The sequence below is a fragment of the Bacillus sp. T-10(2022) genome (assembly GCF_056502895.1).
Window position 1 is genome coordinate 3,065,033 of the sequence record NZ_CP113518.1, and the last position, 461,373, is coordinate 3,526,405.

The following is a 461,373-nucleotide window of genomic DNA, read 5'->3' on the forward strand; positions in this document are numbered from 1 at the left end:
GAATCCATGATTCATGAGTACCTTGAGCATTTGCAGGGTGAAGCGAACCAGGTTCACTCGAATTGTTTACGTTTAATACTTTTGATCCGGATGAGTCACCCGAGCCTCCTTCTTTTTCATTCGAAGTTTCCTTCGAACCGCCGTTGCACGCCGCAAGCATAAGCATGATGGCCATAAGAAGAGCAAGCACTGAAAATTTAGACTTTTTCAAAAAATATTCCCCCTCATCTTTAATCTTTCTTAGAATATTCCCATTTAAGAGATTATCCTTCTAACACCTATTAATCTTCCGTATAGTACATATAATGATTGCGAGGAAAAGTAGAAGCATTCATTGCAGAAATTCACCCAAAACAATTAGCGAACCGTTTGCATAAATCTTAATTTCTACCTAAAAAAAGCAATTAATGCAGTTTACTAGGTAAAAAATCACCTTTTTTTCACCTCGCCAAGGATACTATACCTCGAATTAAAGATGTTGAATTTTAAGTATATTACGAATAAATCAAAAAATCAATAAACCGGTGAGTACTTTTTCACAATATAGTAATTAATTGCTAATCAATTCGATCTAGATACTAGGTAAATAGAAATGATCACCTAAAAGGACTTCCGACTTCCAGGTGTTTTTCCAAACACCTCTAAATCAGTATTCATATAGGTTCTCTCGTCTATTTATTTCTAAATATTCTAATAATTCATATCAGGTTGATTACTAAGACAACTTTCCTAGCAAACCATCCCCGCTCAAATAATATATTTTAGCAGGATAATGCATTACTTCATTAAAATATTTAGTTCTCTTTAATCATTCTCCAAATAATAGGCATTAACTATAGGGGAATAGAAATATTCCCCTATATGTACCCGTCGTTTCAATGAAAAATGACCCTTCTTCATTTATGATTAAATAAATATAATGACACGAAAAGTAAACATATGCCTGCCACCTTTTTTGCGTCCAATGGGATGCGTACCCCTCCAAATAAACCGAAATGGTCAATGACAGCCCCGATCAGTATCTGGCCTGCGATAACCCCGACCAATGCAGGTGCCACTCCGATCTGAGGGACAACCAATATTATAACAATGACATAAATAGCCCCTAACAGTCCGCCTATCAATTGCCATTTTGGTACAGACGCGACCGCCGAAATATTTCCATTTCCTGCAAACAAAACAATAAATAATAAAGCGAGTGTCCCGATTCCAAATGAAATGAAAGAAGCTTCAATGACCCCCACTTTTTTCCCTAATCCACCATTGATTTGTCCTTGTATGGCAATGGTGATGCCGCCTAGGACCGCAAGCAACGGAAATAGTATCTTCACAATGATTTTTGCTCCTTTTTATGTCCAGCCGGACTGATTAATGAATCCGCATTCCATTTTAACATGAAAAATATGTATATTGTCCTTTACTGATATAAAATCATCTGCAAATAAAAAAACTGGCACTTGGGCCAGCTGCAATCTTCTATATTAAACTAAAATCTATTTGATCCCTGAACACTTTGTTGCCGTAACTGGCAATACTCCGTACTCAACAAGGAAAATACCAGGGCATCATGCGACTGATCACGAAGGAATAGGTAACTTCTGAGGCTGCCTTCCTCTTTGAATCCAAATTTCTTCAGAAGGTTTCTGGATGCAATATTATCCTTGAAAGTTAAAGCGGCGATTCTGTTTAGTCTCAATTCTTCAAAGCAATAGCGCAATACTTCGTTGACAGCTTCTGACGTAAAGTGTTTCCTCCAATATTCAGGATGGATTTCATATCCTATTTCGGCGCGTTTGTTGGCTAGGCTCAATTGATGCAGGCCAACAGTACCGATGAATTTGCCTGAATCCTTTAGAATGACTCCCCACCGCATCCCTCGTTTGTTTATATAAGCACTTTTAAACGAGTCGATTAAGCGGCGGGCATCTTCTACTAGAGTTAAACTTTCTATCCCATCATATTTGGTCACTTCATCTTTAGAGAGGATTTCAAACAGACTCTCGGCATGATGGTGACCTATTTCGATTAAATGCAGCCTTTCTGTTTCCAATTCCTTAAACCACATCGAAGAATCCCTCCGTATATTCAGCTGTCTACTTAATTCTATTCATGATGAAGAGATACCTGTCTTAATGGACAATACTTTTTGAAAAATTCCTTTCCTTAACGTACAATGCCGAGTCCTCATGTCCTCCCTTTGTAATCAAATCCTGACGATTTATGGCACATTAAGCCGTCCGTTTCCACCATAACAATAATAAAAGTCCTAATAGGATGATATTTTTCACTTAGTTCCATATAACCACTTATCATTTTTGATGTCCTTATTATTTACCCCTGACAAAATAGTCAGCAATCGTAAAATGATTCTTTTTCTGCATGATATATTTTTTCCGCTCTATCAATAAGCCCTATGATTTTGGTTTACCATTAACACTTACAGGGTTATAAGGACCCTTATAATTCTGTTCCCATTTGATACCTTTTCCCCATAGCAACCAAGAATTTCAATGAGCTAATTTTACACAAAACTATTTTTATAGCATACTATACTTCCAATCCAGATATTCTACTAGGAGGAATCAAAATGAAGAAAATCATCCTTATATCGGCACTGTCCCTATCCCTACTATCTCCAAAAGTTGCAATGGGAGCCAATACTTACGAGGTGGCAAAAGGAGACACCTTAACGAAAATTGCTTCTGAATATGATGTCAGCCTTGACGAATTACTCAAAACGAACTCTGCTATAAAGGATGCAAATCAAATTCGAATCGGACAAATCATAAATCTTCCGGCATCCAACACCACAGTAAATCAAAAAGAAAGTCAATCAGTTGAACAACGGGTTCTTAATTTAGTTAACGAAGAACGTTCAAAATCGGGCCTCCCTCCCCTTGAAATGGATACAGCCGTTTCTAACGTAGCAATTCTGAAATCTGAGGATATGCGTGATAATAATTATTTCAATCATACAAGCCCGAGTTATGGATCGCCTTTCGATATGATGGAATCCTTTGGGATCAGCTACGAGTACGCAGGGGAAAATATCGCAGCAGGTCAACCTAGTGCGGATGCTGTCATGAAATCATGGATGAATAGCCCCGGACATAAGGCCAATATCCTGAACAAGAACTATACACATATTGGAATTGGGCATGTGACAGGAGGGAAATACGCCCACTATTGGACCCAGCAATTCATTGGAAATTAAAATCGTTAGAGGCGGCAGATTGCCGCCTCTTTTTTTATCCTTATATTCCTAATCTAATGCTTGCTATTATCCGTGATTATATACCTTTCTCACTTTTTATTGATAAGACGGCATATTAGTTCGCTTCAATAAAAAAACGTAATTCATAATTTTTTGTGGTGGGGATACGCAAAGTAGTTATATCATACTATCTTTCAATTATCTTACTGATAAAAATTAAATTATGTTAAAATAGAATTCTAGACATAGGTACAAAGGAGCAATTGTAATGAAAATAGAGGTTGGCTCTGTTATCAACGAATTACGAATAAAACAAAATCTTACAAGGGAAGAACTTGCTAGCGATATATGTGAACCTAATGCCCTGTCAGATTATGAAAGAAGCATCACTTCTCCAAACATTGATGAATTGGCACTTTTTGCGGATAAACTTAAAGTTGACCTGCCGTATTTCTTCACTTCCAAAAATGAACCGATTTATAATTACATAGAAACCATTAAACTTTTGGTAAACAAATACAAACGGACACGTAATTATGAAGCAATTTATGAAATCGTCCAAAAAGAAATGGCAACTGCACCGGAAAAATCGATATCATTTTATCAATTCTTAAAATGGCATGAAGGTATCTCTTTTTTTTATTTATACAATGACAAACAAAAGGCTATAGAATTATTGAATGAGGCCATTCAGATTACGATGGGTAAACGGGTCATTCTTCATCAACAGGAGATAGAAGTTTTAAATAGTATCGGGATCATCCATTTTAAAACGAAGAATTATGAAGAGGCCATCACCATCTTCAAAGAAGCACTGGAATTTATCGAGAATATTCCCCATGTGAATCAAGAAGGTACCATAATCGTGAAGATCATTCATGGATTAGCACAAACATTGACTGAACTTCATTATTATCAGGAATCATTAAATCATACTCTTAAAGGGATTAACATTTGTAATTCGATAGAATCGTTATATTTATATGCGGAACTCCATCTTTTAACTGGTAAGAATCTGGTTCATCTGAAACAACCTGAAGAAGGACTGCACTATATAAGGCAATCCAAGAACATTTTCAGCCTTCAAAAAAATGAAGAATTCGTACAAATTGCCGAACATGAATTGGAAAGCATTTTGCAATGCTTATGAACTTCATTGGATAAAAAAAGATAGAGATTGCTTAAAATTTCTATCTCAGTTTGTAGGCAAAAGGAGTTCTATCTAAATTTTTAAACATAGTTGATTGGAACGTAAGGTACGAGACTCCTGCGGGAATAGTGTGTCCAAGGGAGACCCCACAGGCGTATATGCGCCGAGGAGGCTCCCGGACCGCCCGCGGAAAGCGAGTGCCTGAAATGGAAATCAACGTCCAAATTTGTACAAGCAAAAAAAACTGTAGCCTCTAAGATAGTGATTGCTTAAAATCTCTATCTTTTTTTAGTATCGTTAGTTCACCCTTACCTTTTATCAATTTCAAATCCTTTAAAACGATCATTACACTTTCAATAGCTCTTCTATGTCAGCTATAATAGAAGAATGTAACCCAACTGGAGGAAAAAAAATTGTCTAATAGATTAGGTTTAGTACTTGACGTAGAAACAACTGGTTTACGTCCCTCTTCAGATGAAATTATCGAGCTTGCCCTTATACTCTTTACATACAGCAGTGAAACAGGGGAAATCATTAATCTTATTGATCAAGAATCATTTTTAAGGGAACCTCTCTCCTATGGAGCAAGAAGGAATTATGATCAAGCATACAGAATTCATGGAATTCCATACAGCTCTGTAGAAGGAAAAAGTTTTCACGATGAAAAAATTAAATCTTTCATTGCCCGTACCGATTCGATTTTCGCACATAATGCTTCTTTCGACAGAAGTTTTCTCTACCAAATGTATCCGGAAATCAATGATCAAAAGTGGTTCTGTACGATGCGGAATGTACCTTGGAAGCAATACGGATTTGAGAATAGTAAACTCTTAACATTACTGCAGGCACATAGTATCACCAATTTTCAAACACACAGGGCCATGGACGATATTTCTTACCTAATGGAACTTATGAGAAAACCAGGTCCTTCTGGACATCCTTATTTAAAGGATGTCATTGCAAAAAATCCGATGAAGAAATATGCACCTGCATCTCAAAAGACAAGGGTATAGCCGTTTAAATAATTACTTCATTGTTCAGGCTGCACCAATGTTTTGTCACAAACAAACCGTTGCCCATTCCATGAGAACACGAATGCATTTCTTTAAGATGGGTGTTATTTTAGGGGCACTCTTATTTTCCTGCACTTCACTTATTACCTGATATTTATCAAAAACAGCGACCCATGCCGGGTCGCTGCAGACTGTAGACAAACTCGATGAAATTCGAGTTTGTCTACAGTTTTTTTTGCTTGTACAAATTTGAACGTTGATTTCCTCTACAGGCACTCGCTTTCCGCGGGCGGTCCGGGAGCCTCCTCGGCGCTCTTTGCGCCTGTGGGGTCTCCCTTGGACACTCTTTTCCCGCAGGAGTCTCGTACCTTCCGTTCCAATCAACTTTGTTTTAACTTTTAGATAGAACTCTTTTGCCTAAAGTCTTCATTGTTTTAAAATAGTATTAATAAAACTTGAGGTAATAAGGATGACTTCTAAACATGATTCATTTTAGCGATATCAACTGGTGCCAGCGAACCATTTGATTCGTAAAATGGAGGCTGCCATTGACTTCTTTTTCATTTATGATTTGATGAAAAATATGTATTCAGTGGTAGGACGCTCAAGTATTGATCCAGTTATATTAGTTAAACTGACTTAAATTCAATATACCTGGAATTCGTCCCATGCGTAAAACAATAGAAGATGTTGAAACAAATATGGCTTACCGTTGGTTCTTAGGCTATGGTTTCCATGATAAAGTGCCTCACTTTTCAACGTTTGGGAAAAATTATGAACGACGCTTTAAAGATACTGACCTGTTTTAACAGATTTTTTATCGTATCTTAATGACAGTTGCTGAAGGAAGGTTATTAAGTGCAGAGCACTATTCGTCGATTCCACACAAGTGAAAGCCAGTTCGGATAAGCGGAAATTTAAAGGAAATTTCAAAAGGGGTTCGGAATTTTTTAATTCCGAACCCCTTTTGTCTACAAACTGCAGCGACCCATGCCGGGTCGCTGTTTTTTTTGATCATTGTACAGTTACTTCTTCCTGTTGTTCTTTTAACGCGCCGTTCAATTTCTTATACCGATAAATAAAGTAAAGAAGTGATAATATTAATGCAGCAACGAGGAATATGGCCAATATGCCAAGGTTATGCCACATGAAGCTATAATCTCCTGTTGAGATGACTGCCCGAAAAGCATTAATAGAATAAGTCATCGGTAAGAACGGTGTGAATCCTTGCAGGAAGCCAGGAACCAATTCATTTGGGAATGTTCCGCCACTGCTTGTCAGTTGAAGAATCAAAATCAATAATGCTATGAAACGGCCAGGATTGTCAAAGGCTGAACCAAGGAACTGAATGATTGCCATGAATGTGCAGCTAGCAAGAATGCTTACTGCAAAAAATAGTGGCAGGCTCGTAACATTGATTCCAAGGCCTAAAATTAAAATCGAGTCCACCAATATGGCTTGACAGATTCCTATGAGAGCCATGACGCTGTATTTACTAATAAACCAGCTAAATCCACTCGCCGGTTTAACAGCAGGATCTCTTAACGGGAAAATGATCGTCAGAACGATAGCCCCGATAAATAAACTTAATGAAATTAAATATGGTGCAAAACTTGTGCCATAGTTCGGGACATTATTAATTGGTAATTTATCCACTTTAACAGGGCTTGCAAACATGTCATATACTTCTTCATTGGATTTTATCTTGCCTGCTTCGTTTGCCCCATCATTCAATTCATCATGTAATTCTGCAGATCCATCTGAAAGTTTGGCGATTCCATCTTGCAACTTAATGGCTCCATTCGCCAGTTCTCCCATACCGCTAGTAAGGCTGGATGAACCTTCTTTCAACTTATCCGTTCCCGTAACCAGACCTTTCGAACCTTCGGAAAGCTGTGAGGTTCCACTTGATAATTGCTTGGAGCCATCTTCAAGCTGGTCAAGCCCACTTACCAAGTTATTGCTGCCTTCGGTTAACTGTCCAAGTCCACTTTGCGCTGAATCTATACTATCGCCAAATGTTGTCAAACCAGACACCAATTGGCCTTGACCATTTTTCAGTTCATTCGCCCCATTGGCGAGTTTATCCTGAGCTTGCTTTAATTGAGTGAAACCGCCGCTTAATGCACTTGTGCCTTCACCTAACTGATTTGCTCCATCACTAAGGCTATTTGAGCCTTTAGCAATTTCAGTTGCACTGGCTGATAGTTTCCCTACTCCTTCAGAAACTCCTTTACTACCTTCACTGATGCGGGTTAGAGAAGAAATCACTTCCTCCAAACGCGCTTTCTCCGCAGGATCATCTGTAGCTTCAGATTGTTGTTTCAATCCGGAAATAACCTCATCCAAACCTGCCGACACTTCAGATGCCCCCGCTTTTGCTTCGTTCGATGCTGCGCTCCAATCAGACAATGAACCTGAAAGCTGGGCAGCACCAGCCGCTACACCATTTGCTCCCTCAGTCAAAGCGGGCAGCTTTTCTTCTATTTGATTGAAGCCCTTTAATGACTGCTGCAGTCCAGAGGCCAATTCACCAGTTCCTGCTTCAGATTTCTTGGCTCCTTGCAAAAGCTCGGATTGCCCATCTTTCATTTGTCCAACACCAGAGCTAAACTGTTGTAACCCTTGATTGAGTTCTTTTGATCCCGCAGCCGCCGAACCGACCCCATTCGAAAAGGTCAATGATTTTTCAGCTAATTTTTCCAAGTTTTCGTGGATTTCTACAGAACCTGAATGAAGGGAATCAATTCCTTCATCCACTTTTTTGGAACCTTCTTTAGCTGAGTTAATCCCTTCACCAAGTTCACTGGATCCGTTCTTCACTGTATCTGTCCCATCTTTCAATTCCCCAGCTCCATCACTGGCACTTTTGAGTCCGTCAGCCACTTCGTTCAAATTATCGAACATTGACTCCGCATAGGTTTTCGTAACGGCTGACGATACCTCACCTTTAATTCTCTCCGAAGCTGCGTCACCTATTTTAGTCGATATATAGTTGAACCCTTCATTGGACGTATAAATTAAATCAAGTTTTTCCGGATTGTCCTCCTGTAAGGTCGTTGCATTCTTCGAAAAGTTTTTCGGGATTTCTATTTTCATGTAATAATCTTGATTTTCGAGGCCTTCATTGGCTTCTTTTTGACTGACGAAATGCCAATCGAAATCCTTCTTTTCCTTTAATTCCTTGACTAAATCTTTTCCTATTGTAAGTTCCGAGTCATTGAACTCCGCACCCTCATCCATATTGACAATGGCAACAGGCAATTGGTCGACCTTACCATATGGATCCCAAAATGCCCACAGGAACGTGCCGCTATATAATAAAGGAATCAGTATGATCCCTATTATGGAAATGAGTATCATAGGATGTTTTATTATGGCTAAAAATTCACCCTTTAAAGATTTTAACACGCTTACCAAGCCCTCCTATACGGCGAATATGCCGTTTATTAATCTATCTAGGTGAAAACTGATTGAAGAATACATAATTAAGTCATTTGCTTCTGCAATATATAATTTAAATTCTTGTTCACCTTAATATATATAATTTTTAAACAAACAATAATTACTGACCGTATTGTTCATTTGGTCAGTATCACGAAAATAATATAACATTTATCCTTCTTTTTATCAATATTTTTTCACAGTCTTATATCGTATATTTACTGCTTTTCTCTTTATATCCTATTTAGATTGCCCTTTTAGCTGATTACGAACTTATCATGAAATATCTCTGATATTACATGGCAAAAAAGGGTATCCATAATGGATACCCTTTTTGTTAGCTATATTAGCATAATTAATAAAGCGCTTTCATATCATTTCGATATAATTCCTTTTAATTTTTCCGCCTGCCCGGTCAATTTCTCCAAGGACTCCTGATACTCTTTTTCCAATTGTTTAATGATGCCGGCAGCGGTATCTATTTTTTTAATTGCCCCTACACCATGACCCGCTGACCAAATATCACGCCACGCTTTAGATTCCGATGGTTTGGACATGCTGTCAAAATCGACTTTTTCTTTTTTGGCTAATTGTTCCGGGTCCATGCCTTCCTTTCTGATGCTCGGTTTCAGCATATTACAATTAACGCCTGAAAATGCATCAGTCAAGATGATGTCATCATGATCACAATCGACAAGCATTTCACGATATTCATCATTTGCCCTGCTCTCTTTCGCCACGATAAAACGAGTACCCATATATGCAAGATCCGCTCCAGCTGCCTGAGCTGCCAAAATACTGTGACCAGTACTGATGGATCCGGCAAGCAAAATGATTCCGTCCCAGAATGTCCTTACGCTGTCCACGAAAGCAAAGCTATTTATCTCACCCGCATGACCACCGGCTCCCGCGGCAACCAAGATCAATCCGTCCACACCTGACTCCGCAGCTTTTTTTGCAAAATCCACAGAGCTGACATCCGAAAAGACCAAGCCGCCATAGCTATGTACGACATCCACCACATGTTTGGGTGAACCTAATGATGTAATGACGATGGGAGGCTGATGCTTTTTGACCAATTCCAACTCTTCTTCAAGCCGGCTATATGTACGGTGGACAACCATATTCATTGCCCATGGAGCAATCTTAGAGCCTGGTTCTTTAGCCTTTGCTGCAATCAATGTGTCGTTTATGTCACCCATCCATTGATCCAGTACCTCTATCGGACGCGCATTCGGTGCTGGAAAAGAGCCGATCACCCCATTCAAACAGCATTCTTTCACTAACTCAGGACCGGATATTAAAAACATAGGTGCTGAGATAACTGGTAAAGATAATTGATTCCACCACTGATCAGGCAAACTTCTAGTCATCCATTAAACCTCCCATTATTAATATATTACCAAAATATAACACTACAAGATTATCATACTTCTAAAATACACAATTTTCAAGAAATTAATTCGGCAGCGCCATTTTAATAAAAAAACTGTATATGGAGTAGTTCCCATATACAGTGTCGATTCAATTTGAAAGCACCCATTCGCGAATGGCCTTAGCCACACCATCTTCTTCGTTTGTCGCTGTAACCCAGTCTGCTTTTTCTTTCACAATTTCTTGGGCGTTTCCCATTGCCACACCCACTTTTGCTTCAGAAATCATTGCAAGGTCATTAAGGCTGTCACCCACTGCCATAACATTATCCATAGTAATATCGAGCAATGAACATACGAGCTTTATCGCTTTCGCTTTATTTACGCCCATGGCATTCACTTCAATATTCGTCGGGCTTGAATTACTTATTTCAAAGTTTCCTTTTGATACCAGTTCATCCATGATGATTTTGCGAATGCTTTCATCATCTGTATCAAATCCGAATTTAAGCCATTGCGAATCATGGATTTTCTCAGGCATTTCAGCCCTGTAAATATTATCGCAGCTTATTGCCCAGAAATGAGTACCATGTTTTTGGCTTAATTCCCACATCCATTTTATGGAATCGCTATCGACGATATTCCTTTCCACCAGTTTTCCTTGATTATCGTAAATTTCGCTTCCGTTTACCGTAATGAGGTATGATTGAAGTTCCATTGACTTTGCAAAATCACTGCATGTCGCATAGGATCTTCCTGTGCTCAATACCACAAAAACCCCTTGATTTTCGGCTTCTTTTATCGCTCTGCGATTTTCTTCAGATATCTCTCCAGCCTTATTGAGAAGCGTGCCATCCATATCAAGTGCAACTAGCTTAATATCTTGTTTCTCCAATCTTTTTCACCCTTTCATAATCCTTCTTTATGTAACTAAGTCCATGATAGCTTATAATGCATACGTAAGGAAAGTACGTGAAGAATTGAACAGGCATTATCATTAGTGTCATGATATTTATAACCCAACAAATTTCTATCATGACACTTTATATTCTGCCATTCTTTCTACTCCCTGTCTTTTTTCATTTCATTCAATTCTTTTTTTATTTGACCTTCCCATTTTGGGACACCATCATTTTCATCAAATTCTATAATAACATCCGTTACCCCTCTTTCCTTGAATATCTCATTAAACAGCCGATCTTTAATGTCATCCGCTTGGGCGATTGAAATATGGGGATCAAGTTCGACTTCAAGTTCAACATGGAAGTCTTCCCCTTCTTTTAATACGGCCAGTTTCTGTATATCCCTTACGTCGGGATCATCCATGACCATCGTACCGATTTTTTGTCGCATTTCAATATCGGCTTCCCCAAGAGCACCTGCAGCATTATCAAGAAAAACCCTTCCAACCACATAAAACATACCGAGACCGATCATGACGGAAGCAACTCCTTCCGCTTGGATGAAGGGAGTGAAGTTTGCTAATAAAATGGCAATTATCGCAAGCACCCCGCCACCGGTCGCTACCATATCTTCCATGAATACCAATTTCGTCGCTGGTTTTGCTCTTTTTAAACCAGAGAAGCTCTTAAATATGACGGCTGCTCCTTTAGCTTCGATTCCAGTCTCATGCACCACTTCTTTCATCGCTTTAAATAATACATATGATTCCAACACAACCGCTAACGAAAGGACGGACAAGTTAATAAGGATACCAGTTGATTCTGCAGGGTGCAAAATGTGATGAAACCCTTCTTTAATCGTTTCATAAGACATGATCCCGACAACCAATACTGCCCCTAATAATACGAGGTTAACTAAACGTCCAAAACCATCAGGGAATCGATCAGTTGGTGCCTTTTTACTTAGTGCGGAACCAATGAAGACGAAAAACTGATTCGCAGCATCGCCCAAAGTATGTAAAGTTTCAGCAAACATAGCTACATTCCCTGTCATGAAGTAAGCAATCCCCTTTAGCACAGCGATGATACTATTCACACAGGCAGCAATGAACGCCGATTTATTACCTTGTTTCAATAACCGAAATAATTCTTTCATTTAAAAACCCCCCCTAATCTTTTTATAAATCCATTTTCATAATGTATTATCCCCAACACTGGAATATATGAAACCACAAAAGCGAAACCCTTAACTATACGATTGGCGAATAATTTGCATTACTTTGGTTTTTAAGTTATATCTCCCACAAACGAATATATTCCAGAATCGGACTCATCTATTCTAATTAGTTCACAATGAACGCATCCATTTCTTTAGAAGACTGATTAATGAAACAAAAAAGGAGTAAGCGGCGGCTTACTCCATATCATCCAAGAACTTCAAGCGTTTATCCTTCCTTTTTCACTAACTTAGATGGATTATTTACTTTATAGCGTATTTCTTTATTATATTTTTTGTCGACCACTTTTCCATCAAATTCGATTTCGTCCCCTTCTTCGAGCTCAGCTTTTTTCAATGTCTTGCTATATCCACACCAAGCATCGCCGATGGTCAATTCAGGTTCCGTTGTCACTTTGACATTCTCCAATAGTATGACTTCATCTTCTTCACCAGTGAAATGGTTCATTTTCGCCGTGAACTCCTTGACGGTCGCGGTGAAATGCACTTTTTCCCCAGGTAAGTCCAACTTAGGTTTTACTGTCGTTTTTTTAGTTTTGGCCTTTGCCTTTTTTGGTTCTTCACTTAGTTGATCGGCGTTTTCCGTAATTGGCGCTTCCATCACCTGCTCAGTTTCACTTGGAACTGCGGCGGTTTCCGAAACAGGTCCACTCAACAATTCTTTTCCGAAACTGGAGCTTTGCATTTCCTTTAAATAGGAAGGGTTAATGCAACTAAGCTTACCATTTTCAAATTGAACGACTACAGTGTCAAGTCCGTTGCCATATTGTTCATAACCTGCCAATTTGACTTTTGCTTGAAAACTTCCGCTTTTATATACTAGTTCTCTTTTTACCGAACGGGCAGTGAATAATTTCCATTCCAGTCCTTTAGCGATATAGTCCGTATCATCTAAAAAAGGGATATATTCTCCTTTTGGTGCGATATAATGAATCAAATCTTCAGCTGGAGTTTCAGCCACAGTAACCACTCCTAATCTTTTCTATAGATTATATTCTAGCAAAGGATTTCAAAGTTGCAAATGAATGAGTATCGTCATGGGTTGATTGCAGCCAGAAATCCGAATACGCTTAAATCCTTTCCATGAAATGAATGCGATCATTTTTGGAACCAGAAAAAAGCTGCCCACTAAGAGCAGCCTTTTTATTTGAATAGTCAATCTTTTATTTCTGTAATTGGAAAAACTACTTTACCCTTCCTTAACGTGAATTTTTTTTAGTTTTGCATCTTGTTCAGGAGCAATTACCTTTTTCTTATGATAAAACAGAAAGTATGACCCAATTACTAGAATCGTGAGAAGGGTTGTAAGAAAAAATTGCAATCTCATGGAATCAATAAACGCTTGAGCAACGAATATTATAAATAATACGGCAATGGTCACGTAGGTTAAATAAGGGAATAGCCACATTTTCACTTTGAGTGTCCCTGGGTTTTCTTTTTCCGTCTTTTTCCGTAAATATAGATGAGAAAATGCGATAAAGATATACATGATCATAGTGACTCCTCCAGAGCTGTTTGCGAGAAAAGCAAACAATTTATCAGGAGAAACAAATTTAAATGTCGTGAACACATAAGCAAAGAAAACACTTGCCATTAACGCCCAAATCGGGATTCCCCGCTTATTCACTCGGGAAAGGATTTTCGGTGCATCACCTTTTTTTGATAAAGAATATAACATACGAGAGCTTGTATATAGGCCTGAATTCAAAACAGAAAGCAATGAAGTGAAGATTACGATATTCATGATTTGCCCCGCTGCCGGCAGGCCTGCCATGTCAAATACGCTGGCATAGGGGGTTTTCAGTAAATCTTCAGCACCTTGGGGGATTACGAGAACCAACACGGTCACTGAACCAACAAAGAAAAGAAGGAGACGCCATACAACACTGTTTATGGCTCTAATAATATTTTTTTCAGGGTTTTCAGACTCTCCTGCAGCAATGGCAGCTACCTCACTTCCCGATAAAGAGAAAGTAATGAATATCACACTAAGAAGGACAGGCAGAAAACCTTTTGGTAAAAATCCTCCATCTCCAGTAATGTTTGAAAGGCCTGGTGAATCAAAACCCGGAACTAATCCGAAAATCATGGCGGCACCCAGGAAGAGGAATATTACAATGGCAGCCACTTTCATGAAAGCTAACCAGTATTCAAATTCCCCATAAGCTTTAACTGAATAGATATTCGTAATCGTCATTAATATAGGGAAGGATAGACTAGCAGCCCACATGGGTATACCAGGAAACCAATCATGAATCATAGTACCCAATAACGTAGTTTCTATAGCAATGATGATAACCCAGTTGAACCAGTATAACCAGCCGATCGTGTATCCGGCCCAGGGACCAAATGCTTGATGCGCATATGTTGAAAAGGATCCGCTATCAGGATTTACCACTGCCATTTCACCCAGCATACGCATTATAAGCACGATCATCAATCCTGCAATTATATACGATAAAATAGCACCAGGCCCAGCTGAATCTATTATTGTTCCGCTTCCGATAAATAGTCCTGCCCCAATTACCCCGCCAATGGAAATCATTGTGACATGCCTGGTCTTGAGACCATGTTTCAATTCATTTGTTTGAAGTGCCACTATTGTCACCATCCTTTAAAACTGTCTAATTACCGTTTTGTAAGCAGTAAACCTTTGCTCATGGGTACCTTAGTAGAAATCTTTCATTCAATAACAATGTAATGAGGCCAAATTCACTATCGAAATATGTATATTGCACAGCATATACTCTATTAACCGTAACCGCTTTTCTATTTATACTCCTTCTTTACTAACATCAGCACCTCAACGGAAAGTAAAAAGAACCTTGCTGATTTTGCACTTTTTGCTTTTTGTTGAGTGAAGTCCTTTTATGTAAAAATATAGTTACCCAGCTCTATCCTCTCTTTCCTTACACTTCTTTTTTAATAAAAGCACCCTCTCTCACTAAAATTTTGTACATATATAAATAAAAGCAATATCCATGCCAAAAAAAGGATAGTTATTTTATTAGGGTTTAACGCTTTTATGTATTTAAAACGATTCAATATTGAATTATAAATTCAATTTTCGATTCATACATTAATTATCGACCCTTTTTGATTCATAATCGAATCAAAAAATGACAATTTACTTGTTTTCATTTCGACACATATATACTGAAAAATAACCGGGATAAAAAAGAAGATGCTAAAATCCTAATTGTGATTTCTTGGCATCTTCCAAATAGATTTATTTTCACTGAGAATGATTTTATGTAAAATACCGGCAGAACCGGAATGCCCTCCTGCTAATAATTAAAATACTATGTTTACAAGCTTCGAAAAAATTCGATATGTATATAATGCTGTGAAAATTATCCTATGATATGGTTGAAACACTTATGATTCAATTCTGAACTTCAGGGAAATGGATGCTGAATGTGGTTAAATTTTCATTGGAGACACAATTCATATATCCATCATTACTTTCAATGATCTTTTTACACACGTATAATCCAATTCCCGTTCCTAACTCTTTCGTTGTAACAAAGGGCTCAAAAATAGATTCGATCAATTCACTGGCAATGGCCGGTCCATTATTTGAAATTCGAATTATTCTTTCATTCGCCTCAATTAAAGAGTTTATCCTCAAAATTCTAGGATGTTCCTTATCCTTTAAGGCATCAATGGAATTTATAAAAAGATTCAAAAACACTTGTTTTAACCCATCCTTGCTCGCTGTCATGACGAAGTTTGGATAAATATCTATTTCCACATTAACGCTGGCATCCACAATATTTGCATAAGTCAATTCTTGAATTTCTTCAATTAACTTTAGTACGGAAATTTCCTCTCTTTGTTCCTCATTAAAATCAGATTTAGAGGTATGGAGGAATTGGGTTATCCTGAAATTCAGCTGATTTAACTCATAATCAATGATATCCAAATATTTCAAGTCGGGATTCTCCCTCTTCAGTAATTTATTGAACCCCATGATTGCTGTAAGAGGGTTACGGAACTCATGTACAAAGCTTGATGATATTTGACCCAGTACCGCTAATTTATCTTTGTGGTTTTCACTAATATAAGACTTTTTTTCCTCAATCACTTCATTTGTAAGATTCGTATATCTAGTTACTGCATGGTAGCTGAACGTATCAAAGTGCAGGTTAATGTCATTAATGAATCTCTGCATATATTTAATTGGGATATTGGCGCCAAAAACATTTCTGATTATGATATTTCTCCCTAAATTGATATTATATAGAAAATCCCCAATGTTGATATTTGCTTCAAGACGTTCTTTTGCAACCCGGTAAGCCAATTTTATCAGCACATCATCAGACAATACCTCCTTGAACGTTTGGATGACCAGTGAGTACATCCCATAACCATTTTCCTTAATTCTTTCTTTGTAGGGGTCTATTTCATTGATCTTAATAGTCTCGTTCCATTCATTTAAAAACACAGATTCATTTTCTTCCAAATATTGAATCAATACATGTTTATACTTCTTATGTTCAGATGACAACTCCATACTATTGATCACACATCCCCTTGCGGAATTTAGTTACTACATCAATAACATCATTCTATATGAGATTTTGATATCCTGCACTTCATTATTTATTGTTTTTCAAGGTGAAATGTAGCTTATAAGGGAACAGGTATGCTGGTCCGCATATAGTTACTTGCGATAACAAAGAACCGACCATATCAGGTCGGGAATCTGAAATTGTCATAAAAAGATTCTTCATATTTTTTTATATACTGAGAGTCTCTTACTTTTGAGGGTTGATTCCATATTTTTTCATTTTTCTATATAGCGTATTACGGCCGATGTCGAGCTGTTTCGCTGCGTTACTGATATTCCCATTTGTTCGTTCCAATGCATTCCTGATAAGTAGGGTTTCTTGTTCTTGAAAGTTTCTTGGTTCTCGATCGGCATTTGCCCCTTCCTCATGTGTCATGGAAGAAACAGGACAAAGTGCCGCAAGCAATTCCCTTGTAATCGGGCCATTATCAGCTAGGAATGCAGCCTGTCCCAGCACATTTTGCAATTCACGGAAATTACCTGGCCACGAATATTCCAAAATGAATGTTTTAGCTTCGTCAGTTAGTTCTGCATGTTCGCTCTTATAAGGTAAATCCGCTAAAATATATTTTGCTAACAGCAATAAATCTTTACGACTCCTTAGATTTGGAAGTTTTAAAGATAATCCACAAAGTCGGAAAAATAGATCTGCTCGGAATTCTCCAGCTTCAATTTCTTTTTGTAAGTCTTTGTTGGTGGCGGCAATGACCCTTACATCGATTGGAATGGAAGCATGTCCTCCGACACGCGTCACACATCGTTCCTGAAGCACGCGGAGCAAAGTCGCTTGAGCTTTAAGCGGCATGTCCCCGATTTCATCCAAAAACAGGGTTCCGCCATCTGCAGCTTCGAATTTCCCCTTATGCCCGCCGCTTTTTGCGCCAGTAAAGGCACCCTTTTCATATCCAAATAACTCACTTTCCAATAAGTTTTCGGGAATTGCGCTGCAATTGATGGCGATGAATGGCTTATCACTTCTTAAGCTAACCCCATGAATGGATTGAGCGAACAGCTCTTTTCCCGTTCCGCTCTCCCCAGTGATTAGCAGGCTGATATCAAGCGCTGCAGCTCTTTTAGCAATGGATATGGTTTGATTCATTTGCGGATCATTACTTATTATATCGGTAAATTGATAACGATTAGTTTTTAAACCATCAAACAATTTTTGTTTTTTTAACCTTACGATCACGTTGGATTGATGTTCTATATTTTTGCCAAGGATTTGAACCAGGAATTCCTGGTCTTTAATTGAAACCTTCTGTTCTAAAACAAGTGGGTTTGTTCCTGATATTATATTCGATACTGGTTTTTCCATTGTGCCGATAACATGTGACGCCGCTATATTGATATCTGTAACTTTTCCCTCTTTATCAAGGGTAATTAACGGATCAGGGTATGAATCATATATAAAATAAAGGTTTTTCTCCCTTTTTTGTGTATGTGACAATAAGAGTGCTTGTTTGATGCTATCAGCCACCCTCTGAACTAAACTAATGGAAAAAGGATGATAATTCTGTTGATGACTGCTTAAATTCAGAACACCAAGCAGATGCCCCTCAGGGTGATAAATGGGCGATGCGGCACAAGTAAGGAAATGGTTATCCTGATGAAAGTGTTGACTGCCATGAATTAGTACAGGGTTTTTCTCTACTATGGCTGTTCCTATTGCATTTGTTCCTTTTGATTCCTCTAGCCAATTGGCCCCTTTTCTCAGGGAAACATTATCTGCATGTCGAATGAAAGCTGGATCCCCAACTGTTTCGATGATATATCCTTCAGGAGCAGCAAGTAATAAAATGGACTCCAAACCATTAATCGAGCGATAAACTTCTTCTAAAATGGGAGAAGAATGGTACAGGAGTTCCGCATATCGATCGTGGTATTCGGCCAACTCTAATGCACCAAGAATATCTTCCTTATCCATCATGCTTGGCTGAAGTCCCTTCGAAATGCACCGCTGCCATGATTCTTGAATAAATGCCGGTACGGTTCCTTTATCCGCGCTTATATTAACAGACATTGAATAATCCTCCCCGTATGTATAATCCAGTAAATCGGCCACTGTTTTTTATTCAATTTCAAAACTCTATGTAATCAAAAGTTTCAGAGCATTCAGGGTTCGTTCATTCAGTTTAATTATAGCAGAAAATTCAGATATCCACCAAAATGAAAACGCATTATGCCAACTACTAAACTTTTTTTGTTCCATATTGGTACAACTTCCTGTTCCAATATGGAACAGTTTGCTACCTTCCCATGTCCCTCCAGCATCTTCTTTAGCTGGTATCATTGGTTTTTTGTGATGGCATAAGTCTTGCATAATTACATGTCGAGAAATTGATTCCTTATGATAAGGGGGGAAAGAATTCAAGTAATCCAGTTTGATAATCTGACTTGCTGCAAGTCAGCCAAAGAGAAAGGTATCAAAAACATAAGATTATGCCTGGTCCTTTTACTTAGAGGAACGCCATTGTCCGAACAAATATCGAACTTAAAATCCAAATGAAAAGGGGTATTATACATGGAACAAACTATTAAGCTTAATCCAAGAGTGCAAGAATTCTTGAAGGGAACTAAAAAGCTTTTGATTAATGGGGAATTGGTGGAAGCTGCTTCAGGAAAAACCTTTGAGACCCTCGATCCTTCAAACGGCAAGGTTTTAGCGGTTGTGAGTGAAGCAGGTCCGGAAGATGTAGATAAAGCAGTCAAAGCAGCTCGTAAGGCTTTCGACAACGGTCCATGGAAAAAAATGAGTGCATCGGAACGCAGTCGCCTCATTTATAAATTAGCGGACCTCATGGAGGAACATAAAGAAGCGTTAGCACAATTGGATACCCTGGATAATGGCAAGCCGATTGGCGAAACCACCAATGCCGATGTCCCACTTGCAATCGATCACTTCCGTTATTATGCTGGATGGACCACTAAGATAGTGGGACAAACAATACCTGTTGCTGGGAATTACTTCAATTATACCCGTCATGAAGCAGTCGGGGTGGTAGGGCAGATCATCCCTTGGAATTTCCCTTTACTTATGGCCGCATGGAAATTAGGCGCAGCCCTGGCAACCGGATGTACGATCGTATTAAAACCAGCGGAGCAAACGCCGCTTTCAGCATTATATTTAGGTCAATTGGCGCTTGAAGCAGGTTTTCCTCCTGGCGTTCTCAATGTCATACCTGGATTTGGTGAAACAGCTGGGTCACCGCTTGTAGACCATCCTGATGTCGATAAAATTGCCTTTACCGGTTCAACCTCAGTAGGGAAAATGATCATGCGCCAAGCTTCGGGAACCGTGAAAAAAATCTCGTTGGAATTAGGCGGAAAATCACCTAATATCATTTTACCGGATGCAGATATGAGTAAAGCCATTCCTGGAGCTTTAATGGGCATCATGTTTAATCAAGGACAAGTCTGCTGTGCCGGTTCCCGCCTGTACATTCAAAAGAAATCCTATGATAACGTGGTAGCTGACTTAGTGTCCCATGCAAAGAACATTAAACAAGGGGCCGGTCTTGATCCATCTACCCAGATTGGGCCTTTGGTATCCAGTGAACAAATGGAAAGAGTCGGCGGTTATATTGAAAAAGGAAAATCTGAAGGAGCTGAAGTGGTTACCGGGGGCAATTACGGACAAGGAGAGGGTTATTTTGTAACGCCTACAATATTTGCAGGCGTTGAAGATGAAATGACAATCGCTAAAGAAGAAATCTTCGGTCCTGTTGTAGCTGCGATGCCTTTTGACGATTTGGATGATGTGATAAACCGTGCAAATAACTCAGAATATGGATTGGCTGCAGGTTTATGGACACAGGATGTAAAAAAAGCCCATTATGTGGCTAATGAATTAAAAGCGGGTACAGTTTGGGTAAACTGCTATAACGCATTTGACGCGGCTTCCCCATTTGGCGGTTATAAACAAAGTGGAATCGGTCGGGAAATGGGCAGTTATGCTTTGGATAATTATACGGAAGTCAAAAGTGTATGGATTAACTTAAACTAAATAAAAGAATGAATGCACCATATGATCATTTGGCTCAGATATCGTGATTGAAATGCATGTTATCGTTTCCTAATTCGCAAAAGGATGTACCAAAGTGCTGACTTTGGTACATCCTTTTTCTTGTTTTATACTTATATGGCGCAGACAAAAAGAAGAGACCTTTCATTTCGAAAGGTCTCTTTGTATCGATTATCCATTACGTTCGATTTGCAATTTTTCTCTGTTTGCTTTTTCTTTTTCGATATTTTTCTGTCTTGAAATCCCGGCAACCAGGATTCCAATCACCACTATTGCTTCAAATCCATATTTAATGAAGGGATTTGCAAAGTAGTCGTGCATGAAAGGTTCAGCTACGATCATTTTAGCAGCTGTCCAGCCTAGTATTCCCGCACCAATTATTATGATGAATGGGAAGCGTTCGATCAGTTTAAGGATCAAAGTGCTTCCATACATCACTACTGGAATTGATACAAGTAAACCGATTACCACTAAAGTGAAGTTACCATGAGAAGCACCTGCCACAGCTAGGACATTGTCCAATCCCATCAATGCATCTGCAATAATGATAGTTTTTATGGCAGCCCACATCGAGTCTGCAGGCTTCACATCATGTTCTTCTTCATCGATAAGGAGCTTATAAGCAATCCATACAAGAAGTAATCCCCCTATTAAATGCAGTCCTGGCACCTCTAAGAGCCAAACAACCAGCAGCGTTGCGATGATCCTTATCACTATTGCCCCGACCGCTCCCCATATTATCACCTTTTTTTGCTGTTCTTTTGGAAGCTTTCTTGCAGCCAATCCAATAAGGATCGCATTATCACCGGCTAGAACCAAATCTATCATAATGATCGCTAAAAGTCCTGAAATGAATTCACCTGTTAAAAAATCCAACATAATTTCCTCCTTTTCACAAAAATAAAGAGACCTCTGCCATAAATGGCAAAGGTCTCGCTAAGCACTAAATGAATTAGGCCAATAAAGCCGGTGGGATTCCCACGTAATGACGACTTTATTTCAGGTTATCCCTGACGCTACTCCCCTTCACGGGAATAAAGAATATGTAATTCTTTTAATATCTTTCCATTAGGAAACTACCAAGAAAAAATATCACTAATTCAGTATACCAAAAATACAAATAAAATAAAGAAAAAAATAATAGATAGGAATGATATTCATGAACTTAACCTTGTCCAAATCCTTTCAACGGATAATTTCAGTCAATCATCCCTTCTAGATATTGGCATAATTCGTTTCCAAGGTTCGGGATATCGCTCAAATCCTTCCCCCATAGATATTGATTACTTAAGGTTGCCTCTACCAATTGTCTAAGCGGGAGTTCTTCCCTCTCATAACGAAGCCATTGTTCCCTGAAAAATTCAATTGCCTTTATATCATCTTTAACGACATAGACTTTACCCGCAAAGCTTTTACCAATATAACTCCCCTTGGTTTCGTTAACTCTATAAAATCGGATCAGGCCCGAAAAACCTCTTACGATACAGTCGGGCAGCCTTCCTTTCGCCTTATGATATTCCTCCAAGGTAGGCAGGAGACGAGCCTTGAACTTCGAAATACTGTTCAGCGAAATATCGGCCAGGAGGTGATGTACAAAAGGATTCTTAAATCGCTCAAGAACACTTTCCCCATATTGCTTCATCTCATTTTGATCAAAAGGTAATGAAGGAATTATTTCCTTTTCGATGGCATTGCTCAGAAATTGGTTGAATTCCGGATGATCGATTGCCTGTTTTACTTCTTCCAATCCAGATAAAATGCCTAAAGGAGCCAACAAGGTATGTGAACCATTAAGTATCCTTACCTTCCTCATTTGATAAGGTGTCAAATCTTTTACCCAATGCACATTTAAGCCGGATTGTTGTAAAGGAAGACGTTGATCAATACAAGGGTCACCTTCAATAACCCATAAATGGTAGGGTTCTGCCGTATTTAGCAGGGTATCCTTATATCCCCATGCCGCAAATAGGTTGTCCGACTCATTGGCTGGGAATCCTGTAACGATACGGTCTACAAGCGAGTTTAGGAATAGGTTGTCCCGGTCCACCCACTCCATGAATGGCTTTGGTAAATCCCAATCCCTGCTATGCTTAAGAACATATTGCTTCAATGAATCACCATTTCTCTCTAAAAGCTCACATGGAAGCATGATCAGTCCTTTTTTTGCATCTCCGTTGAAATACAGATAACGATGATACAAAAAAGCAGTCAGCTTTCCTGGATAAGATTCAATCGGCTTTCCTTCTTCCAAAGGAAACGGCTGGTATTTGAGCCCTGCTTCAGTCGTGTTGGAAACTACAAATTCCAATTCAGGATTTTCTGATAGTGCTAAAAATTCCATCCATTCTTCATATGGATCAATCACCTTTGAAAAAACGGAAATGATCTCTGTATGTTCCACTTTTTCGCATTGGTGAAAACCACGTAACATTAACGTATACAGTCCATCTTGCCGCTTTACTTCCTCTATTTTCCCTTTTCCGGCGGGGCGGGGCTGGGTAACTGCAATACTTCCCATGAAATGACCTTGTTTATTACATTCATGAATCATCCAATCAAAGAAGCCTCGAAGAAAATTCCCCTCCCCAATCTGCAATACTTTTATGGGAAAATCCATCATATGTGAATATTGGACAGCTTTTGTATCTTTACTCAGACGTTGCAGTTGACTTTTATTAATGTTCATGATCAAGGAACTCCTTTCTAATAGAAATATCCAATTCGGATTGCGTTTTATGTGGTTGCCTTTACGACAGCATACCTAATGATCATATTTCGACAATTGCCTTGATCACTTTAGCTTCAGGAGTTAACCAACCTTCAAACTGATTGATCATTTCATCCAAATGTGTGCGGTGTGTAATATACTGGCTCATATCCAACAAATCATTTTTCAGCGTATTCACGACATAATCAAAGTCATCCCTTGTTGCATTGCGGCTTCCCATTAATGTAAGCTCTTTACTGTGGAATTCTGGATCATTAAAGGAAATATCTGCTTTAACTAAACCTACATAAATCAATCTTCCGCCGTGAGCAGGATATTTAAATGAATCCATCATTGATTTTGCATTACCTGTCGCATCAAATACCACGCTTGGCATATCTCCATTCGTCAATTGGGCTAATTTCTCCATTGGATTCTCCAAAACGTTCAAAGTATAATCGGCATTTGCCCATTTGCCGGCAAATGCAAGGCGTTCATCATTTACATCCATTGCGATCACCTTCGCACCTTGTTCTTTAGCGAATGCCATGACTCCCAAGCCAATGGGTCCAGCACCAATTACAAGTACAAATTCCCCTTTATGAATAGCAGCGCGCCTAACTGCGTGAGCCCCTATACTTAAAGGCTCTATCATTGCGGATTGGTCAAGTGTGAGACCCTCGGTTTTCACCAAATGATTATATGGAACCGTAATCCACTCACTCATGCCGCCTTCAGCATGTACACCCAACACTTTCATATCCGTACAGCAGTTCGTTTTTCCACTTCTGCAAGCCAGGCATTCTCCACATTCCATATAGGGGATGATCGATACTTGATCCCCGACATTAAGCCCTGATTCATTTTCCGGTATGGACTCAATATAACCGGATAATTCATGGCCAAGTATTCGAGGATAGCTAAAAAAGGGCTGATTGCCTCCATAGGCATGAATATCTGTACCGCATATACCTATGCGCCGCACACGAATCAAAGCTTCCCCTAAGTTTGGTACGGGTTTTTCCGACTGTATCATCTTAAATTCAAAAGGTTGTTCACAAACGATACTTTTCACTGATTAACACTCCTTTTTAATAACTTGATAGATATTGTGTATGTATTAGAGAATGACTCCTTCTTTAAAGATGCTTATCTCCCTATATCCGAATTTTTCATTATTCGTTTTCTTTTTACCGGATGAAAGCTCAAGAATGTAGTGGAATAAATCGTCCTTTAATTCATCGATCTTTTGACCTTCTATCAACCGCCCGGCATTATAATCAATCCAGTGCTTCTTACGATCGGCTAAATCCGAATTCGTAGCTATTTTTACAGTTGGCACCGGTCCCCCAAATGGCGTTCCTCTTCCCGTAGTGAATAGAACGATATGTGCGCCGGCTGCTGCCAAAGCCGTTACCGAAATCAGGTCATTTCCAGGAGAATTGATTAAATTCAAACCATGCTTCACTACTCGTTGTCCATACGGGCTTACATCCACTACAGTGGCATGGCCACCTTTTTGCGTGCATCCAAGTGATTTTTCCTCCAGTGTACTTATGCCGCCCTCCTTGTTTCCAGGTGAAGGGTTTTCATAAATTTCCTGATCATGGCGAATGAAATACTGTTTGAAATCATTAATAAGGCCAACGATTTTCTTAAAGGTTTCTTCATCCCCTGCCCTGTTCATCAATATCGTTTCCGCTCCAAACATCTCAGGAACCTCTGTCAATATCGTGGTCCCGCCATTTTCTACTATTAAGTCGGAAACCGCACCAACCAATGGATTAGCGGTAATGCCTGAAAAACCATCGGAACCCCCGCACTTTAAGCCTATTTTCAACTTTGAAACCGGTACGTCCTGGCGTACGAACCCTTCCGCATATTCCACTAATTCCCCCATTAAACGTAAGCCGCTCTCCAATTCATCTTGAACCTCCTGGGCTTTTAAAAATTTAATCCGATTAGGAGGAAAGTCACCTATGACTTCTTTAAATGATTCGATTTGATTGTTCTCACACCCTAATCCCACAACTAAAACCCCTGCTGCATTTGGGTGTTGAGCCAAGGCTGCCAATAGTTTCTGCGTATGGGTCAAATCATCTCCCAATTGAGAACAACCGTAGGGATGGGAAAAGTGATGAACCCCATCGATTTGACGATTTTCAAACTGCTCATTGCCCATTTTAGCTAGAAGTTCACATGTTTTATTGATGCAACCTACCGTATTGATGATCCAGATTTCATTCCGGATGCCCACTTCCCCATTTTCACGGATATATCCTTGGAAGGTATGATTTTTACTTAGCTCTTTTGTATCTTGAATGCTAGGTTGATAGGAATAATCCAATATACCATGCAAACCGGATGCTAGATTATGGGTGTGAACCCAATCGCCAATGGCGATATCTTCTTTAGCTTTTCCGATCGAGTAGCCAAATTTGATTACGTCCTCAGCTCGTTTAACCGGTTTCACTAACATCTTATGCCCTTTAGGAATGTCGTCATTTGCCTTGATATGGATCATTCCCCTGTCTTCTGTTTGAATCTGGAGACTCTGTCCTTTATGAATCCACTCCAAGGAAATAACAACATCATCATTTGAATGCAATTGAACAAATTTATTCATTTTGTCCCTCCTTATCATGAATAAGACGTTCAGAACCAAACGTCACTCCATTCCGAAAGCCCTTTCATTTTTCCTTGAATTTTTTAATTTTTAAATCTATTTTAATTTTAACATCAATTTATGAAATATAAATTGCGTATTTTGCTATAAATATACTCATTCTTGTTGTATTATACTTTCAGGAGATGAACAAATGAAAAAAATTCATAATGCATTTAACCATGATTTACTCTTCCCATTCTCTTTTGTCTATCAAGATACGAAAAGTCCCCAGAATGAATTGTCCGATCATATGCATGACCATTATGAAATTGTTTATGTTTATAACGGTAAAGGGACCTTTTTTATCGGTGATGTGTTTTATGATATGCAGCAAGGGGATGTATTCCTGATCCCGAATAATACCATTCATAGGGCATTACCGAATAAGGAAGACCCTGTCACCTCCACCATTATTTTTTTCAGTCCCACATTAATATATAAAGATGTGGTTGATGATTCTTTTTCATATTTGCACTTGTTTGATCTGACAAAAAAGAGTAAGAATTATAAAATATCATTGCCGCAGAAGAAACAAGTAAAGATGGAGGAACAGCTACAGCTCATCCTGCAAGAAACAACTAGCCAATCAATAGGCTCGAGACATGCTTGTTTGCTGATCGTTCACCAGATCATACTTGATTTATACCGCACCCGGATAAATGGCAAAGAAGATTTATCCCAGGGCAGCTATAGTTCAGAATGGATCAAAGATATTTTAATCTATATTAATGAACATATTGATGAACCATTAACACTGACGGCACTTGCACAAAAAGCTTTGGTCAGTCCCGCTCATTTCAGCAGAGTTTTTAAGGAAACGACTGGAATTGGCTTAATCGTGTATCTAAACACGAAAAGAATCATCAAGGCAAAGGAACTTTTGCTGGAAACGAATCACACCATTACCAATATTGCTGAAATGTGTGGTTTTGAAAGCATGCCCCAATTTTATCGTACCTTTAAGAAATACAATGAAAAGACACCAGCTACATTTCGAAAAGAAAATCGGATTCGCTAGGCGTGCCTAATACACATGAAAAATGGAAGTGTCTTCCCTTTGGGAGACACTTCCATTCTAACAATCTATTACGCAGGCTTTACTATCGGTCGTACAAAACGGATGACTGCAAGCGATGCAACGATGGCCAATCCACCAGCAAGCAAGAATGCAACTGTGTATGTGCCTGAGGTATCGACAATGTATCCTGTTAACGTCGGTCCGATGATTCCTGCTGTATTTGCCAAGAAATGCATAAAACCTCCAACAGATCCAACATTACCAGGGTCTACGACATCGTTGACGATTGCCCAGTAAATGGCACCAGTCAAATATAGGAAGAAGACGGAAAGTGCGACAAGCGTTACCGCACTGAGCGTCGTCGATACAAGCCCGGCAAAACCGATACATACTGCCGATAAGAACAAACATGTTACAAGCACGAGTTTACGTGAGAATAAAACACCTTTTTGAGCGAATTTTTTAAAGAAGAAATCCGATACAAATCCACCCAAAGCAAGTCCGATGAATCCAAATATCCAAGGAATCACTGTAATGATACTCATATTTTCCACACTTAGGCCGCGTGCATCCACCAAATAGCTTGGGAACCAAGTTAAGAAAAAGAAGAGAATATAGTTGTAGGAAAAAAAGGCTAGAGCTGTAAATAAAACCGTTTTTTGTTTTAAATAAAAGGTGAATTTCACCTTTTCTTCCGATGTTGCCGCTACATAAGATTTTCCTGTATGTTTCTGCTCTTTTGACTCTTGTGGTTTTTCTTTAACGAACTTCCACCAGCAAACCGCCCATATAAGACCAATCACCATTATGGCAATGAAAGAAACTCTCCATCCATATGAGATGGCAATGAATCCAACTATCGGACCTGCGATGGCGCCACCAAGCGGCGTCCCGCTATTCGTCAAACCAACGACAGATGCCCGTTGATTTGCCGGGAACCAGTTATTGACCATTTTATTGATGGTTGCCGAAAGAGGGCCTTCGCCCATCCCGAACAAGATGCGGATGACTATCATACTGGCAAAACCGACAGCCAGCACAAGTGCACCACTGAATAAAGACCAAACGATCATCGCCACGAAAAGCGTAAGCTTTGCACCCCATTTATCGGACGCCATGCCTCCAAGGAAGTTAAATACGGCATAACCAACTGAAAAGCTACTAAAGATAATTCCCATCTGTGTTGCTGTTAAGGATAAATCATCTTGGATGAACGGAGCTGCAATGGACAGTGCAGATCGGTCCAGATAATTTATTACCCCTGCCAAGAACAAGAAAACGATAACCATTCCTCTACCATTTGAAAACATAAAGTACCCCCCTATACGTTTCTACAAATGCAGCAGCATTTTTGGAAACGTTTCCATTTAATAACCAAGAGTAAAGCCTATATGACCCATAACTAAATCGGTTTAGAAGCCCCGTAAAAAAAGCGCTTTCTTTTTCACAGGAATTCTTACATCCGGTTCTAGCAAGAATTCCTTGAAAGCAAAGTCGGTTTCAAGCGATGGATGCTTGTATCCTCTTTTCCTGTTTTATTGATTTGACTAAGCAGTAACTCTGCTGCCAAGTTGGCCATTTCAATGGCTGGCTGATTAACCGTTGTGATGGTCGGTGTATAGAAACTGGCATACGGAACATCATCGATTCCTATGACTGCTATGTCATCAGGTATATTGATTTCGTGCTGTTTCATATAACGCAATACTTCATTAAGTACGATATCATTACCTGCCAATATGGCTTGAGGCGGCTTTTCCAATTCGAAAAATTCTGAAAGTGCAACCGGAATTTCATCTGCATTCACAGTTTTAATGTATTCTGAATTGAATGGTATCCCATGTGACTCGAGTGAATCCTTGTAACCTTGGATCCGTTCGATTCGAGGACTGATATCGCGTATTATTGAAGTGGTTATGATTGCAATGTTTTCAAAACCCTTTTCAATAAACCGATCGACCGCTAACTTGGAAGCAAGGTGATTATCGAGCATGACTGTAGCAATATTCAATTCTTCGATCGTCCTATCCATGAAAACAATCGGGAATTGATCACTCTTCATACGTTGATATAAATCAAGATTGTCCCCTGTGGGGAAAATGATGATCCCATCCACTTGTTTAGCCCTTAGCATTTCAATATAATTCTTTTCCTTTTCAGGATTGTCATCTGCATTGCATACGATAATGTGGAACCCTTGTTCATAAAAGTAGTTTTCTATAGCTCTAATAACTTGCGTTGAAAACGTGTGAAGGATATTGGCAACCACTACCCCAACGGTAAAAGTGGATTTTTGCTTTAAACTGCGCGCTATTATATTAGGCTGATAGTTTAACTCTTCTATTGTTTCTTCAATTTTTTTCCTTGTTTTTTCACTCATATATTCATAGCGTTTGTTCAGGTATTGGGAAACTGTACTTTTTGATACTTTCGCGTGATTGGCGACATCAGTAATTGTAATGGTTTTCATTTCATTCATTCCTGTCGTGTGATTTCAATTCTCTGCCTAATACCAAAATGGCTTATATATAAGGAATATTCTATTATAATAAGTAAAGCTTTACAATCACCTTCTGATGCAGAAAAAAGACAATTTCCCAACCCGTGGAACTAATTTAATCACGTTAACTTGTTCGCCTTTTTATTGGACCTGGCTTCAGACGCCCGAGTATGCCATGAAGCCCCCATCGACCGGTACCGTAATTCCTGTGACAAAGCCCGAATAGGATTCATCAACGAGCCAAAGCAAGGTACCAAGTAAATCTTCCGGCTGCCCGAAACGCTTCATGGGTGTTGAAGTAATGATTTTATCAGACCTTGCCGTCAGGCTGCCATCTTCATTAAGTAAAAGATCCCGATTTTGCTTCGTCAAAAAGAATCCTGGAGCAATGGCATTCACCCGTAAACCTTCTTCGGCAAAATGAACAGCCATCCACATGGTAAAATTATTTATCGAAGCTTTGGCAGCACTATATGCTGGTACTTTAGTCATTGGAGCGTAGGCGCTCATGGAAGATACATTTACGATAACTGGTGCTTCCACTTGCAATAATTCTTTTCCAAAAACCTGACTTGCCAAAAATGTACCGGTGAAATTACTGGCAAAAACTTGGGAGAAACCATCTTCATCCAGATCAAAAAATGATTTTCCTTCTGCTTCTTCCCCATATTTCTCTGGAGCTGTAATGGCATCAGGATGATTGCCTCCCGCTCCATTTATCAATAGATCCACTCTTCCGAACGTTTCTATTATTCTCCCTCTTGCATCCTCCAATGAGGTTCTATTCAAAACATCTGCCGCGATTGATATCGCAGTCCCCCCTGCTTGTTCAATCAGGCCGACCACTTCTTGCCCTTTTTCTGCCGTTCTGTTCAATATAGCTATCTTGACACCATGACGTGCCAATTCCACAGCCATTTTGGAACATAAAACACCGCTGCCTCCAGTGATCACTGCCACCCTGTTCGTTAAGTTTTCATGGATGGGAATCATGATTCCCCACCTGATTTACCAGCTTCATATGCATCCCATAATCCGAGCAAATACATGATTCCCAATGCTCGGTCATATAAACCGTAACCTGGGCGGCACTCTTCACCCCATATATGGCGGCCATGATCCGGTCTGACATAACCAGTATAATTTTGCTTATTCAATTCTTCCACGACGCCCTGTATATTGATGGATCCATCCTGGGTATGATGGGATGTTTCCACAAAGTCACCATTTTCATAAATCTTCACATTTCTTATATGGGAGAAAGGCGAACGGTTTGCATACTTTTTAGCCACTTGGACCATATCATTTTCAGGGTTTGCCCCCATCGAGCCTGTACACATGGTGAACGCATTCGACGGTGAATCCGAAATCGAGATCAGTTTTTCATAGCTTGACTCTCCGGTGATGATTCTTGGCAAGCCAAAAATGGACCATGGCGGATCATCCGGGTGTATTGCCATTTTTATACCGCAAGCCTCGGCAACAGGTAATATTTCCTTTAGGAATATTTCAAGATTCGCCCACAGCTGCTCTTCGTCCACAGTTTTGTATGCTTCGAATAATTCAGAGATTTGATCCATCTTTTCTGGTTCCCAACCTGGCAAAGTTAAATCTGAGGCTTCCGTTACCGTACGAATTAAATCTTGTGGATCTAACGTATCAACTTTCGCCTTTTCATAAAACAGGGCAGTTGAACCATCTTCCAAAGGATGGAACATTTCAGTCCGAGTCCAATCAAAGATCGGCATGAAGTTATAACAAATGACCTTCACTCCTGCTTCCGAAAGATTCCGGATCGTCTCTTTGTATTTCTCTATATATATCATGCGATCTTCGTTACCCAATTTAATCGATTCATGGACATTTACACTTTCTACGACATCCGTGTGAAAACCAAATGATTGGATATACTCGATTTCTTTTTTAATTTCTTCCTTTTCCCATACCTCACCAACAGGTTTTTGGTGTAGTGCCCAGACAATCCCTTTCACTCCGGGAATCTGTTTAATGTGCTCCAATGTAACAGTATCATTGTCTTTCCCGTACCATCTAAATGTAATGTTCATCATGCACCTCCATCATTCCGCAATTTTCTGCATGTATTTTTTGCTTAACTCCACTGCGGCCTCATAGCCGCCATTCTGATAGGCTTTGTTCAAGTCACTGCCGATACCGATTGCTACCGCGCCTGCATTAAGCCAGTCCTTCATGTTATCTAAATTAATTCCGCCGGTTGGCATGATCCTTACATTGGGCAGTGGACCATTAACCGACTTGATGAAAGAAGGTTCGAAATGGTTTGCCGGAAATAACTTTAAAACATCACAACCTGCTTCCAATGATGTAGCCATTTCTCTAATTGTCATGCAACCAGGCATATAGGGAACGCCGTATCGATTACAAAGTTCGGCTACGGCATTGACAAAATAGGGACTGACGATAAAATTGGCGCCAGCTAAAATCGCATGTCGTGCCGTTTCAGAATCAAGTACGGAGCCTGCCCCTAAGAGTGCTTCCGTATTTTGCAGTTCTTTGAAAGCTTCTTCAATTCCCGGTGTTGTATAAGTCAATTCGATTGCCCGAACACCGCCTTCCACAGCAGCTTTAGAAAGCTGTGCCGCCTCCTTTGCATCCTGTCCCCGGATAACAGCTACAACTTTCGTTTCCGTTATTCGATGTATGATTGAGTGTTTATCCATGATCCCTACCCCCTTAATTAAAAACGATGATCGCTTTTCGAACTTGTTCGGGATGATTTTCAACAAAATTAAATGCTTCCTGGATATCATCGAGCGAAAATGTATGGGTGACTAAACCTTCATGTCTGAGTTTGCCTTCATTCAAAAGTTTAACCACTTTTGGAAACTGGTTCGTTTGCAATCTAGATCCTTTCACTGATACTTCCTTTTTAGTGATCGGCAGCTGGGAAACCGCTGAAGGACGTTCATCAAAACCGAGTACGACAATCCGCCCCGCCGTTGACACGACATCGAAGGACAATTCAAATGTCATCGGCAAGCATACTGCATCAATGACGACGTTGGCACCTTCTCCATTCGTCCATTCTTCCACTCGTTTTTGAACATCTTCCTCTCCCGCATGGACAGTGATATCAGCGCCGCTTTCTTTAGCGAATTCCAAACGTTCATCACTTAAATCCGTTATCATCACTGAGGCCCCTTGAAGCTTTGCCATCTTTAATATGCAAATTCCAATAGGCCCAGCTCCCTGGATAAGCACGGTTTCCCCTTCCTCCACTTCGCCTCTCCAAACGGCCTGTGCGCCAATTGTGTATGGCTCAGCCAAAACTATTTCTTCCCAGGCTAAAGCGGAATCCACAACATGTAATTGTTTCTCGGGAAGGACGAACCATTCCCTCAACCCACCATCTTCATGCACACCAAAAACGGAAAGTTTTTCACAAACATTTTGGCGACCTTTGCGGCAGGCGTAACACTCCCCGCAATAACTGATGGGCTCAATAACAACGTGATCACCAACTTTTATGCCCGAAACGCCTAGACCTATCTCCACAACTTCTCCCGCTACTTCATGCCCAACGACCCGAGGCAAAGTTGCAAGGGGATTGGTACCATGGTAAATATGCATATCCGATCCGCAAATCCCGACGCTTTTTACTTTTACAAGGACATCCGTCGAGTTCGAAATCTGGGGTTTTTCCACTTCTTGAATGATAAGTTCATGAGCTTTACGTACTTGAACCGCTTTCATTTCCCCACCTGCTTTGTAAGAAATTCGTAAACACTTGATGCTATCGTAATACCTTGTTTCAGGTTTTTTTCTTCATTGATTTGTTCAATCTCCCCCGGTACATAAACGCGATCGAACCCTGAAGCAGGTTCAACCTGTTGCAGCTCTTCGATCATTCGATCCATTTGCTCTAGAAATATATCAGTATCAGTAAAGAACGAAGGATTAATTACGCAAAAATAATGTCCCAGCTTCCGTTTCTTATCAAGATCGTCATACATTTTCCCAATGTGCGGGCCAAATGCAGCACCGGCCAATAATCCAGAAAACACATCTACAATTACGGATAGACCATAGCCTTTCGGGCCTCCGAAAGTGGAAAGGGAAACGACTTTATTCGGGTCTGTGACATTAGCTCCATTTTCATCCACTCCCCATCCTTCAGGGATTTCCTTTCCCTCTTCGCGTGCCTGGAGGATTTTCCCCAGTGCAACATTGGATGTTGCCATATCAAGAATAAAGGGTTTCTTCGTTTTGGCAGGAACTCCGTAAGCGATTGGGTTGGTACCAAGAAATGATGTTTTTCCTCCGAACGGGACCACGATTTTATCAGTATGTGACATCGCGATGCCAATCAACTTTGCATCGGCAGCTTTTTGAACGAAATAGCTTAGTGCTCCGCAATGGCTGCTATTAAAAACAGTCACCATGCCCACGCCATTATCTCTGGCCATTTCGATTGCATGGTCCATGGCCACGTCGCTGATCACATGCCCAAAACCATCATCTCCATCAACCACACCGGTAACGGGCCCTGTCTTTTGAAAGGAAATCTGTGCATCGGGATTTATGCCTCCTGCCTGTAAACGGTTCACATAATGCTCTGTTCGCAAAACACCATGAGAATTGACATTTCTGAGATCGGCATGAACCAATACTTCCGCGATTTTCCCGGCATTTTCTTCATTTAAACCCACGTTTGTCAGCTGTTGTATGACTAATCTTTTTGCTTCCTCGGCTTGAATCGTAACTGTTGCCATTTCCTTCCCTCATTTCTTTCAGTCATCTTTCTATAACGGCCTCTTTCTGTATGAATGGCATTACTTCATCCAAATATGGTAATCCTTCATTGTCCCCTGCAACAGTTGTGACAAGAGCTCCTACACCATTTGCGAATGTCATTCTTTCTTCAATTGATAAGCCATGTAGATATCCGTAAATATAACCGGCATCATAACCATCTCCCGCACCAACAGTATCTACAGGTATAACTGGGAAGGCGTCTTTTTCATGCCATTCATTTTTGGTATAAAGTTTTGAACCATGTTTACCGTCCTTGATGACAAGCTGATCAATATCATTCACCTTTGCGAATTCCGCCAATGATTCTTTAGAGTCAGTTCCGATGATCAATCTTATTTCATCTAAACCTGTAAGCAAAATATCAACATATGGAAAAATATTATAATAAACTGATCTTGCTTCCTCGATGGACCATAGCTTTAAGCGGATATTCGGATCAAAAGAAACAGGTATATTTTTTTGTTTCGCAATGTCCATTACCCTCATGGCAATATCCACATTTTTGGGATCTATAGCCAAAAATACTCCAGTAAGGTGGACTATATCAATCTCTTCAAACATCTTTTCAGTTATATCTTCCGGTTTTAAAGTTAAAATGGGTGATTGATAGCGGTAATAAAATGTCTTTCCGGAACCATCCTCCCTGATTTCTTTAAAGTTAAGGGATGTTGGATATCCATCTACATAGGCAACATCACTCATGTCCACGCCTTCCCCACGAGCGAAATTATAGATAACTCTGCCGAACTCGTCCTTGCCTAAACGGCTTATCCATTTTGCCCGCATGCCTAGCCTTGCACAGCCAATTGCAAAATTCAGTTCAGCGCCTCCTACTTTTCGCTCAAAACGGGTTACGAATCTTAAAGGTCCTGTTTCTTCCGGATTTAGCGTAATCATGGCGTCGCCCAGCGTTAAAACACCATATTTTGATGACAATACAGTACCTCCTTCTTTCGAACAATCACAAATAAAAAGAAAAACATTTGATCATATCACTTTTTGCTAAATCGATTTAGTTAATTACTAAACCGGTTTGGTAAATCATAAGGAAATTGTAAATGAAAACCCTACCAAAAACAATAGAAAAGTTTGATAATTTGTAATTTTATTTTTATTTGCTATTTTTATATTATATTCCAGCTAAATTTACAATATTAAGGGAAATCAGAAGGAATTACTTCTTCCCTCTTTTTTTATGATTAATAGTTTCTCATTTTTCATCCAAGGGCTTTTCAATCAAATTTTACTCTTTGCTATTAATTTGGAGAAAGTTGTATAATATATCAATTGTTAAATAAGTTTGAAAGGTTGTTTGGAATGAGTTTTTTGAAAATATACATCTTACTTACCGGAATAATGATAACTTGGGGGTTAAATGTCTCAGTTATTAAAATTTTAGTTGCGCATACGCAGCCCGTAACAATCACTTCATTGAGAATTTTCACTGCTTCTCTTGTCGTCATCCTTATCCTTTTCTTCTTTGGATTAATACGTCTTCCTAAAAAAAGTGAACTTTTTTACGTTTTTGGAGGAGCACTTTTGAGTGTCGTTTTTCATCATTATTTTTTAGCTGAGGGATTGACGAAGACTTCCGCTTCGAATGCTGGACTGATTTTGGGCATGGGGCCAATATTGACTGTCATCTTGACCATGATATTCTTTCGTAAAAAGCCCACTTTAATCCGGCTTCTTGGCTTTATATGCGGTGCTCTGGGCGTGAGTTTTACCGTTATGGCAGGAAGTGGAGGACTTCATTCTATTAATCTGGGAGATGTGGATATTTTACTTTCCATTCTTTCACAGGCATTGAGTTTCATACTCATTAATAAAGCCTCAAAAACCATGGATCCACGATTACTAACCGGCTACATGATGCTGATTGGGTCATTTATTCTTTTTGCCATCAGCTTATGGAAGGAACCAGAGGGCTTATCTTCATTGGCAACGGCACCGCCATCCATCTGGGGGGCTTTCTTGTTCTCAGCGATTTTTGCCACTGCCCTCGGGCACATGAGCTATAATTATGCCATTGGTAAGGTAGGCGCAGCCGAATCATCGATATTTCTTAACTTAAACACCTTATTCTCTTTGTTAGGTGCAGCATTTTTCCTTAATGAAGCCATTGTTCCTGCACATTTCATTGGACTTATCTTCATTGTTTCAGGAGTATTGCTTGGCTCCGGTGCAATAGAAATATGGATTCTTCAACGGAAAAATAAACGCATATCTTCATAACGGCTACAGCAAAACCTGACTTTCTTTAAAAAATAAAGGCCCTATGACACTACCATCTTTAAAAAATGGCTTAGCACTGTCACAGGGTCTTATTATTCCCCCCCTCTCCAATTCCTTCATACTCCTTTAGATTCTGCTTTAACATAAAAGTTTAAAAAACTCCACCCGAAGCTTTTAAAGTCTCATTAAATATATTCAATTATTACCGATATATAAAACATGGTTAATATATAACACGGGGAAGGAATAAACAAAGATGAATAAACTCAGTACGAAAATAGGTTTTGTTCTTTTAACAGGCATGGTAATTACATTAATTGGAAGTTTACTATTGATGTATAAGAGTACAAATGATACGGTTGAGAAAACAATCGCTATGAGCAGCTTAGACATCGCAAGCAACATCGCCCAAGGAATAAATCCAACATCTTATGCCGATTTTTTAAGTAATCAATCCGAAACCTCTACATATTGGGAGATACGCGAACAGTTAGACGATTATAAACAAAAAACTGGAGCATTATATGTATATACATTGGGGATTGATGAAAGCAGCGAAAAAGTACATATTCTTATAGATGGAATGGGGAAGGAAGATAAAAAAGCATCTCCCATTTTAACCCCCACAACCGCAACTTCATATCAGGATGTAGAAAGCGTCATGAGGGGAAAGGTTTCTACCACTTCCATCGTTCAGGATCCTGAATATGGTGACTATTTATCCGTTTTTGTCCCCATAAAGAAAGGGGACGAAGTCATTGGAATACTAGGGGTGGATATTGATGCCAGTAAAGTCGATGCTACGGCCAGCAAAGTACTGGGTGGCATCCTTCCCCTGATGATAATAATCAATGTAATTTTAATGGCAATCGTAGTGGGTGCATTAATATGGTTCTTGACTAGAAAGTTAAGCCCCCTTCTCAAGGTCAGCATGGCTGCAAAGGAAATTTCAAATGGAAATTTATTAACAGCCAATAAACTGATTAGCAACACAAGGGTTAAGGGGAACGACGAAATCAAGGTTTTAGTGAAATCCTTTGAAGAAATGATCACCAATACAACTATGATCGTCAACTCCATGAAAAGCTCGTCATTCCAGCTATTGGAGTCATCAAGTGATATCGAACACAAAATCAAAGAAATGGATACTTCCACACAATATATCGTTAAAGGCATTCAGCAAGTTGCAGGAGCTGCGGAAGTACAATTGCACAGAAGTGAAGAATCATCGAGGGTCATCGAGGAAATGACCATAGGAATACAAAAAATTGCCGAAGCTTCTTCAGAAGTCAGCGAACAGACAAATCATGTTTCAGCTAGAATGTCCATTGGAAATAAAGATATAAATGAACTCTCAAATCAAATTCTGCAAGTAAAAGATGTTATGCTGCAAACAAGCTCAGAAATAAAGAAATTGGACGAACAAGCAAATGAGATTGTGAATATTGTACATTTAATTACGGGAATTGCCGAGCAAACAAACCTGCTGTCATTAAATGCGGCCATTGAAGCTGCTAGAGCCGGTGAACAGGGTAAAGGTTTTGCAGTGGTATCGAACGAGGTACGGAAATTGGCAGTGGGTACGAAGGAATCTGCGATCAATATACAAGAGTCCCTACTTCATTTTAAATCCATCATAAATGAATCAGTGAAAATGATGGAAACTGGAACTAAAGAGGTGGAGGAAGGGACAAAATTTGTCCTGAATACAAGAGAAACATTTAAACAGACCATAAAATCTTTTGAGCATGTTAGTGATCAGATTCAAGAAATATCCGCCATTACAGAGCAAATGGCAGCAAGTTCTCAAGAAATCAATGCTTCGATAGAAGATTTTGCAGGGTTAACAAGGGAAACGGCAGTGGCTTCAAAGCAAGTGGCCCAATCAACCGATCAACAAGCGAAATCCATGGAGGACATCTCCTTCTCAACCTCTTCGATGGTAAAGCTCGCTAATGACCTGGAAACATCTGTTGAACAGTTTAACGCGTAATAAGCTTGAACTACATTCTATTACTATATCAAGAAAGGGATTTTGCTATTAATGCAAAATCCCTTTTTTATTTACTTAGTTGATTTTAGCTTCAAATCACCTTCATAAGGTATATGTTCAACTGTTATCGTTATATCTTTGCCTTCTTTATCTTTACCGATTCGTTTATAAGTGAATTTATTTTCATTAAGCTCCGTAAGTTCAAGAACTGCACCATACTTATTTTCCCCTTGTGAAACATGGGCTCTAATCTTATTTCCATGAACAACATCGTAATAACCGTAATCACCACGGCTTTCACCGGTTTTAGCATCAAAAAATTCATACTTATTTGTTTTATCATCATATTTTGCCAGACCTAAATAATTCGAGTTATAGCTTGATACATCATTTCCCTTTTCATCCAATGCCACTGTACCTTTCCATGTGGTGCTTGATAAAATTTTTTCTCCATCAACGTCTGTAACTACATCTCCTGTGTAAGTTTCCAAATTTTTGTCTGGATCAGTAAAGGAAAGTTCTGTTTCAGTATAAGGAATATGATCTACAAACACTTCTACGTCGTTCCCATCTGCATCTTTGCCCATTCTTTTATAAGTAAACATATCCTTATTCAGTTCAGTTATTTCAACAACGGCTTGGTAACCCATCGATTCTGAAATTAACACTCGCATCTTCCCATTGGTAATAAAGAAAGTTCCCTTATCACCACGACTTTCTTTTGTATTTTTATCAAAAAATTCATATCTCGATGTTTCATCGTCATATTTCGCGAGACCAATAAAGTTAGCATTCTCCTTTGTTAAGTCATTATTATTCTTATCATAAACTTTTGTTCCTTGCCAATTCGTGCTAGTAAGAATTTTAGTCATTTCCTCTCCTGCGGTTAACTTATTTTCTTGTTTACTCTGTTTTGCAGTTTGTTCCTGCTTTTGAGCACTATTATTGTCTTGTGCGTTTGTGTTACATCCTGTTATGGCCAATGTTAACCCAAGTAGTAAAGCTGATGAAATTTTTGCTTTTTTATTCATTTTTTTACGTCTCCTCATCATATTGTGTTTTTTTTGTAGTGCAATTGACATTACAAATTGAAAGTATAGCGATCTGGTTATTTTGCTCCTGCCGTAAGTAAAATTTGTTCGATTTCCTTAAACCCTTTCTCGCGGGCATGTTGTAAAGGGGTCATACTACTATTATCGGGGATGTTGACATCTGCCCCATAATCTATTAGCAATTGCACTGTTTGCTGCTGTTTTCCATCACCATCATTCAAAATGATAGCTTCTAGCAAAGCGGTCCAACCGAGATCATTCACATGATTCACTTCAATATCAGTTTTAGTAAGAAGTTCTTTAATAACCTCTACATAACCATGTTCAGAAGCAGGGATTAAAGCCGTTCCTCCATAACGGTTGGTTATAGTGGGGTCTGCACCCGCTTCAATCGCAACTTTAAGTATTTCTATATAACCTTCAGCACCGGCATACAAGAAGGGGCTATTTTTCATGTCATCCTGTATGTTGACGTCTGCACCCGCTTCAATAAGGATTTTTGCCGTCTCTACATCATTGTTATAAGTCGCAATCATAGTGGCGGTTCGCCCTTCTGAGTCCTGTGCATTTATATCTGCACCTTGCTCAATCAAGCTTCTTATTCTTTCCGTTTCTTTACGTTCTACAGCTTGAATCAATTGTTCATTCATTCCCTTTCCTGTCTCCTTTTCTTGTTTATTTAGCACTACTTCATAAGTCAAGACACAGCCTTGAAGGATGAAAAGGCTTCCGATGACAATCTTTAGCCGTCTCCACATGAAACACACCATCCTTTCCCTGTATGTACTTCACAGCTGCAAAAGGATTTCCCGTCTTTCTTATGTAGCAAATCGACATGTTCTTTAGGTTCCATGATGTTTTTTTCTCCCTTTTATTTTTAGTTGCTTACTTATTCCGTCTTCATAATGTTAATGCTTAACCTTAAACTCCCTCTAAACAATTTCTTAAAAAATGATTAACTTATTAATAAAATTTCTTAATGTTTATAAAAAAAACCGCCACCTTCGTGACGGTTCATTAACATGCTATTTAAACATTAAAGCGATACCCTGCTCCCCAAACGGTTTCCAAAAATTTGGGATGTGCAGGATTTCTTTCGATTTTTTCACGTAGCTTCCTGATATGGACGGTGACAGTCGAAACATCTGCAGCCGATTCCAATCCCCAAATATTTTCATAAAGCTGCTCTTTGCTTAATACTTGATTCGGATGCATGACAAAAAACACTAAAGTATCGAATTCCTTTGTTGTAAACGGGACCACTTCTCCGTTTATGTGAACTCTGCGTGCTGACTTATCTATTGAAATTCCATGAACATAGATTGAGTTAGATTTGGGGTGACTTCCTGATAAACGTTCATACCGCGCTATATGCGCTTTCACTCTTGCAACTAGTTCACTTGGACTAAATGGCTTTGTAATATAATCATCTGCCCCTAGACCAAGCCCCCGGATTTTATCGATATCTTCCTTTTTGGCGGATACAAGCAAAATCGGGATATTCTTGACAGCACGTATTTGTTTGCATATCTCAAATCCATTCAACCCTGGAAGCATGATATCCAAAATGATTAAATGATAATTTCCTTGAAGGGCCTGTTGGAGACCTGCATCACCAGTATGTTGAATATCGACACTAAAATCATTAATTTCCAAATAGTCCCTTTGCAATTCAGCAATACTGACTTCGTCTTCAATAAGTAATATCTTTTTCACATTTCCTCACCTTTCTTTATGGAAAAAAAGACACTTGTACCTTTTCCTATCTCGCTAGTAGCCCAAATATCTCCACCATGCTCGCCGATAATTTTTTTTGCAATCGCAAGTCCTAAACCACTTCCACCTGTCCGGGAATTTCTAGATTCCTCAGCACGATAAAAGCGGTTAAATATATAAGGCAAAGCAGAAGATTCTATTCCATAGCCATTATCCGCTACTTGTACAACAACATCATATAGTCCTTCATGCAGAGAAATGGAAATGTGTTTTTCATCTTTATTCATATACTTTACACAATTGCTGATCAGGTTGGCCAATACGCGTTTCAGTTTCTCTCTATCCGCTGTCACGTATATCGGTTTATTCACCTGATGAAGTTCAATCTGGATTCCTAGTTGAAGTAAATCCAGTTGAAGTTCTTCTACGTAGTCTTTTAAATACTTATCTAATCTGACCGTTTCAAAAGTAAATGGTTCTTTTTTCAAATCCAACTTGGAAAATAAAAATAATTCATCTATCAATGAATCCATATCTCTTGCTTTTAGGTATACAGTCGATAAATACTTGTCCATTTTCTGTGGGGTGTTTGCTACTCCGTCTTTAATCCCCTCAACATATCCCATAATCGAAGTGATCGGTGTCTTCAAATCATGGGAAATATTGGAGAGAAGCTCTTTGCGATTTTCCTCATACTGAAGCTGAATGTTTACGGACTCTTTTAACTTTTTTCTCATTTCCTCAAACGCTCTATTCAATTGTCCGATTTCATCATTCGAAGTCGCTTTGATTTCAAAGTTTAAATCTCCTGATTTTATCCGCTCTGCGCCTACTTTAAGAATTGAGATCGGTTTGATGATGCTACGTGAAACTAAATAATTTAATAGTCCAATAATCATTACAAACAGTAATAACAATAGAGCGAATAAAATGGGAAAGAGCTCTCGAGTCAGCTCGGCATATGAACTTGCCTTTCTCAATACAAAAATGCTTCCTTCACTTTTATCCGAAAAATAATAATCAAACTTCACATAAGTGAAAAAAGCGTCTTTCATTTTGATTGTGTCCCGCGTATTGATGTTCGTTTCTTCGAACTTGGGAAGTGATTGTATCAAGCCTAGCTTATCTAGTGTTTGAGACGCATACTCAATGTTTTTACCTTTTCTAACGACAATCTTTATATCTCCATGTTCAATCTTCTTCAGCTGTTCTTCGTTTAGAAGCTGCTCAGGGTTATTTTTTGCCAAAAGCTTTAAATCGAGGAACACACTTTCCTCTAATGCAGTCAAAGGTTTTTGGAGATAAGATTTTTTGTATAAATGCTCTATCGCTTTTACATCACCTGTTATCGCAAAAATAAGTAAAAATCCAGCTGCTAAAAACAAAGTGATGGAAATAAGAATTACGCCAACGTAGGACAACAGAAACCTCATTTTAATTGACAAATATTTTCACCCCGTATCGATCTTTCGTTTACTCTTTTATAGAAAAGTTGTTTATCTGCTGTTCTTGCATAAATAAATGTTTCCCACGATAACTTTTCTTAGTATTTAAAAAAACATATCACACAAATCTTAAAATTTTCTAAAATACACAGAAAAAACCCTGATTTTTCATCAAATTCAAAAAGACCAGTCAATATCTACTGACTGGTCTAATCTGGTTAATGAAGTTTTTACGGAATAACACTTCTGTAAATATCATAATCATCCGAGTTTATCGCTAACTTTTTTCTTTACTGGCATCCAAATTTCGCTATATACATTTTCCGATGTACCACTGTGCTTTGTAAAAGAAATTCCAGGTATATCTGCTACTTCATAATCTGAAGAAGGCAACCATTCAGAATAAATTTTTGCGGTAGTTTCTTGAAGCGTAGCAGGAAATGGTCCTTGATTAGGGAAAATTGCCCATAAACTTTCTTCAATAGAAATTTGCTCTAAATCATCGTATGGATTTTCTTTTGTAGTTGCAAAACCAATCATATGAGTTAAGTAGCCTTTTTCTTCCAAGAAACCATCATCAAAATCATAAGATACATTCAAGACTTGATGAGGATATAAATCAGCTAATTGATGCATTTCTTTTCTTTGTTGTTCGGTAATTGACTGGGCTAGTTTTAAGATAGCATTATTTTCACCTTCGAATTGTATTGGCACTCTTTTCGATACACCTACTATATTAAACTTCTCTTTTTTTTCAATTTTGAATTCCATGGATATTCCTCCTCTTATATCTATAAAGAATGAAAATTTGGGAAATGATTTTTGAATTTTGTTTTTAGCTACTTCTGAAGGTAAAAAACCACTCCATCCACGAAAGGCTCTTGAAAATCCTTCTATAGATTGATAGCCATATTTATAAGCAATATCTGTCACTTTTGCTCCGTTTATTAATTCAACATTCGCAACTGATAATCTCCTATTTTTGATATACTCATTCAATGACATTCCAGCCATATACGAAAACATTCTTTTAAAATGATAATCAGATAGTCCTACAATATTTGATATATCTTTTCCAGAGATATCTTCCGTTAAATGTGTTTCGATGTAATCCATTAAATTATTGAATTCTTGTAACATTCATTTCCCTCCTTTACAAATACATATTATCGTTAAAATTTATTACTCACTCGATATTTTTTATACGGAATTTATCGGAACTTGTCTTCCATTATTATTATAGTCACTTAAACAATCATTTCATAACATTCTTTATTAGTCATCTATGTCGTCAAATAGCTATTAAACGTACTCAACTTGTCTTAAACGAATATCATTATTGGTATCAGAGACATTATTCATTAGCACATCCACTGCAAGCTCAAATCTTAGCTGATCAAGATAGTTGAACAATGTATGACCTTCTAGGTATTTCGTAGAAATACCATAGAAGCGATTGAGCCATCGTTAGAGTGATAGCTATTGAATTTTGGATATGGTAGATTCCTTTGACACGTTTCTCCAGTTTTGAACACATACTGTTGAATATGATGCTTCTTTGCAAGTAATTTATAACCTCTAAGAGCATCGGAACAAAGAACAAAATCTGTTCCTAGTCGATTACCTAAATGGAGTTCTAAGCTATCTTTTGTAGGCTTTCCACGTCCAATGACTTTATAGAATGTATTTTTCTCTCGATCACGAGCAATCAGCACACAGATTTGTTCAGTGGAAAGACCTCTTTTTTTAGCACTTCCACCACGTTTTCGAGAAGATCGGTGTGTTGGGATTGCCCCTTTTTGTGATTCTAAAAAATAGGTTTCGTCAACTTCTACGATTTCATTTAGTTCTTCTGCATTGATTTGTGCAAGGGCTGTTAGGATTTTATGTCTCCAGTAGAATAGAGTGACGTAATGAACGCTAATTTCTTTGGCACTATCACGCAAGCTCATACCATCAATCAAGCATGATAAAAAGTCAATCCATTTTTCAGATTTTCGACAATGATAGAGAGGCGTATCAGCAGTTTCCGTAAATGTTTTATCACAGCATTTGCATTTATAACGTTGACGATCCTGTGCAGTTTTACCAAAGCGAACAATTTCATCCATTCCACAGTAAATGCAGCGAAATCCTTTATTAGCTTTCCGTTCATTCACTTCAAGAAATATGGATTTTGATTTAAATAATGGTGTAAGGGTAGTTTTTAACCACGCAAATACACGCTCCTTACCAAATTGGTCTAAGCGTTCAATATCAGTACGAATCTATCAAGCCATTGAAACCACCCCATAAAATTGAAGCATCTATACAATTATCACAGAACGTAAGTTCTCATTTTTCAAATATCAACACATTAGTTTCTATTTGCCCAGAGTTTGTGAGCCATAGAGAAAAAGCGAACGTCCCCATAAGGAAAGTCCGCTTTTTACAAATTTCAAAAAAAGTTCACCTGTTCTTCTCATTAATTTGGTGAAACGATCATTTGGTCATCCAATCTAATATCGTCAATCGACCAAAACCAATTATTTTTCGCATTATGCATTCTCCATTGTAATTTCATAGAAGAAGCATCTTCAGGAACCTTAATCGATTTAACTTCATACTTATTCAAAACATGTCCATTTTTATTATCCGAAGCAGCTTTATTGTCATAAACGAGAACTTGTTGTTTTTCCCCATTATCAAAGACAGCAGTTACTTCAGCTGTTTGCGTTCCTTCTTGTTTATAGTGGGATGCAAACCCTAGGTATAAATCTTTTGCATCATCAACTTTTACAGAAGGTGAAGTTAAAGTACTATCAAAAAAGCCTTTTGCTGCTGGTGAACCGTTATCATCCCATTCATCAGGATCCGCTACTGCTATAACACCTTTACCAAGTTCAAATTTGTTACGCTCCTGGTCTTCTGCTTTTGTCCAAAAGTCCTTTGTTGTGAAGCTCCAACCTTGCCACTCTTCTGTACCAGCTGGCATATTCGAGCTGTTTGTAACCGACCAGCCATTAGGAGCTGTATGGCTCCACCCGAGAATGGAACTTGGAATGTTTTCATTCACTGCTGGCTTTAATGCAGACTCTAATTGGTCAAAACTTTCTCCAAGCATCATGTTGACGAATACATTTATATTCTTGGAGCCAATTATTTGGCCTCCCTCGTAAGCAGTAATCTTGAATTGTGATGAACCCGAAATCTCCTTGCTAGGTGTAGCTTTTATTGGCAACATTTTTTCTTCAGTTCCTGATAGCTCATACTCAAGTTCATTGTGCTCCACACTCCAACCTTCTGGTGCATCAACTTTAATTTTCCCTTTCACACTTTTACTTCCATAATTTTTCATCTTCACTTGGAGTGCAGTCGATTCACCTTCCGTTACTAAAGCAGGAGAAGCTTGTGCCGAGACCATTTCCAGGGCTTTTGTCTGACCATCAGCCAGTAACACCCTTTTACTGCTATTGTTAAATGAATCTAGTGCTTGTACCTTAATTTCATAATCAGTACCTGGCTTAAGTCCAGCAACTGGGAACTCTAAATTCTTTGGCACAGGGTCATAATAGAATTCAGAAAATGCGGTGAAATCTGCGTCCAGCTCCCCTGTTTCCTTGTTTTTGGCGGTAATGTGATAAGAATGTACGAGTGCGTTATCTTTTGCCTGTGGAAATGTTACATTTAAACTTCTTAGTGTCGATTTTTCTTCTACAATCGAAGCCTTGTCTTTACCTGCAAAAACCGGTGGTAACTGATCTCGATCGTCTGTATATTTAAATTTATTTTTTTTAGAAGGATTTTTTATTACCCATGGTTTTCCAGTCCAATCGTCTTTATGAAAGTCACGTTTTTTAATGACAACTTCATTATTATAAACTTCTACAATCATTCCTTGACTAATATCCCGATATCCTTCTGGATGGAACCCTTGAAGTTTGCCTGGCTCCAATTCCAAATAACTAACAGAAGACGTGCCAACTGACGTAAAGTCTTTTTGATGAATCGTTCTAGGGTCTTCAAGTGGATAATGAGAATGGCCTGAAAATGTAATCACCTGTGGATGTTTCTTTAAAGTATCATATAAAAGTTCTTTATTTTCCTGAGTTCCCCACAAGTCACTTCCATACACAGTGTCTTTAATGTGTTGATGAAGAAAAACAAAGATTGGTTGGTCCGGATTTTCTTTTTCTGCTGCAGCTAATTTTTCACCTAGCCAGTTTATTTGATTAACAGAATATAAACCATGCGTATTACCATTTTCCGGACTTAACGTAATAAAATCATATCCATTTACTTTTTTATGATAGTAAAGAGATTCCATTCCTGTTTTCTCGAGAAAACGATCTTGTGCCTTTTCAACGGAAAGTCCATTCCAATAATCATGGTTCCCCATTGTAAACATGGATTGGACATCACCTTGTTTCTTCTCATTATAAATGGAGAAGAACTTATCGTATTCAGAAGCGTATCCATAGTCCGTTAAATCCCCAACGACAACAAAAGCATCCTGTCTAGGCGCAGCTTTATTTAATTGATCCATGGCTGTTCTGAACTTGTTCATATCAGCTGTGGATCCATCATCAATATGTACATCACTGATTACTGGAAAAACGAGCTCTGGTTTACGTTTATTATCTGAATTTGAAGATTCCGAGAATGCTTGTACACTTGATAAAGAAGTTGTTAATCCTACCGTTACAACTGTCAGCATCGCTGCAAATTTATATTTCCCTTTCAAAATCAATACCTCCTATTTATCGTTTAGCTAATTATGTATTTTTTTAACAGATCGACAAATATCCTCCTTGTTTATAAATTTTTATGGTGTTTACCAATTAAAATAGTAACTTTACATTATTAATAAAATATAAGACCAATGTAATTTATATATTAATAAATCAAAAAAAAACTATGGCCAGTATTCGTTCCATTCACTTTTGTCTCGTTTTTGGTATTGATTTTCCTTTTCTTAATGGGAATGGGGTACTATCCCTTAACTCCGTAGATACCCGTAAAATGGTAATATTTATACAGATGGTAAATGATTCCATAGTACATAGAAATACCAATTTTCATATGGTAAAGTCTAGAAGAAGGAAAGGAGAGAGGTTATTATAAAAAAATTATTAAATATTGTGATGGTAATGACTCTTGTCTTTGGAGTGTTTTTTGCGATTGCACCGATGAATAAAGCATTTGCCTTGTCCTACGATAATACAAACCCTTATTCTACAGGTTGTGCTTCTAAAAGCCCAATCACCTATGAAACAGAATATATCTATAAAAACGGTGTGAAAATTGGATATGTGCAGCTAAAAGGAAGTGCGTATTGTCATACGGCGTGGGGTTACTTAAAGTTTTATTCATCTGCTCCTTACGATTATTATGCAAATGTTTGGGTTGACAGTTTTAATGGCACGACTAAGAGAGCATTTACAAGTTGTGCTAGTTCCGGTGGAAACGGATGGATAATGAAAGGGCAGACATCATGTTATACTGCACAATTATGGAATTTAGATCCGTATAATGCTTTGGCCAAAGCAGGTATTTATTCTTCAAGCGGGGCTCTCATTATTTCTGCGAACACCGGTCGTTATTAATGAGATACTAATGAAAACTTCCTGTTAACGACAGTAGAATTGCATTTTTGCCATCTTTCCCATTTTGCCTACTATGCACAATCCATTTCGCAGTTCAATGCGTGATCAATTTTCTTTGTTAACACCCCCACGAATCTTAATGGCTTTTTTCATTTCATCTCATGGATTTGGAACGAGATACGTATGCTGTTTATATGTATCTCGTTCCAATCCTGAATCAATGGTATCCTACAGACAATTGAAGCGATCGTTTTCTTGCTTCCTACGTCACGGATTTTCATATCTTGCTGTCCTCCCCCACCTTGATACCTTCTATAAGATATATCTATTGTCAAAACTGACTATAAAAGGTTGAAATCTTTCATACAGTTTGTTTTATAAATCTATAAATGTTGAGATTACATAATACTAAAAAAGATGAATCCAGCCCTATACCGTATCCATTTCCATTGATAATCCATGTATTCTAAAAATTATTTCTAAATTGGCCTTGCAATAGAAAGGATTCCTTGTTATATTACAGTCAATTAAATATTTTCTTACTTCATACTTTTTGAAGTGAGGATAGAGGAGCAAAGACCATTAGTACACATTTTGAGGAGAATGAGATCCTATGACTATTGTGGAAAGGGGAATTTGCCGAAGCGGAAAGAATCTCATGTTCTTGAAGCTGGTTCTGCTATTGAATAAATACAGGACTGTCATATAGGAAACTATATGGAGGGCTATCTTATGCGCGGAAACATTTTTTGGTAAATATTGTTTCTACTGCAGCAGCGAATCCTCGTTGTTGCTTTTTTGCGTTTACTCCTGAATGGCCCTAACCACCTCTGAATATTTTTTAAAAAATTATACAAAAGGGTGTGAAGTTATGAATTTTGGCCAAGTTTTAACCGCAATGGTTACCCCGTTTAATCATAATGATGAGGTTGATTTTAATGCTACGAGAACTTTAGTGAATTATTTAATTGCTAATGGTTCTGATGGATTAGTAATAGCTGGTACAACTGGAGAGTCCCCTACATTAACTCAAGAAGAGAAAGTAGAATTATTCAAATTTGTTGTTGAAGTTGTTGATGGAAGAGTTCCAGTCATAGCTGGAACCGGCTCAAATAACACGAGAGCTTCTATCAGCTTGACAAGGCAAGCAGAGGCAGCAGGAGTCGACGGAATCATGCTCGTTACCCCATACTATAACAAGCCGTCTCAAGAAGGATTATTTCAGCACTTTAGCGCTATTGCCCATTCAACATCATTACCGGTAATGCTTTATAATATTCCAGGACGAAGTGTTGTAAACATGTCAGTGGAGACGATTGTTAACCTCTCGAAAATCAACAATATCGTGGCAGTAAAAGAGGCAAGTGGTGACTTAGATGCCATGGCACAAATCATTAGCAAAACAACTAGTGATTTTACATTGTACAGCGGCGATGATGGGTTAACATTACCGGTTTTAGCCATCGGTGGAACAGGTATTATTTCGGTTTCTTCACACATAATTGGTAATGAAATGCAAGAAATGATCAATAGCTTTAAAAATGGTGATGTCCAAGGTGCTGCTTCTACGCATCGTAAACTTCTTCCAATCATGAAAGCATTATTTACTGCACCAAGCCCGGCACCAGTAAAATCAGCATTAAATATGCGGGGGTTAAATGTTGGAGGTGTCCGCTTACCGATGGTCCCTTTAAACGATGAAGAAAAAAGAGCACTGCAAATAGCTTTACAACCTAGTAATGAAGAAGCTGTTTTGTTAAATAAATAAAGATAATGATTCTTTCAGCTATACTTTAATACCGATTTTCTAATTAAAGACCATAATAAACGGGATAAAATTTTAAAAAGCAGTGCAACTCATAAAGAGTGCACTGCTTTTTAATCGATGCAAGGCTCATTGCTTAAACTAGTTGAGCAGAATGGATTTATATTTACTAATATAAATTGATAATGAATAAATAGCCTATGTTTCTCTTTAGAAAGGCTATTTTTTTCTCCAAACCCTTTTATTTCATGGCCTGATGTTGCTGTTCTTCATTTTGATCCTTGCAGCAGACTTTATGTTTCCAAATTTAAGGACTTCATTTTTTTATTCTTTCTTCTACTTCTCTCTTTCTCTTGTTCTATCAAAAACGTTCGATAATGTGTACTTTTACGAACGGGACTTTTCTTCCTATATGGGTAAAACTGTTGAATATTTAATTTCTCTGAGAGCTAGGCTAGTTTGAATTTTTGTTATACCTAGTTTATTTAACTTTCTAATAAATATTTCTAATTCCTTCCGATCTTTGTTAGCCACTTTTAGAAGATAATCATACTCACCTGTTAAACAATGACACTCTAATACTTCCGACATAGAAGCTAACGCCTTTTCCAAAACTTCCAGTTCTTCTGCTTGATGTATATTCGTACTAATAAAAATGAAACATAATAAATCAAAACCTAGCTTCTCCTGGTTTAAAATTGCTACTTGTGCATTAATAAACCCTTCATTTTCCAAACGTTTTATCCTTGAATGTATAGCTGGTGGAGATAATTTGACACGCTTTGCAAGCTCAGTATTGCTTAACTGTGCATCCTTTTGCAGTAAATCTAAAATTTGAATATCAACATTATCTAGAACCTTGCTTACGATAGATTCCACTTATAGTCACTCCTTTTACAAATGTTCCAAAAACGGTATCATCTAAAAGCCAAAACTTAATTTAATTCTGTATATCAGCAATATTTTTTAATATTATTTTAAGTTTCTTCTATTATACAAAATAACATATTAACTAACGATCTAAAATGTTAAAATTATTAGTAATTAATTATGAAAATTGAAATGTCATTGTGCACAATGGCTTCGATCTTTTTTCACTTAAACTGTGAAAGATGAAAAGGAGCAAAAAGATATGAAATATTATTATTTTTCGTTATTACTTTTAACAAGTTTATTATGGGGTGGAAACTTTGTCGTAGGTAAATCGCTTGTCGGTCATGCTTCTCCGATGACGTTGACAAGTTTAAGGTGGATCATTGCTATTAGTTGTCTTTGGCCAATTGTATGGTGGAAAGAAAAAAAGATATTTCCTCCTCGAAGTGCAATCCTTCCTTTATTTTTGATGGGAATTACAGGTGTGGTTCTATTTAACCTATTACAATTTGTAGCATTGGAGAAAACATCCGCGACTAATGTTGGATTAATATCAACATTAAACATGATTTCAATTGCTGTTTTTTCATTTTTCTTTTTAAAAGAAAGAATTAATATTCTACAAATGTTTTCTATGTTATTTTCGCTTATTGGCGTAATACTTGTACTTTCAAAAGGAAATATTGATCTTTTCCTTTCATTACGATTTAATACAGGTGATTTATATATGATGGCTGCTGTATGCGTTTGGGGAATATATTCCGTTTGTAGCAAATGGGCGATGATAACAACAACACCCATGATGTCTACATTATATTCTGGTATATTTGGACTTATAGTTCTTCTTCCGTTTAATTTTTCTGATTTTACAGTTTCTAATATAAATACTTCTTTCATACAATCTATTTTATATACAGGCGTTATCTCAACTGTAGCATGTATGGTACTTTGGAACATTGGTGTACAAAAATTAGGTACAACAACATCAGGTATTTTCTTGAATTTCAATCCTATTTTCACTGCAATTTTAGCCTTTCTATTATTAGGTGAAAAAATGACGTGGGTACAAGGAATTGGTAGTGGTATCGTGATTATAGGTTGTTATTTGTTCTCTTATTTTAAAGCGAAGGTGATTTTCAAAAAGAATTCTAGACAATCGCAGATTCAAGCATGATTTTTTTTAAAGTCTAAAAACGTAATATCCCTCGTGATTAATTTTCTATATATACAAACAAGCCTGATCCAAGGTGGATACAGGCTCATTTGTTCAAAAACTTTCCCGATAAGGAATTAATAAAAAAGTGCTAATTTTAACATCTTACATGCTTGCGTTTAAATCCAATCCTTCCTGTATCGACTTCTTTTTGAATACTTTCGTAAGCATTTAGAAAACTGCTTTTTTTCTTGTCCAATTTGACTATTCCTATTGCCTTTGCGGTCTCGACTGCCTTTTCATGGAGCGGCAAATATAAAATCCCCATTCATAGCGGATTTCGTTCGTTCTGGCGAATCGTGAATTTTATTTTTCACAAGATCAAGCATATTGAAATTTTGCTTTCTGAAAATTCATCGTCTAGTCGATTCCCTAAAAGCACCGTCTAGCTGAAGAGCTTTATTCCTCGGGGACCTACGATGCTATGTCCTATGAAGGCATTATTCGGATTATGATCGTTGGATGGATGCTGCGTATTTTTATCTGACCGATTTAGTAGACGCTGTAACTTTATCAGAGTCAGATATTGCACAAGAAGTTGCTGATAAATGGAATTATTATTTTGCACTTCCTTCTTTTTAAAATTTTCCGCTGTGAGTGATGGCGAATATTTTACAAACTGATTTGATAAGAATCTCCTTTTTCTGGATCAGACATAACATTCACCTTTTTTACTGGGATTTCATCACTGCCCATCAAGCTTTATCAAATCATTATCATATGCTATTTTTTATGTAAATGTGATGGTGAGTAAGTTTTTAATTCTATTAGTAAGGAAAAGCCGCTCCTCCCCGCTTTTTGTAGTAAATCAGTTATCAAATTAGTGAGGAGCTATAATACAGTCACAAATTAAGCGTTTGTTAATATATTAATTTTTCAAAACCAGTGCTTTGGATATTGTCTAGTTTGAAATAAGTTATTATAAATCATCGATATAAAAACTAATAATAAGGTACCTAATACAATTGAAATCAGGAATCCCCAACCAGCTTGGGAATTAATAGAAACAAGGGCACTTGCCGCTGCGGGGGGGTGAACAGTTTTGGTGAAAGTCATTATAATCAATACTATAGCCAATGTTAGACCGATAATGAGCAGGCTTTTACCAAAGATGCTCCAAATGATAAGAGCTGATGTAGTAGAGATAATATGTCCTCCAATAACATTACGTGGTTGAGACAAGAGACTTTTATGCGCACCAAAAACAATAACACAGCTCGCCCCAAGAGGAGCCAATGCCATAGGATATCCTAAATGGACAGATATGAAACTAATAATGATAATAGCAATGAGCCCACCTACAGCTGAAACAAGGGAATCCATATAATCAATTCTGTCTTTTTCCCTAGCTTCACCCTTCATTTTCTTAAAATATGCTGTTAATCCTATGTTTTTTTGATTGCTCCAACTTTTTTCAAGACTTTTTTCGAATGCCATAATTTATGTTTTCCTCGCGTTTTCAAAGTAAGTCGACAACTCGACAGGGTTTTTATATATTGTTATCTTACAGGAAAACAATGAATTTTAAAATATATATCTGAATTTTCATTTTTTGTTTTCCATAAAACAGTTAACAATTTCCCTTATGTTTGTGTGCATGGCGCGAGTGTTCCTAGTACTTTGTTAATTCATTTAGGCTTTACCGTTATTAAAGAGTATAGATTAGTATCAAACGAAACATCATTTTGGTACATGTAATCTCTCAATATCCCTTCTTTTTTGAAGCCTAAATTTGTCAGCAACTTATTGGATGCTTTATTTTCAATAAAAACAATTGCTCCAATACGCGTTAAGTCAAGCTCTTTAAAACCATAAGAAATCACCTTACGGACAGCTTCTGTTGCATAACCGTTGCCCCAATATTTTGGTAAAAGTGCATAGCTCAGTTCTGCTCTCTTATGTTCATGGAACCATTCTTGAAATCCGATCGTTCCAATAATGCCATCCTTTCCTTTCAATTCAATTCCCCATTTAATACCACGTTTTTCATCGAAATTCTTTGAAAAATTCCTAATGATTTGCTTCACCTGATCTGTATTTGTTAATGGAGGTTGCCCATAATGTCGTAATACATCTGGATTGGAAAAACATTTTAATAAATCCAATGCATCCCCTTCAGCCAATTCTCTCAAGACCAACCGTTTTGTCTCTAATATCGGAAACATTTTTCCACTCCCTTTGCTAAAACTAGATTTATATTGTTCCAGAGGCACACCTCGATAATACCGTACGTACTACCGTGACATATATCAGATTTCCTTTTTTCAAAAAAAGGTCAACCAGTATACACCGGCTAACCTTATAATTAACGCATCCCCTAGCTTTATAAAAGCTTGATTACTTACCCTATTTCATTTATTAGGATTTTCCGTTATGTACCATAGTTATGACGACATTTCCCTTCTTGTGTCCTTTCTCTACATATTTATGGGCTTGAACTATTTCTTCAAACGCAAAATATCTGTCAATGACCACTTCTAACTTCCCCGCTTCAACAAGTTTTTTGAGGAAGTTTAGAGCTTCGGGAGTTTCAGGGGAATTTTGACTCAATATCAGTTTCTTGCCGGTTGTCAATTTAGTCCATAGCATTCGAAAACCGGGTAACGGCTTGGCGACATTTAGATAAGTTCCGTCCTTCTTCAGCGATTTCATACAAGCTGAAAACGGACTCTTGTTTACCGCTTCAAAAATAACATCGTAGGTCTCACCATTTTTGGAAAAATCTTCTGAAGTGTAATCGATAACCTGATCGGCTCCAAGAGATTTTACCAATTCTATATTCTTTTTACTGCAAACCCCTGTAACTTTTGCTCCGAAATACTTTGCTATTTGCACTGCATAACTTCCTACACTTCCTGAAGCACCATAGACAAGAACCTTTTGCCCCCTCTGAATGTCAGCTTTTCTAAGATAAAACAATGCTGTACGTGCCCCAATTGGAATGGCTGCGGCTTCCTCATAGGATAAATTATTGGGTTTAATGGAAACTGGCCCGTCTTCAGGCAGACACTTATACTCGGCATAAGCACCATAACCCACTTGGGAAGCTGCAAAAACCTGGTCACCTGCTTTAAACAGCTTAACACCTTTACCTACTGACTCAACTTCCCCGGATAACTCCAAGCCCAATATGGATTTCTTGGGACGTCTTAAACCCATTATTATCCGGGCAGGAAGCCAAACAGAGAGTGGAACTGTAAAGCTCCGTGACCGAATATCCCCCATTGTTACCGTTGTCGCTTTTACTTTTACCAGTATTTCATTTTCCTTAGGAGAAGGTTTTTCTACCTCTTTCAGTTGAAGAACGTCGGGGGAACCGTACTTGGTGTAAACGATCGCTTTCATTAATCCTCCTCCAATTCGTTATCTTCACTTAATATCTACGAATCTACAAAAACTGTACTCGGACTATACTGCTCCGCCAGTTTAAAATACTAAATCTAAACGCGTTTACAATAGCTTACTCACCTTCATTTATTTTCATGCCTCTAATAAGAACTTCGGCCACTTCAGGACGTGTAAACTCAAGTGGCGGGACAAGGCCGTTCCGGAGCATTTCCCTGACTTTTGTCCCGCTTAATATAAACCTATCTTCATCTTTATGGGGACATGTTTTCAAGGAAGCCATATTCAAACATTTTTTACAGTAAAAGCTATGTTCAAAGAATAGAGGTTTTATGCCAATTTTCAGCGGATCAAACTGGCTAAAGATTTCTTGGGCATCATATGTGCCATAATAATTGCCTACACCCGCATGATCTCGGCCGACAATAAAATGCGTGCACCCATAATTCTTTCTGACAATTGCATGAAATACTGCTTCCCTGGGCCCAGCATAGCGCATTGCTGCTGGGTATATGGCAAGTAAAACCCTATCCATTGGATAGTAGCCTTTTAGTAATGCTTGATAGCTTTCCATCCGAACATCAGCAGGTATATCATCTTTTTTCGTTTCACCGACAAGAGGATGCAATAATAGTCCATCAACGGTTTCCAATGCAGTTTTTTGCAAGTATTCATGTGCACGGTGTACTGGGTTCCTCGTTTGAAAACCGACAACAGTATTCCAACCTAAATCCGTGAACATCTTTCTCGTTTCGGAAGGGCTCATATGAAATTCCCCGAATGGCTCATGCGATGATCCATTTATTAAATAAATTGGTCCGGCAACATAGATATCCCCTTGTCCAAACAGCTTTTTAACCCCAGGGTGATTGGGATCGTCTGTTTTATATACGAGTTTTGCTTCCTCCAGTTTATCGTATGCAAACGTTTCTTCCACCTGTATGATACCAGCAAGTTCCCCGTCATCACTGTATAAAGCGACCTCATCGCCAATGCTCAGCCGACTTGCCTCTTCCTTCGTGACAGGAAGAGTGATCGGTATTGTCCATGGCAAGCCATTTGCCAGATGCATATCTTTAATGACACTTCGGTAATCCTCTTTTCCCATGAATCCTACAAGCGGGCTGAACGCTCCGTTTGAAATCATTTCCAGATCGGAAATATTCCATTTCGAGATGGTCAGGGACGATAAGGATTTACACTTTTCCAAGTATTCCACACGGTCTTTTCCTGATAATTCACGTTGAATCAGTTTCCCGCCATGTGGATCGATACTGGTTCTTTGAACCTTCATTTATAACCCCTCAATCATTTGATTTGGTTTGTTTCATATTCTCTTTTTCAAATTCGGCCATGTCGATGTTAAAGACCATTATCCTTTAAATAGTTCATGACCTGCTGCACACATTCTTCAATGGTGTATTGACTGGTTTCAATTAGTATCTCCGGATTTTCCGGTTCTTCATATGGAGCCGAAACGCCTGTGAAGGAGGTGATTTCCCCACTTCTAGCTTTCTTGTACAATCCTTTGGGGTCCCGTTTTTCGCAGGCTTCGATGGGACACTTTACATAAATCTCAATAAACTCATCCTGTTGTACTTTTTTTCTTACATCCTCCCTGTCACTTGCATAAGGCGAAATGAAAGTGGCCAACACTACTATTCCGCTATCCACAAATAGTTTGGTGACCTCTCCGATTCGCCTTATATTCTCTTTACGGTCACCAGAGCTGAAACCAAGGTCTTCATTTAATCCATTCCGTAGATTGTCTCCATCTAAAATATATGTCGATATTCCCATCGCATGCAGTCTTGCCTCGACCATGTTGGCGATGGTGGACTTACCTGACCCTGATAAACCAGTAAACCAAAGAATATAGCTTTTATGTCCGTGCTGAGCTTGCCTTAGCTCTTTCGTAATGGAAAAAGGATGTTGATGGATATTCTCTTGTCTACTCACGCTATCTCCCCTTTAATCTTTATGGAACCCCTTTTTGTTGTTCCGGATGACAAATACCAAAGAACCTGCCCACCCGATCAATATCAGCATATATATGACGGTGACCCAATGATCCTGAAGAGACCATGTGGCAAGCAGCGTTCGAGCATTCGTCAAAATGATAAAACCCCCGACAAGGACTCCCAATAAATAAGATGGCAATTTCGTAACGATCCATGCAGCAATCGGGGCAGCAATAATTCCTCCTACCATCAGGGAGGTTACCCAAAACCAGTTCACTTCCTGCCAACCTAATGCAATGAGAAACCCTAGGGTTGCGGAAACAGCAATTGCAAACTCACTAGTGTCAACTGTACCAACCACTTTTCTGGCAGGAACACCTTCTTGGGATAATAGGACTGGAGTTGTGATAGGACCCCAACCGCCCCCACCCGTTGCATCTGCGAAACCCGCTATCAATCCCAAGGTGATCGATTTTTTTCTTGTAAGATTAATTGATTTCTTTTCACTTTTTGTCGTAGACGTTCTTAAAAAGCGGAAAAGTACATACACACCAAGAATCAGCAGAAATATCGAAATGTATGGCTTTATCAGATCACCAGGTAAGTTACTTAAAAAGCACGCTCCTGCAAATGCCCCAATAGATCCAGGTATGATTAATTTGAAAAGAGCCTGGCGGTCGACATTCCCGAACTTCATATGTGAAATGCCTGATGCGGCCGTTGTCACGACTTCTGATAGATGAACGGATGCAGAGGCCACTGCCGGTGCGATTCCGAATGTCAGCAACATCGATGTGGATGTAACCCCATATGCCATGCCTAATGAACCATCGATCAGCTGAGCCAGAAATCCGATAAACGCAAATATAATGAGTTTTCTCATTTTCTCCTCCTACAAAGCATTCCTTTTTTTATAACGTACCTGTTGTCCCGCGTTATCAACCAATGCACTGACGCTCGTCCACTGTCGATTAACGCAATGAAGCCCTTCCTGACAAAAGCTTTAATTGGTGACAGTCCCTTTTTATTAAGAAAAAAAAATGATTTCTATAAGATATGCAAAGAGCTTTATGTATGTTATAGACTCATATATGAAATTGGAAATTTCATTTGGCCACCCTCGTGGTCCCGTGATGAAAGTCAGGCCCTTCCAACACTAAAGGAGGTCCCTGTTTTGAAAAAACAGGGACCTCCTTTACATCATGCTCACCTATTGTTGTTTCCTAAGTTCATTTACCAATAATTGTTTCATTTTGGCATGATGTCGATTAATCACCAGCCTATTTTCCATTTTAATGAGGCCTTCATGCTTTTTAGAGCCCATTTCTGTATGAATCCTATATAGTAATAGCGGTTGAGGCACAAAGTGAAATTTGAAATTTTGCAAGATCCGCAACCATAAATCATAATCATGTGTGTATAGAAGTGACTCATCAAATATTCCGATGAGCTCAAATACCTTCCTGTGAATCATGACCGAGCAGCCATTAATAATATTTCCTCTGATCATTGCTTTAATAAGTTCAAGCTGATTAGGTGGGTATATCCCTATAATCGGAGTAATGATTTCGCCATTATCATCAATGCAGTAATAACTGGTATAACTGAATCGTGCATCTTCCCTTACCATTGCTTCCAACTGGATCTCTGTCTTCTCAGGGTAAAAGATGTCATCTGAACTAAGCCAGCATACATAATCACCTGTTGCATTTTTGATGCCGGTATTCAATGCACTGGCAGTTCCCCCATTTTCCTTTTTGATATATATTATTTTATCCAGAAACGGATCGATTTTTTCTGAATATAATGTAGAACCATCATTGACTACGATAATCTCAATATTCTTGTAGGTTTGGTTGAACAAGCTCTCCAAAGCTTTATCGATATATGGACAATTATAGAATGGAACAACAATCGATACTTTAGACATTTATCACCCTCCTCACAGAAGTGAATACCTCAATTTGCAAAGTAGAAATTCATTCGTCTGGAATTAAAGTACGGAAAAAATATGGCTATCAAACCCTGTTTGAAATTATTAGAATTTACTCAGAGACAGTCAGCCATAATTATATTTTTTCATTTTTAATATATGTGACTTGTTTATAGAAGTTTATTCAAAATACTTCTATAAGCACTTTTTTTGAATATTTTCTTCTGTAGTATCCAATCGATTTGAGGGAAATGATCTTATAACAACAAATGTAAACCCACTTACTTGTTTCGACAAATAAAATAAGTATAAACTCTCCTTTAATTGAAAACTAATGAGGTTAAAACTTAAAATATGTAAAAATCATTATCCATATTCTACTCACTAATACAATAAGTAACCTGTTGTTTTATATGTAATAGGTTGAAGAATATTTGTATTCTTAATAAAAATTTATTTTATCTCTAAGGAGGGAATATGAACAAACTATTTTTTTATTCCGAGCGGTGGCGTGGAGACCTTAAATCGACATAGAATCGTTGCCCTTAAATAGGGTACAATCTTATTAATGGATATAATGCAAATATAAAGTTATATATGTTTGAGGACAATACGCTATCCAATCCTATTGAAAGACAATGATTTCAACAGTTAATAGTTCACTTAAATCTAGAAAAAAGCTTGACCATCTTTTCAAATATCCCTAATGATAAAATGGCAGAATACTATTCAGTTATTGGGGATTCTGGTGGCTTCCTATGTTCAACGTCAAAGGTGGAGGGATTTGGTTATGCAATAGTAAAAGCAATTAGTTGCCGTTATCCTGTACTTACTAAAGATTTTGATGGTGTGAAAAATTCATTCATCCATTATCAAAACTGGTAAGTTTTACCGAATTGGAAATACTATTGAAGCTTTAAAGGAAGCTACAGAGTTAATGGAGAATGATCAATAGAGAGAAAATATACGTTCAACCGCACATGACCAATAAAACTCCAATTTAGTCTTTAACAATATAGTCAGCAGTTTATCAATAGTGTTAGAGCGTAAAATTAAACCGGAACAATAATCATCATTGTTCCTGCTTAAAAACTATAGATTTATCATAAATTTAGAGTAAGAAGCAAAAGTATGAAGTTGAGGGATTTTTACTAATTCATCGATTTGTAATTTTACTTTCTCCATACCTACAGCAAATCCATCTAAAAGATTTGTTAATTTTTATCCATTCCAAAGCCTTGATGCTAATGATTCAAACATAAAACAAAAAGCATCCTTAACGACTTTGTATTCAAGTGGTTAAAAATTCAAAAAATTCCGATAGATTTCATATTAAACCACGATATACCTAAAAAGTGGAGTGAAAATATTCTCATCTGCATTTCAGGGTATTTTATGAACATCCGCACAAAATTCCGTAAGGCATCTTTAGGATTTAATTGAGAAATCTGGTGTTCTTGATGATATGATATAAGACCTGTATGGTTAAGAAAACTGTATCCTTTTTTATATAATCGATAACCCATTTCATGATCATCCCAACCGTATCCGGGATACTCTTCAAAGAGCACTACCTCAATAATTGCTTTTGATTTAACAGAGACGTTGTTAGTACAGAATAGTATCCATGGAAAGTAAAACCATTCAAGTTCATTACCATAGTGGCGAAAAAGTGTTTCATTATAAATTTTACATGGGGTTTCTCAAAAGATATGTTCATAAAAGTTTGGTCATAAATATCTTTTTCACTTAATAAGTTAACAGGCTTTCTTTTTTCGATATTATTTCCAATGTTTTGTTAAAAGTCTGATATTCTAATGAATGAAGCGTCATTAGAATATCTGGATATTTGTTATAAGTTGGCATTATGACACTTACTTAAACGTCAATTTTCTTTCCGCTTTTATATATGGTCCCATCTAAATCGTCATGGGCCCAGGTAAGATTTCATTATTCTCATAAGCCTTTTCTTAAAAGCGCCATATGTTCCATACCTAAATTTTCATTCCAAAGTTTAATAGACCTTATCTCTCCTGTAAAACATTCTCCTTCTTCATTTCCCCCTAGAACTCCTGATGGATATATGTTATAAAATGGGTTTTTATTTCCAAGAGCAATTAGTTTTCCATTGATATATAAGGAAGGTTTTTTATTAGAGTAAATAAGAACCAGCTCAATCCAATTTGAATTATCGTAATGTACGAGGATTACAGTATTAAGTTTATTCCTACTGTGTTCAAATACACGTATCTCATTTACGTTGATTGAAATACCGATGCCACCAGTATTTGCCTCTTTTCCGCAAGATGGAGAAACTAGATATGCAGGCGGATTAACCTGTTTGTGTTTCCTAGGTAGTACTATACATTCATAGGTAAAATTGTCTGCAGTATTAAACAAGTCTTGTATCCCAATAAACTCATTTCCAGTTAAAGTAAATGGCATATAAAGCATGACTTTCATTACCTTTGGTGGAAATCAGTTCACTAATTTTCCCCCTATATTTTTCTCTAATACTGTAAAATTCAGTCATTTGATCATGATTATTTAGGATAGATCCCATTAATTGATGGACTCTGTGGTTGGTCAATATTATATGAAAATAATGAATAGGAATAGGAAAATGAAGTGATACCCTTAGCCAATATTCATAATCTTGTGCGTATTTTAATTGTTCATTAAAGTAACCTATTGTTTCGATTACTTTTCTTGATATCATAATCGTACATCCATTAATCGGACAAAATTCATATAATGCTTGGAGAATCTCTAATTATTTTTGAAAATTCATACTACATTATAACTGGTGATTTGATTATTTTCGTTTATTATATTAAAATTTGTAAAGCTTAAAAACGAGTTGACGTTGATCATCTGAGCTAAGCCAAACCAAGTTCTCCCTTTGCCTTTTTGATGCCTTGGTTTAATGCGACAGCCACTCCTTTATTTGTTTGCTCTATAGGTAATCTTTGAAAGATACGGGGAAATTAAATCCTGATACTTATTTGATCCGTCATTTACAACTTAGTTCAACATGTGGATATGTTTGCCTTAATACGGCTTCAATTGCCTGTGCAATATACTGGCAGTTGTAAAAAGGTGTCACTACGCTTACCGAAGGAGGATGATTAGACAAAATGATTCACTACTTATATTAATAACAGTGTTATCTTTAAAACCCTTATATCAACAAATAAAATGAATTCGAAGATAACCTTTTTTTATATCTCTGGTTTTTACCAATCATTATTTTCCTCATAACCAAGTTCAATTAGGATATCTCCAGTTGTTTCTTTAAACTTACGTTTGTTTGTTTCTGTGAACTCTTTCCTCCAACCTCCAATTCTTCCTTGGCGAAACGCCCATGAATTCCCAGGGTCGATATTATTTTTAGCTCAAACTTATTAATTTCTAATTCTTTTAAATCCTCCCATAAATAATCAATGATACTGAGAATGACTTTGTCTTTTGATCTATCATTAGTTAAGTCATCATAGCGTATATTGCAAACGTTTGGATCATTAGCCATTCGTATATCATACGAAACTCCTCATAGATACCCGGATAACGTTTATCTACTCCCCATTTATTATTATTTTCTTCACTTATCAAATCTATTCCTAGAATCACTGCATTCAATTGTTCTTCAAAGTTTAATAATCTTTTTTGAAATACTGGTTAAAATGTATTATTATGGAATTTTTCATTAATAAAAATACCAGAGAAAAAGCTACATCACGTAATTCGCGATATATAAATACTTGTTTGATGGATCGTAATTGTAGTTCTTTAGAAAACGAATAATCATAGGGTATATGACTGTACACCATCTCTCCATGTTCAAGTTTTAAAACTTCGTTAACGTTTTCTCCCCAAAAGGAACGTCCTTGATAAACTTTCAAAATTCCATTTAAAATCTTTATTTTAGGTTCGTACTACTTTTGGGAACAGAGTTGATAAATATCTTAGGGAAAAGTGATTTTTTTTGAATCAACTTCCCCACCTATTTTTCTGTCTTATAAAAATTATCTTTTCAGATTAGAATTTTAATATTATTTGGGCAATAATTAAAGCCCTTAAATTTGCTAATATTTTTGTTTATTTATTCTTACGATAGAAATTGAGAATATCTAATATAGACACATCAAAAGGAATAATGGACTGCCATCCTAATTTCTTTATTTTTGATAAATTAATTTCAGTATGTTCATCCGTTGCTGTAATTTTTGTGTTTATTTCTACTTTAAATTCTATATTTGCAATAGAATTAAATTGATTTATTATATCTCCTAAAGAACGGCTATGCCCTGAAGCAATATCATAGATTTCCCCTGATTTCCCCTGGGTTAAAAGTATTTCATAAGCATTTACCGCATCTCTTACATCCACAAAATCCCGTTTTGCTTGCAGATTACTTACTTCAAGTACTTTTTCAGCTTTATTTTCTTCCATCTCGACTATCTTTTTTGCAAATATGGAACAAACACCATTTGATATTCCGGGGCCAATCAAGTTTGAGGGCTTAGCTATAACGACATTCATGTTGTAAAGTACTCCCCATGATTGTGCAATAAGTACCTGAAGCGTTTTACTTAAACTATAAGGGTGTGTTAGAGTTGAAATATTTTGAGGGTCAAATTGCAGGGCTGAACCGACTATAACCACTTTACAGGCTGAATTTTCTTGCCTTAGTGCTTCAATTAAATAAAGCGTTGACATGGAATTTGCTTCCAGAGAAGAAACAGGATCAATCCATGATTTTCCTACATGGTTTTGCCCTGCTAAATGAAGAAGATAATCGGGTTTCACTTTCTTTATTAACTTACCTACATTTTCCTTGTTTGTTAGATCACAAAGCTCTGTCTCAACTTGACCATTTCCGAAACTCTTTCTAGACACAGCAGTAACAGCAAAACCTGCGTTTACAAAGTGATTACATGCATGCTGACCAGTGAATCCGCTTGCCCCCGTAATTAATAATTTAGGCATCTGGCTCATTACTTTTCCATCCAATTTTTTAATTCTTTTAGCATATGTTCATAAGTGGGAATCAGATAATAAAAATCGTTCCTTGTATTTTTTATTGTTCTATCCAGTACGATATGTGAGTCAGGTAAAATCTCAACATCTGTTTTATTAAAGGTCCTCTTGATTAATTTCAATAGATTATATTTTGACACTTTATTTTCAGAACCTAAATGATATAAGCCTGTTACGTTATTCTCAATCAATGCTTCAATGGCTTTAGCCAACTCAAGTGTTGTCACTCCATTCCACAGCACTTTCTCATAACCAATGATTTGATCTCTTTGCTTCATAAACCATTGAAACAACCCTATGCCATCTTCTTTTAGCTCTGGACCGATAATTGAGGTGCGAATAGTTAAATGTTTATCACTAATGATTTCTCCCAGTTGTTTTGATTGAGCATAAAAAGAAGTACCGTCAGGAATATCAACCTCCGTATAATTTCCTTTCGTTCCTGAAAACACGCAATCTGTACTAATATGGATTAATTTACCATTGTTCCGTTCAGTTAATTTGACCAGTTCATGTGGCAGTAAGCTATTTACCTGGAAGGCCAGCTTTGGATTATTGCTCGCATGATCATTTAATATACCAATACAGTTAACAATTATATCCGGCTTTATAGATTCAATGATTTCCTCCAACTTTGTTGGGATAGTAATATCTAGGTAGATACTATCCTTATCTTCGGGGTCCCTTGAAGTATAGAACACTTTATACTGTGGATTTTGTTGAAAATAAGCTGTTATTACGTGTCCTGCCATCCCTTTTCCGCCAAGGATTAGTACTTTCATTTAAATGAACCTGCCTTTTTGTAATATCTCTTTGATTTCGTCTTTACTCATCAATTCTTTGCTGGAATTGTAGTTCAATAAGTTTACAGGTTTATATTTTGAATAATGTTCCTTTAATTCTTCTGATTGGCTTGTAGGGAGAATAACAAAGTACTCATCATCAAAAGTAATCGTCGTTTTACTTTCGTATTCGGAGAGGAGGAGTTCATGCAATTTTTCTCCAGGCCTAATACCTAGGATATCCACGTCCACATTTTCCACATCAGAAGAATCAATCAATACTTGAGCAAGGTCAATAATTTTACAGGATGGCATTTTCATCACGAATATTTCTCCGCCAATGCTTTCAAAGGTTGCCTTAAATACCAATTTAATAGCTTCTTCAATGGTTAGAAAGAATCTTGTCATATTTAAGTCCGTTATACCGATTTTTCCCTTTTCTTTTATTTGCTTTTTGAATACATGAATGACACTTCCATTTGTGCCCAGCACGTTTCCGCCCCTGATACAAACAAATCTTGTTTTTGTGTTTAATGTATTAGCGTGTATGATCAATCTTTCAGCCATTGCCTTTGATAGACCATAAAAATTGGATGGATTCGAAGCCTTGTCCGTAGAAATGTTTACAACCGAGTGTACATTACAGCTTATAGCTGCCTCTATTACATTCTGTGTTCCAATTACGTTCGTCTTTAAAGCTTCAATGGGTTGATCTTCACATACAGGAACATGCTTTAATGCTGCCAAGTGGAAGATATAATCAACGCCTTGGCATGCTTCCAATAAAGCTTCCTTCTCTTTTACATCCCCGATTATGAAATTCAATTTCGGGTTATTATCAAACTCTTGTTTCATGGTAAATTGATTGGACTCATTTCTTGAAAAAATCCGTATTTCACGCGGTTCAAAATCCAATAGCTGCCTTACCAATTCATATCCCCATGAGCCTGTACCGCCTGTTACCAAGATTGTTCGATTCTTAATCAATTTTATGGCCTCCCAGTATTATTTTAAGCACTTTATCTGAAACGTTTTTATGGTCGTAGCCTTCTGGAAAAGTCCAGTCTTTTTGCTGGTTAACCATAACCTTTACACAATTGACGATTTGTTTAGCATTAATTCCCGATAACATATTGCTGCCCGACTCAATTGTTTCTGGCCTTTCCGTTGTTTTTCGTATCGTAACGGTCGGTACATGGAACAAACAACATTCCTCTTGAACGGTTCCACTATCGGTCAGCACACAAAAAGCGTTTTTTTCAAGCTTTACGAAATCAAAGAAACCAAATGGCTCATGAAATTCAATTAATGGGTGCACTTCTAATTTGGGACTGAGTTCTATACGGGATTTTGTCCGGGGATGTAAACTGCATATGATTCTTTTTTGATAGGTTTCGGCAACCAAATTAATGCCGTTCATAATTTCCATCAAACGGTCTTCATAGTCAACATTTTCGGCTCGATGGGCAGTTACGAGGAAATAATCCTCCTTTTTCAAATTCATTTTGTCCAAAATTCCACTTTGCTCGATCTCATTGTTATAATGGTTCAAAACCTCGAAAATAGGGTTTCCCGATAAATATATCCTTTTGCTGGGGATACCTTCTTTCAGAAGATTCTCTTTACTTTGAGGAGTGTAAGGTAAGTTCAAGCTTGATACAGCATCAATGATCTTTCGATTTTTCTCCTCTGGCACTTCCAGGTCAAAACAACGGTTCCCTGCTTCCATATGAATGACGGGGATGCCCATCCGCTCTGCTAAGATAGAGCTGAGCCCAGAGTTCGTATCCCCCAACACTAATACTTTGTCAGGCTTTTCCTTTAATATGATAGATTCTAAATTCTTATAAATGGCTGCTAACTGTTCTCCTAGAGTTTGCTGTTGATTCAACAAGACATAATCAGGGGTTCTAACCTGTAGCTGTTGGAAGAATATTTCACTTAAGGATGTAGTGAAATTTTGTCCAGTGTGCACTAGAATATGTGAATCAGCATATTGATCCAATTTCTTTATTATTAGACTTAATCTGATGATTTCAGGTCGAGTCCCTAAGATGGTCATTACTTTCACGATTTACACTCCTTACTCTTTTCTGGTTTATGGCCTCTCCGTCTACCCTTTATTGTATGCACAGCTAATCCTATTGACATAGGCTAACCTATTAGATTTCGGTCTATTTAACACAAGTAACCGCCTTTATAGTCTGCACTTCCGACCATGGCCTAGACCCGTTTATAGACTTTTTTTCATAAAAAAAGACATGGAAGGACTCCAAGTCTTTTTTGGTAGAACATCTGCCTCGATAGCCATAAAGTTCGCTGAAGTATTATCATCCTTTGGAAAAGGTAAATGTTTCATCCATTTTTCAATTACCTTGTTTGTTACCCTTCGAACTATGTGAAATCATTCTGAATTGAATTCTACTCCAATCTATTAAAAAAGCTATATGTCCTTATGGGGACATATAGCTTTTTATCATTTTTGAAATTGTAATTGATGCAGATTGGCAAAAATGCCCCCCTGCTTAAGTAAGTCATCGTGACCGCCCTCTTCAGCAATTCCTTCTTCCGTAACAACCACGATCTTGTCAGCGTTTCGAATGGTTGCCAATCGATGTGCGATAATTAACGTAGTTCTGTTTTCAGCTAGTTCGGTAAGAGCCTGCTGAATTATTCTTTCCGTCTCAGTATCGAGTGCAGAGGTTGCCTCATCGAGAATTAATATTGGCGGATTCTTCAAAAACATCCTGGCTATTGCAATTCGTTGTTTTTGTCCTCCAGATAATTTCAAGCCACGTTCACCTATTTGAGTTTCATAGCCTTCTGGAAGTCCTTCAATGAAGGTCTCCAAATGGGCTTTCCTTGCAGCATCTTGAATTTGTTCATCCGATGCTCCAAGCATTCCGTACGCAATGTTCTCTTTTACTGTTCCTGTGAAAAGAAACACGTCTTGCTGGACTATGCCAATTTGTGAGCGCAATGACTTTTTCGTCATCTCACGAATATCAATTCCATCAATGGATATTGAACCGGCCTTAACATCATAAAATCTTGGGATCAATGAACATATTGTCGTTTTCCCAGCTCCTGAAGGCCCGACAAAAGCAATGGTCTCACCAGCTTTAATTGTAAGATCAATACCTTTTAAAACTGGCTTTTTGTCTTCATAGTTAAAAGAAACATCTTTAAAGGAAATATCCCCCAACAGGGTGGTTACCTCTATTGCATCCTTTTTATCGACGACATCAGGCGCGACATCCAGAAGTTCCGTAAAACGCTTAAAACCGGCCATCCCTTTTGGATAGAGTTCCATCAACGCACTGATTTTGTCGATTGGCTTAAACAATACGTTAACATATAAGACGAATGCAACCAGTTCACCATAAGAGAGCTGCCCATGAAAAGTTAGCCAAGCTCCAATCACCAACACGGCAAGGGTCATAAACCTCGTCATCATATAAATGCCTGATAAGCTAAAGGACATAACCTTATATCCAAGAAGTTTCGCTTTACGGAATCTGCGATTATTAGTAGCAAATCTTTTCATTTCATATGTTTCATTAGTAAAGGATTGTACAACCCTCACTCCTGAGACGCTATCTTCCACACGGGCATTTACATCTGCAACTTCTGTATACATTTTCTTCCAGGCTTTATTCATCTTTAAATTACTTATGACAATTAATAAAACGAGGAACGGTAAAATACAAACCGATACAAGTGCCAATTTCACATTGATTGTCAACATAATCCAAAATGCGCCTATAAAAGTCATGAAGGCAATGAATAAATCTTCGGGACCATGGTGAGCAAGTTCACCAATATCGAAAAGATCATTGGTTATGCGGCTCATGATATGGCCGGTTTTCGTGTTATCAAAAAAACGAAAAGATTGTTTCTGCACATGCTCAAATAATTCTTCACGCATATCAGTCTCGATATTGATACCCAATTTGTGACCCCAATACCCTACGATGAACTGTAAGAAGGTACTAATGATATAAAGGAGGAACAAACCGGCACTTACCGAAACTATTGCAGACCAATCGTCGCCAGGCAGCAGTGTATCTATGAACCACTGAACAGCTAGCGGAAATGCAAGTTCAAGTACAGCAACGACCACTGCACTGAAGAAGTCAATAATGAATAACCGCTTATGCGGCAGGTAATATGAAGCAAAACGTCGAATCATCAAATTTTTCTCCTTTTTTACATATATTAAGGAGTATAATTCCATATTCAATATTCAGCAAGCATTTCAGAACCCCCATGTTCATATTATGGTAAAATCATCTATAAAACAGCCCAACCCGGCTCAAGCAATCTAGTAAATTAAGGAGTGAATCCAGTGTAAAAATTATAACCATTCTAAATATCCAGTAACTTTATTTTCGCAAAAGGATGGTATATATGAAAAACTCATCGTTTCGATGCCTTTGGATCGGTCAGGCGTTTGCAAATCTAGGGGATATATTTTATGTAGTCGGGTTGATTTCATTATTATATACTTTGACGGGATCTGCCTTTTATTTGAGCTTGCTTCCGTTCACTACAACGATTTTTCGGTTTATCAGCAGTTTACTCTCCCCCCTTGTCATCGACAGGTTTCCTTTAAAAAGAATCCTTGTACAATCTCAATGGTGGAAGTCCATCTTACTCGTTGGTCTAGGAATCTATATAACAAATTTCAATCATGGTTTTGCTGTTGCCGTCATTTGCTTCATTGCCTCCATTTCATTATTGGATGGAGTCGCTGCCCCGGTCAGCGCAGCTTTGGTTCCTCAATTAGTTCCAAAAGAAGAACGGATGAAAGCGAATGGTTTCTTGAATATGATCACCCAGACCATCTTTGTAACAGGATGGCCACTAGGTTCCGTCTTATTGATAAGTACCAACAGCAGTTTCATTATTTGGCTTACGGTCATACTTTTTGCCGTTTCAACGATCTATACAATGAGAATAGAAGTCTCAGAACGAACGACAGATTCTGTTGTTCCGTCAATCTGGGGTTCGGTTAAATCCGGATGGGTTTCGATTCGACAAATCCCAACTATCCGTACACTCATTTCCATTGATTTTATAACTACTTTGGCTTCAAGCGTGTGGGTGGCTGCCGTTATATATGTATATGTTGAACAGAACCTGCAACTGGGTGAGGAGTGGTGGGGCTATATTAACACAAGCTACTTTGTCGGCATGATATTCAGTGGATTGATTGTCATCCGTTTTGCCAAGTTACTAGAAAAATATATAGGATTCTTCATCACTTTCGGGCTATTTCTCAGTTCAATGCTAACCCTGCTTTTTGGAACTACCAGTATTCCTGCTTTGGCTTTGCTGCTGGCATGCCTGTACGGTCTCCCGGAACAAATCCGGGAAGTGATCTATGCCAAGCTACTCCAAGACCATGCTTCGGAAAAAACTCTTGCAAAAATTCATGCCGTTTGGGGAGCAGTCATCAATCTTACATTTGCAGTCTCTGTCTTACTATTAGGCTATATAACGGAAACATACAATGTGAAAACAACGTTCCAATTTTCTTCCACCCTGATATTCCTTGCCTTTCTTTATGCAATTTTTAAAAAGAAAGACTTACAGGAAAAAAAAAATGAGCATTCGATGCCAAATCAGTCATCAAATATTCGTAGATGATGCATTCCATTCGGTTAACCGTTAAAGTAAAGGAGCCTTGGTTTTCCATGGCTCCTTTTTATTGATTAATTGCCATTCGAACGATATTGGCTCCCTTTAAATTCTTCTAGGTGTGATTGGCTTGGCCTGATATAAGTTGCACATCCAAACAAGGGAAAAATATAACACTTCTATTAACCGCCTGCACCCATTCATCTATTTAATAATCAAAATATTCTTTTCTATAAACGCCCAATTCTGAGGGAATTCCAAACCAATCTGCCAATAAGTTGCACCTATCAGTTCATATGCATCAATCATTTCATATTTTGCGCTTATCGATCGAATATCTTCAAACCAAACCACATGATTCGAATTTTCTCTTTGATAAGTATAGGTAGGTGATGCTGCAGAAGTGTCAAAAGTTATTTCAGCGCCAGTTGCTATGGCAAGATTTTGGGCATTTTGAGCTGACAAAGCTTTCGTTTCGTGGCTTGGTACTATCCAATCGTATCCATACATAGGAAATGCCGACTGCAATTTATATTCAGGTATATTCGTCAAAGCATAACGAAGTACCTCGCCCATCCACCAAAGTGGGGAAATTGGTTCAGGCGGTCCAGTAGGATACCCATAATCAATGGTCATCACGGCAACAAGGTCGGCTGCCTCTCCGATCCCCCGATAATCATGGCCGCCTACAATTCGATTATCAGGATTATCCGCTGTTTTTGCGTGTACGTTCACATGAAGGATCAGTTCGTTCAACCCCTCCTTTAATTCTTTTAAAAAAAGCACATAATCGGAACGCCGAGCAGGTGGGATGAATTCGATGTCCATACTGACACCCCCATACCCTTTCTCCCTAACGAAATTCAGCATACTATTGATTAAATTCGCTCTGTATACTGTACTAGCAAGGACATCACCCGCCAAATCAGCATCAAAATCACCATCTTGAAAGTTCCGGATCATCAGTAGGGGCGTCACCCCGGTTTGCTCGCATTTCGCGATAAGCGGGAGATCATCACCATCAACGTATGCATTTCCTTCCCTTGTAAACGAATAAGCTACGATGGCTAAATAGGATAATTTATCACCATTCTCCTCAAGTGTTTCAAATACTGCTCCACCTGAAGTCGGAAAGGCAAAACCCAGTGTAATCAATTGATTTTTGTAAGGAGACGGAATCAAAATTTCCGCGCCGACTTTAAGCGAGTTTGCAACGATTCCAGGATTGGCTTCCATGATTGCCGCTGCACTCGTTCCAAAACGACTGCCGATTCTAGTAAGGGTATCCTGATTTTTAATTAGATACCTTCGATTCACCGCTTTTTCATCAGGTATATACAATGCCAGGCCAGGAACCAAAGCTGTTGATTCCAAACCGTTGACTTCAATTACCCTTGATGGTTCAACTTTATTTTTTCTGGCAATTTCCCAAAGGCTGTCACCTTTTTTCACAATAATGATCGTCATTCATAACCCTCCAAACTCCCTCCAAAAAAGTTTATGTTATTCAGGTAATTGGATAGAACGAATTATCATATTTCCTTGTTGATATCTTGTTTTTTTATATAATAAAGGATCACTTAAAAAAGAGGCTGTCCACAGGGACAACCCCACGCTATTTCGTTTCACATGCTTCCATTCATTAAAGTAAATTCTTAATATCGTAGAACTTACCATTCTCCAAATCTCCCGAATCAAGAAGCTGCAAAAGTTTATCTGCCACAAATTCAGGGCTTCTTAACATGCCCTTCTCTTTATATTCATGAAATTTGTCTCGATCGGAAAAGTCCCGTTCGTCTGCTGACCGGATTGTCCCTTGCATCTCCGTATTCATTACTCCAGGTGAAAAAGATATGAGAGACGTAGGGAAAGACGCTTTATCCTGCTCCACCCCTGCAACCCGTGTAAACATTTCTAGCCCCGCCTTAGTACTGCAATAAGCTGCCCAACCATGATAAGGATTTTTTGCTGCACCTGATGATATGTTCACCATTACCTTCTTTCTGTTCCAGTCCTTTGTCTGTTTAATGAATTCATCAGCCAATACGATGGGTGCCATGAAATTCACCCGCATGCTTGTTTCCAAATTTCCCATACCAAGCTTTCCTACCGGCTTTATCGGTTCAATAACGCCTGCATTATTAATGAAGTAAATGTCACTTGTATCATCGACAGCAGCAAAAATCTCATTGACTAAGGAAGGTAACTTTTCAGTTTCATTCAAGTCCATCGAAATAAATGTAAGTTTCTTCCCTGATCGGTCAGCCAGCCGCTGCATTTCAGGATTGGCTGTACGGGAAACTAAAATGCAATGATCACTCGTCTGCAAACATCCTTTGGCGATGGCAGCACCTAAACCTTTTGAAGCTCCTGTGATTATAAACGTTTTCACGGCTTTTCCCCCTTTTATGGATATAAACTATTGTACCAAAATCGAGTTCGGAATGGTCTCACCACAAACCGTGATTTTAATATAAGACTTGGTTATACTTTATGGTTTTTACTGTTTTATGAAATCAAGCTCCGTACTTGTTTTAAATTGCAGGAAACTCAATTATTGAGTTTGTGAACAAAAGAAGTTCCATCTAAATTAAAGCAATGTTGATTGGAGCGGATGTGCAAGACACCTGTGGGAAAAGCGCATCCAAAGGAGACCCCGCAGAGGCGGACCCGCGGAAAGGAGTGCCTGGAGAGGAAATCAACGATTTTTGCAAACTCAATTAATAACAATTTTGTCTACAACTGAAAGGAGCGGATTTCTGAAATCAAGCTCAGTAGTTTTTTAAATAAAAAGACTGCAGGCAAACTCCATTTCTCGAATTTGTCTACAGCCTGAGCAGACCATGTAGTAATGGTCCGTTTAGTTTAAAAATTATAATATCGGTGATACCAGCCTTGCAATGGACTCTTTAAAACGAATCCACTTTGAACGCTTTTCAAACTCTTCAATTGTAAGCTGCCTGCATACTTCGACATCCTTATAAAAAATCCTTGTCAGTGTTTCGGCCATTCCTTCATCATAAATGAAGGCATTGACTTCAAAGTTCAATTTAAAACTACGGACATCAATGTTAGCTGTCCCCACCGAGGAGACCTCTTCGTCCACCACGATCATCTTCGCATGAATAAAGCCGTTATCATAGATGTATATCTTAGCTCCCGCTCTTAATAACTGCCCTGCATTGAAAGTTGTTGCCCAATAAACGAAAAGGTGATCAGGTTTATTCGGAATCATGATTTTCACATCTAACCCTGATAAGCTGGCGATCCTGAGTGCATCCAATAAACTTGCATCCGGTATGAAGTAAGGTGTTTGAATGAGAATCGATTTTTTTGCTGAAGAAATTAATTTAATATAGCCATTTTTAATTTGTTCCCATTCAGAATCCGGCCCACTTGTCACTATTTGCAAATCTATATTTCCTTGAGGCTTTACAATAGGGAAATAATGAGGCTGATAAGTTATATCATGGTGCTTTGATGCCTGATTCCAATCCAGGATGAAACGGGTTTGAATGGCTTTGACAGCCGCCCCCTTTATTCGAAGGTGTGTATCACGCCAATAACCGAATTTTGGATTAAGCCCTAAATATTCATCACCAACATTAAAGCCTCCAACGTACCCTACTTTTCCATCTATGATGACGAGCTTTCGATGGTTACGGAAATTCAGTCGTAAATTTATGAATTTTAATTTGGATGGAAAGAATGCCTCCACTCGTCCTCCAGCCTGCCTAAATTCCCTGAAGAAACGTTTAGTCATCCCTCTAGACCCCAGCTCGTCATAAAGCAACCGAACTTTGACGCCTTCATTCGCCTTTTTGGTCAAAGCTTCAATGAATCGTTTACCCAGGCCGTCCCTTTGAATGATGTAATATTGTATATGTATATGGTTTTCGGCCGCTTCAATATCTTTAAAAAGCTGGTCAAACTTATTTTTCCCTTCCGTAAAAATATCGACTTGATTATCTTCAGTAAGTACGGCATCATTGTTCCGGAGATGCATATAAATCAAATCACGATAATTACTCGAAGAAGCATTTCGAAAAGGAAAATGATTCGTTGAAAGCTCTTCCATCTGTTTATCAATGATTTCTTCGATCCCGATCTTCTTCTTATCCTCCCATTGGAATAAGTGTGCGTGCCTTAAACTTGTTCCAAAAAGCAGATATAAAATAAAACCGACTACAGGCAAAAAATATAAAACCAATAACCAAGCCCAGGTCGTGCTCGCTTCCCTTCTTTCAAAAAATATGACAATAGTGGCAAATAAAATATTTAGAATGATGACGAGGCCGAGCAAAACCGATGTAACATGCGTAAATTCCATAGCATACCCTCACTAAATTTTTATCCCTTTAAGGATACCATGCAAATTCTTTATATCAAAGGATTTGCCTATCAGAAATGAAAACAGAGAATTCACAAAAATGGACCTCTTCTTGTAGAGGTCCATTTTAAAAAATCCATCCACCCCGGACACTGAAATTTCTCAGATTGGTCAAGTTGTCTAATAATCTTTGTCTTAAAAATTCCTATTTAACAATAATATAATTGCTTACCGGCTTTTCACTAATAAATTCACAGCTTCTTTCACTAGCTCTTCGGGATTCTTTTCTCCGGATTCATTAGCCTCCCGGACGCATTCAACAAGATTGGAACTTACTATTACCCCAATTGTCCGATCGATTGCAGATCTGGTTGCAGACAACTGCGTTACTACATCCCTGCAATCTTTATTATCCTCCATCATTTTCAAAATCCCACGCAGCTGTCCTTCAATTCGCTTCACTCTATTTTTAACCTGCTTATCATATTCCATGTGAGGCCTCCTACCCTGCCTATTACTTATGAATCCGATCCAAACATCCATCATAAAACCCATTCAGTCGAAATGAAGGTTTGATAAAAATCTTACAATTTATAATACATACCACATAGGTATAATTGTCAAGTGCCAATATCCAATAAAACTCCAATATGTAATCCCTATTTTTGTACAAGGAGACTTTGTGCAACAGCCTCAGAAAACTCGATCGTCATTTGGGGAACGTAGGTTTTTAACAAAGCATTGACGATTGGGGCTTTGGCCCCTTTTGCCGTAATCACCAGGCAGCCAGTCATTTTAGTCTGTCCTATTTCGCACTGTTCCGCTAAAAAATAGCCATGCCCATCAAATTTTTCATTTAATCCCTTAAGACTAAATGTTACCTTTTCAGGTTCAATCCATTCCAATATATTCACTTCAAGTTTAATTTTCTTCTTCATTAATCCCAAATCGCTTTTAAACTCCCAAATAAGTGTCTCCTCATTAATCATCTCATGATTGATATATCCTGGGACAAGAGGTGCCCACCGGTCTATGCTACTTACAAATCCCCATACTGTTTTTATTGAAACAGGTAAAATGATACTATGCACACCTTCTGACAAAGCAAATCCCCCTTAATCATTCTACTTACATCTTTTTAATATATGGCTGAACAATATTGAATAGAACGGTAAGATTAGATTCTTAAACAAAATACTCCCGGTGGTAGTAAAAAATCGCCCCTCTGCAATAAAGGGACGATCCTTTTTTGACTTATTAATCTGACGCAAATTCAACCGTATACATATTCAATCTTGGATCTGGGTTAATCCAGGCGCTTTCAAACACGAAAACCACTTTGTAATTTGCGTAATCGGTATAAGTGACATAGTACATCCCTTCTTGCTCCACTTCACTTACAGGTTCACCGATCAATTCCTTCAGCATGGATAAATGGATGGTTTGCAATTGCGGATCAAAATCATCAATGGCGGTAATCGTCTTTCTTCCTGTTGAACCGTCATAGAGGAACCGGACATTACGGCTCCAATAATTGGCTGCAACGGTACTTAAATCTTCCGGTGCACCCCAGGCTTTTTCCACTTTCTTCAACGAATCACCTACAGAAAATGGTCCACTGCTAACGGATTGTTGGGATTCATAGGCTAAACCCATGATCTGCCTAATCAAAAGGTCTGGCGTGGATTGCGATGATATTGAATTTGATGAAGCAATTGCAGCCTGCCCACTAAACATGAGAAATGCCAGCATTAGAAATGTAACGCTTCGGATAAAACGATTCACTTGTTTCAAAGTTATCCTCCTTCTCCACCTGGAAATGACTGATTAAATTATATTAGAAGATAGCTTAATAAAGATAAAAAATTGCGAATGTCATTCCATTTGGCTTTACCTTTACCATTAATATTCATCGGAACTTTGGACACATACCATTCGTTCAAAAAAATCTTTAAAAGAAATATTAATACGGATTCAATTATTTCTATATTTATCTTGATTTTAAAACTGGTCCTAAAAATGACTTAGGCAGTTAATTTGATGGTGACTTCTTCCGTCCGAACGGGCAAAAAAAAATGTTGACAGCGTTTTCTTATGAAGATAGTATAATTATTACAAGTTAACGATGGTGGAGATTTGGAGACTCATGCTTTAATAGGACCTTTTAAACATAAAGGGTTACTATTTTGGTATGAGTTTTTTTATGTATCATCATCAATACTTTACTTAAATAGTTCAAAAATATCATATTAAGGAGGAATTGGATGCTCAAATTTTTTAAGCCAGCTCTACCGGTTGAAAGATTACCTGAAGGAAAAATAGATTCTGAATATAAGAAACTCAGATTACAAGTTTTCATCGGTATCTTCATTGGTTATGCAGCGTATTATTTAATTCGTAAAAACTTTTCCATGGCGATGCCATATTTAAAGGAGGAAGGCTTTACAACTGGAGAGCTGGGTCTTGCATTATCAGCCATTTCGATTTCATATGGGATAAGTAAGTTTGTAATGGGAACTGTGTCAGACCGAAGCAATGCAAGGTATTTCTTGCCAGTTGGTTTGATACTTGCTGGAATCGTCAGCTTACTTATGGGCCTTGTTCCATTTTTCACATCATCTGTTACGATTATGTTTATCATGTTATTCATTAATGGATGGTTTCAAGGGATGGGCTGGCCACCATCAGGCAGAGTGCTTGTTCACTGGTTCAGTGTGAGTGAAAGAGGAGGGAAAACGGCAATATGGAATGTTGCCCACAACGTGGGTGGTGGCTTAATGGCACCATTGGCGATTGCAGGTGTCTCCATCTTTGCAACAATAATGGGTCCTTCATATGCAGGTTATGAAGGGATTTTTATACTACCTGCTCTAGTTGCCATATTAATAGCAATCATTTCATTTATCTTAATACGTGATACACCACAATCAGTTGGATTACCACCGATTGAAGAGTATCGTAATGATTTTCCAAATAAAATGAAAAAAACGTTTGAAACAGAATTGACAACAAAAGAGATATTATTTAAATATGTATTGAATAACAAATGGGTCTGGGCGATTGCGATTGCAAACATCTTTGTTTATTTCGTCCGTTATGGGGTACTTGATTGGGCACCAACCTATTTAAGCGAAGAAAAAGGCTTTAACATGGACGAGTCCAGTACGGCTTATTTCTTATACGAATGGGCAGGCATTCCGGGAACTTTATTATGCGGTTATATCTCGGATAAGGTTTTTAAAGGACGTCGTGGACCGGCGGGGGTTGTCTTTATGCTAGGAGTATTAATCGCAGTCCTTGTATACTGGTTTAACCCTGCGGGCAACCCAATGATCGATATTATTTCCCTAATTGCGATTGGATTCTTAATTTATGGACCTGTAATGTTAATAGGTCTGCAAGCACTGGATTTAGTTCCTAAAAAAGCTGCAGGCACTGCAGCAGGACTGACTGGCTTATTTGGATATTTAGGTGGATCTGTAGCCGCTAATGCTATTATGGGATATGTAGTTGACTTTGCAGGCTGGAATGCAGGCTTTACATTAATAACGATTTCTTGTGTTCTGGCAGTAGTGGTATTTGCATTTACATGGAATGTTCGTGGACAGGAAGTAGTAAAGGGCTAATACAGGCATATTATTGAGCTAAAACTTCCCCATCCCCCTTTAGATATTCTAAGGGGGGATGGTTTTTTTATGAATAGTTAAACACCTACAAGATTAGATCGAGAATCAAAAATAACCGAATATTCAGTTTTTAGTACCCGCAAGTAGTTGACAAACTGTTGGGGGTAACATTTCATATGTATATAATTAATGACTATGCCTAAAAAACCAACGGTCCTAAAGGCATAGTCATTACATCAAAAATCTTAGATAGATTAATGCTTTCTACTAATATACTGCTTATTGCCGATCAAAAAGAGAAGCTCCCGCTATGCCGGGCTTTGTCATCTCATAAGGATTTAGAATCAGATCCAATTCTTCCTCTGTCAGTACATCATATTGTAAACAAAGTTCGCGAACTGATTTGCCTTTTAATATCGCTTCCCGCGCAATACGTGAAACCACTTCGTATCCAAGGTGCGGATTGACTGCTGTAATCACTCCAACACTTTGTTCAACATAATCTTTTAAATGTTGCTCATTTGCTTCAATACCTTCTAAACAATAATCTGTAAAGACATTGAAAGCATTGTTCATAATGCTGATTGATTGCAATAAGTTGAATACAAGCACTGGCTCCATTACATTCAACTCTAGTTGTCCTGCTTCTGATGCTAAACAAATCGTATTATCGTTCCCGATCACTTGGAAAGCGACTTGGTTAATCAATTCTGGCATTACTGGATTTACTTTTCCTGGCATGATGGATGAACCTGGTTGACGAGCTGGAAGTGTGATTTCCCCTAATCCCGCTCTTGGTCCTGAAGCCATCAAACGTAAATCATTAGCAATTTTAGACATATTCATCATACATACTTTCAATGAAGCTGACACTTCAGTATAAGCATCCGTATTTTGAGTTGCATCTACTAAATGTTCTGCTCCTACAAGCGGCAAGTTACTGATCTCAGCTAAATATGTAACAACATTTTCAATGTAACGCGGATCTGCGTTCAATCCCGTTCCCACTGCTGTTGCTCCCATATTCACTTCATATAAATGTTGACGTGATTGACTGATTCGTTTTATATCGCGATCCAACACACGACTGTAAGCCTCAAATTCTTGACCGAGGCGAATCGGCACTGCGTCCTGAAGATGTGTGCGTCCCATTTTGATAACATGATCAAATTGTTTTGCTTTATTCTTTAAGACCGTACTCATCTTGGTCATTGTTTGCAACAATTGCTCTAAAAGTCGTAGTGTTGATAAATGAATGGCAGTAGGGAATACGTCATTGGTTGATTGCGACATGTTAACATGGCTATTTGGACTAACATGTACATAATCACCTTTATTGTGTCCCATAAGTTCTAACGCACGGTTGGCAACGATTTCATTAATGTTCATATTCATCGATGTCCCTGCGCCGCCTTGAATTGGATCAACGATGAAATATTCATGCCACTTTCCATCGATCACTTCATCTGAAGCTTTAACGATAGCGTTTCCAATACCTTCATACAAGCGTTTGGTATCCATATTTGCTAAAGCGGCTGCTTTTTTTATCATAGCAAGTGCACGAATCATTTCTTCATTGACTTTATAACCGGTAATCGGAAAATTTTCTACAGCGCGTAAAGTTTGTATTCCATAATAAACATCTGCTGGAATTTCCTTTTCCCCAAGAAAGTCTTTTTCAATTCGGTATGTTCTCTCATCTATCAACATTTCCTCTTGCCCCTTTGTTTGTTCTAGAATGTAATGTCCTCTGCAATCGGTGTTTCCATCAATTCCTTCACCTTTTTGGGATCCTGTGTCTTTGCTAATATCCACATCAACTTAGGAACGATGGCTTCTGTATTCATATTTCTGGAACGAATGATGACATTCTTATTTACTTTACGTCCCACTTCGTATATATCCATATCCTCCCCTTCCTCTAAACATTGGGTAGTAATGACAATGGATATTCCACACTCGACCAACTCATTCAACTTCTCTAAAATATTTCTTCCTTGAAACGGAATACCCCCGCTCCCATAACTTTCAATTACAATTCCCCGGTATTGATTTTTCAGAAAATCAAAGAATTCGGGCTTAATCCCCGGATATAGCTTAACCAAAGCAACATCAGTACAAATGGAAGCATCTAACTTGGCTTCCTTATTCTTTGTTGATTGAACTGGCTTAAGATACTCAATTTTATCTTTTGATATGGAAGCAATATAAGGATAATTAATACTTTCAAACGAATCATAGCTTTTCGTTCTCAATTTAATGGCCCTTGTACCCTGGATGACTCTACCATCAAAAACTACATATACGCCTCCAATATCTTCACAAGCAAACCGAATCGCATCGGAGATATTTCTTTTGGCATCCGTCTTTTTAAAGGCAATTGGGATTTGAGAACCTGTAATAATAATTGGTTTCCCTAAGTCTTGTAACATATATGAGAGCGCAGCTGAAGTGTAAGCCATCGTATCTGTCCCATGGGTGATCACAAAGCCATCGTAATCATGGTAGTGCTCATGGATGGATTGTGCCATTTCTGTCCAATCTTCCGGCTGCATATTTGTACTATCGATATTCATCAAAGGCTTACTATCAATCTGACATAAATCTAATCCCGGAAGGTGACCTAAAATTTCGTCAGCTTTCATCCCTGGAACCAGTCCATTTTCCCCTTCTAACGATGCAATTGTACCACCGGTAGTAATTAACATCAACTTCTTAATTTTTGACTTCAATTTCTCCAATATACTACCCCCTATAAAACCTCCCTGTATCCCAATCATTCTAAGCATCTCAGAAAGGATGTATCCATTGTAAATGTTCATGTTACGCGTACATCACATGTAATTATAGTTCTGTTCAAGGTCGAAATCAAGCTAAAGTTATTCATTACGCGTACACTTTATTGTCATATGATGGTATAATGGATTTATATAAAAGGAGAGTAATAAAAATGATATTAAATAGATTAACTACATTAAGGAAGTGCAAAAGGTGGTCTTTGCAATATACGGCTGACAGGCTCGGAATCGCCAAGAGTACCTATGCAGGTTATGAATCGGGCCACCGCCGCCCTTCATTAGAAACGATTAGTTTATTGGCAGGCCTATATGATACATCCACTGATTACATTCTAGGTCGGGTAGATCATCCAGCTAAAGATATTACCACAGAGTCACCTCAAGTCATGGAATTAACGGATTTACCAAATATGGAGCTAGCCGTTGATGGAATCTCTCTTTCTGAAGAGGAGACGATTCAATTTATCGCTTTTATTAGAGCAAAACGAGAAGTGGAAATAAATCGCGATAAACAAAATGAAACATAGAAGAAATTGCGCTTAAGACTTAAATTTGGGGAACGAACCGTACTTCATCAGGTTCTTATAATATTCACGATGTACCTGGCATGTTTATTTAAAACTGTAAAATACCACGGCTTTCATCATTTAGGATAAGCCGGTTCTGATTAATTAAGATCGCCCTTTTTAGACATTACCCTTAATTTTTTCTGGTTGACAATGCAGATTATACTTACTAATCCGTCTTAGTGACTTAAGACTAATGAAGCCCTGAGCTGAGAAATTTAAGTTTTATTATTTATATAGAAGAAAGTCGGCTTATTATTTAGCATACTTCCTTTTCCAACAAGGTATGTATTAGTAATGAAAGAAAAAACCATAGCAAAAGCTCATGGTTTTCCCCCGTATATACATGAAATATCAATATATTAAGGCATCTCGTCTTCTTTTTCCCGATTTTTAAAAGCTTCATGTGTGACAATATCCTCGATTTGTTCATACTGCCGGCTGTGTTCCTTCTCTTCGCTAATTCTATTATTAGGTAAATTTCCTGGATGGCCTTTTTCTTTGTGATTAAAATTTTTCCCACGGCTCATACTCATTTCTCTCCTTTCTATTCATTGTTTGTTTAGTTTTCCCAAGCACACAAATATTATGATTTAATTTCTCCTATTACTGTTTTTGCAGCGGTTTCTTTTTCAGCTCAAGAGATAAGATAACTCGAATTTGAATAATGAACTCAAAAAGGAACAGGAACCGTCTGATTATGACGCTTCCTGTTCCTTTTAGTTAGGCTCTATATACTACCTACATACCTTATAACGTTTGATAACAGAACAAGGGCTAGGAGGATACCACCACGGAAGGTCGCCACTTTCTTGAAATGTCTCCGATATGATGTGGAGCCGTTCTGCAGCACCCTCCAATTAAACGCGCCCCTGCATGGTGCCATTCTTCAGATTTCAGGTCGAGCCTGTTACATGATTCTTGACCATGCCATGTTTTAGTTTCTGGATTATATGTTTCACCTGAATTCGGATAAACAATGATTGGTTTATCCGTGTTTGCGCGCAACACCTGGATGGCTTCCGTGATACATGATACTGGCGCACAGTTGATGCCGATTGCTGCAATTTGCTCACTGTCCCCAAACAATCTTGTACACACCTCGAGTGATGTACCGTCACTTATCGCTTTTTCATTTTTCAATGAAAAGGATAGCCAAGCATAAACTTCTGGATAATCCTTCAATAATGAATATAATACTTTTGCTTCTTGCAGGGAAGGAATCGTTTCAAATGCTAAAAGGTCAGCTCCTGCTTCAATCAACGCTGATATCCGTGAGCGATGAAATGCCGTTAAAGTTTCATCCGATACACCATAGTTTCCTATATACTCCGAACCATCTGCAAGATAAGCCCCATAAGGGCCAACAGATGCAGCAACCATTGGCTTAGGCCTAAGCGTTTGATTTTCTTCCTTCCAAAAATCATCTCTTGCTTTTCTTGCGAGTAAAACCGTTTTCCGGATTAGCTCCAAAGCCTCTTTTTCTTGTATTCCGCGGAGGGCGAAACCTTCAACAGTGGCTTGGTAGCTAGCCGTAATCGCACAATCCGTTCCAGCACGAAAATAGTCAGAATGCACTTGATAAATCACTTCTGGATTTTCAAGTAATACACGTGCAGACCAGAGCGGGTCGTCCAAATCACATCCATGCCTCTCTAGCTCTGTAGCTAAAGCTCCGTCCAAAATCATGACTGAATGATCTCGTAAAATAGCGTCAATTGGGTTAGTTTTATTGTTCATGATCTACTCCTCTTTTCTTTATGGTTTTGTGTCAGATAATAACTTCCATAGCAAAACAAAATAAATGGAATGCCACAATAAAGTGCAATTCGTTGTGTAGGATCAAATGCAATTCCTATGCAAGAAGCCAGGCATAGCATAAAAGAAACGATTGGTACGAGTGGATATAATGGCGTTCGATAAGCTAAGTCATTTACTGAATTTCCTTCGTTTATATATCGCCTGCGAAATAGAAATTGTGACATGCTAATACTCATCCAAACTACAACCACGGCTAGTCCAGAAATGGATACAAGCACTATGTAAACAGTATCCGGTGCAATAATACTCGAAAACAGGGCTAAGCAGCTGCCCAACATACTGAAAAGGACTGCATTTAACGGAACTCCCCGTTTTGTCAATTTTGCAAATATTGGGGATATAGTTTCCTTATCTGCAAGTGACCAAAGCATTCTGGATGACGCATACAGTCCTGAGTTTGCAGCAGACAAAATCGCAGTTAATATAACAAAGTTCATAATATCCGCTGCATATGGCACACCAATTCGTTCAAGAACTGCCACAAAGGGGCTTTCTAATACGCTTGCATCCGAAATAGGCAATAATGCGGATAATACAACGATGGTTCCTATAAAAAAGATAATCAATCTCCATAATGTCATACGGATTGCCTTTGGTATCGTTTTTTCTGGATTCACAGTTTCTCCAGCTGCAATTCCGATTAATTCAGTTCCAGAGAATGCGAAATTCACCGCAAGCATCGTCATTAGAATGGCAAAAGCACCATTCGGAAATAAACCTTCACTTGTAAAATTGGAGAATAACGGAGCGGATTGTGAATGAATTATTGGAATAAAACCTAGCATTGCCGCTGCTCCCAAAATAATAAAAATTACAATGGCAAATACCTTAATAGACGCAAACCAGAATTCGGATTCAGCGAAAAATTTAACGGTCCACGCGTTTAATGCCAAGACCAATATGGCAAATAGTGCACTCCATATCCAGACATTGATTGATGGAAACCATCTCTGCATCAACAATCCTGCAGCCGTGAATTCCGAACCTAGTGCAACAGTCCAAGTTAGCCAATACAACCAGGCTACTGTATACCCTGTCCCAGGACCTATGTATTTAGCTGAGTAGCTATGAAACGCACCTGTCTCGGGCATATGTACTGCCAGTTCACCCAGACATAGCATGACTAGATAAACCACTAATGCCCCAATCAGATACGAAAGGATGGTGCCGAATGGGCCAGCCTGTTGAATCGTATAACCCGAACTTAAGAATAAACCTGTTCCAATCACCCCGCCAAGCGATAGCATTATTATATGCCGTGCCTGCATTTTCCTTTGAAAATCATGATTCCTTTTGTTCTCCATTCTTACTCTCCTTTATCTTGCATCCAGAAAAAACGAAAACGCACTCTAAAAAAGAGTGCGTTACTGACAAATAAACACGTACGGTCTTATCTATCAAGGTTTCACCCCCTGGAATTAGCACAGTGTCATTGCAGACCTGTTGCTGAGGTTTCATAGGGCCAGTCCCTCCACCTCTCTGGATAAGAAATTATTTTTTTATAACTTTATCAATCTATGCAAAAATTGTCAAGTTTTGTTTCGGTTTGTAAAGACTTCCTTTAAAATCCAAACGATCATCGCAACTTTGGCATAGATATGAACTTGTTTTTGGAACAGTCGCTTACAGTATTAGAATTGCAGATAATGCTAACCGGGAATAATTTTAAAAAAATGACGACACCTTAAAAGATGACGCCATTTTTTCTTTCTTATTCCTTAAGGTCGTTGTATTTCAATTAATTCCCCTAGTTTTGTATAAGTATGACCCGCTAATCTTGCTACAGGTTTTAGCCCATTCTGGTCAATCCGGCCATTATGGTAAATCTCCTGCTCTATATGATAGCAGACTATTTTCCCTATCAATAAATCACAACCAGGTTTATTCTTGGAACCTGCCAATGGTATCGCATGCTCCAATGTGCATTCAAAGCGTACCTTCGCTTCTTGCAATCCTGGTACCGACACCTTCTCACTAACAGCCTGAGTGAAATTGGTAAGACCCAATTCACTTTCGTCAGACGGGAGTTCCTTGGCCGTTCGATTTGCATCAGCAACATTATCTTCATCAGTGATATGAACAACGAATTCACCTGTTTGAATTGCATTTCGGGCAGTGTCCTTCGAAACTCCTTCTTTCCGTTGAACAGAAATGGAAATCATAGGAGGATTGGAACTGACTATGTTAAAAAAACTGAACGGAGCTATATTGATTGTACCGGTTTCGGATTGTGTCGTAACCAGGGCTATTGGTCTCGGTATGATGCTTCCAGTCAAAAACTTATAATTTTCCCGTTCAGTAAGACTTTCAGGATTAACTGAAATCATCTTCATCCCTCCCATTCTTATAAAAAGTTCTTTTGAAACCATGAACTTGCTGCATCAACCTCTGAACGTGTTAACTGATGACCGTAATTTTCCCAGTGAACATCCACCGCAGCACCAGCTTGCAGTAAAATTTGATTAAGTTCATCAGTTTCTGCTGCCGGGCAAATCGGATCGTTTTTACCTGCAGCAATGAATACAGGTATATCCGAAAGGGACGGCAAAGCAATCCCGCGTCTAGGCACCATTGGATGATGAAGAATCGCTCCTTTTAATGCCCCTTCAAAATGGAACATCAAACTTGCTGCTATGTTTGCACCATTAGAATAACCTAATGCCACCACTCTGTCACGATCGAAGTCATATTGTCCGGACGCTGATTCCAAGAAGTCATAAAGCTCCTTCGTACGGAAAATCAAATCTTCTTCATCAAAAACTCCTTCAGCCAGCCGGCGGAAATAACGGGGCATTCCGTTTTCAAGTACATTTCCCCGTACGCTGAGTACGGATGATCCCGGTGAAACCATTTCCGATAATGGCAAGAGATCCGTTTCCGTTCCTCCAGTGCCATGTAAAAGCAAAAGCAACGGTGCATCTGGATTACTTCCTTTTTGAAAAATATGCTTCATCATTTATCCTCCTCTAGTACTCTCGGCACTGCCGGCAGTAACGTTTTCTCCATGATCTCCCTTTTTTCTTCAAGCCATGGCGGCAGCATTAATTTACTACCCATCGTTTCCTTCGTTTCATCATGAGCAAAGCCAGGTGGATCTGTGGCAATTTCAAAGAGTATGCCTCCATCTTCCCTGAAATAAATGGCATCGAAGTATTGGCGGTCTGTAAAGGGTGTCACGCCATAGCCATGGTTTGCGATATGCTCCCTCCATTCTTTATGATCTTCATTATCGCTTGCACGCCATGCAAGATGATGAACAGTTCCCACTCCGATTTTCCCATTTGGCAAAACCGTTTTTTTAACATCTACCAAATTTCCGATGTCCGATGTGGATTTGAAGCGGATGAAATCACCCTCTTCCCCCATCTTTTGCAAACCCATCACTTCCTCTAATAGTTCCATCGTTTTGATCGGTTTCGACGTCAATAATACCGCACCGCCGAATCCCTTGATCGCCTTGTCAGCTGGTACACCGCCGAATGACCACTCGCTATTTTTTCCTTCTTTACGCTCAACCAGTTCAAGTTGCAATCCATGTGGATCCTGAAATCCCAGATAATCCTCGCCGAAGCGTGAGATCTTTTCAAAGTCAATATTAAATTTACCCAAGCGCGTTTCCCAGAAGCCCATTGAACCTTCCGGAACGGCATATGTTGTAATCCCCACTTGTCCGGAGCCAATTGTCCCTCGGTATGCCCCAGGCCAAGGAAAGAAAGTGATGATAGTGCCCGGTGAACCTGATTCATCTCCGAAATATAAATGATAGGTGCCTGGATCATCAAAATTAACGGTTTTCTTCACCATACGCATTCCCAGCACTCCAGCATAAAAATCCACATTCTCTTGAGGATTGCCTACAATTGCGGTTATATGATGTATTCCTGCATTTTGCTTTTGCATGCCGATTACTTCCTTTCCCGTTGATTAATTTGTTGATTTTGTATTCAGTGGTTTTAAATTCGATTCAATATCCTTTCTTTTTGATTCTAAAAATGGCGGCAGGGCAAGGTTCTCACCTAGGTGCTGCTCTGCTTCATCCACTGCAAAACCAGGTCCATCAGTAGCTAGTTCAAATAATATGCCATTCGGCTCCCTAAAATACAGTGAACGAAAATAAAAGCGGTCCACATATCCAGAGTTCACGAATTTTGATTCACTAATTTTTTCTATCCATTTTCTAAGTTCTTCTTCATTATCCACCCGAAAGGCAACATGGTGTACTCCACCCCTCCCCAACCTTTCCCGAGGAATGTCATTCCTTTCTTCAATATGAAGTTCCGCTCCTGTTCCTCCCTCACCTGTCTCGTAAACGACAATTGGATTTTGCCCCCTAATTGAAGAAGGATATGTGCCTGATTTCCTGAACCCCAATACCTCGGAAAGAACAATTTCTGTTTGTTCAATATTAGGTACAGTAAGTCTTACCGGTCCTAACCCAAGGATGGAAAACTCTTTCGGTACCGGGCTTCCACCCCATGGTGATCCTCCCTGAACGCCGTTATTATCCTGATCGGAAACCAGAAGTAGCCTCTGCCCTTCAGGATCTTTAAAAGAAAGCACCTTCCTTTCAAAACGGCTCGATATTTCATCATGCTCAACATTGAATTCCACAAACCGTTTTTTCCAATATCCTAGAGCTTCATCATCTCTAACCCTTAAAGAAATTTCTGAAATGCTATTGTTTCCCTCATGAGTGCGGGCAGCATTGGGAATTTCAAAAAACGTCAATTCCGTACCCGGAGAACCAATTTGATCTCCATAAAATAAGTGATACACACGAACATCATCTTGATTCACCGTTTTTTTGATTAATCGCATCCCTAAGACTTTTGTGTAGAAATCAAAGTTATTTCCCGCTTTAGCTGTAATCGCCGAAACATGATGTAATCCTTTTAATTCCATCCTTACCACTCCTATCTTTATAAATCTCCCCTTACAGAGATGAAATAATCCGTAAATAATATCTCGAATTCGAGGTATTTAACCAAACATATAATACTTTTAATGAAAATATCTTGATTTAAAGATAAATGACAGCGATTAATTTGTCAACCATTTTCATTCAAATAATTTCACCCGTATACACTTTTCATAAAATAATAAAATCAGGTCAAAATAAGTCGGTATAATGAATGGAGGTATGATATATGGCTAAAGATTTTTTTAGCGCAATTGAAGATAGACGCTCTTATTATTCCCTTAGCAAGGAACGTGTTGTCCCTAATAAAAGGATTAAAGAAGTTATCGATCATGCCGTTCAATATTCCCCTTCCGCTTTCAACTCCCAAAGTGCAAGAGTGATTGTTTTAACAGGTCAAAGCCACGACCAATTATGGGATATCACGAAAAACACATTAAGAAAAGCTGTCGGTGACAAAGATTTTGAAAAAACGGAAGAAAAAATGAAGTCATTTATAAATGGTTATGGTACGGTTTTATTCTTTGAAGACCAGGCCATTATAACAAGGCTTCAAGAACAATTCAAAACGTATGCCGAAAACTTTCCGATTTGGTCGAACCAATCGTCTGCCATTTTACAATTTGTCGTATGGACTTCCTTGGAAATTGAGGGGTTTGGTGCAAGCCTTCAGCATTATAATCCTTTAATCGATGACGAAGTGAGAAAGACATGGGATATATCACGCGATTGGAAACTCATCGCTCAGATGCCCTTTGGAAAACCCACTGCAGAGCCTGGTGATAAAGACTTCACACCACTTGAAGAACGAGTGAAATATTATCAATGATACAATAGGGGCTGGCTCTACACACCGAGCCAGCCCCTTCATTTATTTCACTTTAGTAATCCGGAAATGTTGCAAAAAATTTTGAAAATATCAATGCCGCAAAGCCCATATATTCAACAACCGGCATAATTTTAAAATTCTCACTGGCGTTAAACACGTATATTTCACATCCCCCAGTAACCTATTGAATTGGTGATGAACGTCCTGGTAGCCATTCCTTCAAATAATATGGGAGTCCATCGGAATATTGTTTAGCCGCATGTCCGCTTTTCAGTAGGCTATATGTCTTATCCTTACAAGTTAAATGCTCCATTACCGGATAAATCATTTCCTGAGGGACCAATCGATCATACTTACTTGCAATGACCAAAACACTAGCATCAATTTTCGATAGCTTCGCTTTTTTCCCCCTTACCTTAAAGCCCCCATTAACCAAGCGATTTTTTATCAAAAGGTCTTTGGTTATTTGTTTGGCAGCTGCTCCGGATAACGGCACATGCCCATTGATCCACGCATTGAAGCGGCGCCAATTCTTAACGTATTCCTCATCATCCGCTTGATTCAATAATGATAAATACGGTGATATATAGATAGGAGATGTAATTAAACGGATTCCATATTTAACAGCACTGGCTGGAATCGTTTGATAAATATCAATCGTATCGTCGAAATTCACGGTACCTTCTTTTAATGCTTCCTGCCACTGATCAAAAGATTCCGAGGCACTGAAATCTACCGGTGTAACGGAAAGAATCAAGTTCTTGATTGGCTCGTCAGCAATGGCAGCATATATTGCGGCTATTGTACCGCCGATGCAAAATCCCATTACTGTAATTTCCGATGCCCCAGAGTGGCGCAATGCACGCTGCACTCCTTTTTGAATATAATCGACGATATAATCTTCGATCGATATTTCGCCATCTTCAAAACCCGGACTTCCAAAATCAAGCAAATATACATCAAAGCCTTCATTTACAAAAGATTCTATTAGACTATTCCCTGGGGACAGATCAAGAATCAAAGGAGTATTGATTAGTGAATATATAAGAAAAACCGGCACATCATATTTTTTTTTTGCCGACGGATAATACCAAAGCGATGATTTGTTTTTTTTCCACACCGATATTTTAGGCGTCAGTCCCATTTCAGGCATTGGCTGATTGGGAATATCCAAAAAATGTTTCCACTTTGGTATGGTTTCGGATTGATTTTTCGGCACTTTCCGTTTAGACATTAGAATTCCCCTGTCTAAAAGAATTGAACTCCAACTGTGAACTTATCAACAGGGAATCATTTAAGAAATTCGATATCCTTTTTTTACTCCCTTCCATTTCAATGGAATCCCAATTTGACTTCTTTTTCTTACTGCGAGATGAAAAAGCATTGCGTTTATTGCGATTTGAAGAATTACCTCTGACGTTCCCGCCCCTATCATCATCAAGTGTAGAGAGCAAATCTTCTATCCTATCAATTTTTTCTTCGAGCTGGATCACTAATTTCGCGATTCCCGCCACATCCTTTTTTGTTGGATAATTCATGATGATGGACATTCTTTCTGAAGCTTCCTGCATTCTATTTATTCTTGGAACCTGCATTTGGGCATTGTCGCTTACTGCTTCTATTAACTCACGATTATTTAGCAAATCCTTAATTTTATCATTAAGCTGTTGTTCTTTTTGTGCGCCTAGCAATTTAAGCCCTTTATAAAAATTTGATTTTTCCGCCATATATATCTTCCTTTCTCCTCCGTTTATACTAATGCCGATATACCTCCGTCTATGATCAAAACATGACCAACCATATAGTCAGAAGCCTGTGAGGCTAAAAATACGGCAGCCCCCTTTAAATCTTCTTCATCGCCAAACCTGCCAGCAGGAATTTTGCCTAATATGTCATAGTCGGACTTTTCAAGAACTTTCTTTGTGATTTTAGTCGGGAAAAATCCAGGTGCTATCGCATTGACTTGGATGCCGTATCTAGCAAGCTTAACTCCTAAATCCTTCGTCATTGTAATGATGGCACCCTTACTGGTGTTATAAGCTATCGTATCCAATAGCTCAGGAAACGTCCCGCCAAGACCTGTCACCGATGCAATATTTATGATTTTCCCTGAATTTTGCCGCTTCATGACCCTCGCTACAGCTTGTGAAAACAGGAATGTACCTGTAACATTAACATTCAATACTTTTTCCCACTTATCCTTAGGAAGATCCAAAAGCGGACCTGACCAGGACGTACCGCTATTATTGACAAGAATATCAATCGTGCCAAATTGGGCAACCGTTTCCTGGACGACACGGTCAATGGCACTCTCATCCGTGATATCACATTCAAAGGCAACGGCATTAACACCCATCGATTGCAAGTCTTCACATACCTCCTTACATACAGGAAGATTTCGTGAAGCAATGACTATATTAGCACCAGCCTCCCCCAACGCCATGGCGATCTGTTTGCCCAGCCCTCTGCCGCCGCCGGTAATGATAGCCGTTTTATTAGTCAAATCGAACATATTACTCAATGTAGTCAACTTTTCAGCCCTTCCTTAATGAAGTATTATTTATATTAAACCGTCTATATCATTATAGATAAGCCTATCCAATATTGTGCTTAAAATAGCCTGATGCCTCTGCCTTTTGTTTCATCAACAGTATCCTTTATATCAATAATGCCTATCCGCTCGACCGCTACGGTCGGCTTGCTGAATTGGCATACTGAAAACTTAATTCGACCCACTGCTGTATGATTACTCACCCGAGTGAGCAAAATCGAATACTTAGCCTGTTTTATCGTTTACACTATAGAAATGGTAAGGAGGTAAAAAAAATGACGATTCATCACTTTCATTTAACCGCAGAGTGGCCAGGCGGCAGAAATGATATCGGCACAATTCATTCAGGGAATCTTCTAACACAGATAAGTATTCCAACTGAAATGGATGGACCAGGGATCGGCACTAATCCCGATGAAATGCTGCTTGGGGCGGCATCGACCTGCTATATCATTACCTTTGCTGCCATGTTAGAGCGAGCCCATATAGAAAAGGTGAGCTTGACCATGCAATCGGAAGCGTTAGTGGATGTTACGAATGGTGTATTCACCTACAAGAAAATCATTCATCGCCCTGAACTTATATTAGTACCGGGGACTTCAGAAAAAGTGGTTGAAAAAGCGAGGAAACTTGCTGAAAAAGCTGAAGCTTCATGTATGATTTCCAAGGCGATCAAAGGGAATGTAGCGGTGGAATTGAATGCAGCAATTTCCATAGCACAGTAACCTTGAACAAAAAAAGTGCCTAACCCTATATCGGTTTAGGCACTTTTTGAACTATTGAATGGCGTTCATTTTATTTTCAACCTCGCGGCACACTTCATCAGCCGTTAAACCACTTGCCTCAATGATAGACGCTTTTAATGAAGTATCGCTTATACCCATTACATTACTTTCCAAACCTGTTACCACACAACAATCCACGTTTTTTGCGTCAGCTTCTTGTTTAATCTCCACAACATCAAAACCTTTTTCACGAAGTGCTTCCTGAATATTCGTTAATGATTCTTCAACACCGATTTTTGACATCAACACACACCTCCTCTACCTTCTAACCTGTCCTTTTCACCTTCAATATATGTATAGGATGCAAAGGAAAAAGGGAAAGTAATATCGAGGTGATAAACATGAATGGAAAAAACAAGAAAGATGCTTCACAAACCCGTTTAGGGTCTTCCCAGGTAGAAGGGCAAGGTACCACTACGAAAGAAACCGGGTCCTTCACTCAACCCTCTTCACTTAAAAAGCAAAAGCGTTCTTGATAAGAATCCTAAAACAACCATGGAATTCCGTCTTCATGATACGCAAAAAAAAACGCTTGGTTTATCCGCCAAGCGTTTTCCTCTGCATGATCCTTTTTGCTTAACTTTGAAGTCAGGGACTTCTCTTACATATTTTGCTTTCTGATTTCCTCTTGGATCTTTAGATCATTCAATTGATCTCCATCAATTATTTTTGAATCCATTTTTCCTTTATCGGCTCCATCTGGGTTTAAATCACTTGCCCTTAAATTATTATTGCGAGCTGCTTGCTCGTTCCATTTGGTCATCATGATCTCCTCCTAAGTCCTTATCCTTCCCAATCCTAATAATATTCATGAATACACCCCATCCTTTATTGCCAAGATACAAATGGAGGTGGTTTAATTGGAACCAAACAGACCCGGCAATAAGAATATTCCGGATTTTAAAGAGTTGAACGACCGTATCATCAGAGAAGCATCACAGAGTCCCCGTTTAGTGATTAAAACAAATTTGGATGCAAAGAATGTAAAAGATGAGAACCCTTATACCGATCGAATTAACAGTGAAGGATTTGCTGATTTTTTTGAGGAATAAAACAAAACCGGCTTGGCAGCCTCAACCAAACGGTTCGGCACCAGTTGATCTATAGTAATCATTTCAAGTTGAACACGCTGAATAGAATCATGTTTAGAAAGCATCCTTATCACCTCAAGTTTTATTAATTCTATTTTAAAGCAATAAAGACTTTAGGCGTAAGGGTTCTATCTAAAAGTTAAAACAAAGTTGGTTGGAACGTAAGGTGCGAGACTCCTGCGGGAAATGCGAGTCCAGGGGAGACCCCGCAGGCGCAAAGCCGCCGAGGAGGCTCCCGGACCGCCCGCGGTAAGCGAGTGCCCTACGTTCCAATCAATGTCCAAATTGCACAAACCCCTAATAAAAACTGTAGACAAACTGAAACCGGCTTAATAAGCCGGTTAATTTTAAAAATATTTTTTCTTCCAAAAAATGAATGCCGTCGTCCCCGCCAATGTGATGGCTATTAATAATGTAAAAATGAAAGCAAACCGATTATGTTCAAATGGCAGTTCCACATTCATTCCGTAGAAGCTTGCCACCATCGTCGGCAGCGTCAAAATAATGGTCACGGAGGTTAGAAACTTCATGGCATTATTGACATTATTGGAAATGATCGAAGCGAATGCATCCATCATACCGCTAAGAATGGATAGATACACTTCTGCCATTTCAATTGCCTGAGCATTTTCGATGATTACATCCTCAAGCAATTCTTTATCTTCTTCATACATTTTCAAATAATTAAACCGGAGGATCTTATCAAGTACTACGCGATTGGATTTTAATGATGTCGTAAAATAAACCAAGCTTTTTTCCAAAGCCAGGAAAGTGTATAATTCTTTATTTTTCATGGACTGATGCAATTCACGTTCCGCTTCATTAGTCATCTTGTTGATTTGTTTCAGGTAACGTAAATAATAGGATGAAATCTCAAATAGTAATTGTAAGGCAAACCTTGTTTTCTTATTGGTGAAAAATCCTTTTATCTTATTGTTTTTGAAATTCGCCAATATCGGTGTTTCTTTCAAAGATACCGTAATGAAACAGTCTTTGGTAAAAATCATCCCTATAGGTATTGTTTCAAAAATCGGTAAGTCGGCCTCATCCCTGGTCAAATATGGGAAGTCGACAATAATTAACACATTATCATCCTCTTTTTCGATTCGAGGCCTTTCCTCATCATCCAACGGATCTTTCATGAAATTTATCGGTAACTTCAAAGTCGTGCATATATAATCTATTTCAGCTTCTGTGGGCGCGACAATGTTCACCCAGGAACCTTTTGTCATTTCCTCGATCTTGTTTAGGTGTCGGTTTTCATCCGTCTTGTAGATTTCAATCATTTCTTGACCTCCTCTTCTATAGAGAAAGCCTTATTTACCTTCTTCGAGCAGATACTCAAGGAGAATAACAGTCTCGACTTCTAGCATCATATTGGCTTCCTCTTGCTTTCTGGGTTCAGGATCATAAGAACTGCTGCTCACTCGTATCCACTTCCTTTCGATTCTTTAATCTTAATCCTTATTCTTTTAAAGCACAATAACGAATTTAATACCTTGGTTCTCTGTCTTGAATTCGAAATTATCAGTTTTTATCGCTTGGAAAATTTAATAAAAACTACCACAAAAAAAACACTTGGGTTTCCCCAAGCGTCTGATAACGTTATCCATGCTTAGCATTATTATAATAGTGAACACCATACATGGCGCCTTCATCTACCATTTTATTGTCGTCATGATCATATGGATCAGGGTGACCTGCCTTTTCAATTACAGGATCCAGCTCTGAAGCCGTCCTATTCCAAAAGCCTACTGTTTTTGCTTTTGCATTGGACCATATGTCCTTCATTTTTCCTCTGTTCGTTTTATTCGATAAAAATGAGACTCCGGCAACTCCGACTCCTAGTAATACCACGTTTCTTCCTAATGCCATCATTACCTTCCCCCTTATTTATTGGCTTGATATATATATACCCAACGCCAATTAATGTAAACCTTTATTTATATGGAGGAATTTGATAAAAGAAATTAGGTTTCATTATTTCATTATTATACGGCTGATGAAAAACGTGGGTTGTGGCTGGAGATACCGGCGGAATTAACCAGGTCCAGTCCCCAGTAACTTTCCGGTTACAAGTGGCTTCTTTTTCTTCGAATTTCTTGAATTGTTTAGCTGCTGTATGGTGATCAACAATGCTGACTCCGTGTTTTTTATACGAATGAAGGACTGCTTCATTCAGTTCGATAAGAGCTCGATCTTTCCATAAACTTGAATCACGTTTAATATCCAAGCCCATCCTCTCCCCAATTGCCGGCAGCATATTGTAGCGTTCTTCATCAGCAAGGTTCCTGGCACCGATTTCCGTTCCCATGTACCACCCATTAAATGGTGCAGCTGAATACGTGATTCCGCCAATTTCCAGCCTCATGCCAGATATGATCGGAACTGCATACCATTTGATTTGAAGATCTTTGAACCATGTCAGCTCAGGGTGGGTGATTTGAACTTCTTTAACGAGGCTCTCAGGTATTTCATGTAAACTAGGGGTTTTTCCGTCCAATTGGACTACTAGGGGTAAAATATCGAAACGCCCGAATTTCCCTTCCCATCCCAATGCCATACATTGCTTGGTGAATGCTATTGAACTTGAATCGCCGATTACGCCATGCTCCGTCTCATATCCTGCATATCGAATAAGCTGATGATTCCAAATATCCACTTTTTGATCATGATCTTTTTGTTTGAAAATTGTAATCACAGGCCTGATGCTCCCATTATTCGTTGCATATTCGATATGCTCATAGAGAGCCGATACAATTTCTTCTTCGCTTTGAATCATCCTTTTATCAATCACCCTCAGCGACTCCCAAAAAAAGCGCCCTATGCAACGATTGCTATTACGCCAAGCTAATTTAGCACCATAAACCAATTCTTCATATGTATGTTCATATCTGCCTGTTTCATCTATTTCCTTTTTGATTTGTTCAATCCTGCCATCTATGTCCTCTTCCGTTTTCGATAATTCCGGATAACTTGTCCTGATAAAGGATACGGCCTCTTGCAGTAAATCACTCATCTTTCCCACGAACCCTTCCATTTGTAAAACTTTGACTTCAATATTAAAATAACATATTTTTCACGGTATCCCTAAAGAACACATTTTTTAAAAGCGCATTTTTTTTAAAAATGTGGCAATTACGAGGCGAATTTCTTTTCATGATACTTAAAGTAAGCACATAAATTTCTTATACTTTAATATCCTCTAGTAACTAAATAATTATCGGTAAAGTTGTTACATATGAGGTAAATGCATTATAATATATTAATAATGAGGTGATAAGATGAATAATACGACACTTTGTCCACGATTTGAAAAAGGAATGCAAATCTTGAGTAAACGCTGGACTGGATTGATTGTCAATCAATTACTTAATGGCCCTCAACGGTTTTGTAATATTGAATCTGCATTCCCGATAAGCGGCAGGATTCTTTCCGAACGTTTAAAGGACTTGGAAATTGAAGGTATTGTTAAAAGGGACGTATATCCAGAGACACCGGTCAGGATTGAATATTCTTTAACTGAAAAAGGCAAGGCTCTTGCACCGGTAATGAACGAAATTCAAAATTGGGCACAAGAATGGCTCGAACCGATACAAGAACAATGATACCGGCATTAACTGAAAAAGAGGAAGGTCCGCCAGCTAGCGGACCTTCCTCTTTTTTGTTTAAGCGCCAGCGACTAGTGGTATATTTTTTACAGATAGAATAACACTAGGTTTATTCCAAATTTATGGGCGGTGAATTCATGAAACAAGCAGATTGCATTATTATTGGTGGAGGTATAGCCGGTATTCAGGCAGCTATACAGCTCGGAAGGTATAAACATGATATTATCGTCATTGATTCTGCTCAAGGCCGCTCTTCCATTGCCAAGGCTTACCATAACATTCTTGGATGGCCGGATGGGGTAAGCGGTAAACAATTAAGGACGCTTGGCAGACAGCACGCTGAAAAATTCGGTGTCGAATTCTTGGATGATACTGTGACATCTCTTGAAAAAAAACAGGACAAGTTTTTTATCCAAACAAAGAATGACAGGGAATATCAAGCAAAAATGATTTTTCTCGGTACCGGCATTACCGATAACATTCCTCCAATCAAAAACATCTATCCAACTCTTGGGACATCCACATATATATGCCCTGACTGTGATGGGTATGAGATCATGGATAAGCAAACCGTTGTTCTTGGAGGCGGAAATACGGGTGCGGGCATGGCCCTTACACTTTTATATTGGTCAAAAGATATCATTTACGTAAATCATTTGAAATCAAAAATTGATGATGATTATAAGGAAAAATTGAAGGAAAATCAGATACCCGTAATCGAAGAAGAAGTTTGTGAGGTTCATGTCGACGACAAACAGCAGCTAACGGGCATACAATTAGTCTCCGGTAAAATAATCGAGGCTGAAAAAGCATTCACGGCGTTTAAAGGGAACAAACTAAATAATGACCTAGCCCTACAATTAGGTGTGCAAGTCAATGAAAACAATCATGTCGTGATTCATCCCCGGACTAAAGAAACGAATATTAAAGGAGTCTGGGCAGGCGGTGACCTCGTTGCCCATTCCGAACAAGTCACCATTTCGATGGGGGATGGCACCCAAGCAGCGATATGGATTCATAAGAGGTTGTTAGGCCAGCCACTTCCTTACGATTGACAACTTGATGGAAATGTAAAAGGCGGCCTGTTCACCAGACCGCCTTTTACATTGGTATTTATAAGCTTTTCCACGTCAGCCATTCAATACACATCTACATTCGTTTCCTTCCCTTAAAAACTTTAACCAAAATGAGAATGACCGCGATGATAAGCAAGATATGTATAAAGCCTGCAGCCACTTTAAAGACTAAACCAAGAACCCATAATAATATTATTACACCAATAATCGTCCAAATCATGATACTCCCCCATTCTTTAAGGATTTTTATTAATAAGAAGTTACATCAAAATATTTGCTTACATTTAAATTACCCATATCTTTCTTTAACAAACCCTTACCTATTTTTTTACATAAAACTGTAAATGCTGTAAATGATAATAAAGAAATAAGGAATCTTCCATAAAGAAAAACATTTTACAAGGAAGAGACTTTAAGGTTTTAAATGTTCTACAATTCTTCATAAGGCAAAAAAACAAAAGAAGGAGTCGTTCATTCATGAAAAAGTTTTTAGTCATCTGTTTAACAGCATGTTCCCTATTCTTATTCAACCTCAACCACCCAGCTGCAGAGGAAAATAAAGCAAAAACGGAACGTGTACAATTCACTGATGCTCAAAAATCTGAAATCGCCAAGATCCAAAAGCAGATACTCGCTGACAAAAAGATATTGATCCAAAAATATGTCGAGTATGGAGCGCTTTCAAAAGAAGAAGCCGATAAAATGGTTTCACATTTTGAAAAACATTATAAAATGATGGAAGAACATAATTTCCAAATACCGCCGCACCGCCCACATACACGACACATGCATAAGTAGTTGTAAGTTTTTGCCTATATAACCTGATGATCCGACCTGATGAAAAGGCCGGATTTTTTTCATTTCTTTCGTCCTTGATAAATAAACCTTACGCGTTTACCATTTACTAAAGGAATTATATTTCTCTTTAGCGAAATACATAACTATGAGAAATGAAAGGGTGAAAAGGATGAACAAAATAGGTATAACAGCAAGAGACTTATTTCACTTGAAATCAGTGACCGATCCAAAGCTATCACCGGATGGCAGTATGGCGGTTTATGTCCAAACCAGAATCGATGAAAAAACGGAAAAATACATTTCCAATCTGTTTATGTTCAGCCTGATTACGAATGAAACAAAGCAATGGACGTTTGGGAATAATCGTGATACATCACCAGCATGGTCCCCCGACGGCAAGCATATTGCCTTTATATCAGACAGATCAGGGAAAAAACAAGTCCACATCATTGGGAGCATTGGTGGGGAAGCTCGCCAGTTGACCCATTTCGTTAACGGCGCTTCAAAACCTATTTGGTCTCCTTGTTCCACCAAGTTGCTGCTTTCTACCGGGTTAAAGGAGGACGAAAACCTTAATACGGTTAAGGAAAATGATTTGACCAAAGAAGTTAATAGGTATGACCGGATTAAGTATAAATGGGATGGAAGAGGCTATTTTGATCAGTTATATCAGCAGCTGGTTATAGTGGACATTTTTAAGGGAGAATCCACATTGATAACGGAAAACAATGTTGATCATCAACCGAATGCATGGTCACCAGACGGACAGCATATTGCATTCATAAGCGGGGATGCAGAAAGAAGTGATGATGAACTTTTTTCCGATATTTTCATCATGGACCTTGAAACGAAATCTTTAGAGAAGATAACGGATAGTACAGGTTTCTTTAGAGATCCGAAATGGTCTCCAAATGGCGAATATCTATCTTTCATTGGCCATAATAAAGAATTTGCCGGTGCCACCTTTTCAAATATCTGGTTATATTCCATTTTCGATCAAACGACTCAGTGTTTGACCGATGGATGGGACGTCCAAATAGGCGATTCCGCAATTGGGGATTTCCAAATCGGAGCCGTAGACCCAGGTATTTTGTGGACAAACGATAGCCAAGGTTTTTACTTTTTAATAAGTGATTATGGAAATACTGGAGTATATTATGGTTCGATTGAAGGAGCCATGTATCCATCAATCCTTGACCCGCAGCATATATACGGCCTGACTATAGATCCCGAAAGCCACCGTGCTGTCGTGGCCATCAGTACACCTGTTCATCCCGGCGATCTCTTTGCTTATAACCTTACCAATGGCGATAAGGAACAAATCAGTTTTGTTAATGAGGATTTTTTGAAGGATAAACATTTGTCCACGGCTGAACCAATTACATTCCAGTCCGTTGATGGACTTACCATCCACGGCTGGATCATGAGACCGACCGATTTTGATGGTAATCAAAAATATCCGCTCATTTTAGAAATCCACGGCGGTCCGCATATGATGTATGCCAATACCTATGTTCATGAATTCCAGACCTTGGCTAATGAAGGCTATACTGTATTGTTCACTAACCCGCGCGGGAGTGTAGGATATGGACAAGACTTCGTAAATGCCTGCCGGGGCGATTATGGAGGCATGGATTATAAAGACTTAATGGCTGGAGTTGATCACGTTTTAGCTACGTATGATTTTATAGACCATGAAGATTTAGGGGTATCCGGAGGAAGTTATGGAGGGTTCATGACAAATTGGATCATCGGACATACCAACCGCTTCAAGGCCGCTGTCACTCAGCGTTGCATTAGTAACTGGCTAAGTTTTTATGGGGTCAGCGACATCGGCTATTATTTTACAGAGTGGGAAGTTGGCGGCGATATCGTTAACTCTGCTGAAAAATTATGGCAGCACTCTCCATTAAAATATGTTTCCGATGTGAATACCCCTTTACTTTTACTTCACGGTGATAAGGACTTCCGCTGTCCCATTGAACAGAGCGAACAATTTTTTGTCGCCTTAAAACGTCAAAATAAAGAAGCGGTACTTGTTTCCTTCCCAGAAGAAACTCATGAAGTATCCCGAAGCGGATCTCCAAAAATGCGCTTGCAACATGTTGAGGAAATCAAAGAATGGTTTAATAAATATCTTTAAAAATAAAAACTCTGTTAGCAAAAGCTAACAGAGTTTTTATTTTTAGTGTTGAATTTGGTCTCTGTCTTCGGAAATTGAACTTAATGCATTTCCCGCCATTGAATTTGTCTGTTGGTGTACAGCAAGATCACCTAATGCCACGACTCCGACCAGCTTGTCATTCTCAATGATAGGGAGCCTTCTGATTTGTTCGGTAGCCATTAACTCCTCAGCTTCCTCCACTGACATATCAGGCGTGCCTGTTACAAGATTGGTGGAAATGACATCGGTAATTCTAGTCGAATTCGGCTTTTTCTCGGCAACACAGCGAATGACGATATCCCTGTCTGTAATAACACCAATTAAATGGTTATTCTCCAATACAGGAATGACACCAACATCATCATTCTTCATTTTGACTGCTGCTTCATATATATTATCTTCCGCAGTGCAACAGTCCACGTCTGTTGTCATGATATCTCTTAATTTAGTCACGGAAATCCCTCCATTTTTCATAAGTTGCTTGTTTATTTTTGACTTCTGAAGAGAAATTATTCATGAAACTCGTTCACGCTTCATTCCACATATTTCCCGTGATCCGGTTTAGCTAATGAATCGAATTCCTTTGCAAGCTTCGCTAAACCCATTTCCAGTTCTTTCCCTTCAACAGGATAACCATGTCCCGTTATGGCAACAGTCGGCTTTAGACTTTCCAATAACCTTACCGATTCTTTGGCAGCCTCCCAATCGGTTGTCAAATACCGCGGTGGGCCTGCTATTTCTTTCTCCTGAGTGATAACCTTGTATAGGGAATCTTGCCTGACATTCACAAAAGCATCTCCAGCAATCAAACTTCGGTCACTTTCACGGAAAAGTGAAATATGTCCTTTCGAATGGCCAGGGGTGTGAACCCATTTCCAATCGTGAAGCCCGGGAACACTATGATCATCAGGCAATGGCTGAACTTTTTCATCAAGGTTGATTCCCTCATTCGGAAATACCCATGAAATTTTAGCGACCATTCCCCCTTCAACGGTAGGATCAGGTTCGGGGTAATTTTCCTGTCCCGTTAAATAAGGCATTTCTTTAATGTGGGCATAGACAGGAGCATCCCAATACTCCATTAACTCAATCAGTGCACCAACATGATCGAAATGTCCATGTGTCAAAATAATCGCGGCAGGTGGATTTTGCGGTCCGTATATTTCTTCAGCAGTTTTCTTTATTACCTCTGCTGAACGCGGCATCCCAGCATCTATCAATACCCATTTATCATCTTTGGGTGACCCTATAAAAATTACATTAACGATTTGGACAGACAGACAATATATATCCTCATTTATAATCTGTACATCTCCACTGGAAACTGAAGTCATTGGCATGAATTTTTCATTCAAATGATTATCATCCATTTATAATCCTCCTAATTTGAACATACTGTTTTTTAAAGGATACCCTGTACGAGAAAATAAAAAACAACCTATAATTTATATAGGCTGTTTCAGATAGTAAGAAAGATTCGAAAGCGAGTTTGCCTACAGTTCTTTAAAAAAGTTGCAGTTGATTCCAGCCGGACTTTTTTCGTCAGTCACGGCACCTTTTTTCGGCCAATCATGCAGTTTTTTGGCCTTCACCGCACTTTTTTCAACCGTCCACGCAGTTATTCGACCTTCATCGCACTTTATTCGACCGTCCACGCAGGTATTCGACCTTCCCTGCACTTTATTCGACCGTCCACGCAAGTTATTCGACCTTCCCTGCACTTTATTCGACCGTCCACGAATTTTTTCGACCTTCACTTCATTATTCGGACTCCGAACCCCATTTTGTCGCCAAACTGAGGCATCTTTTATAATCATGTTGGGGTGCGACACTCCCGAACCATTTATGTCAACAAACTGAAACAACCTATAATTCATTAGGCTGTTTCTCAGTATACATCCCGCCGGGTAAATACTGTAAAAGATACGATTAAAGCAAGCGCCCACCAAACGAGCAGAGTAATGACGGAGGATAATAAAGTCATCCCTTCAATCGGTGGAGCCGTCCCGCTAATGTAAGCGGTCAATTTCAAATTCACCATAAAGAAATATTTCGCTGATTCCCATGATGAAACCATATTGTTCAATATAGCCCCGGAAATCAATGCAGCCAGCATGATGCCCATGCCTGCAGGGGTGCTTCTCACTAAAACCGAAAGCATGAAAGAAAGGGTACCTACAACAACCGCCACCAGCCAGACAAGTCCCAAATCCATCAATAGGAATTTCCATTGTTCCACTAACCTTACTTGACTGACATCCACGTCTGACCCATTCAATTCGAATCCGGTTATTACAGGGGCCCCCCATCCTTGATATCCGAAAATGACACCTGATAATAGGTAAGATAATAAGGCTGTCATCGCCACGATAATCGAAACCGATAATAATAATGTTACATATTTGCTCAATAAGATTTTCCAGCGCTCCACTGGCCTGGTCAACAAAAGCTTGATCGTCCCTTGACTGCTTTCGGAGGAAACCATATCACTAGCCACAATCATGATCAACAGCGGAATGAACAAATCGATTGCATTTTCCAAAAACATGCGTGTAAAGGTGGCTGCGCCTGGTTCTGAGGGATTGATATCATGATCTAGATAATATTGCTGCTGCTTCAGACTTACTTGCAGCTGTTCACGCCACTCATCGAGCATCCTATTCGAGCCCAATCGATTTTGAGTATCAATGATTTGCTGCTGAAGAGCTGCACGCCAATCATCAGTTCCCAACTTCTCCCGCTGCTCTTCCACTTGTTTGTATTGGGCATATGTAAACATCAGCACTAAAATTCCCACGATGATACCGATTATGATTAACCGTTTCTTTGCCAACAACTTCATCATTTCATTTTGAATCAAGTTATTCAATGCCTGCACCTCCGACACTGGTAACTTGCAAAAACAATTCTTCCAATCCCGGGAGCTTACGATTCATTTCATGGACCCTCACCCCTGCTTGGTTAAGTGCAGCATTCCATTCGGGTGTTTTTAGTTCATCATAGGCTGTAATGATATATTTTTGATCTATGGTAATTTCGGTGAAGCCGCTAAGAATTTCCGCTCCCTTTTGTATAGGTTCCACCCGCCAAAATATCCGCTCCTGAGTGGATAATAAGCTTTCCACCGTATCCGTTTTGATAATTTCCCCCCCTTTAATAATTGCGACCCGGTCACAAAGTTGCTGTATTTCACCTAGTAAGTGTGAAGAAACCAGAACGCTCATACCTTCTTCTTCAGCCAACTTTCTGATGAATTGCCGCATTTCACGGATTCCGGCAGGATCTAGACCATTGGTCGGTTCATCCAAAATCAAGAGCTTGGGACTGTTCAGCATTGCCTGCGCGATTCCTAAGCGCTGCCTCATACCTAAAGAATAGGTCTTCACTTTATCGTGAATTCTAGCTTGCAGACCGACGAGTTCAACAACCTCGTTCATTCTTGTTTCATCAACTTCAGGTAACATTCTTGCAAAGTGGAGCAAATTATCCCATCCGCTCAAAAAAGGATACAACTCTGGATTTTCAACGATGCAGCCCATTTGCTTCATAGCCTTCGTAAATTCCTGACGAACATCATACCCGCATATATGGATTGAACCCGAAGTTGGCTTAATCAAACCGACCAACATGCGGATCGTCGTCGTCTTTCCTGCTCCATTCGGTCCTAAAAAGCCGAAAACCTCCCCTTCATTCAGTTCAAAATCAATTCCTTTAATAATTTCCCTTTTGCCAATCCTTTTTCTCAAGTCCCTGACAGACAATGTCACCTGTTTCATCGTTCCACATCCTCCCATTTTATTAAAGGAGCAACTCTATCAGCAATTAAACGATATCCCTTCTTATTAGGGTGAAATTTATCCGAATACAAATACTCATTTACCGACAATTGAAATAAATCAAAAGTTGGAACGAAAATTGCATTTTGATAAAGAGCCACGACTTCCGCCGTTTCATTATTCCAGTCCCGTACGATGCGGTTCGTATCAAAGTCTTCATCCAAATCTATAAACGGATTATACAGCCCAAGCAATAAAATGGTAGCTGTATCATTGACTTTATTGATATCTTTAAAAATTTCATGTAAATTTCCCAAGAAATTCTTTTGTGATACAGATATAGCTTCACGATCATATTCAAGCAGGGTCTGGCCTTTTTGAAATAAATCGTTACCCCCGATTGTAACTAAAATAATATCAGCTGCCTGGATTTGGCGCTTCACTTCCGGTTGTTTCACTTGCTGCACCAATTCTTTAGACACTTGTCCATTAATTCCGAGGTTATGAATGATTGGTTTTCTATTGTACTCACTCTTCAAATCTTCAACAACAAGTCCAACGTAGCCTTTCCCTGTTTCATCACCTGTGCCACGTGTCAATGAATCGCCTAATGCCACTACCGTAAAATCATCAGGAAGATCATTTTTAATGGGGGTTTCTTCAATTACTTCTCTATCGGAAGTTCCTTTTCCGTAATGGTCAGTAATCGCCCATCCAAGGCAAAATAAAAAAAACAGGCCGGTAAGAGCCGATACGATGGTAGCAGCCAACACTTTTGGTTTGCTCAAAACAATCACCCTTCCATTCATTCTCTACCTTCCATTAAATCATATTATTTCCAAAAACAAAAAACTGATTGTTCTGGTTATAAATCCCAATTTATAAAAGCATCTCTTTTTTAAAATTACCAATAAAAAAAAGGCGGAAAGGGATTACAAAAGGGGTTCTATCATACCCTAAAAAACTTTTAATCGAGTTTGTATACAGTCTGAGGGATTAAATGAATCCCATTCGGCTTTTAAAGAATGTTCAAGCTGCTTGATCATTTAGCAGGCCTCTCAAACTTGTAGAGAGACAAGTAAAAAAGACCTCTTCACCATGAAAGGGTAAGAGGTCTCTCGTTATTTTTTCCATCATTTTTCTATTGTACTTATGGGTTTTCCCATTACTTTTAATTTTATATCTAACCTCATGAGCCATATTGTAAGCAGCATCCCGATCAGCGTGAGTAAGCCATAAAATAAATAGACAGCATATATTCCTGATTTATCCAAGATTATCCCGCCGCTGAAGGTACTGAACCAGTTACCCAATCCATTGCCAATGGCGGAATAAAGCGTTATTGCTGTTACTGTTATTCGTGCAGGGACAACTTCCCTGATATATTGTAAAGCTGCAGGAATGAATAAGCCAAGTGAAAACCCTTGAATGACCGAAGTCACATATACGGTAGCCAAACTTGGTTCGGTGAAGTACAAAACCCAGCGGACCAATGAGGCCGTTCCAGCCAATAAGGTAATTGGCAGCAGGCCTATTTTATGGATCCAGGTACCTGCGATTCTCATAAAGGGGATTTCCGATAATACAGCTAAAAGGAACGCAATGCCAATTCCTGTATATGTCCCACCCCTTGCCTCTACAAATAAACCATAGTATACATTATTTGCAAGATTAGGACCAAATAGCAGGAACGTTATGGCAAGAAAGATAAGAAATCGTTTCATGGTGATCAATTCTTTCATTCCACCGAAAAGCTTCACCTTTTCCCCAGGTGGCTCTTCAGGCAAACGAAGAGCAAGACTAGCCGCAATCAAAAGACCGAAGAAAAAGGCATAAAATATCACTGAAGGACCCATGAAGGATTCAGATAACCTTCCCATTACAAAAACGGCCACACCGTAACCAAGTGATCCGAATAAACGGATTTTCCCATAATTCGATTTGATTTTTGTTGTATATTGAAGGGTGATGCTATCTGAAACCGGTATTATCGCACTTTGAAAGATAGCCAAAGCGATTGCGACGGATACTATAAGTAAATAGTGTTCGAACAGTAAGTAGCCTAAACCGAATACACCAGCAAGCAACGATGTCATTGCCAGTATTTTTGCTGGTCTCCCGCTCAAATCACAGACAATTCCCCAAAAAGGTTGAAAAACGATCATCACTATCGGTCCAACAGACATGATCGTACCTATTTCAATACCGGACAAACCAGCCTCATTGGCCAAATAAACGCTTAATAGCGGTGTTAAACTTCCTACTGCAAAAAAAGAAAATAAGTAAAATACCTTCAAGCTAATAATATTGACATGCTTTTGTTTATCCAAATCCAGTTCCCCCACGCAGACAGCTTCTAAAAAGTTGTTGATTTAATTCATTGCTTCCTAGTATGGATATTAAATAGGGAGCACGATATTAAAGACTGTACCTTTATTGACCTCGCTCTCGACAAAGACATTTCCCAAATGGCTTTCTATGATTTTAAAGCTGATCATGAGACCTAACCCATTACCAGTTTTTTTCGTTGTGAAAAATGGTTCTCCCAGTCTCTTAAGCTGCTCTGGCGGCATCCCAATTCCTGTGTCGGTAATGGATATATGCACTTTATCATCTTTAAGTTCAGTCATGACTTTTATGAACCCACCGTCAGGCATAGCTTCCATAGCATTTTTAATGAAGTTCAATATGACTTGTTTTAATCGATTCTCATCACAACGAACGAGGATCTCTTCTTCATTGCAATCCGAAATTATCGTGATGTTCTTCTTCCTGGCTTCAAAATCCGTCAAAGATACGACGTTTTGAATGATCGGCACAAGATTCTTCGATTCCAATATCAAGGCCTGTGGTTTGGCCAATTGCAAGAACTCTTCAACTATCTCATTCACACGATTGATTTCGTCCATGATTATTTCCAGATATTCTTGTTTATTTTCGTCCGTTTCATCTAATTGCAAAAATTCCGTATACCCTTTCATGGAGGTCAGTGGATTCCGTATTTCATGTGCCACTCCAGCAGCAAGCTGACCGACAGCGGCTAATTTATCCTGCCGATTGAGCATCTCTTCCGATTGTTTACGCTCAGTTATGTCATATCTAATTGTTAAATACTGAAATGGCTTTCCTTCTTCGCTGAAAAATGGAACAATTGTTGTATCGACCCAATAAAAACTGCCGTCTTTCGCCTTGTTTCTAATTTCACCTTTCCAAACTTTGCGTTCACCGACGGTCTTCCACATATTTTCAAAGAATTCATTTGAGTGGTATCCAGAATTAACTATCTTATGGGTCTGGCCTATTAATTCACCTCTCCCATAACCAGAAACCTCCGAGAACTTTTCATTCACTTCGATAATGACTCCTTTATCATCAGTAATCGCCACAATCAAGGATTGGTTGATTGCATAATGCATATCTTCAAGTTCCTTAATTGACTCCTTTAAAGCATTTTCTGCTTTTTTACGACTGGAAATATCCGAACGGATGGAAATATATTGATATGGTTTACCCTTTTTCATAAATGGAACGATAGTTGTATCCACCCAATAAACATTACCATCTTTAGCCCGATTGCATATTTCACCATGCCATGTTTTCCCTTGGCTGATCGTTAGCCATAAGTCAGTGAAAAATTCTTTTGGATGATAACCAGAATTGATGATGGAATGATTTTTCCCTATTAGTTCATGTTTTTCATATTGTGATATTTCCAGGAATTTTTCGTTAACATATGTAATGATTCCTTTTGCATCCGTGATGGCAACGATCGCCGATTGATCTAAAGCATAACGGATATCGCTCACAGTATTGTCGCTTTTTGCCAACCGCCGGCCTACGATCGTACTTGAAGCGATCAAGCTGGCAAGGATGAATAATGAAACGAAGCATGTAAGATAAAGCATAAATGGGGTGAGTGGAACAAATTCACCCGTTTCATTTTTCGCGTTCATCGGTAACACTCTTACAAAAAGATAATAGCCTTCAATGATTGCCCCGCTCATCATGAGAGTACTGACTGGTTTTAGCGAGGATTGACTTAATTTATTAAAATAAAATAATATTGCAAGTGCTGCTACAAATAAAATAAAGATACTGAAAAGCGTACTGAAGACCGACAATGGACTAAAGTGCAAAGATTGGTTTAATGAGGATGTTCCCATTATATAATTAGATAATATGGCCATCGTAAACATGAAGCCGCAAAAAACGATTTGCAGGACTTGTGTTTTATACGAAATGGCTAATAACCCAACCCCTGCGAGAGCAATCGCTAATGCTAAAGAAAAAATTATTGTAAAAAAGTTGTATGCTGCCATTCCTGAATTATCGAGGGTGAATATGACCACAAAATTAAGCGTCCAAATAGCCACACCCATAGAGCAGCTGCTCCCTATATACACAAGGCGTTTATATCGCTTTATCGTCAGTAATGTTGTCAATAAATCCAACGCCGTATAACAAGCCATTATTATCAAAAGTACTGCAATCATAAAGAGAAAAGGATTTGATGCTACAATTGATTGTTCCATTTTTTTACTTGATCACCTCAAACGTTCTATTCTCCTATATTGTAATGGAAATTCATAGTACCACAAAGGTTTTTTATTCCCTTACCCCTATATATTTACACATTGATTCTTTCGGTGCACCCCACATCTCAATAAAATGCAGGTTTCTTTCATAAAATCAATAAAATTAGAAATACTATTGTTTTGTAAGGAGTAGAATAGGAATACATGGTATTGACAAGCATTTTCAACCCTGCTTCATCATTGCAGGACATTATCAATAACAAAAATAATTATTCGGGAATATATTAATCAAGAATGTTAATTTCTTTATTTAATTATACCTATAGGTTTATAATTAAATAGAACCTATATAGAGAGAAGGAGTGGGGGGCATGATTATGTCAGACCTGGCAGGTGCAAGTACAACAGAAATTATGCAAAAGAAGACCCAGCATAAAAAATTAACACTGAGACAAATTTTACAGAGAGGTCTACTAATTACAATCGGTGCGGTTTTGATGGCTGTCGGCCTCGAGATTTTTTTAGTTCCGAATAACGTAATCGACGGGGGCATAACGGGTATATCGATTATGTTATCTTACATTACTGGATGGAAGCTTGGAATCTTTCTTTTCATTTTGAATCTTCCTTTCTTTTTTATCGGTTATAAACAAATCGGGAAAACCTTCGCATTATCTACCCTTTATGGAATTTTAGTCCTTTCCATTACCACTACATTGCTTCATCATGTACCAGCTTTCACTCAAGATATCCTCCTAGCGTCCGCTTTCGGCGGAATGATTCTTGGCATTGGTGTTGGAATGGTCATTCGATATGGCGGCTCATTGGATGGTACAGAAATACTTGCCATACTCGCGAGCAAGAAGCTCCCTTTTTCCGTTGGGGAGATCGTCATGTTTTTTAATTTATTCATCCTTGGCAGTGCGGGCTTCGTATTCTCGTGGGATCGTGCCATGTATTCGATCATAGCTTACTTCGTAGCATATAAAACGATGGATATCGTCATCGCAGGTTTGGACGAATCCAAATTTGTTTGGATTATCAGTGATGAATTTAATGATATCGGTGATGCCATAATGAATCGCCTTGGACGGGGCGTAACCTTTTTAGCTGGTGAAGGTGCTTATTCTGGTGATGATAAAAAAGTCATCTTTTGTGTAATAAACAGACTTGAGGAAGCTAAACTTAAAGAGATAGTCAAAAGTTTCGATCCATCTGCATTTCTTGCCGTTGGGGATATCGCGGAAGTTCGAGGCGGTCGATTCAAGAAAAAAGATATCCACTAATCATTCACCTGCTTTTTGCTTGATCCAATTGGCAAAAAGATAAAAAAAGCTGAAGGGAGAATCCCCTTCAGCTTTTTTTATGACCTTAATAGTTTCTTGGATTGTTGATTGCTTGAAGCATTCTGGTGCCGGGTTTCATCTCGCTGCTACATAACGGACAAACGTGTTCATCATTACTTGTAAAGTTATCGCGAATCCAACCTTTGCAATCTTCTGATGTACATTCCCACACCTTTGTTTCTTCAGGAATGATTTCTTCCGTATTATTTCTTCTATACATGTATCTCACTCCTTAGAATTGAATTGACTCCGTCCTGCATAACAGATCACAAGCCATAAAGATAAAAGAAGAATAGATGGCGTTTAATCTAAATTGTGAGTAAATACCCATTCGCAAATCTAAGTATGATCATTGTTCTTTCAACCAAACTTTTTGAATGGTAAGAACTTGAGATTACGACATGAATTTTTCATATCTCAGTAACCATTATATCATATATATGCTTTATATATTTGAGGAAAGATTCTAAAAAAGAAAGTAGTCCCCAAAATGAAACACAGTCCCTGACTTACCCTTCAAGATAATCGAGACTGCGCTGTTTAAGAATCCATTCCATATGGTTCTTCCTGCTCGTTTGATGGAACATCGAGCATGAGAGTAATTTTTAATGCCAAAACCTAAAACAATGAAAGCCCTGCCTCTCTCCCATCCATACGGTTCCTAGACCGTGCCTGCGAGAATCAGATAAAAGCTTGTAAGTACATGTTTATTAATTAAAACCGTCCGTAATTCCAATTGGGTAGATTAAATTCCAAAAGACAAATGGTACATAGAAGTAAGTTAATGAAGAACAGAAATGGATCGAGGAAAATACTTGGTGATTACATGTATTTCTTTTTTCTAGATATGTTTAACTTGATTCTACTTCATCATGAAAATGATGAAAAATTATTTTATTAATAAAAATGTTACTTTAAATTACCCTCCAGTGCTTTCTTTTCATAACACTGAAATTTAATGATACCACACATATTTTTATATGTAAAGCATTAATCCAGAATAAAACCACTCCGCCCTACTTCATTTTAAAATAAAAAATAAAGAGGCTAAGATTCACCTCTTTTATTTAAACGCATTATACTCATTTTCAATTTTAGGAAGTTCCCTGACTTCCTCAACTAATTGACTTCCACACATTGGACAATCATAGTTTTCCGAGGCAAAGTCTTTTCTCATCCAACCATTACAATCTGCTGATCCGCACGCATATACTATCGTATCTTCCATAACGATTTCTGGTTCCTCTGAATTCTTTTTACCAAAATACATGAGCAACCTCCTCTTTTTTATATAAAGACTCTGATTAAAGGCGCGAAATTTCACCTTTTTATCATTCCTAGTATACGCATTAAACCATATTCTTATTTATTCAATGAAGAAATTATCCAAAAATCCTTAGCACCTTTCGTTTTCCAGTCCAGCTTTAACCAAGATCGCTTTAATCATAAAGTAGGAAATATGCTCAGGCAGTGCTTCTTTTAATGGTTTCAATTTTTCAGAATCCAATTGTTTCGCAGTTTCCAAAACAAGATCAAAATCTTTCTCCAAGAAAATCTCATCCCAATTGATATCCAAGTGTTCTTCTGCACACTTTAATAAATGATTTTCAATTGAAATGGAAGACAGTCCTCTCAATGTCCCTATTTCCTTGATGGATTTGCCTTCCTGATATAAGCGATAGCTTTCTAAGTGAGATGGTTTAGTAGCTCGCTTTACCGTTTCCTTTGTAACCATAGTATTCGTTTCTAATTCTGGATGTGCCTGTACATACTGGGAAATCCCTTGTAAAAACATGGTTCCGAAGCGTTCGAATTTCTGCATCCCCACCCCTTTAACTTCCAGGAATTCCTCTTCCGTCCTCGGCAGTTTGACGGCCATATCTTTCAAAGATGCATCGGAAAAAATAATGAATGGAGGTACATTTTCCTTAATAGCCAATTCTTTTCTTAACTGTCTCAACTCTTCAAACAACCCATGATCCGCACTGATGCTGCTTACTTTTTTTATTTCCTTACGCAGTACTTTTTTCTGTCCCAATAGAACTTCCCTGCCAGCATTGGTAACTTTAAGTACCGGAAACTGGCCGCCCGTCATTTCGATATACTGTTTTGCTGTCAGGAAATCAATGAAATCACCTACATCCTTCGCTGATTGATCATTGATGATTCCATAGGTTGAGAGCTTCTGGAATCCGAACTCTTCAATTTTCTTATTGCGTGATCCCGTAAGCACTTGGGAAATCATCGTTTTACCGAATCGCTCACCCATTCTCAACATGCATGAAAGAACCATCTGTGCCTGTGTAGTTACTTCAACAGAGTCACGTTTATCTGTACAATTTTCGCAATGACCGCAATCCTCGGGGTTTTCTTCTCCAAAGTATTGCAGAATAAAGGCTTGCAAGCACCCTTCGGTAAAACAATAATCCTTCATTCTGTTCAGTTTCTTCAATTCCTGGGCTTGCCACTCCTGCGAGGGATTTGATTGATCAATCAAGAAACGCTGTATCTGCATATCCTGAGGGGAATATAAAAGGATACATTCACTATCCAAACCATCCCTCCCTGCACGGCCCGCTTCCTGGTAATAACTCTCCATGTTCTTTGGAGTTTGGTAATGGATGACGTATCTAACATTCGATTTATCGATTCCCATACCAAAGGCTGATGTCGCTACCATCAAGGGTATGTCATCACGAATGAATTGATCTTGCTGTTCCGAACGGTCTTGTTCATTCATGCCAGCATGGTATCGACCTGTTTTGAATCCCGCTTTTATAAGCTTCGCATACAAGGAATCGACTTCTTTCCTAGTGGCTGCATAGATGATACCCGATTCATTTTTGTTTTTCTCTAGATAGCGCATTAAAAACCGGCCGCGATTTTCTTCTTTCACTACGGAAAAGAACAGGTTATCTCTGGAAAATCCCGTTGATATTGTATGCTGCTCTGATATTCCGAGCGACTGACATATATCGTCCGTCACATGCGGTGTGGCTGTTGCGGTTAACGCCAGTACTGTCGGAGCTGATGGCATGTTTTTCAATAAGGTTTTGATTTTTAAATAGCTTGGTCTGAAGTCATGACCCCATTGAGATATACAGTGGGCCTCATCGATGGCTACCAATGAAATATCCACATTAAATAAATCCTGTTGAAATGCAGGATTTTCCAATCGTTCCGGCGCCAAATAAACCAACTTATATCTTCCGTGTTTAATATCGTTCATTCTATTGGATGATTCCAACCCAGAAATGGAGCTATTAAGAAACGTGGCATCAATCCCAGTTTGTTCGAGGGCATCTACTTGGTCCTTCATCAAGGAAATTAGTGGGGATATAACGAGTGTTACACCTGGTAACAGAAGTGCTGGAATTTGGTAACATATTGATTTACCTCCGCCGGTAGGCATGATTCCCGCCGTGTTTATTCCTCCCAACACCTGTTCGATAATCTGTTCCTGACCTTTTCGGAATGACTCATAACCAAAGTATTCTTGTAAATATTCACGTGCTTTTTCCATCAATTTACTATTCCTCCTATTTATCTTCTAAGGATTTATAAGGATCTATTTCTTCCATTGTACCTGCTTTTCCCGACAACCTAAAGGACAAAAAAAGCAGACACATTATGTCTGTGTCTGCTTTATAAATATATAAACATGTTTTGCATGGTTAAATTAATTCAGGATTTGCACTTTAACGTTTTTAACGCCCCAATTCACGGCATCCTGTTCGTTTGGAACAAAAATGTCCACTCTGTTCCCTTTGATGGCACTGCCTGTATCGGCTGCCGTTGCGTATCCATAACCTTCAACATAAACCTTTGATCCTAGTGGAATGACTGAAGGGTCCACGGCAATCACCTTTGCATCAGGATTAGCTTTCAAGTCCACTCCTGTGGCTGTTGTTCCGCTGCAGCCTTGACAATCAGCCGTATATGCGGTTGCACTTACAGTAATCTCTTTTCCAGATTCTGCTTGATCTTGGGATTCATTATTTGTGTCTGATGGTACCGATTGTTCAACTGGTTCTGATTGTTCAACTGGTTGCGATTGTTCAACCGGCTTTGTTTGTTCTGCTGGCTTGGATTGTTCTGCTGGTTCGGATTGCTCTGCTTTCTGTGCAGGCTCTACACTAGCAGCTTCGACTTTGTTAGCTGCCGGTTTAATGACCAGTTCTTGACCAGGATGGATTGTATCTGAATTTAAACCGTTCCAAGATTTAATATCATTTACCGCTACATCATATTTGTGTGCAATTCCCGATAATGTGTCCCCTGACTTTACTTTATAATGCTCTTCTTGAGAAATATGTATGGTTTCTCCGGCATAAATCGCGTCTGAAGACAAATCGTTCCAAGACTTAATATCTTCTACTGATACTTTATATGTTTGAGATATCCCCCATAATGTGTCTCCATCTTTCACTTTGACATCTTCTGCTTGTACCGGAATTGTGAATGCACCGGATATAGCAGCCGCTGCCGCTAACGATAAGATTGATTTTTTCATATGTTGTTACCTCCTTGTGAGCTGCTTTATAAGCTACGAGTTAAATCTTAACATAGTTTTTTTCTATACAAAGAACAAACAGATAAAGAATAGATGACAAACATCACAGTAAGATAACGGGACTATAACAAGGTTTTATAATATTCTGAAAAAACATCATTTTCCAGATAATTCCCTTTCCAGACCAGAGGAGTCATATTATGCATTAACCAGGCATAAAAATTAGAGGCTATATCTTTACAAAGGAGGTATTTTTTGTGACTCGCGAAAAGACTTTTACCTTAGTTAAGTCATATAAACCTTTCCATAGTAAATTCGATCCGTGTCCGCCTATTGGGAGAAAGTATTACAGGACACCTCCTAATTTGTATATTTATTTTCAACCGCCTAATATGGAGCAGTTCACACCTGAGGAAGCTTTGAAATACGGTACACTTTGGAAATTCTTTTATGATTTTTATGATAATCCATATCGGGAAAGGGAGACGTAAATGAATAAGAAACTGGATGATGAATATTATCAGTTGCTTGAACAAATACAGGCTGCCGATTTCGTACTTGTTGAGTTGACTCTTTATTTGGATACACATCCTAACGACCAGCAGGCTTTACAGCAATTCAATCAATTTCATGAATACTCAAAACAACTGAAATCGGTTTTTGAGCCTAAATATGGTCCATTATTGGGATTTGGAAACAGTCCAGGCGGTGAAAATAAATGGGAATGGGGCCAAGGCCCTTGGCCATGGCAGGTATAAGGAGAGATGAGCTATGTGGGTTTATGAAAAGAAGCTGCAATATCCAGTTAAAGTAAGAGACTGTAATCCTCGATTGGCTAAATATTTAATAGAACAATACGGGGGTGCTGATGGTGAGTTGGCTGCAGCACTCCGTTACTTAAATCAACGATATACAATACCGGATAAAGTGATTGGTCTGCTGACGGATATCGGAACGGAAGAATTTGCCCATCTCGAAATGATCGCCACGATGATTTATAAGCTTACAAAAGATGCCACACCTCAGCAGATGGCTGCAGCCGGACTAGGGGACCATTATGTCAATCATGATAGTGCCCTTTATTATCATGACGCAGCGGGGAATCCATGGACCGCCACTTATATCCAAGCCAAAGGAGATCCGATTGCAGATTTATATGAAGATATCGCCGCTGAGGAGAAAGCCAGAGCAACCTACCAATGGTTGATTGACATCTCGGATGATCCTGATATCAATGATTCCCTCAGGTTTTTGCGTGAGAGGGAAATTATCCATTCGATGAGGTTTAGGGAAGCTGTGGAGATTTTAAAAGAAGAAAAAGGTAAAAAGAAGTTTTTTTAATGAAATTCACAAGAAAAAAGACAGCGGAGAAAATCCGCTGCCTTTTTCATTTACGGTCTGAAGAATATGTCCATCCATCTTCCTGGTAAATCTTTTCTTCTTTCATCAGTTTGCCGAGAGCACGCTTGAACGCTCCCTTGCTCAAACCGAAGTGAAATTTGATATCATCAGCTGGCGTTTTGTCACCATAAGGCATTGCACCGCCGCGATTCATTAAATAAGTGAAAATGACATCGGCATCTTCCCCCATTAAATCTTGTTTAAAGGGGATTAAAGAAACGTTAAGCGTTCCATCTTCTTTACTATCAATGACGCGCCCTTCAACTAATTCACCAAGACGGGGCTCCTCCTTGCGTTCACTTTCGTGAATGAAACAGCGGTACCCTTCTTGTGAAATAAAGAAAGATCCAACCATAAGCAAACGATAGACATTTCCCTTAATACTGGTGTTACGAATTCCTTTTAAAGGGGCTTTTACTGCAATCTCCTGAATGACATCTTCGGTTGCAAGTTTACCAAACAGGCGATCATGACGATCTGTCTTCAGGGATACATATAGACGATCACCAACCTCGGGCCATAATCGATCTATATTCGGAAGGTCGTCCAGAGATACAAGAATATCTTTGGAAAGACCGATGTCAACAAAAACACCCAGTTTCCTTTTCACATTGACAACTTCCGCCCAGCCATACTGATCAATCTGGATTTCGGGTATCTTCATTGTCGCTGTTAGCCTTGCTTGTTTGTCATGGTAGATGAACACAGTTACTTCATCGCCAATCTCAAGTTCCGTTCCTTCATTCATTTCATTATGATGAAGTAAGACATCTTCTGAACCATCCGTTAAAAACCATCCGAAATCAGCCTTACGTTCCACTTCTAACTCTACAGCCATGCCGGCCTGAATTTTTTGCATGTATAAAAATCCTCCTGTAACTTACCTTTACCTACAATTGTACCCAATTATTTATTTTTCCAACATATTTGAATTTATCATTTTTTTGTTGTTCTGTATACCTATTACGGTTTTTTATTTTTTAACCCTTGTTTTCTTCATGGAATGCCTGCGGAACCAGAATATGCCCTTGTTTACCGTTACTTAATAAAGTATGCATGATCACTTTGGATAATTGGCTCGGTTTATACGGTTTAACTAAATAATCCTTTGCTCCCAAGGAAATTCCCTTCTCCCTTTCGTCAAGAGCGGTCGATACAAAAACGGGAATCTCATTCAAGTCAGCGGAACCTTTTAATTCCCTCAAGATCGTCCAGCCGTCCATCTCACCCTCTTCAAGAAGGATATCCAGTACAATGGCATCAGGAGGTGAGCTTTTTAGCTTTTGAAATGCCTTTCTACCACTTTTGAAATAGCTGACGTGGAAGCCACTGTCCATCAATTCATATTTTAACAGTTCCGCTAAGTTAATATCATCTTCAATGACCATAATTTCATGGCTCAGTTTTCTTGACTGTCCATCATTGTTCAGTCCAACTTCTTTCAGAGTTACTCTGGGTAAGGATATGGTGAATGTACTTCCATGTCCATAATTCGAAACCACCGTAACATTTCCGCCGTGTGACTTTATGATTTCATCAACGATGGCTAATCCAAGGCCGGTTCCTCCAATCCGCCTGCGATCTGAATTATCTACCCTATAAAATTTCTGGAATAAATGCGGCAGTGATTCTTTTGGGATGCCTAACCCCTCATCCTGGATATCGATGGAAAGCATATCGTCCCTGCTATATACAAGGACAGAGATCCTTCCCCCATCCGGAGAATATTTGATTGCATTGCTTAATAGGTTGGAAAAGGCTTGTTCAATTTTTAAGCGATCTCCTAGAATCATTAAATCCGTGGTTTCAATATTGAGCCGAATATCATGCTGTGCTGTATTAATTTCTAAATGTTCAATTACCTTTTGAATTAATGGAATGATTTCCACATATTTTTTATCATATATCTGTTTACCGGACTCCATTTTTTGAACATCCAAGAAATCATTGATAAGTGCGGTAAGCCTTTTTGCTTCATTATAGATTGTCTGTAAATATTTTGTCTGCCTTTCGGGTTTCAATGTTTTGTTCAGCATCAGTTCGGTAAAACCAAGGACGCTTGCAAGCGGTGTCCTTAATTCATGACTTACTGTACTGACAAATTCGGACTTCATTTGATCCACTTCATATTCTTTTGTAATATCACGATAAACCAAAATTGTACCATAACCTTCTTCGCGATAATGCAGTGTCTCAAGATATACTTTTATTACCTGATTACTCTCTTCCTTTTTGAATGTAAAACTTCGTTCTTCATAATTTACCCCCTCCAGATTATCAATAGCTTCATCCATTGCATGTAAAAACCTCTCCCCCTCCATTTGACCAGCCATTTCAGCACTCCACGTTTCCCATGGCAGGTCAATTATTTGCTCAGGAAAAGAACCTGTTTTAAAAATATCGCAAAATGGCTGATTGACCTGAATGACCTTTCTTTCCTGATCAATCAATTGGATACCTTCCTGAATCGTGTTCAGGATGTCCTGATTCAGCCTCCTATTCTCTTCCGTCTGTTCGTAAAGCTTGATCTTGTCAAGCGACGTTGAAATTTGCTTAGCCAACGTTTCGCATTCTTCCACTTCCTGATCGGTAAACGGGGTCCCATACCTGCTGAAAACCATGATGGCATCCACTTCTTTAAACGTGGATAAAACCGGAAGATATAAATCATAACTGTAATTCTTATTTTCGTGATACCCTTTCTCAGCCACATCTTGTTCTCTCTTTATTGTGAAGGGTTTCTTCTCTTCAAGAAGACGATGATTAAAACCGCTGTGGATATTATTCCGGAATTGCCGTACGCCATTTTCAGATATTCCGAATGACGAGAAGGCATCTTCATGAACTAAAGCAATCATTCCCCGATCGGCAGAAATCAATCTGCTCATATTAAGGACAATGCTTTTTAACACTTCCTTTTTATCTAAAGTAGATGATATACCATTGATCAGTTCATTCCTCCTCGTGAGCTTCTGCTCATTATCAGTGATGATTCCAAGTGTTGCTTGAAGTTCATTTTGCTGGGCTTGAAGTTCATCCTGCTGTGCAAGGAGTTCTTCATTATGCGCCATCAGTTCCTGCTCTTTTTCCTGAACGCTTGTAAACATTTTTTTGAATGCAATTGACAAAACCCCAAGCTCATCCCTACGGTTTTCCTTGACGGAAATAACAGCCTCCCGTCCAGCTGCAATTTCATTCGCCGCTATTGAAAAATCCGAAAGAGGTCTTCCTATGTTCCTGATGATCGATCTGACAATGAATAAGAAGATGAATAAAAAAATAAGGACGAATCCGACAAAGGCTCCTTGAATAATGGACTGCTCTTTCGTGAGATCATTCACATTTTTATCGAGCCTTTCCGTTAAAGTGCCAGAGTAAGATTTAATAGTACTGCGAAGATTCGTAATTTGTGCCGTAATTTCAGTACTATCCATTTTTTCAACCTCTAACTCCCCCCTTTTTTCGGAATCAAAGAAGGATGGTAGAACTCCACTAAAATAATATTCAGTAAATGCCTCAAGCTCATTGGAGATATTCTTATCCTCCTTTGTATTAGCAATCTCCTTAAACGCTTCAATATTCTCCGAAATTGAGGTTTCCTCATTTAATGCCTTTTCCTTCAATGCATCATTATCGAATGCTATATATCCCTTAATATCTAAAAAGACCGTATTATATTGATCGAATATTTCATCCATTAACAATTGTTTATCCACAATGCTTTGCCTCTGTTGGATATATTCTGCATTCAAAGACTGCAAAATATAAAACAAAATCCCTGTTCCGACTATAAATAAAATGATGCAACCCGTCATTAAAGAGACTACCTGCCTAGATAGGCTTTTAGTAAAGTAAGGATTCAGTTTCATGCAAAATGACCTCTATTTTTTCTATTAATTTTAACGGACTAAATGGTTTGGCCATGAAATAATCCGCACCAGCTTCCAATATCCTTTCTTGTTCAAATTGTTGGCTTTTTGCAGATAACATCAAGATTTTTCCTTGGTTTTTGATTTCAGAGGACTTGATTTTTTCAATGATTTCCAATCCGGTATATCCAGGCATCATATAATCAAGAATGATAAGATCATACGCATTGCTTTCGAGAAGCTGTACGGCCTCCATTCCATCCGCTGCTTCGTCAACCTCATAATCTTCATCCTCTAATGTGTCAACCACGAGCATTCGTAACACTTCCTCATCCTCCGCTAATAAAATACGCTTCATCATTCATCCTCCTAATTTACCTTCACTCGAATGGTGCCTTACCTCCTGAAGTATTTAGACGCCATTTTGCAAATAGAAATCCATCAATGCATAACTGAAAATCCGTTTGCAATTTAAATTAACTTCGTCAATAGACGCTCTATTCTAGCCTCAAGTTCCCTAATGCTAAATGGTTTCGTTACATAATCATCCGCACCAAGTTTCAATGCATTTGCAATATCATCCATACTTTTCCTTCCAGTTAGCATTAAAACGGTGAAAAACTCCGCATTACTGCTTTGTTTCACTTTCTGAAGCACTTCTATTCCATCCATGATAGGCATCACTCCATCCAGGATTAAAAAATGCACTACATCTTCTTTGGCTCGATTGGATTTCAAAAAAGATGGACCATCTTCATACACCGCGATATTCAATTCAAAATGTGGAATCTGAAGCGAATGCAAGGCTTTAGTTAAGATGGTGCGGATAATGATATCATCATCGATAACGGACACATTGAGCGATTTCTTGTTATTTCCCACTTCTTGCATGCTTTCAACTCTTCCACGGCCTGAGCGTTTCGCTTCATATAAAGAAGTGTCAGCTTCCTCCAAAGCCTCCTTGGGCGTAACATTTTCATGTTCAACCGTAAAAACACCCGCAGAAAATGTAACCGAAAATGTGTAACCATTCTGGATGAATTTCTTTGCAGAAAAGTCCTTGATTAATTCTGTTAACTTGTGTTTAGCTTCATCATTCGAAGTATCCGGGAAAATAATGACGAATTCTTCCCCACCATACCGGCAGATTAAATCCGAACTCCTGATATTGCTTTTGATGAATTGTGCAAACTCAACCAGTACAAGGTCGCCCACCGAGTGTCCGTATTGATCATTCACCCTTTTAAAGTGATCTAGATCAATGATGCTTATCGTAAAATGACGCCCTGACCGCTTATAATCATTAAAATATCGTGGCAGTGTATCCTCAAGGAATCTTCTATTATATACCTGTGTCAACTCATCAATAAGGACCGATTGATCAAAGATTTTCTTCCGCTGTATATGCCTTTCCATCTTTACAATAAACTCATCGATATCAATCGGCTTACCAATAAAATCATCAGCACCCATCTTGAATGCTTTTATCCGGGTATGTTTATCGTTCTGAATGCTGATCATGATTTTCGGTATGAAATATTTTTCGTTATGCAGATGAATCTCCTGAAGAATTTGAAAACCATCCTTTGCAGGTAACTGAATATCAAGAATCAGGCAATCCGGCTGCATTTCAAAATATTGATTTGTCGCTTTGACGGGGTCGGCATTCGTTATAACCATCCACCCCTTATCCTCCAATAGATCTTTCAATAAAATCAGCATGGAAATATCATCGTCAATGATCTGGATAAGCGGGGCTTGTGAATCGCGGACAGGCTTAGCTTTTATTTCAACTTCATCGAAATGCTCATATTCATATGTATGTTCAATGAGCTCAAAAAGGAAATTCCTAAGTTCCGTCCGATTCCAGACCCGCTCACTGTCTTCATCAATTCCAGCCAATAAATGTTCTGTGATGGCCGTAAGTCCACATAATTGCAGCGTTCCAGCCGTCCCTTTGACTGAATGCAGAAAACGGAATATCTCTTTAGCCGGAATGGTTTGCCCTACATCCAGCTCCAGCCAATCAGAAAGTTTGTTTTTTATATTCCCAAATAAGCTATTTTTGTATTTTTCCATATTTACAAGATTCACTTCATATCACTTAACCCTTCCCACTCAAATGATCCCATGGTCATCCTATTCCTAACAATCTTAACAGTGACCTTTTAACTACACAAATCTATTTAATTAGATTTTAATTAGGTCTAAAGTATATACTTTCAGGAATATTTTACATCATAAGGGGTAGTCTATAAATAGATTATTGCCATCTTGCACAATTTATTTAGGATTTGTCATAAAGTTTACTTATTTACCTGACTAATCTTCTAAACCCACGATTTCAAACTCTGGTATTTCGGTGATATAATTTAATGATCAATTGAAAGGAAAAAGAAATCATTCATGACAAAAAAATTGTATTACACGTCCACCAAGACTTCCCAATGGGATACCAAAATTCGGGAGACCATTGAAGAAAACGGCTTTTACTATATCACTCTTGAAGAAACCGCTTATTATCCCGAAGGGGGCGGTCAGCCTGCAGATACTGGTAAAATAGAAGGAATCACCGTTCTTGACGTTATAAAAGACAATGATGGAAAGATCCATCATAAGATGGAGAGACGGCCAGATTCAGAGATCGTTCACTGTGAACTTGATTGGTCCCGCCGCTTCGATCATATGCAACAGCATAGCGGCCAGCATCTACTCTCTGCTGTCTGCAGGGAACTGTTTGACTCTAATACGGTCAGCTTTCACCTTGGAAAGGAATATTTAACGATCGATATAATGGCAGGATTTCAATGGACTGAAGTACATACTGCTGCTGCTGAAAAGCTAGTTAATCAATATATCATCGAGAATCGCGAAATACTTATATATTACGTGACAAACGAGCAATTACAGACACTTCCTGTCGTCAAAATGCCTAAAGTGTCTGAAAATATCCGTATTGTTGAGATAGAAGGAATTGAATATAACCCTTGCGGTGGAACTCATGTAGGGCGTACCGGTGAGATTGGCTTAATAAAAATTTTCAAAACGGAGAAGCAGAAAGAACTTACCCGTCTCTACTTTAAGTGCGGCTTCAGGGCATTGAATGATTATTCCGAAAGTCTAGGAATTCTTGCTGCATTATCGAATAAATTCAATACCGGACGTACAGAGATCCTGAATAGGGTGGAGAAACTTGAAAATGACTATAAGCAGCTGCTATCGGCAAATGAAAACTTAAAACTTGAAAATGCAAATTTTCTTGCCGACTCCCTGCTTGCAGAAAATGGAGGGGGATTCATCTCTCGTATTTTCGAAGATAGCTCAATGAAAGAACTGCTTTACCTTGCAGGTACGATTGTAAAAAAAGAAAAGGTTACCGTATTATTAGCATCACGTAAGGAGCAAAAGGTCATCCTTTCACACAGTGGGGATACCCCCTTTCATTGCGGACAATATTTTAAAGCGGAACTGGGCTCGTATAACGGAAAAGGCGGAGGGAACGAACAGACTGCACAAGCAGGATTTGCATCACAAAATGACTTAATCGCTTTTTACCAATACACAGTTGAAAAATTATGCCATAATCCTGGTGGATAAAACCGATCCGTAATGGTTGGCATACGTGATGAACATTCATGACTTCTGGGAATTAGAAAAGAGAGGACAAATAAAGTCCTCTCTCTTTTTATTCTTCCATTTTCAATTTCCCTAACCCGTGTTCTTCAATATGTAGATGATATTTTTCCTCGAGCTCCATGATGCGTATAAACGCTTCCTCCTGATTATATTCATGGTTTTCAGACTCCTCGGCAAACTCTTTTCTAGCCAAATGATAGGCAAGCTTATCCCTGAATACTCCATCTTCATACTCATTTATGACTGTTTGAAGTTGATCCTCCAATTCCCGGCTCAAATCATAAATTTCATATTCCTTCACAAACTGTACTCCTTCCATGCCGAAATCTTTGGCAAAGGAATTGAGATACTGTTCCATCTCACTAAATTCTTCTTTATTATCTTCAGTATCGGAAGCAACCCAATATCCGTACTGAACCATTTTGAATAATGTTTCATACTGTTTCTTGGTAAAATTGATTTTCATTGTCGATACTCCTTTTCCTGTTTCCTTACAACAAAAAGAATAAACCGCATTGAAACAAAAGTCCAATGCGGTTTATCTCAATCCGATATTTCCGTTACAGAAAAATAAGCTGCTTTTTCCGTATCTACTACATAATGGCAATCGCCTTTAACTAGATTATAATAACGGTGCTTTTGAATATTTGAAATCATTTGAGTTGAGTCATCGCCTTCTACCTCATGCTCTAGTTCTTTGCCGCCCGGAAAATAAAAACCAACTTTCAATTTCATCTTTCTCATCCTTCCCTTCGTCTGGTTGAATCACTCTTTTATTTCATATCCTTTCTCTTGCAGTTATAAACATAAATAAAATGCTTATTCACTTTTTCCATGATATTCTAGGGGAAAATACGAAATTCAGAAGGTGTTTTTATGAAGATAAGGAAAGCCATGGAACAAGATGTAAATGGAATAGCAAATGTACATATAAACAGTTGGAAAACAACTTATAAAGGAATCCTCCCGGATCAATATTTGTCTTCCATGAATCTGGAAGCCAAAAAGAAAAACTGGCTAAGAAATTTAAAGATGCTGCATAATGCCACCTTTGTAGCGGAAAACGCCAATGGGGAAATCATCGGTTTCGCTGCCGGCGGCCCTGAACAAACGAATGATCCGCTTATTCAAGGTGAAGTATATTCCATTTATTTTTTACAAGAATATCAACGACAGGGACTCGGCCGAGAAATGATAAAAGCGGTCATACATGAGCTTATGAAAATGGAACATCAGAATTTAATAATATGGGCATTAAAGGATAATCCTTCATGCGGTTTTTACAGAGCCCTTGGCGGGCAAGTGATAGCTGAAAAAACCGTTAAAATGGCAGGCATCGAGCTTATCGAAGTCGGTTTCGGGTGGGAAGACATTCAGGATATCCTTTTGCATTTGTAAGCATTCCCGAGGAGGGTGGTTACTCTCCACCCTCCACATCTCATGTCTCGATAAGGAAGGCCTTTTTCTCATTACCTAAAAAATAAAGCCGGTGCAATGGCCTTGTCATTGTTACGTACAGCAATTTGATATCAAGTTCATTTCCATGGCAATACGCTTCTTCAAGGGATATTGCAAATACGACATCGAATTCGAGACCTTTGGCTTGATAGGAAGGAACAATCAATGTTTTATCTTTAGGGATGTTTCCCGCTTCATCTATTAAATGAAAGCCTTGATGGAATCCACTTAGTTTCTCGTTTGCCAGTTTGCAATCTTTCATCGTTTTGGCAATAACGGCAAACGTTTTAAAACCTTCTCCTTTAAGGCTTTCGATAAGATCGATCAGTTCTTCTTCCCAACCTTCCTTTTCAATTGAAATGAATTCTGGATCCTTGCCATGTCGAACTACAGGTTCAACTTCCGGGAAATCGTACGTTAACATCTGAAGTATTTCATTAGCTTGTTTCATTATTTCAACAGTTGTTCTGTAGCTTTTTTGTAATTCAGTATAAGTCGCCCGAGGGAAAATACGACTGTGAACCTCATCCCACGTTTGAAGTCCGCGATATGAATGGATGCCTTGTGCAAGATCGCCTACAAGTGTGAACATATCGGTATCCACTGCCGTCTTTAGTGCCTGTAACTGCATGAAGCTATAATCCTGTGCCTCATCAATGACGACATTTTTTGCTTTGTTTTCTTTATCGACACCAAAAAGCCGCTCATGAAGATATAATAATGCTCCTAAGTCCTCCATCTCATAACTTTTAGCAGAGAATAATTTATGATTATACTCACATAAAACACTGGCATCTTCAACAGTAAGTTTACCGTTGCTGTACGAGGCGAGACGCCCCGGATCTTGGTATAATTCCTGATAGTAATCCAGGAGATCTTTACTTTTGAATTGCTTAAAATACCCTTTTACCGAAGTACGGATCGCCTTTTGGACCTGCCCCATCCTTTCCTCTTTCTTATCGAGGCATTTTGTAACAAAGTCCTTGCGAATGACTGGATCGATATTCTTATAAAGAGCTTTCTCGATTTTGGCATCATAAAAATCAACAACACGTTCAAGCATTGTTTTCTTTTTCAATTTGACTTCATTTTGTAGTATGGCCTTCAGTTTGTCCAGCCTGCTGTATAACGGTAAATACCAATAATCCTCTTCCAATAATCTAATGAACTTCTTAGCGGAATAGAGGCGATATTTATCACAATAAAAATCAGCATCCGGATGAAAACCACTGAAAATATCCTTTACATATTCGTCCAATATATATTTAAAGGTAGGGGAACCCTTCAGACCTGATATCCAGACGGCTGAATTAATTTCTTCATCATCCTTTTCCAGCAATCGAGTTAATTTATCATCCGCGATAAGCTTCACTTGCTTTCCTATCGCTACCTGAACATATTCGGAAAATGTGAATTGTTTTACCTTTTCGACACCCAATTCAGGTAAAGCTTCAGATATGTAATCAATGAAAACCCGGCTCGGAGCAAGAATCATTAATTGACGCGGATCGAACAAGTCTTTATAGTGATAAATGAAATAAGAGATCCTATGTAAAGCAATTGTGGTTTTACCACTGCCCGCTGCGCCCTGAACAATGATAGGTTTATTCAAATCTGCCCGAATGATTTTATTTTGTTCTTCCTGGATCGTGGTAATGATATCTGTCAATCGATTGCTGGAACTTTTGGAAAGGGATTCCTGCAACAATTCATCCGTTGTTGTCAAATCAATGTCCCTTATCTCCTCCAGGACACCTTCTTCTATCATTAGCTGTCTTTTTAAAGTGATATTCCCGCTGAATGTCTCCCCTTCCGCTTCATATTCTATTTCACCAATCCGTCCCTCATAATACAGGTTTGCAATCGGTGAACGCCAATCGACGATGATCTGTTCCTGGCTTTCCCTCTGATAAAGCGATGTTTTTCCGAAATAAAGGACTTCGCCTCTATCACCGTCATTCCTTTCAAAATCCACTCTTGCAAAGTAAGGTTTTTTACTTGCTTTGCGTAAACTTTCTAGTTCGGTTTTGGACATCTCAAAAAAGTTGGCCGTCGTCAGCAGCTGTGAATATAAGGCTGATTCAGACCAATCGGCATCGCCAAAAGCTTCTTGCATATTCCTCTGAAATTGATCTTTGCTTGTTTCTGATGTTTTGATGACTACATCGATATAACGTTTCGTAAAATCCAGCCGCTGTCGTTCCTGTTCAAAATCAGGGTGATTACCCAATAAAATCACTTCCCCTTCCTTGTGTATTTATCAAACTTATTAAAATGCCGATGCTAAGACGAAATGGACATTTATACTACCAGAAAAGCCAATGGTTGACAAATCTGGAGACATAGAATTATATAGTTGAAATTTACAATCCCTGATATTTCATATAATTCGAAGAATACACTATATATTCCAGATTGATTTTAGCTATAATATGTTGACTTTTGAACTGCTATTGTCATCAATTCTTAACATAAATAACGCTAATTTAATGTTTTATTGGAAACTCTCATTATATACTTAAATTACAATTACATAACTTTTTTAAGAAAGTGGGTTCTGTCATGGAAATAAATGAAAGACAACCAATGCTATCCCCTAAATTAATCCATGAACTTGAAAATTTATCATCCAAAACAAATATGCCTATTTCTGAATTACTGGAAATATCTGTTGTGTCACTACTGGAAAAAGTGAATAATACAAAAGAACTCAATGTTGGACTTAATAATAAAGAAATGATTTTAAGAAATAAAATCATCATTAATCAAAATAAAGAGGTTTTGAATAACAAAAGCACTTGACCCTTAAGGTTAAGTGCTTTTTGCTTCCTAATTGCCAGTGTATTAATGGAATAGATAATTCTATCGTGGTTTCCAATGTAATATTTATACCTTAAATTGTAATTTACCCGCAAAAAAAATCGTATCGGATTTTAAATTGTAGATTTGCATAAAAAAAAGCAGCTATTAAACTGCTGATCCATTATTCATGGTTTATTTGATGTCACGTATGTACCTGCTATGAAATCATGTATCGCTCTATGGTCTTTCCTTATACCAACCATGAATGCACTAACAATAAACCCTATCCCTAATGTAATGGCATAAACCAAAGCAGCAATAGCATTGTGCCTATCACTGTATAGCCATACCATAGTATCGGGACAATCACCATGTAGAGAAAGTTAAAAAACGTTGAAAAATTTTCATTTTCCCAATCACCGGTAATCACCCCAAATATTATCGCTAATGGTGCTGATACAATTATGCCACCCAATACTTCTGCGAAAAGACGTTTCCAAAAACCTAATGAATCACTCATATATGATCCTACCGTTGTGTTAGTTACAGTTACCTATATTACCAATAATAAGGATGGTGCGTAATGAGTCTTTGTACCAGTAATTTTATTCAGCAAAAAAATAGTACTTACATTATAGGTGACAATTTATAAACAAAATTAAATCTCTGTGGAATTTTTGCTTATAAACGTTTGTTTTTGCTAATCTGCCTTTAATTTTCATTAGAAAGTAAGATACAATTTAAATGATGCCGCACAGTTTAAAACATACAAGATCGTAAACTGCTGTTTGTATGAATCAGCGTAAAACTAATGAAACAAAGTGTTGAACACGTTGAAACAAAGTATTTTGCTGATTAAAATACTCTTTTAATAGTCAAATTTTTGTTTAACTTGCTTAATCTTTTCTTGGTCACCATTTTCCATGTCAGGGATACAAATAAGGCTGCGAATCCACCTTCTTTTAATAACATGCTTAATATATCTGGTTCCAAACTTTCCTCCACCTTTCATTGCATAATAAAAAGCCGCCCTTATGGGACGACTTGATTTTTATTGGTGCTTATTAGCATTGTCTAAGTAATCGGTAAAGACTCCGTCAACACCGTAAGAAACCACTTCTTCAATTTGTTTTTTCTCATTTTTTTTATCGAAAAAAGTATGCACCACTAAATTAGCTTCATGCATCCTTCCTACAAACGCCTCATCAACCAGTTTGCCATTTAAACCAATTCCTATAGCGTATTGGTTAATTTCATTTAACTTTAGATAAGGCACTTCTGCATCTTTACAAAGCAGAATAAGAGGAATATCCTTATCCAATTTATGAACTAATTTCAAACTCTCTGATGAAAAGGACTGTATTACTACCTTATCCAAGAGTTGTCGTTCTGAAAGTATTTTAAGTAATTTCTTCTCCATAACGGTTTGATTATCGACTGTTCTGGTTTCAATATAATAGTTTGCATCAGTTTTAAATCTATCAAAAATTTCTTCTAAGGTAACAACTTTTTCTCCTTTATAATCCTCATTAAACCAACTACCAGCATCCAATTTCTTTAGTTCATCTAAAGTGTATCCTGATACTTTGCCTATACCGTTAGTTGTGCGATCTACAGCTTCGTCATGCATGGCAATTAACTGATCATCCTTTGTTATCCTTAAATCAATTTCAATAAAGTCGGCTCCAGAGTTAATTGCTTTCTCATATGACGGCATAGTATGTTCTGGTGCTTCAGAAGAATCTCCTCGGTGGGCAATGATTAACAACTCATTAGTTTCTGATGCTTGAGTGGTACATCCAGTTAATAAAAGTGTGATTAAAATTAATGATTTTTTCATAGGTTCAGATAATTATAGTATAAATTCAGTTTTTTCATCTTGAACTTTAAGGTCGATACCTTTAGCGCCAGAGTCGTTAAGTAATTTTTTTGTTGGAAATCTTTTAATTTTTGGTATTCTTCTTTATCTTCAGTAATGTTTTTGTAAATAAGACCATAGTTAGTAGCGAAGTCTTTTTGTGAAACATTAGCTTTCGCCCCATCAGACAGATTATTGTAGTATTTATTCATTAATTCTTCATTGAACGAATAATCCTTAAAGAAAAGCGCTTTTTCTAGTTCTATAAATAATGTCGCACCTTTACTCATATCTATTAAATCTTCGTTTCCTTCATTTCGTTCAACGAATGATTTATGAGATTCATCAATTGTCTCTTGAGATACCCCTGAGTATTTCATAAGTTCATTCCTAAGAATACAGACTCTTTATCGAATTTTTTGGATTCGCCAAGACTAGACATATATTCATCAGCAAATTCGTTCAATTGTTTTCCGTTAACATCTTTACCTTCATAATTGAATACCACTACACTATCTTTTAATTGACTCACTTGGTCCTTCTTATCCACTTTAGCAGGCGCACTTTGAGCAGTTGGTTGTTTAGTAGAACCAGCTTCCTCCCCTAATCCACAAGCAGCCAAAACTAATATAGACAACGATAATGCAAAGCCTAATACGATTTTTTTCATGATGAAATTCCTCCTGATTTTAAAAAGACTTTAATATTTTAACATAAAAAAAGGTAAAAATACCTACTTTTCCATAATAAACAAGAAGGTACAATTAACTTTAGAAAATTCATACTCGTATGCGTTTTAATGTTCTTTACCAATTAGTGGATTAAATAATAAAAAGCCGCCCTGACAATTATATAAGGTTATTCTACTCACTCCGACTGTCTCAGCTATCTCTTTTTTCTCAATGTTACCAGTAGCTAACAACTCAGCAGCAGTCTGTTGTGCTTTACCTAAATTACTTACACTATCCTTATCCACCTCACTTCATCCCCCCTTTACACGTTAATCTACAATGGATAATTCATGTCCCACTTTTCCCTTCACAACAATAAAAAAAAAGACATCATAATAATTAATGTCTCTCGGAATCCATTAGATATTGTCTTGCTTCCTTAACAGATGGAAAATCCATTCTATAAACATTCCTAATTCATTAATAATGTAATTACATTAGCAATAATACTGGCTAATAACATAGACAATTCCCGTTTTTTAACTTGATGGGCTTTACATCATTTAGCTAACAAATCAAAAGAAAAATTTACCAGCTTTTTCTTTTACTTACTTATGATACTATAAATTCCTAGGCGGATTTTAATGAGGTAAAGCAAATCCTTAAACACGTTTTATGATTTGATCAGGTAGCCGAGTTGTTTATTTTAATTAGCCTAAATTTAAAATAAGAGGCGCAAAAATGCATTTTCCAACTATAATTTATGATGAATCTATCCATGCAATTAAAGACCAAAATAATAGTGAGTGTGGGTTGAAATACAAGGGCTTTTTTGTATTAACTAAGTACGATTTAAAAAAGATAAAATTTAGGCCACTTCAAGATATAACCTGTTCAAAATGTAAAACCATCATACTTACGTGATGGTTTTTTATTAACTTCCTTCTCCAAAATTAAAAAGCATCCAAAGGATTGGATGCCTCATAAATTCATTACATGTCTATACGTGGAATAATATACTTCTGCAAAGTAGCTTTTCCTTTATAATCAACCAATGTATACACGTTAACATTTTCATCATTCAATGATATAAAGGTTTTTTCAATATTTAGTTCAGAAGGTAATGCAATACTACTCACTATTGCTTGTTTTTTATTTAATATAGTATAACCTACTAAGTATTCACCATTTTCGAGAGAAATTGTATAAATTCCATTTTCAACATTAGTAAAGGCTTCAACTGAACCCTCAGCCAAATTATAACTCTTCTCAGTACCATCTTCATTCCAAATCAGATCCTTAGCTTTGAAATCGTAAGCCTCTGCTTCACTTGATCTTCCAAAGAATAAAACATCATTATGTAAAGTTGTTATAATAGGTATCCCAGAGTACTCTCCAAGATCTACAGCGTAATTGTCAATTGAATATAAAAGTTTTCCGTCTTTATCCATTACTCTTGATTTTTTTTCTTCATCTATAGAGATTGACTCAATAATATAAGTTTGTTCAAGCCCATCTATAAAATCATAACCTATACTTTTAGAAGTTTCATAGCTTTCATTGTTCGTCTCATCAAAAATTTTCTTATAGTGAGCTACACCGTCTTGAGAAAATGAGATCCGGTGAATTTGATTTATCGGGTCAACGTTTGAATTACTTTCAAATGTTGTATTAGTTTGGACAAAAAAGTTTGACCCACCCAGATGGGTATTTGAAAACCAATATTTAGCATTCAAATCCTTTGTGTTATATATCTCATTAGTTAAATCTGTTGTTTTCCCCTTAACTACCCATTTGCCATCTTTAATAACTGATACTTTGAACATGAACGATAAAGCACTTGAGTCCCTTACGTTATTGTCAAAAACCGGTTCAATAACATAGGTATACCCATCTTGTTCAGTAACGATTGTATTTAAATGATCTGTTGGAAGACCACTAAGATTCGTTCCCAAGTTGATCAATCTTTTCTTTAACCTCAAATTGTTTAACCTCTTCTTCCAAAGGTTCCCCTGATTCACTTACTTGTTCAACAGAACCTTCCTCTTTACTTTCCTCTTTCTTTTCTTGACCACATCCACCTACAAGTAGAATGATAAAAATAACAAATGATGCCACTATTGAGTTTTTCATTGCTGCACTTCTTCTAAGTTATAAATTATTTAATACTACAATAGTTTTCTAATGCAGGAGCTTTTTACCACTTATTCATTAATTTCATCGAAAAATATTTATTTTTAGACAAAATATAAAAAGCCCTCAAAAAATGAGGGCTTCCTTTAAACTGGATATAGTTGAACCTCATTTTTAATAATGGTATCAACAATATATCCTCCTTCATAAGTCACAAGAGGTTTGCCATTGTTAATAAACTTAACTTCACTAATTGCTACTCCGCCATTTTTAATTCCTCTAGATACAGAAATGAGTTAATTTGTAATTTCAATAATAATTACCTTATTGAAAAGTGTAAAATGACCTATATCCTCATACACTCTTCCATCGATAATAATCTCATGAAATTTTTCCATCATTGCAGAATGCTCCCCTTTCGATTATCAATTCGATAATGTCAGAAGGATATCCTGCCAATAAAAATCACCCAATGAATGGATGCTTTCGTTTTATACATACTCTTTTACTGATTTAAGAAACCACTCTTGCCGGTATTCCTACAACTGTTACATCACTTGGGACATCTTTGTTTACTACAGCATTGGCACCAATCTTAACATTATCGCCAATTGTTATTCCACCAAATAATTTAGCTCCAGGTCCTATATAAACATTATTTCCAATTACAGGACATTTCCCTTTTTTAATTCCTATATTTACAGCAGAATGAATTTTACAATTCTTCCCTACCTTTGTTGATTTATGAACTACTATACTTCCCCAATGAGCCATACATAATCCTGGGCCAAAAACATTTCTTCCGATTGAAAACCCAAGCCTTATTCCTTGATTTATTAGAGTACCTTCAAGGAACTTTAAATAGATTCTACTAAAGGGACTCTTTTTACAATTCTTATAATATTCAACTTTCCTTAGAGTTCTTTGGTAATGAACAATAGGAAAACGATATCGTAAATACCAATTCCACTTTGCTATCTTATGTGCCTTTAAATCTTCATTTAAATAAAATCTATAATCCTTTTTCGACTTAATCATTTACCTTCTCCTTGTTGTGAAAACTCTAGATGAAATTTAAGATAATCTTAATAATTATTATGATTATATATCCTTAAACACATCATATAAAATTATCACAAATAGGAATAACTTACTATATAAATTTTGGTTATTTCATGCACAACTAAAATCCCTATAGACTTTATCTCTTCTGTTCAATTCAGGAACTTCATAATGTCCACCTTAATATTGTTCTCTTTAGCATGTTAATATTTAGTATCGAAAGGAAAACGTTAGAAATGTCACTGTGTTCACCTGTTTTTACTAATCCTCCTTTAACTTTTTGCAAAAATGAGATACAATTTAAATGATGCACAGTTTAAAACATACAAGATCGTAAACTGCTGTTTGTATGAATCAGCGTAAAACTAATGAAACAAAGTGTTGGACACGTTGAAACAAAAGTATTTTGGAGGAATGTAAATAAATGATTACAGTAAATAATGTTGGTTTACGTTATGGCGATCGTAAACTGTTTGAAGATGTTAATATAAAATTCACTCCTGGTAACTGCTATGGGCTGATTGGTGCGAATGGTGCGGGTAAATCCACTTTCTTAAAAATCCTTTCCGGTGAAATTGAAGCGCAATCCGGTGATGTCCATATGGGTCCTGGCGAACGCCTTGCCGTTCTAAAGCAAGATCACTTCGCTTATGAAGAGGAAGAAGTCCTTAAAGTAGTCATTATGGGACATGAAAGATTATATGAAGTCATGCAAGAAAAAGATGCCATCTATATGAAGGAAAACTTCACCGACGAAGACGGAATGAAAGCGGCCGAACTTGAAGGAGAATTTGCCGAATTAAACGGCTGGGAAGCTGAACCTGAAGCTTCAATCCTCTTAAAAGGCCTTGGCATCGCGGAAGACCTGCATACAAAGAAAATGGCTGAATTGAACGGTGGCGACAAAGTTAAAGTATTGCTTGCCCAGGCATTATTCGGTAAACCGGATGTTCTTTTACTGGATGAGCCTACCAACCACTTGGACTTAAAAGCGATCAAATGGCTGGAAGAATTCCTAATCAACTTTGAAAACACCGTTATCGTAGTTTCCCATGACCGTTACTTCCTTAACAAAGTTTGTACACATATTGCGGATCTTGATTTCGGTAAAATCAAAGTTTATATCGGTAACTATGACTTCTGGTATGAATCAAGCCAGCTTGCCCTTAAACTGACTCAAGATGCCAATAAGAAAAAAGAAGAAAAAATCAAAGAGCTTCAAAATTTCATCGCGCGTTTCAGTGCCAATGCATCCAAATCGAGCCAGGCTACATCCCGTAAGAAATTATTGGACAAAATCAGCTTGGATGACATCGAGCCTTCTTCACGCCGCTATCCATACGTCGGCTTTACTCCTGAACGTGAAATCGGGAACGACCTGCTTCGTGTAGACGGAATCTCGAAAACGATCGATGGCGTAAAAATATTGGATAACGTCAGCTTCACGATGAATAAAGGCGACAAAATTGCATTTGTCGGCAAAGATGAGATTGCTAAAACAACAATGTTCAAAATCTTGGCAGGTGAAATTGAACCTGATAGCGGCTCATTCAAATGGGGAGTTACCACCTCTCAGGCATACTTCCCTAAGGATAATGCTGAATTCTTTGAAGGTGTCGATTTAAATCTTGTCGATTGGCTCCGTCAATATTCACCAAATGACCAGAGCGAAAGCTTCCTGCGCGGTTTCTTGGGCAGAATGTTATTCTCTGGCGATGAAGTCACGAAAAAGGCAAGTGTACTTTCAGGGGGCGAAAAAGTCCGCTGTATGCTTTCCAAAATGATGTTAAGCGGTTCGAACGTCCTGATGCTTGATGAACCTACTAACCATCTGGACTTAGAGTCGATTACGGCATTGAACAACGGTTTGATCAGCTTTAAAGGATCTATGATCTTCTCTTCACATGATCATCAGTTCATCCAAACTATAGCGAACCGTATCATTGAACTTACTCCAAAAGGTACAGTCGATAAGCAAATGAGTTATGATGAGTACCTTGAAAATGGCGAATTGCAAAAACAAGTGGCTGAAATGTACAAATAATAATTTTATGAAAGCACATCCTTATTGGATGTGCTTTTTTCGTTCAATATTCTTGCTGCCTGCATTTATTTCATACCTTGAATGCATTGAAGGTATAAAAAACACGCTGCAATAAATATAATAATATTCCCTGAAAGATGAGCACTGAATAATTTCATCGATAAAAAGGTATATTGGTAAGGAAGGAGTGAGTTAGAATTGGATAGTCATACTGTGAAAAATATTTTTGATGATACAGGGAACCTTTTTTTATATGATAAATTCAGTTATCATTTTTATATATCCGGATTGTTCGATGTAGTGGAACAAGAAAAAGTAATCTCGGATTTTTTAAATTCTTATAGCTTCGATGATAAAAACCCTCTCTTTTTTGACGACTTTTCCTTTTACTTTAATTGCTTTCATTATTCCCACCAAAAACAAAGGATGATGAATTACTTGAAAACCGAGTATGACGAACATATTTGTTAAGTATAAAAGGCCAGATAAACTGATCATGCCTTTTATAAGCGAAAACTATTTAAAAAAAGGTAAGAGCATATTAGTGCTCTTACCTTTCTTCATTTTATTTTACTCTTCCTTGCCTGCTGCCATATTCATGATCGCCTCGGCATGCTTCCGTTTTATGGTGGAAAATGGTAAATTCTGCTTTCCTGAGAAATTCTCAAGCAAGTCTTTGATCAATTCCCGAAGATGCCTATAATGACTTCGGCAATGTTGCCATTAAACCCGTTGCATATCCAGTCACTTTATTAGCACCCCTATTCACACCGGTTCCACCTGTATCCACTACAGTAATCTTGTCGATATTACTGAGTGGGCTTGACACTTGTTTTGCATACTCCGGCAGCATTTTCAAAATCATGTCCATTACATCCGCTTGTCCAAACTGTTCAAAAGCTTCAGCGATCTTCTGCTAGGCTTCTGCCTCTGCTACCGCTTTTAACCGGATAATTTCCGCTTCTTCGTACCTTGTGACCTTTGTGCGTCCGCTTTAGCAAGATTCTAAGGCCGGCTCTCTATGTCCCTCATCAAACATAATGAAATTAATCTGATTCATTAATATTTCAAAGTGCTCAGGATTTTTCTTTTTTATAACAAGTTTTTGAATTGTAATTATCAAGACTTTGTTATTTTGATTATTTAATACATTATCTAAATAATCCGAATGTATCTCCATATTTTCCTTAGGTAGTTCTCCATTATATATCAAATTCCCTGCAGAAATCCCTCACAACAGGCAAAAACAAATCTGTCAAATTTAAATATACGGTAGAACAGAGACCTGTCCCAGTATCCCTCTCAGTCGCTCGATAACCAGTCTCCCTTTGCGACCAGTTGCACCTTCCCGCCAATCTGGATATCATATGTTCCATTTTTTAATTTGGCGGCCATATTCACATTTGAGGGACGTCCCATCTCGTAGCCCTGCTTGACACGAACATCGATCTTCTCCTTATCGAAGAACCGATATTTCAGAAGGTAGCCCGCCAAATTGCCATTTGCGCTACCTGTCGCAGGATCCTCATAAAAGCCTGTGTCGCTCATGAATACCCGCACACGAAGGCAGTTTGGGTCCCTGCTTTCCTCCTCAGAAAAAACAAGCAGGTTACATTTATAATAAGTTTCCAGAAAGCGTTTGAACTGTACAGGGTCGATGCTGCATCGTTGTACCCCGTCAACCGATTTCAGTGGGACAATGATGCAGGGCAGTCCTGTGGAGACCAGCTGGATTGGAAAATCTGTCCGTATGTCCTCCACTTGGATATTAAGCACCCTTGCGACAAATTCGAGATGGTCTATCTTCATGTCGAAGGAAGGTTCGTTTTGGCTCATGGTGAGAGTGTCGCCGTTGAAAACAACTGGAATCTGTCCGACAGGCAGGTTCAAGACGACTTTGGAAGCCTTTCCGTTTTCCATAATCCGATTGATGATATACGCAGTGCCCAAGGTAGGGTGTCCCGCGAAGGGCACCTCCTCATCTGGGGTGAAGATTCGAACATCATACCCGCCATTTTCCTGTTTATTGGACATGATGAAGCTCGTTTCCGAAAAATGAATTTCTTTGGCAATCTGCTGCATCTCCTTCCTTGTGAGATTACTCTCTGGCACTAGAACAGCAAGCTGATTTCCCTGATATTTTTCTTCAGCAAAGACATCTACGATATAAAAATCCATATCAATTCCTCCTTTTTGCTCCATTATAGGTGAAGGGGAATAGAACAGATGAAAATCATTAGACCAGATCAAGGAGAAATATGCTAAAATCAAAGGGGTTGGGAGGGAAAGAAATGAATGGAGATTACTTATTTAAACAAGTATACGATTATGTATTACACCGAATCGAACTTAATGAATGGAATGAGAATGAAAAGCTCCCTTCAATTAGAAATTTAGCTGCTAAGATGAAGGTTCATCGCTTAACCGTATTAAAGGCCTATCAGCTTCTTAAACAGGAAAATAGAGTCTATGTCAAAGATAAATCCGGCTATTATGTCCAATCCCGTGAAATTAATAAATTAGAAAACATGGAAAATCCGATCGTTTCTGCATATGTACAAAAAAATCATTTATCGGAAATCCATGAGACACCTGTTTCCTACCAATTTTCACAGGCATTAATTGACCCTAATCTTTTGCCAAATCGCTTCATATCGGACTATGTAAAAAAAGTTTTTGATCTCTATCCAAAGGTTCTCTCCACCTACTCCACCTTACAAGGCGATCATGAACTGCGTCAATCACTTTCTGACTATTTTAATCAGCAATATAAAACGATTACACATCCAGATCAGCTATTAATTACGACCGGTTCGCAGCAAGCCATTCATCTGATTGCCCAGGCCTATGTAAAATCAAGAGACACTATCCTTTTGGAGAGACCAACCTATAGTTCTGCCATTGATATTTTTCGAGCACAAGGAGCCAATATTGTAACCGTCGATATTCATCCGTACGGATATGATTTAGAGCAGATTGAATTCATCATGAAAAAACACAAACCTCGTCTGTTTTATTTAAATTCAACCTTCCATAATCCAACAGGATACACGGTCCCATCGGCTCAAAGAAAACAATTAGTCCAGTTAGCCGAGGACCACCGTTGTCTGTTAGTAGAAGACGATGTTTACAACGACATCTTTTTTGATCAGAAGCCTCCGCCGCCCATGTATACCTATGATACCTCCGGCATGGTGATATATATCAAAAGCTTTTGCAAATATGTATCACCGGGGTTGCGAATAGCCGTCATGATGAACTGTCAGTCTTCCGTGGTGAAATCATTGCTAGCAGTAAAATCATTGGCCGATAATGGATCACCGCTTTTAAATCAAAAGATTTTCCTGCATTACTTATCATCTCCAAGGCTGCAGCAACATGTTGAGAAACTGCGAATTGCGCTCCAAATACGAAAGGAAATCATGGAGGAAGAACTGTCCGTAACCGATTGGCGATGGACCAGCCCAAATGGTGGCTTGAATTTATGGGTACAGCTCCCAGGCTGCCTGTCAACAGAAGACTTATTGGTCAATAGTCTGGAGCAATCAATTTCATTTGTTCCCGGCCAAATATGTGACCCTTTAAAGGAGCCTTCCTCATGGCTCCGGTTAAGCTATTCCTATGCCAGTGAAGAACAAATCTCTGAAGGACTTAGGAAGTTTATTAATTTAGTACGCTCAACTCAATAAGGGGTAGCGTCAGGAAAATATTGTTTTACATTGTTAAGGAAACTTCAATACTAAAAAGCCCAATTTCTCTGTATTAAATTAGATAAATTGGGTTCTTATTTATTACTACATTAAAGCGCCCAATTGTGGAAGATAATGATTATGATTGATGTCTTTAACTTGTTGAACTTACGCTACTCGTTAATAGTATCAATATTCCATGATTTAGAGATTAATTGTAATTATCTTGGAGTTTTTGCACCAGAACCCTTTTTTATATGCCGCCAATCAATTTCAATATTTCCTCTTATTCTTTGAATAAGATTTAAAACTAATTTCTGTTCCTCAATATTAATACTCTGAAGAGCTGTTGCATTAAAGTGTTTCTCTTTTTTTCTATCAGTTTATATATTTCTTTTCCTTTTACTGTAGGGAATAGTTTTTTTATTTTTCTGTTCTCCTTATCACCCACTCTTTTTATAAATCCATTTATTTCTAACTTTTTTAGCGCGAACTGCTGTAGTTCTGTCTACTTTAATCACTTCAGCTATCTTTTCTTGAATCATTCCCGGGTGTTCACAGATTTGAATGAGATACAAGTACTGTCCCCTAGAAAGGTTAAGATCTTTATATACTATATTGTTGAGTGTATCTAAGCATCTTGCAATAACTTTAATCTCTTCAATAATTCTATCCATAATTCTTCTCCACTTATTTTTTCAAGATATGTTTATAAGGAGCGTTATCTAGAATTGCTTCTCTCTTTATCCAAGTAATGCTGAAAATCTATGAGCGTTAAGATTGTCGTAAAATATTGAATTGTTATTATTCAAATTAACTTTGTGCACAAGGAGGCGATTGCTTCACTGGGGATTCTTTACACATAAAGGCGATCAGGCGAAGTTTCAAGCGGTCATTTTTCAATTTGTTGCATCTGCGAAGACTATAGAATTTTCATGAGAACTAAACCCTAGTATCTTGCTTTAGTTAACAATTGACCAAACTGCTGATGAAAAAAAGCGTGCTTTAATGTAAATGTTGCTTTTAAATATCATGCAGAAGAAATCACTGTAAAAGGTATACGCTAATCCTGTTCTTTATCAAATACTCTTTATTTATCCGCTAACATCCTTCCCAATTGAAGAGTGTGATACCACCAGAAAACGCTGATTAACAATGTTCAGGATACTTCTGGGTTAAAATCCCAATCTCTCAGTATATAAATCAGAAATTGGGATTTAATTATTTATAAGCTACTCCCTCTTGTTGAATAAGGGTTATAACCTAGAAAGTAGTTATCTACTCTTGATATTATGTAGAAACGCGATTCATAAATTTACTGGTTTCATAGTTGGATTCACACTTATCTTAAGTATGGTCCGCGTTGAAAACATTTGATACATCGTACTATGAATTCCATAACATTTGCAGACAGAGTATGCTATTTGACTAATCAAAGATTGTAATTTCCCTATTATTAATATCTAATACTTCAATCTTCACAATACCACCAAGTTTATGTGACACTAAATCAGACAATTCTTTTAGCGCCATATGAAATTCATTACTTCTTGTTTCATCTAATAATTCAATGCAGAGGAATGCATTTTTTGTATTTTCTGTTAGCATCGTCCTCAGAGTTTCACGCCAATTCCAGCATCTGCATATTGCTCCGTCATCATCTTTATAAACAATTTCACCTTCATATGGTGAAGCATTTTCATCTTCTCCCAATGGGATAAACGGTTCGTTTCCATTTGCCTGCGTTAGCCGAATATCGCCTACGAAAGTGTCGATATCTTCTCCGCCGCATGGAAGCCCATAACGCAATGAAATTGAATTATAGATGTCAACAAGCGGGTTTATTGTTCCGATATGATTGCCATTTTTCACTCTTTTTAATAAAGCTTCAATGGAACACCTTGCCCCTTTCTTTGTCTTGAATTTCTGAAAAGCTTCTCGCCAAACGAATATGACTGGATTACTACTCAATTCCTCCAGACTGAGAAATTTATGTGCTTCTTTCTCTGCCTCCTGCAGCAGCTTCTCGCAGAATTCAACGTCCTTTATTGAATTGTCAATCCCCTGGCAAATAAGGGTGCCTATTTTTGCATGAGGGAATAACGACCAAAAATCATCTTCAATGATAAATCTAGGCATAAATTCTCTCTCCATTTCATTTTACTTATTGTCTTAGTGGAATCGCTATTTGTTGTGTAACAACTCGATAAATTTCATCAAACACTCTTATGTTTTGGAGGGACTCGCAAAGGCGGAGAATACCCCTAGAACAATATATAAATAACCAGTTATCCGATTCTGCAACTTAGAATTTACTTCACTACCCAGAATCCGCTTTCTAATACTTGCTGCAAGAACTGCATACAGACCATCACTAATAAAAGCTAGGATAATAAAAATAATTCCTAAAAGTAAAAATTGTATTGTGACTGATCCGGCCGAAGGTGATATGAATTGCGGAAAGAAGGCTAAAAAAAGAGTGCTGTCTTAGGATTCATTACTTCTACGAGCGCAGATTCGTAAAATATCTTTAATAACTTTTTGCGAGGGGCTTTTGGAATTTCTGAAGCCGTTCGATCAGATGTAGAAAATAAAGTCCTACAACCCAGATAGATAAGATAAGCAGCACCTAAGTATTTAACGATATTAAAGGCCGTTGCTGATGTCATAAGGATTGCTGAAACTCCAATTGCTCCAGCTAAAACGTGAACAGAACCACCAAGAGATACACCAAGAACTGATACTATGCCCGCTTTCTTCCCTTGATCAATACTTCTTGCCATAATATACAACACAGCCGGTCCAGGTATTATTAACAATGTAGCAGCAGTAATTACAAATAGCCAAATATTTGAAAACTCCATAAAAAGCAACTCCTTGTTGTATTTTTGCATATGTTTTATTGGGCTCCTCCTCGATGGTGAAAGCAAGGTTACACTTTTTTAAGGTTCGCTTTCATCAAGGAGGCGATTTGTTGCTCATTTAGAAAAGGAATCTGTTCCAACAGTTTTATTATGAGCTCTTGTCTGTGTAAGGAATGGTTTTGACTTACCTTTGCTTTCCCTTAAAAGTGATAAACACCATTTTTGCTTTTAGGGGTGCCACTCAAAAATCATTTAATTAACCCATTCCTTTGCTCACGCATCCATTGAGCAACCTGAATTTCCCCTTGTTCATTTGATTTCTCAAGCTCTGTAACAATCGCTTTGTAATCAGTGTCATTACGATTTTGACTCATTTTGGCTGCAGCTTGAATAGATGTGATTTCAATTTCAAAGCCCACTATTCCTTTCATTTCTCTCTTAAGCAACTCTGGATCAAACGTTTCCCAGGTCCGACCATTTTCTCGGTGAGACTCATAGTGATTAAGCATGGTATCCAAGGAGGAAATCAGCTCGTCTTCAGTGATTAAACGTGCTGATCCATACGCATGTACAGCTAGATAGTCCCAAGTAGGAACCTCTTCGCACTGATACCAACTTGATGAAATGTAAGCGTGCTGCCCTTGGAAAATCAGTAACACATCACTATTATTGTCTAAGTTTTTTTTCTGCTTGTTTCCGTATGCAATGTGCCCAGTCGCATAGATTTTCCCTTCATCTTCCCGTATTTCCAATGGAATATGCGTAGCCAAGGGACGATGTTCATTAACAGTAATCAATAAGGCAAACGGGTTTGACTTCATAATTTGAACTGCCTCTTCATTTTTCATACGATATTGCTTAGGAATGTACACAATAATCATCCTTTCAAATTTGTATTAGAGTTTTTAAAAATATAAGCATTAAAAATAAATATCCGATAAAAAAATATTATTATACAAGTTGACATGAAAAAAGGTACAATAATAAATAAATATACATGTCAGAGGGAATGCAAATGAATAATACCATTTTTACTTTCAATGATAACTCCCCAAAATACAAACAAATCTACGAGAAATTTAAATCATATATTGAACAAGGAGACATATTGGCGAATGAGCAATTACCTTCCATTCGTCAACTTGCAGATTCCTTACATGTAAGCCGTAATACAACTTTACTGGCATATGAACAACTTGTTGCTGAAGGGTATATTCGTGGAGAAGGCAGAAAAGGTTATTTTGCAAATGAGTTAGAACCGCTAATATTTCAGGAGCCATTAATCTCTTATAATAAAAAGCAGACTGAGTCCAAGAAACTTCCGGTAGTTAATTTCAGGGCAGATGCCGTTGATCAAAAACATTTCCCGCTGAAAATTTGGAGGAGAATTGCTAATCAAGTATTAACTTTACAGGATAGCTTTCGATACGGGGAACCATTTGGGGAAGAATGCCTGCGCGAACAAATCTCCACATATTTATTCCAATCACGCGGAGTGAAAACAAATGCAAATGCAATTATTATCGGAAGCAGTACCCAACAAATGCTTGTATACCTTGGACATATAATGAAGGATGAATTCCAAAGCATTATAGTTGAAGACCCTGGTTACGACGGTGCTAGGGAAGCTTTTCAATTCCATCGTTTTATGTTTGAAACTTTGCCGGTTTATGAAACAGGTGCTGAACTTTCACAATTAGAACAAATGAAATCACGATTAATCTATGTAACCCCTTCCCATCAAAGTCCAATTGGAGTAAGCATGTCTATTCAACAACGGCAAATGCTTATTCATTGGGTTAACAAGATTCGTGGATATATTATTGAAGACGATTATGATAGTGAATTTCGCTATACACAAAAACCATTTCCTGCTCTTGCCTCCATCGATTCAGCAAGAGTCATTTATTTAGGGAATTTCTCGAAGTCCTTTCTTCCAGGAATTCGTTTAAGTTATATGGTCTTGCCACAGCCATTATTAAATCGTTTTAAAAATCAGTTTCTTCATTTTGAAGCTACTACCTCCCTGCTTAGCCAGCTGACAATGGCTAAACTTATGGAAGAGGGAGAATGGAGTCGACATATTAAACGCATGCGCCTTGTTTATAAAAGAAAAATGCAGCACTTAGTATCCGCATTAAAAGAGCAATTCGCTCAAAATATATCCATTATTGGTGAACAATCCGGTTTGTATGTATTAGTCAAAGTACATCTGAAGCATTCAGAAGAATGGTTAATTCAACAAGCTTCCTTTCATGGCGTTACGGTGTATCCTACGTCCCTCTACTTCATTAAAAATAACTCCGACGGACCAATGGTTAAACTAGGTTTCAGTAATCTTTCTTCAAATGAAATTGATGTGGGTGTGAAACTCTTAAAGAAGGCATGGTTAAAAGAATGACTCCACAATTCTTTTAACTAACGAATTGTAGCTGTTTTATTTGAATGTTTTGAGTGTTGCAATGATAAATAATCTTCATAGGGCCCTTAAATGGAAATATCCCCCTTATTAGTTATTGGATTTGGAGCGGGATTGGCGTTTCTTTCCACCCTTCCTATGGGGACAGCTTATGGAATATGGGATATGGGATAATCCGGAGATTGGAAGAACTAGTTTTTATTGTGATGACATTAAGTGCAGCTATAGATCTAAAACTTGCTTTTTTATAAATAAATTAGAGGATAATTTTAAGCCTAATTTCGATCTGAAATTAGGCTTAATTTTTTTAACAAATCTACCACATTAATTGAACAAGACAAAGTCGAATAACTTTTATTTTTGTAGATTTTTCTTCATAAGAGATGCTACTTGTATATTATCTTGTTGAGAAGTATTTTCTAGATGCTTAATAATTAATTCTTGACGTTCCACAGGGTGATTTTGACTTAATTTAGCTTTCGCTTCAATTTTTGTGATTTTTATTTTAAATGCTACAATCCCTTTACTCATTCCTTCGATAAAACTGGAATCCACATCACTTAAATTGTATGGGCTATCTGGATTTTCATATTTGTTCACCATATCATTCAGAGAATCGAATATGACTTTTTGATCTTTGACAATCTCCATCTTTCCATATAAATGGATAGAGACATAATTCCATGTAGGAACTGCCATCGTTGTTTCATACCAAGACGGAGATATATAAGAGTGAGGACCTTGGAAAACCGCAAGAACTTGTTGGTATTCTATATCCTTCCATTGTTCGTTTGGGCGGGCAAAATGACCATATAAAGCACTTTCACCTTTATTTAATGTGAGTGGAAGATGGGTAGCGTATGGTTCTCCATTGTGTTGAGAAAATAAAGTGGCAAAGCTGTACTTTTCGATAAAATCATAAATTATTTCTTCATCCTTGAGTTGAAAATGTTTAGGTATATACATGATTTAGCTCCTCCTGAAAAAGCCTTTGTCTTTTCGGCTATCCCCAATTTTAAAAACTAAGTATTATATGAGATATTTTATTATGTAAACTGACTTCTAAAAAGGTACAATTATTAATAATTGAACATGTCAACGGTGATTATAATTTTTCAAAGTTTAATTTTGCATTTAAGGATCCTTTTAAACCCTCTCCCCCGATATAGAAATGAAAGTTCATTGATTTCACCTTTTATTTTTGACGTATATAAACTTACATTTAGTGAATTAATTACATTTAAAATTAAATAACTTCCACCCGTATAAAATAAGGTATTTATGAGGAGCAATACTTCAATTTTAAGCAGTAATTAGATATGATTTCTGTTTAACCCGGCCCGTTATCCAACATCATAGTGAGTTATTTATGAACCAAAATAACAGATAGCTAATGGTGTTTTTTACCCAGCAATCACGCCAAATTATGGAATAATTCCTTCAAATAAAGTAACTTAATAACTAGATTATTTTATTGGAGCATACATACAGATAGCCAATAATTATTTTCATTAGAAAGGATTGAAATAGTATCGAATTAAGACATTTAGAATATTTTTTAATGGTCAGTAAAGAACTACATTTTACAAAAGCAGCTGAAAAATTAGGAATTTCGCAACCAACTTTAAGCCATCAAATTAAAATGCTTGAACAAGATGTAGGCTATGCACTATTTAACCGTATTGGCAAGAAGATTGAACTTACTAAGGTGGGTGAAATCGTACAAAAAGAAGCATTGAATATTCAAAATTCCTTACAAAGTATATCTTCTCAAATTAAAGCCCTTACAAAAGTAGAAATCGGGGAATTGAAAATTGCCGTGTTACCAGGAGAAATAACTGATTTGGTATCCACTTTGTGTATTAAATTCAACCAATTATATCCAAACATAAAAGTGCTTGTTCAAAGTACGGATCAAGTGGAAAAGGCTGTTTTAGAGAATCAAGCTGATTTTGGTATTGGTTTTGAATTCAATCGTGATGATATGTTGACGGTGACGAAGTTGTATGATGAAGAATTTTACCTGATTAGTAATCAAAGTAATGGAGATCAGAAGGTTTCATTTTCCGATGTTTTAGATAGTTCTCTTATTTTATTTCCAAATATCCATCAATGCAGAAAAATACTTGATAAAACGAGTCTTGAGGTTGGCAGGCAGTTAGAACCTATTGTCGAAACGTCTAGCATTGAATCTATCTTGAAGCTCGTTCGAAATGGGGTTGGCCGCAGTTTTGTTTCGCGGACATTATATGAATTTTATGATACAGAGGATTTATTTTTCCAACGTATTGAAAAACCCACTTTGACTAGATCTGTTTATCTCGTGATGAAAAAGAATCGTTTTATCAATTATGCAGCACGTAAGTATAATGAGTTATTATTATGTGAAATCGAAAGGCTACGTTTTCATACAGAAAAAGATGAGATAGCTTCTTTAAAAAGTTCTATATTATAGTTTTTATCTATTATTATCATAGAAATGAATGGATAGATAAATGATAAATTCCTCTTTACAATGAATACAAGTTCATGGGGATAAGAACTATCAAATTGTAAAGGGGATTTTCAATTATGTTTCAAGAAGTAGCAGGTATTAAAATTCCAGATTCTCGATTGGCTAAAGAAGCAGCAGATCTTTTACGCGTGCATGGGGACGACTTGTTGTGGAATCATTCCAATCGTGTATTTTTATTTGGCGCAGTTAACGGAAAAAAAACGAAGCAGAATCATGATTTAGAGTTGCTTTATGTTAGTGCATTATTCCATGATTTAGGTTTAACAAAAAAGTTCAGCAGCCCAGATTTACGATTTGAAGTAGACGGTGCAAATGCAGCGAGGAGCTTTTTACAACAGTATCAAATTCCAGATGAGTCGATTCGTCTTGTATGGGATGCTATTGCATTACATACGACACCTGGCGTTGCAGAACATAAAGAAGCTGAAGTGGCACTACTCTTTTCAGGTGTTGGTTTAGATGTGATGGGAGATGGCTTTGAACAATTCCCTGACGACTTGCGAGAAGAAATTATAAAAGCATTCCCACGTAACAATTTCAAAAAGGACATTATTCCAGCGTTTTATGAGGGCTTTAAGCATAAGCCAGAAACTACTTTTGGCAATATGAAGGAAGATATTATTGAATATTTTAGACCAGAATATAAAAATAAAAATTTCTGTGATTGTATTTTGCATTCTCCTTGGACAGAATAGGGTACAAAAATGACAACGTAACAGCGAATCGTGGTAGAAAGTTAAGACCAAAAGGAAATATCGACTAAGGAAGCTACCACTTTATTAAAGTTGGTCATTGCATGAGTATGAGTGGTGTTGTTGCCTTAAAAAGATTGATTAATTTGGATGAAACCATGCATACATTGATTAAAAAATGAAGCACACGGAAGTCACATAGGCGTAGTTATTATGCCAACAAATCCTGGTTGCCTATTACAGATGAAACTTGGTATTGAACGTGAAGGACTCACACAATCAATGCGTGCCCTTCATCTAATTGAACTTTTAGCTGAAGCTGCCATGATCGGGTTATTAAATTCCTTCATAATGTTTTGAATAGCACGTCATCTACACCGCCATAGAAGGATATTTCAGCGTTTGCCGTTTGGATTTTGCAAATGGGATCTTCTGAAGAGTAGATCGTATAGATTTTTTATTTTCGGCATGTAATGTAACGGGGACAATCGTTAATTTTTGTTGCGGCATAGGAAAAGCACCTCCTTTGATTGATACAAGTATCGTACCAGGAGGTGCTGCGTATTTAATATGCGCTGTTTAAATGGGGGCTTTCCTTTAACCGTAGTTTGCGACCCACTATCTAACTGTTTACGCTTAAAGATATAAGTTATCCTTTATCCTCTATCCTTCAAAACTCTGTTCGAGTGAGTGGCTAACTCTTATTCGGCGGGAATCCCACCCGATATATGTAACGGCCTATGCTCGATCGCTCTGACAGGCACCGGATGCTGATCCTAACTAGCAGCCGAATCGATGTGAAATTATCGAAACCAAATCCACCTGTTCGACGCTTTAACACACTGACTGGAAACTTCAGCTGAGTGGCGTCCTTACCTCAATTTTGTATTTTGTTTGGGAAGTATAATTTTCGCCTGCTAATAAAAGAATATCTCCAAAATCTTCAAACTCAATCGCTCCTGGAGCAGCTTGGGTTTCAAACGTTATTCCGCCGTGTTGAATTAATTTTTCTCCGTGCATAAGTGGCACACCTTTCACAAAGTTTGCAGTGTAAATGACAACCGCAGGCTCTTCTGTGTATACCTCGACTGTTATTTTCTGGTCAGGACTAATTAATTTGGCTGCAGTTTGATGAAGTCCTGAGCACGTAAGGAAGAATGGATGGTCGATTCCTTGAACCTTTTTAACTTCTGCGTCAATGGCTTCAAAGGTTGATTTTAATTTTTTCGGGGTTCGAAAATCATAAGGCGTGCCAATTGTGCTTCGCTTTTCCCCAGTTACCGTGGTATCGTCATTTACTGGTGCAAATTCTCCAGAAAAGATTTGTAAGAAATGATCATCGATTGGATTGCTTGGATGCCCTGTTAAGTTAAAATAGACGTGATTGGTTGGATTAAAAACTGTGTCTTTATCACTTATTGCTTGATAGCTCACTGACCAAATATTTAAGTTGTCTAATGTATAAATCACACTTACTTTCAAATTCCCCGGAAAACCATTCTCGCCATCAGGTGAGTGGGTTGAAAAGATGATCGATGCACTTTCATCCGTCTCCTTCACTTCATAATCCCAGATTTTTTCATCGAATCCAGGGCTGCCACCGTGTAATGTATTCCCCAATTGATTTACAGATGTTTGGTAACGTGATTCGCCAATTGAAAATTCGCCATTTTTTATTCTGCCAGCGACTCTTCCTATTGTTGCTCCATAATAAGTTTCTTTTTTGTAATCCTCAATTGAGTCAAATCCTAATACGATATTTTTACGACCCGATTCCGTTAAGACGAAAAGATTGACGATTCTTGCACCAAAGTTTGTTACTTCTATTCTTACTCCATGATCATTTTCTATAGTAAACAGCAAAACTTCATTTCCAAACGAGCTTTGTGATACTTTCACTTCTTTCGGCTCCTTTCCCTATTAAGTTGCCTTCATATAAATACAAGCTAAAACACCATGAATTGCACTAAAAGTTCAGCAAACATTTTAATAGTTGAAAAGCCGAAGTAGCAACTTCGGCCTTAAGAACGGGATTCATATGAGTAAATCAACATATTCTTGATGAAGTATTTTCCTTATGCCCCCTGATTTAAAATCTCTTCTATTCTCGTATAGCTTCTTTTAATTCCGCTCCAAACCTTAATAGGTCTAATTTAAGCACTTTTCCCCTTAGCTTGTCTACTTTCCCCAATTTTTTCAATTTCCTCCAAAGTATGACCTCTAGTTTCAGGAACGCATGTCCGGATAAATAAAACACCAAGTAAACAAATAGCACCGAAGATTGCAAAAACAGCTTCTTGAGACATCGAAGCAGTCATGATTGGAAATAGCAATCCAACCAAGAAAGAACCAATCCAGTTAAATGATGAAGCTAATCCTGACGCACGCCCGCGAATTACCAACGGGAAAATTTCTCCAACTATGACCCAAGTTAAAGGAGCCCACGTGAATGAATAAAGTGCTACATAGATACTTAAAAAAACGACCATCATCATCGGATTTGCATTAGGGATTAATAAATTCAATATTGCCGGCAAAATAAAGGATAGCCCCATGATAGTTCCGCCGATTGTTAATAAAGTACGGCGATTAAATTTATCAGCAATCATTAGGAATATTAATGAACCTAGTACGAGAATAACCCCTTGAATAATCGGCCACATCAATACTGAGCTGGCTTCATGCCCTGTTGCTTTTTCCACAATCATAGGAATGTAATAAAAAATTGCGTTCGCTCCCTGGAATTGTTGAAACGCAGCAACACCCACACCAGCCATTACTAAATAACGGTATTTGTTACTTAAAAGTGTACCCCATGATGCTTTTTGATTTACCTTTGCTTCCTCTTTAACAGTTTCTTGAATTTGCGTTATTTCAGAATCAATTTGTTCTTTGTTAGAGCGAATATAGCCCAACACCTTACGAGCTTCATCAATTTTATTGTTCTTAATTAAAAAACGTGGTGATTCGGGTAATCTTGACACTCCAATAAATAAGATCAAAGCAGGTACGGCAGCCAAACTAAGCATCAACCGCCAAGCCATTGTTCCTGGTAAGTCTTTCAATAAATAAGCGACAATGTACGAAAGCAACATTCCAGAGACAATCATTGTTTGATTAATTCCTGACAGACGTCCACGTAAACGTGCAGGCGCCATTTCCGACATATAGGCTGGGACCAACGCAGAAGCAGCACCAACAGCCAACCCTAATAAAATCCGGGCAACAATCATAAAAAGGAGCCCATTATGTGGGGATATTCCTGCCAAAATGGATCCAACAGCAAAAATGATAGAAGATATTAAAATCATTTTGCGCCGTCCTAAACGATCAGAAAGTTGTCCTGCCATGGCACCTCCAAAAATAGCTCCAAACATCAACGACGAGGTAATCCAGCCAATAGCACCAGGGTTGTTTTGAAGGTTCCAATCATGTTGCAGAAAAGGCAAAGCACCCGTCATAACGCCGATATCATATCCGAAGAGAATGCCTCCAAAAGCCCCAAAAAAATAAATGAATCCACTTGAGATTTTCTTTTCATTAACCATTTAAGTTCCCCCCTAAAGGTTTTAAAATTATATTTAATCCCACCACGAAAAATATTGATTGCTTTTTGAGAAATAATAATAGTGTTTTCAAACTACAAATACATGCCAGTTTCCATCGTAAAAATTATTTATTAGGATGAATTCCGTGTCGTCATTGTCTATTAAAACGCTTTCATCTTTTCCCTAAAAAACACGAAAACGCTTACGAAAATAAAGGGATCATACTAATGGTCACTATTTCCATTCTTCAACTTCTGGATTACCTATTTTTTCCCTCCAAGGAAGCATAGCCTCCTTGGAGGGAGAGACATTACTTAATAACTACGTATTCCAAGCCAACAAGTTTGGCATAGGTTATGATTTGGTCTGTTGTTAAATTCAATGATACAACTGTATGGTGACCGCCACCATTCTCAAGCCAAGCTTTCACTCCATCTTGGAAGTTTGGCTTCACTTCCCAAAGTACACGGGCCACTGGCAGGTTTGGTGCTGGAACTGTTGGCTCGAATGCAGAAACCTCATTAATCAAAAGTGTATAGTTTGTACCAAAGTCAGCCATGGAAACAACGACACCGTCTCCTGCTTTGCCGTCGAATACTAAACGTGCTGGATCTTCACGATCACCTATACCTAATGGAGATACGACAATTTTTGGTTTGTTACTTGCTAAAGATGGGTCGACTTCAAGCATATGTGATTGAAGGATTGATTCTTGTCCAGCAGCTAATTCATATGTGTAATCTTCCATAAAGCCAGTTGATTGGTTATGGCTCATCACTTTCAGTAAGCGATCAAGTGCTGCCGTCTTCCAATCTCCTTCACCCGCAAAGCCATATCCTTGTGCCATCAAACGTTGAACGGCAAGACCAGGAAGTTGTTTCATTCCATATAAATCTTCGAAGTTCGTTGTAAAGGCCGTGTAACCGCCATCATCAAGGAAACGTTTAATCGCAATTTCATAGCTTACCTGTACCTTTACGCTTTTCTCCCAATCTTCCCTACTGTAGGTACCATAATCAAATTCATAAAGGCCTTCGTATTCTGCAAATAAAGCATCAATTTCTTCATCAGTAACAGCATTTACATATTGAACAAGGTCTCCGATTCCAAAATAATCAACTGTCCACCCAAATTGGATTTGCGCTTCTACCTTATCCCCTTCGGTTACTCCAACGTTACGCATGTTGTCTCCAAAGCGAGCGACCTTAATGTTGAAGCTTTCGTTATAAGCAACCGCTACGTCCATCCATTGTGCAATTTGCTGTCGCACTTCATGGCGCTCCCAATAACCTACAACAACTTTATTTTGTTTTTTCAAACGGGCATTGATAAAACCATATTCACGGTCACCATGCGCGGATTGGTTCAGGTTCATAAAGTCCATATCAATCGTTGCCCAAGGAATACTTTCATTGAACTGTGTAGCTAAATGAAGCAATGGTTTTTGTAATAATTTTGTTCCACGAATCCACATTTTTGCAGGTGAGAAAGTATGCATCCAAGTGATGACACCGGCAACTTCGTCACGATAGTTGACTTCTTTCATGATGCTTGTGATTTTATCTGCACTAACAGCTAAATCTTGCAATACAAGTGGATAAGGTAAAAAACCGCTTTCATTTAATGCATCGGTTATCTTTTGTGCATGCGCCTTGACCTCTGCTAACGCTTCTTCCCCATATAGATGTTGTGATCCTACGACGAACCAAAATTCCTTTTTTTCTGTTGTTAACATAATAATCCTCTTTTCTTAATTCTAATGGTTTGATAATTTAATAGAGTTGATCTTACTTTTGACCGTAATAAGCATATTTTCCATGTTTTCGTAAATAGTGTTTATCCAAAATATTTTGTGGTAATTCTTTTGCAAAATGATTTAAATCCCGTGTAAATAAATTCATTTTCGAAACTTCATCCAACACCACACTATTCATTACGGCGGATTTTGCATCTTTGCCCCAAGTAAACGGACCATGACCATGAAGTAAGACACCAGGAACGGCTAAAATGTCTAACCCACGCTCTTCAAATGTTTCGATGATTAACTTCCCAGTCTCCACTTCGTACCCACGATCAATCTCCTCTTGTGTTAGATAGCGGGCACATGGGACGGATCCGTAAAATGTGTCTGCATGAGTGGTCCCCATCGCTGGAACATCAAGGCCTGCTTGAGCCCAGATTGTCGCCCAAGTTGAATGAGTATGTACAATGCCGCCGATTTCTTGGTAATACTTATAAAGTACTGCGTGAGTCGCTGTATCTGATGAAGGCCTCAACTCTCCTTCAACAACATTGCCATCTAAATCAACAACGACCATATCACTGGCTTTCATCGTTTCGTAATCAACACCACTAGGTTTGATAACAAATAAACCGCTTTCACGATCAATGGCACTTGCATTTCCCCATGTATATTTCACGAGACCATATTTAGGCAAGTCCAAATTTGCTTGAAATACCTCTTCTTTCAGTTGTTCTAACACGTCAATCCCTCCAGTTTTCCACTCATAACATCAAATTGTCTACAGCAGCCTGCTCAATCACTAAACCCTTCCTGTATCTTTCAATAAATGCTTCAAATCCTTTAACATCTACTTGATCAGGATAAATTTCTTGTCCATAAACCTCTTCGAATACTTTTTTGTCGAGGAAGTCTTCTAAACTTTCTTTTTGATCTTTATTCATCATGTAAGATGCAAGAATCGCCATTCCCCACGCGCCGCCTTCTCCTGCTGTTGACATAACTGATACTGGAGTATTCATTGCAGCCGCAATAATTTTTTGTCCAACAAGAGGGGTTTTAAATAAACCACCGTGAGCCAAAATACGATCAATTGCAACATTTTCTTCTTTTGTCAAAATACCCATTCCGATTTTCAATGCACCGAAAGCAGTAAAAAGGTGAGTCCGCATAAAGTTTGCTAAATTGAATTGACTCTCAGGCGAGCGGACAAATAATGGTCGCCCTTTTTCTAATCCTGTGATATTTTCACCTGAGAAATAACCGTAGCTAAGCAAACCGCCACCATCTGGATCCGCTTCCAAAGCCTTATTCAACATTACTTCAAATAATTTATTTGTATCAATTTTTTGTCCCATTGCCTCAGAAAATTCACGGAACAATCCCAGCCAAGCATTGAGATCACTTGAACAGTTATTCGCGTGAACCATTCCAACTGGACTTCCGTTTGGTGTAGTTACCAAATCAATTTCTGGATATACTTTTGAAAGTTCTTTCTCTAGTACAATCATGGCAAAAACGGAAGTTCCCACTGAGACGTTGCCAGTACGTTTCCTCACACTATTCGTAGCAACCATTCCAGTTCCAGCATCGCCTTCTGGTGGGCAAATTGGAGTGCCTGGTTGTAAATTACTTGATCTATCCAGGATTTTCGCTCCAATTTCGGTTAATTCACCCGCTTGCTCGCCTGAAATGTAGACTTTAGGAAGAATCTCTTTTAGCTTCCAAGGATAACCTTTTTTCGCAATTAATGCGTCAAACTGCTTGACCATTGGTTCATTGTAATCTTGCGTTGATTCATCAATTGGGAACATGCCTGAAGCATCTCCAATGCCAATTGCTTTATTACCAGTCAATAACCAGTGAATGTATCCAGCCAAAGTCGTAATATAATCAATGCGAGGCAAATGTTTCTCTTCATTCAATATTGCTTGATAAAGATGAGCAATACTCCATCGTTCAGGGATATTAAATTGAAATTGATTAGTTAATTCATTTGCTGCAACTCCAGTTGTTGAGTTACGCCAAGTTCGAAACGGAACAAGTAGCTCCCCTGTACTGTCAAAAGCCATATAGCCATGCATCATTGCAGAAAATCCAATAGAACCTATTTTTCGAATTGTAATTCCGTAATTCCGTTCAACTTCTTCCTTCATTTCACTATAAGCTGTTTGCAAACCAGTGATAATATCCACTAAGTTGTACGTCCAAATTCCATCTTCCAAGAGGTTCTCCCACTCATAACTTCCAGATGCGATTGTTTCATAACGATTATTAATCAACACCGCTTTAATACGTGTGGATCCAAATTCGATTCCAAGTGAAGTTTCTCCCCCGGTAATCGCTTGTTTAATTTTTAATATATTCGTTTGCACGTTAATCCCCCTTCTGGCAGCGCTTTCAATAAAAGGAGGCGCTTAAATTTAGTAACAACCATATTATATTTTTTGTACGTACATTTGTCAACATTAAATATTATTTATACTTACAACTTTTAAGAAAAATCCTCAACCCTCACTTTAAAATTAGTAATAAAGGAATTTATATGACTAAGTGGTAAATAGGAGGAATTTATAACTTTTCGATAATTTATACAAAAAACTAAGGTGAGTTGTTTTAATTTATTCAAAACTATGTTAGAATATGTCCGCACAAATATTTCAAGCAAATAATTAGAATGCAAACAACTATGAAAGAAGTGAGATTTAATGAAACCAAAGTATCAGGTAATCATTGATGATTTAAAAAATAAAATCCTTACAGGTGAATATAGTGTAGGGGAACAAATTCCTACTGAAACTGTCATGCAAGAAATGTACAACGTTAGCCGACACACTGTACGAAAGTCCATTTTAGAATTATCAAACGAGGGATTCTTAAGAAGTGAAAAAGGATCTGGTACATATGTTAGTAACCAATATCAATCAAAATCTGGTGGCAATTCCAAAAATAAAACCATCGGTGTAATCACGACCTACATTTCTGATTACATTTTCCCTTCTATTATCCGCGGAATTGAAAGAAGATTGAATGAAGATAATTATTCGTTATTATTAGCCAGTACAAATAATGATGTCGAACAAGAAAAAAAAGCCTTGGAAATGATGTTGTCATTTGGCGTGGATGGTTTGATCATTGAACCTACAAAAAGCAATCTATACAATCCCAACATCGCTTACTACCTATTGTTTAAGGAACAAGAGGTTCCATTCATCATGATCAACGCTTATTATGAAGAGTTAGAGGTTCCTTTCTTTTGCCTAGATGATGTGCAGTCAAGCTATCTCGCAACAAAAGAATTGATTTCGAAAGGACACACCCAAATTGGAATCATTTCGAAGATGGATGATTTACAAGGAAAGTATCGAATGAAGGGATATATAAAAGCACTTGGAGAAGCCAAATTACGCTTTCAACCAGAGCAATTGCTTTCGTATACTACAGAAACGAAGCTAGACCTATACACGAACTTGAAAGGGTTCTTAAATGAAAATAGAGACGTGTTGACTGCCATTGTTTGCTATAACGACGAAGTAGGGTTGGAGGTAGCAAATGTATGCAGACAACTTGATATTTCTATTCCCGAACAATTATCGATTATTGGCCAGGACAATTCTTATATTGCGAAAAATGCTAATATCAAACTAACGACATTGACACACCCACAAGAACAAATGGGACATGATGCAGCTGATTGGGTCATTAAGAAATTACAAGGAAAGAAGGATTTACCAAACGAAACCTATTATCAACCAGTGTTAATTGAAGGTGAAACTGTCAAAGAGTTAGAAATACAATAATCTTAGTGTGTGATCAATCACTATATAAATGGAATTAGAGGTTTTTGGGAATGTTTGTCTAATTCTTATTAGGTAACCAATCATACCTATGTGGAGGTAGTCAAATGATGAAAACCATTCAAAAGGAAACCCTTAACCCAGAAATCCTAGAAATAAAAAAATGCTTGCACGGTTTAAAAGATTTAAGGATGTTTTAGCGCTACCAATGTATCTTGATGTAATTTAAAGGGTCGAAACTATACGGAAATCGCCGATATGATAGGATGTACCAAGCAAACGGTGTACAATTATATACTGGCTATCGAGCTAACCTGCCCCTTTAGTTGCATAAGAAAAAGGAGCTGTTGATCAGCTCCTGGTAATGAAGTAGCACCTGTTTGTAGAATAATCAATTTAAAATCCATTACCCTGGAATATTATTCTCATTAATTCTACGGCCATAAATTAAACTAAACCAACAAATATACTAAGACCTAAAGCTAATTTTCTCAGAAGTCCTTTCTCACTGAGAAAAGAGAAAGATATAATGATTCCACATATCATCACTACACGAAACGTTGTTACTCCAGGATCACTTTCGAAGATCGATTACGTGACTTTCATACACGTTTATTTGAAGTGGATTTCGAGATGCGGAGTCCATTGTTATTTGCTTTCCCATGCCCCTTCACCCGATCGGCTAGAACAGAACTCTATAACACTCTCTGCTAGTCTACTTTCCCCGGCTGTTAATACCGCCTCTGAAGTAGGATATTCCTTTAACATCAATAAAGAAACCTTCGAATGTAGATCCCAAAAAAATCGCGATGCACCAAGACCTCCTAAGCCAGGTGTACCGCGATTTTTTCACAATCCGAAACGATATGATGAAGACTAAATCTTATATATATCCTCTTCGTTTGGTAGAGAAGAAATCGCTCCTACCTTCGTACACACTACGGCACCTACTTTATTTGCAAAAAGAATGATCTCTTTAAGTTTACTAAAATCACTAAAAATTGTGTCATAGGACTCAAGATTTGCAAATTGAAATAAAGCAGCACCGACAAATGCATCACCAGCACCAGTTGAGTCAATTGACTTTACTTCGACACTGTTTATTACACTCATTCCACTTCCATTTGAAAGAAGAGTGCCTTCCCATCCAAGGGTAACAGCCACAATTTTTACCCCTAATTGATGGAGCATTGCTATTCCATCATATTTATCCATTTTTCCCGTGATTAGTTCAAGCTCTACTTCACTTACTTTTACAAAGTCAGCCATTGATATTCCCTTTCTAGCTAAACTAATAAATTCAGCCACTCTATTTTTCCATAAATCATGTCGGAAGTTAGGGTCAAACGATAGAAATATCCCCCTATTTTTTGCAAATTCCATTGCCTTTAAATAAGTTGTTTTAAAAGGGTTTTCCAGAAATGCAGTTGCAGATCCAAAGTGAATGATCTTTGCACCACTTAATCTATCTAGGTATAAGTTATCCTCTGTTAAATTTCGATCCGCTCCTCTATTGAATACAAAATCCCTTTCACCATTTGCTTGTAAAGAAACAAACGCTAAAGTAGTTGGTGCTAAATCGTCAGTAACAATCATCGATGTATCAACCCCTACCTCTTTTATCGTTTCTATTAAAAATAATCCAAATGGGTCATTTCCTACTTTTCCAATAAGACTCGCTTCCCCACCTAGCTTTGAAATAGTAGCTGCGACATTTGCTGGTGCACCCCCGGCTTTCTTTAGAAAATGATTACCTTCTATTAAATTAACATCAATATCTGTACAATAAAAATCGATCAAAAGCTCCCCAACGCATATGACTGCGCGGTTTGTTTTATTCATTTACATTACACTCTCCATTCTTGTGATTTAGGTAAAATGAAAGGCTATCGATCATTTTCGACAGCCTTCATAAACTCTTACTATCAACCCCTCTTTAATAGGATTGAAATTTAGTCTTTATCTTTTCCATATACTCTTTAAAGGGTATATTTTCAAAGACTTTAATGTAACTTCTCCACCCTTACTATAAATTTGTAATCCTTTACTTGATGGATCCGGGAAAATTTGATCAGAAATAACCGTTTCACCTTTGTTTCCAAACACTTCTACAGCAGATCGGTCAATGAAAATATGCATTTTCACAGTCCCATTTAATGCATTTAACGGTCCGTCATGCTTACCGACTACATTGTTCCCATAATCAAAGCTTCCTGAACTTGAACGGTCTACGAATAACTGTTTGGTGGCAACATCATAGCCAATAGTCGTATATTCAGTTGCTCCTTTACGAACTTGAAAGCCGAATTCAGTTGCTTTTATATCATCTACATCAAACTCAGCTATCATTTCAAATGTATCTTCTGATAGTTTAGATAGGAGATTACTTTCACCAGATATGACTTTATTTTTATATGAATTTTTTTCACTCTTATCTCGAATGGTTTTTAAAGAAACTGGTGTTTGTTTTAAACGTAAACCTTCATCTGTCTGAGTTAGCTCCATCTTTCTTGGCAATGTCGTTGAACTTCTCCAAGTCGAGGTTGGTGTATTATTTGCATATTGCCAATTACTCATCCAGCCAATCCAATATTTTTCGCCATTCTTACCTTCAATTCCGCTCCAATCTACTGCGGCATAATAATCTGCCCCGTAGTCAGTCCATAACACTTGATCGGAAGGATTTTCATTTTTAAACGTTTTCCCGTCAAAGGTACCTACAAAATATTGCATACCTGACCCGCCTGCAGGAGCGCCATCATTAATGCTTACCTGTAGTACCCATTTTGTTTTTGAAGGATCACCATCAATTGGTAATTCGATTAGAGTAGGACATTCCCAAATCCCTCCGTTACTACCATGAGTAGAAGGTATCCACTCTCCAGAAACAGCAGACCAGTCTGTAAGGATGCCGCTTTCTTTCGAATCGTCTTTCTCAGGCTCTTTGGCAACTTGGTCAACTTCATTTGGCATGGCCCCTTCATTATAAACATTAACATCATCCATGTTTAAATGACCCCAACCACCTGTAGCTTGGTCTACAGCTTTAATATATAACACTTCTCCAATGTATTTAGAAGCATCCCAGACGTATTTTTGATATTTTTCTTCTTTAAATTTGGTATTGGCTTGTCGAATTAATTCTTGATTATCAGAGGCTCTCACTAACGAAACATAGCGGTTGTTGATATCATTACCACCGCCCAACAGAAAGTTGATTTCTCCAGAGCCATCTAGTTTAAAATATGAGGAGTGTAGTTCACCTGTTGCGTCATCTCCCTTTTGAAGATCAGTAAACCCCCATAAGTGGTAGTTTCCTTGGTGGCCGAAATCCCCTCCCCAGTATGATGCTACATTTGTCACATGATCGTTTGTGAAAGCATTACCTTCGATTGTACTCCACCCAGTTAGATCACCTGTCTCAAAATCATGATTAGTAATTTCCTTCTCATTTGTCATGATGTTCTTACCAACTTGAACATTCTGGAATAACGTGGATGAATTCCAAACATTTAAGCCAAAATGCCCTGATGAAAAAGTTGAATCATTTACATCATGAATGAGATTACCATCTAAAGAAATTTTAATATTTTTCCCATGAGTGCTTGCTTTTAAATGGTACCTTTTATCTGTATCTAGATTTATTGTTTTTTCAGCTAGAATGGATATGTCTCCATTTTCGATTTTCATGAATTTTATTGTATCGTTTAAAGCATCGATATTCGCCATATAACCGTTTGTTGCATTAGGATCTGCACGAAAAACGAGCGAGCCCGCTCCATTGCCACCTTTTTCCCCAGATATCTCTATGTTTGCTTCATAAAAAAAGTTATCCCCTGTTTGACCACTCATTACAAAAGCATCCTCCGTAGATGTTCCACTTTTTCCATCCATCGTGTTCTCCCAGCTTCCGTTTACATCTGTCCATTTTGATAAATTGGTTTCAAAGTTAGATGTATTCTTGAACTCCACATTTCGAAAGGCAGCCGTTGAATTCCACGCTGACAATCCATAGTATCCATAATCGAATTCTATATCTGTTTTTTTTATAACAGATTGATCGTTTACAGAGACTTGAATTTGATCCCCATCTGTTTCCACCTTCACATGGTAGGTAGTTGAAGTTTTGAGGGTAAAAGGTTTTCTCGCAATTTCCTCGTTTGTTCCATCTACATTCTTACTTAATGTTATGACATCGTTTTTGGCATCTAAGCTCGCAACATAGCCGTTCTTTGCACTCCTATCTGACCGAAAAACTAAACCGCCTGCCCCTTCTCTCCCATTCTTCTCATTAAGGGTAATATCTCCCTCATAGCTAAATGATTCACCTGTCTGGGATGACATGGTATAAGAAGTTCTGTCTAAGCTATTTGCTTGTATTCCACCATCTTCGCCGAATTCACTTGCATACTCCCACTCTTTTAAATTAGGTGAGGTATAAAACATGATCTTATCCTTAGCCGCTAACGACATAACCCATTGGTTTGATTCTTCATGCCAAAATACTTTAGGATCGCGCCAATCTCGTAAAGGAGGGTCTGGCATTACGGGATTCCCTTTATACTTTTCCCAGGTTCTTCCTTTGTCTAGGCTATACGCTATACTTTGGACTTGCTTATCCCCTGCATGCGTAAAGATGGCAACCATTGCTTCTTTTCCAAAGCCAGCTGTATTGTTCCAATCAATAACAGCACTCCCCGAGAAAATCTGACCGTTTTCATCCGGCGATAAAGCAATCGGCAAATGCTCCCAATTAACAAGATCTTTACTGACAGCATGCCCCCAATGCATCGGTCCCCATGTCGTTCCATACGGATGATATTGATAAAACAAATGATATTCACCTTTATAAAAAACCATACCATTCGGATCATTCATCCAGTTAGCTTCAGGAGAAAAATGAAATTGATTACGGTATGGTTCATTATAATACCCAGGGTCTTCTGCATATGCACTATTAAATGGTAAACAAGTGACAGTTGAACATATTAGGAGAATACTAATAATCCTCTTCACTTTTATTTCACATCCCTTTTTTAAAATCTAAAATGACATGTGATCGTTATGCTGGACTATTTCCGCGCAATCGATCTAATAAAACGGCTGCTACAATAACTCCACCTTTTACAACTAACTGCCAATAATAGTTGACATCCATTAGAGTTAACCCATTACTGATTACCCCCATAATCAAAACCCCAATAATTGTTCCTATTATTTTCCCTTTTCCACCTGTTAAACTTGTTCCTCCTAGAATAACAGCAGCAATTGCGTCTAATTCATACATTTGACCAGCAGTTGGCTGTCCAGAAAACAACCTTCCCGCTAAAACGACTCCTCCTAAACCAGCTAGTAAACCACTAATCGAATACACATTGATTAAAGACTTTTCAACCTTAATTCCAGTTAACCGAGCTGCCTCTTCATTGCCACCAATCGCATAAATATGACGACCAAACATCGTATATTTAAGAACAAAAAACATCACAACATATACTAAAGACATGATATAAATAGGAGTGGGGATTCCAAAAATACTTCCACCACCGATGAATTTAAATGTTTCGTTTTGTAAAACAATTGGATAACCGCCACTAATGACATAAGCGAGTCCACGAACATATGTGAAGCTGCCTAATGTCACAATAAATGCTGGTAACTTTGCTTTGGCTGTGAGAAATCCATTAATCAGTCCTACTGCATACCCTACTAGTACGCCTGATAACATCGCAATAATAGGATTAACTCCTGCAGAAGAGACCATGACTGAGATAACGCCAGATAGAGCAACTGTTGCACCAACTGATAAATCAATACCACCAGTTAAAATAACAATTGTCATCCCAGCAGCTAAAATAGCAATAATAGAAACTTGTTTTAATACATTCAATAAATTGGCTGTATCTAAAAAATTTGGTGCTGTAAATGAAAGTACTACACACAATAATAATAAAATCATGATCATGCCAAGCCTATTCCATAAAGAATAAAGGACATTTCCTATATTTAGGCGTTGTGAATGTGTAATAGTTTGCGTATTCCCTCTCATTTCTCTCTCCCCCCTTTGGTAGCTAAACGCATAATTGTTTCCTGTGTAGCTTCTTCCTTCGAAAGCTCGCCTGTTAACCTTCCTTCACTCATGACAAGTATTCGATCACTTACCCCCAATACTTCAGGAAGTTCAGATGATATCATTAAAACGGCCAATCCTTCATCTGCAAGCTTTGAAACAATCTTGTGGATTTCAGTCTTGGCACCTATATCAACCCCTCGTGTTGGCTCATCGAGTAGTAATACCTTTGGTGCAATTGATAGCCACCTAGCAATCACTACCTTTTGTTGATTCCCACCGCTTAAGTTTGATACTTGCTGTTCTGGGGAAGCTATTTTTATATTTAAGTCTTCAATATATTGGTTAGCGCTTTCATTTGCTTGCTTCCAATTAACAATTCCTGCTTTAGCGTGTTTTTTCAATTCAGCCATTATGATGTTCTCTTTTACGGACATTGATAAAAATAACCCTTGTTCTTTCCTGCTTTCAGGTACATGTGCAATCCTATTCGCAATAGCATCTATTGAGGATTTGATTCTAACAGATTGACCATCAACCAATATTTCGCCACTTTTCAACTCGGACAAACCGAAAATGGCCCTAACCAATTCTGTTCTACCAGCACCAACAAGCCCCGCCAAACCAACAATTTCACCTGGGTAAATTTTTAAAGATACATTCTTTACAATTGTGTTATCAGAAACATTTTTCAATTCAAGTACAGGTGAAACTTCCTTTGGATTTTTTGCACCAAAAGCTTTTGACCGATTAAACAAGTCTTTTAAATCCCGTCCTACCATCAGCTTTACGAGATGATCAGGATTTGTCTCTTCAATCGGCCCACTTGCAATCCATTCACCGTCACGTAATACAGTGAACCTATTAGAAATTTTAAAGATTTCTTCCATTCTGTGAGAGATATATACAATAGCAACTCCCTGCTTTTTCAAATCATCAATAATTTCAAACAGCTTTTTTATTTCTTTATCTGTTAAAGAGGCGGTTGGTTCATCCATTATGAGTACCTCTGCATTAAAGGATAATGCTCGAGCGATCTCGACCATTTGTTGTTGAGCAACACTTAAGGTCGAAACCAATTGGCGTGGATTTAGATTCGACCCCATTGAATCTAACACCTCTTGGGCACGTTCATGGACCTCATCCCATTTCACCATTCCAAAACCATTTCTAGGAAAGGTCGAACCCATTAAGATATTTTCACTTATTGTTAAATTAGGAGAAAGGTTTAACTCCTGATGAATAACACTAATTCCTTTGTTCCTTGCATCAGTAGGGTCCTTCCATAAAATTGGTTGACCTTTTAAGTAGATTTTCCCACCATTGTCATCAGGTGTATGAATGCCTGCGAGGATTTTCATGAAAGTTGACTTTCCAGCGCCATTCTCTCCCATTAATGCATGTACTTCACCTGGATAAAGTTCAATTCTCACATTGTTCAATACGGTTACACTTGAGAACGTTTTACTAATCCCTTCCATATTCAACACTGGCTTTTTTAGACTTTGTTGGCCTTTAAGGGACATTTCATTCACAGCCATACCTTCATCTCACCCCTTATATTGATTTGAATAGGCTGATTAAAGGAGGAATCCTTATCAGCCCATTTATTGAAAGATTCTTACCAACCTTCGTAAGAATCTAATGTATCTTGAGTCACAATCTCAACTGGAACTTTAATAAGCTCCTCAACTTCTTCACCATTTTTCACTTTCATTCCGATTTCAACAGCTTTTTTGATCATGTTACTAGGTGACTGAGCTGAAGTTGCAGCAATTGTACTTCCTTCCTTTGCCATTGCTTCTGTGGCTTCAGGAGCACCGTCTACTCCGACAATGAAAAATTCATCTTTACGATTCGCTTGCTCTTGAGCAATTTCAACACCAATTGCTTCTGGATCATTAATCGCAAATACAGCGTCAATAGAGCCTGATGAATTAGCTTGTAAAATACTTTCCATCACCGTTAATGCCTTTTCGCGATTCCCTTCTCCATTTTGCTTCGCAATAACTTTAATTTCGGAATCCTTTATTGCATCTTCAAATCCTTGAATACGATCAGATACAGCCGAAACAGGAGGTCCATCAATAATAACTATTTTTCCTTTTCCACCTAATTGTTCAATCACATATTCTCCGGCCAGTTTACCAGCTTGATAGTTGTCTGAAGTAACAGTGGCATCGACACCACCTTCAGCATTAGTATCTACAGCAACTACTGGAATATCAGCAGCTTTGGCCTGTTGAACAGCTGCCGCAATTCCTTTTGTATCAACAGCATTTAAAAGAATAATATCTACCTTTTTTGTAATAAAGTTTTCAATTTGAGCTGCTTGTTTTGCTAAATCATATTCAGCGCTTTCAACTAGAACTTCAGCACCTAATTCTTTTCCTGCTTCTTCAGCACCTTTACCCATGGAGACGAAGAAAGGGTTTGCTAAACTACCCACCGCTACACCGATCGTTAATTGTTTGTTACCTTCTTGCCCTTCGTTACCGTCTGCTAATCCATTTGATGATTCACTAGCCCCACTACATGCCGTCATCGCGGCAATTACAAACGCCAAAACTAGTACTCCTAGTATTGTTACATTTTTCACCATATTAATCCCCCTAGTTTTTGAAGATGAAAATAATCAGCTACAGAACGAGAAATTGTTACCGCTCTCAATCTCTTAAACTAGATCACCTCCTTAAATGAATATTTTTGGTTGAAATAATGGAGATATGGTTGATTTTGATAGTTTTTCACATTGACATCTAATTTATTGATAACGCTTTCATCCTTTGTAAAACAATATAATTACCCCTTTCACATTAGAATTATAATTGAATGAATTTGGTTGGTTTTGATTGATTTTGATTATATTAAAGCTGCTTGTAATTGTCAATGGTTCCAATTATTACAAAAAGTATATTGATAACATAAAATATTAAACGTATCAAATGGAATGTTTAATACATGGAGCAGATTTTCCCTCATTGTTAATTGGCCACATTACAATAAATCAAGCATTCTTTATTATATTGATACAACAAAGGGGAAAATTTTTAATAAAATAATTTCAGAATATTCAAAAAAGCTCGTATTCTAAATGTCTGAATCAGACAGTTTGAATACCAGCTTTCCTCCAACGATAGCAAATTTAGTTTTTAGTCCCTCACAATAATTATCTCCGTTTTCTCCTTATATTTTCCTAACGTTATTGTACCTTCTTCATTCGTAATAACTTTTGTCTGGTTTAAATCTGCAAACTTAGAAAATGATACTTCTCCAAATTTTGTATGATCTGCTAATACAAAGGCCTCACGTGACAAAAAAATGGCTCTTTCTTTTATTTGCGCCTCTTCTGGATCTGGGGTAGTCAATCCAAAATTATAATGAATAGCGTTCGCACCCATGAAACACTTATCAAATCTGTATTTTTTTATACTTTCGTATGCATAACGTCCAACTGTTGCTTTGGTAATCTTTTTAACAAATCCACCAATAAAATATGTACATATATCATTTTCAAGTAATGCATCTAAATGATCAATTCCGTTTGTAATGACAACGATATCTTTTTGTCTTAAATGTTTGATCATCTGATACGTTGTTGTTCCAGCATCAAGATAAACACATTCGCCGTCCAAAATTAGTTCTGCCGCATATTTTGCTATCTTAGCTTTTTCCTCAAGGTTCTGCGTTATTTTCTCAAACACACTTGGTTCGTCTCGTTTACTATGTAAAAGTGAAGCTCCACCATGTACACGTTTTAAGTAGTTCTGCTTTTCTAATTGACCTAGATCACGACGCAAAGTAGATTCTGAAGTATTTGTTAATACTACTAGCTCATGAATCTTAACATTCTCCTTTTCTTTTAATAGCTTTAAAATTAATTGATGCCGTTCCGTAATAAGCATGATATCTCCTCCTCGTGTTTCACTTCTATTTAAAGGTTCTTCGTGTATTCTAGTTTAATTAATTTTAGTATATAGAATTTTGCAGTGACATGTGAGAACTATTAGGGGTACCCCCATAAGAAAAAGGAGCTGTTGATCAGCACCTGGTAATGAAGTAACGCACCTGTTTGTTGAATAAACAATTTAAAATCCATTACCCTGGAATATTATTCTCATTAATTCTACGGCCATAAAGTAAACTAAACCAACAAATATACTAAGACCTAAAGCTAATTTTCTCCAAAGTCCTTTCTCACTGAGAAAAGAGAAAGTGAAAGAGATAATGATTCCACATATCATCACTACACGAAAAATTGTTACTCCAGGATCAATTACTTGTATTATAGTTCCAGCAAAGAAACAAATAATCAAGATAATTAAAGCAAACGAAATAACCCCTAAATATTTTTTCATAATTAACCACCCTTCTCCTCTAAATCATTTTACCAAATTGTAGTAAATATGAATTTTTTATTATTGGATTATCTTCCCCCTTTAGTTGTATAAAAAAAGAGCTGTTCATGAAGTGAACCCAAAAAGTTAGACACTTTATTTACTTAGGCAGCCTTGTGTATTGCCTTTTCCCCTAAATTCCAGAAGGCTATTTTCATGGTAGTTTAAGTGCATTTTTTCACAATCTTATGGTTTGAACATTAAACATTTAAGAAACACTTTAAAAATATAATTTCTTTTTAACACATAATTGAGGATTAGTGATTAATTTAGCTTTCGCTATTCCTCGCTTAAATCTTACATTGTTTAACCATTCAACAATTGCTTTTGCATCATAATTAGGGTGAATTCTTTCCCCATTTTCTAAAGCCCAATATTCTGTATTCTTTTCCTCGTCAAAAATCCAATTTAAATTAATACTGTTCATCTTCCTGCCTACTTTTGTTGAACAAGAAATGTATTGAATAAAATCGTCACTAAAGTCAATTTTTATAATCATAAGAGTTAACTCCTTAAAATCGTTTTAAAATTAAGGCTATTATAGCATTCCTTATTAAACTAACCTGACCCTTTAGCTCCATTAAAAAAAGCTGTAAACTGCCCCAATCAATCTACGTTCTTTAACCTAATGCGACGCGTTGAAGAACAAATCTAGTTTTTACTATTTCGACTATAATAAAAACTAAGATAATTCTAACCATTTTTAAGAATATATTCCCCCCTAAAAAATTAAGTTCTGAACTATTCTTTTACAATCATACCATTTAGCACCTTTTCATTTGTATGGAAAATGGAAATTCCTTCTTTCACTAACCTGCCCCGATAGTTGCATAAGAAAAAGCTGCCTTAAAGACAGCTCCGATCTTAAGCTAACGCACCCGTTAGCTTAAGTACAATAATTCACAATCTTACTTTTTTAGATAAAAACTATTACTAAAAGTTTTATATTGTATAAATATTTTAAATATGTAAAAAAGCTTACTCAAAGAGTAAGCTTAACCTCTATAAACACTATCACATGTTCCAGGTTTTGGTTCATAAAAACAATGGTCTTTAAATTGACCAGTATGAGGTTGATCATACCATGTTGGAGGGCATGGAGCATATGGATTAAAATACCAAAGAGCATATCTAGCCGGATGCTGTCTCCAGTGCTTCAAATTCTGTTCTGCTAATCTTCTTTCAATACCTCTCGCTCTTTGATAAAATACATTCCCTTTTTGAACAGCTTCAAAAGAATAATTTCCTCCTTGTACTTGATAAATGACTTGTGGAATTGTTCTTAAACCTTTAAAGTCTAAACAATTAGCTACAAGACGATTCACAATTACATTTCCAACATATAACATTCCTTGTTTTCCTTCACCTTCGGCTTCTGCTCTCATCATCCTTGCCATTAAGTCAACGTCTGAACTTGTGTATTTTGCTCTTGTCATTTTTCCACCCCAAAAATATTGTATGAAAAATAGCCTACAGTCATGTCATTATTTATGTAATATAAATGCTTAGTTATAATTACTTACAGCTTTTAAGTAAAATGAAAACTATTGCATTCTTTTTTCCCTTTATTCAACTAACCTCCCTCAATAAACTAAACACAATCTCACGATTGCTCTAGAATTCTTCGAATTTCATAGTCATATCATTAACAGTTATTTATGTAAGCTCGGCATCACTCCTCAAGGGTAGGGATTTATCGAAAAAAGTGTATGCTAAACTAGCCAATTATAGGAAAAAATTGGTTTAATCAATGTTATAATCGCACTTTAGGATATCCACTTGTCTCATGGAGGTCAACCCTCCCATGTCTCACAGAGTCGATGCTCCTACATTCCTTCGTTCAACCTTTCCATGAGGTGGATGTCGGTCATGCTGCCCCACAGGATCTAAGCCCTCACGTTAGTTGCTTTGCCGACTAATCCGTGCTTCACTTTTAAATGAGTGTTAATTAAATGACCGTGTAACCTTAAATTCGATGAACTATGCGACTGTTTGATGCACCATAAATGTTGCCATATGAGGGATATCCATTAACATCTTGTCTTCTTGAAACGTAAATTGTTTTTTACCGATTGAAAACAGAATTCGAATAAGCTTGTTACACAAGGCTATCAGAGATTGCATTTTTTTTAATGGATTCTGAGCACGTGTTGTGTAATATATATGGAGAGCTTTAAAAGCCTTGTTCTTTGCCACCAGTATCATGGCTGCCCGGAATAAGAGAGCCCTCAATTTCTTTCGTCCCCGTTTGGTAATCTTGGTCTGACCTTTGTGCTTTCCGGATGTGTTTTCTTTTAAACTTAAACCTGCTAATTTTACGATTTGGCGAGGATGTTGATAGTCTCTGAGGTCGCCGACCTCTGCGAAAAACCCTGCTACTGTATCTCGACCGATTCCTGACACCTCTAACATCTGAGTAACACCTGGGATATGGTCTAATAACTGATCTAATTGATAATCTAATTCTTCGAATTTCATTTGAATAAAATCATACTTCTCTAGTAAAGCTCTCAACTCTAATTTCGCCATAGCTGCCCCTTGACGAATACCAATCGAACGATTGGCTGCTTCTTTGAGTGCTCGTATCTTCTTTAAGCCTATACTGCGTTTTACCACTTGTCTTAAGGAAAGTAAGAGCTCTTCTTCCGTATAATTTACAAGTTCATGTGGCAAGGCTTCTAGCTTTAGAAAATGAATAGCTGCCTTGCCTTCCCAACTTTTGAACACTGTCAAAAATTCGGGAAAGTAACGATCAAGCCAGTTATGAACTTGTCCCTGAACGACTTGTAAGTCAACGTTGAGAAGATCGCGAAGTTTTTTGGCCACTCGGAGTTCTGCATAAATTCCTTGTGGAATTGTTGGTTCGGCGTATCTTCCGTCTTTGACTAATTGTGCGATGACTTTTGCATCTTTCACGTCATTCTTTGTAGGTGAATTATCGTCTAATTCTTTACTTCGTTTAACATGTAGTGGATTGACAGATACGAACTTAATATTATTCTCTTTTAGAAGATGAGCTAGATTTAACCAGTAGTGACCGGTTGGCTCCATGCCTACAATCACTTGATTTAACTTACACTCTTTAACAAGTTGGTTAATCCAATCTAGAAACGAATGAAATCCTGCATTCGTATTTTCAAAGAAACACGTTTTACCCAGTTCCAATCCTCTAAAATCCTGTGCTCTTGCGACATGATTGTGCTTGGCTATATCTACTCCGACAATTAAGGTTTCAGAAGTAATTTGAGTGATTTTATGATTTTGGTTATAATTCATTGTGAGACCTCCAAATAGATGTTTTGTCCTTTTTTAGCTGGCCAGCTTAGGACACATTCATCTTATCAAGAGGTCTTTTTTCGTTCAAACTTCATTTTCAGTTATTACAGGAATGCTGCCCCGTTAGTTGAAGAAGAAAAATCAAAGCATTGTTTACAGTTTCTATTTTAAAGAAGTACAATCAAAAAAAAAGTTCGTAAAAGTGTACTTTTTCGAACAATGCAAGGCCCAATAAGTTTACCCTATTGGGATAAATGTAAAAAACTTTTAGTGTACATTTTCCTATTTGTGAACGGGACTCCTTAATAGACGGTCAAGAGAAAGTAAACGATCCATTTCTTTTGTCTTTCATTTTTTGCACAAGAACCCATAGATGAGGGTCACTAATATTCTTCATCCTTGTTTTTGAAAATTTTAAAATATTAGGTCCCCTTCCAAAACGATAATTTTTCAACCTTTGGCCCTTGCAATATTTTGGAATTTTCTGCAGACCATTCATTAAGCCATTTTATCGTTACCTCTTCACGATTGGCTATTTTAATATGTTTAGGAATCTCTATTTCGACGGCAACTTCTCCATCTTTTCTTGCATAAATAGAGCAAACACTCTGAAATCTTTGTTCCTTCATTAACACATCTACTTCATAAAAACCATGAATTGGTAGCGTATTAAAGGAGGATACTTTCATTCTTACTTTAGACACAGGGTTTAAGCGAAGAAGCGGATATAATTGAGTTATACATCCTTTCGTTTGATAATGATCTCCCAGATAATCAGCAATTTGATTGACCTGTCCGGAATTCAAAAAGTTCCTAATCAGAGTAGAGCTGATTTTTTTTCCGTATAACTCTACCTTTGACACCATATTTACACGAAATGCTCCTTTTCCATGTGTTTCAAGAGTTAGCATGTTACCTAATCCTTTACTGCCATATGTAAAGTCAAACCCGGCGACGACATCTTTTACTTGTAAGGAAATAAGATATTTTTGGACAAATAATTCTGGTTCTAGTCTTGCAAAATCTTTATCAAAACGGACCACATAAAGTTGCTCGACACCCAGATGCTCAAATATTTCTATTTTTCTTTCCAATGATATTAAATAATTAAACTTCACTTGATTTAGTACTTCTTGTGGATGTGGAAAAAATGTCAAAACAGCCAATTTTAATCTCTTTTGTCTTGAGATCCGGTTAGCCTTTTCTATCAGTTGTCTATGCCCTAAATGAATTCCATCGAAAAAGCCAAGAGCCATGACACATGGTTTTGATTCGGTTAGCACACATTCCGAAATTTGATTAAGAAAAGTGGTTTTCAAAATAACCAGCTCCTTCCGGCTTTCCATCTTATTTTTGGCTTTGTAACATTCCTCTGTTGAGAATAGCTCATATCCTTTCACATCACCGAAAGGATATGAGCCATTATGATTAATTAAACAATTTCACCTTTCTTACTCGGTATTAATATTATTCCAATTACCGCAACTAATCCTGCAATAACGAATGTATAGAAACTCCAAATTAAGTCCACATTCATACTTAACAAGAATCCAACAAGTACTGGTCCTGAAATGGCTCCGATCCTTCCGATCCCAAGGCCCCAGCCTAATGCAGTAGCCCTAGATTGAGCAGGATAATACTTTGTTACGAAAGCATTCATGATTTGTGTACCACCTACCGCACCAAAACCAGCTATCCCTACTAATAAATAAGTAATTGCAATCGGTGGTGCACCAATCGTTAAAAAGAAAGCACTTACCGCGGCAAAGAAATAGGAAACTCCGATTACCCTTTTTGAACCCCAGCGGTCGGCGATTGTACTAGCAAAAATAGCTCCTATTCCAGCTGTAAGATTCATGACTAGTAAAAATGACAAGCTGGAATTAAGTGAATAGCCTAATTCTCTCATGATTTGCGGCAACCACGTGTTTAGTCCATAGACTAAAAAGAAGCCCATGATATACGTTAACCAGATAAACAATGTGGCTCTAAGATACTGCTTCGAGAAAAGACCTTTAATTGATTTTTTTTCTTTCTCTGCCCCTTTTTCCATTTTTACTTCTTGGTCCACAAAAATGGAAATATCCATTTGATAACGCTTACAAATCATTTCTGCTTCTTCTTTTCGATTCCGAGAAAGCAGGAAGCTTACTGATTCCGGTAAAAACTTAATCATGATCGGTACTACTAATAAAGGAATCGATCCGATCCAAAACATCAATCTCCAACCAAATGAATCTAAAAGGAAAATGGCTAAAACAGCTCCTAAAACTGTACCAAAGGAATACCCCGAAAACATAAGTAAATAATTTAGTGATCGACGATGAGAAGGTGAATATTCAATGACAAGAGCAGATGCAGTTGGAATAACCCCACCTAGCCCAATCCCACCAATAAAACGAAACAAACCAAACATTTCTGGTGAAGTAGCCAATGCACAAGCTAGCATTGTCAGTGAAAATAAAGTAACAGCAATCACTAATGTCCATTTTCTTCCGAAAAAATCAGTAATTGTACCAATCAAAATAGCTCCAATTAGCATTCCAAATAGGGCATAGCTTCCTATCGTACCTGCTTGAGCAGGGGATAATCCCCAAGGTTTGTAGTCTAATAAACTAGGCAGAACTGCTCCATAAATGCCCAAATCATAGCCATCTGCAAATATACAAAAAAAACAGATGCTCAATATGAGATACATTAAAGAACGTGGAACCCCACCTTTTGCTTTTGAAGAAGTTTCTATATTTATATTTTGAGGTGTTTCTTTAACAACTTGACTCATTCTCATTTCACTCCTTAAATTAGGCACATAAAATTTTTTAATGGGTCAATCACTATTAAGCTCTCCTTCTAATTTCCTTAGAAGGAACCTCTAATACTTATTAATTAAGAAAAAAAGTGATAAGTTAGTGTGAAATTTTTATTTAGTAAGGATTTTCTCGACTCATGTTTAGGCTGTTCTCCACACAATCTTAAAAGTATTGAGCTTGCGGGCTAACAGCCTAACTCTTTTCACTATGTTCTTATTTTAATAATTCTAGAAAAACTATCGCACTTATTTTTTCTCAACCCAGCTATATTGATAGTTGACATCTTCCATCTGCTGCGCCTTCTTAACGACTTTTAAAGGACGAAATGTATCAATCATAACCGCCAATTCCAGTGTCTCTTTTTTACCGATACTTGCTTCAACTTTTCCAGGATGTGGACCATGCGGAATGCCCGATGGATGGAGTGTAATAGATTCTTGCTTTACTCCTTTACGGCTCATAAAATTCCCTTCCACATAATACAAGACTTCGTCACTGTCCACGTTACTATGGAAGTAAGGAGCAGGAATGGCTTCTGGATGGTAATCATATAAGCGAGGCACAAAAGAGCAAATAACAAAGTTATGTCCTTCAAACGTTTGATGGACTGGCGGTGGCTGGTGAATGCGCCCAGTTATCGGCTCAAAATCACTTATATTAAATATCCAAGGATATAAATAACCATCCCAGCCAACAACATCAAGCGGGTGATTCGCAAAATAATGGGAATGCAAGTAGCCTCTGGACTTTGTTCGCACTTCGAATTCCCCTTTTTCAGTGTAGGTCTCCAGTTTTTCAGGTCCTTTTATATCTCTTTCACAAAAAGGACTATGTTCAAGAAGTTGACCAAATTCATTTCGATAACGCTTAGGAGTCGTGATCCAGCTATTTGTTTCGACAACAAGCAGCTTGGATTCTCCTTTATCTGGCGCAACTCGATAAATCGTCCCTACCGGAATAACAATATAATCACCTGGCTTATACTGGAGAGTTCCAAAAGTGGTTTTAATTTCCCCCGTACCATGATGGACAAATAACAGCTCATCTCCATCTCCATTACGATAGAAGTAATCCATATTTTCGATGGGATTCACTACACCTATTAACAAGTCTTCATTTCCAAGAACATATTCCCTTCCCATTACAGCATCACTTGGTTCATTATTTACATTGTCGGTGTAAAAATGACGGGGACGAAGCGCACCTTGCTCCTCGTATACCACATGATGATTTCCGATTAAATCTGTTTTATAAAACTGGGTAGGAGGGTTATGATGGTATAAAATTGACTGAATCCCTGAAAATCCTTTTGTTCCCATAACTTGCTCTCTAAATAAAGAGTCATCCTCCTTACGAAACATGATGTGCCTCTTAGGAGGTATTTTCCCCATTTGTTGATACCACGTCATGCTAATAAGCCTCCTTTATATTTAAATTACCATATTGGAATCAGTTACCAATATACGTTGGATCTTTCTTTCGCAATACCTGTTCGCGGTCAAGCGCCGGCTCGATTACTCCGACAACTTCTCCAAAGCCGATTCGAAATCCTTCACCTTGGCACCAGCCTGTCATCGTCAGCTCATCCCCGTCTTCCAGCCACTCTCTCTGATCCTCTTCGTTTAAACGAATTGGTTCTGTACCTCTCCATGTCAGCTCTAGCAAACTACCGCGGGAGTCTTTTTCAGAGCCGCTAATCGTACCAGAAGCAAGTAAATCACCTGAGTTCAGGTCGCATCCTCCAATGGTATGATGGGCGACTTGCTGAGCTATACTCCAATATAAAGATTGATAATTACCTGAGCAGATTCGTTTTGGTGTACTCATCCCTTTGCTTCGTAAATGCACTTCAAGTTGAATATTAAATAAACCTGGCTCTGGCTGTTCGAGATATTCTAGCGGTTTCGGATCCTGGATCGGTCCTTTTACACGAAAAGGCTCTAGCGCTTCTAATGGAACTACCCACGGTGAAATGGAAGTTGCGAAATTCTTAGCTAGGAATGGACCTAAAGGTTGATATTCCCATGACTGGATATCACGAGCACTCCAATCATTTACTAAAACCATTCCAAAAACATGCTTTTCTGCCTCTTCAATCGGAATCGGTTCTCCACGATCATTCCCAATACCGATAAAGCATCCCATTTCCAGTTCAAAATCTAGTTGTCTACATGGCTCAAAAATCGGGGCACGATCAGGTAACTTTATTTGACCTAAAGGACGTCGAACATTCGTCCCACTCAAGACAACAGAACTAGCTCTTCCATGGTAACCTACAGGCAAATGAGTCCAGTTAGGCATTAAAGCATTCTCTTTACCGCGAAACATTATTCCAACATTCGTCGCATGCTCTTTGGAAGCATAAAAATCTGTGTAATCGCCAATTTTGACAGGTAGATGAAGTTTCACATCTTCTCTAGGAAGAAGTACTTGTTTACGAAAATCATGATTATCTCTTAGTTGCGGTTCATCCTTTGACAATAGGAGTTGGAGCTTTTTTCGTACTCCACTCCAAATCCCCCTTCCTAATTCCATAAAATGGTTGAGTGAGGACTTGTTAAAAACCGTATTTCCTTTGTCGATAATGTTCACAAAAAAACCTTTCTCTTCCAAAAGCGATAAATCTAATACATAGTCTCCAATAGCAACCCCAACTCGAGGGTTTGGTTGATTGTTTGTACTAAATACTCCATATGGCAGATTTTGAATAGGGAAATGAGAATCTGCATTTACTTCGATAAATGATTTCACTTGCTGGCCTCCTGTCGATTACTTAATTCCAATAATTCATCTCTTGGTTCATCAAAACTGCAACTCCCAAATGAACATAATGAATTTTTTCGAAGCTCTTTCATCTCTTGAGATGTAATACTTAAACTTTTCCAAACCAAACGATCATCAGCGATCGTAAAATGACTTGTATTTTCATCGGAAATGATTTTCTCAATCCTTTCTTCATCTAGATTTAGATGATAAGCAAGCATACCTGCCAGGAAGATGTTAAGAAAACCATGCATCTTTGTGTTAACTTCTTCCCGATACATTCGAATCGGGTGATGTAGTCCAGCTGTGAACTTTATAGGTAAATCTCGGTCACGACATGAAGCGATTACAAAAGCAACTTTTTCAGGGCTTGGAAACATCTCAGCTTTTATTCCACCGGTTCGCAGCTTCACTCCTAATCTATCTTTATGTAGTGAATTGAATGCTACTATTGCATCCAACGTGCTGCATAAATTCTTTTTCCAATGGTCGTCGTTAACTAGGGACATTTCACAGAATGCTTTCATTCCTAATTTTTTTGCCCCCGATGAAACTTCTTCTAACAGATCCTGAGTTGGCACAATAGATGGCAAAGGCATTTCAAACGCTTCTACGTTGGACCAAACATTATATTTATTAGAATAAGCGTGAATTTGCTCTAAGTCTTCTTTAAGCTGAACGACACATTCGTTCTCAGACTCGCTTTTTCTACCGACAACTGAGAGATTTAAAGGTTTTTTCTTTAAAAATAAATCAGCATAAGCTTGAAGTTCATTAATCTTCTTGACTGGTATAATGAACGGTCCTAACATCCAAGCATCTTCACTATTGATATAATTCGCATAATTTTCAATTGCAGCATCCAAAGGTAGATTAGCTGGCGGAAATAATCCTGCATAATCAATTAAATTTTCTAACAAAACGTTGAGATTTGGATTATTTTTCATTTCTTACCCTTTCTTATAACACACTCTTTATATTCGAATTTGCTTCTCTCTTGGCAAAGTTGATGTAATCCGTTCCCAGTAAGTGATATTCGAAAACACTTACTGGGAACGGATTTAAATATATATCTTATTCTCTAATTAACATTTGACCTAAGCCATATTGCATATGAACCAGTTCATCAGCCAAATTACGGATACGCATCACAATTTCCTCATCATGAATCTCATTTTTATCATTATAATGACTTGTATGAGCGTACACGTAACTTGGTGCAATATAAGCACGCAAATAGCCCGCTATCGGTTTTAATTGATTTTCAACCATTAAGTAATGCTGGTATGTTCCACCATTAGCCGCAAAGCCCATTACTTTGTGACGGAATACGTCCGGGGGAATTAAGTCAATTAGATTTTTCAAAGGCGCAGGGATTGAACTATTGAAAATAGGTGACCCAATCAAATAAAAATCTGCTTGAGTCACTTTCTCTATTACTTTTCGTGTATCTTCGTTATAATCATCTAGTTTTCTGCCATCGCAAAATTGTAGTTCATAATCCCTTAAATCTAACATTCCCACTTCTATTTCAGGATGTTTTTGTTTTATTTCATCCAGTATCCTTTGCACTAAGACTGAGGTTTTTATACCTAAAATTGTCCCTGATATCCCAAGGAGTTTCATAAGTTCCTGCCTTCCTTTCTTGAGGTTAATAACTCAAAACGTTTTACAAAGTCTTTGATCGGCTTAAACTAACAATTCTTTTTCCGCGGATTTCTTAAATGCCGGCATCACTTCTTTTGCGATCAATTCCATTGATTTTAAGACTTTTTCATGTGGTAATCCGCCAAAATTCATAAGCATCATGATATGATCACAACCAGCATCCTGATATCTTTTCAGCATGGCAATAACATCCTCAGGCGAACCAATTAGTACTTGCTCTCTATCTCTTAAATCCTGATATTTCGCGCTTTTGCCATACATACGTGTGTCAAGATATAAATCTAGATGAGGTTTAGCAGTTGCGATAGCTTCTTCTGTTGTTTCTGCTACGTAAGTATGAAGAGCGAGCGGAACTTTCACTTTCTTCTCATTATGACCTGCTTTGCGATACGTATCTTTGTAACTACCGATGATATCTTTCAATTCAGCGATTGAATTGCAGGCCACGTAAGGAACTCCACTAATGTTATAGCCCATTTTTCCAACAAAATTAGCACCATTATGACTTAATGTACCAATCCAAATTGGCACTTCCTTCTGTTTAGGGATAACTTCAAGTTTAATATCTGTAAATTGATAATAATCTCCATGATGTGAGAATTTCTCACCTTTCCATGCTTTTTCAATTACAGCAAGAGAATCATTGAATCTTAATGCTTTATCTTTCCCCTCAACATTAAATCCGGTAAATTCATGTGGAAGATAACCGCTACCTAAACCTAAATTTAGTCGACCGTTGCTTAATACATCTAGTAAAGCGTAATCTTCTGCTACTTGAATCGGATTCTTAAAAGGTAATGTCACAATGGCGGTACCTAGTCGGATGTTCTTTGTCCGTTCTGCTGCTATAGCAAGAAACGTTTGAGGTGTAGTTAAAATTCCATACTCACTAAAATGATGTTCAGCAAACCAAGCAGCGTTATATCCAAAACCATCCGCTACAACCGTTTGTTCTAATACTTCATGCAATAGTTGCTCTGGTGTACGTTCAAATGTTGCTTTATAATTTTTATAATTGTCAAATACCGTAAATAAACCAAATTCCATCTAAAAAACCTCCAATAATTTTTTAAACAAACAAAAAACCAGCAGCAATAGAAATTAAACGAAGTGATACTTCATTTAAAATTCTTATTACTACTGGCTCTTTATCTACTTATTGAGGTTCGGCCCTTGTCCTTGCTCAATAGATAACCCAGTTAAACACTAGCTTTATGTTGTTAGTGTTATTATATTATAAATTTTCAGTTATTTGCAAGCGTTTTCTTTAATCTCGAAATTATTTTTTCTTTCTTGATAACTTTTCTTAGCTGTAAGCAATGCTTGAATAACAGCCTTCTGTGGCGGAACAATAAACCTTTTTTCTATATCTACAATAATTTCATCCGTATTAAATAAGGATTTTCCTCGAAGTAATTCACTTACAAACTCATTTGTTAATTCTTGTAAAAAGGTAAATGTTGCTTTTATGATCGTATCAGTCTCCGTATCAACCATAAGGATACATCCTATTGTTTTTTGCAACTCAAAAACTGGCGTACCCTTCGGCAATTGAGCAAATCCTGCTACTAGAACATAACTTTCCTTGACTTCTATAGACATACATTTTCATCCTTTCTTCCGCAATTACTGAAATAATAAATTTGCATCTATATTATTATAATCGATAAATAATGTATTATCATTATATGGTTCTAGTGCAAAGATAAAATAAAAGAGAATAAAGCAAATTTTTTCTGATTTTGGCCTGAATAATTAAGTTGATGGCACAATTATCTCCAGCAATCATTAGCAGCTTGTATTTTACGATGATGAATCTTATTTTGTTGATAAAATGAATGATTTTGAACTCAACAAAGCATCCTATCTAGCAAAAATAAAACGAGATTTCTCCGAATATCTGGATCTTAACACGTTAGCTAAGAAGGTTCGACCTAAAAAACCACGGCTTTAAACACGCGGCTAAATTTAGGATTAGAGGCTATCGATGTTCTATCTGCGCTTAAATTACCTAACAACAGTAAAAACTTATTCTTCTAAGTTAAAAAGCATTGCTAATAGCAACGCTTTTTTTAATACTTGATATTAAAGCCAACACCAACAACAAAGAGTGATAATCTAAAAACCCACTACTTCAAAACAAGATTATTGAAATTCCAAATCTTCTTCTTAGCTATGCCCGCAAGATACACACTCCTTATATTTATGTCTTCGAATATCCATTTATCTTCTTGGCAAATTTCTTTGGTTAACATTATGATGGATTGCTCATATTTTTTTCTTTTCAAGAAAAGAATAATTAGATGCAGTAATGTTTAATTCGCTTCCAAGCAGCTCGCGGGAAACGGTGTTTTACTCGGATCATTAAGTTAGGGGTTAAAGCCTTTGAGTAGTAAATTAATTATTGTCATAAGAGGGGTACCCCGAAGTCTTCAACAGGTTTCAACAACATCATCATTTAACTTACGGTATCTTTATTCAAAGCATTCGAAGCTTTGTTAAAGTAGGTATTATCTAATTCGAAACCAATAAAGTTCCGATTTAGATTTATAGCAGCCTGTCCTGTTGACCCTGAACCCATAAAACAATCTAATACTGTTTCACCTTTATTAGAATGGGTTGCAATTTTTTTTCGAGAACATCAACTGGCTTTTGACAAGGGTGAAATCTCACTTTCCCACTAACTATAGGTGCTTCATAAGAAGCCCTATCATAATAAGAATTAAACGTTCTTTTTGTCCCTTTAGTATAGGAAATAAAATATTCTCTTGAGTTTGACAAATAATTTACTTTCGCATTTATGGGCACCGGATTCGTTTTTTCCCAAATACCAATTCTTTGTTGTTTCAACTTCAGCTTTTCTGCAACTATTGATATATCCCTCATTTTAAAAATATAGTAAAAAACGACCATTGTTCCACCTGGAACAAGTACTCTTTTAAATTCTTATGGATTCGATGATAAAAATCCACTCTTTTTTGACGACTTCCTTTTACTTTAATTGCTTTCATTATTCCCACCAATAACAAAGGATGATGAATTACTTGAAAACCCAGTATGACGTACATATTTGTTAATTAATAAAGGTCAGATAAACTGATCATGCCTTTTATAAGCGAAAACTATTCAAAAAAGGTAAGAGCATACAAGTAGCTCTTACCTCCCTTAAATTTTTCCCCTGTTACTCTTCCTTGCCTGCTGCCATATTCATGTTCGCTTCGATATTCTCCTGGCTGATGGTGGTAAATGGTAAATTTCGTTTTCCTGAGAAATTCTCAAGCAAGTCTTTGACATCAATTCCCGAAGATGCCTTTAATGACTCCTGCAAGGATGCCATTAAATCCGTTGCATACCCAGTCACTTTATTAGCCCCACCATTCGCACCGCTTCCACCTGTATCCACTACAGTGATCTTGTCGATATTACTAAGCGGGCTAGCCACTTGTTTTGCATACTCCGGCAGCATTTTCAAAATCATGTCCATTACGGCCGCTTGCCCAAACTGTTCAAAAGCTTCAGCTATCTTCTGCTTGGCTTCTGCCTCTGCTACCCCTTTTAACCGGATGATTTCCGCTTCAGTCGTACCTTGTGCCCTTTGTGCGTCCGCTTTAGCAAGACCGTCCATACGAACACGTTCCGCTTCCGCTTTCGCCATGGCTTCAATTTTATACTTATCGGCATCCGCTTCTGTAATCTGTTTCATCTTGTTGGCGGAGGCTGCCTGCTCTACCGCATAACGGTCGGCATCGGCCTTTTTCTTCACTTCTGAATCATATTGCTTTTCACGGCGAAGGATTTCTTTTTCCTCCAGCTCAATTTGCTTTTGACGTTCTATGATCCTGATTTGCATTTCCTGTTCTGTTACATCCTGTTTGGATCTGGCCGTTTCAAGATCGTAAGCTTGGTCAGCCCGTGCTTTGGCAATATCCTGCTCACGTCGGAATTCCGCAACCTTTAGCTTGTTGATTTTTTCGGCTTCTGCTATTTCGGTTGCCCTTTCAAGTTCGGCACGCTGGGCTTCCTTCGAAGCTTCGGCTCGCTTGATTCGCGTTTCTTTCTCTGCATCGGCGGTAGCTATATCGGCATCCCTCTTCACCTGGGCAATCCTTGGCTTTCCGAGCGATTCAAGATATCCATTTTTATCACGAACATCTTTAATCGTGAACGATACGATAATGAGTCCCATTTTAGCTAAATCCTGCGAGGCTACCCTCTGTACTTCCTGGGAAAACTTTTCACGGTTTTTATAAATTTCCTCGACTGTCATCGAACCAAGGATGGAACGAAGATGTCCTTCCAAGACTTCCCGAGCTTCCTGTTCACGGTCATCTTTTGATTTACCAAGGAATTGCTCTGCCGCTGTGGCGATATCGGTGATTGAACTGCCAATCTTGATTATCGATACACCATCTGCCATGACAGGAACTCCCTGTTCCGTATATACTTCAGGAGTTGAGACCTCAAGCTTGCTTGATAACAAGCTTAGCGGTTCCGCTTGCTGGAACACCGGGAGAACGAATGCACCACCGCCACGGACGATTTTAATTTTATTTCCTGATTCGTCGATGTGAACATTTTTGCTTCCTAAGTAGCTTCCGGTCACGATCAATGCCTCATCAGGACCAGCCGTGCGGTATTTCGTAATAAAGACAGCAATAAGTGCGATAAGTAAAAATGCAACAATGGCGACAACAATCCAAATCAAATCAAACATAACTTACCTCCTACCCTTTTTTAAATCCTGGTGGGGTATAACATAGACAACCCCATTTTTAACTTCGATGATCAAGACCTTTGTATCCGAAACAATACCTTCATTCTTATAACCTGTCGCAGTTTTCGCGATGCTTCCGCTGATGCTTTCAATCAGGACTTCCCCAAACCCGTCAACCGGGATTGATGTCAGAACCCTGCCGACCCTCCCTCTCAGGTCATTATCATGAAATGTCAAACTTTCTTCCGCTGATGAGATGGGAATCAAAACAAATACATTCAGTAAAGTGACGATAATAAATGAAATGATCAGGGAAATGCCGGCACTCAATCCAGAATTAAGTCCTGATAGCGATTCAAGCAAAAACCCACTCGCAAAAAACACGGTGAAAAAGCTAAAAATGAGAGTTGGATTAAATATATCCGGTAATTCAAGGCCGGAAAATATATCATTAAACAAGATAAATAAGAATGTTAGCCCCCCGAATATAATTAATCCATATAAATAGACTGTTTCTAACGGAACCCCAAATAACTCCATCTCTTTCATCCTTTAAATTCGATTTTTCCAAGCCGCTTACTACTTTAAGGACCTGGGATAAGCGTTTCTCCAACATTGATAATCTATGGTTATAATCCCCTCCATTTACTTTGCTTACCATTCATACGAATGACGCATTCAAAAAGTTTCATTTATTTTCCAAGTTTTAAATTTTCTCCTCGGACAAACCCTATCTTCTAAAAGTACATTATTGAAATAAAATTCATAATATCATTGACAGTGTTTACTTAACATATTAAAATTCTTTATATGTTAACTCGTTACATAACTAGGTTTACATTAGGAGGAAGCACGATGAAGGAACGTCATGAGAAGTTAAGAATGATGATGGTTACAGCTTTATTTGCAGCACTTATAGGAATACTTGCCCAAATTACAATTCCACTGCCCATAGTACCGATTACAGGACAGACTCTAGCTGTTGGATTGGCTGCTACGATACTGGGTTCACGTTATGGAACCTCTTCCGTTTTATTATACTTGTTCATAGGAGCAGCGGGAGTACCAGTATTCGCTGAAATGTCAGGAGGGCTAGCTAAGATATTCGGTCCGACTGGCGGTTATTTATTATCCTATATCCCGACAGTGTATATAACGGGTTTGATATTGGAAAAAACGCGTTTCTCAGTTGCGATGGCTTTCCTTGCAAATACAATCGGGATGATAGTCACTTTGGTCATCGGTACGGTTTGGTTAAAATATATGAGTTCATTATCTTGGCCAGTGGCATTTGCCAGCGGTTTTGCTCCATTTATAATCGTAGGCGTTTTAAAAGCATTCCTTGCATCTTGGCTTGGCATTACAATCCGTTCAAGGTTAGCGTCGGCTAATATGCTGCCAAAAAAAAATGCACCACTTTCCCAATGATGGATATATGAAAGAGAGGGTACCGCTTGTGGTACCCTCTCTTTCATATATATTCAAATTCCGGAACACTGCATAAAAAAAAAGACTCTTAAAAAGAATCTTTTTTACAAGTATTTATTGCGGTCCTATCCCCATAAGTCCGAATATGAATAGCAATTGTATATTATCCCCTTTGCTAACCGTAATCATTTTACTATAGTAACAGTAATTTGACAACTATTGAGGACACAATGAACATGCTACCATTTTATTACATAAGGAAGAATATAGTAACGGATTTGGTTACTTATTATTCACTTGATATTCTTTTTTCGTACCATCATCGAAAACGACCTCTAGATCGAATTCTTGATAGTCATCTTTCAAATTAAAAGCTTTTGTCACTTCTTGAATGACTTCCTCATCTGATGAATCTTTGGTGAATGTCAATTTTTCTAAAATCGGGGTCAATTCTTTCATTGCCTCATCACCGTGAACTTCATGTTTGTTAAGTTTGTCCTCGATCGAAGCTTCTGTTTGAGCTCCCATGGTATCATATTCAGCTTCGTATTCGTTATCATTGCCTGTATAATCCACTTCTAATTGAAAATCCTTATAAGTGAAAGGCAGTTTTTCATTATTATCCGTTCCTGTTTCAGGATTATTTTCCGCTTGATTTTCATTTTCCTGAACCGGCGGGTTTTTCACTTCATCGTTTTCTTCGCCGCATCCAGCCAAAACAAGCATAGCTGCAAACGGGACCGATAATATTTTGATTGATCTTCTCATTAGTTTTTTCCTCCTTTAGTTTGTATACGTTATTTATTTCCTAATAGGGAACATTTAAAACCTCAAGAATCTCTCAGATATATCAAATCAACCAAGTGATCATAGTGGAAGGATATAAAACAATACCGCAAAAAAGTGTGTGACAGACCCCCCAAGCACGAATACATGCCAAACCGCGTGATGAAACGGAAAACCGCGCCATACATAAAAGATGGCTCCAAACGTATAAAGCAATCCCCCTGCAATCAATAACTGGATACCGGCTGAAGGCATCGTTGCTGTTAGCGGTCCCCAAACGATAACGATCATCCACCCCATTGCAATATAGAGAATCGTCGAAAGGAAGAGGAATCTTTTCACATAGAAAGCTTTGAAGACGACGCCAATGATTGCAACTCCCCAAATTATCCCTAGCAGTGTCCAGCCGAGTGACCCTTGGATCACAAGAAGCATGATGGGCGTGTATGTCCCTGCAATGAATATATATATGGCTGAATGATCAAAGATTTCAAATATATCCTTCGTTTTGCCCTCTGGAAAACTATGCACTAAAGTGGAAGAAACATATAAAAGTAGCATGGAAACACCATAAATGACTGAAATGACTACATGCCAAGGCGATCCTGTTTGGGCTGAGAATATGATTAAAAACACAAGGGCGGCAATACTTAACAAAACGCCGATACCATGGGTTATCGCATTGACCACTTCTTCTTTTTTTGTATAAACATGTGTATTAGCCATGTTACAGCTCCTTAATTCCGGCTTAATTTTTTTGTATTCACCTAAAGTATACACCAGATCTTCCAAGCAATATAGAAAAGTGAATATTAACTTGATTAATACCCACTAATTAGATTATCATCTAATTAGATGATAATCTAATTAGATGATAATCTAATTAAAAAATGGGGGATAAAAGTGCAATTAGAAAAATTGGTCGCTTTCCATAAAACGATTGGTGATGTAACCAGGATTAGGATTATATCCATCCTGGCAAATGGCCCAAAACACGGACAGGCACTTGCGGGAATATTAAAATTGACGGCCCCGACCATTTCACACCATTTAACGAAATTGAAGGACATTAATTTAGTGAAGGATCGCAGGGAAAAAAATACGGTATATTATTTTTTGAATGAAGATGTACTGAAGCATTATTCGTCAGCATTACCTAAAATGGTTTCAACTAAGGGGGACTCTAATAAAATGGATAATCAAAAGCTGAATTTAGAACACAAAAAGATCCTTGAAAACTTCTATACGCCAGATGGCCGACTAAAAACAATACCAGCACAAAGGAAAAAGAAAATGATCATCCTTCATCATATTGGCAGCCTTCTGGAAAAGGGACGTAAATATCCAGAAAAAGAACTGAATGAATTCATCCAGTCATTCCATGATGATTATGCAACGATAAGGCGTGAACTCATTATCGGAAGCATCATGTACCGTGAAAACAGCATTTATGAACTGAATCCCCGCGAGATGTGGGCTGACATCGTTTAACGGAAGGATTCTAAAAATAAAAAACCGGCCTCCCATTTGGAAAGCCGGTTCTTGAGATGCAGTTTATATGGCAAAATGGTGACCGCCGATGATTTTGATTACCTCTAATTGTTTCATCCATTCGCTGTCCGAAATGCTAGGATTCCAAAAATACAATGCATCATTTGTGTAGCCATGAATCGCCAATGCTTCATTGACAGCTTTCTTGGCATCATCTCCTGCTGGTTTATTTATACTGCCATCACCAACAGGCGAGAATTGGTTTTTTTGATAGATGACTTCCCGTACTGTATCAGGAAATTCATCGCTATCAAGGCGATTCAAAACAACTCCTGCCACCTCGACCTTTCCTCTGTATGGCTCCCCTTTAGCTTCTGCATGCACAAGCCTTGCTAATAATTCTTTATCTTTTTCATTCATTGCATGTGGAATAATCAATGTTTTACCAGGCTCGGCAACATTATTTACATTATGATTGACTTCTTTCAACTTACCGATTGGAACACCGTGCTGCTTCGCAATATCCCATATCGATTCACCTTGTTTAATGACATGTTTGGTTGCTCCATCCGAAGCTTTACTGGTCGTTCCCTTAGGAAAAGCTATCCCAAGTATGATGACACTTAGAGTCATTATCACGGTTATTATAACTGATAATTTCATCTTGTAACCTCCTCGTTAAGCATCTTCCTAGGATAACAGACCATATGGGAGAAAACAGTGCTAAATTTTTTCCAAGGAAATGAAGGAAAATTTTTCACGGGTCTATTAACTTCGAAATTTTAATGATTCCCATTCTTCCCGTAGCATTCCCATTCTGATTGAATCATAATAATAACCTTCATGATAACGGCATTTTCTCATCCTTCCCTCCACTTGCATGCCTACCTTTTCTCCAACTGCGATCATACGTTCATTACCTGACCATGTCGTCAGCCCAACGCGCTCAATCTCCATTTTTTCGAATAAATAGCCTATGAACAACATTAACGCTTCTGTTCCGTAACCGCCGTTCCAATACTTGGGCTCAAAAATCGTAATTCCGATTTCAAGCCAGCGTGAAGGTTCATGTTCCCAGTAATATACAACAGATCCTATTATTTGATCGTTTTTTTCCATTAATAACTCGGAGTAAGCCCCCATTTTCTCATCATAGGTTTTATGCTTCAGTTCTTTATCGATATACGTATGGAAATCAATGAGTTCTAGAGGATAATAAGGTGCATCCCATTTTTTCCATTCTGGATCGGCTTCTCCATATTTCAGGCTCCATAAACGTTTTAAATCGGCTTGTTTAACATTCCTCAATATTACTTTGCTTCCTTCAATCCAAACATCGTCCAATCCGCTTCCTCCCACTTCATCCTTGCTTTACCTTCCATTTTACCGGTCGACACATAATTTTATAAAATATTGCCTTTGTCTGGGACCATCGAATTCACAAAAATATATACCCTGCCATGTACCAAGGATTAAGCTCCCTTTATGGATGATCACCTGTTGTGAAGAACCAACCGTACTAGATTTCAAATGGGCTGCCGTGTTTCCTTCCATATGTAAATCCAATGTATGGTTCCATGGGTATTGCTCATCCAGTCTTCTTAGCATATCCTTTTTGACATCGGGATCAGCATTTTCATTAATCGTGATTCCTGCAGTCGTATGTGGACAATATATAAGAGCTATCCCCTCTTGAATCCCATTTTCATTAATGAAGGTCTGCACTTCTGTCGTAACATCAATCATATCATCCCTTTTCGTCGTTTTTAAGGTGTTTTTCTTCAGCATGTAAGTTCACTCCTTTGTCATTTTAATACTCCTTTACCCATAAACATTACATTCATGCTTTGCTTTTTTAACAATTCAAAATTAAAACATAAGAAAATCTTATCAATAGCAATTAAAAAAATAACCTATTCTTATTGCTCTTTTTATTTTAAAATTGGATATATAAGGAATTAGGAGGAGTGGTAAGATGAGTTTCATTTTTAAGTCAATCGACCATTACCAATTAGCATCTCCCAAAAATACCGAGGACCAATCAAGGAAGTTTTTCACTGAGATATTAATGTTTAAGGAAGTGAATAAGCCTCGATCATTAAGGTCCAATGGCGGGTTATGGTTTGAATCGGGATCGATCAAAATTCATATCGGAACGGAGGATAATTTCATCCCCGCGAGAAAAGCCCATCCAGCACTTGAAGTTGAAAATCTTAATGACTTTAAACAACATCTAATTACTAAGCGTATTTCTTTTACAGTAGACGAGAGGTTGCTCGGGGCGAACCGCATATATTTAGCCGATCCCTTCGGCAACCGGATCGAAATTTTGGAATGGATATAATAAAAAGCGGGTCCATTTATCTCGGACCCGCTTTTGTAGTAAATTTATTTTTGTTTCTTTTTCCAGAATCCCAATATTAAAGCGGTAATGAGGGCTCCTATTAAAATCGCCAGCAAATAGAGGAAAGGATGGTTGACTAGAGGGATGACAAATATTCCCCCATGTGGCGCTGGCAAAGTTACACTAAAAGCCATTGACAGGGCTCCTGCCGTCGCTGCACCAACAACACTGCTGACGATAACGCGCAATGGATCGGCCGCCGCAAAAGGAATGGCACCCTCTGTGATGAATGAAGCACCCATGAAGTAATTAGTGAATCCGGACTTCCTTTCCATTTCACTGAATTTACTTTTAAAGAATGTAGTTGCAAATGCGATTCCCAGGGGAGGAACCATTCCGCCAGCCATTACTGCAGCATGCGGTCCGAAACTTGATGCCTCAATGGCTGCAATCCCAAAAGTGAATGCTGCTTTATTTAAAGGTCCGCCCATATCCACAGCCATCATACCCCCAAGAATCAAGCCTAGGAATATTGCGTTCGTTCCGGATAAGCCCTGCAGCCAATTGGTCAATCCCGTGTTAATTGCTGTTACTGGTTCATTTATAAGAAATATCATGATAAACCCTGTAATTAACATTCCGAATACAGGATAGAGTAAAACCGGTTTAATGCCATCGAGTGTTTGCGGTAACTTGGAAAACAATTTTCTTAACAGTAAGACTACATAACCTGCAAGGAAACCGGCGATCAGTCCGCCAAGAAAACCGGCATTAGCCTGTGCTGCCAATAATCCCCCTACCATACCAGGAGCAAAACCTGGACGGTCGGCAATACTTGAAGCAATGAATCCAGCCAGGACAGGGATAAGTAAGAAGAAGGCACCATTTCCCCCTCCAATATCACTTAATGCTTTGGCAATGGGATTATACTCCGGATTTGCCGGATCTGCTGCCTCGATCCCGAAAAAGAAAGAAAGCGCAATCAGGATTCCGCCCCCGACGACAAATGGAAGCATATTACTTACGCCATTCATTAAGTGCTTGTAAATCCCCAATCCTCCTTTAGCTGAATCACCTTCATCACTTTTATCATTTCCAGTTCCTTTGTAAACAGGTGCATCCTGATTCACGGCTCTGGTTAACAGCTCCTCGGTCTTCCGGATTCCATGGGCAACAGGGACAATAATGACATGTTTTCCATTAAAACGATCCATTTCCACCTGCTTATCCGCTGCGACGATAATTGCATCCGCTTCATCAATCTCTGCGGCGGTTAAACCATTTTTGATTCCTGTGGAGCCATTTGTTTCCACTTTGAAATCGATTCCCATTTCCTTCGCTTTGGCCTTTAACGCATCGGCAGCCATATAAGTATGGGCAATTCCTGTTGGACAAGCTGTAACGGCAAGGATTTTACCTCCTCTATTGTTACCACTGGCACCATTACTTGATTGCTCCTCTTCACTTTCTTCTTCATAAGCCTCCATTTCTTTTTGATTGATTATCTCCAACACTTCCTCACCAGAAGAAGCAGAAATCAAGCGGGCTCTGAATTTATCATCCATCAGTAACGAAGAAAGCCGGGAAAGGGTTTCCAAGTGATCTGCATTCGCTCCCTCACTTGCTGCAATCATAAAGAACAAATGAGCTGGCTGCCCATCAAGCGATTCATAATCCACACCACTGACCGATTTGCCGAAACAGATGGCTGGTATCCTTACAGCATCTGTTTTTGCATGCGGTATGGCTATCCCTTCACCAATCCCTGTTGTGCTTTGCTCTTCACGTTTTAAGATGGCAGCTTTGAAACCCTCCACATCGTTTAACCTGTCTGCCTCTGCCAACTTTCCTGATAGTTCATCAATGACTGCTTGCTTTGTAACGCTTTGCAAATCTATTATGATTGTATCCAATTTTAACAAGTCTGTAATTTTCATAGAGTCAGCCTCCTGTTAGTTGATTGATGGCAATTTGCGGTAATAACTCTTCAATTTTATCCAGTGTACCGAGATCAGCTGAAAAGGCTGTAGCACTTCCAGCGGCAAGACTGAAGCGGAAAGCGGATAAAATATCCCCTGTCCTTTCATATGTCCCGATGAAACCTGCGACCATGGAATCACCGGCACCCACTGAGTTGATGACGTTTCCTTTTGGAACATTTGCGGAATATGACTCTCCACCGGAGCAAAGCACGGCCCCCTGTCCCGCCATTGAAACAATAACGTTTTGTGCTCCTGCTTCTACCAATTTAGTGCCATATACTCTAGCATCATCAACCGTTCTTATTTCGGTGGAAAAAAGCTCACCCAGTTCATGGTGATTGGGCTTAATTAAAAATGGCCGGTGTGGAAGAACATTCATTAATCCCTTGCCACTCGTATCCACCACCACTTTAATGCCGTTATCGGAACATGACCTTGCCATGGCTTCGTATACATCCGATGGAACGCTTGGAGGGATGCTTCCTGACAAAATGAGGATATCATTATTATTCAACTGTTCAATCTGACTAAATAATTGTTGATAATTCCCTTTTGAAATGACTGGCCCTTGGCTATTAATTTCGGTCTCCAGCCCTGTCTTCAATTTGATGTTTATTCTTGTATCTCCAGCTATCTCTGTAAAGTCCGTGAAAATCTCTTCCTGTCTTAAAAACCTTTTTACAAAATCACCTGTTTGTCCACCGATGAATCCTAAAGCTGTCGTATTATTTCCTAGCCTTTTAAGCACTCGGGAAACATTGATCCCTTTCCCTCCAGGGAATTTTGCATCATAACTGGTTCGATTCACCTTGCCCATTTGAAAACTTTCCACCTCGACAAGGTAATCGATGGATGGGTTGAGTGTCACTGTATAAATCATTAAATGGTCACGACCTTTACCTTTGGATTTTTATCGAGTTGCGCAACAGCCTCTTCATCATTGCTGTCAGTAATAATTATGGCATCGCTTACATCTGCCACCTTAGCGAAAGTAGCTTCATTCAGTTTTGAACTGTCAGCAAGCACATAAGTTTCGTTAGAGAGGCGTAATGCCATCTTCTTCAGTAGAGCTTCTTCCGGGTCGGGTGTTGTGAAACCCAGATCTTGATGGATGCCGTTCATTCCCAAAAAACATTTATCAAAACGGTATTCATTCAAAAACTGTACAGCATTACTTCCTATAACAGCATTTGTCGAAAATTTAATCGTTCCGCCAACTAACACTGTTTTAATTTCCAATTCGATGAGTTTTGGAATATGCATAAGACCATTTGTCAGCACCGTTATATTTTTATCCTTTAAATAAGGAATCATTTCCGCAGTTGTCGTGCCTGCATCAAGATATATACAATCATTTTTCTCTATGAATGAAGCCGCCAGCTTTGCTATAAGTTGCTTTTCAGCTCTTGCTTTGTTTTGCTTTTCCATAGTTGTTGGTTCAAGGCCTTTTCTTTGAAGTAAAGAGGCCCCTCCATGCACGCGTTTCAAGAGCTTCATTTCTTCGAGTTGCACTAAATCTCTCCGAATGGTCGACTCCGAGGCTTGTAGCTGATCTACAAGCTCCTGCAGCTTTACCGTACCTTGTTCTTTAAGGATCGATAAAATGAACTGGTGCCTTTCAGTTGTCAACAATTCGCCCACCTCACTTTAATATCATCATCATATATGAAAATGAAGGAATAATCAATCACAAACGTTTAAAAATACTCAAATTCATTCAAAAATACCTTCAAAAACATTCAATTTTAATTGAGATAACCTTTCTTGAACTCCATTATCTCTTTTTCTATGAAAATATCCTTTCAGTTCTTCACACAAAAAACCCCCATGTCATGATGACAGGGGGGTTGTTATTATTTTATTAGCCTTGAAGTAAAAGTTGTTCTGGGTCTTCCAGCATATCTTTGATAGCCACTAAGAAACCAACAGCTTCTTTTCCGTCTACGATACGGTGATCATAAGATAATGCCAGGTACATCATTGGTCTGTTTTCGATTTGATCTCCAACAGCGATTGGACGAGTCTTGATTGTATGCATGCCCAAGATCCCAACTTGAGGGGCATTCAAGATTGGTGTTGATAATAGGGAACCGAAAGTCCCTCCATTTGTGATGGTAAAAGTACCACCTGATAAATCTGAAAGTCCCAATTTGTTGTTACGCGCTTTAACAGCTAAATCCGAAATGTTCTTCTCGATTTCAGCAAAGCTTTTGCGGTCAGCATCCCTTACTACCGGAACAACAAGACCTTCATCAGTGGATACAGCTACACCGATATCATAAAAGTTCTTTTTCAGGATATGGTCGCCTTGGATTTCAGCATTCAATAACGGATATTTTTTCAATGCGCCAATGACCGCTTTAGTGAAGAATGACATGAAACCAAGTTTAACGTCATTTGTTTTCACGAAAGAATCCTTATGGCGGTTACGCAATTCCATGACTGCAGAAAGATCGACTTCGTTGAAAGTAGTAAGCATGGCTGCTTCTGATTGTACTTGAACTAGACGTTTGGCAATGGTTTGACGACGGCGTGTCATCTTAACCACTTCAATGCGGTCATCATTCACTTCAACAGGAGCGGCTGCTTGTTTAGCTGCAGGAGCTTGCTTTGGAGCTGCCGCAGCTGCCGCAGGTGCCGCAGGTGCTGCAGGAGCATTACTTGCTGCTTCTACGTCTTGTACACGTACACGACCTAGTGGATCTGCTACAGACACTTGAGTCAAGTCAATTCCTTTTTCACGAGCCAATTTCCTTGCAGCTGGTGAAGCAATAACTTGTTGAGTGGATGATGCTTCTTTCGCTTCTGCTTTAGGAGCCTCTTTAGCAGGAGCCGCTTGTTCAGCCTTAACTGGTTCTGCTTTAGCTTCTTCAACCTTAGGAGCTTCCGCTTTTGGAGCTGCTGCAGCTGATCCATTTTCATCAACGATGGCGATAGCCTGTCCAACTTGGACAGTATCGCCTTCTTCTGCTAAATGTTCCGAAAGTGTACCAGTATAATCTGAAATGATTTCCACGTTCACTTTATCCGTTTCAAGTTCAAGGACATATTCTCCTTTTTCAACGTGATCACCGGGTTGTTTTAACCATTGCGCAATAGATCCTTCAGAAATTGATTCTGCTAATTCAGGTACTTTTACTTCAGCCATTTTATTTCTCCCCCTCATTATTGCGTGTAATTGCTTGAGTCATAATCCGTTGTTGTTCATTTTTATGGACAAGTGGATCTCCCTCAGCCGGGCTTGATCTGCGCTTCCTTCCTATATATGTTACTGAAAGATTGCCAGGAGCCGCTGCATTTAAGCGAGGTTCAACAAATGTCCAAGCACCCATGTTTTTAGGTTCTTCTTGAGCCCAGAAGATTTCTTTAAGATTTGTATATTTTTTCAGGGCTTCCTGAACTCCAGTGAATGGGAATGGATAAATTTCTTCGATACTGATGATTTGCAACCAATCCGTATTTTTTTCAGTTGCCGCTTTTTCACGAAGTTCAACCGCCAATTTACCTGTTGCAAAAACAATGCGTTCAACCGATTTAGGTTTTTTGCCCAAAGCTTTGGTTTCTACGAATGATTCAAATGCGCCTTCACTGAATTCTTCTGTTGTAGAAGCCATCACTTGATTACGAAGCATACTCTTCGGTGTCATGATGACAAGCGGACGTACTTGTTCTTGATCCAAAATCTTAGCTTGTCTTCTAAGGATATGGAAGTATTGAGCTGCCGAACTTAAGTTAGCAACTGTCCAGTTGTTTTCAGCTGCTAATTGAAGGAAGCGTTCCAGTCGTGCACTTGAGTGCTCTGGCCCTTGCCCTTCATAACCGTGTGGAAGCAGCATGACAAGACCTGATTTTTGACCCCATTTTGCACGGCCAGCCGCGATGAATTGGTCAAAGATCACTTGTGCTGTATTAGCGAAGTCACCGAATTGCCCTTCCCATAATACAAGTGTCTCAGGTGCAAAAACATTATAACCATATTCATAAGCCAGAACTGCCGTTTCCGTAAGCGGGCTGTTATGAACAGCGAATGAAGCTTTGGCAGTTTCAAGTGTGTGAAGCGGTGAATATGTTTTTCCATTAACACTATCATGTAACATGATATTACGTTGTGCGAATGTTCCACGCTCTGAATCTTGTCCTGTTAAACGGATTGGCGTGCCGTCACTTAAAATCGATGCAAAAGCCAATGTCTCGGCATGTGCCCAATCGATTTTTCCGTCAGGACCAAAGGAATCCAAGCGACGTGATAAAATCTTTCCTAATTTTTTATTAGGGGTGAATCCTTCCGGCCACTTAACAAGCTCTTCGTTAATTGTAACAAGTTCTTGTTTCGGAACTGCCGTTTCAATGTCTGGAAGTCCTTTTTCAATAATCCCAGGAGGATTACACTCTTTGGAAGCTTCCGGTTTATTTCCGGAAATTTTCGCATATGCATCTGCAAGCCTTGTATCCACTTGCTCAGCAATCGCTTTAACTTCAGCTTCAGTGAACTCGCCGGATTCAATAAGTTGTTTCCCATAAAGCTCTTTTACGGTTGGATGCTTATGGATTAATGCATACATTTCAGGTTGAGTCACCAATGGCTCATCCATTTCGTTATGGCCGAAACGTCTGTAACCGATCAGGTCGATCAAGAAATCCTTGTTGTATTTTTCACGATATAGGTTTGCAAGGTTCACAGCAGCCATACATGCTTCTGGATCATCTGCATTTACATGCACGATCGGCACTTCAAAGCCTTTTGCCAAATCACTAGCATATAAGGTTGAACGTGAATCTTCACTTTCCGTTGTAAAACCGATCATGTTATTGGCGATGATATGGATTGCGCCGCCAACTTGATAACCGCGTAAACGGCTTAAGTTAAACGTTTCAGGTACAATTCCTTCACCTGGGAATGCAGCATCACCATGAATGAGGATTGCAAGAGATTTGGAAATGTCCTGAACAGGGAATCCTTTTTCTGTACGGTCTTCTTGAGCCGCACGAGAATACCCTTCCACGATTGGACCGACTACTTCCAAGTGACTTGGGTTATTGGCAAGTGTAATCCTTGCTTTTTGTATATTAGCTTTAGTAATCTGTTTGTCCAGACCTAAATGATATTTAACATCACCCGTCCATCCATTGTTAATGCCTGTCGACCCTTCGGAAGGAACCAAATCTTTATTCGGTGAATGTTGGAATTCAGAGAAAATGACCTCATAAGGCTTTCCTAATACATGTGCAAGCACATTCAAACGTCCACGGTGAGCCATGGCAATATTCACATTACCCGTTCCGTTTTGGACAGTTTGTGAAATCATTTCATCTAAAATCGGAACCATAGCATCCAGTCCTTCAATTGAGAAACGTTTTTGCCCTACATATGTGCGGTGAAGGAATTTCTCGAAACCTTCTACTTCATTCAATCGTTTAAGTAATAGTTCTCTTTTCTCTTTTCCCACTTCCGGGAACATGTTTCCAGATTCGACCATATCAGTAAGCCATTGCTTTTCATCCAAGTCATTAACATGATGAAATTCAAAGGCTATCGTTTTTGTATAGAGTTGTTTTAGGTATTGTACGGCTTCGTATCCGTCTTTTACGTCTTCAGGTGATTCCGGACAAATAAAGTCAGCCGGTATTTTCCTTAAATCATCTGCAGTCAAGCCATATTTTTCAAAGTGAATTTGTTCAGTGTCCAGAGCTTCTTCTTTTAAAGGATAAATATTTGCAGCAAGATGCCCGTATGCACGGATATTTTCAGCTAACTTCACTGCAGACATAATTTTCTTCATTGGAAGAACTTCTCCAGTTTGTACAGTTGATGCACTTACAGTCGTTGTTTCTGCCGATACATCGAATGAAGGAGGACCTGCTACTTCAAAAAAGTTTTTCAGTTCCGGATCCACTTCTTCCGGGTTGGCTAGAAATAAATCGTATTGCTCCATGACATACCCAAGGTTTGGACCCGAAAAAGCTTTCCAGTGGTCTAATACCTTAGAATCATTGATGGTCATTTTGTAAACCCCCAAATTTTTCTCATAATTTTTTTCATTACGTTTTATCCATCCCCAAATTTCTTTCTTCTAAATTTTCCCCAAATATATGATATATATAAGATATATAATAAATAACTTTGGTTATTGAATAATAAAATTTTAAAGGATAAAACGTTTTCAGATGTTATATTAACATGTTTTTGTCGAAATATCCAAAGGTTAAACCACTTTATACAACCTTTTTTCAACTATATTTCTGCTTAATTCGTCAAAAATCGCTTTTAACTGTCTTTTTTGCTCATTTAAGTCTTTTTTTCGCTAAAAAAAGATTTTTGTATTTTTGTATAATGATTATTTTTCAGGTAAATTTAACTAGTTTGAAAACCCTTTCACCTCAATCAAACTTCCAAGCTGTTAAACTCAGATTGCCATATTGAAAGCTTCTGTGCAGGAGAGCCGCTTTTTTATTGTCATCCCCTGTGCCCATTGCGATGACCAATGGAATGAAATGCTCTTTGGATGGCACAGCCTCTGTACTATAAGGGGCGATTTTTTCATAATTGAACAAAGATTGCAAATCCCATTTCATGATTTTCTCTTCGACCCAATTCTCAAACTCGATTGCCCATCCTTCTGCAACATGCATATCTTTCTGAATTTGGGTGAAATTATGGACAATTCCACCGCTTCCTATGATCAGGACATTACTTTCCTTTAATTTCCTCAATGCCTTCCCAATTTCATACTGCTTGTCCAATGGCAGCGCAGGACTGATGGACATGGATACGGTCGGGATGTCAGCTTCGGGATACATGATATGCAAAAGCCCCCATGCTCCATGATCCAGGGGGCGCCTTTCATCAAGTTCCCCCAATACACCTATCCTGGACAATAAGGTTAAAATTCGATCTGACAGCTCAAGGCAACCCCTTGCAGGATAAGTTATCTCAAATATTTCTTCAGGATATCCTACAAAATCATAAATGACTTCATGCTTCCCTACTGCAGAAATCATTTGATCTTCATTTTCCCAATGTGCTGACAAAATAACGATGGCAGCAGGTTTCTTCATAGCTTGCATATAATCCTTCAAAAAAGAAGTGTAACTATTCTTTTCCAAAGCTAATAGCGGTGTTCCATGTGATAAAAACAATGATGGCATCATAGAAACGATAAATCCTTTCACAATGTAATCTCTATACCTATACCTTAATTTACTTTAGATAAACAATGTGTTCATCAATTAAATTGCATTTTGGGGGTTGTCTCATCAATAGTATCAAAGGTATACCCCTCTTTTTTTAGGAATTCAATTATATCAGGCAATGCTTTCACTGTATTTTTCATACTATTGATATCATGCAATAAGATATTAACATGCTTTTGATTTTTCGTCCCTTTTTGTACAGCAGAAATGATTTGTCGTTCACTTATTGACGGACTGAAGCCATCTGTCGAGTCAATGGACCAATCAAAATAAATATACCCTTTTTCCTTTAGTTGTTGAAGGATTCCATTGATGATTGGTTTCGTTGACGCCTGATGCCGCAGACGATTATTCGAGCCGCCAGGAAGGCGCACAATACGGCTTTTTATCCCATACTCCTCTTGCAGCATGGTTTCAAGCCTATTCAAATCTTGAAAGAAACTCTCAGTCGATCGATAAACGATGGAATAATCATGTGTATATGAATGAAGGGCAATCGAATGACCGCGGGAAATCATTTGCTGATAGCATTCCTTTGCGTATGGCTCTTCGTTGCCTTTAACGAAAAATGTGGCTTTAACATGATAGCGGTCCAATATATCCAATATATCCATGGTATTCAAAGATGGACCGTCATCGAATGTCAAATAGGCAATTTTCTGATTTTCCTTACTTTTTAGGAGCGGTGTCATCTCTTCAGGAACCATTGCATGAGCTTGAATGTTTTGCACAGCCACAAGAAACAAAATAATAATGAAAGAACCCGCCATGGAAAGAAATAATTTAAGCTTATTCTTCATAGATGTTGCATCCCCTTCCTTTTGACCATTAAGATGTACCAATATAGGGGTTTAATGCGCAATAAGGCAGCGGTAAAAAATACCGCTGCCTTATAATATGAATTATCGATCGACATTAAAGTAACGAGCTTCAGGATGTGCAAAAACAATGGCCGAAACGGAAGCCTCTGGTTCCATCATGCATCCTTCAGTCAATTCCACGCCAATATCTTGAGGTTGTAACAGGCGGAATAGCTTCTCCTGGTCTTCCAAATTAGGACAGGCAGGATAACCAAAAGAAAACCTTTGTCCGGTGTACTTAGCGGCAAATCGCTCTTTCATGGACATTTCAATCGGATCGCTTATACCTAAATCATCACGCATTAATTGATGAATTCTTTCCGCGAACCCTTCAGCTGTTTCGAGAGCAAGTGATTGAAGGGCGTGATTTTTCAAGAAATCACCTTCAAGCTTAAGTTTTTCTGCCCATTTTCTGATTCCTTTTCCGGCAGTGACCAGGAAGAATCCTACATAATCCATTTGCCCGGAGGAGACCGGTTTCGCGAAGTCCGCTAAACAAAGATGCGGATTCGTATCTTGCCTTGGGAATTCGAAAGTTTCCAAAACCTCTTGATGATTGTCCGGGTTGTACACCAATAGCTTATCTCCTTCGCTCTGAGCAGGGAAAAATTGATAAACTGCATGCAAGCCATAATCCGGTTCCGTCTTTAGGAATTCGATCAATTCATCAACGAGATCATTGAGCTGCACTGCTTTTTCATTCCCTTGCTTAAGCAATTCGGAAACTTTCCCTTTTAACCCCAAATGATGACCAATCAGCATTTGCCTATTTATATATGGCTGGACGACATCCAATGGATAGTTCTTCAGGACGTGACGCTTGATGTCACGTGGCATTTGAACGGGAACATCGCTTAAAGGGGCAGCTGTGGACTGCTTACGTACAGGTTTTTCCAGCGTGGCGGCAATGGCGGCATTCGCTTTCGACCTTTCTCGTTTCTCGACTAACTCTTCCAAGTACACCACTTTTTTGTCAGAGTCATGTAAAATATTCGTTACAGCCAAACCATCCATCGCATCTTTGGAATATAAAACCGGTCCTTCATATTCAGGTGATATTTTAAAATCGGTGAATTTACGCGATAATGCTGCCCCTCCCACTAATATTGGGGTATTTATTCCCGCTTGCCTTAAATCCTGTGCGGTTAAAACCATTTGCTGTGCAGATTTGACAAGTAACCCAGATAGGCCAATGATGGTTGGCTCATGTTTTCGAACCTCTTCAATGATTTGTTGCGGTGCAACCTTGATCCCTAAATCAATGACTTCATAGCCATTATTGGATAGGATGATATCCACTAGGTTTTTCCCGATATCATGCACATCTCCCTTGACAGTCGCCAACAGGATTTTCCCTTTTTTAGCGCTATCTTCAGAGTTTTCCATAAGTGGTTCAAGGTGAGATACAGCCGCCTTCATCGCTTCAGCACTCTGAAGCACCTCTGCGACAATAAGTTGGTTGTCATTAAACAACCGACCCACCTCACTCATGCCATCCATCAACGGTCCATTGATGATTTCCAATGGGGTATCACCGCGCTCAATCGCTTCATTTAAATCATCAACCAATCCTTCTTTCGTTCCTTCGATAATATAGTTACCTAGACGTTCGTCCAATGGCAGGATCACACCATTATCCTTCTTCTCCGCTTTTTTTCCACGATAAAATTCGGTAAAAATCGCTAAAGTTTCCGTTGAAGTCTCAAACAGGAGTGCCTCAGCCAGTTTCACTTCCTCTTCCGGAATCAGAGCGAAACGTTCAAGTTTTTCTGTATTCACGATGGCATAATCGAGTCCCGCTTTTGTACAATGGTAAAGGAAAACTGCATTTAATATTTCCCTTCCCCTCGCTGGCAGACCGAAAGAAACGTTAGAAATGCCAAGTATCGTCAGGCATTCTGGAAACTTTTCTTTAATAGCCTTTATTCCATTCACCGTCTCTAAAGCAGATCCGATATATTGTTCATCACCTGTGCCTACAGGAAATACAAGCGGATCAAAGATGATGTCACTTTTGTTTAGACCGTATTTATTGACAAGCAGATCCACAGACCGTGTTGCCACTTCCAATTTCCGTTCAGCATCGACGGCCATCCCGATTTCATCAATGGTTCCTACGACAACGGCAGCACCATATTGATGGACTAAGGGTACTATTTTTTCAAAGCGCTCTTCACCATCTTCAAGGTTTATGGAATTAATGATCGATTTTCCTTGTGAATGTTTTAATGCTTGTTCAAGTACAACTTCATCTGTAGTATCGATGACCAATGGGACCTTCACTTTTTTGACGACCTCTTCTACGAATTCCTTCATATCGCCAAGCTCATCCCCATCAGGATCAGCAAGACAAATATCAATGACATGGGCGCCTTTTTTCACCTGGTTACGTGCAATTTCGGCTGCTGGCTCGTAATGCTTGCTGCGTATCAGCTCCTTGAATTTTCGGGAACCGATAACATTCGTCCTTTCACCTACGAATAAAGGACGCATTGAATCATCATAAATGAGCGGTTCTATGCCTGATACGGCATGACCATGGGCAGTTTCCGTAATTGTACGGGGCTTCATGCCTTCGAGGACCCTGGAAAGTTCTTTAATATGCTCAGGTGTCGTACCACAACATCCGCCAATGATATTGATCCATCCCTTTTCGGCAAATTGCTTCATTTTCTCTGCCAGGGAAGTAGGTGACTCATGATAGTGGCCTTCTTCATCAGGGAGCCCGGCATTCGGATAACAACTGATGGCACTATTCGATATATCTGCAAGTGTCCTGATATGGTCTATCATGAATTCCGGTCCTGTTGCACAATTAAGGCCGACAGCTACGGGCTTCATATGTTCAACAGATAAATAAAAAGCTTCTATGGACTGGCCCGCAAGTGTCGTGCCCATCGGTTCGATTGTTCCTGATATGATGACAGGCACATCTTTTCCCGTTTTTGCGAATGCTGCTTTGATTCCAGAAAAGGCAGCCTTGACATTAAGCATATCCTGACAGGTTTCCACCAACAGCAAATCTACACCGCCATCCAAGAGACCCAGTGCCTGTTCTTCATAAGAATCGGTTAAAATGTCAAAAGTCGTTCCGCCCGTTACGGATAGCGTTTTTGTAGTGGGGCCCATCGAGCCAGCTACATACCTTGGCCACTCCTCATTGGAATACTTTTCACAAGCTTTAACGGCAAGCTCAGCTGAAATTTTATTTAGCTTGTAGGCAATCGTGCTTATTTGGTATTCCTCAAGAACGATGCTGGTCGCTCCAAAGGTATTTGTTTCAATGATATCTGCGCCCGCTGCTAAATATTTTTCATGAATGGTTTGGATGATTTCCGGTTGCGTCAGTGATAAATATTCATTGCAGCCCTCGAATTGTTCCCCGCCAAAATCGTCTGCTGTCAAATTCTCCGCTTGAAGCATGGTTCCCATCGCCCCATCAAGTAGGAGAATCTTAGAATTTAACTGATCTTGAATCGCTTTTTTATTCATGTACTGCCACCTCTGATGTCTGTTTACTATCGACTTTTCTAATATATTTCGTAAGTTCCGCCGTCATTTCATAGCGAAGGAACGGAGTGATTAAATATATGCCCTTGAATTTTTCCCTTGCCGCGTCCACCAGTTCCCGCGCGATATTAACCCCTTCCATCCTAGACTTTACAGGGTCATCCCCCGCTAAAGCCATGGCCCTTCTTACGTTATCGGGCAATTTAATGCCTGGGATCTCATTATGGATGAATTCTGCGTTCCGGGTGCTTGTCAAAGGCATGATACCGATGAAAATCGGGGTTTCTAAATGTTTTGTAGCTTCATGTACTTCTTCGATTTGCTCCACCGAATAAATTGGCTGTGTCAAGAAGGATTGAGCACCGCAGGAAATCTTCTTTTCCATTCTAAGTACGGCTTTATCCAGATATTTCACATTGGGATTAAACGCTGCCGCAATTTTAAAATTCGCCCGTTGACCCAAACTTTGACCGGAATAGGAAAGACCTTCATTAAATTGTTTGACCATGCTTATAAGGTCAAAGGAAGATAAATCATAAACCGAAGTGGCACCAGGGAAGTCCCCTATTTTTGAAGGATCTCCGGTGATGATCAATAATTCATTCAGCCCCACCGTCTGCAGACCCATTAAATGTGACTGCAGGCCAATCAAATTTCGATCACGGCATGTTATATGCACCATCGGATTAATATTCAATTGGTTCTTTAGTAAGTTAGCCAGTGCATCATTCGATATCCTTGGTGAGGCAAGTGAATTATCCGCTAATGTAATGGAATCGACCCCTGCTTTTTTCAAAACCTCAGCACCGGTCATGAAGCTCTCTATTCCCAGCTTTTTCGGTGGATCAAGTTCAACTAGGATCGTCCTTTCCGTCTTGGCCTTTTCGTACAGTGGAAGTTCCAATTCTCTTTCGTTCACTACAATTATTTCTATTTCACGGGGTTTCGTAATTTTCTCTTTTACAGGAGCAAAACTTCCAATTGCATTCTTTACAGCTTGAATATGCAGTGGAGTCGTTCCACAGCACCCGCCTATGATAGCGGCACCTTGCTCACGAAGTTCCAGGGCACTTGAACCGAAATATTCCGGCACAGCTTTATAGACGAGCCTTCCATCCACATAATCCGGGAGGCTGGCATTAGGGTATATGGCAATCGATGCATCCTTCGGCAAGCTCACTTCTTCCAAGGCCCGGATCATATGATGTGGACCGAGACGGCAATTCACCCCAACAACATCGGCACCCAATTGCTCGAGTTTTTGAAAGGCTTCATTTAAATGGATTCCATTTTGAAGATTACCCAGTTCATGCATCGAAACATTTGCGATGATCGGCAATCCGGTTTCATTTTTTACGATTTGCAGGACGGTTTCCAGCTCTTCCAGGTCATAAAATGTTTCCAAGAGAATCCCATCAGGGTTTTCCATCAACAGACTGTATAGTTGTTCACGAAACCCCCGTTTAATCTCTTCCATGCTTAAATCCGATTTCCTGATACTCCGCTGTGCCCCTATGGTACCGAAGACATACGCATTTCCTTTTGCCGCTTTTTTAGCAAGAATGACTCCCTGGCGGTTGATTCTGCTAACTTCATCTTCAAGTCCATACCGTTTCAATTTGTTGAAATTGGCTCCGTATGTATTTGATTGAAGGATATCTGCACCAGCTTCGAGATAGGCACGGTGGATGGACTCTATTTGATTTGGATTCGTGCAGTTTAATTCCTCATAACATTGATCGATGCCATTTGAGTACAATAAGGTCCCCATTGCCCCTTCCCCAACCAACATTCTTTCTTTCACTTCTTTACGAAAATTCATCATTACACCCTCTCTCAAAAACAGTCCTGTTTTTGTCTTATTTTATGAGTATGAGAGAAAAGAAAAAAAAACCTTCTCAAAGAAGAAGGTTTTTTGAAACATTCTCCTCATCTATCAAGCTCTGCTTGCTGGATTTAGCACCTTTGCCTAAGCTGGTTGCTGAGGTTTCTTCGGGCCAGTCCCTCCACCTCTCTCGATAAGATCCATTTATATAATTTTCACAAGATTTCAAAATTAGATTATATTTAATTTACATTAATAATCTGTCAATTTCAATACCTGATCGACATTTTTTTCACTTTTGCAAAAATGATTCAATCTTTTGCGGCTTTAACCCTCTTCATTATTCTTTGTTTCCAGTCTTCCGCTAACGAGTCTAGAGTAAGTAAAGTCTTAGCGCCTTCCAGGCCATCTCGTTTATGAAGGATAACCTCTGCTGCATAATGAACTGAAATTTTTTCTTGCAAACGATCTATTAGCACGATTTCGTTTTGCTTATTTATCGTTCCTTCTTGAAGTACTCTTGCAAAATATCCAGTGAAACTCGTTTTCAGCACGAGTTCCAAAAACTTAGGTTCTTGATTGAAGTGGGAAATGGTCGAACAAGGTATCCTTCCCTGGTTAATTTGAACAATCACTTCGCCTATTTGATAAATATCGCCGATATACGTGGCTTCTTCCCTCATCCCCGCTACAGTTAAATTTTCTCCGAATGCTGGGATATCCAGCTTTTTAGAGAATTTTTCATTCCATAATGAATAATGCTCAAAGGGGTAAAAGCACAAAGCCCGATCAGGACCTCCATGGAACTTTACATTACCTACCCCATCACCAATTATGCCTGATTTAGTCACTGTCACATTATCATGTGCTTGTTTATCCATGGCAGAAAAGATATCGACATTCGAAAAAATTTCCTGTTTCGGCTTTCCGGCATGAAGTGATTTGATTTTTCCATTTTCCATTTTGCATCTTCCATTCATATTTAATTTATATCATCCTATATGTATAAATTATACTAAAAATCCATTTATTCTGTAGCTTTTTATAAGTATATGAAGTGAAAAAGCCACATGAGCCGTTAAATGGGCGAAATATCATTGATTTCCAGAAAAATTCATAGGATAGTTTCAGTAATTTTGTTGCTATTTCAGAATTAAATATGGTAGAATATGAACACAATATATAGTCGAAAACTACAACCGTTCGCCTATATGTTGATTTTCACGATTGAATTCCTCATTGTCGCTCTTTAGGGAGCGAATTTTTTTTGCTTTCATTAATATCCACTAATTCCCTGTAATTCCATTCAGTTTCTTGCATCGTGATCGACTTACCTATTTGTACTTTCCTTCCCTCCTTATCAAGTCCCTTTCATTTCCTAATTAGAAGCCTGATTCCTTGCAAAAACAAGCAGAAAGCCGAGCGACATCATGCGTCTTCCGCTCAGCTTCCTGTTTACGCTTGTTTCTTTTTTTTCGGTGCCGCTTTCTTTCGGGTCGTCTTTTTCTTTTCCGGTTCATCATGTTTTGTACGGTCTATGGATGCCTGTAATGCCTCCATTAAATCGGTTACATTGTTGGAAACTGGTTCTTTTGTTTTCGCTGTAATCGTCGTCTGTCCCGTTTTCTTTGATTCAATCAATTCTAGTAACGCGGTTCGATAGTCATCGGTGTATTTTGTCGGATCGAAAGTAGTCGTTAATTGATCTATCAATAATACGGCAGTATCGATTTCTTTTTTTACAATGGTATCATTGGCAGGGATATTCGGAACATCCGCTGTGGAGCGGACTTCATCCGGATAATGAATCGTTTCCATCACCAAGGTATTATCAACGACTCGGATAACCGCCATTTGTTCTTTAGAGCGAATGATGATTTTTGCCAACCCCACCTTATTCGATTCCTTGAGGGCCTGCCTCAAAAGGGAATAAGCTTTTATCCCCCCGTCATTAGGGGACATGTAATAACTCCGGTTAAAATAAATGGGATCTATTTCTTCAATTTTAACGAAATCCACGATTTCCACGGCTTTTTCTTCGTTTTGTTTTTTCAGTTGCTCCAGTTCATTGTCTTCCAATACAACAAACTTTCCCTTTGTATACTCAAAAGCGCGGACTATATCATCCTTCCCCACTTCTTTCTCGCATACCGGACAAACCTTTTCGTATTTAATCGGTGAATGACATTCCTTATGCAACGTCCTTAAAGATATATCCTTATCCTCCGTTGCAGCATGAAGTTTAATCGGAATGTTCACCAAACCGAATGATATGCTCCCCTTCCACATCGTATGCATATTCGTCACCTCATAACTTATTTTTAATGAGAAGAACAATTTTATTATTCCCCTTTGTTCAAAAAAAACCGAAAAAACAATTGCCAACTCTAACACTTCGTTTTTTTGGCAAAATAATGGTATCAATTATTTGCGGAGGTAAATACAAAAATGAAACCGATGCTGCCTACCTATTACCCTGAAGCCCCCAACTCAAAGGATTGGCGTTATGAAGTCAAATATGACGGCTTTAGGGCTATATTAACGATAGACTCCGATACCATAAGCATTTCGAGTCGGAATGAGAAGGAATTATCACCACAATTCCCAGAAATCATTGCTTACATCAAAGACCTGGGCCTGGAAGATTATCTCCCGCTTCAGTTAGATGGAGAATTGGTCTGGCTCACCAATCAGGCGAAAGCAGACTTTTTTCAAATACAGTGGCGAGGACGCCTTGGGAAACAATCCTTAATTTCAGAAAATGCCCGCTATTCCCCATGTCGGTTTATAGCGTTTGACCTGCTTCGCATCAGCGGAAAAGACGTAGCAGCTAAACCTATGGTGGAACGAAGGGAATTGATGTTGAATATGGGGGAAAAACTCGGTCTTCCCATGCCTCCTAATCCCAACGATAAGGCTTTGATACAATTAATAGAGAGTTTTGACGTTTTGGATAATGTCTTGAATAAGGTCACCCTGTTAGATGGCGAAGGGGTTGTCGCCAAGGAAATTCGTGGTGCTTGGCAAGAAGGAAGACGTACAACAGCTTGGATTAAGGTGAAAAATTGGAAGACCGTTTCTTGTTTCATTACAGCATTGCACAAAGAAAATGGTTACGTTTCCCTCGCAGTTTTCAAAGAAGGTGCCGTAACGAAAATCGGAAGTGTCAAAAATGGACTGAGTGCTCGAGATAAAAGTATATTGCATCAATTGATCAAGCAAAATGCATCAGATGAAGATGCACAATTTTTTTATATCCATCCATCCATTTGCATCGAAGTTCAATTCTTACACGTATATGAGGAAAATGAATTGCGTGAACCTCAGTTTTCGCAATGGCTCTTGCAAACGACTCCCGATGAATGTACCTGGGAGAAATTTGTGCTAGGCCAATACACATTTCCAGATACGGTACAAATAACTTCCAGAGATAAACCGCTTTGGATAACAGAAGGTAAACAGGTGGTGAAAGTTGAATACCTTCATTATTTACGGGAGGTTTCAGCTTTCTTCTTACCATTCTTGAAGGATAAACTGCTTACGACGATCCGCTATCCACATGGCACTTTGGATAAAGAAAGATTTTTCCAGAAAAACAAACCTGATTATGCGCCGGCCTTTATTAAAACGTTCATGGATGAGGATATCGAATACATGCTGTGTAACGATATTGAAACGCTTCTTTGGTTTGGTAATCAGCTTGCATTGGAATTCCATGCCCCCTTTCAGAAAGCGGGTAAAACAAGACCCGACGAAATCGTCCTGGACTTAGATCCCCCTTCCATCGAATTTTTCTCCTTTGCGATAAAGGCCGCACAGGAAATTAAAAAAGTGATGGAATCATTAAGGATTAAAGCTTTTGTAAAAACTTCAGGTAACAAAGGACTGCAAATTCACATTCCATTGCCTGAAGACAGATTTACTTATCAGGAGACACGCATATTCACCGACTTTCTTGGTGACTACTTAACAAGTTCCAACCCAAATGATTTTACAACGGAAAGAATGAAAATAAATCGGCACAATCGACTTTACTTGGACTTTGTGCAGCATAGTGAAGGAAAAACCATCATCCAGCCTTATTCCCCACGGGGAAATTCTTTCGCGGGTGTGGCTACACCTTTGTTTTGGGAGGAAGTCGACGAAAATCTCCAGTTAAAGAACTATACGATTGAAACCATCCCAAACAGAATAAAAAGGGATGGATGTGCTTTTATGGATTATAGACTTGTCGATAATGGACCAGCCTTTTTGGAAGTTTTGTCGTTCCTAAAACAAAAAAAGACCAACAACTGAAGTAAACCCATAAATCGAATAATTTGTGAACGGTCGAATAAAGTGCGGTGTAGGTCGAATGAAATCACGAACGGTCGAATAAAGTGCAGTGAAGGTCGAATAAAATCACGAACGGTCGAATAAAGTGCGGTGTAGGTCGAATAAAATCACGAACGGTCGAATAATTTGCGGCGAAGGTCGAATAAAATCGTCATCGGCCTGATAAAGTACGGTGAAGGTCGAATAAAATCGTCAACGGCCTGATAAATGGCGGTGAAGGTCGAATAAAATCGTCATCGGCCTGATAATTTGCGGCGAAGGTCGAATAAAATCGTCATCGGCCTGATAATTTGCGGTGAAGGTAAAAATAACTGGGTGGATTATCGAGAAAAAGCTCTGGAAAGGTACGGCGAAGGACGAAAAAAGTGCTCCGGCTGAAATCAACTGAAACTTTTTTCAAAAAGAAAACTGCAGGCAAACTCGCTTTTCTTCGAGTTCGCCTGCAGTTTAAAAATTTCATTATAATTTTGTATTCAAATAACTTTGCACTTCATCCTGAAGCTTGGCATATAAGCTTGTTTCCAATTCAAAATCCTCTTTTTCAAGCATTTCAAATTTTTCAGGCTGATCTAAGTCTATTTCAATCGATACCTCGAATTCATAGGTTGCATTCCCGATTAAATCAATTGAATACTTTTGGCTTTCTTCATCATGATGGACAACGCATTTAACTTTTCCGCCGTTATTGTAGACAGATATTTCACTTTCCAATGCGTTTAAACCAACAGAGCATGTTACAAGGCTTGAAGCAGACATCGCCGTTCCACATGCATTCGTGAAGCCTACTCCCCGTTCGAATGTCCGCACATAAATGCTCCCTGGTTCCAGCTCTTTCACAAAGCTGACATTGACACCATCAGGGAAAAGTTCATTCGGTTGATTGACCTTTGTTGAAAGTTCTTCCTGCAAATCACTTTGTAAAACGTCACTATCGACGAGAGTGATCAAATGTGGATTAGGAACCGCCAATGCCGAAAATAGCAGGGTATCATGAAGTTCCGGCATTGGTTCGTTTTGCAGCTGTTCTTTAGCCAATACAAGAGGTAGATCCTTCACATTAAAACTTACTGGTGAAATTTCCACCTTGAAAGTCGGAATGCCCTCATAAATATCTTCCGTTTTTTCCACGAGTAGATCCGCCTTCATGGTTTCCACGATCATTTTATCTAGCCCTAAAACGTCGTTCGCGTAACGTGCAACACAACGAAGTCCATTGCCGCACATCGAGGCTTCCGAACCATCCGCATTAAAGACACGCATCCGGCAATCAGCATGTTCACTTTTCATTACAAACAAAATACCATCCGCTCCAAGCTTCTCCCTATTGCATAGGGCCTTCGCGAAATTTTTCCGCTGTTCTTCAGTAAACGTCAGGGTTGTAGTCAATTCATCAATGATCAAGAAATCATTTCCTGAACCATGGCTTTTTAAACCTTCAATAATCATCCTGTCACATCCTCTAATATGCTGCTTGTCATTTATCATTTTTTTAATATTCTATATCATAGCATTTTAAAGATGGATGTGTCATCGCGTAAATCACAATAAATCCTTTTTTCGACGAAAAACCCAATAAGAAAAGCGGTTGGAATAAGAATTAACTCATACTCCAACCGCTCTTTTGAATTATTAACCGATCATACCGATGATGAAATAGACGATAAACATTCCGGCACTCACATACATCGGGGCTGACACTTCTCTCGCTTTTCCGGTTACAAGCTTCAAGAAAGGGTACAGAATGAAACCGAATGCCATTCCATCGGCAATACTGTAAGTGAAAGGAATGATCGTGATGATCATGATTGCAGGTATGCTCTCGGTTAAATCGCTGAAATCCAGCTTTTTTATATTTCCGAGCATCAAAATGCCAATGATAATCAAGATGGGGGCAATGGCGCTATCAGGGATTACTTTAATCACCGGTATAAATAACAGTGATAAAATGAATAGCACGCCTGTCACCACTGAAGTAAAACCAGTCCTGCCTCCTGATGCGATTCCAGCTGCCGTTTCTACTGTTGCAACGGTAGGACTCGAACCGAATAAGCCTGATAATAGAACGGACACACTTGTCGCCTGGAGCGACTTTTTATAGGCATCCTGGCGGTTGATACTGTCTACATGCCCGTGTACAAGACCAATATTCTCAAATACAAGAACCATCGTCATCGCAAATACACTTATCCAGAATTCAATCCGGTTTGCTTCCAGGAACGATAATGAAAAGAAAAGATCGCCGTAGGAAGCTGTGTCTATGCCTGAAAAATGGATATCCGATAGTTGAACCGTCCCGAACCAATAGGCAATGAGGCTGCCTGCCAGGATGGTAATCATGAAATTACCGGGGACATTCTTGATGAACAGCGTGATTGCCAGTAAAAAGGTCAACACCGTTGCACACACCGCTGGATCGCTTAAATCTCCGAGTGCGACGATTGATGATGAACCTCCTGTGATTATCCCGCCCTTTTCAAGACCGATTAGCATCAAGAATAAGCCAAGACCGACAGATATGGCTTCTTTTATCGAACTTGGAATCGAATCACTGATTAACTTAGAGTATTTTGTAAAAGCGATGATTACAAAAATTACCCCTGAGATAAACACAGCACCAAGAGCCGATTGCCAAGATAGACCCATTCCTTGAACCATGGTATAAGCAAATAGGGCATTTACGCCCATTCCTGGAACGAGAAGGATTGGGACATTCGCCCAAAGTCCAATCATGACACAGCTTAAAGCAGATAAAAGAATCGTGGCGATCACTGCACCATTAATCGGTATGCCAGCTTCCGATAAAATCAGGGAATTCACGATGAGAATATAGACTATCGTAAAATAGCCGACCACTCCAGCAAGGATTTCACGCTTTCCATTCGTTCCATAGTCGGAAAAGTGAAAAAACGTTTCCAAGTTTAATTTCTTCATGTTGTATCCTTATTAAATTTATCCCTCGCCCACCCGTTTGTATTAGTGACAAACTACACTTGGCGATTTTAACAAAAAAAAGGATAAAAAGAAATAGTAATGATAAAAAATTGAAAAAAACTGCCGGAAATAATCCCGACAGTCTCAATGTATATATTATTTTTGTTCTTGTGAATACCCATCGACTACCAATTCCAGCTTCCCAGTATCAGGCGAAATGATTAGACCATGCACAGGAATATTTTTAGGGATCAAAGGATGTCCTTTAATCACTTCGACGCTGTTCTTACAACTTTCATAAACATCATCAAATCCGCGAAGCCAACTGCGGATATCGATTCCTGCAGCTCCCAGTGTATCGATGGTGCTCTTTGGTATATCACGTTCGATCATCTTGTCTACTACAGAATCGGCATCGACTGATGCCATTCCGCAGTCATGGTGAGGTATGACCAATACTTCATCTGCCTTTAGCTCATAAATAGCAATAAGGATACTCCGCATGACACTTCCGAATGGGTGGGAGACGATTGCCCCGGCAGTTTTCAGGATTTTGACATCGCCATTTTTGACATTCAAGGATTTTGGCAATAGTTCAACGAGCCGAGTGTCCATACAGCTTATGATGACCATACGTTTCTCAGGAAACTTATCCGTCCTATACTTAACATAGTCACCTTTTTCTACAAACTGTTCATTATAATCAAGAATCTCATTAAGTAAACTCATATTTACCACCTTTTTAAATGTATTTAATCTATGTATTCCACTATGATTATATCAAATAATTAAAAGATTTGCTAAAGGATAACCATAGTCAATTTGAACGATGATTCAGAGTAGCTGCACAGAACCCAAAGACAATGATTTTAGGAATTTCAGCAACATTTGATGAAAAAGAAAGTATGGGTGTATTTGTCTTGAATCGTTTACCCCACTCCAAAGGCATCCAGCCTTCTTGGTATGAAGCGATCTTTTCCCCGTCTTTTGTGGCAATCTCGAAAGATTTCACACTTCCCGTCGTTTCAATTGGCATCCATTCCGTACCGTCTTCCTTATAGATCATTCCATTGATCTTCACGAATGACCGATTTTCTTGATACGATCCAATAATGCCGCCCTGATCATCCATGATCGTCATTTTATTGAAAAGGCCCCTTTTGATATGGTACTTAGCCAGCAAACGCCCCTCATGGTCCACCAGTTCATATCGCTTGGTCATGAGTATCGACAAGAAATTGGGAATCATCCACATGAACCACTTCATATTCAAATCCCGTATCTCGCCCATTTGTGACCCATCCGGCGCAAAGAGAAGCAGGCGCAATGTCGGTGCTGGCATAAAAGTCAATAAAACATGTTCATTTTTTAATAACCCGGCATTCGTCCCGATGTGTTCATCAGGCAATTCCTTCATTCTATTTTCATATATACGATGACTGACAAATTGGGCAATGCTAAAGAAAATAAAAGGAGACGTTATCAATAATATATTGCCCGGTATCATCGCAAAAATATGGCAAATGAAAAAGACGACGGCCAAAAGAAGAGATATCCAAGATGCATGAAAATTTGAATTGCTCGTTTTCTGATAATATTCACGTATATTCATATCCCGCTCTGCTCCTCACTCCTTACAAGAAAGATTACCGCCTTAAGGGCGGCCATTGATTAGCAGTACCACAATCCGCCCGGCATCCGCTTCCTAAAAGTGCATGGAAGTAGTTATCATAATACTTTATTCGCTTTAATGTGATCTATTCCCTTTTTAATGAAAGGCAATTCCCAACACGGTCCAAATAAAAAAGGCCTCCGAATTGAACGGAATCTTATTGTAGACAAAATGGGTTCCTACCCAATTTTAGAACAAGACTAGATTATTCTTAATGTTTTTCACTGTATTCCTTATTGGATTGAAGAAATTTGCGACACTCCTGCCGAATTACTGGCTAGCCGAGACACCGCAGCCGCTAGGCGAGGAGGCTTGGCAGGCAGTCGGTGGAAAGGGAGCGGATTTCTGAAATACGTTTTCTAAATAAAAAAACTGCAGTCAAACTCGCTTTTCTTCGAGTTTGTCTACAGTCTCAAAGGACTCCGAATTGAACGGAATCCTTTTACATCATTCTATAATATCCTGAAGATCAACGGGAACCTGTAATCCGTTCCTTCATAAGCCCTAACAGCAGCAATGATGGTGAATACGACTAAAGCTATCCCGATAACCGGCAATAGCAAGAATCCAACCAATACTATAGTGAGTATCCCTGCGACTATTGAATATACGGTGTAGGAAATGAAAAAATTCAAGTATTCCCTTCCGTGATAATCCACAAATTGTGACGAGTCCTTCTTCAATAACCAAATCACCAAAGGACCGATAAATGCTGTAAAAAAGCTGATCACATAAATAAGGGCAGCAAACACTCTTTCATCTTTAGTAGGCATAGTGTCTTCTCCTCCTTTCTCATATGAATAATTACGAATCAAATGAAAAATAGTTTCATTTTTCCTTTCATTTTATTCGAAACCAGGTAAAATTGGACTGCTTTTTCTTGATAAAGACAATAAAATCCGGACATGTTCATCCGTCTTGTGCATACAGTTTAAAAAATGGATTGTCCTATACCTTCTAGAATGGAGTGATGTTTTTTTGCTGAATGAATTTCAAGCCTTCATCCTTGGGATCATTCAAGGCTTGACTGAGTTTTTACCTATTTCAAGTACTGGACATTTATATTTAGGACGGCATATCTTCCATCTTGACGAGGCCGGCATTTTTCTGGATACCATGCTCCACATCGGAACATTGCTTGCGTTATTGGTCGTCTATAAGAATGACATCATCGCCATTTTGAAAAATCCTTTCTCCAAAATGACTCTGCTTCTCATTGCTGGGACGATTCCTGCAGTGATTGCCGGCATTTTACTCGGAGATTGGTTTGATGGCCTTTCAAAAACAGGTGTCACCATAGGCTGGGAATTTTTAGCGACCGGACTGATTTTATGGGTAGCGGACGGAGTGAAAAAAGGGGCCAAATCACTTAATGAAATTTCCATTAAAGATGCCCTGATTATCGGTACCTTCCAAGCTGCTGCCATCATGCCTGCTCTTTCGCGCTCCGGCTTAACGATAGCCGCCGGCCTCTTCTGCAGATTGGATAGGGCCACTGCAGCCTATTTTTCCTTTTTGCTTTCAATTCCTGCCATTACGGGGGGGATCGTATTTCAGATGAAACCGATTTTTACTGGAGATGTTGAACGGCTTCCACTCACTGCGCTTTTCGTCGGAACCCTGGCCGCAGCAATCTTTGGTTATATAGCCGTAGTATGGATGATCGATTTCTTGAAAAAGCGTTCACTGAAAATATTCTCCATTTATGTGTGGGCCCTCGGCGCAATCATTTTATTCATGCAATTCACAGGTGAATTTTAAAGAAAAAAGCGGGCGGAAAAACCAGTTTTTCAAGGAAAAATGCAGGCGTTTGCATTACGATTTCACCCTTCGAAAAAAAGTTGAAATTTGACGAAAAAAAAAGGCAAAAAACCTATTCCCAAACCGTTTTTTTTTTAGTATTATACCTTCGTAAGGTTCTTTAGATTTGCATATTTTCTGACAATAAAAATAGGGAAGGCAAATGGTGCGCCACCGGTTTCCGGTTCTAGTGGGTTCGATTCCCACCCCGAAATTTTTTGATGAACGACTTAAAAAATTTCGAGGGTGGGCAGCGACTACGCATAAGAACTGCCCTCAAACGGAGGGACGGAAATGTTAAAAAAGAGAGATTTCACAGATTGTTTTTCTCTTTATGAACAAATGACGCATCCAGATGTCTTCCCTTTCGTGCGCCATAAGGTAGATTCATATGAAGAATATGTTTTCATCACTAAGCAAACGATCGAAGCCGAAGATGCTGGGCAACTCATTTCACGAACAATCTTGGATGAATGGGAAAATCCCATCGGTTGTATTTCTTTATATGATATTGAAAATGGTGCAGGTTTCTTAGGCACATGGCTTGGCAAGCCTTATCATGGAAAAGGGTATAATGCCATTGCAAAAGACGCTTTCTTCAAAGAGCTTTTTTTCGAGCTCGGTTTGGAAACGGTCTTCATGCGTATTCGCAAAAAAAATATCCGCTCTATAAAAGCCGCAGAAAAGCTTCCTTATGCCGTCAATGCCAACGAAACAAGAAAATCCCTTTATGATCAGATCAATCATGAAGGAGATATCTACGATTTGTATGAAATTCCTAAAGATTTATACACCTTTCATATCCTTAGACAGCATGATGATGACGAACAGCAGTTACTTGAAGCATAAAGCGAAGAACATTTCAACATGGCTTTGTTTATCTTTTCATATAATGGCCGGAGCTTCCAAACCTGGAAAGCTCTTTTTTCCATTTACATAGGATGTTTAAGATAGATTGCTGCAAATCCCTATTCTTTTTAGGGATATTTTTTTATAATGAATATAATTGACCAATTCATCAATATATTCAAAGCGTCATTGAAAGGACTTAATCATGAAAAAAACATTTGCTTTTATCGTGCAGCTTATCTTCCTGCTCATCATTTGCAAGCTCGGCTATTATTTAGCCAATTTACTTCAATTACCCATACCAGGCAACGTCATCGGCATGATCCTGTTATTCGGTTTATTACAGACGAAGGTCATAAAAGTCGAATGGATTGAACTTACTTCAGGATTTTTGGTAAAGCACCTAGCATTTTTCTTCATCCCCATTTCAATCAGTTTAATGACAATGGGATGGCTTTTCATTAAATTCGGTTTGCCATTGGCACTTACATTGGGAGTCAGCCTGATATTTGGATTCATAGTTTCAGCTTGGACCGTTCAGAAGCTATCCCATAGAGGAGAGGTTAAGCAGCATGACAGCGCTCATCACAACATATAGCATCTTGATAACCATCCTTGCCTATTTCATTGGAAGGAAAATATATGCCAAACATCCATCACCTTTTACGACGCCCGTATTTTTCAGTACGGTTACAATAATTCTCGTACTGCTGATCAGCGGTTTGGACTTCGAAGATTATTCACCGGGAAAAGACATAATCACCTATTTCCTGGGACCGGCTACCGTTGCCTTGGCCGTACCACTTTATAAAAATAGAAAGATAATCGTTAAATATGCAATGCCGGCAATTAGCGGCATGATATTTGGTCTTATAGTTACATTGATCATTGCCTTCGCCATCGCTAAAGCATTTTCTCTTCCGCAATTCATACTCCAAGGATTGGCGGTTAAATCCATTACAGTGCCCATCGCTGTTGAAATCACGGAACTTTATGGCGGAAATTCCAATATATCAGCAGCCTTCGTCATTTTGACTGGGGTGCTGGGTACGATGATCGCTCCAAAAATGATGGATAAACTAAACATCACGATGCCCTTCGCTCGCGGTATCGCTTATGGTACGATCGCTCATGGTCTCGGAACTGCTCAAGCTGCCCAGGAAAGTGAGTTCACCGGGGCTGTCGCAGGTGCGGCAATGGCTATCGCAGGTATCCTAATTTCCTGTTTTTTTCCTTTTATAAGTAATTTCCTATAAAAAGAACCGCAACGTCAACGACGTTGCGGTTTCTTTTTTATGATTTATCTTTTTGCAGATCGTCGTATAAACGCCTAAGAATATAGGTTTTATACAGCTCCAACTTTTTTTTCTCAATTGGATGATAGCTTATCCCTGCAGCTTTTAGCTGCTGAATGAACCATCCTTTGGAATATTCATAAGCCATTCTACCCCCTCCTCTGTTCGAAAAAGATATGCTGCATAGAGGGGATTGATACTTATTTTTTTGCAGCCATTACTTGAAGTAATAATTCATACATTTCAGCTGCCGTTTTAAATGGGCGTTTTTGACGCATTTTTTCCTGATATTCATTCGATTGTTCCAATAAATCCGCTAATGTAGCATTAAAAATCCGGTCATTTAACTCTTCTTCCTGAATGACTTTACAAAAGCCCTGTTTTTCAAAGCTTGACGCATTCAGGATTTGATCTCCGCGAGATGCATTGGCACTTAGAGGGATAAGCAGCATCGGCTTTTGCAAACCAAGGAATTCAAAGATTGAATTTGAACCTGCCCTTGACACAACGACATCAGCAGCCGCCAAAAGATCGAATAATTCTTCATGTACGAATTCAAAAGGAGCATATCCCCTTTGTTTCAATTCCAGTTTCACATTTCCCTTCCCGCAAATGTGTATAATCTGGTAATCCTTTAATAAAGCATCTAGGTTATCTGTAATCATATTATTGATTTTAACGGCCCCAAGGCTCCCGCCCATAACGAGTAACACCGGTTTGTTATTCGTGAATCCACAGAATGCCTTACCAGCAGAAGCGTTTCCCTTAAAAATCCCATCGCGCAATACAGCGCCTAGATACATGGCCTTTTCTTTCGGAAGGTCTTTTTCCGTTTCTTGGAAAGTGGTGAAAATTTTCGATGCAAGTGGCATGGCAATCTTATTAGCCAGACCAGGCGTATAATCCGATTCATGTATTGCAATTGGTATTCTCAGCATCCTGCCTGCCAAAACGACTGGAACCGAAACGAATCCACCTTTAGAAAAAATGAAATCCGGCTTGGTCTTTTTTAATATTTTTCGTGCATCAAAAATCCCTTTTATGACCCGGAAAGGGTCTTTCATATTTTCAACAGATAGATAACGTCGGAATTTACCAACGGAAATCGTTTCATAACGGACCTCGGGAAATTCCGTTTCGATGATATTTTTTTCAATGCCTTTTTTTGAACCAATATAAGTAACATCCCAATCATGCTTTAAAAATTCCGGGATGATTGCTGCATTAACAGATACATGACCGGCAGAACCGCCTCCGGTAAATACTATTTTCTTAGTCAATATTTCCACCTTCCAAACTTAAAAAATCACTTTGCATCCATATTACCATATATCCTTGCCATTAATAACTTGAAAAAGTATTCAGTGAACCGCAAAATCCCCGTGAGGAAAGTAATCATCGATTATTTTTCCTTTTTCAGCATGAATATATTATAATCTTAGTATTCTACAATACTACAAGATACATTGGAGGAGTAATACATTGCAAGAAGTTTCTGAATCACTCAATCAATTTGATGGGATCGAAGCCTGGACCAAATTAGGAATTTCCATTGGCATTTTTCTAATCTTCCTTTTGCTTCGGAAAGTATTTACTACATATATATTCAAGTTCTTTCTACGAATTGCAGAAAAACGCAAAGTAGAATTTGCAGCCAACTTAATGCTCGCAATAGAACAGCCGGTAAGATGGCTTATCGTTTTAATTGGTGTTATCATTTCACTGCACTATTTTCCGATCGACTCACCTTTGGTTGAATTAAGATCGAAAATATACAGATCGGTTTTTGTCTTCTTATTCTTTTGGACGATTTTCAATATCAGTTCAATCTTAACCATTTTATTTCCGAAATTAGTAGGTAAATTCGGGCTTGAAGTCGATCAAATCGTCATGCCGTTCTTTACGAAAATCATAAACATAATCATCATTGCTTTTGGTGCCTCCATCATTGCGGAAGAATGGGGATTTAATGTCGATGGATTCGTTGCAGGGCTTGGTTTGGGTGGGTTGGCTTTCGCTCTTGCCGCTAAAGATACAGTCAGCAATTTCTTTGGAGGAATCGTCATCGTTACCGAAAAACCTTTTACCATAGGAGATTGGATCAAAACTCCAAGCGTGGAGGGAACCATTGAAGACATCACATTCAGAAGCACCAAAGTTCGGACTTTTGCCCAAGCTTTAGTTACAGTCCCAAATGCAACCCTTTCGAATGAACCGATCATCAACTGGTCCAAGATGGGAAAAAGACAGATTGCCTTCCATCTAGGTGTGAATGTCACGACACCAAAAGAAAAATTGGAAAATGTCATTAAAGACATAGAAAGAATGCTGATTGATCATCCTGAAGTCCATCCGGAAACAATTTTGGTTAAATTTGATGAGTTCAGTCATTCCGGTTTCAATCTTTACCTTTATTTCTTCACGAAAGCGACGGACTTTGGAGGATATTTATCAATCAAAGAAGATGTGAACTTTAAAATAATGGAGATATTGGAACAGGAAGATGTACAAATTGCCATTCCGTCCCAAGCATTCATTCTTCAAAAAGACTCAAATATGGAAGCCATGAATGATTTTGAATCCATGCGCGACTGACAAAAAGACTTGCCCTAAACGGCAAGTCTTTTTTAGCTTCAAATAAAAACTCTTAAAACATCACATGCTTATGTGATATAATTCTTTCATTGTGTTGAAAATTCCAAATATTGATATTGAGGTACTTTAATGAATCAGACTTATACTAAATCACAAAAGATCCGCCTGTTATTTTATATATTGATACCTATCCTGATAACCCAAATCAGCATGTATGCCATGACCTTTTTTGATGTGATGATGTCGGGACAATACAGCACCCAGGACGTTGCTGGCGTCTCCATCGGCAGTTCGCTATGGACACCCGTATACACGGGGCTGAGCGGGATATTGATTGCCTTAACGCCGGTGGTTTCACAGCTGGTCGGTTCCAGGCAGTCTAAATCCGTTTCCTATTCCGTGATGCAGGCCATTTATTTAGCTATCACTTTAGCCTTGTTCATATTAATCATTGGGGCGTTTTCTTTGAACCCCGTATTGAATGCCATGGACCTTGAAGATAGTGTCCACATGGTTGCTCATGATTATTTGATTGCACTTTCACTCGGTATCATTCCTTTATTCGTTTATAATGCGTTAAGGGCCTTCATTGATGCTCTGGGGCAGACCAGAATCTCCATGATCATCACCTTATGTGCACTTCCGGTAAATGTCCTTTTTAATTACCTGTTAATCTACGGGAAGTTTGGATTCCCCGAACTTGGCGGTGTCGGTTCCGGGTACGCCACTGCCATTACTTATTGGTTAATTGCCCTGGTGGCCATCCTTGTTGTAATAAAAATCAACCCGTTTTCGACATATAAGGTTTTCAATGAATTTTTCCGGGTTTCCTGGAAAGAATGGCGGGCTTTATTATTGATTGGGGTACCCATCGGGCTGGCTATCTTTTTTGAAACAAGCATTTTCTCGGCCGTCACCCTTTTGATGAGTAAGTATGATACCGTGACAATTGCATCGCATCAGATTGCCATGAATTTTGCGTCCCTGCTTTATATGATACCGCTAAGTATATCCATGGCTTTGACGATCGTCATTGGATTTGAAATTGGGGCAACCCGTTATAAAGATGCAAAAGTGTATAGCTGGATTGGCATATCGATGGCCTTGACGATGTCGCTCGTTTTGTCGACCATCCTATTCCTCTTCCGTGAACCTGTGGCTTCTTTATACACTAAAGATCATGAGGTAATGATGCTGACTTCACATTTTTTAGTATATGCCATCTTCTTTCAGATATCGGATGCCCTCCAGGCACCCATTCAGGGTATATTGCGTGGATATAAAGATGTTAATGTCACATTTGCGATGTCACTGGTCTCCTACTGGATTCTCGGGCTTCCCATTGGCTATTTTTTTGCAAAGTATACCGATATGGGAGCCTTTGGGTATTGGATCGGCTTAATAACCGGCTTGGCTCTCGGAGCTATAGGCTTGGCGGCTCGCTTACGGTTCATACAGCAAGTGAAATATAAAAAAATGGCGTAAAAAAAGTGGGGCTGGATTACACCGGCCTCACTTTTTTTCATTCTGAATTCAAATTCTAAACCACTAGGCTTTATATATTTTCCCAAGAACATCCTTACCGCCTGTTACCGGTATGATGCTCCCGGTAATGAAATCTGATTTTTCATCACAAAGGAACGTGATGACCCTCGCTATATCTTCCCCCGTACCCGGTCTGCCAACTGGAACCGTATCATCCTTTTCTGCTCTCGCGACCCTAATTTCCTCCTCTTTCCAATCCCCTATGATATCACCAGGACAAACCATATTCACGGTGATTCCATGTGTAGCTTCTTCCGCAGCTAAAGTTCTTGTCAAGGAAGTCAAGCCGCTCTTTGCAGCGGCAAAAGCAGAACGATAGATCCAACCTGGTGCAGTTTCACACCGTTCAAACCCTAATGTAATGACTCTGCCCCAGTTTCTACTGCGCATTTGTGGAATAAGTTCCTTCGCAAAAAAGAAAAAACCATTTAAATTCCCGTCCATGATGTACTTCCATTCATCGCTGCCATATTCAGTCATGGGTTTACGATCATGCATATATGGCCCTGCGTTATGAATGAATATATCAACATGGCCAAATGCCTCCAAAATCTTTTGCAAAATATTCCGGCAATCTTCCTCACTTGACGAGTCACCTTGAATCGCAAGTGCCTTAACATGATACATTTCCTGTAATTCATCCACTAATGCTAAAGCTGCCTTTTTACTTTTTCGATAAGTAATGATAATGGACATTCCATTATCCGCGAGTGAAAATGCCATCCTTTTGCCGATACCCGTTGCTCCACCAGTAATAAAAGCTACTTTTTCATCCACAGGCTTACCCTCTTTATCTAATGGATTTTACTTAATTATACATAAGTTTATTCCATTTTCTATAATTTAGTAATTATAAAAAAGAACCTCTGGGCTTTAGCTGCATAAAATATAACAAATAAACCTGTCAGACCAAAAGCAGGAGAGAGGAATTCAATATGTTTCCCTGGAATTCACTTTTTTCTTTTAAGAATAACCCGAACCAAAAGGAATTCATGAAAAATATGCAGCAAAGTGACGTTCAATCGTTCATTGAAAAGGTATTTTCACAAGTGATCCCTGACAATATGCAAGGTATGATGAACCAAAATGATGGCGGCTCACAAAAAGTAAATGCCAGATCTGAACATCCTTTACATGCCGAAGTATTTGAAACCCACTTATATGTCTTCGTAAGAATTCCAATAGACGATGAATCTTGGCTAAAGAAAATGAAACTTTACCATACATCTAACCAATCCATCATCGAGGGGATTCCTGAAGAGTCAGATCGGCATGTCATAACACTTCCCGCACCTGTAAAGAAAAAAGGGGCATCGGCCCAATATAAAGAATCAACATTGGAAATACGTCTTCAAAAAAGTTTCAATACACAGTATTCAGAAATCGATGTATCCGAGATTTAAGCGGCTTCACCGGGACCTCACTGATGTTAAGGTGCGGTTCCATTTATTTCTTGGTTCAATTCTTTTTAGATTTGGGTACATTATAGAGAACCAATCGATGTCACCATTGATTTTTTCCATGGAATGGAATGATCTATTCTCGCAAAAAAAAGCGCACCCCATGTAAAATGGGATGCACTTTTCTATTAATCTATTATTTTCCGATGAATTGTTGAGTCCAGTAGTTACCAGATTCTACGTAACCTACTCCAATATGAGTAAAGCTAGAATTCATGATGTTTTCACGGTGTCCTTGGCTATTCATCCAAGCTTGTACCACTTCTTCAGGTGTTTGTTGACCTTGTGCGATGTTTTCGCCAGCTGTTTTATAGCTGATTCCGAATTGTTTCATCATATCGAATGGTGAGCCGTAAGTTGGGCTATTGTGATCAAAGTAGTTTTTATCTTTCATGTCCTGAGACTTGATACGTGCAACTTTGCTCAACTCAGTGTCGATTTTAAGAGCTGACAAACCTTGTTTTTCACGTTCTGCATTAGTTAATTTAACAACTTCTTGTTCAAAAGCACTTAATTCAGAGCTTGTCTCTTGTTTTTCATCAGTTGATTTATCAGGTGTCACTTCCGGTGCTTCAGGTTTTGCTTCAGCTTCAGGTTTTGCTTCAGGTTTTGCTTGGTTCGCTGCTCCAGCTTCTTGACCTGGTGTTTGAACTGGTTTTTGAACTGGTTTTTGTTGTGCCTGCGCTGCAGGTAAAGTGATATTGTATTTAGCTAGGTATTGGTCAAGGACTTTTTGCATATCCTCTTTATTCATAGATTTGTAAGTTACTTGTTTAACAGTATCACAGTTGGCTGCTTCAGCTTGGTTAGCTCCTACTCCTGTGAATATAATAGCTGCAGCCGCTGCTGCTGACATAAACATTTTCTTTTTCATTCGTATTTCCTCCTGTGATGTTCGTTTTGTGTTGTGCTTTGCTTCTGGAATTATCATAACATGCACTTTTTGTAATAAATGCACCATCAATTTCCATCGAATTTAACAGGATACGAAAGAGAAAATATTATTATCCTAGTTTCAGAGAAAGCTTGCAAGAATCCTTTACCTATCTATGTTTCTTTTAGTGGTATATATACTCATATTTTTCCAGCCCTTACTTGTCAATGGTAGTTACATAGAACCATTTCCATTGAATACTAATAACTTTTTGTTGACATATCGTATTTAACCAACATAATATGACTTTCTTTACTTTTATGTTACAAATTTTTCGATTCAACTTCAACACGCCGTCTTTTGTCCTGATTATTTCTACCCTATTGCCTTGACCATTTTTCAAATAAAAAAACAATCCGGATTCACTCCCGAATTGTTTTGGTTTTGATAGTCATTCATCATTTCATTTCTTCATCATTTCATTTCTTCATCATCCATTTCGTCCATTTCCTTTTTCCCACCATTTTGTTCAGGAGTGCTTGGTTTCCCTATGACGAATTCTTTCTTTGGCATGTTGTGCATATCCCTTGCCGTTACATGGGCGTATACATAATAGGTTCCTTCTTCATCAAAAGTCTTTTCCAATTCATATATGCCGTTTCTTTTATGTTTTACTGCAATTTTGTCATGGTCATCGCTATTCGCAAGCCAAATTTCAAAACTGACATCATCTGCATCTGTCACAACTTCGTCCCCATAAGTCACTTTTGCCTGAAATTTCACAGGCTCATTCACTTTACCCTGAATTGGATCGACAGCTAAATCGACATTTAACATTTTCGGAATTTCCTCTTCCTTGCCGCATCCGGCCAAAAAAATTAACGTCATGCAAAATAACACGATTTTTTTCATTTTTGAACGTATCCCCTTTTTATGAATTCCATTCTTCTTTTATAACCGGTAGGATGACCCTGACTTTTGTTCCCCTTTTTTCCTTGCTTTCTATTTCGATTTTACCATTTTGCAATTCCACCAATTTTTTGACAATGGACAGTCCAAGCCCTGAACCGCCATCAAAACGGCTTCGTGCTTTGTTCACTCGGTAAAAACGATTCATGATATGTGGCAGATCCGCTTCCGGGATCCCGTTACCCGTGTCAGTAATCAGCAGTTCGCAATCATCTTTATGCTGAATTAGGGTAATATGGATCGCCCCTCCAGGATCCGTGTACTGAATGGCATTATCAAAAATGTTATGCAGGATCTGTTCCATCCTTCCTTCATCCCCAAAAATAATCGGATCTGGATCCAGATCCAGCTGCAAGTCCAATTGCTTTTCTTTTATTATCGGTTCATATTTCACAAGTACGTCTTCAATGAATTGGGCATAGGCAATCGGGATTTTATTTAACAAGAATGGATCACTATCCATTTTTGTTAAGTCCATCAGATCTCCCACAAGCCGCTGCAGCCTAAGTGCCTCCCTTGAAATGAGATGAAGGTATTTCCGTTGTTCTTCATCATTTTTCACGACACCATCCAATATGGCCTGTGTGTATCCCTTTACGTAACTAAGCGGGGTTCTGAGCTCGTGTGCTACATTTTCTAGAAATTCTTTTTTTCTTTCTTCTTCCAAATGGATGGAATTGGCCATATCATTAAAGGCTATTGCCAATTTACCTATTTCATCATGGCTCCTTACATGGACCTGTATGTCATAATTCCCCTCTGAAACACGATGGGCTGCAGTCTCTATTTCCTTAATCGGACTGATTAGCCTTTTCAACCATTTTGTAGTAAAAAATATCGCGACTATCAAGAATAATAGGACCGCTGCCAACCATTTTGCAGCAAATTCCTTAAGTAAGACCGTAATGGAATCTACTGGAATATATGTATAGATGATACCTTCGAGGCGATCTTCGTCAATCAGGGGTATGATCGCCGCTACAATGTTCTTTTCAAACCTTTTCTCATATCCCTCTTTTTCAACGGCTTTCCCATCTAAAAGCATTTGCCGTTCTTCTTCAGAAATAAGGGTATCATAATTGATTTCAAAAGGCAGACAGGCACTCAATTCCCTGGGATTGTTGACGACAAAGACCTCGCTGTCATTCTTACTGTTAAACCATTCAACTTTTTCCTTAAAGTCATCACTGATTTCACCGCCGGTATAATCCGCCCCTAGCAATGACGCTTCATTGACTAAATCTGTTTTAAGCTTCTCCACATATAGATTTTTATAATAATATTGAGAAAGTGAGTAAGCGAACAGTACGGAAAGGATGATGGCGGTGATGATGGTGAGCCATAATTTAAATGAGAGGGTTCGCCATTTATTGATCATTTCTTTTCCTCTATCTTATAACCGATTCCCCAGACGGTTTGAATGTAATCGGCCGCTCTTAATTTCATTCGTAACGTTTTGATATGGGTATCCACGGTACGTAAAGATCCTCCATATTCCCCGCTCCATACATTTTCAAGCAGTTGTTCACGGCTGAGTGCCTGGCTTTTATGCCGCATGAGAAATAACAGCAATTCGAATTCTTTCAAGGTTAAATTGATTGCCTTCCCTTCAACCAAAACCGTTCTGGATTGTAAGTTCAAGCTAATTTTACCGAATCGGACATGGTTTTGATTCTCTTCATTCAATGATAATTTCCCTGTCCTTCGCAATACAGCTTCCACTCTTGCGACCAATTCTCCTGGATTGAACGGCTTGACGATATAATCGTCGCCGCCAAGCTTCAGCCCTTTCACCTTATCCCATTCTTCACCTTTCGCACTGACAAAGATCACAGGGATCTCCCAATTTTCACGAATTTCTTCACAAACGGAGAAACCGTCCATACCTGGCATCATGATATCCAATAGGATTAAATCCACTTCCTCTGTTTCAACCATCCTTATAGCTTCTCTTCCATTCGCAGCTTGAAGGCATCGATAACCTGAGTTCAGCAAATACATTTCAACTAGATTTCGCATATCTTCTTCATCATCCACGACTAAAATGGTGTAAGCATGCATGTCATCTACTCCCTCAACATCAATTGGAACGGACCTTCGCCGACTTTTATCGTTTTTTTAACATCGACTGTTTCAGCATCCATTACATACACTTCATCACTATCATATCCCGCCACGACCACATCTTCATTGAAGTTCGCCATTTCAAAGGGGTTGACGCCGACCACTTTGCTTTTCACTTCCTCATATTGATCATTCAATTTATATAAGGAGCTTGTACCATGACTAAGGACAAATATGCCTTCAGCATTCTCCAGGAACTTTATCGGCATGGTGGGGGCCTTCAGCTTCTTCTTCAACTCTCCTGTTTTTGCCGAATAAATATATAGATCTTCTTCCACTTGGTCCCCATCACCGTGTCCTCCGATCCATATTTCATCCTTTTCATCCCTTAATAATGTGCCGGTGCTCGAACTATGTACGGGAAATTCGAAATCGACCTTTTTCGTTTCAAGATTTATCACTGAACATTTGGTATCACCAAAATTAATAACATACAAGCGATTTGCTTGCTCTCCTTGAAGAACGGTCAAGGGGCTTTTACCAACCTTGACAATATCCTGTTCCTCCCCATCAGCATTTAAAAAATAAATGGAGTGATTCGCTTGATTGACCGCCACGATGCTTTTTCCATCACGTAACAACTGCATATTGACGATCCCTTTCCCAATTTCCCAACTGTTTATCAGTTTTCCTGCTGATAAAGAGTACACTTGGACTTTTTTCATCTCTTTTCCATAAAGCAGGATAGTATCTTTGTCTGCCAGGAGCAGGGCTCCGGTAAATGGTTCTGAAATATCCCATTTTGCAAATGGATGATAGTTTTCATCTATAAAAGTCAGAGAAGTATCCTTGATATTGACAGTTGCCAGGAAAGGTTCACTTTTATTGATTTTAGTAAATGCATTACCGCTATTACACCCAGTAAGCAGTACGATGGCAAGAAAAAGCCCAATGCCCCACTTCATATTTTAAGCTCCTTATTCATTAAATATCTATTTTTTAAAAATTTTAACAATGATTTGTGAAAAAAGTATGAAGCGGATAAGAATATTTGCTTACAAGCATCCGTATCACACTCGGAAATCATAATCTTTCCAATTCAGTGATATAGAGCATGACGATCGTATTTTTCATTTCTTCTGAAAGCGTAGATTCCATCACGCGTTTAATGCAGAGGTAAAATTTCTCCAATACTGGTTTTCGGGCACGGGGATGGGCATTTTCATCCAAAAGCTCACGGCGGATGAGTTCCGACAAAACTTCCCTTCCACCTCCATCGGTCACCTTACGATTGTTCCATATGCTTAAATAAGCCACCAGTAATTCTTCTTGCCTGATATTTTCTTTCATAGTATCCCTTCCATCCATTACTAATTCATACATATTATTGATCAAGTTCGTAAAGACTATCTTAATAATACGATCACGCTTTTTAAAATTCAAAAAAAGGAGTGAGTACAGTGTCTCAAGTATACCGCTGTCCGAATTGCCGGACAAATAAATCTCGCTTCAATCTCATTCAGCAAGTAGCAACCCCCGTTAAAAAGGATCCGCAATCCGGTGAGATTGTTGAACAATATTCGAACGATTCCCTTCAGCCGTTCCATCTAGCATATAATGGTCCTGAAGTTCGGGTGCAATGTGCTGCGTGCGGATTAATAGAAGACGAAAAGACATTTGCCGCCTTTGGAATGCAAGAATAAAAATGGTCAGACCCACATATGGGTCTGACCATTTTTTCAATCTTTTCCCACCGACATCTTAGCCCGGTCTATGGCAATTGGAATGGCTTTTCCATCCTCATATCCTTCATCCAATAATGCATTCGCGATTTCTATAGCCTTTTCCCTGACATCTTTATCTAGATTCTTCATCGAATTTGGGTAATCGTTCTTATTCCATGGCATTAATACCGCCTCCTTGATAAGAAAGTCTTCTTATATGTTTCCCTTCTTTTATGGGCGGTAAACGTTTATCGGGCCGCTCTCGCTTCCAAAGCTTGCAACTGACCGATCAACATTTCCTTATCCAACTTTTCCCCGATTATGACGATATTCAATGGCATTTTCATCATTTCATTCATATACATCGGCATTCCGTAGGAGTATTGAAATAAATGGGGGTATTGTGAATGTGTAAAGGAAATGTATCCTTTCATTCTATATACCGTTTCCGGCAGGGACCTAAGCCACTCTTCAAAGTCGGTTTGTGCCACGGCACCTTCAAATGTATGAACGATTGCAGTTAAATGCAAATGGTCATGTACATCAAGCTTTTGATGTCCATTATGCCTTTTTCTTTTCATTTGCTGCAATGATGCCAAAGAAATGGCTGCATACTCCGTCAATAAACATACAGCATCCCTATTCAGCGCCTGTATCGTATATATTAGCTGTGCGGCCTCCATCTCACTTACTAAATCGGCTTTATTCAATAATATGAAATCGGCATGGTGGATTTGCTCGGCAAGCAGCTGTCGAAGCTGCGGGGACAGCTCCTCGCGATCGCGCCACCTTAATAAATCGACCACCGTGATAATCCCTTTATACTCCAGCCTTTTGGCGAAAATCGGTGACATGATGCCGTCCAATACTTCAACTGGATGAGCAGCGCCCGTCGTTTCAATATAAACCGCATCCAGGTCATTTTCGGTTAGCAATTCATGAAGCTGAACCTCCAGTTTATCTTGAATTGTGCAGCAGATGCACCCGTCAAACAACTCCTTCAGAGGCACCCCATCACCAATGAGTCCGCTGTCAACCGATACACTGCCGAGCTCATTTAAAAGCACGGCCACTTTTCTGCCCGCGTCACTTTCCTGCTTTAATATATTTCGAAGAAGCGTCGTTTTCCCGCTGCCGAGAAAGCCGCCCAATATGTACACTTCGGTTGTTTTCATTCTTATCTGCTCCTATGATCCGGTTAAATTCGATTCGGTTAAATTTTATCATACTTATCTTACTAAAGCACTTGCCGGATTCACAAAAAAAAACAGCCCGTAAGCTGGTTTCGGACATAGACAAAGTCGAAGAAAAGCGAGTTCGACTGAGGTTTTTTATTTAAAAACGTCCAGTCGATTTCAGAAATCCGCTCCCTTTCCGCCGACTGTCTGCCGAGCCTCCTCGACGAAAGCGTCTGTGGGGTCTCGGCTAGCCAGTTATTCGGCAGGAGTGTCGCAAATTTCTTCAATCCAATGAGGATTAGAGTATAAAACTATTAAGACCGGATTACTATATTCGAGCGTTCGCGAGATTTTTTGACCTTCATCTCACTATTCGGACTCCGAACACCATTTTGTTGCCAAACTGAAATCACGGAGTCCATCTTCGTGGTTACAGACTGTAGGCAAACTCTATGAAAACTCAGTTTGCCTACAGTGTTTTATTTAAAAAGTTCAGTTGATTTCAGAAATCTGCTCTCTTTCCGCCGACTGTCTGACACGCCTCATCGGCGCAAGCTCCTATGGTGTCTCGGCTAGCCAGTTATTCGGCAGGAGTGTCGCAAATTTCTTCAATCCAATGAAGATTAGAGGAAAAAACCATTAAGGATAATCTGGTTGTTTTTAAATCATGGTTCGAGATGAGACCATTCCGAACGCTTTTGACTGCAAAATGAAACAAGCCGGATGGCTTGTTTCAGAATGAAGATAAACTCGAAGAAAAGCGAGTTCGACTGCAGTTTTTTATTTAATAATGTCCAGTCGATTTCAGAAATCCGTTCCCTTTCCGCCGACTGCCTGCCAAGCCTCTTCGGCGCAAGCGCCTGTGGTGTCTTTTCTAGCCAGTTATTCGGCAGGAGTGTCGCAAATTTCTTCAATCCAATAAGGATTACAGGAAAAAACCATTAAGGATAATCTGGTCTTGTTTTTTAAAATCCTGGTTAGGGATGAGACCATTCCGACTTCCCTTTTGTCGACAAATTGAACCAAGCCCTTAAGCTGGTTTTTCAACATTGATTCATGCTTGAACTTCGTCTTTTTCGTAAATCGGCACCCATCCTGCCGCTGTAACGAAAATGCGGACAGCAACAGTTTTCCTATCTTCTGCAAGCGTAAAATAATGTCTTGTTGATTCTGGTACACTAATAAGATCACCTGGATTAAGGCGCACATCAAACCACTGTTTATCCTTGCCTTCGATGGCAAAGATACTCGTTCCGCCTGCTATGAAACGCACTTCATCATCTTCATGGTGATGTTCCTGCTTAAAGTTTTCAAGCATTTGATCCAAGTTCGGATTCGCATCGGATAATGTGATGATATCATGCGCTTTATAGCCTCTTCTTTCGGAGATTTCCGCTATCTCTGATTGGAATGCTACAAGGATTTCCTCCTTGTCAGCATCTGTTAGATCGTATTTTTCCACGAGATGGGCCGGTAATTTAGAAATGTCCCACTGCTCATAAATAACCCCTTGTGTTTCTAAAAATCCTTTTACCTGTTCACCGTTTTCAATAACCTCGTTTGTTTCATGGAATCTGATCGTCGCCATCATTCATTCCTCCTCTATGAGTGTTTATCTTAAAGAACCTGCAAACGCCTTTTGTTGATTAAGCAACAGTTGATATTGAAATAAAAATTCGCAAGCTTCAAGTATTCTCTTTGCTTCGAGTCCGCTTTTACCCCAAACCGTAATACCATGATTGCGGATCAGCACGGCGCCAGAGTCTTCTTCGACATGTGGCTCGAACTTATCGGATAACAGCGGAATGTCAGCATGATTATATATGATTGGAATCCGAAGTTCCGAATCTTCATCCCACCGACCGGTTGCTTTAATGATTTCATGATTACGAAAAGAAACTTGGCCTTCATCTCCGTACAATTCGGATATCACATTATTTTCAACTGTATGGACATGGAGTACACAGTTCGCATTCGTTTTCCGGTAAATGACTGTATGAAGTAAAGTTTCGGCCGATGGTCTTAGGTTCGTTTCTTCAACTGGCTTTCCTTTTAAATCCACCAGTAAAAAGTCCGAATCCGATTGCTTCCTTTTATCCTTACCGCTTGCCGTAATATAAAAGAAAGGGCTTTTGGGCTCCCGAATGGACAAGTTCCCGCTAGTTCCCATAAACCAATCCCTTTCGGCCAGTTCAGCTTTAATGTCTGCCAGCTCCTGCCATTCTTTAGAATGATTGTTCACGCTTTAACCACCTTCTGCTGCTTTAAAATATCAATTACATCAAAAAACGTTTCAAATCCTTGATGTGGAATCCCTTCCCTATCGCATTTTTCAAGCAGTATGTCACGGGCTATGACAAAATCGGCCTGTTTTGCAGCTTCAAAATCCGTTACCGAATCTCCAATAACGAATTTAAAATCTTCCGCACCCGTAATTTCCCTCATAATGGATGGCTTGCAGCAACCGCAATCATTATTACATTGATCATCACAAGTATGTGGCCACTCAATATAAATCTTTTCCTTATCAAAAAATGCATGGTTGCAATAAACGGACTCTGTTGGCAAGATATCATTTAAAAGCGGTGCAATGAAAAAATCCATGCCCCCGCTTACAATATATAAAGGGATGTTGGCTTGTTTCGTATACTCAACGAATTCATAAAACCCTGGACGAATGCCGGCCGTCTTTCTTACATATTGGATGATGTCATCCTTCAAGCCGCTATCAAGCAGGGAAAACATATCCCCTACTCCTGAAGATATACTGATTTTTTGCTGAAGGACACCGTCTTTCAACGCTTCCCATTCCGGAGGCGCAAATTTCTTCATGATTGAAATGATATTATCCGTGTTGGTGATCGTTCCGTCAAAATCACAAAAGATGATCGGTTTCATTATTTCTTATAGGCCTCCCCATAACACAAGAGCTTTTTTTAGTGTTTCATTCTCAAGCGCCGCTTCAGATAGGTCCTTTCCTGCCAGTACGGCTTCTACAGCAGAACGGAAAGCCTTTGCCCCGCCCTCTGCTCCATCAGGATGCCCGTGAATTCCACCTCCGGCATTAATCACACTATCGATTCCAAAATCCTTGATTAGGTCCGGAACCATGCCCGGATGAATGCCAGCAGAAGGAACAGGGAAAGCTTTTTTCCATGAAAGTTCATCTTTTGTCAGAGCTTCAGCAATCGCCAAGGTTTCCTTTTTTTCAAGTGCGACACTTCCATAAGGGGATGGGAACAAGGATAAATCCGCACCTGATAACCTTACTAATTTACCAAGCAATAATGGATAGCCGACCCCATAAAATGATGAAGCTGCCAATGCCCCGCTATATGCGGGGTGCGCCATGATCGGCAGCTTGATACGATCATGTTCACTCAAGGCCTGCAATACATCCAAACCATATGTATGAACGTTGAACAACAAGGCATCTGCCCCTGCATCAGCTGCTTGCTCTGCTTTATCCAATAATTCAAATGTTTTCCCTGATAGATTGACAGCATATAAAGTTCGGTGGCCAGTGGTTTCATAGACTTCATTCAATATTCTTTTTCCCGTTTTTATTCTATCGAAAAATGGAGTCAGGTCCTGGTCGAAGAGGATCTCATCATCTTTAACTAGGTCGACACCTCCTAATGCTTGTTGCCTCAGTTGCTCATTATGGAATGTTAGGTCTCTTCCTAATACACCTTTAAAGATGCTCATCACCAGGGGCCGGTTATATACGCCAACCTTTTCCCTAATGCCTTCAATGCCAAATTGCGGCCCTGGAAAGGCTTTTTGAATATCACCGACAAAATCCAAGTCGATAAGTTTTATTTCTCCATCCAATGAAAGTTTGCCGAAGACCGTCGTGAGGATTGCAGGTAAATCATTGGAGAAATTCCTTGCCGGATAGGCAATTTTAATAAGCGAACGGTATACTTTACGATTAAAGTAGCTGTTTGCCCTCTCTTCTTCAGAAAGTGGTGTCACCGATACGACGCGTCCCTTATGTTTTTCCAGTTGTTTCTGGACCAAATGGGGCAGGTCCGTCCATGTTCCGACAGTCAATCCCAAGGCAATGCTCTCTGCTTTTTTCTCATGATTTCCCTTAGAATCATGAATTAAATATGTAGCGACTATCTCGCTCATTTGATCACTCCTATATCACGTTAGTAAACTCTCGATGTCATTAACCTGAACTGGTCTCAAAATGGAAAAAGCCCCTTCATAAAGAAGAGGCTTTAAAAAGCCATCTTCTTATCTCCCAGCCATTGGCTGCAAGAATTAGCACCGTGCCTTGTGGATTTCAAGAAAAATCCGGCGAAGAATTCCGCCCCATTTTACAATGGAATTACGGTCGGTTGCTGGGGCTTCATAGGGCTAGTCCCTCCACCTGCTCAAAATAAGAAAACGCTGATATATAAATTTGCATCCAAGTATCGAAAGATTAAGAATTTATTTTGTATTCTGACAGGTAATCCCTACTTTGTCAATAAGTTTTAACTATTTAAGGGTGAATTAATCGGATATATCATTGTGGTTAAAATAATTTTAATCTACTTATCCGTTCCACAGCCTCTTTCAGCCGATCTTCCGAAGTCAGCAGCCCTACCCTGACGTATCCTTCGCCAAATTCACCGAATCCATTTCCTGCGGCAACAGCAACGTGGGCATGCGTTAATAAATAGTCTGCAAAACGCTCGGACGTAAAACCTTTAGGTACTTTGAGCCAGGCAAAAAATGATGCCGCAGGAGCTTTGACATCCCAGCCGATTGCCCTCAATCCCTCAATGAAAACATTCCTTCGCCCCTCGTACATCTGCACTAACTGCTCTACACAGCTCTGCGAGTCAAGCAAAGCGCTTGCCGCAGCTTCTTGTATCGCCGGGAAGAGACTCACATAAAGATGGTCTTGTAATAGTTCAAGAGCTTCTATGACACTCTTATTCCCCACTGCGAAGCCGACTCTCCACCCTGCCATATTGTATGTTTTCGATAGTGTGTATATTTCTATTCCTATTTCCTTCGCTCCCTCTGACTGGAGATAGCTTACCGGTTTTTTACCGTCGAATCCTATCGCTCCATAAGCGAAGTCGTGGACCACACAAATTGAATGCTCTTTTGCAAAAGAGACGGTCTCATCAAAGAAACTTTCAGTTGCAGAAGCACCTGTGGGATTGTTCGGATAGTTCAAGAACATCATTTTCGCTTTATCAAGTACTTCTTTATGTATGTCACTGTATTTTGGAAGAAAATCATTTTCTTCTGTCAAGGGCATGAATTCGGTCTTTGCCTGGGCTAAAACAACACCGGAAAGATAATCCGGATAGCCGGGATCCGGAACAAGGATCGTATCACCCGGATTCAATAAACACTGCGGCAGTTCGACAAGACCTGCCTTTCCCCCGAAGAGAATCGCCACTTCACTTTTCGGATCCAGCTTGACACCGTATTCACGTTCATAAAAGACGGCAGCAGCATCTTTTAAATATTGATGCCCCCGAAATGGCGAATATTTATGATTAATCGTTTTTTCAGCGGCAGACTGCAAGCTTTTCACGATATGGTCTGGAGTCGGCTGATCAGGATTTCCCTGGCCTAAATTAATGACATCATGTCCTTGCTCCGTGATGGCATTGACTTTTGCGACTAGTGAGGCAAAAAACTGCTTAGGCAGGTCCTGAAGCTGTCTGGATTTTTCGAATTGCACCATTTTATACACCTTCTCTGAAATTTCTTGAAATTCTAGTCACAAATGATATATGTTTATCATAGTCTTGTAAAGCATTTTTTACATATGGGGGTTTTAAACGATGAAGTGGAAAATAGCTTGTATTCAAATGGATATAGCCATTCGGGCAACCGGATATCAATTTTCAGGTTGCCGAACAATGGTTGGAAAAAGCAGCACGGTCGGAACCCGATATCGTCATTTTACCAGAGCTTTGGACAACCGGATACGACTTAAGCAGGTTAAATGAGATTGCTGATCAAGAGGCCGAAAAAACGATTGAATTTCTTAAAACACAGGCAAGGAAACACGAGATTCACATCGTAGGCGGTTCCATTGCGAAAAAAACGAGCAAGGGAATCTATAACACCATGATCATCATCGATAAACAGGGAAATCTCATAAAAGAATATGATAAGCTTCACTTATTTCAGTTAATGGATGAACATCATTTCCTGAAGCCAGGAGAAAAGGATGGTTTATTTACTCTTGATGAAAAAATATGTGCTGGTTTCATTTGTTATGACATCCGTTTCCCTGAATGGCAGCGAGCCCATACCGCTAAAGGCGCCGAAGTTCTATTCGTTACGGCTGAATGGCCAAAGCCGAGACTCGATCACTGGAGAGCCTTATTGATTAGCCGTGCCATCGAGAACCAAGCCTATGTTGTAGCCGTTAATCGCTCAGGCTCTGATGTCAATAATATATTTGCCGGTCATTCCTTGATAATTGATCCTTGGGGAAATATCATAAGTGAAGCCGGAGAAGGAAACGAACTCCTGACAGGCACCTTGGACTTCAATAAAGTTTCGGATGCACGTAACAAAATACCTGTATTCGAAGATCGTCGTCCTGATTTTTATTAATTTACCCATTGACAAACTATTTAAAAAGTTGATATTATTTTCCCGAAGATTAAAATTTCAGAAAACATTTACTCTTATCAAGAGCAGGCTGAGGGATAAAGGCCCTATGAAGCCCAGCAACCGACTGTAATACCATTGTGAAATGGGGCGGATTCACCGCCGGATTATAAAATCCACAGAGCACGGTGCTAATTCCACCAGAATTCATATTCTGGAAGATAAGAGGTCCGAAGCCAAAACTTCTGCCTCTTTCTATATGAAAGAGGCTTTTTTATTCTTATTTTGAATCCGGAGGGGAAAAGAATGACTCAAAACCATTCAAATTTTAAGAGATTGACAAACGAAACAGCTATAACCCTTGCAAAAAAACTTGGGTTGGTCAATGCGGATGCAAGTTTAACATGTAAAGAAATCGGCGATGGAAACTTAAATTATGTTTTTCATATTACAGACACAGTCACAAATAAAGGAATTATAATTAAACAAGCGGTCCCTTATGCCAAGGTACTTGGCGAAAGCTGGCCGCTGACATTGAAAAGAGCTGCGATTGAGGCGAATGCGTTGATTCATTTCAGAAGTTATTGCCCAGAATTCGTACCGCAAGTCTATTATTCTGATGAACAGCTTGCCATCACGGTCATGGAGGATTTATCGCACTTGAAAATCGTTAGAACAGGATTGATCGAAGGAGATTCATACCCATTGCTTTCTCAGCATATTGGTGAATATGTTGCGAAAACGGCATTTTATACATCCGATTATCATTTAGAACCCTCTGCGAAAAAGGAAGTGGCCCGACATTTCACGAATCCCGAACTCTGCAAAATCACTGAGGTCTTTATTTTCACGGATCCATTTTTTGAGGAACTCCCGGGAGATTTCGAGGTGGAATTGACAGATGCCGCCAAAAATATATGGAATGATAAAGAAGTGATCCTTGAGGTCGCTAAGCTGAAACAAAGCTTTGAAACCGAGCAGGAAGCCTTGCTTCATGGTGATTTACATACTGGAAGTATATTTGCAAGTGAAACTGAAACAAAGGTTATCGATCCGGAATTCGCTTTTTATGGTCCAGTTGGTTTTGACCTTGGTCAATACACCGCCAACCTTCTCTTTCAGGCAGTCACACGTAATAGCGCTGGAAAGGAAGAGATTTTCACACACCTTAATGAATTTTGGAATGCCTTTGAAGAAACTTATTCCGAATTATGGGAAGGCCAAAATAAAAGCCCATTTCGCCATGTGAAAGGTTATCTGCCTTATTTACTGACAAAATTCAAAAAAGATGCATTCGGCTTTGCCGGCTGTGAAATGATTCGGCGAACCATCGGACTTTCCCATGTTGCCGATTTAAATGTCATTGAAGATAAAGAAACAAGGATCGCTGCCAAAACGGCTACATTGGAAATTGGTGCTTTTTTAATTAAAAAACGAGAAGAATTGGATGTTCCAGCTGTAATTGAAGCGTTGAAGCAACGTACACTGCCATCTTATTCAACCATTTAAAAGGAGACCTGCACATGACAAAACTAGCACCATTACCTTATTCGGTACAATGGGCTGATTCCCATATTACATTATTAAATCAACAAGCCCTGCCTTCCATAACTGAATTTATTGAACTTCATTCTGTTGATGATGTATATGACAGCATTTTGACATTAAAAGTTCGCGGTGCCCCAGCAATTGGACTGACGGCAGCATTTGGTGTTGCACTTGGTGCCAAACAGGAAACAACCGCTGAATTAGCGGAATTCAAGAAAAATGTAGCGAGGCATATTGAAAAACTCGCCTCTTCACGGCCAACTGCTGTCAACCTTTTTTGGGCGTTAAGGAGGATGGAAAATACTCTGCAAGCTACGCAAAGCATTTCAACTGCCAAGGAAGCACTTGTATCGGAGGCTAAAGCCATCTTTGCTGAAGATGAAGAAATGTGCAGGAAAATCGGGGAACATGGTTTATCCTTATTCACTAGAGGAGATTCCATTCTAACGCATTGCAACGCTGGGGGAATTGCCACGGCTCGGTATGGCACAGCTTTGGCTCCCTTCCACCTGGCTAAAGAAAAGGACTTTCCGCTAAAAGTGTATGCATGTGAAACCAGGCCTGTCCTGCAAGGGGCGCGTTTGACTGCTTGGGAATTGATGCAAGCGGGGGTGGATGTCACATTAATTTCTGATAATATGGCTGCCCATACGATTCACCAGAAAGGAATAAATGGAATCATCGTCGGTGCCGACAGAATTGCGGCTAATGGAGATACAGCCAATAAAATCGGGACATTGGGATTGGCCATATTAGCCAAGCACTTTGGTATCCCTTTTTACGTGGCCGCACCATCAACCACATTCGACCTTACTCTCGAGTCCGGTACTTCCATCCCGATCGAAGAACGGAATGAAGCGGAAATCACCTTCATTCAAGGTGTTAGGATTGCTCCTGAAAACGTGAAGACTTTCAATCCAGCCTTTGACGTTACACCGAATCATCTAATTACCAGCATCATTACCGAAAATGGCATCATAACACCGGATTTCATTAAAAACATCCCGCTTTTTGTTAAATGATCCAGGTTGCTTTATTGATGATAAAAAACGAGAAGGATTTCGTATCCCTCTCGTTTTTGTGATTATTCTTGCGAGGTCCACAATACAATTTTTATTTTTTGGAAAAGAACTCCTGAAGTGCCTTCTTATTTTTAGTGTAGTCTATTTCCAAAACTGCTCCGGACTGGGGATATATTTCATCTTTAAAGCTTCCTTCCACTGGAACCCTTAAGGTTTCGACGGTGTCCGGTGTATGGAAGACGGCTTTTGGACCCATTTCCATTATTGTTTTCAGTCCAATATCTGTATCCAAGTACGAGAGTCCTTGTTCGATTATATTAGGAAGGGCTGCCATCCCTTCGAAGGACGAGATTTGATTTATAAACGCTGTTTTTAATTGAACCATTACTTCTTGTTGACGCTCAACCCTTCCAAAATCACTTTCATCGTCATGTCTAAAACGGACATATTTCAATATTTCCTCCCCATGTAAAACATTTTTACCGACGCTTGCTTGAATGCTCATATCATCAATGATTTCCTGGTCCACATTCACCGCTACCCCCTCAGGTGCAAGTAAATCGACCATCTTCACGAATCCCTGAAAGTCAATTACCGCTACATGATCGACCTTGACACCAAAGTTTTCCTGTATGGTTTTCTTGAGAAGTTCCCTTCCACCATAATAATAAGCTGCATTTATTTTGTTATATCCTGATTTATTCCCGGGGATTTTCACATAACTATCACGCATAATCGAAGCCAGCTTCAGTTTTTCCTGCTCAGGAAAGTATTTTGCCAGTATAATCGCATCTGATCGAGATTTTTCCTCTCCCCTTGTATCAACACCAATTAACAGAAATGTTTTCACACTTTCCTGGTTCTCTTCTTTGGTTAGTTTTTTTTCCGTACCTGCATTTCCATTTTGTTTGGGTAAAGGGGCATAAGTGCAGCCTGCCAGAATCAAGATCAATAGATTTATGAACAATACCTTTTCTCTCATTACCTCACCTCATCGGAAAATTACCCCTATTCTCTGCCTAATATTGGAATCCTATGCATTAAACGACAAAAAAAGCCTGCCAACGATAATCGCTGACAGGCTATTCGGGCAAAATCATTTATTGATTTCTTTCTTTAATACTTCTACCGCCTTTTTCACTTGTGTGTCATTCTTAAGGATTTTCTCCTGGATGACCTGCATCAATTTCACGGTAGTATCATCTTTAATGGTGCCAGTTTCTTTAATTTTTTGTTCCCTTTGGAATGCTGTGACCGCATTCGTTGTTGCTTCATCAAAGAATCCATCTACCTTACCCGGATCATGTCCCGCTTCCTTCAGCATCTCTTCAGCAGCTTTCACTTCACTCGAAGAATCAGATGCTTTCAATTCCTTATCGGGCGAAATGTACGGAAGGCTGGCATAACCAGGAAGCTTCACAGTAATATCCGGCTTGATCCCTTTTTTATGAATCCAATTGCCTTCAGGAGTCAACCATTTAGCTGCCGTATATTTGAAGTTAGATCCATCTTCAAAGTCTTCGGCAGTCTGCACTGTCCCTTTCCCAAATGACTTGACACCAATCAATGGAATGTCCGCAGATTCACTGACAGCCGCTGCAACGATTTCAGAAGCACTGGCACTTCCGTCATCAATCAACACGACTACCGGGATTTTCAGTTCTCCATCATTCTCCGATTTATAGACTTGTTTTTTCCCGCTGCGCTCCTCAACTTGAAGAACCACTTCCCCATTAGGTATGAACAGGCTTGCCATTTCTATTGCTTGATCAAGCAGTCCCCCCGGGTTTCCCCGCAAATCCAATACGAGACCCTTCATATCCTTCTTCGACATTTCTTCAAGCGCCGTTTTCAGCTCTTGGACTGTATGTTCGGAAAAACTGGTCACTTGAATCTTGGCAACTCCATCATCAAGCATTTCCGCATAAACCGTCTCAATCGGAATTGTGTCCCGTTTAATGGTGAGCTCAATCGGTTCCGACTCACCAGCTCTTGAGATGGATAGATCCACTTTCGTACCCTTCTCGCCCCTGATTTTCAGGACAGCTTCAGAAGAGCTTAGCCCTTCAACGCTTTTACCGTCCACACTTAAAATGATATCATTCGGCTTTACCCCCGCTTTTTCTGCTGGGGACCCTTTTATAGGTGAGACGACCATGATTTGTCCATCCTGCTCCTGAATCTCGGCACCGATTCCTTCAAAAGATGAAGAGATGCTTTCATGGAAACTAGATGCTTCCTTTTTATCCATATAAGCAGAGTAGGGATCATCCAATGATTTGATCATTCCATTAATTGCGCCGTCAACCAGCTTTTCTTCATCAACCTCTTCATAATAGTTATCTTTTATCTTATCGTATGTAGTATATAGCTTTTCAAATTCCGCATGCTTATCCGGTGCTAATGACTCTACTTTTTCATCTCCAAAGGTCAAGGCTATTGTAGTAATCCCTGCAGTTAGAAATATGACTAAGAAAATCCCCATAATGAACGTAAACTTCTTTATTTTAATGAATTTCCCTGCCTCTTTTGGCTGTTCTTGATTTTCTTCTTCCACTGAAGCCTCACCACTTTCATTCTTCATGACGATATAAACGATTTCTTTCTATTTTAACAGCTTTCATGACAATCGAAAAATAATTGTTATCAAAAATAACAACTTATGACCATATGTATTTTTTTACGCTTCGCAAACGTTAAAGCATAGAGAAAACTCCCTGGACTACAGGCATCTATTGACATTACAAAAATGGGGCTACCAAGGAATAACTGAGCCTGTATCCAACTGTCATTATACAGCTTCACTTATTCCTGGTCACCCGCCTGTCATTTACATCCAATTATCAGTCCTGGATCGCTGCTTCCAATGCCACTTCAACCATTTCGTTAAAGGTTGACTGGCGCTCATCCGCCGACGTTTCCTCACCGGTTAAAATGTGATCGGAAATGGTTAATACAGATAATGCTTGGCGGCCAAATTTAGCAGCAAGCGTGTATAGCGCTGCTGATTCCATTTCTATTGCAAGGATTTGGTATTTTGCCCATTTTTCCAAATCACTATTATCGTTATAAAACTGATCGGCCGTAAAAACATTACCGACCTTCAATTGCAAGCCCTTAGCTGTGCCAGCGTCATAAGCTTTTCTTAGTAATTCGAAATCCGCCGTTGGGGCAAAGTCCACCCCGCCGAAAGTCATGCGGTTCATTTGGGAATCGGTGGAAGCACTCATTGCAAGGATCACATCCCTGACTTTTACATCCTTCTGAATCGCTCCTGCAGTTCCCACACGAATCAGCTTCTGGACATTATAGCTATTCATCAATTCATTCACGTAAATCGAAATGGATGGGACACCCATGCCTGTACCTTGTACAGAAATTCGTTTCCCTTTATATGTCCCTGTATATCCAAACATGTTACGAACTTCATTATAAAGTTTAGCATCCTCTAAAAATGTTTCAGCAATATATTTTGCACGCAACGGGTCCCCAGGAAGTAAGACCGTTTCCGCAATTTCATTTTCTTTTGCACCAATATGTACGCTCATACGACTATGTCCTCCTTAACTTGTGGTTGAAATGATATTCAAAAACTACTATACCATATCAACCACAAGTTAGGAAAATCGAACCTTATCCTAGAACTTGAAAAAGATAAGGAAACTGGAAGTCATAAAAAGACTTTGACACCCTTCCTTTAAACCGCAACAAAACGGCGGAGGTCCGCCGTCTTTTTTTAAGGTTAATAAAATTAAGGGATAGGAAGCTGTTAACCGTCTTATGACAGGTTACTCATCGACTTCTTCATCAATTATGCACTTTTCAAGAAGATATTCGAATGTGATGTCAGCAAGATCTTCAACTTCAGCTTCTGTTGGAAGATAGCCCCGTCTTATCAATTCTTGAAAAAAGAATTCCGCTATCTCTTCTGTATCAATAAAAACCTCAATTTCTCGCAAATCATCGCCCCCTTATTTAAAGGTCTATGAATGTGTAGAGACAAATATACCAGTAAGGCATCCCATTATGGAAAATCATTTGAAGGGCTTATATTTATCATGATCCATCCGTGTTCAATTTGAATGGAAGCTTCTATAGGGAATTTTGAAATTGCCCTTTAAAAATTCAGGATACCTTTCACTTCGTTTGCTTCTTTTTATGATCTGGATAAATTTCCTCTGCCGCCTTTTCAATTTTAGCAAGGGCGATCTTCATGATGTGACGATATTCATCATCGCCAAAATGTTCGTAGAGCTTACAATAATCATTATATAAATCCAACAGTCCATCAATCATTTCCTTTTTTTCATTTTTTGTCATTGTCATTTCTCGCTCACCTTTACCAGGGTTGTTTTGTTTAGCAATGATAGCAAGCTCATTTTTCTTTTTAGGAAGTAGCAGACCCAACTTTTTAATGATTCCATCTGCACGTTTAGCATCGGCTATCAAAGTCAGTTCTTCCTCATGCGCTTCAAGCCATTCACCATCAGAGATTCTGGATAACTCATAGATTACATCCTCCCAGGCATTTTCCTTATAGCGCCAAATTTCCGTTCGATAGCCGATAATCTTGAAATAATCCTGTTCATACCCATCCACCTGGACCAAGTCACCTAATAAATATTTATATTCAATATCGATTTGTTCTTTTTGATAAAGGATTTCACCTTCATATTCATTTATCGATTGCAATGTTTTTTCGATATAAAGACCTTCACTATAGTTCACTTCATACACATAAGCACCATCGAGAAATTTTACATCGGTTATATTCCCGACTGTCCCATACATTGTTATTACGACTGTATCGCCTAATTTAAATTTCGGCTGTTTTTTTTTGCCCATAAGAGACATCCCCCAATATGGTCCTTATCGTTTGATTAGTAAATTATATGCACAAACAAACATGGAGGTTAATGGAAAAGAGAGGGCATTTTGCTCATTTAGCTAAGTAACCCATTTATTAAACGGCACTACAACCAAAAACCGCCTCATTTAATGAGACGGTTCGTAGTGGGAATGATGAGCGTCACTTTCGTTCCTTCGTCGCGGACGCTTTCAATTTGAAATTTCCCTTTTAATTCCTCCATTATCTGAATGCACGTCGCCACACCTAATCCGTTTCCATCCGGTTTGGTGGTATAAAAGGGCATGCCGATATTTTTTAAATTCTCGGGACTGATGCCTTTCCCATCATCGCTGATCACTAATCTTACATAATGGGACTCGGAAGTATGATGCAATTCAATCTGCCCCCTTGCTTCGATGGCTTCACAAGAATTATTCAAGACATTCAAGAGAACCTGCCTTAACCGGTTCCTGTCTGAATAAACAACGACAGAGTGTGTCACTTCATTTATTAGTCTTACATGAGAACTCGGAATTGAAGGGATATAGGTATCTATTATTTCTTCAAGGAAATCCATTAAATCGATTTTCTCCCATTCCAGTTGATGCGGTTTTGCCAAATCAAGAAGTTGTGTCACGAATACATTAACCCGATCCACTTCATGAAGCATGACATCACTATATTTTTCTATTAATGTTTTATCATGATCCTGGCTCTTCAATAATTGGAAAAAGCCCTTTATTGTCGTCAGCGGGTTCCTGATTTCATGTGCGACACCGGCAGCAAGCTGGCCGACATATTTCAATTTTTCCGTACGGACGATTTCCTTCTCACGATCTTCTATCGTTTCCATCATTCTTAGAAAGGCTAGGTTCAATTTTTCCATTTCCTCGAAGCTTCTTTTATCGGAAATGATGAATTCCTTTCCTCCAATGAAATCCTCTGTCGCTTCGACAAGTTCTTGAACTGGCCGCACAAGGGTCTTTGTTAGTAAATAGACAGCCAGAATGATAGAAACAAAAACGATGCTGTAGATTGTCAAATACCGTGTTAAAAGGTCATTCAAAGGCTGAAAGACTTGTTTCTTATCTGCACCCACAACAACAAACCATTTATTCTCCGTTTTTGCAATCGTATGAACAGGCTGGATGGAATATATTTTTTCCCCGTTCTCTGCGCTGTACAATTCATCCGATAACGAAGCTTCCATCAGCTTACCTTTCGTTAATCCCATTTCTTTCAATGCAGAATCCTGCATGACTCCATGCGGGTCTTTTTTCGAAATCATGATGCCTTCTTGATTGATCATGAAAAAGTTCACTGGGTATTTATCGCTAATTTCATTAGCCTTTTTCTCCATCAGCTCCCAAAGTCCTTCCAATCGGAAAGCTGGAGATACGACACCGATCATTTTCCCTGCATTATCATAAACCGGCGCACTCAGAGCAATTATGGGTTCTGGGAAAGCACGGGTTTTATAAACGTCAGAAAGGAATTCACGACCTTCTATGGCCTCTTTGAACCATATTCTCTGCGCGAGGTTGTCCCCGATCATTTTATTGGATGTATCTGCAATGACATTGCCTTCCATATCCAAATGCAAGACACCGTAATAATATCCTTTTGCATCGATAAACTTTTTTAGTTCCTCTGACTTCTCTTCTTTTGAATGGCCAGGATTGATGATTACCGAATTTGCACTCATTAACCTCACATCACTGATCCGTTCGTTCAAATAGCTATATGTTTCATTTACAATATTCAGTGAACCTGCATTCAGGGCATTTTTTGCTTCCTTCTCAAGCAGGGACCGTTGTGATCCATAGGATATGATCCCCAATATCAGAAGAGGAACACTTGCAATAAGTAATGAATAAAGCAAAATTCGGGTTTGAAGGCTTTTAAGCATCCTTCCGATCCTCCCTATTCCTGATCTCCTAATAAGAGCCCTTCTTCTATTTGGACATACTGCTCCCATGCTTGATCGAATAGTGACATACTATCGAGATAGTCTGCATTCAATTCCAAATAACTGCTCAGTTCATTATAATCAGTCGATTGTTTTGGGAAGCCATGATCCTCATAGGCATGATTGGCAAATTTAGTGATTGCATCAATTTCCTTTGGTTGTCGAAATTTCATTAAATATAAATAAAATGGTCTCATGATGTTGAGCCCCCCCTAAAATAACTATGATTTCTGCTTTAATATATCGGAAACTTTCGCTTCCGTCCACTTTTTTAAAGATGAATTTGGTCTATTCTTCCTCACTTTATAGATTTCCACGATTTTTCATCAAAAAATGCATTCATTTTCTTACGGAATTACACTTAAATATCGTACTCCCATCCTTTTAAGACGGAAAAACTTTTTTTTATACGACTTGGTTCATGAATCGATAAAGGAATGAAGTGCTTCATTCTTGCTTAGCCCAATCTTTCAATCAAATGCACTTCAAAAACCTTATTATTTTCATTATCTGAAAAGGAAAATCCCCTACATCTAAGATGGAAATAGTGGTTTGCACTAATTCTGTCCAAATGGGGGGATTTATTCATTCATATATGGAAATGTAAATGCATCATGCCGCTAAAAGTCAAAGTAATTACGTTTCAACAGCCTTTTCATGTTCATTAGCTCACTGTACGTCGTTTGTTTTTCAAGCTGTTTCGTATCAATTAAAAACAGTTGATTTTCGATTTCCTTCACTATTTCATCACTTTGAAAAAGAGCATCGCAGCTCTCACATCGAGATGAAGGGGTCTCCGTAATTTCAACTGCCCTCGTACCATCCGGCAGTTCCCAATACACAGTCCCATTTACTGATGCAAGCTTCCCTTTCTCACACCATGGACACGTCTCCATGCTATTCATCTCCCTTAGGTGTGCTGTTTTTTTGCTGTGCCTGGAATTTCTTTTCTTTTAACAAATCCCGCTTTTCACGTTGGTTTTTCAATGAAGCATGCTCTGGGTTGGTCACGTAATTTTCCCGTCGATTCATTCGCTTCAGTCCTTCAGGCACTAAATTGAATTGCTTGTCGTTCATTAAACCAGATACACCTATATCTGATTGTCTTTCTTCCATATCAGGATATACCCCTTTGAAGTAATCATCTGCAAGTCCTGGTGTATATTGCTCAGGTTCCGGATATGTGGTTATCACACCTTCAAAATTGCGCAGCACCGTTTTTGTTGGAGATTGTGAAAGGATATAATTCGGCTGCAGCGTGATTTTCCCTCCCCCTCCAGGAGCATCGACGACGAAGGTAGGTACAGCATACCCGGATGTATGGCCTCGGAGACCCTCAATGATTTCAATGCCTTTTGAAATGGGAGCCCTGAAGTGACCGATGCCTTCCGACAGATCGCACTGATAAATATAGTAAGGGCGGACACGAATCTTAACAAGGTCATGCATCAGCTTTTTCATGATTGCGACACTGTCATTGATCCCTGCTAAAATAACTGCCTGGTTGCCCACAGGTACACCTGCATCGGCAAGCATCTCACATGCTTTCTTTGATTCCTCGGTAATTTCTATCGAGGTATTGAAATGAGTATTCAGCCAAACCGGATGATATTTTTTTAAAATGGTGCATAAATTTTCAGTGATTCTTTGAGGAAAAACAACCGGAGCCCGCGTTCCTATCCTGATTATCTCAACATGAGGAATTTCCCTTAAGTTCTTGAGGATATATTCAAGGATCGTATCATTGATCAATAATCCGTCCCCGCCAGAAATAAGGACATCCCGAACTGCCGGTGTGTCACGTATATAACCGATTGCAGCGTCCAATTGTTTTTTGGGCACGCCCATGCCAATTTGTCCTGAAAAGCGTCTTCTCGTACAATAACGGCAGTACATGGAGCACTGATTCGTCACCAAAAAAAGAACGCGATCCGGATATCTATGGGTCAGTCCCGGCACTGGGGAGTCCTCATCCTCATGAAGAGGGTCTTCCATGTCATATTTGGTTTTATGCATTTCTTCCGAGATTGGGACCGATTGCATTCTGATTGGACACCTTGGGTCATCTTTATTCATTAACGAAGCATAGTATGGGGTGATATTCAATGGAATGGTTTTTGTGGAAATCCTCACACCTTCCTCTTCATCTGGAGTCAGGTTTATCACTTTCTTCAAATCATCGACAGTTCGGATCGTATTCGTAAGCTGCCACAGCCAGTTGTTCCATTGTTCTTCGGTTACATCTTTCCATAGCTCTATATCTTTCCAATTGCGATCTGGCTTATATAAGTCAAATAACATGGTTATACCTCCTGAGTTATGATAGTAGTATTAAATGCAAGAAGGGTGCCAAAATGACCCAATAATTCGAAGGCCCATAAAAAAAACCGGACTGCAGGCTGCATCCGGATTTTTTCCATTCAAATATGCTTTTTAATTTTATATTGCAAGGTCTGCCTTGGAATCTGCAATAGCTTCGATGCCTGGAAAACGTTACCGTTCGTTTGAAGAAGGGCCTCGGTAATCAATTTTATTTCCATTTCAATCATGGCCTCACGAAGCGGAAGTATTTTTTCAGATGGGGTGCGCTTTTTTAAAGACTGGGGCAAATCTGCAAGGTTCAAAACATCATTCTCCGTATGGTTCATCATGAATTCTACGGTATGTTTAAGCTCCCTTACATTTCCAGGCCAATGATATTCCCGAAAAAAAACCTTTGTCTGCTCATCCATGCCTTTAATGGACAATCCTAATTTACTGTTAAATATTGATATGAAATGTTCAGTAAGAAGCTCTATATCATCAATCCGCTCCCTTAGCGGAGGCAGCTCGTAGCTCAATACGTTCAATCGGTAAAATAAATCGGGCCTTAGCCTGTTATCCGATACCGCCTTTTCCGGATCTATATTCATCGCTGCCATGATCCTCACATCCACCTGTACACTCTTTGTACCTCCTATCCTCCTTATGAACCCATCTTCGAGCACACGCAGAAGCTTTGCCTGCAAGTCAATCGGCATCGATTGCAATTCATCCAAAAACAAGGTTCCACCATTGGCCAATTCAAACAGTCCCTGGCGTTCCACAGCACCAGTGTAGCTTCCTTTAGCCGTACCGAAGAGAAGCGATTCCAATAAATTTTCCGGTAAGGCCGCACAATTTTGCGCGATGAATGGTTCTTTACTGCGGCTCGAACCCTGGTGTATGCTTTGAACAAAAAGCTCTTTTCCTACACCGCTTTCCCCATAAACCAACACCGATGAGGAGGAGCGGGCAGCCTTTTTCCCTTGTGAGATCAGACCTTTAAATCCAGCATCAATAGTCAGGATTTCAGTGAAAGAATATAATCCATCGGTTCCGGGCGTTTTCCTTTCAGGACTTTTGATCGTCTTGAGCGAGCTTTCCAGGTCAGCTAACCTTTCAGATAATTGCTTCAAGCTTGAATAATCCTTGGCAATCTCTATAGCGCCTATCATAAACCCATCTACATATATGGGGAGCGTCGTGTTTAACGTCTCAATGATTCGCCCATGTGCATTTACATACGATTGGCTATAGTTGTAGATTGGTTTTTCAGATTTAATGACCCGCAGCAATGTCGATGATTTGTGATTCAAAGAAGGGAAGGCTTCAAGCAACGGTTTCCCAAGCACCTCACTTCTTTTCATCCCATCATGATTGGCCGCCACCTCGTTATAAAAGATGGTCTGTCCTTTTGGATCTATCACATGAATGCCTTCATCAATGGTTTGTAATATGGCTTCCAATACTTCACTTGTATTAAAAAATTCACTTGGCAAGATACCCCTCCTCAAGATCTTCTTGCTAGATGTATATGAGGAAATGCCAAAAACTTGTCATGTACCGCCTAAATTTGAGCATTCAAGTGAAATTTTTCACCCAAAGGTTCATGTCTTCCAGTTTATCGAAGATGTAACAGTTATTGGCCAAACGTCCGCGGTACGAGTATCCATGCTGATGCAATGCAGCATTCATGCCGAATGAGAGCGACCTGGCAATCGAATAAATACAATAAATCCCATGTGAAATAAGATATTCTTCAAGCGCGGAAATCAAGTGTTTCATCAAGCCGTACTGCCGATGTTCCGGCAATGTCGCACAATCGGTGATTTCTGCATTATGGTAAAAGGAATCAATTTCTGCTGAAGCAGCACTGACAATCCTGTATTCGTGGACATAAATATAAAAAACCGTTCCCTTTTCCATGCACTTTTTCACATATACCGGATCATTCATCGGTGTGGGATACACTTCGAAAACCTCCCCATACAATTGGGCCAGCTGAGGTGCATCGGTAACTTCCGCTTTGCGGCCTTGATAGACTGACGGCGGGTTATCTAATCCGGATTTTATCGGCAGCCTCTGTACATCGGTAAGGATTTGATCTTCCTTTTCCCATTCTGCACTGTTGCGCCTTGCATTCCGGTTATATTTAACAAGGAAGAAACAATCGCTTCCCAAAAAGAATTTATCGATGCTTCCTTCATATATAAAGCCCTGAGCAAGCAATGCCAGAACGTTTTCCTTGCGTGACTTGAAGATGATTTTTTCTGCTGAAATGTCTTTAGCCACCTTTAAAGATTCCTCCACGCATTCTTGAAAATGACCTAAATAATCATCAATCCTGATTCGCTTATTAAAATGGTCAATCGTAATATGTATGGTGCACCTTGGCTTTTGAATCCTTTTTCCAATGATTCCAGCCTCCATTTGTCCCGCTCCCTTCAAAACTTCGAAATCGTTGCGAAAGGCCTGACCCTTCCTGGAATCAGACCTCCGGAAAAATGATTATTCCTGGTCCACCCCACACCATTCTATCATGGTCAATGCAATGATTTCCGCAACCTCCATCATTTTATCCACCTCTATATATTCGTTCGAATCATGGGCCATCTTCGTTTCCCCTGGTCCAAACACAACTACGGGGGTAGAGCCCACCGATGAAAGATACCCTCCGTCCGTCGCCCAAGGTGACGCTTCGACAAGCGGTTCCTCCCCTACCACTTTTTCATAATATGTGCCAATTGTCTTCATGAGCGGATGATCTATTTCGAGATTGCCAGGCAGCCATCTGGCCCCAAACCATTCTAATTCAATCGGTTTTTCTTTAAACCATGCATCACTCTCATTTAAAGCATCTATTCGCTCCATCAGCGATTTTTGTGCTTCTTCCATGGTTTCTGTCGGGGCGATGCCGAATCTACCTTCCAGAACGGCTGTATCCGGCACGGAGGAAGGCCAATTCCCGCTTTGAATGCTACCTATGTTGATTGGAATGGGGATAGGGACATTTTTATAGAGTGAATGACGGAGTGACTCATTCCGTTCTTGTTCGAGCAACTTGATTTCTTTCATTACACTAACCGCTTTATCTATTGCACTGATCCCTTCATACCTCGTGCCCCCATGTGCAGACTTGCCTTTTATTTTCAGTCGAAACCACATCGAACCTTGCTGTAAAGGGAATAGTTTCATATTTGTAGGCTCCGGAATGATTGCACCATCAGCTTTGTACCCCCGTATGACTGCCGCAAGTGTGCCGGCACCACCGCTTTCCTCTTCAATCACACTCTGGAATATCACATCCCCCTTCAATTTGATTCCGGATTCGACGATCGCTTCAATGGCCAGTAATAAAGATACATTGCCGCCCTTCATGTCCGTCGTTCCCCGCCCGAAAACTTTCCCGTCCATTAACTTGCCGCTATAGGGTTCATCGTGCCATGCTGCAAGATCTCCTTCAGGAACTACATCAATATGTCCGTTTAAAATAAGGGATTTCCCCTGGCCCGTTCCTCTTTTAATAGCCACAAGATTCGGATTTCCTTTAAAATCCCGGCGGTTGCAATAAAAATGGGGATGTTTTCTTAATTGTTCATCCCCGATTTCCCAAAGATCTATTTCTAGACCAAGTTGTCTGCACTTCTCGACCACTATGGCTTGTGCACTTCCTTCTTGCCCCCTTTTGCTCGGTTCCTGAACCAGTTTTTGCAAAAGCTGAACCCCATTCATCCGATGTTCATTCAACCATGTTTTTATTTTTTCCTCATACATATCCATTCTCCTCTCTCATTCTTTTAAAATATGGATATTTTCAGAGACGGTAAACGAGGCTTCGGTCCGATTCCTGATTTCCTGAATGCTGGACGTATCAAATACATCAGTTAATAGGAGGCCCTCCGAAGTTACGGAAAACACGCCTAATTCAGTGATGATCATATGTACGCATTTCTTGGCAGTTAACGGCAACGTACATTTTTTGACTAATTTAGACATGCCCGCTTTATCATTATGTTCCATCAAGACAATGACCTTTTTGGCCTTTGCCGCCAGCTCCATGGCACCGCCCATGCCTGGCACCCGCTTTCCCGGGACAATCCAATTAGCGAGATCCCCCGCTTGACTTACTTGAAGGGCTCCCAGAATCGTGATATCCACCCTGCCACGCCGTATCATCCCAAATGCAACAGTACTGTCGCAGTAGGAGGCCCCGGCTCTAATGGTGATCGGCAGTCCGCCTGCATTGCAAAGATGCGCATCTTCCTTCCCCATTTCAGGAGTACTGCCAATTCCCACAAGGCCATTTTCCGCATGAAACATAACTTTATGGTCATTCAAAAGATGATTCGGTACAAGTGATGGAATGCCGATTCCCAAATTGACCAGCATCCCATCGCTTATTTCTGCTGCTGCCCGTTTCGCTATTCTATTTCTATCTTCTGTTCCCAAACCCATTTCCAATCGACTCCTTTTGATGGAATGATATAATCCACAAAGGCACCCGGAACAATGATGTCCTCTGGATCCAAAGAGCCAAGCGGAACGATTTGCATGGCTTCGACTATAGTGATTTGTCCAGCTGCAGCAACGATTGGATTCGTGTTCCGGGCGCTTTTATCAAATATAAGATTTCCATAAGGATCTGCCATTTCTGCGTAAACAATGGCGATATCTGCAGTTAAAGCCGGTTCCACCAGATAATTTTTCTTCCCTAGCTTTACGGTTTGCTTGCCGTCCCGGACGATATCGGCCTCAATTCCAATATCAGTCAATATACCGCCTAGCCCCATTCCTCCGGCCCGGATGCGTTCGACAAGTGTCCCTTGCGGAGAGAACTCCACTTCGAGTTCTCCATTGTTCATTAATAGTCCTGCATCAGGATTGGAACCGATATGGGAAACGATGATCTTTTTCGCCCGGCGTTGCGTGACCAGTTTTCCGATTCCGATATCGGGGAAACCTGTATCGTTCCCAATCAAGGTTAAATCCTTAATGCCTGATTCCAAAATCAGATTGATCAATCCCGGTGGCGTCCCTATGCCACCGAATCCCCCATACATGATGGACTGATGATCTTTAAAGTGATGGCGCACATCCTCCAAACGACAAATCTTCCGGAATGTATTTTCCACCACTATGACTCACTTCCTTGTTGTGATGAACGTTTACCTATCGATTCATTGAATTGCCTAAAAGTTATATCGACCCTCATTAACAATTCAGCACACTCCTCTTCCGATATCGTTAACGGCGGGGAGATGATGATGGCTGCCCCGGTTACACCGTCAAGGCCTGCGGCTGCGGGATAAAGAAGTATTCCATTTCTCATTCCCAATTCAATGATTTCATTGGTCACGTCTGCCTCCTTCGGAAATGGGGCCGATGTTGCTTTATCTTGGACAAACTCGATGCCAATCAATAAACCTTTCCCGCGTATATCACCGATAAAGGAATACTTCCCTGCCAAATTTTTCAGGCCCCTAATCAGGTAATTCCCTCTGTCGGCTGATTTTTCGACAAGTTCATTCCTTTCGACATATTCCAAAACGGCCAAAGATACCGCACACGATAACGGATTAGCACTAAGCGTATGACCTCCTATAATTGATTTCGAGCCTTTCATTATGGGCTCCATCACGTTTTTGGTCATTACTGCGGCTGCTATCGGGGTATACCCTCCACTCATGCCTTTACCAAATGTTACAATATCAGGTTCCACATCCCAATATTCGGAAGCAAGCATCTTTCCGGTACGTCCAAATCCGGTCATTACTTCATCCGCAATGAATAAAATATCATTCTCTTCGCATATTTTCTTGAGTTTTCGAAAATAACCATCAGGAGGAACGATGGCCCCTCCTGCAGCGCCGATAACAGGTTCAGCAATGAATGCAGCTATATTTTCACTGCCAATACGCCGGATTGATGCTTCCAATTCCGAAGCACAGGCCATTCCGCACGTATGCGAATCAAGTTGAAGTGGACATCGGTAACAATATGGAGGAGATACAGAAGGATATGATTCTAGCAAAGGAGAAAATCGTTCCCGGCGAATCGGATGTCCGGACATTGAAAGAGCTCCCATCGTGATGCCATGGTAGCTCATCCATCTCGATATGATTTTCTGTTTCTTTGGCTTCCCTTTTTCCTGCCAATGCTGAATGGCAATTTTCAATGCCGTTTCAGTCGCTTCGGAGCCGCTGTTTACAAAAAAGCTGTATGTCAGTTCCCCTTTTGTCAATTCTGCAATTTTCCCGGCAAGTTTCTCTGCAGCATCGCTGGTAAATTGGGAACGATACACGAATGAAACCTGTTTAGCCTGTTTGACCATCGCCTCAATGACTTCCTGGACTCCATGGCCAATATTGGCTGTAACAGCACCGGAAGAAGCATCTAGGTAATCCTTTCCATCTTTATCGTACAAAAAAACTCCCTGACCATGACTAATAGTCGGGTAGGCTCCTCCCAGGACCGGTTTGATCAATGAAGACTGCTCCATAAGCCTGCACACTCCTTCTCTTTAAAAACAAAGCAATATAATAAAGTGTATGTCCAGGTGAAGGCAATCTTGCTAAGGAAATTGGCCTAGGCATGTAATCGGATAAGTTTCTTGGTTTCATGAGAGATTGTAAAAAAAATGGGACAAAAAAAGTGTATCCGCAAGAGATACACTTTTTTCTTACAATACGCTATTTAGTTTTTCTTCACGAATTGACTCCAAAAAACTTTCATCCTTTAAAACAGCCAGCACATTTTTATAAAAAGCAGTTTTATCGATAACTGAAGTATGTACATATTCATACTCTTTTAAAGACGGATGACGCAAAACATTTTTCATGCAGGAATGACAAACTTTTTTAGTTCCTAACTTATAGTAGTTCAAGTTACTTGCATCCCCATTAGAAGTGTCTTCGTTACATACGAAACATGTATGGCTCACTCGGCCTTTTTTATTATACTCGGCCAAAGCCCCTTCTAAACGAATGGATGCTGGAATTGTTAATAACACATAATCACCTTTTCTATTTTAAATCTCTTAGTATTATATCAGAAAAATAAAGAATTTGAACTATTAGACTCATATTCCCTAATAATGCTTGTAAAATAGGACAATTTCCAGGGCTTACAAGAGGAAAGATTCCTAAAATACACCAGAATGCAAAATATATTCATACATTTCCGAACAGATTAAGACACCGTCCACTTTTTGAACGGCGTCTTCATAATATGTCATGAAAGGATCTGGATCGTCGCTTTTCCGTTCTTCACCTTCATTACTGCTTTTGAACCAACCGGCACCGTTACAAATGGATGGACATGACCGAAGTTGGCATTTGCGATCACAGGTATGCCATTTATCTCCTTTTTGGAGGTGATGATTTCCTGCAAGGCATATTCAGTCATTCCTGAATCCTTTTGGAAACGGCCGATGACGATTCCTTTAATCCCACTTGCACCTGGCTGATGGAGCAAGGATTGTAAATCCCGGTCAAAACTGAATGGGTGGCTTTCTTCGTCATCTTCTATGAAAAGGATACTGTCCTTTAAAGATGGCATGAACTCTGTCCCTTGTAATAGATTGAGTGTACAAAGATTACCTCCAATGATTGTCCCAGCCGCTTCACCTTCCTGAATGACCATATATCCACCATTCGGGTGGAAAGTTCGGTCATCCTGTTCTAAATGCCAGGAATCATCACTCCACGTTTCACTTGGCTCAAGATAAAAGCCTGCACTTTCAATTACAGCCTTTTTAAAATATTCCATCGTATATTCCAGACCAGCCTTCATCCCGAACGTCGAGAAATGAGGACCTGAATATGTAGTTAAACCTGTTTTATTATAAATGGCCAATAAAATTGCGGTTATATCACTATAACCCATCAACACTTTTGGATTTTCCTTAATCAAATCATAGTCGATATACCGTAACAATTGGTTAGCGTTATACCCCCCGATGGCTGTAAAAATCCCCTTCACATTTGGATCCCTGAACGCCTCATGCAAATCCTCGATCCGGTCTTCGATCGAATTCGAGAAAAAGTCATCATGGAACAAAGCCGTTTCACCATATGTCACTTTAAAACCAAGGTCAGTCAACCTTTCTTCTGCCAATCTGCGTTGTTCCCCTTTGACAATCGCCAAGCTTCTTGAAGGAGCAATTACGCGAATTTCATCCCCTGCTTGTAAACGGGAAGGTTTCATATCTTTATCCCCCTAAATTAATTACATTCTGTCGTTATTTTAGCAGAAATGGTGAACAAAGAAAAACCCAGAACCTTTATGGTATGTCCTTCACACAAGTTATTTTCTTGCAAATTGGCCATGCCGGTATCAGGATTGGAAATAAGATTGGTTATGTATCGCCTGTCCAACTTGGATTTAACCTGCCTTTTCAGTCGACAACCATGGAATTTAAAAAGGTCCACCCACATTCCTTACATAAAGAAAAAACCAGCTTTATCAGCTGGTCTTTAGGTTATTGTATTAGCAGCAGAATGAAGCGCCGATGATAATCAAAAGAATGAACAAGACAACGATTAATGCGAAGCCTGATCCAAATCCGCAGCAACCGCCGCCGCCGCCGTATCCACCGCCACCATAACCGAATCCTGGTCCTGCAACATTTCCACCATATCCGTACATTAAGTTTCACTCCTTTTAGAATTCTTATTTCTCTTTACACCTTACCATATGTCAATACGCCCGCCTTGGTCTGTGCATTTGCCTATTTTTCTGAATTTAAGAAAAAACTTCAAGCAACACCATCTTCACCGTTATTCATTCAATGGCTGTAATACCGCAAGTAACCATGAAAAATGTCAAAAAAAACGTTTCATATTTATTGTGTTACGTTAAAATTGGGATATAATAAGGAAAAACAATTCTTAGCCTCTTTAAGCTATCTCATACCTACATGGATACATAAAAGGCAATACGGGGGAACATAATTGAAAACGAACGCAAAATCCTTCATCCCTTTCGCTGCAATCGCCACGATCCTTCTAATCAGCTATATCCTTCAAAAAGTCCCTAAAACATATGGATCAGATGATTCGATAAATGTTTATCAAAAATTCCAATCAGGCCAGCCCATTCAATATCTCGTCATTGGTGACAGTATCGGAAGAGGGTCGGGAGCTGAAAAGCCTGATCTAACATGGTTCAACCAGTTAGAAAATAAGATGAATGAAGCCAATGATATTTCTTTACACGGTGACTACGTGGTCCAAAGCGGAGCCACTGCTTTTGAAGGCCTATTCAAGCTTTCCCAAAAAAGGGAGCATGATCACAAAGATCTGATTTTCTTCGTTTTTGGTGAGAATGATCGCAAATATATGAATGTCGATGATTTTACCATGACATATGAAGCATTAATGAGAAAGGCGAAACGGCTCCACCCTAATGCTGAATTATTCACAATAACAGAGAGTTCCTTGAAATATGATGAATTTGCGTCAGCCATCGGACTTTTATCCAAACATTACGGTGCAACCAATGTGGATATGCGACCTATATTCAAGGATTCAGGATATACGGAAAAACAGCTGACAAGAGATTTGATTCATCCAAATGGGCTGGGTTATAAATTATATGCTGATGCAATTTATGAACGGTTCCTGGATAACATCAAACGGGAAAAGACTGTAGCAGGCCTTCCATCTAAGCTGCATGCCCGTTCTGGATTTGAATTATCTGAAATTGACCACTATGGAAAAATGAGCGGTTTCCGTCCAAGGGGTGGCTATTTCACTAGCAGTGAAAAGGGCAGTGTGATTGAATATACCTTCAAAGGAAGTATGCTTGGTGTGAAACTGCTTAGAAGTCCTGATGGCGGGGAAGTGAATGTATGGATTGACGGAAATGAAATCACGACTTTAAATACGTGGTGGCCATTTGCCCGTGAAAGATATTTATTTATCACAAATGGGCTCCGTCCCGGTTCACATACTGTCCGTTTTGAGGTGACTGGCAGGACTAAAGCAATGGAACTTACCACCATTCCATATGTCCGGATCGCGTCCATCATCACAGATTGAATATTACCCAATAAATAACCCCCTATCATTAGCTGATAGGGGGTTTTGCATTCAATCAAACAGCTTTTTGTATTCTCCGTATCCTTCTTTTTCAAGATCTTGGAGCGGGATGAACCTTAATGATGCAGAATTGATGCAATAGCGTAATCCCGACGGTCCCGGCCCATCATTGAAAACATGACCCAGATGAGAATCGGCAGTTTTTGAGCGAACCTCTATCCTTCTCATACCATAACTCGTATCGAGGTTTTCCACTACTTCCTCTTCTTTAAGCGGTTTAGTGAAGCTTGGCCAACCGCAGCCTGAATCGAACTTTTCCTTTGAAGTGAAAAGAGGATTTCCTGAAACGATATCCACATATAATCCTTCCTCCTTCAAGTTCCAATATTCATTGTTAAAGGCTGGTTCCGTTCCATTATTTTGTGTGACTTCATATTGAATCGGAGTGAGTTTCTGTTTTAATTCTTCTTTACTTTTCATTTTTTCCCCCCAGTGATGTTGTATAAATGCTTTCCTTCCTGAACCAATCGAATATCTTTCATAATGCTCAGGTTGCTTTTTATAATAATGCTGGTGGTATGTCTCGGCTGGATAAAACGTTTTGGCCGGTATAATCGGCGTTACGATCGGTCTTGAAAATTTCCCGCTTGCCTGCAGCTTAGCTTTGGATGCTTCTGCAATTTCACGTTGGTTTTCGTCATGATAAAAAATGGCCGTTTGATAAGAACTTCCCCGGTCATAAAATTGCCCGCCAGCATCTGTCGGGTCAATTTGCTGCCAGAATAACTCGATTATCTCCTCATATGGATATACGCTTGGATCAAAGGTTATTTGAACTGCTTCATAATGACCCGTGGTTTCGGAGCAAACTTCTTTGTACGTAGGGTTTTCCGTAGTCCCGCCCGTATAGCCGGAGATAACGGATTCGATGCCAGGCTGTTCATCGAACGGTTTCACCATGCACCAGAAACATCCGCCTGCGAATGTTGCCTTCTCTAACTGCTTTGTCAAATGAAAATCCTCCTTTTTTACAAACAATCCATTGAATGAATTTTAACGCTTTTATATGACCCTGTAAAATAATATGCCGATCGACCCTTTTTAAGAAAAATCGTCTCTCCTCTTTTTAAACGGGAGACACACGCCCAAGCATGACAACATATAATAATAACATACTGGAAAAATGAGAGGTGTCGGAAATGAGCGATAAACAATCATATTCACAAAAATCTCTAAGATATGATTTACTATCGTCTTATTACAAAAACAGCGATCCGCAATTGCATGATTATTATTACCAAAAACATTTGAAAAGTCTCGAAAAATCAACACAACAATTGGAATATGAACAAATGAATGCCCTGCTGCCTGCACAAGTACGCTTTTTACATGCTGCTCCAACAGCTCCCTCATTTGATGTTTATGTAAATGAAATGCGTATTCTTAAAAATTTCTCATATAAAGAGAACAATGGTTATTTACCATTCCCCACTGGCAAGTACCCATTGGAAATATACCGCAGCGGACAAAGCGCCTTACCCCTTTTAAGCTGTAAAGTGACACTCGAAAGCGGGACTTTCTATACCATTGCTCTTGCATCTGCCCTGGCTAATGAATCATTGAACATGTTATCTTTCGAAGATGATCCATTTGTTCCTCCAAATGAAGCAAAGGTACGATTCATCCAGCTTTCACATGATTTACTCTCGGTGGATATTGCCGTCAAAAATGGAGATGTCGTTTTTGATCAACTCCATTTCAGGAAAGCAAGCGAATATCTTAATATACATCCCATGATAGTAGACTTCGAAGTGCGGATAGCTGGGACAAAAGAGATCGCACTCCCTTTGCCAAACAAAGCCTTCCAAGTAAATACTCCCACAACCATTTATTTAATTGGTTCGAATCGGCAGTCATCCTCACTAGAAACCTTAACGCTATCTCCATAAATGGATAAAAAACCAGGATGCATCGATCCTGGTTTTTTATCCATCTATTCACTATCACTGTAATGATGATGGGATGGTCAATAAAAATGAAATATCATCATTTTTTAGATCGAATTCATTCGCCTTAACCCTAATATCGCTTTTCAGTTCCATATCCTGTAATGACACATAAATACTTTCGTCATTGGGACTGATGCTAACCCAATCCGGCATATTATAACGCTCATTAATTAAATTCATTACATATGAAACAGGAAGGTTCATTTTACCGACTTCAATTGATTTTTGCTTAAGAATCAAATCCCCATTCTTTTGGGCAATTGGTTCAAAAGTCAATTTCATTTCCACTTCACGGTTGAAAAATGGCATTGTTCCGTATAGCTCCACCTCATCCGTTAAATACACTTCGTAGTGAATGGATCCCGTCAACCCCTCTTTATCCAGATACTGGTTGATTAATCTTGTCAAATCTTCCCGATTCGTGTGAATTTGAAATTGGATATCTTCTTCATGGCTTACTTTGGGTATCAGATCTTTATCTTTAGTCGGCAGATTAACTAAAATCGTTACAAACAAGATGACCAGGATGTTTAGGGCTAATAGGGAAATAAACAAAGTCTTCCATTTGACATTTGTCATTCTTGGTCATCATCTCCTTTGGCACTCGCTTCCAATGTGTCCTTTCCGATAGTGGTAATATCCATATCATTATAGATTCTTGTCGCGATTAATTCATATCCGCGGTCATTTGGGTGAAAATAATCCTCGGCATACAGCAAATCTTCTTCGGAATTCTCGAAAATGTCTGCTATTTCAATAAAATAGGCTGAATCATATTCTTCAATGATCTCTTTTCCACTTTCATTCCAATCATTCATGATCATATCAAGTTCATAAAAATCTCCGAACCATTTGGAAAATGGATTATAGACGCCTACAAGGTAAATTTGCGCAGAATCATTTTCGGAACGAACCTTATCAAGTATCTGCCTTAATCTTTTTTCATACCCTATTTTTGCCGATTCAAACTGATTCAGCTCCAAGTTGGAGAAATTCTGTTTAAAGACCTTCATGATATCATTTCCACCGATTGTGACGACAATCGAGTCAGCTTGCTTTATGTCTTCTTTAATCCTAGTCTTATCCAGTCTTTTCAATAGTTGGTCGGTCCTATTTCCACGTATGCCATGATTAATCATCTCAACTGAAGTAATCGATGGTTCTTTTTCCAGCTTATTTTGTAAATAAGGCAGATACCCGCCATTATCTTTACTATCACCGACACCTTGAGTCAAGGAGTCGCCAATCGATACGATTTTCACTGGGTCCGGAAAAAAGCTGGCAGGAATGGTTTCCTTTTTACTCAGCTCAACTATGCTTTTCTGCTGAACAGATGGCTGATTTGAGGCTGTTTCACTTTGGCTGCAGCCTGAAATCCAAACTAGGCATATGAAAAGACAGGTGATTTTGTACCTCATGACCCTCACCTTCCTACCCATATATTATATCATGCAGAAAACGAAAGATTGCAAACAATATACCTTCATTGTACTTCCGGAATTGAGCATTCCTTACTATACAATATGAAAAATGCAGTGAATTAAAGCTAGTCCTATAAAAATTAGCATGTACTGAGCATGTAAAATCATTCTTCACTACCGCTGTTTCTTCAAAAACTTATTGCTCATTTTCATTAACGTTAAAGCTCTATAAAAAAGGATGGATGAAAACAGAAAGAACAGGTCATTTAACCTGTTCAATAATTCTGTAAAATTTTAATATGCTTAATGATTTCATCAAACGGAATATCCTGCAGACCTGTATAATCCATGATGATCTTTCCTTCTTGATCAATCAGAAAAAAACTGGTCCCATGAATCACCTGATCTTCTGCTTCTGGTTTTTTGACGATTGTTTTAAAGTTATCCAATGCAAACTGCTCGATTTCTTCCTGTCCATAACCGGTCAGAAAGTGCCAGTTGCCGTAATCCACATTAAATTGGTCACCAAACTTTTTTAAAACATCAGGTTTGTCAATTTCCGGGTCCACTGAAAATGAAACGAACTCTACATCTTTAATACCTTCATCTTTCAATTGCTGCTGCAGCTTCGTCATATTCGAAGTCATTGGGAGACAGACCGTCTCACAGCTTGTGAATATAAAATCAGCTACCCAAACCTTTCCTTTTAGATCGCTTTTTGAGAAAGGTTTCCCCTCCTGATTGATATAACTGAAATCTTCAAGGTCCCAATTTTTGGCATCAGGTACTCCATTGGAACCGCATGCTGTCAACAGCAATAAAATCGATGCTCCCATAGCTGCCATAAGCAATTGCAGCTTTCTCATCTCTACCCCGTCCTTTATGTATAAAATATTCTGTTACTTCATTTATTCTAACAGACCATTTGAAATGAGAACAGCAACTATTTCTACGAATTAAAGGCAATTGTAAAAGTGACAAAACCGCAGTTTCATATGGTATATCCTTATCAGTCCCAATAATACATGATCGCCATGGCGCCTTCACCTGTATGGGTACTGACAACGGCAGTCGTTGCTTCTATCTTTATGTCTTGATATCCTGTTAAGTCTGCAATGGCGTGGCGGACCTTATCCGCTATTTCAAGGCCATTCGCATGTACAAAACCAATGCCTCTAATCTTTTTGCCCTGAGTATCTTCTTTGAATTTCTTGATGATGAACTTCACGACCTGTGACTGGCTCCTAGCTTTGGATACAGGATTCAGTACACCATCATCAAGAAGTGCAATCGGCTTTATGTGCAGCAATGAACCGATAAAAGCAGAAACTTTGCCAATCCTTCCACCCTTAACGAGGTTATCAAGTGTTTCTATGACAATGATTAAACTTGACTGCTTTTTAATATGTTCCAGTCGATCAATTATTTCAGCTACGGATTTCCCTTCCTTCGCCATCTTCGCTGCCTCGATCACCTGGAATGACATCGCTTTTGAAATGAATTTCGAATCAAGAACGGTAACCTTCGTTTCGGACATGCTTGCTGCGCTTTCCGCTGAGCGAACTGTGCCGCTCATGCCACCTGTCATATGTATGGATATAATCTCGCTGCCGTCTTTTCCTAGTTCATCATATACCTCCACAAAGGTACCTATGGCTGGTTGTGAGCTTTTTGGCAGTTCTTTTGACTGGTTCATTCTTTTCAGGAATTCTTCTTGTTCGATTTCAACCTTATCCAAAAAAGTCTCCCCATCTATAAAAATCGATAAAGGGACCATTGTAATATCATAAAATTCCAGTTCCTCAGGTGTCATATCTACTGTCGAGTCTGTTACTATCTTTACTTTATTCATCATTACACATCCCTAAATTAACATATCTATTGTATTATACCTATTCAAGGTACGCATTCAAACCAAAGGTTTTCTTTTTTTTTCAAGTGAAGTGATACTAGTCTTTTGAAATGATCGCAAAAAAAAAGACCGTCCCATGAGCTAACTTGAACACATGCCGATTTATTCGTATTACATGGCATTCGTGTCATCTCTTTTAACGGAGAAGTTAGCTATGGAACAATCCGCATTAAGCATTATTTAGTAAACTTCCAAAAAAAAGCTTGTTATAAACGGGCCATTTGAGTACGGATGCTAAATAATGCTTAAATGAGTAATTTTCTTTATGATCTTTATTGGCAAAAACCTTCTTTACAAATACTTCCAAACGCACGGTCAACATAAAAAAATTCGGATCACTAGGCAGTAAGACAGGTATTTCTGAAATTGTGACCTTATGTCCAAAACAATCTTTGAATTCCAAGCATTTGAACATCAAAATATCAATCCTCATTTTTCACCGATTGCTTACATTATACACAATAAATCCAAAAGTATAAATATTCAAATGTGTAAAAAAACAGACAAATCAGATTGACTTTCACAAAAAAAAAGACCCATAAAGGGCAAAATGCCTTTATGGACCTCTTTTTATAAACCTTCCTCGTAGGTGCCTTCCCGCAAGCTTTCACGTTTCACCCTTCGTTTATAGACGACTTTAGATAAAGAAATACTGATTTCATATAATAACAGCAGCGGAACCATCACCATAAAGTCTGACATAAAGTCAGGCGGCGTAATCGATATCGCTATGACAACCAGTACAAAGTATGCATACTTCCTTAACTTTTGAAGCACATAAGGATTAATTATGCCAAGGGAGGTCAAAAACATGGTAACGACGGGAAGCTCGAATAAAACAGCAAAAGGTATCGTCATATTAAATACGAATGAAAAGTACTTATCCGCTGTAAAACTGGTTATGAACATCCCATCGCCCAATTCAATCAAAAATTGAAGAATGGTCGGGAAGATGACAAAATAACCGAAAGCAAGCCCTCCGATAAAAAGCAGGAAAAGTGCCGGAATATAGGCAAGGGTCGCCCTTACTTCATTTGGCATCAAAGCGGGTTTAACGAATAACCAGATTTGCAGGGCAATTACCGGTATCGTTGCCGCAATGGCTACAACACCTGCAAGCATAAAGTAAATCCAGATTATATCGCTCGGTCCCAATACCATCAGTTCAAAATCGAGATCCTTCACGAACCAATTATAAATCTCCTCAACATAAATAAAACTGGCGATAAAAAAGATGACAAAAGCAACAGCTGTAATGATGAGCCGTTTTCTCAATTCATCGAGATGATCGATGATATTTAATTCTTTATCTTCCAAAGTTGATCACGCCTTCATCTGAAAATCCGTATCTTGTTCCAGCATAAAGGCGCAAGACGATTCCATCTTACGCCCAGCATTCAATCATTCATGATTTTTTTGTTGCAGCTTCTTATCTTCTTCATAATCACCTTTTGTTAAATCACTAGTGGATTTTTTAAACTCACGAAGCGTTTGTCCAAAAGCACGGCCAATTTCTGGAAGTTTCTTAGGACCAAAGATAATTAATGCCAATATTAAGATGAGAATTAGACCAGGTACTCCAATGTTCGACATGGATACATCCCCTTTGGTGTTGTAATTAGACCTACTCCGATTATAATACCATTTCCAACCAATTGAAAGGGAACTGGCAATTCGTCATAGAATGGTAACAATTATCGACAGTATGCCCATATACGACTGGGCCGGCAGAATAAAATGTAAAAACATAGGTATTATTCTATCCTAATTTAACATTTTGTCCATGATTAAATCAATAAGTGAAATAAATTACTGTCTTTATTGACCTCTACAAAAGAGAATCCTTTCTTGTTCATCCTTTGAATGAGCCCTTCATAATCATTTTTATCTTTTAGCTCAATACCAACCAGTGCCGGCCCGCTTTCTTTATTATTTTTCTTCGTATATTCAAAACGGCTTATATCGTCATTCGGTCCTAACACCTCATCAAGGAATTCCCTTAAAGCTCCAGCACGTTGCGGAAAATTCACGATGAAGTAATAAAGCAGCCCTTCATATAATAAGGATTTCTCCTTAATTTCCTGCATACGCCCAATGTCGTTATTTCCTCCACTGACCATGCAAACAACCGTTTTGCCTTTGATTTGTTCTTTATATAAATCCAACGCGGCTACAGATATAGCTCCTGCCGGTTCAGCTACGATCGCATGCTGATTATATAAATCGAGAATCGTCGTACAGATTTGGCCTGGAGGGACGACAATGATATCTTCCAGGTTTTCTTTACAAAGCTGATATGTCAACTGTCCCACACACTTGACAGCTGCTCCGTCAACGAATGTATCTATGTTTTCAAGTTCAGAAACTTTTCCTTCCTTGAAGGAGTATTCCATCGAAGCAGCACCTTGCGGCTCCACTCCAATGCATTTCGTTTTTGGGGAAACCGATTTGAAATAACTTGATACTCCAGCCATTAAACCGCCACCGCCCATAGCAGCAAATACATAATCGATTCCATCTTCACAATCATTCAGGATTTCTACAGCCGTTGTACCCTGCCCGGCGATTACCTTTTCATCGTCAAATGGATGGATAAAGGAACGGCCTTCTTTTTCACAGCATTCCATCGCCATGGCAAATGCATCATCGAATGTATCCCCGATAAGGATGATTTCCACATTATCCCTGCCGAATAGCTGAACTTGATCGACTTTTTGCCTTGGAGTTGTAGCAGGCATATAAATTTTCCCGTGGATACCCAATTGGCTGCAGGAAAACGCCACTCCCTGTGCATGGTTTCCTGCACTGGCACAAACCACTCCATTCTTCGTCTCTTCAGCGGTCAGGCTTTTCATTTTATAGTAAGCCCCTCTTAATTTAAAGGAACGTACGTGTTGTAAGTCCTCACGTTTTAAATAAACATTACAATCATATTTTTCAGAGAGTCTCTGATTTTTTTGTAAAGGAGTATGCAAAACGATTTCTTTCAGTTCTCTATAGGCAATTAGAATATCTTCCAATTGAATCCCCCTATTCTTAGATGCAGTCTGATTCATAACAATCCCTCATTCCTTCCTAATGAATTCAATCATTATAGCACTTTACTGTTATTAATGTAATTGATTTTTCTAAAAATTCTTTCTTTTGTTTGTTTCATACCAAAAAAAACCCGATTATGGTCATTTCCCCATAATCGGATTAGCACTTTATTTTTTTTGCAGAATAATAAAATCATGGGCATATCGATTTTTTTCATCGATGCTGCCTGGGTTTGAAGAGATTTTATCCCATTCATTTTCATCAATCACGGGAAAGAAAGTATCACCTTCAAAGGTTTCATGGATTTCCGTTATATACAAGCGGTCGGTAAAAGGAAGGATTTCCTTGAAGATTTCAGCTCCGCCAATCACGAAGACTTCCTCATCTCGGTTATCTGCAAACGTTTTGATTTCTGCTATATCATGTAACACTACGCAGCCTTCCGCTTTAAAATCCTGATTACGGGTAACGATGACATTTTCGCGGCCAGGCAGGACCCTGCCAATCGATTCAAATGTTTTTCGGCCCATGACGATCGGATGGCCCATCGTCACTTTTTTAAAATACTGCAAATCTGCCGGTAAATGCCACGGCAGTTTATTGTTATTACCTATCACACGATTTTGATCCATAGCCACTATCAATGATATCATATGCTAACCTCACCTTTTATATGGGGATGGGCTTCGTAATTTTCCAAAACGAAGTCGTCGAAGCTAAAATCAAAGATATTTTTCACATCCGGATTGATTTTCATGATTGGCAATGGTTTGGGATCACGAGTCAACTGCAGTTCCACTTGTTCAAGGTGGTTAGAGTAGATGTGGACATCCCCGAAAGTATGTACAAATTCGCCAACTTCCAAATCACACACTTGGGCGATCATCATCGTTAAAAGCGCATATGAAGCTATATTAAAAGGAACACCTAAAAAGACGTCCGCTGAACGTTGGTATAGCTGGCATGAAAGCTTGCCATCAGCGACATAGAATTGAAAGAAAGCATGACAAGGCGGCAAGGCCATTTCGTCCAGTTCACCAACATTCCAAGCACTGACTATCAGCCTTCTTGAATTTGGATTCGTTTTGATTTGTTCAATCAATTCACTGATTTGATCGATTTGCCTTCCATCAGCCGTTCCCCAAGAACGCCATTGATGACCATAAATCGGACCTAATTCTCCCTTTTCATCAGCCCATTCATTCCAGATGCGCACGCTATTTTCCTGAAGGTAGCCAACGTTCGTATCACCCTTCAAAAACCACAATAGTTCATGGATAATCGCTTTTAAACTAACCTTTTTCGTTGTTAGTACAGGGAATCCATCTTTTAAATTGAATCTCATTTGATATCCAAAGGTACTGATCGTTCCTGTTCCCGTACGATCACCCTTTTGCGTTCCATTTTCGAGTACATGCTTACATAAATCTAAATATTGCTTCATGATAAACCACCTTTTCTACTTTCATTCTCCTTATTTTAACGTATTATTGCCCAATGTTTAATCTAATTGTTTAATAAAATTATAAGTCTTGGGTGCTTTTTGTCTAAGCAATTGATTTTGTTCATCGTTCACATAAAACATGGCAAACGTTTCTGCAAAGTATTCCTCAGGGTAATTGGAAAAATACGTAATCCCTGGAAACAGCCCATCCACTTCCTTACCCCAAATCTTCAAATAATCCATGTCTTCACGGATTCCATCAAACACTATATTATCAATTGAATGCCCCAGCTCATGCAGTTCCAAATTAACGGAGCCATGCCCGTTGCCCTTGTCACTTGCCCCGATTTTAACCAATACCGTATGTGATCCGCCCATACCAGGCACATCATCCCAAGTTGTTTCTTTATTCAAATAACCACGCGGGGTCTTCCCCTTTAATTTTGCCGCGGATTGATTTTCTGTTAAATCACCAGCGAATAGTTTGATCCTCACACCACTTTCAGCAGTTTTCACCAAGAGTGAATGAGGCAGTTTATTAATGGTACCAGCAATTTTAAGTGCTTCCCTTTCATCGTACTCCTCTTCTGGAAATAAAAATATTCGTTGCAATTCTTTATTGCCTTTAAAAAGTTCAGCTTGTCTTAAAAGATTATCTTTGGGTAAATTCCGCCATTTCACCCCTTCATCCTTCGCTAATGAATAGGAGAGCATTGAGAATGAAAAGACAAATAATGCAAGTATGGATAACCATTTCTTCCTTTTCACACGCTTCTCCCCCTTCTTCATCCATTCCTCATTTATGTTAAGTAAATATATGTTATTTAAATGCTCTAAACCTTTGATACTATTATATTAGTATAACATATTGCCCTAATGTAAAAACTCTATGTTTTTTTGGTAATTTGGGTTGCACATTCATCATTAGAAGAACCATTGATCCGCACTTTTCATATATCAACAGTATATAATCGTAAAAGGTTTAAGGTGATCGCATGGAAACCAATAATAAAAAAGCCATCTTGAATGAGCACCGTGAACTTGCTGAAGAAGTGCTTGATATTTACAGTTTAAGAGTGTTCATCATTCTCGACCTTTTTCTGTTCTCCATCTTATTTGGCATACTGCTGCATCCGCTACTGTCTTCACTTTGGCTTAACTTTTTATTGCCATTTCTTTTTTTCACAACATTTACAGCCCTTTTTCAAATACTTGATATTTTCCAAAATAAAAGCTGACATCGTATTTGATGTCAGCTTCAAACGGGTAGGCAACCTCGATGAAAATCGAGTTTGCCTACAGTTTTTTTATAGGTGTACAATTTAGACGTTGATTTCCGCTCCAGGCACTCGCTTTCCGCGGGCGGTCCGGGAGCCTCCTCGGCGCCTTTGCGACTGCGGGGTCTCCCCTGGACTCGCTTTTCCCGCAGAAGTCTCGCACACCCGCACCAATCAACTTTGTTTTAAATATGAGCTTTTTTATGGAAAGATCAAGAAATGGTAATATTCGTAATTGGGGAAGTCTAATTAAGAACAAAAAATCTTAAAAGAGCTTCGGGATATACCATCTGAAACTTTTGCGACAAAAAGCTGCCATCATTTTAGATGACAGCTTTTTTAATTAGTGCTCAACCATGTTCCTTGAGCTTTTTCCCTTTCTTCAAATGGAATATGATCGTGGTGCCGAAAATCAGCAAAATAAAGGCAAAAAAGATCGCCGGCGGAATTTCTATCCTTGCAACGGCCAATAACATTTTTATAGCAATGAATCCGATGAGGACATATGCGGCAGTTTCCAATTCAGGAACCTTATCTATCAATTTTAGAAATAATCCCGCCACTCCCCGCATCATCAAAACACCGATCATTCCGCCTGTCAAAAGCACCCAGACTTTTTCACTCACCCCGAATGCGGCCAAGACACTATCGACGGAAAATGCTATATCCATCAATTCCACTGCCGCAACCGTTCCCCATAAGGTACCAAACATACGGATCAGTATGCTGTTTTTACTCATTCCCTGAATATCTTCATCAGCTTGTTTTTTTCTTTTATCCCTAAAGTATTTAAATGAGAGCCAACCAAGATAGGCGGCTCCAATCACCTTCACCCACCAAAGCTTAATGAGGAAAACACCGATTCCAATCGCTATAAATCTAAAAGCGTAAGCACCTAATAAACCGTAAAAAAGTGCTTTTTTCCGTTGTTTTTCCGGAAGGTGCCTGACCATTACAGCTAATACCAAAGCGTTGTCCGCTGATAGCAACCCTTCCATTAATACGAGCGTTCCAATCAACCCCCAGCTCACCGGGTCGGATAAAACCTCCACCCACATATGCCAGTCAAAAAACTGCGCATACGTTTGCATGATATTATTTAACAACTCTGACATGATAAAGACTCCTCTGCTACTATAACAGCAAAATTAGAAAACCTTTTAAAATAACATTGTTCCCCGTTATTATAAAAACTCTACTTATATTTCAACACAAAATAAATACGTTGCATGACAACGTATCATTTCGATGCTATTAGAAATTCAATTCATTTTCATCATACTCTTACACTTACATAAAATCAACGAAACCAACCGCTATGAGATCCTTTGTTTACTCGTCCACTCTGGCGGCGTATTTTTATCCCAATATATTTTCCCTATATTATAATGGGTGGCAAATGAATCATGATGGGTATGATAATGAAAATCGAACCAATACCCTTCCAGTGGAGGGTTTTCCTGCCTGACATGGAATCTGATGATATCCTTGCCGCTGTTTGAATCATAAATATGAAAGATTTTTTCGGCCCTGCCCGCACTCGGCTGCTCAGTGATGGTTAATTGCTGTAATTTTCCATCTGGAAATTGGGCAGCCATTTCGGTAATGGCTTCTTCGATTTTTGGTAATATGGCAATTTTGAACTCATCACCAATTTTAGGATTGATCTTATCGCCAAATTTCACAAATGCGTTTTCCTCTGCCTTATTCATTATGCCCGATAAAAATTCTTCCCGGTTGAATTCCTCTTCCAGTTCAGTTGAATTTTGCGAAGGAAGATAGGATAATCCCTCTTCTTCCACTAACCCTTTTTTAGTATCCTTTAACGAATCGGCTTCCGCAAGCCACGCCAGATCTGAAGGAGTGACAAGACCAAACGTCAAAACGGATACTAAAATGACGAGACTTTTCCTGAACCAAACCGCCGCTTTCAAATCACACTCCCCCTCCTTTTTTGTATTGTCTTTATATTTAGTATACTTTTATTTTTTGGTAATTACGAATATATAGTTACCCATGTTTTAAAAATCAAAAAAAAGGATAAATACCTATATAAAGTTTATGAACTCGAAATGAACCCGTACTTTTTTATTAAATATCAATAAATTTACATTTAAATGAAGGATTTTGACGATTTTTGGAGAACTTAATTAGATTCAAGTCTTTTTAAGGAGGGGTCTTATATGGCTTCGACTGCCATGGTGGCTTTATGTCTTGTAACATTAGCATTTTTCGTATATTTATCATTTGCTGATTAAGAATAAATGAATACCTACGAAAAATCTCCTTGTCATTCTTCTACAATGACAAGGTTTTCTTTTCATTCAAACATAAGCCTTACCTTTTGGCAGATAAAAGGACTGAATAATGGAGGAATTATTTTGGAAAACAACAATGAGATCATTAAAGATAAGGATTACAAAAGGGAAACAGCTAAAGGGGACGCCGGAATGGTCGTTACAGCTCATCCGGTAGCCACCTCCATAGGGGAAAAAATATTACGTGAAGGTGGAAATGCTGTCGATGCGGCGGTCGCCATCCAATTTGCCCTGAATATTGTGGAGCCCATGATGACCGGTATCGGCGGAAGTGGTTTCCTAATGGTATATAACGCTAAAGATAAAGAAACGAAAATATACGATGGCCATGTAAGAGCACCTAAAGCCGCACATCGAGACATGTTTCTTGATGAAAAAGGGGAAGTCATCCCATTTAAAGAAAGATCAATCAAAGCCACAGCGGTAGGCATACCCGGAATACTGAAAGCTATGGATGAAGCACTCGCTGAAAATGGCAGTAAGCCATTAGCGGACCTCATCGAACCATCCATTGAATTTGCAGAAAAAGGAGTTCCCGTCAATTGGGTTCTTTGCGACGCTCTTAAAAATTTTGAATATCGATTGGGCGATGAAGCGCGTAAGTTCTTCATGCCAAACGGAAAACCCTATCAGGATGGCGATTTGCTAATAAAAGAAAAACTGGCGAATACCTATCGGATCTTACAACGTGAAGGAATTTCCGCTTTTTATGAAGGTGAAATCGGAGAAGGCATCATTTCCTGTATTCAGGAGCTTGGAGGGTTCATGGAGCTTTCTGATTTAAAGGACTATAAAGCTACAATCGATGTACCAATGTATGGGACTTATAAGGATTATCTAATTGCGTCATCAAATGCCCCAAGTGCTGGCGGATTCACGGTCATCCAAATCCTGAAAATATTGGAGAGCTTCCATATAGAACAATATGACGTCCGTTCTTGGGAAAAATATTATTTAATAGCAGAAGCGATGCGTCTGGCATTTACAGACAAAAAGGCATTTCTCGCTGATCCCGAATTTGCCGAATTGCCATTGACGGGTCTCATGCATGATGAGTATATAGCTAAACGCCGTTCATTCATTAATTTCAAAACAAGAAATAATGCCATTGACTTCGGAAACCCTTGGATTTATGATTCAGTGAAGCAAAGGGAAGTCATTCCACAGCCTAATGAAGAGGATATCAGTGAAACCACACACTTCACCGTCCGTGACAGATGGGGGAATATCGCAGCATGCACGTCTACAGTGGAACATCCATTCGGTTCAGGCATCATGGTTTCCGACTATGGTTTCATGCTGAATAACGAACTGACTGATTTTGATTCCATTCCAGGCGGCATGAATGAAGTGCAGCCCAATAAACGCCCAGTCAGCTGTAAAAGCCCGACCATCATCTTTAAAGACGGCGAGCCGATCTTGACGCTGGGTTCACCTGGAGGACCAACCATCATCAGTTCAGTCGTGCAAACGATCATCAATGTACTCGATATGAAAATGGATTTGAAAGCAGCCATCGAAGAACCTAGAATTTTCACTCCAATGGGCCCTCATATTGAATGGGAACCAGGAATTGATATGACCAGCAAAGGCCACTTGGAATCAATGGGCTTCGCCTTTAATGAAGTTCCCCACTCCATAGGGAATGTCCAAGCGATTCAAATCAACCCTGATGGCTCTAACTATGGTGCTGCCGATTCAAGCCGAGAAGGCTGTGCCATGGGCCTGGACGAAACAGATTATAAATCCTGATCACTGAATGGAAATGAAGCCAAAATGAAATTTGGATGTTTTTCTCTTTATTACGTCAAATCCAAATTCCTCAAAGCGGGAGCTGCGAAAATGGTCTTTCAACACGACTCTCTTTCGCGCAACCCGCTTGGCTTCTTTCATTATTTCCACAGATAAATCCTTACCTTCCGCAAAATGAGTCAGTCCCCTGATCCCATTCGATTCTTGAATCGTTTCTTCAAACATGGGATCGAAATATACGACATCAAAATGATTATCAGGCAATGTTTTCAAAATTTCGTAATGATCACCTTGCATGACCTCTATTCTTCTCATCGCAGAAATCATCGTTTCTTCTGCATCCTCCCATGTCTTCATCCCATGTTCCACGAGCAAGGCCAAATAATGATTTCCTTCCAGTGCGACAACCTGTCCATGTTCACCCACTTTGAAACTTGCGACAATCGCATCAGAGCCCAAACCCAAGGTACAATCAAGCACAGAGTTCCCTTCATTTATATCTCCGGCAATGAGAAATGGATCACTCTCTCCGCGCATTATTCTTTTTATACGGATCATCGCTAGGTTCGGGTGAAAAAAGAATGGTTCTTTTTCCTGGTATCGATATAACTCCATCCGCTTTTTACCAAAAACAAGGCAATCATCTTCACCCTGTTCCGCTTGGATATCTCTCACCGATCGTTTTCTTCGGGCTATAAAGGGGATATGTAATTCTTCAGCTAACCCTTTTGCTAATATCATCGTTTCTTTATCGGCTCTTCCTACTGTTGTGACAAACATGAATCCTACCCCTTCATACTCTCTTAAATTTGAAAAGAATGCCCTGTTTCCAGGACATTCCGCTTTATCACTTATTTTACTTGATTGAACGCTGCCAATAAATTTTCCATGATAGCTTCCATTGGCTGTCCTTCTATATCATGGCGTGGAATGAAATGTACGACCTCGTTGCCCTTTAAAAGAGCCATTGATGGTGAAGAAGGTTCTATTCCATCGAAGTATTCCCGCATTTTAGCAGTCGCTTCCTTATCTTGGCCGGCAAATACAGTTACTAAATGATCTGGCTTATTGTCTGCTTGCAGTACGGCTTGAGTAGCAGCTGGACGGGCTAACCCGGCAGCACAGCCGCAAACGGAATTCACGACCACTAGTGTCGTACCTTCTACCGATTCCATAAAACTTTCAACCGCTTCAGCGGATTCCAACTCATCAAAACCTGCTTGCACCAGTTCCGCACGCATTGGTTTCACCATTTGTTTCATATATTCATCATATGCCATCGACATAAAAAAAACCCCCTTGGTTACATTTCTTCAATTAGAGTAATCATACTATATTGTTAAGTGCATATGCAAAAATGACGCTTAAAGAGTTGTGAAATTCATTGTTCCTCACAAAGAGACATGGTGACAGAATCCACTTTCATTCTGCCACCATGTTTTAGTCTTCCTTTTAACTTAAACTTTCATCACTCCGCCTGAGCTGGCATTCGTTACAAGTTTGGAATAACGTGCTAAATAGCCTGTCCTGACTTTTGACTCGAAGCCCTTCCAATTCGCTTTGCGTTTTTCGAATTCTTCATCGGAAATTTCCAATTGGATTTTGCGATTATTCAAATCCAATTCGATGATATCACCATCTTCAACAAAGGCAATCGGGCCTCCCTCAGCTGCTTCAGGGGATATATGACCAATGCTGATGCCTCGAGATGCGCCTGAAAAGCGGCCATCAGTGATCAAACCGACTTTCGCTCCAAGTCCCCTCCCGACGATTTGGGAAGTTGGTGCCAACATTTCCGGCATACCCGGCCCACCTTTAGGCCCTTCGTAACGAATAACCACTACATCCCCTTCCTTAACCTTTCCGGTAATGATCCCGGAAAGTGCATCTTCCTGGGAATCGAAACAAATGGCAGGACCCCTGTGGTAGCCACCAACTGATGCGTCAACGGCGCCCACTTTTACGATGGAGCCTTGAGGAGCAAGGTTACCGAACAATACCGCAAGCCCGCCACGCTCAGAATGCGGATTATCCAATGGATGGATTACATCCTTGTCCAATATTTCACAACCTGCAACATTTTCGCGGAGCGTTTTACCTGATACAGAAAGGCAATCTCCATTAAAGGCACCTGGTTTTTTGAGTAACTCATTAATGACGGCACTTACACCACCGGCATTATGTACATCTTCAATATGATAATCGGATGCCGGTGCGATTTTCGCTAGATGCGGTACGCGGTTAGCTATTTCATTTATGCGTTCCATCGGATATTCAAAACCTGCTTCATGTGCCAATGCAAGTGTATGAAGAACGGTGTTGGTCGAACCGCCCATCGCCATATCCAATGCAAATGCGTTATCAATTGCATCAATCGTTACGATATCACGAGGCTTGATATCCTGTTTGATTATCTCCATCAACTGTTTAGCGGATTTCTTAACGAATTCCTTACGTTCTTCGGCTACCGCCAGAATCGTTCCATTTCCCGGAAGCGCAAGTCCCAATCCTTCAGCCAGGCAGTTCATGGAGTTTGCAGTGAACATTCCTGAACAAGAACCGCAAGTAGGGCATGCAACCTGCTCGATTTCCTGCAAATCCTCTTCATTGATATTACCTGCTTGATAAGCACCCACCCCTTCAAAAACGGATGTTAATGAAAGAGATTTACCATTTTTATCTTTACCTGCTTTCATGGGTCCGCCGCTTACGAATATTGTAGGAATATTGACACGAAGTGCTCCCATCATCATTCCCGGCGTTATCTTGTCACAGTTTGGAATGCACACCATACCGTCAAACCAATGTGCCGATACAACAGTTTCCACGGAATCTGCGATGATTTCACGGCTTGGTAAGGAATAGCGCATACCAATATGACCCATTGCAATTCCATCGTCTACCCCGATCGTATTAAATTCGAAAGGAACACCGCCCGCTTCGCGAATCGCTTCCTTCACTATTTTTCCGAATTCCTGAAGGTGGACATGACCTGGAACGATATCGATGTATGAATTACAAACCGCTATGAACGGTTTACCGAAATCTTCTTCTTTAACCCCTGCTGCCCGCAGCAGACTTCTATGTGGAGCTCGATCGACCCCTTTTGTAATCATGTCACTTCTCATATTTGATGTAGACATTTGTTGTACCCCCAATTTCCACTAAATGTTTAATGATTCAGAATAATATAATTTTTAGTATACTCTAAAAATTCTAACATATTTATATACAAATGCAACCATTCAACACTAAATATCTACAAAAATCATTTTACTAAAATAATAGAGATCAATTTTATATCTTAGAAACTAATATTTTGGGATTCGCCCTGAGGGGAACTTATGTCAAACGACTGGAAATGTCCCGCAAAAATAAAAAGGCATGCGGATTAAATCATCCGCATGCCTTTTGCCTGGGTTATTCCAAATCACTTGTCATTCGCTTGCCTTGATTCTGTCATTTGCTTCCAAACCGAACCTTTAGCTTCTTCCCCATTTTCTATACGGTCAATGGCCATCTTGACCTGAAGGGCCACTTCGAATTCAGGATCCTGTTCCGCTTGTTTAAGATAAGGGAGGGTCGTTTCATTTCCCACTTCGTATAAAAACATCGCCGCCCTCCATCTAACCAATTTATTTTTATCCGAAAGTGATTGAGCCATTTCTCCCATCGCTTCTTCAAAGCCAAGATCTGATAAACAATCACCAGCCGTTCGTCTTACGGCCGCACTTTTATCTTTCATTGCTTTATACAAGCTCGGGAGCACTTTTCTATCCTCGATCATACCCAAGTATACGACCGCGAGCCTTCGAATGGAGACCTTACTGTCGGAGAGTGCCATGTCCAATACGGGTATATCATCAACCGTTGGATCTTCCATTTGTTCTAAAGCCTGATAACGCTTTTCCCAGCTTTCGTCATTCAGCATTTCTGCAGTAAGTTTAATTTTTGGCCGTTTCAGAAATGCTTCCTTCGTATCCACCATTTCATTTGCAGCGGCTACTAGCCGATTAATTCGTTCTTCCGGATAAGCTGCAATCAGCTCGTCCGATACTTCCTTCACGATATCTTCCATATCACCATATCTTACGCCATAATCCTTCCATTTTCGAAGCAGGACTACATTGTCATCTTCTTTTTGGGCAGCTGCAATGCCCTTTATGAAATATTCCGGTAAGGCAAAACGTTTTTCGTGTAAGCTATCACTAGCTTTAATTTGCATCGGAATGCCCTTGAATTGTTGAATGGCAACAGTTACTTCTCCGTAATGTTCATTTAATGTTGTTTGTTGATTTTGTTCTTCGGTTTTTTCCCCGAAAACCTGACGGATTTGGACCAAGATATCTTTCCAATCATATTTCGCATTCCGCTCAACGGCTAAGAAATCCGCAACATGATATACCCCTTTCACTCCCTCGATCGTAAATAAATCTTTGATCAGCTGGGGTGCCTGATCAGCTTGATCTTTCTTATAATTATTGCTTTTACCAGCTAATAGCTCTTCAGTTAAATTGATTTTCATTGTATTCGGACTTGGTGTAGGTTCTATCGACTTAATTTTCAATGCATTTCTCTCCTTTTACAAGACGTTTCCATGTACTAGATATTATCACATCGGCAACAGATTCTCATGCAATTGAGATTGGCAAAAAAAAGACCGATCCAAGTTTGCTCCCTTGGACCAGTCTCCACACTCATTCCTCTTCCAATTTTTCCGCTAAATACGTCCATCTTTCCATCAAATGCTCTAATTTATCCGTTAGTTCCTTTTCTTCTTCGAGCAGCAGGCGGACTTTTTCAAAATCGCTTCCCGCCGCTGACATTTCTGATGTTATGTCTTTCAGGCGCAGCTCGGCCCTTTCCATGTTCCCTTCGATTCCTTCCCATTCCTTACTTTCCGCATAGGTCAGTTTTTTCTTTTTCTTTTCGGTCCGGTTCATCTGAGGTTCCGGTGCTTTTACCGGCACGGCCTCTTCCGTCTTTTCTTCCAAGAACTCTGAATAATTGCCGTAATAGAAATCAATTTCACCTTTATTCTTGAAAACAAGAAGCTGATGGCACGTCTTATCCAGGAAATACCTATCATGTGATACGGTAATGACCACACCTGAAAACGTTTCTAAATAATCCTCCAGAACGGTCAAGGTTTGCGTGTCCAAATCATTCGTCGGTTCATCCAAAAGCAGGACATTAGGTGCCGACATCAATATGTTAAGGAGATATAATCGCCTTTTCTCCCCACCGGACAGCTTGCGGATTGGCGTTCCATGCGATCCCATAGGAAACAAGAACCTTTCAAGCATCTGCGCAGCCGATATGAAACTGCCATCTTTAAGGGCGATGGAATCCGCCGTTTCACGAATATACTCTATCATGCGCAAATTCTCATCCATATCGACGCTTTCTTGCGTATAGTAGCCTATTTTCACGGTTTGACCTTTTTCCAGGTTACCTTCATCTATGGATTCCCGTCCGGCCAGGATATTTAACAAGGTTGACTTTCCACTGCCATTATTACCGACGATCCCAATCCGATCACCAGGTTTGAAGAGGAAGGAGAAATGGTTGATGATGGTTCGATCACCGAAGGATTTAGAAACATCCTGCATCTCAAGCACCTTTTTCCCAAGACGGGCACCGCTTAATTCCATTTCCAGGTTCTCGGTTTTCTGCTTATCCTTTACACCTGATTCCAATGTTTCGAAGCGTTGGATCCTGGCCTTTTGTTTCGTTGTACGGGCCTTGGCTCCTTTACGGATCCAAGCCAGTTCTTTTTTGAATAGACTTTCCTTTTTCGTTCTTTCAGCTGACTCGTTCTCTTCACGAATGGCCTTTGATTCTAAATAATCCGCATAGTTTCCTTTGTATTCGAAAAGCTGAGTTTGGGCAATTTCCCAAATCTTATTGGACACACGATCAAGGAAATATCGATCATGGGTTACAAATAAAACGGACTTTTGATATTTCCCCAAATATTCTTCAAGCCAAGTGATGCTTTCGAAATCGAGATGGTTTGTAGGCTCATCCAAAATCAGTAAATCAGGGGTCTCAATCAAGGTTTTTGCCAGGGCCGCACGTTTTTTTTGGCCGCCTGACAGTTCCCCCAATTTCCTTGAGTGATCAGGAAGACCAAGCTTGGTCAAAATCGTTCTGGCATTGGCACTTGTATCCCAGGCGCCAAGCGTGTCCATATCCTGCTGTTGTTTTAACAAACGGTCCTGTACTGCGCCATTCTGCGGATCTACCTGGAGTTGAACGAGCGTCTTTTCATATTCTTTAATCAACGAAAATACAGGAGTTGAACTTTCATACATATATTCCATGATCGTCAATTTCTCATCAAAATGCGGGTCTTGGGATAGATAGGAAATCGTGTAATCATTCGGGTGATCCTTCGTTCCTAAATCACTGTCTTCCAACCCTGCGATAATATTCAATAATGTCGATTTACCGGTGCCGTTTATTCCAACGATCCCGATTTTCTCCCCTTCGGTAATGGAAAAAGAGACATCTTTAAAAAGCAGCTTTTCCCCTTGGGTTTTCATTACATGTTCCATGCTAAAAACTTTCATAATCGTACATCCCATTCCTTATTAAATTCCTCTAAAAATCCAATCATATATTCATGCCTTTCACTTGCAATCTTCTTGGCTGTACAAGTATTGAGCATATCTTGCAAACGCAATAACTTTTCATGAAAGTGATGAATGGAAGAGCTTTTGCCATCCCTGTATTCCTTCTTGGTCATGTTTTCCCTTATCGGCAATGAAGGATCATACATAAGTTGTCCCTTTTTTCCGCCAAATGCAAATGTCCTGGCTATACCAATGGCACCAATTGCATCCAAGCGGTCCGCATCCTGAACAATTTCAGCCTCGATCGAGGGAAGCTTCAACTGCCCTGCACTATATGAAATTGTATTGATGATCTGTTTGATGGCATCCACACTATCAATATCCAACTTTATTTCATCAAACCAAGCATCAAGCTTTTTCCAGCCTCCATCGGCTTCCTGGTTTAGTTTATCATCCGGGATATCATGAAGCAGAGCTGCCATTTCAATGATGAACACATTTCCTTTTCTTTCTTCTTTTGCAATATGTAAAGCCAGCTTACGAACCCGATCGATATGAAACCAATCATGGCCGCTGGCATCAGAATTCAATTGGTCATATACATACTTCTCCGTTAATTCAATCATCGTTTGTTTCATTTCACCACTCCATGTCCTTTCTATTTTACCATGGTTCTCAATAATGGTGTGCTTTAATCTTCATTGAACCAACTGAGTCCAATCGTCTGTTCGCCGGTATGCACCCCGATGGCACTGCCCAGTGGGGATACATGGGTCAACACATGAGGAAATTCTTCGGAAATCATCTTTTTCCATCTATGTGTCTGCTCCGACACTGCACCATATAATATGGTGCATTCTTTTACTTTGCCCGCTTCGACTGATCTGCGAAAATCAGTGAAGATCTGTTTTTCCGCTTTTTTAAGGTTCCGGGGTTTGGATTTAGTATGAAGCAAACCGTTTTCGATTGAAATGATAGGTTTAAAGCTCAATAGGCTACCTAGAATATACTGGGCGTTTGTTAATCTGCCGCTGCGGTGCAGCTGATCTAAAGAACCTATTAATACATAGGTTTCATGGTTATCCGCATACATTCTCGTTTTGACGAAAGCCTCATTGACGGAATCGCCATTATCCATATGATGCATGAGCCGTTTCAAGATTAATAGCATCGGAAAGGAAATAAGTAAAGTATCAAAAACGTCAACGGGAATCGTAACCATTTGTGCCGCTTGCCTGCTCGCGGAAACGGTGCCGCTCAATTCGCTTGAAAGGTGTACGGCTATGATTCGATCATAGCGTTTTTCAAGCTCCTTATATAACTCTTGGAATTTGCCGACCGACGGCTGTGACGTAGTGGCGGTGATTTTTTCCTCACTCATCCGCCGGTATAATTCCTCAGGTAATAGGTCGATGCCATCTTCGTATTCCTTCCCATCGATGATGACGACCATCGGAACGACGTATACATGTTCATTCAATGATAATTCTTCGTCTAAAGTTCCCGTACTGTCTGTTACCCATGCAATTCGTTCCATGTTTTCCCCCCTCATTTGTGTCTTTTATTATATTCAACATCCCAACCATCTGTCCCCTCAAAAAACGGATGCATGCAATAAATTTCTTACCTTAAAAAAGAGCCCAACAGAAGCTTCCGTTGGACTCGATATCATTGCTCATAATAATTTTTTTATATCCTCTTCCATTTCCAGAGGTTTTGTTTTAGGCGCATACCGGCTGACGATATTTCCATCTCGGTCAATCAAGAACTTTGTAAAATTCCATTTTATTGATTTGGACCCCATCACTCCAGGAGCATTTTCAGTCAAATAGCTGAATAAGGGATGGGCTTCCTTTCCATTAACATTCACTTTGGCAAACATCGGGAATGTTACTCCATGATTCAATTTGCAGTATGAATCGATTTCCAGATCATCACCAGGCTCCTGATTCAAAAACTGATTACACGGAAAACCAAGTACGACAACCCCATCCTCTTTATATTGCACATACAGGCTTTGCAAATCATCATACTGTGGCGAAAAACCGCATTTGCTTGCGGTATTCACTATGATCATCACTTTCCCTCTATATTCCTCAAGCGAGATGGTTTCGCCATTAATTTTATTGACTTCAAATTCGTAAATGGACATATATGATCTCTCCCTTTAGTATGATGATTCATTTTACCGTATTTAAAGGTACGTTTACCAACTTTTATCCTTTGCCTATCATCCAGGAATCTTCACTGCTTGGATGGATTGAATCAAATACTCTACCATGTCTTCCAAATCATCCATTTGCTCTTCTTTTACAAGCCTTCCAAATGATACTTTACATATAGATGAAGTAACTGGCTGCATTTTTTTACTGACCGTATCGTTGGTCGTCACGGTAATGATTCTTTGATCTCCCCAAATTTTTTCCAGGTCGTTCAACAATTGTTCTGCATTCACTCCATCAAGCTTTTTTGGAAAAGAAATGTAAATATTGACCGTGCAGCCCGTATGCGCATCATCAATATCGGCATCGAGTAATTCCGAACTTAGGTTCTTGAGTGAAGCGTGTAACTCGATGGCACCGCTAATCGAAATAGGCGCGATTGTTTTTTTCAATTCCATCTCAATCTTATATGATCTGGACATGGTTGAGAGATTCACTATATCATCACGGTTTATGACCAATATATCTCCAATGAAGTCACGATCGTAAACCGCTCCTTCCAATACCACCTTCATGTTCTCAAATGCTGTAGGATCAAACAATCTCCAAACACCTCTCCAACTTATAAGTTTATGTATTCATGATCTTCCCATTTTACCATTCCCGGGCCATTTCCTTCGGGATTTACAAGAAATTATTAAAATAGCTTTTCTATTCAATAATTTTCTATATAATTAAAATATTATGATTTTTGAAGAAGGAGGCTAATCATGCCAATCAGAATTCCGGAACAACTGCCAGCAAGGGAAATTTTAGAACAGGAAAATATCTTCGTTATGGATGAGGAAAGAGCTACCAATCAGGAAATCCGTCCATTGAATATATTAATTTTAAACCTAATGCCAGAGAAAGAAAAAACGGAGGCCCAGTTACTGCGCTTTCTTGGCAATACTCCCATTCAAGTAAATATATCATTCCTGCGCTTGAGCACACATGAATCAAAAAACACAAGTAAATTTCATTTAGATCAATTTTACAAATCATTTAATGAAATTCGCACGAAGAAATATGACGGCTTGATCATTACAGGCGCTCCAGTAGAAAAGCTGGAATTTTCAGACGTCAATTATTGGGAAGAGCTGCAGAATATCATGGACTGGTCAAGCGAAAATGTCACATCCACCCTACATATCTGTTGGGGGGCACAAGCTGCCCTGTACCATCATTATGGAATAGGCAAATATGAACTTCCAGAGAAATGCTTCGGGATATACACCCATGAGGTCCTTGAACCGAATGAAAATCTAGTCCGCGGATTCGATGATTATTTTATGGCCCCTCATTCTCGCCATACGGATATTGACTATCAAAAGCTAGTTAACCATCCCGAACTGAAGGTTCTCGCACAGTCCGATCAAGCTGGTGTATTGATCGCTGCTTCAGTAGATGGAAAAAGAATTATGGTAACCGGCCATTTTGAGTATGATGCCGATACCCTCGGTGAAGAATACAAGCGCGATAGGGAGCGTGGAATCAATACGCAGCTCCCTGAAAATTACTTTCCTGATAACGATCCGACCAAGGTGCCTCTTCACCGCTGGAAGAGCCATTGCAGCTTGATGTTCTCGAATTGGCTGAACTATTATGTCTACCAATCAACCCCTTATGAGTGGGATTGAAAGGGTAAGAAAAAAGAAGCTTTCACTCTTAAGTGAATCGTTTTCTTGAGAAGCCACTTCGGATTATCATGGGAAACAACCTGAGTTACTGACTCAGGTTGTTTGTTTCATGATTCTTTATTACCGAAGTACACCTCTTCAAAAGGTTGGACGACCACAAATCCTTGACCTTCGAATTTCATTTGAACGGATTCGCCGCTTCCCCTTCCAAAGAACGACTTCAATGAGACATCCGTTACGAATTCAGGCTGCAATTCCCCTGACCAAGCTACTGTGGCATTCGGGTCCGTATAGACCGGATTCCCAGGTTCCACCATTAAAGTAAGCGGCTCATAATGAGAAGTGAATGCGACCATGCCTCTCCCCTCGAGCCTTACGTTGAACAATCCCCCTGCCAATAACCCGGCAATGCGCCGCATCATTTTTATATCCCATGAAATCCCCGGCTCAAATGCAAGTAAGTCATTTCCGTTAACACAGATCGATTCACCATTTAACTGTAAAATAGAAATCTTCTTCCCTTGATCCGCGACGTATAGCTTGCCGCTTCCGGTCGCTTTCATCAATGATGCACCCTCACCAGTTAAGGCTTTTTTAAAGAGTTTACCAAGACCATGCTCCAAGATGCCTTCCCGCTCGAATTTAATATGGCCGCGATAAGAAACCATCGTCCCCATTTTTGCCCAGATCTGCTTTTCCAAATTAATCTCCAGGATTCGTTCCGTTTCAAGTTCGAATAATCCTTGCCCTTTATCCTGCTGCTTCGTCTTTTCAACGAATTGATCGATTTGATACTTCTCCATCACTGCCCCACCTCTTTTTGCAGGAGGAACAGCCACATGAACGATACAGCTTGCTTTAATTCCTTTGAAAAATGTCCCAGCTTTGTAAAGTCCACCCCTCTCTTTGCAACGCCGGTATCAGCTACTGCCTTCCATCCCGTTTCTAAAGCCATTTTTTCAAATTCCCAAGGCTGCATTGTATTCATGATGACTTGGTCTCCTAATAACCGTTGAAAACTGAATTTTTTTCGTGGTTCAGCTGTTGGACCAAGTATTCCAAAACAGACATAACCTCCAGGCTTTATTACCCGTTGGATTTCCTTCATCACCGTTAATGGTTCACCCGTATATTCCAAAGAATTAATGACCATTGCCGCATCCATTTCTTCATCTTTGAATGGAAGATTATAAAAATCCCCTTGCAGGAAAGTAAGTAGTGGTTGTTGAGCGGTTTTTCCCTTAGCAAATTCAATCATCACATTGGATAAATCAACTCCGGTTACTTCATATCCCGCTTCGGACAATTTTAAGGAACCAACTCCATCTCCACAGCCTATGTCAGCAACCTTCACTCCCGAAGGTACAAATTCAGAAAAGAAAGGAATAATGTTTTTCCGGCTCCCCGTTTCCCACATCTCTTGCGAATTCTTCACCCACATAGGTGCAAAAACATCCCATTCCTTTTTCGACTCTTCATGCCATGTATGTAAATTCATCTGAAATTCATCCTCCCATTTAACCCCTAACTAAATAAGTTCCTGAAAAATATTTTCCCGAATCAAAATACCGGGGCTTCCCTATAGCTATTCTGCTCTTAATTCAAAAATCCTCTTTTAAAACGTCACCCCCTAGTGATTTTCAAATACATAAAAAAAAAACTGCCAGCGGCAGCTTATTTTGAATTTTCTTCATTTCTTTTTTGTATCTTTCGTAAATCCTCGACACGGTCAGGAGATTCTTCAAAGAATTCAACCAGGTCTCCAATCCTATCGATGGCATTCCAACTAAGGTGGTGTTCAATCCCCTCTACATCATGATAAATATTTTCTTCCTTGACCCCAATCAACCTTAGCATCTGTTCTAAAAGTTCATGACGGTAAACGAGCCTTTTACCAACTTTTTTCCCATTTGCGGTTAAAACGAGACCCCGGTACTTTTCATATATCAAATATTTTTCCTGATCCAGTTTTTGTACCATTTTTGTAACAGAAGATGGGTGGACGGAAAGATTTTCGGCAATATCGGAAACTCTTGCATATCCTTTTTCTTCAATAAGTAAATAAATTTGTTCTATGTAATCCTCCATGCTCGGTGTAGGCATTCGGAATCCTCCCATTCAAACGCATATCTAAAAATTTTACTATATAAACGGCCCCGAAACAAGAAGATATAAGTCTCAGGGCGCCTTTATTGATGTTTCTTCAAGATTGCTTGACGTTTTGTTCTGTTGGGAATGTAAAACTGATCTTCTTTTCAGAATCGGACCACGATAAAATGGCATCAAAGGTTTTTTCCCCTTTTTTAAAACCGCTTATCAAATCCGTTTCACCGCTCGCCAACAGCTTTTTTATATTAGCTTGACTGATTTTCTTATTAAGGATTTTTTTGGAGATAGTGAAGTTACACTTTGTTTTTTGATAACTTACACATCCATAGAATTCCCCTTTATCGACAATCTTAGAACCGCATAGTTTACAGCTGCCCACAGATGCCGAGCTTCTCTTTTTAGGGCCGCTCCGTTGAATCGACTCGGTGTCCAGCCCTTGAAAATCCCAGTTTTCCGATGATTCCACGGCATCACTGATGATTTTTGCTGACATCTTTTTAACAGCTTCCATAAAGCCGCCAGCTGAAGCCTTTCCTTCACCGATCTCCCTCAAACGCTGTTCCCATTTGGCTGTCATTTCAGGTGAAGCCAGGATTTTCTCCCCGATGGCAGTAATCAGCACTTTCCCTTTATCTGTCGCAAAAACCTGATTTTTTTTGACATTGATGTATTTACGGTCTTTGAGCATGGTAATAATGCCAGCTCGAGTTGCTTCGGTTCCGAGACCCTCGGTTTTCATCAGCACTTTTTCTAACTCTTCATTATCCAGATGCTTTCCGGCTGTTTTCATCAAAGTGATCAGCTGACCTTCTGTATAGCGCTTAGGAGGCTGGGTTTTTCCTTCTTTCACCTTTATATTGGCGACCTTTCCAGTATCTCCTTTGGTAACGGAAGGCAAAATGATATCATCATCATCCTTGTCATTTTGGAAAATCACTTTGCGCCATCCCTCTTGGATCTGCTGCTTGCCTTTAGAAATGAATTCGGCACGCTTATCGACAAGCGTTTTAATGGTGGTGTAATCGAAAATGGCTTTCTCATAATGGGCCGCAATCAACCGGCGCACCACCAAGTCATAAATATTCCGTTCTTCGGCAGAAAGCCGCTTCGGGTCGGTTACCTGCTCCGTCGGGATAATTGCATAGTGATCAGTCACTTTTTTTTCATTTACAAACCGTTTATTATTCATGATGTTCGGTTGTGGCAAAGGAAACAGGGATTCATATTCTGAAAATCCGCTTAGTTTTTGCAAAATATCAGGAAATGTTTCGGCTTCCCCCTCCGTCACATAATTGGAGTCTGAACGTGGATAAGAAACGATCCCTTTTTGATATAAACTTTGTACTATATCAAGCGTCTGTTTCGGTGAATATTTATAAATCTTGTTTACTGTCGCTTGCAATGACGATAGATTAAATAACAAAGGCGGCTGAAATTCTTTCCTTTCAGTATCCATTTCAGCTATTTCAGCTTCCTTACCCTTGCAAAAGGCGGCAATTTTATCAGCCATTTCTTTTGTCTTTATTCTCGGATCATTGTTCTGCTGCCATTTCCCCTGATATTTCTTTCCATCCATCTTGAAGTCAGCGAACACTTCCCAGAACGGTTCAGACTTGAATTGCTCAATTTCTATTTCCCGCTTCACTATCAAAGCAAGAGTCGGTGTCTGAACCCTACCAGCTGAAAACACATCCGAAACGCCCCTTTGTTTCAATAAAATGCTATACGCTCTCGACGCATTCATTCCCACAACCCAGTCCGCACAAGCTCTCGTATACGCTTCATAATAGAGCGGCCTGGTTTTTTCCTCGCTCTTCAAATTTTGGAATCCCTCATAAATCGCTTTTGGGGTCAAAGAGGAAATCCATAAACGTTTCATCGGTTTATTGACATTGCATAGATTGACGATATTGCGTACAATCAATTCTCCTTCACGCCCGGCATCACCTGCATGAATGATTTCATCGACTTCCGGTTTCCTAAGCAAGGTCTTCACAACATTGAATTGCTTTGCCTTTTGTCGGGTCACTTCATATTGAAATTTCTCAGGAATCATCGGCAACGTTTCCATCGACCATTTTTTCCATTTTGAATGATAGGTTTCCGGTGAAACAAGTTGACATAAATGCCCGACAGCCCATGTTACATAAGCTCCATCAGGAAAAAGTTCATTCGGCATGATTTCTATATAGCCTTGCTGTTTCTTCGTTTTAAATTGAGCCGCTAGCGTTGAACCTTGATCTGGTTTCTCCGCAATGATTAGCTTCATGATCATCTTCACCTAATCCGTTACAAAATATCTTTCCCCTATCATTATACCTTAATTATCACAATCGGCTAGATATGACTTCGTTTTTACTGAACTGATAGTAGAAAGCATGAAATGATTGATTATCTTCGGTGAACTAGTGGAGATTTCAGGGAGATGAAAAAATCCGCCCAAATATTAGGAGGTTAATAGGCAAAAACTTCGGATTTGGGTGAATCGGAGTATATACAAATAGTGCAATATTAAATGTGTGTACATTACTTTTCACTGTTTAGATGAAGAAATTAGTTCGATTGCATCACAGCTAATTATTGACCCAAACAGCCCCTTGTATAATAAAGGAACGTTAATTGTCAAAAGAACTAAAGAAAAGCATATTACTTTACAAAGTATATAACTTTCTTTTGCTATTAATTAAAAATACAAAGATTGCCGAGTTACCTAAGGAAAAAATACTTAATATAACCCTTACATATTTTAATTGTTTTAAAGAGTTGTTACCTGTTGAATGGAGTGATTATAAGCGATATAGACCAACTCAAATAGTCTGTTTAAATGCTTTTGAAAATTATTCCTTCTAATATTTTGTTTCTAACCAGTTAAACATTAAAGAAGTAAATAAAGGAATGAGCAGTATAAAGATATTTGATTGGTCTAGTGAAGGAACATTGAAATATCTAAAAGGTGCTAGTGGTTCTAAACTGTTAGCTAAAAGATATCATTGCATCTGTAGAAAAATAATTCTTGAATTCCCCATTTTCAAATATTAAAATGGCCGAATAATCTCTTTGGAGGGAACTTTCCAGCTCAGTTTATGTATGTATTGTGCTAAAACATCTGTTAAAAAAAGAATCAACTGTAGCTTTGAAAAAAAGACTGATCAAAGTTTATTCATACAGGCAACGATCGCCACTTTGGCTGGCTTTCCTTCCGATTTTTTCTTATCAAAGAAAGCTTTAAGCTTTTTGTTCCTTGAACTCCTTATGCCGCATAGTACAGCAAGATACAGAGAATGACGTAGTCTGCTCGAACCTCTTTTTGTAATACGATTAATGGTTGCCGTAAACTTACCCGATGAGTGAACACTTGGATCTACTCCAGCGAAGGCAACCAGTTTTTTCGGATGATTAAACCGATCGATTTCACCAATTTCAGAGATAATCGTGGCTGCGATTTTTTCTCCGATACCCGGAATCGATTGGATGATCTTATATTCTTCCAGTTCATTTGCCAGGGCCACTATACGATCTTCCAAATCAGAAAGGTGTCCCTGGTAATGAAAAAGCAACTCAATATACATACGAAGATTGATTACGTGACTTTCATACACGCTTTTTTGAAATGGATTTCGAGATGCGGAATCCATTATTTTTTTTGCTTTTCCCCATGCCCATTCACCCGATCGGCTAGGACAGAACTCTATAACACTCTCTGCTAGTTTACTTTCCCCGGCTGTTAATACCGCCTCTGAAGTGGGATATTCCTTTAATATCAATAAAGAAACCTTTGAATATAGATCCCCAAAAACCTTCCGGTATTCAGGAAACACTTGATCTAAAATGGTGTGAAACTGAAGTTTAGCTTCCACATACATATTCGTTACGATTTCCTGTTGTCTGGAAAAATTCCGAAGGTCTAATAGCTGAATTCCTCTAATTTTATGGCTAACATGTCTTGCAATAATAAAAAAGATAACAAAAAAACTAAAAAACGTTACAACCATAATATCACCTTGCTTCATTTTTCTTTTATTGCAACATTCATCTTCAACTCCCTCAGTGGGGTCTCCTTTGCTTTATTTTAATAATTTTATTTGTGCCCCAGCTACAAAAGTTGAATTTATCTTTACTTTATTTATCCGTAAATAGAAGGAACACATATTCATCTTTACAAGTGAATAAGATGTAAAAATCTATTCAATGGGGGAGAAGGTTTGCCTAATAACATAAATTATCAATTAACGACTCAACAAATGATTAGCATTATTAGAAATGGTCTTAAAAAGTCGCAAGTTCCCAAACATATTACTATTGTTGGCGCAGGACTAGCAGGACTGGTTGCGGCTTCTCTTTTACAGGAGGCCGGGCACAACGTCACAATCCTTGAAGCAAACAACAGGGTAGGCGGACGTGCCTATACCATACGCTCCCCCTTTAGTAATGGGCTTTATTTTAACCCAGGCCCAATGCGTATTCCTGATGTTCATTTTTTGACCTTAGAGTATATTAAAAAATTCGGGCTAACCCTAAACCTGTTTATTAACCGAACTCCAATGGATATTCTTTATCTCAATGGAATCAAATCACGTCTTAACATTTTTGAACGTTCTCCTGGTATTCTAAACTTCCCCGTTGCCCCAAATGAAAGAGGTAAAAGCGCAGAGAAGCTGGTGAAATTAGCTACACAGCCAATTCTCGATTTTATTAAACAAGACCCAACGAGAAATTGGCATCTCGTAGAAAAAGAATTTAAAAACTACTCACTAGGTACTTTCTTAAACTCTTACCATTATCAATATGGAACGACTTTTTCAGATGGCGCGGTTGATATGATCGGTGTACTCCTTGACTTAGAAGCCTATATGGGGATGTCATTTATTGAAGTTTTGCGAGAAGAGGCGTCCTTCAGAGCAAATCGTTTTTATGAGATAACCGGTGGTATGGATCTGCTGCCAAAGGCATTTCTCCCGCAAATAAAAGATGTTATTATGTTCAATCAAAGGATGACGAAAATTGTCCAACATAACAACAGAGTAACCATCCATTCCACCCATCAGCACACCTTAGAGGATTCCACCATAACTGGGGATCTTGCCATCATAACTCTCCCCTTTACAGTGTTACGATTTGTGAAAGTTGTACCGTACCATTCTTTTTCCTATTATAAACGGAGAGCTATTCGGGAACTGAACTATATGAGCGCAACAAAAATCGGAATCGAGTTTAAAAGCAGGTTTTGGGAAAGACACCATCAATATGGTGGTAAATCCATAACTGACCTTCCGATTCGATTCACTTATTACCCAAGTCAGGGGATTGGTACAAAAGGACCTGCTGTGGTTTTGGCAAGCTATACATGGGCGGATGAGGCTTTAACATGGAACGGTCTATCCAACGAAAAACGCATTCAATATGCTTTAAAGAACTTAGCTGAAATTTACGGAGACCAAGTCTATTCTGAGTTTGTGTCAGGAACTTCCTTTAGTTGGGTCGATAATGAATATTCCTCTGGAGCTTTCACAGCTTTTGAACCGAGTCAGGAAACAGATTTGCATCCTTATATCCCTATACCTGAAGGAAGAGTGCACTTTGCCGGTGAACATACTTCGCTTACCCACGCTTGGATGCAAGGGGCGATTGAATCTGGAATACGGGTTGCATATGAAGTGAATGACTTGCCAAAATAAACAGGAAAAATAGATAATTTAGGACTTATAGAAATTTTTTATACAAATAAACTGCCTCTTTAGTTGCATAAAGAAAAAGCTGCCTTAAAGACAACTCCGATCTTCAGCTAAAGCACCCGTTAGTTCTATAAGAAAAGTGAAGAAGATTCCTCAAACCATATAGGTTTGTGACATTTCAAATCCTCGCTTACTTTTCTGCCATTTTCATAATCTCATTTGCAACAACCACTTCAGTGCCAGAAAGTCCCACGGAACAAAACAATGTAACATCATTGATTGAAGTTCTGCCCGGTGTTTTTCCAGTTACGATGTCCGAAAGCTGTACAATATTCTGTTCATAAGGAGTATTGGCTAAGAAGTGAGGTGTTGAATAGGCACGTAACTGTTCAAGGGAGTCTGTACTAATTACGGAGCTTTTACCAGCTACTTTTATGGGCAACTCATGTCCATTCATCGATTTTGGTCCAACAGTATTGATATGTACACCCGGTTTTAACCAATCCGCATCAATCACTGGTGAACGACTATTTGTAGCACAGATGATGATATCTGCCTTCTCCACACACTTTTTGGGTGAATCCATAGGAATTACATCCAAATCAAGTTTTTCAGACATTTCTTCGGCAAACTTCTTTCGATTTATATCATTACGACTGTAAACCAGAACCCTTTTAATATCACGAATAGCTATAGCTGCTTCTAACTGCGTACGAGCTTGTATACCTGTTCCAATTATCGCTAGCTGTTCTGCATCTGACCGAGACATGGCATTAATGGCAGCTCCCCCAATTGCGCCCGTGCGAAGGGCACCAAGTGAATTGCCAATAATAACGCCTTTGAATACACCTGTCACGGAATCAAACACAGATACCAGTTGTTCGTGACCCGAATGATCGTTTGAATAGGTATCGTAAACTCGAAAGCCTATAACTTTTTCAGTCTCCGTTGCGGCGCCAGCAGTGAAAACCAAGTTTCCATTCTCCGTCCCCAACTGAAATCGAGGTGGTGAAACAAGGGTTGCATTTGCTTGTTCACGAAAAACGCGCTCAATTGCCTCAATGACGGGTTTCATTCTAGTCAATCTCAAAACGTCAGAATCTGTTAGAACTTGATATGACATGTCTTATATGCCCACCTTTCATAGAAACCTAGTCTAAAACGCTATAACTTTACAATTTTTACCTTTATTAACTAATCCTACCTTTCTTTTAGTTTAACATAAAACAACCATTTCTTTACTCAACACTCTGGCCCAATTGTTGAACAAAGATTAAACAGTACTCTTCAACTATCCTGCCCCGTTAGTGCCATAAGAAAAGATCTGCCTTAAAGACAGCTCCGATCTTCAGCTAACGCACCGTTAGTTCATTAAGAATAGGTTTTCGTTGTCAGTCCTTTGTAATCAGAAACCATCTGAAGGAATTTTTCTTTCTCTTCTAAATACGGTACGTGATTACTTTTTTCAAAAATATAAAGTTTGGAATTTTTTAAACCTGCATTTATTTCTTCAGAAAAAACAAGAGGACATTGGGCATCGTGTCTTCCACAATAAACAATGGTCGGGATAGTAACCTGATACAGTTCAGTTTGAATGTCGTAGTTTGGCAGGTCATTAAAGGAATAATAATCTAGCCTTTTTTGTACAACTTTTCCACTGCTCGGTTTTTTAAAATATTCAACCCATTTTTCTTTGTTAAATAAAGACATATTAGTCCATTCTCTGTTAGCATCCCTTCGCTCTTCAGTGGTAGAGTCAGGAGATTTTAATACAGCAAAAATCTTTTTCAGTTTTTTATTTAGTGGACTACGAGGACTATAAATACTGCCTTCGTGTTCCATATATTTTTTAGTAGCAGTTGCTCCTCCAACTAATAGTTTTGTCAGAGATTTTGGAAACATTGTTGCGTAAATTAAACCAAGCATTCCTCCAGTTGAATGCCCTGCAAAGCACCATTTATTATAAGTTAAAGCTTCTCTAATAGCCTCTAAATCCTTAGAGGTTTCTTTCATACTTAATTCCTCTTCTATACCGGCTTTGCAAGAGTTTCCTGCTTCTTTTAAGTTTATTAAATAAACTTTGAATTGATCTACAAAAGTGTCGGCGAAATAATAACCTAATTCATTAAACTCACTATATAAATGGGTAATACACACTGGTTCTCCTTTTCCTTGGGTAAAAACCTCAAACTTTCCACGAGATGTACTTATAAACATTCTCTCCCACATAACGGTCCCCCTAAAAACAAAATGTATATTATTGTAAATTCAACTTTTTTAGAGAAAATCCTTCAGAGTTACTGTTGAACTAAACTCCCTCAATAAACTAAACACAATCTCACGATTGCTCTAGAATTCTTCGAATTTCATAGTCATATCATTAACAGTTATTTATGTAAGCTCGGCATCACTCCTCAAGGGTAGGGATTTATCGAAAAAAGTGTATGCTAAACTAGCCAATTATAGGAAAAAATTGGTTTAATCAATGTTATAATCGCACTTTAGGATATCCACTTGTCTCATGGAGGTCAACCCTCCCATGTCTCACAGAGTCGATGCTCCTACATTCCTTCGTTCAACCTTTCCATGAGGTGGATGTCGGTCATGCTGCCCCACAGGATCTAAGCCCTCACGTTAGTTGCTTTGCCGACTAATCCGTGCTTCACTTTTAAATGAGTGTTAATTAAATGACCGTGTAACCTTAAATTCGATGAACTATGCGACTGTTTGATGCACCATAAATGTTGCCATATGAGGGATATCCATTAACATCTTGTCTTCTTGAAACGTAAATTGTTTTTTACCGATTGAAAACAGAATTCGAATAAGCTTGTTACACAAGGCTATCAGAGATTGCATTTTTTTTAATGGATTCTGAGCACGTGTTGTGTAATATATATGGAGAGCTTTAAAAGCCTTGTTCTTTGCCACCAGTATCATGGCTGCCCGGAATAAGAGAGCCCTCAATTTCTTTCGTCCCCGTTTGGTAATCTTGGTCTGACCTTTGTGCTTTCCGGATGTGTTTTCTTTTAAACTTAAACCTGCTAATTTTACGATTTGGCGAGGATGTTGATAGTCTCTGAGGTCGCCGACCTCTGCGAAAAACCCTGCTACTGTATCTCGACCGATTCCTGACACCTCTAACATCTGAGTAACACCTGGGATATGGTCTAATAACTGATCTAATTGATAATCTAATTCTTCGAATTTCATTTGAATAAAATCATACTTCTCTAGTAAAGCTCTCAACTCTAATTTCGCCATAGCTGCCCCTTGACGAATACCAATCGAACGATTGGCTGCTTCTTTGAGTGCTCGTATCTTCTTTAAGCCTATACTGCGTTTTACCACTTGTCTTAAGGAAAGTAAGAGCTCTTCTTCCGTATAATTTACAAGTTCATGTGGCAAGGCTTCTAGCTTTAGAAAATGAATAGCTGCCTTGCCTTCCCAACTTTTGAACACTGTCAAAAATTCGGGAAAGTAACGATCAAGCCAGTTATGAACTTGTCCCTGAACGACTTGTAAGTCAACGTTGAGAAGATCGCGAAGTTTTTTGGCCACTCGGAGTTCTGCATAAATTCCTTGTGGAATTGTTGGTTCGGCGTATCTTCCGTCTTTGACTAATTGTGCGATGACTTTTGCATCTTTCACGTCATTCTTTGTAGGTGAATTATCGTCTAATTCTTTACTTCGTTTAACATGTAGTGGATTGACAGATACGAACTTAATATTATTCTCTTTTAGAAGATGAGCTAGATTTAACCAGTAGTGACCGGTTGGCTCCATGCCTACAATCACTTGATTTAACTTACACTCTTTAACAAGTTGGTTAATCCAATCTAGAAACGAATGAAATCCTGCATTCGTATTTTCAAAGAAACACGTTTTACCCAGTTCCAATCCTCTAAAATCCTGTGCTCTTGCGACATGATTGTGCTTGGCTATATCTACTCCGACAATTAAGGTTTCAGAAGTAATTTGAGTGATTTTATGATTTTGGTTATAATTCATTGTGAGACCTCCAAATAGATGTTTTGTCCTTTTTTAGCTGGCCAGCTTAGGACACATTCATCTTATCAAGAGGTCTTTTTTCGTTCAAACTTCATTTTCAGTTATTACAGGAATGCTGCCCCGTAAGTGCCATAAGAAAAAGCCGCCTTAAAGACAGCCCTGATCATCAGCAAACACACCCTCATTAAGGTATGAATTACTACTTATTCCAATCCTTAGCTAACATACCGTAAACAATATGGTCAACATAATGGTCATACAACCATTCTGCTTGTCTGATACAACCTTCATTAACAAAACCCAATCTTTCAGGAATTCCTCTACTTTTCTTATTCTCCACAGCAACCCTAATTTCACTAACGCACCCGTTAAGTTGCATAAGATAATAAACATATTAACCCCAATTAAAGAGACATTTATAAATGATTCAATATAGTTATAAAGCATCCATGTTGGATATTATGTTGAATGTCTCCAAATTCTTTTACTAAATGAGTAAAGATTTCATCAAGTATTTCATTTCGTTGATTTTCTGCAAATCCTGAAAGCCAAGATAGAGAACCCACTCTTCCACACCAGTCTTCATTTGTAAAAGATACTGTGTAATTGAACTTATATGTTTCTTTTAAGTCAAATTTATGTTCCTGCCATTCCTTAAACCACTCAACTGGAAATCCATTAATAAACTGTTTTGATTCAGCCTTAGCGCCAGCCGGTTTTAACTCTCCATTTGGCATATGTGCTTTAATAATTTGAAGTGTATCATCTATAACTTTACTTTTTGATATAAACCCTGAATCCATTACAATCAACTTTCCCTTTTTCGCCAGAATTCTTTTAATTTCATCTAGGGTTTTTTCCCGATTAAACCAGTGCCATGCTCTTAAAACGGTTACATAATCAAACAAACCATTATCTAAAGTTGTAGATTCAGCGTATGTATTTATATACTCAATAATATTACCTTCACTCTTATCAATTGCTTTCGCTTGTTCTATTAATTCTGCTGAAGGTTCTACTCCCACAACAGCTGCACCCTCATTAAGTAAAACTCGACCTAATACTCCCGTCCCAGAACCCAAATCCACCACTTTTTTATTGTTAAAATCTATTCCTCTAAGTTTTAAACTTTCCAATAACTCAACAGGTAAGTCATTTCTATATTGAGCGTAATTTTTTGCCACATTTCCAAAATTCACTTCCATCCATATCCCCCCTTAAGCAATGTTTTCCAAACTATTCAAATTATAACATATTATGTATGGTCACTTATGGAACTAACCTCCCTCAATAAACTAAACACAATCTCACGATTGCTCTAGAATTCTTCGAATTTCATAGTCATATCATTAACAGTTATTTATGTAAGCTCGGCATCACTCCTCAAGGGTAGGGATTTATCGAAAAAAGTGTATGCTAAACTAGCCAATTATAGGAAAAAATTGGTTTAATCAATGTTATAATCGCACTTTAGGATATCCACTTGTCTCATGGAGGTCAACCCTCCCATGTCTCACAGAGTCGATGCTCCTACATTCCTTCGTTCAACCTTTCCATGAGGTGGATGTCGGTCATGCTGCCCCACAGGATCTAAGCCCTCACGTTAGTTGCTTTGCCGACTAATCCGTGCTTCACTTTTAAATGAGTGTTAATTAAATGACCGTGTAACCTTAAATTCGATGAACTATGCGACTGTTTGATGCACCATAAATGTTGCCATATGAGGGATATCCATTAACATCTTGTCTTCTTGAAACGTAAATTGTTTTTTACCGATTGAAAACAGAATTCGAATAAGCTTGTTACACAAGGCTATCAGAGATTGCATTTTTTTTAATGGATTCTGAGCACGTGTTGTGTAATATATATGGAGAGCTTTAAAAGCCTTGTTCTTTGCCACCAGTATCATGGCTGCCCGGAATAAGAGAGCCCTCAATTTCTTTCGTCCCCGTTTGGTAATCTTGGTCTGACCTTTGTGCTTTCCGGATGTGTTTTCTTTTAAACTTAAACCTGCTAATTTTACGATTTGGCGAGGATGTTGATAGTCTCTGAGGTCGCCGACCTCTGCGAAAAACCCTGCTACTGTATCTCGACCGATTCCTGACACCTCTAACATCTGAGTAACACCTGGGATATGGTCTAATAACTGATCTAATTGATAATCTAATTCTTCGAATTTCATTTGAATAAAATCATACTTCTCTAGTAAAGCTCTCAACTCTAATTTCGCCATAGCTGCCCCTTGACGAATACCAATCGAACGATTGGCTGCTTCTTTGAGTGCTCGTATCTTCTTTAAGCCTATACTGCGTTTTACCACTTGTCTTAAGGAAAGTAAGAGCTCTTCTTCCGTATAATTTACAAGTTCATGTGGCAAGGCTTCTAGCTTTAGAAAATGAATAGCTGCCTTGCCTTCCCAACTTTTGAACACTGTCAAAAATTCGGGAAAGTAACGATCAAGCCAGTTATGAACTTGTCCCTGAACGACTTGTAAGTCAACGTTGAGAAGATCGCGAAGTTTTTTGGCCACTCGGAGTTCTGCATAAATTCCTTGTGGAATTGTTGGTTCGGCGTATCTTCCGTCTTTGACTAATTGTGCGATGACTTTTGCATCTTTCACGTCATTCTTTGTAGGTGAATTATCGTCTAATTCTTTACTTCGTTTAACATGTAGTGGATTGACAGATACGAACTTAATATTATTCTCTTTTAGAAGATGAGCTAGATTTAACCAGTAGTGACCGGTTGGCTCCATGCCTACAATCACTTGATTTAACTTACACTCTTTAACAAGTTGGTTAATCCAATCTAGAAACGAATGAAATCCTGCATTCGTATTTTCAAAGAAACACGTTTTACCCAGTTCCAATCCTCTAAAATCCTGTGCTCTTGCGACATGATTGTGCTTGGCTATATCTACTCCGACAATTAAGGTTTCAGAAGTAATTTGAGTGATTTTATGATTTTGGTTATAATTCATTGTGAGACCTCCAAATAGATGTTTTGTCCTTTTTTAGCTGGCCAGCTTAGGACACATTCATCTTATCAAGAGGTCTTTTTTCGTTCAAACTTCATTTTCAGTTATTACAGGAATGCTGCCCCGTTAGTTCTATAAGAAAAAGCTGCCTTAAAAACAGCTCTGAGCTTCAGCTAACGCACCCTGTAAGCTGAAGAACTAGGATATTTCAGTTTTTCTTTTGTAAGAAGACAGAATCCCAAAACCAATAAATAGCAGCTGCTGCAAAACTAAAACCGTAATATATTTGGGTTTTAACTAAATATGTAGGTTCAACTCTAAATAACATTACATTAAATAAAAATACTGCTACAAAAGAAAGTACCGTGTAAATTAAAAGATAAAACACATTAAATTTTCTCGGGCGTTTATTAAATATAATTTGCAATGGTACTGCAAAAAGTAAATAAGGTATAACAACATAAAAAGAATAAATAATAACAGGCATTAACTGCAACCAAGAGGGTTCTCCACTAACTACAATTATAAAAACAGAAAAAGAGATACAAGACAAGAATAGACTAACAAAATAATAAGGTATTACATCGCTAATTTTCGATACTTTTTCACTTAATTTCCAGATCTCCAATTTTTCTCAACCTTTCCAAATGTCATGTTACTTTTTTCCATAATAATATCATTTCTTCAACTATTCTCCCCGATAGTTTCATAAGAAAAGCTGTCTTAAAGACAGCTCCGATCTTCAGCTAACGCACCCGTAGTTCCATTAAGACTTATTGTAGAGTTGAAATAAATAGTGCAGTAAGGATTAATGCCAAAAGAGAAAAAGATTAATTTTTTTTATCCTTTTCAAGTAAATCAATAATTCTATCTAGCTTTTGTTCGATATTTTCTGACTTGCTTGGTTGTTTAGTAACGAGAGAACGAACAAGAAAAAACACACCAGAAAATATTCCAAATATAAAAATAAGGAAAACTAGTTGATATAACATATCGCCAATATTCATATTAATTCCTACCTTTACAATTACTGGTGTTAGTGTACCATATTTTTTACTACACAGTTCTTTAACACTTCCCTTATGGAACTAACCTGCCCCTTTAGTGGCATAAGAAAAAGCTGCCTTAAAGACAGCTCCGATCTTCAGCTAACGCACCCGTTAGCCATCCATGAAGCGCAAAAATCAGCGCTTCACCACAGAGAATGAAAATGGTTCAGAACGGTCAATACTGATTCTACGGCTGGGAGAGGAAGGTCGATGAACTATGGTGCGTTAGAGCCCATCCGTTAGTCTGACTCCAACGACCAAGGTGCACCACTGACTGTCGCTCCCTTACGGGAAGCACACATGGTAGATTAATCCTATTCTGGTTTTTGCACCAGCCTCCAATTATATTGAGAGCCGTAGAAAGGATGTTTTCAATGGAAGTAGTCATTGAAAGAGCATGTGGTATGGATGTCCATAAGGACAATATTACTGCATGTATTATGACACCAGAAGGAAAGGAGATTCAAACGTTTTCAACAAAAACTGTTTTTCTAATTCAGTTAGTGGATTGGATTAAACAGAATAACTGTACTCATGTTGCCATGGAGAGTACCAGTGTATATTGGAAACCTATTGTTAATTTATTAGAAGCTGAAGAGATTGAGTTTTTAGTTGTGAATGCTCAACATATGAAAGCAGTGCCAGGGCGTAAAACAGATGTTAAAGATGCAGAATGGATTGCCAAACTTCTTCGTCATGGACTTCTAAAAGCTAGTTACATTCCAGATCGAAATCAACGGGAACTACGTGAACTAGTTCGGTACCGTAGAAGTATCATTGAAGAACGTGCTAGACAACATAATCGCATCCAAAAAGTGTTAGAGGGCGCAAATATTAAGCTAGGCTCAGTGGTTTCAGACGTTATGGGTGTTTCGGCTCGTGACATGCTTAACGCAATTGCCGAAGGTGAAGAAGACCCTGAAAAACTAGCAAACTTTGCTCGACGCACAATGAAAAAGAAGAAAGATGAACTAGAACTCGCCCTTAAAGGTTATATCAATTCGCATCAACGCCTCATGTTAAAAACCATTTTAAAGCATATTGATTTTTTAACAGAGCAAATCGAGATGCTCGACCAAGAGGTCGAGGAAAGAGTAAGCTCCTATCAAGAAGATGTGGAACGATTAGACTCTATTCCTGGCATAGCTACAAGAATGGCTGAGCAAATTTTATCTGAAATTGGGACTGATATTAAGAAACAGTTTCCAAGTGCAGCTCATATGTGTTCTTGGGCAGGACTAGTTCCTGGGCATAACGAAAGTGCGGGAAAAAGAAAATCGGCTAAAACAAAAAAAGGAAACAAGTATTTGAGATCAGCATTAACAGAAGCAGCTCATTCTGTAAGAGGATCTAAAAACTATCTCGGAGCACTGTATAGGCGTACAGCATCACGAAAAGGTAAGAAACGAGCAGGAATAGTAGTCGCTCATGCCATGTTACGTATCTCCTATTATCTCTTAACTCGAAAAGAAATGTATGTAGACTTAGGCGAAGACTACTTTGATAAGCAGAGACAACAATCAATTTTTCGGCACTCACTAAGAAGACTTGAAAGTTTAGGATACACAGTTACGTTACAAGAACCTGAAGCATCTTAAATTCAGTCCACTTACCTACAATAAATCAGTAAATTAGGCGCTCTCCCCTTTTTTAAAAAACAATGAGCTGCGTCTTCTTAAGTATTGCCTTTTCCCCTAAATTCCAGAAGTCTATTTTCATGGTAGTTCCATAAGGAATACAATTAGGGGTACCGTCAGGAAAATGCGGATTTACAACGTTAAGGAATTTTCAATACTAAAAAGCCCAACTTCATCGTTAATTAAGAGAAATTGGGCTTTTTTCATTACTCCATAAGCATTTTTAAGTTATATTCAAAAACCATGCTTTGACATTGTCTAAAGCATGGTAATTATTTAAACTAATATAAATCTGCTAAGTTGATTTTTTTAGCTCATCTATTTATTGAATTCATTAACTGGAAGAAGTATTCAGGTTTGTGAGTCTTATTTAGGTTATACCATGAATGTAATGTATCTGGTGCAAATACATCTAATTTTTTCAGTACTTCCATCGCAAATTCCAGAGGAGCTACTCCTGATGCAGTAACCAAGTTCTCACCAGATACCGCAGGTCCCATCTCATAAAATTTTTCTCCTTTATAATTAGGACAAACCATTTTAATATACTCTAAGTTATTGCTTGTATGCTTTCTAGAATCTAGGTATCCCATATTCGCAAGGGCCTCAGTTGCGCCACAAATTGCAGCAACAATAGTGCCAAGCTTTAAAGCTTCGCCAATTTTTTCCATGATTGGTTGATGAATAACTTCTCCCCAAGTATTCCCTCCAGGCAAAACTAAAAGATCTTTACTCTCAAGAGTACACTCATCAAGGGGAATATCTGGTTTTATGCTCAGTCCCCCCATCGTAGTAATAATTTCTTTATTAGCTCCTACTGTAACTACTTTTAAAGGTGCTATATCTTTTTTGAAATATCTTCCTGTGTTTAGTTCGGCAATTAAATATCCATATTCCCAGTCTGACATTGTGTTAAATACATATAGATAAACTTTTTTTGTTTGCATCCAATAACACTCCCAATCACAATTGATATAGCCAATTATAATATAACTTCCCTGACAGCTAACGTCAGGGAAGTTATCATACTTGATGAAATTTTATTAATTCCGACAGAACTTCAATAAGTCTTTTCTTTAGACTTATTGGCTCAATAACTTGAATAGATTTACCGTACGGTAAAAGTAAATAAGGTACATATGTATGTATCATATCCTTTTCAAGAAGAAATACTGCTTGATTTGAAGTCCGTTCTTGTAAATAATGTCCTAAAAACCAATGTTGGCAAATATCTCCCAACGTCCTTGTATTCCCATTAATAACTAAAGAAGTATTCCCTCCCTTATCTTCTATAGTTGGAAGGAGGTTTTTCATAAAAAAGTCACGTGCTGAAAAATTTTCTGGCCGGTTAAACTTATTTTCGGTTAGCATTAGACTTTCAATTCGATTTACTCTAAAACTACGGATATCATCCCTAAGATGACAAAATCCAATCACATACCACTTATTATTCCAATAGATAATTCTGTACGGATCGACCAATCTATAATTTAATTGCTTTTCGCCACTTTTATGGTAAAGAATTTTTACTGAGTACCCGTCAGCTACGGCCTGCTCCAACTCCTTCAAAAAAGGTTCCATAGAGATTGAACTTAATCGACTTATTACTTCAAGACTAGTTAAATGTTGGTTTATCTTTGTTTCCTGCTCTTGATTTGAGTATTTACTTAGTTTTGAAATGGCCCTATTTAGTGCTTCACTTCCATAATATCCGGCTTCTTCTGCAAAAACAGCAGCGTGAAATAGTGAAGTTTGCTCCTCAAAATCAAAAAAAAGAGGAGCCTCAATAAAATTGTTCAATAAAGTGTATCCACCGTTATGTCCTGGTTCTGAAATTATAGGTACGCCACTTGTTGAAATTGTATCAATATAACGATACACAGTCCTTATATTCATCTCTAACTTTTCTGAAATTTGTTTTGCAGTAATTTTTTCCCCTGAACGAAGCATCCATAGAATTGCTAACATATTGTCAATTTTAGGCATATATTTCCACCTCTATATGGAATTTATTTTCCATTATATATTTCCGATTTTTGGTATAACTCATCAACTGTTCCTTTCCGATAGCTTTCTATATAATGAGGCCCTAGACACATTTGTAATTTCACAAATTTGATTTACAGTCATATCTCCCTCTTTATAAAGCTTTACTGCATAATTCATTCCTGCATGATTTTTATGGTACTTCTTTAACCGACCTTTAAACTTTCCTTCTTTCTTAGCCAGTTCAATCCCTTCACGCTGCCGCATACGGATAAGATCACGTTCTAATTGGTTTACACCCGCCATCTTCGGTATCCCGGTTGGCCATCGAATTTAAGTGAATTGCTAAAAAATGGGTGGTTCCATCTTCAACTAAACTGCCCCGTTAGTTGCATAAAGAAAAAACTGCCTTTTAAAGACAGCTCCGATCCTAACCTAAAGCACCCGTTAGTTAAATTAGAATAGTGGTATTTCAATTCCCATTTATGTCATTGAAGATATATAAACCTACACCCAATATAAAAATAAGAATAAACACAATCCACTTTGTATAATACCAGCCCTTTATTCTATCAATAACTACAAAAAGAGTAATAATAACAATAAGAGATATACCCAGGGATACACCCAATGTTGTCCATATGTTCCTATATTGGATAGGAAGTAATTCAGTTAATAGATAACAACTTCCCAAAAAAAACAAAATGCCTGGAGGCTGTTTCCTTTTATATTTTTCGGTTCGTTTGGGGTATAATTCCATTTACTTTTGGACTCCTCAACTATAATTCCTTAAGTGATAAAGTTCAATTTAATCATATATTCCTCAACTCTTGAAGCTGTTAGTGGAACAAGGTACTTACATTTAATCCCTGTAATTTTATTATATCATCTTAATGAACTAAACTGCCCCGATAGTTCATTAAGAAAAGCCATTGGTTTAATAAAAAATCGCTAAGCTCAAAAATGATTTTTGGTTATTACTCTCATAAATTCTTGAACTACTTCCCAAAGGATGGTACTTGTCACCTATATAAGTGAACTATATAATAACTTTTATATTTTCTACATCACAACGTAGTTTATAAAAATATTGAATAAGTTCATGCTCTTTTAAAATTGTTTCTTCCATCTTGAGTAATGTTCTTTTTCCTATACGACGATCTAATAGACAAAGAATTCTAATCAAAGTATCCGAAGACTTTATTAATTCCTCAATTGGAGAGTTAAAGTATTTTTCTATTGCAAAGAAAAAATCATATTGACTATAAATTCCATCTGCTTTAAGCATTTTATGAGCTTGATCTTGTAAAGCTAGATTTTCAGTTACATCATCATCGTTATACTGATTAGATTTGGCTCGTATGTCACTTTCTAAATAAAACTCTTCTCTTTCAGCTGTAATTGTACACATACTTAATATTTCCACTTTATCAACGGTAATTACAGCTCTGCCTAATTGATCATGAGCTTTACGGTAATTGATAACTTGAAAATCCACTCTAGAACGCAATGGCTCACATAGAAAACTCGATAAACGTTTTTTTGCTTTACTCCATTTTGGACTATATAACAATTTACACCCCCAAATATTTTGCCCTTTATTTCCATAAGAAAAAGCTATCTAAAAGACAGCACCGATCTTCAGCTAACGCACCCGTTAGTTCTATAAGCTCTTATTAAAGTCCACCATCTAAACCGTCAATTTTCACCCCTCTACTCCAATCACGAGTGATTTTTAATTCATTATCTTTAGTAGAGATAGTTAGCTCTCCTTCTTTATCATAAACTTTAGATGACTCCTCGTCATAAAGCTTAAATTTTAAAGTGTATTTATAATCAATTGTACTATCATCATTTTTACTTTGTTCTTCAAGGTTAAGGTTTTGTACCTCAATACTTTTATTAACTTCCTTGGCTACCATTGATGGTATTGAATAATAACGGTTAGCTATTTGAGCATCATATTCATCTTTTGATAAATATTCTTTAACCTTGTTTGCAATTTCATCTGAAGACGGAGGATTAGAGGGGTCTTTAACGTTATATCGTTCCGTACTGTAATCTTTAACGAATTTTTCTATATCAGCCTCTTTCGCCACGTCTTCTTTGGCCACATCCTTGTTACAAGCAACTACACCAATAAACAATACAAACAAAAACAATAAACTAAGAATTTTCTTTATGATAGCCACCTCATTTCCTTCAAATGAACCTACACTCTACATATTCTATACATATTATGAATTACCCTTGTTCAACTAACCTGCCCCGATAGTTCATTAAGGGTAGTTTTTCACTTTAATGCGAATGTATGATAATGCTAAGATCCTATTTTCAAAAGGCCGCCAATTGGCGGCCCTTTGAAGTTTAAACTAACTCTAAGATTTCTTTGAAATTATTCACTACAAAATCAGCTTGTTTTAATTCATCTTCTTGAGCAAAGTCAAAGTTCACACCAACGGCAATAAGTTCATTATCCTTAGCAGCAGTTATATCTGAAGAACGATCTCCGACAACGTAACCTTTTCCAATTTGATTTTTACTTTTCACCATTTGTACTAAATCAGACTTATGCCCAGATTTAATCAGTTGGATACTATATGTATTTTGAATAAATCTATCCAAATTATAAGTTTCTACAATTGCTTGTAAATATTCTATCTGTCCATTGCTGGCAATAAATAAGGGATACTTTTTACTTAACTCATTTAATGTTCTCTCCACATCAGCATATAATGCACCTTTTTGTGCTTGAATTAGTTCAATAAGCTTTTTATGAAAAATCTCATTGCTCTTTACTCGTATTTCTAGTGAGTGGTTTGGGCAAAGTGTTTCCCATACCACTGGTAGAGGGACACCCATAATTCCCCTATATTGCTCAATCGGTGTTTTTGTATCCCATAAACTTTCTTTTCGTAGTACATCAAATGTTTCTTCTAGGGCAGGTTCTAAAATTAAATTTGTTTGAAATAAGGTTCCATCCATATCAAAAATAATTGCTTTACTCATTGAAAATTCCCCCTCCCTCTATCTCTCAGTAAAACATAATTAATTTTTAAAAAGCGCTGCCTTAAAGACAGCTCCAATCTTCAGCTAACGCACCCGTTAGTTCATTAAGGAAAATGGCTGCAACAGCAACCCTTATTTAAAGCCTCTGTGGTTCAAATAGGTAAATTTAACTTTTTTACCAATGAGGCATTAAATTCAGGCGAATGTTCAATACAAAAAGTATAACCATCCCTAGATAAAAATAGTTTCTTAGAGTCTATAAAAGAGTTATCAATATTTTTTGATAGGTCATTAATAAACTTTATATCGGGCGTGCCGAATGTCACCACCATCTTTGCTGGTAATGCCTTCATAGCAATAGGGATCCAAGGTCTTTGTTTTGAAACAACTATTGCATGTGCTGTTCCACCTATTACGAAATTAAACATATCTTGATCTTTTTCCGTTTTCATTTCCAAGTCACTTTTCAACCAATCCCGAAAGTTTGGGACCGAATCCACAGGAAAGCCAACCTCTCTTAAATACAATGTTTTTAACATACCGGATGTGTTTATTTCATCCTCATTTACATAATCATGTGCAATAATTTCGAGAAGGTGACCATCTCCATCACGAAAATATAGATTTTTTCTCCCATTCGTTTCGTCGATATACTGACCATCTACTCGTCTTATAACTAATAATCCAGATTGTTGTACAAACGATGCTACTTCGTCAAATTGAGAATATGGAACTTGAAAAGCAAAGTGCGCTGGAGAAATGGGTTCATACGCTTCTTTAAAACTTAATGTCGTAAATGGTGTAAGCTGAAACCGAATAAAATCTTTAGATTCAGATATTATGGGTAGCTGCAGACGGTTAGCGTAACATTGTTTTACACCTTCTATAGATACTGTTATTAATTCTAAATCTGAGAAATGAGTAATCAAATTCTTTCCCCCTATTCTAATTGCTTTATATAGCCTAGTTCTCTATAATTGCTATTTTTTACTAATTTCGCAACTATTCTGCCCCGTTAGTTGCATAAAGAAAGAGCTGCCTTAAAGACAGCTCTGATCTTCAGCTAACGCACCCTTTAGTTGAATAAGACAAATGTTTAACTCGTTAGCTTAACATTGTATTATTTAGTTCATCTTTCTTAATTGAAAATATATTAAAACAGAAAGAAAAAAGCAGATTATGCTTATTATTCTTTCGACAATTTTATGGTCGAAAAACATAAAAGGTACTGATGCTATATCTAAGATTAGTTGTATATTAAGTACATCAATACCCATAATACCTAATATTACAGCACCTATAATAATACCAGCACAGCACAATACTAAAATAATTAACAATTTTACGATATGTAATATTAAAATACACGTTCTCTCAAAAAAATTTTGAAACATATAAACCTCTTTCTAACTACTTCTTATATAAAAACAATTATAGGCTACTCTCCAAACTAGTAAAACAAATAAAAAACCCCAGTTTGTTCTTGAACTAAACTGCCCCGTTAGTTCAAGAAAGACTTCTTCAATATTAGCCTTAATCCTTTATGGATTAAAGAACGTTATCGTTCAAGCGTATTTCGTCACATATTAAGTAAATTAAGGCAAACAGAAAAAGCCGTGATCACATTTAATAAACCACGGCTTTAACGTCTGTTATATAAAAAATACAATTTAATTTAAAAGATAACGCGATACCATCCCCCCCTTAACTCCATAACAGAGGTGTTTTCCTGCTATTTATTTACCTTCAACAATTTCCTTAAAGATTTGATATGACCGCTTTTGTTTCTCAGGATTAAAGATATAGGAAACAGCCATTATTTCATCTACATTATACTTCTCTTGGAAATTTGTTAATTGTGCTCTTACTGTCTCTTTGCTTCCCAATAACGCTACACTGGTCATCGAGGAAGCCATTTCTTTCTCAGGTTCGCTCCATAGGTTATCCATGCTATCTACTGGTGGCTGCAATGGAAATTGTGTACCTCGTACTACATTTAGGAAAAATTGTTGCATCGTTGTTGATTCTCTTTTCGCTTCCTCATCTGTTTCAGTTGCAATCACATTTAAACAAACCATCATGTATGGAGAATCAAGATAGTCAGAAGGTTGGAATCGATTTCGATAAATCGAGATGGCTTCCTCCATATGCCTAGGTGCAAAGTGTGAGGCAAACACATACGGCAACCCTAATTGAGCAGCTAAATACGCCGAATCTGTCGATGACCCCAAAATATATAATGGGATTTTAGTACCAACACCTGGATACGCTTTGACATAACCCTGTTTTTCTTCAGGTCCAAAGTATGTAAGCAAGGAATTTACGTCATTAGGAAATGTATAAACTGAATCTTTCTGTGAACGTCTTAACGCACTTGCCGTCATCATATCAGTTCCAGGTGCTCTTCCAAGTCCTAAGTCCAAACGGTTTGGATAGATGGTTGCCATCGTTCCAAATTGTTCGGCAACGACTAATGGAGAATGATTAGGCAGCATAACCCCGCCAGATCCAACACGGATGGTTTTCGTATGCTCCAATGTATGCTTAATTAAAATGGAGGTAGCTGAACTTACAAGTGTAGGAGTATTATGATGTTCTGCAATCCAATAGCGCTTATATCCCATTTCCTCCGTAGCTTTTGCTAAATCAACCATCGCATCAATTGCATCCTTAGGTTCCTGTCCTTGACGAATCGGGGAAAGGTTTAAGACAGAAACCGGTATATTTATATTTGTCATTTCATTGGCTCCCTTTCTAAATCAAAATACATCACTATAGTCAATAACAGGTTTAGAATGAAACTGTATACTTAGGACCACAGTGAATCTTTGGTGGTAATTTTTTGAATACCTGTTTAAATGATGAAGAAATTTCACAAAGATACTGACTTGACATTGGAGAAAAAGTGCTTACTTGATAACATTAATGAATATATAAATGATATATAAATGATATAAGTGACGGGGAAGTGAATCCCTCACTCAAATATTTAAATGCATGCGTACGCATATAATTAATGGTTAAACCCTATCATGGATAAAAAACAATGTCAACGATTTCTTTTAAGCTATTTGAACAAAAAACTACCTAAAAAGCTCAGAATAAACAAAATGGACTAAAAACAAAGCAAATGGTATCATATTTTACATGGATTTTTGTATAACCCAGTACAATACGATAATCAAAGGTTTTCATTTTATAGAAAAGGAGAATCTTATTATGAATAACGAACTTTTGGATAATTGGTTATCCCTTACACATATTCAAATGAAAATAAACAATGAACTCGAAGCAGTATTTCAAGAAAAATATGATTTAACCTTGAAAGAGTTTTATGTGCTTTATTATTTATCTCTAGAATACAATAAAAGATTGAGACTGCAAGATCTACCTGACTTGGTTGGACTAAGTCAAAGTGCTGTTTCTAGGCTTGTGGCTAGACTAGAAGCAAGAAGTTGTCAGACATTACAAAGAAGTGCTTGTGAAGACGATCTTCGTGGAGTTTATACTAGTTTGACTACAAAAGGTGAAGAAGCCGTAAAGGAATGTATCGAAACATTTAATCAAGTTTTTCTCGCTGCTTCTTCTGAAAATAGTAATAAACAAGAATTGCTAAATCTCATAAATAAACTATAGCCATATCAATGATTTTTCAAAGCCCTAAATTCGGATAGGGTCTTTTTTTATTTGACAAAAGGTAGCATAACGCTTAATACTATATGCATGCGCACGCATACAATGGATCTCATAGGGAATTATATGCCGCATAAGAATTATTCAGTCCATATAAGCTAAAACACACTAGGAACTAAACAATCCCATTGCATGTTTCCGATGTGGCAGTATTCTTTTGAAAAGAAAGATGGCTTGCTATGGATTAGCATTACTTTCTCTATATAAATAGAGAGGTTCATTTAATTTAATTCTATATTTATTAAGGAGGAACGGTTTCATCATGAAGCAAACATCTTTTAAAGAAAAGCTGCCACTTGGCAGTTTACTCGCCTTATCAACGATTTCATTCTCTGTCCTTGTCACTGAACTGCTGCCTGCTGGTGTACTTCCTGAAATGAGTGCTGATTTAGGGGCTTCAGAGGCTCAAATCGGAAGTCTGGTTTCCGCTTATGCGATAGCATCCGCAGTGGCTGCCATTCCTGGGGTTTCTCTCACGCGCGGAGTGGGACGTAAAACTTTGCTTCTTTCTTTGTTGGTTGGTTTTGCTGTTGCTAACGCGATTACCGCGATTTCATCTAGCTACTCACTAACCATCGTCGCTCGAATTTTAGCAGGTATATTTGCAAGTGTATTATGGCCTCTTGTAGCTAGCTATGCTACGCGACTTGTATCCCCTCAGAATGCAGGGCGAGCGATGGCAACGGCCCTCACAGGCAGTACCATTGCGTTGTCCATCGGTTTGCCACTTGCTTCAGCAATAGTGGGAATGGTTGGATGGCGGGCTACATTTGGGATACTTACCTTGCTTGCACTCATTCTTTTTGTATGGGTTTCCTTGAAAGTACCGCCTTTCCCGGGGGAAAGTGCTCAAGATCGTGTACCCCTTAGTCAAGTATTTAAGATTCCTGGGATGCCCACGATTCTCATCGTGACGTTTGCCACATTATTAGCTCATTATATACTATACACCTACATCGCCCCATTTACGAAAGCACTTCATTTCGAAGGTGGAACTAGTCTTGCTTTGCTTCTATTTGGGATAGGTACTTTGGTGGGTATAGCATTGACTGGTAAGCTAATTGACAATCATTTACGCAGAACTGCCCTAGGGACTGTACTCCTAACAGCAATTTCTATGCTGGTGATTGGAACGGTGGGCAACTTGGCAATTATAGCTCATTTGTCTGTATTTTTATGGGGAGTGTCATTTGGCGGTGCCCCAACCTTGTTCCAAACAGCAGCTAATAAAGTGGCTGACAAAGCAATAGATGTGGCGACCTCCATTATTGTGACTGTCTACAATCTCGGTATTTTTGGCGGATCGCTGGCCGGTGGTTTTATAATAAGCGCATCAAATGCTTATGCACTTCCATGGACAGTGTTTGTTCTCATTCTTGTATCACTTATTTTCGTATGGAATGGATACCGACATGCTTTTCCAAGAACGAACTCGTAATTGCTCAAACTCATCTAAACAAAGAAAGCATCCTAACCGAATTATATTTAGGTTAGATAAGGTAAACATATGAAAACAAAGGGGAACGCACATTTTAGTCATATCTAATATGTGCGTTCTTTAATTAACTTATTATTTAGCTAAACCAGCTAATAGGATGTCAATATCTTTCTCTAAAATTTTCATTTCCCTTATGATATACTATTTTTGTTCTGACAAATAACCCTCCAAAACCCTTTTGGAAGGATTTTTCTCTGTTTCACAAAATCGTTAATCAGGCTAAATCTAGGAATGCTTCTTTTCTCTTTAATAAAGCGTAAATCCAATGAAGCAACTTATTCATACAGGCAACGATTGACACTTTGGCCGGTTTTCCTTCTGATTTTTTCTTATCATAGAAGGCTTTAAGCTTTTTGTTCCTTGAACTTCTTATGCCACATAGTACGGCAAGATACAGAGAATGACGTAGTCTGCTCGAACCTCTTTTAGTAATACGATTAATGGTTGCCGTAAACTTACCTGATGAGTGAACACTTGGATCTACTCCAGCGAAGGCAACTAGTTTTTTCGGGTGATTAAACCGATCGATTTCACCAATTTCAGAGATAATCGTGGCTGCGATTTTTTCTCCGATACCGGGAATCGATTGGATGATCTTATATTCTTCCAGTTCATTTGCCAGGGCCACTATACGATCTTCCAACTCAGAGAGGTGTCCCTGGTAATGAAAAAGCAACTCAATATACATATGAAGATTGAAAACGTGACTTTGATACACGCTTTTTTGAAGTGGATTTCGAGATGCGGAATCCCTTATTTTTTTTGCTTTTTCCCTTGCCTATTCACCCGATCGGCTAGGACAGAACTCTATAACACTCTCTGCTAGTCTACTTTCCCAGGCTGTTAATACCGCCTCTGAAGTGGGATATTCCTTTAACATCAATAAAGAAACCTTCAAAGAAACCTTCGAATATAGATTTCCAAAAACCTTCCAGTATTTAGGAACCACTTGATCTAAAATGGTGTGAAACTGAAGTTTAGCTTCCACATACATATTCGTTACGATTTCCTGTTGTCTGGACAAATCCCGAAGGTCCAATAGCTGAATTCCTCTAATTTTATGAGGTTCTAAATCCTCTTTGTAATACAGCACACACAACTGGTACGCATCGATAGCGTCCGCTTTTACCTTCCCAAGCTGGACTTCTTTGCCTGATAAGAAATAATCGGATTTAGTAAGATATATAGAATTCCTTGTTCCTCCAAGTATTGAATAACGGGAGAATGGTAGTGCCCTGTAAATTCTAAAATGACCATAGGCATCTGCCCTGTCACCTCTTCAATTTCTTTTAGAAATTCTAAAAAATGCTCTAACTCCTCTTTGATATGCTTCATTGAAAAACTCTTCCCATACGGTTTAGAATGATCTAAAAATGCCTGAACTTGGCTCTCTCCTTTTGCCACATCCAGACCAACAACTGGATTCATTGTTTTTTCCTCCTCTACTTACTAACCAGTACCCCTAGTCCTCCATGTAGTGTCATAGCTTCGCTTGTTATACGGGATCTGCGTCCCAACCAGCCTCAAACATGTTTCTACAAGTAGGGGGCGGACAGTTTAGTTCACGGGATCAAGTCCCACGCACCCGTACGTCCTACCCTGGCTACTGATATAATAGATTCTATTAAAAAAAGGTCAACCAGTAAAAACTGGCTAACCTTATAATACGAACGCACCCGTTAGTTTAAGTACAAACCTTCACAATCTAGCTAACCTGCCCCTTTAGTGCCATAAGAAAAAGAGCTGCCAAAGCAACTCTCTTATCGAAAGCAACTGTTAGTGGGACAAGGAAGGATTAAGTGTATAGTTCTTTTTTTAAAGCCTTAATTCCATCAATTACACTTTTTACATTTTCATCATTATTCAATTTGTTTCTTGCATGGAGCAAAACTGGTCTAACAGATTCTACCGAACGTCCAAAATCGTACATCCATTCATATCGAGGAACCATCCAAGTATGAAAATGGTAGGTAGTATCTTCATTATAAAAGTAATAAACATGTTCAATCCCTAATACTTCCCTTTGAGCTTTTCTAATCTTAGATAGCAAGTTTATGTAATCAACCTTTTCTAAGTCATTTAACTCGTCAAAGCACTTAATATGGCGTTTAGATGCTAAGATTACTAAACCTTTAATGGGATATGCAACGTCTTGGTGAGCATGAAAATATTCAGTTTCGACTATTACACCACCATCCGGCTCTATTTCCCCGCTTGTTAAAGCACAACTTAAACATTCGACTTCAACTGTTTTTCCATTAGACAAAGTAATTTCCCTCATAATTCCCTCCAATCATAAAATTATCTTTCTTAAAAAGATAAAAACAAACAAACCCTTGTTGAGCAATCTATCCTGCCCCTTTAGTTCTTTATAACATTATGTTAAGAATTGAAGCCATTTGTGTTCTGGTTCGTGCAATTGTATAGCATAATAAAGCCATTTTTTCCTCTGATTATTTAGATTGTCTATTGTCGCCATAAAGTCTTGATGGTCTTTTTCTCTTGTGTTTTTTACTTTATATAAAAGTACAATTTCTGGATTTAGATAAGGAATGCCTGTATCAGAATAACTCCAAACTGACTTAAGTGGGTGGGAAATCGTTAAATCCCTTCTGAATTTCCAATCATTTTTCTTTGTTTCATTTAGAAGAACTTCTAATTTATCTCCATTTGAATCATTCACAGCGTGTATTTCGTGAATAGGTAACTCTAAAAATTCATTTTCCCAAGTGTAAAATTTACCTTTAATAACCTTTTTAAAATCCCATTCTTTAAGATATTCCTTCAGATATAATTGGTCTTCTCGAAATAGTGCAATCTCTATATCGTGATGTTGTCTTGTTTCTCTGCCGATAAAAAGATCAATTGCCCAACCACCGGCAAAGAACCACGTTTTATTAAACCCTGACATTAAAGAAGTAATGCTATGACATTGCTCAAATGACATATGAATCCCCCAGACTAAAAAACTTATATCCTTATCTATTCTTTTTCTATTTTGAAAAACCTCTATACTGAATCCTTATGCAACTAACCTCCCTCAATAAACTAAACACAATCTCACGATTGCTCTAGAATTCTTCGAATTTCATAGTCATATCATTAACAGTTATTTATGTAAGCTCGGCATCACTCCTCAAGGGTAGGGATTTATCGAAAAAAGTGTATGCTAAACTAGCCAATTATAGGAAAAAATTGGTTTAATCAATGTTATAATCGCACTTTAGGATATCCACTTGTCTCATGGAGGTCAACCCTCCCATGTCTCACAGAGTCGATGCTCCTACATTCCTTCGTTCAACCTTTCCATGAGGTGGATGTCGGTCATGCTGCCCCACAGGATCTAAGCCCTCACGTTAGTTGCTTTGCCGACTAATCCGTGCTTCACTTTTAAATGAGTGTTAATTAAATGACCGTGTAACCTTAAATTCGATGAACTATGCGACTGTTTGATGCACCATAAATGTTGCCATATGAGGGATATCCATTAACATCTTGTCTTCTTGAAACGTAAATTGTTTTTTACCGATTGAAAACAGAATTCGAATAAGCTTGTTACACAAGGCTATCAGAGATTGCATTTTTTTTAATGGATTCTGAGCACGTGTTGTGTAATATATATGGAGAGCTTTAAAAGCCTTGTTCTTTGCCACCAGTATCATGGCTGCCCGGAATAAGAGAGCCCTCAATTTCTTTCGTCCCCGTTTGGTAATCTTGGTCTGACCTTTGTGCTTTCCGGATGTGTTTTCTTTTAAACTTAAACCTGCTAATTTTACGATTTGGCGAGGATGTTGATAGTCTCTGAGGTCGCCGACCTCTGCGAAAAACCCTGCTACTGTATCTCGACCGATTCCTGACACCTCTAACATCTGAGTAACACCTGGGATATGGTCTAATAACTGATCTAATTGATAATCTAATTCTTCGAATTTCATTTGAATAAAATCATACTTCTCTAGTAAAGCTCTCAACTCTAATTTCGCCATAGCTGCCCCTTGACGAATACCAATCGAACGATTGGCTGCTTCTTTGAGTGCTCGTATCTTCTTTAAGCCTATACTGCGTTTTACCACTTGTCTTAAGGAAAGTAAGAGCTCTTCTTCCGTATAATTTACAAGTTCATGTGGCAAGGCTTCTAGCTTTAGAAAATGAATAGCTGCCTTGCCTTCCCAACTTTTGAACACTGTCAAAAATTCGGGAAAGTAACGATCAAGCCAGTTATGAACTTGTCCCTGAACGACTTGTAAGTCAACGTTGAGAAGATCGCGAAGTTTTTTGGCCACTCGGAGTTCTGCATAAATTCCTTGTGGAATTGTTGGTTCGGCGTATCTTCCGTCTTTGACTAATTGTGCGATGACTTTTGCATCTTTCACGTCATTCTTTGTAGGTGAATTATCGTCTAATTCTTTACTTCGTTTAACATGTAGTGGATTGACAGATACGAACTTAATATTATTCTCTTTTAGAAGATGAGCTAGATTTAACCAGTAGTGACCGGTTGGCTCCATGCCTACAATCACTTGATTTAACTTACACTCTTTAACAAGTTGGTTAATCCAATCTAGAAACGAATGAAATCCTGCATTCGTATTTTCAAAGAAACACGTTTTACCCAGTTCCAATCCTCTAAAATCCTGTGCTCTTGCGACATGATTGTGCTTGGCTATATCTACTCCGACAATTAAGGTTTCAGAAGTAATTTGAGTGATTTTATGATTTTGGTTATAATTCATTGTGAGACCTCCAAATAGATGTTTTGTCCTTTTTTAGCTGGCCAGCTTAGGACACATTCATCTTATCAAGAGGTCTTTTTTCGTTCAAACTTCATTTTCAGTTATTACAGGAATGCTGCCCCGTTAGTTGCATAAGAAAAAGCTGCCTTAAAGACAGATCCGATCTTCAGCAAACGCACTAGTTAGTTAAAGTGAGTGACATCACAAACAGAATATTAATTCATCTTAACAATATTTTATTTTATTAGGCTATGTTAAAAACTTTGGTTGAATGAAAAAACGCAAAAGATTTGGTTAATTTTAAATTTTAATGGTGGTAGTAAATATTCTATTAGCTATTTTTAAATTTGAAAACGTATATTAGCAAAGCAGAATTCGTTTCTGTGATAAGAAAAAAGTGTAACAACTTGTTTATATTTCAAGTTATCAAATCATACAAAATTAATCCTTTTTTGAACTTAATCTTTCTAACTTTTTTTTATTAATGATATAATATTTCCTTCCTTTTTTTTCTAATAATCCTTCTTCATGGAATTGGTTAAGTGTGTATAATAAATGTCGATAGCTTCCCCCCACGTATTCTGCTGTTTCGGTATGCTTCTCTTGAAAGCATCCATCGTTTTCTATTTGAAGAATATATTTGGCCAATCGATTTTTGAATTCATAATCCTGCATATCTGTGTAATGATCCGTTCTTTTAAGTAATTTATCACCTAAATATTTTGATAAATTATGGAGGAAACGATTGTCATTTAACAGATGCTCTTTCGATGAAGCCAATGGAACCGCTAAGCAAGTGCAGTCATTTATAGCCACAACATCTTTTAAATTCTTTTCCACCTCAATCAAGGATAATTCACCAATAAAATCATCTTTCTTTAGAAACTGAATCAGCGCACGTTTTCCATTTTCGTGTACTATATATATTTTTGCCCGCCCATCCAATAATAAAAATAAGTACTGAATATCTTCATCAAAGCGCACTATATATTCATTAGAAGAAAACTTACAAATATAAGCCTGATGTAAAACTGCTTTCGGAAAAGTTTCTTGAATATCATTATATATATCCACAAAATTTTCAGCGTAATCCTTCAAATTGATTTTTTCCATTTTATCACCTCAATATGAGATATCTCCTATTATTATATTGTTCCTTTCGATATATTACTACCAAGAGGTGGATAGGAATGAACAAATACAAACATATTATTTTTGACTTAGATGATACGATACTTGATTTTCAAGATTCAGAAGAAAAGGCTTTAAAACAAATTATTACGCTGTACGAGTTGCCCTATAACAAACAAACAATTGCATGTTATAAGCGCATTAATGATGGATTATGGCATCAATTAGAGGAAGGCTTGATTTCTCGTGAAGAAGTGCTGACAACGCGTTTTTCACTTTTTTTGAAGGAATTTCAAATAGATGAAAACGGAGCAAAAGTTGAAGCTATGTACCGTGAGCATTTAAACCAAGGACATAAGGCCATCACCCATGCACATGAATTATTAAATGCTTTAAGTAAGCAAGATTTTAAATTATATATTGGAACAAACGGTGTAGGAAAGACTCAAAGAAAAAGATTAGGAGGTGCCAAGCTACAAGGATATTTTGAACAACTTTTTATCTCCGAAGAAATTGGTTATGAAAAACCGAATCCCCATTTCTTTTACTATATTTTTGATGCCCTGCATACAAGCAGTAAAGAAGAATTTTTAATGATAGGTGATCGTTTAACATCCGATATTCAAGGAGCTATCAATGCCGGAATTGATTGTGTATGGTTTAACCCTAAGAGAAGCATGCCTAACTCATGTTCACCTAAGAGCACTTATACGATACCAAATTTAATGCAAATAATGGACTTATTAGAGGAATAATCATGAAAAAAGTAATTCAATCGATTCTACTCTATATAGTAAGTGCTATTGGCATTAGTCTTACATTAAAAGCTGATGTTGGTGTCAGCAGTTTTAATGCGATGAATTTATCAATATCTGAATGGACTTCCATCAAAGTTGGCACAATTACATTCATTGCAAATCTCATTTTTCTATTCGGTTATATCTGCCTATGCGAAAAAAAGGATTTTAGAAAATTTACTTTGATGTTCATTTCCAGCTTGTTCTTTGGAATGGTTATTAATTTTTTCCTCTATACTATTTTCGGTACGATTTACGTAGAGAATTATTTAGTAAGAATCGGACTATTTATTTTCGGTGCGATACTAGCCGGTGGAACAACAGGCATTATTTTATCATTAGATATTATTCCTTTTCCTATTGAAAGTTTATGTTTACGAATAGCTGAATTAACAAAACGCCCTTTCTCTCAATACAGATATTGTGTCGATTTATTCTCCATTATTCTATCAATAACAATATCACTACTATACAATTTACCAATCAATATTCGTGAAGGAACGATTATCAGCTTCTTCTTATTGTCCGGCATTATTTCATATACACGATTGAAATTTAAAAACTATCAACAGAAACCACAAACTCAATAAATAGCATAACTAAAAAATAACCTCTTACGGTTGAGAATCCAAAGAGGTTATTTTTATCAAACTTTAATATAAATTATCCGAACTTTATTCTAAATGATCAATCTTTTTTGTAACACTACAGTTACACTAACCTGCCCCGTTAGTTTAAGTACATTCTTTCACAATCTCTATAATTTTTTAACATAAATATCAAAAAACCATCTATGAAAAACTAAAGAGGTAATGTGATTTTAATCAAACTTTTTTACAAATTATCAATCTTTTATATATAAATATAATTATAAAACTTTATTACAGAGCAACACCAGTGAATCAAAATCTACTGAAAAGTGGGCTTCAGCTAGTAAAATACCTGGGATTGGAGAGTATCGAGGGTACTCATTTAATCCTTGGAGGTATATGAATAGGAAAAAAGAAAACAGGTCACTTAGTGGTATTTATCACCATCAAGTGACCTGTTTTTAAACTATATTGGCTGCACCTCATACTCATCAAGCTAATATTTTGAAGTACACCCAAAATGAAAATTTTATATCTCTACAGTTATTTATGAGAATTCAGCTCATTTATTTCGTTTTGGGGAACAAGGGATTTCTTACCTTGATGGCTATGGGGTAGCATCAGGGGGTTAAGCTGTTCTAGGAAGTGGATATCGTTGGTGTAGCAACGATAAATGTGTTAAGACAAGTTGTACGAGACACTAGTAAGCCTTGTTTCACGTAATATTGACTCCATATCAATAGGCTAGACCCTATTGATACAAGGGGTTCTATCTTAACGTTATAAATTGTCAAAATCCTAACGTGACCCCTACATAAAGTTTAGTGAAAATAGATTTAAAATGACCTAAGATACTTGACTGCCGTCTCAGCATATATCTCGGCAGATTCTACTAAGTTCTCCACTGAAACCCGCTCATCGTACCCATGGATAGTGTGTTCCAGCCCAGGACCGTAAAGGACGGTATCAATGCCATGGCGCCGGAAGTGACTGGCATCACTTGAACCAAGCAAAAGTACGCTGAATACGGGTTCCTCCATTCCTAGGACACGCTGGATTCCCAGTTCTATGGCCCTCACAATTGGACGATTCTCTAAGGTCCAGTTCGGGTTAGTACAGGGTACCATTGGCTCTACAACCGCACCTGGCGCTACAGCACTAACAAGATTCCTAGCGACATCAAGTACAAACTCGGGCTTCATACCGAATGGAACCCGGGTATCCACTTTAATGATACACTTGTCTGCGACGACGTTCACATTTGTTCCGCCCTGGATTACACCTGGATTGTAAGAGGGACGATAAAGTAACTGTGACAGTAAGGGATTTCCTAGACTCTGAGATAGGAGCCACTCAGTATTGTACAAAAGTTGACAAGGCTCTGCCGGAGGCGTTGCCTTAAGTTCCCATAGCTTGGTTAGTGCTTCGACCGCGGCTGCCCCTCTTCGTATGGCGGAGATTCCATAAAGCGGTTGTAGGCTGCCATGATCTGTCTGACCTGGTATGATCACCTGCATCCATGCCTTGCCCTTTTCACCGGCATTCGGATGGTGGGGGTCCGACGGTTCACCAATCAGACAAGCATCACCCTTAATCAATCCTTGATCCAGGAGCGAGGCCACCTCAATTCCGCCAGTCTCTTCATCCGGAGAGGCAATAACTCCTAAGCTACCTTTCAAATTAAGAGTAGGGGCGAACTCCTGAAGTAGTCCAGCCACAAAAATCAGTGATGCCAAGCCTCCTTTCATATCGGAGGCTCCCCTACCCAAAAGCATACCTGCTCTGACTTCTCCTGAGAAAGGATCGAAGGTCCAATGTGAACAATCGCCTGCAGGTACGACATCTGTATGTCCACAAAATAGGAGCCGTGGACCAGGTACCCTGGTTAAGTGAGCATCACAGACCACGGTAACCAGCGCATTTTCGCTACGGCGGTGCTCGGTAATCAAGAACCCTTTTGCTGCTAGGTATCGGCTAATATGGCGTCCCATTTCTGCTGACCGCTTCTTAAACTCGGGCGATGGATTTTCAGATGGAATTCGAATAAATGAAGCAGCAAGTTCGACTAATTCCTGTTGCCTTGACCTTATCAGCTGCCGGATTAATCTGGTACTCATATAAATACATCCCCTCCATGTCCGGCATTAGCCGCATTATTTCTATACTATTCTATGTGCTGTTCCTAGATCATATTTCTGGGGATAAAGGTGGGGAAACATTTGATACGTGTTAATTAAAGTCGCGTTCAATGCTATAGTTAAACTTAATAAGCCAAAGATGCATAAAGAAAAAGCTGCCTTAAAGACAGCTCTGATCTTAAGCTAACACACCTGTTAGTTCATTAAGAAAAGCGATTCTTATTAAAGAATCGCGCCCCGTTTGTTGAACAAGGTTTCAATTAATATCCCCTAAATAAACTGGAGACTTTTGATTATTAAAATGATTTATTATATATTTTCTTAATTCTTTGGGATATATCCTATATTGAAGTAAATCATTAATATGTATCCATTCTATCCCTACTTGGCAGCTATCTGGATTGGTAGGTGTTTTATAATTTTTCTCATTTACTAGGCTGCAAACAAAATAATATTCGACTTGGTGAACATTAAAATCGAATGAAGAATGCTCGTGGTTTTTTCCTATATACTCACGAATATGAAGCAGCTCTCCGATTTCTACTTCTTTTCCAACCTCTTCAATACACTCTCTTAATAATGCGTTATGAATGGTTTCACCGTGTTCTTGTCCACCGCCAGGGAAAAGATAAAAATATCCCTCAACATCTTGATTTTTTGTTAATAAAATCTTATCTCCACTAATTATAATAGCTTTTGCTGAGTTTCTAATACTCATATGTACCCCTTCTATATATCCCTACATTTTACTATATAATAACTTAAAGCTTATTTAATTATCAGGCCCAATTGTTGAACAAAAAGATCAAACAGCACTGTTGAACTAACCTGCCTTTAGCTTTACTTCAAAAAGGGAGCTGCCAAAGCAACTCCCTTTTTGAAGTAAAGCACCCGTTAAGGATTAAGATTCTATATTATAAATTTGTTTATTAACATTCACCCTGAAAATTGTAAGGTGACGAGGACTTTAGTAATCTTTCTACTCCATCTCTATGGTAAGGCATTAAGTTATTAGCAGTATTTATGTCCACCCATTTAATCTCAGCAATTTCATTCTTGTCTTTAATTGTAATTTCTCCGTCAATAACTTTTGTTCCAAATGTAATCATTAAACCGTGATGTCCTTGATTTGAAAAAAATGCCTCATTAACCGCAATAATACTTCCTACTTCAATTACTAAACCTGTTTCTTCTCTTGTTTCCCGAATAACAGCTTGTTCTAAGGTTTCTCCTATTTCAACTGCCCCACCTGGCAGTGACCAAGTTGAATGCTGATTATTAACCATTAATACTTTTTCTGTTATTTCGTCATAAATTAACGCATATACAACATCTACTCTCTTCACACCATACCACCTCTTAATTTTCTTTGAACACTTTGCTTCAATACACTGCTTTATTGAACAAACCTGCCCCTTTAGTTGCATAAGAAAAAGCTGCCATAAAGACAGCTCCGATCTTCAGCCTATTAGTTCTATAAGAAAAGCGAACCTTATTCAAGAATCGCGCTCGATTACTGAAGAGCGAATATAGAACCTTGGTATCAAATGGCCTTGTCATTTATTTATGATACGGTTCTCCGCACCTATTCAAGCAGTGATTTTTTAAAAACTGTCAGCCTTTTAAATTTACACTTCTATTTTAAATCGACGCTGCCGAGGAAGCAGCTGCTTGATCAGCCTTCACACAATCAATTGCAACAACGAGTGCAATAATAATGGTTTCCATCTCTTCATCTATTATTTGAACCTTGTAGCTATCGCCCCAAGTGAACCACTCCTTGCCCACTTTACCTACGGTTTTACCATGCTGTAAAACTTGAAAATCCATATCCCACCAATTACCATGTACTTCAATGCCTGCGCATCAATTGTATATCGTGCTTTAAAGAAGGAAAATTCCTTCTTTATTGTTAATACCTCTCGACCATTCACCTCAACCAAAAACTTTGGTAAAAAAATTAAGCACGAGGCGCTGGCCGATAAAAAGAAGAGAGCATCTGTAAACTACACAGCTGCCCTCCTGATTTTCTCCAAGATCCATTATTAATCTCGTAATTCTGTACAATGAAATATTTAATCTACCGGACGGTCATCAAAATCATAGTCTACCGGGCCAGGAGCTACACGTGCATTTGTTAATGCCGGAGTTTCCGGACGGGCAATTTGATACACACTGGCACCGACAATTTCAGCTGCTTGCTGCAATTTTTCTTTCGATATCTTATCCAGTGTATCTGTAGGCTGGTGATACCAAGGCTCTACAGGGGAATGGATAAACAAGGCGGATGGAATGCCAAGCTCATGGAATGGTTGGTGGTCACTCCTGCCCAGCTGTCCATAAGGAATCGCAACATCCATCGTTCTGGCCCCTGCTGAGGAACCCAGGTCCGTCACAAGGTTTTTCATTCCATCAATGGTATACATAATCAAACCACCTGCAGGATTATCCTCGCCAGCATCACGTCCGCCTATCATATCCATTTGGAAGTGAGCCACCATGCGGTCTACATCCTCTTTGGGAAGGGAATCTGCATAGAAGGATGATCCAACGAGCCCTCTTTCCTCAGATCCGAACGTGAGGAAGCGAATTTCAGTGTCAATTGGCGTTTTGGCCAGGATCCTTGCCAGTTCCAGGACAGCTGATACACCCGAAGCATCATCGTTTGCACCAGGGCCGCCCGGGACAGAGTCATGATGGGCTCCAACAGTCACGATTTGACCATTATCCTTATTGGCTTTTGGTTTTAGGGAAGCGATGACATTGTAGGATGTCTTTTCGATTCTTTCAGCTTTTCCCACTTCCAGAGTGGACGTGATTTGTTTAGTTTTAAGCTGTTCGACCAACTCTAACCCTTGGGCTTGGGTAATGGCTACAGCAGGTATATTTTGCCCCGCTGATACTTGTCCGAAATTATTTCCTGATGGTGAGTTGTTGTACATTAAAACGCCAACCGCTCCTTTATTTAGGACATTCTGAACCTTTTCAACAAAGGTAATGTCCCCACGTTCAACTAGTGCAATTTTCCCAGATACATTTTCTCCAACTTCCTCTGGCTTTGCTTTTCCAACATTAACAAGTTCGGCCGTTACCTTCCCGCTGATACTGCCGCTAATGGCACGCGGTGTTCCCCCTAAATCACTGTCACCAATTTTCACTTTTACATTTTGCACCGTATCATAGATGGGAAAAGGCTGAATCTTTGTTTCAAAACCAAGACTCTTAAACTGACTTTCTATGTATTTGACTGCACGGAGCTCCCCTTCTGTACCAGCAGCCCTCGGTTGCTCTGATAGATAGGCAATCGTATTATACATTTTGTCCGCACTAATTTTTTTGATAACTTTGTTATCAAAAGCTGTGTCAGACTGGGCATTTGTTGCCCCGTTTGTTTGTGCAAATACTGTACCAGTTGATAGAACCATACCCGCAGCTAATAGTACTGTTAGTGATTTTCTATACATATATTCCCTCCTTATTCATAATATTCCTAATTATGTATTTAACTGAATAGTTTGTAAATGAGTCATTAGTCTTTAAATTCCAACTATCAATCGGTGTCTGACACCCGCTCTCTTTGAATCGAACGATTTTTCTCTTTCCCATTAAAATTCTATATTAATTCATATTTAATCATATCATTTAAAACTTTTCGTTGTCTGAAGAGATTGAAGTTCATCTTAAACTAAACCGCCCCGTTAGTTCCATAAGGGGTCTTACCACATGCCCATCAAGTTAAAATTTCTTTATAACCCAAAACGAAAAAAGCTATCTTCAGCAGCATTTACAGAAAGAATAGCTTATTTTTTCGTTTTGGGTATAATCCTTTTTCTTAGCTTGATGGCGATAGGCGGTACCCAAATAAACAGACAAATTTATCTGAAAACTTCTTCGATTTTTGGTTTAAAATAGGAATAATGTAAGATAAATCTATTTTTCTTGTATGATAAAGTAGAATAGTAGGAAAATGAATCGAAGGATGTGGTATTATTTTATGTTAAATGTAAAAAAAATGTCGTTTGTTGTTTTTATTTGTTTCATGTTTTTTATACCAAATTCAATCTTTGCTCAAGAAATTTTACACAATGGAAGTCAAGGACAAGCAGTTTATGACTTACAAGAAAATTTAAAGAAAATGGGTTACTTTAACAGTCAACCAACAGGGTATTATGGTTCAATTACTGATCATGCAGTGAAACAACTTCAACTAGATTCTGGACTATTACCAGATGGAGTTTTTGGATTCCAAACACAACAAAAATTAAATAGTATTGAAATGATGGCCAGGGTTGTTCATGGAGAAGCTCGAGGAGAAACTTATAAAGGAAAAGTAGCTGTCGCTGCAGTAATTTTGAACCGAATGTCAACGCCAGGTTTTCCTAAAAATACTTACGATGTTATTTTCCAGACAAATGCTTTTACAGCTGTACATGATGGGCAATATTATTTGACCCCAAATAGCTATTCTTATCGAGCTGTTATTGATGCATTACAAGGTTGGGATCCTACTCATGGTTCTGTTTATTATTATAATCCGTTCTCGGCAACAGATGAATGGATTTTCACTAGGGAAACAGTCATTAGAATAGGCAACCACTTATTTGCAAAGTAAAACTAATATCATACATATTGAGGAATGATATTTTTATAGTTTCGAATTATAAATATCCCATTAACTATGTAGTGGGGTATAGTCGAAAGGTCGGGCAGTAGTTGCCCGACCTTTTTGGCGGTACCCCCATTAAAAAAAGCTGCCTTAAAGACAGCTCCTATCTTCAGCTAACGCACCCGTTAGTTGAAGATAGGAGCTGACAAAACAAACCGTGAAACAAAAAAAGCCTCTATTAATTAGAGGTTTTTTTAGAACTATCTTGCATAACTTTATCAATAGCTGAGATAGCAGATTCTATATCGTCACAGGTTTCGATAATTTTTGTATCCAAATGTGTTAATTCATAACAATTATTGTCATAGCATACAGACATTAACGGTATACCATTTTTGTTTTTGAAAGTTAATGTTATTTCACAGTTATTATACTGGTTTAAGGTTTCTAACATTGTTTTAATGTGGTCTAAGGACATATCGTCTTAGTCTCCCTTCTATTACAGAGGGAAGATGACTAAGAGAAGTCTGGAGGTGCCCCATATAATTCTAATTTTAACTCTAATTAACTATAACATACTAATGATTAAAAGTATTGTTATTCGATGTAGCTATACAGTACGAATACATCACAATTGTAACAAACCTGCCCTTTAAGTGCATTAAGAAATCCTGTATGGAAACAAATAAAACAATTAAAGAGCTAACAATGCTCATATATCCACAAAGCCTTTTCTGTCTTTTTGAAGTTCTGCTAAATCTATTACCAATATAAGTGTCCCTAAGAAAAACATACAATACGGCATTAAATCGGTTTTAGATTCAGTTATTAGTCTATAACTTGATAGAACAATAACAACTATTGCTAAGATAATTCTAACCATATAATCCCCCAATTATTTTTTTCATTAAAACACCCTTTATTTAATTGTAACATAATGGATAATTCAATTTGCCTCATAATTCGAATAAACTACGCTACTTAAACTACCCTTTCCCCTTTAGTTGCATAACAAAAAGGTTGCTTCAGCAACCTCCCTTATTGAAGTAAAGCACCCGTTAGTTTAAGTACAAAACTTCGCATACTTTTTGCAGTTAAATTACCCTTTGCTTATAAACAATATTAAGTACTTTTCCCTTGGTTCAAAAGAAAAAGCTCTAGGAACCGCCTTCAACTATCTTTGCAAAGTCATCAAGAGTAGTTGAATACTTGATATAAATTCGTGGTAAAAGATAAAGTTCGTCTTTAATGCCCTTCTCAGAAAATAGTTCAGGAGTTGTCGTAAGTCCAAACAAATAATATTTCTTCGTTTCTTCTACGACCTTGCCATTGAAATTTCCGTATGGATACGCAAGAGCATTTACTGGTTTGCCTGTTATTTTTTGAATTTTATCTTTGGACCCTTTCAGTTCATATTCATAATTTTTTATTTCCGTCAAATCAGGATGTGTAGCAGTATGAGACTGGATTGAGATTATACCCGAATCAGCCATCATTTTTAAATCCGATTTCGATAATCGGTTTGAACGACCGATAAAGTCAGAAATAACAAAAATGGTACCACTTGGTTTAAAACGTTCGTTTTCAAGTTTTTGAAAGATAGCAAATGCATTCAGATTGTTTTTGTATCCGTCATCAAAAGTAATGAAAATGGGTTTATTTTCTTTATCAATATCTTGCCAACGATCAAAAGTTAATAATGTGTAGCCATGGTCTTTTAAATAAATCATTTGTTTCTGGAAATTATCAGGAGTTACATATAGCTCCTTAGAACCCTGCCCAGTAAACTCGTCAATCGAATGATAAATTAAAATAGGTACTTTTCGTTGAGCAAAAACTTGTGATGGAAGAATTAAGATAAGAAGACATAGGAAAAACATTACAACCTTTTTCATAAAATTCCTCGCTTTGCATCCTTTTTATATCTTTACAATTTATTGTGCCTCAAAAGCATAATTCTATTATGATTTCTCCCATATTTGATTCTATCTCCCATTGATCATCAATGGTGACTTTCCTTGAAATAAGCTACTTTAATTGTTTATTCATTCCCCACTGGAAGTACAACAGTAAATGGTTTTAATTCCTTAGCTGGGACCAAGCTTGAAAAATCAAATAGCAACATTGTATTTTCCAGCTTAAAATTCTCATTCCTTTCTTCTCCGTTTAAGTCAAAAGTAGATTGGTAGTGTACTGTTGCCTTATCAATCATTTTTACTTTATTAAAGGGAATACCGTGGTTTTTAGGAGGCCATGGATTTTCCGGGTCGATCTTAGTTAAATATTCCTTATCAACCAACCAGAAAAGGTATTTCAAATTTTGGTTAATTATTTCAAGTTTACCTTTACTCAAATTTTTCGGAAGCCCTGTAAGTTGATAATCTATTACCAATTTCCCACCTTTTTGAGTAACATCATTTGCCTGCAGGCCTAAATTGAACCGTGTGCTTTTTAAGGTGAAAGATTTAATATTTTTTCTTGTTGAATTGGAATATCAAAATTCCATTCACCTTTTATCCCGTTGATATTATGAATCGTTATGGGAAGAGTAGAATTCTCCTTAAATGATTTATAAGGATATACCATTTTCCATTGAAAGTTATATCCATTTTCCACTTTCTTAATGTCATTTGACTTTCCATTTAGCCAAGGGGTCATGATCTCCTTTATTGTGTTCAAAGTTTACATCAAAGCTTACTTCTCCTTTTTCGTTATACACCTCTTCAACATCTTCATCTACAAATCCTGTAATTGATACTACATTGCCATCAAAGTAAGCGCTGGTCAGTTTTACAGTTACCCCATTTTTAAATTCTCTCTCAGCTGTTGAATTGCATCAATCAGCAATAATGATTCTTCAATGTTTGGATTTACCTGACCCGGCAGGTTTGACAATATCTCATCACTCAAAGGAACAACATTGCTTTTTCTCTTTAGGACATGCCCCGAACATCGTATGACAATCCTGGTGAGCCAGGTCATAAAATACTCCGGATTTTTTAACGAATGGATAGATGTAAAGGCCTGATAAGTTGCTTCTTGGACAACATCCAACGCATCTTCTTCGTTATGTACATAAAGATAGGCAGTACGGTAGATTCTTTCATAATGTTGTTGAACTAACTTTTCAAAGGCGCTTTTATTACCTTTGATTGCTTTTTTAACTAGCCGGTGGCTTTCTATTTCCATCTTATTTGACCCCCTTTACTAATAATTAGTGGAATCTATACTCAAAAAAGTTTCAAAAAGTTAAAGTATTTTAAGAAAAAGCATAACATGCAAATAAAAACCTAAGTTAAAAAAAATAAACAGAAACCGCTTTGCGATTTCTGCTTTTTTAAACTGTTGCTTTTTTTTGATAGCTTTTGAATTTGTTGAGTGTATTCTGCGACTTAAAGGTGTTGTGAGTTTACACTTTATTCTACAAAATCGCTTATTGTAGATATGACACAAACTACATAAAAAAAACGGATTTACCGTCTAATGAATTGTATAAGATTTTTTTGGTTTAATTACCTGTAGCTATTTTAGGATTTAGGAATTATTTTTTGTCCTGTAAATAATTAGACTGTTTATAAGTTGTGTAATGGCTCCTAACCCTAAATAAACAAAACCTGATATGGAAACAGCCATTCCTTCAAAACCTCCTACAACTAAAGGGCCAGATACGATACTAATAATGCCTAAAAAGATGAAAATAAGTGGACAAACAATTGCTATTCCTTTTTTGTTCTTTCTAAGAGCTATTACAAAAGTAACTAGAAGTATGAAGGTAATCCCGTAGCTTGCATAAGGAGAGAATAAAATATCCATTAAATCACCTCGTTCATAACAACAGTTTAAAAACCTATTTTACCATAAAAATCCAATAATTAGATTTAAATATCATTTTTCTATTCTCATTGTTCAGTATTTATTGCACAGTTCGAATACAATTTGCGTGTTGAACTATCCTGCCGCTTAAGTTCCATAAGAAAAAGCTGCCTTAAAGACAGCTCCATCTTCAGCTAACGCACCCGTTAGTTCATTAAGATTTATTGTAGAGTTGAAATAAATAGTGCAGTAAGGATTAATGCCAAAAGAGAAAAAAATTAATTTTTCTTATCATTTTCAAGTAAATCAATAATTCTATTGTAAATTCGTTTTATCAATAATCTTATGGAACTATCCTGACCCGATAATTCCATATGCAAAAGCAACTCCCTTATTCAAGTAAAGCACCTATTAGTTCAACAAGATTAGCTTATTATTTATTCACCCTCATCAATCTCATCTTCAAATTCAGAATTCGATACAATAAATTCTTTTAAGCTAGAAGCTAATTCTTCTAATTCTTCGGTTTCGTGATACCAAATATAAATTTTACCATCCATTACCGTATCAACAATCCGAAAACATAATATGTCCCCTGTACCATCTTCACCAATAGATATTAGGTCATCAGCCATTCTTTCATCTCTCACATCTTGATTTTGTCTTACAATATCATCCCAGGTTCTCTTTAAGTTTTTGGAGTCTTTAATAGGAAACAGAGTCCATACATCAATCTGAGCATTGTTAGATAGTTTAAAAAGTTCTTTGAATTGTTTGGGAAATACAACTCTTAATTGTTCTTCTGCTGATTTTATATCTACATCCGTAACACCAGGTTTTCTTGTGTCAATCAAATCGATTACATCATTCATTTAATACGTACCATCCCTTCAAATTCTTTTACATAAAACTTCTTGATTTTTCTTCAAAAACCTTATTCAGCTATCCTGACCCGATATTTCATAAGAAAAAGAGCAGCCAATTTCAAGAATATGAGATTAATTAGGAAAACTTGGAATTTAAGTTGTTGTATATTAAGATAGTATATGATGAATAATTTCCATAAATAGGAGGAGACATATGAAAAAGAAAATTCTACATACGGTACTTTCGATTGCAGTAGGAGCAGGGATACTATCCGTTGGTGGTGTTCCCGCCCAAGCTAAGAGTCAAAATCAGGAGATGAATGACACATACGCAATAGCTTTTAAAAGTGGATTACCAGAGAATTATCAAGAGGTAATACGGAAAGCTGGTGGTAAAGTAACCAAAGTTCTTCCCGAAGTTGGAGGAATAGAAGCTCAATCTGACGAGCCTTCTTTTCTTAAAAACCTAAAAAGTAATTCTTCAATTGAGGCTGCTAACAGAGAAATTCCCCTAACGTTAAACAAAACAGCAGTCAGCCCTTATAACTATGAGTCTAGTATCATCAGCCAGCAAAAATCAGAGAGTTATTGGGACTCCCAATGGGATATTCAAAGGGTGACCAACGACGGGAAATCATATGATTTAGAAACAGGCGGATATAAAAATAAAGATGGCAGTATTACTCATAAAGCAGTGGTGGGAGTGATTGATACTGGAATTGATGAGTCTCATCCTGACTTAAAGAATAATATAATAGGTGGACGTAATCTTGTTCCTGCTGGAATGGATGAATCTGAAACAGGTGATCCCACTGATATAAAAGATCGCAATGGGCACGGTACCCACGTTGCCGGGATCATTGGAGCAAATGGTAAAGTAAGCGGTGTAGGACCAGATTTAGGAATCCGATCCTATCGCGTATTATACTCAGAGCAAGCCCTTGGATTACCCACTTGGATTATAGATGGAATTATTGCAGCAACAAATGACAAGGTAGATGTTATTAATATGTCTCTTCGTTTCTATAATAATACCAAAATGACAATTGAGGGAGAAAGTTATAAATCAGTCGCTGAAACGTTACTTTGGAAGAGAGCAATTCAATATGCAGTAAAGAATGGAGTAACTGTAGTAGCCGGTAGTGGTAATGAAAGTTTAAATTTAGATGACAAGAAGGAAGTAAACGAATTTTTAAATAAAATGTATGAACCATATGGAATGAGCGTGAAAGGGCCTGCAACTGTGGTACCAGCACAAATGCCAGGAGTTATTAATGTGTCTGCCTCCACAAAATGGTCCACTCAACAGCTTGCTTTCTACTCTAATTTTGGAAACAGTGCTATTGACGTGGCAGCTCCTGGAGGAGATTACGGGCCTAAATATGCAGAAACCAATGATCCTGCGACGGCTGATCCTAGTAACTTAATCCTAAGTACTTGGCCTACCTATTTAGGTACTCCATATGAGTTTAATGCTGGCACTTCTATGGCCACTCCTCAAGTAGCTGGAATTGCAGGAGTTATTAAGGCAGCTCATCCGGAGTATAAACCTGCCCAAGTAACAGCACGTATTAAGCAAACAGCTATTGATTATGGAAAGAATGGACAAGATGCTTTATTTGGTTCAGGAGAAGCAAATGCTTATAGAGCATTAGAAAATATAAAGAAGTAGCTTATGCTTCTAAATAAGATGTAATATTAAAAGTACAAGGAAAGATTCTTGATCAGAAACTGCAACACGAACAGTAATTGGAAAAAATATATCCATAAAAAAACGCTTCTTTGCTCAACAAAGAAACTATATGCCCGAAATATAAAAAACAGAAACACATAAAATGCGTGAAGCCATATTCTAATTAACACAACTCACCAGTTAAAATTCATTCCCAACTTAATTGTTGGGATTTTTTTGTTTTATCTTAATTACAATTTCTAGTCCAAGTAAAAAAACATTTTCCAATTTGTGTTATGGAACTATCCTGCCCCGTTAGTTGCATAAGAAAAAGCTGCCTTAAAGACAGCTCCGATCTTCAGCTAACGCACCCGTTAGCTAAAAAACTTTCTCTAAATAAACGGATTCCAATCAGGGTCTATTATATCTTTCCCATTTGGCTTTCTTACAAACCCAATACAGCCTTCTTCGCATGCCCCAAACTTAACGAAGTTTTTTTGTGCTTGCCTTAATGAAACTTCATTAGCCCCGCCTTCGTAATCAGGGTCTCGAAATTGAACACCATCATCTTCCCAAAAGCATATTTTGCAAATTGCATATGTATCGGTAGGTTCTTCATCTAATGTTTTATATCCACAGCAAGGACAAGTATATTTCATACAATCACCTCGATCTTTTTATGAATTTTTACCATGCTTTCTTTTTCCACTATCCTGCCCCGATAGTTCCATAAGAAAAAGGCTGCCTTAAAGACAGCTCCGTTCTTCAGCTAACGAACCCGTTACCTGAAGAAATACATTGTATAAAACTACCTCATTGCACTTCCCAACATAACCATGCCAATAAATCCATATACAACTGTAACTCCCAAACCATACAAAACTAAGTTATCTTTTTTAACTAGTCTGATCAGTTCAAAGAAAGAAATTACAATCCGTATAACCAACAACAGTCCAAATATACATAAAAATGACATCCCGATAGTCATTGGAATCTCTGTCACTAACCTCATACCATCTGACTCATCATTTGAGATTACCCCGATCCCCATTCCAATATAAATCCACAAAAATGATCTCAATATCAATGTAAAGAATAAAATGTAGTAACGCTGAACATTAGGTGCTAAAGAAGAATCCACAGACGTTATCCATTTTATAAAATACTTGATACATAACCTACACGAAATAATAGGATGTAACCAGGCAAATATAAAATCTGTTTCATCGTCCTTAACATAAGAATTCTTTCCAAATGTCATTTTAATTATATTTGATTCGTTTTTCTTCTTTTTCTTCTTTTTCATCTTCAACAACCAATCTAATAGTCATAGTATAATTCGATATTCTTCAATCGAAATTATATCATAAACGAGAATAAAACTTTTCTGTGTTAAAGGATCATATATGTATAAACCAACATTAAATCACTTTTTTCCTTATTCAACTAACCTGCCCGTTAGTTAATTAAGGATAGTTTTTCACATTCAAAAGGCCACCAAATGATGGCCTTTTTTAAACACAGGTGGTGAAATAAAAAATGTTAACCTATTTAAAACTTTTGTGACATTACTTCTAATTTACTATGAAAATGAGGTTGACCGTGGGTAATGACCAAAGAGTAAAATGAAGACAAGCTTATGGTATTATAATCCGCCAAAAAGTCCTCTAATTCACTTCTAATACTATGGACAAATTCTTCGTTTTGTTCTGCCTGGATTTACGCCAATGTGTACAGAAGGAAGATAAGGACAAGTATCTTACCATTGAAATATCAGTTTACTGCTCCTTACGTTTATGAGGTATCAAGTCATTGGGGAATTGAGATTTCAGAATATTAGCTTCGCTTATTTTCGACATAAGCACGCGACTATAGACTTAAGTGAATTTTTTAAGTTAACAGAAACACCTTTGTACTCAAGGAATATGTTACATTTCGAGTTCTTACTGAAAGGAATTTCTTAATCAACACTAATGTTACCAAGGAATTTGTTTTCCATCTCTAAAGAACCCTCCGGAAGGTCCTTCAGGTCCGATCGTCGCTAGCCAAAGGATAGACTCCGCCGCTTGCTTTGGCGTTCTTGGAGCCGATGGTCCACCCATATCTGAGCTTACCCATCCCGGATCGACCGCGTTTATTTTGATATCATCTTTGATTTCTGCCGCTACCAATCGCGTCAATCCATTTATGGCAAGTTTAGACAACTTATATGCGCCTACTCCTTGATATGACATTTCACTCATCGATCCATATTCTGAAGAAACATTAATAATTCTCCCATAACCTTGCTTTTCCATGAGTGGAATAAAGGAATGAATCACATGGTAAACCCCAAAGAAATTAGTTGCCATCGTCCCCTCTAGAATTGAAGGTTCCATATTCAATAACTTTTCATTTTCACCCAAATAAACGCCACCATTATTTATCAATACGTCTAATCTTCCATACTTCTCATTTATTGCAACCGAAGCTTGATGGATGCTTTCTTGATTGGTGACATCCATCTCTACACACGAAACATCCAGATCTAACTCCTTAAGTTTTTGCGTAGCTTCATAACCTTTCATTGGATCCCGACTTGCCAAAATGACCTTAAAACCCTTCAACGCCAATTGCTTGACCAGCTCATATCCAATTCCCCGATTCCCGCCGGTGACAAGTGCAACTTGTTTATCGTGTGACATTTAACTCCTCCGTTTCTCGCCTAATAATAACCTTGGCTATAGGCTAGGTTAAGTTTTAGATTTGCTTTTTAATTAAAGTAACACCTGGAAATCCAATTGGACAGGCATGATAATTCAATAATGATCGAAAAATTGTTATACATTGTTGAATGAATACCTTATCTAGAAAGTTGTTTTATAGGACTGTACATGTAGTTTCTTAGTAAAATAAATACTACACTCAATAATAACGATAATAACCCCACTAGTATGACGTATTGTGTACCCATTTCTGATATAAATAATCCACCTACAGCTGTACCGATTGTTGTTCCTAAGTTAACGGATGATAAAAATAATCCATTAGCGAAATCGGGAGCTTCTGGGGCTGCAGACGTAATCCAATATTGATTAATATTAGTTCCTATACCAGCCAAAATTCCCCAAACTAAAGTAATGATAGCCATAGGTAAAGTAAACTGTCCTAATAAGAATAATATGATGTAAACGGCTCCCAATGCAAAAGGAAAAGATACTACAGATTTGATGGCATCTTTTGTAAGTAAATTCCCCGCCATAATGTTCCCAATAATATTTGCCCCTCCGAATATGACCAACATTAAACTAATTGATTTCCCAGAAATATTCGTAACAGTTTTAAGATACTCAGCAAGATAACTATACACCCCAAATACTGCTGAATTCAGTAAAATGACAGCAACAATGGAAAGCCATATAATTGGGGTTTTTAATACCGATAATTGAGCTCCGTAAGAAAGTCTTTCTTTAACAGGCATAGAAGGGAATAATACTAATGTAGCAATAAATACTATAGCGTTCACGATGGCGAAAAATGCCATTGATATTTGAAACGAAACTGTACTAGCAAGAAAACTTGCGATTGGTACACCGAGTACCATTCCCGCAGATACTCCAATAAAAACTTTTGAAACAACTTTTGGAGCTTCTTCCTTGCTAACTGAGTTAGCAGCCATTGTAAAAGCTGCTGAAAAATAGATTGGATGAAATATGGCTGGAATCACACGCGCAATTATTGCAATGGCAAAGTTAGATGTAAATATAGAAACAATGTTACCTGTAACGAAAATACCAAGTACTAGTAACATTGCCTTCTTTCGATTTATCCCCGAAAATAATAGCGGCATAGTTGGACCAGATACAGCAACAACAAGGGCAAAAAGACTCACCAGCAACCCTGCTTTTGATACACTGACATGAAAGTGATCAGCAATATAGGGTAATATCCCTATAACCCCCATTTCAGTATTTATGATGCCGAAGGCCCCTATGGTCAATGTGAATATAAGTAAATTATTTCGTTTAGACATAAAATAGATTTCCTTCTTTCTTTCTTGAAGTGTTATCTTCTAGTTGCGTAAAGGTGAGTTATTTAGGGAGCTATCTTCCCTTAATCAGTTAGTCAACTTTTTCAATTGTAACTGTAAAATCACTGTTGATATCTTGAAATTTCTCTACTCCAGATTCGATCTTCCCTAGTTTAATAAGCCCATCTGAATATCTAAAATCATTATAATATATAGCTAAATTTCCCCATGGAGCATAATAAGTGAAGTCTCCAGCTGTAGGGTCAATTCCTGATGGTGCCCCTTCAGTTGATAATTTATTTGATGGATAACTAATTTTTTCCGTACCTGCATAATCTTCAAATGTTAATGTAAGTGGGAGTAATGATAAAAAATCCTTACTTGTTTGATTATCATCCATGTTGACAATGACTTCTTCGTTGTTAAATGTTAATTTTATTCGTATATCTCCCATAGCATCTGCCCCTTCATTATCAAGTGTAGAATCCTGGCTATCCCCGCTGTTTGATTCATCAGCTGTCACTCCTTGTTTACTGCTTTGATGGATAGCCAAACTTTCTTCGCTACTTGTATTTCCTTCATTGGTCCTGCTATTGCAAGCTGTTAAAAACATTGAAGATACTGTGAGTGATAACAGTATCTGTTGGACGGTTTTATTCATTAAATTCCCCCAGTTTACTTATAAAAAAGTTCCGTATACAAATTAGTTCCTTTGTTAAAAAACGGCTCTTTGATTTGAGGCATTTTAAAATTTCATCAAAGCGTTTTTCTGAAAGTGGAGCAGTTGGCATGACTCCAGCATTTCTCAAAACGGTTAAATGAATGCAATTTTTTGATTATTGAGCAAACCAATTAAAAATGTTGATTATCTTTAGGGAAGTTAGGTGACCTAAATATGTCGAAAAAAGATAGAAGAATACCCAAAAGCCAAGAAGCCACACTAAAAAGGCTTTTATTGAACTGAAAATCCAAGTGTGAATCCGGACAAAAGTAGCGGGATTCACGCAGTGGATTTCACTCAAAGTACCATTGGCATGCAAAGCTACCTACGATCTTCCAACACAAGCCTTATTTTTTTTTTAGATTTTCTTTGAAGAAGGACCCGAGCTTGTCAAAGGGGATCAAATTCACACGGTCGTACAGATCCACATGACCTGCGCCCGGAACAATGTAGAGTTCCTTCGGTTCACCCGCCAGCTTGAAGGCGTCTTGGCTAAACTCTCTGGAATGAGCGTTTTCACCCGTGATGAAAAGCATAGGACGAGGAGAAATCGTCTCTATGTCTTCGAACGGGTAAAAATTCATGAACTTGACGTTACTGGTCAGCGTTGGGTGTGTCGTGAGTTCAGGTGACGAGTCCTTTGGAGTGAATTCACCTCTTGGAGTGCGGTAGAAGTCATAAAACTCACGTTCAATGGCAGTAGAGTTTTCATTTAGTTCATGTACTGTCCCACTTGTGTATTTAGTTTTACCGCCTGTGAACTCCACATAGCGTTGCTCCGTTGCCTCTTCGAGAATCTTCTTTCTCTGCTCGAGAGTCTGCGAGTGTTTAAGCCCGTTACGGTTGGCGGCACCCATATCGTACATACTGACAGTCGCAATGGCTTTCATGCGCGGGTCGATCTTGGCTGCGCTGATGGCAAAGCTCCCGCTTCCACAAATCCCGAGAACACCAATCCGATCCCTGTCAACAAACGACCGGGTGCCTAGGAAATCCATCGCAGCACTGAAATCCTCCGCATAGATATCCGGGGAAACCACGTTGCGAGGCTGACCCTCACTCTCTCCCCAAAAAGACAAATCCAAGGACAAAGTAACGAATCCCCGTTCAGCCATTTTGGTGGCATACAGCGTCGCACTTTGTTCTTTTACTGCGCCCATAGGATGCCCGACAATGATCGCGGGATTTTTGGTGTTCTTCTTCAAACCTTTGGGAATAAAAAGATTCCCTACAACATTCATGTTGTATTGATTTTTAAACTCAACCTTCTTTATGGTTACCTTGTTGCTCTTGTAAAAGTTGTCTGCTCCATTGGACATGTCCGGCGTGTATGCAGCGCCAACGCCTGTCGTGGATGCAACGATGGTCGCGGATAAAAGCAAGCCCAGTGTTATCACTGTGAGTACACGCGTGCTAATAGATTTTTTTTTCATTTTAAATTACCTCCCTTGTTATTTATTCTAGCGTCCTTTTTTCATATATCAAATACTCATATCTCATATCAAGATATGCTTTATAAGCATTTCTCAAACGGTTATACTATAACATTATAAAGGAGGAGTGCTATATGGAATTTAGAGTTTTGCGATATTTTCTTACGGTTGCAAGAGAAGGAAGCATTACGGGTGCTGCTGATTTTTTGCATGTTACACAGCCAACCTTGTCAAGACAATTAAAAGACCTTGAACGAGAGTTGGGGAAAAAATTATTTAATCGCAGCAGTCACAGTATCATCCTCACAGATGAAGGAATGCTCCTGCGGAAGAGAGCAGAAGAAATCATTGATATGGTCGATAAATTAGAGGCAGAATTTAGTTCAATGGAAGAAACAATAACTGGTGATGTTTATATAGGTGGTGGGGAAACAGACGCTATGAGAGAGATTGCACGAGTAGTAAAGGATTTACAGATAAGTTATCCAAATATTCGGTATCACCTCCACAGCGGAAACGAAGACGATGTGACTGAACGGCTTGACAAAGGATTTCTTGACTTTGGTATTTTAATTCAACCAGCTGATTTATCAAAATACAATTATATCGATATCCCAGTCAAGGATGTTTGGGGCGTTGTTATGAGGAAAGACAGTCCTCTTGCTTTCAAAGATACAGTTCAAGCAGTGGATTTATTAAATGTTCCGGTAATTTGTTCGCGACAGGTTATGAAACAGACATTTTCTAAAAATGAATTTGCGGATTGGTTTGGTGAAGATTTTGATAAATTAAATGTTGTGACTACATACAATCTTGCATATAATGCTGCCATTATGGTTGATGAGGGCATTGGTTATGCAGTAGTCCTAGATAAAATAGTGAATACGTCTATTCATAGTAACCTTTGTTTTAGACCGCTAGCGCCAAGACTTGAATCTGGCTTAAATATTGTTTGGAAAAAGCATCATGTTTTTTCCGCTGCTTCTGATATCTTTTTAAAAGAAATTCAGGAGAAATTTTCGAATTCTTTATCAGATATATAGTGTTTTCAGAACTAATGGTCCCTTCTTTGCAGCTGGTTTGAAAAAATAAATCACACAAAAAAGGGACAATACCATGAAAAATAGGTACTGTCCCTTTATTATTAATAGGCTTATAAAACTAAACTGCCCCGATAGTTGCATAAAGAAAGCTGCATTAAAGACAGCTCCAATTCTCAGCTAACGCACCCGTTATTTTAAGTGAAATCCTCACATACAACATTTTTATTGAAGAGAGAAGGACACATCCCCCTCCTCCCTCCTTAATAAATAAGAGAGATTTTTCATGCGGATAAATCTATAAAATCCTCTCTAATAAGTCCCCCACTTTTTTTGCCATTTCCTCTGGTGGATAAGGCATGCCATTTTTTAGCCACCATTCCACTACACCTACATAAGCATTTGCAACAAATTCGACAACTACATCTTCGTTTTGACCAAAATTTTTGCCTTTTGTTATATCCACGTCTTTTTTGAACTCTTCGATATTATGCTGAACAAACCGGCTGCGAAAGTACGGAGCTCCTTCACTCACCAACATCGTCGAAAAAAATAAATAATTGCTTTCAAGATATTCCATGCAGTGTACAGTCGATTCAATCCAATCCATTTCAGCTTCCGACTCACAAAGGTTAACCATGTTATTGATATGTTCTTCTATGATCTTATCCAACAGATCAAATTTATCCAAGTAATGAAGATAAACAGTTGCACGGTTAATATTTGCCCTGTCAGATATATCCTGAATGGTAATGCTATCGAAATTTTTTTCTGACATCAATTCAAGAAATGCATTTTTAATTGCATTTTGAGTTCTAACAATTCTTCTATCCACTTTTGCCATGTTATTAACACCATACTTTCCCTGAGATAGTCGACAATTTTTATTGATTTGTTGTTTAAACATCAAAACTGATTAAATTAACGATTTATATGCCTTGTTTTGTTTATATTTATATTTTAAATTATAGACAGATGTCGAGAAAACATCAATTGTAGTTTTATTTTAATTTGAAAGGATGAAAACTCGAAATGACAATTGAAAACAAAGTAATTATAATCACTGGAGCCTCATCTGGAATTGGTGAAGCAACTGCAAAATTATTGGCCAGTAAAGGTGCTAAAGTTGTTTTGGGCGCTCGTCGCGAAGACAAATTAAAAGCATTGACTGAGGAAATTCAAAAAGCTGGTGGACAAGCTGCCTATCGCGTCACAGATGTTGTTAATCCTGATGATAGTCAGCAGCTTGTTCAACAAGCTAAAGAGACTTTTGGTGGTGCCGATGTAATCTTCTTGAACGCTGGAATAATGCCTAATTCACCACTTTCCGAATTAAAAACCAACGAATGGAACAGTATGGTTGACGTTAATATTAAAGGTGTATTGAATGGTATCGCCGCAGTATTGCCAACATTTACATCGCAAAAGTCTGGACATATCATCACTACTTCATCAGTAGCTGGGCTTAAAGCTTACCCAGGCGGTGCGGTTTATGGCGCAACAAAGTGGGCTGTTCGTGATTTAATGGAAGTTTTGCGTATGGAATCTGCCCAAGAAGGTACTAACATCCGCACAGCTACTATTTATCCAGCAGCGATCAACACGGAATTGTTGGATACGATTACTGATAAGAATATTTCAGAAGGTATGACTGATTTGTACGAAAAATATGGTATCGCACCTGATCGAGTTGCAAATATTGTGGCATTCGCGATTGATCAGCCAGAAGATACTAACATTAATGAGTTTACAATTGGACCAACAAGTCAACCTTGGTAAAAAATTACAAGATGAGATAAAACTAAGAGCTATTCATTTTCTAAAGCTTAGGCTGTCGAGTAGACCTCGACAGCCTAAGCTTTATACTTTGAAATTTATTCAGAGGCAGGAACAAAGAGGAGTTCAAAAAAACTGATATCGTTTAAAAGGTCTGGATATTAATGGAGAAAACAGCCAAATGAAAACTGTAATCACTTATTGAAAAAGTTATCTAAATGATAGGTAAAGGCCTTAAATAACTCCCCTTTTACGAAACTACAAAATGACACTGTACTGAAAGAAGGAGATCCATTTTATGACTAAATGAAATAACTTGCTGATTTTCATATTGACCATAGGAGTTTTCGGCATCATAAATACCGAAATGGGGGTTATTTATATCAGGACTGGGTACACAATACGTCGTATTAGTGGGAATCCTATCATTGATACTAAGTTTGGCAACTATCTTACTTAGAAACTACATGTTTACTCCTACACAACAACTATCTAGATAAGCGATAAAGTAATTACTAGGAGCCATTAAGATATTCTTTGTTTTGTTTTTGCAATCATTTTTTCCCACTTCATTATCTTTTATTAATATAAACAAGGCTAAATTTTTCTTCGATTAAGAAAATGACAAAAAAAAAGATCTAGTACAAATGACTAGATTCTCTTTTTAATTTCTTCCCTTATTGATTCAATGATAGTACCTGATAAATTTGCTGGAAGAGATGAATTATCCTCAAAAACCCATGTATTAATTACTTCAAGATCTTCTTTTTTAAAAGTAATGCTATAATCTTTATATTTGTGAGTAAAATCAGCTGTAACCGATTCTTCACCATCAAACTCGTCATCAATAATCATATTTTTTATTTCATATGGCTTCACGATGTACTCTCCTTTTTATCATTCTTGTATATAGAATTGGCTTTATATGATTGTTTATTCATTTTTTTCACGCTAAACCAATTCATAAATCAAAAAGTCGATACCATCATTAACTTTGTGGTTATCTATAAGGGAGTTAAGTAGGTATAGTTGAGCATTCTTATTTTCTCTCCCTCACACTTCTTCATTATTCAGATAATAATACTTAAAAGGCGTCGTTTTTTACCCCTAGTTTCAGCTATTTATGTAATCTGGAGTTTAACAAATGTTGCATCTTTACAGAATCAATTAAGTTTGCAGGATTTAGTAACTCAGCCGCTTCCGCTTCACTTAAAAGTCCTTTTTCAACTGCTACTTCTCTTACTGTTAGTTTTCTTTCGTATGCTGCTAAAGCTACTTCGTTTGCTGCTTGATACCCGAAAAGAGAAGAAATAACCACGGACAAAGATAACGAACTTTCCGCATTATTCAAACAAACCATTTTATTTGCTTCAATACCATTTAGGCACTTTTCAGTAAACAGGGTAATGCATTTGGTCAAAATAGAAAATGAATCAAATATATTTTTTAAAATAATCGGTTCCCAGATGTTCAAATCCAGTTCGCCACGATCTACAGCGAAGGTAATTGCTTGATCATTTCCATAGACATCAAAACAAACTTGCATCATCATTTCAGGTATACATGGATTGATTTTCCCAGGCATAATGGAAGAACCGGGCTGTACCGCCGGCAATATGATTTCAGCGAATCCCGCCCTTGGTCCTGATGAAAGTAACCTTAAATCGCTAGCCATTTTTGATAATCCACTCGATAATCCTTTTAAACAAGAAGATATCTTTATATAAATGTCTGCATTTTGCAGTCCATCGAAAAAATTATCCATTTTGATAACAGCTACCTGTGATATCTCTGGTAAATACTCGTACATCTTTTCAGTATAGCCAGGCACTACTCCGATACCTGTCCCCACTGCAGTTGCACCTATTACAATAGACAAACAATCTTTTTGCCGTTTTTTCATTTCTATTATTTGTCTCTTGATAAAAGAATGATACCCGCTAAATTGCTGTCCTAGAGTAATTGGTACGGCATCTTGGAGACAAGTTCTTGCTATTTTTACATCACCTGAAAATTCATCCGTTTTATTCGCCAATGTTCGTTCGATTTTATTCAAACTGATTAATAAATCATCTATATAGAAAAAGCAAGCCATCTTCATTGCACTTGCAAGCACGTCATTCGTAGATTGAGACATGTTAACATGTTCATTTGGATGTATACAATCATATCCTTTATAACCAGTGAGTAATTCATTTGCCCGGTTGGCTATTACTTCGTTTACGTTCATATTTATTGAAATTCCTCCGCCAGCGTGATAAATGTCAACAGGAAATTGATTTTCCATTTCTCCATTCACTATTTCGTCTATCGCTTGGCATATTACATCTTTCTTCTCAGGATCCAGAGCTCCTACACTATGGTTAGACAATGCAGCTGCTTTTTTTATATAGGCCATGCTTTTTATTAAGTGGGGGTATAATTCTATCGTCAATCCGGAAATTGAAAAGTTCTGACAGGCCCGCGCCGTTTGTATTCCATAATAAACGTCTTCATCAATTTCCAATACTCCGATTAGATCTTTTTCAACTCGCATTTTATAATACTCCCTTCATTAACTATCAGAACAAAAAGAAAGGTGTTTAAATAGATTAATAATAGCAATTTAAACACCTTTCACTTATATGGAATTAAGTATGAAAATTAATCGTTAAACTCAATCACCGCTCTTCCCACGTTGACACAATTGCAGTCTTGGAAAGAGTTAAACGCTTGGTTAATATTTTCTAATTCAATTCGATCTAACACTAGCTCATCTAATTTAAATTTTCCATCTAAATACATTTGCGCAATCATTGGGAAATCGCGGAATGGCTGGGTATCTCCATAAAAACTTCCTTTTAATACCTTACCGACTCTGTGGAATCCTCCAGCTGGAAGGTTCAATGTTTTTTCTGGATTAAATGCGCCAACGACAACCACGGTTCCACCTTTTCTAGTGCTCTTCCATGCACTTTCGGTCGCAACAGTATGACCCGAGCAATCTATAGCAAAATGAACACCTAAACCTCTTGTCAGTTCTTTCAGCGCAGCTTCGACATCCACTTCAGCTGAATTAATCGTATGGGTTGCACCAAACTGTTTGGCAATTTCCAAATTAGCAGATTTCACATCACAGGCAATAATTTTAGATGCACCTGCTATATGCGCTCCTTGAATTGCATTTACACCCACGCCACCAATACCAAATATTGCAACAGTGGAACCAGGTGTGACACCTGCTGCATTCACTGCGGCTCCATAACCAGTTGCCACTCCGCATCCGATTAACGAAGCTTGTGCAAAAGGCATTTCATCTGGCAACTTTACACATGCCATTTCGGGAACAACCGCAAATTCTGCAAAAGTGGATAATAAAGAGTTGTGGTAAACTTGCTTACCATCTTGACTAAGCCTTGTAGTGCCATCAAGCAGTGTTCCATCAAACATTGGTCCAAATGCAGCCTCACATAAATGCACATCTCCTGTTACACAAAATTCACATTTCCCGCAATATGGAACCCAGCTTAAAGCTACTCTATCACCAGCTTTGACACTTGTAACATTAGAACCTACTGCCTCGACAATTCCTGATCCTTCATGACCAAGAATAGTAGGTGTTGGCGTCGATTTATCATTCAAAGCATTTAAATCACTATGACATACACCTGTTGCTTTGATTTTCACAAGTACTTCATTCGATTTTGGTTCACTAAGATTTACTTGTTGAATGGATAATGGTTTACCTACTTCAGTCATTATAGCTGCATTTATTTTCATTGTACGATTCCCTCTTTTATGTGAATTTTCAATACGCGAACCAAATAGCTTTTGTTTTTGTGAAAGCCTGTAATGAATGAATGGCATATTCTTTGCCCCATCCGCTTTGCTTCAGACCTCCAAATGGGCTAGCAAAGTCATAGCAACCATATTTATTAACGAAAACCATACCCGCCTCGAGCTGGTTTGCTACGCGATGAGCACGGGATGCATCACCTGTCCAAAGTCCTGCCCCAAGTCCATAAATAGTATCGTTTGCCTTCATGACAACTTCTTCTTCAGTTTCGAATGGGATGATGCAGAGTACGGGTCCGAAAATCTCTTCCTGTGCAATTTTCATTTTATTATCAACATCAGCAAAAATAGTCGGTTGAACAAAATAGCCTTTCCCATTTGTTCCCGTTGTATCTCGTTCCCCTCCAGCTACGATTCGGGCGCCTTGATTTTTACCACTCTCAATGTAATTTAAGATAGACTCCATATGCTCCTTGGACACTTGTGCACCTTGATCGCTCCTAGGATCGAATGGGTCACCACATTTATAATTTTTAGCGTACTCGGCAATTTTCGTGACAACTTCATCATAAATTTCACGTTGGGCAAATAAACGGGTTGGTGCAGAACATTTCTCACCTTTATGTGTAAATAACCCATAAAATGAACGTTCGATTGCTGCATCCAAATCCGGGAAATCACTAAAGATGATGTTAGATGACTTACCGCCAAGTTCTAACGTTACAGGTTTTAAATTGCTATCAGCTGAGTCGTGGATTAATTTTTTTCCGATATTCGTACTGCCTGTGAACGATAATTTATCTATATCCATGTGACGACTAATATAAGAACCAACCTCACCATCTCCGAGAACTAAATTAATTACACCCTTCGGCAACACTCCTGCTTCATCAATAATTTCAAACAACCGAATAGCAGAATATGAGGTTTTATCCGCTGGTTTTAAAATAACCGTGTTTCCCATCGATAAGGCAGGTGACAGTTTTAAAACAGCCATTTGAATCGGAAAGTTGAAAGGTACAATTTGTCCGCATACACCGATTGGATCTCTTGTGGTGACACTTAAGAAATTACCTTCAACCGGATTGTTTTCACCATAATATTTATCTGTCCACCCAGCGTAATATTCAAATAAATCTGCTGCTTCCTGTACATCATCGTTATAGGCTTCTGTATATAATTTTCCGTTATCAAGCGCTTCCAATGTTGCAAGCTCTGCATGATGATCCTGAATAAGTTCGCTGATTTTCCGTAATGCCTTTCCTCTTTCCTTTCGGCTCATTTCTTTCCATGATCCCTGTTTTAAAGCAGTATTGGCTGCTTGTATCGCTGTATCGACGTCCTGCACTTCTGCTTGTTAAAAGTCACCTAAAATCTCTCCATTAGCTGGGTTGATTGATTCGATCACTTTATTGCCTGTGCTATCTACCCATTTTCCATTTATATATAGTTTTTTCGTTGTTTTAAGCCATTCATGGGCCCACTCCAGCTTTGGCTGTTCAATTCCTTCAAACGGTTTGTTTTCTAGTGACATGAGTCTATACCTCCATTATTCTAGTAATTTTTTTATAGATTCCCGATCATGTTCAATCATTAATTTGGAAACTGCCGAATAACCCAATCGTTCCTTCAGTTCCGTGATCACTGGAATAAAGGTATTTGAAAGTTCTCTACATCTTTCTTCATTGGATGTAATGTCCTTTAGACATCGCTCCGTAAAAGAATGAGCAGAGTTTGTTAGCATAGTTAGCCCATTCAATATATTGGCGCCAGCCATTCCTTCAAAAACATTTAAGTCTAGTTCACCATGTTCCAATGCAGCTTGAACAACCCGGTCACAACCTAGGACTTGAAAACAACTTTGAATCATCGTTTCAGGAACGACTGGATTCACTTTTCCTGGAAAAAAGGAAGAGCCGGCCTGAACAGATGGCAGGTTTATTTCTGAAAACCCTGCTTCTGGACCAGATGAAAGTAATCTTAAATCTTTAGCAACTTTAATTAGAGATGTTGCTAATAAACTTAATTGCTTTGACATATTGGCCAAGTCATCGATGTTTTGAGCTGCATCAAATAAATTATCACGTAATTCTACATTCATATTGGTTACTTCACGTAATTTCCCAATGACCACTTTTTTATATTTTTCCGGTGCACCCACGCCATTTCCAATGACAGTTGCTCCAAGATTAACAGTAAGCAATGACTTGATGGATACTTTTAAAGAATGGTGACGTCTTTTGAGTACCGATGCATAACCACTGAAAACCTCACCTAGTTGAACGCGCATTGCATCCTGTAAACAAGTTCGTGAGATTGTCGTGATTTCAATAAACTCTTGTGATTTTTTTTCCATCGTATCGTGCATCTTTGTTAATTCATGATCCAATCTTTCAAAACAGCGTACGATTGCCAGACGAATAGATGTATGACATACATCCGATGTGGACTGTGAAGCGTTTACATGTTCAATGGGATGAACAGGCGTATAAGAACCTAAAGCTACTTCTAAAGATTCATTTGCTAAATTGGCTAACACCTCATTTACATTCATATTCGTACCTATCCCACCGCCTCCATGCAAAATATCTACAATAAAGTGGTCTTGATAGTCCCCTTGAATTAATTGATCACAAGCATTTACTATTGCAGTCCCAATAGAAGGGGCTAAAATACCAGCCTCCAGATTAGCTGATGCAGCCGCTTTCTTGACCATGGCTAATGACACGATATATTCCGGAAAATTCTTTAATAATTGACCCGAGAAAGATAGATTTTTTACTGTTCTCAATGTTTGGATACCGTATAAAGCATTTTTGGGGATATCTAACTTGCCAAAGCAATCTCTTTCTATACGTTTGTCAAACTTATCATTCTGACTTATTGAAATCCCTCCTACTATTTTAATAGCTTTTATCCATGTAGCCTCTATTCTACAAAGACGGATGCATATTTGTTCACATAACGAACATTAAGTTCACATAAAGAACATATCGCTATTATAGAACCAAGTACATTATCAGTCAATGATAATTAGTAAATTTTTAGATTTATTTGATTATGGTGAAATCACTGATTTTTTTATTACAACAACCAGAAATGATTGACATTCCATTATTCCGTTGCGCTATAATAAATAAATGGAAAATAATAATCAGAACACAACAAAACAAACCAGTAATAAAGAAAGTTCTTCTGTACAGGCCGTTGAACGCGCTCTATTGCTTTTGAAGTTTATCGGAGAAAGTCCATCACCCATTTCAGTCGGTGATTTGGCCAAAAAGGCAGAGCTGAACCGTACCACGGCCTGGCGTTTGATCGGAACACTTGAATATCAAGGCTTTGTGGAAAAGGATCCTGTTTCAAAAGGCTATCAGCTCGGATATGCCCTTTATCAATTAACTTCTCAACATGATCAATATGGAGCTCTCATACGAAGAGCTCGAAGAACGCTAGTAGAATTAAAAGAAGAAGTCGGTGAAACTGTACTACTTAGTGTTCCTAAGCATGATGGAACTCTAACTATTGATCAAATTGATACCGATCATAGTGTTAGGCTGGTTGACTATTCAAATACCACATCACCTTTACACTGCACATCCAACGGAAAGATTTTATTAAGTTTGCTACCTAAAGAGGAGTTGAACATTTTATTAGAGCAGACTCTTAAACCATTTTCCAAATATACAATTACGGATCCAGAAGAACTGCGAAAAGAACTTGAAAAAATTCATATTCAAAAAGTTGGAACATCAATTGGAGAATTTGATGAAAATGAAAATGCAATTTCAGCTCCTATCTTTGACAAAAAAAAGAATCTAGTTGCTTTCATCACACTAGGTGGACCGAGTTTTCGCTTAACAGAGGAAGCTTTATTACAATTAAAGGACCGGATGCTAGACGCAGCTAAAAAAATCGAAGACCAGTTAGAATGAGCTATAATATCTTATAAAACCGCATTTGAAATAAAAAAACGATGCTGTCATTTTACGGATTGTAAATGATGGCATCGTCTTTTTGTGTGTGGGTTCTCTACAACCACCTTATTTAAACGGAAAATTTTAAATATTTTAAAAGAGTTTGACAAAAACTTAAATATACAATTATAATTCAGTTATATTCATATAACGCACCTAAAGTTCATATTATGAACAAACCACAATCCCCTATAATGAAAACGCTTCCCTCTATAAGCCGCTTCATATACCACTTTTAATTCTCAAGTAACCGTCACGGTCTAGCACAATTTTTAATCAGGAGGAGATTCAATGGGAAACAATAATGCAGCACTCAATGATAATGTCGGTGTAATTAAATTAGATGATGCACCATTAAACAAATTTCATATTAAAATTGCAGGTCTTACGTTCGGGGCTCATTTCACTGATGGATATATTTTAGGGATTATTGCATTTGCTCTATCTTTGCTGACACCTCAAATGAATTTAACGCCATTTTGGATCGGGTTAATCGGAAGTTCTGCTTTAATAGGGCTTTTTCTAGGAAGTTTGGTTTTAGGATGGATATCTGATTATGTAGGAAGACAGAAAATATTTGTTTTTAGTTTTATCGTCATTACCGCTGCATCCATTTTACAGTTTTTCGCAGACAGCCCGATGGAACTTGTATTTTATAGAATTTTGCTTGGAATCGGACTTGGAGGCGATTATAGCGTAGGACACACGATGTTAGCTGAATTTTCACCGCGTAAACATCGAGGTGTGTTATTAGGATCTTTTAGTGTAGTCTGGACATTTGGATACGTAGCGGCAAACTTGATTGGCATACTCGCTGTAGACTCCGCACCAGATGCTTGGCGATGGATGCTTGCTTCGTCTGCGATTCCAGCTGTAATCATTTTGATTTTGCGAATGGGTACGCCTGAGTCACCAAGGTGGCTGATTAGTAAAGGACGGATTGATGAAGCCCGAGAAATTGTCAAGAAGCATGTCGGCCCCAATATTGTACTTGATGATGAAAGACCAGTACAAACGAATAGCAGTATTGCAACTTTATTCCGAAAAGATATAAGAAAACGCACTGCTTTCAATTGTATATTTTTCGTTTGTCTCGTTATCCCATACTTCGCCATTTACACATTTTTGCCAAGTATTCTCGATGCAATCGGACTGAGTGAAGGCTATGGCACAGATTTCCTATTAAATGGTCTACTTATAGTAGGTGCAATTTTAGGTATTTGGTTAACGGTTAAATTTTCCCGTAGAGGATTCTTAATTTCCTCTTTTATTGTTTTGATCGTCACTCTTTCTCTATTAAGTGTTTTACCTAGCAGTGCAACAGTACTGATGATAATTTCTTTTGCCGTCTTTACCTTGATTATGTCTGCTGTCAGCAACTTGGTTGGGGTATTTCCAGCCGAGAGCTTTCCAACAGAAATCAGATCTACTGGTGTTGGACTTGCAACATCAATAAGTAGATTAGGATCAGCAATCGGTACATTCCTATTGCCAATGGGGATAGCAAATTTCGGAATCCAATTTACAATGTTTTGTCTCACAGCTGTACTTATTATTGGAGCAGTTGTATCAATAGCTTGGGCTCCCGAAACTAAATCCCTTACACTTAGTGATGCAAGCAATACCGGAAAGAAAGTTTAAAGGAATGACGCATTTTTAAAAAACAACAGCAAGTGCCAGCTAGAGGAACAGATTGTGACTGTTTCTAGCTGGCTATTATGCTGCAGTACCTTTCCTCTATCATGCTTTCATGTACAAATAGGATACATATACATAGCAACTGTTTAACTACTCTTAAATGTCCTAACTCTTAAACAAATTCATTCTTTATATGCATGCGCTTACATTTAACCACCAAAATGCATGCGAGTGCATTTAAATAAGCTTAAACAACTTCTCAACCGATCAGATCTTATTTACCTTACTGGGCTAAAGGTATATTCCTATCTAAGATATATAGAAATAACCGCCTTCACTTATCACTTAAAATTATAAGAACCATATTATAATTTCTGGATTAAGGATTGTAATTCATCTTGAAGATTTCCTTTTGAAAGAGCAGAGTGCAGAATTTCATGAACAGTATTTAAGGAAATTTGTAGTTTTTCTTCACCTAATGTGGTTAAACGTGTGTAGATGCCTCGTCGATCATCTTCGCATATTTGCCTTTGTAATACGCCACAGCTTTTTGCTTCTAGCCTGATTACCAGCCTGGATATAGCACTTTGACTTAATCCTACCATCTCCTGTAATTGTTGTAGCCTCAATTGTTTATCGCTTGTTTTCGATAAAAAGTAAAGAACGTAAAACTCTTTTAACGACAGGTTATGCTTTTTTTGCAAAGCACTTTCCAGCTCATTCGTAATGCTCATTTGAATACTAGTAAGAGATAGCCAATTATCTAAATACTTCTTTTCTTGGTTGTTTTTCATGCACATTCCACCCTGTTCTATCCTATATAATTAAAATATGGCACTTTAATTGATTTTCATAAGGCATATAAATAGTTCTAAAATACTCCAAAGCCAGAATTTAATGGTCAAACTTATTTGAAAAAGTGCGTGCCATATTGGCCGTTTCCATGTATGTTATATGGTTCTTCTCATTTTAGACGAGTTTCTTCTTTTTGTCTAAGATTGAGTTATTCCATAAAAAAAAGCAGACAAAATGACTGCTTTTTTTCATTAACGCATTGTAACTGAACAGGTTCCTATTTCATTTCCACCCCAGTTAAGTGAAAGCTTGTCTTGATCTGAAAGAGGACCGACGCCACTTGGAGTACCGGTAAAAATTATATCTCCCTTCCCGAGCCCAAAATGCTCTGCTGTAAATTCTATGATGGTTTGCAAATCAAAAAGTAATTCTTTAATATTTCCGACTTGTACACGCTCTCCATTTTTTAAAAGGGAAAAGTCGGATTGTTCACAAGCTTCGACACCTGGAAACGGAATAAAATCACTAACAACTGCCGAATTTTTGAATCCTTTAGCCAAAAGCCAAGGATGCTGTTTTTGTTTTAACTGTGATTGAACATCTCTAAGTGTTAAATCCAACCCAATGGCCATGGAATCTACTATTTCATCTACTTTCATTCCTGTGTCGAACTGTTTTGCGATATGTATGACAAGTTCAGTTTCAAAGTGAACGGAACCCTGATTACCCGGCAACGTAATTGACTGACCGTTTGCTTCCACGAGCGAATGAGTCGGTTTTGAAAATAAAAAAGGGGAAGTTGGTATTTCATTATTCAATTCTTTTGCATGCAAGGCATAGTTTCGACCTACACAATAGATATTTTTAATGTCTTTCATCATAAAACTCACTCTTTTCTTAATAATTTAATGATTCGAAAGGTAGTTGTTTTATAGTCTCCAAAATTACAATTTTATGATTGTTTCAGTAAATGAAAAAAAACTCTTATTTAAATACATTTTATATTTTTCTGATTTTTTATACAACCGTTATACTTATTATAAAGAAATCCAAATTGAAATGGTATACCCCTCAATCACTCCATTATCCTCTAATTTGGCAACTCCAGATGCACTGCTTGACCAGTCAAATGGACTTTCTCCCCCAATTCTTTCATCGTGATTCGACTTTTTGGATAGTTAATGCAAGATACTCCTTTTTTAGAGAAATGCGCCATGATTGGTGAAGTAGAATAAATCCACATAATTATATTTAATTATGACAAAAAAAGAGCCAACAAGTTGTTGACTCTTTGATTTAAAAAGTAGAAGCTAAATCTTTTGATCGTGCTATTGCATTTTCTTTTATTTCTTGTGCTTTATCAGGCATTGCTGCATGTCCTTCAACGAATAAACCTTCAAAGGAAGGCACTCCGAAGAATTGCATTATGATATTTAGATATCGGTGACCCATTTCCATTTCAGCTGCCGGTCCTTCTGAATAAATACCACCACGAGCTTGAATATGCAAGGCTTTCTTATCAGTTAAAAGACCAACTGGGCCTTGTTCGGTGTATTTAAATGATTTACCTGCAACTGCAACGGAATCAATATATGCCTTCATTACTGGCGGAAACGAGAAATTCCATAAAGGCGTTACAAATATATATTTATCCGCCGCTATAAATTGCTCACATAACTCTGAAAGTCGACTAACTTTTGCTTTCTCTTCCGACGAGAGTTCTTCAAAACCCTTTCCAGATTGAAGTTTCCCCCAACCACTGAAAACATCCACATCAATTTCAGGAATATTTTCTTTATAAAGGTCAATATTCACAACTTCATGGCTAGGATTTACTTCTTTATAAGTGTCAAGAAATGCTTTTCCAACGGCCATACTGTAAGATTGCTTGTCATCATGAGGATGAGCCGTGATGTACAATACTTTTGTCATTCTATATATCCTTCCTTTCCTTTTACATATTTGAACATTTTATTTTGCCTAGGAAATTCAACACTTATACAATTACTCGAACTAAAATATCTTTAATTGATAGGTATAAGATTAAATTGTTAAAAAGAAATTTTTTTGAAGGGGTATTACCAAACTTTTTTCATATTTCCTAGGCAATTGAAATTCAATTCGTGGGAAAGAGTGTGATTTTTGGATATGATAAAACAAAACAACCTGGTTCATTTTAGGAGGCCTAAGGAATGACGAATTCAATAAAATTTGATCTGCACACTCACCATCAACGCTGTGGACATGCTATCGGTACAATTGAGGATTATGTAAAGCAAGCCATTGAATATGGTTTGCATTATATTGGGATTTCTGATCATTCTCCATATTTTTATAGTGAGGAAGACCATCTCTACCCAACTATTGCAATGGCAAAAAGTGAACTTGTTCCTTATATTGAAGAAGTACTTCGCTTAAAAGAGAAATATGCAGGCAAAATTCACGTGTTATTAGGAATGGAAAGTGATTTCTTCCCTGATCACATTGAAGTCTACCGTGATCAATATCTTTTACACCCTTTTGACTACATTATTGGATCTGTTCATTATGTTCAAGATATTAGCATTTTTAAAAGAGGGCGTTGGAATGGTTTGACCTCTAAAGAACAGTCAAGAATAAAGGATGAATACTATGAATTAATACAGAAATCTGCAAAAAGCGGAGTGTTTCAAATCTTAGGCCATATTGATGCAATGAAAGGGTTTTACCCATCCTTTTCTTCCATTGAGACAGACAGTATTGAAAGAACGTTAAAAATCATTAGTCAAGAAGATATCGCCATTGAGATCAATACCTCTGGTAAAACAAAAGATTGTGGTGGATGGTATCCAGCAGATGACATTTTAGAACGAGCTCTTTTCTATAATGTGAAGGTAACATTTGGATCAGATTCGCATACACCTGAACGTATTTGTGATGAATTTGAACTAGTAAAAAAAAGACTAAAGGAAATCGGCTTTTCTGAGTGGGCTTACTTTGTTAACAAGCAAAGGATTCTCACTCCACTTTGATCTTCTTTGTCAAAAGGAATAGAACTTTTCCAATAGCTTGAGAGTCCTGTAACAATGTGTATCGGAGGGAAGGAATGATGTTTTTCAACCCTTTTGCTACTAAGAAGGGCGATGCACTAAAAAATAATGTACAGATTTCAATAATGATCCTGCTTGGAATTTCATTACACTTAAAGAATCGGTACCAATCTTTTTTTTGAACATAAAATAATCATTATGCATCCTAATAAACGATTGGTTACAAGTTTTACCCGTTCATTTCAACGAATCCCAGTCATCGCAATATTTTTTAGCATAAAATCAATATCTTTAGGGAATTAATAACTTACCATTCGTTAATCTTATTAAAAGGAGTTGATTTGGGTATGATCGATAACCCATTGTATAAAAAGAATGACGAAAACTCTGTAGAGTCAGATGAAGGTAAGCCTGTTTTCAACTCTTCAATAGGGCGATCCGAAGCCCCTCCAATAACTCCGTCAAAAGATCCTGAATTCGATCTTTTTGGCACAGTATTAAATGGGTATCTTTAATTTATACTTCCTTATTCAATATACCTTCAGAACATGGTTTAATGCATTAGATTTCAAGACCTAAAACATTATAAATTCCTAAAAAGAAGAGCACATATTAGTCACGTCTAATATGTGCTTTCCTTTTATTAAATTCAAGCGCCCTTTTCGTTAATGATATTCCTTTGGCTCTTCAGGTTAGTCTATCTCACCAGGTTCTTCTGGAATTAACACTTCTCCAATTTTATCAATTGAGTCAAAAGCTGTATTAACCAGTAAGGACCTTGTTATTGACATATCAAAATCAATATCTTTTTTAGCCTTAAGCCTTATGGTGGCTAATGTATTTCTACCCTCTAATGTTTGTTGAGATCCTTTATGGGAAAATGCCGCCATAATCCGCTGCTCTGTATTTCCTATACCTGCAAGTATAGAGTAATTTAACATACCCTTAGTTACATTGGTTGGTTGAACAATACTTGAATCACATGTACCTTCTGGTTGACATTCTTTAACCAATTCATACTTAGTGGGATCTAGCTTCAACTCTAAATTAAAGGCATTGATATCCTTCAATTCCGCTCCAATTATTTCCACTAAAAATTCTTCTCCTGCCTTTAACTGTTGTTTATTAGGTCTAATATCCAGTAAACCAGCAATTGACCTACCAGTTGGTATAAGTGGTGTTTTTCCTAGCTGTCCTGCTACATACATTAAATCATAAGCATCAATTACCCCATTGTAATTAATATCAACCTTCGATACCTGATTCCATGCTGTATCTGTTGTATCAACACCCATGTAGCTAGCAAAGAATAGTAGATCTTCATCATCAATTGCACCATTTGGTATATTTTCACCCACAACCGTTCCAACTGTTTTATCTTTTTTATATGGTCTAAATTCTTGTGCAGAACCAAATTTCCCTACAGCATCATTAATTGTCAACTTGATGTATCTAGCTGTCACATTATCGTTAAAGGAAATGGTTTTAACATCTTTATTTCTTTCGAACGTTCCATTAGTGATAATATTTTTGTACGTTTTACCATCTAAACTGACATCTAAATTATATTTTAAGATGGTTCCATTTCCAGCATCAGGTCTTGGAAGATACTCTAGCTTATCTAATTGGTAAGCTAACTTCATATCAATTTCATAGGTATGAGGCAATACATTTCCATCAGACCATTCAGTATGCCATAAAGTATTATCGTCACCATCCACAGCTTTAGACCCTTCACTGCCCGGTTGTTCACTACTTACTTTTGCTGTCATATTCTTAGGTACGTTTCGATATCGATCAAGCTTTGTTCTAGCTTTAACTTCATCACTCCAATTTGATACTCCCTTTGAATTTGCTGCTCTAACTCTGTAAGAATATTCTGTATCAGCTGTTAAACCTGAATGAACATAGAAAGGTACTTGTTCACCATCGGTTGCCTTAAATACATTTGTATAGATTACACCATTAATCAATAAATCATAAGTATTGTTACCATCAACTTCATCCCAATTTAATTTGATACTTTTATCCGTAATATTTTCATCTTTTGCTCCCAGGCCTGTTGGAACATTTGGTACTGCTTCATCCACTACATCCTTAACTTCGGTATTATTGAAACCATCTACTATTAATTTAATGGTATTTGCTGAAACATTAGTTTTCCCAACCTTAACATAGAGTTTAGGTGATGTAGTAATCTTCGTTTTTTCAAATTCTGAACCCTTTGTAGAAAATTTATTAAAGGATGGATTTTCATTAAAGAAATATACATTATCAGAACTTTTGTATTCTTCTTCAGTTGTGACTTTTCTTAATACAACATCTTTACCTCCAACTTTAACAGATATTTTCTTTGGATTTTTACGTGTATTTACAATGAATTCTGTACCTTTATTCCTGACTATGCCAGTATATCCTTTTCCTTTTGCCTTCCCAACAGTTATAACAACTCTTTCACCTTTAACATCTGAAGTGATATTGGTTCTAGTGTTTTTATCCTTTTTATATTCATTGGTTTCCCCATCATCCTCATATAATGTGAATTTTGATTTACCCGATGGGTACACGTCAAATATTCTATTATCAGAGCCATCCAATTGATTAATGGAATTGTTTTCAGGTGACATTGGAATAATAGCACCAGCCTTAACAAATACAGGGGTCTTCCATAATGGAGCACTAAAATTATTGATGACTGACCCACCCTTATACTGATCACCTGTAAAATAATCGATCCAAATTTGATTTTCATCTGGAAGGTAAATTCCGTTTCTTACACCAGCTCTATGATCATTTTCATTATATACTGGTGCCACTAATAAATTAGGTCCCCACATATATTGATATTGTGTTTCTGTACCATACGTATTTGGATCATCAGGGTATTCTAACATCATCCCTCTAATCATGGGCATTGATTTTGATGTTGATTCTTCTGCAATCGTATAAATATACGGCATCATTTGAGCTTTCAATTTTAGATACATTCTATTAATGGATGCATATGGTTCTCCATAATTCCAAGGATTTTTCGATTTACTATAATCGTTACCTGACGATGCCCATCCATCCATATCTATTTGAATAGGAGTGAATGCCTTCCATTGGTAATCTCGTGTCTGAATGACTTTATCTCCGCCAAATATACCATCCATATCTGAACCGACATTCGGATTACCTGACAAGCCTGCTCCAATGTAAGTTGGGATATGCATCCTAATATATTCCCAATCTCCTCCATATTGGTCACCAGACCATAATGATGCATAACGTTGCGTACCTGCCCATCCATCAAGTGAAATGACGAAAGGACGTGCTCCTTGAGAGTTTTCTGCTTTTTGTATTCCTTCCGCTGCTTGACGAGTTGCATTTAAAGCCATTGAATAACCTTGTCCAACCCATGCAACATCAGTCTTTATTGCTCTTACACCAGCTTGGACTTCTCCGTCAAGGTCTCTGCGTAAAGGGCTATCTTCTGGTAATCCGGGATCTGGATATAGATTACTTTGTGTCCATAAACCTACCTCAACATCTTTCGCATTAGCTTCTTTGACAAAACTCTTTAAATTATCTAATCCGCCATAACCGCAACCATACCCATCATTTGGTAAAAACCAACCTAAAGGCATATCATTACTGCCATATTCATTTAAATTATTTAGTCCATTATTTAATAGTGTTCTTTGGTCCTTATGACCATTATGAGTTCCGTTAAAGCAATCCGCCTTCCCTAAATAAAACCCATATTTCGGCATTAGAGCAGCTTTACCGGTTAATTCAGTATATTCACCAATGATCTCTGGAATTGAATCTTCGACAAAATAATAAGCATCAAATCTTTTTTCATTATGAGAAAAGGTGGCCGTCTTAGAAAAATTATAAACTCCTGGCTTAAACGTATTACGCATTACACCATATCCTTCAGTACTTAAATAAAATGGAACCGGACTAGAAGCAGCACCTGCATCCCAACCGCCACCAATCGCAATATTTATTGAAGTATTTTTATGGGAATAGTATCCATTTTGTTGTCCGCCACCATAAAAATATTCATTCTCTTTTGTATCAAGAGTTTGCAATGTTTTTTCATCATTATATTTAAGCGGCTCTTTTTCACTCCAAAGAACTTGGGATTTTGTTTTATCATATAAGCTCATCTTTGAAGTAGCAATTTCAATTCTTAACTCTACAGATTTTGTAGAAATCTTATAAAAATTGGCATTGCTTTTATTAACCTTCACATTTATTTTTCCGTATTCTTTATTGTAATCGCGCACACTTTTTTCAATTATTTTTGTGACGTGATCAGGTTTATTTGGAGTCGGATATTCTGGAAAATCTCCTGCTGGGTCCAAGTGCAATCTAAATAGGTTGTCCTTAAGGAAACTAATTTTTATTTTTTCACCTGTTGAAAAATCAAGATAAACATCATTTCCGTCTTTTAGGATTTTCGTTACCAGGCCAATTTTCTTATACGTTTCATTAGCAACAGCCGAATTATTTAAGATTTTATCGTCCGAGGCTTTACCAGTTAAAGGAACTATTATTAAACATAAGATGACTAATAAAAACAAGCTTGCAAATTTTTCAAGATTAGCAATCTTCATTTTTCTTTTCAACAAAATATGCCTCCCTTACAAATTAATGATTCTCTTATTTTTTTGTCTTCTTCATTTCAACCTCTTCTATACTTGACTACACCATCAACAGCTGTGGCTAGAACATCTAACTTCTCATTCAGGACTACGTAATCAGCTATTTTCCCACTTGATAGGCTACCGAATTTCTTATCTTTTCCTATGCTTGCTGCTGGTGATAATGAAGCACTGTGCCATATTTTATACAGTGGTTCACTGCTCCAACTTTTTAAATTTTTGACTCCATCAATTAATTTCAAAGTGCTACCAGCTAATGATCCTGTTTCTGTTCGAGCCATACCATCTTTCATTACAACAGTGAATTCACCTAGTTGATATTCTCCATCAGGCATTAACCCTGCGCGCATACAGTCCGTAATTAGGACAAGCTTGTCCCCTTTAACACGTAATGCCAATGTTGCAATGTCTGGATGTACATGAAAACCATCACAAATTAATTCAGCAAATGTGTTAGAATCCGTTAATGCCGCACCTACCACACCTGGGTTACGATGATGTAATCCTGACATGCCGTTAAATAAATGAACAAAGTTTTGGGCACCCGCATTAATAGCCTTCTTACAGCAATCATGACTTGCGTTCGTATGTGCTATGCAGACAAATACACCTTCTTTACTTACATTATTAATAAAATCTAACGTGTTTTCCCGTTCAGGAGCTAGGGCAATTTTTACAATAGTTCCTTCTGAAAGTCTCTTTAATTCTTGAAATTCCTTAAAATCCGGATCTCGAAAATAAATAGAATTTTGGGCTCCTTTATGTTGTTCGGAAAAGTAGGGGCCTTCCAAAAAAATACCTTCTGATTGTGCGCCAGGCAGTCCTTGTCTGACCGCTTCTGTTATCGCGAAAATGGATTGATTCAATTCTGTTTTAGACGATGTCAATGTTGTTGGTAAAAAACGCGTAACACCAAGTTGTAAAATTGCTTTCGAGATTTCCTGAACTGCTTCGATAGTTCCGTCCATTATGTCATAACCTTTGATTCCATGAATATGAGTGTCAAATAAACCCGGGGCAATTGTATGTCCACTCCAATCGACCACATCGGAATCTGGGGAAACCGTCTCTGAAAATTCACCAAACAATCCATTACTCACTTGCAAATATCCACCTGTTTTTTCTTTATTCTCCATTAAATATCGTTCTGCTTTGATATAATATTTCACCTTTTATACGCTTCCTTTTTATGCTTATATTCCAGCTACATCTTCTTCTGTTTGTTGCTGTATTTTTTTAAATTCCTTTATATTCTCTTTACCATCTTTTAAGATTTTATCGATAAATGCATCGAGACTGAGTTCTCGGTGAAAAAATCCGCTCAACAACATAGGTAAGTTTGTTCCAGCTACTACCCGAATATTATCTTTATCTGAAGCAATCCTAGAACACACATTAAATGGAGTTCCACCCGCTAAGTCTGTAAAACATACCACTCCTGCTCCTGTTTCTACATTGTCAATAGCTTTAAATAAAACTTGCTCTAAAATTGTTACATCTTCTTCAAATGGAATAACCTCTACTTGCTTTATTTCTCCAGCAATTAACTGGACCGACTCAAGCATTCCAGTTGGAAAAGAACCATGTCCTGTTAGCACAATTCCAATCATTCATTTCATCCTCTCTTATCAGTATTTTTTGTGTAAAATATTAAAATTATAAGATATTAAAGTAAGATCCTATTAAACCGACTACAACAGTTAGGCCAATCAGCATTAAAGGAGAACGCCCCTTTTTAAGTAACCAGTACATTAGTAACGTATATAATAACGGCAGCATCGCTGGCATGATCATATCTAATACATCTGATTGGATATTTAATTTTGCGTCTCCGGATTTCCAAACATATTTAACGTTAAATGCAACATAAGTGGCAATTAATCCGCCAACTACTGTCAAACCTACAATTGATGCAGCGCGGGAAACGAATTTTGTACCATCTTTTAATTTCACAATTGCTTTAACACCTGTTTTATATCCATAGTTCATTAATCCGAACCGGACACCAAAGTGAATAATATTAAATGAGATTAGAAATACAATCGGTCCAAGGGGGTTCCCTTCTACCGCTAATGAAGCACCTATTCCCGCTGTTATCGGTAGTAAAGTAAGGTAAAACAATGCATCCCCTATACCGCCAAGCGGACCCATCATAGCAACACGAATACCACGAATAGCCTCTCTATCTTCTTTCTTTTGTTCCATGGCTAAAATCACGCCCATAATAAATGTTACTAAAAACGGATGCGTATTAAAGAATTCCATATGGTCTTTCATTGATTTACTTAAATCTTTTTTATTTTTATGAATATGCCTTAGACCTGGTAAAATGGAGTAAAGCCATCCGGCCGATTGCATACGTTCATAGTTAAAAGATGCTTGTAATAGTAAAGAACGCCATACTAGGATTCGTAATTGCTTCTGTTGTAAATCCGGAGCTTCAGTTTCATCTTCATAGTGATTAGATGCCATCGGTGATTTCCTCCTCACTAGGCTGATATTTATCTGGACCTTGTTTTTCTTTGTTTTGGTAAAAATCATACAAGGCGATTGCCAAACCAATTAATGCGATTGCCAAAATTGGCATTTCTAAATAAGCTGCTGCGACAAATCCTATAATAAAGAACATGATATATTCGACTTTCATCATAATTTTCAATAACATCGCAAATCCAATGGCTGGCATAATCCCTCCGGCTATGGACAATCCGCCAATAATCCATTGTGGTACTGTTTCAACAAATCCTGATGCTTTTTCCGCTCCAAAGAAAATGGGTAAAAACGCTATAACTGCATAAAATGTAAACAGAATGAACAAGCCTAAATAATTTATTCGTTCAATCCCTTTATAATTTGCTTCTAGTGCATATTGATCGGCTTTGTGCATCATTGGTGCAAATAATGTGAAAAACAAGGTAATTAACCCTTGTACTGCTACAGCAAACGGTATTGCCACCCCAACTGCAACTTTTGGGTCCTGACCAGCAATAATACCAAATGCTGTTCCAATCACTCCCCCAATAACAACGTTCGGTGGCTGTGCACCAGCAAGCGGCACCATACCCATCCATATTAACTCCAAAGTTCCTCCAACTATTAAACCAGTCTGAACGTCCCCTAAAATTAGACCAACTACAAGTCCCGTAACTACCGGACGGTGAATATGGGTTAATCCATTAAATAGATCGACACCGATAATCCCAGCCCATAAAGCAATTAATAATGCTTCGACTAACATAAGTTATCCCCCCCTAAAATTTACTTTAATCCGCTATTCTTTTAAAATAAATCTAATATATTTAGTCCCTTTTCGCTTGGTACTCTTCTTAAATCTAACTTCACGCCTAGTTCTCCCAAACGTTTAAATGCAGCGATATCTTTTTCATCAACAGATACAGTAGAGGAAATCTGTTTTTTCCCTTCTTCATAATGCATATTTCCAATATTCAACTGCTCAATTTGCACTCCGCCTTCCTTTAGCGCCAATGCATCATGCACATCTTTTACAACTAAGAATATTTTTTGACGAGAAGACGCTTTATGAATGACGTCAATCGTTTTTTGTAATGAAAAATAGCGTGATTGAATAACATCAGGCAATACCATATCCATTAAATTTTGTTGAATTTCATCTGTGGATACCTTGTCATTTGCAACGACAATTAAGTTTGCCCCCAGATGGTTGACCCATGTAACCCCCACTTGACCATGTATTAAACGATTATCGATTCTGGTTAATAAAATATTTGGAGCTGACATAAAATTTCTTCCTTTCATAAATGAGATTTTACGACATTTTAAGATTTGAATTCCAATTGGCTTCAAAGTACGAATTCTAAGAGTTAAAGAAGAAAATTGCCTCAATACTTCCTGTTATAGAATCTACTAAACGCTCATCATTACCAATAATATCCCTTAACAATTGAAAGCGTTTGCAATGCAAATGAAAAAAAGCAGTCAATGAACTCATGGAAATACTGGGTTGCAGACCCCGGATTCTGTAGATATATTTAATAAAAGGACGAGTGGCCATATACATTAATAAATTTCTTCACATCAAAATTATCTTTCATGATCCCTGAGCACACGCATGTTCAATCATTTTTCCTCGAGTAACTCAGGGATTTCACGGTAAGCCCCCTCGGCAGCTTCAACTTCGTTAAACTAAAGCAGGAGCGACAGGATTTGATTGAAGGCATTGAAACTTTCCTTCAATTAATTGAGTGACAACCGCTTGATTCATTATTTATTGACCCAGTTGATGAATCACTTTTTTACCTCTAGTTCCTGTTTTCATTAAAAAACACGGAGCTTATATTGAATCCTTATTTTACTTTCTCGAACCAGGAACTGGCTGTCTCTTTCAATACTACATTCAGTTCTTCAATATTTCTTTTACCTGTATCTTGTAACCAGGCACGGCCTGCTTGTTCTCCACTAATAGCAAATGATGCCACACCATCTTTCCATGTTGCCCGGCCACATAACACACCGTTAAAGGTAGAACCGGATTCTCTGGCAAATTTCAATGTTTCTTGGAATAGTTTTGCACTTACACCTGCACTCAAGAAAATAAACGGCAGTTCTGTTGCTTCACTCTGTTCTTTGAAAAGAAAGGCAGCTTCTTCTTTACTATAAACAGTTTCGCCTTCTGCATAACCTTCCACAAAGTTCATATCTATCGGAACTTCAACTTTCAACACATCAACTTGATATTGAGGTTTGGAGAACTCCTTCATGGCCCTGATCACTTTATTCGGTTTCACTTTTGCGTACTCTTTACTTTTTACATCATTATTTTCCGCATCATAAGTGACAATTTCCAAGAAAAATGGAAGATCCTCAGCCGCACACTCGGATCCAACACGTTCCATATAGACATGCTTATAGTTATTAATTTTCTCTTCTTCATCTACATCATAATAAAGTAAGAATTTGATAGCATCAGCACCGGCTTCCTTCAAACGTTTTACTGAACATTCCGGTAATAAATCAGGCAACCGGCCCACTTCTGAGGCATCGTAACCGGTTTTTTCATAGGCCACTAATAAACCTGCGTTCTTATCGCGGACCTTTGCTGCCGGCAGACCATATTCTGGGTCCAAAAGTATAGCGGTTGCAAATGGTGTTAATTCCTCAGAAACCAATTCTTTGAAACGGATGATACCATCATCTCCCACTAGATTTGCATCGCCAGACGCAATCATTTTTTTCAAAGAGCCACGTTGATCGATGGCTAATGCTCCAATCACGCCATTTTCATCCGATAAGCGTTTAAGAGCTTCTAATTTATTTTTGGTGAGATCTAACATTGGCATTCTCCTATCAATCTATTTTTTTAACTTTTACGCAATCATAGTACTTTTTAAATTTTCTTATATTTACAAAACCAGTTACGGCTTCCATTGCATTCAACATTCCTGTGGTCATAGCCGTTTTCAGTACAGACTCCACCGTTTGATTTCGGTTCAGTGCCACAGCTAACCCAGCAACGGTCGCATCTCCGGATCCTACAGGATTAACCACATCTATTTTTGGAATCGTAACCTGATAATAATCATCCCCATGCCTGACAAAGGCACCTTTATCACCCTCGGACACGACAATCCACTCAATCCCCTTAAAAATCTCATGGTTTAACGTTTGTTTCAAATCGATGTTTCCAGTTTCAGTTTCGAAGCCCAACAGCTGAGACAATTCCGCAGTATTCGGCTTGATGGCAAAAGGTTTTTTCTCATGTTTCAAGACTTGTTTTAACTCTTCCCCTGACGAATCAACAATTACGGGCTTTCCCTTATTACAACTGATTTCAACCATTTTACGATAAAAGTGGGTTGGTAACCCTTTCGGTAAACTTCCTGAAATCGTAACCAGGGAAGCGGTTGTGAGCAGGCATTCGAATTTCTCTAAAAAAGCTGTCCCTTCTTCTTTGGATAACGTCGGTCCAGATTCTAAAATCTCTGTTTGCATTCCCTCATGAAGAATGGCGATACAATTTCTTGATTCTTTTTCGATTCTCAAAAAGTCATTGGGAATATTACTATCATTTAATTCCTGAACAATGTAATCACCAATCGTTCCGCCTAACACACCTGTCGCCAAGACCTCGCCTTCCATTTGTGAAATCACTCTGGCAACATTCAAGCCTTTTCCACCAGCCGTTTTTCGTACCGTTTCCACCCGGTTGACATCATCAAACTTGAATGCATCAACCGGATAAGAAATATCGACAGATGGATTCATTGTTACGGCTAAAATCATCGTAATCACTCTTTCTGGTTGTTGTTTAGGCTTGACCATCCATGTAAGCCATGATTAAATCAAGCTCAGGACTAACTCGATAAAGTCAGCAGCCTAAGCAATTTTCCACAATTGTTTTCGAACTGAACACTCCTAGCAAGTGCATTACATGCCATATAAATGGTTTTGCCGCAGTGGCATTACCTCATTGCCGACATCGGGTCTTTTCTCTTAATAAATATCGGCTCAAAACAGGAGCTACCACCTTATCCTCAAGAAAAAACCAAATCTGCAAAATACATATTGATATGCTTGTTTCCCCTTCATTACAAAGCGTTCAAATACCTTCTTTTACTTATATTCGTATAGGGTTACTCCCTTCACCACACGGTTAACCGTTCCTGTCGGTGAAGGTGAATCAGGTGTATTACCGACTTTTACGGAAGCTAGCAGTGAGACAGTTTGCCCAACCATGACAAAGGGTAATGCCAGGTAAACATCCGGTACGGATTGAGCATCACTGCCAAATAAAAACGTGTTCCCAACAAATCTGGATTTGCCATCGACTTCAATGGCACAAATATAGTTGGCAATGTTATCTCGCTGCAATTCATTTAACATATCCAAATCATATTGACGTGTATAAGGGTGATTGGAAACAAAAACAAAAACCAACGTTTTTTCATTGACAAATGATTTAGGCCCGTGTCGGAATCCCAATGGCGAATCAAATGCTGTAACAATTTTTCCCGCCGTTAGCTCTAATACCTTTAACTGCGATTCTCTCGCTAAGCCTTCAAAACTTCCTGAGCCCAGATAAATGATCCGGTCAAAATCACGGTCGATGATTTTTTGGATATCCTCTTCTCTAGGAATAACACTTTCACCCATTTGGCGAATCTTCTGGACAATTGACCCTTTTTCCTCCAGTGGCAGCGGATCAAAAATGAGTAATGTTGTTAGTGTCATGCATGAGTAGCTGCCGGTCATGGCAAAGCCTTGATCATTGGCTTTTTCGGGCATCAATAACAAAAGATTGTGTTCATCACCTTTGGCCCTTTTCGCTAACTCGCCATCATTAGCACAAGTAATCGTTAACTGGTAGAAGTTCGTTACGATTTGTTCTGCTAATTCAACGGCTGCTACACTTTCGGGACTATTGCCGCTTCGAGCAAATGATACCAACAAGGTTGGGAAATCTGCTTTTAAAAATTCATAGGGGTTTGACACCAAATTGGTAGTCGGAACACTCAGCAATTCCCATTTTTTTTCATCCACTTTTCCTTTTAAATAAGGTGTGACAGTATCACCGACATAGGCAGAAGTTCCGGCACCTGTAAAAATGACACGTATTCGTTCATGTTGCTCAGCCAGTTTTTGCAAAAATGCTTGAATCTCTACGTGTTTCTTTCTATATAATGAATAGGTTTCATCCCATAAAACAGGTTGTTGCTTGATTTCCTCTGTTGTAATCGATGCACCTAACGATACTAATTTTTCTTTATCAAGTGTAAACATCTCCAACACTTCTCCTTTTTTATAATCTCTCGAAAACTCGTAAACCTGCACCAACGACGCCGTTATCTTGCTTCAATGTGCTGATGCTCATTTGCCCTAAAATATGTTGTTGTTCAGGTAATTGGTAGCTTTTTAGCTTTTCTTTCATTAACTTAAGCAGAAAAGGATTATTTACGATGACACTGCCTCCGAAAACCATTTTATGTGGATCCAATAAACAGGAAATCGAATAAAGTCCTTGAGCTAAGTTGTCAGTCACATCTTCAATGATGCGATATTCACATGTCCCATTTGCATAGCCTGCAAAAACTTCTTTAGTGGAAATATTTTCAACTTGCAATTCCTTTTCCGCCAACTTTTCGATGGCAGGCCCAGCAGCCACTTTTTCCAATCGCTTAATTCCCTTATTGTCTGCCTTCGAAAGTACCGGTATCAACCCAAGTTCCCCGGCGAATCCTGCCCCCCTGAAAAATGAACCATTTTGAATGATGGAACAGGAGATTCCGGTACTAATAGTCACATAGACAAATGTCTCGTTCCGCTTTACCTGAGCTGCCTTCCACTCGGCAAATGCCGCCATATAAACATCATTGTCAATACTAATTTGTTCGAGTCCGAATTGCTCCCGTAAACGGGCAGTGATGGGGAACTGTTTCCAAGGTAAATTATTTTGAAAAATAGCTACGCCATTTTCACAATCAACTTTACCTGGTACACCCACACCGATGCCCTCTATGTCATCTAGGGAATAAGATGATTTTTCAAGAACTTGTTCCACTGCTTCTAAAACTCTGGCAAACATTTTTTCCCGATCTGAAGGATCACTTTTTACATCCACGCGCTTCAGCAATTCTCCCGATTCCGTAATGATACCCGCTGCAATTTTTGTCCCTCCAATGTCAATGCCGATTGCATTTTTCATTTTCCTGCACCTCTTATTCCTCTCCATCGTTTACTTTTTGAACAAACGATTCCGAACACTTCATAGTCTTTCCCCACTCCCAAAAATAGTCAACTAATTCAGAATTTTTATACCACCTTTATATAGTTGGGTTGTTGGTACAAGTTTATTTTAATAAAAACTCATAGCCAAAATACTATGAGCTTTTTTAAAACGTAAGTTCAGGATTAGAGTGTCTAAATAAGCCTGCCTTCCAAAAACCATACTTACAATCTATACTTATTTATTTTACACCATCACAACTTGTTGGGTCAACCCAACAAGTTGTGATGTCCTAGAATTAATTTTAGGTTTAAGTCCCCTATTGAATCGTGTACATTTTTCTATTTATTTTCCGCCTGTTACTGCAATTCCTTCAATAAATTGTTTTTGCAAGAAGATAAATAAAATCAGCATTGGCAGTATCGCTAAAAAGGAGCCTGCCATAAGTATAGGATAGTTTGTTAAATATTGACCTTGAAGCGATGACAATCCGACAGAAAGTGTCATTGCTTCAGGAGAACTATTTACGATCATTGGCCACATCAATTCATTCCAGCTCCAAAGAGTAGTGAAAATGCCCAAAGCAATCAACCCAGGTTTCGCGAGGGGAAGCATTACTTTCCAGTAAATTTGAAAATGGTTACAGCCATCAAGTCTGGCTGCCTCTTCTAGTTCTTTTGGAAGTCCCATAAAGAATTGCCTTAACAGGAACGTACCGAATGCACTAAACAGACCTGGTACTATTACCGCCTGTAATGTATTTAACCAGCCAAGATCCACCATAATCATATATTGCGGGAGTAAAAACACTTGCCCTGGTACCATTAATACCGATAAAGCTAACATGAACAGAATGTTCCTGCCTGGAAATTCAATTCGAGCGAATGCATAGGCGGCTAACGAACACAAAAATAGCTGGCCTGCTGTCCGGACGATCGTAATTATAAAGGTATTAAACATAAATTTGAAAAAAGGCAGAAGTCCAAAAACCTCTATATAGTTCCCCCATTGGAAATCCTTAGGAATTATAACAGGCGGAACATGAATAGATTCAGCATAGGTTTTTAATGAGGTTAAGATCATCCATAAAAAAGGCATGACCATTGCCACGGATCCTATAATAAGGACGAAATGGATAAGGAATGTCTTACTTGTTACAAACTGTCTCGTTCTTTCCAATGGTTCTCCCTCCTTTAGTCATAATGAACCCATTTTTTTTGTAAGACCATTTGGATTGCAGTGATAATTAGGATAACTATTAATAGTAGAACAGCGATTGCTGCTGCATATCCCTTATCGTTTAAAACGAAAGCGTGCTGATAGAATAAATAAACAACCGATTGAGTGCTTTCCAAGGCTGTACTACTTTTTCCAATCATCATGAAAATTAAATCAAACACCTGAAAAGCACCAATTAGAGAAGTGATGCTTACAAAGAAAATAACAGGAGAGAGCAGTGGCAGTGTAATTTTAAAGAACACACTGATCGGCCCTGCTCCATCCATTTCCGCCGCTTCATAATAGGACTTTGGAATTCCTTGAAGTCCGGAAAGGAAAATGACCATATTATAACCAATTCCACTCCAGATTGCTACCACAATAATCGAATATAAGGCAATTTTCGGATCACTTACCCACTGTGGACCCTTGATCCCAAATAAAGACAAAAGATAGTTTAGCAGTCCGTAATCAGAATTATAAAGCCATTTCCAAACCATTGCGATGGCTGCAGGCATTGTAATTACGGGTAAGAAATATAATGTGCGATAAACGGATTTCCCTTTAATTTTCTGGTTTAGGAGTACCGCTATTATAATAGAGAAGAAAATCCCGATTGGCACAGTGATAATAATATAAATCCCAGTATTCTTAAATGATTTCAAAAGGTTAGTATCCTCAAGCATCCGCTTATAGTTATCTAACCCCGTCCACTCATATTGACCAAATGCTCCCCATTCGGTGAAACTAAAATATAAGGTCTGAAAGATAGGCCACAGGTAAAAAATGAACAAACCGAGCATGGTAGGGGCAATCATGAGATAAGCCCAAAAGAAGTCTGAACTTTTCCTTGTCTTCGTTAAGTTGGAAACCTTAAGTTTTGCTTTCGTATTCACTTCAACCTGTAGAGGATGTTCCTTCACTGTATTCACTCCTTTTAAGGAACGAAGAGAAGAATCATCTTCTCTTCTTCATTTTTTTTACTACTTGGATAGCGCCTCATTTGCCTTTTCTGTTAACTCTCTTACAGCGTCGTCCACACTTTCTTCTTCACTCCAAGCCTTTTTAAGAACGTCCGTTTCATACTGCCAAATTTCTCCTGTCCTTATAACACTAGGCAGTGGAACAGAATAATCGACACCATCAATAAAGGCCTGAAGATTTATATTTGGAACGGCTTGTATCCAAGCATCCTGTGTATCATTATAAGCTGGAATAACCGTCCCTGTTTTCGCAAATATATCTGCGGCTTCTTTAGAGCCTAGGAACTGGACAAACTTCCATGAAGCGTCTTTATGCTTTGTGTTAGCCGCAATAACATTGGCTAGCCCATGAATGGCAACCGCGCGCTGTTTTCCTTTTGGTACTACAGCAACATTTATATCAGGATTATTCTTATACTCTTGTACCATCCAAGGACCATCAAACATCATCGCTACTTTTCCTGAAGAGAATAATTCAGAAGCGGCTGTTTCTGTCATTTGAGCCTGTGTTGGAGATAATCCCTCCTTAATGAAACTAATATTATAATTAAGCGCATCAATGGCCTCCGGCTGATCAAAACCTACAGACTTACCATCGTCAGAAATAATATAACCGCCATTTTGCCAGATAAAATCATAATAGCCACCTTGGTTGCCCATTAATGCAGCATAGCCCCAAATACCTTTGTCTTTATCTGTCAGTTTTTTAGCGACTTCCTTTAACTTACTCCAATCCCAAGTGTCATCTGGATATGGTACACCTGCTTCATCAAAGATTTTTTTGTTATACCATAAGCCCGTTGTATCAAAGTCTTTTGGAATACCGAATATTTCTCCTTTTACGGTATAAAGGTCAATTAAAGATTTCGGATAATTATCTAAGTCATAGTTTTCTTTTTTTGCAAGGTCAGTAAGTGGGAGGATTACCTTTCCTTCTGCATATTTCTCAACATGGGCACCATTCATCCACATAACATCTGGCAACGCCGCCCCAGTTGCAGCAGTTTCAAGTTTTTGAAAATACTGGCCATAAGGAGTCATCTCCGTTTTTACTTTAATGTCCGGATATTTTTCGTTAAATAATTTGATGACTTCATCAATGGCAGTGACTTGCTTCTTATCCCAAAATCCATAAGTAATTTCAACCTTTCCGTCCCCTGATGCAGTGTCATCATTACTACATCCAACTAATCCTATTAATCCTAAAATTGTGGTTAAAAGCATTATTAGCCATTTTTTCATCATGTTACCTTCTTTCAAATAAAGTTTTGTAGATTTCTAACAAAATACTTCTTGAACACGAATGGTTTTGTGACAATTTTCACCATGATAACCCTTACATTTATTTATTCCATGAAAACTTTTACTACAGCATAAATTAGAAATACGTACGAGTGCGATTTGTATTGGGCTTACCACCTCCACAAAATAAAATAGGCTCGGAAAATAAAACCAGGATGTGAACAAATCTTCTTTGTTGAATATACACTCCAAAGAAAATGGTAGATGGTACCTTTCTCTTAATATACGGAAATTACTTACCTCTTGGTTTTTCTTTTAAACTATTATAATAATCGTCAATATTAATGGATTGACCCTGTTTTAGCCTTGACTCTTCAGCAGCAAATGCCATTAGGTGACTTCTTACTGAAGCAAGTACGGAAGAAACGCTATCTTGTTTATTTCCATATTGAATTTCTCTCAAGAAAGTCCTAATGATGCTGTTATCTCCACCACCATGTCCACCAATGGGATTGTCAAATCTTATTATCGTTTCATGCTTGGTGAGAAAATTAAAAATCGAAATACTATTTTCCTCCATATTCCCACGTATTTCTCCTTTTGTTCCCATTATTTGAACAATACGTGTTTGCTCCCTTGTGAACCCGCACATACTAAACGTCGCTGTTGCTCCACCCTCGAATTCCATATTTACAACTTGATGATCCACCACATTATTATCTGAGCGATATACGCATTTTCCAAATGGTGTTTCATTTAATGCTTTTATTATTCCTTCATTTGTATAGTCCTCTGTAAATTTCCTTGCCCATCCTTTTCCTTCCCCTAGATAATACCTTCCAGCATGAAATGGGCATTCATGTTCAACAGGACAGCCATCTAAACATCTTTTCGGTGCTCCAATTGGTGCATTTTCTTCCTTAAAATGCATAAGCGAACCATATGAACTAATGCGTTTACACTCCTTGTCTATCACGAAAGAAATAATATCCATATCATGACATGATTTTTGCAGAATCATCGGACTTGTTCGTTCTTTATTATTCCAATTGCCACGTACAAAGCTATGCGACATATGCATCACTTCTACATTTTCATTTAATTGAAGCGAAACTACCTCTCCAATTTCTCCTGATGAAATGATCTTTTTAATTGTTGCCCAAAATTCTGTATACCTCAATACATGGCATATTGTAAGATGTCGATTATACTTTTGGGCTGCTTGTTCCATCGCTATGCATTCCATTGGATCTGGGGACATAGGCTTTTCCAACAAAACATGATAACCCAGTTCCAATGCTTTCATGGTCGGTTTAAAGTGATTGCGATCAAGTGTACAAATAATAGCTACATCAGCAATTTTTCTTCCTGAATTGAATGCATCTTCCCAAGATTCATAACTATTTTCGTTGGAAATATTATGTTCTTGTTGAAATTTAGTTCTTCTTTCTTTATTCGGCTCAGCCACACCTGTGATCTTTAATTCATTAGGGTATTCTAAGGCATAAGGTGCATAAGCTCTTACCCCTCTGTCACCTGCCCCGATTATTATTGCTGTCATTTGTTTCATGGTTTACTCTCCTATCTTCCATTTTTCCGATAGTTTTCCTGATTTACTCCAAACGTTTTCCAACAAATTTCAAAAAAAGAACCGCTTAGGTTCGTTTTATATTAGATGATTCCCGAAGGACTAATTCAAATGGCAATATGATTTTTATCGGAAGTTTAATCTTCCCTTCTACCATTTCCATAATAGTTTTAGCTGCAATTCTTCCCATTTCATATTTAGGGATGTCTACCGTCGAAAGCTGTGGAGACGAATATTTCCCCATTTCAATATTATCAACCCCAAAGAAAGCGATATCCTCTGGAATTCTAAGTTTATTTTCTCTGACAGCTCTCATGGCAGGGATGGCCATCAAGTCACTCGCACAAACCATTGCTGTTGGCATATGCAATGGATCACTTTTAATTAAAGTTTTCATTTTCTCATAGCTGTTTTCCATTTTCCACTGTGTATTCATTACCCATTCAGATTGGATGGCTAGCCCGGCTTCTTCCATGGCATATTGAAAACCTTTAAAACGATGTTCAGCATACAAATTTTCAAAAGTTTCATTAGCACCTCCACCAATAAAACCTATGTCCCGGTGCCCTTGCTTAACTAAATACTGAACCACCATTTTAATAGATTCCTCGCGATCGTAGTCTACGATTGCTATATTTTTATCTGTATAAAAAAAGTCCAATCCTACTAGAGGTATATTTTGTTGAATATATTCAATAATGCTGTCATTAATCTTATCGATAAGAAGCAGTCCTTCAATCCCCGAATCATGTATAGTCTTAAGAAGTAGCGTCTCGTTCTCAAGTTCATCCCTGGTAATACTAATCAAGTTGTAATCATGATCTGTTAATACATCACGAATACCTGTATAAATATTTGCAAAGTAAGGGTTAATTTCCGCCTGTTTTGGATTGGCTACCCATCCAATTTTCATTGTTCTTATCTTATTCTTTCCTTGCTTGTTTGCAACTAAATTTCGAGCATTTTGATTTGGTATATACCCTAACTCCTTAACAGCCTCCCAAATTTTCGCTTTTGTTTCCTGGTTAACATTTCGTGTCTGATCATTTTGAATTACTCTAGAAACAGTAGAAATGGAAACACCTACACGTTCAGCAATATCCTTTAATCTTATCACTAATAAAACACCTCTTAATTATGTACTTAAGCGCTTTCTTATAAAGGATAACAAATATTTTTATCCTTTATAAGGAAAACATTTTGAATGTTTATAATGTTTTTAAGAGTAGTTTTATTTCGTTCACATTTCCGCTTAACACTTAATGGGTTGTTGGTACAAGTTGTATTAAAAAAAAGTTCCAATAAACTGTTTTGTCGACATAACCCTGTAGTTGACTGAAAATTATGACTAAATTAAATATATACCCCATCCGTTAACCTGTCAACCCAACAACCTAAATAAATAAAAAAACTGATTCCTTTATATTGAAATGTAATTATCTCTTACATTTCATGTTAGCGGGTTTTTGGAACTTAAAAAACTCATAGACATAATGCTATGAGTGATTCAACCTTCATGTTAGTTCCGTGTAAAAGCGGCAGCGATCTCCTCGTACAATGGATATACAAAACTCAACAGGCATTCCATTAATATCATAGGCTGTCCGTTCAAGCAACAGTGCCGGAAGGCCTTCTTCCGTTTGAAGGTACTCACTTTCTTCAGCACGAATGAGGACGGGTTCAAATGCCTCTTTTGCTCTGGTTACTACGATATTAAATTGTTGTGAAAATAAATCATATAATGAAATTTCGCCAACTTTTTCAAGTTGCTCCGTATCTGAAACCACGTTCTTCGGGATGAAAGAAGATTCCAGAATATACGGTTCATCGTCGGCACAACGAAGGCGTTTCATTTCAATGACATTCTCATCTTCTCCAAGCTGCAGCGCATCCCTGATTTTTGCCGTTGATTTAACTTCCTCTATTTTTAGAATGATATCTTTAGGGTTCATTCCTTTTTCTTTCAATACTTTGCTAAAGCTGTAAAAACCCATCAATGACTGTTGCAATTTTGGTTTTGCCACGAAGGTACCTTTTCCTTGAATTCGGTAAAGGATGCCTTCCTGTACTAGCTCCTCAATTGCTTTTTTAGCTGTGTTCCGGCTCACACCGAATTGGTCCATCAATTGATTTTCAGATGGGATTTTGTCACCATGTGTCCAATTCCCCTTTTCAATAGAACCCTTCAGCCTCTCCATCAATTGGTGATAAAGTGGAATTACACTTTCGTGCTGCAGTGGTTTCATTATAATAAGCCTACCTTCCATCCTTACTTACATTCTTTTAACAAATTATATCACTTATAGTGTCAACCCAACAAGTACAGTTAGGTTAGGAATTATTGCTATATGATAAAAAAGGAGCCAACAACTTGTTGACTCTTTGTTTTAAAAAGTAGAAGCTAAATCTTTTGATGTGCTATAGCCTTTTCTTTTATCTCTTGTGCTTTATCAGGCATTGCTGCATGTTCTTCAACGAATACACCTTCAAAGGAAGGTTTCAAACTCTCATCACATTAATTAATAGGAGTAACGCATTTGCTCGCTGCAGCCCTGTCTGTTTAGTTCCCCGAGTTCGCCTCATTGCTCCGCTGCTGTACTTGTACCTTGTCCCCTATTTCAATGGACAACAAATCCTCACCTACTAAAACAGTTCCTCCATATGTTTTTTTAGTTCTTTCGAGCAAATTAGCTTTTTCTTCTGTTAATCCACCCAATAATACTATATGTGAGTACACAGCAAGTTTTGGTTGTAATTGTCTAAAGACTTTACCTGCTTCCTCCGGTGTAGTGTGAAGATCAAGTATATTGGCGATTGATTCTGATTCATTATCAGGTTTTACAGCTGCAACCTCATGAATAACTACGTCAGCACCTTTAGCAAATGTAATTAGATTTTCATTATAGCGGGTGTCACCTGAGATAACTACTGAATGTCCTTTGTAATTAACCCGATAACCGAAAGCGGGCTCAATTGATTTATGGTCTACCTTGAAGGCTATTACTTCAATTCCCTTTTTGTTATAGACAATGCCTTCTTTAATATCATTTGCAATAATACTTGCTCCTTCAACGTTTCCATTTCCAGAGTCATCCCTTGCATCCAAATCGGCTTTAAATGCTTTATGCATATGTAACATCATTTTCTCGGTTCCCTTAGGTCCCCAAATGTTAAATGCTTGCTCTCTTTTCCCTCCTGTTGGTAAGGAACCTGTAAGCCATACGTCCGGTATGCCGATAGTATGATCCGAATGCAAATGAGTTAGAAATAACTTATCTACACTGCCTGGTAACATATTCGCTTTATATAATTGTAAAGCAGTTCCACGTCCAGCATCAAAGAGGAGTTTTTCATTACCAACTTCAACAAGAGTTGCTGGACCGGAGCGGGATGTACTTAAAAGTGGAGAACCTGTTCCTAATAGGGTTACTTTAAAGTCGGTTTGCTTTACAGCAGTTTGGCCAAAAGAAGGAAGTAATAATGATAATGATAGAATTATTGATACCACCAACCAAAAACCAAAAGAAGTATACCTTATTCTTTTCTTCATAACAAAAACCTCCTGTCAGATTATTGACTTTACACAAGAAAAAACTACTTGTTTCGAATATAAAACTACGTTTCAAAAAACATTAACGCAAGCTAAATATTACAATATTTTTAATATTCAGTCAATAATACCCAAAATAAAATCATGTACATTGTTTTAACCTTCCGTCAAGATTACTGGACTCTGAAATAATATTACATAATATCGGATTTCATATTGGATCATTGTTCATACTAAATAAAAAATAACTGTTCAAGAAGGAGTTTATATGCCGAACGGAAAAAATAATCCAGCTCATCAAAAAAATCAGGTTAGTCGATTAAACGAAGTGATGGAAGTGGATACAGATGTCAATGAAGATCCTAATCGGGAGAAATTATTAGATGACTCAGTTGATTCTTTTCTAAAATCGAAAAAAGAACAGGATTATTAGAGGAGAAATTTCGGTCGCTATTGTCTTGTTTAAGAAATGTTGTTATTTAATTCAAATGGGCCCCTCATATTAAGCTTTTGAGAGGCCCATTTTTTATTTTAATCAACGTACAGTTTCCTGCAAGACTCTGAATTATGATGTCATTAGTTGAAAATGACGATATAATGTTAGTCGAATGATTGGATTAGCAAAAGGAGGTTCGTTTCTATGAATATTTTAATTTTGGGTGCAACTGGACGAGTTGGGGGTCAATTAGTTACTTACGGTCTGCATGATAAGCATCATGTTACAGTTTTAGTACGCAATCCAGAGAAGATTGGAATAAGCAATGCCAATTTAACCATTATTCAAGGTAATGTATTAAATAAAATTGATATCGTTCGTGCCATGCATGGGATTGATGTTGTTATTAGTGCGCTTAATACTGATGGGACAACCACTTTATCAGCAAGTATGCCCCTGATTATCGAAGCAATGGAAAACGAAGGAATACAACGAATTATAACCATTGGAACAGCAGGAATCCTGCAAAGCAGAACAATCCCCAATTCTCTGCGTTATCAGTCTAGTGAATCGAAGCGAAGGTCTACCCGCGCAGCGAAAGAGCATCATAAAGTTTACGATATACTTAAACAATCAACACTTCAATGGACGATTGTCTGTCCTACGTATCTGCCCGATGGAGAAAGTGTTGGTACGTATCGTGTAGAAGGTGACTTTTTGCCGGAGGATGGGGTTGAAATATCGGTCCCGGATACAGCAGAATTTGCATTCAGCCAAATAAAAAGTAGCGATTATTTAAAATCACGTGTAGGCATTGCCTACTAATAATTCCAATTAGCGATACTCCCCTTTGCAAAAATTTGTTTAATCTTAGATGAAGTAAAGAAACCATCACGTCCGTAAATGCACACGGTCAGCTAAACCATTGCCAAGAATATTTTCCGGTTTCATTAGGGCGAAGATTTCGCCCGTACCTTGTTCATGAACCTTCTATTATTCCATTATGCTATATTTCCCCTCCAAAAATAGCCACATTCTGCCGCTCAGGAGCAAAAGCCAGCCCGTTCCATTTTAAAACGGTCTGTACAAATCCCAGTGAGTCGGCATTGTATCTCCCTGCGATCCTCTGATACGCTTCGAGCTCATATATGCCATCCCTATTGAAATCAACCGGATATAAACCAGATAAAGGATTGACCCATCCTTCAATCGACGCCTTCAATATACCATCCTTGTTATAAATTTCAGATAAATATTCCTGATCCTTATAAGTCAGGTCAAGAATGTACCTTTCTTTTAGGTAAGTACTGTTCACCTTTACTTTATATTGGTTTTCATAATGAACATCGTATTGAAAGGATTCATTGAATGAATCTGAATTAAAAATGGTCATGAGTTGACCGTTAAGGTAGGAAAAAACATACGCATAGATGGAACCCCCGCTTCCTCCTGTATCAATGACCACTAAAATGTCATCCCCCTTATTACCTGTAAAATCACCAAGAAAAAGGGTCGGATTATATCCTGCGTTATTTTTCATCGGAACTTGTTGATATTGATGAGTCCCCCCATTTTGGATAACCAAAGTTATATCCCTCCAAAAGGGGCTATCAGGGGTTTTGTTTGCGGTTAGAAAAACATTGTCCTTTATCCCGTCCCCATCAATATCTCCCTGTTTTGAGGTCACTATGACTGTTCTGTTGGAGTTCATTTGTCTTGAAAGAACGGTTTGGATGTTCAATTGCATGTCCAGCAGTTCCTGTTTGGAAGGATAAGGATTCTGAAACGACAAGGCGTTATCTATCGTTTGCAGTGCTTCATTTGTTAATCCGGCCCTACTTTGGGTCTCAGCCAAACAGTACCAATAAAAAGGATGATTCGTTTCTTGTATTCTTGTGTAATAGTAATGAATCGCATTTCTGATGTCATATGGTTCCAACTTCATCCCACCTGTCTCTTTATTATCCATATAGAATTATATGCGGGAATTTTGTGAATAGCCTTGAGTGCGTATCTATTGTCCTTTTCAAATATAGCTTCATAATTATGAATGATTTCGGGCATAATACCTTTTTATGAACATATTCGCTTGCATATATTTATTTAATTTGCTATTATAACTGACGAACGTTCGTTAAATTATGAGGTGATATTATTGAAAAGTAATGAAATTAAGGACGCCGCTCTAAAATATTTCACGATTCATGGTTATGAAGGAGCGTCGCTTTCTCAAATAGCTGAAGAAGTCGGCATGAAAAAGCAATCCATTTACGCTCATTTTAAAGGCAAGGATGATCTTTTTCTGCAAGTTTTACGTGATGCGAAAGAGACGGAGCTATCTTCGAAACTTCAATATTTCAGTAAAGTTGATTCAAAAAATCCTGAAAAAGATTTATATGGATTCCTACAATTGGTCATCGATCTTTTCCAAGAAAATGAGCATATAAAGTTTTGGCTGCGTATGTCCTTTTTTCCGCCAGCGCATCTTGAGAAAGAAATCGGGCAGGAAGTGATAGATATCGAGGAAAAAGTGCAGGCGATCCTTGAATGTAAATTCCATGATTGGATCAATGCCAAATTAATCGTCGAAGATGAAGCCATAACACCGACCTATGCTTTTTTGGGAGTTGTGGATTCCATTTTGCTTGAGCTTGTATACGGTAATGATGAGAAACGGCTGAAGGATAAATTAGCAGCCTCTTGGAAAGTGTTTTGGAGAGGTATTTCACAAGAATGATTCACAAAGAAAGTGGTGTTAAAACATGAATAAACCAATTAAAGAACAAAAGGCGGTATTAATTATTCTTCTAAGCAATATATTCATTGCTTTTCTGGGAATTGGACTCATCATCCCCGTTATGCCGTCATTTATGAATATCATGCATTTATCAGGAAGTACGATGGGCTATCTGGTTGCCGTATTTGCGGTTTCACAGCTTGTTATGTCTCCATTCGCAGGTCGTTGGGTTGACCGATACGGCAGAAAGAAAATCATCATCATCGGCTTATTCCTTTTTGGTGTTTCAGAACTTATCTTCGGTGTAGGGACAAACGTGTCGGTGTTTTATTTATCAAGGATCCTAGGAGGAATCAGTGCTGCCTTCATCATGCCAGGTGTAACTGCATATGTTGCGGATATTACATCCGTTCAAGAAAGGCCAAAAGCAATGGGCTATATTTCAGCCGCAATTAGCTTGGGCTTTATAATAGGACCCGGGATCGGTGGCTTTGTTGCAGAATATGGTATACGCTTGCCCTTCTTCCTTGCGGCGGCCATTGCTTTTATAGCATGCCTTTCATCAATATTCATTTTAAAAGAGCCGATGACAAAGGAACAGCTTGCAAAAGTTTCCGCTAATACTAAGCAAACAAACTTTATGGGCGATTTAAAAAAATCACTAAATCCGCTTTACTTTATTGCGTTCATCATTGTATTTGTACTCGCTTTTGGTTTATCAGCCTATGAAACGGTTTTTAGCCTATTTTCTGATCATAAATTCGGCTTCACGCCGAAGGATATTGCCATTATCATTACAATAAGCTCTATTTTCGGAGTTGTTGTGCAAGTCTTTATGTTTGGAAAGCTGGTAGATATTCTCGGCGAAAAGAAGCTTATTCAATTATGTTTAATCGTCGGTGCAATTTTTGCGGTAGCATCCACTATGATTTCCAGTTTTTCGGCAGTACTAGTGGTAACTTGCTTCATATTCCTTGCATTTGACCTTCTTCGTCCGGCTTTGACGACATTTTTATCAAAAGCTGCCGGGAAAGAACAAGGATTCGTTGCTGGAATGAACTCCACCTATACGAGCTTAGGGAATATCGCCGGACCATCTATAGGAGGATTGCTTTTTGACGTAAACATCCACTACCCTTATCTTTTCGCGGCTGTCATTATCGTCATTGGCCTTGGCATTACAGTCATTTGGAAAGAAAATCGATTGACAGAAAGCTTAGCGAAATAATTAAAGTCCCGGATTGTTATTTGTATCTTTCCTTTTCGAGCTGAAAAACTCCCAAACTTGAAAATGATATTCTACTAAAAAACCCCCTTGTCCATATTGGGCAAGGGGGTTTTTTAATCTTTTGAGGACGGGTTTATTAATACATTTTATTTTTGCTCATGATAACCGCTCCAAATTGATTTTGAATGTATATCGATCTGCCCGGTAGACGGATGTGACAAGCCCAAGTGGTTGATTGGAATCCAGGGTACTTCTTCGTTCAATCAGCAATACAGGGGCACCTTCGACTACCTCGAGCATTTCCGCCTCTTTTTTTTGAGCGATGGCGGCTTCAATTACCTGGTCATGCTGAATTTTTAAGCCAAACGTTTTTTCTACATAGTCATGAATGGAAGTTACGGCTATTTCTTCCGTTAGATCCAGGGCAAGATCTTTTGAGATAAATAGCCTTTCATATGCCATCGGCAATCGATCAGCAAGCCTAACACGTTTAAGCTCGAAAATAGGAGCACCTGCTTCAACCTCAAGCTTTGCAGCAAGATCATTATTTGCCTTGACCTCCGTAAAACTGATAACTCGTGTACTTGGTTCAAGTCCTCTTGAAATCATATCCTTCGAAAAGCTTGTTAAGCCTAGCATGGGTCGCTCCAATTTTTGTTGGGCAACGAATGTTCCTTTTCCGCGCTGCCTATATAAATAACCGCCATTCACTAGGTTAGAAATGGCCTGTCTCACCGTCATCCTGCTTATTCCATATTTTTCAGTGTATTCTTTTTCTGAAGGAATCACCTCTCCTGGCACCAATTCAAGATTTTGTATCGCTCCTTTAATCTCCTCTTCAAGTTGATGATAAATGGGACTGGGAGAATTCTTTTGGATCATTCAGCGTACATCTTCCTTTCATCGTGATGAAATTTCACAAGGCATCCTGATTGGAAACATACCGTTCATCAATCTTATCCATGCATATGAACACGATAAGATATAACTCGCCTTTCTAAGTATCCAAATTCCTTTTTGTGAATTTCAACACCGATTCCCTTGAACGTTCAATTTCATTTTTATTTTCATTATAGAATTTAGAAACATATGCATAGAAAATGATGCTGACCGTTAGAAATTGTGCAAAAAGCGAACTTGTTGCAGCACTTCGGAATTTAGCCTCCGGTGCACGTACATGATTTAGGGACATATCAACTTTTTTAGTTAGGCCATTGTTCCCCAATCGCGATAAGCCTATTGTTTTTATGCCATATGCTTTAGCAATATCAACGAGTTCCAGGACTTCTTCAGTTTCGCCACTATTGGAAATACAGAAAAAAACGGTATTCTTTGATGATGCAGCCAGTGCAGTTGCCGTAATATGCGGGTCTTGATTGGCACTTACAATCTTTCCTAACCGTAACCATTTCTGTGTAATATCTTCAGCAACCAGCCATGATGCCCCTAAACCATAGACATAAATTACATCTGCACTCCTCATGGTTTCAATGATATTGTCAAGAACGGCCTCATCCAAATAATGTGCAGTTTCTTGTATAGCTTGGACAGAGTTGGACACTATTTTATTTTTAATGGACGCTATTGTTTCGTTAGGCTCAATGTCATGGAACCCTTTTTTCTCAGGTTGGGAAATCAGGGATGATAGGGATACCTTCAGTTCTGAAAAGCTGTTAACTTTTATAGAATGACAGAACCTCGTTACGGCCGAACTGCTGGCATTGGCATGATCAGCTAATTCATGTATCGTCATTCTTATAATGTCGTTTGGATTTTCTAAAATATATTGTGCAATTTTCCGTTCTGATTTAGGCAACTGGTTCAATAAGCTTTCAATTCTCAATATAATATTTTCGACGTGCATATGATTTACTCTCCTTGATCTATACTTACTATAAATGCTTCATTGCTATGTAATAACAACCCAAGGTAGCTGATACGTCTTCTAAAACAAATTTCACATTTGGGTTTTCAAGTTTAATATGATTGATGAAAGAGCTTTGCACCAATGGTATATTTGTCAAGATGCTACCTTTTATTGCAATTGTAACATTCTTACTTAACTTTAACTTCTTGATAACCTCAAGCGTTTGTTTTGAAAGGTGGTACCCAGCCTGATTTAGAATATTTTGCGAGAAACCATCGCCCTTAACCGCATGTTGAACAATCAGGGGAACAAATGAGGCAATCTCGGATTTCGTGGCAGAATAAATGAATTTCTTCAGTTCCATAACACTGTTGTAGCCAAGTTTTTGAAGTATTGACTGTGATAGCTGGCTATAGATATACCCCTCATCCTCTTCTTTCGTCATTTTTATAAAAGCCTGCATGGCGATCCAATAGCCACTTCCTTCATCCCCAAGGATGTGTCCCCAGCCACCTGCCGATTTCTCGATTCCTTTATGGATGCCGATACTTACAGATCCAGTTCCGGATATGGTCAAAATGCCATCATTTCCTTTAAGCAAAGCAGCATGAGCGATAATTGCATCATTTACAATGGTGAACGGGGCCTTAAATGCCCTGCTTAATGCACTTTTTATGCCCTGCGGATTTTCAACTCCTCCATACCCGGCTAAGCCTAAGCAAATGTAATGGCAGCTTCCATTGTTAATGGGCATTACGCATTCTTCAATTGCCTGAATAATGTTAGCGATGGCTTTTTTTTCATTAATAAGCAGGTTTCCAAACCCCGCTATGCCATCACTAATTTTATTTCCATCTAAATCATAAGCCACTGCTTCAGTTTTAGTGCCTCCGCCGTCAACTCCGATAATATAATTCATATTATTCTCCTATTCAGTAAAAAAGGAAGGAATATCACCTTCCTTCCCTGATCAATTAATATTGAATTGGAATTTCCCCCATGGTTCCAAATAATCGAGAAGAAAAATTTCCTCTTCTGTTATTCGGCCAACTACATTCGTTTTCCCCGAATTCTTCATTTCCTTTAATGCAATCTGCAATTCCCCTTTATATTGTCCATAGAGCTCATTTTCAATTAAAATATCACCGCGCCGAATATCAGGCGTATATGTTGGTTTAAATTCTTCGCTCTTATATTTCACGCGTGATTGAGTCGAGCGAATTAAATAATCGGAAACATCTCCACGGTAAAAATGGAATTCTTCCAATACTATTTTTTTCTCTAATGCTGTAATGGTTTCGTGAAGGTTAACATTAAATGTTAACAGACCGCTGTTTAACAGGCTAAGCTGCTTCAATTCATCTTCAGATGCGTAAGCATTTGCAATTATTACATCATCAATCAACCCTGTAGCATACAAATGTTTCGCTTGTGTTGTAATGGGCAATTCCCGGTGCATTTCTAAAGTACATAATCCTTCCGTTACAGGCCAAGGACCGTAAGTTGCTGCATGTGAGCTGATGAAAGCTGCCGTGCGGATATTATGCTTTTTGAATGACTCACAGCATTTTATAAAATGAGGATAGCTCAATCCTGCATAGCGATGCGGATAGAAGTTATGCGATCCAACTAAATTCTCTTTATTTGGTTTGTAATCCATAATATTATCTAAATATTTTGTTGCATTGCTCATGTTTATTTCAATTTTTAGATCATATGAATTATGTGTCATAATCGACTCTTCGTTACCTGTAAAACCCATGTCCAGCCTGATTCCATATGCACCTAATTCTGCAAAAAACGATAAGTCATTATAAGAAATGCCTAGCGAACCGAATACTCGGGGAGCAATATCGACCATCACTTCCATATTCAATTGATTGGCATAAACTATCGTTTGTTTAAATTCTTTTAATATCTTCTCTTTGTCACCTTCGACAGAAAGCAAGCAAGTAAAGATCTTTTTGAATCCATATTTGTGTGCAAGTGCAATGTATTCCATGTCTTTTTCAACGGTTGAATGCTCTGGATAGATAGATATACCAAGTTTACCCATTATTTAATCACCTCTTTACTGTTGTGGGGCTAGCTTTTTTACAATGCGGATCATATGTTCAATTAGTTTTTGTTCGCTCATTGCCGTCATCAAGTGATCCTGAGCATGAATCATCAATAAAGTTTTCTCACTTGGAACTCCATTCAATTCTGCTTGAATTAGCTTGGTTTGTGTCTTATGTGCCAAGTTCAATTCTTCTTGGCCCTGTTTAATTAGTTCCTCTGCACTCTCAAAATTAAATTCTTCCGCTTCTTTCAGTGCTTCGAATGCTAATCCCCTTGCATTTCCGCTATGTGATATTATTTCAAAAATCTCCATTTCATTATTGTTCATTTCAGTTGACATATCATTACACTCCTATTTTAAGTTAGATTATGAAGGTTCATTGGTTTACTGTAATCCAAATTAATACACCATTCACTTGATGTTCTGTACGGCACTTTCACTGAAGAATCGCGGTAAGTATTCTTCATGCGCTTTTAAAAGTTTTTGTAAAACAATTTCCGCCAGGTCATCACTTGGAATAAGCGGGTTAATCGTTAAAGCCAATAATGCTTTATCATAAGAACCTGTAACGGCTGCCTCTGCACCAATTCTTTCAAATGATTTAATTTGTTGGATTAAGCCATGCACTTGTATGGGTAATTTACCCATCGCCAAAGGAATTGGTCCATTCTTCGTGACGATACAGCTTACTTCTACTGCTGAATCATAATCAATATCAGTAAGCGATCCATTGTTTTGTACATTTAGCACTTGAATGTCTTTTTTATCATTATAAATAGAAGAAATGACGTTACACGCTGCATCACTGTAGTAAGCTCCACCGCGCTGCTCTAATTGCGGAGGCTTGATGTCAAGGGTTTCATCCTTGTATAGGTGAAACAAACCTTCTTCTAATCTTTTCACAATTTCAGCTCGAGTTTCCCCTGTTTTGAATGCTTCCAATTCTTCTTCTAAAATCGTTTTTGTTTTGTAATAATAACGATGGTACGGGCAAGGCACCACTCCTAAGGATTTCAAAAATCTTCTGTTCCAAGCCAATGGGGCAATATTCTTCATCGTCAGCTGAATCTCAGGATTGCCAAGCATTTCAAGCACTTTATCTGTTACTTCTTGATCATCAACGAATACATGCATCCCGAATACCATGTGGTTTAACCCGGCGAAATCTATATGAACTCTCTTCCTATCCACACCAAGCATGCTAGAAATAGACATATGCATATTAAATGGAACATTGCATACCCCAATGACTTTTTTATGCTTGCTGTAGCGGAGAAGGGCTTCCGTTACCATCCCCGCTGGATTTGTGAAGTTAATTAACCAAGCATCAGGGCAGAGCTCCTGCATTTCTTCTGCAATTTCCAGAATAATAGGTATAGTTCGTAATGCTTTGGACAATCCTCCTGCACCGTTTGTTTCTTGACCAATCAATCCTAATTCCAACGGGATCCGCTCGTCCTTGATTCGTGCATCAAGTAATCCCACTCTCATTTGCGTCGTGACAAAATCGGCATTTTGCAAGGCTTGCCGGCGGTCTAACGTTAGATGTATTTCCATTGGAATTCCTGCTTTTTCAACCATCCGTTTTGCTAAGGTTCCTACAATCTCCAGTTTTTCTTTTCCTGCCTCAATATCCACTAACCACAGTTCCCTAATTGGCAACTCATCATATCGTTTAATAAAACCTTCTATTAATTCTGGTGTATAACTGGAGCCTCCACCAATTGTGGCAATCTTCAACCCTTTTTTCATTTCCATTCCCCTAACACCTCATAGTTAGCTAATCTGAATTTTCATTTATAGATTATTACATAGCAAATCAGTGCGCTCACCGCTAATAAAGACAAGAATAATAGTGATGCATGTTTCTTGTTTTTAAACTTACCTTCAACAAAACAAACAACCATCGTCAATCCTGCGCTTATGGCAAAGGTATTTCCCAAGTACAGTGATAATTGTTTATTTATTTCAAAGGCATCCATTAATCCGTTAAAGATAAAATTAAAAACAAGAATGAAGCTAAAAAATAGAAAGGCACTTTTGTAACTAAAAAAGTGAATTCTGGATGTTGAATTCATATCCTTTACCCCCTCAATTTATAAAAGGAGTTTGGAGCATTTAGTCCCAAACTCCCTTTTAGGTATTCCTTATAAAGCGATATTTTGATTATCCGTTGTTTCTACCACGTTTTCCTGCGCTAGAAGCTTTTTATCGTACATCTTAAAGAATGGCAGATAAATAAGGACTGAAATTGTTAAATTCACCATCACGAGAACAACGGCTCTCCAATCACCGCCTGTTGAAAGGTAGGCACCTATTGGAGCGGGCAATGTCCAGGGAACCATTACATATGTCGGGTTCACAAGTCCGATGGATGTTGCTATATATGCAAGTGTCGCACCAATTAGCGGTGTAATGATAAATGGAATAATAAGTACCGGGTTCAATACAATCGGCATCCCAAAGATAACAGGTTCATTGATGTTAAAAATGCTTGGGACAATTGTTGCTTTCCCCATTGCTTTACTATAGGTGGATTTTGCCGTTAAGAGCATGGCTATTACCAAACCCAAGGTTGCACCAGACCCACCAATCCAAATAAACCATTGGAAGAATGTTTCAGGAGCTATGTGGGGAATTGCCTTTCCAGCTGCAACTGCTGCCGAGTTATTCCCCAAGTATACTTCCCATACCGGACGAGCTACGGCACCTACTACTGAAACGCCATGAATACCAAATGACCAAAAGAATGTAATCAAAAATACTGGAATTAATACACCTGGCAATGTATCGCCTGCACTGATGAGTGGTGCAACCGCTTTATCAACAAGTGAATGTAAATCAACAGCAAAAACGACTGTAATTAAAGTCATGACAAGCAGTACAATTGAAACTGGTATTAATGCTTCAAATGAACGGGCCACTGAAGTTGGAACAGAATCAGGCATTTTAATTGTGATATTCTTTGTCTTACAAAGACGTAAAATTTCGACAGCAAAAATGGATACAAGCATTCCTACAAAAAGACCATGGCCTCCGAGATTTGTCATTGGCAAAACAAACCCCACATCATCCATCATCTTTACACCAATTGTGAACAAGAAGGCTGCTAATGATAGTAAACCTCCAGATAGCGGGTCAAGTTTATAGCTTTGAGATAAACTGTAGCCTATACCAAAAGTAATATATAGCGTCATGATAAACATCGTTAATCGATATGGTATTAAAATTTCAGCGATATGTTTTGCAGACCATTCACCTAATGCAGTATCTGCTGCAACGGGCGGAAATGCAATGATCAAGAATAAACTTCCAAAGATGATGAAAGGTAACGCAGAAACCACACCATCCCGAATCGCGCGTAAATGTTTTTGCTCAGACAATTTAGCCATAGGTGTTGAAAGATTATTTTCTAAAAAAGCTACAAACTTGTCCATTCGTGTTTTCCCCTTTTACGTTTAGTGAAAAGAAATAGTAATTAGTTTATTATTTTGCTAGTTCCGTTACCAGTTTTAATAGTTTAGGTCCGCCAAGAGGGCTGTAAGCTTGGGCTGGAATGGCTTCACATGGGACGCCCGCTTCATCTGCCGATGCCTTAAAGCCATCGAAACGATGTTTGACTTGCGGAGCTACCATTGCAACATCCCAGCCATTTCGTACTTCTGCATCAAATTCTTGAGTGCCGACTGCCAATACTTCTATGGTTACACCCTGTTTTTCCCCTTCCTTTTTTAAAGCGCTTACAACGATTGCACTAGACATTCCACCTGAGCATACGAATAATACTTTCATTCTTTGTTCCTCCAATTTTTTTATTTTTTTTTATTAAAAGCGTTAAATCGTTTTTCTTATGAATCCTTGTGCTTTCACTAAACGATTTGAGGCTTCTTCATATGATACATTCGTTAAAATCATGACAATTGCAATTTTAGGCTGGGCATGTGCCTTTTCTAAGTATTCATCTGCAATTTCATAGCTACAGGCAGTAGCATCCATGATAATACGTTTTGCACGTTCAACCAGCTTTTCATTAGTTAACTGTAAATCTACCATTAAATTACCATAAACTTTTCCAACTCCAACCATTGAGGCGGTGGAAAGCATGTTGCATACTAACTTTTGCGATGTTCCAGCTTTTAAACGTGTAGAACCCGTCAGGACTTCAGGCCCGTTTACAACTTCAATCGCAACTTTTGCAATCTTACCTATCTCAGAACCTTTGTTACAGCTTATCGACACAGTTCCTGCACCAACTTGATTGGCATATTCCAATCCAGCAATAACATATGGAGTGCGTCCACTAGCTGCAATGCCCACTACGACGTCCCTGTTTGTTAATTCGATTTTCTTCAAATCCTCAGGACCTAATTCAAAACTGTCTTCAGCACCTTCAACCGCCTTAATGAAAGCCTTTTCCCCACCAGCTATAAGACCCACTACTTCACTCGGATCGGTATTGAATGTTGGGGGACATTCTACTGCATCCAATAAACCTATGCGCCCGCTTGTTCCTGCACCCATGTAAATTAATCTGCCGTTTTTATTCATGGCTTCAACGATCATCTCCACGGCTTTAGAAATTTGCGGAAGTTCTTTTTTTACACAATGGGCAACTTTAATGTCTTCTTCGTTCATCACCTCTAAAAATTCCAGTGTTCCCATTTCATCTAAACTCATGGTCTTTTCATTACGACGCTCTGTCGTTAAATGCTCAAGCATACATATCATCCTTTTTTATTTCAGTGGTGAAAGTGGTGAAACTTTATTTGCTATAGAGAATATATCACTATTAAAAATTAATTTCAATATTGTATATACATTTTTAAAATTTAATTTTAAAATAAAAGTAAGATACCTAAATTGATTGATTGATTGAATGTTAGCTTTCTACTAAAAATAGAAAATGTAAACCGAGTAGCCATTTAGTGAACCAAACCTACGATTCTTTTTATTGTTAGATCTTATCTAACTATTCATAGATGACAAATTCATATATTCATTATTTGTTAACGCTTACAAATAATTAAATATAAATATTAGTAATGAAATGAGGTTGTACTATTGATGAATGAAAGAATTACTAAGAAAAAATTGGGTTCATTGGCTCTAGCCGCTTTGGTGGGGGGATCACTTCTCCTTCCAGCTGATTTGAAAGCAAATGCAGAATCTGGGACAATTCCTCAAACAACGACTTATGTAAAACAGGAACTTCGCGCAACTTGGATTGCAAGTGTGTTAAATATTGACTGGCCGTCCAAACCTGGTTTATCCATATCAGCACAGAAAGAAGAATTCATAAAATATTTGGATGAACAAAAAGCGATGGGAATGAATGCTGTCGTTATGCAAATTAAACCCACTGCGGATGCTTTTTATCCTTCTGAATACGGTCTTTGGTCAAAATATTTAACAGGAGTCCAAGGAAAAGATCCCGGGTATGACCCTCTTGCATTCATGGTAGAAGCAGCACATGAACGTAATATGGAATTTCATGCGTGGTTTAATCCTTACCGCATTACTATGCCTTTAGGTAAAACCGCTGAAATATCGGATATTGATAATCTTCCAGAATCTCACCCTGCCAGAAAGCACCCGGATTGGGTCATACCATATGGACAACAATTGTACTTTGATCCAGGCATTCCTGGCGTACAACGGTTTGTGATAGATGGAATAATGGAAGTTGTTAAGAATTATGATATCGATGCAGTCCATATGGACGATTATTTCTATCCTTACAAGATTGCAGGAGTACCTTTCCCAGATGAAATTTCCTATCAAAAATATGGAGCAGATAGATTTACAAATGTTGAAGATTGGCGCAGGGATAATGTAAATAACCTTGTTAAGAATATAAATGAAGAAATCAAGGCAGAAAAATCATATGTGAAGTTTGGTATAAGTCCATTTGGAGTTTGGCGCAACAAAGCAGTTGATCCCACAGGATCTGACACTGCCGCAGGACAAACGAATTATGATGATTTATATGCAGATACCCGAACGTGGATCAATAATGGATATATTGATTATATTGCCCCTCAATTATATTGGAATATAGGATTGCCAGTAGCTGACTATGCCAAACTTCTAGATTGGTGGACAAAAGAAGTCGAAGGTAAAAATGTTCAACTCTATATTGGACAAGGAGACTATAAAATTAATACAGAGTCCAACGGTGTGCAAAACTGGTTCAATCCTGAAGAAATGCCAAACCAGTTAAAACTGAATCGAACATATAAGGAATTTGATGGAAGCATGCATTTCAGTGCCAAAGATTTACGGAAAAACCCCCTTGGGATAGCAGATCGGTTAAGCGAGGATATTTATAAGCATCCCGCATTGGTCCCAGCCATGCCTTGGATTGATGATCAAGCACCAAAGGCCCCAAAGGTGATCAAGGCCACACAATCAGGAGATGGGATACAATTTGAAATTCACGATCAAAAGAAATCAGATGCATCTTATTATGCCATTTATCGTTTTGATGGGAAGAAAAAAGGAAACATTGAAGATTCAACGAACTTACTTGCCACAGTGCATAAAGAAAATACAAGTCAATTGTTTAATGATGGCAGTGTAGAAAAAGGCAAGACTTACACATATGTTGTGACAGCATTGGACCGTACCCACAATGAAAGTAAACAAACTAGGCAGATTTATATAAAAGTAAAATGATCTTCAAGAAATAGCTTTATAGCTTAAGTGTTATATCTCAGTGAACAATGGCAGCATACACTGCTGCATATGATGCTAAGTCAGGATTATAAAAGAATTGAAGTAGGTGGAATGACGATGTACATAGTTGGATTAATGTCCGGAACATCACTGGATGGAATTGATGCTGCACTTGTTCGGGTGAATAATAGTGGACTCGAGACTGAAATGGAAATGATTGAGTTCATGACATGCCCTTTTCCAAAAGATATTGAAAAAGAAATTATGCAGTCTTTATCTGCAGAAACATCCAATGTGCAGTTAATATGCAGTTTGAATTTTAAATTAGGAAAATTATTTGCCAATGCAGTAAAGGAAGTTTGTCATAAAGCTGGATTTCCCATAAATAAACTGGATCTTATTGGATCCCATGGACAAACCATTTACCACCAGCCTTTAAAAGAACAAAATTATATACCCTCCACTTTGCAAATTGGGGAAGCTGCAGTAATTGCTCACGATACAAACACACTTGTAATCTCTGATTTTCGTACGATGGACATGGCTGCTGGTGGACAAGGAGCTCCTCTTGTTCCTTTTACCGAATACATTCTTTATAGAAGTGAAACGAAGGGAAGATTACTTCAAAACATAGGGGGCATTGGAAATGTAACCGTCTTACCCAAGCAGGCATCTCTGAATGACATGTATGCCTTTGATACAGGGCCTGGGAATATGATCATTGATGAAGTATGCCGCCAATTGTTCAATATTAGCTATGACGAAGGTGGTAACATAGCTAAACAAGGACAAATTAATGACGAACTTTTATCTTATTGTATCAGCCATCCTTATATTATGAGCCCTCCGCCAAAATCAACTGGCAGGGAATTATTTGGCAAGCAATATGTAGTAAAACTATTAAAGATGTTTGAATCACTTCCCAGTCATGATATTTTAGCTACAGTAACGATGTTTACAGCAAAGTCGATTGTGGAGAACTATCGAAAATTCATCTTTCCAAAAACCAATATTGAAGAAGTGATAATTGGCGGCGGAGGCAGCTATAACAAAACGTTATTAAATATGATGCAATCACTGCTTGGAAATTCTATTCAAGTTTTGACTCAAGAAGAGTTGGGGTACTCTTCTGAAGCGAAGGAAGCAGTGGCCTTTGCATTACTTGCAAATGAGACTTTCTATGGTAATACGAGTAACGTCCCCAAGGCTACCGGTGCTGACTTCGATGTCATCCTAGGAAGCATGACCTTCCCTTCTTCATATCTGAAGGAGCATAAAAATACTTTTTAACCATTTAAAAAAGTGGAAGGCACATCGATATTAGATGTGCCTTCCACTCTTTTTTTACCTAAAGAATCATGGCCGACTCTTCTGTTTTTTACTGGCCAAGCTGCATGGATACATACTTCACTTCTAAATATTCATCCATGCCATAGTGTCCCCCTTCCCTGCCTAAACCGCTTTCCTTCATGCCTCCAAATGGTGCTTGGGCAGTGGATGGGGCACTGTCATTAATACCGACAATCCCATATTCAAGAGCATCCGAATAGGCAACTGCCTTATTTAGTGACTCGGTATACACATAAGCTGCCAAGCCAAAATTCGTGTTATTGGCTCGATCTATCGCTTCTTGATCGGTTTTGAATGTACTGACTGGCGCAATTGGCCCAAACGTTTCTTCCTGCATGCACAGCATATCATCCGTTACATTGGAAAGTATGGCTGGTGCGATAAAATGGCCTTGTTTTCCATCGACTTTTGAGGTGTTATGGATGATGGCCCCTTTACTTGCAGCATCCTCCAATTGAAGCTGAACCTTTTTAACTGCGGCTCCATCTATCAATGGACCAAGATCATTTTCTTCCATTCCATTTCCAACCTTCAAAGTTAAAACGGCTTCTTCAAATGCTTGTAAAAATGGCTGTTCGATTGTCTCATGGACGAATATTCGATTCGCACAAATACATGTTTGTCCAGCATTCCTGAATTTCGATTGAATTAAACCATTTACAGCTTCTTCGATATTCGCATCCTCAGCAATGATGAACGGAGCCAATCCACCGAGTTCAAGCGAGACTTTTTTTACTGTTTCTGCGGCTTTTTTCATTAGATGTTTCCCTACAGGAGTGGAGCCGGTAAATGTGATCTTTTTAACACGTGAATCATTCATCCACACGTCGGATACATCTCCCGGTTTCTGTGTAGTTACAATATTTATCACACCTGCCGGAATGCCTGCTTCATGGGCACTTTCAACCAATAGCAAAGCGGTCAAAGGCGTTTGTTCCGCGGGTTTGATGACCACGGTACATCCTGCGGCAAGGGCTGGCGCCACTTTCCTCGTGATCATGGCAGCAGGAAAATTCCACGGGGTAATGGCAGCAACGACACCGACTGCCTGCTTTTGCACTAAAATACGCTTTGATGCAACGGAGGCTGGTATGATTTCCCCGTAGTTGCGCTTTGCTTCTTCAGCGTACCATTTCACGAAACTTGAAGCATATTTCATTTCACCTTTTGCCTCTGCCAATGGCTTTCCTTGTTCCAGTGTCATGATCGTTGCGATTTCATCCAGCCTGTCCTCAATGATCGTGTACCACTTCTCAAGTAATTCCGCCCTCTGGTATGCACTTGTTTTCGACCAAGTCAGAAAAGCAGCTTGAGCTGCATCCACTGCAGCCTTTGCCTCTTTTTCGTTAGCGTCCGGAACATAGCCCACAGGCTCCAATGTTGCTGGATTTTCCACTACAAAATGACTTTCTGTATGAATAGGTGCGCCGTTTATATAAATTGGCCATTTTTCCACTACTTTTTTCATCCTGCTTTAATCTCCTCTTCTTCTTCATGATCTGTAAATGTCTTATCATTCTCTCCTTTGAAAAAGTCCTTGCCATATAAAAGGGCACATAATAAAATTCCTGCTGCAAACGCCATTCCAGCACCTTTTATAACAAGGATGGCAGCCACGACCCCTGCAATTCCCAGGTCGCGTTGGCTCTTCGCCTGCATCACGCCTACGCGTACGCTGACATATCCTTGAACCAAAAGCGTCAAGGCCAAGGCGACACCGAGAATTGGTTCCACCAGGCTGACTACCGGCAATAAGAATAATCCTGTATTCGTACCCCAACGGAACGAGCCGGCACCGCCGAAGAAAGAATCCATGGCTTTCTTGCCATTCTTGAACCGTTCCACAACTACGACCTGCATGGCTGCCCACAACGGACCGCACATTGTTATATCGGGTCCGATAAAACTCATGATCACATTTCGGCCACCAAAAATTAAATGAGCTCTGTTTGGATTATAGTCCACTTTTTCATCTTCCCTGACCTCATCGGATTCAGAAAGCAGCGCTTTCGTTTTGAGCACATCCCCGAATACGACTAAATAAGTAGCAAAAACAGCTGGGATCGCACTTAAAAAGAAGGTCAAGGCAGGAAAACCTAAACCGAAAACAGTATAGTCTGACCAAAGCGTAGCAAAATCCGGACTGCTGAATCCCCATTGGATATCAGGCCATTTTGCTTCTCCAAAAATTGGGGCTACAAAGACCGCAAGCAAGATTGCTGGCAATATCCCTAAATTGCCTATGAATATCCAAACTTTATTTCGCATTTTCAATTTTCCGAAACTTTTCGAAAAAAGCAGATAAAAGGCAAAGCCGATACAAATGCTTATTGTATAAGGAAATAAATCAAACTTTCCACCCACTTCAAAAATGGAAACGACAGCACCAATACCCGCCCCTAAAATAATGCCTGATTTGATTGCGTTCGGCACTAATCGCACGACCTTACTGGCAAGTCCGGTCATTCCAAGCAATATCGATAAAATACCTAATGTTAGTTGAAATGCAACGAGTGCATAGACCCGATCAGGTCCTTCGGGAAATTGCCCTACGAACAATACAAGCAATGGAACCGCAGGTGTAATCCAACCTGGTATAACCGGGTCCCCGAGTAAATGATGTGCCAAGTATAATAATCCATTCAAGATAACGACGGCTAGAGCCACATCAAAAGGCATACCGAGATGGTCTGCAAGCAGTGTAATCGCTCCAAGATCAACTGCACACATCAATAAGCCTTGAACATAGTCAGGCCACTCAAAACGATAATGGACAAATGGCAGTCTAATTTTAAAAGGTCCCGCAGGTATATACGATGTCTCTTCTCCATAGCGACGGTTTTTCCATTTCATATTGTTTCCTCCACTTAAAAGCCATAGGCTGAACGGTAAATTTTTTCGATATCCCGGACGCTTAATGCACGGGGATTATTGCGAAGTAAACGGACTTGTTTGATGGCCTCGGCAGCCATTTCACTTATAGCCGATTCAGGAATGTCAAACTCACTTAGTGACTGTGGTATATCAACATAACGGCATATTCTGGTCATCGCTTCTATAGCCTTTTCCGCTGCCGCATCATCATTTAAATGATTGACTTTCTCTCCAAGTGCTTCAGCAATCTCGCGGAACCTTTCCAAACATGCAATTTTATTCCACTTCATTACAAATGGCAGTAATAATGAATTGCTGACTCCATGTGATAAATGGAAGCGGCCTCCAAGAGGATAAGCTAAGGCATGAACAGCTCCAACACCAGCATTGCCAAAGGCTAACCCTGCCATTAGGCTTCCAGTGATCATCGCTTCCCGTGCTTCCAGATTATCTGGCGCAGCATAAGCCTTTGGTAAATTTTTTGCGATTAACTTCATGGCCCCAATTGCCAAAGCATCCGTAACTGGCGAAGCAAATTTGGAAATATAAGCCTCGACCGCATGAACAAGTGCATCCACTCCACTCGCAGCAGTCACACTTGGCGGGCAAGTCAGCGTCATGACGGGCGATACTATCGCTACATCCGGTAAAAGATACGGACTTACAATTCCCTTCTTAACCTGTTCTTTTTTGTCCGATAAAATCGAAATATTCGTCACTTCTGACCCGGTCCCTGCCGTCGTCGGTATGGCTATTAAAGGTAGACCAGGAACTTCAATCAAGTTCGTACCGAAATAGGTCTCGATGCTGCCCGAATTCGTAGCCATGACGGAAGAGGCTTTCGCAATATCCATCGCACTTCCTCCGCCTACCGCAATCAGTCCATCATGTTTTCCATCATTGATTGACCGTACACATTGCTCAATGATTTCAATTTCCGGCTCTGGATTCACATCCGAAAAAATACCGTATGCTGATGAAAGTAAATCCTCAACCATTTGCACAACCCCAGCACCCACTAAAACTTTATCTGTAACTATCAACGGATTCTTCATCCCTAATCGCGTAACCTCATCAGTCAGCTGCTGTAAAGAATCTGCTCCTGTCACCAATTTGTTAGCCATAGAAAAAATAGAAATATTCATGGTTATCTCCCCTTTCATGTATTTAATAATGCAGGAATCATGCCAAAGTGTGAAAACGCTTAATTCATAAGGGGGATAACCTTTTTTTCATGGGTAACAGTATAAATAATGAGTAGAAATCAAATCAAAAAAACTAATTCGATTCGTTTTCTAATCGCATGTGAAATTTTTTCATTTTTTGCACCAGAGCGCTTTGACTGATATCCAAAGAGATGGCAGCGGCCCTTGTAGTCCCATATTTTTTCATCGCATTCAGGATCAGGGAACGCTCCAGCTCGGAAACGGCTTCCTTCAAAGAATGTGTTGTCGTTTTTTTGGATAAGACCGGCTGGATGAAAGATGGTAAATTAGGCAAATCGATCGTATCATCATAAGTCGTGACGACCAGTCGCTCCGCAAGACTCGCAAGCTCACGTATATTGCCAGGCCACGAATAGTTCGTCAGCCATTCAAAGCATTCCGGTGTCATCTTTTTCTTTTCATTATATTTTTCATTGAATTTTTTCAAATACATTTCTAAAAGCGGGATCGTTTCTTCCTTTCGCTGGCGTAAAGGCGGGACTTCAAAGGAAACGATATTAAGCCGGTAATAAAGATCTTCGCGGAAAGATCCTTCTTGCACGAGGGAAGCCAGATCGCGATGGGTGGCTGTAATTAACCTGACATCCACTTCTTTCATTTCGGTAGAACCTACTCTCATAAACTTGTTTTCTTCTACCACCTTCAAAAGTTTTACCTGTAACTCTAAAGGTAAATCCCCAATTTCGTCCAAAAATAACGTGCCACCATTCACTTTCTCAAAAATCCCCATTTTCCCATTCTTAAGGGATCCGGTAAATGCCCCTGGTTCATATCCAAAAAGTTCAGATTCCACCAAGTTCGCCGGGATGGCTCCGCAATTTAATTCCAGGAAAATTTTTTCCTTCCTGGAGCTTTTGGCATGTATGTACTTGGCAATTAAACTCTTCCCTACTCCCGTTTCCCCCTGTAACAAGATCTTCGCATCCGTTTTAGCTACTTTATCAGCCAGTTTGAATAAAGGAGTTGTAGAGGGACCAATGATTATTTCCTGTAAATTCACCTGTTCCGAGCCAGGCAATAATTGAGAAATAGGTTGGAAAGATAACTTTTGGCTGTCAATCGTATACTTCATCCGGATTAATTCAGTAATATCCCTAACACTATTAATGACAAATATGACTTCATTCTGTGGCGATAGAATAGGTGTGGCCGATACGATAATCTTTCTTCCATTTCGAATTCTCTGTGTCAGGGTAACTTGATTCTTCGTTCGAATGGAATCCAATGAAGCTGAAACGGATATCATACCTTGCTCAATTAAATAACTCATCGGTTTTCCGATGATTTCCTCTTCTCTTATTCCAGTAATACGCTGATAAGCTTGATTGATAAATAATGTCGTTCCATCACCATCCGTGATATACACGCCATCATACAGGGCATTAAATACTACCCTGCATAAATCACTCTCAAAGAATGCTTGAAATTGTTCATATGGTATTGAGTAATTCCGTAAATTTTGCAGCGGTGCATTCACAGTAATGAAATGAGAAATTGGCTTCGTCAAATCACTCTGCTGCACTGCCGCAGATAACGCCTCTATAGTCAAAAATCCGATGAAATCCTCTGAATCATCCAAAACTTCCACTTCAGTGCTTCCTATCGGGAAACATGATATCGCTTCCTCCACTGTCATATCCGAATAAAACTTAGTCATCAATCTTCACTCCTAACGTGTTCCCTGACTGGTCTTAACATTGATAGAACACTTCTTCCTTGATTGAAGTACTCTTTGATAGTCAAGTCTACTTCCTCTCCTTTTCATATTAAAGAAAGGCAATGAACATCATTCTTATTAACTTATTTTGTGAGCATTATGTAATGTTTTTTCCTTTTTAATGATACTATGTACGACAATCAACGACACCAAGAATAAATGCTGCACCGGTAAAAACGATTCAATCTCAATATCCTATTTCAGATTAAAACGATAAATAGCATTGGTATGTTACTTTTATCATATCAATGGTGTTTTTTATGCTCAAATCCATTTTCACTCATCACAGGAAAACTTGTCCTTTTGTTGCATAATAAAAATGCCTGCGAAATGGCTCATTCCTTAAGATTGTTTAATTCTCAGTTACTTTAAGCTTAAGAACAATTTGTTAAGTGCTTTAAAAAGTTTCTCGTCAGTTTGAAAAAACCTAATCCGTATTTGGATTAGGTTTCAGACTGTAGACAAATTGAACGTTGATTTCCTCTCCAGGCACTCGCTTTCCGCGGGCGGTCCGGGAGCCTCCTCGGCGCCTTTGCGCCTGCGGGGTCTCCCTTGGACGCGCTTTTCCCGCAGGAGTCTCGTACCTTCCGTTCCAATCAACTGGAATGTTTTTTAGAAAAAATCTAAGTGAACTGACTTTTCTTCGAATTAGTTTATTGTCTGGCGGGGCCGAATGCTCTCACTCTGACCCATGGTTTTAAAAGAAAATTTGGTATACTACATGATTTTTTACTTTTTTATAAGTAATGAAACCTTACTGGATTTCTGAAATCATCTGGAACTTTTTTGAGGGTTTGTAAAATCTGATCTGATTTCCGCTCCAGGCACTCGCTTTCCGCGGGCGGTCCGGGAGCCTCTTCGGCGCTCTTTGCGCCTGCATTGTCTCGCTTGGACACGCTTTTCCCGCAGGAGACTCGTACATTTCCTCTCCAAACAACTTTGATAGAACTCTTTTAGTAGGATTAAAGCTTAAGGTGATGAGTATGCTTTTTAAACATGATTCTATTCCGAGATCAACTTAAAATGATTACTTTAGCCAGCGAACCTGCCATTGATTAACCTTGGACAAAATTTCAAAGGAAATTTCATAAGGGTGCGAAATTTTTCACTTCCGCACCCCTTTGGTTTAATTATGGTAAGTAGTTTGTCTCCTCTCTAATCATATGATTATTTTGGAAACCAGCCGACCGGTTTTACATCGAGATTAATGTTGATTTGTTTAATTTCCTGGTATTCATCCAAGCCGTATTTTCCTAAACTGCGTCCAATCCCGCTTTGCTTGTAACCGCCCCATGGCGCTTCGACATATGTTGGATGATAATCATTTACCCATGTGATGCCTGCCCGTACCTTCTTGATCACTCGCAATCCTTTTGCCCCATCGTTAGTGAAGACGCCGCCTGCAAGGCCGTAGTCTGTATCATTTGCAAGTTTAATAGCTTCTTCTTCATCTTTAAACTTTTGAATGACAACGACTGGACCGAAAATTTCCTCCTGTACGATGCGCATGTCAGGTGTTACATCGGTGAAGACAGTCGGTGCAATGAAGTATCCTTTGTCAAGTCCGTCATCAACAAGACGGTAACCGCCTGCTGCAAGTGTCGCACCTTCCTGTTTGCCGATTTCAATATAGTTCAAAATGCTATTCATTTGCGCTTCGCTGACAATAGCCCCCATGTTGCTGTCTTCCGCAAGGCCAGGTCCTACTTTGATTTTATTTGCGCGTTCCACATAGCGTTTTACATATTCATCATAAATACTTTCCTCAACCAGTATGCGGCTGCCTGATGAACATACTTGGCCGGCACCGAAAAAGATGCCGAATAATCCGTAATCGACGGCCGTCTCCAAATCTGCATCTGCAAAAACGATGTTAGGTGATTTACCGCCAAGCTCAAGGGAAATTTTCTTTAAGTTGCCCGCGGCCGCCTTCATGATTGTTCGACCAACATCCGTACTTCCTGTAAATGAAACAATGTCAACATCGTTGCTTTCCGCAATGGTTTGACCGACAACAGTGCCGCGGCCCATCACCATATTAGCCACACCTTTAGGGATGCCTACTTCCTCCAGGATTTCAAATAATTTCATTGCTGTAACAGGTGTCACTTCAGCCGGTTTATATACTATTGTGTTACCTGCCGCAAGGGCCGGTGCGATTTTCCAGACACTCATTAGAAGAGGGAAATTCCAAGGTACAATCAAACCGGCTACACCTACTGGCTCACGAACAACCATCGCTTGTACGGGAGCTGGAACTTGATAAGTTTCCCCGTCTGGATGAAGGACCAAACCAGCGTAGTAACGGAAACACGCGGCGGCATCGGCAATATCGAAACCTGCCTCTGCTTTAAGTTTCCCATTGTCCATTGTTTCAAGAATCGTTAACTCTTCAGCACGTTCATCAATTTTATCAGCGATTTTATATAGGTAGGAAGCACGCTCCTGTGCTGTCAGGCCTGACCAGATTCCACTTTCAAAAGCTGCCTTAGCAACTGAGATTGCCCTTTCTGTATCTTCCTTGGTGGCACGCGGAGCCCTTGCAATGACTTCCTGTGTTGCAGGATTGATTACCGGGATTACTTCATTTGAAGATGAGGTCTGCCACTTACCGTCGATGTAATTTTTAAGTTCCAAAACTGCCGTTTCTAAAATTGTCATGTTTCATTCCTCCGGTTTTCATTATTTTTAAAATTTCACCTTACGAAATCGTTAAAGTTTTATAACAAGTCTGTCGTCCTTCGCACGTGAGCAGCATGTCAGGATTGACTTGCGTGTTTGACGGTTTTCTTCGCTAAGGAAGAAATCACGGTGATCCACTTGGCCTTCTGCAACATCTACCTCACAACTTCCGCACCCGCCCACTTTACAAGAATAAGGTGCATCAATGCCTTCCCTTAATAGCGCATCAAGCAGTGTTTCACCTTCATGAACGTGGATGGACCGATCGCTGTCTGATAGGTCGACAATGAAAGGTTCTTGCGGCCCGTCATGTTTTGTCGCAAATAATTCAAAGTGGATCGAATGTTCCGGATAACCATAGGAACTGGCAGCTTTTCGATACTCTTGCACCATCTCGATTGGTCCGCAAAAATATACATGCGTGCCAATGCGATGATCCATCATCGTCTCAGGCATCATTCTGCGTTTGTCTTCTGCCTGCGAAAAATAAAAGGTGCATTGATCAGGATATTTGGCTTTCAACAGATCATAAAAAGCACATAATTCCGGTGTTCGTGCTGCATAATGAAGTTCGAAGGTTTGGCCTTCGGCAGCCATGTCTTCCATCATTGCCAGAAATGGGGTGATGCCGATTCCAGCTGCATAAAATGCATGATGCTTAGCTCGAAAGCTGAGAGGGAAGTTGTTTTTAGGGAAGCTGACTTCCAATCTGGAATCTACCGTTACATGATCATGCCAGAAAGCAGAACCTCCGCGTGACGCATCATCACGCCGAATGGAAATTGCATATTTTTTACGGTCCCTTGGGTTGCTGATAAGGGAGTATTCTCTCTCGATTATCGTATCCCCGGCCGGCATGAAAGTGGTCAAATGCGAACCGCCAGTAAAAGCAGGCAATGGTTTTCCATCAACTGGAATCAATTCGAACTGTTTTACGAATGGAGTTTCTTGAATGATCTTGTTTACTTTCATTTGAATATTTCCTACTACCCGCATGATGATCAGCTCCCTACTTCTACTTTTCCGATTGGGATGAATGGGTAACCAATATAACCTTCCCGTACGATTGAATAAAAAGGTCCTATTTCAAGACTGGCCCTGCAATGGTCACATTCTGCAATCTCGGCTTCTTCTGCGATTTCCGACACTTCGAAACATTTCATGCAATATACGTACCGCCGTTTAGGGCCGATAATCACCGTCTGGATCTCAGCTTCAGATAGACCGGCTTCCACCCCGAGCGAGAAGATCATTACGGCATTGTTCCAAGCAGCCGCAATATAAAATTGGGTGCCCATCTTTTGTGACAAGATGACTCTCTTAATCTCCTCTTTATCTTCCATTCCATTAATGGAAAGACATTCAACAGGCACTGTTCCTGCGATTTCAGAAGTGAAACTTTTCGCCTTTTCATATCCGGCTAGATCAGAAATGACGACGAACTTTCTTCGTTCATTCCAAGGAGTAAATTTATTTACGATCGTAATGGATTTATCAAACAATACTGGACTATTGTACAAGGCCCTATCCTCCTACTTACTGTTTATCTTCGCTTTTTTGTTTTTCATCAATACTCCTCAAATATTCGACCGATTGCGGAAGAAATGGGGCAATTCCTTTGTATTCAGCCATAGGTTCCGGAATATCCTGCAGTACGCTATATGTCAGATCAAACCACTCCTGGCGCAATGCCAAATCCTCCAGCGGCAGGAACTGAGTATTCAATACGAATAGAATGGCGTTGCTTCGTGGCATGCGATAAAATTTTTGTTCTTCAACACGCAAACGAACAAGTTTACCTGCATTTTCCGGTGTTATTTCAGAACGCTGCGGTCCCCATACATCCATCGTTTCATAGTTGACATCCCAACGGTCCGCCATCAGGTTCCAGTTAATGCGTGTCCATGGCTTTCCTGGCTCGATGGATAATAAAAACTTACGAACGCGCTCTGCCAGTTCATCACCTTTCCGTGATACAAATGGAACAGGAGCATGGATCTCATCAAAGGACATGCCTTTATTCCAGTTAGCCGAGAAGAGTGCGGCGTATGAAACTTGCCCCACTTCCAAATAGAAATTACTATCGCGATGAACCATTAAAACAAAATCATTATGGAAATGGCGGCCTATATAATCAAGCGGCTCATTTGGAAGCGTGCTGGCATCGCCATACACGAATGAATCGGATTCCCCGAAAATGTGGTTCTTGAAAGTCCAGTTGTCACCCTCTTTAATGACCTCGAAATGCTCCGGATAGCGATCAGCTGCCATGTCGATGAGCATTTCCAACACTTCCCATTGCATTTCCATTGTGTGTGAAAAAGATTGAAACCTTATATGCGGCTGTTCTTGAAGGAGACGACGCTTCGTTTCCACTTGGAGTTTGTATTCTGGTGTAACTTCAATACAGTTAACGTTTGAGAGTTTTTTCAAGTCGTTTGAATAACGATAGTTACCTGAAGTGAATGGAAATGGGAATGTATCTAAATCTGTTGTTTTGAAATCTAAACTTTGTGTAAACATTGAACAATCTCCTCTCGTTCCCTAGATTCTTTAAAGTGAGTTTTCTTCTATTTAGCTTCCTTTAATTCAACGGATGGACGCTCCTTGTCAACTTCAAAACGGAAAATGTATTTAGATGAAACATAGTAGGTGACTAAAGCGACAAAGTATGTTGGAATTCCGGCAGCTGTATAAAGGAAAAAGTCACTTGCTTCAAAAGTCAATGGATTATAGAGTGCCCAGTAAACGATCGTTCCGATAACCACCGTGAGAACGGCCGACGGGTTAATGCCTTTCCAATAGGTATAAGAGCCTTGCGTGTCATACAAATCCCTTATTGAAATGCGTTGGCGCTTTACAAAAAAGTAATCTGCAACGACAATCCCGCCAAGAACAGCCATTATAAAAGAAATGACAGCAATGAATGAACCAAAGGCATCGTAGAACGTTGAGCTTAGAAGTAAGAATATAGTCGGTACGGTTGTTCCCATCGCAATCATCCATGACTTTTTCGGGAATACAGTTTTAAAGCTGACAGCTTGTGAGTACATAAGGAATATGGCTGCACCGACATTCCCTACCGAAAGTAAAATCAAGCCAATGAAGCCGCCCCAACTTCCTGCGATGGAAAACATCCAGTCAGAAGGATTAAGAGATCCAGTTACTAATGCAGCAAGGGCCCCAACTAACGCGGCGATACAGACGATGATTCCATAGCTGTAGAAGCCTGCTTTAAATGCTCCTCCTTCTGTTTTAGATAAACGGCTGTATTGGCCAAGGTACGGAAGCCATGAAAAGCCGAGACCGATGTTTAACTCCAGGGCTGTCGCGAATGAACGAGAACTCGTTTCAAATGGCTCAGAAGGAAGTATATGAGCAACTTCCTTGAACCCCTGTCCAAACAAGATTAATGCGAGCAGGCCAAACATGAGAACCATAAAAACCGGAACGGCTACTGTGGTATATTTTTGAATCGCTACCGGTCCCCTCACCGTTACAAGAAATGCACAGATGAAGAGCAAAATCGAGAAAAACGGCGCTCCAGTTGCTTGGCTTGAGAAAATCGCGGGCATGCCCATCCAATTAGCTGCCTCTGCTAACGCCTGGCCGGACATAAATAGCGCAATGGAAATATAGCCGAGAGTTAAAATAAGAAAAACAAAGAAAAAGATATTCGATCCTAAATACCCAAGTGAACTTCGAAACCCTACAAAGGTGTCTATGCCATAACGCGCAAAATAAAGGGTAATGGGAACTATCAACAGCATCGGGAAGGCGTTACCGAATAAAATCGCTGCAAGTGACTGCTTCGCGTCAAGCATTGTACCTGTGTATCCACCAGTTAACAGCCCAAAAGATGAGAGGCCAATAACAACTTGAACTAAAATTAAATCCCGAAGGTTAAAAATCCGGTCATTTTTACTTGCCGGTAAAAACCCAAAGGCCACATCCTTTGAAATGGAGGAATTCTCTTTGCTCACACGCTTCTCTCCCAACTATAGAATAATGATTGTATTGCTTGGTATAAGGTTGATATAGTTCTGGGTGATCGAAACAACTAAATTAGACAAGTGAATAGATTAGGTAGGCGATGATTAAAATCATGAAAAGAATAGAACCTGTCGCATCACTCCATTTCATTTTGTCGATTTTCACGGCTTCTTCCTGCTCATACGCATTAATCCGCTCATTCAAATCTGAATATAGATTTTTAATAAAGGGGTCTTCTGAATTGATATTCTGTTGAAACTGATTCTCTTTATTCAAAATCGCTTCTCCCTCCTTTGCAATCATGCTTTCTAGTCCCTTCTCTTTACTTATTGCAATAACCATGCCAATCAGAAAACACTATGCTAAAAGGGTTTTCAATAGGAAGAATATTCATTTTTGAAACTATTGAACAATTGTGAAATTTCTGTAATATGAAAACTAGGAAGTTAAATGAAAGGCAGGTAGACATAAATGGATCACTTCACCTCTGCACTCTTGTCTATTTACGATCAGCTTATTGTGACAGATAAAAATGGCACCATCCTGAATTCGACCGGAACAGGGAATTCCTTATTCCATACAGTCAAATCCGCCAATGTCGGTGGTTCCATCAAGGATGTTGAACAAGATTTATTTTCTACAAGCTTGGCAGAAGAGATAATGGGCAAAAATGAGAAAAGATCTTTCATGCAGTCCTCATGGAAGGGTCATGAGCTGCTGGTGACGGCATACCCGATTGAATCCGGGGCATGGGTCTGGGCTTACAAAGAAATTAAAGACTCTTATCCAGATACATCAAGGGGGCAATCGGGGCCTTTATTGGAATCGAAGAAGCCATCTTTTCCATTTGTGATCCGCAGTAAACCGATGCTTGATGTTCTGCATAAAATGCAAATGGTTTGTGATGTCAGTGCAACCGTCCTGTTATTGGGGGAATCCGGGGTAGGAAAGGAAATAGCCGCCAGGGCCATACATAATATGGGTAATAGAAGCGAAGGTCCATTTATACCTGTCAATTGCGGCGCCATCCCGGAAAACCTGATTGAAAGCGAACTGTTTGGCTATGTAGAAGGGGCTTTTACCAGCGCACGGAAAGATGGCGCCAAGGGAAAATTCACACTAGCCCATAAAGGTATCTTATTCTTGGATGAAGTGGGCGAGTTACCGCTTAACGTTCAGGTAAAACTGCTTCGCGTCCTTCAAGAGCGCATTGTCACACCAATTGGCAGCACGGCCTCACACCCTGTTGATATTCAAGTGATTGCCGCAACAAATAAATCGCTCGAGAAAATGGTGAAAAAAGGTGAATTCCGAGAAGACTTATATTATCGTCTTCATGTCGTGCCTATCCATCTTCCGCCGCTTAGGAATCGTGTAGATGAGATCCCCTACCTGGTTCAGTTTTTTTTACAAAAGTACAATACACTGTACAATCGAAAGGTAGCTTTCACACCGGATGCAATCGACTTGCTTTGTATCTATCAATGGCCCGGTAACGTGCGCGAACTTGAAAACACAGTTGAAAGGCTTGTGATTACTAGCGGAATACCGGAAGTGGGTGTTGCATTGGTTAGAGAGGTGCTTCCTTTTAAAGGGCCCAACAAACCCCCTTCACTACCTGTCATCGATTTCCTAATGCCTTTGCAGGAAGCAGTCGACCTTGTGGAGGAACAGCTGATCAACATGGCGATGGAACAATACAAATCATTAAAACTAGCGGCAAAGGTATTGGAAGTCAGCCAGCCGACGATGAGCAGGAAATATAAAAAATTACGAAATAAATTTGAAGAGGCAAGCTTTTCACCAGTGGATAAACGGGCCATTTTAGAAGAACAAATAAACCAACGGCTACGATCCATTGCCGTTGTAACCGCAGCTATCATTCCAGCTGAGGAGGTTATCAGTCTACAAAAAAATATGAACCGGCAAACTTCCTATTCCCAGAAATTAAAACAAAAACTTACCATGATTCAAGAAAAGGAAGGCGTAATTGAATGGGTCTTTATATTTATCATGACGGATGATGGACGCCTGATTCACCTCGTTGCAGACAAGGGCTTTGTAATTGAACCGGGGGAAGAATATATGGGCCCCCCGGAAATGGTTAATGTCGCTTACCAGGCGTTTAATGGTAAAGCGGGTGTTACTCCCATATACGAAGACAGGTACGGTGAGTGGAAAACAAGTTTTGCGCCAATCATTGATGATGACGGCAATATCGTTGCTATTGTCGGATGTGATTACAGCAAAGCCTATTTCAATTCGGAAATGCAACGTCTCCGTAAGCAACTCAATATACATGTTTGATTTTTAGGATACAGACATACAGTATCAAATCGGTTGGCGACTAAAGTAAAAAAAAAGAAAAGCTGATGACAGAAGCCGTCTTGAACAGGCTTTTGCAGTCAGCTTTTTGGTTGTTATCTTACCATATACATCATCAACATTATGAAGGAATTAAAATGGCAAATGAGTGCACATAAGCCTTTTTGCCATGAAACCTATATAACTTTCTCTTTATTTTCTCTTTTTTTCACCAAAAAATAAGCAGTAATCAAGGCTGTAATTGGAATTATCAGGGCTACTCCTGTTCCAGCACAAAATATAGTGATCATTTCAGCACTAAATATTTTTGAGTTTACAATTTCTCCAACAGAATAGGATAAATCCTTAAACCATATAAGCAATGCCAAATAGCCTCCAAAGAAGGCAAAAAATAATGTATTCGTAGATGTTCCCAAGATATCCCTCCCAATACTTAATCCAAATGTGAATAAATCTTTCTTGCTAATGGATGGATGGTGAAGAAACATTTCTCGCATGGGAGATGAAATGGCCATGGCTGTATCGATAATGGCGCCAATAGTACTCATAATAATCACTGAAGCTCCAATTTTAACAAAATCTACTCCAATATATAGGGAAAAGACGCTAAGCTCTTCTATTTCTTCTTCACCGAAACCTTGTATCATCGCATTTTCCGTCACAATGACAATAAAAAAGAGTACAATAACAATCGTGATAATAGTAGAAATGAATGCTGTTTTTGTTGTACTGTTCACCTCGTTAATAAAAAATAAATTAATATAACTAATCACCGTACATGCAATCAATGTTACGATATACGGATCATTATTTGGATTTGTCATAAAAATGATGGTGAAAAGTAACACCCCAAAGTTTAGGAATAAAGCAAAAAATGAACGTGCCCCTTTTTTTCCGCCAATCAAGATCATCAATATTAATAGTATAAACGCTAGCAACACTAATACATTCATTATCTTTCCCTCTTTCGATTAATGAAAAAAATGGAGACATATAGACCTATTGGAATAGTTAACACGATTCCAATACCACCAGCTAGGGCACGGGCCAATTCCAATGTGAGGTTCATGGAAAGGGTAAATCCCAATGCAGAATCATTATTCAAATACAAAATAATCATAGGTATGGAGCCACTTATATAGGCAAAAAACAAAATATTTGTCATGGTTCCCATTATGTCTTTTCCAATCTCTAATCCTGAAGTTTTAAGTGCTTTTACTGATATTTGGTTATTCTTTTCATACAACCCAAAAATCGAAGAAGACATGGTAATGGCTATATCCATTACGGCTCCTAAAGAACCGATAAATAACCCTGCCATAAACACCATTTTATAAGGACGAGTGATAAATTGCATCTCTTCATATCGAAGGCCATTTTCGGAAGTCAACCACATAACAAGATAAGTAATGAACAGCGATAAAAAAGTCCCTAACAGTGTCGCAATGACCGCTGCATAGGTTTTTTCATTAAAACCGTTAACGAGTAAAAGGGAAAGGACCGTAAATAGTATGATACTTATACTGCATATCAATACCAAACCAATGTCTGATGTATTCAAATAAAAATCTAATGCATATGACAATAATATGGCATTGACTGCCAAACTTATAATTGAAAACAGGCCTTGCTTTTTTCCAACGATAAGTAATGTCAAGATAAAAACCCATGCTACAATCAACACAAATTTATCCCGTTTTACGTCTTTTATGGTTCCAGTCAACTCTGAATTTCCTTCTGTCTTCGTATCAATCGAAACAAATAAATCATTTCCAACTCGATATTCTTGATCAAAAGCTCCGGATGAGGAATATTCATTCTTTAAATGAATAAGTTTTCCTTTTTCTTCTCCATTCTGTAATTCGGCTATTATACTCTGGGTAAATAGTCGATCTTCATTTTGATACATATCATCCAATTCAGTTGTATTTTCAAGATTTGTTTTAATGACTTTGGCTATTGGAAGTTCATAGAATGAATAATTGTGATGAACAAAGAAAACAGAAGCGAAAAAACAAAGTGCTATGACGGCGTACAAAGAAACATGCTTGTAACCCATTTTTTTAAATTTATTTACGATAACATTCAAAATAAAACCTCCAAATATCGGGTGGCAAAAAAGGCAGGGAGGAGCCAGAATTGACTGACTCCACCCCGCCTTACTAGTATTTGATTGATTGATTTATCTTATCATGAATGGATTTAGTTTGCGAAAACAAAGTCCGATTTACCTCCTTTACGTCTCCCCCGGTAAAACGGGAAAAAGAGATTGAGGTGACATCTGAGGAAAAACAAGCAGAGATTACAATGCAGATAATGAAGACAATCTTACCAGTAACAATCCGCTGACCCAATACTCATTCACGCATAAATGGACATAGAATTTTACCAGATGTTTTGTCTTAACTCTTCTGTTGTCTAGACTTAGCACTCCGTACATATTTAAAAACCACTACTTTGAGTATAATTGAATTAAAATATTCTAGCGAGGTCTATATCTAAATACTATTAGGGATAGCTTCAGGGCCGTTAAGAAAAAGCCCAATTTAAAAAGCCCAATTTCCCACCAAATAAATGAGGAATTGGGCTTCTTATAAAGCGCCTGATACTGAAAAACTTGGAAATATATCAGTTGTTAAATGCTTAACTTGTGATACGGTTCACCGTACCTCACTGAACAGCGTTTTTCACTCCAATTTAACACAGTACTTCAACATTAAATCCTCCGGGCGCTTCTACGTAGAAAGTATATCTGTGTAAATGTTTTGGAGGTTTTACCATGAAACCATCATCCTTCAACTTCTGATTGATCCTGTTAACTTGTTCTTCATTTTCTTGTATGAATCCAACATGAAAAGTCTTGGGGTAATGTACATCGCTTCCTTTCATTAGTGTCAATATGGAACCATCATCATCTTTCATTGCGGCGAACCCATCTCCTCGACTTCCTGCACATGATAAACCAAAGTATGTTTCTAAAAACTCACGTGAAGCTGTAACATCATTAACAGTTAAATTTATGTGATTGATCTTCATTACTTCCCCCAATTTTGGTATTATTATTTTCTCTCGATAAAAAAGTTAATTTCCACAGGCTCGTTGTGATGTTGTTAGTCACTTTGTAATCGGACTTGTTATTTCTCCCTCCCTATTTTGTAAGGTATTCCTTCTTTTTAGTGAAAATGACAGTATCATCTTTCCGATTCAGTAAATAATCATCCAAGTTACCGCAATTCAAGATTTAAAAAGGCCAACCAGTAAAAACTGGCTAGCCTTCGGTGCAACTCAATTACAATATTTTTTCATTTTCAAAGCTAGTGTTTGACTCCACTTTCTTCGCCAATTTAAATTTATAGAATAATATACAGGCTACCAAAAATCCTATTCCATAAAACAGTCCAACTCGTTGAGTAGGGTCAAAGGCAAGGAATACTAGAATCAGCAAACAAAACCCTAAACAGAATAACGGGACAAATGGGTAAAATGGTACTATGTATTGTAAATCTTCCGTTTTACCACCCGCTTTTAAAAACTTCCTTCTAAACATATATTGTGATAAAGCAATTCCCATCCAAGAGATCGTGACGGAGATACCCGCTATGGACATAAGTATCACGAACACAGTATCCGCCGCAATGAAGCTGGTCAATAACGATAGAAGCGAAAAGCATATCGTAAAAAGAAGGGCATTCAATGGCACTTTCCTTTTGGACAATAGACCAAACACCTTAGGTGCCATTCCATCATGGGCCATCGACCAAAGCAAACGCGTGGAAGCATACAGACATGAATTCCCTACAGAAAGAATGGCTGTCAAAATAATGAAATTCATGATACTTGCTGCATAAGGTATCCCCGCTATCTTCATTAAAGTTACAAAAGGACTTTCCAATAAGCCTAATTCCGAAGCAGGGAATATGGCGGAAAGGATGATAATGGACGAAATGTAAAAAACAATGATTCTAAATAGTACGTTTCGAATGGCTTTAGGGATGTTCTCTTCAGGTTTTTCACTTTCCCCTGCCGCAATTCCTATTAGTTCTGAGCCTTGGTAAGAAAATATTACATTCATCATTGTCACAAAGATAATTGTAATCCCGCCTGCTGGAAAAAGACCAGAAGGAGCCAAATTCTCAAAGAATGGGGTTGGACGATCAGATAAAGAGACAAAACCAAAGATGCCAGCGATTCCAATCAATATAAACAAAATCACTGCAACGATTTTTATTCCAGCAAACCAATATTCCGCCTCTGCAAAACCTCTTGTCGTTAATGCATTCAATGTAAATAAAAGCACTATGAACACAGCACACCAAATCCAGGTAGGACTATGGGGGAACCATTGTTTCATCAATATTCCTGCTGCCGTAAACTCAACTCCTGCAGTTGCGGCTGAACCTACGAAATACATCCATCCTAGAGAGAAACCAGCGGAAGGCCCAATATATTCGGCAGCATATTTTTGGAATGATCCAGTAACCGGCATATGAACGGCTAGCTCGCCAAGGCAGACCATGACCATATACAAAATAAGACCGCCGGCTAGATAACCGATCAGGGCTCCTCCTGCCCCCGCTTGGTTAATTGTATAGCCTGCATTTAAAAAAAGGCCTGTACCAATTACGCCGCCAAGTGAAAGCATAAATAAATGGCGTCTTTTCATCGAGCGTTGCAGCTGATCATTATTCTCCAGTCCATACCCCATATAATCACGTCCTTATTTTATCTATTAGCCTATGCCTTCTCCCAAACCATCTTAGAACCTCAATGAGAGACAACTAAGGCCGCCATCTTGTTTTTGAAATTCCGACATTTCCACTTCAATTACTGTGTATCCCAAATCTTCAATTTTTTTCTTTGTACCATCAAACCCTTTTGGGACAATAACGCAGTCGTTCATTCTGACGCAGTTACCCGAATATTCTTCTTCCTCTTTTACGGTGATTTGATTAAAGCTAGAAAAAGCTTCGTGATTAATGAATTCCCCGGCCACTAATAAATTATTGTCTCCCAGGTAATTGACACCCGTTTTTAAATGAAAGAATTTCTTAAGGGGAATGATGGTCGTATCATAACCATACTTACCCATGATATCTTTGAACTGCAGAGCACCTGCTTCATTCGTTCTGGTTGAAAGGCCAACATAGAAGTGATTTTCAACTTGCATTACATCTCCGCCATCCAACATACCCGGTGATTGAATATATTCGATTGTTTCATAAAAGTCCTTTAAAACTTCTTTCATTTCAATAATTTCACCATTACGGCTATCTGCACCAGGATTGGTTACAAGTGCACATTTTGGGGTCAACACTGCAGTATCTTCTACAAACGTAGAATCAGGGTATCTTTCATCCGATTCGAGAACGGTCACTTTCACACCGCAGCGTTTTAATGCTTCTACATAAGCTTCGTGTTGTACAAGCGCTTTTTCATAATCCGGGTTTCCTAAATCCGATGTTGTTAAGCCATTTACAAAACTCTTTCCAATCTTTCTTACAATCGCGTGATTAAACATATATATTCCTCCTAAATAGGTAGTTTATCTTTTTAAAATGTGGAAAATTAACTTTTTTGCTCCTGCCGTACTTTAAATGAAGTTTCTTGTATTCCAGAAGCGGAAATTATAGATATATAGACATGATAGAGAGAAGAGACAACCGAATTCCTCTCTTAAACTATAACGGGTGCCTCTTCTTAGCCCATGCTTTCTCAATTATTTGAATGACTGCACAATTTATCCGCTATTCCTACAAAATATCTTACTCCATACCCTAAAGCCCTCTCATCGATTTTAAATTTAGGATGGTGTAAAGGATAAGCTTTTCCAAACTCATTATTATGGACGCCTAGAAATTGCATGGAAGAGGGAACGATTTCGGAAAAAGCCGAAAAATCTTCTGTTCCAAACATGGGATCATCAACCTTGATGATGTTATTCTCTTCAAAAATGCCTTCCATGACCGTTATTGAAATATCAACAGCAGCTTTATCATTTACCACTGCTGGATACCCTAAATACCAAGTAATTTCACATTTTGCCCCATGCGCTTCCGAAATTCCCTTAACGATTTGCTCAAGATGCTCCCTTGCTTTCACTCGGCTATCAGAGTCCAAGGAACGAATGGTACCACCGATTTCCGCATATTCTGGTATGACATTGAGCGCACTTCCGGAATGGAACTGAGTGACTGAAATGACTGGTGTCCTAAGTGCTGAAATTTTTCTGGAAACGATATGTTGAATATTCGTCGTAATTTCTGCACCAATGATCAGCGGATCTACCGTTAATTCAGGAGTCGACGCATGACCGCCCTGACCAATAATTTTAATTTCAAAATCATCGGCGGCAGCACAGAATACCCCTTCCCTTACACATATTGTTCCTGTTCGTTCATAAGGAGTAACATGCAGTGCAAATGCATAATCCACTCCTTCCATGACCCCTTTTTTCACCAATTCCTGAGCTCCCCCAGGAAGTACCTCTTCTGCGTGTTGGAAAATAAACCTGATTTCTCCATCAATTGCATCTTTTTTCCCGGAGAGGACTCTAGCAGCACCTAATAACATCGCAGCATGTGCATCATGTCCGCATGCATGCATAACCCCAGGATTTTTTGATTTGAATTCAATTTCTGCTTCCTCTTCAATCGGGAGAGCATCAATATCTGCACGAAAAGATATGGTATTCGATTTTCGGGCAGATTTTTTTGTTCCTTTAAGAACCGCTAAAACACTCGTTTCGGTTGGTCTCGTCACTTCCAATCCTGAAAAGGTTTTTAATTTCCTGTAGATAAATTCAGAAGTCTGGTGCTCCTGATATGAAAGCTCCGGATTTTCGTGAAAATGACGTCTCCATGAAATCACTTCATCCACAACCGTCTCCTGTATTGTCTTCATCATAAACGCCTCCCTGTAGTGCCAATATTCAGATTTTTCAGATCCTTAAAAAGGGCCATACTGTATGCTTTGAGCAATGATCAAAAAGATAATCGCTATCGCAAACTGAATCAGAAGATATGGAAACACCCATTTTACCCATTTCGTAAATGATATGCCTGCTACTGCCAATCCAGCCAATAGTACTCCAGAAGTCGGAAATATCATATTCGATATCCCATCCCCTAATTGGAAAGCTAATACTGCTGTTTGTCTTGTCACACCCATTAAATCCGCTAATGGAGCCATGATCGGCATCGTCAATGCAGCTTGCCCACTTCCGGATGGTACAATGAAGTTAAGAAATAATTGGACAATGAACATTCCGATTGCATTTATGGCGGGAGGAAGTTGTTCAACCAATCCTGCAGCATAATATAAAATAGTATCCAGCAATCCGCCACTTGTAATGATGACTAGGATTGTCTGCGCAACTCCTATTATCAATGCCCCGGAAACCATATCGCCTGCTCCTGAAATAAAACCATTAGCCATCTTGGATGGAGTTAAGCCTCCAATTATGCCCATAATGATCCCGCTTAATAAAAACAAGCCGCCAATTTCACTTATATACCATCCTAATTTAATAACTCCATATACTAATAGGATGAAATTCACCAATAAAATAATTAAAGCGGCGCTATGTCTTTTACTTATCCTAAAGTTTTTATCAAAATGTGCATGATCTTCACGCCTGAATTTCCCATACTCCCCCAGTTCAGGGTTTCTTTTAACCTTCATTGCATGGAAATAGATGTACAATACTGTAACGACATAAAACACTGCAAGAAGAGCGATTCGCAACCCCATTCCCGAATACATGGGCAGTTCTGCAATGCTTTGGGCAACTCCTACATTAAAAGGGTTCGTAATGCCCGAAATGAATCCAGTCGCCAATGTCCCAAGCATGACGATCGCAAAACCCGTAAGTGCATCAAAGCCTAATGCAATCGTCATCGGAACAATGATTGCGATATAAACTAATGCATCTTCAGCAGATCCGATCAGTGTCCCTAATGAAGCGAAGATCAATACCATCAACGGAATAAGCAATTTCTCTTTTGTTCCGAATCGGACAGCCACAAACTTAATGAAAGCATCCAGTGCTCCTGTTGCCTGCATGATTCCCAATGCTCCGCCAAACAAAAAGACGAACAAGATAATTGATGCTCCTTCAATCATCCCTGCGTGAATACTGCTGAACATTTCCAATAATCCCACTGGTGTTGATTCAACGAATTCAAAGGAAGTTGGATCGACTACACTTCGGCCATCCTTTTCAATTCTTTCATATTGTCCTGCAGGTAAGATATAGGTTAAAACCGTCACTATTACAATTACGATAAACATTAAGACAAAAGGATTAATCCCTTTTTCCGGTAACTCCGTTAGTTGGTTAAGTGGCTTATTATTCTGATTAAGCGGCTCGGAAGTGATTTGACCATTAGGCAGGTCATTCATATAAATACCCCCAGTTAAAGTTTTATATTAATCCAGTTTCCCTGTCGGACCATCACTTCTCAACCAAACACTTAAACATACTCTTTACTAACTTCTCCAGCATAACGGGCGTATGGACGAAGGCACTATCGATGTGAAGGCGCTCAGTACGCTGGTGGGCATCCTTGCCGAATGGACCCACATTAAGCACGGGTGCCTGAAGTTTTTGCATATCAGCAAAAGGAATGCTGTAAGTATCGCCCCAGACAGGTGTATTTTTTTCAAAAGCCGTCCAGCCATCAGATTCATCAGTATATTGAACATAGCTTAAATCGCAAAGGCCATTAAAATAATGAATTTGGCTGACTTCTTCATCAAGCATGTTGGCAGTTTCCTTCATTAATTTCACAGATTCGATGATAAGCGGATCATCGGACGTATTGACGGCTGGATAATATGGCGGTGCGAACAGCAATACAATGGCGGGTGAAAGCTCCTGACATTGTATCATCAATTTTTCAGCAATCCTAAATGATTTTTCCCGCTCATCCAAATCCATGTTTCCTTTAACTTCACTCTTTATTTGCTCAACAAAACTGCCGCCAAATTTGCCCTCCGCATATGAAAGTAACTTTTCGTAGCGCAATACTTGTACGTCACCTACACCTTCAATATGTTCACGCAGACAAAGAGCTTTATAAGATTCATTGCATTTCATCGCTGCTTCGTTTGCTACCTGCTCGAATAAATCCATTATTTCTGCAGCTGTCCTTTTCATAATGAACACATTATAAAGCGCTGCTGCACGATAAGGTGTCTGTGTTGAATATTGTAGTTTCAGATCTTTTTGCTGTAGCGATACTGGTAAAGGTGTTTCCTCGCCAAGATCACTTTCCTGAAAAAGAGTGTTCCACTCCATGAGCTGCGTGAGGAATGAGGCTATATAGTTAGCCGTTATGCCCTTTAATGGCTCACCCACATGAGTTTCTTTCCCATAAAAAAGGGCAGCGGGCATGATTTTCCCCAAGGTTCCGGAATAAATATAATGGCTATTATCGCCCGGCTTCTGTGAAAAGGAAGGTTCACTATTAAAAAACATTTTATAGGAAAGGTCATATTTATCACGTAAAGACACAAGTTCTTTAACTGCAGCCCTCATTCCCGCAGAATTCACTTCCTCATCAGGAACGGTTAACAGCAGGAGATTGATCGGCCATTTTTCAATGCTTGCCTTTTCGATGATAGCCATATGAAGGGCAAGCCCCATTTTCATATCCATTGTTCCTCTACCAAACAAGTACTTTCCTGATTCAAGATCAATGCGCGCTTCCTCCGGCAGATCATCTTTTCGGTCATGAAGTTTTTTTGTGAGCTCCTCCGGCTGAAATGCAAGAGTCTCAAGATCACCGTATTCTTCAGTATGAACCGTATCAAAATGGCTGATTAATACAACGGTCTCCTTGCTATCGGGATGTTTATAAAAGGCATTGACAAAATTCCTCCCTAAATCAGCCTCGTGAAGCGATAAGTACGCCGGATTCCTTTTAAAATATTCAAGCTCCCTCAATTTCTCTTGAACCTTATAAGGAAACGTGCGTTCCCCCAATGTAAGAGTACGGCTTTCCCAGCTAACAAGTTCACATAACAAAGCACGGAGCGTTTCTGGAGTACCCCATAGTAATTGACTCATTGAAATCCCCTTTCCGATTTTCATCAAATATTAGAGTAATAGCAGGAAGGAACACTTAACGGAAATTCCCGATATATAAAACCGCAGTGACAAACAGCTCAATCCACCGTCCTGATTTTGTAAATACGGCTTTTTTAGCTCAATCGTTTTTTTATCCAGCTTCATTCAATTGACGGGCCGTCTCTTCATATCCCTTCGGAACGATCACAAAGTCATATTTCCAAAGCTTTCACGTAGACGCATCTATTTCATTACTTTTCCATAATCAGGCGTGCAAAGGTCGGATGCCGTTAATCCATTTACATAGCTTTTTCCTGGTGTTTTTACAATTATCAATCCCCCTTTGTACGCACCACCGGGCAGGTTAAACAAGTTGGACCGCCAGTGCCTTTGTAACTGATTTCAGTTCCTTTGTATTCATAAACCGTTGCCCCGGCATCAAGAAGCTGTTGCTTCGTGTAAGCGTTACCAGTAGATATAACGCAAACCCGCGGAGCGATGGCAAGCACATTACAGCCCAAGTTCAAGTACTCATCAACCGGCACTTCGATAAGCTGAATGCCTCGTTCAATAAGCAGTTTTCTGAAAAATACAGGCATAAGGCGGGAATGAACTACGGCTAAATCATGGTCGACTAGGCTGATGAAAGACATAAGATGGAGACACTCTCCCTCTCCTTGATCATGCGGCAGCTGAACTACGATGAAATCATCCACAAGATGTGCGGTCATTTCCTTTAATTGCCGAATGGCTTCTGCGTTTGTACGATAACCATGTCCGACAACCAGGGTTTTATCATCAAGCCAAATGATATCACCGCCATCCGCGACCGCATCACCCGTTAAATACCCTATAATCGGGATGTTCTTTTCCTTACAAAATTCCTTGTATACATTAGCTTCAGGCTGCCTCAATTCTTTCCCTGACTTTAAAATAATGGCCCCTTGGCTTGTGAATTTGACCGGGTCATGCGCATATAAGGAGTCAATCCCGACTACCGAAGATGCTGGCAAATAATCGATGTTTGGAACATATTTCTCCAAAATGGAAATAAAGTCACCATACTCTGTTAGCGCTTCGTTGAAATCTGGCTCTTCCGCAAAGTTGAAGTTCCGCCATGCTTGGCTTAAATGCTCTTGACTAATAAAAGCTTCTTTCGGATGTTTTACAATGACACGTTCCAATGGTTTGTACATGGACGAACAATATGTCACTGCCTCCCCCTCCTTTTCCGTATATCGGAAAACGTTTCCGCCAATAGGAATTTTTCTTTTATTATAAAATTAGTTTTGGTATAATGTCAATATGTTTTAAATATTCAAATAAATCAGCGTTATATACAACTTGGAATGAAAGATAGGTGGTTTGTTTATGCAATCGATCGACCGTGCCATGAACGTTATAAAGGTGCTGGTTTCCAATTCATCGGAAAACTGGCTGTCAATTACGGAACTTTCTCAAGAGTGTGATCTTCCTGTCAGCTCCATGCATCGTTTGTTAAAAGCGATGTCCTTGCATGGATTAATCCAACAGGACGGGCAATCCAAACAATATGGTTTGGGGAATATTTGGCTCGAATACGGTTTACGTATGTATGACAAAATGGATTACATCAGCCAAATAAGGCCTGAACTGGAAAGACTGATGAACAAAGTGGAGGAAAGCGTCTATCTTAGCCAGCCAATCGGAATGGAATCACTCGTTATCGAACGAATCGACAGTGAAAAAAGCCAAATCCGGGTTTATGACCAGCTTGGCTCACGAGTTCCTATGCATATTGGGGCCGCCAATAAAGCGATGCTAGCCTATATGCCATATAAACAAGCGAAAAAAATTGTAGATGCTCTTCTGCCAACTCAAGAAAGAGCAGCTTTTTGGGATATATTGCAAGAGACTAAAATGAAGGGACATGGAATCAGTCACAGTGAACGAACAGAAGGAACATGTTCTGTTGCCGTGCCGATATTGAACCATTTTGGGGAAGTTCACGGTGCGGTGAGCATAGGTTTTGTCAGCTTTAACCTGACAGAAGAAAGACTTGATTTCCTCATTAAGAATGTGATGGAAACTGGCAATCGGGTTTCTGCAAAATTAGGGTATAGGGGATCATGAATAAGCGAGCAGTGGTGGATTATCGGATAAGCCGAAAAAGAAGATGAATCATTTCATCTTCTTTTCGTTTTTATATTAATCGCTGCCGGTCACGAATAAATCTTCCCTGAAATAGGCGAGGACCTCGCCGGCCACCACAGGTTCGCCCTCCAATACCTCCAATGATTCTATCTTTCCGCTGACACCAATATCAATGATTTCCACACATCCATCTGCCTTCTTAATCTGAAATAATTGTTCCCATTCGTAAAATCTGGAATTTTTGGATATTGAAATTTTTTCAATCCTGCCATCACAAGGGCTTAGAATCACATCTACGTACATTTACATCATTCCTTCCTTCAGTATTCTTCAAAATGAAATGGGGATTGTAACACTAGCTTGAGAAAGTTTTGAAACTCAGGTATATCCTCTTGTTCAATGCCCAGGGTCGGAGCCCAGTATTGATCTAAATTAATATCATTGGCACAAAGCAGGATCATTCTTCCGCTTTGCATGGAAGTCACCATTGCTTTACCGAAAAACTGGCCCGAATATACAATGGTCACATCATATCTATAATCTTGTGACAATAAGCAATAATGATGAATAGCCTGGTTTTCTTTATTTTCGGAAAGAATATCAAAATTCAACGGATTGCCTCCTTTCTAGTAAGCCCTAATTCGTTCAGAACCTGACCCAACCTCGAAGCTGGGATGCTTCAGCTATTTTGCGAATCCCTTCAATATAAGCCGCCACTTTCATGTTCACGGAATATTTTTGTGAAGTATGGTAGACATTCAAAAAGCTGGCCGTTATCTTTTCCTTCAATCGTTCATCCACAAGCTCTTCCGTCCAGTAATAGCCTTGGTTGTTCTGGCACCATTCAAAATACGAGACTATCACCCCTCCTGAATTCGCCAAAATATCCGGGACTAGCACTATACCTTTATCATCAAGAATCTTGATTGCTTCCTTTGTGGTCGGACCATTTGCTGCTTCAATCAGGATTTCACATTTTAGTCGTTTTGCATTATCCTTATTCACCACTCCGCTAATAGCTGCGGGGATCAGCACATCACACTCTTTTTCCAATAATTCTTGATTGGATATTGAATCTTTGTATAAGTTCGAAACGACCCCAAAAGAGTCCCTGTTCTCCAAAAGGTAAGGAATGTCCAAACCATTCGGATCATATAAACCTCCAAGCTCATCCGCTATTCCGACAACCTTGGCCCCCATTTCATGTAAATACAATGCTAAATGACTGCCAACATTCCCGAATCCCTGGATGATTACCCGCATGCCTTCAATAGGAATCCCCTTTAAATCACAAATCATTTGAAGGGTATATAATACGCCCTTGGAAGTGGCCTTTTCCCTGCCCTTCGATCCTCCTAATCTCAGAGGCTTTCCTGTAATGAAGCCAGGTGAATCGAATTCCCTGATGTGATCATATTCATCCAGCATCCAGGCCATGATTTGTGAATTCGTATACATATCTGGTGCCGGAATATCTTTTGTAGGGCCCACTATTTGACTTACTGCCCTGACATACCCTCTGCTTAATCGTTCAAGCTCAGATGAACTCATCTGTCTGGGATCACACACAATGCCGCCTTTTGCCCCTCCGTATGGAAGATCGGTTATTCCGCATTTCAAGCTCATCCATCCGGCCAATGCCTTAACTTCTTCAGGAGTGACATCCGGGTGAAACCGGATCCCCCCTTTCGTTGGACCGGCTGCATCATTATGTTGAGCACGATACCCTTGAAACATCCTTGTCTCGCCATTATCCATTTGAATAGGAATACAGACTTCCAGAAAACGCATTGGCGCTTTCAGAAAATCAAAAACCTGCTCTGGATAGTCCAAAACATGAATCGCTTCTTTTAAGATATCCTGGAATTCTTGCAGTGGATTATCCAATTGACGTTTTTCAATAACCTTAATTTTCTCTGTCATTTTTGCACCTCACTTTTATTCTTATTACTTATTAAGCAACTTTCATGCCAGTTTTGAAGATATTGTATGAATAGCACCATACCGCCATTTGCCCTCATCAATATCACACATACAATCATCAGGACATATGTATTAATTCATAAGCAATTCAGATTTGCATATGTAACAAGTTATGATTAAATACATAAAAAAACGCATCCTAATCGGATGCGTCAGTCGGTGACAAACTAGATGAAAATAGAGTTTGTCTACAGTCATTTAAGGGGTTGCACTAAGTTCATCGCACATTCAACAATATTTTAAGTCCCTCGTTGTCCGGGGTGAGAGTAACCTCCTTTGCCGACTGTCTGCCAATCCGCATCAAAACAAGTGTCTCCGGGGTCTCGGCTAGCCAGTAATTCGGCAGGAGTCTCGCAAATTTATTCAATCCAGCGAGTTTTCATCATATAAAACAGTAAAAATACATAAAGGATAACCAATGATTTTGTTTTAAAAATGCGGTAAAAATCCATTTGCTATTAGTTTGTAACAAAAGGAGTTCTATCCAAATTTTTAAACATATTTGATTGGAGCGGGTGTGCGAGACTCCTGCGGGAATAGCGAGTCCAAGGGAGACCCCACAGGCGCAAATGCGCCGAGGAGGCTCCCGGACCGCCCGCGGAAAGCGAGTGCCCTACGTTCCAATCAACGTCCAAATTTGTACAAGTAAAAACTCATAGCTGAATTTCTTCAACTTGGTATTGGGGCGGTGCCTTCCTGAATGCCTTTGTGATATATAATAGATAACAAAAACCAATAATGAACCAGCTTGTCCCCATTATTAGGGAACTTGTCTCAAGGTTGACCCAAAGAATTCCAATTGCGATAGCTCCAATTAAAGGCATAATTAAGTATTTAATACACCCCTTTATCGTTCGATGCTTCTTTTCCCGAATAATAAAATGGCTGATCACTGACAGATTTACAAAGGTAAATGCCATTAATGCACCAAAGTTGATCAGTGACGTTGCTGTCACTAAATCAAAGAATAAAGCCGACAATGAAATGACTCCGACTATGAGTACATTAATGGCTGGTGTTTTCCACTTAGGGTGAATAAATCCAATCCATTTTTCCGGAAACACTTTATCGCGGCCCATAACATACAAAAGACGGGAAACGCTGGCATGCGATGCTAGTCCCGAGGCTAGCGTATTTACGAAAGTCGTACAAAGAAAAATGGATTGAAATAGCTTCCCGCCTACATAAAGGGCGATTTCCGGTAATGCAGCATCCGGTTCCTTAAAACGGGATATATCCGGAAAAAATAGCTGAATAAAGAATGATGCGGTAATGAAGATGATTCCACCCCAAAGTGCAGTTAAAAATATCGCTTTTGGTATTGTTTTTTTCGGATCCGGCGTTTCCTCAGATAGTGTCGTTACCGCATCAAATCCCAAAAAGGAAAAACAAAGGATCGTAGCCCCGGTTATTATTGCCGAAAAGTCCATTCCTTCTTTTACGAAAGGCATTAATGTAAACACTTCTCCTGTACCTTCTCCATTATTCAAACCTTTGACAACAAGAATGATGAACACTGCCATGATGGCAATCTGAATTAAAACAAAAAGCGCATTAAAGTTAGCAAGTACATTGACGCTCCTGAGATTGAGAATGGTGACGATTGCCACGAACACTACTACCCAAATCCATGTAGGAACTCCTGGAAATAATGCTGTCAGATAAATTTTGGTTAACAATGCATTGACCATAGGTAAAAACAAATAGTCTAACAACGAAGACCATCCTACCAGGAATCCTAAATGCGGGTTTATGGCCTTTTGCGTATAAGTGTAGGCAGAACCTGCAGCAGGAAAAACCTTTACAAGTTTTCCATAGCTGGCAGCTGTAAAAAGCATCCCCACCAATGCAACGATATAGGCAGTCGGCACATGGCCTCCCGTAATCCCAGATACAATGCCGAATGTATCAAATACGACCATGGGGGTCATATATGCTAACCCCATCATAACGATTTGCCATAATTTCAGTGATCTTTTCAATGTAACCTCATTTTCCACCTATCATTCCTCCTTGAAACCGCTTTCAAACTTGTTGGTTCAATTTCTTTACTAGATTAATCTCATGCCTCCCTCTTTTATAAAAGTTTTACCTGTATACCTTAATGCAATTTATGTGCCACATGATTTCGGTTTACTTCGACAAACGAAAAACGCCTAAAATGCTACTTAATTCCTGTATTCTTACCGGCAAATGATTGATTTATAGAAATGAATCTTTCAGCATCTCTTCCATCGGCGATTCAATTTCCCATAAATTATTCGCCTTTGCATACACAAAGCCAATGTTATCTGGTAAAACCCCTCATTAAATCACTTACCGTGACTTGGCATGATAATTGCATGATTAATCATATATAGGAATTCATTTATATGAGTTTCAAAATGAGTTTCACAACTATTATAGTTATAAGAAAATGGAGGAATAGAAAAATGAAATATCCTTTATCACCTGATGTTAAACCAGAGTTTTGTACCACAGGGTCATTTATGCGCTTACCTTCTACAAGAGAAAATGCCAAATTGGCAGTGGTAGGTATGCCTTTTGATACAGCTGCTTCATTCAGGGTAGGAGCCCGGTTTGCTCCACAGGCAGTCCGCCAAGCATCCATGACGTTGTTTCCTTATCATCCCATTCACAAGGTATTTCCGTTTGACGAATGTAATGCAATTGATATTGGGGATGTCTCGGTGATTCCCCATAATATACATCGAAGCTATGAGTTAATTGAAAAGGCTATGTCAGACTTGATGAAAAACGGGATCATTCCAATAGGCATCGGAGGAGATCATTCAGTAACATTGGCCAATCTAAGAGCAGCCGCAAAAATACACGGTCCTGTTGCACTTCTTCATTTTGATTCACATACAGATACCTGGGATACTTATTATGAAGAAAAATACTGGCATGGTTCGCCGTTTATCCGTGCATATGAGGAAGGTTTGCTCCAAACGGATAAAGTTTTCCAGATTGGCATCAGAGGTACGCTCAATCATCCAGGAGATTTAGATTCCAGTACAGATCTAGGCTACAATGTGATAACAACGCCCGAGTTGAAGAAGAGAGGAATCGAAGATGTCGTGAAGGAAGTCAAGAAAACCATTGGGGATACACCATGTTTCTTGACCTTTGATATTGATTTTGTTGATCCATCCTGCGCTCCTGGAACTGGCACATTGGAGGTCGGCGGTCTAAATAGCTTTGAAACCCTAGAGATGATACGCTCTCTGCAAGGATTCAACTTTATTGGGTTCGACCTGGTGGAAGTCCTCCCGCCGTATGATCCAACACAAATTACATCACTATTGGCAGCCACCATCATTCATGACTTTGCCAGTTTAGTAGCCTTACAACTAAAAGAAGAACAAAAAAAGGAGGACTCAACCGAAAAAAGCTTATAGGACAAACACTGGCCATATAGGCCGATACTGTTAGGCGGTCAGAAAGATCCAAGCTAAAGATATAAATGTCTAAGTACAAAATAAAAAAGTCCTGAAATTCAAAAAGCACCTGTTTATGAAAACAGATGCTCAGACTGTAGACAAATTCGAAGAAAGCGAATTTGCCTACAGTTTTTTTCTTTAAAAATGTTCCAGCTGATTTCAGAAATCCGCTCCCTTTCCGCCGACTGTCTGCCAAGCCTCCTCGACGCAAGCGTCTGTGGGGTCTCGGCTAGCCAGCTATTCGGCAGGAGTGTCGCAAATTTCTTCAATACATTGAGGGTTTCATAAAACAGAAAAAAACATTAAGGTCATCTAATCTTCCTTTAAAATCATGGTTCGATGTGAAATCATTCCGCCCCCCTCTGCCTACAGTTTTTTTCTTCAAAAAATGTTTCAGCTGATTTCAAAAATCCGCTCCCTTTCCGCCGACTGTCTGCATTCCGAACCCACTTTTGTCGACAAACTGAGCATCTTCTTAGGTGAAAGCAGATGTTTTTTTCCTATGTCATCTTTTACTATAGTACTGCTATTTTCACAGTAAATAATGTCATATCGGGTTGGAAAAATTGTCTCCTCATCCTGTTTCCGATGGCATAAGGAATCAAAAAAACACATCCCATCTGAAAAAATGGAATGTGTCTTCATTTTATTCGTCCGATTCTATCCCGGGACGATTGGATTGTGTTGGCAGGGTGTCCCAAAAGCTTGCATCAGCAGTTTCAATTGAATCATCGGCAATTGCTCTGACAGCTGCATCCAAAGTGGTTACCGTTTGCTTTATTAGATAGCCATTACTTTTTTGTCCAAGCGCTACTGACTCGACATTGTGGTCCGACATACCTCGCATCTCAAAGAGCAGTGTAGCAATATCATAACGAACGGCTGCACCATTACGGCCTATATTTTCTCCAGAACCGCCATCATACCTACCAATATGCCCCCAACCAGTTGGTTCAATGGAGTTATATACAACAGCACCCAGTTTTTTTGACGCTTCTAACACCTCAGGCTTTACGTTTGCGTTTGTAGGATAAAGAATTGAACCTGAAACAAGTTCACCGTCCGTTTCGCTTAGCGTCCCTTGATGATGTAAATCTATCATGTAGTCTATATCGTAATTCGCAAATACATTTTCGTGTAAAGCCTTTACCTCTACTTGCATGGAATCAGTTTTTTTATCATGCTCACGGTTTAAGTCGATCCCATTTGCATTTGCCCGTGTTAGATGCCGATCACCTTTTGCTAAATAGTCATCAAGAGGGAAATTAACATCTCCCATGGCCCCATCTGCGTTTAACATGGGAATGATCAGTATATTAACATTTTCCAAAATACCTTTAGTCTTGTTCGTGCCTAGATGTTTAATGAATTCGAGTGCACCCTCAGTAGTCAGTTGTTCATTTCCATGCTGTTGAGTTAAAAATAGTATAGTAGGATTCTTAGGATTTGACATGTACTTCGCTAGGTAAATATCCCTCCCTTTTACCGTTTCCCCGATTACTTCCAATGCCAGCCTTTCTTGTTTTGCATCCTGCGTTTCAAGATAGCTTACCAGGCTTTCATATGTATGAAGATTTGAAGTTGTCACTTGTCCATTTCCAGCACTGGGGCCATTTCCAACCGCTCCGACTGGTAGCGCAACAGCTGTTACTGCGCTTAAGGTCATTAAACTAGATAATGAAACTGATAGAACTTTCTTTTTAAAATTCAATAAAAACCCTCCTTATCAAATATAATAATCAGAAAAATAACTATTAATAATATTCTGACATTTTTACTACTTTATGTTAATAGTGAAAAATAACTATGTTTCCAAATAGTTTTCTTCTACACAATATAACTTGAAAGGAATTACTTCTACAAAGGCGATATTCAAATGTTCCCGATGAAGAAAAACCAGGCGGACACCCGTCTGGTTACTTCAATCTAGGCAGGAAGTTGATACACTCACCAAATATTTATTATTGCCTGCCCTCCGTCAATGGAATTGACTCGTATTGTTCCGGATTGATTTTATATACAGAGCCATCAGTAACTCCATCAATTATTCCATATAATCCTCTTTCAACTGCTTTAATGAGCATGCCTTTTTTCTTTTGGCCAAAGGACTGTGTTTGGCCTCTAACTTCAAAGAGCACTGTCCCGCTTCCGTTCAAAGCAAAGGCTCCTAAAGCCGTTCCAGGAAGGTTTTGGTTTTGCGGATATAAGGATATATTTCCATATGGAGAATTACCTTGTTCTTTCATTGCATTATATACCGCTACATTCAATTGTCTGGAAAAATCATAATTATAGTTTTTTGCATATTGGGCATAATCTTGTCCTGAAGGTGAGCTTGGATCTGGAACAAATTGAGCGGAAAGCGAGTATGTGACTAAATCATCCGTTCCATCAACTTCATAATAGGGAGCTTGGTGATGCAAGTCCACAAAAATCTCCACCTTTCCGTATTGCTTCAATAGAGACTTGTAAACATCACGTGTTGTTTGTGATTCTGGTGTTATGAACCAGCCAGGGGTGGATGATTTTCCAGGGAAGTCTTTAGCTTGGGGAATATAATTTAAATCAGGATTAAAGTCACGATTCACATCGAAACCAGGTTTGGACTCATAATCGAATGATTCATTTTTGTATGTATAATAGTTCCAAGATGGACTCGCTCCTCCTAACTGTGGAAACTGTTTCACGACCTCTGCCCAGGTCATATCATTTCCCCGACGGTTCAATTCAGCAGCATCCGGATTCATTTTAGGCAAAGCGACAAGGGTAATTTCCTTACGAATTTTCTCCGCTTCAGGAGAGTTGGTCCCCAAAAACTTCAAGATATTCAAGATGGCATCCGTACCGGTTTTCTCATTTCCATGGATCTCACTTTGAATGAAAACGACTTTGTCGCCTGTTCCCACGGTTGCTTTATAGATTTCTCTATTTCTATTTGAATATCCGGCTACATCCACTTTTACTTTACCTTGGCTATCACTCGCAATTTGTTCTAGCTTTTTCCCTAGTTCAGCATGATCTGTAAAACCTGAAACCGAATAAGTTTGTTGAATGGGTGTTCCCGGTGATGTTTCATTAGCTGCAAATGTTGGTGCAGCAATGCTCGCCGATAAAACGGCAACTCCTAGAGTTGAAATAATTTTCCTGTTTTTCATAATACAACAATCACTCCCTTAAAATATTTTTCTATCTCATTATACAAAATGGAAAAGTAGAAATATGTTGGAATTTGATGTCGTATTATGGCTATTTTATGATTCGGGCATCAACTTTAAGTTCCATACAAAAAGATCCGTGACATTTTTATCGAGGATTGTAGTCGCTCGCGGTCTGTCGAGTTGATGATTTGTACTATAACATCACATTACGTTATAATTAAAGGAAAAATACGAGAAAGGGGAAAATATGAAACTCAACACTAATAGTTCTACGCCATTATACATGCAATTAAAGCAATCTATCATCGAAGATATAAACAAAGGGATTTACTCTTCTGGCGAAAGATTACCAACCGAAACAGAATTATGTGACATATATGGAGTAAGTCGCATTACTGTTAGAAAAGCGGTTTTGGACTTGGTGGAAGAGGGGCTTTTAATACGCCAACAGGGAAAGGGAACATTTGTCCAATATCCTAAAGTAAAAAGAGAATTATTTGCTGTTAATGGTCATGCTGAATATATGTCAGAATTAGGGAAGATACCTCAAACTAAAATCCTTTCATTTGGGATACTGCCTGCACCGGCTAATATTTCCAAATCCTTGGAGATTACTCCTGAAAGTGATGTTCTTGAATTACAACGAATCTTATACTATGATAATCAACCTCTCACCTTAGAAATTTCTCATTATTCCTTAAAGATTCTGCCAAATTTAAATCAACATGTCCATAACTCTGTTTCCATGTATGACATCATAAAGCATAAATATAATATAACACCTGTTCATAACACGAAACTTTTAAATATGGTATTGGCAAATGCAGATGAAGCAAAATATTTAGAATGCGAAGTGGGAGATCCCCTTTTCAAAGTGGAGAAAGTGGCATATGACGCTAAGAAGCAGCCTATCCATTCATCCTTCCTATATTATCCTGCCAATCGCGTGACCTTTACGATTGATAGTTCAATATCGCAAGAAAAAGGTAACGAATCCCCCTCTTAATCCGGGATCTCGTTACCTTTATTCATCCATGCATCATTTTAAACCATCATATGATCAGGATCATATACTTTGCCATACCCAAAAGCACCATAATCCTGACAGGTTTGGGAGGCGACTAATGCTCCTTTTTGTAAAGCTTTATATACATCTTGTCCTTGGACGTACGATGAGAGAAAACCAGCAATAAAGGAATCTCCCGCCCCCAACGTATCTACAACTTTAGTTTGGATAATAGCTTGTTCATATATTTGATTTTCAGTTGATAAAAGTGATCCCTTTTCCCCACGAGTAACACATATCACCTTTGTGCCGAACGAATGAACCTTTTGAATCAGTGCATTGCACTCTGCCTCGTTTAAATTGCTTCCGGAAAAAAATGCATAATTCACAAATGGACAAACCTTTTGTAAATAGTGATCCTCTTGATTTGTCGAAAAATCAAAAGAAATGTCAATGAATTGGCTTAATATTGGAAGGTTATGCTCTATACGGCTATATACACTTGTATGAAGAAGGTCATGTTGCCGAATATAATCCAAATCATTGTCATTCAGTACAATCCCCAACCTGGATTGGATTCCCCCTTTATTGGAACCAATAAAAATTCGGTCACCGCCCTTATCCAACGCGACGACTGCCATACCATTCTCTCCTACTGCTTGTCTTACTCTACTAATCTCTATCTTTTCCTTTTGCAATACCTCTAAAACATGGTCTGCTGCCCCGTCATTTCCTACAATGCCAATATATGAAGATTGCTCATCATTTAAACGATTGCACAATACTGCCACGTTTAATGAATTGCCGCCAGGATATATCTTTCCTTGATCTTTATAAAAATCTACTACGTTATCTCCAATTCCAATTAATTTCATGCCTGTTCCCCCTGTTATCATTTTACACTTCCACTAGCAATTCCACGGATAAAGTACTTCTGCATGAATAAAAATAATATGACGATAGGTGCCGCTGAAATCGTTAATCCAGAAAGTAACACTCCCCAATCGGTTTGCAGTGCATCTCGAAATTGCATTAAACCGGCAGGTATCGTACGTAAACTATCATCGTCTATAAAGATGATCGCGAACATGAATTCATTCCATGTATAGTAAGCTGTTAAAATTGTCGTCGTTAATAAAATAGGCTTACTCATGGGAATGAAAATTCTAAAAAGGATTCCAAGGTTTGTGCATCCATCCAACCGGGCAGCCTCTTCCAGTTCTTTCGGAATGGACAGGAAGTAGGCCCGAATCAACAAGATGGTTAGCGGAATTCTGTATGCTACATAAGGTAAAATTAACGCCCAATGGGTGTTATATATACCTAGCTTCTGAATTATATTATACAAAGGGATCAGGCTTACTTGGGGAGATAGCATCAACCCCCCTAAGCATATGACCAAAATGAAAGCCTTTCCACGAAAATCAAAGCGAGATAATCCGTAAGCACCTAACGCACTTACTAATACCGTTAGAATACAGGTCAAACCAGTAACCATGACACTATTTAAAAAGTAGGAAGAAATCCCACTATTCCAGGCTGTTACATAATTTTCAAACAACCATGTATGAGGAAGGGACCAACTATGGTTAAAAATTTCCTCTGTGCTTTTAAAAGAACTGATGACCATCCATAATAAGGGATAGGCAACAACAAGAAAGTATGCGATCAAACCTGCATAGACTAGTGCTACTCTCATATTATAGTCTTTTCTTTTCCTTGCATATTTTAGATTTTTCACAACTAATTCCGGTACTCTGATCGTTGATTTAGGCATCTCCATTATTAGTCCTCCTTTCCTGTTTTAAATATTTTCATTTGAACAAGAGAAATAAGTAACGTAATAATTAAGATAACCGTTGCGATGGCTGAAGCATATCCCATCATATCTTTTGAAAAAGCCGTTTTATATAAATAGGTACTTAGGACTTCCGAAGAAGTCCCCGGCCCCCCTCCGGTTAAGATATATGGCTCATTAAACACTGTAAAAGCACCTGTCAGTGTTAAGATTACGGCTACGAATGTCATTTCCTTCGTTTCTGGAACCGTAATGTGAAAAAACGTTTTTATTTTATTCGCACCATCCATTTCAGCTGCTTCATATAGCTCAGGTGAAATTTTTTGAATGGATACGATATATAACATGGCAATATAACCAATCGATTGCCACTGTGAGACAGCAATAACCGCATAGATTGCCGTATCACTATCGCCCAACCATGGCAGTGCTAAATTATTCAATCCAATCATTTTAAGAAACTGATTTAACAACCCCACTTCCGGGTTGTAAAAAAATGAAAACAGCAATGCTATGACTGTCATTGAAACGACGACTGGTAAAAAATAGACTGTACGAAAGATGGGTGAAAATTTACGGATTAATTTATCTTCTAAAACAGCTGCAACAATTAACCCTCCAAATACCTGGAAAACAATTGAAATGACTGCATAAAGAATATTATTTTTTAAAGCTTCATAAAATACGGGATCATTAAACAAAGTAAAGTAGTTGTCCAACCCTACAAATGCTTTATTTGGTGAAAAAGTACTCCAATTATACAGACTGTCGCCAATATTCTGGAAAATGGGGATATAAACTAGCAGTAAAAAAACTAAGGCTGGAAGAAGATATAGATAAGGTACAAATTTATCGAGTTTTATCATTAAAAGATCACTCCCTTAATAAAACGGAAAAATGATTCCCCTTATTTCCCCGCTTCGATTCTAACAGTATCGGCAGCTTTTTGAACATCACGCATGATTTGTTTAGGTGTTTTATCTCCATTTAACATCATTTGTGCTCCTGTTAAATAGGCATCTGCAATACGCGCATCAATGCTCATGTCAAACCATGGGGCCATTTCCTTGGCGTTTAATATGCTTTGAACCGCTTCCAGCTGTTCCGGGGAAGAATTATTTTCATTCACTGTACCTTCAACTGCACTATACTTGCCCACATCAGTGACTAGTTTCTCTCCCATCTGTTTAGTGGTTAAAAACTTTAAAAACTCCATCGCCTCTTTAGGATGCTTTGTCTTGGAAGAAATCATAAAGCCCTCAGGCGAACCCGTTAGATTTGTTTGATTGCCTTTTCCGCCTTCTACTTCGGGAAAGTTAAACATTCCAAGTTCAAACTTAGTGGGTCCAAATAGCTTGATTTCTGCCGTTTCTGCATAAATCATAGGTGCCTTACCATTTGAAAATTGCTGCCTAGCATATTCGTGATCTATAGAATTCGTATTCTCATTGAAATAAGGTAACAACTCTTGGAATTTTTCAAGCGCTTTTATGTAGTCGTCATCCTTGAATTTTCCGGTTTTTCGATTATAATCCATCGTCAGCACTTCCGGTCTAACAAGGCGTTGATTCAATGTGCCCAAATAATGTGAAATTGTCCAAGTGTCTTGACTGCCGAATTGAAGGGCTGTGTAGTTATTCTTTTTTAACACTTTTAACACGTCGATTAATTCATTCCAGGTTTTAGGCGGGTTTATGTTCAATTTTTCGAAGACATCCTTGTTATAGAAAAACATTTTCCCATCCATTGTTACGGGGACACCATACACCTTATTATTAAATGTATACGGTTTGACTTGGGATGGAACGAGTTGAGAAGACCATTCCGGATCGTTTTCATAATAAGAAGTTAAATCCAAAGCTTTATTGCCTCGCACAAACTGACTGGCAAATTCATCACTCCATGAGAAATAAACATCCGGCGGATTATTTGTACCTGTCATTACTTTAATTTTGTCTTTATACGAATCGTTTAGCACTGCTTCGGTTTTAATATTGATATTGGGGTTTTGTTTTTCAAAGTCTTTTACAACTTCATTAAAGTACGTTTTTTCCGGTTCCTTTGGCCACCTATGGAAAAATGTTATGGTTGTTTTTCCAACATCTGATTCTGAAGATGTTTTTTCACCAGAACATCCCCCAAGCATTAAAGATAAACTTAAAAATGATGCGAATATAAGTTTTGTTTTTCTCATGAATACCCTCCTTATTATAAATGCTTTTATCATCAGGAAATTATACTATAATGTTATAAAACATTATAGTATAATTCGTAAATAATATACAGAATATTAAGTTTTCTCTAACTATTAGTATTCTACTTTCCACATATAACGCCTTTTGCTTAAAGGATGATTACGCGCTTCCGCTAATTCTTCTGCATATTGACGCAATACACGATTTAAGATAAGCGGTGCAATATATCCTTTTACTTCTTCATCGATACCATCAAAATCATACTGTTTTGCATCTAGCACCGTTAGTTTTTTGCCATAACGCTGAGAAAAAGATAACGCTCTTTCTTCTAATGGTCTTGTTTCATCCAATCCCAATAGAATGATAAACGGTACATTTTCGTCAATAATTTCGAATGGACCATGAAAGTACTCGCCAGCATGAATGGCATGTGAGTGTATCCATTGCATTTCCATTAAGATACAAATACTAAAAGAATAGGCTGTCCCATAGTTGGAACCGCTTGCCATTGTATAGATAACAGGTTCTTTTGCATGAGATTGGGCGAATACTCTTGCATTAGAAGCTTCTTTCTCCAGGGCTTTTTCATACACTGGCTGTAAATTCTCTAAACTTGATACTAGTTTTCCAAACTTCTCATTGTTTTCCGCTATATGAAGTACACCAAAAACTAGTTGATATAAAACACTCAGGTTTGTATCAAAGGCGTTTACACCGTTACCCCATTCATATTTAATGAAGAGGTCCGCATTTTGGGCTAATGGTGATCCTGGTTCGTTCGTTAATGCCACAGTAAACGCACCTTTACTTTTTGCAAACTTAGCCGCTTCTGCCGTTTCGGGAGTTGTTCCGGACATAGAGCATAAAATTACTAAGGATTCCTTCCCTAGTTGTTGTGGATTACGATGTATAAACTCATTTGAACTATATAGATCGGAAGTTATATTTTCAGCTTCACGATCCAGTATATATTTAGCTGAATACATGATGGCAGAAGATCCCCCGCATGCTACCAAATAAATATTGTTAATTTTCCTACCCTTTAATTGATCCAATACTGTTTTTACATCACTTTTTACATTAATAACCGATTTACTCATTTTCCCACTCCTTTAATATTTGATATACAACATTATGTAATGTTATATATTGTTATATTAAAACATGAGCTTTCTTTAGTCAATGTATTTGTCAGAATATTTCACTTATTTATTTCCCTTGAATCAGTTAGGTACTATATCTCAGATCTTTTTCCCTTCTAAATTTTCATGATTTACAGACGTAATAAACGTCCACTTGAACATCTAATGTGATACACTTCTTATTTTTTTCTGATTTTCCCAACCAGTAATAATAACAATGGCAGAATAAAACAAATCGTTAAGGATAATGGTGTCCAAGCTGTAGCCATAAAGTTTTGATAATGCACGATATCGGGATGCGAAAAGATGGTAAAAGTGAGAATTAGAAAAGCTAATGGGAATAGAAGAATTTTGTAATTTTTTAATCCTAGCAATTGAGCTATCCCTAAAGCGAGTCCATAAAAGCATATGGTCAACTTAAAATACTCTGTAAAAACCCAAATGAAGGCCACAATGACCTCGACCCTTTCAAAAAAATTACCGATGCTTATCCTCATCCCCAATTTATAAGAAGGATAGGTCAATCTCGCTGTATTATCAGCACCCAATACGAGGATACTGAAAAGGATCACCAAGAAAAGAGCGCCGCCACCTAACAAAGTCCCTAAATAAAAGTTTTTCTTCACTTTAGCCTTTTCGTTTACATATGGAGTGATCATCAAAAAGAAAACGAGCTGAACATAAGGCAGAGCTAAAGAGTGATATGAACCCCTCATTATCGGTTTCATGCCTTCTTCAAATATAGGTTGCAAATTTTCGATTTTGATATCCGGGATAAGAAATACGAATAATATGAAAAGCAGCAGAACAAGCCAAGGAAAAAAGATTAATGCAGTCCGGCAGATAACTTCCAATCCTAGCCGTGCACCAAATAAGCTTGTTATTATAAACAAAATCATAATCATTTCCATAGGTGTCTCAACCAGAACCTGTGATGAAAAAAAATTCCCAATTTCACTAAGTAACGCTGAAGAAAGGTAATATAAATAAAATAAGAATAGCAGTGCCGAGATCTTCCCGATCCATTTTCCAAATATTTTTTCATTAACTTCTATATAAGTCATGGATGGGTAAAGTGATGCGAGCCGGGTAAATAGGAAAACGAAACATAAACCGATGAGAGTAGCTAAGATATAGGCAATCCAGCCATCCTGCTTTGCTAAAGAGACAAGTACGGAAGGTAAAGTAAGTATCGCTCCTCCTATGGTGAATATGATAACCATTATAAGAAAATCACCAGAGCTGATTTTTCCTTTTTCGAGCATATTCGATACCTCCCTAGGATAAAATACGATCCATGAAATGAGCGAGTGGACTATATATTTTCGTTATCCAGTCTATAGGAGTGGGAATGGTAATATCCTTGATAATTAAAATACTCAACGTCATGCCAACTAAAAGCAATAAAATGAAAATGACAATTTCCTTCCAGCATTTCTTTTTAATAAGGGGTGGTATTTCGAAAAATGAAATAATAGCTCCAGTACACACTGTTCCAATAATTGCCCACATTGACCTTTACTCCTCGATTTCTTTTTGAAAGGATTCTGATATGGTGCCTAAATTGCGAATCTTTGCTTTAATGGTTACATTCACGTCCAAATTTGCGAATTCCTGATCCCAATTTCCTTCTAAACGTTTCCATGCTTTAGGATCGGTTCTATGAATTTCTTCACCAAAACCGAAAATGTCACTTTGATACTTCTCTTGAAGCGTTTTTATCGATCCTTCTATTTTATCCTTAATGTCTTTTGCGTATCTTTTATTCAATTCTTCGATTTTTTCAGGTTTAGTTAAATCGATTGTGCATTCTACTTCACCTATACTCCCTTCTGAGGTGACATTTATATCAATTCTCGGATTTCCTTTTTCCATTTTCCCCTTGATTTTCGTTTTTGAACTAGTCGTGTTGACCGTAATTTGCTCACCTTCACATGGAATATTTACCGCAGTGGACTTAACATGATCTGTAATGTAACTAACACCTTTACTGTCGTTCCTGTTTAACCAGCCGACAAGTTTATCCTTCTTGAATACTCCAAGATAATCCAAACGCAAGCCGGATTTCGGGGAGATATTTTGTGCATTCGTAACATTGCTTCCTGATTCGGGATCACCATAAACGAGAATCCCCGTAAGCATGGCCTGTCTCCCTTTGCTGACGATACTGCTGACCAGCTCATCCAAAGTGACCGTCCTTGTCGGTGCCCACCTTCTCTCTGAATTTTCCAAGGCATCAAAAACTTTATTTGCCGGTATTTTTTCAAGGGCCGTTTGCACATTAAGCGTTTCATAAGCAGTTGCCCCCTTTGCAACGGTCATATAGAAATCCGAACGCAACTCCTTTTGCCGGGAAAGGACATCCAGAGGTTTTGCAATTCCTGCCCTGGCCATTTCCTCACCAAAGACGATTTCACGAAGATGTGCGACATATAACCTCCTTGGTACATCAGTTGATAGGCTTCTAATTGCTTCAGCAATGGTTGCACCGCTTTTCCTGAAGGTTACAACTTCCGTGCGGCCAGACCGGGCATCACCTGCCAGCTCACTCGAATTTAGAACTTGGACGGTTACAAGATACCCATCTTCTTTTTTATCAATTCCCATGGCAGTAACGATGGCAAGTTCGTTCAACTCAATGCTGCTCCAACAGCCGGATAAACAAATTATAGGTAACATTAAAAATACCTTTAGCATTTTTTTCATAGTGAACCCTCATAATCTCATCATTTTATCTAGGTGGTTTAGGAGAACTTACCTCTCCTCTGTCTGTATCATTTTTACTGATCAAACGAGGCCGCTTTAATAATGACCAATGCGGCATACGAATGATGTTGTCTTTTTGATCTTGTAAAATGAATGGTGCATTTGGAGCTAAATATGGTATACCAAAAGATCGTATGCTATTTAAATGCAGGACCATCACGATTAGCCCCAAAATGATCCCGTATAACCCAAATGAAGCGGCAAGGATCATAAACAAGAATCGAAGCATCCGAAAAGCCATGGCCATACTATTGGCTGGGAACACAAAGCTGCAGATGGCTGTTAAGGACACGATGATAACCATTGTTGCTGAAACGAACCCTGCTTCGACAGCAGCCTGTCCAATAACTAATGCACCCACGATGGAAATGGATGAACCGATTGCCCTAGGCATCCTCACACCTGCCTCACGCAAGATTTCAAATACTACCTCCATCAGCATCGCCTCTACAAAAGCCGGAAAAGGAACACCCTCTCGCTGTGAGGCTAGACTTATGAGTAAAGGAGTAGGAAGCATTTCTTGATGAAAGGTTGAGACAGCGATATAAAGTGACGGTGTAAGCAAAGCAAGGAAAAAGGATAAATACCGTAATACTCGAATTAATGTTGCAATGTCTGCCCGTTGATAATAGTCTTCACTGGACTGGAAAAAATGCACCATCAATGCTGGAACGATAAGGACAAACGGAGTTCCGTCAATTAGTATCGCAATCCTTCCTTCTAAAATGGCAGCGGCTACAGCATCAGGACGTTCCGTATTATAAACGGTTGGAAAAGGAGTGTATACTTCATCCTGAATAAGCTCTTCAATGTAACCACTCTCAAGAATCGCATCTATATTGATTCGATTTAACCGGCTTTGCAATTCTGAAACCGTTTTATCATTGGCAACACCTTTTAAATACATAATCGCAACGTCTGTTTGCGTTTTTTCTCCAATCTGCTTTGTTTCAAGCCAAAGGTTTGGATCTTTTATTCTCCGTCGTATTAAAGCAGTATTTGTTCGCAGCGTTTCAGTAAACCCATCCTTTGGTCCTCTTACTACTGTTTGGGAGGAAGGTTCTTGAACTCCGCGATCGGCCCAATCTCTTGAGCCGAGTGCCATTCCTTTTGGGGAGCCGTCCATCAATAACATCGTGTCTCCCGATAAAACATGGTTAAAAAGCTTTTGAAAATCAGTTATTTCCACTATTCCCCCTACAGGAAGAGTATTTGATTTTATTATTTCAAAACAATCAGGGACCGCTACGTCCAAGTCAGCGTTCCGAATTTCAACCATCAAAGTGTCGAGGATTAAATCTTGGATGGAAGCTGAATCCGTTAATCCATCTGTGTAAACGATACCTAACTTAATTTCCCCATTTTTACCTGCTTGAAAATCCCTTATAACTATGTCTGAACTATTTCCTAACGTTTTCTTAATATGGTCTAAATTATATTGAAGATCAGAGGATATAAGTTTTGTTTGATGATTCTTTGAGTCTTTACTTCGGTTTTGGGCTTGAACCGGATTTTGGTTTTGATTTTTAGTTTTGCTGGAGTTTGGATGTTCGCTTTGCTTTAGGTCTACTTCTTGTTTTTTACTTTTCACTGATTGTTTATCTTCAATTAACTTCCTCAATGGAATAGGAACTCGAGATTTCAATGCTAACCCCCTCATAACCAATAGCCCGTTAAAATTATGTTTTCACCTTGGCTGCAATTATATCCATCTAAGTAAAATAAATTGCAATTAATTTTCAAGAGTAAAATTCAATTAAAAGTTGCTGAAGATGGCTCGGATATTAACATTTTTGGACCTGTTTTTTCCACAAAATTGAATTGCAATTAACCACTTCCTTCCATCACTGTAAACTCGGAAGCAACCTCTCTTTTGGAGTCAGTTCAATAGGTATAATATTAAAAATGGATTTACTAGGCACCTGAAGCACAACTAATCAAATTTATTGGAAGTTATGTTTAAAAGTATCCTATGAGTAACTGCATAGATTGCCAATATTCGCATAATCTATTATCATTTTCGAGAGCAACGACTTTAATGTTTTCTTGTTTGATAAAGTGGAATGAAGTTGGTCGGTTTAAGGGCACGAAAAAAGATAAATGAAGAAAAACCCTGCAGAGATTTCTCTCCACAGAGTTTCTATAAGCTTTCAACTAATTTTTGGGTGCAGGGCACTTGCCTTTGAATATGCGAATCGTTTTTTTCGTTTGTTTAACCCCAGGTTTATAACCTGGTTTTTCTCACCTTAACTTCTTCATTAATAATGTTTTTTACCCACTTTTTCCTCACTCTAGAAGTGAAAAAAGGTACTATCAACAGCTAAAAATATTGTACATGAAACGACGAAAAATATATGGTAACAAGGCGCCGAATTCAAGATTCCAATGTAATATATTCAGCTCCCTGGTCTTTTGCCCAATTATGTATATAACTTAGCAGATTATAACCAAGGCCACTAGGACGATGATTTACATCAGTAACCAAATCTTGCACATAAACATAGCGTTCATTGTATGAATCTTCACGCCAGCTAATACCTGCTAACGCTACGATGCTCGTATCATGATATAAAGCAAATAACTTTTTACCCTCCTTACGCATTTCATTTAATAATTCTAGATATTCCTTAAAAGTCAAATCAGTACGCAACTGACTTAATATTGGATAAGCCTGTAAGAATTGATGTTCTACAGTTAACTCTACTATATTTTCCACTGGTATTTTCATTCTAATATTCCCCTACCTTTTTTAAGTTTTATGGCTTCGCCTTCCCTTTATGAAACCGGATTAAATTTCTGACATATAACCAAGGGCAAATTAAACATCAAATAAATGTTTTCAATAATTGTGTGTCTAACAGTTTCCCATTCTTCTCCTTTCTCCATATTTATTAGATATACACACATAGATATACACATAAATAATATGCAAGAATCGCGCCAACTCAAATCTATTACAAATAAAAATATTGTTGCATCTTTACCTTAATTGACGTAACGAAGCAGGTTAATCAGAAAATCTCACCAAATGAAATTTGATGAAAAATCAGTTAAATCAAATATTCAGTTCCTAAAACATTATGATGTGGGGGAATTTAAATACTTTCTCTTGGACCATTAGGAGAAGCTACATAATGGAAGTGGGACAAGTAAAATTATTCTTCTATTATCTAAAGTATGTATGGCCGTTTCTCAAATCGAGACAAAATATTCAATTGTCAAACACATAGGAAGATAATTTATAAACGAGTGATGGGTAAATTCGCACGACAAAACATGGCGTGTGATTTCCGAAATAAGAAATAAGAATAATATAAAAAGCAGCAAAATCGAGCCCGAATAATGAAATGGGAATCGACTTTCGAAGAAAAGCCAAGACGATTCAAATTAATTTCCGTGTGAATAACTTGAATATGAATAGCCAAAACTATGGAGTAAAGAAGGAAGGAACAAACATAAAGGAGAAAAAAATGCCTGGTAGTTTCAAAATTTCTTCACATCAAATGATGATTTTTTATTCTTTTGTACTCGGTAGGAACGGTTATTTTACATACTCCTTCTCCTTTAGCTGGTTTTGCAAAGCAGGATGCGTGGCTTGCTGCATTATTTAGAACAGGAATCGCATTAATTTTTGTATGGTTCCACATCAGGGTTGGAAATTTATATCCTGAACTCCCTTTAGATCAAATAAATGAAAAGGTTTTCGGTAAGTTAGTCGGAATGATGATCAATTTCACATTTTTTATCTGGTCTTTTTCAACTGCTGCCGAGACAATTTATTATATGGGGAATTTCATTGAAACTTTTTGGATGCCGGATACTCCACTTGCAGCATTAAATATAATGTTAGCTGCAGTTGTGATCTTTACAGTTCGCCTTGGTATTGAAACTTTTACACGTACGTTGGAAATATTCTTCATACCCGTATTAATATTACTGACTATTTTTTTGGTATCCATCATTCCTCAAGCCAATATCCAAAACATTCAGCCAGTATTTGAAAATGGAGCCAAACCTGTCATACGTGCGACACTTTTTTTCATCAGCGTGTTCACGCTATCTCCTGTTATGTTTTTAATGATTTTCCCTTCAAAAGTCAATGAAAGTAAAAAAGGGGGTAAAGCTTTTTTTATCGGCACATTGATCGGAGGAATCATTTTAATTCTGTTTATCATGCTGGATATTTTGGTTCTTGGACTCGATACCACAGCAAGAAATATCGCTCCAAGTTATACGATGGCAAAAAAATAAATATAGGGAATTCCTAATGCGGGCACGATTTGGATTTTTACAACCTATCGGTGATGTATTTTTATGTATCGGTTGTTGTTTTTTCAAACATATTCAATATAAAAGATTATCGTCCATTTACTACGGCTTTAGGGATGATAATGGTTTTGATTGTTTTTCCGATGGTACCATCATCCGGGGAATTTAATAGAAATATATGGTTATTCTATGCATGGACTTATGGTCTGGTCATGCCTTTATTATTGATTATCACGGCTAAATTTAATAACGCCATTAATAAGCACCATGGCAGCCAACAATGATAATGACCAAAACGATTAAAAGAACATCATAAAAATTCCAGAAGTCCGAAATTGTCGGGGTTAATGAATATTTACGAATGAGGTGAGTATATTGAAACATAAAATAATCATCATTTTCAGTCTGGTTTTTATAGCATTCATGACTGGCTTACTCATCTTTTACCTCATAAAAGATGATTCTTCCCGATGGATGGTAGCCCTTGGGGGAATATTGGTAAGTGCCTTGCCCATTTTATTACTGTTTGTAAAAAATAATCCTTTTAACATTCCAATCATAATCGGTTACTATGTTTTTATTTTCTGTACGACATTTTTAGGGTCTATCGCAAATTTTTATGTGGATTTTAAATGGTGGGACTCTGGCCTTCACTTCTACAAAGGTATTTTCGTGGCTTTTGTTGGAATTGCTCTTTATAAACAATTCATTCCTCCAAAAGCGAGAAAAGATGTTTCAAGGTGGGTCATCTTTCTATTTGTTCTCTCACTTTCAGTCATTGCCACTGTTCTTTGGGAAATATATGAGTTCGTAGGAGATATCACTTTTACTCATACCATGCAGCGAGGCGGTAATAAAGACACCATGTACGATATAATTTACGGTCTTACGGGCGGCCTGCTTATCTCCATTTATTCTATTGTACAAAAATCAAAATTATAATTTATAGAGGTATTCATATGAATCGGAAGCTAGTTATTTCATTAAGTTCAGTGTATGTACTTTTCATGGCAGCTTTATCTATTTTTTACTATACATCCGATGAAACTTTTAAATCACTCGTTTCGATAGGCGGTGTGGTATGTGGAGCAATTCCCCTTTTATTGGCCCTATTTACCAAGCTTCAATTCAATCTGCCAATAATCATTTCCTATTTAATCTTCTTATTCGGTTCACAATATTTAGGATCTATTTTAGGTTGGTATGGACTGGGATGGTGGGACACATTCTTACATTTACTAAGCGGTTCCCTTCTCGCTTTTACGGGAATCGCTTTATATGAACGATTGATATACAGAAATGCAGGCAAAGAAATATCCCCTTGGTTTGTCTTTTTGTTTACTCTCTCCTTCTCAGCACTTGGTGGTGTCATATGGGAGATTTACGAATTTAGTTCTGATCAATTATTCGGAATGACACTTCAAGGCGGGGGAAATAAGGATACAATGATAGATTTAATTGCGGATACTGTTGGAGGTCTTATCATTGCAGTGTGGGCCGGAGTGCGGACAAAGATTAAGTTAAAGAAAACATGAAAAAACCCTTTTCTTTTATCTTATTGTAAAATAACAGCAAACCATATGATATTTTGAGGGTTGACTGCATTAAAAAAACGTTCCAGTTGATTTCAGAAGTCCACTCCTTTTCCGCCGACTGTCTGCCGAGCCTCCTCAACACAAACGTCTCCGGGGTCTCGGCTAGCCAGTTATTCGGCAGGTATGTCGCAAATTCTCAATTTAAAGAGGATTTCATCCGTATAGATAACCAATTTTTTCGGAGTGAAAGCATTTCGAACCTTTACCGACATGAGGGGTTCTATCTAAATTTTAAAACAAAGTGATTGGAGCGGGTGTTCGAGACTCCTGCGGGAAAAGCGAGTGCCTGGAGGCAGCGTTCATTGTACAAACCATAAAAAAACTGTAGACAAACTCGACTTTAATCGAGTTTGTCTACAGTCTGAAACGACCCTCTTATCGATGGTCGTTTTAAGTTCATTTAAATATGATGGAAATTATTTTTTCCGTCGTCATCGCACTATCCACCACATATGTTCCAGGTCGTAATCCGTTGGCCTTGCCTTTCTTTTCAACCGCGTCGGAAAACTCATTTGCATTTTTAATGACTTTTGCCTTTTGCAGGGTTTTCCCCACATCGATGCTTGTCGAGCCTTTAGACACAGAAAGAACTGTACGGTATATGATTTTTTCTGTTGGTTCTTTTACCGTTTCTTTTTCCGCTTCCGCTTTATCTTTAACCGACTGTGCTTCAGCAATCTGTTCTTCCCATTCTTTTTCGGAATGTATGACATACCCTTCTGAAGCCAGAGACTCTTTCATTTCATCTTCTGATAGTTTCTCCGATGTGCCGGTCGCTTCACCTGGACCAAAGAAGTACACTGCACCGCATAAGCCTGCTGCAACAACAATGCCTCCGGCAAAGCTGCGCATTGATTTAGATGTCATTGGCCACATTTCTCCTTTCATTCTTCGTTATTATGTAAGGAGTAAGCATGCGTTCTATTTCATCTTCCGGCTGTTTTGTCTTCAGTGCGATGCTTTCAAATGAATAGCCTCGCTTATGTAGGTCGAGTACTTCACGCAACAAGACCCGCTTTTCGGAAGACATTGCTAGAATGCCTGCCTCTTGCACCGTAATTTCAGCATCTATCTCGATGTTTCTGATTTTTTCCTGTAATACATTCATTTCATCTCCAAAAGTGATTGCAACCTGTTCCAATTGACTGTCCACTTTTACAGAATCCTTTTTAATAAACGATAAAATGAACAGTAATACTGCTGCAGCAAACAAAATGATCAGAGCCCATTCCATCATTCTATGTCCCTCCTTAATCTTTGAATCTATTATCTCGCTTTCTAATTATATATTGATTTGTTCCAAAACTCGATTTAAAAGAACAAAATACCACAATAGTCACGTATTTATGACAAAAAAAGGCGCGGCAAGGCCATCCATAACTATTAATAATCAAAAAACGAAAAAAACAGCTTCCATTTGAGGACCATTTTACCATAATCCATTCATCATTAATACCATTGTTAGTATATTAAGGCAACATACTGCAAGAAAGCTGTCTAACTGGGTTATCAAACGTATAAATGGCATTCTTATTCACATCACCGCTTGTACTTCTCCCTTTAAAAATCCAAGGGTTATATTAAATGACAAACACGTTTCCAAACGATAAGATATATATTATTAGGTTTCTTTTCCTGTTTCAGTGAATAGGTACGATTTCCCAGTGCCATTTTCGAACAATATTAAGGAGGATACAATGAATATTAAAATAAATAATATACCTAGTTTCATGCAAGCCGAAATCGAACAACTTCAATCAAAATTGTCCCCCTTGTTGAAGAAAAATATGAAATACGGTTTTTTTTCGACTGTGATGATAGGCTTTTCCGTCATTAATCTTTTTTTCCTTTTATTTAAGAACGAATCTTTACCCATCTCGAAAATTGCACTTGGAATCTATGCATTGGTGGGAGCTGTTGGATTTGCTTTATTAAAAGAAAACAAACACAACCAAAAAGAAATAGTGAAAATGAGTCAACAATATATGTTGGATAGAATTAAAAAAAGCAGCTATATAACAGATGCCAGAAAAAGTAATTACTTTAAAAGAGTAAATGAGCATCCGCTTACTGCCATGAATGTTTTTTTTGAGTTTCTTGCTGAAGAACAACAATGGAAGAACAAATCCTCTCACCCTGAATAATTTCAGTCGTTGAAATAAGCAAAAAACTCAGCACTAAAAAACAACTCAACCAGTGTGATCCAGTAAACTGCCGAATCACACTGGTTGGTTGCTTAGCTATTAAATTCAAAAATTCTCTGTATCACGTTTCTTTTAAGTGCATTCCAATTGGCAGCTCAGTTGTTAGTTCTGGAGCTTTTTATGAATAAGTTCATGAAAATAGACTGCAGCATGTTCAGTTGGAGAAAAGATACCATTTGTAAATGCCTCGGAACTTAATCCTTTTTGCAGTTTTTCCACCAGTTCAAAATCTTCCTGCCGTACTTGGTCAACAAATTTAAAATATTCTTCTTTTTCTATGGTTGTTTTTTCATCGAGGGAGTAATCACGATAAATACCTAAAGACGTCACGGCATCAACAGGAATTACTTGAATAGTATTCACATTCCCGTCTCCAGGATAAACGTTAATCATCATATTTGGCCAAACCCAATAAAAACGCGCTTGATCACCTTCGCCATTCTTACTTGCTGTCATATATTGATAGGTGAATTTGTCGTGTGTCGTTGTGCAAAAGTTTGATAAATCAAAGGATTTTGCAAAGCCAGGATGAGCAATGGAACAATGATCACATTCAAGGTAATTGTCAACAACGGCTTTCCAATTAGCTTTTACTACACGCCTGGTTTCCCTAACTAGTTTCAGTGAATCAAAGAAGGGATACTCTTTCATTTCCTCTAAAAATTCCTGATATGCTTCTGCCATAGAAGGTGCATTTTTATCTAGATTGACAAAAATCATAGCATTCTGAACTTCTAAACGAATGGATTTCATACAGCTGTGTATTCCCAGTTCATTCGTTTTAAAATTAGGAGCTCTATGCACACTTCCATCTAATTTGAACGTCCATCCATGGTATCCGCATTGTAAAATTTTCTTATTTCCTTTATCGGAGTTTTCTACTTTCATTCCGCGATGAGGGCAAATATTGTAGAAAGCACGAAGTTCACCATCAGTACCGTGAGAAACGATAATAGGCTCTCCGGCGATGTCTATTGTCATGAAATCCCCTACTTTTTCAACTTGGCTTGCATGCCCAGCTAATATCCAACTCTTTCTAAAGATTTTTTTTCTTTCTTCATTGAATACCTCTGGTTCGACATACCGTGAATAAGGGAGTGTAGGGCTGAACTGTACATTTTCTTTAATAGACATATTGAAAATCCCTCCTGATTATCATCTAATTTAAAAGTTCAAAAAATGCTTGGTACCATTTTAGTTATACCCGATCCATATAGACTGTCTTGACCTCAGTATAGAATTCAACGGCACTCTTCCCTTGTTCACGGCTGCCTGCACTTGAATTTTTACATCCGCCAAATGGCATTTGCGGTTCGGTTCCTGCTGTTTCCGAATTGACATGTACAAGACCCACCTCCACATCTTCAATAAACCGTTGAGCCAACGTTAAATTGTTTGTACAAATTGATGCGCTCAATCCATACTCTGTATCATTTGCCATCTTAACTGCTTCCTCATAATTTCCGGCCTTAAAAAGGGCGATGACTGGTCCGAAGATTTCTTCACGTGCAATGCGGGCATGTTGTGGAACATTTTCAAAGATAGCCGGCCGGACATAAAAACCGTTCGCCAATTCCTCTTCTGCCGGAATCTCCCCTCCACACAACAGCGTAGCTTCTGATTTCCCAACATCGATCATTTCAAGCACGCCATCGCGTTGTGATCTAGAAACAGCGGGACCGATATATGATTCTTCTTTGAGCGGGTCGCCCACTTTTAATTCTTTCGTACGCGCGACAAGCCGTTCCCGGAATACTTCATAAATTCCTTCTTCGACAATCACCCTGCTAGTGGCTGTGCATTTTTGCCCTGTGGATTTAAAAGCTCCGCCTATAGCTATTTCCACTGCTTTTTCAAGATCAGCATCGGCGAGGACGACGAGCGGGTTTTTCCCTCCCATTTCCGCTTGCACTTTCTTTCCATGTTCAATGGCTTGTTTATGAATTTGTTGACCTACTTGATTCGAGCCTGTAAAAGATATGGCCTTCACATCCGGATGTTCCACTAATGCAGCACCAATGACGGAACCCCTTCCGAATACACAATTGATGACACCAGGCGGAAGACCCGCCTCATCAAATGCTTTCATCACATGATAGACCGACTTAGGTGTAAAATCAGCCGGCTTAATCACGACTGTATTCCCGTAAATCAGGGCCGGCGCCAATTTCCATACAGGGATGGCGATAGGAAAGTTCCATGGTGTAATCAACCCCACCGGACCTAGCGGGGTGCGGATAGTGTATAAAAATGTATTGGCATTTGCTGAAGGAATTACTTCCCCGATTGGCTGCCGGGCTTCAGCAGCATAATATTCAAGTATGCTGGCGGCACGATTGGCTTCCCCCATCCCTTCCAAGAATGTTTTCCCTTCTTCCTTTATCAAATCTTGACCTACTTCCTGAATATTCTTTTTTAAAATATCAGCTGCTTTCTGCAAGTATGAAGCCCGTTGCTGAAACGACAGCTTTTTCCAGTCAGGAAATGAATTTTTTGCGGCTGCCACTGCATCATGTAAATCAACCACAGCACTTGATGGAAATTCTCCTAAATTTTCTCCATTATGGGGACTAAGATTTTCCTTATACTCCCCTGTAATGGGTTCTTTCCATTTTCCATTAATATAATTTAAGTAACGCATACGATTTCCTCCGTATTCTATTTTTCTAATTTTAAATAATAGGTTTGCTTATAACCGGAAACTTCTAAATGGATACTTCAGCGATTCCTGCATACCCAAACGTTTTCTTTTGTCGGGCACATTAAGAATAATCTATTGAACAAAATCATTGGGCTGATCATTTGTTAAGGCTGGCACCTCCACTTTCCTTCTCGCATATCTGAAATAGTAAAATATATAGCAAGCAACGACGAAACCTAACCCCCAATACAACGAAGTGCGCTGTGTCGGATCATAAGCGGTGAACACGAAAATACCAAGACACATAATGATGCAGAGAATCGGGGCAAACGGGAAAAAAGGTACTCTAAACTTCAGATTTTCAACCTTTCCGCCTGCTCTGATATACTGCTTACGGAATCTGTACTGTGCGAACGCAATCGCCATCCAAGTAAGCACCCCTCCAACCCCGCTTATGGAAAGTAGCACAACGAATAACGTTTCTTCCGCTACTACACTAGTAAGTAAAGACAGCAAGGCAAAGACCATGGTGACGAGTAAGGCGTTCATAGGTACACCGCGCCGATTGAGCTTTCCAAATGCAGAATGCGCCATACCGTTTTGAGAAAGGGAGAAAAGGATCCTTGTACAAGCAAACAGACCCGTGTTTCCTACAGAGAGGACCGCCGTCAAAATTACGAAATTCATAATGTCAGCTGCATAAGGAATGCCTACCATTTCAAACACGGTAACAAATGGGCTTTCCAATACCCCAACTTCTTGCCACGGGACGATGGCCGACAGAACAAAGATTGCCAGTACATAGAAAAGCAGCACACGTATTACGATATTTCGAATCGCTCTCGGAATGCTTTTTTGCGGGTTTTCCGTCTCTCCTGCTGCAACACCCATGATTTCCGATCCCTGGAAAGCATATACGACTGTCATCATCGATATAAACACACCCGTGAATCCTGTAGGGAATAGTCCATCTCCTATAAAATTGGAAAAGAATGGGGCAGGTTGTGCATCCTCCATATGAATCAATCCAAACATCGCTGCAGCACCGATAATTATGAATAGAATGACGGCAAGTACTTTAATCCCGGAGAACCAATACTCTGTCTCAGCGAAACTTCTCGTCGTTAATGCATTTATAGTGAATAAAAGTATTGTAAATATCACACACCATATCCATACTGGTATATCGGGAAACCATCTAGTCATGAGCAAACCGGCCGCTACAAATTCCAGGCCTACGTAAAGTGCCCAGCTCAGCCAGTAAATCCAGCCAATGACAAATCCAGTGGCGGGACCGATAAATTTCGTTGCATGGACCTGAAAGGATCCGGATACCGGCATCACTACCGATAATTCACCGAGACAAATCATCGCCAAGTACATTAATAAACCACCGACCAAATAGGCAACGATCGCTCCTAAGGGTCCAGCTTCACCGATTGCATATCCTGAGCCCAGGAAAAGACCTGTTCCAATTACCCCACCTAAGGAGAGCATGAATAAATGTCTACTCTTCATTGAACGCTGTAATTCTTTTGGCTGATTTTCATGTTCCGTTTGCATGAATTCCCCCCGTTCCTGATCGATAAACTGCCTGAACACTTTTACGATTAACACAAGTTAACGAGAGTTTCACGATAACGCTTCGGAAGGCACTGTATATTCTGGAAGGTCGCTGATTGTCGGTTTAAATATTTCATAAGCTACTTCTCTTTGATATTTTTTTTGTTTTTTTGCTTGTGTAAACAAATGAAACGTATTTTTCCTGCATAGTTTTTCTATATCATCAACGACAGCTTGTGGATTTGGTTTAACTAATCCGAAAATAACCACATCATAAAATCTTATCGCCCCAAGGTTGGCAACGAAATCATTGACAACATCTATTCCTCTCTGTTTTATGATTTCGTCTCCCTCTGAAGAAAGGGGAATGTTCGCCGCCTCAACGATCAAGCTCGCTTTTACGCTTTTGGCATTGGATATGTGGATGACATCCTCCAATGCGGACGGAATTAAAATGTCGCAATCTATGTCGAGCCATTCCGTGTTTGGCCTTACATCATAATGCGGTTCAAAAAAGGCTTTATCCATTTCCCCGTACATATTCTTATGATCAATAAGCTTTTGGACATCCAATCCTTCTTCACATGTAACCAAAAGGGCTGCATCGGAAATTCCCACAACTTTATAACCTAACTGGGACATTTTCAATGCGCAGCTTGCCCCTACACAGCCGAATCCTTGAATGACAACTTTCGCTCCACCTTTTCCGCTTTTAAATTTCCATGCCTCATCTGCGGAAAAAGCCACACCATAGCCTGTTACGACATCGTTTAAAAACAACCCGTCGATTTTTGTCGTCAACAGTTCATCGAAGTCTTTTATCCCTTGCAGAACATTCGGATTCTGCTTCATTGATTTCGTTAGGGGGATATCAATGCCAAATTCATTAAATATTTTGAGCACATCTTCATATTTGGTACCTAAATCACTGCCTAACGATACCCCTATATCTATATAAGGCATCATCGCAATCAAAAATCTTCTTAACACTGCATATGCGTCTGGCGCTTTATAATCATAGGCAATGCCCGCTTTACAACCGCCAGTAGTCCCAGACTCACAGGCTACATACTTATAAGCCATAGCTTCGGCCAACCTCTCGACCTCTTCTCTTGTAACCGTTGGGTGCATTCTAGTACCGCCGCCTGTGTAACCTTTGACAAAGTTATGGACGACCAGCCAGCCTTTAGCATCTGTTTCCGTATCATTCCATTCCACAACTAAATATGGTTTTAACAACTATGAAACCTCCCTTAAATACTTTCTTTTTATTGGTTCCTGCTAACTTCCAATGTTAATTGTTCGACACTAGCTTTTCGTGGACTTCCTTCTTGTCTTGGCCTACAGATAGAATCTTTGGATTGACTGCAACTTCGATTACAGCAGGCAGCCCTGAAGCAATCGCCCTTTGCAGCGCTGGCGCAAAATCACTATTTTTTTCAACCTTTTCACCATGTGCTCCAAATAAGCGCGCCAATTCGGCAAAATCAGGATTAGACAAGTCAGTTCCAACGACCCGATTTGGAAAATGCCTTTCTTGATGTACACGAATTGTTCCGTAAATATTGTTGTTCACAACAATTGATATAGTCGGAATTTTATACCGTACAGCGGTTTCAATCTCTTGGAGAGTCATCATAAAGCCGCCGTCTCCTGAAATAGAAACAACATGTTTGTGAGGCTGCGCCAGCTTTGCCCCAATAGCAGCAGGCAGTCCATATCCCATCGCACCCGACGTTGGCCCCACGTATGTGTTTTCTTGTTCAAAACGATAATATCTGGATAGCCACCCAAAAAAGTTTCCTGCATCATTTGTAATGATGGTATCCTTCGGCAGACCGACGGCCAGATCATGCATCAATCCGTCCATATCCACGAAATCTTCTGTATAGTCGGCCTTTGGTTCAGAAAATTCCATATATTTATCGTGTAATCCCTTCAAATGATCCTCGCATGAAATAAAAGATCCTGATTCTGGTGCTTGTAGTGCTTGTTCCAAGAAGCTCTTGGCATCTGCTTCAATGGCAAGGGAAGGAGCATACACTTTACCAAAAATTTCTGGACAAATATCCACATGGATCAGTTTTGTATTTTTAGAAAGCAAGGTGTAATCTTGGGTTCCTACTTGAGAGAATCGTGTCCCTAATGCCAAAACTACATCTGCATCACGGATTGCATCAAGTAAATATTGAGGTGTCCCAAACCCAAGCCATCCTGCATAGCTAGGGTGTGAGTTCGGAAACGCGTCAAATCGACGGAAAGCTGTAACGACAGGAAGTTTCATTGTCTCCACAAATTGTACAAGCAGCCTGTTGGCCTTAGCATGAATCACACCTCCTCCTGCAATCAATACGGGGCGCTCCGCGTTTCGTATTGTATCCATCGCCTGCTTCACATCTTCCATATGTGGTTGAGGAGGAAGCGGGCGATAAGAAGGATTAATGTTCAACTCTGCCTCATCTTCTAACATGTCATGCGGCAAAGCCACTAATACAGGGCCCGGACGACCCGATCGCGCAATATGGAAAGCCCGTTGCAATAATTCCGGGATTCTTTCCACACGATCGATCTCTACCGTCCATTTACATAAATGACTGAAAAAACCCGTCAAATTCACTTCCTGAAAGGCTTCCTTCTCTTTAAAAGGGCGTTCGACTTGGCCAATAAGCGCAACCAAAGGGGTTGAATCCTGAGCAGCAGTATGAATGCCGATAGCTAAGTTTGTAGCCCCCACTCCACGGGTTGCCATACAAACTCCTACCTCCCCTGAAGCCTTGGCATACCCTTCCGCCATAAAAGAGGCACCTCCTTCATGCCTGGCGGAAATAAGTTCTATTTCAGGATGTTGATATAGCGCATCCATTACACTAAGATAACTTTCACCTGGTACACAAAAAGCTTTTTTTACCCCTTCTTTAGCCATTACTTCTACGACTGCTTTTCCTCCACTGACTTTCATAATCAAGCCTCCCGCTTTCAAGTACGTGTTTTTGTTCTCGTAATTTATGATTATATTAATATTGAACTCATTCCCACTATCATTTAATAAGTTTTTCCATTCCGGAAACTTGTTTTTTCTCTTCCATCCGAATTGAAGTTTTTCTAGTAACGGCACTCACTCCCAAAGTTACTGCAATATTGATGAATAATACAGCTAACCCCACATCAAGATCTTGTATTCCTTGCGGTAGAGATGGAAATAAAGTAGCAAGCGTCGTACCTGAAGTAGTCGAGTATATGACAATTAGGATTCCAACGATCATTCCGGCAAAAGCTCCTTGAACGGTAACAGGATTCTTTTTCCACAGACTGAAAAATAGTGCTGGAAACAACTGTGCCATGAAGCTATATGCCATAAGATATAACGTGAAAATCGACTCCCCGCCATTGAACGTAAAATATAGAGTCACTATAGAAATGACAGGTACTAACATCCTGCTCAATCTTTGAAGCTGTTCATCTGATGTATTCGGCTTCCACACCTTATATACATTTTTTGAAAGGATCGTGGCCGTAGCTGTCAACACTAGTGAACTGGGTATAAGGGCTGCCATCGCCCCTGATGCTCCAATAACTCCGACAAACCAGGGATCAAATGACATCTTCGCCATTTTAAATAAAGCTAAGTCTGCTTCTGCTCCCTGTAAATTCGGAACTTGGAGAATCGCAGAAAAACCAATAAATAACGAAAAAATGATGATTACTTGATAAATTGGCATAATCCCAGCATTCCAACGGAGTGATTTGGGACTTTTTGCAGAGAACACACCCGCTAACATATGAGGAAACATATAGAATGCCAGTGCTGTCATGATCGTAGCTGAAATAAACCAAGAGATACTCAAACCTTGTTCCGGGAATATCAATAAACCTTGTTTTGCTGTATTGATTGCTTCAAACATCGGCTGTAAACCACCGTAATAATGAAGTGGAAAATAAATCCCCATAAAGACGACAACTGCCAGAATCATGATATCTTTAATGACCGCGGTCCACGCTACTCCATGCATCCCAGAGGCAGTTACATAAATTGTGATCGCAATTACACCAACAACTATAGCCACATTTGGAGAGATGGACCCATAGGAGGTTTCCGATACGATAATACCTAACCCTTTCAACTGCATGATCAGATATGGAATAATTGAAATGACGCTAATTACCGCCACAAGAACACCTAAAGCCGGGCTGTTGTACTTTTTGTCATAAAAATCAGATTGAGAAATGACATTATTTTTTTTGGCATACCTCCAAATAGGCGGCAACAGCCAATATGCGATTACAAAATAGAAGCAATTGAAAGCATATAAGGCAGGAGGCATACCCGATCTATAAGCTCCTCCGCTCGCGCCCAAAAACGTATAGGTCGTAAACATTTCACCTGCTATCAAGAAGAAGAGCAAAAAGCTGCCGAAGCCTCTTCCGCCTATAGCCCATTGTTCCAAACTCATATTTTTACCTTTTCGAGCTTGAAGCCCTAACCAAATACACAGAACCAGAAAGAAAAGGATAACAAGCAGGGCTTCATTCATCAGTCTTCTTCCTCCTCGGTTGCAGGATCAAGTTTATTAGCAATTATCAAAAAAACCGATGTAAGACAGACCCATAATATGGCCCAAAAAAGAACAAATGGCATCCCTAACACATAAGGTTCAATTCGATTGATAACCACAAGCGAGCCAAGTGCCGGTATTGCACTTATCACATAGATTATTTTCTTCATTTGTTCACCATCCTTATCAACAAATGCCAAACTCGAATTTTTCAAACCTCATTTTTCAGAAAAAACAGATAATTATTGCTGTATTATTACATTGACACCCCTTTAGTTAAGGGCTCATTTACAGCCCAGTTCGGTTTCACGCCAGTAAGAACTTGTTCCACTTGCGTTGCTGCATGTATAGCCATGCGTATCGAACCTTCCTTCGTCAATGCCGCATTATGAGGGCTGACAATCACATTATCCAATTTAAAAAGGGGATTCCATTTATCAGGAGGTTCAACTTCAAAAACATCTATTCCAGCGCCGGCAATCTCACCCGCTTGCAAAGCGTTTACTAAATCACTTTCCTTCACCACACCGCCCCTGGAAGCGTTTACAAAAAAGGAGGAAGGTTTCATCCAGGAAAACTCACGGCTTCCTATTATTCCTTTTGTTGTTTTCGTTAACGGCAGATGTAGACTAATAACATCAGAATTCCTGAATACCCTTTCTAAATCTGTTGCTATCTCCAACTCAGAATTCGGGTTGGCTGTAACATAGGGGTCGTAGCCAATCACTTTCATATCGAAGCCTTCGGAAGCCTTTTTTGCCAGTATTCTACCGATTCTACCCAGTCCAATAATCCCCAAAGTCTTGCCTTCCAAGTCCATGCCAAAAAGTTGATTACGGATAGCAAAATTCCCGCTGCGCAGCTCTTTATCAGCCAAGTTTAAGTTTTTGGACAATGATAAAATTAATGCCATTACATGTTCAGCTACAGAATTCGCATTCGCCTCTGGGGTATTTGTTACATAAATGCCACGCTCTGTAGCGGCTTCGATATCGATATTGTCCAAGCCCACTCCATACTTAGCTATTACTTTGAGGTTTTCAGCTGCTGTAATAACTTCTCTATTTATTACAGCCGTTGATCTCGTTAATACTGCATCACATCCCTTGATTTCTTCCATAAGAATTTCTTGCGACAGATCAGACCCTACTTTAATCTTAAAGCCTTTTTCTACTAAATAACTTTTCCCCTCTTTCTCAATATCTTGAGGAATATACACTAAATGACTCACATTCCCACCAACCTTTCATGTTAACCTTGAAGGAAAAATCTTTCCTACTCCATTGTTTATATACAATTATTGTGCCAACATAAAAAACATCCGTTTATTCAAGAAAGAAGCCAATTAGTTCTCATATTAAGACATAAATAAAGTAAACAAATTGTTTCATAATGAATTAATTTGTTTCACTACGTTTCAATTTGTTTCAATATTCAAGTTTTTTATCTTTCTCCATAATGTCGTGCGACTCATGCCTAACTCAAAGGCAGCTTTTCCTTTATTAAAATTCACCTTTATTAACGTTTGAACAATTCTTTCACGCTCGGATAAATGTATTCCAGGTGACATATCGCTCTCTCCGTCTTGTTGCGACAGCGGTATTTTCTTTTTACTTCTATTCGGAAAATACATTTCGATATCGTACACATCAATTAATTTGTTCTTATAAAGAGCACATAATCGCTCGCAAAAATTTTGCAATTGGCGAATATTCCCTTCCCAATTCCCTTCACTCAGCTTTTTCATGGCACTATCCGTAATCTTGATTTGTTTTTGATCTGAATGACCTTTCCGAATAAAAGCATTCACCAATAACGGAATATCTTCTCTGCGTTCCCGAAGCGGAGGCAATACAAGGTCCAGCACACTCAAGCGATAATACAGATCCTCCCGAAAGTCATTACTTTTTACCATTTGCATGAGGTTTTTGTTCGTTGCCGACACAATTCTCACATCGACCGGAATTACTTTATCATCACCGATGCGCATGATTTCCCGCTCCTGCAGGACACGTAGCAGCCGGCTTTGCATTTTTGGGGAGATTTCTCCTATTTCATCTAAAAAAATCGTACCTCTATGGGCCAGTTCAAAAAATCCTTGCTTTCCGCCTTTCATGGCTCCCGTGAAAGCTCCCTCTGCATATCCGAAAAGCTCACTTTCCAATAAATTTTCCGGAAGGGCTGCGCAATTAATGGCTACAAACGGGTTATTTTTACGGTTGCTATGATTATGTATGCTTTGGGCGAATATTTCCTTGCCCGTTCCAGTTTCTCCAATTATAAGAATGTTTGAATCTACTTCACTATAACGTTGAGCCGTTTCAATCGTCCTCTTGATTTCCGAACTCCGATACAATATATCATCAAATGTGTACTTCGCCACATGTCCACGTGAATGAAGCTTTCTAAAGAACTTCCCTTCCATCTCCTGAATGCGTGTAACATCTTGAAAGGCGACCATATCCCCCACTTTTTTACCTTTTAAAAATATCCCAACTTTTTTTACCGATAATTGAATGGATTGGTAAGCAACCGTATCTTTTTCGTATTCATCCTTGCTTAAAAGCATATTACGAAATTTCCCGGGCTTTATTATATCGTATATAGAATTTCCAATTAAGCTCCCCTTGGCAATGGACAAAATCTCCTGAGCCGCCGTATTAAATACGGATATTTGTCCCTTTAAATCTATAGCAATAACCCCTTCATAGGCATAATTAAGAATCGTTTGGTAACGCTTGGTCTTCTCCTGTTCCCTTCTGCTGACAAGAGCTACTCGTTTCGCCTCAATCAACGCCTGCCGAAATGATTCCTTTCCAGTATCAACCAGAATGGCTCCCAACCCTATTTCTTCGGCATATTTACAGGTACTTAAACCACTTAACACAACCTCACAGCCATCTCTGGCTGCTAAATCCACTAAACTGACTGAGGACTCGATATCATTTAATATATAGGACTGAATTGGCAAATCAACGATATCCGAAAGGTTTTCCACGCCATAAATCATATTTAACGCACCTATGACGGCCACTTTTTTATTGCCAAAACGAGCCTTGCAATCATACAGGGAACGAATGAGATCAATACCCTGTACTGGTATATCAACGATTGGAATGAATTCATTGCTTTCTTTTAAAAGTTTCGTAATTAATCCCCTTGAGATGATTACATCAGCATCAAGCTTCAGCTTCCCTATCTTATCGGCATCCTCAACTACCTCCTCTAATACAAACTTAACCGAACCGTTATCATTGTTTTCCGATGCTTCCAACTTGTTGAATTCCTCAAATCTTTCAAAAGCGTCCGTAATATACCCTTTTCGAGGAACAACGAGTTTTATTTTTATCAAAACACCCACCTCCAGCAAGAATCATTTCAGTTTATTGGATATAAGCTCAAGGCCCTGGTTATACAAGGTCTTGATAAGTTCGAGTTAGCTAAGAATGCCCCAAAGCATTTCATTCAAAGCAGGAATATGAAAAGTAAATGCCTTAAGTACGCTTGAGATTAATTCCCCGTTTTATTAAGATATTCCATCTTTCACTTTGAAAAATAAAAAACCCTGTTATCGGGTTTTTTCATCACAAGGATTTCGATTGGTATTACATATCACAAAAGAATGGTCATTCAAATCTTCTCTATAAAACTTGCTTTTCATCACTGGAAAACGCTTTTTAACATTATCATCAGTATAATGATTCTCAATGGGAAAATCATCATAAATAAAATCATCTATAATTTCTTAAAGTGGCATCGGCTTCTACTTTTTTACCATAATTCCCCTTCCTTTCACGCTAATAGGACTATATTCCTTTTATTCTTCATACCAATGTGGAATTCCTTTTGTTTTTATCGTGAGTGACAATAAAATTAGCCTACAAACAGATTACCCCGTCCAAGAAATCCTGAACGGGGTTTTTCAATAAATAAGACCTGTTTAATTTTGAATTTTTATTGAGTTTAGTTGAAATCAAACATCTTAAGTCTGTTCATTCTAGGTGGTTTTACTTGCGAACTTAAAAAGGATCGGCTATGACAAGGATTTTCCCTGCTTTAATATCCTCCATATATTGATCGACTTCAGCTTCCTCCAGTCCAAGATCCAATAATGGCTTCCTCAATCCGCCTGCACCCGATGCGGCCCCGGCTGCGGCCCCGCCAAAAGTGGTGAAAATCGGTCCTGCTGCCAATATCGGACCAATTCCTGGTACGGCCAATGCACTCATTCCAATAAGCAGGCCTGTCAATCCGACAGCTCCGCCGGCTGCTGCCCCAGCTACTAATCCATCAGTTTTTGCCGGGCTGACTTCCTCGGCTTCAGTTGGTAATTTATCGATGTTTTTTGCCACTACTGATATTTGATCGGATGTATATCCTTGTTGCTTTAAATTTTTGACTGCCGAAGTCGCTTCATTTTCATTTTCATATATTGCTATAAACCTCTTGTCCATGGTATCTGCTCCTTTAAAAGTAATGTATTGTACAATACCCTTAATTGAGCTTTAATAACCTTCCATGAAAGAAATGAATTTCATTCCCGGATTTGCCCCTGGCCGTATATGAAGTACTTGCTTGATGTTAAGGCCGGTAACCCCATTGGTCCACGTGCATGCAGCTTTTGCGTGGAAATGCCGATTTCTGCGCCATAACCGAATTCAAAGCCGTCGGTAAAACGGGTGGAAGCATTGTGATAAACTGCTGCGGCATCTACTTTATTCAAAAATGCGTAAGCGTTTTGTTCATCCCTTGTTAGGATTGCTTCAGAATGCTTGGAACCATATTGGTTTATGTGATCAATGGCATCGGATACACCTTTTACAGTTTTCACGCTGAGTTTTAAAGCCAGGTACTCAGTTGACCAATCTTCCTCTGTAGCCGTTTTCGCTCTCGGAAAGGCGCTGCAAACCGCTTCATCTCCATATAATTCAATACCCTTTTCATCCAGGAGTTCCAGAATACGCACTCCATTTTCGTTAAACCATTCTTCATGGATTAGAAGCCCCTCAATAGCATTGCATACGGATGGGCGCTGAGTTTTACCGTTTAAGACAATTTTCTCGACCATCGTGATATCTGCGGTCTGATCGATGAAGATATGGCAATTGCCTGCTCCTGTTTCAAGGACGGGAACAGTTGACTCCTTAATGACCGTTTCAATTAAATTCTTTCCGCCGCGAGGAATCAAAACATCTAAATACTCATTAAGATGAAAAAGTTCCTTAGCGGTTTCTCGACTCGTATCCTCGATCAACTGAACAGCTTCTACAGGGATTTCCGTATTCTCTAATGCTTTATGAATGGAAGAAACTAGTGCCATGTTGGAGTATTTGGCTGACGAGCTGCCTCTTAATAGGACAGCATTCCCCGTTTTCAAGGATAATGTAGCTGCATCGATGGTCACGTTAGGCCTTGCTTCATAAATCATCCCGATTACCCCGATCGGCACCCGTTGCTTTTTAATCAATAAACCATTCTCTTTTTCGATCGTCTCCAATTGTTCCCCAATCGGATCATTTAAACCGATTAAAAGCATAATGGCCGCTGCCATGTCCTCAATACGGTTAACATTCAGCATAATTCGATCTAATATAGACTCGCTTAAGCCTTTTTTCCTGCCATCTTCCAGATCCTTTTGGTTTTCCTTTATCAAAAACTCTTTATCAATAATCAGTTGTTTAGCAATTTTTCCAAGTGCCTCATTCTTCTTTTCCGTACTCAAACCGATTAGCTGATAGCTGGCTTTTTTGGCTGCCTTTCCTTTCGCCGTCACTTCACTCATTTCTAAATTCCCCCTTTTTTCTTGAAATTGAGTTTTTATGCTTTCACCCATTTATCGCGATGGATAACTTCTATGGAAGTGATTATAAGCTCGGATGTCCTCTTTCCCATCGCCTGTTTTAATTCTTCGTCGGAATAAAGGACCTCACCCCGCCCTAATAACCCATTTGCACCAAAGACTTCGACAACATCACCCTTATTGAAGACTCCTTTAATTTCATAAATTCCAGCTGGCAGCAGACTGCTGCCATTTGAAACCAAGGCCCTTTCGGCACCTTCATCTACGAAAATTTTCCCGGATACTTGTGAATGAAGGGATATCCATTGTTTGTTTTTCGTTACCGTCGTCAAGACATCATTCCCAATATACGTGCCATCACCATTGTCTTCAAGGATTTTTAGAAGTTTATCACTTCCCAAACCAGAACCGATGAATACTTTCACCCCTAGAGACAATGCAGTTTGTGCTGCAATCAGCTTCGATTTCATCCCACCGGTTCCGACATTGGATCCTGCACCTTCTGCCATTTGCAATAAATCCTCCGTTATTTCGGATAGCTTTTCAAATCGTTTAGCCCCTGGATTTGTCTGTGGATTGGAATCATAAAGCCCATTAATGTCCGTTAATATGATCAAGTTGGTCGCGTGGACAAGCCCGCTTACTAAGGCGGATAGCATATCATTATCACCAAAAGTCAACTCCTCGACCGATACTGTATCATTTTCATTTATAATCGGAAGGATGCCGCGTTCAAGCAATTCCATCAATGTGGCATATGCATTTTTATATCTATCTTTTTTCGAGAAATCTTTCCTTGTTAATAAAATCTGCGCCGGAACGATTCCAAAATGCCCTAATTGTTCCATATACGATTGAATCAATAGGCTTTGACCTACAGCTGCAGCAGCTTGTTTTCCTTTGAGAGTGACAGGTCTCGTCGGATAGCCAA

At 38.6% G+C, this 461,373-nt stretch carries 416 protein-coding genes, 21 pseudogenes and 5 riboswitches (2 of these 442 only partly in view); of the genes and pseudogenes, 87 read left to right on the forward strand and 350 right to left on the reverse strand.

Translation table 11 applies throughout. From position 1 onward, the window contains the following. The 3 genes from OSJ91_RS14975 to OSJ91_RS14985 form a co-directional block, all read right to left on the reverse strand. Nucleotides 1–211, reverse strand: partial view of a peptide ABC transporter substrate-binding protein gene (locus tag OSJ91_RS14975; protein ID WP_230175882.1) — the 5' portion only. Its footprint begins 1,424 nt before the window's first position; the window shows 211 of its 1,635 coding nt (coding positions 1–211); it begins with the start codon at nt 209–211; the stop codon falls past the left edge of the window. Between the two features lie 685 nt (nt 212–896). Beyond that, a complete protein-coding gene (locus tag OSJ91_RS14980; RefSeq protein WP_137017639.1) occupies nt 897–1,331 on the reverse strand; it encodes a DMT family transporter in 435 nt (144 codons plus the stop codon). 155 nt (nt 1,332–1,486) lie between these two features. Then, complete coding sequence (locus tag OSJ91_RS14985; protein ID WP_350298955.1) at nt 1,487–2,065, reverse strand: GNAT family N-acetyltransferase; 579 nt, start codon at nt 2,063–2,065, stop codon at nt 1,487–1,489. Nucleotides 2,066–2,587: 522 nt separating this feature from the next. Here OSJ91_RS14985 and OSJ91_RS14990 point away from each other — a divergent pair. The 4 genes and pseudogenes from OSJ91_RS14990 to OSJ91_RS15005 form a co-directional block, all read left to right on the forward strand. Further along, nucleotides 2,588–3,214 (forward strand): CAP domain-containing protein, encoded by a 627-nt coding sequence (locus tag OSJ91_RS14990; protein WP_350298956.1) that lies wholly within the window; start codon nt 2,588–2,590, stop codon nt 3,212–3,214. A gap of 268 nt (nt 3,215–3,482) precedes the next feature. Further along, nucleotides 3,483–4,364: a helix-turn-helix domain-containing protein gene (locus tag OSJ91_RS14995; protein ID WP_350298957.1), complete on the forward strand. Its 882-nt coding sequence runs from the start codon at nt 3,483–3,485 to the stop codon at nt 4,362–4,364. Nucleotides 4,365–4,777: 413 nt separating this feature from the next. Beyond that, nucleotides 4,778–5,377 (forward strand): exonuclease domain-containing protein, encoded by a 600-nt coding sequence (locus tag OSJ91_RS15000; protein WP_350298958.1) that lies wholly within the window; start codon nt 4,778–4,780, stop codon nt 5,375–5,377. Between the two features lie 505 nt (nt 5,378–5,882). Further along, nucleotides 5,883–6,296, forward strand: a pseudogene (locus OSJ91_RS15005) (transposase); the annotation flags it as partial. Nucleotides 6,297–6,391: 95 nt separating this feature from the next. Here the strand turns inward: OSJ91_RS15005 and OSJ91_RS15010 are convergent. The 8 genes from OSJ91_RS15010 to OSJ91_RS15045 all read right to left on the reverse strand — a co-directional run bounded on the left by OSJ91_RS15010 (nt 6,392) and on the right by OSJ91_RS15045 (nt 18,926). Continuing rightward, nucleotides 6,392–8,788 carry a YhgE/Pip family protein gene (locus OSJ91_RS15010; protein ID WP_485889950.1) on the reverse strand — a complete coding sequence of 799 codons (2,397 nt, stop codon included), beginning with the start codon at nt 8,786–8,788 and terminating at the stop codon, nt 6,392–6,394. A 407-nt stretch (nt 8,789–9,195) separates the two neighbouring features. Beyond that, nucleotides 9,196–10,194: an NAD(P)H-dependent flavin oxidoreductase gene (locus OSJ91_RS15015; RefSeq protein WP_485889951.1), complete on the reverse strand. Its 999-nt coding sequence runs from the start codon at nt 10,192–10,194 to the stop codon at nt 9,196–9,198. Nucleotides 10,195–10,345: 151 nt separating this feature from the next. Next, nucleotides 10,346–11,089, reverse strand: coding sequence for a Cof-type HAD-IIB family hydrolase (locus OSJ91_RS15020; protein WP_485889952.1), 744 nt, complete (start codon nt 11,087–11,089; stop codon nt 10,346–10,348). 167 nt (nt 11,090–11,256) lie between these two features. Then, a complete protein-coding gene (locus OSJ91_RS15025; protein ID WP_350298963.1) occupies nt 11,257–12,252 on the reverse strand; it encodes a cation diffusion facilitator family transporter in 996 nt (331 codons plus the stop codon). 289 nt (nt 12,253–12,541) lie between these two features. Next, nucleotides 12,542–13,294: a hypothetical protein gene (locus OSJ91_RS15030; protein WP_350298964.1), complete on the reverse strand. Its 753-nt coding sequence runs from the start codon at nt 13,292–13,294 to the stop codon at nt 12,542–12,544. A 228-nt stretch (nt 13,295–13,522) separates the two neighbouring features. Beyond that, nucleotides 13,523–14,941 carry an amino acid permease gene (locus tag OSJ91_RS15035; protein WP_485891905.1) on the reverse strand — a complete coding sequence of 473 codons (1,419 nt, stop codon included), beginning with the start codon at nt 14,939–14,941 and terminating at the stop codon, nt 13,523–13,525. Nucleotides 14,942–15,718: 777 nt separating this feature from the next. Continuing rightward, nucleotides 15,719–16,861 carry a histidine kinase N-terminal domain-containing protein gene (locus tag OSJ91_RS15040; protein WP_350298965.1) on the reverse strand — a complete coding sequence of 381 codons (1,143 nt, stop codon included), beginning with the start codon at nt 16,859–16,861 and terminating at the stop codon, nt 15,719–15,721. Nucleotides 16,862–17,093: 232 nt separating this feature from the next. Continuing rightward, entirely contained in the window at nt 17,094–18,926 is a 1,833-nt protein-coding gene (locus OSJ91_RS15045) for a sigma-54-dependent Fis family transcriptional regulator (protein ID WP_485889953.1), read from the reverse strand. Nucleotides 18,927–19,427: 501 nt separating this feature from the next. Between OSJ91_RS15045 and OSJ91_RS15050 the strand changes: the two genes are divergently transcribed. Then, nucleotides 19,428–20,909, forward strand: a complete 1,482-nt coding sequence (locus tag OSJ91_RS15050) for an aldehyde dehydrogenase family protein (RefSeq protein WP_241590872.1) — start codon at nt 19,428–19,430, stop codon at nt 20,907–20,909. Between the two features lie 189 nt (nt 20,910–21,098). Here the strand turns inward: OSJ91_RS15050 and OSJ91_RS15055 are convergent, their stop codons facing one another. The 4 genes from OSJ91_RS15055 to OSJ91_RS15070 all read right to left on the reverse strand — a co-directional run bounded on the left by OSJ91_RS15055 (nt 21,099) and on the right by OSJ91_RS15070 (nt 26,260). After that, nucleotides 21,099–21,803 carry a TerC family protein gene (locus OSJ91_RS15055; RefSeq protein WP_350302880.1) on the reverse strand — a complete coding sequence of 235 codons (705 nt, stop codon included), beginning with the start codon at nt 21,801–21,803 and terminating at the stop codon, nt 21,099–21,101. Nucleotides 21,804–22,125: 322 nt separating this feature from the next. Further along, complete coding sequence (locus OSJ91_RS15060; protein ID WP_350298967.1) at nt 22,126–23,613, reverse strand: tagaturonate reductase; 1,488 nt, start codon at nt 23,611–23,613, stop codon at nt 22,126–22,128. Between the two features lie 82 nt (nt 23,614–23,695). After that, complete coding sequence (locus tag OSJ91_RS15065; RefSeq protein WP_485889954.1) at nt 23,696–24,709, reverse strand: zinc-binding alcohol dehydrogenase family protein; 1,014 nt, start codon at nt 24,707–24,709, stop codon at nt 23,696–23,698. A gap of 45 nt (nt 24,710–24,754) precedes the next feature. Next, nucleotides 24,755–26,260 (reverse strand): UxaA family hydrolase, encoded by a 1,506-nt coding sequence (locus tag OSJ91_RS15070; RefSeq protein ID WP_485889955.1) that lies wholly within the window; start codon nt 26,258–26,260, stop codon nt 24,755–24,757. Nucleotides 26,261–26,453: 193 nt separating this feature from the next. Between OSJ91_RS15070 and OSJ91_RS15075 the strand changes: the two genes are divergently transcribed. Then, nucleotides 26,454–27,320: a helix-turn-helix domain-containing protein gene (locus tag OSJ91_RS15075; RefSeq protein WP_485889956.1), complete on the forward strand. Its 867-nt coding sequence runs from the start codon at nt 26,454–26,456 to the stop codon at nt 27,318–27,320. A gap of 68 nt (nt 27,321–27,388) precedes the next feature. Here the strand turns inward: OSJ91_RS15075 and OSJ91_RS15080 are convergent, their stop codons facing one another. From OSJ91_RS15080 to OSJ91_RS15115, 8 genes are all read right to left on the reverse strand, one after another. Next, complete coding sequence (locus OSJ91_RS15080) at nt 27,389–28,630, reverse strand: MFS transporter (protein WP_485889957.1); 1,242 nt, start codon at nt 28,628–28,630, stop codon at nt 27,389–27,391. A 158-nt stretch (nt 28,631–28,788) separates the two neighbouring features. Then, the gene (locus OSJ91_RS15085) at nt 28,789–29,790 is read right to left on the reverse strand and encodes a LacI family DNA-binding transcriptional regulator (RefSeq protein ID WP_485889958.1); all 1,002 of its coding nucleotides are present in this window, start codon (nt 29,788–29,790) and stop codon (nt 28,789–28,791) included. A gap of 186 nt (nt 29,791–29,976) precedes the next feature. Beyond that, complete coding sequence (locus OSJ91_RS15090) at nt 29,977–30,813, reverse strand: SDR family oxidoreductase (protein WP_350298973.1); 837 nt, start codon at nt 30,811–30,813, stop codon at nt 29,977–29,979. After that, the gene (gene uxuA, locus OSJ91_RS15095) at nt 30,810–31,886 is read right to left on the reverse strand and encodes a mannonate dehydratase (protein WP_350298974.1); all 1,077 of its coding nucleotides are present in this window, start codon (nt 31,884–31,886) and stop codon (nt 30,810–30,812) included. The genes OSJ91_RS15090 and uxuA overlap by 4 nt, the downstream gene beginning before the upstream one ends. Nucleotides 31,887–31,898: 12 nt before the next feature. Beyond that, nucleotides 31,899–32,519 (reverse strand): bifunctional 2-keto-4-hydroxyglutarate aldolase/2-keto-3-deoxy-6-phosphogluconate aldolase, encoded by a 621-nt coding sequence (locus OSJ91_RS15100; protein ID WP_350298975.1) that lies wholly within the window; start codon nt 32,517–32,519, stop codon nt 31,899–31,901. A gap of 13 nt (nt 32,520–32,532) precedes the next feature. Further along, nucleotides 32,533–33,552 (reverse strand): zinc-binding alcohol dehydrogenase family protein, encoded by a 1,020-nt coding sequence (locus OSJ91_RS15105; RefSeq protein ID WP_485889959.1) that lies wholly within the window; start codon nt 33,550–33,552, stop codon nt 32,533–32,535. Then, a complete protein-coding gene (gene allD, locus OSJ91_RS15110) occupies nt 33,549–34,571 on the reverse strand; it encodes an ureidoglycolate dehydrogenase (protein WP_485889960.1) in 1,023 nt (340 codons plus the stop codon). Before allD ends, OSJ91_RS15105 begins: the two co-directional genes overlap by 4 nt. Before the next feature lie 22 nt (nt 34,572–34,593). Then, nucleotides 34,594–35,550: a sugar kinase gene (locus OSJ91_RS15115; protein WP_485889961.1), complete on the reverse strand. Its 957-nt coding sequence runs from the start codon at nt 35,548–35,550 to the stop codon at nt 34,594–34,596. Nucleotides 35,551–35,931: 381 nt separating this feature from the next. Here OSJ91_RS15115 and OSJ91_RS15120 point away from each other — a divergent pair, with 381 nt between their 5' ends. Both OSJ91_RS15120 and OSJ91_RS15125 read left to right on the forward strand, forming a co-directional pair. Next, a complete protein-coding gene (locus OSJ91_RS15120; protein ID WP_413018131.1) occupies nt 35,932–36,849 on the forward strand; it encodes a DMT family transporter in 918 nt (305 codons plus the stop codon). Between the two features lie 862 nt (nt 36,850–37,711). Beyond that, nucleotides 37,712–38,842 carry a methyl-accepting chemotaxis protein gene (locus tag OSJ91_RS15125; protein ID WP_485891906.1) on the forward strand — a complete coding sequence of 377 codons (1,131 nt, stop codon included), beginning with the start codon at nt 37,712–37,714 and terminating at the stop codon, nt 38,840–38,842. A 71-nt stretch (nt 38,843–38,913) separates the two neighbouring features. Here the strand turns inward: OSJ91_RS15125 and OSJ91_RS15130 are convergent, their stop codons facing one another. The 7 genes from OSJ91_RS15130 to OSJ91_RS15160 form a co-directional block, all read right to left on the reverse strand. Further along, nucleotides 38,914–39,873 carry a DUF4822 domain-containing protein gene (locus OSJ91_RS15130; RefSeq protein WP_485889962.1) on the reverse strand — a complete coding sequence of 320 codons (960 nt, stop codon included), beginning with the start codon at nt 39,871–39,873 and terminating at the stop codon, nt 38,914–38,916. 77 nt (nt 39,874–39,950) lie between these two features. After that, nucleotides 39,951–40,652 (reverse strand): ankyrin repeat domain-containing protein, encoded by a 702-nt coding sequence (locus OSJ91_RS15135; RefSeq protein WP_413018137.1) that lies wholly within the window; start codon nt 40,650–40,652, stop codon nt 39,951–39,953. A 271-nt stretch (nt 40,653–40,923) separates the two neighbouring features. Continuing rightward, on the reverse strand, nt 40,924–41,610 hold the full coding sequence (locus OSJ91_RS15140; protein ID WP_101225055.1) for a response regulator transcription factor: 687 nt from the start codon (nt 41,608–41,610) through the stop codon (nt 40,924–40,926). Next, the gene (locus OSJ91_RS15145; protein ID WP_485889963.1) at nt 41,607–43,055 is read right to left on the reverse strand and encodes a sensor histidine kinase; all 1,449 of its coding nucleotides are present in this window, start codon (nt 43,053–43,055) and stop codon (nt 41,607–41,609) included. Before OSJ91_RS15145 ends, OSJ91_RS15140 begins: the two co-directional genes overlap by 4 nt. 261 nt (nt 43,056–43,316) lie before the next feature. Continuing rightward, on the reverse strand, nt 43,317–44,195 hold the full coding sequence (locus OSJ91_RS15150; RefSeq protein ID WP_485889964.1) for an AraC family transcriptional regulator: 879 nt from the start codon (nt 44,193–44,195) through the stop codon (nt 43,317–43,319). Nucleotides 44,196–44,479: 284 nt separating this feature from the next. Continuing rightward, nucleotides 44,480–45,214, reverse strand: a complete 735-nt coding sequence (locus OSJ91_RS15155; protein ID WP_485889965.1) for an IS1595 family transposase — start codon at nt 45,212–45,214, stop codon at nt 44,480–44,482. Nucleotides 45,215–45,519: 305 nt separating this feature from the next. Further along, nucleotides 45,520–47,778 carry a metallophosphoesterase gene (locus OSJ91_RS15160; protein ID WP_485889966.1) on the reverse strand — a complete coding sequence of 753 codons (2,259 nt, stop codon included), beginning with the start codon at nt 47,776–47,778 and terminating at the stop codon, nt 45,520–45,522. Nucleotides 47,779–48,223: 445 nt separating this feature from the next. Between OSJ91_RS15160 and OSJ91_RS15165 the strand changes: the two genes are divergently transcribed. Next, nucleotides 48,224–48,640 carry a DUF2690 domain-containing protein gene (locus OSJ91_RS15165; protein ID WP_214749922.1) on the forward strand — a complete coding sequence of 139 codons (417 nt, stop codon included), beginning with the start codon at nt 48,224–48,226 and terminating at the stop codon, nt 48,638–48,640. A gap of 149 nt (nt 48,641–48,789) precedes the next feature. On the opposite strand, the gene OSJ91_RS15170 is transcribed toward OSJ91_RS15165, so the two are convergent. Further along, nucleotides 48,790–48,921 (reverse strand): hypothetical protein, encoded by a 132-nt coding sequence (locus OSJ91_RS15170; RefSeq protein WP_485889967.1) that lies wholly within the window; start codon nt 48,919–48,921, stop codon nt 48,790–48,792. A 276-nt stretch (nt 48,922–49,197) separates the two neighbouring features. Further along, a riboswitch (Lysine riboswitch) is annotated at nt 49,198–49,376 on the forward strand. Nucleotides 49,377–49,511: 135 nt separating this feature from the next. On the opposite strand from OSJ91_RS15170, the gene dapA reads away from it, so the two are divergent. Beyond that, nucleotides 49,512–50,408 carry a 4-hydroxy-tetrahydrodipicolinate synthase gene (dapA, locus tag OSJ91_RS15175; protein ID WP_485889968.1) on the forward strand — a complete coding sequence of 299 codons (897 nt, stop codon included), beginning with the start codon at nt 49,512–49,514 and terminating at the stop codon, nt 50,406–50,408. Between the two features lie 405 nt (nt 50,409–50,813). On the opposite strand, the gene OSJ91_RS15180 is transcribed toward dapA, so the two are convergent. Beyond that, complete coding sequence (locus tag OSJ91_RS15180; RefSeq protein WP_350298989.1) at nt 50,814–51,284, reverse strand: Lrp/AsnC family transcriptional regulator; 471 nt, start codon at nt 51,282–51,284, stop codon at nt 50,814–50,816. Nucleotides 51,285–51,537: 253 nt separating this feature from the next. Between OSJ91_RS15180 and OSJ91_RS15185 the strand changes: the two genes are divergently transcribed. Beyond that, on the forward strand, nt 51,538–52,452 hold the full coding sequence (locus OSJ91_RS15185; protein ID WP_485889969.1) for a DMT family transporter: 915 nt from the start codon (nt 51,538–51,540) through the stop codon (nt 52,450–52,452). 136 nt (nt 52,453–52,588) lie between these two features. Here the strand turns inward: OSJ91_RS15185 and OSJ91_RS15190 are convergent. From OSJ91_RS15190 to OSJ91_RS15225, 8 genes and pseudogenes are all read right to left on the reverse strand, one after another. Further along, a pseudogene (locus OSJ91_RS15190) lies at nt 52,589–52,870 on the reverse strand (DNA alkylation repair protein); the annotation flags it as partial. 497 nt (nt 52,871–53,367) lie between these two features. Continuing rightward, nucleotides 53,368–53,928, reverse strand: a complete 561-nt coding sequence (locus OSJ91_RS15195; RefSeq protein ID WP_485889970.1) for an HPP family protein — start codon at nt 53,926–53,928, stop codon at nt 53,368–53,370. A gap of 191 nt (nt 53,929–54,119) precedes the next feature. Beyond that, nucleotides 54,120–54,656, reverse strand: a complete 537-nt coding sequence (locus OSJ91_RS15200) for a GNAT family N-acetyltransferase (protein ID WP_350298992.1) — start codon at nt 54,654–54,656, stop codon at nt 54,120–54,122. Nucleotides 54,657–54,849: 193 nt separating this feature from the next. After that, nucleotides 54,850–55,836: an NAD(P)-dependent alcohol dehydrogenase gene (locus tag OSJ91_RS15205; RefSeq protein ID WP_485889971.1), complete on the reverse strand. Its 987-nt coding sequence runs from the start codon at nt 55,834–55,836 to the stop codon at nt 54,850–54,852. Nucleotides 55,837–55,951: 115 nt separating this feature from the next. After that, the gene (gene sat, locus OSJ91_RS15210; RefSeq protein ID WP_485889972.1) at nt 55,952–57,130 is read right to left on the reverse strand and encodes a sulfate adenylyltransferase; all 1,179 of its coding nucleotides are present in this window, start codon (nt 57,128–57,130) and stop codon (nt 55,952–55,954) included. A 68-nt stretch (nt 57,131–57,198) separates the two neighbouring features. Further along, complete coding sequence (gene cysC / locus OSJ91_RS15215; protein WP_485889973.1) at nt 57,199–57,795, reverse strand: adenylyl-sulfate kinase; 597 nt, start codon at nt 57,793–57,795, stop codon at nt 57,199–57,201. 12 nt (nt 57,796–57,807) lie between these two features. Beyond that, nucleotides 57,808–58,680 carry a sulfite exporter TauE/SafE family protein gene (locus OSJ91_RS15220; protein WP_350298995.1) on the reverse strand — a complete coding sequence of 291 codons (873 nt, stop codon included), beginning with the start codon at nt 58,678–58,680 and terminating at the stop codon, nt 57,808–57,810. Nucleotides 58,681–59,007: 327 nt separating this feature from the next. After that, a complete protein-coding gene (locus OSJ91_RS15225) occupies nt 59,008–59,727 on the reverse strand; it encodes a glycosyltransferase family 2 protein (protein ID WP_485889974.1) in 720 nt (239 codons plus the stop codon). A gap of 657 nt (nt 59,728–60,384) precedes the next feature. On the opposite strand from OSJ91_RS15225, the gene OSJ91_RS15230 reads away from it, so the two are divergent. After that, a complete protein-coding gene (locus OSJ91_RS15230) occupies nt 60,385–60,615 on the forward strand; it encodes a glycosyltransferase (protein ID WP_485891907.1) in 231 nt (76 codons plus the stop codon). Nucleotides 60,616–61,686: 1,071 nt separating this feature from the next. Here the strand turns inward: OSJ91_RS15230 and OSJ91_RS15235 are convergent. The 9 genes from OSJ91_RS15235 to OSJ91_RS15275 form a co-directional block, all read right to left on the reverse strand. Beyond that, nucleotides 61,687–62,184, reverse strand: coding sequence for a hypothetical protein (locus OSJ91_RS15235; RefSeq protein WP_485889975.1), 498 nt, complete (start codon nt 62,182–62,184; stop codon nt 61,687–61,689). Further along, entirely contained in the window at nt 62,150–62,449 is a 300-nt protein-coding gene (locus OSJ91_RS15240) for a hypothetical protein (RefSeq protein WP_485889976.1), read from the reverse strand. The genes OSJ91_RS15235 and OSJ91_RS15240 overlap by 35 nt, the downstream gene beginning before the upstream one ends. Nucleotides 62,450–62,743: 294 nt before the next feature. Next, entirely contained in the window at nt 62,744–62,836 is a 93-nt protein-coding gene (locus tag OSJ91_RS15245) for a hypothetical protein (protein WP_485891908.1), read from the reverse strand. Nucleotides 62,837–63,001: 165 nt separating this feature from the next. Next, nucleotides 63,002–63,259 (reverse strand): hypothetical protein, encoded by a 258-nt coding sequence (locus OSJ91_RS15250; protein ID WP_485889977.1) that lies wholly within the window; start codon nt 63,257–63,259, stop codon nt 63,002–63,004. Nucleotides 63,260–63,828: 569 nt separating this feature from the next. Beyond that, on the reverse strand, nt 63,829–64,728 hold the full coding sequence (locus OSJ91_RS15255) for an NAD-dependent epimerase/dehydratase family protein (protein WP_485889978.1): 900 nt from the start codon (nt 64,726–64,728) through the stop codon (nt 63,829–63,831). Further along, complete coding sequence (locus tag OSJ91_RS15260; RefSeq protein ID WP_350299002.1) at nt 64,728–65,552, reverse strand: dTDP-4-dehydrorhamnose reductase family protein; 825 nt, start codon at nt 65,550–65,552, stop codon at nt 64,728–64,730. The genes OSJ91_RS15255 and OSJ91_RS15260 overlap by 1 nt, the downstream gene beginning before the upstream one ends. Then, on the reverse strand, nt 65,553–66,539 hold the full coding sequence (locus tag OSJ91_RS15265) for a polysaccharide biosynthesis protein (protein ID WP_350299003.1): 987 nt from the start codon (nt 66,537–66,539) through the stop codon (nt 65,553–65,555). It abuts the gene before it with no gap. After that, nucleotides 66,532–67,623, reverse strand: a complete 1,092-nt coding sequence (gene wecB / locus OSJ91_RS15270) for a non-hydrolyzing UDP-N-acetylglucosamine 2-epimerase (protein ID WP_413018175.1) — start codon at nt 67,621–67,623, stop codon at nt 66,532–66,534. Before wecB ends, OSJ91_RS15265 begins: the two co-directional genes overlap by 8 nt. Nucleotides 67,624–68,028: 405 nt before the next feature. Further along, on the reverse strand, nt 68,029–69,744 hold the full coding sequence (locus OSJ91_RS15275) for an ABC transporter ATP-binding protein (RefSeq protein WP_352922898.1): 1,716 nt from the start codon (nt 69,742–69,744) through the stop codon (nt 68,029–68,031). 218 nt (nt 69,745–69,962) lie between these two features. Between OSJ91_RS15275 and OSJ91_RS15280 the strand changes: the two genes are divergently transcribed. Further along, nucleotides 69,963–71,204, forward strand: a complete 1,242-nt coding sequence (locus tag OSJ91_RS15280) for an MFS transporter (RefSeq protein ID WP_485889979.1) — start codon at nt 69,963–69,965, stop codon at nt 71,202–71,204. Nucleotides 71,205–71,399: 195 nt separating this feature from the next. On the opposite strand, the gene OSJ91_RS15285 is transcribed toward OSJ91_RS15280, so the two are convergent. The 6 genes from OSJ91_RS15285 to OSJ91_RS15310 all read right to left on the reverse strand — a co-directional run bounded on the left by OSJ91_RS15285 (nt 71,400) and on the right by OSJ91_RS15310 (nt 77,310). Next, nucleotides 71,400–72,662, reverse strand: a complete 1,263-nt coding sequence (locus tag OSJ91_RS15285) for a glycosyl hydrolase family 18 protein (RefSeq protein WP_485889980.1) — start codon at nt 72,660–72,662, stop codon at nt 71,400–71,402. 175 nt (nt 72,663–72,837) lie between these two features. Beyond that, complete coding sequence (locus OSJ91_RS15290) at nt 72,838–73,587, reverse strand: (S)-benzoin forming benzil reductase (protein WP_485889981.1); 750 nt, start codon at nt 73,585–73,587, stop codon at nt 72,838–72,840. A 480-nt stretch (nt 73,588–74,067) separates the two neighbouring features. Further along, nucleotides 74,068–75,525, reverse strand: a complete 1,458-nt coding sequence (gene cls / locus OSJ91_RS15295) for a cardiolipin synthase (protein ID WP_413018183.1) — start codon at nt 75,523–75,525, stop codon at nt 74,068–74,070. Between the two features lie 228 nt (nt 75,526–75,753). Next, the gene (locus OSJ91_RS15300) at nt 75,754–76,017 is read right to left on the reverse strand and encodes a metal-sensitive transcriptional regulator (protein ID WP_034307218.1); all 264 of its coding nucleotides are present in this window, start codon (nt 76,015–76,017) and stop codon (nt 75,754–75,756) included. A gap of 167 nt (nt 76,018–76,184) precedes the next feature. Further along, nucleotides 76,185–76,628, reverse strand: a complete 444-nt coding sequence (locus OSJ91_RS15305) for an SRPBCC family protein (protein ID WP_413018185.1) — start codon at nt 76,626–76,628, stop codon at nt 76,185–76,187. Nucleotides 76,629–76,782: 154 nt separating this feature from the next. Further along, entirely contained in the window at nt 76,783–77,310 is a 528-nt protein-coding gene (locus OSJ91_RS15310) for a DUF4309 domain-containing protein (protein WP_350302882.1), read from the reverse strand. Between the two features lie 479 nt (nt 77,311–77,789). Here OSJ91_RS15310 and glpT point away from each other — a divergent pair, with 479 nt between their 5' ends. Further along, nucleotides 77,790–79,151 (forward strand): glycerol-3-phosphate transporter, encoded by a 1,362-nt coding sequence (glpT, locus tag OSJ91_RS15315; RefSeq protein ID WP_350299011.1) that lies wholly within the window; start codon nt 77,790–77,792, stop codon nt 79,149–79,151. 279 nt (nt 79,152–79,430) lie between these two features. On the opposite strand, the gene aspA is transcribed toward glpT, so the two are convergent. Further along, nucleotides 79,431–80,861 (reverse strand): aspartate ammonia-lyase, encoded by a 1,431-nt coding sequence (aspA, locus tag OSJ91_RS15320; protein ID WP_350299012.1) that lies wholly within the window; start codon nt 80,859–80,861, stop codon nt 79,431–79,433. 23 nt (nt 80,862–80,884) lie between these two features. Next, nucleotides 80,885–81,871, reverse strand: a complete 987-nt coding sequence (locus OSJ91_RS15325) for an asparaginase (RefSeq protein WP_413020338.1) — start codon at nt 81,869–81,871, stop codon at nt 80,885–80,887. 230 nt (nt 81,872–82,101) lie between these two features. Here OSJ91_RS15325 and OSJ91_RS15330 point away from each other — a divergent pair, with 230 nt between their 5' ends. Then, nucleotides 82,102–82,476, forward strand: a complete 375-nt coding sequence (locus OSJ91_RS15330) for a helix-turn-helix domain-containing protein (protein ID WP_350299013.1) — start codon at nt 82,102–82,104, stop codon at nt 82,474–82,476. A gap of 401 nt (nt 82,477–82,877) precedes the next feature. Here OSJ91_RS15330 and OSJ91_RS15335 read toward each other — a convergent pair whose 3' ends face one another. From OSJ91_RS15335 to OSJ91_RS15365, 7 genes are all read right to left on the reverse strand, one after another. Next, a complete protein-coding gene (locus tag OSJ91_RS15335; RefSeq protein WP_162878727.1) occupies nt 82,878–83,045 on the reverse strand; it encodes a hypothetical protein in 168 nt (55 codons plus the stop codon). Nucleotides 83,046–83,292: 247 nt separating this feature from the next. Then, entirely contained in the window at nt 83,293–84,255 is a 963-nt protein-coding gene (gene mmuM, locus OSJ91_RS15340) for a homocysteine S-methyltransferase (RefSeq protein WP_485889982.1), read from the reverse strand. Beyond that, nucleotides 84,252–85,640, reverse strand: a complete 1,389-nt coding sequence (gene mmuP / locus OSJ91_RS15345) for an S-methylmethionine permease (protein WP_485889983.1) — start codon at nt 85,638–85,640, stop codon at nt 84,252–84,254. Before mmuP ends, mmuM begins: the two co-directional genes overlap by 4 nt. Before the next feature lie 83 nt (nt 85,641–85,723). Continuing rightward, nucleotides 85,724–85,826, reverse strand: a riboswitch (SAM riboswitch). Nucleotides 85,827–86,054: 228 nt separating this feature from the next. Further along, nucleotides 86,055–86,663 (reverse strand): flavin reductase family protein, encoded by a 609-nt coding sequence (locus OSJ91_RS15350; RefSeq protein ID WP_485889984.1) that lies wholly within the window; start codon nt 86,661–86,663, stop codon nt 86,055–86,057. A 17-nt stretch (nt 86,664–86,680) separates the two neighbouring features. Next, nucleotides 86,681–87,289 (reverse strand): alpha/beta hydrolase, encoded by a 609-nt coding sequence (locus tag OSJ91_RS15355; RefSeq protein ID WP_137017487.1) that lies wholly within the window; start codon nt 87,287–87,289, stop codon nt 86,681–86,683. Then, on the reverse strand, nt 87,289–88,236 hold the full coding sequence (locus OSJ91_RS15360) for a ring-cleaving dioxygenase (protein WP_350299016.1): 948 nt from the start codon (nt 88,234–88,236) through the stop codon (nt 87,289–87,291). The genes OSJ91_RS15355 and OSJ91_RS15360 overlap by 1 nt, the downstream gene beginning before the upstream one ends. A 24-nt stretch (nt 88,237–88,260) precedes the next feature. Next, complete coding sequence (locus OSJ91_RS15365; RefSeq protein WP_485889985.1) at nt 88,261–89,238, reverse strand: ring-cleaving dioxygenase; 978 nt, start codon at nt 89,236–89,238, stop codon at nt 88,261–88,263. A gap of 245 nt (nt 89,239–89,483) precedes the next feature. Between OSJ91_RS15365 and OSJ91_RS15370 the strand changes: the two genes are divergently transcribed. Further along, nucleotides 89,484–90,083, forward strand: a complete 600-nt coding sequence (locus tag OSJ91_RS15370) for a nitroreductase family protein (RefSeq protein ID WP_350299018.1) — start codon at nt 89,484–89,486, stop codon at nt 90,081–90,083. A 181-nt stretch (nt 90,084–90,264) separates the two neighbouring features. Here the strand turns inward: OSJ91_RS15370 and OSJ91_RS15375 are convergent, their stop codons facing one another. The 3 genes from OSJ91_RS15375 to OSJ91_RS15385 are packed head-to-tail and all read right to left on the reverse strand — an operon-like array spanning nt 90,265 to nt 92,595. Next, complete coding sequence (locus OSJ91_RS15375; RefSeq protein WP_350299019.1) at nt 90,265–91,317, reverse strand: alpha/beta fold hydrolase; 1,053 nt, start codon at nt 91,315–91,317, stop codon at nt 90,265–90,267. Next, complete coding sequence (locus OSJ91_RS15380; RefSeq protein WP_485889986.1) at nt 91,310–91,810, reverse strand: hypothetical protein; 501 nt, start codon at nt 91,808–91,810, stop codon at nt 91,310–91,312. The genes OSJ91_RS15375 and OSJ91_RS15380 overlap by 8 nt, the downstream gene beginning before the upstream one ends. 23 nt (nt 91,811–91,833) lie before the next feature. Beyond that, nucleotides 91,834–92,595, reverse strand: coding sequence for an SDR family oxidoreductase (locus OSJ91_RS15385; protein WP_350302884.1), 762 nt, complete (start codon nt 92,593–92,595; stop codon nt 91,834–91,836). Nucleotides 92,596–92,909: 314 nt separating this feature from the next. Here OSJ91_RS15385 and OSJ91_RS15390 point away from each other — a divergent pair, with 314 nt between their 5' ends. Then, nucleotides 92,910–93,359, forward strand: a complete 450-nt coding sequence (locus OSJ91_RS15390) for an OsmC family protein (RefSeq protein ID WP_485889987.1) — start codon at nt 92,910–92,912, stop codon at nt 93,357–93,359. 51 nt (nt 93,360–93,410) lie between these two features. Here the strand turns inward: OSJ91_RS15390 and OSJ91_RS15395 are convergent, their stop codons facing one another. Then, the gene (locus tag OSJ91_RS15395; RefSeq protein WP_350299022.1) at nt 93,411–93,662 is read right to left on the reverse strand and encodes a YkuS family protein; all 252 of its coding nucleotides are present in this window, start codon (nt 93,660–93,662) and stop codon (nt 93,411–93,413) included. Nucleotides 93,663–93,760: 98 nt separating this feature from the next. Here OSJ91_RS15395 and OSJ91_RS15400 point away from each other — a divergent pair, with 98 nt between their 5' ends. Further along, nucleotides 93,761–93,895 carry a YuzL family protein gene (locus OSJ91_RS15400; RefSeq protein ID WP_101225105.1) on the forward strand — a complete coding sequence of 45 codons (135 nt, stop codon included), beginning with the start codon at nt 93,761–93,763 and terminating at the stop codon, nt 93,893–93,895. Nucleotides 93,896–94,020: 125 nt separating this feature from the next. Here OSJ91_RS15400 and OSJ91_RS15405 read toward each other — a convergent pair whose 3' ends face one another. Beyond that, complete coding sequence (locus OSJ91_RS15405; protein ID WP_485889988.1) at nt 94,021–94,185, reverse strand: hypothetical protein; 165 nt, start codon at nt 94,183–94,185, stop codon at nt 94,021–94,023. A gap of 94 nt (nt 94,186–94,279) precedes the next feature. Between OSJ91_RS15405 and OSJ91_RS15410 the strand changes: the two genes are divergently transcribed. Then, nucleotides 94,280–94,471 (forward strand): hypothetical protein, encoded by a 192-nt coding sequence (locus OSJ91_RS15410; RefSeq protein ID WP_350299024.1) that lies wholly within the window; start codon nt 94,280–94,282, stop codon nt 94,469–94,471. 386 nt (nt 94,472–94,857) lie between these two features. Here OSJ91_RS15410 and OSJ91_RS15415 read toward each other — a convergent pair whose 3' ends face one another. From OSJ91_RS15415 to OSJ91_RS15425, 3 genes are all read right to left on the reverse strand, one after another. Continuing rightward, entirely contained in the window at nt 94,858–95,796 is a 939-nt protein-coding gene (locus OSJ91_RS15415) for a magnesium transporter CorA family protein (RefSeq protein ID WP_413018206.1), read from the reverse strand. 319 nt (nt 95,797–96,115) lie between these two features. Beyond that, nucleotides 96,116–96,388 (reverse strand): hypothetical protein, encoded by a 273-nt coding sequence (locus tag OSJ91_RS15420; RefSeq protein WP_485889989.1) that lies wholly within the window; start codon nt 96,386–96,388, stop codon nt 96,116–96,118. Between the two features lie 61 nt (nt 96,389–96,449). Then, nucleotides 96,450–97,529, reverse strand: a complete 1,080-nt coding sequence (locus tag OSJ91_RS15425) for a nitric oxide synthase oxygenase (RefSeq protein WP_485889990.1) — start codon at nt 97,527–97,529, stop codon at nt 96,450–96,452. A gap of 265 nt (nt 97,530–97,794) precedes the next feature. Between OSJ91_RS15425 and catR the strand changes: the two genes are divergently transcribed. Both catR and OSJ91_RS15435 read left to right on the forward strand, forming a co-directional pair. After that, the gene (gene catR / locus OSJ91_RS15430) at nt 97,795–98,118 is read left to right on the forward strand and encodes a catDE operon transcriptional regulator CatR (protein WP_101225109.1); all 324 of its coding nucleotides are present in this window, start codon (nt 97,795–97,797) and stop codon (nt 98,116–98,118) included. Between the two features lie 140 nt (nt 98,119–98,258). Then, nucleotides 98,259–99,176, forward strand: a complete 918-nt coding sequence (locus OSJ91_RS15435; protein WP_485889991.1) for an NAD(P)/FAD-dependent oxidoreductase — start codon at nt 98,259–98,261, stop codon at nt 99,174–99,176. Nucleotides 99,177–99,270: 94 nt separating this feature from the next. Here OSJ91_RS15435 and OSJ91_RS15440 read toward each other — a convergent pair whose 3' ends face one another. Further along, the gene (locus OSJ91_RS15440) at nt 99,271–99,417 is read right to left on the reverse strand and encodes a lmo0937 family membrane protein (RefSeq protein ID WP_485889992.1); all 147 of its coding nucleotides are present in this window, start codon (nt 99,415–99,417) and stop codon (nt 99,271–99,273) included. 257 nt (nt 99,418–99,674) lie between these two features. Here OSJ91_RS15440 and OSJ91_RS15445 point away from each other — a divergent pair, with 257 nt between their 5' ends. Beyond that, nucleotides 99,675–99,995, forward strand: coding sequence for a YckD family protein (locus OSJ91_RS15445; RefSeq protein ID WP_485889993.1), 321 nt, complete (start codon nt 99,675–99,677; stop codon nt 99,993–99,995). A gap of 169 nt (nt 99,996–100,164) precedes the next feature. Further along, on the forward strand, nt 100,165–102,138 hold the full coding sequence (locus OSJ91_RS15450; protein WP_485889994.1) for a S9 family peptidase: 1,974 nt from the start codon (nt 100,165–100,167) through the stop codon (nt 102,136–102,138). 42 nt (nt 102,139–102,180) lie between these two features. Here OSJ91_RS15450 and OSJ91_RS15455 read toward each other — a convergent pair whose 3' ends face one another. From OSJ91_RS15455 to OSJ91_RS15490, 8 genes are all read right to left on the reverse strand, one after another. Next, nucleotides 102,181–102,612, reverse strand: coding sequence for a CBS domain-containing protein (locus tag OSJ91_RS15455; RefSeq protein WP_350299031.1), 432 nt, complete (start codon nt 102,610–102,612; stop codon nt 102,181–102,183). 80 nt (nt 102,613–102,692) lie between these two features. After that, nucleotides 102,693–103,529, reverse strand: a complete 837-nt coding sequence (locus OSJ91_RS15460; RefSeq protein ID WP_350299032.1) for an MBL fold metallo-hydrolase — start codon at nt 103,527–103,529, stop codon at nt 102,693–102,695. 123 nt (nt 103,530–103,652) lie between these two features. Further along, entirely contained in the window at nt 103,653–103,976 is a 324-nt protein-coding gene (locus OSJ91_RS15465; protein ID WP_485889995.1) for a hypothetical protein, read from the reverse strand. A gap of 71 nt (nt 103,977–104,047) precedes the next feature. Next, nucleotides 104,048–105,028, reverse strand: a complete 981-nt coding sequence (locus OSJ91_RS15470) for an ABC transporter permease (protein WP_350299034.1) — start codon at nt 105,026–105,028, stop codon at nt 104,048–104,050. Continuing rightward, nucleotides 105,021–105,935: an ABC transporter ATP-binding protein gene (locus OSJ91_RS15475; protein ID WP_413018222.1), complete on the reverse strand. Its 915-nt coding sequence runs from the start codon at nt 105,933–105,935 to the stop codon at nt 105,021–105,023. Before OSJ91_RS15475 ends, OSJ91_RS15470 begins: the two co-directional genes overlap by 8 nt. Beyond that, on the reverse strand, nt 105,932–106,723 hold the full coding sequence (locus OSJ91_RS15480) for an SGNH/GDSL hydrolase family protein (RefSeq protein ID WP_485889996.1): 792 nt from the start codon (nt 106,721–106,723) through the stop codon (nt 105,932–105,934). The genes OSJ91_RS15475 and OSJ91_RS15480 overlap by 4 nt, the downstream gene beginning before the upstream one ends. Before the next feature lie 345 nt (nt 106,724–107,068). Continuing rightward, nucleotides 107,069–108,265, reverse strand: coding sequence for an MFS transporter (locus tag OSJ91_RS15485; RefSeq protein WP_485889997.1), 1,197 nt, complete (start codon nt 108,263–108,265; stop codon nt 107,069–107,071). Between the two features lie 69 nt (nt 108,266–108,334). Next, nucleotides 108,335–110,467 (reverse strand): PAS domain S-box protein, encoded by a 2,133-nt coding sequence (locus OSJ91_RS15490; protein WP_485889998.1) that lies wholly within the window; start codon nt 110,465–110,467, stop codon nt 108,335–108,337. 374 nt (nt 110,468–110,841) lie between these two features. Here OSJ91_RS15490 and OSJ91_RS15495 point away from each other — a divergent pair, with 374 nt between their 5' ends. Beyond that, nucleotides 110,842–111,756, forward strand: a complete 915-nt coding sequence (locus tag OSJ91_RS15495; RefSeq protein WP_260320902.1) for a YitT family protein — start codon at nt 110,842–110,844, stop codon at nt 111,754–111,756. An 85-nt stretch (nt 111,757–111,841) separates the two neighbouring features. On the opposite strand, the gene OSJ91_RS15500 is transcribed toward OSJ91_RS15495, so the two are convergent. The 4 genes from OSJ91_RS15500 to OSJ91_RS15515 all read right to left on the reverse strand — a co-directional run bounded on the left by OSJ91_RS15500 (nt 111,842) and on the right by OSJ91_RS15515 (nt 116,329). Then, nucleotides 111,842–112,036 (reverse strand): cold-shock protein, encoded by a 195-nt coding sequence (locus OSJ91_RS15500; protein ID WP_034307294.1) that lies wholly within the window; start codon nt 112,034–112,036, stop codon nt 111,842–111,844. Between the two features lie 843 nt (nt 112,037–112,879). Next, complete coding sequence (locus OSJ91_RS15505) at nt 112,880–113,086, reverse strand: cold-inducible protein YdjO-related protein (protein ID WP_061463486.1); 207 nt, start codon at nt 113,084–113,086, stop codon at nt 112,880–112,882. 126 nt (nt 113,087–113,212) lie between these two features. Continuing rightward, complete coding sequence (recQ, locus tag OSJ91_RS15510) at nt 113,213–115,339, reverse strand: DNA helicase RecQ (protein ID WP_485891909.1); 2,127 nt, start codon at nt 115,337–115,339, stop codon at nt 113,213–113,215. Nucleotides 115,340–115,495: 156 nt separating this feature from the next. Beyond that, nucleotides 115,496–116,329 (reverse strand): LysM peptidoglycan-binding domain-containing protein, encoded by an 834-nt coding sequence (locus tag OSJ91_RS15515; RefSeq protein WP_485889999.1) that lies wholly within the window; start codon nt 116,327–116,329, stop codon nt 115,496–115,498. Nucleotides 116,330–116,586: 257 nt separating this feature from the next. Between OSJ91_RS15515 and OSJ91_RS15520 the strand changes: the two genes are divergently transcribed. From OSJ91_RS15520 to cotJC, 3 genes are read left to right on the forward strand one after another with little or no spacing between them, the layout of a single operon-like run. Beyond that, a complete protein-coding gene (locus OSJ91_RS15520) occupies nt 116,587–116,820 on the forward strand; it encodes a spore coat associated protein CotJA (RefSeq protein WP_485890000.1) in 234 nt (77 codons plus the stop codon). Further along, complete coding sequence (locus OSJ91_RS15525; protein ID WP_063234474.1) at nt 116,821–117,087, forward strand: spore coat protein CotJB; 267 nt, start codon at nt 116,821–116,823, stop codon at nt 117,085–117,087. 13 nt (nt 117,088–117,100) lie between these two features. Next, nucleotides 117,101–117,670 (forward strand): spore coat protein CotJC, encoded by a 570-nt coding sequence (cotJC, locus tag OSJ91_RS15530; RefSeq protein ID WP_350299040.1) that lies wholly within the window; start codon nt 117,101–117,103, stop codon nt 117,668–117,670. 46 nt (nt 117,671–117,716) lie between these two features. Here cotJC and OSJ91_RS15535 read toward each other — a convergent pair whose 3' ends face one another. The 4 genes from OSJ91_RS15535 to OSJ91_RS15550 all read right to left on the reverse strand — a co-directional run bounded on the left by OSJ91_RS15535 (nt 117,717) and on the right by OSJ91_RS15550 (nt 123,693). Further along, complete coding sequence (locus OSJ91_RS15535; protein ID WP_350299041.1) at nt 117,717–118,589, reverse strand: CvfB family protein; 873 nt, start codon at nt 118,587–118,589, stop codon at nt 117,717–117,719. A 121-nt stretch (nt 118,590–118,710) separates the two neighbouring features. Further along, a complete protein-coding gene (locus OSJ91_RS15540; RefSeq protein ID WP_485890001.1) occupies nt 118,711–121,599 on the reverse strand; it encodes an ATP-binding protein in 2,889 nt (962 codons plus the stop codon). Then, nucleotides 121,574–121,957: a response regulator transcription factor gene (locus OSJ91_RS15545; RefSeq protein WP_413020341.1), complete on the reverse strand. Its 384-nt coding sequence runs from the start codon at nt 121,955–121,957 to the stop codon at nt 121,574–121,576. Before OSJ91_RS15545 ends, OSJ91_RS15540 begins: the two co-directional genes overlap by 26 nt. 113 nt (nt 121,958–122,070) lie before the next feature. Further along, a complete protein-coding gene (locus OSJ91_RS15550; RefSeq protein WP_485890002.1) occupies nt 122,071–123,693 on the reverse strand; it encodes a GGDEF domain-containing response regulator in 1,623 nt (540 codons plus the stop codon). A gap of 312 nt (nt 123,694–124,005) precedes the next feature. On the opposite strand from OSJ91_RS15550, the gene OSJ91_RS15555 reads away from it, so the two are divergent. After that, on the forward strand, nt 124,006–125,196 hold the full coding sequence (locus tag OSJ91_RS15555) for an alanyl-tRNA editing protein (RefSeq protein ID WP_485890003.1): 1,191 nt from the start codon (nt 124,006–124,008) through the stop codon (nt 125,194–125,196). Between the two features lie 88 nt (nt 125,197–125,284). Here OSJ91_RS15555 and OSJ91_RS15560 read toward each other — a convergent pair whose 3' ends face one another. Further along, a complete protein-coding gene (locus tag OSJ91_RS15560; RefSeq protein ID WP_350299045.1) occupies nt 125,285–125,701 on the reverse strand; it encodes a hypothetical protein in 417 nt (138 codons plus the stop codon). 77 nt (nt 125,702–125,778) lie between these two features. Next, nucleotides 125,779–125,970: a hypothetical protein gene (locus tag OSJ91_RS15565; protein WP_350299046.1), complete on the reverse strand. Its 192-nt coding sequence runs from the start codon at nt 125,968–125,970 to the stop codon at nt 125,779–125,781. A 141-nt stretch (nt 125,971–126,111) separates the two neighbouring features. Here OSJ91_RS15565 and OSJ91_RS15570 point away from each other — a divergent pair, with 141 nt between their 5' ends. After that, on the forward strand, nt 126,112–126,633 hold the full coding sequence (locus tag OSJ91_RS15570; RefSeq protein WP_485890004.1) for a GNAT family N-acetyltransferase: 522 nt from the start codon (nt 126,112–126,114) through the stop codon (nt 126,631–126,633). 40 nt (nt 126,634–126,673) lie between these two features. On the opposite strand, the gene OSJ91_RS15575 is transcribed toward OSJ91_RS15570, so the two are convergent. Further along, the gene (locus tag OSJ91_RS15575) at nt 126,674–128,932 is read right to left on the reverse strand and encodes a HelD family protein (protein ID WP_485890005.1); all 2,259 of its coding nucleotides are present in this window, start codon (nt 128,930–128,932) and stop codon (nt 126,674–126,676) included. Between the two features lie 323 nt (nt 128,933–129,255). On the opposite strand from OSJ91_RS15575, the gene OSJ91_RS15580 reads away from it, so the two are divergent. Continuing rightward, a complete protein-coding gene (locus OSJ91_RS15580) occupies nt 129,256–129,495 on the forward strand; it encodes a hypothetical protein (RefSeq protein ID WP_350299049.1) in 240 nt (79 codons plus the stop codon). A gap of 185 nt (nt 129,496–129,680) precedes the next feature. On the opposite strand, the pseudogene OSJ91_RS15585 reads toward OSJ91_RS15580, so the two are convergent. The 9 genes and pseudogenes from OSJ91_RS15585 to OSJ91_RS15625 all read right to left on the reverse strand — a co-directional run bounded on the left by OSJ91_RS15585 (nt 129,681) and on the right by OSJ91_RS15625 (nt 135,195). Further along, nucleotides 129,681–130,015 (reverse strand): annotated as a pseudogene (locus OSJ91_RS15585) (RDD family protein). Nucleotides 130,016–130,350: 335 nt separating this feature from the next. After that, nucleotides 130,351–130,488, reverse strand: a complete 138-nt coding sequence (locus OSJ91_RS15590) for a hypothetical protein (RefSeq protein ID WP_485890006.1) — start codon at nt 130,486–130,488, stop codon at nt 130,351–130,353. 58 nt (nt 130,489–130,546) lie between these two features. Beyond that, nucleotides 130,547–131,335, reverse strand: a complete 789-nt coding sequence (locus OSJ91_RS15595) for a glycerophosphodiester phosphodiesterase family protein (protein WP_485890007.1) — start codon at nt 131,333–131,335, stop codon at nt 130,547–130,549. After that, nucleotides 131,332–131,733, reverse strand: coding sequence for a hypothetical protein (locus OSJ91_RS15600; RefSeq protein ID WP_485890008.1), 402 nt, complete (start codon nt 131,731–131,733; stop codon nt 131,332–131,334). Before OSJ91_RS15600 ends, OSJ91_RS15595 begins: the two co-directional genes overlap by 4 nt. Beyond that, the gene (locus OSJ91_RS15605) at nt 131,730–132,023 is read right to left on the reverse strand and encodes a hypothetical protein (RefSeq protein ID WP_485890009.1); all 294 of its coding nucleotides are present in this window, start codon (nt 132,021–132,023) and stop codon (nt 131,730–131,732) included. Before OSJ91_RS15605 ends, OSJ91_RS15600 begins: the two co-directional genes overlap by 4 nt. 126 nt (nt 132,024–132,149) lie before the next feature. After that, on the reverse strand, nt 132,150–132,329 hold the full coding sequence (locus OSJ91_RS15610; protein ID WP_485890010.1) for a helix-turn-helix domain-containing protein: 180 nt from the start codon (nt 132,327–132,329) through the stop codon (nt 132,150–132,152). Between the two features lie 687 nt (nt 132,330–133,016). Beyond that, nucleotides 133,017–134,006 carry a hypothetical protein gene (locus OSJ91_RS15615; RefSeq protein WP_485890011.1) on the reverse strand — a complete coding sequence of 330 codons (990 nt, stop codon included), beginning with the start codon at nt 134,004–134,006 and terminating at the stop codon, nt 133,017–133,019. Then, nucleotides 133,963–134,157 (reverse strand): hypothetical protein, encoded by a 195-nt coding sequence (locus OSJ91_RS15620; RefSeq protein ID WP_485890012.1) that lies wholly within the window; start codon nt 134,155–134,157, stop codon nt 133,963–133,965. The genes OSJ91_RS15615 and OSJ91_RS15620 overlap by 44 nt, the downstream gene beginning before the upstream one ends. Nucleotides 134,158–134,670: 513 nt before the next feature. Further along, a complete protein-coding gene (locus OSJ91_RS15625) occupies nt 134,671–135,195 on the reverse strand; it encodes a serine O-acetyltransferase (protein ID WP_350299056.1) in 525 nt (174 codons plus the stop codon). A gap of 448 nt (nt 135,196–135,643) precedes the next feature. Here OSJ91_RS15625 and OSJ91_RS15630 point away from each other — a divergent pair, with 448 nt between their 5' ends. After that, entirely contained in the window at nt 135,644–137,263 is a 1,620-nt protein-coding gene (locus tag OSJ91_RS15630) for an ABC-F family ATP-binding cassette domain-containing protein (RefSeq protein WP_241591034.1), read from the forward strand. A gap of 570 nt (nt 137,264–137,833) precedes the next feature. On the opposite strand, the pseudogene OSJ91_RS15635 reads toward OSJ91_RS15630, so the two are convergent. The 3 genes and pseudogenes from OSJ91_RS15635 to OSJ91_RS15645 form a co-directional block, all read right to left on the reverse strand. Further along, nucleotides 137,834–138,265: pseudogene (locus tag OSJ91_RS15635) on the reverse strand (flotillin domain-containing protein); the annotation flags it as partial. Next, entirely contained in the window at nt 138,258–138,443 is a 186-nt protein-coding gene (locus OSJ91_RS15640; protein WP_350302887.1) for a DEAD/DEAH box helicase family protein, read from the reverse strand. The pseudogene OSJ91_RS15635 and the gene OSJ91_RS15640, both read right to left, overlap by 8 nt. 122 nt (nt 138,444–138,565) lie before the next feature. Beyond that, nucleotides 138,566–139,513, reverse strand: coding sequence for a PhzF family phenazine biosynthesis protein (locus tag OSJ91_RS15645; RefSeq protein WP_350299057.1), 948 nt, complete (start codon nt 139,511–139,513; stop codon nt 138,566–138,568). Nucleotides 139,514–139,554: 41 nt separating this feature from the next. Between OSJ91_RS15645 and OSJ91_RS15650 the strand changes: the two genes are divergently transcribed. Next, complete coding sequence (locus OSJ91_RS15650; RefSeq protein ID WP_485890014.1) at nt 139,555–140,952, forward strand: aminotransferase-like domain-containing protein; 1,398 nt, start codon at nt 139,555–139,557, stop codon at nt 140,950–140,952. A 221-nt stretch (nt 140,953–141,173) separates the two neighbouring features. Here the strand turns inward: OSJ91_RS15650 and OSJ91_RS15655 are convergent. The 4 genes and pseudogenes from OSJ91_RS15655 to OSJ91_RS15670 all read right to left on the reverse strand — a co-directional run bounded on the left by OSJ91_RS15655 (nt 141,174) and on the right by OSJ91_RS15670 (nt 144,697). Continuing rightward, nucleotides 141,174–141,629, reverse strand: a pseudogene (locus OSJ91_RS15655) (MarR family winged helix-turn-helix transcriptional regulator). A 751-nt stretch (nt 141,630–142,380) separates the two neighbouring features. After that, entirely contained in the window at nt 142,381–143,091 is a 711-nt protein-coding gene (locus tag OSJ91_RS15660; protein ID WP_350299059.1) for a B3/B4 domain-containing protein, read from the reverse strand. An 87-nt stretch (nt 143,092–143,178) separates the two neighbouring features. Then, nucleotides 143,179–143,816, reverse strand: a pseudogene (locus OSJ91_RS15665) (LysE family translocator). A 248-nt stretch (nt 143,817–144,064) separates the two neighbouring features. Continuing rightward, nucleotides 144,065–144,697 carry an FMN-binding negative transcriptional regulator gene (locus OSJ91_RS15670; protein ID WP_350299061.1) on the reverse strand — a complete coding sequence of 211 codons (633 nt, stop codon included), beginning with the start codon at nt 144,695–144,697 and terminating at the stop codon, nt 144,065–144,067. A gap of 134 nt (nt 144,698–144,831) precedes the next feature. Between OSJ91_RS15670 and pdxR the strand changes: the two genes are divergently transcribed. Beyond that, the gene (gene pdxR, locus OSJ91_RS15675; protein WP_350299062.1) at nt 144,832–146,217 is read left to right on the forward strand and encodes a MocR-like pyridoxine biosynthesis transcription factor PdxR; all 1,386 of its coding nucleotides are present in this window, start codon (nt 144,832–144,834) and stop codon (nt 146,215–146,217) included. A 372-nt stretch (nt 146,218–146,589) separates the two neighbouring features. Here pdxR and OSJ91_RS15680 read toward each other — a convergent pair whose 3' ends face one another. Beyond that, nucleotides 146,590–147,201 carry an FMN-binding negative transcriptional regulator gene (locus OSJ91_RS15680; protein WP_350299063.1) on the reverse strand — a complete coding sequence of 204 codons (612 nt, stop codon included), beginning with the start codon at nt 147,199–147,201 and terminating at the stop codon, nt 146,590–146,592. A 565-nt stretch (nt 147,202–147,766) separates the two neighbouring features. Here OSJ91_RS15680 and OSJ91_RS15685 point away from each other — a divergent pair. The 3 genes and pseudogenes from OSJ91_RS15685 to OSJ91_RS15695 form a co-directional block, all read left to right on the forward strand. Further along, complete coding sequence (locus OSJ91_RS15685; protein WP_350302888.1) at nt 147,767–148,690, forward strand: LysR family transcriptional regulator; 924 nt, start codon at nt 147,767–147,769, stop codon at nt 148,688–148,690. A 116-nt stretch (nt 148,691–148,806) separates the two neighbouring features. Continuing rightward, nucleotides 148,807–149,445 carry an HD domain-containing protein gene (locus OSJ91_RS15690; RefSeq protein WP_350299064.1) on the forward strand — a complete coding sequence of 213 codons (639 nt, stop codon included), beginning with the start codon at nt 148,807–148,809 and terminating at the stop codon, nt 149,443–149,445. 207 nt (nt 149,446–149,652) lie between these two features. After that, nucleotides 149,653–149,802 (forward strand): annotated as a pseudogene (locus OSJ91_RS15695) (hypothetical protein); the annotation flags it as partial. A gap of 12 nt (nt 149,803–149,814) precedes the next feature. Here the strand turns inward: OSJ91_RS15695 and OSJ91_RS15700 are convergent. The 6 genes from OSJ91_RS15700 to OSJ91_RS15725 form a co-directional block, all read right to left on the reverse strand. After that, complete coding sequence (locus OSJ91_RS15700) at nt 149,815–149,952, reverse strand: hypothetical protein (RefSeq protein WP_350299066.1); 138 nt, start codon at nt 149,950–149,952, stop codon at nt 149,815–149,817. 345 nt (nt 149,953–150,297) lie between these two features. Continuing rightward, nucleotides 150,298–151,341: an aldose epimerase family protein gene (locus OSJ91_RS15705; RefSeq protein WP_350299067.1), complete on the reverse strand. Its 1,044-nt coding sequence runs from the start codon at nt 151,339–151,341 to the stop codon at nt 150,298–150,300. Nucleotides 151,342–151,595: 254 nt separating this feature from the next. After that, on the reverse strand, nt 151,596–152,990 hold the full coding sequence (locus OSJ91_RS15710) for a sugar porter family MFS transporter (RefSeq protein WP_350299068.1): 1,395 nt from the start codon (nt 152,988–152,990) through the stop codon (nt 151,596–151,598). A gap of 310 nt (nt 152,991–153,300) precedes the next feature. Continuing rightward, on the reverse strand, nt 153,301–154,725 hold the full coding sequence (gene araA, locus OSJ91_RS15715; protein ID WP_350299069.1) for an L-arabinose isomerase: 1,425 nt from the start codon (nt 154,723–154,725) through the stop codon (nt 153,301–153,303). A gap of 52 nt (nt 154,726–154,777) precedes the next feature. After that, the gene (locus OSJ91_RS15720; protein ID WP_054395601.1) at nt 154,778–155,473 is read right to left on the reverse strand and encodes an L-ribulose-5-phosphate 4-epimerase; all 696 of its coding nucleotides are present in this window, start codon (nt 155,471–155,473) and stop codon (nt 154,778–154,780) included. Between the two features lie 22 nt (nt 155,474–155,495). After that, nucleotides 155,496–157,106 (reverse strand): xylulokinase, encoded by a 1,611-nt coding sequence (locus OSJ91_RS15725; protein ID WP_350299070.1) that lies wholly within the window; start codon nt 157,104–157,106, stop codon nt 155,496–155,498. A gap of 333 nt (nt 157,107–157,439) precedes the next feature. On the opposite strand from OSJ91_RS15725, the gene OSJ91_RS15730 reads away from it, so the two are divergent. Beyond that, entirely contained in the window at nt 157,440–158,531 is a 1,092-nt protein-coding gene (locus tag OSJ91_RS15730) for a GntR family transcriptional regulator (protein ID WP_350299071.1), read from the forward strand. Between the two features lie 873 nt (nt 158,532–159,404). Here OSJ91_RS15730 and OSJ91_RS15735 read toward each other — a convergent pair. The 23 genes and pseudogenes from OSJ91_RS15735 to OSJ91_RS15845 all read right to left on the reverse strand — a co-directional run bounded on the left by OSJ91_RS15735 (nt 159,405) and on the right by OSJ91_RS15845 (nt 184,766). Then, nucleotides 159,405–160,370 (reverse strand): carbohydrate kinase family protein, encoded by a 966-nt coding sequence (locus OSJ91_RS15735; RefSeq protein ID WP_350299072.1) that lies wholly within the window; start codon nt 160,368–160,370, stop codon nt 159,405–159,407. A 117-nt stretch (nt 160,371–160,487) separates the two neighbouring features. Continuing rightward, a complete protein-coding gene (locus tag OSJ91_RS15740) occupies nt 160,488–162,422 on the reverse strand; it encodes a glycoside hydrolase family 32 protein (RefSeq protein ID WP_350302889.1) in 1,935 nt (644 codons plus the stop codon). Between the two features lie 78 nt (nt 162,423–162,500). Next, nucleotides 162,501–163,544, reverse strand: a pseudogene (locus OSJ91_RS15745) (glycoside hydrolase family 32 protein); the annotation flags it as partial. Between the two features lie 46 nt (nt 163,545–163,590). Further along, nucleotides 163,591–164,493 carry an ABC transporter permease gene (locus OSJ91_RS15750; RefSeq protein WP_225988884.1) on the reverse strand — a complete coding sequence of 301 codons (903 nt, stop codon included), beginning with the start codon at nt 164,491–164,493 and terminating at the stop codon, nt 163,591–163,593. A gap of 80 nt (nt 164,494–164,573) precedes the next feature. Continuing rightward, the gene (locus tag OSJ91_RS15755) at nt 164,574–166,139 is read right to left on the reverse strand and encodes a sugar ABC transporter ATP-binding protein (protein WP_350299073.1); all 1,566 of its coding nucleotides are present in this window, start codon (nt 166,137–166,139) and stop codon (nt 164,574–164,576) included. Between the two features lie 80 nt (nt 166,140–166,219). Beyond that, a complete protein-coding gene (locus OSJ91_RS15760; protein ID WP_485890015.1) occupies nt 166,220–167,200 on the reverse strand; it encodes an ABC transporter substrate-binding protein in 981 nt (326 codons plus the stop codon). A gap of 550 nt (nt 167,201–167,750) precedes the next feature. Beyond that, on the reverse strand, nt 167,751–168,503 hold the full coding sequence (locus tag OSJ91_RS15765; RefSeq protein WP_350299075.1) for a DeoR/GlpR family DNA-binding transcription regulator: 753 nt from the start codon (nt 168,501–168,503) through the stop codon (nt 167,751–167,753). A 183-nt stretch (nt 168,504–168,686) separates the two neighbouring features. Continuing rightward, the gene (locus OSJ91_RS15770) at nt 168,687–168,956 is read right to left on the reverse strand and encodes a hypothetical protein (RefSeq protein ID WP_350299076.1); all 270 of its coding nucleotides are present in this window, start codon (nt 168,954–168,956) and stop codon (nt 168,687–168,689) included. A 259-nt stretch (nt 168,957–169,215) separates the two neighbouring features. Next, a complete protein-coding gene (locus OSJ91_RS15775; RefSeq protein WP_485890016.1) occupies nt 169,216–169,494 on the reverse strand; it encodes a hypothetical protein in 279 nt (92 codons plus the stop codon). A 496-nt stretch (nt 169,495–169,990) separates the two neighbouring features. Continuing rightward, complete coding sequence (locus tag OSJ91_RS15780; protein WP_034310898.1) at nt 169,991–170,431, reverse strand: cell wall hydrolase; 441 nt, start codon at nt 170,429–170,431, stop codon at nt 169,991–169,993. A gap of 544 nt (nt 170,432–170,975) precedes the next feature. Continuing rightward, on the reverse strand, nt 170,976–172,271 hold the full coding sequence (locus OSJ91_RS15785; RefSeq protein ID WP_485890017.1) for an IS110 family RNA-guided transposase: 1,296 nt from the start codon (nt 172,269–172,271) through the stop codon (nt 170,976–170,978). A gap of 422 nt (nt 172,272–172,693) precedes the next feature. Further along, nucleotides 172,694–173,617 carry a bifunctional riboflavin kinase/FAD synthetase gene (locus tag OSJ91_RS15790; RefSeq protein ID WP_485890018.1) on the reverse strand — a complete coding sequence of 308 codons (924 nt, stop codon included), beginning with the start codon at nt 173,615–173,617 and terminating at the stop codon, nt 172,694–172,696. Nucleotides 173,618–173,703: 86 nt separating this feature from the next. Continuing rightward, entirely contained in the window at nt 173,704–174,969 is a 1,266-nt protein-coding gene (locus OSJ91_RS15795; protein ID WP_485891910.1) for an MFS transporter, read from the reverse strand. 357 nt (nt 174,970–175,326) lie between these two features. Continuing rightward, nucleotides 175,327–176,490, reverse strand: coding sequence for a homogentisate 1,2-dioxygenase (locus OSJ91_RS15800; protein ID WP_485890019.1), 1,164 nt, complete (start codon nt 176,488–176,490; stop codon nt 175,327–175,329). A gap of 40 nt (nt 176,491–176,530) precedes the next feature. Further along, entirely contained in the window at nt 176,531–177,832 is a 1,302-nt protein-coding gene (fahA, locus tag OSJ91_RS15805; protein WP_413018293.1) for a fumarylacetoacetase, read from the reverse strand. Then, on the reverse strand, nt 177,829–178,791 hold the full coding sequence (locus OSJ91_RS15810) for a hypothetical protein (RefSeq protein ID WP_413018295.1): 963 nt from the start codon (nt 178,789–178,791) through the stop codon (nt 177,829–177,831). The genes fahA and OSJ91_RS15810 overlap by 4 nt, the downstream gene beginning before the upstream one ends. A 127-nt stretch (nt 178,792–178,918) precedes the next feature. Continuing rightward, nucleotides 178,919–179,470 carry an NADPH-dependent FMN reductase gene (locus tag OSJ91_RS15815; RefSeq protein ID WP_485890020.1) on the reverse strand — a complete coding sequence of 184 codons (552 nt, stop codon included), beginning with the start codon at nt 179,468–179,470 and terminating at the stop codon, nt 178,919–178,921. A 63-nt stretch (nt 179,471–179,533) separates the two neighbouring features. After that, complete coding sequence (locus OSJ91_RS15820; RefSeq protein ID WP_485890021.1) at nt 179,534–180,559, reverse strand: LLM class flavin-dependent oxidoreductase; 1,026 nt, start codon at nt 180,557–180,559, stop codon at nt 179,534–179,536. 201 nt (nt 180,560–180,760) lie between these two features. Then, nucleotides 180,761–181,114 (reverse strand): DUF3870 domain-containing protein, encoded by a 354-nt coding sequence (locus tag OSJ91_RS15825; protein ID WP_201224777.1) that lies wholly within the window; start codon nt 181,112–181,114, stop codon nt 180,761–180,763. Between the two features lie 856 nt (nt 181,115–181,970). After that, nucleotides 181,971–182,093 (reverse strand): DNA methyltransferase, encoded by a 123-nt coding sequence (locus tag OSJ91_RS15830; RefSeq protein WP_485890022.1) that lies wholly within the window; start codon nt 182,091–182,093, stop codon nt 181,971–181,973. A gap of 8 nt (nt 182,094–182,101) precedes the next feature. Beyond that, nucleotides 182,102–182,446 (reverse strand): annotated as a pseudogene (locus OSJ91_RS15835) (hypothetical protein); the annotation flags it as partial. Nucleotides 182,447–182,693: 247 nt separating this feature from the next. Next, a complete protein-coding gene (floT, locus tag OSJ91_RS15840) occupies nt 182,694–184,226 on the reverse strand; it encodes a flotillin lipid rafts scaffold protein FloT (RefSeq protein ID WP_413018370.1) in 1,533 nt (510 codons plus the stop codon). 3 nt (nt 184,227–184,229) lie between these two features. Continuing rightward, complete coding sequence (locus tag OSJ91_RS15845) at nt 184,230–184,766, reverse strand: NfeD family membrane protein (protein WP_485890023.1); 537 nt, start codon at nt 184,764–184,766, stop codon at nt 184,230–184,232. A 315-nt stretch (nt 184,767–185,081) separates the two neighbouring features. Between OSJ91_RS15845 and OSJ91_RS15850 the strand changes: the two genes are divergently transcribed. Continuing rightward, on the forward strand, nt 185,082–185,654 hold the full coding sequence (locus tag OSJ91_RS15850; protein WP_230175713.1) for a biotin transporter BioY: 573 nt from the start codon (nt 185,082–185,084) through the stop codon (nt 185,652–185,654). 282 nt (nt 185,655–185,936) lie between these two features. Here OSJ91_RS15850 and OSJ91_RS15855 read toward each other — a convergent pair whose 3' ends face one another. Both OSJ91_RS15855 and trhA read right to left on the reverse strand, forming a co-directional pair. Next, nucleotides 185,937–186,422 (reverse strand): YusW family protein, encoded by a 486-nt coding sequence (locus OSJ91_RS15855; RefSeq protein ID WP_350299107.1) that lies wholly within the window; start codon nt 186,420–186,422, stop codon nt 185,937–185,939. A gap of 99 nt (nt 186,423–186,521) precedes the next feature. Continuing rightward, on the reverse strand, nt 186,522–187,166 hold the full coding sequence (gene trhA / locus OSJ91_RS15860) for a PAQR family membrane homeostasis protein TrhA (RefSeq protein WP_101225198.1): 645 nt from the start codon (nt 187,164–187,166) through the stop codon (nt 186,522–186,524). A gap of 177 nt (nt 187,167–187,343) precedes the next feature. Here trhA and OSJ91_RS15865 point away from each other — a divergent pair, with 177 nt between their 5' ends. Then, entirely contained in the window at nt 187,344–187,931 is a 588-nt protein-coding gene (locus OSJ91_RS15865) for a DUF2087 domain-containing protein (RefSeq protein ID WP_350299108.1), read from the forward strand. A 63-nt stretch (nt 187,932–187,994) separates the two neighbouring features. On the opposite strand, the gene OSJ91_RS15870 is transcribed toward OSJ91_RS15865, so the two are convergent. From OSJ91_RS15870 to OSJ91_RS15880, 3 genes are all read right to left on the reverse strand, one after another. Further along, nucleotides 187,995–188,594 carry a cell wall hydrolase gene (locus OSJ91_RS15870; protein ID WP_350299109.1) on the reverse strand — a complete coding sequence of 200 codons (600 nt, stop codon included), beginning with the start codon at nt 188,592–188,594 and terminating at the stop codon, nt 187,995–187,997. Between the two features lie 105 nt (nt 188,595–188,699). After that, nucleotides 188,700–189,275, reverse strand: coding sequence for a GNAT family N-acetyltransferase (locus tag OSJ91_RS15875; RefSeq protein WP_413018381.1), 576 nt, complete (start codon nt 189,273–189,275; stop codon nt 188,700–188,702). A 39-nt stretch (nt 189,276–189,314) separates the two neighbouring features. Next, nucleotides 189,315–189,719: a secondary thiamine-phosphate synthase enzyme YjbQ gene (locus tag OSJ91_RS15880; protein ID WP_485890024.1), complete on the reverse strand. Its 405-nt coding sequence runs from the start codon at nt 189,717–189,719 to the stop codon at nt 189,315–189,317. A 187-nt stretch (nt 189,720–189,906) separates the two neighbouring features. Between OSJ91_RS15880 and OSJ91_RS15885 the strand changes: the two genes are divergently transcribed. Then, entirely contained in the window at nt 189,907–190,275 is a 369-nt protein-coding gene (locus tag OSJ91_RS15885; RefSeq protein ID WP_485890025.1) for a VOC family protein, read from the forward strand. Nucleotides 190,276–190,319: 44 nt separating this feature from the next. On the opposite strand, the gene OSJ91_RS15890 is transcribed toward OSJ91_RS15885, so the two are convergent. The 11 genes from OSJ91_RS15890 to ku all read right to left on the reverse strand — a co-directional run bounded on the left by OSJ91_RS15890 (nt 190,320) and on the right by ku (nt 207,941). After that, nucleotides 190,320–192,212: a PTS fructose transporter subunit IIABC gene (locus OSJ91_RS15890; RefSeq protein ID WP_485890026.1), complete on the reverse strand. Its 1,893-nt coding sequence runs from the start codon at nt 192,210–192,212 to the stop codon at nt 190,320–190,322. Nucleotides 192,213–192,216: 4 nt separating this feature from the next. After that, entirely contained in the window at nt 192,217–193,137 is a 921-nt protein-coding gene (gene pfkB, locus OSJ91_RS15895) for a 1-phosphofructokinase (protein WP_485890027.1), read from the reverse strand. Beyond that, nucleotides 193,137–193,889 carry a DeoR/GlpR family DNA-binding transcription regulator gene (locus tag OSJ91_RS15900; protein ID WP_350299115.1) on the reverse strand — a complete coding sequence of 251 codons (753 nt, stop codon included), beginning with the start codon at nt 193,887–193,889 and terminating at the stop codon, nt 193,137–193,139. Before OSJ91_RS15900 ends, pfkB begins: the two co-directional genes overlap by 1 nt. 229 nt (nt 193,890–194,118) lie before the next feature. Beyond that, the gene (gene odhB / locus OSJ91_RS15905) at nt 194,119–195,405 is read right to left on the reverse strand and encodes a 2-oxoglutarate dehydrogenase complex dihydrolipoyllysine-residue succinyltransferase (RefSeq protein ID WP_485890028.1); all 1,287 of its coding nucleotides are present in this window, start codon (nt 195,403–195,405) and stop codon (nt 194,119–194,121) included. A 1-nt stretch (nt 195,406) separates the two neighbouring features. Continuing rightward, nucleotides 195,407–198,259, reverse strand: a complete 2,853-nt coding sequence (locus OSJ91_RS15910) for a 2-oxoglutarate dehydrogenase E1 component (protein WP_485890029.1) — start codon at nt 198,257–198,259, stop codon at nt 195,407–195,409. 376 nt (nt 198,260–198,635) lie between these two features. Then, nucleotides 198,636–199,427 carry a dioxygenase family protein gene (locus OSJ91_RS15915; RefSeq protein ID WP_485890030.1) on the reverse strand — a complete coding sequence of 264 codons (792 nt, stop codon included), beginning with the start codon at nt 199,425–199,427 and terminating at the stop codon, nt 198,636–198,638. A gap of 53 nt (nt 199,428–199,480) precedes the next feature. Further along, nucleotides 199,481–200,248, reverse strand: a complete 768-nt coding sequence (locus OSJ91_RS15920; RefSeq protein WP_350299119.1) for a polysaccharide deacetylase family protein — start codon at nt 200,246–200,248, stop codon at nt 199,481–199,483. A gap of 102 nt (nt 200,249–200,350) precedes the next feature. Further along, nucleotides 200,351–203,800, reverse strand: a complete 3,450-nt coding sequence (gene metH, locus OSJ91_RS15925; RefSeq protein ID WP_485890031.1) for a methionine synthase — start codon at nt 203,798–203,800, stop codon at nt 200,351–200,353. After that, on the reverse strand, nt 203,793–205,640 hold the full coding sequence (locus OSJ91_RS15930) for a bifunctional homocysteine S-methyltransferase/methylenetetrahydrofolate reductase (protein WP_485891911.1): 1,848 nt from the start codon (nt 205,638–205,640) through the stop codon (nt 203,793–203,795). Before OSJ91_RS15930 ends, metH begins: the two co-directional genes overlap by 8 nt. Nucleotides 205,641–205,744: 104 nt before the next feature. After that, a riboswitch (SAM riboswitch) is annotated at nt 205,745–205,843 on the reverse strand. A gap of 111 nt (nt 205,844–205,954) precedes the next feature. Continuing rightward, a complete protein-coding gene (locus tag OSJ91_RS15935) occupies nt 205,955–206,605 on the reverse strand; it encodes an MOSC domain-containing protein (protein ID WP_485890032.1) in 651 nt (216 codons plus the stop codon). Nucleotides 206,606–207,098: 493 nt separating this feature from the next. Next, nucleotides 207,099–207,941, reverse strand: coding sequence for a non-homologous end joining protein Ku (gene ku, locus OSJ91_RS15940; protein ID WP_309077882.1), 843 nt, complete (start codon nt 207,939–207,941; stop codon nt 207,099–207,101). Nucleotides 207,942–208,091: 150 nt separating this feature from the next. Here ku and ligD point away from each other — a divergent pair, with 150 nt between their 5' ends. After that, nucleotides 208,092–209,939, forward strand: a complete 1,848-nt coding sequence (gene ligD, locus OSJ91_RS15945; protein WP_485890033.1) for a DNA ligase D — start codon at nt 208,092–208,094, stop codon at nt 209,937–209,939. Between the two features lie 498 nt (nt 209,940–210,437). On the opposite strand, the gene dapF is transcribed toward ligD, so the two are convergent. The 4 genes from dapF to OSJ91_RS15965 form a co-directional block, all read right to left on the reverse strand. Continuing rightward, nucleotides 210,438–211,424, reverse strand: a complete 987-nt coding sequence (dapF, locus tag OSJ91_RS15950) for a diaminopimelate epimerase (protein ID WP_485890034.1) — start codon at nt 211,422–211,424, stop codon at nt 210,438–210,440. A gap of 183 nt (nt 211,425–211,607) precedes the next feature. Continuing rightward, complete coding sequence (locus OSJ91_RS15955; RefSeq protein WP_350299124.1) at nt 211,608–212,909, reverse strand: NCS2 family permease; 1,302 nt, start codon at nt 212,907–212,909, stop codon at nt 211,608–211,610. A gap of 156 nt (nt 212,910–213,065) precedes the next feature. Further along, nucleotides 213,066–213,638: a beta-class carbonic anhydrase gene (locus OSJ91_RS15960; protein WP_485890035.1), complete on the reverse strand. Its 573-nt coding sequence runs from the start codon at nt 213,636–213,638 to the stop codon at nt 213,066–213,068. Between the two features lie 88 nt (nt 213,639–213,726). Beyond that, nucleotides 213,727–214,521 (reverse strand): hypothetical protein, encoded by a 795-nt coding sequence (locus OSJ91_RS15965; protein WP_413018406.1) that lies wholly within the window; start codon nt 214,519–214,521, stop codon nt 213,727–213,729. Nucleotides 214,522–214,795: 274 nt separating this feature from the next. Here OSJ91_RS15965 and OSJ91_RS15970 point away from each other — a divergent pair, with 274 nt between their 5' ends. Next, nucleotides 214,796–214,930, forward strand: coding sequence for a hypothetical protein (locus OSJ91_RS15970; RefSeq protein ID WP_413018408.1), 135 nt, complete (start codon nt 214,796–214,798; stop codon nt 214,928–214,930). 103 nt (nt 214,931–215,033) lie between these two features. Here the strand turns inward: OSJ91_RS15970 and OSJ91_RS15975 are convergent, their stop codons facing one another. Then, on the reverse strand, nt 215,034–215,354 hold the full coding sequence (locus OSJ91_RS15975; RefSeq protein WP_034311189.1) for a DUF4870 domain-containing protein: 321 nt from the start codon (nt 215,352–215,354) through the stop codon (nt 215,034–215,036). Between the two features lie 208 nt (nt 215,355–215,562). On the opposite strand from OSJ91_RS15975, the gene OSJ91_RS15980 reads away from it, so the two are divergent. The 4 genes from OSJ91_RS15980 (at nt 215,563) to OSJ91_RS15995 (ending at nt 218,486) form a co-directional block, all read left to right on the forward strand. After that, complete coding sequence (locus OSJ91_RS15980) at nt 215,563–216,342, forward strand: undecaprenyl-diphosphate phosphatase (RefSeq protein ID WP_101225332.1); 780 nt, start codon at nt 215,563–215,565, stop codon at nt 216,340–216,342. A 333-nt stretch (nt 216,343–216,675) separates the two neighbouring features. Next, a complete protein-coding gene (locus OSJ91_RS15985) occupies nt 216,676–217,230 on the forward strand; it encodes a GNAT family N-acetyltransferase (protein WP_034307447.1) in 555 nt (184 codons plus the stop codon). 205 nt (nt 217,231–217,435) lie between these two features. Beyond that, complete coding sequence (locus tag OSJ91_RS15990; RefSeq protein ID WP_101225222.1) at nt 217,436–217,828, forward strand: CidA/LrgA family protein; 393 nt, start codon at nt 217,436–217,438, stop codon at nt 217,826–217,828. Continuing rightward, nucleotides 217,803–218,486: an LrgB family protein gene (locus OSJ91_RS15995; protein ID WP_485890036.1), complete on the forward strand. Its 684-nt coding sequence runs from the start codon at nt 217,803–217,805 to the stop codon at nt 218,484–218,486. The genes OSJ91_RS15990 and OSJ91_RS15995 overlap by 26 nt, the downstream gene beginning before the upstream one ends. 37 nt (nt 218,487–218,523) lie before the next feature. Here OSJ91_RS15995 and OSJ91_RS16000 read toward each other — a convergent pair whose 3' ends face one another. Both OSJ91_RS16000 and OSJ91_RS16005 read right to left on the reverse strand, forming a co-directional pair. Next, entirely contained in the window at nt 218,524–218,673 is a 150-nt protein-coding gene (locus OSJ91_RS16000; protein ID WP_342601987.1) for a DUF2639 domain-containing protein, read from the reverse strand. A 52-nt stretch (nt 218,674–218,725) separates the two neighbouring features. Continuing rightward, entirely contained in the window at nt 218,726–219,814 is a 1,089-nt protein-coding gene (locus OSJ91_RS16005; protein ID WP_413018413.1) for an undecaprenyldiphospho-muramoylpentapeptide beta-N-acetylglucosaminyltransferase, read from the reverse strand. A gap of 193 nt (nt 219,815–220,007) precedes the next feature. Between OSJ91_RS16005 and OSJ91_RS16010 the strand changes: the two genes are divergently transcribed. Both OSJ91_RS16010 and OSJ91_RS16015 read left to right on the forward strand, forming a co-directional pair. Next, nucleotides 220,008–221,120 carry a mechanosensitive ion channel family protein gene (locus OSJ91_RS16010; protein ID WP_485890037.1) on the forward strand — a complete coding sequence of 371 codons (1,113 nt, stop codon included), beginning with the start codon at nt 220,008–220,010 and terminating at the stop codon, nt 221,118–221,120. A 129-nt stretch (nt 221,121–221,249) separates the two neighbouring features. Continuing rightward, entirely contained in the window at nt 221,250–222,605 is a 1,356-nt protein-coding gene (locus OSJ91_RS16015; protein ID WP_485890039.1) for an MATE family efflux transporter, read from the forward strand. 63 nt (nt 222,606–222,668) lie between these two features. Here the strand turns inward: OSJ91_RS16015 and OSJ91_RS16020 are convergent, their stop codons facing one another. Then, a complete protein-coding gene (locus OSJ91_RS16020) occupies nt 222,669–223,442 on the reverse strand; it encodes an SDR family oxidoreductase (protein WP_350299131.1) in 774 nt (257 codons plus the stop codon). A gap of 158 nt (nt 223,443–223,600) precedes the next feature. Here OSJ91_RS16020 and OSJ91_RS16025 point away from each other — a divergent pair, with 158 nt between their 5' ends. Further along, the gene (locus OSJ91_RS16025) at nt 223,601–224,068 is read left to right on the forward strand and encodes an Hsp20/alpha crystallin family protein (RefSeq protein ID WP_350299132.1); all 468 of its coding nucleotides are present in this window, start codon (nt 223,601–223,603) and stop codon (nt 224,066–224,068) included. A 193-nt stretch (nt 224,069–224,261) separates the two neighbouring features. Here the strand turns inward: OSJ91_RS16025 and OSJ91_RS16030 are convergent, their stop codons facing one another. The 6 genes from OSJ91_RS16030 to OSJ91_RS16055 all read right to left on the reverse strand — a co-directional run bounded on the left by OSJ91_RS16030 (nt 224,262) and on the right by OSJ91_RS16055 (nt 229,382). Further along, on the reverse strand, nt 224,262–224,999 hold the full coding sequence (locus OSJ91_RS16030; protein WP_350299133.1) for a CAP domain-containing protein: 738 nt from the start codon (nt 224,997–224,999) through the stop codon (nt 224,262–224,264). Nucleotides 225,000–225,473: 474 nt separating this feature from the next. After that, the gene (locus tag OSJ91_RS16035; protein ID WP_350299134.1) at nt 225,474–225,911 is read right to left on the reverse strand and encodes a FixH family protein; all 438 of its coding nucleotides are present in this window, start codon (nt 225,909–225,911) and stop codon (nt 225,474–225,476) included. Between the two features lie 19 nt (nt 225,912–225,930). After that, a complete protein-coding gene (locus OSJ91_RS16040; RefSeq protein ID WP_485890040.1) occupies nt 225,931–227,346 on the reverse strand; it encodes a sensor histidine kinase in 1,416 nt (471 codons plus the stop codon). Continuing rightward, nucleotides 227,343–228,029 (reverse strand): response regulator transcription factor, encoded by a 687-nt coding sequence (locus tag OSJ91_RS16045; RefSeq protein ID WP_350299136.1) that lies wholly within the window; start codon nt 228,027–228,029, stop codon nt 227,343–227,345. Before OSJ91_RS16045 ends, OSJ91_RS16040 begins: the two co-directional genes overlap by 4 nt. A 5-nt stretch (nt 228,030–228,034) precedes the next feature. Continuing rightward, nucleotides 228,035–228,997: a YncE family protein gene (locus tag OSJ91_RS16050; RefSeq protein ID WP_485890041.1), complete on the reverse strand. Its 963-nt coding sequence runs from the start codon at nt 228,995–228,997 to the stop codon at nt 228,035–228,037. Between the two features lie 118 nt (nt 228,998–229,115). Further along, on the reverse strand, nt 229,116–229,382 hold the full coding sequence (locus OSJ91_RS16055) for a hypothetical protein (protein WP_485890042.1): 267 nt from the start codon (nt 229,380–229,382) through the stop codon (nt 229,116–229,118). Between the two features lie 110 nt (nt 229,383–229,492). On the opposite strand from OSJ91_RS16055, the gene OSJ91_RS16060 reads away from it, so the two are divergent. Beyond that, on the forward strand, nt 229,493–229,735 hold the full coding sequence (locus tag OSJ91_RS16060; RefSeq protein WP_101225235.1) for a DNA alkylation repair protein: 243 nt from the start codon (nt 229,493–229,495) through the stop codon (nt 229,733–229,735). A gap of 57 nt (nt 229,736–229,792) precedes the next feature. Here OSJ91_RS16060 and OSJ91_RS16065 read toward each other — a convergent pair. The 7 genes and pseudogenes from OSJ91_RS16065 to OSJ91_RS16095 all read right to left on the reverse strand — a co-directional run. Continuing rightward, nucleotides 229,793–229,939: pseudogene (locus OSJ91_RS16065) on the reverse strand (DUF2188 domain-containing protein); the annotation flags it as partial. Between the two features lie 65 nt (nt 229,940–230,004). Continuing rightward, the gene (locus OSJ91_RS16070; RefSeq protein ID WP_485890043.1) at nt 230,005–230,931 is read right to left on the reverse strand and encodes a CobW family GTP-binding protein; all 927 of its coding nucleotides are present in this window, start codon (nt 230,929–230,931) and stop codon (nt 230,005–230,007) included. 1,057 nt (nt 230,932–231,988) lie between these two features. After that, nucleotides 231,989–232,522: a cupin domain-containing protein gene (locus tag OSJ91_RS16075; RefSeq protein WP_137023436.1), complete on the reverse strand. Its 534-nt coding sequence runs from the start codon at nt 232,520–232,522 to the stop codon at nt 231,989–231,991. Nucleotides 232,523–232,546: 24 nt separating this feature from the next. Continuing rightward, on the reverse strand, nt 232,547–233,176 hold the full coding sequence (locus OSJ91_RS16080) for a methylthioribulose 1-phosphate dehydratase (protein ID WP_350299140.1): 630 nt from the start codon (nt 233,174–233,176) through the stop codon (nt 232,547–232,549). Continuing rightward, nucleotides 233,173–233,832, reverse strand: a complete 660-nt coding sequence (locus OSJ91_RS16085) for a 2-hydroxy-3-keto-5-methylthiopentenyl-1-phosphate phosphatase (RefSeq protein WP_350299141.1) — start codon at nt 233,830–233,832, stop codon at nt 233,173–233,175. The genes OSJ91_RS16080 and OSJ91_RS16085 overlap by 4 nt, the downstream gene beginning before the upstream one ends. A 6-nt stretch (nt 233,833–233,838) precedes the next feature. Next, entirely contained in the window at nt 233,839–235,071 is a 1,233-nt protein-coding gene (gene mtnW, locus OSJ91_RS16090) for a 2,3-diketo-5-methylthiopentyl-1-phosphate enolase (RefSeq protein WP_485890044.1), read from the reverse strand. A 105-nt stretch (nt 235,072–235,176) separates the two neighbouring features. Continuing rightward, a riboswitch (SAM riboswitch) is annotated at nt 235,177–235,331 on the reverse strand. Between the two features lie 131 nt (nt 235,332–235,462). Beyond that, entirely contained in the window at nt 235,463–236,635 is a 1,173-nt protein-coding gene (locus OSJ91_RS16095; RefSeq protein ID WP_485890045.1) for an aminotransferase class I/II-fold pyridoxal phosphate-dependent enzyme, read from the reverse strand. Between the two features lie 100 nt (nt 236,636–236,735). Between OSJ91_RS16095 and OSJ91_RS16100 the strand changes: the two are divergent. From OSJ91_RS16100 to mtnA, 3 genes and pseudogenes are all read left to right on the forward strand, one after another. Then, nucleotides 236,736–237,519, forward strand: a pseudogene (locus OSJ91_RS16100) (carbon-nitrogen family hydrolase). 71 nt (nt 237,520–237,590) lie between these two features. After that, nucleotides 237,591–237,744, forward strand: a riboswitch (SAM riboswitch). Nucleotides 237,745–237,822: 78 nt separating this feature from the next. Continuing rightward, a complete protein-coding gene (mtnK, locus tag OSJ91_RS16105) occupies nt 237,823–239,025 on the forward strand; it encodes an S-methyl-5-thioribose kinase (RefSeq protein WP_485890046.1) in 1,203 nt (400 codons plus the stop codon). A gap of 14 nt (nt 239,026–239,039) precedes the next feature. Next, nucleotides 239,040–240,086: an S-methyl-5-thioribose-1-phosphate isomerase gene (gene mtnA / locus OSJ91_RS16110; RefSeq protein ID WP_485890047.1), complete on the forward strand. Its 1,047-nt coding sequence runs from the start codon at nt 239,040–239,042 to the stop codon at nt 240,084–240,086. A 91-nt stretch (nt 240,087–240,177) separates the two neighbouring features. Here the strand turns inward: mtnA and OSJ91_RS16115 are convergent, their stop codons facing one another. From OSJ91_RS16115 to OSJ91_RS16210, 20 genes and pseudogenes are all read right to left on the reverse strand, one after another. Further along, nucleotides 240,178–241,068 (reverse strand): LCP family protein, encoded by an 891-nt coding sequence (locus OSJ91_RS16115; protein ID WP_485890048.1) that lies wholly within the window; start codon nt 241,066–241,068, stop codon nt 240,178–240,180. Nucleotides 241,069–241,182: 114 nt separating this feature from the next. Then, complete coding sequence (locus tag OSJ91_RS16120; protein WP_350299148.1) at nt 241,183–242,643, reverse strand: lmo1851 family serine protease; 1,461 nt, start codon at nt 242,641–242,643, stop codon at nt 241,183–241,185. Between the two features lie 286 nt (nt 242,644–242,929). Then, nucleotides 242,930–243,634 (reverse strand): purine-nucleoside phosphorylase, encoded by a 705-nt coding sequence (deoD, locus tag OSJ91_RS16125; RefSeq protein WP_230175687.1) that lies wholly within the window; start codon nt 243,632–243,634, stop codon nt 242,930–242,932. Nucleotides 243,635–243,874: 240 nt separating this feature from the next. Then, nucleotides 243,875–244,045, reverse strand: coding sequence for a YozD family protein (locus tag OSJ91_RS16130; RefSeq protein ID WP_064505166.1), 171 nt, complete (start codon nt 244,043–244,045; stop codon nt 243,875–243,877). A gap of 178 nt (nt 244,046–244,223) precedes the next feature. Then, nucleotides 244,224–244,931 (reverse strand): hypothetical protein, encoded by a 708-nt coding sequence (locus OSJ91_RS16135; RefSeq protein WP_214750321.1) that lies wholly within the window; start codon nt 244,929–244,931, stop codon nt 244,224–244,226. Nucleotides 244,932–245,077: 146 nt separating this feature from the next. Next, nucleotides 245,078–245,677, reverse strand: a complete 600-nt coding sequence (locus OSJ91_RS16140) for a sensor histidine kinase (RefSeq protein WP_485891912.1) — start codon at nt 245,675–245,677, stop codon at nt 245,078–245,080. Next, nucleotides 245,650–245,749: pseudogene (locus tag OSJ91_RS16145) on the reverse strand (histidine kinase dimerization/phospho-acceptor domain-containing protein); the annotation flags it as partial. The pseudogene OSJ91_RS16145 and the gene OSJ91_RS16140, both read right to left, overlap by 28 nt. 465 nt (nt 245,750–246,214) lie before the next feature. Beyond that, nucleotides 246,215–246,913, reverse strand: a pseudogene (locus tag OSJ91_RS16150) (PDC sensor domain-containing protein); the annotation flags it as partial. Next, nucleotides 246,859–247,101 carry a YozE family protein gene (locus OSJ91_RS16155; RefSeq protein WP_101225334.1) on the reverse strand — a complete coding sequence of 81 codons (243 nt, stop codon included), beginning with the start codon at nt 247,099–247,101 and terminating at the stop codon, nt 246,859–246,861. The gene OSJ91_RS16155 and the pseudogene OSJ91_RS16150, both read right to left, overlap by 55 nt. Before the next feature lie 423 nt (nt 247,102–247,524). Next, nucleotides 247,525–247,800, reverse strand: coding sequence for a YokU family protein (locus tag OSJ91_RS16160; protein ID WP_350299151.1), 276 nt, complete (start codon nt 247,798–247,800; stop codon nt 247,525–247,527). A 1-nt stretch (nt 247,801) separates the two neighbouring features. After that, a complete protein-coding gene (kamA, locus tag OSJ91_RS16165) occupies nt 247,802–249,205 on the reverse strand; it encodes a lysine 2,3-aminomutase (protein ID WP_485890049.1) in 1,404 nt (467 codons plus the stop codon). Nucleotides 249,206–249,324: 119 nt separating this feature from the next. Continuing rightward, nucleotides 249,325–250,704, reverse strand: coding sequence for a sigma-54 interaction domain-containing protein (locus OSJ91_RS16170; protein ID WP_485890050.1), 1,380 nt, complete (start codon nt 250,702–250,704; stop codon nt 249,325–249,327). A gap of 82 nt (nt 250,705–250,786) precedes the next feature. Next, entirely contained in the window at nt 250,787–251,635 is an 849-nt protein-coding gene (gene ablB, locus OSJ91_RS16175) for a putative beta-lysine N-acetyltransferase (protein WP_485890051.1), read from the reverse strand. Nucleotides 251,636–251,713: 78 nt separating this feature from the next. Then, complete coding sequence (locus OSJ91_RS16180) at nt 251,714–252,985, reverse strand: peptidase (protein ID WP_350299155.1); 1,272 nt, start codon at nt 252,983–252,985, stop codon at nt 251,714–251,716. 9 nt (nt 252,986–252,994) lie between these two features. Beyond that, nucleotides 252,995–253,660: a 3-oxoacid CoA-transferase subunit B gene (locus tag OSJ91_RS16185; RefSeq protein WP_485890052.1), complete on the reverse strand. Its 666-nt coding sequence runs from the start codon at nt 253,658–253,660 to the stop codon at nt 252,995–252,997. Further along, the gene (locus OSJ91_RS16190; protein WP_485891913.1) at nt 253,627–254,265 is read right to left on the reverse strand and encodes a CoA transferase subunit A; all 639 of its coding nucleotides are present in this window, start codon (nt 254,263–254,265) and stop codon (nt 253,627–253,629) included. Before OSJ91_RS16190 ends, OSJ91_RS16185 begins: the two co-directional genes overlap by 34 nt. A gap of 74 nt (nt 254,266–254,339) precedes the next feature. Then, a complete protein-coding gene (locus OSJ91_RS16195; protein WP_485890053.1) occupies nt 254,340–255,704 on the reverse strand; it encodes an aspartate aminotransferase family protein in 1,365 nt (454 codons plus the stop codon). 180 nt (nt 255,705–255,884) lie between these two features. Continuing rightward, nucleotides 255,885–256,214 carry a hypothetical protein gene (locus OSJ91_RS16200; RefSeq protein WP_089364046.1) on the reverse strand — a complete coding sequence of 110 codons (330 nt, stop codon included), beginning with the start codon at nt 256,212–256,214 and terminating at the stop codon, nt 255,885–255,887. A gap of 221 nt (nt 256,215–256,435) precedes the next feature. Then, complete coding sequence (locus OSJ91_RS16205; protein WP_350299158.1) at nt 256,436–257,410, reverse strand: S66 family peptidase; 975 nt, start codon at nt 257,408–257,410, stop codon at nt 256,436–256,438. Nucleotides 257,411–257,692: 282 nt separating this feature from the next. Beyond that, complete coding sequence (locus tag OSJ91_RS16210) at nt 257,693–257,851, reverse strand: YjcZ family sporulation protein (protein ID WP_101225277.1); 159 nt, start codon at nt 257,849–257,851, stop codon at nt 257,693–257,695. 305 nt (nt 257,852–258,156) lie between these two features. Between OSJ91_RS16210 and OSJ91_RS16215 the strand changes: the two genes are divergently transcribed. Continuing rightward, nucleotides 258,157–259,245, forward strand: a complete 1,089-nt coding sequence (locus OSJ91_RS16215; RefSeq protein ID WP_413018465.1) for an SGNH/GDSL hydrolase family protein — start codon at nt 258,157–258,159, stop codon at nt 259,243–259,245. 51 nt (nt 259,246–259,296) lie between these two features. Here the strand turns inward: OSJ91_RS16215 and msrB are convergent, their stop codons facing one another. Further along, nucleotides 259,297–260,256 carry a peptide-methionine (R)-S-oxide reductase MsrB gene (msrB, locus tag OSJ91_RS16220; protein ID WP_485890054.1) on the reverse strand — a complete coding sequence of 320 codons (960 nt, stop codon included), beginning with the start codon at nt 260,254–260,256 and terminating at the stop codon, nt 259,297–259,299. A gap of 188 nt (nt 260,257–260,444) precedes the next feature. Here msrB and OSJ91_RS16225 point away from each other — a divergent pair, with 188 nt between their 5' ends. Beyond that, a complete protein-coding gene (locus OSJ91_RS16225; protein WP_485890055.1) occupies nt 260,445–261,194 on the forward strand; it encodes a DUF4397 domain-containing protein in 750 nt (249 codons plus the stop codon). 54 nt (nt 261,195–261,248) lie between these two features. Here the strand turns inward: OSJ91_RS16225 and OSJ91_RS16230 are convergent, their stop codons facing one another. The 11 genes from OSJ91_RS16230 to OSJ91_RS16280 form a co-directional block, all read right to left on the reverse strand. Next, nucleotides 261,249–261,833: a YpmS family protein gene (locus tag OSJ91_RS16230; RefSeq protein ID WP_350299162.1), complete on the reverse strand. Its 585-nt coding sequence runs from the start codon at nt 261,831–261,833 to the stop codon at nt 261,249–261,251. Next, nucleotides 261,830–262,672, reverse strand: coding sequence for an SGNH/GDSL hydrolase family protein (locus OSJ91_RS16235; protein ID WP_350299163.1), 843 nt, complete (start codon nt 262,670–262,672; stop codon nt 261,830–261,832). The genes OSJ91_RS16230 and OSJ91_RS16235 overlap by 4 nt, the downstream gene beginning before the upstream one ends. Before the next feature lie 278 nt (nt 262,673–262,950). Continuing rightward, complete coding sequence (locus tag OSJ91_RS16240; protein WP_485890056.1) at nt 262,951–263,541, reverse strand: SCO family protein; 591 nt, start codon at nt 263,539–263,541, stop codon at nt 262,951–262,953. Nucleotides 263,542–263,684: 143 nt separating this feature from the next. Further along, nucleotides 263,685–264,527, reverse strand: a complete 843-nt coding sequence (locus tag OSJ91_RS16245) for a DegV family protein (RefSeq protein ID WP_485891914.1) — start codon at nt 264,525–264,527, stop codon at nt 263,685–263,687. A gap of 229 nt (nt 264,528–264,756) precedes the next feature. Continuing rightward, the gene (locus OSJ91_RS16250; RefSeq protein ID WP_306804680.1) at nt 264,757–265,020 is read right to left on the reverse strand and encodes a DUF2535 family protein; all 264 of its coding nucleotides are present in this window, start codon (nt 265,018–265,020) and stop codon (nt 264,757–264,759) included. A gap of 137 nt (nt 265,021–265,157) precedes the next feature. Next, nucleotides 265,158–265,904 carry a twin-arginine translocase subunit TatC gene (gene tatC / locus OSJ91_RS16255; RefSeq protein ID WP_101225286.1) on the reverse strand — a complete coding sequence of 249 codons (747 nt, stop codon included), beginning with the start codon at nt 265,902–265,904 and terminating at the stop codon, nt 265,158–265,160. A gap of 84 nt (nt 265,905–265,988) precedes the next feature. After that, nucleotides 265,989–266,180 carry a twin-arginine translocase TatA/TatE family subunit gene (gene tatA / locus OSJ91_RS16260; RefSeq protein ID WP_034307557.1) on the reverse strand — a complete coding sequence of 64 codons (192 nt, stop codon included), beginning with the start codon at nt 266,178–266,180 and terminating at the stop codon, nt 265,989–265,991. A gap of 194 nt (nt 266,181–266,374) precedes the next feature. Beyond that, nucleotides 266,375–267,643, reverse strand: a complete 1,269-nt coding sequence (gene ilvA, locus OSJ91_RS16265) for a threonine ammonia-lyase IlvA (protein ID WP_241590365.1) — start codon at nt 267,641–267,643, stop codon at nt 266,375–266,377. 150 nt (nt 267,644–267,793) lie between these two features. Then, nucleotides 267,794–268,279, reverse strand: coding sequence for a dihydrofolate reductase (locus OSJ91_RS16270; protein ID WP_485890057.1), 486 nt, complete (start codon nt 268,277–268,279; stop codon nt 267,794–267,796). Further along, nucleotides 268,276–269,070 carry a thymidylate synthase gene (locus OSJ91_RS16275; RefSeq protein ID WP_350299167.1) on the reverse strand — a complete coding sequence of 265 codons (795 nt, stop codon included), beginning with the start codon at nt 269,068–269,070 and terminating at the stop codon, nt 268,276–268,278. The genes OSJ91_RS16270 and OSJ91_RS16275 overlap by 4 nt, the downstream gene beginning before the upstream one ends. Nucleotides 269,071–269,127: 57 nt before the next feature. Further along, nucleotides 269,128–269,838 (reverse strand): anthrax toxin lethal factor-related metalloendopeptidase, encoded by a 711-nt coding sequence (locus OSJ91_RS16280; protein WP_485890058.1) that lies wholly within the window; start codon nt 269,836–269,838, stop codon nt 269,128–269,130. Nucleotides 269,839–270,065: 227 nt separating this feature from the next. Here OSJ91_RS16280 and OSJ91_RS16285 point away from each other — a divergent pair, with 227 nt between their 5' ends. Further along, nucleotides 270,066–270,308 carry a hypothetical protein gene (locus tag OSJ91_RS16285; protein WP_485890059.1) on the forward strand — a complete coding sequence of 81 codons (243 nt, stop codon included), beginning with the start codon at nt 270,066–270,068 and terminating at the stop codon, nt 270,306–270,308. A gap of 389 nt (nt 270,309–270,697) precedes the next feature. Here the strand turns inward: OSJ91_RS16285 and OSJ91_RS16290 are convergent, their stop codons facing one another. Further along, nucleotides 270,698–271,462, reverse strand: a complete 765-nt coding sequence (locus tag OSJ91_RS16290) for a TerC family protein (RefSeq protein ID WP_350299170.1) — start codon at nt 271,460–271,462, stop codon at nt 270,698–270,700. 201 nt (nt 271,463–271,663) lie between these two features. Next, entirely contained in the window at nt 271,664–272,281 is a 618-nt protein-coding gene (locus OSJ91_RS16295) for a YpjP family protein (RefSeq protein ID WP_350299171.1), read from the reverse strand. Between the two features lie 447 nt (nt 272,282–272,728). Between OSJ91_RS16295 and ggt the strand changes: the two genes are divergently transcribed. Continuing rightward, nucleotides 272,729–274,417: a gamma-glutamyltransferase gene (gene ggt / locus OSJ91_RS16300; RefSeq protein ID WP_350299172.1), complete on the forward strand. Its 1,689-nt coding sequence runs from the start codon at nt 272,729–272,731 to the stop codon at nt 274,415–274,417. On the opposite strand, the gene OSJ91_RS16305 is transcribed toward ggt, so the two are convergent. From OSJ91_RS16305 to OSJ91_RS16345, 9 genes are all read right to left on the reverse strand, one after another. Then, nucleotides 274,418–275,197 (reverse strand): class I SAM-dependent methyltransferase, encoded by a 780-nt coding sequence (locus OSJ91_RS16305; protein ID WP_485890060.1) that lies wholly within the window; start codon nt 275,195–275,197, stop codon nt 274,418–274,420. A 71-nt stretch (nt 275,198–275,268) separates the two neighbouring features. Continuing rightward, nucleotides 275,269–275,703, reverse strand: a complete 435-nt coding sequence (locus OSJ91_RS16310; protein ID WP_350299174.1) for a BrxA/BrxB family bacilliredoxin — start codon at nt 275,701–275,703, stop codon at nt 275,269–275,271. Between the two features lie 171 nt (nt 275,704–275,874). Beyond that, nucleotides 275,875–277,560: a dihydroxy-acid dehydratase gene (ilvD, locus tag OSJ91_RS16315; protein ID WP_396020428.1), complete on the reverse strand. Its 1,686-nt coding sequence runs from the start codon at nt 277,558–277,560 to the stop codon at nt 275,875–275,877. Nucleotides 277,561–277,847: 287 nt separating this feature from the next. Then, nucleotides 277,848–278,984, reverse strand: a complete 1,137-nt coding sequence (locus OSJ91_RS16320; RefSeq protein WP_350299175.1) for a conserved virulence factor C family protein — start codon at nt 278,982–278,984, stop codon at nt 277,848–277,850. Between the two features lie 130 nt (nt 278,985–279,114). Beyond that, the gene (locus OSJ91_RS16325; protein ID WP_350299176.1) at nt 279,115–280,992 is read right to left on the reverse strand and encodes an ABC-F family ATP-binding cassette domain-containing protein; all 1,878 of its coding nucleotides are present in this window, start codon (nt 280,990–280,992) and stop codon (nt 279,115–279,117) included. Continuing rightward, entirely contained in the window at nt 280,989–281,633 is a 645-nt protein-coding gene (locus tag OSJ91_RS16330; protein WP_350299177.1) for an HD domain-containing protein, read from the reverse strand. The genes OSJ91_RS16325 and OSJ91_RS16330 overlap by 4 nt, the downstream gene beginning before the upstream one ends. 53 nt (nt 281,634–281,686) lie before the next feature. After that, nucleotides 281,687–282,532: a DegV family protein gene (locus tag OSJ91_RS16335; protein WP_350299178.1), complete on the reverse strand. Its 846-nt coding sequence runs from the start codon at nt 282,530–282,532 to the stop codon at nt 281,687–281,689. 138 nt (nt 282,533–282,670) lie between these two features. Continuing rightward, nucleotides 282,671–283,147, reverse strand: a complete 477-nt coding sequence (locus OSJ91_RS16340) for a glutathione peroxidase (RefSeq protein ID WP_350299179.1) — start codon at nt 283,145–283,147, stop codon at nt 282,671–282,673. Nucleotides 283,148–283,225: 78 nt separating this feature from the next. Continuing rightward, on the reverse strand, nt 283,226–283,759 hold the full coding sequence (locus OSJ91_RS16345) for a hypothetical protein (RefSeq protein WP_350299180.1): 534 nt from the start codon (nt 283,757–283,759) through the stop codon (nt 283,226–283,228). 168 nt (nt 283,760–283,927) lie between these two features. On the opposite strand from OSJ91_RS16345, the gene metA reads away from it, so the two are divergent. Beyond that, entirely contained in the window at nt 283,928–284,836 is a 909-nt protein-coding gene (metA, locus tag OSJ91_RS16350; protein WP_485890061.1) for a homoserine O-acetyltransferase MetA, read from the forward strand. A 107-nt stretch (nt 284,837–284,943) separates the two neighbouring features. Here the strand turns inward: metA and OSJ91_RS16355 are convergent, their stop codons facing one another. The 5 genes and pseudogenes from OSJ91_RS16355 to OSJ91_RS16375 form a co-directional block, all read right to left on the reverse strand. Next, a complete protein-coding gene (locus OSJ91_RS16355; protein WP_350299181.1) occupies nt 284,944–285,639 on the reverse strand; it encodes an AIM24 family protein in 696 nt (231 codons plus the stop codon). Next, a complete protein-coding gene (locus OSJ91_RS16360) occupies nt 285,639–286,334 on the reverse strand; it encodes a class I SAM-dependent methyltransferase (RefSeq protein ID WP_485890062.1) in 696 nt (231 codons plus the stop codon). The genes OSJ91_RS16355 and OSJ91_RS16360 overlap by 1 nt, the downstream gene beginning before the upstream one ends. A gap of 176 nt (nt 286,335–286,510) precedes the next feature. Further along, nucleotides 286,511–286,939, reverse strand: coding sequence for a transcriptional regulator MntR (gene mntR, locus OSJ91_RS16365; RefSeq protein ID WP_063234342.1), 429 nt, complete (start codon nt 286,937–286,939; stop codon nt 286,511–286,513). Between the two features lie 100 nt (nt 286,940–287,039). Next, a complete protein-coding gene (locus OSJ91_RS16370; protein ID WP_485890063.1) occupies nt 287,040–289,214 on the reverse strand; it encodes a DNA topoisomerase III in 2,175 nt (724 codons plus the stop codon). Between the two features lie 880 nt (nt 289,215–290,094). Continuing rightward, nucleotides 290,095–290,877: pseudogene (locus tag OSJ91_RS16375) on the reverse strand (IS110 family RNA-guided transposase); the annotation flags it as partial. Nucleotides 290,878–291,186: 309 nt separating this feature from the next. Here OSJ91_RS16375 and OSJ91_RS16380 point away from each other — a divergent pair. Then, on the forward strand, nt 291,187–292,620 hold the full coding sequence (locus tag OSJ91_RS16380) for a flavin monoamine oxidase family protein (protein ID WP_485891915.1): 1,434 nt from the start codon (nt 291,187–291,189) through the stop codon (nt 292,618–292,620). Between the two features lie 187 nt (nt 292,621–292,807). Here OSJ91_RS16380 and OSJ91_RS16385 read toward each other — a convergent pair whose 3' ends face one another. The 8 genes and pseudogenes from OSJ91_RS16385 to OSJ91_RS16420 all read right to left on the reverse strand — a co-directional run bounded on the left by OSJ91_RS16385 (nt 292,808) and on the right by OSJ91_RS16420 (nt 300,612). Continuing rightward, on the reverse strand, nt 292,808–293,740 hold the full coding sequence (locus OSJ91_RS16385; protein WP_485890064.1) for an ornithine cyclodeaminase family protein: 933 nt from the start codon (nt 293,738–293,740) through the stop codon (nt 292,808–292,810). Between the two features lie 248 nt (nt 293,741–293,988). Then, nucleotides 293,989–294,846: an alpha/beta fold hydrolase gene (locus OSJ91_RS16390; RefSeq protein WP_485890065.1), complete on the reverse strand. Its 858-nt coding sequence runs from the start codon at nt 294,844–294,846 to the stop codon at nt 293,989–293,991. A 486-nt stretch (nt 294,847–295,332) separates the two neighbouring features. After that, the gene (locus OSJ91_RS16395) at nt 295,333–296,628 is read right to left on the reverse strand and encodes an IS110 family RNA-guided transposase (protein ID WP_485890017.1); all 1,296 of its coding nucleotides are present in this window, start codon (nt 296,626–296,628) and stop codon (nt 295,333–295,335) included. A 199-nt stretch (nt 296,629–296,827) separates the two neighbouring features. Next, nucleotides 296,828–296,983 (reverse strand): annotated as a pseudogene (locus OSJ91_RS16400) (GNAT family N-acetyltransferase); the annotation flags it as partial. 61 nt (nt 296,984–297,044) lie between these two features. Continuing rightward, nucleotides 297,045–297,833 (reverse strand): class I SAM-dependent methyltransferase, encoded by a 789-nt coding sequence (locus OSJ91_RS16405; RefSeq protein ID WP_485890066.1) that lies wholly within the window; start codon nt 297,831–297,833, stop codon nt 297,045–297,047. A 479-nt stretch (nt 297,834–298,312) separates the two neighbouring features. Further along, a complete protein-coding gene (locus tag OSJ91_RS16410) occupies nt 298,313–299,608 on the reverse strand; it encodes an IS110 family RNA-guided transposase (RefSeq protein WP_485890017.1) in 1,296 nt (431 codons plus the stop codon). 205 nt (nt 299,609–299,813) lie between these two features. Next, nucleotides 299,814–300,233 (reverse strand): UPF0715 family protein, encoded by a 420-nt coding sequence (locus tag OSJ91_RS16415; protein ID WP_305163059.1) that lies wholly within the window; start codon nt 300,231–300,233, stop codon nt 299,814–299,816. 202 nt (nt 300,234–300,435) lie between these two features. After that, nucleotides 300,436–300,612, reverse strand: coding sequence for a DUF4083 domain-containing protein (locus OSJ91_RS16420; protein ID WP_084786005.1), 177 nt, complete (start codon nt 300,610–300,612; stop codon nt 300,436–300,438). Nucleotides 300,613–301,028: 416 nt separating this feature from the next. Here OSJ91_RS16420 and OSJ91_RS16425 point away from each other — a divergent pair, with 416 nt between their 5' ends. Beyond that, nucleotides 301,029–302,252, forward strand: coding sequence for an IS110 family RNA-guided transposase (locus OSJ91_RS16425; protein ID WP_350299195.1), 1,224 nt, complete (start codon nt 301,029–301,031; stop codon nt 302,250–302,252). A 353-nt stretch (nt 302,253–302,605) separates the two neighbouring features. On the opposite strand, the gene OSJ91_RS16430 is transcribed toward OSJ91_RS16425, so the two are convergent. The 8 genes and pseudogenes from OSJ91_RS16430 to OSJ91_RS16465 form a co-directional block, all read right to left on the reverse strand. Further along, nucleotides 302,606–303,238, reverse strand: a complete 633-nt coding sequence (locus OSJ91_RS16430) for a type 1 glutamine amidotransferase family protein (RefSeq protein WP_485890067.1) — start codon at nt 303,236–303,238, stop codon at nt 302,606–302,608. A gap of 76 nt (nt 303,239–303,314) precedes the next feature. Next, a complete protein-coding gene (locus tag OSJ91_RS16435) occupies nt 303,315–304,277 on the reverse strand; it encodes a helix-turn-helix transcriptional regulator (protein WP_485890068.1) in 963 nt (320 codons plus the stop codon). A gap of 63 nt (nt 304,278–304,340) precedes the next feature. Beyond that, a pseudogene (locus tag OSJ91_RS16440) lies at nt 304,341–304,592 on the reverse strand (helix-turn-helix domain-containing protein); the annotation flags it as partial. Nucleotides 304,593–305,316: 724 nt separating this feature from the next. Further along, a complete protein-coding gene (locus OSJ91_RS16445) occupies nt 305,317–305,850 on the reverse strand; it encodes an SF0329 family protein (RefSeq protein WP_485890069.1) in 534 nt (177 codons plus the stop codon). A gap of 103 nt (nt 305,851–305,953) precedes the next feature. Continuing rightward, nucleotides 305,954–306,469, reverse strand: coding sequence for a hypothetical protein (locus OSJ91_RS16450; protein ID WP_413024793.1), 516 nt, complete (start codon nt 306,467–306,469; stop codon nt 305,954–305,956). A 175-nt stretch (nt 306,470–306,644) separates the two neighbouring features. Next, entirely contained in the window at nt 306,645–307,286 is a 642-nt protein-coding gene (locus OSJ91_RS16455) for an HAD hydrolase-like protein (protein WP_485890070.1), read from the reverse strand. A 152-nt stretch (nt 307,287–307,438) separates the two neighbouring features. Beyond that, nucleotides 307,439–308,215 carry a VOC family protein gene (locus tag OSJ91_RS16460; RefSeq protein WP_485890071.1) on the reverse strand — a complete coding sequence of 259 codons (777 nt, stop codon included), beginning with the start codon at nt 308,213–308,215 and terminating at the stop codon, nt 307,439–307,441. 807 nt (nt 308,216–309,022) lie between these two features. Then, nucleotides 309,023–310,024, reverse strand: a complete 1,002-nt coding sequence (locus tag OSJ91_RS16465) for an LLM class flavin-dependent oxidoreductase (RefSeq protein ID WP_485890072.1) — start codon at nt 310,022–310,024, stop codon at nt 309,023–309,025. Nucleotides 310,025–310,505: 481 nt separating this feature from the next. Here OSJ91_RS16465 and OSJ91_RS16470 point away from each other — a divergent pair, with 481 nt between their 5' ends. Both OSJ91_RS16470 and OSJ91_RS16475 read left to right on the forward strand, forming a co-directional pair. Then, the gene (locus OSJ91_RS16470; RefSeq protein ID WP_485890073.1) at nt 310,506–310,922 is read left to right on the forward strand and encodes a MarR family winged helix-turn-helix transcriptional regulator; all 417 of its coding nucleotides are present in this window, start codon (nt 310,506–310,508) and stop codon (nt 310,920–310,922) included. A 319-nt stretch (nt 310,923–311,241) separates the two neighbouring features. Beyond that, entirely contained in the window at nt 311,242–312,417 is a 1,176-nt protein-coding gene (locus OSJ91_RS16475; protein ID WP_485890074.1) for an MFS transporter, read from the forward strand. 274 nt (nt 312,418–312,691) lie between these two features. On the opposite strand, the pseudogene OSJ91_RS16480 reads toward OSJ91_RS16475, so the two are convergent. The 5 genes and pseudogenes from OSJ91_RS16480 to yeiL form a co-directional block, all read right to left on the reverse strand. Beyond that, nucleotides 312,692–313,905: pseudogene (locus OSJ91_RS16480) on the reverse strand (IS110 family RNA-guided transposase). 367 nt (nt 313,906–314,272) lie between these two features. Then, complete coding sequence (locus tag OSJ91_RS16485; RefSeq protein WP_413018500.1) at nt 314,273–314,758, reverse strand: HIT family protein; 486 nt, start codon at nt 314,756–314,758, stop codon at nt 314,273–314,275. Nucleotides 314,759–314,854: 96 nt separating this feature from the next. Beyond that, nucleotides 314,855–315,424: a nucleotidyltransferase domain-containing protein gene (locus OSJ91_RS16490; RefSeq protein ID WP_413018502.1), complete on the reverse strand. Its 570-nt coding sequence runs from the start codon at nt 315,422–315,424 to the stop codon at nt 314,855–314,857. Nucleotides 315,425–315,914: 490 nt separating this feature from the next. Further along, nucleotides 315,915–317,210: an IS110 family RNA-guided transposase gene (locus tag OSJ91_RS16495; protein WP_485890017.1), complete on the reverse strand. Its 1,296-nt coding sequence runs from the start codon at nt 317,208–317,210 to the stop codon at nt 315,915–315,917. Nucleotides 317,211–317,651: 441 nt separating this feature from the next. After that, nucleotides 317,652–318,323: a transcriptional regulator YeiL gene (gene yeiL / locus OSJ91_RS16500; RefSeq protein WP_485890075.1), complete on the reverse strand. Its 672-nt coding sequence runs from the start codon at nt 318,321–318,323 to the stop codon at nt 317,652–317,654. Nucleotides 318,324–318,400: 77 nt separating this feature from the next. Between yeiL and OSJ91_RS16505 the strand changes: the two genes are divergently transcribed. Beyond that, nucleotides 318,401–319,096, forward strand: a complete 696-nt coding sequence (locus OSJ91_RS16505; RefSeq protein WP_485890076.1) for a YjjG family noncanonical pyrimidine nucleotidase — start codon at nt 318,401–318,403, stop codon at nt 319,094–319,096. A 2-nt stretch (nt 319,097–319,098) separates the two neighbouring features. Next, nucleotides 319,099–319,728 carry a YczE/YyaS/YitT family protein gene (locus tag OSJ91_RS16510; RefSeq protein ID WP_095679950.1) on the forward strand — a complete coding sequence of 210 codons (630 nt, stop codon included), beginning with the start codon at nt 319,099–319,101 and terminating at the stop codon, nt 319,726–319,728. Between the two features lie 836 nt (nt 319,729–320,564). Here OSJ91_RS16510 and OSJ91_RS16515 read toward each other — a convergent pair. From OSJ91_RS16515 to OSJ91_RS16535, 5 genes and pseudogenes are all read right to left on the reverse strand, one after another. Further along, complete coding sequence (locus tag OSJ91_RS16515) at nt 320,565–321,845, reverse strand: M20 family metallopeptidase (protein ID WP_413018506.1); 1,281 nt, start codon at nt 321,843–321,845, stop codon at nt 320,565–320,567. Between the two features lie 277 nt (nt 321,846–322,122). Next, nucleotides 322,123–322,584: an NUDIX domain-containing protein gene (locus tag OSJ91_RS16520; protein WP_485890077.1), complete on the reverse strand. Its 462-nt coding sequence runs from the start codon at nt 322,582–322,584 to the stop codon at nt 322,123–322,125. Nucleotides 322,585–322,795: 211 nt separating this feature from the next. Beyond that, a complete protein-coding gene (locus OSJ91_RS16525) occupies nt 322,796–323,212 on the reverse strand; it encodes an NUDIX hydrolase (RefSeq protein WP_485890078.1) in 417 nt (138 codons plus the stop codon). A 295-nt stretch (nt 323,213–323,507) separates the two neighbouring features. Beyond that, a pseudogene (locus OSJ91_RS16530) lies at nt 323,508–323,824 on the reverse strand (LURP-one-related/scramblase family protein); the annotation flags it as partial. Between the two features lie 117 nt (nt 323,825–323,941). Beyond that, entirely contained in the window at nt 323,942–325,330 is a 1,389-nt protein-coding gene (locus tag OSJ91_RS16535; protein ID WP_350299197.1) for a M28 family peptidase, read from the reverse strand. Between the two features lie 530 nt (nt 325,331–325,860). Between OSJ91_RS16535 and OSJ91_RS16540 the strand changes: the two genes are divergently transcribed. Beyond that, nucleotides 325,861–326,478, forward strand: a complete 618-nt coding sequence (locus OSJ91_RS16540) for a cell wall hydrolase (RefSeq protein ID WP_350299198.1) — start codon at nt 325,861–325,863, stop codon at nt 326,476–326,478. Between the two features lie 706 nt (nt 326,479–327,184). On the opposite strand, the gene OSJ91_RS16545 is transcribed toward OSJ91_RS16540, so the two are convergent. The 6 genes from OSJ91_RS16545 to OSJ91_RS16570 form a co-directional block, all read right to left on the reverse strand. Beyond that, nucleotides 327,185–327,355, reverse strand: coding sequence for a hypothetical protein (locus tag OSJ91_RS16545; protein WP_485890079.1), 171 nt, complete (start codon nt 327,353–327,355; stop codon nt 327,185–327,187). A gap of 274 nt (nt 327,356–327,629) precedes the next feature. Further along, nucleotides 327,630–328,367, reverse strand: a complete 738-nt coding sequence (locus OSJ91_RS16550; protein WP_350299200.1) for a polysaccharide deacetylase family protein — start codon at nt 328,365–328,367, stop codon at nt 327,630–327,632. A gap of 146 nt (nt 328,368–328,513) precedes the next feature. Next, the gene (locus tag OSJ91_RS16555; RefSeq protein WP_350299201.1) at nt 328,514–328,864 is read right to left on the reverse strand and encodes a hypothetical protein; all 351 of its coding nucleotides are present in this window, start codon (nt 328,862–328,864) and stop codon (nt 328,514–328,516) included. A gap of 404 nt (nt 328,865–329,268) precedes the next feature. Further along, entirely contained in the window at nt 329,269–329,661 is a 393-nt protein-coding gene (locus tag OSJ91_RS16560; RefSeq protein WP_350299202.1) for a sigma-70 family RNA polymerase sigma factor, read from the reverse strand. 345 nt (nt 329,662–330,006) lie between these two features. Next, nucleotides 330,007–330,285 (reverse strand): YesK family protein, encoded by a 279-nt coding sequence (locus tag OSJ91_RS16565; RefSeq protein ID WP_350299203.1) that lies wholly within the window; start codon nt 330,283–330,285, stop codon nt 330,007–330,009. A 437-nt stretch (nt 330,286–330,722) separates the two neighbouring features. After that, nucleotides 330,723–331,157: an SMI1/KNR4 family protein gene (locus OSJ91_RS16570; RefSeq protein ID WP_350299204.1), complete on the reverse strand. Its 435-nt coding sequence runs from the start codon at nt 331,155–331,157 to the stop codon at nt 330,723–330,725. 208 nt (nt 331,158–331,365) lie between these two features. Between OSJ91_RS16570 and OSJ91_RS16575 the strand changes: the two genes are divergently transcribed. Next, complete coding sequence (locus tag OSJ91_RS16575; RefSeq protein WP_485890080.1) at nt 331,366–332,823, forward strand: S8 family serine peptidase; 1,458 nt, start codon at nt 331,366–331,368, stop codon at nt 332,821–332,823. Between the two features lie 392 nt (nt 332,824–333,215). On the opposite strand, the gene OSJ91_RS16580 is transcribed toward OSJ91_RS16575, so the two are convergent. The 6 genes from OSJ91_RS16580 to OSJ91_RS16605 form a co-directional block, all read right to left on the reverse strand. Further along, on the reverse strand, nt 333,216–333,482 hold the full coding sequence (locus OSJ91_RS16580) for a CPCC family cysteine-rich protein (RefSeq protein ID WP_350299206.1): 267 nt from the start codon (nt 333,480–333,482) through the stop codon (nt 333,216–333,218). Nucleotides 333,483–333,631: 149 nt separating this feature from the next. Beyond that, complete coding sequence (locus tag OSJ91_RS16585; RefSeq protein ID WP_350299207.1) at nt 333,632–334,129, reverse strand: hypothetical protein; 498 nt, start codon at nt 334,127–334,129, stop codon at nt 333,632–333,634. 670 nt (nt 334,130–334,799) lie between these two features. Further along, complete coding sequence (locus OSJ91_RS16590; RefSeq protein WP_350299208.1) at nt 334,800–335,507, reverse strand: SDR family oxidoreductase; 708 nt, start codon at nt 335,505–335,507, stop codon at nt 334,800–334,802. Nucleotides 335,508–335,665: 158 nt separating this feature from the next. Then, nucleotides 335,666–336,835, reverse strand: coding sequence for an MFS transporter (locus tag OSJ91_RS16595; protein WP_485890081.1), 1,170 nt, complete (start codon nt 336,833–336,835; stop codon nt 335,666–335,668). An 88-nt stretch (nt 336,836–336,923) separates the two neighbouring features. After that, nucleotides 336,924–337,493, reverse strand: coding sequence for a cyclophilin-like fold protein (locus tag OSJ91_RS16600; protein WP_350299210.1), 570 nt, complete (start codon nt 337,491–337,493; stop codon nt 336,924–336,926). Nucleotides 337,494–337,900: 407 nt separating this feature from the next. Then, nucleotides 337,901–338,986 (reverse strand): alpha/beta hydrolase, encoded by a 1,086-nt coding sequence (locus OSJ91_RS16605; protein ID WP_485890082.1) that lies wholly within the window; start codon nt 338,984–338,986, stop codon nt 337,901–337,903. A 134-nt stretch (nt 338,987–339,120) separates the two neighbouring features. Here OSJ91_RS16605 and OSJ91_RS16610 point away from each other — a divergent pair, with 134 nt between their 5' ends. Continuing rightward, a complete protein-coding gene (locus tag OSJ91_RS16610; protein WP_350299212.1) occupies nt 339,121–340,029 on the forward strand; it encodes a LysR family transcriptional regulator in 909 nt (302 codons plus the stop codon). Nucleotides 340,030–340,324: 295 nt separating this feature from the next. On the opposite strand, the gene OSJ91_RS16615 is transcribed toward OSJ91_RS16610, so the two are convergent. Then, nucleotides 340,325–340,870 carry a TetR/AcrR family transcriptional regulator C-terminal domain-containing protein gene (locus tag OSJ91_RS16615; protein ID WP_350299213.1) on the reverse strand — a complete coding sequence of 182 codons (546 nt, stop codon included), beginning with the start codon at nt 340,868–340,870 and terminating at the stop codon, nt 340,325–340,327. Nucleotides 340,871–341,058: 188 nt separating this feature from the next. Here OSJ91_RS16615 and OSJ91_RS16620 point away from each other — a divergent pair, with 188 nt between their 5' ends. Next, complete coding sequence (locus OSJ91_RS16620) at nt 341,059–341,805, forward strand: SDR family oxidoreductase (protein ID WP_485890083.1); 747 nt, start codon at nt 341,059–341,061, stop codon at nt 341,803–341,805. Nucleotides 341,806–342,173: 368 nt separating this feature from the next. Beyond that, a pseudogene (locus OSJ91_RS16625) lies at nt 342,174–342,302 on the forward strand (MFS transporter); the annotation flags it as partial. A 151-nt stretch (nt 342,303–342,453) separates the two neighbouring features. Here OSJ91_RS16625 and OSJ91_RS16630 read toward each other — a convergent pair. The 6 genes from OSJ91_RS16630 to OSJ91_RS16655 all read right to left on the reverse strand — a co-directional run bounded on the left by OSJ91_RS16630 (nt 342,454) and on the right by OSJ91_RS16655 (nt 348,493). Further along, nucleotides 342,454–342,681 carry a hypothetical protein gene (locus OSJ91_RS16630; protein ID WP_350299215.1) on the reverse strand — a complete coding sequence of 76 codons (228 nt, stop codon included), beginning with the start codon at nt 342,679–342,681 and terminating at the stop codon, nt 342,454–342,456. Nucleotides 342,682–342,919: 238 nt separating this feature from the next. After that, nucleotides 342,920–344,338, reverse strand: coding sequence for an aspartate ammonia-lyase (locus OSJ91_RS16635; protein WP_485890084.1), 1,419 nt, complete (start codon nt 344,336–344,338; stop codon nt 342,920–342,922). Between the two features lie 107 nt (nt 344,339–344,445). Beyond that, nucleotides 344,446–345,648: a Zn-dependent alcohol dehydrogenase gene (locus OSJ91_RS16640; RefSeq protein WP_485890085.1), complete on the reverse strand. Its 1,203-nt coding sequence runs from the start codon at nt 345,646–345,648 to the stop codon at nt 344,446–344,448. Next, nucleotides 345,590–346,924 (reverse strand): aldehyde dehydrogenase family protein, encoded by a 1,335-nt coding sequence (locus tag OSJ91_RS16645; protein ID WP_485890086.1) that lies wholly within the window; start codon nt 346,922–346,924, stop codon nt 345,590–345,592. The genes OSJ91_RS16640 and OSJ91_RS16645 overlap by 59 nt, the downstream gene beginning before the upstream one ends. Before the next feature lie 9 nt (nt 346,925–346,933). Beyond that, nucleotides 346,934–347,110, reverse strand: coding sequence for a hypothetical protein (locus OSJ91_RS16650; RefSeq protein WP_485890087.1), 177 nt, complete (start codon nt 347,108–347,110; stop codon nt 346,934–346,936). A gap of 15 nt (nt 347,111–347,125) precedes the next feature. Beyond that, the gene (locus OSJ91_RS16655; protein ID WP_434547794.1) at nt 347,126–348,493 is read right to left on the reverse strand and encodes a lyase family protein; all 1,368 of its coding nucleotides are present in this window, start codon (nt 348,491–348,493) and stop codon (nt 347,126–347,128) included. A gap of 223 nt (nt 348,494–348,716) precedes the next feature. Between OSJ91_RS16655 and OSJ91_RS16660 the strand changes: the two genes are divergently transcribed. Next, nucleotides 348,717–349,511 (forward strand): IclR family transcriptional regulator, encoded by a 795-nt coding sequence (locus tag OSJ91_RS16660; RefSeq protein WP_101222278.1) that lies wholly within the window; start codon nt 348,717–348,719, stop codon nt 349,509–349,511. A 333-nt stretch (nt 349,512–349,844) separates the two neighbouring features. Beyond that, nucleotides 349,845–351,194: an MFS transporter gene (locus OSJ91_RS16665; protein WP_350299220.1), complete on the forward strand. Its 1,350-nt coding sequence runs from the start codon at nt 349,845–349,847 to the stop codon at nt 351,192–351,194. Between the two features lie 362 nt (nt 351,195–351,556). Here the strand turns inward: OSJ91_RS16665 and OSJ91_RS16670 are convergent, their stop codons facing one another. The 4 genes and pseudogenes from OSJ91_RS16670 to OSJ91_RS16685 all read right to left on the reverse strand — a co-directional run bounded on the left by OSJ91_RS16670 (nt 351,557) and on the right by OSJ91_RS16685 (nt 353,918). Next, the gene (locus tag OSJ91_RS16670) at nt 351,557–351,985 is read right to left on the reverse strand and encodes a MarR family winged helix-turn-helix transcriptional regulator (RefSeq protein ID WP_485890088.1); all 429 of its coding nucleotides are present in this window, start codon (nt 351,983–351,985) and stop codon (nt 351,557–351,559) included. Between the two features lie 252 nt (nt 351,986–352,237). Next, the gene (locus OSJ91_RS16675) at nt 352,238–352,864 is read right to left on the reverse strand and encodes a fumarylacetoacetate hydrolase family protein (RefSeq protein ID WP_485891916.1); all 627 of its coding nucleotides are present in this window, start codon (nt 352,862–352,864) and stop codon (nt 352,238–352,240) included. A 174-nt stretch (nt 352,865–353,038) separates the two neighbouring features. Then, a pseudogene (locus OSJ91_RS16680) lies at nt 353,039–353,202 on the reverse strand (winged helix-turn-helix transcriptional regulator); the annotation flags it as partial. A gap of 80 nt (nt 353,203–353,282) precedes the next feature. Then, on the reverse strand, nt 353,283–353,918 hold the full coding sequence (locus OSJ91_RS16685) for an FMN-dependent NADH-azoreductase (RefSeq protein WP_485890089.1): 636 nt from the start codon (nt 353,916–353,918) through the stop codon (nt 353,283–353,285). Nucleotides 353,919–354,178: 260 nt separating this feature from the next. Between OSJ91_RS16685 and OSJ91_RS16690 the strand changes: the two genes are divergently transcribed. Both OSJ91_RS16690 and OSJ91_RS16695 read left to right on the forward strand, forming a co-directional pair. Then, on the forward strand, nt 354,179–354,997 hold the full coding sequence (locus OSJ91_RS16690; protein ID WP_402937861.1) for a histidinol-phosphatase: 819 nt from the start codon (nt 354,179–354,181) through the stop codon (nt 354,995–354,997). A 365-nt stretch (nt 354,998–355,362) separates the two neighbouring features. Further along, nucleotides 355,363–355,530 (forward strand): hypothetical protein, encoded by a 168-nt coding sequence (locus OSJ91_RS16695; protein WP_350299224.1) that lies wholly within the window; start codon nt 355,363–355,365, stop codon nt 355,528–355,530. Between the two features lie 177 nt (nt 355,531–355,707). On the opposite strand, the gene OSJ91_RS16700 is transcribed toward OSJ91_RS16695, so the two are convergent. The 18 genes and pseudogenes from OSJ91_RS16700 to OSJ91_RS16785 form a co-directional block, all read right to left on the reverse strand. Then, on the reverse strand, nt 355,708–359,634 hold the full coding sequence (locus OSJ91_RS16700; RefSeq protein ID WP_485890090.1) for a TIM-barrel domain-containing protein: 3,927 nt from the start codon (nt 359,632–359,634) through the stop codon (nt 355,708–355,710). Nucleotides 359,635–359,690: 56 nt separating this feature from the next. Then, nucleotides 359,691–360,839 carry an N-acetylglucosamine-6-phosphate deacetylase gene (gene nagA / locus OSJ91_RS16705; protein WP_485890091.1) on the reverse strand — a complete coding sequence of 383 codons (1,149 nt, stop codon included), beginning with the start codon at nt 360,837–360,839 and terminating at the stop codon, nt 359,691–359,693. A gap of 24 nt (nt 360,840–360,863) precedes the next feature. Continuing rightward, nucleotides 360,864–361,280 carry a PTS sugar transporter subunit IIA gene (locus OSJ91_RS16710; protein WP_350299227.1) on the reverse strand — a complete coding sequence of 139 codons (417 nt, stop codon included), beginning with the start codon at nt 361,278–361,280 and terminating at the stop codon, nt 360,864–360,866. A 46-nt stretch (nt 361,281–361,326) separates the two neighbouring features. Beyond that, nucleotides 361,327–362,142, reverse strand: a complete 816-nt coding sequence (locus tag OSJ91_RS16715; RefSeq protein WP_350299228.1) for a PTS system mannose/fructose/sorbose family transporter subunit IID — start codon at nt 362,140–362,142, stop codon at nt 361,327–361,329. Further along, nucleotides 362,132–362,908 (reverse strand): PTS N-acetylgalactosamine transporter subunit IIC, encoded by a 777-nt coding sequence (gene agaW, locus OSJ91_RS16720; RefSeq protein WP_350299229.1) that lies wholly within the window; start codon nt 362,906–362,908, stop codon nt 362,132–362,134. The genes OSJ91_RS16715 and agaW overlap by 11 nt, the downstream gene beginning before the upstream one ends. A 41-nt stretch (nt 362,909–362,949) precedes the next feature. After that, nucleotides 362,950–363,429 (reverse strand): PTS N-acetylgalactosamine transporter subunit IIB, encoded by a 480-nt coding sequence (agaV, locus tag OSJ91_RS16725; protein WP_251542738.1) that lies wholly within the window; start codon nt 363,427–363,429, stop codon nt 362,950–362,952. Nucleotides 363,430–363,995: 566 nt separating this feature from the next. Then, nucleotides 363,996–364,982, reverse strand: coding sequence for a tagatose-bisphosphate aldolase (gene lacD / locus OSJ91_RS16730; RefSeq protein ID WP_350299230.1), 987 nt, complete (start codon nt 364,980–364,982; stop codon nt 363,996–363,998). Between the two features lie 13 nt (nt 364,983–364,995). Further along, nucleotides 364,996–365,931, reverse strand: a complete 936-nt coding sequence (gene lacC, locus OSJ91_RS16735; RefSeq protein ID WP_485890092.1) for a tagatose-6-phosphate kinase — start codon at nt 365,929–365,931, stop codon at nt 364,996–364,998. 330 nt (nt 365,932–366,261) lie between these two features. Then, nucleotides 366,262–367,428: an AgaS family sugar isomerase gene (locus OSJ91_RS16740; protein ID WP_434167243.1), complete on the reverse strand. Its 1,167-nt coding sequence runs from the start codon at nt 367,426–367,428 to the stop codon at nt 366,262–366,264. Nucleotides 367,429–367,447: 19 nt separating this feature from the next. Beyond that, the gene (locus OSJ91_RS16745; protein ID WP_350299233.1) at nt 367,448–368,350 is read right to left on the reverse strand and encodes an ROK family protein; all 903 of its coding nucleotides are present in this window, start codon (nt 368,348–368,350) and stop codon (nt 367,448–367,450) included. Nucleotides 368,351–368,716: 366 nt separating this feature from the next. Beyond that, nucleotides 368,717–369,475 carry a carbohydrate ABC transporter permease gene (locus OSJ91_RS16750; RefSeq protein ID WP_350302896.1) on the reverse strand — a complete coding sequence of 253 codons (759 nt, stop codon included), beginning with the start codon at nt 369,473–369,475 and terminating at the stop codon, nt 368,717–368,719. An 89-nt stretch (nt 369,476–369,564) separates the two neighbouring features. Continuing rightward, entirely contained in the window at nt 369,565–370,485 is a 921-nt protein-coding gene (locus tag OSJ91_RS16755; RefSeq protein ID WP_350302897.1) for a carbohydrate ABC transporter permease, read from the reverse strand. A gap of 87 nt (nt 370,486–370,572) precedes the next feature. Beyond that, nucleotides 370,573–371,814: an ABC transporter substrate-binding protein gene (locus OSJ91_RS16760; protein WP_485891917.1), complete on the reverse strand. Its 1,242-nt coding sequence runs from the start codon at nt 371,812–371,814 to the stop codon at nt 370,573–370,575. Between the two features lie 292 nt (nt 371,815–372,106). Continuing rightward, complete coding sequence (locus tag OSJ91_RS16765; RefSeq protein WP_485890093.1) at nt 372,107–373,384, reverse strand: Gfo/Idh/MocA family protein; 1,278 nt, start codon at nt 373,382–373,384, stop codon at nt 372,107–372,109. An 85-nt stretch (nt 373,385–373,469) separates the two neighbouring features. Then, the gene (locus tag OSJ91_RS16770) at nt 373,470–374,519 is read right to left on the reverse strand and encodes a LacI family DNA-binding transcriptional regulator (protein WP_350299235.1); all 1,050 of its coding nucleotides are present in this window, start codon (nt 374,517–374,519) and stop codon (nt 373,470–373,472) included. A gap of 397 nt (nt 374,520–374,916) precedes the next feature. After that, a complete protein-coding gene (locus tag OSJ91_RS16775) occupies nt 374,917–375,648 on the reverse strand; it encodes a GntR family transcriptional regulator (RefSeq protein ID WP_350299236.1) in 732 nt (243 codons plus the stop codon). A gap of 141 nt (nt 375,649–375,789) precedes the next feature. Further along, nucleotides 375,790–375,899 (reverse strand): annotated as a pseudogene (locus OSJ91_RS16780) (FMN-dependent NADH-azoreductase); the annotation flags it as partial. Between the two features lie 63 nt (nt 375,900–375,962). Then, nucleotides 375,963–376,952: an MBL fold metallo-hydrolase gene (locus OSJ91_RS16785; protein WP_485890094.1), complete on the reverse strand. Its 990-nt coding sequence runs from the start codon at nt 376,950–376,952 to the stop codon at nt 375,963–375,965. Between the two features lie 268 nt (nt 376,953–377,220). On the opposite strand from OSJ91_RS16785, the gene OSJ91_RS16790 reads away from it, so the two are divergent. Together OSJ91_RS16790 and OSJ91_RS16795 are read left to right on the forward strand one after the other, a co-directional pair. Continuing rightward, complete coding sequence (locus tag OSJ91_RS16790) at nt 377,221–377,385, forward strand: hypothetical protein (protein ID WP_485890095.1); 165 nt, start codon at nt 377,221–377,223, stop codon at nt 377,383–377,385. A gap of 207 nt (nt 377,386–377,592) precedes the next feature. Next, a complete protein-coding gene (locus OSJ91_RS16795) occupies nt 377,593–378,213 on the forward strand; it encodes an NAD(P)-dependent oxidoreductase (protein ID WP_485890096.1) in 621 nt (206 codons plus the stop codon). A gap of 181 nt (nt 378,214–378,394) precedes the next feature. Here the strand turns inward: OSJ91_RS16795 and OSJ91_RS16800 are convergent, their stop codons facing one another. Further along, entirely contained in the window at nt 378,395–379,135 is a 741-nt protein-coding gene (locus OSJ91_RS16800) for a VCBS repeat-containing protein (protein WP_485891918.1), read from the reverse strand. Between the two features lie 408 nt (nt 379,136–379,543). On the opposite strand from OSJ91_RS16800, the gene OSJ91_RS16805 reads away from it, so the two are divergent. Then, nucleotides 379,544–380,125 carry a TetR/AcrR family transcriptional regulator gene (locus tag OSJ91_RS16805; RefSeq protein ID WP_485890097.1) on the forward strand — a complete coding sequence of 194 codons (582 nt, stop codon included), beginning with the start codon at nt 379,544–379,546 and terminating at the stop codon, nt 380,123–380,125. Nucleotides 380,126–380,150: 25 nt separating this feature from the next. Continuing rightward, complete coding sequence (locus OSJ91_RS16810) at nt 380,151–381,353, forward strand: MFS transporter (protein ID WP_485890098.1); 1,203 nt, start codon at nt 380,151–380,153, stop codon at nt 381,351–381,353. 156 nt (nt 381,354–381,509) lie between these two features. On the opposite strand, the gene OSJ91_RS16815 is transcribed toward OSJ91_RS16810, so the two are convergent. From OSJ91_RS16815 to murQ, 10 genes are all read right to left on the reverse strand, one after another. Further along, nucleotides 381,510–382,235 (reverse strand): GntR family transcriptional regulator, encoded by a 726-nt coding sequence (locus OSJ91_RS16815; protein ID WP_350299243.1) that lies wholly within the window; start codon nt 382,233–382,235, stop codon nt 381,510–381,512. A 115-nt stretch (nt 382,236–382,350) separates the two neighbouring features. Next, nucleotides 382,351–383,217, reverse strand: coding sequence for a MurR/RpiR family transcriptional regulator (locus OSJ91_RS16820; protein WP_350299244.1), 867 nt, complete (start codon nt 383,215–383,217; stop codon nt 382,351–382,353). Nucleotides 383,218–383,245: 28 nt separating this feature from the next. Next, nucleotides 383,246–384,139 carry an N-acetylglucosamine kinase gene (locus OSJ91_RS16825; protein WP_350299245.1) on the reverse strand — a complete coding sequence of 298 codons (894 nt, stop codon included), beginning with the start codon at nt 384,137–384,139 and terminating at the stop codon, nt 383,246–383,248. Between the two features lie 51 nt (nt 384,140–384,190). Then, nucleotides 384,191–385,276 (reverse strand): DUF871 domain-containing protein, encoded by a 1,086-nt coding sequence (locus tag OSJ91_RS16830; protein ID WP_485890099.1) that lies wholly within the window; start codon nt 385,274–385,276, stop codon nt 384,191–384,193. Between the two features lie 15 nt (nt 385,277–385,291). Then, nucleotides 385,292–385,621: a PTS lactose/cellobiose transporter subunit IIA gene (locus OSJ91_RS16835; RefSeq protein WP_101222292.1), complete on the reverse strand. Its 330-nt coding sequence runs from the start codon at nt 385,619–385,621 to the stop codon at nt 385,292–385,294. A 72-nt stretch (nt 385,622–385,693) separates the two neighbouring features. Continuing rightward, entirely contained in the window at nt 385,694–387,040 is a 1,347-nt protein-coding gene (locus OSJ91_RS16840) for a 6-phospho-beta-glucosidase (protein ID WP_485890100.1), read from the reverse strand. A 35-nt stretch (nt 387,041–387,075) separates the two neighbouring features. Next, the gene (locus OSJ91_RS16845; RefSeq protein WP_101222294.1) at nt 387,076–387,360 is read right to left on the reverse strand and encodes a hypothetical protein; all 285 of its coding nucleotides are present in this window, start codon (nt 387,358–387,360) and stop codon (nt 387,076–387,078) included. A 69-nt stretch (nt 387,361–387,429) separates the two neighbouring features. Further along, a complete protein-coding gene (locus OSJ91_RS16850) occupies nt 387,430–388,719 on the reverse strand; it encodes a PTS sugar transporter subunit IIC (RefSeq protein ID WP_241590281.1) in 1,290 nt (429 codons plus the stop codon). A 49-nt stretch (nt 388,720–388,768) separates the two neighbouring features. Beyond that, nucleotides 388,769–389,074: a PTS sugar transporter subunit IIB gene (locus OSJ91_RS16855; RefSeq protein ID WP_061463755.1), complete on the reverse strand. Its 306-nt coding sequence runs from the start codon at nt 389,072–389,074 to the stop codon at nt 388,769–388,771. Between the two features lie 42 nt (nt 389,075–389,116). Next, nucleotides 389,117–390,001 carry an N-acetylmuramic acid 6-phosphate etherase gene (gene murQ / locus OSJ91_RS16860; protein WP_485890101.1) on the reverse strand — a complete coding sequence of 295 codons (885 nt, stop codon included), beginning with the start codon at nt 389,999–390,001 and terminating at the stop codon, nt 389,117–389,119. A 345-nt stretch (nt 390,002–390,346) separates the two neighbouring features. On the opposite strand from murQ, the gene OSJ91_RS16865 reads away from it, so the two are divergent. Both OSJ91_RS16865 and anmK read left to right on the forward strand, forming a co-directional pair. Beyond that, entirely contained in the window at nt 390,347–391,957 is a 1,611-nt protein-coding gene (locus tag OSJ91_RS16865) for a glycoside hydrolase family 10-like protein (protein WP_350299251.1), read from the forward strand. 117 nt (nt 391,958–392,074) lie between these two features. Continuing rightward, nucleotides 392,075–393,247: an anhydro-N-acetylmuramic acid kinase AnmK gene (gene anmK, locus OSJ91_RS16870; RefSeq protein WP_485890102.1), complete on the forward strand. Its 1,173-nt coding sequence runs from the start codon at nt 392,075–392,077 to the stop codon at nt 393,245–393,247. Nucleotides 393,248–393,335: 88 nt separating this feature from the next. On the opposite strand, the gene OSJ91_RS16875 is transcribed toward anmK, so the two are convergent. The 10 genes from OSJ91_RS16875 to OSJ91_RS16920 form a co-directional block, all read right to left on the reverse strand. Then, nucleotides 393,336–394,775 (reverse strand): NAD-dependent succinate-semialdehyde dehydrogenase, encoded by a 1,440-nt coding sequence (locus tag OSJ91_RS16875; protein WP_485890103.1) that lies wholly within the window; start codon nt 394,773–394,775, stop codon nt 393,336–393,338. Further along, nucleotides 394,772–396,160, reverse strand: coding sequence for a hypothetical protein (locus tag OSJ91_RS16880; protein ID WP_485890104.1), 1,389 nt, complete (start codon nt 396,158–396,160; stop codon nt 394,772–394,774). Before OSJ91_RS16880 ends, OSJ91_RS16875 begins: the two co-directional genes overlap by 4 nt. A 14-nt stretch (nt 396,161–396,174) precedes the next feature. Next, entirely contained in the window at nt 396,175–397,326 is a 1,152-nt protein-coding gene (locus tag OSJ91_RS16885; RefSeq protein WP_485890105.1) for an iron-containing alcohol dehydrogenase, read from the reverse strand. A 133-nt stretch (nt 397,327–397,459) separates the two neighbouring features. Next, nucleotides 397,460–399,064, reverse strand: coding sequence for a sigma-54 interaction domain-containing protein (locus OSJ91_RS16890; RefSeq protein WP_485890106.1), 1,605 nt, complete (start codon nt 399,062–399,064; stop codon nt 397,460–397,462). Nucleotides 399,065–400,291: 1,227 nt separating this feature from the next. After that, the gene (locus OSJ91_RS16895) at nt 400,292–401,785 is read right to left on the reverse strand and encodes an aldehyde dehydrogenase family protein (protein WP_485890107.1); all 1,494 of its coding nucleotides are present in this window, start codon (nt 401,783–401,785) and stop codon (nt 400,292–400,294) included. 51 nt (nt 401,786–401,836) lie between these two features. Then, nucleotides 401,837–402,802: a PDR/VanB family oxidoreductase gene (locus OSJ91_RS16900; protein ID WP_485890108.1), complete on the reverse strand. Its 966-nt coding sequence runs from the start codon at nt 402,800–402,802 to the stop codon at nt 401,837–401,839. Between the two features lie 5 nt (nt 402,803–402,807). Further along, a complete protein-coding gene (locus tag OSJ91_RS16905; RefSeq protein ID WP_485890109.1) occupies nt 402,808–403,326 on the reverse strand; it encodes a hypothetical protein in 519 nt (172 codons plus the stop codon). A gap of 16 nt (nt 403,327–403,342) precedes the next feature. Continuing rightward, a complete protein-coding gene (locus tag OSJ91_RS16910) occupies nt 403,343–404,329 on the reverse strand; it encodes a heme-dependent oxidative N-demethylase family protein (RefSeq protein WP_485890110.1) in 987 nt (328 codons plus the stop codon). Nucleotides 404,330–404,376: 47 nt separating this feature from the next. Next, nucleotides 404,377–405,789, reverse strand: a complete 1,413-nt coding sequence (locus tag OSJ91_RS16915; protein ID WP_485890111.1) for a purine-cytosine permease family protein — start codon at nt 405,787–405,789, stop codon at nt 404,377–404,379. A gap of 82 nt (nt 405,790–405,871) precedes the next feature. Continuing rightward, entirely contained in the window at nt 405,872–406,102 is a 231-nt protein-coding gene (locus tag OSJ91_RS16920; RefSeq protein ID WP_413018568.1) for a hypothetical protein, read from the reverse strand. Nucleotides 406,103–406,270: 168 nt separating this feature from the next. Here OSJ91_RS16920 and OSJ91_RS16925 point away from each other — a divergent pair, with 168 nt between their 5' ends. Further along, nucleotides 406,271–408,106: a sigma 54-interacting transcriptional regulator gene (locus OSJ91_RS16925; protein WP_485890112.1), complete on the forward strand. Its 1,836-nt coding sequence runs from the start codon at nt 406,271–406,273 to the stop codon at nt 408,104–408,106. Nucleotides 408,107–408,300: 194 nt separating this feature from the next. On the opposite strand, the gene OSJ91_RS16930 is transcribed toward OSJ91_RS16925, so the two are convergent. The 9 genes from OSJ91_RS16930 to OSJ91_RS16970 all read right to left on the reverse strand — a co-directional run bounded on the left by OSJ91_RS16930 (nt 408,301) and on the right by OSJ91_RS16970 (nt 419,389). Continuing rightward, complete coding sequence (locus tag OSJ91_RS16930) at nt 408,301–409,077, reverse strand: YibE/F family protein (RefSeq protein WP_350299264.1); 777 nt, start codon at nt 409,075–409,077, stop codon at nt 408,301–408,303. Next, a complete protein-coding gene (locus OSJ91_RS16935; RefSeq protein WP_485890113.1) occupies nt 409,077–410,213 on the reverse strand; it encodes a YibE/F family protein in 1,137 nt (378 codons plus the stop codon). The genes OSJ91_RS16930 and OSJ91_RS16935 overlap by 1 nt, the downstream gene beginning before the upstream one ends. Nucleotides 410,214–410,821: 608 nt before the next feature. Further along, entirely contained in the window at nt 410,822–411,160 is a 339-nt protein-coding gene (locus OSJ91_RS16940) for a VOC family protein (protein ID WP_350299265.1), read from the reverse strand. Between the two features lie 253 nt (nt 411,161–411,413). Then, on the reverse strand, nt 411,414–412,829 hold the full coding sequence (locus OSJ91_RS16945; RefSeq protein ID WP_485890114.1) for an amino acid permease: 1,416 nt from the start codon (nt 412,827–412,829) through the stop codon (nt 411,414–411,416). A gap of 51 nt (nt 412,830–412,880) precedes the next feature. Next, nucleotides 412,881–413,642 (reverse strand): dimethylarginine dimethylaminohydrolase family protein, encoded by a 762-nt coding sequence (locus OSJ91_RS16950; protein ID WP_350299267.1) that lies wholly within the window; start codon nt 413,640–413,642, stop codon nt 412,881–412,883. Nucleotides 413,643–413,836: 194 nt separating this feature from the next. Continuing rightward, entirely contained in the window at nt 413,837–415,024 is a 1,188-nt protein-coding gene (locus OSJ91_RS16955; protein WP_350302900.1) for an amidohydrolase, read from the reverse strand. A gap of 45 nt (nt 415,025–415,069) precedes the next feature. Then, nucleotides 415,070–416,413 carry a YfcC family protein gene (locus tag OSJ91_RS16960; RefSeq protein WP_434547795.1) on the reverse strand — a complete coding sequence of 448 codons (1,344 nt, stop codon included), beginning with the start codon at nt 416,411–416,413 and terminating at the stop codon, nt 415,070–415,072. Nucleotides 416,414–416,576: 163 nt separating this feature from the next. Then, the gene (locus OSJ91_RS16965) at nt 416,577–418,193 is read right to left on the reverse strand and encodes a M20/M25/M40 family metallo-hydrolase (protein ID WP_350299269.1); all 1,617 of its coding nucleotides are present in this window, start codon (nt 418,191–418,193) and stop codon (nt 416,577–416,579) included. 332 nt (nt 418,194–418,525) lie between these two features. After that, on the reverse strand, nt 418,526–419,389 hold the full coding sequence (locus tag OSJ91_RS16970) for a dimethylarginine dimethylaminohydrolase family protein (RefSeq protein WP_485891919.1): 864 nt from the start codon (nt 419,387–419,389) through the stop codon (nt 418,526–418,528). Nucleotides 419,390–419,564: 175 nt separating this feature from the next. Between OSJ91_RS16970 and OSJ91_RS16975 the strand changes: the two genes are divergently transcribed. Then, nucleotides 419,565–420,305 carry an IclR family transcriptional regulator gene (locus OSJ91_RS16975; protein WP_485890115.1) on the forward strand — a complete coding sequence of 247 codons (741 nt, stop codon included), beginning with the start codon at nt 419,565–419,567 and terminating at the stop codon, nt 420,303–420,305. A gap of 75 nt (nt 420,306–420,380) precedes the next feature. Here OSJ91_RS16975 and OSJ91_RS16980 read toward each other — a convergent pair whose 3' ends face one another. From OSJ91_RS16980 to OSJ91_RS16995, 4 genes are all read right to left on the reverse strand, one after another. Further along, nucleotides 420,381–420,629, reverse strand: a complete 249-nt coding sequence (locus OSJ91_RS16980; RefSeq protein WP_137019971.1) for a biotin/lipoyl attachment domain-containing protein — start codon at nt 420,627–420,629, stop codon at nt 420,381–420,383. A 17-nt stretch (nt 420,630–420,646) separates the two neighbouring features. Beyond that, entirely contained in the window at nt 420,647–420,937 is a 291-nt protein-coding gene (locus tag OSJ91_RS16985) for an SAV0927 family protein (protein WP_413018585.1), read from the reverse strand. 34 nt (nt 420,938–420,971) lie between these two features. Next, on the reverse strand, nt 420,972–422,249 hold the full coding sequence (locus tag OSJ91_RS16990) for a Glu/Leu/Phe/Val family dehydrogenase (protein WP_485890116.1): 1,278 nt from the start codon (nt 422,247–422,249) through the stop codon (nt 420,972–420,974). A gap of 713 nt (nt 422,250–422,962) precedes the next feature. After that, nucleotides 422,963–424,309: an APC family permease gene (locus OSJ91_RS16995; protein ID WP_350299273.1), complete on the reverse strand. Its 1,347-nt coding sequence runs from the start codon at nt 424,307–424,309 to the stop codon at nt 422,963–422,965. Between the two features lie 432 nt (nt 424,310–424,741). Here OSJ91_RS16995 and speB point away from each other — a divergent pair, with 432 nt between their 5' ends. Next, a complete protein-coding gene (gene speB / locus OSJ91_RS17000; protein ID WP_350299274.1) occupies nt 424,742–425,710 on the forward strand; it encodes an agmatinase in 969 nt (322 codons plus the stop codon). A 688-nt stretch (nt 425,711–426,398) separates the two neighbouring features. On the opposite strand, the gene OSJ91_RS17005 is transcribed toward speB, so the two are convergent. Together OSJ91_RS17005 and OSJ91_RS17010 are read right to left on the reverse strand one after the other, a co-directional pair. Beyond that, nucleotides 426,399–427,463: a M14 family zinc carboxypeptidase gene (locus OSJ91_RS17005; protein ID WP_485890117.1), complete on the reverse strand. Its 1,065-nt coding sequence runs from the start codon at nt 427,461–427,463 to the stop codon at nt 426,399–426,401. 250 nt (nt 427,464–427,713) lie between these two features. Next, nucleotides 427,714–428,907, reverse strand: coding sequence for a M14 family zinc carboxypeptidase (locus OSJ91_RS17010; protein ID WP_485890118.1), 1,194 nt, complete (start codon nt 428,905–428,907; stop codon nt 427,714–427,716). Between the two features lie 250 nt (nt 428,908–429,157). Here OSJ91_RS17010 and OSJ91_RS17015 point away from each other — a divergent pair, with 250 nt between their 5' ends. After that, nucleotides 429,158–429,916 (forward strand): GntR family transcriptional regulator, encoded by a 759-nt coding sequence (locus OSJ91_RS17015; RefSeq protein WP_137019965.1) that lies wholly within the window; start codon nt 429,158–429,160, stop codon nt 429,914–429,916. 38 nt (nt 429,917–429,954) lie between these two features. On the opposite strand, the gene OSJ91_RS17020 is transcribed toward OSJ91_RS17015, so the two are convergent. From OSJ91_RS17020 to OSJ91_RS17065, 10 genes are all read right to left on the reverse strand, one after another. After that, complete coding sequence (locus OSJ91_RS17020; protein WP_350299278.1) at nt 429,955–430,791, reverse strand: PfkB family carbohydrate kinase; 837 nt, start codon at nt 430,789–430,791, stop codon at nt 429,955–429,957. 17 nt (nt 430,792–430,808) lie between these two features. After that, nucleotides 430,809–431,615, reverse strand: a complete 807-nt coding sequence (locus tag OSJ91_RS17025) for a carbohydrate ABC transporter permease (protein WP_241590391.1) — start codon at nt 431,613–431,615, stop codon at nt 430,809–430,811. An 86-nt stretch (nt 431,616–431,701) separates the two neighbouring features. Next, nucleotides 431,702–432,580: a carbohydrate ABC transporter permease gene (locus OSJ91_RS17030; protein WP_350299279.1), complete on the reverse strand. Its 879-nt coding sequence runs from the start codon at nt 432,578–432,580 to the stop codon at nt 431,702–431,704. 41 nt (nt 432,581–432,621) lie between these two features. Further along, on the reverse strand, nt 432,622–433,908 hold the full coding sequence (locus tag OSJ91_RS17035; RefSeq protein WP_350299280.1) for an ABC transporter substrate-binding protein: 1,287 nt from the start codon (nt 433,906–433,908) through the stop codon (nt 432,622–432,624). A 114-nt stretch (nt 433,909–434,022) separates the two neighbouring features. After that, a complete protein-coding gene (locus OSJ91_RS17040) occupies nt 434,023–435,009 on the reverse strand; it encodes an SIS domain-containing protein (RefSeq protein WP_350299281.1) in 987 nt (328 codons plus the stop codon). 221 nt (nt 435,010–435,230) lie between these two features. Beyond that, entirely contained in the window at nt 435,231–436,316 is a 1,086-nt protein-coding gene (locus OSJ91_RS17045; RefSeq protein WP_485890119.1) for a GerAB/ArcD/ProY family transporter, read from the reverse strand. Nucleotides 436,317–436,329: 13 nt separating this feature from the next. Continuing rightward, nucleotides 436,330–436,563, reverse strand: a complete 234-nt coding sequence (locus OSJ91_RS17050) for a hypothetical protein (RefSeq protein WP_053535516.1) — start codon at nt 436,561–436,563, stop codon at nt 436,330–436,332. Between the two features lie 6 nt (nt 436,564–436,569). Then, the gene (locus OSJ91_RS17055) at nt 436,570–437,757 is read right to left on the reverse strand and encodes a Ger(x)C family spore germination protein (RefSeq protein WP_350299283.1); all 1,188 of its coding nucleotides are present in this window, start codon (nt 437,755–437,757) and stop codon (nt 436,570–436,572) included. Between the two features lie 25 nt (nt 437,758–437,782). Further along, complete coding sequence (locus tag OSJ91_RS17060; protein ID WP_485891920.1) at nt 437,783–439,273, reverse strand: spore germination protein; 1,491 nt, start codon at nt 439,271–439,273, stop codon at nt 437,783–437,785. A 918-nt stretch (nt 439,274–440,191) separates the two neighbouring features. Beyond that, nucleotides 440,192–440,545, reverse strand: coding sequence for a GNAT family N-acetyltransferase (locus OSJ91_RS17065; protein WP_485890120.1), 354 nt, complete (start codon nt 440,543–440,545; stop codon nt 440,192–440,194). A 794-nt stretch (nt 440,546–441,339) separates the two neighbouring features. Here OSJ91_RS17065 and OSJ91_RS17070 point away from each other — a divergent pair. The 3 genes from OSJ91_RS17070 (at nt 441,340) to OSJ91_RS17080 (ending at nt 443,621) form a co-directional block, all read left to right on the forward strand. Next, complete coding sequence (locus OSJ91_RS17070; RefSeq protein ID WP_350299285.1) at nt 441,340–442,068, forward strand: GerAB/ArcD/ProY family transporter; 729 nt, start codon at nt 441,340–441,342, stop codon at nt 442,066–442,068. A 384-nt stretch (nt 442,069–442,452) separates the two neighbouring features. Next, nucleotides 442,453–443,028, forward strand: a complete 576-nt coding sequence (locus tag OSJ91_RS17075; RefSeq protein WP_350299286.1) for a DUF2238 domain-containing protein — start codon at nt 442,453–442,455, stop codon at nt 443,026–443,028. A 17-nt stretch (nt 443,029–443,045) separates the two neighbouring features. Then, entirely contained in the window at nt 443,046–443,621 is a 576-nt protein-coding gene (locus OSJ91_RS17080) for a DUF2238 domain-containing protein (RefSeq protein ID WP_350299287.1), read from the forward strand. Nucleotides 443,622–444,077: 456 nt separating this feature from the next. On the opposite strand, the gene OSJ91_RS17085 is transcribed toward OSJ91_RS17080, so the two are convergent. Together OSJ91_RS17085 and OSJ91_RS17090 are read right to left on the reverse strand one after the other, a co-directional pair. Continuing rightward, on the reverse strand, nt 444,078–444,548 hold the full coding sequence (locus tag OSJ91_RS17085) for a hypothetical protein (protein WP_350299288.1): 471 nt from the start codon (nt 444,546–444,548) through the stop codon (nt 444,078–444,080). Continuing rightward, entirely contained in the window at nt 444,538–444,918 is a 381-nt protein-coding gene (locus tag OSJ91_RS17090; RefSeq protein WP_350299289.1) for a hypothetical protein, read from the reverse strand. Before OSJ91_RS17090 ends, OSJ91_RS17085 begins: the two co-directional genes overlap by 11 nt. A gap of 460 nt (nt 444,919–445,378) precedes the next feature. Between OSJ91_RS17090 and OSJ91_RS17095 the strand changes: the two genes are divergently transcribed. Beyond that, nucleotides 445,379–445,825, forward strand: coding sequence for a DUF5392 family protein (locus OSJ91_RS17095; protein WP_413018615.1), 447 nt, complete (start codon nt 445,379–445,381; stop codon nt 445,823–445,825). A gap of 162 nt (nt 445,826–445,987) precedes the next feature. Here OSJ91_RS17095 and OSJ91_RS17100 read toward each other — a convergent pair whose 3' ends face one another. The 12 genes from OSJ91_RS17100 to proB all read right to left on the reverse strand — a co-directional run. Further along, nucleotides 445,988–447,019, reverse strand: a complete 1,032-nt coding sequence (locus OSJ91_RS17100; RefSeq protein ID WP_350299291.1) for an aromatic ring-hydroxylating oxygenase subunit alpha — start codon at nt 447,017–447,019, stop codon at nt 445,988–445,990. A gap of 64 nt (nt 447,020–447,083) precedes the next feature. Next, entirely contained in the window at nt 447,084–448,526 is a 1,443-nt protein-coding gene (locus OSJ91_RS17105) for an aldehyde dehydrogenase family protein (protein ID WP_485890121.1), read from the reverse strand. A 132-nt stretch (nt 448,527–448,658) separates the two neighbouring features. Then, nucleotides 448,659–450,089 carry an amino acid permease gene (locus tag OSJ91_RS17110; protein ID WP_350299293.1) on the reverse strand — a complete coding sequence of 477 codons (1,431 nt, stop codon included), beginning with the start codon at nt 450,087–450,089 and terminating at the stop codon, nt 448,659–448,661. Between the two features lie 69 nt (nt 450,090–450,158). Then, the gene (locus OSJ91_RS17115; protein WP_485890122.1) at nt 450,159–451,328 is read right to left on the reverse strand and encodes a Glu/Leu/Phe/Val family dehydrogenase; all 1,170 of its coding nucleotides are present in this window, start codon (nt 451,326–451,328) and stop codon (nt 450,159–450,161) included. A gap of 55 nt (nt 451,329–451,383) precedes the next feature. Next, nucleotides 451,384–453,048, reverse strand: coding sequence for a thiamine pyrophosphate-dependent enzyme (locus tag OSJ91_RS17120; protein WP_350299295.1), 1,665 nt, complete (start codon nt 453,046–453,048; stop codon nt 451,384–451,386). Between the two features lie 79 nt (nt 453,049–453,127). Beyond that, on the reverse strand, nt 453,128–454,621 hold the full coding sequence (locus OSJ91_RS17125; protein WP_350299296.1) for a sodium:solute symporter family protein: 1,494 nt from the start codon (nt 454,619–454,621) through the stop codon (nt 453,128–453,130). Continuing rightward, nucleotides 454,621–454,812, reverse strand: coding sequence for a DUF3311 domain-containing protein (locus tag OSJ91_RS17130; protein ID WP_034307824.1), 192 nt, complete (start codon nt 454,810–454,812; stop codon nt 454,621–454,623). Before OSJ91_RS17130 ends, OSJ91_RS17125 begins: the two co-directional genes overlap by 1 nt. Nucleotides 454,813–454,898: 86 nt before the next feature. Continuing rightward, complete coding sequence (locus OSJ91_RS17135; RefSeq protein ID WP_485890123.1) at nt 454,899–455,873, reverse strand: hydroxyacid dehydrogenase; 975 nt, start codon at nt 455,871–455,873, stop codon at nt 454,899–454,901. A gap of 186 nt (nt 455,874–456,059) precedes the next feature. Further along, entirely contained in the window at nt 456,060–457,994 is a 1,935-nt protein-coding gene (locus OSJ91_RS17140; RefSeq protein ID WP_350299298.1) for a sigma 54-interacting transcriptional regulator, read from the reverse strand. 667 nt (nt 457,995–458,661) lie between these two features. Beyond that, a complete protein-coding gene (locus tag OSJ91_RS17145) occupies nt 458,662–459,096 on the reverse strand; it encodes a general stress protein (RefSeq protein WP_350299299.1) in 435 nt (144 codons plus the stop codon). Nucleotides 459,097–459,176: 80 nt separating this feature from the next. Then, a complete protein-coding gene (locus OSJ91_RS17150) occupies nt 459,177–460,424 on the reverse strand; it encodes a glutamate-5-semialdehyde dehydrogenase (protein WP_485890124.1) in 1,248 nt (415 codons plus the stop codon). 35 nt (nt 460,425–460,459) lie between these two features. Further along, nucleotides 460,460–461,373: the 3' portion of a glutamate 5-kinase gene (proB, locus tag OSJ91_RS17155; RefSeq protein ID WP_485890125.1), read on the reverse strand. The gene runs 175 nt beyond the window's last position; 914 of the gene's 1,089 nt are visible here — the last part of the coding sequence; its start codon lies off the right edge, out of view; it ends in the stop codon at nt 460,460–460,462.

Coding starts and splice junctions, on each gene's coding strand:
- OSJ91_RS14985 (WP_350298955.1), bottom strand. CDS start 2,065: ATGTGGTTTAAGGAATTGGAAACAGAAAGGCTGCATTTAATCGAAATA.
- OSJ91_RS14990 (WP_350298956.1), top strand. CDS start 2,588: ATGAAGAAAATCATCCTTATATCGGCACTGTCCCTATCCCTACTATCT.
- OSJ91_RS14995 (WP_350298957.1), top strand. CDS start 3,483: ATGAAAATAGAGGTTGGCTCTGTTATCAACGAATTACGAATAAAACAA.
- OSJ91_RS15015 (WP_485889951.1), bottom strand. CDS start 10,194: ATGACTAGAAGTTTGCCTGATCAGTGGTGGAATCAATTATCTTTACCA.
- OSJ91_RS15025 (WP_350298963.1), bottom strand. CDS start 12,252: ATGAAAGAATTATTTCGGTTATTGAAACAAGGTAATAAATCGGCGTTC.
- OSJ91_RS15045 (WP_485889953.1), bottom strand. CDS start 18,926: ATGTCTGTTAATATAAGCGCGGATAAAGGAACCGTACCGGCATTTATT.
- OSJ91_RS15050 (WP_241590872.1), top strand. CDS start 19,428: ATGGAACAAACTATTAAGCTTAATCCAAGAGTGCAAGAATTCTTGAAG.
- OSJ91_RS15060 (WP_350298967.1), bottom strand. CDS start 23,613: ATGAACATTAATAAAAGTCAACTGCAACGTCTGAGTAAAGATACAAAA.
- OSJ91_RS15070 (WP_485889955.1), bottom strand. CDS start 26,260: ATGAATAAATTTGTTCAATTGCATTCAAATGATGATGTTGTTATTTCC.
- OSJ91_RS15075 (WP_485889956.1), top strand. CDS start 26,454: ATGAAAAAAATTCATAATGCATTTAACCATGATTTACTCTTCCCATTC.
- OSJ91_RS15080 (WP_485889957.1), bottom strand. CDS start 28,630: ATGTTTTCAAATGGTAGAGGAATGGTTATCGTTTTCTTGTTCTTGGCA.
- OSJ91_RS15085 (WP_485889958.1), bottom strand. CDS start 29,790: ATGAAAACCATTACAATTACTGATGTCGCCAATCACGCGAAAGTATCA.
- OSJ91_RS15090 (WP_350298973.1), bottom strand. CDS start 30,813: ATGATTCCCATCCATGAAAACTTAACGAACAGGGTGGCAGTGATCACT.
- uxuA (WP_350298974.1), bottom strand. CDS start 31,886: ATGAACATTACATTTAGATGGTACGGGAAAGACAATGATACTGTTACA.
- OSJ91_RS15100 (WP_350298975.1), bottom strand. CDS start 32,519: ATGGATAAACACTCAATCATACATCGAATAACGGAAACGAAAGTTGTA.
- OSJ91_RS15105 (WP_485889959.1), bottom strand. CDS start 33,552: ATGAAAGCGGTTCAAGTACGTAAAGCTCATGAACTTATCATTCAAGAA.
- allD (WP_485889960.1), bottom strand. CDS start 34,571: ATGGCAACAGTTACGATTCAAGCCGAGGAAGCAAAAAGATTAGTCATA.
- OSJ91_RS15120 (WP_413018131.1), top strand. CDS start 35,932: ATGAGTTTTTTGAAAATATACATCTTACTTACCGGAATAATGATAACT.
- OSJ91_RS15125 (WP_485891906.1), top strand. CDS start 37,712: ATGGCAATCGTAGTGGGTGCATTAATATGGTTCTTGACTAGAAAGTTA.
- OSJ91_RS15130 (WP_485889962.1), bottom strand. CDS start 39,873: ATGAATAAAAAAGCAAAAATTTCATCAGCTTTACTACTTGGGTTAACA.
- OSJ91_RS15135 (WP_413018137.1), bottom strand. CDS start 40,652: ATGTGGAGACGGCTAAAGATTGTCATCGGAAGCCTTTTCATCCTTCAA.
- OSJ91_RS15150 (WP_485889964.1), bottom strand. CDS start 44,195: ATGTTACAAGAATTCAATAATTTAATGGATTACATCGAAACACATTTA.
- OSJ91_RS15165 (WP_214749922.1), top strand. CDS start 48,224: ATGAATAAAGCATTTGCCTTGTCCTACGATAATACAAACCCTTATTCT.
- OSJ91_RS15170 (WP_485889967.1), bottom strand. CDS start 48,921: ATGAAAATCCGTGACGTAGGAAGCAAGAAAACGATCGCTTCAATTGTC.
- dapA (WP_485889968.1), top strand. CDS start 49,512: ATGAATTTTGGCCAAGTTTTAACCGCAATGGTTACCCCGTTTAATCAT.
- OSJ91_RS15185 (WP_485889969.1), top strand. CDS start 51,538: ATGAAATATTATTATTTTTCGTTATTACTTTTAACAAGTTTATTATGG.
- OSJ91_RS15195 (WP_485889970.1), bottom strand. CDS start 53,928: ATGGCATTCGAAAAAAGTCTTGAAAAAAGTTGGAGCAATCAAAAAAAC.
- OSJ91_RS15200 (WP_350298992.1), bottom strand. CDS start 54,656: ATGTTTCCGATATTAGAGACAAAACGGTTGGTCTTGAGAGAATTGGCT.
- OSJ91_RS15205 (WP_485889971.1), bottom strand. CDS start 55,836: ATGAAAGCGATCGTTTACACCAAGTACGGTTCCCCCGACGTTCTTCAA.
- sat (WP_485889972.1), bottom strand. CDS start 57,130: ATGAAGGTTCAAAGAACCAGTATCGATCCACATGGCGGGAAACTGATT.
- OSJ91_RS15220 (WP_350298995.1), bottom strand. CDS start 58,680: ATGAGAAAACTCATTATATTTGCGTTTATCGGATTTCTGGCTCAGCTG.
- OSJ91_RS15225 (WP_485889974.1), bottom strand. CDS start 59,727: ATGTCTAAAGTATCGATTGTTGTTCCATTCTATAATTGTCCATATATC.
- OSJ91_RS15235 (WP_485889975.1), bottom strand. CDS start 62,184: ATGCTTTATATGCCATTTACTTTAACTGGAAATGAGTTTATTGGGATA.
- OSJ91_RS15240 (WP_485889976.1), bottom strand. CDS start 62,449: ATGATATCAAGAAAAGTAATCGAAACAATAGGTTACTTTAATGAACAA.
- OSJ91_RS15250 (WP_485889977.1), bottom strand. CDS start 63,259: ATGGCTAATGATCCAAACGTTTGCAATATACGCTATGATGACTTAACT.
- OSJ91_RS15255 (WP_485889978.1), bottom strand. CDS start 64,728: ATGAGCCAGATGCCTAAATTATTAATTACGGGGGCAAGCGGATTCACT.
- OSJ91_RS15260 (WP_350299002.1), bottom strand. CDS start 65,552: ATGAAAGTACTAATCCTTGGCGGAAAAGGGATGGCAGGACACGTAATA.
- OSJ91_RS15275 (WP_352922898.1), bottom strand. CDS start 69,744: ATGATTCGACGTTTTGCTTCATATTACCTGCCGCATAAGCGGTTATTC.
- OSJ91_RS15280 (WP_485889979.1), top strand. CDS start 69,963: ATGAAAAACTCATCGTTTCGATGCCTTTGGATCGGTCAGGCGTTTGCA.
- OSJ91_RS15285 (WP_485889980.1), bottom strand. CDS start 72,662: ATGACGATCATTATTGTGAAAAAAGGTGACAGCCTTTGGGAAATTGCC.
- cls (WP_413018183.1), bottom strand. CDS start 75,525: ATGGAATTTACGCATGTTACATCGGTTTTGCTCGGCCTCGTCATCATT.
- OSJ91_RS15300 (WP_034307218.1), bottom strand. CDS start 76,017: ATGGAATATGATAAGCAGGTTAAAAATAGAGTGAAGCGAATTGAAGGA.
- glpT (WP_350299011.1), top strand. CDS start 77,790: ATGCTCAAATTTTTTAAGCCAGCTCTACCGGTTGAAAGATTACCTGAA.
- aspA (WP_350299012.1), bottom strand. CDS start 80,861: ATGTTGATAGATGAGAGAACATACCGAATTGAAAAAGACTTTCTTGGG.
- OSJ91_RS15330 (WP_350299013.1), top strand. CDS start 82,102: ATGATATTAAATAGATTAACTACATTAAGGAAGTGCAAAAGGTGGTCT.
- OSJ91_RS15335 (WP_162878727.1), bottom strand. CDS start 83,045: ATGAGCCGTGGGAAAAATTTTAATCACAAAGAAAAAGGCCATCCAGGA.
- mmuM (WP_485889982.1), bottom strand. CDS start 84,255: ATGAACAATAAAACTAACCCAATTGACGCTATTTTACGAGATCATTCA.
- mmuP (WP_485889983.1), bottom strand. CDS start 85,640: ATGGAGAACAAAAGGAATCATGATTTTCAAAGGAAAATGCAGGCACGG.
- OSJ91_RS15350 (WP_485889984.1), bottom strand. CDS start 86,663: ATGATTTCAGTTAATCCTGAAAGTCTTACTGAACGGGAAAATTATAAG.
- OSJ91_RS15355 (WP_137017487.1), bottom strand. CDS start 87,289: ATGAAGCATATTTTTCAAAAAGGAAGTAATCCAGATGCACCGTTGCTT.
- OSJ91_RS15360 (WP_350299016.1), bottom strand. CDS start 88,236: ATGCAAAAGCAAAATGCAGGAATACATCATATAACCGCAATTGTAGGC.
- OSJ91_RS15365 (WP_485889985.1), bottom strand. CDS start 89,238: ATGGAATTAAAAGGATTACATCATGTTTCGGCGATTACAGCTAAAGCG.
- OSJ91_RS15370 (WP_350299018.1), top strand. CDS start 89,484: ATGGCTAAAGATTTTTTTAGCGCAATTGAAGATAGACGCTCTTATTAT.
- OSJ91_RS15375 (WP_350299019.1), bottom strand. CDS start 91,317: ATGTCTAAACGGAAAGTGCCGAAAAATCAATCCGAAACCATACCAAAG.
- OSJ91_RS15380 (WP_485889986.1), bottom strand. CDS start 91,810: ATGGCGGAAAAATCAAATTTTTATAAAGGGCTTAAATTGCTAGGCGCA.
- OSJ91_RS15385 (WP_350302884.1), bottom strand. CDS start 92,595: ATGTTCGATTTGACTAATAAAACGGCTATCATTACCGGCGGCGGCAGA.
- OSJ91_RS15390 (WP_485889987.1), top strand. CDS start 92,910: ATGACGATTCATCACTTTCATTTAACCGCAGAGTGGCCAGGCGGCAGA.
- OSJ91_RS15395 (WP_350299022.1), bottom strand. CDS start 93,662: ATGTCAAAAATCGGTGTTGAAGAATCATTAACGAATATTCAGGAAGCA.
- OSJ91_RS15400 (WP_101225105.1), top strand. CDS start 93,761: ATGAATGGAAAAAACAAGAAAGATGCTTCACAAACCCGTTTAGGGTCT.
- OSJ91_RS15405 (WP_485889988.1), bottom strand. CDS start 94,185: ATGATGACCAAATGGAACGAGCAAGCAGCTCGCAATAATAATTTAAGG.
- OSJ91_RS15415 (WP_413018206.1), bottom strand. CDS start 95,796: ATGATTGAAATCTACAAGACGGATGAAAACCGACACCTAAACAAGATC.
- OSJ91_RS15420 (WP_485889989.1), bottom strand. CDS start 96,388: ATGATGGCATTAGGAAGAAACGTGGTATTACTAGGAGTCGGAGTTGCC.
- OSJ91_RS15425 (WP_485889990.1), bottom strand. CDS start 97,529: ATGAGTGATTTACTGCAAGAGGCCGTATCCTTTATCAGGACAAGTTAT.
- catR (WP_101225109.1), top strand. CDS start 97,795: ATGAATAATACGACACTTTGTCCACGATTTGAAAAAGGAATGCAAATC.
- OSJ91_RS15435 (WP_485889991.1), top strand. CDS start 98,259: ATGAAACAAGCAGATTGCATTATTATTGGTGGAGGTATAGCCGGTATT.
- OSJ91_RS15440 (WP_485889992.1), bottom strand. CDS start 99,417: ATGATTTGGACGATTATTGGTGTAATAATATTATTATGGGTTCTTGGT.
- OSJ91_RS15445 (WP_485889993.1), top strand. CDS start 99,675: ATGAAAAAGTTTTTAGTCATCTGTTTAACAGCATGTTCCCTATTCTTA.
- OSJ91_RS15450 (WP_485889994.1), top strand. CDS start 100,165: ATGAACAAAATAGGTATAACAGCAAGAGACTTATTTCACTTGAAATCA.
- OSJ91_RS15460 (WP_350299032.1), bottom strand. CDS start 103,529: ATGGATGATAATCATTTGAATGAAAAATTCATGCCAATGACTTCAGTT.
- OSJ91_RS15465 (WP_485889995.1), bottom strand. CDS start 103,976: ATGATTATAAAAGATGCCTCAGTTTGGCGACAAAATGGGGTTCGGAGT.
- OSJ91_RS15475 (WP_413018222.1), bottom strand. CDS start 105,935: ATGAAACAGGTGACATTGTCTGTCAGGGACTTGAGAAAAAGGATTGGC.
- OSJ91_RS15490 (WP_485889998.1), bottom strand. CDS start 110,467: ATGGAACAATCAATTGTAGCATCAAATCCTTTTCTCTTTATGATTGCA.
- OSJ91_RS15495 (WP_260320902.1), top strand. CDS start 110,842: ATGATTATGTCAGACCTGGCAGGTGCAAGTACAACAGAAATTATGCAA.
- OSJ91_RS15500 (WP_034307294.1), bottom strand. CDS start 112,036: ATGTATAGAAGAAATAATACGGAAGAAATCATTCCTGAAGAAACAAAG.
- OSJ91_RS15505 (WP_061463486.1), bottom strand. CDS start 113,086: ATGTATTTTGGTAAAAAGAATTCAGAGGAACCAGAAATCGTTATGGAA.
- recQ (WP_485891909.1), bottom strand. CDS start 115,339: ATGGAAAAAGCACGTGAATATTTACAAGAATACTTTGGTTATGAGTCA.
- OSJ91_RS15515 (WP_485889999.1), bottom strand. CDS start 116,329: ATGAAAAAATCAATCTTATCGTTAGCGGCAGCGGCTGCTATATCCGGT.
- OSJ91_RS15525 (WP_063234474.1), top strand. CDS start 116,821: ATGAATAAGAAACTGGATGATGAATATTATCAGTTGCTTGAACAAATA.
- cotJC (WP_350299040.1), top strand. CDS start 117,101: ATGTGGGTTTATGAAAAGAAGCTGCAATATCCAGTTAAAGTAAGAGAC.
- OSJ91_RS15535 (WP_350299041.1), bottom strand. CDS start 118,589: ATGCAAAAAATTCAGGCCGGCATGGCTGTAGAGTTAGAAGTGGAACGT.
- OSJ91_RS15540 (WP_485890001.1), bottom strand. CDS start 121,599: ATGAAACTGAATCCTTACTTTACTAAAAGCCTATCTAGGCAGGTAGTC.
- OSJ91_RS15545 (WP_413020341.1), bottom strand. CDS start 121,957: ATGAAGCGTATTTTATTAGCGGAGGATGAGGAAGTGTTACGAATGCTC.
- OSJ91_RS15555 (WP_485890003.1), top strand. CDS start 124,006: ATGACAAAAAAATTGTATTACACGTCCACCAAGACTTCCCAATGGGAT.
- OSJ91_RS15560 (WP_350299045.1), bottom strand. CDS start 125,701: ATGAAAATCAATTTTACCAAGAAACAGTATGAAACATTATTCAAAATG.
- OSJ91_RS15565 (WP_350299046.1), bottom strand. CDS start 125,970: ATGAAATTGAAAGTTGGTTTTTATTTTCCGGGCGGCAAAGAACTAGAG.
- OSJ91_RS15570 (WP_485890004.1), top strand. CDS start 126,112: ATGAAGATAAGGAAAGCCATGGAACAAGATGTAAATGGAATAGCAAAT.
- OSJ91_RS15580 (WP_350299049.1), top strand. CDS start 129,256: ATGGAAATAAATGAAAGACAACCAATGCTATCCCCTAAATTAATCCAT.
- OSJ91_RS15595 (WP_485890007.1), bottom strand. CDS start 131,335: ATGAAAAAATCATTAATTTTAATCACACTTTTATTAACTGGATGTACC.
- OSJ91_RS15600 (WP_485890008.1), bottom strand. CDS start 131,733: ATGAAATACTCAGGGGTATCTCAAGAGACAATTGATGAATCTCATAAA.
- OSJ91_RS15605 (WP_485890009.1), bottom strand. CDS start 132,023: ATGAAAAAAATCGTATTAGGCTTTGCATTATCGTTGTCTATATTAGTT.
- OSJ91_RS15620 (WP_485890012.1), bottom strand. CDS start 134,157: ATGAAAAACTCAATAGTGGCATCATTTGTTATTTTTATCATTCTACTT.
- OSJ91_RS15625 (WP_350299056.1), bottom strand. CDS start 135,195: ATGATTAAGTCGAAAAAGGATTATAGATTTTATTTAAATGAAGATTTA.
- OSJ91_RS15630 (WP_241591034.1), top strand. CDS start 135,644: ATGATTACAGTAAATAATGTTGGTTTACGTTATGGCGATCGTAAACTG.
- OSJ91_RS15640 (WP_350302887.1), bottom strand. CDS start 138,443: ATGGAGATACATTCGGATTATTTAGATAATGTATTAAATAATCAAAAT.
- OSJ91_RS15650 (WP_485890014.1), top strand. CDS start 139,555: ATGAATGGAGATTACTTATTTAAACAAGTATACGATTATGTATTACAC.
- OSJ91_RS15660 (WP_350299059.1), bottom strand. CDS start 143,091: ATGCCTAGATTTATCATTGAAGATGATTTTTGGTCGTTATTCCCTCAT.
- OSJ91_RS15670 (WP_350299061.1), bottom strand. CDS start 144,697: ATGATTATTGTGTACATTCCTAAGCAATATCGTATGAAAAATGAAGAG.
- pdxR (WP_350299062.1), top strand. CDS start 144,832: ATGAATAATACCATTTTTACTTTCAATGATAACTCCCCAAAATACAAA.
- OSJ91_RS15680 (WP_350299063.1), bottom strand. CDS start 147,201: ATGTATATACCTAAACATTTTCAACTCAAGGATGAAGAAATAATTTAT.
- OSJ91_RS15690 (WP_350299064.1), top strand. CDS start 148,807: ATGTTTCAAGAAGTAGCAGGTATTAAAATTCCAGATTCTCGATTGGCT.
- OSJ91_RS15700 (WP_350299066.1), bottom strand. CDS start 149,952: ATGCCGCAACAAAAATTAACGATTGTCCCCGTTACATTACATGCCGAA.
- OSJ91_RS15710 (WP_350299068.1), bottom strand. CDS start 152,990: ATGGTTAATGAAAAGAAAATCTCAAGTGGATTCATTTATTTTTTTGGG.
- araA (WP_350299069.1), bottom strand. CDS start 154,725: ATGTTAACAACAGAAAAAAAGGAATTTTGGTTCGTCGTAGGATCACAA.
- OSJ91_RS15730 (WP_350299071.1), top strand. CDS start 157,440: ATGAAACCAAAGTATCAGGTAATCATTGATGATTTAAAAAATAAAATC.
- OSJ91_RS15735 (WP_350299072.1), bottom strand. CDS start 160,370: ATGAATAAAACAAACCGCGCAGTCATATGCGTTGGGGAGCTTTTGATC.
- OSJ91_RS15740 (WP_350302889.1), bottom strand. CDS start 162,422: ATGGATGGAAAAAGTGGAACATCTACGGAGGATGCTTTTGTAATGAGT.
- OSJ91_RS15750 (WP_225988884.1), bottom strand. CDS start 164,493: ATGATCATGATTTTATTATTATTGTGTGTAGTACTTTCATTTACAGCA.
- OSJ91_RS15755 (WP_350299073.1), bottom strand. CDS start 166,139: ATGGCTGTGAATGAAATGTCCCTTAAAGGCCAACAAAGTCTAAAAAAG.
- OSJ91_RS15760 (WP_485890015.1), bottom strand. CDS start 167,200: ATGGTGAAAAATGTAACAATACTAGGAGTACTAGTTTTGGCGTTTGTA.
- OSJ91_RS15765 (WP_350299075.1), bottom strand. CDS start 168,503: ATGCTTATTACGGAACGGCATCAATTAATTTTAAAGCTATTAAAAGAA.
- OSJ91_RS15770 (WP_350299076.1), bottom strand. CDS start 168,956: ATGAAAAAATATTTAGGGGTTATTTCGTTTGCTTTAATTATCTTGATT.
- OSJ91_RS15775 (WP_485890016.1), bottom strand. CDS start 169,494: ATGATTATAAAAATTGACTTTAGTGACGATTTTATTCAATACATTTCT.
- OSJ91_RS15780 (WP_034310898.1), bottom strand. CDS start 170,431: ATGACAAGAGCAAAATACACAAGTTCAGACGTTGACTTAATGGCAAGG.
- OSJ91_RS15785 (WP_485890017.1), bottom strand. CDS start 172,271: ATGAATTATAACCAAAATCATAAAATCACTCAAATTACTTCTGAAACC.
- OSJ91_RS15790 (WP_485890018.1), bottom strand. CDS start 173,617: ATGGAAAGCCGGAAGGAGCTGGTTATTTTGAAAACCACTTTTCTTAAT.
- OSJ91_RS15795 (WP_485891910.1), bottom strand. CDS start 174,969: ATGTATCTCATATTGAGCATCTGTTTTTTTTGTATATTTGCAGATGGC.
- OSJ91_RS15800 (WP_485890019.1), bottom strand. CDS start 176,490: ATGACGTGGTATCAACAAATGGGGAAAATACCTCCTAAGAGGCACATC.
- OSJ91_RS15810 (WP_413018295.1), bottom strand. CDS start 178,791: ATGAAAAATAATCCAAATCTCAACGTTTTGTTAGAAAATTTAATTGAT.
- OSJ91_RS15815 (WP_485890020.1), bottom strand. CDS start 179,470: ATGAAACTCCTTGGGATATCAGGGACAATTTTAGGTATAAAAACCTCA.
- OSJ91_RS15820 (WP_485890021.1), bottom strand. CDS start 180,559: ATGGAATTTGGTTTATTTACGGTATTTGACAATTATAAAAATTATAAA.
- OSJ91_RS15825 (WP_201224777.1), bottom strand. CDS start 181,114: ATGTCTATAGAAGTCAAGGAAAGTTATGTTCTAGTAGCAGGATTTGCT.
- OSJ91_RS15830 (WP_485890022.1), bottom strand. CDS start 182,093: ATGGGTTCAGGGTCAACAGGACAGGCTGCTATAAATCTAAATCGGAAC.
- floT (WP_413018370.1), bottom strand. CDS start 184,226: ATGTTTGATTTGATTTGGATTGTTGTCGCCATTGTTGCATTTTTACTT.
- OSJ91_RS15845 (WP_485890023.1), bottom strand. CDS start 184,766: ATGGAGTTATTTGGGGTTCCGTTAGAAACAGTCTATTTATATGGATTA.
- OSJ91_RS15850 (WP_230175713.1), top strand. CDS start 185,082: ATGAAGGAACGTCATGAGAAGTTAAGAATGATGATGGTTACAGCTTTA.
- OSJ91_RS15855 (WP_350299107.1), bottom strand. CDS start 186,422: ATGAGAAGATCAATCAAAATATTATCGGTCCCGTTTGCAGCTATGCTT.
- trhA (WP_101225198.1), bottom strand. CDS start 187,166: ATGGCTAATACACATGTTTATACAAAAAAAGAAGAAGTGGTCAATGCG.
- OSJ91_RS15870 (WP_350299109.1), bottom strand. CDS start 188,594: ATGAAATTATCAGTTATAATAACCGTGATAATGACTCTAAGTGTCATC.
- OSJ91_RS15880 (WP_485890024.1), bottom strand. CDS start 189,719: ATGCTGAAGAAAAACACCTTAAAAACGACGAAAAGGGATGATATGATT.
- OSJ91_RS15885 (WP_485890025.1), top strand. CDS start 189,907: ATGAGTTTCATTTTTAAGTCAATCGACCATTACCAATTAGCATCTCCC.
- OSJ91_RS15890 (WP_485890026.1), bottom strand. CDS start 192,212: ATGAAAATTACAGACTTGTTAAAATTGGATACAATCATAATAGATTTG.
- pfkB (WP_485890027.1), bottom strand. CDS start 193,137: ATGATTTATACAGTGACACTCAACCCATCCATCGATTACCTTGTCGAG.
- odhB (WP_485890028.1), bottom strand. CDS start 195,405: ATGGCTGAAGTAAAAGTACCTGAATTAGCAGAATCAATTTCTGAAGGA.
- OSJ91_RS15910 (WP_485890029.1), bottom strand. CDS start 198,259: ATGACCATCAATGATTCTAAGGTATTAGACCACTGGAAAGCTTTTTCG.
- OSJ91_RS15920 (WP_350299119.1), bottom strand. CDS start 200,248: ATGAAGAATAAGCTTAAATTATTTCTTTCCATGGCGGGTTCTTTCATT.
- metH (WP_485890031.1), bottom strand. CDS start 203,800: ATGAATAAAAAAGCGATTCAAGATCAGTTAAATTCTAAGATTCTCCTA.
- OSJ91_RS15930 (WP_485891911.1), bottom strand. CDS start 205,640: ATGAATTTTCGTAAAGAAGTGAAAGAAAGAATGTTGGTTGGGGAAGGG.
- OSJ91_RS15935 (WP_485890032.1), bottom strand. CDS start 206,605: ATGGAAAATGGAAAAATCAAATCACTTCATGCCGGAAAGCCGAAACAG.
- ku (WP_309077882.1), bottom strand. CDS start 207,941: ATGCATACGATGTGGAAGGGGAGCATATCATTCGGTTTGGTGAACATT.
- ligD (WP_485890033.1), top strand. CDS start 208,092: ATGAAACCGATGCTGCCTACCTATTACCCTGAAGCCCCCAACTCAAAG.
- dapF (WP_485890034.1), bottom strand. CDS start 211,424: ATGATTATTGAAGGTTTAAAAAGCCATGGTTCAGGAAATGATTTCTTG.
- OSJ91_RS15955 (WP_350299124.1), bottom strand. CDS start 212,909: ATGAAGAAATTAAACTTGGAAACGTTTTTTCACTTTTCCGACTATGGA.
- OSJ91_RS15960 (WP_485890035.1), bottom strand. CDS start 213,638: ATGAGTTTACTTAATGAGATTCTTGATTATAATGAACAGTTTGTAGAA.
- OSJ91_RS15965 (WP_413018406.1), bottom strand. CDS start 214,521: ATGAATATACGTGAATATTATCAGAAAACGAGCAATTCAAATTTTCAT.
- OSJ91_RS15970 (WP_413018408.1), top strand. CDS start 214,796: ATGTTTTTCACTGTATTCCTTATTGGATTGAAGAAATTTGCGACACTC.
- OSJ91_RS15975 (WP_034311189.1), bottom strand. CDS start 215,354: ATGCCTACTAAAGATGAAAGAGTGTTTGCTGCCCTTATTTATGTGATC.
- OSJ91_RS15985 (WP_034307447.1), top strand. CDS start 216,676: ATGTTAAAAAAGAGAGATTTCACAGATTGTTTTTCTCTTTATGAACAA.
- OSJ91_RS15990 (WP_101225222.1), top strand. CDS start 217,436: ATGAAAAAAACATTTGCTTTTATCGTGCAGCTTATCTTCCTGCTCATC.
- OSJ91_RS15995 (WP_485890036.1), top strand. CDS start 217,803: ATGACAGCGCTCATCACAACATATAGCATCTTGATAACCATCCTTGCC.
- OSJ91_RS16000 (WP_342601987.1), bottom strand. CDS start 218,673: ATGGCTTATGAATATTCCAAAGGATGGTTCATTCAGCAGCTAAAAGCT.
- OSJ91_RS16015 (WP_485890039.1), top strand. CDS start 221,250: ATGAATCAGACTTATACTAAATCACAAAAGATCCGCCTGTTATTTTAT.
- OSJ91_RS16025 (WP_350299132.1), top strand. CDS start 223,601: ATGTTTCCCTGGAATTCACTTTTTTCTTTTAAGAATAACCCGAACCAA.
- OSJ91_RS16030 (WP_350299133.1), bottom strand. CDS start 224,999: ATGAAAAAGAAAATGTTTATGTCAGCAGCAGCGGCTGCAGCTATTATA.
- OSJ91_RS16035 (WP_350299134.1), bottom strand. CDS start 225,911: ATGAAAAAAATCGTGTTATTTTGCATGACGTTAATTTTTTTGGCCGGA.
- OSJ91_RS16040 (WP_485890040.1), bottom strand. CDS start 227,346: ATGATCAATAAATGGCGAACCCTCTCATTTAAATTATGGCTCACCATC.
- OSJ91_RS16045 (WP_350299136.1), bottom strand. CDS start 228,029: ATGCATGCTTACACCATTTTAGTCGTGGATGATGAAGAAGATATGCGA.
- OSJ91_RS16050 (WP_485890041.1), bottom strand. CDS start 228,997: ATGAAGTGGGGCATTGGGCTTTTTCTTGCCATCGTACTGCTTACTGGG.
- OSJ91_RS16055 (WP_485890042.1), bottom strand. CDS start 229,382: ATGAAAGAAAATATCAGGCAAGAAGAATTACTGGTGGCTTATTTAAGC.
- OSJ91_RS16070 (WP_485890043.1), bottom strand. CDS start 230,931: ATGAAAACAACCGAAGTGTACATATTGGGCGGCTTTCTCGGCAGCGGG.
- OSJ91_RS16075 (WP_137023436.1), bottom strand. CDS start 232,522: ATGGCGACGATCAGATTCCATGAAACAAACGAGGTTATTGAAAACGGT.
- OSJ91_RS16085 (WP_350299141.1), bottom strand. CDS start 233,832: ATGAAACCGATCATCTTTTGTGATTTTGACGGAACGATCACCAACACG.
- mtnW (WP_485890044.1), bottom strand. CDS start 235,071: ATGAGCGAGATAGTCGCTACATATTTAATTCATGATTCTAAGGGAAAT.
- OSJ91_RS16095 (WP_485890045.1), bottom strand. CDS start 236,635: ATGGTGCAATTCGAAAAATCCAGACAGCTTCAGGACCTGCCTAAGCAG.
- mtnK (WP_485890046.1), top strand. CDS start 237,823: ATGACTCAAAACCATTCAAATTTTAAGAGATTGACAAACGAAACAGCT.
- mtnA (WP_485890047.1), top strand. CDS start 239,040: ATGACAAAACTAGCACCATTACCTTATTCGGTACAATGGGCTGATTCC.
- OSJ91_RS16115 (WP_485890048.1), bottom strand. CDS start 241,068: ATGAGAGAAAAGGTATTGTTCATAAATCTATTGATCTTGATTCTGGCA.
- deoD (WP_230175687.1), bottom strand. CDS start 243,634: ATGAGCGTACATATTGGTGCAAAAGAAAATGAAATTGCGGAAACGGTC.
- OSJ91_RS16135 (WP_214750321.1), bottom strand. CDS start 244,931: ATGGGCAAAAAAAAACAGCCGAAATTTAAATTAGGCGATACAGTCGTA.
- OSJ91_RS16155 (WP_101225334.1), bottom strand. CDS start 247,101: ATGAGACCATTTTATTTATATTTAATGAAATTTCGACAACCAAAGGAA.
- OSJ91_RS16160 (WP_350299151.1), bottom strand. CDS start 247,800: ATGGAGACGTGTCCATGGTGTGAGAAAGGGAAGCTTGCATCAGTAAAT.
- kamA (WP_485890049.1), bottom strand. CDS start 249,205: ATGTTATTTGACTTATATAAGCCAGATCGCAATTGGAAAGATATAGAG.
- ablB (WP_485890051.1), bottom strand. CDS start 251,635: ATGGAGGCTGGAATCATTGGAAAAAGGATTCAAAAGCCAAGGTGCACC.
- OSJ91_RS16180 (WP_350299155.1), bottom strand. CDS start 252,985: ATGGATATGTATGAGGAAAAAATAAAAACATGGTTGAATGAACATCGG.
- OSJ91_RS16185 (WP_485890052.1), bottom strand. CDS start 253,660: ATGGGTTTGGGAACAGAAGATAGAAATAGAATAGCGAAACGGGCAGCA.
- OSJ91_RS16190 (WP_485891913.1), bottom strand. CDS start 254,265: ATGTATGGGGGATTCGGTGGCATAGGGACGCCACCGGGATTGATCAAT.
- OSJ91_RS16195 (WP_485890053.1), bottom strand. CDS start 255,704: ATGGAGCAGTCTTCATTGATCAAACCGGTCCTGGGAGGAGCCTACCCG.
- OSJ91_RS16205 (WP_350299158.1), bottom strand. CDS start 257,410: ATGAAACCTTCCCGTTTACAAGCAGGGGATGAAATTCGCGTAATTGCT.
- OSJ91_RS16210 (WP_101225277.1), bottom strand. CDS start 257,851: ATGTACGGATATGGTGGAAATGTTGCAGGACCAGGATTCGGTTATGGT.
- OSJ91_RS16225 (WP_485890055.1), top strand. CDS start 260,445: ATGAGCGATAAACAATCATATTCACAAAAATCTCTAAGATATGATTTA.
- OSJ91_RS16230 (WP_350299162.1), bottom strand. CDS start 261,833: ATGACAAATGTCAAATGGAAGACTTTGTTTATTTCCCTATTAGCCCTA.
- OSJ91_RS16235 (WP_350299163.1), bottom strand. CDS start 262,672: ATGAGGTACAAAATCACCTGTCTTTTCATATGCCTAGTTTGGATTTCA.
- OSJ91_RS16240 (WP_485890056.1), bottom strand. CDS start 263,541: ATGAGAAAGCTGCAATTGCTTATGGCAGCTATGGGAGCATCGATTTTA.
- OSJ91_RS16245 (WP_485891914.1), bottom strand. CDS start 264,527: ATGAATAAAGTAAAGATAGTAACAGACTCGACAGTAGATATGACACCT.
- OSJ91_RS16250 (WP_306804680.1), bottom strand. CDS start 265,020: ATGAGGATTGATATTTTGATGTTCAAATGCTTGGAATTCAAAGATTGT.
- tatA (WP_034307557.1), bottom strand. CDS start 266,180: ATGTCGAACATTGGAGTACCTGGTCTAATTCTCATCTTAATATTGGCA.
- ilvA (WP_241590365.1), bottom strand. CDS start 267,643: ATGAATCAGACTGCATCTAAGAATAGGGGGATTCAATTGGAAGATATT.
- OSJ91_RS16270 (WP_485890057.1), bottom strand. CDS start 268,279: ATGATATCATTGATAGTGGCTATGGATCAAAATCGTGTGATAGGTAAT.
- OSJ91_RS16275 (WP_350299167.1), bottom strand. CDS start 269,070: ATGAAGCAATATTTAGATTTATGTAAGCATGTACTCGAAAATGGAACG.
- OSJ91_RS16285 (WP_485890059.1), top strand. CDS start 270,066: ATGGAAACCAATAATAAAAAAGCCATCTTGAATGAGCACCGTGAACTT.
- OSJ91_RS16290 (WP_350299170.1), bottom strand. CDS start 271,462: ATGTCAGAGTTGTTAAATAATATCATGCAAACGTATGCGCAGTTTTTT.
- OSJ91_RS16305 (WP_485890060.1), bottom strand. CDS start 275,197: ATGTTTGTCACAACAGTAGGAAGAGCCGATAAAGAAACGATGATATTA.
- OSJ91_RS16310 (WP_350299174.1), bottom strand. CDS start 275,703: ATGTCGATGGCATATGATGAATATATGAAACAAATGGTGAAACCAATG.
- ilvD (WP_396020428.1), bottom strand. CDS start 277,560: ATGTCTACATCAAATATGAGAAGTGACATGATTACAAAAGGGGTCGAT.
- OSJ91_RS16325 (WP_350299176.1), bottom strand. CDS start 280,992: ATGAAAGTTTTTAGCATGGAACATGTAATGAAAACCCAAGGGGAAAAG.
- OSJ91_RS16330 (WP_350299177.1), bottom strand. CDS start 281,633: ATGAAACAAACGATGATTGAATTAACGGAGAAGTATGTATATGACCAA.
- OSJ91_RS16335 (WP_350299178.1), bottom strand. CDS start 282,532: ATGGAACGAATTGCATGGGTAACAGACAGTACGGGAACTTTAGACGAA.
- OSJ91_RS16340 (WP_350299179.1), bottom strand. CDS start 283,147: ATGTCCATTTACGAATTTGAAGTCAATAAAATTAATGGCGAAACCATC.
- metA (WP_485890061.1), top strand. CDS start 283,928: ATGCCAATCAGAATTCCGGAACAACTGCCAGCAAGGGAAATTTTAGAA.
- OSJ91_RS16355 (WP_350299181.1), bottom strand. CDS start 285,639: ATGGAGAAGTATCAAATCGATCAATTCGTTGAAAAGACGAAGCAGCAG.
- OSJ91_RS16360 (WP_485890062.1), bottom strand. CDS start 286,334: ATGAATTTACATACATGGCATGAAGAGTCGAAAAAGGAATGGGATGTT.
- mntR (WP_063234342.1), bottom strand. CDS start 286,939: ATGCCTACACCGAGCATGGAGGATTACATAGAACAAATTTATTTACTT.
- OSJ91_RS16370 (WP_485890063.1), bottom strand. CDS start 289,214: ATGAAGCTAATCATTGCGGAGAAACCAGATCAAGGTTCAACGCTAGCG.
- OSJ91_RS16380 (WP_485891915.1), top strand. CDS start 291,187: ATGATTAGCATTATTAGAAATGGTCTTAAAAAGTCGCAAGTTCCCAAA.
- OSJ91_RS16385 (WP_485890064.1), bottom strand. CDS start 293,740: ATGTCATATCAAGTTCTAACAGATTCTGACGTTTTGAGATTGACTAGA.
- OSJ91_RS16390 (WP_485890065.1), bottom strand. CDS start 294,846: ATGTGGGAGAGAATGTTTATAAGTACATCTCGTGGAAAGTTTGAGGTT.
- OSJ91_RS16395 (WP_485890017.1), bottom strand. CDS start 296,628: ATGAATTATAACCAAAATCATAAAATCACTCAAATTACTTCTGAAACC.
- OSJ91_RS16405 (WP_485890066.1), bottom strand. CDS start 297,833: ATGGAAGTGAATTTTGGAAATGTGGCAAAAAATTACGCTCAATATAGA.
- OSJ91_RS16410 (WP_485890017.1), bottom strand. CDS start 299,608: ATGAATTATAACCAAAATCATAAAATCACTCAAATTACTTCTGAAACC.
- OSJ91_RS16420 (WP_084786005.1), bottom strand. CDS start 300,612: ATGAATATTGGCGATATGTTATATCAACTAGTTTTCCTTATTTTTATA.
- OSJ91_RS16425 (WP_350299195.1), top strand. CDS start 301,029: ATGGAAGTAGTCATTGAAAGAGCATGTGGTATGGATGTCCATAAGGAC.
- OSJ91_RS16430 (WP_485890067.1), bottom strand. CDS start 303,238: ATGCAAACAAAAAAAGTTTATCTATATGTATTTAACACAATGTCAGAC.
- OSJ91_RS16435 (WP_485890068.1), bottom strand. CDS start 304,277: ATGCCTAAAATTGACAATATGTTAGCAATTCTATGGATGCTTCGTTCA.
- OSJ91_RS16455 (WP_485890070.1), bottom strand. CDS start 307,286: ATGAGTAAAGCAATTATTTTTGATATGGATGGAACCTTATTTCAAACA.
- OSJ91_RS16465 (WP_485890072.1), bottom strand. CDS start 310,024: ATGACAAATATAAATATACCGGTTTCTGTCTTAAACCTTTCCCCGATT.
- OSJ91_RS16470 (WP_485890073.1), top strand. CDS start 310,506: ATGAATAACGAACTTTTGGATAATTGGTTATCCCTTACACATATTCAA.
- OSJ91_RS16475 (WP_485890074.1), top strand. CDS start 311,242: ATGAAGCAAACATCTTTTAAAGAAAAGCTGCCACTTGGCAGTTTACTC.
- OSJ91_RS16485 (WP_413018500.1), bottom strand. CDS start 314,758: ATGAGGGAAATTACTTTGTCTAATGGAAAAACAGTTGAAGTCGAATGT.
- OSJ91_RS16490 (WP_413018502.1), bottom strand. CDS start 315,424: ATGTCATTTGAGCAATGTCATAGCATTACTTCTTTAATGTCAGGGTTT.
- OSJ91_RS16495 (WP_485890017.1), bottom strand. CDS start 317,210: ATGAATTATAACCAAAATCATAAAATCACTCAAATTACTTCTGAAACC.
- yeiL (WP_485890075.1), bottom strand. CDS start 318,323: ATGGAAAAAATCAATTTGAAGGATTACGCTGAAAATTTTGTGGATATA.
- OSJ91_RS16505 (WP_485890076.1), top strand. CDS start 318,401: ATGAACAAATACAAACATATTATTTTTGACTTAGATGATACGATACTT.
- OSJ91_RS16510 (WP_095679950.1), top strand. CDS start 319,099: ATGAAAAAAGTAATTCAATCGATTCTACTCTATATAGTAAGTGCTATT.
- OSJ91_RS16515 (WP_413018506.1), bottom strand. CDS start 321,845: ATGAGTACCAGATTAATCCGGCAGCTGATAAGGTCAAGGCAACAGGAA.
- OSJ91_RS16520 (WP_485890077.1), bottom strand. CDS start 322,584: ATGAGTATTAGAAACTCAGCAAAAGCTATTATAATTAGTGGAGATAAG.
- OSJ91_RS16535 (WP_350299197.1), bottom strand. CDS start 325,330: ATGTATAGAAAATCACTAACAGTACTATTAGCTGCGGGTATGGTTCTA.
- OSJ91_RS16540 (WP_350299198.1), top strand. CDS start 325,861: ATGTTAAATGTAAAAAAAATGTCGTTTGTTGTTTTTATTTGTTTCATG.
- OSJ91_RS16545 (WP_485890079.1), bottom strand. CDS start 327,355: ATGGTTAGAATTATCTTAGCAATAGTTGTTATTGTTCTATCAAGTTAT.
- OSJ91_RS16550 (WP_350299200.1), bottom strand. CDS start 328,367: ATGAAAAAGGTTGTAATGTTTTTCCTATGTCTTCTTATCTTAATTCTT.
- OSJ91_RS16560 (WP_350299202.1), bottom strand. CDS start 329,661: ATGGAAATAGAAAGCCACCGGCTAGTTAAAAAAGCAATCAAAGGTAAT.
- OSJ91_RS16565 (WP_350299203.1), bottom strand. CDS start 330,285: ATGGATATTTTATTCTCTCCTTATGCAAGCTACGGGATTACCTTCATA.
- OSJ91_RS16570 (WP_350299204.1), bottom strand. CDS start 331,157: ATGAATGATGTAATCGATTTGATTGACACAAGAAAACCTGGTGTTACG.
- OSJ91_RS16575 (WP_485890080.1), top strand. CDS start 331,366: ATGAAAAAGAAAATTCTACATACGGTACTTTCGATTGCAGTAGGAGCA.
- OSJ91_RS16580 (WP_350299206.1), bottom strand. CDS start 333,482: ATGAAATATACTTGTCCTTGCTGTGGATATAAAACATTAGATGAAGAA.
- OSJ91_RS16585 (WP_350299207.1), bottom strand. CDS start 334,129: ATGAAAAAGAAGAAAAAGAAGAAAAACGAATCAAATATAATTAAAATG.
- OSJ91_RS16590 (WP_350299208.1), bottom strand. CDS start 335,507: ATGTCACACGATAAACAAGTTGCACTTGTCACCGGCGGGAATCGGGGA.
- OSJ91_RS16595 (WP_485890081.1), bottom strand. CDS start 336,835: ATGTCTAAACGAAATAATTTACTTATATTCACATTGACCATAGGGGCC.
- OSJ91_RS16600 (WP_350299210.1), bottom strand. CDS start 337,493: ATGAATAAAACCGTCCAACAGATACTGTTATCACTCACAGTATCTTCA.
- OSJ91_RS16605 (WP_485890082.1), bottom strand. CDS start 338,986: ATGAAAAAAAAATCTATTAGCACGCGTGTACTCACAGTGATAACACTG.
- OSJ91_RS16610 (WP_350299212.1), top strand. CDS start 339,121: ATGGAATTTAGAGTTTTGCGATATTTTCTTACGGTTGCAAGAGAAGGA.
- OSJ91_RS16615 (WP_350299213.1), bottom strand. CDS start 340,870: ATGGCAAAAGTGGATAGAAGAATTGTTAGAACTCAAAATGCAATTAAA.
- OSJ91_RS16620 (WP_485890083.1), top strand. CDS start 341,059: ATGACAATTGAAAACAAAGTAATTATAATCACTGGAGCCTCATCTGGA.
- OSJ91_RS16635 (WP_485890084.1), bottom strand. CDS start 344,338: ATGCGAGTTGAAAAAGATCTAATCGGAGTATTGGAAATTGATGAAGAC.
- OSJ91_RS16640 (WP_485890085.1), bottom strand. CDS start 345,648: ATGCCATTCATTCATTACAGGCTTTCACAAAAACAAAAGCTATTTGGT.
- OSJ91_RS16650 (WP_485890087.1), bottom strand. CDS start 347,110: ATGTCACTAGAAAACAAACCGTTTGAAGGAATTGAACAGCCAAAGCTG.
- OSJ91_RS16660 (WP_101222278.1), top strand. CDS start 348,717: ATGGAAAATAATAATCAGAACACAACAAAACAAACCAGTAATAAAGAA.
- OSJ91_RS16665 (WP_350299220.1), top strand. CDS start 349,845: ATGGGAAACAATAATGCAGCACTCAATGATAATGTCGGTGTAATTAAA.
- OSJ91_RS16670 (WP_485890088.1), bottom strand. CDS start 351,985: ATGAAAAACAACCAAGAAAAGAAGTATTTAGATAATTGGCTATCTCTT.
- OSJ91_RS16675 (WP_485891916.1), bottom strand. CDS start 352,864: ATGAAAGACATTAAAAATATCTATTGTGTAGGTCGAAACTATGCCTTG.
- OSJ91_RS16685 (WP_485890089.1), bottom strand. CDS start 353,918: ATGACAAAAGTATTGTACATCACGGCTCATCCTCATGATGACAAGCAA.
- OSJ91_RS16690 (WP_402937861.1), top strand. CDS start 354,179: ATGACGAATTCAATAAAATTTGATCTGCACACTCACCATCAACGCTGT.
- OSJ91_RS16695 (WP_350299224.1), top strand. CDS start 355,363: ATGATCGATAACCCATTGTATAAAAAGAATGACGAAAACTCTGTAGAG.
- OSJ91_RS16710 (WP_350299227.1), bottom strand. CDS start 361,280: ATGATTGGAATTGTGCTAACAGGACATGGTTCTTTTCCAACTGGAATG.
- OSJ91_RS16715 (WP_350299228.1), bottom strand. CDS start 362,142: ATGGCATCTAATCACTATGAAGATGAAACTGAAGCTCCGGATTTACAA.
- agaW (WP_350299229.1), bottom strand. CDS start 362,908: ATGTTAGTCGAAGCATTATTAATTGCTTTATGGGCTGGGATTATCGGT.
- agaV (WP_251542738.1), bottom strand. CDS start 363,429: ATGTCAGCTCCAAATATTTTATTAACCAGAATCGATAATCGTTTAATA.
- lacD (WP_350299230.1), bottom strand. CDS start 364,982: ATGTTAGATCTCACCAAAAATAAATTAGAAGCTCTTAAACGCTTATCG.
- lacC (WP_485890092.1), bottom strand. CDS start 365,931: ATGATTTTAGCCGTAACAATGAATCCATCTGTCGATATTTCTTATCCG.
- OSJ91_RS16740 (WP_434167243.1), bottom strand. CDS start 367,428: ATGTTTACACTTGATAAAGAAAAATTAGTATCGTTAGGTGCATCGATT.
- OSJ91_RS16745 (WP_350299233.1), bottom strand. CDS start 368,350: ATGAAAAATGCAATCGGCATTGACATTGGAGGGACAAAAATTGCAGCG.
- OSJ91_RS16750 (WP_350302896.1), bottom strand. CDS start 369,475: ATGGTCATGCCTTTTTTATGGATGATCTTAACCTCATTAAAAACCTAT.
- OSJ91_RS16760 (WP_485891917.1), bottom strand. CDS start 371,814: ATGAAAAAATGGCTAATAATGCTTTTAACCACAATTTTAGGATTAATA.
- OSJ91_RS16765 (WP_485890093.1), bottom strand. CDS start 373,384: ATGAAACAAATGACAGCAATAATAATCGGGGCAGGTGACAGAGGGGTA.
- OSJ91_RS16775 (WP_350299236.1), bottom strand. CDS start 375,648: ATGAAACCACTGCAGCACGAAAGTGTAATTCCACTTTATCACCAATTG.
- OSJ91_RS16785 (WP_485890094.1), bottom strand. CDS start 376,952: ATGAAGAAAAGAATAAGGTATACTTCTTTTGGTTTTTGGTTGGTGGTA.
- OSJ91_RS16790 (WP_485890095.1), top strand. CDS start 377,221: ATGCCGAACGGAAAAAATAATCCAGCTCATCAAAAAAATCAGGTTAGT.
- OSJ91_RS16795 (WP_485890096.1), top strand. CDS start 377,593: ATGAATATTTTAATTTTGGGTGCAACTGGACGAGTTGGGGGTCAATTA.
- OSJ91_RS16800 (WP_485891918.1), bottom strand. CDS start 379,135: ATGCAATTGAACATCCAAACCGTTCTTTCAAGACAAATGAACTCCAAC.
- OSJ91_RS16810 (WP_485890098.1), top strand. CDS start 380,151: ATGAATAAACCAATTAAAGAACAAAAGGCGGTATTAATTATTCTTCTA.
- OSJ91_RS16815 (WP_350299243.1), bottom strand. CDS start 382,235: ATGATCCAAAAGAATTCTCCCAGTCCCATTTATCATCAACTTGAAGAG.
- OSJ91_RS16820 (WP_350299244.1), bottom strand. CDS start 383,217: ATGCACGTCGAAAATATTATATTGAGAATTGAAAGCTTATTGAACCAG.
- OSJ91_RS16825 (WP_350299245.1), bottom strand. CDS start 384,139: ATGAATTATATTATCGGAGTTGACGGCGGAGGCACTAAAACTGAAGCA.
- OSJ91_RS16830 (WP_485890099.1), bottom strand. CDS start 385,276: ATGGGTAAACTTGGTATATCTATCTATCCAGAGCATTCAACCGTTGAA.
- OSJ91_RS16835 (WP_101222292.1), bottom strand. CDS start 385,621: ATGTCAACTGAAATGAACAATAATGAAATGGAGATTTTTGAAATAATA.
- OSJ91_RS16840 (WP_485890100.1), bottom strand. CDS start 387,040: ATGGAAATGAAAAAAGGGTTGAAGATTGCCACAATTGGTGGAGGCTCC.
- OSJ91_RS16845 (WP_101222294.1), bottom strand. CDS start 387,360: ATGAATTCAACATCCAGAATTCACTTTTTTAGTTACAAAAGTGCCTTT.
- OSJ91_RS16850 (WP_241590281.1), bottom strand. CDS start 388,719: ATGGACAAGTTTGTAGCTTTTTTAGAAAATAATCTTTCAACACCTATG.
- OSJ91_RS16855 (WP_061463755.1), bottom strand. CDS start 389,074: ATGAAAGTATTATTCGTATGCTCAGGTGGAATGTCTAGTGCAATCGTT.
- murQ (WP_485890101.1), bottom strand. CDS start 390,001: ATGCTTGAGCATTTAACGACAGAGCGTCGTAATGAAAAGACCATGAGT.
- OSJ91_RS16865 (WP_350299251.1), top strand. CDS start 390,347: ATGAATGAAAGAATTACTAAGAAAAAATTGGGTTCATTGGCTCTAGCC.
- anmK (WP_485890102.1), top strand. CDS start 392,075: ATGTACATAGTTGGATTAATGTCCGGAACATCACTGGATGGAATTGAT.
- OSJ91_RS16875 (WP_485890103.1), bottom strand. CDS start 394,775: ATGAAAAAAGTAGTGGAAAAATGGCCAATTTATATAAACGGCGCACCT.
- OSJ91_RS16880 (WP_485890104.1), bottom strand. CDS start 396,160: ATGAAATGGAAAAACCGTCGCTATGGAGAAGAGACATCGTATATACCT.
- OSJ91_RS16885 (WP_485890105.1), bottom strand. CDS start 397,326: ATGAATATTTCTATTTTTTCTATGGCTAACAAATTGGTGACAGGAGCA.
- OSJ91_RS16890 (WP_485890106.1), bottom strand. CDS start 399,064: ATGACTAAGTTTTATTCGGATATGACAGTGGAGGAAGCGATATCATGT.
- OSJ91_RS16895 (WP_485890107.1), bottom strand. CDS start 401,785: ATGACAATTTTAGAAACGGCAGTTTTGGAACTTAAAAATTACATCGAC.
- OSJ91_RS16900 (WP_485890108.1), bottom strand. CDS start 402,802: ATGCGGGTAGTAGGAAATATTCAAATGAAAGTAAACAAGATCATTCAA.
- OSJ91_RS16910 (WP_485890110.1), bottom strand. CDS start 404,329: ATGTTTACACAAAGTTTAGATTTCAAAACAACAGATTTAGATACATTC.
- OSJ91_RS16920 (WP_413018568.1), bottom strand. CDS start 406,102: ATGATTGCAAAGGAGGGAGAAGCGATTTTGAATAAAGAGAATCAGTTT.
- OSJ91_RS16925 (WP_485890112.1), top strand. CDS start 406,271: ATGGATCACTTCACCTCTGCACTCTTGTCTATTTACGATCAGCTTATT.
- OSJ91_RS16930 (WP_350299264.1), bottom strand. CDS start 409,077: ATGAATGTATTAGTGTTGCTAGCGTTTATACTATTAATATTGATGATC.
- OSJ91_RS16940 (WP_350299265.1), bottom strand. CDS start 411,160: ATGAAGATCAATCACATAAATTTAACTGTTAATGATGTTACAGCTTCA.
- OSJ91_RS16945 (WP_485890114.1), bottom strand. CDS start 412,829: ATGGGGTATGGACTGGAGAATAATGATCAGCTGCAACGCTCGATGAAA.
- OSJ91_RS16950 (WP_350299267.1), bottom strand. CDS start 413,642: ATGTTTAATCACGCGATTGTAAGAAAGATTGGAAAGAGTTTTGTAAAT.
- OSJ91_RS16955 (WP_350302900.1), bottom strand. CDS start 415,024: ATGAAGACAATACAGGAGACGGTTGTGGATGAAGTGATTTCATGGAGA.
- OSJ91_RS16960 (WP_434547795.1), bottom strand. CDS start 416,413: ATGTTTATCGTAATTGTAATAGTGACGGTTTTAACCTATATCTTACCT.
- OSJ91_RS16965 (WP_350299269.1), bottom strand. CDS start 418,193: ATGAGTCAATTACTATGGGGTACTCCAGAAACGCTCCGTGCTTTGTTA.
- OSJ91_RS16970 (WP_485891919.1), bottom strand. CDS start 419,389: ATGTACAAACCATTGGAACGTGTCATTGTAAAACATCCGAAAGAAGCT.
- OSJ91_RS16975 (WP_485890115.1), top strand. CDS start 419,565: ATGCAATCGATCGACCGTGCCATGAACGTTATAAAGGTGCTGGTTTCC.
- OSJ91_RS16980 (WP_137019971.1), bottom strand. CDS start 420,629: ATGTACGTAGATGTGATTCTAAGCCCTTGTGATGGCAGGATTGAAAAA.
- OSJ91_RS16990 (WP_485890116.1), bottom strand. CDS start 422,249: ATGACAGAGAAAATTAAGGTTATTGAAAAACGTCAATTGGATAATCCA.
- speB (WP_350299274.1), top strand. CDS start 424,742: ATGAAATATCCTTTATCACCTGATGTTAAACCAGAGTTTTGTACCACA.
- OSJ91_RS17010 (WP_485890118.1), bottom strand. CDS start 428,907: ATGAAAAACAGGAAAATTATTTCAACTCTAGGAGTTGCCGTTTTATCG.
- OSJ91_RS17015 (WP_137019965.1), top strand. CDS start 429,158: ATGAAACTCAACACTAATAGTTCTACGCCATTATACATGCAATTAAAG.
- OSJ91_RS17020 (WP_350299278.1), bottom strand. CDS start 430,791: ATGAAATTAATTGGAATTGGAGATAACGTAGTAGATTTTTATAAAGAT.
- OSJ91_RS17025 (WP_241590391.1), bottom strand. CDS start 431,615: ATGAGAGTAGCACTAGTCTATGCAGGTTTGATCGCATACTTTCTTGTT.
- OSJ91_RS17030 (WP_350299279.1), bottom strand. CDS start 432,580: ATGATAAAACTCGATAAATTTGTACCTTATCTATATCTTCTTCCAGCC.
- OSJ91_RS17035 (WP_350299280.1), bottom strand. CDS start 433,908: ATGAGAAAAACAAAACTTATATTCGCATCATTTTTAAGTTTATCTTTA.
- OSJ91_RS17040 (WP_350299281.1), bottom strand. CDS start 435,009: ATGAGTAAATCGGTTATTAATGTAAAAAGTGATGTAAAAACAGTATTG.
- OSJ91_RS17045 (WP_485890119.1), bottom strand. CDS start 436,316: ATGCTCGAAAAAGGAAAAATCAGCTCTGGTGATTTTCTTATAATGGTT.
- OSJ91_RS17050 (WP_053535516.1), bottom strand. CDS start 436,563: ATGTGGGCAATTATTGGAACAGTGTGTACTGGAGCTATTATTTCATTT.
- OSJ91_RS17055 (WP_350299283.1), bottom strand. CDS start 437,757: ATGAAAAAAATGCTAAAGGTATTTTTAATGTTACCTATAATTTGTTTA.
- OSJ91_RS17065 (WP_485890120.1), bottom strand. CDS start 440,545: ATGAAAATACCAGTGGAAAATATAGTAGAGTTAACTGTAGAACATCAA.
- OSJ91_RS17080 (WP_350299287.1), top strand. CDS start 443,046: ATGAATCGGAAGCTAGTTATTTCATTAAGTTCAGTGTATGTACTTTTC.
- OSJ91_RS17085 (WP_350299288.1), bottom strand. CDS start 444,548: ATGACATCTAAATCAATGCGCAGCTTTGCCGGAGGCATTGTTGTTGCA.
- OSJ91_RS17090 (WP_350299289.1), bottom strand. CDS start 444,918: ATGATGGAATGGGCTCTGATCATTTTGTTTGCTGCAGCAGTATTACTG.
- OSJ91_RS17095 (WP_413018615.1), top strand. CDS start 445,379: ATGAATATTAAAATAAATAATATACCTAGTTTCATGCAAGCCGAAATC.
- OSJ91_RS17100 (WP_350299291.1), bottom strand. CDS start 447,019: ATGTCTATTAAAGAAAATGTACAGTTCAGCCCTACACTCCCTTATTCA.
- OSJ91_RS17105 (WP_485890121.1), bottom strand. CDS start 448,526: ATGCGTTACTTAAATTATATTAATGGAAAATGGAAAGAACCCATTACA.
- OSJ91_RS17110 (WP_350299293.1), bottom strand. CDS start 450,089: ATGCAAACGGAACATGAAAATCAGCCAAAAGAATTACAGCGTTCAATG.
- OSJ91_RS17120 (WP_350299295.1), bottom strand. CDS start 453,048: ATGAAAGTCAGTGGAGGAAAAGCAGTCGTAGAAGTAATGGCTAAAGAA.
- OSJ91_RS17125 (WP_350299296.1), bottom strand. CDS start 454,621: ATGAATGAAGCCCTGCTTGTTATCCTTTTCTTTCTGGTTCTGTGTATT.
- OSJ91_RS17130 (WP_034307824.1), bottom strand. CDS start 454,812: ATGAAGAAAATAATCTATGTGATAAGTGCAATACCGGCACTTGGCTCG.
- OSJ91_RS17145 (WP_350299299.1), bottom strand. CDS start 459,096: ATGGACAAGAGGTTTATAGCAATATATGAAAATGAAAATGAAGCGACT.
- OSJ91_RS17150 (WP_485890124.1), bottom strand. CDS start 460,424: ATGAGTGAAGTGACGGCGAAAGGAAAGGCAGCCAAAAAAGCCAGCTAT.